This window comes from Arthrobacter sp. 05L428 (assembly GCF_056397665.1).
The window spans coordinates 334,721-794,028 of record NZ_JBFTNW010000001.1 but is presented as its reverse complement, the minus strand read 5'-3'; the positions used below and the strand labels follow the sequence as shown (position 1 = coordinate 794,028).

General features: G+C 67.6%; 417 protein-coding genes, 4 tRNA genes, 1 other RNA gene, 1 pseudogene and 2 riboswitches (2 of these 425 running past the window's edge). Of the genes and pseudogenes, 137 read left to right on the top strand and 286 right to left on the bottom strand.

Annotated elements, in window-relative coordinates; translation table 11 throughout:
* On the bottom strand, positions 1-622 hold the 5' portion of the coding sequence (locus AC1DH3_RS03745; RefSeq protein ID WP_476908594.1) for a 3'-5' exonuclease. Its footprint begins 392 nt before the window's first position; 622 of the gene's 1,014 nt are visible here — the first part of the coding sequence; it begins with the start codon at positions 620-622; its stop codon lies beyond the left edge, outside the window.
* Between the two features lie 67 nt (positions 623-689).
* Here AC1DH3_RS03745 and AC1DH3_RS03740 point away from each other — a divergent pair, with 67 nt between their 5' ends.
* A complete protein-coding gene (locus AC1DH3_RS03740) occupies positions 690-1,457 on the top strand; it encodes a VTT domain-containing protein (RefSeq protein WP_476908841.1) in 768 nt (255 codons plus the stop codon).
* Positions 1,458-1,575: 118 nt separating this feature from the next.
* Here AC1DH3_RS03740 and rdgB read toward each other — a convergent pair whose 3' ends face one another.
* From rdgB to clpS, 6 genes are read right to left on the bottom strand one after another with little or no spacing between them, the layout of a single operon-like run.
* Entirely contained in the window at positions 1,576-2,241 is a 666-nt protein-coding gene (gene rdgB, locus AC1DH3_RS03735) for an RdgB/HAM1 family non-canonical purine NTP pyrophosphatase (RefSeq protein ID WP_441417379.1), read from the bottom strand.
* On the bottom strand, positions 2,238-2,996 hold the full coding sequence (gene rph, locus AC1DH3_RS03730) for a ribonuclease PH (RefSeq protein ID WP_138768925.1): 759 nt from the start codon (positions 2,994-2,996) through the stop codon (positions 2,238-2,240). Before rph ends, rdgB begins: the two co-directional genes overlap by 4 nt.
* A gap of 48 nt (positions 2,997-3,044) precedes the next feature.
* The gene (locus AC1DH3_RS03725; protein WP_441417378.1) at positions 3,045-3,842 is read right to left on the bottom strand and encodes an MBL fold metallo-hydrolase; all 798 of its coding nucleotides are present in this window, start codon (positions 3,840-3,842) and stop codon (positions 3,045-3,047) included.
* Positions 3,839-4,924, bottom strand: a complete 1,086-nt coding sequence (gene murI / locus AC1DH3_RS03720; RefSeq protein ID WP_441417377.1) for a glutamate racemase — start codon at positions 4,922-4,924, stop codon at positions 3,839-3,841. The genes AC1DH3_RS03725 and murI overlap by 4 nt, the downstream gene beginning before the upstream one ends.
* 42 nt (positions 4,925-4,966) lie before the next feature.
* On the bottom strand, positions 4,967-5,527 hold the full coding sequence (locus tag AC1DH3_RS03715) for a DUF2017 domain-containing protein (protein WP_441417376.1): 561 nt from the start codon (positions 5,525-5,527) through the stop codon (positions 4,967-4,969).
* Positions 5,520-5,888 (bottom strand): ATP-dependent Clp protease adapter ClpS, encoded by a 369-nt coding sequence (gene clpS / locus AC1DH3_RS03710; RefSeq protein WP_175322893.1) that lies wholly within the window; start codon positions 5,886-5,888, stop codon positions 5,520-5,522. The genes AC1DH3_RS03715 and clpS overlap by 8 nt, the downstream gene beginning before the upstream one ends.
* A gap of 213 nt (positions 5,889-6,101) precedes the next feature.
* Between clpS and AC1DH3_RS03705 the strand changes: the two genes are divergently transcribed.
* The 3 genes from AC1DH3_RS03705 (at position 6,102) to AC1DH3_RS03695 (ending at position 8,518) form a co-directional block, all read left to right on the top strand.
* A complete protein-coding gene (locus AC1DH3_RS03705) occupies positions 6,102-7,430 on the top strand; it encodes a nicotinate phosphoribosyltransferase (protein WP_441417375.1) in 1,329 nt (442 codons plus the stop codon).
* Positions 7,431-8,090, top strand: a complete 660-nt coding sequence (locus AC1DH3_RS03700) for an isochorismatase family protein (protein WP_441417374.1) — start codon at positions 7,431-7,433, stop codon at positions 8,088-8,090.
* An 80-nt stretch (positions 8,091-8,170) separates the two neighbouring features.
* Complete coding sequence (locus AC1DH3_RS03695) at positions 8,171-8,518, top strand: hypothetical protein (protein WP_441417373.1); 348 nt, start codon at positions 8,171-8,173, stop codon at positions 8,516-8,518.
* A gap of 96 nt (positions 8,519-8,614) precedes the next feature.
* Here AC1DH3_RS03695 and AC1DH3_RS03690 read toward each other — a convergent pair whose 3' ends face one another.
* The 8 genes from AC1DH3_RS03690 to AC1DH3_RS03655 all read right to left on the bottom strand — a co-directional run bounded on the left by AC1DH3_RS03690 (position 8,615) and on the right by AC1DH3_RS03655 (position 18,195).
* Positions 8,615-10,396 (bottom strand): DEAD/DEAH box helicase, encoded by a 1,782-nt coding sequence (locus AC1DH3_RS03690; protein WP_441417372.1) that lies wholly within the window; start codon positions 10,394-10,396, stop codon positions 8,615-8,617.
* Positions 10,397-10,587: 191 nt separating this feature from the next.
* Positions 10,588-10,899, bottom strand: a complete 312-nt coding sequence (locus tag AC1DH3_RS03685) for a DUF3039 domain-containing protein (RefSeq protein WP_441417371.1) — start codon at positions 10,897-10,899, stop codon at positions 10,588-10,590.
* Positions 10,900-10,970: 71 nt separating this feature from the next.
* Positions 10,971-11,753, bottom strand: a complete 783-nt coding sequence (gene nagB, locus AC1DH3_RS03680; RefSeq protein ID WP_441417370.1) for a glucosamine-6-phosphate deaminase — start codon at positions 11,751-11,753, stop codon at positions 10,971-10,973.
* A gap of 52 nt (positions 11,754-11,805) precedes the next feature.
* On the bottom strand, positions 11,806-13,377 hold the full coding sequence (locus tag AC1DH3_RS03675) for a transporter (RefSeq protein WP_441417369.1): 1,572 nt from the start codon (positions 13,375-13,377) through the stop codon (positions 11,806-11,808).
* Positions 13,359-14,132, bottom strand: coding sequence for an ABC transporter ATP-binding protein (locus tag AC1DH3_RS03670; RefSeq protein ID WP_441417368.1), 774 nt, complete (start codon positions 14,130-14,132; stop codon positions 13,359-13,361). The genes AC1DH3_RS03675 and AC1DH3_RS03670 overlap by 19 nt, the downstream gene beginning before the upstream one ends.
* 26 nt (positions 14,133-14,158) lie before the next feature.
* Positions 14,159-15,259, bottom strand: coding sequence for an NADH:flavin oxidoreductase/NADH oxidase (locus tag AC1DH3_RS03665; protein ID WP_476908593.1), 1,101 nt, complete (start codon positions 15,257-15,259; stop codon positions 14,159-14,161).
* Positions 15,259-16,269 (bottom strand): co-chaperone YbbN, encoded by a 1,011-nt coding sequence (locus AC1DH3_RS03660; protein ID WP_441417366.1) that lies wholly within the window; start codon positions 16,267-16,269, stop codon positions 15,259-15,261. Before AC1DH3_RS03660 ends, AC1DH3_RS03665 begins: the two co-directional genes overlap by 1 nt.
* Before the next feature lie 102 nt (positions 16,270-16,371).
* On the bottom strand, positions 16,372-18,195 hold the full coding sequence (locus AC1DH3_RS03655) for a DUF8094 domain-containing protein (RefSeq protein ID WP_476908592.1): 1,824 nt from the start codon (positions 18,193-18,195) through the stop codon (positions 16,372-16,374).
* 337 nt (positions 18,196-18,532) lie between these two features.
* Between AC1DH3_RS03655 and AC1DH3_RS03650 the strand changes: the two genes are divergently transcribed.
* The gene (locus AC1DH3_RS03650; protein WP_476908840.1) at positions 18,533-19,708 is read left to right on the top strand and encodes an AI-2E family transporter; all 1,176 of its coding nucleotides are present in this window, start codon (positions 18,533-18,535) and stop codon (positions 19,706-19,708) included.
* 11 nt (positions 19,709-19,719) lie between these two features.
* Here AC1DH3_RS03650 and AC1DH3_RS03645 read toward each other — a convergent pair whose 3' ends face one another.
* Together AC1DH3_RS03645 and AC1DH3_RS03640 are read right to left on the bottom strand one after the other, a co-directional pair.
* Positions 19,720-20,514 (bottom strand): alpha/beta hydrolase, encoded by a 795-nt coding sequence (locus AC1DH3_RS03645; protein WP_476908591.1) that lies wholly within the window; start codon positions 20,512-20,514, stop codon positions 19,720-19,722.
* Between the two features lie 62 nt (positions 20,515-20,576).
* Positions 20,577-20,999, bottom strand: a complete 423-nt coding sequence (locus AC1DH3_RS03640) for an ATP/GTP-binding protein (protein ID WP_476908590.1) — start codon at positions 20,997-20,999, stop codon at positions 20,577-20,579.
* Between the two features lie 92 nt (positions 21,000-21,091).
* Between AC1DH3_RS03640 and nucS the strand changes: the two genes are divergently transcribed.
* The 3 genes from nucS (at position 21,092) to AC1DH3_RS03625 (ending at position 23,558) form a co-directional block, all read left to right on the top strand.
* Positions 21,092-21,787 (top strand): endonuclease NucS, encoded by a 696-nt coding sequence (nucS, locus tag AC1DH3_RS03635; protein WP_476908589.1) that lies wholly within the window; start codon positions 21,092-21,094, stop codon positions 21,785-21,787.
* Between the two features lie 34 nt (positions 21,788-21,821).
* Positions 21,822-23,051, top strand: coding sequence for an N-acetylglucosamine-6-phosphate deacetylase (locus AC1DH3_RS03630; protein WP_476893310.1), 1,230 nt, complete (start codon positions 21,822-21,824; stop codon positions 23,049-23,051).
* A gap of 303 nt (positions 23,052-23,354) precedes the next feature.
* Positions 23,355-23,558: a cold-shock protein gene (locus AC1DH3_RS03625; protein ID WP_011692441.1), complete on the top strand. Its 204-nt coding sequence runs from the start codon at positions 23,355-23,357 to the stop codon at positions 23,556-23,558.
* 154 nt (positions 23,559-23,712) lie between these two features.
* Here AC1DH3_RS03625 and AC1DH3_RS03620 read toward each other — a convergent pair whose 3' ends face one another.
* The 26 genes from AC1DH3_RS03620 to argS all read right to left on the bottom strand — a co-directional run bounded on the left by AC1DH3_RS03620 (position 23,713) and on the right by argS (position 52,946).
* Positions 23,713-26,220 carry a bifunctional lysylphosphatidylglycerol flippase/synthetase MprF gene (locus AC1DH3_RS03620; RefSeq protein ID WP_476908588.1) on the bottom strand — a complete coding sequence of 836 codons (2,508 nt, stop codon included), beginning with the start codon at positions 26,218-26,220 and terminating at the stop codon, positions 23,713-23,715.
* Positions 26,202-27,551: an alpha/beta hydrolase gene (locus tag AC1DH3_RS03615; RefSeq protein WP_476908587.1), complete on the bottom strand. Its 1,350-nt coding sequence runs from the start codon at positions 27,549-27,551 to the stop codon at positions 26,202-26,204. Before AC1DH3_RS03615 ends, AC1DH3_RS03620 begins: the two co-directional genes overlap by 19 nt.
* 5 nt (positions 27,552-27,556) lie before the next feature.
* A complete protein-coding gene (locus AC1DH3_RS03610) occupies positions 27,557-27,988 on the bottom strand; it encodes a DUF2550 domain-containing protein (protein WP_476908586.1) in 432 nt (143 codons plus the stop codon).
* Between the two features lie 10 nt (positions 27,989-27,998).
* Entirely contained in the window at positions 27,999-28,283 is a 285-nt protein-coding gene (locus AC1DH3_RS03605) for a F0F1 ATP synthase subunit epsilon (RefSeq protein ID WP_104172348.1), read from the bottom strand.
* A gap of 1 nt (position 28,284) precedes the next feature.
* Positions 28,285-29,739, bottom strand: a complete 1,455-nt coding sequence (gene atpD, locus AC1DH3_RS03600) for a F0F1 ATP synthase subunit beta (protein WP_138768903.1) — start codon at positions 29,737-29,739, stop codon at positions 28,285-28,287.
* Positions 29,740-29,821: 82 nt separating this feature from the next.
* Positions 29,822-30,715 (bottom strand): F0F1 ATP synthase subunit gamma, encoded by an 894-nt coding sequence (locus AC1DH3_RS03595; RefSeq protein WP_441417358.1) that lies wholly within the window; start codon positions 30,713-30,715, stop codon positions 29,822-29,824.
* A 76-nt stretch (positions 30,716-30,791) separates the two neighbouring features.
* Complete coding sequence (gene atpA, locus AC1DH3_RS03590; protein ID WP_441417357.1) at positions 30,792-32,429, bottom strand: F0F1 ATP synthase subunit alpha; 1,638 nt, start codon at positions 32,427-32,429, stop codon at positions 30,792-30,794.
* A gap of 87 nt (positions 32,430-32,516) precedes the next feature.
* Positions 32,517-33,341 (bottom strand): F0F1 ATP synthase subunit delta, encoded by an 825-nt coding sequence (locus AC1DH3_RS03585; protein ID WP_441417356.1) that lies wholly within the window; start codon positions 33,339-33,341, stop codon positions 32,517-32,519.
* Complete coding sequence (locus AC1DH3_RS03580) at positions 33,341-33,892, bottom strand: F0F1 ATP synthase subunit B (RefSeq protein ID WP_175322873.1); 552 nt, start codon at positions 33,890-33,892, stop codon at positions 33,341-33,343. The genes AC1DH3_RS03585 and AC1DH3_RS03580 overlap by 1 nt, the downstream gene beginning before the upstream one ends.
* A 53-nt stretch (positions 33,893-33,945) precedes the next feature.
* Positions 33,946-34,164, bottom strand: coding sequence for an ATP synthase F0 subunit C (atpE, locus tag AC1DH3_RS03575; RefSeq protein ID WP_003804776.1), 219 nt, complete (start codon positions 34,162-34,164; stop codon positions 33,946-33,948).
* A gap of 80 nt (positions 34,165-34,244) precedes the next feature.
* Positions 34,245-35,045, bottom strand: a complete 801-nt coding sequence (gene atpB, locus AC1DH3_RS03570; protein WP_175322872.1) for a F0F1 ATP synthase subunit A — start codon at positions 35,043-35,045, stop codon at positions 34,245-34,247.
* A 91-nt stretch (positions 35,046-35,136) separates the two neighbouring features.
* Entirely contained in the window at positions 35,137-35,490 is a 354-nt protein-coding gene (locus AC1DH3_RS03565) for a hypothetical protein (RefSeq protein WP_476908585.1), read from the bottom strand.
* Entirely contained in the window at positions 35,474-35,968 is a 495-nt protein-coding gene (locus AC1DH3_RS03560) for a Cg1360 family ATP-synthase-associated protein (RefSeq protein WP_441417354.1), read from the bottom strand. The genes AC1DH3_RS03565 and AC1DH3_RS03560 overlap by 17 nt, the downstream gene beginning before the upstream one ends.
* An 80-nt stretch (positions 35,969-36,048) precedes the next feature.
* Positions 36,049-37,074 carry an MraY family glycosyltransferase gene (locus AC1DH3_RS03555; protein ID WP_476908584.1) on the bottom strand — a complete coding sequence of 342 codons (1,026 nt, stop codon included), beginning with the start codon at positions 37,072-37,074 and terminating at the stop codon, positions 36,049-36,051.
* Positions 37,071-38,939, bottom strand: coding sequence for a polysaccharide biosynthesis protein (locus tag AC1DH3_RS03550; protein ID WP_441417352.1), 1,869 nt, complete (start codon positions 38,937-38,939; stop codon positions 37,071-37,073). The genes AC1DH3_RS03555 and AC1DH3_RS03550 overlap by 4 nt, the downstream gene beginning before the upstream one ends.
* A gap of 101 nt (positions 38,940-39,040) precedes the next feature.
* Positions 39,041-40,015 carry a glycosyltransferase gene (locus tag AC1DH3_RS03545; RefSeq protein ID WP_476908583.1) on the bottom strand — a complete coding sequence of 325 codons (975 nt, stop codon included), beginning with the start codon at positions 40,013-40,015 and terminating at the stop codon, positions 39,041-39,043.
* A 6-nt stretch (positions 40,016-40,021) separates the two neighbouring features.
* Positions 40,022-40,930, bottom strand: coding sequence for a glycosyltransferase (locus AC1DH3_RS03540; protein ID WP_441417350.1), 909 nt, complete (start codon positions 40,928-40,930; stop codon positions 40,022-40,024).
* 1 nt (position 40,931) lies between these two features.
* The gene (locus AC1DH3_RS03535; RefSeq protein ID WP_476908582.1) at positions 40,932-41,717 is read right to left on the bottom strand and encodes an L-threonylcarbamoyladenylate synthase; all 786 of its coding nucleotides are present in this window, start codon (positions 41,715-41,717) and stop codon (positions 40,932-40,934) included.
* Positions 41,714-42,625, bottom strand: coding sequence for a peptide chain release factor N(5)-glutamine methyltransferase (prmC, locus tag AC1DH3_RS03530; RefSeq protein ID WP_476908581.1), 912 nt, complete (start codon positions 42,623-42,625; stop codon positions 41,714-41,716). The genes AC1DH3_RS03535 and prmC overlap by 4 nt, the downstream gene beginning before the upstream one ends.
* 34 nt (positions 42,626-42,659) lie before the next feature.
* Positions 42,660-43,733 carry a peptide chain release factor 1 gene (gene prfA / locus AC1DH3_RS03525; protein WP_441417347.1) on the bottom strand — a complete coding sequence of 358 codons (1,074 nt, stop codon included), beginning with the start codon at positions 43,731-43,733 and terminating at the stop codon, positions 42,660-42,662.
* Positions 43,734-43,966: 233 nt separating this feature from the next.
* Complete coding sequence (rho, locus tag AC1DH3_RS03520) at positions 43,967-46,087, bottom strand: transcription termination factor Rho (protein WP_476908580.1); 2,121 nt, start codon at positions 46,085-46,087, stop codon at positions 43,967-43,969.
* Between the two features lie 309 nt (positions 46,088-46,396).
* Positions 46,397-47,383, bottom strand: a complete 987-nt coding sequence (gene thrB, locus AC1DH3_RS03515; protein WP_476908579.1) for a homoserine kinase — start codon at positions 47,381-47,383, stop codon at positions 46,397-46,399.
* A gap of 2 nt (positions 47,384-47,385) precedes the next feature.
* Positions 47,386-48,492 carry a threonine synthase gene (gene thrC / locus AC1DH3_RS03510; RefSeq protein ID WP_441417344.1) on the bottom strand — a complete coding sequence of 369 codons (1,107 nt, stop codon included), beginning with the start codon at positions 48,490-48,492 and terminating at the stop codon, positions 47,386-47,388.
* Positions 48,493-49,809: a homoserine dehydrogenase gene (locus AC1DH3_RS03505; RefSeq protein WP_476908578.1), complete on the bottom strand. Its 1,317-nt coding sequence runs from the start codon at positions 49,807-49,809 to the stop codon at positions 48,493-48,495.
* Positions 49,810-51,276 (bottom strand): diaminopimelate decarboxylase, encoded by a 1,467-nt coding sequence (gene lysA, locus AC1DH3_RS03500; RefSeq protein WP_476908577.1) that lies wholly within the window; start codon positions 51,274-51,276, stop codon positions 49,810-49,812.
* Positions 51,277-51,281: 5 nt separating this feature from the next.
* Positions 51,282-52,946 carry an arginine--tRNA ligase gene (gene argS / locus AC1DH3_RS03495; protein ID WP_441417341.1) on the bottom strand — a complete coding sequence of 555 codons (1,665 nt, stop codon included), beginning with the start codon at positions 52,944-52,946 and terminating at the stop codon, positions 51,282-51,284.
* Positions 52,947-53,116: 170 nt separating this feature from the next.
* Here argS and AC1DH3_RS03490 point away from each other — a divergent pair.
* Positions 53,117-53,189: transfer RNA gene (locus AC1DH3_RS03490), tRNA-Arg, on the top strand.
* A gap of 58 nt (positions 53,190-53,247) precedes the next feature.
* Here the strand turns inward: AC1DH3_RS03490 and AC1DH3_RS03485 are convergent.
* Positions 53,248-53,853 (bottom strand): cysteine hydrolase family protein, encoded by a 606-nt coding sequence (locus AC1DH3_RS03485; protein ID WP_441417340.1) that lies wholly within the window; start codon positions 53,851-53,853, stop codon positions 53,248-53,250.
* A gap of 111 nt (positions 53,854-53,964) precedes the next feature.
* A complete protein-coding gene (locus AC1DH3_RS03480; RefSeq protein ID WP_441417339.1) occupies positions 53,965-54,942 on the bottom strand; it encodes a cation diffusion facilitator family transporter in 978 nt (325 codons plus the stop codon).
* A 138-nt stretch (positions 54,943-55,080) separates the two neighbouring features.
* Between AC1DH3_RS03480 and AC1DH3_RS03475 the strand changes: the two genes are divergently transcribed.
* Together AC1DH3_RS03475 and AC1DH3_RS03470 are read left to right on the top strand one after the other, a co-directional pair.
* Positions 55,081-56,127 (top strand): M4 family metallopeptidase, encoded by a 1,047-nt coding sequence (locus AC1DH3_RS03475; protein ID WP_441417338.1) that lies wholly within the window; start codon positions 55,081-55,083, stop codon positions 56,125-56,127.
* 39 nt (positions 56,128-56,166) lie between these two features.
* A complete protein-coding gene (locus AC1DH3_RS03470) occupies positions 56,167-56,520 on the top strand; it encodes a protealysin inhibitor emfourin (protein WP_441417337.1) in 354 nt (117 codons plus the stop codon).
* Here AC1DH3_RS03470 and AC1DH3_RS03465 read toward each other — a convergent pair.
* Complete coding sequence (locus AC1DH3_RS03465; protein ID WP_441417336.1) at positions 56,517-57,482, bottom strand: GlxA family transcriptional regulator; 966 nt, start codon at positions 57,480-57,482, stop codon at positions 56,517-56,519. The two genes, AC1DH3_RS03470 and AC1DH3_RS03465, sit on opposite strands and share 4 nt — an antisense overlap.
* A gap of 81 nt (positions 57,483-57,563) precedes the next feature.
* Between AC1DH3_RS03465 and AC1DH3_RS03460 the strand changes: the two genes are divergently transcribed.
* Complete coding sequence (locus AC1DH3_RS03460; RefSeq protein ID WP_175322851.1) at positions 57,564-57,731, top strand: hypothetical protein; 168 nt, start codon at positions 57,564-57,566, stop codon at positions 57,729-57,731.
* Between the two features lie 88 nt (positions 57,732-57,819).
* Positions 57,820-61,827 (top strand): ATP-dependent RNA helicase HrpA, encoded by a 4,008-nt coding sequence (gene hrpA, locus AC1DH3_RS03455; RefSeq protein WP_476893298.1) that lies wholly within the window; start codon positions 57,820-57,822, stop codon positions 61,825-61,827.
* A gap of 40 nt (positions 61,828-61,867) precedes the next feature.
* Here the strand turns inward: hrpA and AC1DH3_RS03450 are convergent, their stop codons facing one another.
* The 3 genes from AC1DH3_RS03450 to AC1DH3_RS03440 all read right to left on the bottom strand — a co-directional run bounded on the left by AC1DH3_RS03450 (position 61,868) and on the right by AC1DH3_RS03440 (position 63,856).
* Positions 61,868-62,296, bottom strand: a complete 429-nt coding sequence (locus AC1DH3_RS03450; RefSeq protein WP_441417334.1) for an HIT family protein — start codon at positions 62,294-62,296, stop codon at positions 61,868-61,870.
* Positions 62,293-63,453, bottom strand: coding sequence for an NAD(P)-dependent alcohol dehydrogenase (locus AC1DH3_RS03445; protein ID WP_476893297.1), 1,161 nt, complete (start codon positions 63,451-63,453; stop codon positions 62,293-62,295). Before AC1DH3_RS03445 ends, AC1DH3_RS03450 begins: the two co-directional genes overlap by 4 nt.
* Positions 63,454-63,523: 70 nt before the next feature.
* On the bottom strand, positions 63,524-63,856 hold the full coding sequence (locus AC1DH3_RS03440; RefSeq protein ID WP_476893296.1) for a hypothetical protein: 333 nt from the start codon (positions 63,854-63,856) through the stop codon (positions 63,524-63,526).
* 189 nt (positions 63,857-64,045) lie between these two features.
* Here AC1DH3_RS03440 and AC1DH3_RS03435 point away from each other — a divergent pair.
* A pseudogene (locus tag AC1DH3_RS03435) lies at positions 64,046-65,510 on the top strand (HNH endonuclease).
* A gap of 5 nt (positions 65,511-65,515) precedes the next feature.
* Here the strand turns inward: AC1DH3_RS03435 and AC1DH3_RS03430 are convergent.
* Positions 65,516-66,391, bottom strand: coding sequence for a sulfurtransferase (locus tag AC1DH3_RS03430; protein WP_476892278.1), 876 nt, complete (start codon positions 66,389-66,391; stop codon positions 65,516-65,518).
* 48 nt (positions 66,392-66,439) lie between these two features.
* Between AC1DH3_RS03430 and cds1 the strand changes: the two genes are divergently transcribed.
* The gene (gene cds1, locus AC1DH3_RS03425; RefSeq protein ID WP_476892277.1) at positions 66,440-67,534 is read left to right on the top strand and encodes an L-cysteine desulfhydrase Cds1; all 1,095 of its coding nucleotides are present in this window, start codon (positions 66,440-66,442) and stop codon (positions 67,532-67,534) included.
* 13 nt (positions 67,535-67,547) lie between these two features.
* On the opposite strand, the gene AC1DH3_RS03420 is transcribed toward cds1, so the two are convergent.
* Complete coding sequence (locus tag AC1DH3_RS03420; protein ID WP_476908576.1) at positions 67,548-68,204, bottom strand: MBL fold metallo-hydrolase; 657 nt, start codon at positions 68,202-68,204, stop codon at positions 67,548-67,550.
* A gap of 106 nt (positions 68,205-68,310) precedes the next feature.
* On the opposite strand from AC1DH3_RS03420, the gene AC1DH3_RS03415 reads away from it, so the two are divergent.
* Positions 68,311-68,808, top strand: coding sequence for a Fur family transcriptional regulator (locus AC1DH3_RS03415; protein ID WP_476908839.1), 498 nt, complete (start codon positions 68,311-68,313; stop codon positions 68,806-68,808).
* 70 nt (positions 68,809-68,878) lie between these two features.
* On the opposite strand, the gene AC1DH3_RS03410 is transcribed toward AC1DH3_RS03415, so the two are convergent.
* The 6 genes from AC1DH3_RS03410 to AC1DH3_RS03385 form a co-directional block, all read right to left on the bottom strand.
* Positions 68,879-69,757 (bottom strand): metal ABC transporter permease, encoded by an 879-nt coding sequence (locus AC1DH3_RS03410; protein WP_476908575.1) that lies wholly within the window; start codon positions 69,755-69,757, stop codon positions 68,879-68,881.
* Entirely contained in the window at positions 69,758-70,573 is an 816-nt protein-coding gene (locus AC1DH3_RS03405) for a metal ABC transporter ATP-binding protein (protein WP_441417321.1), read from the bottom strand.
* 64 nt (positions 70,574-70,637) lie between these two features.
* On the bottom strand, positions 70,638-71,555 hold the full coding sequence (locus AC1DH3_RS03400; protein ID WP_476908574.1) for a metal ABC transporter solute-binding protein, Zn/Mn family: 918 nt from the start codon (positions 71,553-71,555) through the stop codon (positions 70,638-70,640).
* A gap of 105 nt (positions 71,556-71,660) precedes the next feature.
* A complete protein-coding gene (locus AC1DH3_RS03395; protein ID WP_441417319.1) occupies positions 71,661-72,722 on the bottom strand; it encodes a hemolysin family protein in 1,062 nt (353 codons plus the stop codon).
* Positions 72,719-74,080 carry a hemolysin family protein gene (locus AC1DH3_RS03390; protein WP_441417318.1) on the bottom strand — a complete coding sequence of 454 codons (1,362 nt, stop codon included), beginning with the start codon at positions 74,078-74,080 and terminating at the stop codon, positions 72,719-72,721. The genes AC1DH3_RS03395 and AC1DH3_RS03390 overlap by 4 nt, the downstream gene beginning before the upstream one ends.
* A gap of 266 nt (positions 74,081-74,346) precedes the next feature.
* On the bottom strand, positions 74,347-75,819 hold the full coding sequence (locus AC1DH3_RS03385) for a GuaB1 family IMP dehydrogenase-related protein (protein WP_476908573.1): 1,473 nt from the start codon (positions 75,817-75,819) through the stop codon (positions 74,347-74,349).
* A gap of 268 nt (positions 75,820-76,087) precedes the next feature.
* Here AC1DH3_RS03385 and AC1DH3_RS03380 point away from each other — a divergent pair, with 268 nt between their 5' ends.
* From AC1DH3_RS03380 to AC1DH3_RS03360, 5 genes are all read left to right on the top strand, one after another.
* Positions 76,088-79,903 carry a multifunctional oxoglutarate decarboxylase/oxoglutarate dehydrogenase thiamine pyrophosphate-binding subunit/dihydrolipoyllysine-residue succinyltransferase subunit gene (locus AC1DH3_RS03380; protein ID WP_441417316.1) on the top strand — a complete coding sequence of 1,272 codons (3,816 nt, stop codon included), beginning with the start codon at positions 76,088-76,090 and terminating at the stop codon, positions 79,901-79,903.
* A gap of 94 nt (positions 79,904-79,997) precedes the next feature.
* A complete protein-coding gene (locus AC1DH3_RS03375; protein ID WP_441417315.1) occupies positions 79,998-80,597 on the top strand; it encodes a GDSL-type esterase/lipase family protein in 600 nt (199 codons plus the stop codon).
* 157 nt (positions 80,598-80,754) lie between these two features.
* Positions 80,755-81,582, top strand: a complete 828-nt coding sequence (locus AC1DH3_RS03370) for a DUF4097 family beta strand repeat-containing protein (RefSeq protein ID WP_441417314.1) — start codon at positions 80,755-80,757, stop codon at positions 81,580-81,582.
* Positions 81,582-82,193 carry a PadR family transcriptional regulator gene (locus AC1DH3_RS03365; protein WP_441417857.1) on the top strand — a complete coding sequence of 204 codons (612 nt, stop codon included), beginning with the start codon at positions 81,582-81,584 and terminating at the stop codon, positions 82,191-82,193. The genes AC1DH3_RS03370 and AC1DH3_RS03365 overlap by 1 nt, the downstream gene beginning before the upstream one ends.
* A 95-nt stretch (positions 82,194-82,288) precedes the next feature.
* Entirely contained in the window at positions 82,289-82,363 is a 75-nt protein-coding gene (locus tag AC1DH3_RS03360; protein ID WP_104061284.1) for a 50S ribosomal protein bL37, read from the top strand.
* 101 nt (positions 82,364-82,464) lie between these two features.
* Here AC1DH3_RS03360 and rsrA read toward each other — a convergent pair whose 3' ends face one another.
* Entirely contained in the window at positions 82,465-82,737 is a 273-nt protein-coding gene (gene rsrA / locus AC1DH3_RS03355; protein WP_441417313.1) for a mycothiol system anti-sigma-R factor, read from the bottom strand.
* Positions 82,734-83,651 carry a sigma-70 family RNA polymerase sigma factor gene (locus AC1DH3_RS03350; protein ID WP_441417312.1) on the bottom strand — a complete coding sequence of 306 codons (918 nt, stop codon included), beginning with the start codon at positions 83,649-83,651 and terminating at the stop codon, positions 82,734-82,736. The genes rsrA and AC1DH3_RS03350 overlap by 4 nt, the downstream gene beginning before the upstream one ends.
* Before the next feature lie 190 nt (positions 83,652-83,841).
* Between AC1DH3_RS03350 and AC1DH3_RS03345 the strand changes: the two genes are divergently transcribed.
* From AC1DH3_RS03345 to AC1DH3_RS03300, 10 genes are all read left to right on the top strand, one after another.
* Positions 83,842-84,390 (top strand): DoxX family protein, encoded by a 549-nt coding sequence (locus AC1DH3_RS03345; RefSeq protein WP_476908572.1) that lies wholly within the window; start codon positions 83,842-83,844, stop codon positions 84,388-84,390.
* A gap of 7 nt (positions 84,391-84,397) precedes the next feature.
* Positions 84,398-85,786 carry a 3-phosphoshikimate 1-carboxyvinyltransferase gene (aroA, locus tag AC1DH3_RS03340; protein ID WP_476908571.1) on the top strand — a complete coding sequence of 463 codons (1,389 nt, stop codon included), beginning with the start codon at positions 84,398-84,400 and terminating at the stop codon, positions 85,784-85,786.
* Complete coding sequence (rsgA, locus tag AC1DH3_RS03335) at positions 85,770-86,885, top strand: ribosome small subunit-dependent GTPase A (RefSeq protein ID WP_441417309.1); 1,116 nt, start codon at positions 85,770-85,772, stop codon at positions 86,883-86,885. The genes aroA and rsgA (AC1DH3_RS03335) overlap by 17 nt, the downstream gene beginning before the upstream one ends.
* A gap of 68 nt (positions 86,886-86,953) precedes the next feature.
* On the top strand, positions 86,954-87,766 hold the full coding sequence (gene hisN / locus AC1DH3_RS03330; RefSeq protein WP_175321887.1) for a histidinol-phosphatase: 813 nt from the start codon (positions 86,954-86,956) through the stop codon (positions 87,764-87,766).
* Between the two features lie 89 nt (positions 87,767-87,855).
* Positions 87,856-87,969, top strand: a riboswitch (SAM riboswitch).
* A 34-nt stretch (positions 87,970-88,003) separates the two neighbouring features.
* Positions 88,004-89,431 (top strand): aminotransferase class V-fold PLP-dependent enzyme, encoded by a 1,428-nt coding sequence (locus AC1DH3_RS03325; protein ID WP_441417308.1) that lies wholly within the window; start codon positions 88,004-88,006, stop codon positions 89,429-89,431.
* A gap of 72 nt (positions 89,432-89,503) precedes the next feature.
* Positions 89,504-90,295 carry a class I SAM-dependent methyltransferase gene (locus tag AC1DH3_RS03320; RefSeq protein ID WP_441417307.1) on the top strand — a complete coding sequence of 264 codons (792 nt, stop codon included), beginning with the start codon at positions 89,504-89,506 and terminating at the stop codon, positions 90,293-90,295.
* Between the two features lie 95 nt (positions 90,296-90,390).
* Entirely contained in the window at positions 90,391-91,686 is a 1,296-nt protein-coding gene (locus tag AC1DH3_RS03315; protein ID WP_476908570.1) for an Nramp family divalent metal transporter, read from the top strand.
* A gap of 10 nt (positions 91,687-91,696) precedes the next feature.
* Positions 91,697-92,410 carry a metal-dependent transcriptional regulator gene (locus tag AC1DH3_RS03310; protein WP_476892272.1) on the top strand — a complete coding sequence of 238 codons (714 nt, stop codon included), beginning with the start codon at positions 91,697-91,699 and terminating at the stop codon, positions 92,408-92,410.
* Positions 92,411-92,860, top strand: coding sequence for a fluoride efflux transporter FluC (locus AC1DH3_RS03305; RefSeq protein ID WP_441417305.1), 450 nt, complete (start codon positions 92,411-92,413; stop codon positions 92,858-92,860).
* Entirely contained in the window at positions 92,857-93,228 is a 372-nt protein-coding gene (locus AC1DH3_RS03300) for a fluoride efflux transporter FluC (RefSeq protein ID WP_476892271.1), read from the top strand. Before AC1DH3_RS03305 ends, AC1DH3_RS03300 begins: the two co-directional genes overlap by 4 nt.
* On the opposite strand, the gene AC1DH3_RS03295 is transcribed toward AC1DH3_RS03300, so the two are convergent.
* The gene (locus AC1DH3_RS03295; protein WP_476892270.1) at positions 93,225-94,643 is read right to left on the bottom strand and encodes an MFS transporter; all 1,419 of its coding nucleotides are present in this window, start codon (positions 94,641-94,643) and stop codon (positions 93,225-93,227) included. The genes AC1DH3_RS03300 and AC1DH3_RS03295 overlap by 4 nt on opposite strands.
* A gap of 110 nt (positions 94,644-94,753) precedes the next feature.
* On the opposite strand from AC1DH3_RS03295, the gene AC1DH3_RS03290 reads away from it, so the two are divergent.
* Both AC1DH3_RS03290 and AC1DH3_RS03285 read left to right on the top strand, forming a co-directional pair.
* Positions 94,754-95,125, top strand: a complete 372-nt coding sequence (locus AC1DH3_RS03290) for a hypothetical protein (protein ID WP_476892269.1) — start codon at positions 94,754-94,756, stop codon at positions 95,123-95,125.
* 51 nt (positions 95,126-95,176) lie between these two features.
* Positions 95,177-95,311, top strand: a complete 135-nt coding sequence (locus AC1DH3_RS03285) for a hypothetical protein (RefSeq protein ID WP_261375082.1) — start codon at positions 95,177-95,179, stop codon at positions 95,309-95,311.
* A 100-nt stretch (positions 95,312-95,411) separates the two neighbouring features.
* On the opposite strand, the gene ssrA is transcribed toward AC1DH3_RS03285, so the two are convergent.
* From ssrA to AC1DH3_RS03220, 13 genes are all read right to left on the bottom strand, one after another.
* Positions 95,412-95,780, bottom strand: a transfer-messenger RNA (tmRNA) gene (gene ssrA, locus AC1DH3_RS03280).
* Positions 95,781-95,908: 128 nt separating this feature from the next.
* Positions 95,909-96,379, bottom strand: coding sequence for an SsrA-binding protein SmpB (gene smpB, locus AC1DH3_RS03275; protein WP_441417300.1), 471 nt, complete (start codon positions 96,377-96,379; stop codon positions 95,909-95,911).
* 39 nt (positions 96,380-96,418) lie between these two features.
* On the bottom strand, positions 96,419-97,825 hold the full coding sequence (locus AC1DH3_RS03270) for a peptidoglycan DD-metalloendopeptidase family protein (protein ID WP_476908569.1): 1,407 nt from the start codon (positions 97,823-97,825) through the stop codon (positions 96,419-96,421).
* 25 nt (positions 97,826-97,850) lie between these two features.
* Positions 97,851-98,765, bottom strand: a complete 915-nt coding sequence (gene ftsX / locus AC1DH3_RS03265) for a permease-like cell division protein FtsX (protein WP_476892267.1) — start codon at positions 98,763-98,765, stop codon at positions 97,851-97,853.
* Positions 98,762-99,556, bottom strand: coding sequence for a cell division ATP-binding protein FtsE (ftsE, locus tag AC1DH3_RS03260; RefSeq protein WP_476908568.1), 795 nt, complete (start codon positions 99,554-99,556; stop codon positions 98,762-98,764). The genes ftsX and ftsE overlap by 4 nt, the downstream gene beginning before the upstream one ends.
* Positions 99,557-99,753: 197 nt before the next feature.
* On the bottom strand, positions 99,754-100,869 hold the full coding sequence (gene prfB, locus AC1DH3_RS03255; RefSeq protein ID WP_476892265.1) for a peptide chain release factor 2: 1,116 nt from the start codon (positions 100,867-100,869) through the stop codon (positions 99,754-99,756).
* 89 nt (positions 100,870-100,958) lie between these two features.
* Positions 100,959-101,369: a pilus assembly protein TadG-related protein gene (locus AC1DH3_RS03250; protein WP_476892304.1), complete on the bottom strand. Its 411-nt coding sequence runs from the start codon at positions 101,367-101,369 to the stop codon at positions 100,959-100,961.
* Positions 101,370-101,425: 56 nt separating this feature from the next.
* A complete protein-coding gene (locus tag AC1DH3_RS03245; RefSeq protein WP_476892264.1) occupies positions 101,426-101,863 on the bottom strand; it encodes a hypothetical protein in 438 nt (145 codons plus the stop codon).
* On the bottom strand, positions 101,844-102,236 hold the full coding sequence (locus AC1DH3_RS03240) for a TadE family protein (protein WP_441417855.1): 393 nt from the start codon (positions 102,234-102,236) through the stop codon (positions 101,844-101,846). The genes AC1DH3_RS03245 and AC1DH3_RS03240 overlap by 20 nt, the downstream gene beginning before the upstream one ends.
* A gap of 75 nt (positions 102,237-102,311) precedes the next feature.
* Positions 102,312-102,560, bottom strand: a complete 249-nt coding sequence (locus AC1DH3_RS03235) for a hypothetical protein (RefSeq protein ID WP_441417854.1) — start codon at positions 102,558-102,560, stop codon at positions 102,312-102,314.
* A gap of 169 nt (positions 102,561-102,729) precedes the next feature.
* On the bottom strand, positions 102,730-103,662 hold the full coding sequence (locus AC1DH3_RS03230; RefSeq protein ID WP_441417853.1) for a type II secretion system F family protein: 933 nt from the start codon (positions 103,660-103,662) through the stop codon (positions 102,730-102,732).
* 5 nt (positions 103,663-103,667) lie between these two features.
* A complete protein-coding gene (locus tag AC1DH3_RS03225) occupies positions 103,668-104,522 on the bottom strand; it encodes a type II secretion system F family protein (protein WP_476892263.1) in 855 nt (284 codons plus the stop codon).
* Entirely contained in the window at positions 104,522-105,772 is a 1,251-nt protein-coding gene (locus tag AC1DH3_RS03220) for a CpaF family protein (RefSeq protein WP_476892262.1), read from the bottom strand. The genes AC1DH3_RS03225 and AC1DH3_RS03220 overlap by 1 nt, the downstream gene beginning before the upstream one ends.
* A gap of 268 nt (positions 105,773-106,040) precedes the next feature.
* On the opposite strand from AC1DH3_RS03220, the gene AC1DH3_RS03215 reads away from it, so the two are divergent.
* A complete protein-coding gene (locus AC1DH3_RS03215; protein WP_476892261.1) occupies positions 106,041-108,416 on the top strand; it encodes a GH25 family lysozyme in 2,376 nt (791 codons plus the stop codon).
* An 89-nt stretch (positions 108,417-108,505) separates the two neighbouring features.
* On the opposite strand, the gene AC1DH3_RS03210 is transcribed toward AC1DH3_RS03215, so the two are convergent.
* The 9 genes from AC1DH3_RS03210 to AC1DH3_RS03170 form a co-directional block, all read right to left on the bottom strand.
* A complete protein-coding gene (locus AC1DH3_RS03210) occupies positions 108,506-109,747 on the bottom strand; it encodes a hypothetical protein (protein WP_441417291.1) in 1,242 nt (413 codons plus the stop codon).
* Positions 109,748-109,880: 133 nt separating this feature from the next.
* Entirely contained in the window at positions 109,881-111,062 is a 1,182-nt protein-coding gene (locus tag AC1DH3_RS03205; RefSeq protein WP_476908567.1) for an acyltransferase family protein, read from the bottom strand.
* Positions 111,055-112,506, bottom strand: coding sequence for a polysaccharide biosynthesis protein (locus tag AC1DH3_RS03200; RefSeq protein ID WP_476908566.1), 1,452 nt, complete (start codon positions 112,504-112,506; stop codon positions 111,055-111,057). The genes AC1DH3_RS03205 and AC1DH3_RS03200 overlap by 8 nt, the downstream gene beginning before the upstream one ends.
* The gene (locus AC1DH3_RS03195; protein WP_476892258.1) at positions 112,499-113,650 is read right to left on the bottom strand and encodes an aminotransferase class I/II-fold pyridoxal phosphate-dependent enzyme; all 1,152 of its coding nucleotides are present in this window, start codon (positions 113,648-113,650) and stop codon (positions 112,499-112,501) included. Before AC1DH3_RS03195 ends, AC1DH3_RS03200 begins: the two co-directional genes overlap by 8 nt.
* Before the next feature lie 22 nt (positions 113,651-113,672).
* A complete protein-coding gene (locus AC1DH3_RS03190) occupies positions 113,673-114,680 on the bottom strand; it encodes an SDR family NAD(P)-dependent oxidoreductase (protein WP_441417287.1) in 1,008 nt (335 codons plus the stop codon).
* 5 nt (positions 114,681-114,685) lie between these two features.
* Complete coding sequence (locus AC1DH3_RS03185; protein WP_441417286.1) at positions 114,686-115,741, bottom strand: sugar phosphate nucleotidyltransferase; 1,056 nt, start codon at positions 115,739-115,741, stop codon at positions 114,686-114,688.
* Between the two features lie 4 nt (positions 115,742-115,745).
* Positions 115,746-116,906, bottom strand: a complete 1,161-nt coding sequence (neuC, locus tag AC1DH3_RS03180) for a UDP-N-acetylglucosamine 2-epimerase (RefSeq protein WP_476908565.1) — start codon at positions 116,904-116,906, stop codon at positions 115,746-115,748.
* Position 116,907: 1 nt separating this feature from the next.
* Positions 116,908-117,960, bottom strand: a complete 1,053-nt coding sequence (locus tag AC1DH3_RS03175; RefSeq protein ID WP_441417284.1) for an N-acetylneuraminate synthase family protein — start codon at positions 117,958-117,960, stop codon at positions 116,908-116,910.
* Positions 117,957-118,679 (bottom strand): LbetaH domain-containing protein, encoded by a 723-nt coding sequence (locus tag AC1DH3_RS03170; RefSeq protein ID WP_476892256.1) that lies wholly within the window; start codon positions 118,677-118,679, stop codon positions 117,957-117,959. The genes AC1DH3_RS03175 and AC1DH3_RS03170 overlap by 4 nt, the downstream gene beginning before the upstream one ends.
* Positions 118,680-118,715: 36 nt before the next feature.
* Between AC1DH3_RS03170 and AC1DH3_RS03165 the strand changes: the two genes are divergently transcribed.
* From AC1DH3_RS03165 to AC1DH3_RS03155, 3 genes are read left to right on the top strand one after another with little or no spacing between them, the layout of a single operon-like run.
* Positions 118,716-119,807 (top strand): Gfo/Idh/MocA family protein, encoded by a 1,092-nt coding sequence (locus tag AC1DH3_RS03165; protein ID WP_476892255.1) that lies wholly within the window; start codon positions 118,716-118,718, stop codon positions 119,805-119,807.
* A 55-nt stretch (positions 119,808-119,862) separates the two neighbouring features.
* Positions 119,863-120,663, top strand: a complete 801-nt coding sequence (locus AC1DH3_RS03160) for an acylneuraminate cytidylyltransferase family protein (protein ID WP_476908564.1) — start codon at positions 119,863-119,865, stop codon at positions 120,661-120,663.
* Positions 120,660-121,454, top strand: coding sequence for an SDR family oxidoreductase (locus tag AC1DH3_RS03155; protein ID WP_476892253.1), 795 nt, complete (start codon positions 120,660-120,662; stop codon positions 121,452-121,454). The genes AC1DH3_RS03160 and AC1DH3_RS03155 overlap by 4 nt, the downstream gene beginning before the upstream one ends.
* 25 nt (positions 121,455-121,479) lie before the next feature.
* On the opposite strand, the gene AC1DH3_RS03150 is transcribed toward AC1DH3_RS03155, so the two are convergent.
* From AC1DH3_RS03150 to AC1DH3_RS03135, 4 genes are all read right to left on the bottom strand, one after another.
* Positions 121,480-122,511, bottom strand: coding sequence for a hypothetical protein (locus AC1DH3_RS03150; protein ID WP_476892252.1), 1,032 nt, complete (start codon positions 122,509-122,511; stop codon positions 121,480-121,482).
* A gap of 69 nt (positions 122,512-122,580) precedes the next feature.
* Complete coding sequence (locus tag AC1DH3_RS03145) at positions 122,581-123,477, bottom strand: glycosyltransferase family 2 protein (protein WP_441417278.1); 897 nt, start codon at positions 123,475-123,477, stop codon at positions 122,581-122,583.
* Positions 123,477-123,890, bottom strand: a complete 414-nt coding sequence (locus AC1DH3_RS03140) for a DUF2304 domain-containing protein (protein ID WP_441417277.1) — start codon at positions 123,888-123,890, stop codon at positions 123,477-123,479. The genes AC1DH3_RS03145 and AC1DH3_RS03140 overlap by 1 nt, the downstream gene beginning before the upstream one ends.
* 3 nt (positions 123,891-123,893) lie before the next feature.
* A complete protein-coding gene (locus AC1DH3_RS03135; RefSeq protein WP_441417276.1) occupies positions 123,894-124,667 on the bottom strand; it encodes a glycosyltransferase family 2 protein in 774 nt (257 codons plus the stop codon).
* Between the two features lie 144 nt (positions 124,668-124,811).
* Between AC1DH3_RS03135 and AC1DH3_RS03130 the strand changes: the two genes are divergently transcribed.
* Positions 124,812-126,881 (top strand): DUF6541 family protein, encoded by a 2,070-nt coding sequence (locus AC1DH3_RS03130; RefSeq protein ID WP_441417275.1) that lies wholly within the window; start codon positions 124,812-124,814, stop codon positions 126,879-126,881.
* 96 nt (positions 126,882-126,977) lie between these two features.
* On the opposite strand, the gene AC1DH3_RS03125 is transcribed toward AC1DH3_RS03130, so the two are convergent.
* The 6 genes from AC1DH3_RS03125 to glf form a co-directional block, all read right to left on the bottom strand.
* Complete coding sequence (locus tag AC1DH3_RS03125) at positions 126,978-128,042, bottom strand: ABC transporter substrate-binding protein (protein ID WP_476908563.1); 1,065 nt, start codon at positions 128,040-128,042, stop codon at positions 126,978-126,980.
* Between the two features lie 88 nt (positions 128,043-128,130).
* Positions 128,131-130,122, bottom strand: a complete 1,992-nt coding sequence (locus AC1DH3_RS03120; RefSeq protein WP_476908562.1) for a DUF6541 family protein — start codon at positions 130,120-130,122, stop codon at positions 128,131-128,133.
* Between the two features lie 40 nt (positions 130,123-130,162).
* Positions 130,163-130,915 carry an ABC transporter ATP-binding protein gene (locus AC1DH3_RS03115; RefSeq protein WP_441417852.1) on the bottom strand — a complete coding sequence of 251 codons (753 nt, stop codon included), beginning with the start codon at positions 130,913-130,915 and terminating at the stop codon, positions 130,163-130,165.
* Positions 130,916-130,920: 5 nt separating this feature from the next.
* Entirely contained in the window at positions 130,921-131,811 is an 891-nt protein-coding gene (locus AC1DH3_RS03110) for an ABC transporter permease (protein ID WP_441417272.1), read from the bottom strand.
* Positions 131,808-133,823 carry a glycosyltransferase gene (locus tag AC1DH3_RS03105; protein ID WP_441417271.1) on the bottom strand — a complete coding sequence of 672 codons (2,016 nt, stop codon included), beginning with the start codon at positions 133,821-133,823 and terminating at the stop codon, positions 131,808-131,810. Before AC1DH3_RS03105 ends, AC1DH3_RS03110 begins: the two co-directional genes overlap by 4 nt.
* The gene (gene glf, locus AC1DH3_RS03100; protein WP_441417270.1) at positions 133,820-135,007 is read right to left on the bottom strand and encodes a UDP-galactopyranose mutase; all 1,188 of its coding nucleotides are present in this window, start codon (positions 135,005-135,007) and stop codon (positions 133,820-133,822) included. The genes AC1DH3_RS03105 and glf overlap by 4 nt, the downstream gene beginning before the upstream one ends.
* 276 nt (positions 135,008-135,283) lie before the next feature.
* Between glf and AC1DH3_RS03095 the strand changes: the two genes are divergently transcribed.
* Positions 135,284-139,321 (top strand): FtsK/SpoIIIE domain-containing protein, encoded by a 4,038-nt coding sequence (locus tag AC1DH3_RS03095; RefSeq protein WP_476908561.1) that lies wholly within the window; start codon positions 135,284-135,286, stop codon positions 139,319-139,321.
* Between the two features lie 26 nt (positions 139,322-139,347).
* On the opposite strand, the gene AC1DH3_RS03090 is transcribed toward AC1DH3_RS03095, so the two are convergent.
* Positions 139,348-139,830 (bottom strand): hypothetical protein, encoded by a 483-nt coding sequence (locus AC1DH3_RS03090; protein WP_476892248.1) that lies wholly within the window; start codon positions 139,828-139,830, stop codon positions 139,348-139,350.
* 239 nt (positions 139,831-140,069) lie between these two features.
* Between AC1DH3_RS03090 and AC1DH3_RS03085 the strand changes: the two genes are divergently transcribed.
* Complete coding sequence (locus AC1DH3_RS03085; RefSeq protein ID WP_003804966.1) at positions 140,070-140,318, top strand: WhiB family transcriptional regulator; 249 nt, start codon at positions 140,070-140,072, stop codon at positions 140,316-140,318.
* 102 nt (positions 140,319-140,420) lie between these two features.
* Here AC1DH3_RS03085 and AC1DH3_RS03080 read toward each other — a convergent pair whose 3' ends face one another.
* Genes AC1DH3_RS03080 through AC1DH3_RS03065 form a run of 4 tightly spaced genes read right to left on the bottom strand, consistent with a single transcriptional unit; the run spans position 140,421 to position 148,845 of the window.
* Positions 140,421-141,890, bottom strand: a complete 1,470-nt coding sequence (locus tag AC1DH3_RS03080) for a sensor histidine kinase (protein ID WP_441417267.1) — start codon at positions 141,888-141,890, stop codon at positions 140,421-140,423.
* Between the two features lie 34 nt (positions 141,891-141,924).
* Positions 141,925-146,787 carry an NAD-glutamate dehydrogenase gene (locus AC1DH3_RS03075; RefSeq protein WP_476908560.1) on the bottom strand — a complete coding sequence of 1,621 codons (4,863 nt, stop codon included), beginning with the start codon at positions 146,785-146,787 and terminating at the stop codon, positions 141,925-141,927.
* A 58-nt stretch (positions 146,788-146,845) separates the two neighbouring features.
* On the bottom strand, positions 146,846-148,204 hold the full coding sequence (locus AC1DH3_RS03070) for a CpaE/TadZ family protein (protein ID WP_476908559.1): 1,359 nt from the start codon (positions 148,202-148,204) through the stop codon (positions 146,846-146,848).
* A complete protein-coding gene (locus tag AC1DH3_RS03065) occupies positions 148,204-148,845 on the bottom strand; it encodes a CpaB family protein (RefSeq protein WP_476908558.1) in 642 nt (213 codons plus the stop codon). The genes AC1DH3_RS03070 and AC1DH3_RS03065 overlap by 1 nt, the downstream gene beginning before the upstream one ends.
* Positions 148,846-148,998: 153 nt before the next feature.
* Here AC1DH3_RS03065 and AC1DH3_RS03060 point away from each other — a divergent pair, with 153 nt between their 5' ends.
* The gene (locus AC1DH3_RS03060; protein WP_476908557.1) at positions 148,999-149,214 is read left to right on the top strand and encodes a helix-turn-helix domain-containing protein; all 216 of its coding nucleotides are present in this window, start codon (positions 148,999-149,001) and stop codon (positions 149,212-149,214) included.
* A 7-nt stretch (positions 149,215-149,221) separates the two neighbouring features.
* Here AC1DH3_RS03060 and AC1DH3_RS03055 read toward each other — a convergent pair whose 3' ends face one another.
* Positions 149,222-149,794 carry a hypothetical protein gene (locus tag AC1DH3_RS03055; RefSeq protein WP_476908556.1) on the bottom strand — a complete coding sequence of 191 codons (573 nt, stop codon included), beginning with the start codon at positions 149,792-149,794 and terminating at the stop codon, positions 149,222-149,224.
* A 197-nt stretch (positions 149,795-149,991) separates the two neighbouring features.
* On the opposite strand from AC1DH3_RS03055, the gene AC1DH3_RS03050 reads away from it, so the two are divergent.
* On the top strand, positions 149,992-150,828 hold the full coding sequence (locus AC1DH3_RS03050) for a LysM peptidoglycan-binding domain-containing protein (RefSeq protein WP_441417262.1): 837 nt from the start codon (positions 149,992-149,994) through the stop codon (positions 150,826-150,828).
* A gap of 44 nt (positions 150,829-150,872) precedes the next feature.
* A complete protein-coding gene (locus AC1DH3_RS03045) occupies positions 150,873-151,358 on the top strand; it encodes an Rv3235 family protein (RefSeq protein ID WP_476892243.1) in 486 nt (161 codons plus the stop codon).
* Positions 151,359-151,461: 103 nt separating this feature from the next.
* On the opposite strand, the gene secA is transcribed toward AC1DH3_RS03045, so the two are convergent.
* From secA to mtrA, 7 genes are all read right to left on the bottom strand, one after another.
* Complete coding sequence (secA, locus tag AC1DH3_RS03040; protein WP_441417260.1) at positions 151,462-154,200, bottom strand: preprotein translocase subunit SecA; 2,739 nt, start codon at positions 154,198-154,200, stop codon at positions 151,462-151,464.
* Positions 154,201-154,284: 84 nt separating this feature from the next.
* On the bottom strand, positions 154,285-155,526 hold the full coding sequence (locus AC1DH3_RS03035; RefSeq protein ID WP_476908555.1) for a winged helix-turn-helix domain-containing protein: 1,242 nt from the start codon (positions 155,524-155,526) through the stop codon (positions 154,285-154,287).
* Between the two features lie 29 nt (positions 155,527-155,555).
* Positions 155,556-156,275 carry a ribosome hibernation-promoting factor, HPF/YfiA family gene (gene hpf / locus AC1DH3_RS03030; RefSeq protein WP_441417258.1) on the bottom strand — a complete coding sequence of 240 codons (720 nt, stop codon included), beginning with the start codon at positions 156,273-156,275 and terminating at the stop codon, positions 155,556-155,558.
* Positions 156,276-156,418: 143 nt separating this feature from the next.
* Positions 156,419-157,084, bottom strand: coding sequence for a ComF family protein (locus AC1DH3_RS03025; protein ID WP_476908554.1), 666 nt, complete (start codon positions 157,082-157,084; stop codon positions 156,419-156,421).
* A 414-nt stretch (positions 157,085-157,498) separates the two neighbouring features.
* Entirely contained in the window at positions 157,499-159,217 is a 1,719-nt protein-coding gene (locus AC1DH3_RS03020) for an LpqB family beta-propeller domain-containing protein (protein WP_476908553.1), read from the bottom strand.
* Entirely contained in the window at positions 159,214-160,959 is a 1,746-nt protein-coding gene (gene mtrB, locus AC1DH3_RS03015) for an MtrAB system histidine kinase MtrB (protein WP_476892302.1), read from the bottom strand. Before mtrB ends, AC1DH3_RS03020 begins: the two co-directional genes overlap by 4 nt.
* Positions 160,960-161,134: 175 nt before the next feature.
* Entirely contained in the window at positions 161,135-161,809 is a 675-nt protein-coding gene (mtrA, locus tag AC1DH3_RS03010; protein ID WP_175321836.1) for an MtrAB system response regulator MtrA, read from the bottom strand.
* 264 nt (positions 161,810-162,073) lie between these two features.
* Here mtrA and AC1DH3_RS03005 point away from each other — a divergent pair, with 264 nt between their 5' ends.
* From AC1DH3_RS03005 to AC1DH3_RS02980, 6 genes are read left to right on the top strand one after another with little or no spacing between them, the layout of a single operon-like run.
* Positions 162,074-163,369, top strand: a complete 1,296-nt coding sequence (locus tag AC1DH3_RS03005) for a DUF7847 domain-containing protein (protein ID WP_476908552.1) — start codon at positions 162,074-162,076, stop codon at positions 163,367-163,369.
* Positions 163,366-164,079, top strand: a complete 714-nt coding sequence (locus tag AC1DH3_RS03000) for a DUF4129 domain-containing protein (protein ID WP_476908551.1) — start codon at positions 163,366-163,368, stop codon at positions 164,077-164,079. Before AC1DH3_RS03005 ends, AC1DH3_RS03000 begins: the two co-directional genes overlap by 4 nt.
* Positions 164,076-165,233, top strand: coding sequence for a DUF4350 domain-containing protein (locus AC1DH3_RS02995; protein WP_476908550.1), 1,158 nt, complete (start codon positions 164,076-164,078; stop codon positions 165,231-165,233). Before AC1DH3_RS03000 ends, AC1DH3_RS02995 begins: the two co-directional genes overlap by 4 nt.
* Positions 165,230-166,330, top strand: a complete 1,101-nt coding sequence (locus tag AC1DH3_RS02990; RefSeq protein ID WP_476908549.1) for an AAA family ATPase — start codon at positions 165,230-165,232, stop codon at positions 166,328-166,330. Before AC1DH3_RS02995 ends, AC1DH3_RS02990 begins: the two co-directional genes overlap by 4 nt.
* A 3-nt stretch (positions 166,331-166,333) precedes the next feature.
* A complete protein-coding gene (locus AC1DH3_RS02985; RefSeq protein WP_476892238.1) occupies positions 166,334-167,626 on the top strand; it encodes a DUF58 domain-containing protein in 1,293 nt (430 codons plus the stop codon).
* Between the two features lie 16 nt (positions 167,627-167,642).
* Positions 167,643-168,353, top strand: coding sequence for a DUF4166 domain-containing protein (locus AC1DH3_RS02980; RefSeq protein ID WP_441417251.1), 711 nt, complete (start codon positions 167,643-167,645; stop codon positions 168,351-168,353).
* 3 nt (positions 168,354-168,356) lie between these two features.
* On the opposite strand, the gene AC1DH3_RS02975 is transcribed toward AC1DH3_RS02980, so the two are convergent.
* From AC1DH3_RS02975 to mnmA, 7 genes are all read right to left on the bottom strand, one after another.
* A complete protein-coding gene (locus AC1DH3_RS02975; RefSeq protein ID WP_441417250.1) occupies positions 168,357-169,394 on the bottom strand; it encodes a uroporphyrinogen decarboxylase/cobalamine-independent methonine synthase family protein in 1,038 nt (345 codons plus the stop codon).
* 2 nt (positions 169,395-169,396) lie between these two features.
* Positions 169,397-169,819, bottom strand: a complete 423-nt coding sequence (locus AC1DH3_RS02970; RefSeq protein WP_441417249.1) for a chorismate mutase — start codon at positions 169,817-169,819, stop codon at positions 169,397-169,399.
* A 133-nt stretch (positions 169,820-169,952) separates the two neighbouring features.
* The gene (locus tag AC1DH3_RS02965; protein ID WP_476908548.1) at positions 169,953-171,668 is read right to left on the bottom strand and encodes an ABC transporter ATP-binding protein; all 1,716 of its coding nucleotides are present in this window, start codon (positions 171,666-171,668) and stop codon (positions 169,953-169,955) included.
* On the bottom strand, positions 171,665-172,696 hold the full coding sequence (locus tag AC1DH3_RS02960; protein WP_441417247.1) for an ABC transporter permease: 1,032 nt from the start codon (positions 172,694-172,696) through the stop codon (positions 171,665-171,667). Before AC1DH3_RS02960 ends, AC1DH3_RS02965 begins: the two co-directional genes overlap by 4 nt.
* 1 nt (position 172,697) lies before the next feature.
* The gene (locus tag AC1DH3_RS02955) at positions 172,698-173,789 is read right to left on the bottom strand and encodes an ABC transporter permease (RefSeq protein ID WP_441417246.1); all 1,092 of its coding nucleotides are present in this window, start codon (positions 173,787-173,789) and stop codon (positions 172,698-172,700) included.
* Between the two features lie 132 nt (positions 173,790-173,921).
* Positions 173,922-175,556, bottom strand: coding sequence for an ABC transporter substrate-binding protein (locus AC1DH3_RS02950; protein WP_476892235.1), 1,635 nt, complete (start codon positions 175,554-175,556; stop codon positions 173,922-173,924).
* A gap of 792 nt (positions 175,557-176,348) precedes the next feature.
* A complete protein-coding gene (gene mnmA, locus AC1DH3_RS02945) occupies positions 176,349-177,473 on the bottom strand; it encodes a tRNA 2-thiouridine(34) synthase MnmA (protein WP_441417244.1) in 1,125 nt (374 codons plus the stop codon).
* A 182-nt stretch (positions 177,474-177,655) separates the two neighbouring features.
* Here mnmA and AC1DH3_RS02940 point away from each other — a divergent pair, with 182 nt between their 5' ends.
* Positions 177,656-178,900 carry an NAD(P)/FAD-dependent oxidoreductase gene (locus AC1DH3_RS02940; protein ID WP_476908547.1) on the top strand — a complete coding sequence of 415 codons (1,245 nt, stop codon included), beginning with the start codon at positions 177,656-177,658 and terminating at the stop codon, positions 178,898-178,900.
* On the opposite strand, the gene AC1DH3_RS02935 is transcribed toward AC1DH3_RS02940, so the two are convergent.
* On the bottom strand, positions 178,897-180,123 hold the full coding sequence (locus AC1DH3_RS02935) for a cysteine desulfurase family protein (RefSeq protein WP_476908546.1): 1,227 nt from the start codon (positions 180,121-180,123) through the stop codon (positions 178,897-178,899). The two genes, AC1DH3_RS02940 and AC1DH3_RS02935, sit on opposite strands and share 4 nt — an antisense overlap.
* A 174-nt stretch (positions 180,124-180,297) precedes the next feature.
* Here AC1DH3_RS02935 and AC1DH3_RS02930 point away from each other — a divergent pair, with 174 nt between their 5' ends.
* Complete coding sequence (locus tag AC1DH3_RS02930) at positions 180,298-181,197, top strand: DMT family transporter (protein ID WP_441417241.1); 900 nt, start codon at positions 180,298-180,300, stop codon at positions 181,195-181,197.
* Here AC1DH3_RS02930 and AC1DH3_RS02925 read toward each other — a convergent pair.
* Positions 181,184-181,882, bottom strand: a complete 699-nt coding sequence (locus AC1DH3_RS02925; RefSeq protein ID WP_441417240.1) for a helix-turn-helix transcriptional regulator — start codon at positions 181,880-181,882, stop codon at positions 181,184-181,186. The two genes, AC1DH3_RS02930 and AC1DH3_RS02925, sit on opposite strands and share 14 nt — an antisense overlap.
* A 90-nt stretch (positions 181,883-181,972) precedes the next feature.
* Between AC1DH3_RS02925 and AC1DH3_RS02920 the strand changes: the two genes are divergently transcribed.
* Positions 181,973-182,386: a hypothetical protein gene (locus AC1DH3_RS02920; protein ID WP_441417239.1), complete on the top strand. Its 414-nt coding sequence runs from the start codon at positions 181,973-181,975 to the stop codon at positions 182,384-182,386.
* A gap of 40 nt (positions 182,387-182,426) precedes the next feature.
* Here the strand turns inward: AC1DH3_RS02920 and AC1DH3_RS02915 are convergent, their stop codons facing one another.
* Both AC1DH3_RS02915 and AC1DH3_RS02910 read right to left on the bottom strand, forming a co-directional pair.
* Complete coding sequence (locus tag AC1DH3_RS02915) at positions 182,427-183,098, bottom strand: hypothetical protein (protein WP_441417849.1); 672 nt, start codon at positions 183,096-183,098, stop codon at positions 182,427-182,429.
* Between the two features lie 14 nt (positions 183,099-183,112).
* On the bottom strand, positions 183,113-184,015 hold the full coding sequence (locus tag AC1DH3_RS02910; RefSeq protein WP_441417238.1) for a diacylglycerol/lipid kinase family protein: 903 nt from the start codon (positions 184,013-184,015) through the stop codon (positions 183,113-183,115).
* A 126-nt stretch (positions 184,016-184,141) separates the two neighbouring features.
* On the opposite strand from AC1DH3_RS02910, the gene AC1DH3_RS02905 reads away from it, so the two are divergent.
* The 4 genes from AC1DH3_RS02905 to AC1DH3_RS02890 all read left to right on the top strand — a co-directional run bounded on the left by AC1DH3_RS02905 (position 184,142) and on the right by AC1DH3_RS02890 (position 187,353).
* Positions 184,142-185,113 carry a J domain-containing protein gene (locus tag AC1DH3_RS02905; protein WP_476892227.1) on the top strand — a complete coding sequence of 324 codons (972 nt, stop codon included), beginning with the start codon at positions 184,142-184,144 and terminating at the stop codon, positions 185,111-185,113.
* A 28-nt stretch (positions 185,114-185,141) separates the two neighbouring features.
* Positions 185,142-185,609, top strand: a complete 468-nt coding sequence (locus tag AC1DH3_RS02900; RefSeq protein WP_441417236.1) for a tRNA (cytidine(34)-2'-O)-methyltransferase — start codon at positions 185,142-185,144, stop codon at positions 185,607-185,609.
* A gap of 255 nt (positions 185,610-185,864) precedes the next feature.
* Positions 185,865-186,470, top strand: a complete 606-nt coding sequence (gene sigK, locus AC1DH3_RS02895) for an ECF RNA polymerase sigma factor SigK (protein ID WP_476908545.1) — start codon at positions 185,865-185,867, stop codon at positions 186,468-186,470.
* Between the two features lies 1 nt (position 186,471).
* Entirely contained in the window at positions 186,472-187,353 is an 882-nt protein-coding gene (locus tag AC1DH3_RS02890) for an anti-sigma factor (RefSeq protein WP_476908544.1), read from the top strand.
* Between the two features lie 84 nt (positions 187,354-187,437).
* Here the strand turns inward: AC1DH3_RS02890 and AC1DH3_RS02885 are convergent, their stop codons facing one another.
* The 6 genes from AC1DH3_RS02885 to AC1DH3_RS02860 all read right to left on the bottom strand — a co-directional run bounded on the left by AC1DH3_RS02885 (position 187,438) and on the right by AC1DH3_RS02860 (position 193,925).
* Complete coding sequence (locus AC1DH3_RS02885) at positions 187,438-188,832, bottom strand: GntT/GntP/DsdX family permease (RefSeq protein WP_476908838.1); 1,395 nt, start codon at positions 188,830-188,832, stop codon at positions 187,438-187,440.
* Between the two features lie 62 nt (positions 188,833-188,894).
* The gene (locus AC1DH3_RS02880; RefSeq protein ID WP_441417233.1) at positions 188,895-189,428 is read right to left on the bottom strand and encodes a gluconokinase; all 534 of its coding nucleotides are present in this window, start codon (positions 189,426-189,428) and stop codon (positions 188,895-188,897) included.
* 74 nt (positions 189,429-189,502) lie between these two features.
* On the bottom strand, positions 189,503-190,282 hold the full coding sequence (locus AC1DH3_RS02875; protein WP_441417232.1) for a PIG-L deacetylase family protein: 780 nt from the start codon (positions 190,280-190,282) through the stop codon (positions 189,503-189,505).
* A 3-nt stretch (positions 190,283-190,285) separates the two neighbouring features.
* Positions 190,286-191,239: an electron transfer flavoprotein subunit alpha/FixB family protein gene (locus AC1DH3_RS02870; protein WP_441417231.1), complete on the bottom strand. Its 954-nt coding sequence runs from the start codon at positions 191,237-191,239 to the stop codon at positions 190,286-190,288.
* Between the two features lie 14 nt (positions 191,240-191,253).
* On the bottom strand, positions 191,254-192,054 hold the full coding sequence (locus tag AC1DH3_RS02865; protein WP_441417847.1) for an electron transfer flavoprotein subunit beta/FixA family protein: 801 nt from the start codon (positions 192,052-192,054) through the stop codon (positions 191,254-191,256).
* 296 nt (positions 192,055-192,350) lie between these two features.
* Positions 192,351-193,925, bottom strand: coding sequence for a S1C family serine protease (locus tag AC1DH3_RS02860; protein ID WP_441417230.1), 1,575 nt, complete (start codon positions 193,923-193,925; stop codon positions 192,351-192,353).
* Between the two features lie 306 nt (positions 193,926-194,231).
* Between AC1DH3_RS02860 and AC1DH3_RS02855 the strand changes: the two genes are divergently transcribed.
* The 3 genes from AC1DH3_RS02855 (at position 194,232) to AC1DH3_RS02845 (ending at position 198,685) form a co-directional block, all read left to right on the top strand.
* The gene (locus AC1DH3_RS02855) at positions 194,232-196,277 is read left to right on the top strand and encodes a TPM domain-containing protein (RefSeq protein WP_476908543.1); all 2,046 of its coding nucleotides are present in this window, start codon (positions 194,232-194,234) and stop codon (positions 196,275-196,277) included.
* 115 nt (positions 196,278-196,392) lie between these two features.
* On the top strand, positions 196,393-197,181 hold the full coding sequence (locus AC1DH3_RS02850; RefSeq protein ID WP_476892221.1) for a PspA/IM30 family protein: 789 nt from the start codon (positions 196,393-196,395) through the stop codon (positions 197,179-197,181).
* A 79-nt stretch (positions 197,182-197,260) separates the two neighbouring features.
* Entirely contained in the window at positions 197,261-198,685 is a 1,425-nt protein-coding gene (locus AC1DH3_RS02845) for a cryptochrome/photolyase family protein (protein ID WP_476908542.1), read from the top strand.
* Positions 198,686-198,737: 52 nt separating this feature from the next.
* Here the strand turns inward: AC1DH3_RS02845 and AC1DH3_RS02840 are convergent.
* The 4 genes from AC1DH3_RS02840 to AC1DH3_RS02825 form a co-directional block, all read right to left on the bottom strand.
* A tRNA-Met gene (locus AC1DH3_RS02840) sits at positions 198,738-198,814 on the bottom strand.
* Between the two features lie 159 nt (positions 198,815-198,973).
* A tRNA-Met gene (locus AC1DH3_RS02835) sits at positions 198,974-199,047 on the bottom strand.
* 220 nt (positions 199,048-199,267) lie between these two features.
* Complete coding sequence (locus tag AC1DH3_RS02830) at positions 199,268-202,297, bottom strand: UPF0182 family membrane protein (RefSeq protein ID WP_476908541.1); 3,030 nt, start codon at positions 202,295-202,297, stop codon at positions 199,268-199,270.
* A 159-nt stretch (positions 202,298-202,456) separates the two neighbouring features.
* Positions 202,457-203,686, bottom strand: a complete 1,230-nt coding sequence (locus AC1DH3_RS02825; protein ID WP_476908540.1) for a YlbL family protein — start codon at positions 203,684-203,686, stop codon at positions 202,457-202,459.
* A 235-nt stretch (positions 203,687-203,921) separates the two neighbouring features.
* Between AC1DH3_RS02825 and AC1DH3_RS02820 the strand changes: the two genes are divergently transcribed.
* A complete protein-coding gene (locus AC1DH3_RS02820; RefSeq protein ID WP_476908539.1) occupies positions 203,922-205,373 on the top strand; it encodes a zinc-dependent metalloprotease in 1,452 nt (483 codons plus the stop codon).
* An 80-nt stretch (positions 205,374-205,453) separates the two neighbouring features.
* On the opposite strand, the gene AC1DH3_RS02815 is transcribed toward AC1DH3_RS02820, so the two are convergent.
* The 3 genes from AC1DH3_RS02815 to nudC all read right to left on the bottom strand — a co-directional run bounded on the left by AC1DH3_RS02815 (position 205,454) and on the right by nudC (position 209,325).
* Positions 205,454-206,086 carry a M48 metallopeptidase family protein gene (locus tag AC1DH3_RS02815; protein ID WP_476892217.1) on the bottom strand — a complete coding sequence of 211 codons (633 nt, stop codon included), beginning with the start codon at positions 206,084-206,086 and terminating at the stop codon, positions 205,454-205,456.
* Entirely contained in the window at positions 206,086-208,206 is a 2,121-nt protein-coding gene (locus AC1DH3_RS02810) for an ATP-dependent DNA helicase UvrD2 (protein ID WP_476892299.1), read from the bottom strand. The genes AC1DH3_RS02815 and AC1DH3_RS02810 overlap by 1 nt, the downstream gene beginning before the upstream one ends.
* Before the next feature lie 171 nt (positions 208,207-208,377).
* Positions 208,378-209,325 (bottom strand): NAD(+) diphosphatase, encoded by a 948-nt coding sequence (gene nudC / locus AC1DH3_RS02805; RefSeq protein WP_476892298.1) that lies wholly within the window; start codon positions 209,323-209,325, stop codon positions 208,378-208,380.
* Between the two features lie 383 nt (positions 209,326-209,708).
* Here nudC and AC1DH3_RS02800 point away from each other — a divergent pair, with 383 nt between their 5' ends.
* The gene (locus AC1DH3_RS02800) at positions 209,709-211,037 is read left to right on the top strand and encodes a macrolide 2'-phosphotransferase (protein WP_476892216.1); all 1,329 of its coding nucleotides are present in this window, start codon (positions 209,709-209,711) and stop codon (positions 211,035-211,037) included.
* 6 nt (positions 211,038-211,043) lie between these two features.
* On the opposite strand, the gene AC1DH3_RS02795 is transcribed toward AC1DH3_RS02800, so the two are convergent.
* From AC1DH3_RS02795 to AC1DH3_RS02785, 3 genes are all read right to left on the bottom strand, one after another.
* Positions 211,044-214,505 (bottom strand): ATP-dependent helicase, encoded by a 3,462-nt coding sequence (locus AC1DH3_RS02795; RefSeq protein ID WP_476892297.1) that lies wholly within the window; start codon positions 214,503-214,505, stop codon positions 211,044-211,046.
* A 104-nt stretch (positions 214,506-214,609) separates the two neighbouring features.
* Positions 214,610-217,858: an ATP-dependent helicase gene (locus AC1DH3_RS02790; RefSeq protein ID WP_476908837.1), complete on the bottom strand. Its 3,249-nt coding sequence runs from the start codon at positions 217,856-217,858 to the stop codon at positions 214,610-214,612.
* A gap of 62 nt (positions 217,859-217,920) precedes the next feature.
* Positions 217,921-218,337 carry an MGMT family protein gene (locus tag AC1DH3_RS02785; protein WP_476908538.1) on the bottom strand — a complete coding sequence of 139 codons (417 nt, stop codon included), beginning with the start codon at positions 218,335-218,337 and terminating at the stop codon, positions 217,921-217,923.
* Between the two features lie 84 nt (positions 218,338-218,421).
* On the opposite strand from AC1DH3_RS02785, the gene AC1DH3_RS02780 reads away from it, so the two are divergent.
* The 4 genes from AC1DH3_RS02780 to AC1DH3_RS02765 all read left to right on the top strand — a co-directional run bounded on the left by AC1DH3_RS02780 (position 218,422) and on the right by AC1DH3_RS02765 (position 222,065).
* Positions 218,422-219,132, top strand: a complete 711-nt coding sequence (locus AC1DH3_RS02780; protein WP_476908537.1) for an exonuclease domain-containing protein — start codon at positions 218,422-218,424, stop codon at positions 219,130-219,132.
* Positions 219,133-219,417: 285 nt separating this feature from the next.
* Positions 219,418-220,443, top strand: coding sequence for a methionine ABC transporter ATP-binding protein (locus AC1DH3_RS02775; protein ID WP_476908536.1), 1,026 nt, complete (start codon positions 219,418-219,420; stop codon positions 220,441-220,443).
* On the top strand, positions 220,443-221,114 hold the full coding sequence (locus AC1DH3_RS02770) for a methionine ABC transporter permease (RefSeq protein ID WP_441417217.1): 672 nt from the start codon (positions 220,443-220,445) through the stop codon (positions 221,112-221,114). Before AC1DH3_RS02775 ends, AC1DH3_RS02770 begins: the two co-directional genes overlap by 1 nt.
* A 108-nt stretch (positions 221,115-221,222) precedes the next feature.
* Entirely contained in the window at positions 221,223-222,065 is an 843-nt protein-coding gene (locus AC1DH3_RS02765; protein ID WP_441417216.1) for a MetQ/NlpA family ABC transporter substrate-binding protein, read from the top strand.
* 130 nt (positions 222,066-222,195) lie between these two features.
* Here AC1DH3_RS02765 and hemL read toward each other — a convergent pair whose 3' ends face one another.
* The 10 genes from hemL to hemE form a co-directional block, all read right to left on the bottom strand.
* Positions 222,196-223,527 carry a glutamate-1-semialdehyde 2,1-aminomutase gene (gene hemL / locus AC1DH3_RS02760; RefSeq protein WP_476908535.1) on the bottom strand — a complete coding sequence of 444 codons (1,332 nt, stop codon included), beginning with the start codon at positions 223,525-223,527 and terminating at the stop codon, positions 222,196-222,198.
* 36 nt (positions 223,528-223,563) lie between these two features.
* Complete coding sequence (locus AC1DH3_RS02755; RefSeq protein ID WP_476908534.1) at positions 223,564-224,685, bottom strand: LLM class flavin-dependent oxidoreductase; 1,122 nt, start codon at positions 224,683-224,685, stop codon at positions 223,564-223,566.
* Complete coding sequence (gene hemB, locus AC1DH3_RS02750; protein WP_476908533.1) at positions 224,682-225,665, bottom strand: porphobilinogen synthase; 984 nt, start codon at positions 225,663-225,665, stop codon at positions 224,682-224,684. Before hemB ends, AC1DH3_RS02755 begins: the two co-directional genes overlap by 4 nt.
* The gene (locus tag AC1DH3_RS02745) at positions 225,662-226,582 is read right to left on the bottom strand and encodes a uroporphyrinogen-III synthase (protein WP_476908532.1); all 921 of its coding nucleotides are present in this window, start codon (positions 226,580-226,582) and stop codon (positions 225,662-225,664) included. The genes hemB and AC1DH3_RS02745 overlap by 4 nt, the downstream gene beginning before the upstream one ends.
* Positions 226,583-226,602: 20 nt before the next feature.
* Complete coding sequence (gene hemC, locus AC1DH3_RS02740; RefSeq protein ID WP_476908531.1) at positions 226,603-227,601, bottom strand: hydroxymethylbilane synthase; 999 nt, start codon at positions 227,599-227,601, stop codon at positions 226,603-226,605.
* The gene (locus AC1DH3_RS02735; RefSeq protein WP_476908530.1) at positions 227,598-228,878 is read right to left on the bottom strand and encodes a ferrochelatase; all 1,281 of its coding nucleotides are present in this window, start codon (positions 228,876-228,878) and stop codon (positions 227,598-227,600) included. The genes hemC and AC1DH3_RS02735 overlap by 4 nt, the downstream gene beginning before the upstream one ends.
* On the bottom strand, positions 228,875-229,588 hold the full coding sequence (gene hemQ, locus AC1DH3_RS02730) for a hydrogen peroxide-dependent heme synthase (RefSeq protein WP_441417209.1): 714 nt from the start codon (positions 229,586-229,588) through the stop codon (positions 228,875-228,877). Before hemQ ends, AC1DH3_RS02735 begins: the two co-directional genes overlap by 4 nt.
* A gap of 99 nt (positions 229,589-229,687) precedes the next feature.
* Positions 229,688-230,347 carry a hypothetical protein gene (locus AC1DH3_RS02725; protein ID WP_476908529.1) on the bottom strand — a complete coding sequence of 220 codons (660 nt, stop codon included), beginning with the start codon at positions 230,345-230,347 and terminating at the stop codon, positions 229,688-229,690.
* Between the two features lie 181 nt (positions 230,348-230,528).
* Complete coding sequence (gene hemG / locus AC1DH3_RS02720) at positions 230,529-232,046, bottom strand: protoporphyrinogen oxidase (RefSeq protein ID WP_476908528.1); 1,518 nt, start codon at positions 232,044-232,046, stop codon at positions 230,529-230,531.
* A gap of 5 nt (positions 232,047-232,051) precedes the next feature.
* On the bottom strand, positions 232,052-233,215 hold the full coding sequence (hemE, locus tag AC1DH3_RS02715) for a uroporphyrinogen decarboxylase (RefSeq protein ID WP_476908527.1): 1,164 nt from the start codon (positions 233,213-233,215) through the stop codon (positions 232,052-232,054).
* A 158-nt stretch (positions 233,216-233,373) separates the two neighbouring features.
* On the opposite strand from hemE, the gene AC1DH3_RS02710 reads away from it, so the two are divergent.
* Complete coding sequence (locus AC1DH3_RS02710) at positions 233,374-234,723, top strand: glutamyl-tRNA reductase (RefSeq protein WP_476908526.1); 1,350 nt, start codon at positions 233,374-233,376, stop codon at positions 234,721-234,723.
* 75 nt (positions 234,724-234,798) lie between these two features.
* Here AC1DH3_RS02710 and AC1DH3_RS02705 read toward each other — a convergent pair whose 3' ends face one another.
* Both AC1DH3_RS02705 and moeB read right to left on the bottom strand, forming a co-directional pair.
* Complete coding sequence (locus AC1DH3_RS02705) at positions 234,799-235,812, bottom strand: SDR family NAD(P)-dependent oxidoreductase (protein ID WP_476908525.1); 1,014 nt, start codon at positions 235,810-235,812, stop codon at positions 234,799-234,801.
* Between the two features lie 83 nt (positions 235,813-235,895).
* Positions 235,896-237,107 (bottom strand): molybdopterin-synthase adenylyltransferase MoeB, encoded by a 1,212-nt coding sequence (gene moeB, locus AC1DH3_RS02700; RefSeq protein ID WP_476908524.1) that lies wholly within the window; start codon positions 237,105-237,107, stop codon positions 235,896-235,898.
* A 6-nt stretch (positions 237,108-237,113) separates the two neighbouring features.
* Here moeB and AC1DH3_RS02695 point away from each other — a divergent pair, with 6 nt between their 5' ends.
* The 3 genes from AC1DH3_RS02695 to AC1DH3_RS02685 all read left to right on the top strand — a co-directional run bounded on the left by AC1DH3_RS02695 (position 237,114) and on the right by AC1DH3_RS02685 (position 238,557).
* Complete coding sequence (locus tag AC1DH3_RS02695) at positions 237,114-237,860, top strand: TetR/AcrR family transcriptional regulator (RefSeq protein ID WP_441417202.1); 747 nt, start codon at positions 237,114-237,116, stop codon at positions 237,858-237,860.
* Positions 237,861-237,965: 105 nt separating this feature from the next.
* Entirely contained in the window at positions 237,966-238,190 is a 225-nt protein-coding gene (locus AC1DH3_RS02690; RefSeq protein ID WP_441417201.1) for a DUF3107 domain-containing protein, read from the top strand.
* A 64-nt stretch (positions 238,191-238,254) separates the two neighbouring features.
* Positions 238,255-238,557, top strand: a complete 303-nt coding sequence (locus AC1DH3_RS02685; RefSeq protein ID WP_441417200.1) for a hypothetical protein — start codon at positions 238,255-238,257, stop codon at positions 238,555-238,557.
* A gap of 78 nt (positions 238,558-238,635) precedes the next feature.
* On the opposite strand, the gene AC1DH3_RS02680 is transcribed toward AC1DH3_RS02685, so the two are convergent.
* From AC1DH3_RS02680 to thiO, 8 genes are all read right to left on the bottom strand, one after another.
* Positions 238,636-239,028: a VOC family protein gene (locus tag AC1DH3_RS02680; RefSeq protein ID WP_441417199.1), complete on the bottom strand. Its 393-nt coding sequence runs from the start codon at positions 239,026-239,028 to the stop codon at positions 238,636-238,638.
* Positions 239,029-239,033: 5 nt separating this feature from the next.
* Positions 239,034-240,329, bottom strand: a complete 1,296-nt coding sequence (locus tag AC1DH3_RS02675) for an RNA polymerase sigma factor (protein WP_476908523.1) — start codon at positions 240,327-240,329, stop codon at positions 239,034-239,036.
* Positions 240,330-240,382: 53 nt separating this feature from the next.
* The gene (locus AC1DH3_RS02670; RefSeq protein ID WP_441417842.1) at positions 240,383-240,709 is read right to left on the bottom strand and encodes a YciI family protein; all 327 of its coding nucleotides are present in this window, start codon (positions 240,707-240,709) and stop codon (positions 240,383-240,385) included.
* Positions 240,710-240,892: 183 nt separating this feature from the next.
* Positions 240,893-242,587: a monocarboxylate uptake permease MctP gene (mctP, locus tag AC1DH3_RS02665; protein WP_441417197.1), complete on the bottom strand. Its 1,695-nt coding sequence runs from the start codon at positions 242,585-242,587 to the stop codon at positions 240,893-240,895.
* Entirely contained in the window at positions 242,584-242,865 is a 282-nt protein-coding gene (locus AC1DH3_RS02660; RefSeq protein WP_441417196.1) for a DUF3311 domain-containing protein, read from the bottom strand. The genes mctP and AC1DH3_RS02660 overlap by 4 nt, the downstream gene beginning before the upstream one ends.
* A gap of 186 nt (positions 242,866-243,051) precedes the next feature.
* Positions 243,052-243,861: a thiazole synthase gene (locus AC1DH3_RS02655; protein ID WP_441417195.1), complete on the bottom strand. Its 810-nt coding sequence runs from the start codon at positions 243,859-243,861 to the stop codon at positions 243,052-243,054.
* Between the two features lie 5 nt (positions 243,862-243,866).
* Positions 243,867-244,103, bottom strand: a complete 237-nt coding sequence (gene thiS / locus AC1DH3_RS02650; protein WP_441417194.1) for a sulfur carrier protein ThiS — start codon at positions 244,101-244,103, stop codon at positions 243,867-243,869.
* The gene (thiO, locus tag AC1DH3_RS02645) at positions 244,100-245,395 is read right to left on the bottom strand and encodes a glycine oxidase ThiO (RefSeq protein ID WP_476908522.1); all 1,296 of its coding nucleotides are present in this window, start codon (positions 245,393-245,395) and stop codon (positions 244,100-244,102) included. Before thiO ends, thiS begins: the two co-directional genes overlap by 4 nt.
* Positions 245,386-245,506, bottom strand: a riboswitch (TPP riboswitch). (Overlaps the previous gene by 10 nt.)
* A 26-nt stretch (positions 245,507-245,532) precedes the next feature.
* Between thiO and thiE the strand changes: the two genes are divergently transcribed.
* A complete protein-coding gene (gene thiE / locus AC1DH3_RS02640; protein ID WP_476908521.1) occupies positions 245,533-246,261 on the top strand; it encodes a thiamine phosphate synthase in 729 nt (242 codons plus the stop codon).
* Here the strand turns inward: thiE and AC1DH3_RS02635 are convergent.
* The gene (locus AC1DH3_RS02635) at positions 246,258-246,929 is read right to left on the bottom strand and encodes a ferritin-like fold-containing protein (protein ID WP_476892200.1); all 672 of its coding nucleotides are present in this window, start codon (positions 246,927-246,929) and stop codon (positions 246,258-246,260) included. The two genes, thiE and AC1DH3_RS02635, sit on opposite strands and share 4 nt — an antisense overlap.
* 40 nt (positions 246,930-246,969) lie before the next feature.
* Between AC1DH3_RS02635 and AC1DH3_RS02630 the strand changes: the two genes are divergently transcribed.
* The 3 genes from AC1DH3_RS02630 (at position 246,970) to AC1DH3_RS02620 (ending at position 251,426) form a co-directional block, all read left to right on the top strand.
* Positions 246,970-248,475, top strand: coding sequence for an RNB domain-containing ribonuclease (locus AC1DH3_RS02630; protein ID WP_441417190.1), 1,506 nt, complete (start codon positions 246,970-246,972; stop codon positions 248,473-248,475).
* A gap of 318 nt (positions 248,476-248,793) precedes the next feature.
* Entirely contained in the window at positions 248,794-250,536 is a 1,743-nt protein-coding gene (locus tag AC1DH3_RS02625; protein WP_476908520.1) for a DEAD/DEAH box helicase, read from the top strand.
* An 8-nt stretch (positions 250,537-250,544) separates the two neighbouring features.
* On the top strand, positions 250,545-251,426 hold the full coding sequence (locus AC1DH3_RS02620; protein ID WP_476908519.1) for a DNA-methyltransferase: 882 nt from the start codon (positions 250,545-250,547) through the stop codon (positions 251,424-251,426).
* Between the two features lie 64 nt (positions 251,427-251,490).
* On the opposite strand, the gene AC1DH3_RS02615 is transcribed toward AC1DH3_RS02620, so the two are convergent.
* Together AC1DH3_RS02615 and AC1DH3_RS02610 are read right to left on the bottom strand one after the other, a co-directional pair.
* Positions 251,491-252,099 carry a MarC family protein gene (locus AC1DH3_RS02615; protein ID WP_441417841.1) on the bottom strand — a complete coding sequence of 203 codons (609 nt, stop codon included), beginning with the start codon at positions 252,097-252,099 and terminating at the stop codon, positions 251,491-251,493.
* Between the two features lie 8 nt (positions 252,100-252,107).
* Positions 252,108-252,953: a PHP domain-containing protein gene (locus tag AC1DH3_RS02610; protein ID WP_476908518.1), complete on the bottom strand. Its 846-nt coding sequence runs from the start codon at positions 252,951-252,953 to the stop codon at positions 252,108-252,110.
* 71 nt (positions 252,954-253,024) lie between these two features.
* Between AC1DH3_RS02610 and AC1DH3_RS02605 the strand changes: the two genes are divergently transcribed.
* Positions 253,025-254,608 carry an aminopeptidase P family protein gene (locus AC1DH3_RS02605; RefSeq protein WP_441417186.1) on the top strand — a complete coding sequence of 528 codons (1,584 nt, stop codon included), beginning with the start codon at positions 253,025-253,027 and terminating at the stop codon, positions 254,606-254,608.
* An 88-nt stretch (positions 254,609-254,696) separates the two neighbouring features.
* On the opposite strand, the gene AC1DH3_RS02600 is transcribed toward AC1DH3_RS02605, so the two are convergent.
* Positions 254,697-255,569, bottom strand: a complete 873-nt coding sequence (locus AC1DH3_RS02600; RefSeq protein ID WP_476908517.1) for a YflT domain-containing protein — start codon at positions 255,567-255,569, stop codon at positions 254,697-254,699.
* A gap of 77 nt (positions 255,570-255,646) precedes the next feature.
* Between AC1DH3_RS02600 and AC1DH3_RS02595 the strand changes: the two genes are divergently transcribed.
* From AC1DH3_RS02595 to AC1DH3_RS02585, 3 genes are read left to right on the top strand one after another with little or no spacing between them, the layout of a single operon-like run.
* A complete protein-coding gene (locus AC1DH3_RS02595; protein ID WP_441417184.1) occupies positions 255,647-256,930 on the top strand; it encodes a magnesium transporter MgtE N-terminal domain-containing protein in 1,284 nt (427 codons plus the stop codon).
* Positions 256,911-257,660, top strand: a complete 750-nt coding sequence (locus tag AC1DH3_RS02590; protein WP_441417183.1) for a DUF1003 domain-containing protein — start codon at positions 256,911-256,913, stop codon at positions 257,658-257,660. Before AC1DH3_RS02595 ends, AC1DH3_RS02590 begins: the two co-directional genes overlap by 20 nt.
* A gap of 12 nt (positions 257,661-257,672) precedes the next feature.
* On the top strand, positions 257,673-258,824 hold the full coding sequence (locus tag AC1DH3_RS02585; RefSeq protein ID WP_476908516.1) for an Mrp/NBP35 family ATP-binding protein: 1,152 nt from the start codon (positions 257,673-257,675) through the stop codon (positions 258,822-258,824).
* A gap of 33 nt (positions 258,825-258,857) precedes the next feature.
* On the opposite strand, the gene AC1DH3_RS02580 is transcribed toward AC1DH3_RS02585, so the two are convergent.
* The 3 genes from AC1DH3_RS02580 to sigE all read right to left on the bottom strand — a co-directional run bounded on the left by AC1DH3_RS02580 (position 258,858) and on the right by sigE (position 261,155).
* Complete coding sequence (locus AC1DH3_RS02580; RefSeq protein ID WP_441417181.1) at positions 258,858-259,235, bottom strand: twin-arginine translocase TatA/TatE family subunit; 378 nt, start codon at positions 259,233-259,235, stop codon at positions 258,858-258,860.
* A 112-nt stretch (positions 259,236-259,347) separates the two neighbouring features.
* Positions 259,348-260,511 (bottom strand): anti-sigma factor family protein, encoded by a 1,164-nt coding sequence (locus AC1DH3_RS02575; protein ID WP_476908515.1) that lies wholly within the window; start codon positions 260,509-260,511, stop codon positions 259,348-259,350.
* A gap of 8 nt (positions 260,512-260,519) precedes the next feature.
* Positions 260,520-261,155: an RNA polymerase sigma factor SigE gene (gene sigE / locus AC1DH3_RS02570; RefSeq protein WP_175321762.1), complete on the bottom strand. Its 636-nt coding sequence runs from the start codon at positions 261,153-261,155 to the stop codon at positions 260,520-260,522.
* Positions 261,156-261,390: 235 nt separating this feature from the next.
* On the opposite strand from sigE, the gene AC1DH3_RS02565 reads away from it, so the two are divergent.
* Positions 261,391-262,023, top strand: a complete 633-nt coding sequence (locus AC1DH3_RS02565; RefSeq protein WP_476908514.1) for an O-methyltransferase — start codon at positions 261,391-261,393, stop codon at positions 262,021-262,023.
* 65 nt (positions 262,024-262,088) lie between these two features.
* Here AC1DH3_RS02565 and AC1DH3_RS02560 read toward each other — a convergent pair whose 3' ends face one another.
* From AC1DH3_RS02560 to AC1DH3_RS02545, 4 genes are all read right to left on the bottom strand, one after another.
* Positions 262,089-262,256 (bottom strand): DUF3117 domain-containing protein, encoded by a 168-nt coding sequence (locus tag AC1DH3_RS02560; protein WP_079550332.1) that lies wholly within the window; start codon positions 262,254-262,256, stop codon positions 262,089-262,091.
* 225 nt (positions 262,257-262,481) lie between these two features.
* Positions 262,482-263,783, bottom strand: coding sequence for a hypothetical protein (locus AC1DH3_RS02555; RefSeq protein WP_476908836.1), 1,302 nt, complete (start codon positions 263,781-263,783; stop codon positions 262,482-262,484).
* A gap of 5 nt (positions 263,784-263,788) precedes the next feature.
* Positions 263,789-264,196, bottom strand: coding sequence for a DivIVA domain-containing protein (locus tag AC1DH3_RS02550; protein ID WP_441417178.1), 408 nt, complete (start codon positions 264,194-264,196; stop codon positions 263,789-263,791).
* Between the two features lie 35 nt (positions 264,197-264,231).
* Entirely contained in the window at positions 264,232-265,137 is a 906-nt protein-coding gene (locus AC1DH3_RS02545) for an LOG family protein (protein ID WP_476908513.1), read from the bottom strand.
* A gap of 161 nt (positions 265,138-265,298) precedes the next feature.
* Here AC1DH3_RS02545 and AC1DH3_RS02540 point away from each other — a divergent pair, with 161 nt between their 5' ends.
* The 4 genes from AC1DH3_RS02540 to AC1DH3_RS02525 all read left to right on the top strand — a co-directional run bounded on the left by AC1DH3_RS02540 (position 265,299) and on the right by AC1DH3_RS02525 (position 268,608).
* On the top strand, positions 265,299-266,054 hold the full coding sequence (locus tag AC1DH3_RS02540) for an amino acid ABC transporter ATP-binding protein (protein WP_441417176.1): 756 nt from the start codon (positions 265,299-265,301) through the stop codon (positions 266,052-266,054).
* 88 nt (positions 266,055-266,142) lie between these two features.
* Entirely contained in the window at positions 266,143-267,024 is an 882-nt protein-coding gene (locus tag AC1DH3_RS02535; RefSeq protein ID WP_441417175.1) for a glutamate ABC transporter substrate-binding protein, read from the top strand.
* 100 nt (positions 267,025-267,124) lie between these two features.
* The gene (locus AC1DH3_RS02530) at positions 267,125-267,775 is read left to right on the top strand and encodes an amino acid ABC transporter permease (RefSeq protein ID WP_441417174.1); all 651 of its coding nucleotides are present in this window, start codon (positions 267,125-267,127) and stop codon (positions 267,773-267,775) included.
* Positions 267,772-268,608: an amino acid ABC transporter permease gene (locus AC1DH3_RS02525; RefSeq protein ID WP_441417173.1), complete on the top strand. Its 837-nt coding sequence runs from the start codon at positions 267,772-267,774 to the stop codon at positions 268,606-268,608. The genes AC1DH3_RS02530 and AC1DH3_RS02525 overlap by 4 nt, the downstream gene beginning before the upstream one ends.
* A 105-nt stretch (positions 268,609-268,713) precedes the next feature.
* On the opposite strand, the gene dapE is transcribed toward AC1DH3_RS02525, so the two are convergent.
* Complete coding sequence (gene dapE, locus AC1DH3_RS02520) at positions 268,714-269,838, bottom strand: succinyl-diaminopimelate desuccinylase (RefSeq protein ID WP_441417172.1); 1,125 nt, start codon at positions 269,836-269,838, stop codon at positions 268,714-268,716.
* A 70-nt stretch (positions 269,839-269,908) separates the two neighbouring features.
* Here dapE and dapD point away from each other — a divergent pair, with 70 nt between their 5' ends.
* Both dapD and AC1DH3_RS02510 read left to right on the top strand, forming a co-directional pair.
* Positions 269,909-270,919: a 2,3,4,5-tetrahydropyridine-2,6-dicarboxylate N-succinyltransferase gene (gene dapD, locus AC1DH3_RS02515; protein WP_476892191.1), complete on the top strand. Its 1,011-nt coding sequence runs from the start codon at positions 269,909-269,911 to the stop codon at positions 270,917-270,919.
* 96 nt (positions 270,920-271,015) lie between these two features.
* A complete protein-coding gene (locus tag AC1DH3_RS02510; protein WP_441417170.1) occupies positions 271,016-271,867 on the top strand; it encodes a hypothetical protein in 852 nt (283 codons plus the stop codon).
* 13 nt (positions 271,868-271,880) lie between these two features.
* Here the strand turns inward: AC1DH3_RS02510 and AC1DH3_RS02505 are convergent, their stop codons facing one another.
* The 5 genes from AC1DH3_RS02505 to fdxA all read right to left on the bottom strand — a co-directional run bounded on the left by AC1DH3_RS02505 (position 271,881) and on the right by fdxA (position 276,379).
* On the bottom strand, positions 271,881-272,492 hold the full coding sequence (locus tag AC1DH3_RS02505; RefSeq protein WP_441417169.1) for a hypothetical protein: 612 nt from the start codon (positions 272,490-272,492) through the stop codon (positions 271,881-271,883).
* Positions 272,493-272,550: 58 nt separating this feature from the next.
* Positions 272,551-273,213 carry a TetR/AcrR family transcriptional regulator gene (locus tag AC1DH3_RS02500; RefSeq protein WP_476908512.1) on the bottom strand — a complete coding sequence of 221 codons (663 nt, stop codon included), beginning with the start codon at positions 273,211-273,213 and terminating at the stop codon, positions 272,551-272,553.
* 163 nt (positions 273,214-273,376) lie between these two features.
* Entirely contained in the window at positions 273,377-274,660 is a 1,284-nt protein-coding gene (locus AC1DH3_RS02495) for a citrate synthase (protein ID WP_307034993.1), read from the bottom strand.
* Between the two features lie 231 nt (positions 274,661-274,891).
* Positions 274,892-276,040: a succinyldiaminopimelate transaminase gene (gene dapC, locus AC1DH3_RS02490; protein ID WP_476908511.1), complete on the bottom strand. Its 1,149-nt coding sequence runs from the start codon at positions 276,038-276,040 to the stop codon at positions 274,892-274,894.
* Between the two features lie 12 nt (positions 276,041-276,052).
* Positions 276,053-276,379 carry a ferredoxin gene (fdxA, locus tag AC1DH3_RS02485; protein WP_056737938.1) on the bottom strand — a complete coding sequence of 109 codons (327 nt, stop codon included), beginning with the start codon at positions 276,377-276,379 and terminating at the stop codon, positions 276,053-276,055.
* Positions 276,380-276,531: 152 nt separating this feature from the next.
* On the opposite strand from fdxA, the gene AC1DH3_RS02480 reads away from it, so the two are divergent.
* Complete coding sequence (locus tag AC1DH3_RS02480) at positions 276,532-276,780, top strand: putative acetyltransferase (protein WP_476892188.1); 249 nt, start codon at positions 276,532-276,534, stop codon at positions 276,778-276,780.
* A 473-nt stretch (positions 276,781-277,253) separates the two neighbouring features.
* Here the strand turns inward: AC1DH3_RS02480 and AC1DH3_RS02475 are convergent, their stop codons facing one another.
* The 3 genes from AC1DH3_RS02475 to typA form a co-directional block, all read right to left on the bottom strand.
* On the bottom strand, positions 277,254-278,063 hold the full coding sequence (locus AC1DH3_RS02475; RefSeq protein WP_476908510.1) for a type IV toxin-antitoxin system AbiEi family antitoxin domain-containing protein: 810 nt from the start codon (positions 278,061-278,063) through the stop codon (positions 277,254-277,256).
* A gap of 381 nt (positions 278,064-278,444) precedes the next feature.
* Positions 278,445-278,822 carry a hypothetical protein gene (locus tag AC1DH3_RS02470; protein WP_476908509.1) on the bottom strand — a complete coding sequence of 126 codons (378 nt, stop codon included), beginning with the start codon at positions 278,820-278,822 and terminating at the stop codon, positions 278,445-278,447.
* Between the two features lie 27 nt (positions 278,823-278,849).
* On the bottom strand, positions 278,850-280,778 hold the full coding sequence (gene typA / locus AC1DH3_RS02465; RefSeq protein WP_441417163.1) for a translational GTPase TypA: 1,929 nt from the start codon (positions 280,776-280,778) through the stop codon (positions 278,850-278,852).
* Positions 280,779-281,067: 289 nt separating this feature from the next.
* On the opposite strand from typA, the gene AC1DH3_RS02460 reads away from it, so the two are divergent.
* Entirely contained in the window at positions 281,068-281,886 is an 819-nt protein-coding gene (locus tag AC1DH3_RS02460; protein WP_441417162.1) for an SGNH/GDSL hydrolase family protein, read from the top strand.
* A gap of 119 nt (positions 281,887-282,005) precedes the next feature.
* Here AC1DH3_RS02460 and AC1DH3_RS02455 read toward each other — a convergent pair whose 3' ends face one another.
* The 5 genes from AC1DH3_RS02455 to AC1DH3_RS02435 form a co-directional block, all read right to left on the bottom strand.
* Entirely contained in the window at positions 282,006-283,757 is a 1,752-nt protein-coding gene (locus tag AC1DH3_RS02455; protein ID WP_476908508.1) for an ABC transporter ATP-binding protein, read from the bottom strand.
* Between the two features lie 11 nt (positions 283,758-283,768).
* The gene (locus AC1DH3_RS02450) at positions 283,769-284,761 is read right to left on the bottom strand and encodes an ABC transporter permease (RefSeq protein WP_441417160.1); all 993 of its coding nucleotides are present in this window, start codon (positions 284,759-284,761) and stop codon (positions 283,769-283,771) included.
* Positions 284,751-285,680 carry an ABC transporter permease gene (locus AC1DH3_RS02445; protein ID WP_441417159.1) on the bottom strand — a complete coding sequence of 310 codons (930 nt, stop codon included), beginning with the start codon at positions 285,678-285,680 and terminating at the stop codon, positions 284,751-284,753. The genes AC1DH3_RS02450 and AC1DH3_RS02445 overlap by 11 nt, the downstream gene beginning before the upstream one ends.
* Positions 285,681-285,895: 215 nt before the next feature.
* Positions 285,896-287,536: a peptide ABC transporter substrate-binding protein gene (locus tag AC1DH3_RS02440; protein ID WP_441417158.1), complete on the bottom strand. Its 1,641-nt coding sequence runs from the start codon at positions 287,534-287,536 to the stop codon at positions 285,896-285,898.
* A 278-nt stretch (positions 287,537-287,814) separates the two neighbouring features.
* Entirely contained in the window at positions 287,815-289,641 is a 1,827-nt protein-coding gene (locus AC1DH3_RS02435; protein ID WP_441417157.1) for an ABC transporter ATP-binding protein, read from the bottom strand.
* A gap of 79 nt (positions 289,642-289,720) precedes the next feature.
* Here AC1DH3_RS02435 and AC1DH3_RS02430 point away from each other — a divergent pair, with 79 nt between their 5' ends.
* Entirely contained in the window at positions 289,721-290,359 is a 639-nt protein-coding gene (locus tag AC1DH3_RS02430; RefSeq protein ID WP_476892185.1) for a PH domain-containing protein, read from the top strand.
* Between the two features lie 33 nt (positions 290,360-290,392).
* Here the strand turns inward: AC1DH3_RS02430 and AC1DH3_RS02425 are convergent, their stop codons facing one another.
* From AC1DH3_RS02425 to AC1DH3_RS02400, 6 genes are all read right to left on the bottom strand, one after another.
* Positions 290,393-291,499, bottom strand: a complete 1,107-nt coding sequence (locus AC1DH3_RS02425; RefSeq protein ID WP_476892184.1) for an ABC transporter permease — start codon at positions 291,497-291,499, stop codon at positions 290,393-290,395.
* Entirely contained in the window at positions 291,496-293,037 is a 1,542-nt protein-coding gene (locus AC1DH3_RS02420) for an ABC transporter permease subunit (RefSeq protein WP_476892183.1), read from the bottom strand. Before AC1DH3_RS02420 ends, AC1DH3_RS02425 begins: the two co-directional genes overlap by 4 nt.
* 179 nt (positions 293,038-293,216) lie before the next feature.
* On the bottom strand, positions 293,217-294,998 hold the full coding sequence (locus tag AC1DH3_RS02415) for an ABC transporter family substrate-binding protein (protein WP_441417153.1): 1,782 nt from the start codon (positions 294,996-294,998) through the stop codon (positions 293,217-293,219).
* 401 nt (positions 294,999-295,399) lie between these two features.
* Complete coding sequence (locus AC1DH3_RS02410) at positions 295,400-295,912, bottom strand: hypothetical protein (protein WP_476908507.1); 513 nt, start codon at positions 295,910-295,912, stop codon at positions 295,400-295,402.
* A gap of 89 nt (positions 295,913-296,001) precedes the next feature.
* The gene (locus AC1DH3_RS02405; protein WP_476892181.1) at positions 296,002-296,712 is read right to left on the bottom strand and encodes a class I SAM-dependent methyltransferase; all 711 of its coding nucleotides are present in this window, start codon (positions 296,710-296,712) and stop codon (positions 296,002-296,004) included.
* A 111-nt stretch (positions 296,713-296,823) separates the two neighbouring features.
* Positions 296,824-297,483 (bottom strand): Type 1 glutamine amidotransferase-like domain-containing protein, encoded by a 660-nt coding sequence (locus tag AC1DH3_RS02400; RefSeq protein ID WP_476892180.1) that lies wholly within the window; start codon positions 297,481-297,483, stop codon positions 296,824-296,826.
* Positions 297,484-297,715: 232 nt separating this feature from the next.
* Between AC1DH3_RS02400 and AC1DH3_RS02395 the strand changes: the two genes are divergently transcribed.
* The 3 genes from AC1DH3_RS02395 to AC1DH3_RS02385 are packed head-to-tail and all read left to right on the top strand — an operon-like array spanning position 297,716 to position 299,760.
* The gene (locus tag AC1DH3_RS02395) at positions 297,716-298,408 is read left to right on the top strand and encodes a histidine phosphatase family protein (RefSeq protein ID WP_476892179.1); all 693 of its coding nucleotides are present in this window, start codon (positions 297,716-297,718) and stop codon (positions 298,406-298,408) included.
* 24 nt (positions 298,409-298,432) lie between these two features.
* Positions 298,433-298,993, top strand: coding sequence for a DUF3090 domain-containing protein (locus AC1DH3_RS02390; protein ID WP_476892178.1), 561 nt, complete (start codon positions 298,433-298,435; stop codon positions 298,991-298,993).
* Complete coding sequence (locus AC1DH3_RS02385) at positions 298,993-299,760, top strand: SCO1664 family protein (protein ID WP_476892177.1); 768 nt, start codon at positions 298,993-298,995, stop codon at positions 299,758-299,760. The genes AC1DH3_RS02390 and AC1DH3_RS02385 overlap by 1 nt, the downstream gene beginning before the upstream one ends.
* Before the next feature lie 106 nt (positions 299,761-299,866).
* Here the strand turns inward: AC1DH3_RS02385 and AC1DH3_RS02380 are convergent, their stop codons facing one another.
* The 3 genes from AC1DH3_RS02380 to AC1DH3_RS02370 form a co-directional block, all read right to left on the bottom strand.
* The gene (locus AC1DH3_RS02380; protein WP_476892176.1) at positions 299,867-301,189 is read right to left on the bottom strand and encodes a nicotinate phosphoribosyltransferase; all 1,323 of its coding nucleotides are present in this window, start codon (positions 301,187-301,189) and stop codon (positions 299,867-299,869) included.
* A gap of 1,170 nt (positions 301,190-302,359) precedes the next feature.
* Positions 302,360-302,623 (bottom strand): hypothetical protein, encoded by a 264-nt coding sequence (locus tag AC1DH3_RS02375; protein WP_476892175.1) that lies wholly within the window; start codon positions 302,621-302,623, stop codon positions 302,360-302,362.
* Positions 302,624-302,897: 274 nt separating this feature from the next.
* A complete protein-coding gene (locus AC1DH3_RS02370; protein ID WP_441417143.1) occupies positions 302,898-303,461 on the bottom strand; it encodes a dihydrofolate reductase family protein in 564 nt (187 codons plus the stop codon).
* A 335-nt stretch (positions 303,462-303,796) separates the two neighbouring features.
* Between AC1DH3_RS02370 and AC1DH3_RS02365 the strand changes: the two genes are divergently transcribed.
* A complete protein-coding gene (locus tag AC1DH3_RS02365; RefSeq protein WP_476892174.1) occupies positions 303,797-304,234 on the top strand; it encodes a DUF1003 domain-containing protein in 438 nt (145 codons plus the stop codon).
* A gap of 118 nt (positions 304,235-304,352) precedes the next feature.
* Complete coding sequence (locus AC1DH3_RS02360; RefSeq protein ID WP_476908506.1) at positions 304,353-305,267, top strand: DMT family transporter; 915 nt, start codon at positions 304,353-304,355, stop codon at positions 305,265-305,267.
* A 792-nt stretch (positions 305,268-306,059) separates the two neighbouring features.
* Here AC1DH3_RS02360 and AC1DH3_RS02355 read toward each other — a convergent pair.
* Together AC1DH3_RS02355 and ychF are read right to left on the bottom strand one after the other, a co-directional pair.
* Entirely contained in the window at positions 306,060-308,150 is a 2,091-nt protein-coding gene (locus tag AC1DH3_RS02355) for a putative bifunctional diguanylate cyclase/phosphodiesterase (RefSeq protein ID WP_476908505.1), read from the bottom strand.
* A gap of 672 nt (positions 308,151-308,822) precedes the next feature.
* Positions 308,823-309,908 (bottom strand): redox-regulated ATPase YchF, encoded by a 1,086-nt coding sequence (gene ychF / locus AC1DH3_RS02350; RefSeq protein ID WP_441417133.1) that lies wholly within the window; start codon positions 309,906-309,908, stop codon positions 308,823-308,825.
* Between the two features lie 145 nt (positions 309,909-310,053).
* Between ychF and AC1DH3_RS02345 the strand changes: the two genes are divergently transcribed.
* A complete protein-coding gene (locus AC1DH3_RS02345) occupies positions 310,054-311,346 on the top strand; it encodes a DNA recombination protein RmuC (RefSeq protein WP_476892171.1) in 1,293 nt (430 codons plus the stop codon).
* A 48-nt stretch (positions 311,347-311,394) separates the two neighbouring features.
* On the opposite strand, the gene AC1DH3_RS02340 is transcribed toward AC1DH3_RS02345, so the two are convergent.
* Both AC1DH3_RS02340 and AC1DH3_RS02335 read right to left on the bottom strand, forming a co-directional pair.
* Positions 311,395-312,486, bottom strand: coding sequence for a 4-hydroxy-3-methylbut-2-enyl diphosphate reductase (locus AC1DH3_RS02340; protein ID WP_441417131.1), 1,092 nt, complete (start codon positions 312,484-312,486; stop codon positions 311,395-311,397).
* 22 nt (positions 312,487-312,508) lie between these two features.
* Positions 312,509-313,372 carry a hypothetical protein gene (locus AC1DH3_RS02335; RefSeq protein ID WP_476908504.1) on the bottom strand — a complete coding sequence of 288 codons (864 nt, stop codon included), beginning with the start codon at positions 313,370-313,372 and terminating at the stop codon, positions 312,509-312,511.
* A gap of 220 nt (positions 313,373-313,592) precedes the next feature.
* On the opposite strand from AC1DH3_RS02335, the gene xseA reads away from it, so the two are divergent.
* Both xseA and AC1DH3_RS02325 read left to right on the top strand, forming a co-directional pair.
* A complete protein-coding gene (gene xseA / locus AC1DH3_RS02330; RefSeq protein WP_476908503.1) occupies positions 313,593-314,879 on the top strand; it encodes an exodeoxyribonuclease VII large subunit in 1,287 nt (428 codons plus the stop codon).
* A gap of 99 nt (positions 314,880-314,978) precedes the next feature.
* On the top strand, positions 314,979-315,221 hold the full coding sequence (locus AC1DH3_RS02325; RefSeq protein WP_175321268.1) for an exodeoxyribonuclease VII small subunit: 243 nt from the start codon (positions 314,979-314,981) through the stop codon (positions 315,219-315,221).
* Positions 315,222-315,236: 15 nt separating this feature from the next.
* Here the strand turns inward: AC1DH3_RS02325 and AC1DH3_RS02320 are convergent, their stop codons facing one another.
* From AC1DH3_RS02320 to AC1DH3_RS02285, 8 genes are all read right to left on the bottom strand, one after another.
* Positions 315,237-316,091: a polyphosphate kinase 2 family protein gene (locus tag AC1DH3_RS02320; protein ID WP_476908502.1), complete on the bottom strand. Its 855-nt coding sequence runs from the start codon at positions 316,089-316,091 to the stop codon at positions 315,237-315,239.
* A gap of 69 nt (positions 316,092-316,160) precedes the next feature.
* Positions 316,161-317,381 (bottom strand): pyridoxal phosphate-dependent aminotransferase, encoded by a 1,221-nt coding sequence (locus tag AC1DH3_RS02315; protein WP_476908501.1) that lies wholly within the window; start codon positions 317,379-317,381, stop codon positions 316,161-316,163.
* A 188-nt stretch (positions 317,382-317,569) separates the two neighbouring features.
* On the bottom strand, positions 317,570-318,532 hold the full coding sequence (locus AC1DH3_RS02310; protein WP_441417127.1) for an ABC transporter substrate-binding protein: 963 nt from the start codon (positions 318,530-318,532) through the stop codon (positions 317,570-317,572).
* Positions 318,529-319,275 (bottom strand): ABC transporter permease, encoded by a 747-nt coding sequence (locus AC1DH3_RS02305; RefSeq protein ID WP_476908500.1) that lies wholly within the window; start codon positions 319,273-319,275, stop codon positions 318,529-318,531. Before AC1DH3_RS02305 ends, AC1DH3_RS02310 begins: the two co-directional genes overlap by 4 nt.
* Positions 319,272-319,982, bottom strand: coding sequence for an ABC transporter permease (locus tag AC1DH3_RS02300; RefSeq protein ID WP_441417125.1), 711 nt, complete (start codon positions 319,980-319,982; stop codon positions 319,272-319,274). Before AC1DH3_RS02300 ends, AC1DH3_RS02305 begins: the two co-directional genes overlap by 4 nt.
* The gene (locus AC1DH3_RS02295) at positions 319,982-321,079 is read right to left on the bottom strand and encodes an ABC transporter ATP-binding protein (protein WP_441417124.1); all 1,098 of its coding nucleotides are present in this window, start codon (positions 321,077-321,079) and stop codon (positions 319,982-319,984) included. Before AC1DH3_RS02295 ends, AC1DH3_RS02300 begins: the two co-directional genes overlap by 1 nt.
* Before the next feature lie 261 nt (positions 321,080-321,340).
* Entirely contained in the window at positions 321,341-322,495 is a 1,155-nt protein-coding gene (rsgA, locus tag AC1DH3_RS02290) for a ribosome small subunit-dependent GTPase A (RefSeq protein WP_476908499.1), read from the bottom strand.
* A 259-nt stretch (positions 322,496-322,754) separates the two neighbouring features.
* Positions 322,755-323,207, bottom strand: a complete 453-nt coding sequence (locus tag AC1DH3_RS02285) for an NUDIX hydrolase (protein WP_175321262.1) — start codon at positions 323,205-323,207, stop codon at positions 322,755-322,757.
* Between the two features lie 65 nt (positions 323,208-323,272).
* Here AC1DH3_RS02285 and AC1DH3_RS02280 point away from each other — a divergent pair, with 65 nt between their 5' ends.
* Positions 323,273-324,310 carry a pirin family protein gene (locus tag AC1DH3_RS02280; RefSeq protein ID WP_476908498.1) on the top strand — a complete coding sequence of 346 codons (1,038 nt, stop codon included), beginning with the start codon at positions 323,273-323,275 and terminating at the stop codon, positions 324,308-324,310.
* Positions 324,311-324,343: 33 nt separating this feature from the next.
* On the opposite strand, the gene AC1DH3_RS02275 is transcribed toward AC1DH3_RS02280, so the two are convergent.
* A complete protein-coding gene (locus AC1DH3_RS02275; protein WP_476908835.1) occupies positions 324,344-325,273 on the bottom strand; it encodes an N-acetylglucosamine kinase in 930 nt (309 codons plus the stop codon).
* A 51-nt stretch (positions 325,274-325,324) separates the two neighbouring features.
* Between AC1DH3_RS02275 and AC1DH3_RS02270 the strand changes: the two genes are divergently transcribed.
* Complete coding sequence (locus AC1DH3_RS02270) at positions 325,325-326,374, top strand: nitronate monooxygenase (protein ID WP_476908497.1); 1,050 nt, start codon at positions 325,325-325,327, stop codon at positions 326,372-326,374.
* Positions 326,375-326,495: 121 nt separating this feature from the next.
* On the opposite strand, the gene AC1DH3_RS02265 is transcribed toward AC1DH3_RS02270, so the two are convergent.
* A complete protein-coding gene (locus tag AC1DH3_RS02265; RefSeq protein ID WP_476892165.1) occupies positions 326,496-327,479 on the bottom strand; it encodes a LysR family transcriptional regulator in 984 nt (327 codons plus the stop codon).
* Positions 327,480-327,569: 90 nt separating this feature from the next.
* Here AC1DH3_RS02265 and AC1DH3_RS02260 point away from each other — a divergent pair, with 90 nt between their 5' ends.
* Complete coding sequence (locus AC1DH3_RS02260) at positions 327,570-328,925, top strand: MFS transporter (protein ID WP_476908496.1); 1,356 nt, start codon at positions 327,570-327,572, stop codon at positions 328,923-328,925.
* On the opposite strand, the gene AC1DH3_RS02255 is transcribed toward AC1DH3_RS02260, so the two are convergent.
* Positions 328,922-330,085 carry a trans-sulfuration enzyme family protein gene (locus tag AC1DH3_RS02255; protein WP_476908495.1) on the bottom strand — a complete coding sequence of 388 codons (1,164 nt, stop codon included), beginning with the start codon at positions 330,083-330,085 and terminating at the stop codon, positions 328,922-328,924. The genes AC1DH3_RS02260 and AC1DH3_RS02255 overlap by 4 nt on opposite strands.
* Before the next feature lie 133 nt (positions 330,086-330,218).
* Here AC1DH3_RS02255 and AC1DH3_RS02250 point away from each other — a divergent pair, with 133 nt between their 5' ends.
* Positions 330,219-330,725 carry an Lrp/AsnC family transcriptional regulator gene (locus AC1DH3_RS02250; RefSeq protein ID WP_175321256.1) on the top strand — a complete coding sequence of 169 codons (507 nt, stop codon included), beginning with the start codon at positions 330,219-330,221 and terminating at the stop codon, positions 330,723-330,725.
* Positions 330,726-330,747: 22 nt separating this feature from the next.
* Here the strand turns inward: AC1DH3_RS02250 and AC1DH3_RS02245 are convergent, their stop codons facing one another.
* On the bottom strand, positions 330,748-331,989 hold the full coding sequence (locus tag AC1DH3_RS02245; protein ID WP_441417117.1) for an MFS transporter: 1,242 nt from the start codon (positions 331,987-331,989) through the stop codon (positions 330,748-330,750).
* 157 nt (positions 331,990-332,146) lie between these two features.
* On the opposite strand from AC1DH3_RS02245, the gene AC1DH3_RS02240 reads away from it, so the two are divergent.
* On the top strand, positions 332,147-332,704 hold the full coding sequence (locus tag AC1DH3_RS02240) for an Lrp/AsnC family transcriptional regulator (RefSeq protein ID WP_441417116.1): 558 nt from the start codon (positions 332,147-332,149) through the stop codon (positions 332,702-332,704).
* Between the two features lie 7 nt (positions 332,705-332,711).
* Positions 332,712-333,707: a magnesium/cobalt transporter CorA gene (gene corA / locus AC1DH3_RS02235; protein WP_476908494.1), complete on the top strand. Its 996-nt coding sequence runs from the start codon at positions 332,712-332,714 to the stop codon at positions 333,705-333,707.
* A 92-nt stretch (positions 333,708-333,799) separates the two neighbouring features.
* Here the strand turns inward: corA and AC1DH3_RS02230 are convergent, their stop codons facing one another.
* The 10 genes from AC1DH3_RS02230 to galU form a co-directional block, all read right to left on the bottom strand.
* Positions 333,800-334,141 (bottom strand): hypothetical protein, encoded by a 342-nt coding sequence (locus AC1DH3_RS02230; RefSeq protein WP_476908493.1) that lies wholly within the window; start codon positions 334,139-334,141, stop codon positions 333,800-333,802.
* A gap of 67 nt (positions 334,142-334,208) precedes the next feature.
* Positions 334,209-335,801 carry an ABC-F family ATP-binding cassette domain-containing protein gene (locus tag AC1DH3_RS02225; protein WP_476908492.1) on the bottom strand — a complete coding sequence of 531 codons (1,593 nt, stop codon included), beginning with the start codon at positions 335,799-335,801 and terminating at the stop codon, positions 334,209-334,211.
* 214 nt (positions 335,802-336,015) lie between these two features.
* The gene (locus AC1DH3_RS02220; protein WP_476908491.1) at positions 336,016-336,669 is read right to left on the bottom strand and encodes a hypothetical protein; all 654 of its coding nucleotides are present in this window, start codon (positions 336,667-336,669) and stop codon (positions 336,016-336,018) included.
* A gap of 239 nt (positions 336,670-336,908) precedes the next feature.
* Positions 336,909-337,370 (bottom strand): GatB/YqeY domain-containing protein, encoded by a 462-nt coding sequence (locus AC1DH3_RS02215; RefSeq protein ID WP_441417111.1) that lies wholly within the window; start codon positions 337,368-337,370, stop codon positions 336,909-336,911.
* A 133-nt stretch (positions 337,371-337,503) separates the two neighbouring features.
* Positions 337,504-338,643: a hypothetical protein gene (locus AC1DH3_RS02210; RefSeq protein WP_476908490.1), complete on the bottom strand. Its 1,140-nt coding sequence runs from the start codon at positions 338,641-338,643 to the stop codon at positions 337,504-337,506.
* Positions 338,644-338,842: 199 nt separating this feature from the next.
* Positions 338,843-338,915, bottom strand: a tRNA-Ala gene (locus tag AC1DH3_RS02205).
* Between the two features lie 46 nt (positions 338,916-338,961).
* Positions 338,962-339,762 carry an SDR family oxidoreductase gene (locus AC1DH3_RS02200; protein ID WP_476908489.1) on the bottom strand — a complete coding sequence of 267 codons (801 nt, stop codon included), beginning with the start codon at positions 339,760-339,762 and terminating at the stop codon, positions 338,962-338,964.
* 79 nt (positions 339,763-339,841) lie between these two features.
* On the bottom strand, positions 339,842-340,606 hold the full coding sequence (locus tag AC1DH3_RS02195; RefSeq protein WP_476908488.1) for a hypothetical protein: 765 nt from the start codon (positions 340,604-340,606) through the stop codon (positions 339,842-339,844).
* Positions 340,607-340,906: 300 nt separating this feature from the next.
* A complete protein-coding gene (locus AC1DH3_RS02190; RefSeq protein ID WP_441417107.1) occupies positions 340,907-341,548 on the bottom strand; it encodes a GNAT family N-acetyltransferase in 642 nt (213 codons plus the stop codon).
* Positions 341,549-341,552: 4 nt separating this feature from the next.
* Positions 341,553-342,458 carry a UTP--glucose-1-phosphate uridylyltransferase GalU gene (gene galU / locus AC1DH3_RS02185; RefSeq protein WP_441417106.1) on the bottom strand — a complete coding sequence of 302 codons (906 nt, stop codon included), beginning with the start codon at positions 342,456-342,458 and terminating at the stop codon, positions 341,553-341,555.
* Between the two features lie 109 nt (positions 342,459-342,567).
* Here galU and AC1DH3_RS02180 point away from each other — a divergent pair, with 109 nt between their 5' ends.
* From AC1DH3_RS02180 to AC1DH3_RS02170, 3 genes are all read left to right on the top strand, one after another.
* Positions 342,568-343,197 (top strand): 5-formyltetrahydrofolate cyclo-ligase, encoded by a 630-nt coding sequence (locus tag AC1DH3_RS02180; RefSeq protein ID WP_476908487.1) that lies wholly within the window; start codon positions 342,568-342,570, stop codon positions 343,195-343,197.
* A gap of 137 nt (positions 343,198-343,334) precedes the next feature.
* Positions 343,335-343,586 carry an FmdB family zinc ribbon protein gene (locus tag AC1DH3_RS02175; RefSeq protein ID WP_476908486.1) on the top strand — a complete coding sequence of 84 codons (252 nt, stop codon included), beginning with the start codon at positions 343,335-343,337 and terminating at the stop codon, positions 343,584-343,586.
* Positions 343,587-343,883: 297 nt separating this feature from the next.
* Complete coding sequence (locus tag AC1DH3_RS02170; protein ID WP_476908485.1) at positions 343,884-344,450, top strand: RcpC/CpaB family pilus assembly protein; 567 nt, start codon at positions 343,884-343,886, stop codon at positions 344,448-344,450.
* Positions 344,451-344,483: 33 nt separating this feature from the next.
* Here AC1DH3_RS02170 and AC1DH3_RS02165 read toward each other — a convergent pair whose 3' ends face one another.
* The 8 genes from AC1DH3_RS02165 to AC1DH3_RS02130 all read right to left on the bottom strand — a co-directional run bounded on the left by AC1DH3_RS02165 (position 344,484) and on the right by AC1DH3_RS02130 (position 355,544).
* Positions 344,484-344,771, bottom strand: coding sequence for a hypothetical protein (locus tag AC1DH3_RS02165; RefSeq protein ID WP_476892151.1), 288 nt, complete (start codon positions 344,769-344,771; stop codon positions 344,484-344,486).
* A 62-nt stretch (positions 344,772-344,833) separates the two neighbouring features.
* Positions 344,834-348,649, bottom strand: a complete 3,816-nt coding sequence (locus tag AC1DH3_RS02160; protein WP_476908484.1) for an AAA family ATPase — start codon at positions 348,647-348,649, stop codon at positions 344,834-344,836.
* 221 nt (positions 348,650-348,870) lie between these two features.
* The gene (gene guaA, locus AC1DH3_RS02155) at positions 348,871-350,460 is read right to left on the bottom strand and encodes a glutamine-hydrolyzing GMP synthase (protein WP_476908483.1); all 1,590 of its coding nucleotides are present in this window, start codon (positions 350,458-350,460) and stop codon (positions 348,871-348,873) included.
* Between the two features lie 95 nt (positions 350,461-350,555).
* The gene (locus AC1DH3_RS02150; RefSeq protein WP_476908482.1) at positions 350,556-351,068 is read right to left on the bottom strand and encodes a DUF3817 domain-containing protein; all 513 of its coding nucleotides are present in this window, start codon (positions 351,066-351,068) and stop codon (positions 350,556-350,558) included.
* On the bottom strand, positions 351,065-351,937 hold the full coding sequence (locus AC1DH3_RS02145; protein ID WP_476908481.1) for an SURF1 family protein: 873 nt from the start codon (positions 351,935-351,937) through the stop codon (positions 351,065-351,067). The genes AC1DH3_RS02150 and AC1DH3_RS02145 overlap by 4 nt, the downstream gene beginning before the upstream one ends.
* A 75-nt stretch (positions 351,938-352,012) precedes the next feature.
* The gene (locus AC1DH3_RS02140) at positions 352,013-352,501 is read right to left on the bottom strand and encodes a PTS sugar transporter subunit IIA (RefSeq protein ID WP_441417098.1); all 489 of its coding nucleotides are present in this window, start codon (positions 352,499-352,501) and stop codon (positions 352,013-352,015) included.
* 62 nt (positions 352,502-352,563) lie between these two features.
* Entirely contained in the window at positions 352,564-354,315 is a 1,752-nt protein-coding gene (locus AC1DH3_RS02135; protein WP_175321236.1) for a glycerol-3-phosphate dehydrogenase/oxidase, read from the bottom strand.
* Positions 354,316-354,407: 92 nt separating this feature from the next.
* A complete protein-coding gene (locus tag AC1DH3_RS02130; protein ID WP_441417097.1) occupies positions 354,408-355,544 on the bottom strand; it encodes a GuaB3 family IMP dehydrogenase-related protein in 1,137 nt (378 codons plus the stop codon).
* A 294-nt stretch (positions 355,545-355,838) separates the two neighbouring features.
* On the opposite strand from AC1DH3_RS02130, the gene AC1DH3_RS02125 reads away from it, so the two are divergent.
* The gene (locus AC1DH3_RS02125; RefSeq protein WP_476908480.1) at positions 355,839-357,743 is read left to right on the top strand and encodes a S8 family peptidase; all 1,905 of its coding nucleotides are present in this window, start codon (positions 355,839-355,841) and stop codon (positions 357,741-357,743) included.
* A gap of 131 nt (positions 357,744-357,874) precedes the next feature.
* On the opposite strand, the gene AC1DH3_RS02120 is transcribed toward AC1DH3_RS02125, so the two are convergent.
* The 3 genes from AC1DH3_RS02120 to AC1DH3_RS02110 form a co-directional block, all read right to left on the bottom strand.
* Positions 357,875-359,716 (bottom strand): ABC transporter ATP-binding protein, encoded by a 1,842-nt coding sequence (locus AC1DH3_RS02120; RefSeq protein ID WP_476908479.1) that lies wholly within the window; start codon positions 359,714-359,716, stop codon positions 357,875-357,877.
* 117 nt (positions 359,717-359,833) lie between these two features.
* Complete coding sequence (guaB, locus tag AC1DH3_RS02115; protein WP_175321232.1) at positions 359,834-361,345, bottom strand: IMP dehydrogenase; 1,512 nt, start codon at positions 361,343-361,345, stop codon at positions 359,834-359,836.
* Between the two features lie 180 nt (positions 361,346-361,525).
* Positions 361,526-363,619: an acyltransferase family protein gene (locus AC1DH3_RS02110; protein ID WP_476908478.1), complete on the bottom strand. Its 2,094-nt coding sequence runs from the start codon at positions 363,617-363,619 to the stop codon at positions 361,526-361,528.
* Between the two features lie 149 nt (positions 363,620-363,768).
* On the opposite strand from AC1DH3_RS02110, the gene AC1DH3_RS02105 reads away from it, so the two are divergent.
* The gene (locus tag AC1DH3_RS02105) at positions 363,769-364,737 is read left to right on the top strand and encodes a DUF389 domain-containing protein (RefSeq protein WP_476908477.1); all 969 of its coding nucleotides are present in this window, start codon (positions 363,769-363,771) and stop codon (positions 364,735-364,737) included.
* A 67-nt stretch (positions 364,738-364,804) separates the two neighbouring features.
* Here the strand turns inward: AC1DH3_RS02105 and AC1DH3_RS02100 are convergent, their stop codons facing one another.
* The 4 genes from AC1DH3_RS02100 to AC1DH3_RS02085 form a co-directional block, all read right to left on the bottom strand.
* Complete coding sequence (locus AC1DH3_RS02100; protein WP_476908476.1) at positions 364,805-366,868, bottom strand: acyltransferase family protein; 2,064 nt, start codon at positions 366,866-366,868, stop codon at positions 364,805-364,807.
* Positions 366,869-367,057: 189 nt separating this feature from the next.
* Positions 367,058-368,668: a chaperonin GroEL gene (gene groL, locus AC1DH3_RS02095; RefSeq protein WP_175321229.1), complete on the bottom strand. Its 1,611-nt coding sequence runs from the start codon at positions 368,666-368,668 to the stop codon at positions 367,058-367,060.
* 79 nt (positions 368,669-368,747) lie between these two features.
* The gene (gene groES, locus AC1DH3_RS02090) at positions 368,748-369,044 is read right to left on the bottom strand and encodes a co-chaperone GroES (RefSeq protein ID WP_028275747.1); all 297 of its coding nucleotides are present in this window, start codon (positions 369,042-369,044) and stop codon (positions 368,748-368,750) included.
* A 334-nt stretch (positions 369,045-369,378) separates the two neighbouring features.
* A complete protein-coding gene (locus AC1DH3_RS02085) occupies positions 369,379-369,792 on the bottom strand; it encodes a hypothetical protein (protein WP_476892143.1) in 414 nt (137 codons plus the stop codon).
* Positions 369,793-369,848: 56 nt separating this feature from the next.
* On the opposite strand from AC1DH3_RS02085, the gene AC1DH3_RS02080 reads away from it, so the two are divergent.
* Positions 369,849-371,078, top strand: a complete 1,230-nt coding sequence (locus AC1DH3_RS02080; RefSeq protein ID WP_441417089.1) for a THUMP-like domain-containing protein — start codon at positions 369,849-369,851, stop codon at positions 371,076-371,078.
* 21 nt (positions 371,079-371,099) lie between these two features.
* Here AC1DH3_RS02080 and AC1DH3_RS02075 read toward each other — a convergent pair whose 3' ends face one another.
* The gene (locus AC1DH3_RS02075) at positions 371,100-371,933 is read right to left on the bottom strand and encodes a shikimate 5-dehydrogenase (protein WP_476908475.1); all 834 of its coding nucleotides are present in this window, start codon (positions 371,931-371,933) and stop codon (positions 371,100-371,102) included.
* 355 nt (positions 371,934-372,288) lie between these two features.
* On the opposite strand from AC1DH3_RS02075, the gene AC1DH3_RS02070 reads away from it, so the two are divergent.
* Entirely contained in the window at positions 372,289-373,440 is a 1,152-nt protein-coding gene (locus AC1DH3_RS02070; protein ID WP_476892141.1) for a glutamate--cysteine ligase, read from the top strand.
* 16 nt (positions 373,441-373,456) lie between these two features.
* On the opposite strand, the gene tsaD is transcribed toward AC1DH3_RS02070, so the two are convergent.
* The 6 genes from tsaD to AC1DH3_RS02040 all read right to left on the bottom strand — a co-directional run bounded on the left by tsaD (position 373,457) and on the right by AC1DH3_RS02040 (position 379,363).
* Complete coding sequence (tsaD, locus tag AC1DH3_RS02065) at positions 373,457-374,596, bottom strand: tRNA (adenosine(37)-N6)-threonylcarbamoyltransferase complex transferase subunit TsaD (RefSeq protein WP_476892140.1); 1,140 nt, start codon at positions 374,594-374,596, stop codon at positions 373,457-373,459.
* Positions 374,593-375,084, bottom strand: coding sequence for a ribosomal protein S18-alanine N-acetyltransferase (rimI, locus tag AC1DH3_RS02060; RefSeq protein ID WP_441417085.1), 492 nt, complete (start codon positions 375,082-375,084; stop codon positions 374,593-374,595). Before rimI ends, tsaD begins: the two co-directional genes overlap by 4 nt.
* Before the next feature lie 53 nt (positions 375,085-375,137).
* On the bottom strand, positions 375,138-375,809 hold the full coding sequence (gene tsaB / locus AC1DH3_RS02055) for a tRNA (adenosine(37)-N6)-threonylcarbamoyltransferase complex dimerization subunit type 1 TsaB (protein ID WP_476892139.1): 672 nt from the start codon (positions 375,807-375,809) through the stop codon (positions 375,138-375,140).
* A 2-nt stretch (positions 375,810-375,811) separates the two neighbouring features.
* Positions 375,812-376,423, bottom strand: coding sequence for a tRNA (adenosine(37)-N6)-threonylcarbamoyltransferase complex ATPase subunit type 1 TsaE (gene tsaE / locus AC1DH3_RS02050; RefSeq protein WP_476892138.1), 612 nt, complete (start codon positions 376,421-376,423; stop codon positions 375,812-375,814).
* Positions 376,420-377,643: an alanine racemase gene (gene alr, locus AC1DH3_RS02045; RefSeq protein WP_476892137.1), complete on the bottom strand. Its 1,224-nt coding sequence runs from the start codon at positions 377,641-377,643 to the stop codon at positions 376,420-376,422. Before alr ends, tsaE begins: the two co-directional genes overlap by 4 nt.
* 628 nt (positions 377,644-378,271) lie before the next feature.
* Entirely contained in the window at positions 378,272-379,363 is a 1,092-nt protein-coding gene (locus tag AC1DH3_RS02040) for a carbohydrate kinase family protein (protein ID WP_441417081.1), read from the bottom strand.
* 82 nt (positions 379,364-379,445) lie between these two features.
* On the opposite strand from AC1DH3_RS02040, the gene AC1DH3_RS02035 reads away from it, so the two are divergent.
* The gene (locus AC1DH3_RS02035; protein ID WP_441417080.1) at positions 379,446-380,861 is read left to right on the top strand and encodes a family 4 glycosyl hydrolase; all 1,416 of its coding nucleotides are present in this window, start codon (positions 379,446-379,448) and stop codon (positions 380,859-380,861) included.
* A gap of 55 nt (positions 380,862-380,916) precedes the next feature.
* Here the strand turns inward: AC1DH3_RS02035 and AC1DH3_RS02030 are convergent, their stop codons facing one another.
* Positions 380,917-382,701 carry a glycoside hydrolase family 5 protein gene (locus tag AC1DH3_RS02030; RefSeq protein WP_476908474.1) on the bottom strand — a complete coding sequence of 595 codons (1,785 nt, stop codon included), beginning with the start codon at positions 382,699-382,701 and terminating at the stop codon, positions 380,917-380,919.
* Between the two features lie 83 nt (positions 382,702-382,784).
* Positions 382,785-383,321: an N-acetyltransferase family protein gene (locus AC1DH3_RS02025; protein ID WP_476908473.1), complete on the bottom strand. Its 537-nt coding sequence runs from the start codon at positions 383,319-383,321 to the stop codon at positions 382,785-382,787.
* A gap of 97 nt (positions 383,322-383,418) precedes the next feature.
* Between AC1DH3_RS02025 and mshA the strand changes: the two genes are divergently transcribed.
* Both mshA and AC1DH3_RS02015 read left to right on the top strand, forming a co-directional pair.
* Positions 383,419-384,684 (top strand): D-inositol-3-phosphate glycosyltransferase, encoded by a 1,266-nt coding sequence (mshA, locus tag AC1DH3_RS02020; RefSeq protein WP_476908472.1) that lies wholly within the window; start codon positions 383,419-383,421, stop codon positions 384,682-384,684.
* Positions 384,685-384,755: 71 nt separating this feature from the next.
* Positions 384,756-386,513 carry a formate--tetrahydrofolate ligase gene (locus tag AC1DH3_RS02015; protein WP_476892133.1) on the top strand — a complete coding sequence of 586 codons (1,758 nt, stop codon included), beginning with the start codon at positions 384,756-384,758 and terminating at the stop codon, positions 386,511-386,513.
* 85 nt (positions 386,514-386,598) lie between these two features.
* On the opposite strand, the gene AC1DH3_RS02010 is transcribed toward AC1DH3_RS02015, so the two are convergent.
* The 8 genes from AC1DH3_RS02010 to glmS all read right to left on the bottom strand — a co-directional run bounded on the left by AC1DH3_RS02010 (position 386,599) and on the right by glmS (position 399,162).
* Positions 386,599-387,684: an inositol-3-phosphate synthase gene (locus AC1DH3_RS02010; protein ID WP_476892132.1), complete on the bottom strand. Its 1,086-nt coding sequence runs from the start codon at positions 387,682-387,684 to the stop codon at positions 386,599-386,601.
* A gap of 192 nt (positions 387,685-387,876) precedes the next feature.
* The gene (mgrA, locus tag AC1DH3_RS02005; protein ID WP_476908471.1) at positions 387,877-388,914 is read right to left on the bottom strand and encodes an L-glyceraldehyde 3-phosphate reductase; all 1,038 of its coding nucleotides are present in this window, start codon (positions 388,912-388,914) and stop codon (positions 387,877-387,879) included.
* Between the two features lie 15 nt (positions 388,915-388,929).
* Complete coding sequence (treZ, locus tag AC1DH3_RS02000) at positions 388,930-390,687, bottom strand: malto-oligosyltrehalose trehalohydrolase (RefSeq protein WP_476908470.1); 1,758 nt, start codon at positions 390,685-390,687, stop codon at positions 388,930-388,932.
* Positions 390,688-390,723: 36 nt separating this feature from the next.
* Positions 390,724-393,060: a malto-oligosyltrehalose synthase gene (gene treY, locus AC1DH3_RS01995; protein ID WP_476908469.1), complete on the bottom strand. Its 2,337-nt coding sequence runs from the start codon at positions 393,058-393,060 to the stop codon at positions 390,724-390,726.
* Complete coding sequence (gene glgX / locus AC1DH3_RS01990; RefSeq protein ID WP_476908468.1) at positions 393,057-395,297, bottom strand: glycogen debranching protein GlgX; 2,241 nt, start codon at positions 395,295-395,297, stop codon at positions 393,057-393,059. The genes treY and glgX overlap by 4 nt, the downstream gene beginning before the upstream one ends.
* A gap of 91 nt (positions 395,298-395,388) precedes the next feature.
* A complete protein-coding gene (locus AC1DH3_RS01985; protein ID WP_476908467.1) occupies positions 395,389-396,912 on the bottom strand; it encodes an NAD(P)H-hydrate epimerase in 1,524 nt (507 codons plus the stop codon).
* 5 nt (positions 396,913-396,917) lie between these two features.
* Complete coding sequence (locus AC1DH3_RS01980) at positions 396,918-397,265, bottom strand: holo-ACP synthase (protein ID WP_175321209.1); 348 nt, start codon at positions 397,263-397,265, stop codon at positions 396,918-396,920.
* A 4-nt stretch (positions 397,266-397,269) separates the two neighbouring features.
* Positions 397,270-399,162: a glutamine--fructose-6-phosphate transaminase (isomerizing) gene (glmS, locus tag AC1DH3_RS01975; protein WP_476908466.1), complete on the bottom strand. Its 1,893-nt coding sequence runs from the start codon at positions 399,160-399,162 to the stop codon at positions 397,270-397,272.
* Between the two features lie 121 nt (positions 399,163-399,283).
* On the opposite strand from glmS, the gene coaA reads away from it, so the two are divergent.
* The 3 genes from coaA to mscL are packed head-to-tail and all read left to right on the top strand — an operon-like array spanning position 399,284 to position 401,594.
* Positions 399,284-400,249, top strand: coding sequence for a type I pantothenate kinase (gene coaA / locus AC1DH3_RS01970; RefSeq protein WP_441417068.1), 966 nt, complete (start codon positions 399,284-399,286; stop codon positions 400,247-400,249).
* A gap of 5 nt (positions 400,250-400,254) precedes the next feature.
* Complete coding sequence (locus tag AC1DH3_RS01965) at positions 400,255-401,175, top strand: M15 family metallopeptidase (protein ID WP_476892128.1); 921 nt, start codon at positions 400,255-400,257, stop codon at positions 401,173-401,175.
* A gap of 29 nt (positions 401,176-401,204) precedes the next feature.
* Positions 401,205-401,594 carry a large conductance mechanosensitive channel protein MscL gene (mscL, locus tag AC1DH3_RS01960; protein WP_476892127.1) on the top strand — a complete coding sequence of 130 codons (390 nt, stop codon included), beginning with the start codon at positions 401,205-401,207 and terminating at the stop codon, positions 401,592-401,594.
* Positions 401,595-401,660: 66 nt separating this feature from the next.
* Here the strand turns inward: mscL and glmM are convergent, their stop codons facing one another.
* The 3 genes from glmM to rplM form a co-directional block, all read right to left on the bottom strand.
* Complete coding sequence (gene glmM, locus AC1DH3_RS01955; protein ID WP_476892126.1) at positions 401,661-403,022, bottom strand: phosphoglucosamine mutase; 1,362 nt, start codon at positions 403,020-403,022, stop codon at positions 401,661-401,663.
* 200 nt (positions 403,023-403,222) lie between these two features.
* A complete protein-coding gene (gene rpsI, locus AC1DH3_RS01950) occupies positions 403,223-403,732 on the bottom strand; it encodes a 30S ribosomal protein S9 (RefSeq protein ID WP_441417064.1) in 510 nt (169 codons plus the stop codon).
* 36 nt (positions 403,733-403,768) lie between these two features.
* A complete protein-coding gene (gene rplM, locus AC1DH3_RS01945; protein ID WP_015937805.1) occupies positions 403,769-404,212 on the bottom strand; it encodes a 50S ribosomal protein L13 in 444 nt (147 codons plus the stop codon).
* Positions 404,213-404,520: 308 nt separating this feature from the next.
* Here rplM and AC1DH3_RS01940 point away from each other — a divergent pair, with 308 nt between their 5' ends.
* The 18 genes from AC1DH3_RS01940 (at position 404,521) to AC1DH3_RS01855 (ending at position 420,476) form a co-directional block, all read left to right on the top strand.
* Positions 404,521-405,186 carry a prepilin peptidase gene (locus AC1DH3_RS01940; protein ID WP_441417063.1) on the top strand — a complete coding sequence of 222 codons (666 nt, stop codon included), beginning with the start codon at positions 404,521-404,523 and terminating at the stop codon, positions 405,184-405,186.
* A gap of 270 nt (positions 405,187-405,456) precedes the next feature.
* Entirely contained in the window at positions 405,457-405,663 is a 207-nt protein-coding gene (locus AC1DH3_RS01935; protein ID WP_441417062.1) for a Flp family type IVb pilin, read from the top strand.
* A gap of 110 nt (positions 405,664-405,773) precedes the next feature.
* Entirely contained in the window at positions 405,774-406,178 is a 405-nt protein-coding gene (locus tag AC1DH3_RS01930) for a TadE/TadG family type IV pilus assembly protein (protein WP_441417061.1), read from the top strand.
* A gap of 53 nt (positions 406,179-406,231) precedes the next feature.
* Complete coding sequence (locus AC1DH3_RS01925; RefSeq protein ID WP_441417060.1) at positions 406,232-407,197, top strand: Tad domain-containing protein; 966 nt, start codon at positions 406,232-406,234, stop codon at positions 407,195-407,197.
* A gap of 20 nt (positions 407,198-407,217) precedes the next feature.
* Entirely contained in the window at positions 407,218-407,997 is a 780-nt protein-coding gene (cpaB, locus tag AC1DH3_RS01920) for a Flp pilus assembly protein CpaB (RefSeq protein ID WP_441417059.1), read from the top strand.
* Positions 407,994-409,196, top strand: coding sequence for a CpaE/TadZ family protein (locus AC1DH3_RS01915; RefSeq protein ID WP_441417058.1), 1,203 nt, complete (start codon positions 407,994-407,996; stop codon positions 409,194-409,196). Before cpaB (AC1DH3_RS01920) ends, AC1DH3_RS01915 begins: the two co-directional genes overlap by 4 nt.
* Complete coding sequence (locus AC1DH3_RS01910; RefSeq protein ID WP_441417057.1) at positions 409,193-410,668, top strand: TadA family conjugal transfer-associated ATPase; 1,476 nt, start codon at positions 409,193-409,195, stop codon at positions 410,666-410,668. The genes AC1DH3_RS01915 and AC1DH3_RS01910 overlap by 4 nt, the downstream gene beginning before the upstream one ends.
* A gap of 11 nt (positions 410,669-410,679) precedes the next feature.
* A complete protein-coding gene (locus AC1DH3_RS01905; RefSeq protein ID WP_441417056.1) occupies positions 410,680-411,618 on the top strand; it encodes a type II secretion system F family protein in 939 nt (312 codons plus the stop codon).
* Between the two features lie 14 nt (positions 411,619-411,632).
* Entirely contained in the window at positions 411,633-412,514 is an 882-nt protein-coding gene (locus AC1DH3_RS01900; RefSeq protein ID WP_476908465.1) for a type II secretion system F family protein, read from the top strand.
* Between the two features lie 275 nt (positions 412,515-412,789).
* On the top strand, positions 412,790-413,029 hold the full coding sequence (locus tag AC1DH3_RS01895; RefSeq protein WP_476908464.1) for a Flp family type IVb pilin: 240 nt from the start codon (positions 412,790-412,792) through the stop codon (positions 413,027-413,029).
* Positions 413,030-413,130: 101 nt separating this feature from the next.
* Positions 413,131-413,505, top strand: coding sequence for a TadE/TadG family type IV pilus assembly protein (locus AC1DH3_RS01890; RefSeq protein WP_476908463.1), 375 nt, complete (start codon positions 413,131-413,133; stop codon positions 413,503-413,505).
* Entirely contained in the window at positions 413,493-414,530 is a 1,038-nt protein-coding gene (locus AC1DH3_RS01885) for a pilus assembly protein TadG-related protein (RefSeq protein WP_476908462.1), read from the top strand. Before AC1DH3_RS01890 ends, AC1DH3_RS01885 begins: the two co-directional genes overlap by 13 nt.
* A 43-nt stretch (positions 414,531-414,573) precedes the next feature.
* Positions 414,574-415,341, top strand: coding sequence for a Flp pilus assembly protein CpaB (gene cpaB / locus AC1DH3_RS01880; protein WP_476908461.1), 768 nt, complete (start codon positions 414,574-414,576; stop codon positions 415,339-415,341).
* On the top strand, positions 415,338-416,531 hold the full coding sequence (locus tag AC1DH3_RS01875) for a CpaE/TadZ family protein (protein ID WP_441417050.1): 1,194 nt from the start codon (positions 415,338-415,340) through the stop codon (positions 416,529-416,531). Before cpaB (AC1DH3_RS01880) ends, AC1DH3_RS01875 begins: the two co-directional genes overlap by 4 nt.
* A 225-nt stretch (positions 416,532-416,756) precedes the next feature.
* Positions 416,757-418,046, top strand: a complete 1,290-nt coding sequence (locus tag AC1DH3_RS01870) for a TadA family conjugal transfer-associated ATPase (RefSeq protein ID WP_441417837.1) — start codon at positions 416,757-416,759, stop codon at positions 418,044-418,046.
* A 7-nt stretch (positions 418,047-418,053) separates the two neighbouring features.
* Positions 418,054-418,986, top strand: coding sequence for a type II secretion system F family protein (locus tag AC1DH3_RS01865; RefSeq protein WP_476908460.1), 933 nt, complete (start codon positions 418,054-418,056; stop codon positions 418,984-418,986).
* Positions 418,987-418,993: 7 nt separating this feature from the next.
* Positions 418,994-419,875: a type II secretion system F family protein gene (locus AC1DH3_RS01860; RefSeq protein ID WP_441417048.1), complete on the top strand. Its 882-nt coding sequence runs from the start codon at positions 418,994-418,996 to the stop codon at positions 419,873-419,875.
* A 142-nt stretch (positions 419,876-420,017) separates the two neighbouring features.
* Positions 420,018-420,476 carry an Hpt domain-containing protein gene (locus AC1DH3_RS01855; protein WP_441417047.1) on the top strand — a complete coding sequence of 153 codons (459 nt, stop codon included), beginning with the start codon at positions 420,018-420,020 and terminating at the stop codon, positions 420,474-420,476.
* On the opposite strand, the gene AC1DH3_RS01850 is transcribed toward AC1DH3_RS01855, so the two are convergent.
* Positions 420,473-421,255 (bottom strand): response regulator transcription factor, encoded by a 783-nt coding sequence (locus AC1DH3_RS01850; RefSeq protein WP_441417046.1) that lies wholly within the window; start codon positions 421,253-421,255, stop codon positions 420,473-420,475. The two genes, AC1DH3_RS01855 and AC1DH3_RS01850, sit on opposite strands and share 4 nt — an antisense overlap.
* 247 nt (positions 421,256-421,502) lie before the next feature.
* Between AC1DH3_RS01850 and AC1DH3_RS01845 the strand changes: the two genes are divergently transcribed.
* Positions 421,503-423,191 (top strand): sensor histidine kinase, encoded by a 1,689-nt coding sequence (locus AC1DH3_RS01845; protein ID WP_441417045.1) that lies wholly within the window; start codon positions 421,503-421,505, stop codon positions 423,189-423,191.
* Positions 423,192-423,312: 121 nt separating this feature from the next.
* Here the strand turns inward: AC1DH3_RS01845 and AC1DH3_RS01840 are convergent, their stop codons facing one another.
* The 8 genes from AC1DH3_RS01840 to AC1DH3_RS01805 form a co-directional block, all read right to left on the bottom strand.
* Positions 423,313-424,203, bottom strand: a complete 891-nt coding sequence (locus tag AC1DH3_RS01840; protein ID WP_441417044.1) for a tRNA pseudouridine synthase A — start codon at positions 424,201-424,203, stop codon at positions 423,313-423,315.
* A 31-nt stretch (positions 424,204-424,234) separates the two neighbouring features.
* Positions 424,235-424,801, bottom strand: a complete 567-nt coding sequence (rplQ, locus tag AC1DH3_RS01835) for a 50S ribosomal protein L17 (RefSeq protein ID WP_441417043.1) — start codon at positions 424,799-424,801, stop codon at positions 424,235-424,237.
* A gap of 75 nt (positions 424,802-424,876) precedes the next feature.
* A complete protein-coding gene (locus AC1DH3_RS01830) occupies positions 424,877-425,887 on the bottom strand; it encodes a DNA-directed RNA polymerase subunit alpha (RefSeq protein ID WP_024366109.1) in 1,011 nt (336 codons plus the stop codon).
* Positions 425,888-426,013: 126 nt separating this feature from the next.
* On the bottom strand, positions 426,014-426,415 hold the full coding sequence (gene rpsK, locus AC1DH3_RS01825; protein ID WP_018773682.1) for a 30S ribosomal protein S11: 402 nt from the start codon (positions 426,413-426,415) through the stop codon (positions 426,014-426,016).
* A 52-nt stretch (positions 426,416-426,467) separates the two neighbouring features.
* On the bottom strand, positions 426,468-426,842 hold the full coding sequence (rpsM, locus tag AC1DH3_RS01820; protein WP_024366110.1) for a 30S ribosomal protein S13: 375 nt from the start codon (positions 426,840-426,842) through the stop codon (positions 426,468-426,470).
* A gap of 184 nt (positions 426,843-427,026) precedes the next feature.
* Positions 427,027-427,140 (bottom strand): 50S ribosomal protein L36, encoded by a 114-nt coding sequence (rpmJ, locus tag AC1DH3_RS01815; RefSeq protein WP_009358722.1) that lies wholly within the window; start codon positions 427,138-427,140, stop codon positions 427,027-427,029.
* A gap of 69 nt (positions 427,141-427,209) precedes the next feature.
* Positions 427,210-427,431, bottom strand: coding sequence for a translation initiation factor IF-1 (infA, locus tag AC1DH3_RS01810; RefSeq protein ID WP_009358723.1), 222 nt, complete (start codon positions 427,429-427,431; stop codon positions 427,210-427,212).
* Between the two features lie 181 nt (positions 427,432-427,612).
* On the bottom strand, positions 427,613-428,614 hold the full coding sequence (locus tag AC1DH3_RS01805) for a P1 family peptidase (protein ID WP_476908459.1): 1,002 nt from the start codon (positions 428,612-428,614) through the stop codon (positions 427,613-427,615).
* A 234-nt stretch (positions 428,615-428,848) separates the two neighbouring features.
* Here AC1DH3_RS01805 and AC1DH3_RS01800 point away from each other — a divergent pair, with 234 nt between their 5' ends.
* The 3 genes from AC1DH3_RS01800 to AC1DH3_RS01790 are packed head-to-tail and all read left to right on the top strand — an operon-like array spanning position 428,849 to position 432,128.
* The gene (locus AC1DH3_RS01800) at positions 428,849-429,799 is read left to right on the top strand and encodes a carbohydrate ABC transporter permease (protein WP_476908458.1); all 951 of its coding nucleotides are present in this window, start codon (positions 428,849-428,851) and stop codon (positions 429,797-429,799) included.
* Positions 429,796-430,722 carry a carbohydrate ABC transporter permease gene (locus tag AC1DH3_RS01795; protein ID WP_476892122.1) on the top strand — a complete coding sequence of 309 codons (927 nt, stop codon included), beginning with the start codon at positions 429,796-429,798 and terminating at the stop codon, positions 430,720-430,722. The genes AC1DH3_RS01800 and AC1DH3_RS01795 overlap by 4 nt, the downstream gene beginning before the upstream one ends.
* A gap of 59 nt (positions 430,723-430,781) precedes the next feature.
* Positions 430,782-432,128 carry an ABC transporter substrate-binding protein gene (locus AC1DH3_RS01790; RefSeq protein WP_441417039.1) on the top strand — a complete coding sequence of 449 codons (1,347 nt, stop codon included), beginning with the start codon at positions 430,782-430,784 and terminating at the stop codon, positions 432,126-432,128.
* Positions 432,129-432,249: 121 nt separating this feature from the next.
* Here the strand turns inward: AC1DH3_RS01790 and map are convergent, their stop codons facing one another.
* The 23 genes from map to rpsJ all read right to left on the bottom strand — a co-directional run bounded on the left by map (position 432,250) and on the right by rpsJ (position 445,318).
* Positions 432,250-433,077, bottom strand: coding sequence for a type I methionyl aminopeptidase (map, locus tag AC1DH3_RS01785; RefSeq protein ID WP_441417038.1), 828 nt, complete (start codon positions 433,075-433,077; stop codon positions 432,250-432,252).
* Between the two features lie 109 nt (positions 433,078-433,186).
* The gene (locus AC1DH3_RS01780) at positions 433,187-433,756 is read right to left on the bottom strand and encodes an adenylate kinase (RefSeq protein WP_441417836.1); all 570 of its coding nucleotides are present in this window, start codon (positions 433,754-433,756) and stop codon (positions 433,187-433,189) included.
* Positions 433,757-433,761: 5 nt separating this feature from the next.
* Complete coding sequence (gene secY / locus AC1DH3_RS01775) at positions 433,762-435,072, bottom strand: preprotein translocase subunit SecY (protein ID WP_476908457.1); 1,311 nt, start codon at positions 435,070-435,072, stop codon at positions 433,762-433,764.
* A gap of 187 nt (positions 435,073-435,259) precedes the next feature.
* Positions 435,260-435,754, bottom strand: coding sequence for a 50S ribosomal protein L15 (rplO, locus tag AC1DH3_RS01770; protein WP_011692793.1), 495 nt, complete (start codon positions 435,752-435,754; stop codon positions 435,260-435,262).
* The gene (gene rpmD, locus AC1DH3_RS01765; RefSeq protein ID WP_056626615.1) at positions 435,755-435,961 is read right to left on the bottom strand and encodes a 50S ribosomal protein L30; all 207 of its coding nucleotides are present in this window, start codon (positions 435,959-435,961) and stop codon (positions 435,755-435,757) included.
* Positions 435,962-435,964: 3 nt separating this feature from the next.
* On the bottom strand, positions 435,965-436,645 hold the full coding sequence (rpsE, locus tag AC1DH3_RS01760; RefSeq protein ID WP_441417037.1) for a 30S ribosomal protein S5: 681 nt from the start codon (positions 436,643-436,645) through the stop codon (positions 435,965-435,967).
* Positions 436,646-436,671: 26 nt separating this feature from the next.
* Positions 436,672-437,055 (bottom strand): 50S ribosomal protein L18, encoded by a 384-nt coding sequence (gene rplR, locus AC1DH3_RS01755; protein ID WP_018773674.1) that lies wholly within the window; start codon positions 437,053-437,055, stop codon positions 436,672-436,674.
* 2 nt (positions 437,056-437,057) lie between these two features.
* Positions 437,058-437,594: a 50S ribosomal protein L6 gene (rplF, locus tag AC1DH3_RS01750; protein ID WP_028269576.1), complete on the bottom strand. Its 537-nt coding sequence runs from the start codon at positions 437,592-437,594 to the stop codon at positions 437,058-437,060.
* A gap of 18 nt (positions 437,595-437,612) precedes the next feature.
* Complete coding sequence (gene rpsH / locus AC1DH3_RS01745; RefSeq protein ID WP_056737814.1) at positions 437,613-438,011, bottom strand: 30S ribosomal protein S8; 399 nt, start codon at positions 438,009-438,011, stop codon at positions 437,613-437,615.
* Positions 438,012-438,091: 80 nt separating this feature from the next.
* Positions 438,092-438,673 (bottom strand): 50S ribosomal protein L5, encoded by a 582-nt coding sequence (gene rplE / locus AC1DH3_RS01740; protein WP_056425240.1) that lies wholly within the window; start codon positions 438,671-438,673, stop codon positions 438,092-438,094.
* Entirely contained in the window at positions 438,673-439,032 is a 360-nt protein-coding gene (rplX, locus tag AC1DH3_RS01735) for a 50S ribosomal protein L24 (protein WP_066436866.1), read from the bottom strand. Before rplX ends, rplE begins: the two co-directional genes overlap by 1 nt.
* Before the next feature lie 3 nt (positions 439,033-439,035).
* The gene (gene rplN / locus AC1DH3_RS01730; protein WP_003803789.1) at positions 439,036-439,404 is read right to left on the bottom strand and encodes a 50S ribosomal protein L14; all 369 of its coding nucleotides are present in this window, start codon (positions 439,402-439,404) and stop codon (positions 439,036-439,038) included.
* A gap of 555 nt (positions 439,405-439,959) precedes the next feature.
* Entirely contained in the window at positions 439,960-440,268 is a 309-nt protein-coding gene (gene rpsQ / locus AC1DH3_RS01725; protein WP_056737811.1) for a 30S ribosomal protein S17, read from the bottom strand.
* Entirely contained in the window at positions 440,265-440,594 is a 330-nt protein-coding gene (rpmC, locus tag AC1DH3_RS01720; RefSeq protein ID WP_011692802.1) for a 50S ribosomal protein L29, read from the bottom strand. The genes rpsQ and rpmC overlap by 4 nt, the downstream gene beginning before the upstream one ends.
* Before the next feature lie 2 nt (positions 440,595-440,596).
* Positions 440,597-441,013, bottom strand: coding sequence for a 50S ribosomal protein L16 (gene rplP, locus AC1DH3_RS01715; protein ID WP_138768571.1), 417 nt, complete (start codon positions 441,011-441,013; stop codon positions 440,597-440,599).
* Entirely contained in the window at positions 441,014-441,847 is an 834-nt protein-coding gene (gene rpsC / locus AC1DH3_RS01710) for a 30S ribosomal protein S3 (protein ID WP_441417036.1), read from the bottom strand.
* On the bottom strand, positions 441,848-442,213 hold the full coding sequence (gene rplV, locus AC1DH3_RS01705; RefSeq protein WP_003803798.1) for a 50S ribosomal protein L22: 366 nt from the start codon (positions 442,211-442,213) through the stop codon (positions 441,848-441,850).
* A 38-nt stretch (positions 442,214-442,251) separates the two neighbouring features.
* On the bottom strand, positions 442,252-442,533 hold the full coding sequence (gene rpsS, locus AC1DH3_RS01700) for a 30S ribosomal protein S19 (RefSeq protein ID WP_018773666.1): 282 nt from the start codon (positions 442,531-442,533) through the stop codon (positions 442,252-442,254).
* Between the two features lie 12 nt (positions 442,534-442,545).
* Complete coding sequence (rplB, locus tag AC1DH3_RS01695) at positions 442,546-443,385, bottom strand: 50S ribosomal protein L2 (protein ID WP_024366131.1); 840 nt, start codon at positions 443,383-443,385, stop codon at positions 442,546-442,548.
* Between the two features lie 29 nt (positions 443,386-443,414).
* The gene (gene rplW / locus AC1DH3_RS01690; RefSeq protein WP_018773664.1) at positions 443,415-443,720 is read right to left on the bottom strand and encodes a 50S ribosomal protein L23; all 306 of its coding nucleotides are present in this window, start codon (positions 443,718-443,720) and stop codon (positions 443,415-443,417) included.
* Positions 443,717-444,337 (bottom strand): 50S ribosomal protein L4, encoded by a 621-nt coding sequence (gene rplD, locus AC1DH3_RS01685; protein WP_441417035.1) that lies wholly within the window; start codon positions 444,335-444,337, stop codon positions 443,717-443,719. The genes rplW and rplD overlap by 4 nt, the downstream gene beginning before the upstream one ends.
* A 4-nt stretch (positions 444,338-444,341) precedes the next feature.
* Positions 444,342-444,992 (bottom strand): 50S ribosomal protein L3, encoded by a 651-nt coding sequence (gene rplC, locus AC1DH3_RS01680; RefSeq protein WP_003803812.1) that lies wholly within the window; start codon positions 444,990-444,992, stop codon positions 444,342-444,344.
* 17 nt (positions 444,993-445,009) lie between these two features.
* Positions 445,010-445,318, bottom strand: a complete 309-nt coding sequence (gene rpsJ / locus AC1DH3_RS01675; RefSeq protein WP_038464699.1) for a 30S ribosomal protein S10 — start codon at positions 445,316-445,318, stop codon at positions 445,010-445,012.
* Positions 445,319-445,755: 437 nt separating this feature from the next.
* On the opposite strand from rpsJ, the gene AC1DH3_RS01670 reads away from it, so the two are divergent.
* Positions 445,756-447,195: a GH1 family beta-glucosidase gene (locus AC1DH3_RS01670; RefSeq protein ID WP_476892120.1), complete on the top strand. Its 1,440-nt coding sequence runs from the start codon at positions 445,756-445,758 to the stop codon at positions 447,193-447,195.
* Between the two features lie 12 nt (positions 447,196-447,207).
* Here the strand turns inward: AC1DH3_RS01670 and AC1DH3_RS01665 are convergent, their stop codons facing one another.
* The 7 genes from AC1DH3_RS01665 to rpoB all read right to left on the bottom strand — a co-directional run.
* Entirely contained in the window at positions 447,208-447,333 is a 126-nt protein-coding gene (locus AC1DH3_RS01665; RefSeq protein ID WP_441417033.1) for a hypothetical protein, read from the bottom strand.
* A 141-nt stretch (positions 447,334-447,474) separates the two neighbouring features.
* Entirely contained in the window at positions 447,475-448,665 is a 1,191-nt protein-coding gene (tuf, locus tag AC1DH3_RS01660; protein ID WP_003803827.1) for an elongation factor Tu, read from the bottom strand.
* A 262-nt stretch (positions 448,666-448,927) separates the two neighbouring features.
* Positions 448,928-451,042 (bottom strand): elongation factor G, encoded by a 2,115-nt coding sequence (gene fusA / locus AC1DH3_RS01655; RefSeq protein WP_138768566.1) that lies wholly within the window; start codon positions 451,040-451,042, stop codon positions 448,928-448,930.
* A gap of 69 nt (positions 451,043-451,111) precedes the next feature.
* The gene (gene rpsG / locus AC1DH3_RS01650; RefSeq protein WP_026531948.1) at positions 451,112-451,582 is read right to left on the bottom strand and encodes a 30S ribosomal protein S7; all 471 of its coding nucleotides are present in this window, start codon (positions 451,580-451,582) and stop codon (positions 451,112-451,114) included.
* 1 nt (position 451,583) lies between these two features.
* A complete protein-coding gene (gene rpsL / locus AC1DH3_RS01645) occupies positions 451,584-451,958 on the bottom strand; it encodes a 30S ribosomal protein S12 (protein ID WP_011692814.1) in 375 nt (124 codons plus the stop codon).
* A gap of 545 nt (positions 451,959-452,503) precedes the next feature.
* Complete coding sequence (locus tag AC1DH3_RS01640) at positions 452,504-456,403, bottom strand: DNA-directed RNA polymerase subunit beta' (protein ID WP_476908456.1); 3,900 nt, start codon at positions 456,401-456,403, stop codon at positions 452,504-452,506.
* Between the two features lie 105 nt (positions 456,404-456,508).
* On the bottom strand, positions 456,509-459,308 hold the 3' portion of the coding sequence (gene rpoB / locus AC1DH3_RS01635; protein WP_138768564.1) for a DNA-directed RNA polymerase subunit beta. Its footprint extends 716 nt past the window's final position; the window shows 2,800 of its 3,516 coding nt (coding positions 717-3,516); the start codon falls outside the window, past its right edge; its stop codon occupies positions 456,509-456,511.

The following is a 459,308-nucleotide window of genomic DNA, read 5'->3' as shown; positions in this document are numbered from 1 at the left end:
GCGCCTCGAGGGCGGACCTGGTGGCCTTGGAGAGCGGGTCGCGCCGCGGATCGAAGGCAGGCTGGCGGGACACGGCCAGCCCCAGCGAGAGGTACAGTTCCGCGATGCTGGCGGCGCCGTTGCGGGCCGCGATGTCGATCAGGATGCCGGCGCAGGCCCGGGCGTCCTCGGCGGCGTCGTGGTGGTTGAGCAACGGCACGCCGGCCTCCTCGGCGGCGTACGGCAGCGAGTTCGACACCAGCGAGTAGCAGCGCCGGGACAGCATCACGGTGCAGACGTAGTCGTAGGCGGGGCCGGGCAGCCCGGAGACCTCCAGCCCGGAACGGATCACGCCCAGGTCGAAGGCGGCGTTGTGGGCGGCCAGCACGTCGTCGCCGATGAAGGCACCGATCTCGGGGAACAGTTCACCGAAGCGCGGCAGGCCGGCGACCTGCTCGGGCCGGATGCCGTGGATGCGGACGTTGTGGTGGTCGAAGGCGTCGTGGTTCGCGGGCGGCCGCATCAGCCAGGAGGCCTCTTCGACGACGACGCCGCCGCGCACCTTGCTCAGGCCGACGGCGCACGGCGAACCGCGGAAGCCGTTCGCAGTCTCGAAGTCGATCGCTGTAAAGTCCAAACCCACGCTCCAACTTTAGCGCCGGAACCGGCTGCACCCGGTCAAGTACCCTAGATAGGTGAACCCTTACACCCTGCACGACTTCGCCGTGACCACCTTCGGAGGCGCCGGACCGGTCCAGCCGCACCTGGCCTCGTTCCTGCCCGACTGGCTTAACCCCCAGGTTTTCCTGGCCGACCCTGCCCTCGCGCCGTGGGTCGTGGTCCTGGTCTGCGGCATCATCTTCGCCGAAACCGGGCTGCTGATCGGCTTCTTCCTGCCCGGTGACTCGATGTTGTTCACCGCCGGGCTGCTCGTCGCGACGGACACCATCAAGTTCAACATCTGGGCGTTTGCCGCGCTGATCGTCGTTGCCGCGATCATCGGCAACCAGGCCGGCTACCTGATCGGTTCCAAGGCCGGTCCGGCCATCTTCAACAAGCCAGATTCCAAGCTGTTCAAGCGCGAGAACGTCGAGAGCGCCCACGCATTCTTCGAGAAGCACGGCGGCAAGGCGCTCATCCTGGCCCGTTTCGTCCCCATCATCCGGACCTTTGTCCCGGTGATCGTCGGCGTGGCCCAGATGAGCAAGCGCAAGTTCTTCATCTACAACGTGATCGGCGCCGTGCTGTGGGGCGGCGGCGTGACCCTGCTGGGCTACCTGCTGGGCGACAAGGTGCCGTGGGTCCGGGACAACCTGGACATCATCTTCATCGCGATCGTGCTGCTCTCGGTCATCCCGATCGGCATTGAAGTGATCCGTGGCCTCATCGCCAAGCGCCAGGCCGAAAAGTACGGCACCGGGCTGGTCGAGGAATTCATCGAGGAGCACGAACCCGAGGAAGAGCGCAAGACCCCGTAGCCCCCGGTTCTCCCCGGCCGCTGCGCTCCCCCGCCGCGGCCCAAAAGGATGGCGCCCCACAGTGTGGGGCGCCATCCTTTTACGTTGTCCAGCGCAGACGCTATCCAGCGCAGAGACGCTACCGGCCGGCCAGGGCCTCCACGATCGCCGGCAGCAGCGCCCGGAACGCATGGCCGCGGTGGCTGATCGCGTTTTTCTCCGCCGGGCTGAGTTCGGCGCAGCTGCGGTCCAGGCCGCTTGGCTGGAGCACCGGATCGTAGCCGAAGCCGCCCGCCCCGCGCGGTTCCCGCAGCAGCGTGCCTTCCAGCTGGCCGTACTCCACCACTTCGCGCGCTTCCTCGCCGGCCAGGCCAGGCACGGCGAGTGCCGCCGCGCAGACAAAGGCCGCGCCGCGGTATTCGTCAGGCACGTCGGAAAGCTGGTCCAGCAGCAGCTGCAGGTTCGCGGCGTCGTCCCCGTGCCGGCCTGCCCAGCGGGCGGAGAAGATGCCCGGGGCGCCGCCCAGGACGTCGACCGCCAGGCCTGAGTCATCGGCGATCGCGACGAGGCCCGTGGCCTCCGCCACCGCCCGGGCCTTGAGCAGCGAATTCTCCGCGAAGGTCACGCCGGTCTCGACGACGTCGGGGGCACCGACGGCGCCCGCGTCCACCACCTGCGTGTCGACGTCGAGTCCGGGCAGCTGGCCGCGCAGCAGTTCGCGCAGTTCCCGCAGTTTGCCCTGGTTGTGGGTCGCGAGTACCAGGACCGGCGGGTTCGGCTGGTTGCCTGACGGGGCGCCGCTCACGGGGCCTCGGCCAGGGTTTCGCGCTGGATGGCGGCGAGCTGCTCCGTGCCGAGCAGGGCCAGGTCCAGCAGCTTGTTGAGCTCGTCGCGGTCGAATGGCGCGCCCTCGGCGGTGCCTTGGACCTCGACGAACTTGCCCGATCCCGTGACCACGACGTTCATGTCGGTCTCGGCGCGGACATCCTCCACGTACGGCAGGTCCAGCATCGGCACGCCGTCGATGATGCCCACCGAGACGGCCGCGATGGTGTCCACCAGCGGCTGGGCGTTGCGGGCGATCAGCTTGTTCTCGCGTGCATAGCGGATGGCTTCGGCGAGGGCGACGTATGCGCCGGTGATGGCGGCCGTGCGGGTGCCGCCGTCCGCCTGCAGGACATCGCAGTCCAGCACGATGGTGTTTTCGCCGAGGGCCTTGGTGTCGATGATGGAGCGCAGCGAGCGGCCGATCAGGCGGGAAATCTCGTGCGTGCGGCCGCCGATCTTGCCCTTGACGGACTCGCGGGCGGAGCGGGTGTTGGTGGCCCGCGGCAGCATGGCGTATTCGGCGGTGACCCAGCCGCGGCCCTCGCCCTTGAGCCAGCGCGGCACGCCCTCGGTCAGCGACGCCGTGCAGAGCACCCGGGTGTTGCCGAACTCGATCAGGGCGGAACCTTCGGCCTGCTTGGACCAGCCACGGGTGATGCTGATCGGGCGGAGCTGGTCGGGCGTGCGGCCATCGGCGCGGATGACGGGGGCAGTAAGGGCTTCGGAAGTCATGCCTTCCAGCATATCGACTTGGCGGTGCGCGCCGCCCACGGCGTCAGTTCAGACGGTGTAGTGCACGCCCGCGACGGCGACGGCCACGTGCTGGCCGAAGACCTCCTTGGCCTCCGCCATCACCTTTGTCGGGGAGGTCCAGACCGGGATGTGGGTCAGCAGTAGCCTGCGCGCCCCGGCAGCCACGGCCGCTTCGCCGGCTCGCTTGCCGGTCAGGTGCACATCCTTGATGCCGTCGTCGCGGCCTTCCTCGAACGCTGCCTCACAGAGGAACAGGTCCGCGTCCCGGGCCGCGTCCTCGAGGCCGCCGCAGGAGTCGGTGTCCCCCGAGTAGCCCAGCACCCGGGTAACCGGGGTGCCGTCCTTGTCCGGTTCGGTGACCTCCACCCGCAGGGCGTAGGCCTCCTCGACCGGGTGGTTCACCGCGAACGGGGTCACGGTGAACGGGCCCATGGTCACGGGCTTGCGCTCGGACCAGTTGCTGAAGTCGAACTCCTCGTGCATGCCCGGGTCCAGATCCAGGCCGTAGGCCGTGGCCATCCGGTCCGCAGTGGCGGCGGGCCCCCAGACGGGGATCCGGCCGCGTCCCCAGCCGCCCGGCTTCCAGCGAACCGCGACGTGCAGCCCGCACAGGTCCATGCAGTGGTCCGGGTGCAGGTGCGTCAGGAAGATCCCGTCGATGTCCTCAAGGTCGGTGTACCGCTGGATGGCGCCAAGTGCTCCGCTGCCCAGGTCCAGCACAATCTTCCAGCTCCGCTCGCCGTCGTGCGCGGTCAGCAGGTAGCACGACGCCGGCGAGCCGGGTCCGGGAAAGGACCCGGTGCAGCCCACGATGGTCAGCTTCACAGGCCGGACCTCCGGAGGCCGGTCAGCGGCGGCGCGTCGGAGGCGACAAAATCGGTGGAGACGAAGTTGGAGATCCGCGGCCGGCCGGCGCCGGCCTGCGCGGCGGCGATCATTTCCGGGGTGATCCGGGCGAGGCTGCCGGTGGGGTACTGCGCGGCCACGTGGTCCACGTGGCGGACGCTGAGGACCTCGGGGCCGAGGAAACGGCGGGCGAGGTGCTCGAACTGCGCGGCGTCGCCGGTGGCGATGAAGTTGTACTCCGGGGCGGTCGTGCCGGTGCGCTCGAGGCCGCGCGAAGCGAGCGCACGGTACACGTCTTTGGCGGTTTCTTCCGCGCTGGAGACGAGCGTGACGTCCTCACCGAGGACGAAGGAGATCACACCGGTAAGCAGCGGGTAGTGGGTGCAGCCCAGCACCACGGTGTCCACGCCTGCCGCCGTGAGCGGGGCCAGGTATTCGCGGGCGACGGCGAGCAGTTCCGGCCCGGTGGTGATGCCGGCCTCCACGTAGGAGACGAAGGCCGGGCAGGCCACCGAGGTGATGTCCAGGTCCGGTGCTGCCGCAAAGGTGTCCTCGTAGGCGCGGGAGCCCACCGTGGCCGAGGTGCCGATCACGCCGATCCGGCCGTTGCGGGTGGCCGCGACCGCACGACGGACGGCCGGCTGGATCACTTCGATCACCGGGATCCCGTAGCGGGCGGTGTACCGTTCTCGCGCGTCGCGGAGCACGGCGGCGGACGCCGAGTTGCAGGCGATGGTGAGCAGCTTGACGCCGGAATCGACCAGTTCGTCCATCACGCCGAGCGCATTGGCGCGGACCTCGGCGATGGGCAGCGGACCGTACGGCCCGTGGGCGGTGTCACCGACGTACAGGATGGATTCGTTGGGCAGCTGGTCGATGATGGACCGTGCCACCGTGAGGCCGCCGACGCCGGAATCGAAGACGCCGATCGGGCGCTCCCCCGGCCGGGCATCCCCGGTGCTGCCCGCTGCGGTCTCCGCCGCAGCTTCCGCTGCCGGATCCGTGCTCGATGCTGAAGTCATGATTATTCGAGGATAGGGCTTTGCCATAGGCGCGGCCATCACATTGTGTCGAGCGACTCGTGTCTAATGGGTCACACGGGCCTAGGCTTCGAGCGAGGCCAGCATCGCCTGGACCAGGGACTCCTGCAGCCAGGTAGTGAAGTTGTAGACCAGGGCCAGGTAGCTTTCGACGTCCTCAGCCTGCGACCAGTCCTGCATCCGGTGGACGTGCTCGGCGTCAGCGTCGTCCCGGATGTCGAGCCGCTCGGCGAGCACCAGCCGGACGTCGTTGAGCGCGGTGGACCAGTGCCGGGCGTCCGCGGGCGTCAGCACCAGCTCGTCCTTGTCCAGGCCAAGGGCTGCAGCCTTCAACGCGCCGATCTTGCTCTCCCGCAGCGAACGCTCGGTGTACCGGCGGAACTCCAGGGAGGCCTTGTCATCGTCCTTCATGACATTGGGCAGCAGCCGGCGCAGGGCGCGGTCCGACGGCTCGCGGGCTTCTGTGTCCAGCCCGACGAGCGCCGCCAGCGGATCCTGGTTGGCCCGTTCCTCCGGCTCCAGCATGGAAACGACGTCGTCGAAAAGACTGCGCAGCAGGTCCCGCTCGGCCGGCTCCAGGTAGCCCGTGATGCCCTTGAGTCCGTACTTGAACGCCTTAGCCACGTTTTCCCTTGCCCTTGCCTGATCCGTTGCCGCCGTGGCCGCTGCTGGCCTTCTCCACGGTGGCCCACAGGCCGTAGCCGTGCATCGCCACCGCGTGCTGCTCGACCTGCTCCTTGCTGCCGTGCGCCACGATGGAGCGGCCCTTTTTATGGACCTCCAGCATGAGTTTGTTGGCCTTCGCCTCGGAATAGCCGAAGTAGCTGCGGAAGACGTAGCTCACGTAGCTCATCAGGTTTACCGGATCATTCCAGATCACGAGGTTCCAAGGGATGTCCGGGGCGGTCAGGACGTCGGTCGACGACGCCGTTCCGGTCTGGGTGCTCTCCTGGGTGTCAGGGCCGAGCGCAACACTGAGGGTCATCTGTCCATTCTATGGGGAGGCTGGGCCCACACCGGCGAGGGCCCCGCGGCGAAGCGAAGCGAGACGTGGGAGCCGGTGGCTGGGCCCACACCGGCGAGGGCCCCGCGGCGAAGCGAAGCGAGACGTGGGAGCCGGTGGGTGGGCCCACACCGGCGAGGGCCCCGCGGCGAAGCGAAGCGAGACGTGGGAGCCGGTGGGGACTAGAGTGAATTTGTGAGCACCTCAGCTGGCTGGGACCATCCCCGCACGTCCCTGTACACCGACCACTACGAGCTGACCATGCTGCAGGCCGCCCTGCATTCCGGCGCCGCCCACCGCAAGTCGGTGTTCGAAGCCTTCGCGCGGCGACTGCCGGACGGCCGGCGCTACGGGATCGTGGCGGGCACCGGCCGGCTGCTGGAGGGGATCGCGGACTTCCGCTTCGGCGACGCCGAGATCGACTTCCTGCGCCGGACCAAGGTGGTCAACGAGGAAACCCTGGAGTACCTGGCCAATTTCTCCTTCTCGGGCGACATCTGGGGCTACGCCGAGGGCGAAGCATATTTCCCCAACTCCCCCATTCTGATCGTCGAATCCACCTTCGCCGAGGCCTGCATCCTCGAAACGTACATCCTCTCGATCCTCAACCACGACAGCGCCATCGCGTCCGCGGCCTCCCGCATGATCACGGCCGCTGGCACCCGGCCCTGCGTCGAAATGGGCTCCCGCCGGACGCAGGAGGAATCCGCCGTCGCGGCCGCACGCGCCGCCGTGATCGCCGGCTTCGACAGCACCTCAAACCTCGAGGCCGGCCGGCGCTACGGGATCAAGACGGTGGGCACCGCCGCCCACTCCTTCACCCTGCTGCACGACACCGAGCGCGAGGCTTTTGAGGCGCAGATCGCCTCGATGGGTGCCGGCACCGCGCTGCTCGTGGACACCTACGACGTCGAAGCGGCCGTCCGGACCGCCGTCGAACTGGCCGGCGACAAGCTGGGCGCGGTCCGGCTGGATTCCGGCGACCTCGTGGCGCAGGCGCAGTGGGTCCGGCAGCTGCTCGACCAGCTGGGCAACGAGAACACCCGGATCATCGTCACCTCGGACCTCGACGAATTCGCCATTGCCGCACTCCAGTCCGCCCCGGTGGACTCCTACGGCGTCGGCACCTCGCTGGTGACCGGCTCCGGCGCTCCGACGGCGAGCATGGTCTACAAGCTGGTCAGCCGCACCGACGACTCCGGCGCGTTCGTTCCGGTAGCCAAGGCGGCCAAGAACAAGACCAGCAAGGGCGGGCGCAAATACGCGCTGCGCAGGCTCAACGAGCGCGGCACCGCCAGCCAGGAAATCGTCGGCATCGGGCACCACCCGGACGACGACGGCAACGACCGGCAGCTGTTGCAGCAGTTCATCAAGAACGGCGAGCTGCTGCCCGGCTGGACCGGGCCCGAGGGCGTCGTTCGGGCGCGGCAGCGCCACGCCGACAGCATGAAGGAGCTCCCGGCCGTGGTCAACCGGCTCCAGCGCGGCGAAGCAGCCATCCCCACCATCTACGAGGAGGACTGAATGTCACGTGCCTTGATCATCGTTGACGTGCAGAACGATTTCTGCGAGGGCGGGGCGCTCCCGGTCGAGGGCGGAGCGGCCCTGGCGGCCGAGATCAGCGAATACGTCGACGCCCACCACGGGCAGTTCGACCACGTCGTGGCCACCCAGGACTGGCACATCGAGCCGGGCGCGCACTTCTCGGAGCAGCCCGACTTTGTCGACAGCTGGCCGCCGCACTGTGTCGCGGGCACCCGCGGCGCGGAGCTGCACCCGGACCTGGACACCGAATACATCCAGGCCTACTTCCGCAAGGGACAGTTCACCGCGGCCTACTCGGGCTTCGAGGGGCTGCTGGCCCCGGACGACGCCGTCCCCACCGGCGACCGTGCGCCCGGTTCGCTGCCGATGGGCGGCGCCGTCGACGCCGGTGCCGCAGCCGGCAGTGATCTCGCCGCTGGCGAGGATGCCATCGGCCTGGACGACTGGCTGCAGAGCCACGACGTCGAGGAAGTGGTGGTCGTGGGCATCGCCACCGACCACTGTGTGAAGGCCACCGCCCTGGACGCCGTCCAGGCCGGCTACTCCGTCACCGTGCCGCGCGGGCTCACGGTGGGGATCGCCGAGGATCTCGACGACGCCTTCGCCGAGATGGAGTTCGGCGGCGTCGACATCGCCTGAGCTCGTCGCCGCCTCGAGCCGCACAGTAGACTCGAAATCCTTGCCAGTAACGTCGGACCCGTAAATTCCCGGAGTACACCATGAAGAAGACCCTGACCGTCCTGATCGCTGCCGGTACCCTGCTCGGTGCAGCCGCCTGCACTGCCACCCCGCAGATGACCAGTGAGGAAACCTGCGCCCGCATCAAGACCATCACCTCGTCGCCGACGTCCAGTTCGGACAAGTTCGGTATGACGCGGCTGGCCAACCAGATCCGGCCCATCGAGGCGAAGGCCTCCGAGGAGCTGCAGGCCCCGCTGCAGTCGATCCTGGACTACCTGGATGAGGCCGCGAAGAAGGACACCGACTCGGCCAAGCTTGAGGAGCTGAAGGCCGAGTACACCGCGGCCGGCCAGAAATTCTCCCAGACCTGCGGCGCCGCCCAGTAAGGCAGGGCCAGCGGCATTAAAAGGGACCGGTTACCCCGGTCCCTTTTTTGTGGCGTGTTTTGCCCTGCGGGCCGGCGCGGCCGCAGCTTCCGGCGGCTACTTCCGGCCGATGAACCAGTCCTGAAGCTTCCGCAGCCGCGTCTGCAGCTGCTCTTCGTTGGCCTGGGCGACGGCCGGGCCGCCGCACACGGTCCGGAGCTTGGTGTGGATGACGCCGTGCGGGGTTCCGGTCCGGGCGGACCAGGCCGCGACGTTCTTGGCCAGCTCGGTGCGCAGGTCCATCAGCATTCGGTGGTCCGGCACGGCCGGCACGGCCTCGGCGGCGGCTTGGGGTGCCCGCTTGTTCTTGCGGTTGAGCTGTTCGTGCTGGCGCTGGCGCAGCAGGGTACCGACCTGTTCGGCGTCGAGCAGGCCGGGAATGCCGAGGAAGTCCAGCTCGTCCTCCGAGCCCACCTCGCCGCCGGTCCCGAACTCGCCGCCGTCGAACAGCACGCGGTCGAAGGAGGCCTGCGAGTCGAGCGCCTCGAACTTGCCCTTCATCAGGGTGTCGGAGGCTTTCTCCTCGCGGTTCGCCTCGTCCATCAGCGAGTCCTCGGGATTGAACAGCCCGTCGGCGTCTTCCTTCTCCGGCCGGTCCAGGGCATGGTCGCGCTCGGCTTCCATGGAGTTCGCCAGCGCCATCAGCTGCGGCACGGAGGGCAGGAACACCGACGCCGTCTCGCCGCGCTTGCGGGCACGCACGAAGCGGCCCACGGCCTGGGCGAAGAACAATGGGGTCGACGTAGAGGTCGCGTAGACGCCGACGGAAAGCCGCGGGACGTCCACGCCTTCGGAGACCATACGGACCGCAACCATCCAACGCTTGTCGCCGGCGGAGAACTCCTCGATCTTGCTGGAGGCCTTCGCGTCGTCGGAGAGGATGACGGTGGGTGATTCGCCGGTGATTTTCTTCAACTGGCCGGCGTAGGCCCGCGCGTCGTCGTGGTCGGTGGCAATCACCAGGCCGCCGGCGTCGGGCACGGTGCGCCGCACCTCGCTGAGGCGCTTGTCCGCCCCGGCCAGCACGGCCGGGATCCATTCGCCGGCCGGGTTCAATGCCGTCCGCCAGGCCTGGGACGTGATGTCTTTGGTGACCGCGGCTTCGCCCAGGGAGGCGGCCATCTCGTCCCCGGCGCTGGTCCGCCAGCGCATCTGGCCGGAGTAGGCCATGAACATCACCGGGCGGACCACATGGTCGCGGAGGGCCTTGCCGTAGCCGTAGGTGTAGTCGGCCTTGGAGCGGCGGATGCCGTCGCGGTCCTCGGCGTACTCGACAAACGGGATCGGCGAGGTGTCCGAACGGAACGGGGTACCCGTCAGGGACAGGCGCCGGGCCGCGGGATCGAAGGCCTCGCGCAGGCCGTCACCCCAGGACAGCGCTTCGCCGCCGTGGTGGATTTCGTCGAGGATCACCAGCGTGCGCGCCGCCTCGGTCTTGGCCCGGTGCAGCATCGGCTTGCTGGCCACCTGGGCGTAGGTGACCGCGACGCCGATGAAGCCGCGGCCGTGCTGGCCGTCAGCGTTCTTGAAGTTCGGGTCGATCGCGATGCCGACCTTCGCGGCAGCGTCGGCCCACTGGCGCTTGAGGTGGTCTGTCGGGGCCACAATCGTCACCCGGTTCACCACGCCGGCCTCGATCAGCATCGAGGCCACGCGCAAAGCGAACGTGGTCTTGCCGGCTCCGGGGGTGGCGACCGCCAGGAAGTCCTTGGGGTGGCCGCCGAAGTAGCTGTCCAGTGCTTCCTGCTGCCAGGCGCGCAGCTTCGGGGCGGTACCCCACGCGGCCCGCTCGGGATACGCGGGCGGCAGCACGGGTCCGCCAAAGAGTGTCTCTGTCACTTAGGAGTCCTCCCCTCCGCGCACGTCAGCCGGTTCCGGAGAAACCCAATTAAGCACAAAAACACCAATCTTTTTCGGATGAACCGGACAGCAGGAACGCGGCGGATCCCGCAGCGCGGGGCGGCAGCGCCGGCACGGCGCCGGCAGCCCCAACGGACCCAGCCCGCTGCGGGTGGCCTAATTCGATGGCCCTATTTCCCGGAGTCTCCGCCGTCGCCGCCCGGGCGGAGGCCCTCGTAGACCTCTTTGCACTCCGGGCAGACCGGGAACTTCTTCGGATCCCGGCCCGGCGTCCACACCTTGCCGCAAAGGGCTATGACGGGTTCGCCCGACAGCGCGGATTCCATGATCTTTTCCTTGCGCACGTAGTGCGAGAAGCGCTCCCGGTCGCCCGGCTCCACTTCCTGGCGCAGTTCCTCGCGCTCAATCGTAGCCGTCGACGTCCCGGCTCCGGAGAGCTCACGCATCGGGTCGTTTTCGAGGGGATCCGTCATGCTGGTCATGACATCCATCTTAGCCGCTGGTACGGACGGAATCTCGACGGCGGATTCCGGCGTGGGACGGATTGCCGTCGTTACAGGCCCTGCCAGCGCGGCTTGCCGTCGAAGCTGTGCCGGTAGTAATCGGCGAGTCGGAGCGAGGAGGCCGCCGCCTCGTCCAGGAGGACGGAGACGTGGGGATGCAACTGCAGGACCGACGCCGGGCAGATGGCGGCCACCGGTCCCTCGGCGAAGTCGCGGACGGCCTGTGCCTTCTGCGCGCCGGTGGCGAGGAGGATCACATGCCGGGCGTCCAGGATGGTCCCGAGGCCCTGGGTGAGGACGTGGTGCGGCACCTCAGCCAGGCTCCCGAAAAAGCGGGCGTTGTCCCGCCGCGTCTGCTCGACCAGGGTTTTGATCCGGGTCCGGGACGCGAGCGAGGACCCCGGTTCGTTAAAGCCGATGTGGCCGTCCGTGCCCACCCCGAGGAGCTGGAGGTCCACTCCCCCGGCGGCCCTGATCGCGTCCTCGTACGTCCGGCAGGCCGCGGGAATGTCGCCGGCCTCCCCCTCGGGTCCGCGGACGTTGTCCGGGCTGATGTTCACGCGGCCGGTGAATTCGCGCCGGATGACTTCGCGGTAGGACTCGGGGTGCCCCGCCGGGAGCCCGACGTACTCGTCCAGGATGAAGGCCCGGGCACGGCTGAAGTCGAGGCCGCCGCGCTCATGCCGCTGTGCGAGCTCCTCGTACACCGGCAGCGGCGACGATCCGGTGGCCAGGCCCAGGACGGCGTCGGGCTTGCGCCGCAGCAGGGCCTCGATCGCGTCGGCGGCGAGCGCGGCAATCGGCCTGCTGCCGGCAAGGATCACGACTTCCATGACGGCAGGCTATCCCACTCCGGCCCGCACGGGCCCGGGCCGTCAGACCCGGTCAGCGGTTGACGGCCAGCTGCGCCAGCAGTTCCGGGGTGCGCGAATCAAACCATTTGCCGCCCAGCCGCACCCCGGCGATGAACAGCGCGAAGCCCAGCACCGGGCCGAGGAGCAGGCAGATCCAGCCCGGCACGGCGCTGCCGCCCGCGAGCTGCAGCGCCACCAGCGCCAGCTCCGGGCTCACCAGCAGCAGCAGCACCGCCATGCCGCCGAACTGCACGGCAAGGGTCTGTGCCACGTTGCCCGGCGGCTTCTTGAACGGGCTGTCGCCGGGCAGCGGCACGGGCACGGTGTAGCGCGCCGAGACCACGGAGGACAGACCCAGCCCGGTGAACAGCACCCCCAGGGCCAGGCCCAGGATGCCGGGCAACAGCGACCAGTCGCCGGTGAAGAACATCGGCAGGACGCTGAAGGCCAACACGACGGGCAAAGCGAAGACCAGGCACGCCACGGCCCTTCCGAGTCTGTCGTGCAGGCCGCGCACGCCGGCCGAGACGTGCAGGGCAAAGGCCGTGCTGTCGTAGGAGACATCCGAGGCGATGGACCAGGCGAGCAGGAAGGCGGTCAGCGGACCGACGAACAGCAGGATCCCGTAGAACCCTGTCTGGCTGGCCTGGAAGAAAAGCAGCACCGGCAGCAGCGGCACCACCACCAGGGCGCCGGCGTAGCGTGGATCGCGCAGCCAGTAGCTCAGCGAGCGCGCAACAATGGCCCCCGTGGGGGTGGCCGGAACCAGGGCGAACAGCCCCAGCCCTGATGCTTTCTTTTTGGCGGTCCCGGCGTAGGGCGGTGTGACGAGCGCGCGCTGCAGCAGGAACTTCCAGCACAAGGCAAGGGCCGCCAGGGTGGCGGCGGCGATGAGCAGCTTGAGCGCGGCCGGACCAAAGTGGCCGGCGGCAAGCTCTCCACCGAGGGCCCAGGCTGCCCCGGCGGGCGTCCATTCGAGGACCCGCGCCAGCTCAGTCACAAACTCGGCGTTGCCGGCGATTCCGCGGGCGACGCCGGCCACAATTGGCCCCATCAACACCAACGGGATCAGGAACGCCACCGCGCTGACGTCCTTGAAGCGCCGGGAACTGGCCAGGCTCACCGTGCCGGCAGTGACCACCTTGGAGAGCACGACGCACGTGAGCACGCCGAGGACCGCGCCGGCCAGGGCACCGGCCGCGGCCAGGAAGCCACGGGACCAGGTGCCCACGGTGGCCAGCGCCACGAGCGTCGTCGCCGCCCCCGGAATGCCGATCAGCCCGGCCAGCGCCAGTCCTGCCAGCAGTTGCGGCATCGGCACGGCAAAGGTCGTGAACCTGGCCGGGTCCAGCGTCATGTCCGCGGCGGACGCCACAATCGGAATGACCGCCCAGCCCAGGACCGCGGCGGCGCCGCCCAGCACCACCACCGTCTGCGCCGTCGCGACGTCGGCCTGGCGCAGGAGCAACAGCCCGGCGACGCCGAGCCCCACAATGCCCAGGGCGTACAGCGCCCCGATGCCCAGGCCCACCAACTGCCAGGGGCTGCGCCGGAGGCTGTTGCGCAGCAGGGTGAGCTTGAGCCTCAGAAGGTGCGCAACCATTCCAGCCCTTCCGTATGGCTGCGGCCGCCCACCAGCTGGACAAAGCGGTCCTCAAGCGACTCGCCCGCGCGCACCTCGTCCACGCTGCCGGCGGCCAGCACCCGGCCGGCGGCCACGACGGCGACGTGGTCGCACATCCGCTGCACGAGGTCCATGACGTGGCTGGAAACGATCACCGTGCCCCCGGACGCGACGTAGCGGTCCAGGATGTCACGGATGTTGGCGGCGGAGACCGGGTCCACCGATTCGAACGGCTCGTCCAGCACCAGCAGCCGGGGCGCGTGGATCAGCGCCGAGGCGAGGGCGATCTTCTTGGTCATGCCGGCGGAGTAGTCCACCACCAGCGTGCCGGCGTCCTGGCTGAGGTCCAGTGCGGCGAGCAGCTCCGCCACCCGCGACGCCACCACCTCCCGGTCCATGCCGCGCAACAGGCCCGCGTAGGTCACCAGCTGCTCGCCGGTCAGCCGGTCGAAGAGCCGGACCCCGTCCGGCAGCACCCCCATCAGCTTCTTGGCCTCCAGCGGGTGCTGCCAGACATCTACCCCGTGGACCAGTGCGGTGCCGAAATCCGGCCGCAGCAGCCCGGTGGCCATCGACAGCGTTGTGGTCTTGCCGGCGCCGTTGGGGCCGACGATCCCGTAAAAGGAGCCGGCCGGGACGTCGAGGCTGATGCCGTCGACGGCGATCTTGGTGCCGAAGCGTTTGGCCAGCCCGCGCAGGGCCAGCGCCGGGACGTGCGGTTGTTCGAAAGTCATGACGTTAGACTAACCGCCGCGGCCGCCTAAAACGTGTGCCGCGGGATGGCCCGTTCGTACTGCGGCGGCCAAGCCAGCTCGTGGCCCAGTTCGAAGGCGGCACGCAGCCACCAGTGCGGGTCCCGCAGCGCGGCACGGGCGATGAACACGCCATCGGCCTGCCCCGTGGCGACGGCGTGCTCGGCCTGTCCTGCCGAGGTCAGCAGCCCCACAGTCCCGGTCCGGACACCGGCTTCGCGCCGGATCCGGGCGCTGAATCCGGTCTGGTAGCCGGGGCCGACCGGGATCGACTGGTGCGCCACGGCCCCACCGCTGGAGACGTCCACGAGGTCCACCCCGTGTTCGCCGGCTGCGCGGGCCAACCGCACCGAGGCTTCGGCGTCGACGCCGCCGTCGGCCCAGTCGGAGGCGGAGATCCGCAGCAGCAGCGGCATCGAGTCCGGGATGACGTCCCGGACGGCGTCGATCACTGCCAGGGTCAACCGATTGCGCCCGGTCTCGTCCCCGCCCCAGCTGTCGGTCCGGTCGTTGACCAGCGGGCTCTGGAACTGGTGCAGCAGGTAGCCGTGGGCGCCGTGGATCTCGATCGTGTCGAAGCCGGCGCCGACAGCCCGGACGGCGGCGGCGGTGAAGTCGGCGATCACGCCGTCGATCTCTTGCTCTGTCATGGCCGACGGCGGGGCGTAGCCGTCGAAGGCGCCGGTGCCCGGGCCCAGGGTGTTCCAGCCGCCTTCGGAGGCGGGCACGGTGCCGGATTTGCCGGAGAACGGCCAGTAGGAGGAGGCCTTGCGCCCGGCGTGCGCCAGCTGGGTCCCGATCTTGGCGTTCGCGGACCCGTGGCGGTGCACGAAGGAGACGATCCGCTCCCATGCCTCGGCCTGGGCGTCGTTGTAGAGCCCGACGTCCCGGGGGCTGATCCGCCCGGCCGCGTTAACGGCGGCCGCCTCGGTCAGGATGAGGGCGGCTCCGCCGGTGGCGAAGGAGCCGAGGTGCATCAGGTGCCAGTCGTTGGGCACGCCCTCACCGGTGTCGGGTTCGCAGCTGTACTGGCACATCGGCGAGACCCAGCCGCGGTGCTCCAGCCGCAGCGAGCGCAGCTCCAGCGGGGTAAACAGCGCGGAGCCCACTAGAACAGCACCCGCGCGAGGTTCTGCCGGGCCTTGGCGACGCGGTCATCGGATGTTCCCACCACGTCGAAAAGCTCCAGCAGGCGCACCCGGGCGGTTTCCCGTTCAGGGCCGAAGTTCCGGCCGATGAACGTCACGATCCGGCCCAGGCCGTCCTCGACGTGGCCGCCGGCAATGTCCAGGTCGGCGACGGCGAGCTGGGCCTCCAGGCTGTCCGGCTCCTGGGCGGCACGGCCGCGGAGTGCGTCCGTTTCCGCGGCGGACAGTGCCTGCAGGCGGCCCATTAGCTCGACCTGCGCCAGGCCGGCCTTGGCCTCAGCGTCGGCGGGCATCTCGGTCAGCGCCTGCCGGTAAGCCGCGGCAGCGCCGGCGTAGTCGCCGGCCTCGATGGCGTCGAACGCCTTCTGGTGCAGCGGCGGCAGCGGCGGAGCCTCGGGCTCGGCGGCCCCGGGTCCGCCGGCTCCGATCCGGCCGGTCACGCCGTTGGCCCCCGCAACCTTGAGGAGTTCGTCAAAGAGGCTGCGCACCTGCTGCTCCTCGGCGCCGCCCTGGAACAGCGGCACGGGCTGGCCCTTGACCAGCGCGACGGCGGTCGGAACAGCCTGCACCTGGAACGCCTGCGCGAGCTGCGGGAAGGCTTCAATGTCGGCGGCGCCGAGGACCAGCCGGCCCTCGTAGCTTTCGACGATCTGCTCCAGCACATCCACGAGCTGCGCGGACCCGGGCGAGTAGCTGGCCCACAGCGCAATCACCACCGGAACCTGGGCGGACAGGTCCACGAGCTCCTGGAAGTTGGCCTCGGTGACGTCCACGCGCAGCGGCGTACCGGTGGAACCGCCCCCGGGTTCACCGGGGGCCGTGCCGGCAGCCCCCGGGGCCGGCGGCCGGCCCGCCCCGGCGCCCGCCGGCGGCGCGGGGCGCTGCTTCAGCGAGGAGAGGTCGACGGCGCCCCGCAGATTGAGCGGGTTGGCTGCAGCTGGAGGGACCGGGCGGGAAGCTGGCGAAGTCATAGCTCCACTCTATCCACTACGCCCCACGCAGCAACGACCGGGCCGCGATTGCGGCCCGGTCGTTGCGGTGTGGCTCCGGCCGGGGTGCCGGCCGGACAGTGGCTACTTGATTTTTGCCCCGACCAGGCCGCGGGTGGCGGCAACCAGTTTCATCGGATCCTTGGAGCCGGTCGGCGGGACGTAGACGGCCACGGCTTCGGCGAAGCTCAGGACCATACCCGTGCTCGTCTCCTTGCCTCCGGCCAGGGCCGCGGCGTCGTTACCGATCGTCAGCTTGTCGCCGGAGTTCTTCGGCGTCCCGTCGAAGGCGAAGTCCAGACGGCCCAGGACCAGGGCGCCGCCGTCGGCAGTGCGGAACACCACGGTGTCCTCAGGAACAACCTTGTGGCTGAAGCTGAACTTGCCGTTCGTGCCCGACTTCACCACGTCCTTCTGGTACGCCAGGGTGTCGGCAATGTACGGCGAGGACTGCCCCTCGGTGAGCTTGTCCTTGAAGCTGGAGTCAGCCTTGGTCAGCCGGTCGGCCAGCCCGGACAGCGCCTCCTGGCCGCTGTACAGCAGCCCGGACTTGTCCGAGGCCGCCAGGGTTTCGGTGCCCCCGCGGTTGATACCCGGGAAGGTGGTGCCCGGCTGCAGCGGGGTAGCCCCGACCAGCTTGTAGTTCTCCCGCGGGGAGGCCTGCACGAGGGTCAGCAGCTGCGGGACCACGTTGCCGTCGCCCTGCGTCACCGCCATGACGGACCTCGGCCAGTCGCGCTTGTTGCTGACCACTGTGGTGAGGAGCTTCGTGGCGCGCACCGGCATCCGGGGCTCGTAGCTCCCCACCTTGGAACGGATCTTGTAGTTCTGCTTGCGCACCTCAAGCTCGGTCGCCCCTACCCGGGGCGTGAGCTTGGCGGCGTCCTTGGCCGCGTCGCCGGCGTCGACGGCGCTGGCGACCTGCTCAAGGATGCGCCGGAACTGCGCGTCCAGCAGGACCGGAGCATCGGCATCCTGGCCTGCAGCCGTGGGCGAGGAACTGCTCGGCGAGGGCGAGGGACCCTGGCTGGCCTGCGCCGCGACGCCCGTGCCCGCTACCGCGGCGGCGGTCAGCAACGCTACCGCAACGCCGGAGCGGCGGCGGAAGGCTGACGGGGCAACAACGCGTTCAACACTGCTGTCGCGGGCCGGGGCGGCGCCCGGGGCACCGCCGGCGTCCGTGGCGGCGACCTTTGCCTTGGCCTTGGCCCGCGCGCGCTGTGCAAACAAGCTGCCCTTCGGAGTGCCCCCGCCGGAGCCGCCGGCTGCACCGCCGTCGCCGGCGTTGCCCTTGTTGTCCCGCGCCGGCTTGATCAGTAGCAAGGCAGCGCCGGCCAGGATCAGCAGGCCGCCCAGGACCATGAACGGAACGGCCCAGGGAGTGGACGTGTCGTTCGGGAACGTCATCGAAATCGACGAGGGGGCGGGCTTGGAGCCGTCGGAGGCGAGCAGCAGCGCCCAGTCCCCGTCCGCCGGCGCCGTCCAGGAGTAGTCCAGCTCGCCATTGGCGTTCTCCGTCGTGACCCACAGGTCGGAGCCTGCCGGGGACGGCGCCTTGGCGTCGCCGTCGGCGTGGTCAAGCTTCAGCGACTTGCCGTCGTCCGAGACACCGGAAACGGTGTTGTGGGCGGTCTTCCCAACCCACGCATCGACGTCGTCCGGCCGGCCAGCGGCGAGGATGAAGTTGCCCTCCCCCTTGACGTGGATCTTCACCGTGCCGCCGTGCAGGGTTCGCAGTTTCTCGTCGAAGACGGTCAACGGGGCGGCGGTGCCGCCCGTGGGTGCGGTGGCGGTGACGGTCTCGGCCGGAGCCCAAACCGTCTTCTGGCCGATTCCGGCCAGCAGTGTCAGGAGGCCGAGCAGCACAAGTGCGACTGCAGTCTTGAAACGCAAAATATTACCTATCATCAGCGGACACGTAGCTTTAAGAGTAACCGTTTTGTTACCTGAGAGTCAGATCGGGGTCTTTGTCAAGCCCCTCAGCGGCCTCATGAGGCGCTGCTGGCCCGCCAGTTCGCAAGGCTGCTGATAGTGTTTGCGGTGATCATCACACCCGGCCCGCAACCGCGGTTTTGCAGGGAATTTTCGGAGAAAAAGGGCCTTCAACGCAGTGACTGAACCCACGGATGTGTCCCCCGCAGGACACCCCGCAAGCCAGGAATCCGCCAGCCAGCCACACGGCCCGCACGAGCCGGCCCCGCAGCCCTCGACGCCGCGCGCGGCCGCGGCGGGCTTCCTGATTTCGATGGCGCGCCGCCTGCGGCAGCCGCTGCCCGGTGCCCAGCCGCGCCTGCGTTTCGAGATGCCGCCCGAACACGACGAGGAAGCCGCACCCGCCCCGGACAACGAGAGCACCGCAAAGTTCGGCGCTCCCGGTCCGCGGATGTCGTCCCAGCACCCGCTGTACGTCGGCTTCATGGGGACGGTCGGCGTGGGCGCGGCCCTGCTGGTTTACTGGATCGGCTCCAACACCACCCAGCTGCTGCTCTGGATCGTCACCGCACTGTTCATTGCGCTCGGCCTGGATCCCGTGGTGCGCTGGCTGGAAAGCAAAAAGGTGCCGCGGCCGGCCGGAATCCTGGTCTCCGTCGCCGTGCTGGCGCTGGCCGTCACCGGTTTCTTCGCCACGTTGATCCCCACAATCGTCCAGCAGGTGACGCAGGTCGTCCAGGAAGCGCCGCACTGGATCCAGGACTTCATCGACTCCGACTTCTTCCGCACGGTGGACAGCCAGTTCGGCGTGCGCGACCGGATCAGCCAGGAACTCGAGAAGTTCGTCAACAACCCGGAGGCCATGAGCGGCATCTTCGGCGGCGTCGTCGGGTTCGGCTCCACCGTGGCGAACGGCCTGTTCGGCGCCCTGATCGTCCTGGTCCTCAGCCTCTACTTCCTCTCGGCCATGCCGGCCATGAAGAAGTGGGGCTACCGGCTCGCCCCGCGGTCCCGCCGCGCGCGCGTCGAGGCGCTGTCCGAGGAGATCACCGGATCGGTCGGCAACTACGTGATCGGCCAGGTCTGCGTGGCGCTGCTGAACGCCACCTTCGCCTTCATCGTGATGTCGATTGTGGGGGTGCCGTTCGCCCTGCTGCTCGCGTTCGTTGTGGCCCTGCTCGCCTTCATCCCCCTGGTCGGCGGCATGATCGCCGGCGTCCTGGTCACCCTGATCGCCCTCACCGCGGGCTGGCAGACGGCCGTCGTCTTCGCGATCTGCTACTTCGCCTACCTGCAGTTCGAGGCGTACTTCATCTCGCCGCGCATCATGCAGAAGGCAGTCGCAGTCCCCGGCGCGGTCGCCGTGATCTCGGTGATCGCCGGCGGCAGCGTCCTAGGCGTGCTTGGCGCCCTGATCGCCATCCCCACGGCCGCGGCGATCATGCTGCTGGTTAAGGAAATCTTCATCGTCCGCCAGGACAAGCACTAGCGTTTACCGGCTCAGGCGTGGGCGGTGGCCACCGGCCCTGCCCACTCCTCGGGCAGGGCACTGCTGCCGCCCGGGAGCACCTCGGCCACGATCTCGTTGAGCACCCGGCCGGCGTACTTCTCCCCCACCCACAGGTGCTTCGCGCCGTCGACGCCCACGACGTCGGCGTGCGGCACCAGGCTGAAACGCTCGGCGGCGGCCACCGGCTGCAGGTAGTCGTCGTGCTCCGGAACCAGGACCTTCAGTGGCTTGCCGGAGGCGGCCCACTCCTTGAGATGGACGTCCGTGGCGCGGTGCAGCGGGGGCGAGAGCAGGATGGCGCCCTCGATTGCGGAGGCCACAGGTTCGGTGGCGCCGTACATCAGTGCGAGTTCGGTGCCAAAGGACCAGCCGACCAGCCAGCGGTTGGGCAGCCCGCGCTCGACGGCGAAGCGCACCGCCGCCTCCACGTCGAGCCGTTCGCCGATGCCTTCCTCAAAGGAACCCTGGCTGGTTCCGCGCGGTGAAGAGGTCCCGCGGGTGTTGAACCGCAGCACCGCGATGCCGGCGAGGGCCGGGAGGCGGTAGGACGCCTTCCGGTAGACGTGCGAGTCCATGAAGCCGCCGTGGGTCGGCAACGGGTGCAGCGTAATCAGGGTTGCCTTGATCTCCCCCGACTCGGGAAGCGCCAGTTCGCCAACCAGCCGGTGTCCGTCCGCGGTGCGAAGTTCCACGTTTTCGCGGTGCGCCGGCAGCACGGTCGATGCACGGATTGCGGTGGGCGCGGTGGGCTGGCTGAACACATAGGACGCCGGGTCGAAAGTCATGCCCTCCAGCTTAGCGAAACCGGGCACGGTTGGCCGTTTCAGTTGGCCCCCTGCGAAGCTGCTCAGCGGTACCGGTAGCTGCGCGAGGTCCAGCAGTTCGAGTGCCAGTGCCGGCGCTCGGCCAGGCCGGCGGCCGCGCCAAAGATGTGGTCCTCGGACCAGACGACGAGGTGCGCGGTGCCCGGCGGCACGGCGGTGAAGCATCCGGGGCAGATGTAGGTCTTTCCGGCCCGACTGGCGGAGATCGAGCGGACTATCCATTCGCCGTCGGGGGCGCTCTCCCGCCTTGCGATCCCGGTCCGGGCGCGCTCCAGGTCCAGTTCCGGCGCGGGTCCGGCGGCGTGCTTGCCGGCGCCCTTCCCTGCGCCCTTCCCTGCGCCCTTCCCTGCGCCCTTCCCTGCGCCCTTCCCTGCGCCCTTCCCTGCGCCCTTCCCTCCGGGGGTGTGGCCCGACGCGGCTCGGCGGGGTCGGTTGGAACGGGGCATGACTCCATTCTGCCCCAGCCCGGCCGCTCCCCCGCCACCAGGAGGCCGCCACGGCTCCCGGGAGCACCGCATCAGGCGGTAGTGTTGACCGGGTGCGTTTAGTCATAGCCCGTTGCTCCGTTGATTATGTCGGCCGGCTCAAAGCCCATCTTCCGCTCGCCACCCGGCTCCTGTTGGTCAAAGCCGACGGTTCGGTCCTGGTCCACTCGGACGGCGGATCCTACAAGCCGCTGAACTGGATGAGTCCTCCGGCCAGCCTGCGCGTCTCCACGCCGGACGAGGTCGACGTCGAAGTCGGCGTCGTCGAGCAGTGGACGGTGCAGTCCGCGAAGACCGATGACCGGCTCATCATCAACATCCACGAACAGCTGCATGACACCTCCCATGAGCTGGGCCAGGACCCCGGACTGATCAAGGACGGGGTCGAGGCGGACCTGCAGCGGCTGCTCGCGGAGCAGATCGAGACCCTCGGCGCCGGCTTCTCACTGATCCGCCGCGAATACTTCACCGCGATCGGCCCGGTGGATATCCTGGCCCGCGACGCCAACGGCGCCACGGTGGCGATCGAACTCAAGCGCCGCGGCGACATCGACGGGGTCGAGCAGCTCACCCGCTACCTTGAGCTGCTGAACCGCGATCCGCTGCTGGCGCCGGTGCGCGGCATCTTTGCCGCCCAGCAGATCAAGCCGCAGGCCAAGGTGCTGGCGAACGACCGCGGCATCGACTGCGTCACCCTGGACTACGACGCCATGCGCGGCGTCGACGACAGCGAGTCCCGCCTCTTCTAGGGCCCTCCCGGCTGACCCGCCCTAGACTCTGAGCATGAACCTCACCCCGGCCGGCCGCCACCTGCTCTACGGCACGCTGGTCAGCGATGGTGCCGTGCAGCACGACGCCGTCCTGGCCGTGGCGGGCGGGCGGATCGCGTACGCCGGCCCCGCCGCCGGATTCAGCCCCGGGACCGCCGGGTTCGGTGACGCGCCGGCCCCGGAGCTGCCGCCCGGCGCCCTCATCCTTCCGGGACTGGTGGACCTGCACTGCCACGGCGCGTACGGCGGCGACTTCCCCGGCGGCGCGGAGGCCCCGGCGCGGCGTGCCATCGACTTCCTGCACCGTTCCGGGACCACCACCCTGCTCGCCAGCCTCGTGACCGCCTCCCGGGAGTCGCTGCTGCACGGAATCGCCCTGCTCGCCGGACTGAGCGAGGAGGGCCTGCTGGCCGGAATCCATCTGGAGGGCCCCTTCCTCGCCGCGGCACGGTGCGGTGCGCAGGACCCGGACTTCCTGCGCGATCCCGATCCGGGACTCCTCGCCGAGCTGGTAGCCGCCGCACGCGGCACCCTCGCCACGATGAGCTTCGCCCCCGAGCTTTCCGGAGCGGACGGACTCGTCCCGATGCTGGCCGGGCACGGCGTGGTCCCCTCGCTGGGCCATACCGACTGCGACGACGCCACCGCCGCGGCGTCGCTCCGCTCGGCCGCGGCGGCACTGCGCACCTCGTCGTCCGTGCGCGGCACGCGGCCCACGGTGACCCACCTGTTCAACGGCATGCCGCCCCTGCATCACCGGGCACCGGGCCCTGTCTCCGCGTGCCTGCGCAGCGCCGCATCCGGCGAGGCCGTGCTTGAACTGATCGCCGACGGCACGCACCTGGACCCGGCCATGGTCGCCACGGTGTTCCAACTGGCCGGCGCCGCCAACATCGCGCTGGTGACCGATTCGATGGCCGCCGCCGGCCTGCCCGACGGCGCTTATAGCCTGGGCCGCTCCGCCGTCACCGTCTCGGCCGGCGTCGCCCGCCTCGACCCCGGCGGCGCCCTCGCCGGCGGCACCGCCACGCTGCTCGACGTCGTCCGCCGCACCGTCGCCGCCGGTGTGCCGCTGCCCGACGCCGTCCGCTCGGCCACGGCGGTCCCCGCCGCGGTCCTCGGGCTCGGCGCCGAACTGGGCTCCCTGCGCGGCGGGCTTCGGGCCGACGCCGTCGTCGTCAATTCCGGACTCGGCCTTTACCGCGTAATGCGCTGCGGGGAATGGCTGGCACCGCTTTCCTAATGTGTCTTTCGGCGCAGCGGCGGTTCCGAACGCTTTCTGCGGCCGGGATCTCGTTCATGAACCTTTTACATAAAATTTCTGGAATTATGCGCCGGGCCCGTTGACCTGACGCAGGCGGCATGAAATTCTTGTACCAGTCTTTGTGTAGGTGTTTTTCATGCTCGCAAGACATGTTGCGAGCGTGAAGCTCCTGCCGCCAAGGCCCGGTCAATCCGGGCGGAAGCCAAGGTTCTTCTCGCAGAGTGACCAAGCCCGGTGCAAGGTGCGCCGGACTTCTTCAAGATCCACAATGAGGAGAATTAAATGGCACAGGGAACCGTCAAGTGGTTTAACGCTGAAAAGGGCTTCGGCTTCATCACCCCGGATGACTCCGATGGCGATGTCTTCGTTCACTACTCCGAGATCCAGACCGGCGGATTCAAGACCCTCGACGAGAACCAGCGCGTTCAGTTCGAGATCGGCCAGGGCGCCAAGGGCCCCCAGGCTACCGGCGTCACGCTGGTCTAATCTCTCCGGCAATACTGCTTCCGGCAGTACCGCTGCACGAATGATCCCCGGCATTATTGCCGGGGATCATTTCTTTGCGTTTGACCCCTCCGGCGGCAGCATTGTTTGCGGGGATTCCCCTAAACGGCAGGCGGATAATGGCACCGGCTCCGAATTAGCGCACCAGCGTGCGGAGCAGACGCGCACTCTGGCGGACTGAAAGGTCGGGAAGGTAAGCGCGGCTCAAAGCGCGCCCCATCGCCGGCAGCTGCAACGGATCCTGGTAGTACAGGTAGAGCGTGCGGTAATCCGGTTTGAACCGCGATTTGAACGTGGCCAGGGAACGGAATCCGTAAGCCGGTTCCAGCGCACGGCCCACCACGTCCAGAATTCCGGCGAGCCCCTCGCTGTCGCGCGGCCCTCCGTCGCCGTCTCCCCGCGCCTCCTCCCTGGCGAGCGGGGAGCCGGAGAGCGAGATCACTTCCACCGAGTCCCGCAGCTCCAGCACGGCAGAGGCGATCAGGAACTCCATCACGCCGGGGAAGGCGTCACCGCGGCGGCGCATGACGTCCAGCGTCCAGCTCACCACCCGTCCGCCGTCGTAAACCGGCAGCCAGCTGGTGACCCCGTGCACGCGGTCCTCGGCGTCCACGGCAACGCAGCACAGCACTTCTTCGTCTTCGAGCTCGTCGAGGCTGCCCAGCGTGAATCCCATCTCCGGGACCGACTTGCCGGCCGCCCACTCTTCTGAGACCTCGCTCAACTGGGCACGCAGCGAAGGGGAGAATTCCCGATAACGGCCCCAGACCGCACGGACGCCGGTCTTGGCCGCCCGGTTCAGCGCCGTCCGGACGTTTTGCCATTCCTTGCCTTTGAACTCCAGTTCGCGGACCGCCAGTCGGGTCTCCAGCGCCACCGCAACCCTGCGGAAGCCGCGGCCCTGAAGCAGGGGCCACAGCTCGTCCGTGCAGGAATAGAAGCACGGGATCAGCGCGTGCTCGGTGCAGTAGGACAGGAACAGCGCGGCAGTTTCCTCGCGGTGCGATGCCGGGCCGAAAGGTCCCGCCACCGTCAGCGCGACGTTGCCGTGCTGCTGGTAGGCCACTCCCCCGCGGCCCTCGGGTGCAAACCAGTACGTGTTGGGTGCCCAGAGCGCCATCCAGGACAGTGAGTCGCCGCCTTGCCGGATGAGGCCGCGGGCCCTTTCCCGGTCCTCGGCCCCCGCATCCGTGCCGTGGTGGCGGCGCAGCAGCACCAGCCAGACCCCGGCCAGCGCCACGACCCAGAAGATGATGCCGGAGGAGGCGAACAGGAAAGCCTCGGCCGCGTTGCGGTTCTGGAACACGCGGTTGTAGATGCCGGGAATGGGCAGCGGCAGGTACTGCCGGGCGAGCTCCGCGGCGAGTCCCAGCCAGCCGCCGTCGCGCTCCAACCCGCCCGAGGCAACCCATGCGGCGCCATAGCCCCCGGCGAGCACCAGGAAGGTCCCCGCCACCGTCAGCGCGAGGATGCGGCGGGCGCGCCGCGTGGTTTCCACCCGGAACAGGCGCCGGTTGGCGAACAGAAGCAGCACCAGGCCCAGCGGCACTGCCACGAGTGGCAGGACGTGGACAAAGCCGGAACCCATTACGGCCGTGTGCGGCCGGCCGGGATAGTGCGGAATCCGGGCAAACAGGGCCAGGTAAACGGCTGCCAGGGCGGTAACACCCAGCTGCACCAGGATCGCGATCCGCAGTGCGAGCCGGCGCCCGTGCCGCATGCCGTCGGCGCAAATCAGCAACAGCACCACCGGCACCACGGCCAGGGCCAGGCCGAGGGGTCCGGCGTACCCCTCCCGCCCGGCGCTGAGGCAGGTGATGTCGACGCCGCCTCCGCAGTTCTGCTCCAGCTGGTTCAGCGTGGGCAGCGGATTCAGCACCACATCCCGCAGCAGGGCCAGCGGCCCGGTGGGGCTTCGCACAGCGGCCGTGATGATGGGCCCCACGGCGAAGATCGCCACCGTCAGCGCCAGGAGGTTGCGGGTCTCCCGGCCGGTGGAGCGGTGGCGGTGGAGCGTCCCCTTGTCTCCCTGGATCCACCAGCCGGCCATGAGTCCGGACAGGGCGCCGGACAGGCCCACCACCGTTTCCGCGTGCCCCACATACAGCACGAGCAACAGCGACCCGGAGACGACGGCGGTCCGCAGCCGCCGCTGCCACAGCGCCGGCAGGAGGGCGCCGGCCGCGAGCGCGACGGCAAGGATAGCCGCGTACGGGCCGATCAGCCGGTCCCCGGCCATCGGGCCGAGCCAGCCGTCGCCCGCAAAGAGAGCGAGCTGGGTGACGAGCAGGAACAGCGTCACGGCGGCGAACTGCCCGGCAAAGAAGAAGACGGCTGTGCGCAGGGTTCCGAGCTGCCGTTCGGCGACGCCCAGCAGCCCCAGAACCATCAGCGATGCCGCGAGGTAGGCCAGGGGGTTGGTCGCGAAGAACAGCGAGCTGAACATGGTCCACCACAGTCCGCCCTGCAACCCGGGGGCACTTACCGAGGCCGCCTCAAGCAGTGCTTCCGGCGGGCCGGTGAGGAAACTGCCGGTAGCTGCGCCGACTCCGAGGAACGCCGCCAGAAAGGCCAGCGAGAAGGGAATCCCCTGCAGGTAACGCCCGATCCGACGAATGGCGTTCCTCACTTCTTGATCCCCCATCGCGGGGCCAGGAAATCGAGGCCGGCGGACAGTCCCTTGGCAGCGACCGTCCAGGAATGGCCCGTGCGTGGAATCACCTGCTCGTCGACAGAGAACCCGGCCGAGCGGGCGGCACCAGCCAGCACGCCCATGTACTCGATGAACTCGGGATCCCGCTCGCCGGCTCCGAAGTAGAGGGCGTTGCCGTCAAAGCGGCGCTGCTGCATGAGGTGCAGCGGCGTCTGCCGTTCGAAGGCCGCGGTGTCGCCGCCGAACGACGCCTCGATGGTCTTATGCCGCTCCTTGGCGAGGGCGGGCTCCTGCTCGCTCGAAAACGCCAGTGCCGCGCTGTAAACGTCAGGGTGCCGGGTCGCCATTTGGACGGCGCAGGTGGCGCCGAAGGAGAACCCTCCGGCCGCCCACTTCCGCGGATCCGGGTCCACATCGAATGTCGCGCGGATCCAGCCGGGCACATCCTCGGCAAGGAAGGTGTCCGCCTGCGCGATCTGGCTGTCCATGCAGAGGACGTTGCCGTTGGGGGTGCCGTTGGGATCGACCACGACGACCACGGGGGCCACTCCGTGGTGGGCTGACGCGAAGCGGTCCATCCGGCTCCGCAGGGCGCCGCCGGTGACCCAGTCGGCAGGGCTTCCGGGCTGGCCGGAGAAGAGCACCAGCACGGGAAGTGCCGGGCGCGGTGAGGCCTGGTAGGCGGGCGGCAGATAAACGTAGGCATCCCGGCTGCGGAAGCCGGACACGGTGCCCGGGATAGAGGCCTTGCGGACCAGGCCGCCCGCGGGAAGGGTTGCCCGCGGTGTCCACCCGGCCAGGCCGACGGTGGCGGGCTCCCCGGCCTGGCGCTGGAGTCCGGCTTCCAGAGCCGGGATCCGTGCGACGGCGGTCCCGGTGAGGTCGCTCACGGTGTGGTTCAGCCCGAAGTAGGCGTTGATCTGGATCGCCGAAAGCGCGAGCACACCGGCAAAGGCGGCCGCGGCGGCCGTCACGGCCACCCTGCGGCGGCGGGCCGGACGTGGACGGGACCGCCACACGGTCCAGCCACGGTGAAGCGCCAGCAGCAGCGCGGTGACGGCCGGGACGGACCAGGCGAGGACCTCGGGCGGGAGCACGTCCGGAAAGAGAGCGAAGGGGTAAACGAGGAGCCAGTGAACGCCGAGCACCAGCGCGAGGGAAAGTAGGAGGGCAGCAGGCGGCACGGCCCAAGCCTGGCGACCGGGCGCGCGCTTCCAGCCGCTGTGCGGCCGGATCAGGTACAGCATCCCAACAACCCCGGCGGCGCACGCGGCCCATAGGACCGGGCCGTCGTCGATCCGGATGCCCTCGGCGAAACCCACCGGGACTAGCGCCAGGTGCCGACGCCGATGACCGGACCGGCCTCAAGCCACGAGGAGAGGCCGGTGTAGGCATCGAATCTCATCGCGAGCAGCACGTCGCGGCCCTCGTAGCGCAGTTCGACGATCACGGTTTCCGGCTGCACCTTGACGAGTTCGACTTCGGTGGGCTCGCGGCGCCCCAGCAGCTCAAGGGAGCTGCGGCGGAAGGTATGTTTCGGCCGCACGCTCAGCGAGGCAAGCCGGAACCATTCCAGGTCGTTGTCCTGATAACGACAAACCCCCATCTGCCAGCCGTTTCCAGCAATGCAGATAGAGGCGTCCACCGTGCCCAGGGCGCGCCGCAGATTGAAGCGGCGCACCCCGGAAAGGCACAGTGCAAAGACCAGCAACGCAAACACGGTTGCCAGGACGATGAACGGAAAACCAGTAACGTTCATCAAGGTCGGGCTAGCGGATCCCCGCAGTAGCCGCGTCGCCCATTTGGGCGTTGTCAGCAACAATGACGACCCTGTTGTTGTCGACGGAGAAGAACCCGCCGTCGACAACTACAGCAATGCGGTCACCGGACACCGGCTCAATCGCCAGTTCACCTTCGGCCAGAATCGCCAGCAGGGGCGAGTGGCCGGGCAGGATTCCGATTTCACCATCGCTGGTGCGGGCCTTGACCATCTTGGCCGCTCCGGACCACACGAAGTGGTCCGCTGCGACAATCTCAACCTCAAGCTCAGCCATATTACTTGGTCTGTTCCTGGATCTTGGCCCACTGGCGCTCGACGTCGTCCAGGCCGCCGACGTTGAAGAACGCCTGCTCTGCGATGTGGTCGAGGTCGCCGTCGCAGATCGCCGTGAAGCCTTCAACGGTGTCCTTGATGGACACGGTGGAGCCTTCGACGCCGGTGAACTGCTTCGCCGTGTAGGTGTTCTGCGAGAGGAACTGCTGGATACGGCGTGCACGCGACACGACGATCTTGTCCTCTTCGGAGAGCTCATCGACGCCGAGGATGGCGATGATGTCCTGGAGTTCCTTGTTCTTCTGCAGGATCTGCTTGACCCGGACGGCCGTGTTGTAGTGGTCGTGTCCGATGTACTGCGGATCCAGGATGCGCGAGGTCGACGTCAGCGGGTCAACGGCCGGGTACAGACCACGGGAAGCGATTTCACGGGAAAGTTCCGTGGTCGCGTCGAGGTGTGCGAAGGTCGTGGCCGGCGCCGGGTCGGTGTAGTCATCTGCGGGAACGTAGATGGCCTGCATCGAGGTGATGGAGTGGCCCTTGGTGGACGTGATGCGCTCCTGGAGCAGGCCCATTTCGTCAGCCAGGTTGGGCTGGTAGCCCACGGCCGAAGGCATGCGGCCGAGGAGGGTGGAAACCTCGGAACCTGCCTGGGTGAAGCGGAAGATGTTGTCGATGAAGAGCAGCACGTCCTGGTTCTGCACATCGCGGAAGTACTCCGCCATGGTCAGCGCGGACAGGGCCACGCGCAGACGCGTTCCCGGCGGCTCATCCATCTGGCCGAAGACAAGCGCGGTGTCCTTGAGGACGCCGGCCTCTTCCATTTCGACCCAGAGGTCGTTGCCTTCACGGGTACGCTCGCCAACACCGGCGAACACCGAGGTGCCACCGAAGTTGCGGGCAACACGGGTGATCATTTCCTGGATCAGCACGGTCTTGCCGACGCCGGCACCGCCGAACAGGCCAATCTTGCCACCCTTGATGTACGGGGTGAGAAGGTCGATCACCTTGATGCCGGTTTCCAGCATCTCGGTGGAGCCCTCGAGGGTCGCGAAGGCGGGTGCCTTGCGGTGGATCGGCCAGCGTTCGCTGATCTGCAGCTCGGACTCGGTCACGTCCAGGGGCTGGCCCAGCACGTTGAAGATGTGGCCCTTGACGCCGTCGCCGACGGGGACGGAGATCGGGGCACCGGTGTCAACCACGTTGGTGCCGCGGACCAGGCCGTCGGTTGCCTGCAGGGAGATGGCGCGGATGAGGTTGTCGCCGAGGTGCAGCGCAACTTCGAAGGTGATGGTCTTGGTCTCACCGTTGAGAGTAATCTCCGTGGTGAGTGCGTTGTAAATCGAGGGGATTGCGTCAGCCGGGAATTCGACGTCGACAACCGGGCCAATAACACGTGCAATACGGCCGGTGGCACCGGACGTTGCGGCTACGTGTTCGGTAGCAGTGGCAGTCATCTCTCTCACTTCACTCAGTAGATGGCGTGGGCGGTTAAGTTTGTTCTTTGGTGCAGGTAAAGCTGGGTCCGGACCGGGCGGGCTAGGACGCGTTCAACGCGTCGGCGCCTGCCACGATTTCGGAAAGCTCCTGCGTAATCTCAGCCTGGCGGGCAGTGTTGCGCAGACGCGTGTACTTCTTGATGAGGTCCGTGGCGTTGTCGCCGGCGGATTTCATCGCCCGCTGGCGGGCTGCGAGCTCGGAAGCTGCTGCCTGCAACATTGCGGCGAAGATACGAGACTCGATGTAGCGCGGCAGCAGGGCATCGAGAACCTGCTCAGCCTCCGGCTCGAATTCGTAAAGCGGCAGGAGCTCCGACTCGGAGGCGGCCTGCTCTTCGACGACCTCGAGCGGGAGCAGGCGGATAACCGTCGGCTCCTGCGTCACCATGGACTTGAAGCGGGTGTAAACGACGTGGATCTCGTCGACGCCGCCCTCTTCGTAGGCCGTAGCGAAGTCTGCCAGCAATGCTTCGCCGACTTCCCGCGCCGTCTCGAACTGCGGTGCGTCCGTGTTGCCGGTCCACACCCGCTCGTAGGGGCGGTTACGGAAGTCGAAGTATGCCTGTGCCTTGCGGCCCATGACGTACGTCTTGACTTCCTTGCCTTCCTCGTGGAGCAACTCGGTGAGGCCTTCGGCCTGCTTGAGCACGGTTGCCGAGTAGGACCCTGCAAGGCCGCGGTCGGAGGTGATGACCAGGACGGCGGCGCGGCGGATCTGCTCCGGCTCGGTAACCAGCGGGTGGTCGATTTCGCTCTGGCTTGCGACAGCAGAAACGGCACGCGTGATCGCGTTTGCGTAAGGCAGTGAAGCCGCTACGCGTGCGCGGGCCTTGCCGATGCGCGAGGTAGCGATCAGTTCCATCGCCTTGAAGATCTTGCGCATCGACGTCGTCGAGCTGATCTTCTGGCGGTAGACCCGGATCTGGGCTCCCATACTTATCCTTTCCTAAGATCCCGGTGGCCGGGACTGCCGGAACCCGCTGGGGTTCCGGCAGTCCCTGCCAGCGAAACTAGCGCTTCTGCTTGACGATTTTTTCCTGGTCGACCTTGTCCTCGTCGATCGGGGCGTACTCCTCGTGCCCTGCACCGACCAGGAGGCTGTCGCCCTCGCCGAAGAAGCCCTTCTTGAAGTCCACGATCGCGGTCTTCAGCGCCTCTGCCGTGTCATCGTCCATGACGTTGGTCTGGGCCAGCGTCGTCAGGATGGAGGACTTGTGCTTGAGGTGCTCCAGGAACTCGGTCTCGAAGCGGTTGATGTCTTCAACCGGAACGTCGTCGAGGTAGCCGTTGGTGCCGGCCCAGATGGAGACAACCTGGTCCTCGACCGGGAACGGCGAGTACTGGCCCTGCTTGAGCAGTTCCATCAGGCGGGCGCCGCGGGTCAGCTGCTGGCGGGAAGCCGCGTCGAGGTCCGACGCGAACATCGCAAATGCCTGCATGTCGCGGTACTGGGCGAGTTCCAGCTTCAAGGTACCGGAGACCTTCTTCATGGACTTCACCTGTGCGGCGCCACCCACGCGGGACACGGAGACACCCACGTCGACGGCGGGACGCTGGTTGGCGTTGAAGAGGTCCGACTGCAGGAAGATCTGGCCGTCGGTGATGGAGATGACGTTGGTCGGGATGTAGGCGGACACGTCGTTCGCCTTCGTCTCGATCAGCGGCAGCCCGGTCATCGAACCTGCGCCCAGCTCGTCGGAAAGCTTGGCACAACGCTCAAGCAGACGGGAGTGCAAGTAGAAGACGTCGCCCGGGTAGGCTTCGCGTCCCGGCGGGCGGCGCAGCAGCAGCGACACCGCACGGTAGGCCTCAGCCTGCTTGGAGAGGTCGTCGAACACGATGAGGACGTGCTTGCCACCGTACATCCAGTGCTGGCCGATGGCCGAGCCGGCGTACGGTGCCAGGTACTTGAATCCGGCGGGGTCGGACGCGGGGGAAGCCACGATGGTCGTGTACTCCAGTGCGCCGTTGTCCTCGAGCGTCTGGCGGACAGCCGCGATCGTGGACGCCTTCTGGCCGATGGCCACGTAGATGCAGCGCACCTGCTTGGTGACATCGCCGGAAGCCCAGTTGGCCTTCTGGTTGATGATCGTATCGATGGCGATGGCCGACTTGCCGGTCTGGCGGTCGCCAATGATCAGCTGACGCTGGCCGCGGCCGATCGGGATCATGGCGTCGATAGCCTTCAGACCGGTCTGCATCGGCTCGTGGACCGACTTGCGCTGGGTCACGCCGGGCGCCTGGAGTTCCAGGGCACGGGTGGTTTCGGCCTTGATCTCGCCAAGGTCGTCGATGGGCTGGCCCAGGGGGTCAACCACGCGGCCGAGGAAGGCGTCGCCAACCGGAACGGACAAAACCTGTCCGGTGCGGTGGACTTCCTGGCCCTCTTCGATGCCGGTGAAGTCACCGAGGACGATGACACCGATCTCGCGGACGTCGAGGTTCTGGGCCAGGCCCAGCGTGCCGTCTTCGAAGCGAAGCAGCTCGTTCGCCATGACCGAGGGAAGGCCCTCAACACGGGCGATGCCGTCACCTGCGGTCGTTACACGGCCAACCTCTACGCGCTCTGCGTTTCCGGGTTCGTAGGACGCCGCGAACTCGTTCAACGCAATACGGACGTCGTCGGCGTTGATGGTCAATTCGGCCATCTGCAGTCCCTGCTCTCCTGTTTTCGTGATCATCGTTGCTCACGATGACCGGGGTTTCTTGTCGGTAAGTTGTGCTTGTCCGGCTAACTAAGCAATCTGACGCTGGAGCTGGCCCAGACGGGCGAGAACCGAAGCGTCAACCACTTCGTCGCCGATCTGGATCCGCAGGCCACCAATCAGTGCCGGGTCAACGTTCATGTTGATCTTGAGCTCACGGCCGTACAGGGCGTTGAGCCCTGCCTGCAGACGGCTGGTCTGGGTCTCCGTCAGCGGACGGGTGACGCTGACGGTAGCAATCCAGCGCTGCTGGCGCTTGGCCGCAAGCTCGGCAAAACGGCTGACGAGCTTGGTGACCTTGAGGCCGCGGGGCTGCGAAACTGCCTGTCCGATGAGGACTTTCGCTTCCACGCTGGCGCGGGGCACGAGCTTTTCGGCGAGGGCAACCTTGGCAGCCTGGCTCGCCTGCGGCTCGGACAGAGCACGCTGCACCTCGTGGCTGGAATCGACGGCCTGGTTGAAGGAGAACAGATCGTTCTCCAGCGCTTCCAGTCCGCCAATGCCCGAGGCAGAGACGGCCGACTTGTTTTCAGCAACGGCAATTACCACCGAAGCGGCAAGAGTCTCGAGTGCATCGCCGATGTCACGAGCCGACGCCCAGCGTGAGCTGGCCAGCCCGCTTGCGATCTCCACAGCATCAGCGGAGACTTTGCCGCTGAAGAGCTGCTTGACCAGCGCCGACTTTTCGTCACCGCTGCGGGACGGGTCAGTCAGGGCACGGCGCAAGCCAGCCGAGCTGTCCACCGTTCCCAGGATTCCGAAGAGTTCCGTAGCCAACTGCAGCGACGCGTTGGGAAGCTTGGCTTCCAACGCGACGAGTGCCGCGGTCAGCGATTCGCTCGATACACCTGCCATTACTTAGCTGCACCTGCGTTCTGGTTCTCCAGATCTGCCAGGAAACGGTCAACCACACGGGCCGAACGCGCGTCATCGCTGAGCGCCTCGCCGACGATGCGGCCTGCCAGCGTGGTAGCCAGCGTGCCGACCTCGGCGCGGAGCGACACAACGGCCGCCTGGCGCTCGGACTCGATCTGCGCGTGTGCCTGGGCGGTGATGCGGGCAGACTCAGCAGCTGCCTTCTCCTTCAGATCCGCCAGGATCTGGGCGCCTTCGGCGCGGGCTTCCTCGCGGATGCGGTTGGCCTCGGTGCGGGCGTCGGTGAGCTGCTGCTTGTACTCTTCGAGTGCTGCAGAAGCCTCTGCCTGCGCCTTTTCGGCCTTGGCGATGCCGCCTTCAATGGCCTCGGCGCGCTCTGCGAAATTCTTCTCGAACATCGGGACGACGTACTTAGTCACGATGAACAGGAGGACAGCAAAGCCCACGAGGACGACAAACATTTCCCAGATATTGGGAACGAGGGGGTTGGTTTCGCCCTCGGTGGCGGCTGAGATGATCAGCTGCTTCATATTTCACCCGTCCTTATCTACTCGGTTCTGGATGTTCGCTGGGTTCTGAAGGTTTACTTGAGAACGAATGCGAAGACCAGGCCGAGGATGGCGAGGGCTTCAGTCAGCGCAAGGCCGAGGAATGCGATCGGCTGCAGGACGCGCTGTGCTTCCGGCTGACGTGCCACACCGTTGATGTAAGCAGCGAACACGAGACCCACACCGATACCACCGCCGATGGCGGAGAGGCCGTAGCCGATGAGGTTGAGGGAGCCGTTGATGGAGCCTTCCATTTTTCTTCCTTTCAAGATGCCACCCGTGTGGCAGGTTGTTTGGGTTGCTTCATCCCCGCGAGGGGAAGTTTGTGGGTGCCTTAGTGGCTGTCGGCGTGCAGTGCGCCTTCGATGTAGATCGCGGTCAGCAGCGTGAAGACGTACGCCTGCAGCGCCATGATCAGCGCCTCCAGCATGTACATCGCAATCGAGCCGGCCAGGACAAGTACGGAGGCGCCCTTCAGCAGGACGTTCTCCTGCATGACGAGGAACTCGATGCCGGAACCGGCGATCATCACGATCAGGTGGCCGGCCAGCATGGTGGCGAACAGACGGAGGCTGTGCGTGACAGGCCGGACCAGGAAGTTGGAGATGATCTCGATCGGGATAACGATCGGAAGGATGTAGATGGGTACGCCGCTCGGCACGGTGGCCAGCTTGAAGTACTTCAGGCCGTTCTTCTTGACGCCGATGGCGATCCAGGTGATGTACACGATCGCTGCCAGCACGTAGGCGCCGCCGACGTGCGAGAAGCTCGGCAGCTGGATCACGGGGATCGCGCCGTAGATGTTGTTCACGAGGATGAAGAAGAAGAGGCTGAAGAGCAGCGGGACGTACTTCATGAAGTCTTTGCCGCCGATGATGTCCTTGGCGATGCCGTTGCGGACGAAGCCGTAGGCTGCCTCGCCTGCGAACTGCAGCTTGCCGGGAACGAGCTGCTGCTTACGCGCAGCAATCACAAAGAATGTGGCGATAATGACGACCGAGAGGATCACCAGCAGCATCTGCTTGGAGAATCCTTCGGCTTGACCCCAGGGCAGGATAGCCGGCAGGTGCAATTGTTCAATTCCAGGAGGAGTGAACTCTCCTGAATCTTGGGCCGGGAGCGCAAGCGCGATCAACGCGTTTCCTCTCTGCAGTGTCCATCATTGGGCGTTGGGCGGGGAGCGGCCGCATTTCTGTCAGCCATTCCCCCTGTGAAATTTTTTGGCATTACTGTTCCGCGTCCTTCGACGGGCCACCTGCAGCGCCGTCTCCGCCAGCCGAATTCCGGTGACTGGTGAGACCGTGCATATGAGAAAGATAGAACCCTCCCGCAGCTCCAAGCAGGGCGCCTGCGAGCACAATCCAGCGGGTTCCCCACAGATTATCCAGACCCCACCCTATCAAACTCCAGACGATGATTCCGCCAACAATGTAGCTAAAGACGGCTATTCCGGCGTTGTATCCGCCGTCGTTGCCGTCCTGCGAGACACCGGGGGCGCCACCTGTGGTTTTGGGGGTCCGGGCCGGGTTTTTGGGAAGGTTCTTACCTTCGTTGTTGCCTGCATCATCGCGGCTGGGCATGGGTGCCGCCTTCCTGCGGGTCAGGGTCGTTGTAGATTTGCAGCCGTGCCTTGCCGAACCCGATGATCTCCGCCGCCTGCCAGGCGACCACGCAGACGACGGCGCCGATCAGGAACCAGCGTTCGTGCAGCCAGGCCGGCGCTCCGAGGACAAAGAGCACCACGGCGAAGCCGACCACTTTCACGAAGTAGGTGGCAACGAACATGCCGATGGCTCCGGACGGGTTGTTGCGGCCGACAAAATGTCCGATCGCCAGGCTGATCGCGAAGAACGCCATCACCAGCGCGCCGCCGAAGAGGCTGGACAAGGCACCGTAGCCGCCGTTGAAGGCGAAGGCCAGGACCGCGGTCAGCAGCAGGGCCGCCCCCGCCGCCGCCGAACTGAGGGCCAGCAGCTTCAGCCACAGCGACCTGGTGGGACCGGAGCCGCCAACGGAGCCGCTGCCGGACGTGCGTCCGGACTCGGCGTTGGAGCTCATGGGATCCCAATCGTCGCAGGGGGTAAGGGCAGGAACGCGGCGACAAGCCGCCCCTGAATTCTACACGAGATAGAACAGGGCTAGGCCACCGGGATGCGGGTGACCTTGGGACGGTGCCGGAACCGACGGATCAGGTCCGGCGAGACCAGATACAGTCCGAGCACCAGCAGGCTGCCGGCCACACAGAGGGCGACGACGGGCAGCGGGGCCGTGGCGGCGACGAAACCGAGGACGATGACGGCGATGGTGCAGACCGTGACCACGGCTGCCGCCTGCAGGTGGGAGAAGCCGACGTCGGTGAGCCGCTGGTAAACGTGCTCGCGGTGGGACGCGTACCAGCGCTCCCCCGCCTTGATCCGGCGCAGCAGGGTATAGCCGGTGTCCGCGGCATAGACCAGGATCGGCGAGAGGACGTATTCGACGTAGACGCCGCTCAGGAAGCCCGCCACGGCGAGGGCCGCGATCGAGGCACCGAGGAGATAGCTGCCGACGTCGCCCAGGAACACCGAACCACGGCCGAGGTTCCAGGGCAGGAAGCCAAGGAAGGCCATCGCGAGCACCGTGCCCCCGGCGGTTAGCCAGGGCTGTCCGGCCAGCATGCCGGCCAGCGCGTAGGCGCCGCCAGCGGTGACGCCGTGCAGGCCGGAGATCCCGTTGATCCCGTCCATGAAGTTCGCGATGTTGACGTAGGCCGCGATTGCCACGACAGCCAGCGGCAGCCACCAGAACGACTGCGACGTCAGGACGATCAGCGCAGCGGAGCCGGCGGCACCGATTCCCAGCTGGGCGGCGGCGCGTGCCCCGATGGACAGACCGCGCAGATCCTCGATCCAGCCCACGGCGGCACTGGCCGCAATGATCCCCAGCACCACCGCGAAAACCGAACGGTCCACGGTGACGAGGTTTAGGAGCACCGCGGCGAGGTAGCCGACGGCGGTGGCCAGGGCGGCAGCCATCCCCATCCCCCGGATGGTCGCTTTATGGTGGGAGGAGCGGGCGGAGGGAATGTCGACGACGCCCATCCGGACCAGCCACGGTTTCACCGCGAAGGGAAGCAGCAGGCTGGCCAGCAGCGTGATTCCGGCCAGGATGGCGAGCGGCATCATGACGCGACCCGGATCGAGCCCGCTTCATCGGCCTCGTCGTCCGGGATGTCGGCGATGTTAATGCCCTGTTCGGCCTCGCAGCGGGCCAGCCAGACGTTCAGGTCCAGTTTGGCCGGATCCTGCTCGGTGGCCTTGGTGTGCGAAATCTTCGGGTGCAGGGGACGCTGGTCCAGTTCGCCGGTGCCGACGAGCTCTTCATGCAGCTTTTCTCCCGGCCTCAGGCCGGTGTAGATGATGTCGACCTTTTTGCCGGACATGGCGATCATCCGCTGGGCGACGTCGAGGATCTTCACGGGCTCGCCCATGTCCAGGATCATGACGTCGCCGCCCGAGCCGATCGCACCGGCCTGGATCACCAGCTGGCAGGCTTCGGGAATCGTCATGAAGAACCGCGTGACCTCGGGATCGGTGACGGTGACCGGGCCCCCGACGCGGATCTGCTCGGTGAAGAGCGGGAGCATTGAGCCGCGGCTGCCCATCACATTGCCGAAGCGGACGGATACGAACTTGCTGCCGGTCTGGCCGGCCATCCAGGCGGTCAGTTTCTCCGCGACGCGCTTGGAGTGGCCCAGGGCGGTGGTGGGGTTGGCTGCCTTGTCGGTGGAGATGTTCACAAAGTGTGAGACGCCGGCGTGCCGGGCGGCGCGCAGCACGTTCAGGGTGCCGCAGACGTTCGTCTTCCAGGCCTCGACGGGGTACTGCTGCAGCAGCGGTGCGTGCTTCAGGGCGGCGGCGTGGAACACGACCTCGGGCCGGCGGTCTTCGAAGATGTCCTGCAGGGCTTCGCCGTCGCGGATGTTGGCCAGCACCGTGTCGCGGCCGGCCAGCAGCCCCCGGCCGGTGATGGAGATCTGTGTCTGCTGCAGCCCGGTCTCGTCGTGGTCGAGCATGATGAGTTCCGCGGGGGCGAACTGGACAATCTGGCGGCAGAGTTCCGAGCCGATTGAGCCGCCCGCGCCGGTCACCAGCACCCGCTTGCCCTTGATATACCCGGCGATTTCGTCGACTTTGATGTCCACCGGCCGGCGGCCGATCAGGTCTTCGACCGCCACGTCGCGGAAGTCCGAGAACCCGTCGGGCGCCCCGCCGCCGAGCATGTCGCGCAGCGGAGGCAACACCAGCACACGGATATTCATGCCGGCCACAGCGTCCGAGATACGGCGCACGACGGCGGCCTCGACATTGGCGAACGCCAGGACCAGCACCCTTGCGCGGGTCCTGCGGATGATCGCCGGGAGGTCCTCTCCCCTGCCAAGGACCTGGACTCCGGAGAGCCGCAGGTGCTTCTTGGCCGGGTCGTCATCGATCAGGCCGACCGGGAAGTACGGGGAATCCGGGTCCTGCAGCATCCGGGTCAGCAGCGAGTTGCCCAGGAACCCCGCGCCGTAGATCAGGGTGTTCTGCGCCTCGTCGCCGGGCCGGGTCTTGCCCTCGACGTAGAGCCGCTTGGCGTAGCGTGCCGCGCCCATGAAGAGGCAGGCGAAGGGGAAGGCGATCAGGCCTACGCTGCGGCCGATGTTGATGGCCCCGTACAGCACCAGCAGCGTCACGGTGATCGAGGCGGCCACAATCACGGTGACGAAGACCAGTGCCCGCGCCTCCTGGAAACTGCCGAAGGGGTACCGGCCCCGGTAGAGGGCCAGCGCGTAGCCAGCGACGATCTGCGCGATGACGGCGAGGGCAGCGATGAAGAAGGCGCCCAGGAACTGTTCCGCCCGGATACCCATCTCGTAGCGCAGCAGCAGCGCCAGGACGACCGCCACGATCCAGGACATGGAGTCGAGGAACAGCTGGATCCAGATCCAGAGGGCGGGCTTCTCTTCCCGTGCTGCGGCAGATCCGCGCGCTTCAGATTTCGTACTCAACAGAGATTGCAACCGACTTCCACTACCACGGCGGCCATGCGCCTGTTTCAAAAAATACCCCGCCGCAAAACTGTCGGACAGCGGCGGAGCCTAAAACGATACTAATCTCTTTCGGCTCCGCTACCTGAGTCAGCGGCCCCAGCCGGCAAAAGCGGCGGCATCGGTTTCCAGCTGCGGTCCGCGAGGATGGCGCGCGATTCGCGCCATCCTCGCCAGAGCGCGCCGGTCCCCTTCAGGGTCCGCTCGACGAGCACCAGGCGGGCAATTTCCTTCAGGAAGGTCAGTGCCGTGCCGGCCCCAAAACCGAGCCGGCTGAACTTCCCGTAGGCCCGGAGGTACTGCGCGACGTGCCCGCGGTTGCGCATCACGTAGCGTCGGCTGAGGTCACTGGAGTCATTGAGGTGGCGCAGGCCCAGGTCCACCTGGCGCTGCGCGCGGACCTTCTTGATGACGAAGGCGTTGACGTAGACCACCGGTGTCTGCTGCGCGGCGAGCCAGCCGTAGACCAGGTCATCCCAGGTGATGAAGAAGCGTGGATCGGGCAGCCCGATGGTCCGCGCCACCGAGGCCTTGATCAGCATGCCTTCGAAGTTTCCGACGTTGGTGCGGAAGACCTCGGAATGCTTGAAGACGTCGCGCGAGACGGGGAGGAAGACGCCGAGCGCCTCGACGAAGTGGTGCTGCCAGAAGAAGGGTTTGCCGTTGGCGTCGTAGCGGCGGCCGATCAGGCAGGAATACTCCGGGGTGAACTTCTCCAGCGCCTCCACCGCTCCGGGGAGGACCTCGACGTCGTCGTCCATCAGCCAGAGCCACCCGGCACCGGCTTCCAGCGCCAGCTCGACGCCGCGGGAGAAGCCGCCCGCGCCGCCGACGTTTTCCGGCAGCCGTTCGTACTCAATCCGCGGACCGCCGGCGGCCCTGGCCCGGGAGACGACCTCGGCTGTGTGGTCGCTGCTGGCATTGTCCACCACGATGATCCGCGCCGGCGGGGTGCTGAGGCGGGCGAAGGAATCGAGCAGGTTCTGCAGGAAGTCGGCACGGTTGTAAGTGACGACGACGGCGTACAGGTTCTCCACGGCAGCCTAGCTGTTGGTGGACATCAGTTGCGCGGGAGAGCCGAAGCCCTTGCCGCGGAACCCGGTGGAATAGGCGCCGAACCAGTGCGCCAGGCCCTTCAGGTCCCCGGTCTTCAGGAAGTAGTACGGGAAGCCGACCATGTCAGCTCCGAACCAGCGCAGGTTCCGGTACTTGCGGGTCAGGTAGCCCCGGTTGCGGAAATAGCAGTAGCGCTTGAACTCGCCTTCCGGGATGACGGGGGTGATGAACCCGCCGAAGACGGGCTTCATCTCGGTCCAGGTGGCGGGGTGCTGCACGGCAACGGTGGCCAGCGTGCCGTACTTCAAGCCGGCCTTCTTCACCCGGGAGAGGAAGTCGACCTCGTCGCCGCGGATGAAGAACTTCACGTCCGGAATGCCGATCTTGTAGAAGACCTCGGTGCGGATCAGGGCCCCGTTGAAGAAGTGCACCATGTCCGGCAGGTAGCCCATCGGCGCCAGTTTGGCGCGGTCATTGGTCAGCAGGCCGTTGATCCGGAAGTTGAAGGACAGCCGGTTCGGGTCTGCGGTGGCGGCGACGAGCGGGCTGACGATGTCGAGCTGGTGTTCCTCGGCCGTCTTCAGCAGCCCGGCGAGGCAGTTGCCGTCCTCGGGGTGGCCGTCGTCATCCATCATCCAGATCCACTCGGCGCCGCTGGCCATGGCGGCCAGGATCGCGTAGGCAAAGCCGCCGGCTCCGCCGAGGTTTGCCTCGGAGCGCAGGTAGTTGATGTTCGCTCCCCCGGCGGCGACGACCTCGGTGGCCGGAACGGTGCCGGAGTCCACGAGCGCGATCGAGTGGATCGGCGCAGTCTGCGCGGCAAGGCCTTTGAGTAGGAGGGCAAGTTCCTCGTGCCGGTCGAAGGTTACGGCCGCGACGGCGACTTTGGGCTGCATGTCAGTTCCTCGGAGGGTCGTCGGAGGCGGTGGGGACAGTGTGGCCGGGTGTCTCCCCGGTCGCGGCGTCAGCCGGCACGGCGGCCGGCCCCGCTTCGGCATCCGGCTCCGCTTCGGCGGCCGGCTGTTCGCCGGCCCCGAGCACGCCCGGGACAACTTCACGCAGGCGCTCAAGGCTGATGGCGCCCTGGCGGACCACGCGCAGCGGCAGGGCCGTGGCGTCAATGATCGTGGACGGCTCGGCCCCGTTGCCTTCGACCGGCCGGTGCCCGCCTTCGAGGTAGACCTCCACCGACTCCGCGAGCTGCGCCTCGGCGTCGGCGGCGCTCTGTGCGGCGGCCTGGCCGGTGCGGTTGGCGGAGGAGACCGCCAGCGGTCCGGTGAGGGTAAGCAGGTCCTGGGCGACGTCGTCGTCCGGGAGGCGGAGGGCCACTGTGCCCTTGGTTTCGCCAAGGTCCCAGTCGAGCGAGGGCTGTGCGTGCAGGATCAGGGTCAGCCCCCCGGGCCAGAACGCCTCGGCCAGGCGGCGGGCCTCGGCCGGCACATCGGTGGCCAGGCCGTCCAGGGCGTTCAGCCTGGGGATCAGTACGGGCGGCGGCATTTGCCGGCTCCGGCCTTTGGCCGCGAGCAACAGCGTCACGGCCTGCGGCGAGAACGCGTCGGCGCCGATGCCGTACACGGTGTCGGTGGGGAGGACCACGCACTTGTGTTCCCGGATGGCCCGCTGGGCGTGTTCAAGTCCTGCGGCGCGTTGCTCCGCGTCCGCGCAATCGTAGCTAGTCGTCACTGGCCTATCCTTTCATCACTGACGGCCTCGGGTTTGCGGACGGCGCTGGTGGCGCGTTCGCGTCCGTTGAGGTCCAGGTGCGTCGTCACTCCGGACCAGTGTCCGGAACGCTCCAGCATCGCGGCGATCCAGCCGGCCTGGACCTCGGCGTGCTCCATGACGAAGTAGCCACCTGGCACGAGAAGCCGGGCCGCGGAGGCCGCCGCCGCCGTCGGGACTTCCATGCCGTCCGCTCCCCCGCCATAGAGCGCCTCGGGCGGGTCATGCAGCGCCACCTCGGGCTCGTTGGGGACCGCTTCGGCCGGGATGTAGGGCGGGTTGGACACGACGACGTCGAAGCTGCCGTTGTGTTCGGGCAACGCGTCCCGCAGGTCGCCGCGCACCAGGTGGACGCCCAGCGGCAGCAGGTTCTTGGCCGCCCAGGCGTGCGCAAACTCGCTGAACTCCACGGCGTGGACCTCGGCGTCGGGAACCTCATGCGCGATCGAGCCGGCAATCGCCCCCGACCCGGTTCCGAGGTCGACGACCTTGGGCCGCCCGTGCAGCCGTTCCGTGTCTTCGGACCGGGCCGCCAGCCAGTCGATTACCAGCTGAACGACGGATTCCGTTTCCGGACGCGGGATGAATACGCCGGGCCCGACGGCCAGTTCGAGGTAGCGGAAGTGCGCCACGCCGGTGATGTGCTGCAACGGGATACGCTGCGCGCGCTCGGCCACCAGCTCGGCGTAGCCTGCCGGCGCCGGCGTGTCACCGAGGACCATGGCGCGGAGCCGGCCCGGGCCGACGCCAAGCAGGTGGCCGGCAAGGAGTTCGGCGTCGACCTTCGGGCTCGGCACGCCGGCGGCGGCCAGCACGGCCGTGGCCTCGCGGACGGCGTCGGCGAGGCTCAGCGCAGCATCAGAAGTCATCAGGCTCAGGTGTCATCGGGGCGGACGATCCGTACTAATCGCCGATGGCGTCGAGGCGGGCCTGTTCGTCCATCTCGATGGCGGACTGGATCACCGGCTCCAGGTCGCCGTTCATGACCTGGTCCAGGTTGTACGCCTTGTAGCCGGTGCGGTGGTCGGCGATCCGGTTTTCCGGGTAGTTGTAGGTCCGGATGCGCTCGGAGCGGTCCATGGTGCGGATCTGCGACTTGCGCTGGGCCGAGTTCTCGGCGTCGATCTGCTCCTGCTGGTGGGCCAGGATGCGGGCGCGCAGCACGCGCATGCCGGCTTCACGGTTCTGCAGCTGGGACTTCTCGTTCTGCATCGCCACCACGATCCCGGTGGGAAGGTGGGTGATGCGCACGGCCGAGTCGGTGGTGTTGACCGACTGGCCGCCGGGGCCGGAGGAACGGTAGACGTCGATCTTGAGATCGTTCTGGTTGATTTCGAGCTCTTCGGGCTCGTCCACTTCGGGGAGCACCAGGACGCCGGCGGCAGAAGTGTGGATACGCCCCTGCGACTCGGTCACCGGCACGCGCTGCACCCGGTGCACGCCGCCTTCGAACTTCAGCCGCGCGAACACGCCCTCGGCAGGATCGTTGGAGTTGCCCTTGACGGCCATCTGGACGTCCTTGTAGCCGCCCAGGTCCGATTCGGTGGCGGAGATAATCTCGGTTTTCCAGCCACGGGATTCCGCGTAACGGCTGTACATGCGCAGCAGGTCCGCGGCGAACAGGGCAGCCTCGTCGCCGCCTTCGCCGCCCTTGACCTCAAGGATCACGTTGCGGGCGTCGTCCGGGTCGCGCGGGATGAGCAGGCGGCGCAGCTTGGCCGCGGCCGTCTCCAGGGCAGCCTCAAGCTCGGGCACCTCCGCGGCGAACTCCGGATCCTCGCCGGCCATTTCCTTCGCGGCCGACAGGTCATCGCTGATGCTTTCCCAGCGGTGGTAGGCCTCCACAATGCCGTTCAACTGCGCCGACCGCCGCCCCAGCTTCCGGGCCAGCTTCTGGTCAGCATAAACAGCAGGATCCCCAAGCTGGGCCTGGATAGCAGCATGCTCATCCAACAGCCCCTGTACGGACTCAAACATTTCAAAACCTCTTTCGACTTGGAACCAAGTCTAGTTACGACAACAAAACTGGACCGCGGCTGGCGACTTAACGACGAAGCCGCACGGATTTTTCCGCCCCGGGAGTGGCTTCGGGCCTGCCGGAGCCGGGTGGCGTGCGATCGTAGATCGAACGCCACCCGGCGGAGGGGCGGGGGCGGAAAATCCGTGCGGCGTTAGCGCGCGGGACCGCCAGAATCTAGCGGTTAATGCAGCTACTTGTCGTTATCGGACTTCGCACCAAGCGTCGTCTTCTGCACCTGCATGAGGAACTCGACGTTGCTCTGGGTCTCCCGGATCTTGTTGGTCAGCAGCTCAAGGCTCTGCTGCGTTTCGAGTCCGGAGAGGACACGGCGCAGCTTCCACATGATCTTGACTTCCTCGGGGGACAGCAGGTTCTCTTCGCGGCGGGTACCGGACGCGTTGACGTCCACGGCCGGGAAGATGCGCTTGTCCGCGAGCTGGCGGGACAGGCGCAGTTCCATGTTGCCCGTGCCCTTGAACTCTTCGAAGATGACCTCGTCCATCTTGGACCCGGTCTCGACGAGCGCGGTGGCCAGGATGGTGAGCGAGCCGCCGTTTTCGATGTTGCGGGCTGCACCGAAGAAGCGCTTCGGCGGGTACAGCGCGGCGGAGTCGACACCGCCGGACAGGATGCGGCCGGAGGCGGGCGCGGCCAGGTTGTAGGCGCGGCCCAGTCGGGTCATAGAGTCCAGCAGGACCACAACGTCCATGCCCATTTCCACGAGGCGCTTGGCACGCTCGATGGAAAGTTCGGCCACGGTCGTGTGGTCATCGGCGGGGCGGTCGAAGGTGGAGGCAATGACCTCACCCTTGACCGTGCGCTGCATGTCGGTGACTTCTTCGGGGCGTTCGTCAACGAGCACCATCATGAGGTGGACCTCAGGATTGTTGGTGGTGATGGCGTTGGCGATGGACTGCAGGATGAGCGTCTTGCCGGCCTTCGGCGGCGAGACGATCAGGCCACGCTGGCCCTTGCCGATCGGGGCGACCAGGTCGATGACGCGGGGGCCGATCTTCTTGGGGTCCGTCTCGAGGCGCAGGCGCTCGGAGGGGTACAGCGGGACGAGCTTGGCGAATTCGACGCGGTCCTTAAGTTCCTCGGGGGTCTTGCCGTTGACCGAGGTGACGCGGACCAGCGCGTTGAACTTCTGGCGGGCCGACTGCTGGTTGCTGCGGTCTTCGCCTTCACGCGGGGCGCGGATGGCGCCGACGACGGCGTCGCCCTTGCGCAGGTTGTACTTCTTGACCTGGGCGAGCGAGACGTAGACGTCGTTCGGACCCGGCAAGTAGCCGGAGGTGCGGATGAACGCGTAGTTCTCCAGCACATCCAGGATGCCGGCGACGGGCAGCAGGACGTCGTCTTCGGTGACCTCGACGTCGTCGACGTCGGGTCCCTGGGAACGGCCGCGGCGGCGTTCGTTGCGGTCGCGGAAACGGTCGTTGCGCGGGTTGTTGTCGCGGTTGTCCTGGCCGCCGGAGCGGTCGTTGCGATCGTTGCGATCGTTGCGGTCACGACGGTTACGGCGGTTGCGGCGGCTGCCGCCGTCGGAATCGTCGTTGTCGCGAGTGTTGTCGCGGGTGTTGTCGCGGGTGCCGGACGTGTTGTCGCGGGTGTTGTCCTCACGGTTGCCACGGCCGCGGGTGTTGTCGCGGCGCTGGCCGTCGTCGCTGCCCTGTTCGGCCTGGCGTTCCTGGCGCTGTTCGACCGAGGCCTGCTCGGCCGGGGCTTCCACGGCTGCTGCCGGCTGGGCTTCGCCCTGGCCGGTGGCCTGGGCTGCTGCCTCGCCGCGGCGGCGGTTGCGGGTCCGCGGCTGGCGGGTGCGGTCGCTGCCTTCAGTGCCCTGCTCTGCCGGGGCGGACGGTGCCTGCACCGGGGCAGCGGCGGACTGCGCCTCTACCGCGGCGGCGGGTGCCTCAGCAGCAGGGGTGGTGATGACGCCGTCGCTGCCTGCGCGGCGGCTGCGGCCCCGGGTCCGGGCCCGCGGGTTTTCCTGGGCCGGAGCCTCGGCTCCGTCAGTTGCGGGAGCCACGGCCGGGGCAGAGGCGTGGGCAACAGAGCCGTTGTCGCTCGCCTTTTCGGCGGCGCGTTCGGGTGCCTTGCTGACCGGGGTACCGGCACGGTGGGCGGAAATGGCGGTCACCAGATCACCCTTGCGCATCCGGGAGCCGCCGGAGATCCCCAGCTGGCTGGCCAGGGCCTGGAGCTGGGCGAGCTTCAGGCCGGCGAGGCCGCTGCTCTTGGCGGGTGCTGCCGTTGCGGCAGCAGAAGATGATGTTTCCACAGCTGAAGACAGCTCAGTGGTTTCGGTCACGAAGGATCCTTCCCCCTCGACGGCGTCCAGGCTAGGAGCTGGACGCGGTGATTTGATCTGGGCTGCAGTTCAGATCTGCAGCCGGGATTTCGGCCTTGCCGGTTGGATTTCGGCCGGCAGGGCCGGTTACTGCTACACCAAGACACGCCCCGAAATTGAGGAACGGCCGGCTGACACTTCAGGGGTACAGAGGAATTCTGCAGCTTCCTGCGTCAGACCGAAAGCAGGTGGCACCGGAAAATATTGCGCAGTGAAAGATGAGAGAGGGCAACTTGGCCAACATCGCGGTCTTATAAAAAGCTTGCGTGATTACCGCCGGTGCACTTCCACTTTAGCACCCTCAGTGTCTACAGCCAGCTTCATCACACGCCAGGCGACCTCCGGCGTGTTGTCCGCGGTGAAAGCTCCGATGAACTCGACGACGTCGGCCGCTTCCTCTTCCCCCGCGGCCAGGACCAGCACGGTGGGTCCCGCGCCGGAGACGACGGCGGCATGGCCGGCGCGCCGCAGCGCAGCGATCAGTTCCGCGCTGGGCCGCATGGCCTGCGCCCGATAGCTCTGGTGCAGGTAGTCCTCGGTGCCGGGCAGCAGGAATTCAGGCTTCTGCGTCAGCGCGTGGATCAGGAGGGCGGCGCGGCCCGAGTTCATCGCGGCGGCGTGGTGCCCCACGGAGGCCGGAAGCAGCGCCCGGGCGGCCTCGGTGGAGAGCTCGAAGTCCGGCACCGCGACGACCGGGACAATGCCGGCGTCGACCGTCGCGCAGGTGCTGCTGTACTGGTCACTGTCCTGCCAGGACAGCGCCAGTCCGCCGAAAATGGCGGGTGCGACGTTGTCCGGATGGCCCTCCAGCCGGCTGGTGAATTGCAGGATCCAATCCTTGCCGCGCCGCGAGGCCGCCGGGACGAGGGCGTTCGCGGCGCTGGCGGCGGCAACCACGGCGGCGGCCGAGGATCCGAGGCCGCGGCCGTGCGGGTTGACGTTGTCCGCGGTGATCCGCAACCCCTCGTGGCGGAAGCCCAGCAGGTGCAGCGCTTCCGTGAGGGCCTTGGCCACCAGATGGCTCGCATCGCGGGGCAGGGTATCCGCGCCCTCGCCGCTGAGCTCGAATTCAAGCTCGCCGCTCTCGAGGGTCTCCACCGTCAGCGTGTCGTGCAGCGACAGGGCCAGGCCCAGGCTGTCGTAGCCCGGGCCGAGATTGGCGCTGGTGGCCGGGACCCGGACGGTGACTACTTGCCCGGCCGGAACCGCCGGAATGTCGGCGGGAGATTCGGCCGGGACAGTGAGGGTGGTTTCCAAGGCTATTTTTCTTCCAGTCCCAGTTCGGCGGCCACCGTAACGACGTCGTTGGCGACCTTGACCGGCTGCACGTCGCTGCCGTCCTCGGTGCGCAAGGCCCACTGCGGGTCCTTGAGGCCGTGGCCGGTGACCGTGATGACGATGGTCTTGCCCTCCGGAACCTCGCCCGCGGCGTGCTTCTTGATCAGGCCGGCGACGCCGGCGGCGGAGCCGGGTTCGACGAACACGCCCTCGCGGGCGGAGAGCCAGCGGTGCGCGGAGAGGATTTCCTCGTCGGTGACGGCCTCGATCACACCGCCGGATTCGTCCCGGGCGGCGACGGCGGTGTCCCAGGACGCGGGGTTGCCGATCCGGATGGCGGTGGCGATGGTGTCCGGCTCCGTGATGGGGTGGCCGGCGACGAATGGGGCGGCACCGGCGGCCTGGAAGCCCCACATCACCGGCGTCTTCGTGGCGACTGCGGTTAGGGTGCCGGCGGTGGCGGAGTCGTAGGGCGCTGCGTACTCCTTGTAGCCCTTCCAGTAGGCGCTGATGTTGCCGGCGTTGCCGACCGGGAGCACGTGGATGTCCGGGGCGTCGCCGAGCGCGTCGACGACCTCGAAGGCGCCGGTCTTCTGGCCCTCGATCCGGGCCGGGTTGACCGAGTTGACCAGGAACACGGGGTAGGACTCCCCCAGCTTGCGGGCGATGTCCAGGCAGTCGTCAAAGTTGCCGTCCACCTGCAGCAGGGTGGCGCCGTGCGCGATCGCCTGGCTGAGCTTGCCCATCGAGATCTTGCCCTCGGGCACCAGCACGGCGCACTGCAGTCCGGCCGACGTCGCGTAGGCCGCGGCCGAGGCGGAGGTGTTGCCGGTGGAGGCGCAGACTACGGCCTTGGCACCGGAGGCGACCGCCGCCGTCATGGCCATGGTCATCCCGCGGTCCTTGAAGGATCCGGTCGGGTTCATGCCCTCGACCTTGAGGTAGACGGTGCAGCCGGTGAGCTCGGAGAGCTTCTGCGCGTGCACCAGCGGGGTGCCGCCCTCACCCAGGGTGATGACCTTGGTGGCCTCGGTGACGGGCAGGCGTTCGGCGTATTCGCGGATGACTCCGCGCCATTGGTGAGCCACTTAGACCCCTTCTACCCGCAGTACGGATGTGACGGAATTGATGACGTCCAGGCCCTTGACGGCCTCGACGGTTGCTGCCAGTGCGGCTTCGCTCGCACGGTGCGTGACGATCCGCAGCTCCGCCGACTCCGATTTGGAGGCCGAGTCGCGGTGGATGGTCTGACGCATGATTTCGATGGACACGCCGTGTTCGGCGAAGAGCTGCGCGATCCGGGCCAGGACACCGGGCTGGTCCGCCACGTCGAGGCCGATGTAGTAGCTGGTGATGGCCGCGTCGATCGGCAGCGCGGGGACGTGGCCGGTGGTGGTTTCGGTGCGTCCCGGACCGCCCAGGACGATCCGGCGGGCCGCCGAGACGAGGTCTCCCAGCACGGCCGACGCCGTCGGGGTGCCGCCGGCGCCCTGGCCGTAGAACATCAGCTCGCCGGCGTTCTCCGCCTCGATGAAGACGGCGTTGAACGCGCCGTGCACGGCCGCCAGCGGGTGCTCGCGCGGCAGCAGCGTGGGGTGGACCCGGACGGACACGCCCTCCTTGCCCTCGGGATCGGTGAGCTTCTCTGCGATCGCCAGCAGCTTGATCACGAAGCCGGCGTCCTTGGCCGCGGCGATGTCCGCGGCCGTGACGGAGCTGATGCCCTCGCAGTAGACGTCCTCGAGCGCGAACCGCGTGTGGAAGGAGAGCGAGGCGAGTATCGCGGCCTTCGAGGCGGCGTCAAGGCCCTCGACGTCGGCGGTGGGGTCCGCTTCGGCGTACCCCAGCCGCTGGGCCTCGGCGAGGGCGTCGGCGAACTGCGCGCCCGTGGTGTCCATCTGGTCCAGAATGAAGTTGGTGGTGCCGTTGACGATGCCCAGCACCCGGGTGATCCGGTCGCCGGAGAGGCTGTCCCGGATCGGGCGCAGGATCGGGATGGCCCCGGCGACGGCGGCCTCGTAGGAGAGCTGAACGCCGGCCTTGTCCGCCTCCTCGTAGAGGGTCGGGCCATCCTGGGCGAGCAGGGCCTTGTTGCCGGTCACGACGGACGCGCCGTGCCGGATCGCGGTAAGGATCAGGCTCCGTGCCGGCTCGATCCCGCCCATCAGTTCGATTACCAGGTCGGCGTCCTTGACCAGCGCGTCGGCGTCGGTGGTGAAGAGCTGGTGGGGCAGTTCGACGTCGCGCCGGGCGTCGAGGTTGCGCACGGCGATGCCGCTCAGTTCGAGGCGGGCCCCGGTGCGGGACGCCAGCGTGTCGGCGTCGTCAATGAGAATCCGCGCAACCTGGGCCCCGACGTTGCCACAGCCCAGCAGGGCCACTTTCAGGGTTCGCAATTCCGTCATTCAGACTCCCATGTCGCGGTTCAGCAGATCTTGTTCGGTTTCGCCGCGGACAATGAGCCGGACTGATCCATCGCGTACCGCGACAACGCCCGGCCGGGCCAGATAGTTGTAGTTGCTTGACAGGGCCCAGCAGTAGGCGCCGGTCCCCGGTACAGCGAGCAGATCACCGGCTGCCACGTCCTCGGGCAGATATACATCTCTAACAACTATGTCGCCGCTCTCGCAATGTTTGCCCACCACTCGGGACAGCTGCGGGTCCGCGTCGGAGCTGCGGGACGCCAGAACCGCCGAATAATCCGCGTCGTAGAGCACCGGGCGGGCGTTGTCGCTCATGCCGCCGTCGACCGACACATAGCGGCGCGGGTACGTAACGTTTTCTGCGCCGTTTTCCGGCGCATCCACCCGGACGGTCTTCAGGGTGCCCACCTCGTAGAGCGTGAAGGTGCTGGTGCCCACGATCGCCCGTCCGGGCTCGATCGAGATCCGCGGTGCGGCGATGCCGAGCTCTGCCACCTTGGCGCGGACGACGGCGGCCATCGCCCGGGCGATTTCCGCCGGCGGCCGCGGCGTGTCCACCGGGGTGTAGGCGATGCCGTAGCCGCCGCCCAGGTCCAGCTCCGGCAGCACGATCGAATACTTGGACTGCATCGCGGCGAGGAAGTCGAGCAACTTTTCCGCGGCCAGGGCGAAGCCGTCCGGTTCGAAGATCTGCGAGCCGATGTGGCAGTGCAGGCCCAGCAGTTCGATGCTGTCATGCCCGGCGGCGGCCGCAACTGCTTCCTCCGCGGCGGACAGCCCGGCCTGGTCGGTCGAGTCCCCGGCCATCGAGAGTCCGAACTTCTGGTCTTCATGCGCGGTGGCGATGAATTCGTGGGTGTGCGCGTGCACGCCCGGCGTCAGCCGCAGCATGACTTTCGCCGTTTCGCCGCGGTTCGCCGCGATCGCCGCGACCCGTTCCAGTTCGGCGAGGCTGTCGATGACGATCCGGCCCAGCTTCATGTCGAGGGCGCGGTGGATCTCGCCGTCGGACTTGTTGTTGCCGTGCAGCGCGACGGCGGCGCCGGGGATGCCGGCGCGGGCCGCCACGGCGAGCTCACCGCCGGAGGCGGTGTCCAGCCGGAGCCCTTCCTCCTCGACCCAGCGGACGACGGCGGTGCACAGGAACGACTTGCCGGCATAGTAGACGTCCACTCCCCCGCAGATGTCCGCGAAGGCCTCGTTGAAGGCATCCTGGAAAGCCCGGGCGCGGGCCCGGAAGTCAGTCTCGCTCATCACGAACAGCGGCGTGCCGAACTGCCGCTGGAGTTCGCTGACGGTGACGCCGTCAATGGCCAGTTCGCCACCCTCGTTGCGCTCAACACCGGCGGCCCACATCGGCTTGTGCAAGGCGTTGAGGTTCTCCGGGACGGCCAGCCAGTCCGGGGCCAGCGGGGAAGCTGAAACGCTGTTGTTCTGGTTCGCGGTCATGGCGTTCACATCCGTTCCGGCGCCGAGACGCCCAGCAGTTCCAGTCCGTTGGCGAGCACCTGGCTGGTGGCATCGTTGAGCCACAGCCGGGTGCGGTTCAAATCGGTGATGGCTTCCTCGCCCAGCGGCGCGATACGGCAGGCGTCGTACCAGCGGTGGTAGGCCCCGGCGATGACTTCGAGGTGGCGGGCGACGCGGTGCGGTTCGCGCAGCTCGGCCGCCTTGGCCACGATCGAGGGGTAGCTGCCGAGGTGCGAGAGCAGCTCGTTTTCCGTCGCATGGTCCAGCAGGGACGCGTCGAAGGCGTCTTCGCCCTCCACCCGGCGCTCGACACCGGCGGCTACGGCGTTGCGCGCGGCGCCACGGGAGCGGGCGTGGGCGTACTGGACGTAGAAGACCGGGTTCTCGTTGCTGTGCTTCTTGAGCAGTTCCGGGTCCAGGGTCAGCGGAGAATCGGCCGGGAAGCGCGCCAGGGAGTATCGGACGGCGTCCTTGCCCAGCCAGGAGATCAGGTCCTTGAGCTCGATGATGTTGCCGGCCCGCTTGGACAGCTTGGCGCCGTTGACGGAGACGAGCTGGCCGATCAGCACCTCGATGTTGACCTCGGGATCGTCGCCGGCCGCGGCCGCGATCGCCTTGAGCCGGTTGATGTAGCCGTGGTGGTCAGCGCCGAGCAGGTAGATCTTCTCGGTGAAGCCGCGGTCCTTCTTGGACAGGTAGTACGCCGCGTCGGCGGCGAAGTACGTCGGCTCGCCGTTCGCGCGGATCATCACCCGGTCCTTGTCGTCGCCGAAGTCCGTAGTGCGCAGCCAGACCGCGCCGCCGTCGTCGTAGACGTGGCCTTGTTCCCGCAGGCGGGCGACGGCGTCCGCGATGGCGCCGGCGTCGTGCAGCTCCTGCTCGGAGAAGAAGACGTCGAACTCGACGCCGAACTCCGCGAGGGTCTGCTGGATGTCGTGCAGCTGCGCCTTGTAGGCGGCGCCGCGGATCACCGGCAGCGCGGCGACGTCGGTGAGTTCGCGGATGTCCGGGTGCTGCGTCAGGACCTCGTGGCCGAGGTCGGCGATGTACTCGCCCGGGTAGCCGCCCTCCGGAACGCCGCGCCCGTGCAGCCGGGACAGCACCGAGTGCGCGAAAACGTCCATCTGCGAGCCGGCGTCGTTGATGTAGTACTCCGCGGTGACATCCGCTCCGGAGGCCCGCAGGACGCGGGCGATCGAGTCGCCCAGGGCGGCCCAGCGGGTGTGGCCGATGTGCAGCGGGCCGGTGGGGTTGGCCGAGACGAACTCCATGTTGACCGTGCGGCCCGCGAGCGCCGTATTCGTGCCGTACGCGGGGCCCGCCTCGACAATGGCCTTGGCGAGGGCACCGGCGGCGGCAGCGTCGACGGTGATGTTCAGGAACCCCGGTCCGGCGATGTCGACGGCGGAGACTCCCTCGATTGACGCCAGCCGGGCGCTCAGCAGCCCGGCGAGCTGGCGCGGGTTGGTGCCGGCCGTCTTTGCCAGCTGAAGGGCGATGTTGGTGGCCCAGTCGCCGTGGTCCCTGTTCTTGGGCCGCTCCACGCGCACCGAGTCCGGAATGTCGGCGGCGGCAAGGGCGATTTCACCGGCGGTGACGGCGTCCTTCAGGCAGGCGGATATGGCGAGGGAGAGTTCTTCTGGGGTCACAGTTCCAGCCTACCGGTGGCCCGCGGTCCCGCGGAATTTTGCGGCCGTCATCTTGGCCTGCCGGGTTCCCGGGCAGGTTGCCGGCTTTCCCGGCCCGGCGATTTTCCATTGGAGCCCACCTTCCTGCTAAGCTCTAGGACGTCCCGCCGGAAACGGCAGGATCCCTGATTGCCCTCGTAGCTCAGGGGATAGAGCGTCTGCCTCCGGAGCAGAAGGTCGTTGGTTCGATTCCAATCGAGGGCACAGACAAAACCCCGCCGTTTCAGCGAAACGGCGGGGTTTTTGCGTTCATCGGCAAAGCTCAGGACAGCCCGCTGGAAAATTCCTCGGCCGTCATCGGGGTGGAGAACATCGGGTAGTCGTACGCGATCGCGTTGTCGTGTTCCTCAACGGATGTTGCAGCGACGCAGTCGCTCAGCGTCACGACCTGGTACCCGTTCTCGTAGCCGCTGCGCATGGTTGATTCGACGCAGCAGTTAGTCAGGAAACCGCCCAGGGCGATGGTGGTGATGCCCTTGCTGCGCAGGATGAAGTCCAGGTTGGTGCTGGCAAAGGTGTCCAGGCCCCGCTTGCCTTCAATCACGATGTCGCCCTCTGCCGGCGCCAACTCGTCAATGATGGCCGCGCCCCAGGTTCCCTTCACGAAGACGCCGCCGTCCACGACCCCCTTGAGGATCCCGTACGGATGCTTGCCGAGTTCGTTATAGCCCTCGGCAAACGTGATGGGAGCATGCATGACAGTGACGCCGGCCGTGCGGGCTGCCTCTACAGCCCGGGCCGTGTTGGCGAGCATGTCCGTCTTTTCCATGACCGGCCGGACGGCGTCATGCAGCCCGCCGCCGTCGGAGGTGAAGTCGTTCTGGTACTCGATGAGCACAAGGGCGGTGGTGTTCGGATCAAACTTCAAGGCATCCTCCTGATCGGCGGTGGAACGCCGGCGGCGCTGCCGGCGGTCGAGGTCACAGTATCCGCCGGCCCCGCGCAGGACAAGGGCAGTTGGTCCGGCTTTAGCCGCGGGTCAGGCGCCGGCTCGGCTTTGTCCGGCGTCGAAGTCCAGGGCGGCTTCGTCCGGAGTGGACAAGGTGAGCACGGCTTCCTCCACCGTTTCGTGGTCCTCCAGTTCGCGCTCTATCCGGCGCAGCGCCACCGCCACTTCGTGTTCCGGGTGGTCGCCCTGCAGGTCCACTGCCGCGACCAGGTAGAGCCGGCGCGGGCCGACAAATTCCAGGTGCAGGTACGTGAGCCGGGCGATGTCCCGGTGCTCCAGCACCCGGCGGGCCATGGACTGTTCGATGTCCGGGGTAACGCCCTGGCCCACCAGGAAACGACGGTTGCGGTCGATCAGCACGACGGCGACGACGGCCAGCAGCACACCGACGATGATCGAACCGATCGCGTCCGGCAGCGGCGAGCCCGTGACCTGGTGCAAGAACACGCCGGCAAAGGCCACGACCAGGCCGACGAGTGCTGCGGCGTCCTCGGCGAAGACGGCCCGCAGGGTGGGATCGGAGCTGATCAGGACCTGCTCGAGGGTGTGCCGTTCCAGTTCGTGCGCCGCCTTCCGGGTCTGCCGGAACGCCTGGATGAAGGAGATTCCCTCGAAGACGAAAGCGACGGCCAGGACCACGTAGGCCACTGCGAAGTCGGCTGCCGGCTCCGGCGCAATGATCTGCTGGATGCCGTGCATGATGGACACCACGGCACCCGCAGTGAACAGCCCGAACGCCGCAAACATCGACCAGACGTAGGCTTCCCGTCCGTAACCCATGGGGTGGCTCTTGTCCCGCGGCCTGGCCGAGCGCCGTTCCGCGAAGAACAGGAACACCTGGTTTCCGGTATCCGCCCAGGAGTGGGCCGCCTCGGCGGTCATGGAGGCCGATCCGGTGAGTACGGCGGCCACCGACTTCGCCGCAGCCACAAGGATATTGGCCACGAAGGCGATGATGACCGTCAGCAGGGTCGAGCCGGGTTTCTTTTTCTTCTCCGTTTGCGCCATTGGCCTACCGTATCCAACGGGCAGCCGGACGCGGACCATCCAGCGGACCCCGGAGGGGAAGATCGCCGCGTCCGGCCCTGCCAAATGTCGGTGGCCCCTCGTAGGCTGTTCGCATCGGCAGAAGCAAAGGGGTCTCACATGTACTGCTCCATCATCCCTCCCTACATGTTGCGTCGGCTGGCAGCGCAGCATCATGAACCACGGCTGCTGATCGCAGCCCGTGCCGCCAAAGAAGCCCTGCAGCACGTCAAGAGCTTCCAGGCATCCCGCGCGGCGCCGGTGCCCGCGGCACCCCCGGGACTGCGGCAGCTCACGCCCGGGCCGCCGCAGCGGACCGTATACGACGCGAAAGCCTCGGAGAACCTGCCCGGTGTTCTGGTGCGCAAGGAAGGCGAACCCGTCACCGGCGACCCGGCGGCGGACGAGGCATATGACGGCCTGGGCCACACGCACCGGCTCTACGCCGAGGCATTCGGCCGCAACTCGATTGACGGCAACGGCCTGCCGCTGGATGCCACGGTGCACTTCGGCCAGCGCTACGACAACGCGTTTTGGGACGGCAAGCAGATGGTCTTCGGCGACGGCGACGGCCAGGTCTTCAACCGCTTCACGGCCTCCTTGAGCGTGATCGGCCACGAGCTGGCGCACGGCGTCACCCAGTACACCGCCGGGCTCGCCTACCGGAACCAGGCGGGAGCCCTCAACGAATCGCTCTCGGACGTCTTCGGCGCCCTCGTGGAGCAGTACGTGAAGCAGCAGTCCGCAACCGAGGCGAGCTGGCTGATCGGCGAAGGCCTCTTCACCGACCAAGTGCAGGGAACGGCGCTGCGCTCCATGAAGGCCCCGGGCACCGCCTACGACGACGATGTGCTGGGCAAGGATCCGCAACCGGACTCGATGGACTCCTATGTCCACACCAGCGCGGACAACGGCGGAGTGCACCTGAACTCGGGCATCCCCAACCGGGCCTTCTACCTGGTCGCGACGGCCCTGGGCGGTAATGCGTGGGAAACTCCCGGACGCATCTGGTACGACACCCTGACCGGAGGCTCCCTGCCCGCGGCCGCGACCTTCGGGGCTTTCGCGAAGGCCACCGCGGCATCCGCGAAGGAGCTGTACGGTGCCGAGTCGGCGGAGCATGACGCCGTCCGGCGGGCATGGGAAACTGTCAAAGTGAGGCTGTAACCAGCGCCTGCCTAAGGATCACCCAGTGGAGTCAAGCCAGTGAAGATAACCGTCCAGCGCAGCGGTGGCGTTGCCGGGATGGAGCGCGTCTGGAGTGTGCAGGCGGTGACGCCGGATGACCGGGACCAGTGGCAGCCCTTGATCGAGGCCTGCCCCTGGGACGACCTGCCCGGCCCGGCAGCAGCCGAGTCCGGCGGAATTCCCCAGCCGGACCGCTTCGTCTACCGGATCCGGGCCGGCCAGCGCCGCGCCACCCTGCCGGAGCGGGACCTCGTCGGACCCTGGCGGACCCTGGTGGACAGCATGCGCGCCGCCGCGGAGTCGCTGGCTCAGCCGGAACCGGCGTCGGGCGGTGCCGAGACCCGGGACCGCCCGGACGGGCAGCCCGGTTAGACCGCCGCCAGGTGCCCGCGGAACGTCCGCCGGTAGGACTGCGGGCTGGTGTCCAGCACCTTGGCGAAGTGGTGCCGCAGCAGCACCGAGTGGCCGAACCCGGCCTCCCGGGCGATCTCGTCGATGTTCAGATCCGTGGTCTCGAGCAGCTCCTGCGCCCGCAGCACCCGCTGCGAATTCAGCCAAGCCGCGGGGGTCGCGCCGGTCTCGGCCCGGAACCGCCGCGCAAAGGTCCGCGGCGACATGTGCACGCGGGCGGCCAGCTCGTTGACGGAGTGCTCCTCGTCCAGGTTCCGGACCATCCACCGCAGCAACTCCTCCATCGGCTGCGAGCCGCACCTGGGCATGGGCCGGTCGATGAACTGGGCCTGGCCGCCGTCGCGGTGGGGCGGAACCACCATGTCCCGGGCGATACTCGCGGCCACGTTGGCGCCCAGCTCCACCCGGACCAGGTGCAGGCTGGCATCGATGCCGGCGGCCGTGCCGGCGCTCGTGATGATCCGCCCGTCCTCTACATAGAGCACGTTTTCATCAACCAGCGCGGCTGGGTAACGGCTGGCGAGCTCCTGCGAGTAGTGCCAGTGCGTGGTGCAGCGGCGCCCGTCCAGCAGCCCTGCCCGGGCCAGGGCGAAGGCGCCGGAGCAGATCGACATGACCCAGGCTCCCCGCGCGTGCGCCGCCCGCAGCGCCTCCAGCACGGACTCGGGGACATCGGAGTCCTTGCCGAACGGGGTCATGATGACCAGGTCCGCGTCCGCGGCGGCCTCCAGCCCGAGCGGCACGTGCATCGACAGGCCTGACTTCATGGGAACGTCGCCGGGCTCCGGAGTGCAGACCCGGAAGTCGAAGGCCGGCACGCCGGTGCCGCGGTCCGATCTGTCGACGCCGAACACCTCGAATGCGGTGCCGAACTCGAAGACCGAGAAGTTGGGAACCACGATCATCGCCACTGAATTGATCATGTCTCCAGTGTGGCAGAAATTATAGCCTTTTGGGCATTTCTGCCACTTTTTTTGCATCCCCCACCGGAGAACCATGGAGGTATGGAACTCATCGGAATCGCCCTCATCGTCCTGATCCTCGCCGCCGTCGCAGCCACCCTCCGGGCTCTCCGCAAAGACGGTCTGGGCCACAACCCGCCCGTCCGTTCGGAAGAGTACTGGATGGCCCACGACCTCCCCAGCACCAGCTACACGCTGCGGTTCTTCTAGCCCGCTCCCCCGCCAACCGCTGCCCGGCCCCGCCCAGGGACCGGGCAAACCTATGTCCGGCTGCTGGGCCAGTAGACTGTTTTCAGCCATGACACTGCATATTTCCTACCCCGCCGAGCTGCCGGTCTCCGAGCGCCGCGAGGACCTGATGGCCGCCATCGCCGCAAACCAGGTGACCATCATCGCCGGCGAGACCGGTTCCGGTAAGACCACCCAGATCCCCAAGATGTGCCTCGAGCTTGGCCTGGGCGAAAACGGCCTGATCGGCCACACCCAGCCGCGCCGGCTCGCCGCCCGCACGGTCGCGGAGCGCATCGCCGAGGAACTCGGCGTCGAGATCGGCCAGGAAGTCGGCTTCCAGGTCCGTTTCACCGGCGAGGTCAGCCGCTCCACCAAGGTGAAGCTGATGACCGACGGCATCCTGCTGGCCGAGATCCAGCGCGACAAACTGCTGCGCAAGTACAACGCGATCATCATCGACGAGGCGCATGAACGCAGCCTCAACATCGACTTCATCCTCGGCTACCTCAAGCGGATCCTCCCCCAGCGCCCGGACCTGAAGATCATCATCACCTCGGCCACCATCGATCCGGAGCGCTTCGCCAAGCACTTCGGCAGCGAGGAGGAGCCCTCCCCCATCATCGAGGTGTCCGGCCGCACCTTCCCGGTGGAAATCCGCTACCGGCCGCTCTCCCAGCCCGCCGGCGGCCCCGGCGCAGCTGGCGATGATGCGGACAATTCCTCCGACGACGAGCTCGAAGAGGACCGCGACCCGCTGGACGCGGTGTGCGACGCCGTCGACGAACTCGCCCTCGAGGCCCCGGGCGACATCCTGATCTTCTTCTCCGGGGAACGCGAAATCCGCGACGCCGCCGAGGCGCTCAACGCGCGCATCCAGGCGAACCGGCGGCTGGCCGGCACCGAGGTCCTTCCCCTCTTCGCCCGGTTGAGCCTGCAGGAGCAGCACAAGGTGTTCCACCCCGGCAGCAAGCGCCGGATCGTGCTGGCCACCAACGTTGCCGAAACCTCGCTCACAGTGCCCGGCATCAAGTACGTCATCGACACCGGCACCGCACGCATCTCGCGCTACTCGCACCGCACCAAGGTCCAGCGCCTGCCGATCGAGCGGGTCTCGCAGGCCTCTGCCAACCAGCGCTCCGGCCGCTGCGGCCGTGTCTCCGACGGCATCGCCATCCGGCTGTACTCGGAGGAGGACTTCGAATCCCGGCCGCTGTTCACCGACCCGGAGATCCTGCGCACCAACCTTGCCGCCGTCATCCTGCAGATGACGGCCATGGGTGTGGCCCGCGGGCCGAAGGATGTGGAGAACTTCCCGTTTGTGGAGCCGCCGGACTCCCGAGCCATCAACGACGGCGTCACCCTGCTCCGCGAGCTCGGCGCCCTGAGCGCCGCACGGCAGCCGGAAGCAGCGGACGACGCCGGGACCCGGGCCGGTCGCCGGCCCGCCGGCGGCCGCGGCGGCGGTCTCACCGCCGTCGGGCAGCAGCTTGCCCAGCTGCCGGTGGACCCACGGCTGGGGCGGATGATCGTCGAGTCCGGCAAGCGCGGCTGCGTCCGCGAGGTCATGATCCTGGCCGCGGCGCTGACCATCCAGGATCCGCGCGAGCGCCCAACGGACAAGCAGCAGCTTGCCGCGGAGAAGCACGCGCGGTTCCGGGACGAAAACTCGGACTTCACCGGCTTCCTGAACCTCTGGAACTACCTCCAGGAGAAGCAGCAGGAACTCTCTTCGACCGCGTTCCGCCGGCTGTGCCGCAACGAGTTCATCAACTATTTGCGCGTCCGCGAATGGCAGGATCTTTTCGCCCAGCTGCGCCAGCTCGCCCGGCCGCTGGGCATCAGCCTGGACAACAAGCGGCTTACCGACCCGGTGGGCAACCACGAGGGCATCCACATCAGCCTGCTGTCCGGGCTGCTGAGCCACATCGGCATCCTCGACGAACGCAAGCGCGAGTACGCGGGCGCCCGCGGCAGCCGCTTTGCGATCTTCCCCGGCTCGGCGCTGTTCAAGAAGTCCCCCACGTTTGTGATGGCCGCCGAGCTGGTCGAAACCAGCAGGCTCTGGGCGCGGGTGGCCGCAAAGTTCGATCCGCTCTGGGCCGAACAGGTGGCGCCGGACCTGGTGAAGCGCAGCTACAGCGAACCGCACTGGTCCAAGAAGATGGGCTCGGTGATGGCGCACGAGAAAGTCACCCTCTATGGTGTGCCGATCATCCCCAACCGGCGGGTCAACTACGGGCGGGTGGATCCGGAGCTCTCCCGCGAGCTGTTCATCCGCCACGCCCTGGTGGAGGGCGACTGGCAGACGCACCACAAGTTCTTCCACCGCAACCGTGCCCTGCTCCAGGAAGTCGAAGAGCTCGAGGCACGGATGCGGCGCCGCGACATCCTGGTCGACGACGAGACCCTGTTCGAGTTCTACGACGCGCGGATCGGTAAGGGCGTGGTTTCCGAACGCCATTTCGACAAGTGGTGGAAGGAAGCCCGCCAGCAGGACCCCACGCTGCTGGACTTCGACCAGTCGCTGCTGATCAGCGAGGACGCCGACGCGCTCGACGATTCGGCGTACCCGAAGACCTGGCTGCACAAGGGCTTCGAACTGCCGCTGAGCTACGAGTTCCATCCGGTGGCGCCCGGCTCCACGCCGAACCCGTCCGACGGCGTCACCGCCGAGGTCCCCGTATTGTTCCTGAACCAGCTGGACGACGCCGCGTTCCGCTGGCTGATTCCCGGCCAGCGGGTGGAACTGGTTACGGCCCTGATCAAGTCCCTGCCCAAGCAGGTGCGGAAGAACTTCGTTCCCGCACCGGACGTCGCCCGCCAGGCCGTGGCGGCGCTAGAGGCCGATTTCGATCCCGCGGCGGATGAGCTGGAGCCCTCACTCGAACTCGTACTGCGCCGGCTCCGCGGCCAGGTCATCCCGCCGGGGTCGTGGAACTGGGACGCCGTCCCGGCGCACCTGCGGGTCAGCTTCCGCGTGGTCGACTCCCGCGGCAAGGTCCTCGACGAGGGCAAAGACCTCGCGGTGCTCCAGGAAAAGCTGGCACCGGCCACCCGGCGCGCGATCGCCGAGTCCCTCGGGGCCACGCCGGCCACGACGGCGCCCAAGGCGACAACGGCAGGCACCGCCGGCGGCGGGGCGAACGGCAGATCCTCCGGGGCTCCTGCCGCACAGACGCAGCTCGTCCCGGCTCCGGCCGGCTTCAGGGAGCTGTCCGGCCTGAAGGAGTGGACCTTCGGCACCGTGCAGCGCCAGGTCCAGGGCACCGTGAAGGGCCACACCGTCACCGGCTACCCCGCACTGGTCGACGAGGGCGCCTCCGTGGCCCTGCGGCTCTTCCAGACCTCCGGCGAGCAGGAACAGGCCATGCGCGGCGGGATCATCCGGCTGCTCGCCCTGAAAGTCCCGCCGCCGGACCGCTATGTCCTGGAGCACCTGAACAACACCGAGAAGCTGACGTTCAGCCAAAACCCGCACGGCTCCGTTTCGGCCCTGATCGCGGATTGCGCCCTGGCCGCGATCGACAAGCTCACCCCGGCCGCGCTGCCGTGGGATGAGGCGGCGTTCAAGGCGTTGTATGAGCAGGTCCGGGCGGAACTGATCGACACGGTCTTCACGGTGACCGCCGTCGTCGAGCGGATCCTCGCCAGCACACGGCGCATCGAGAAGCAGCTCAAAGGAACCACCAGCCTGGCCCTGATCAGCGCCCTCAACGACGTCAAGGCCCAGCTGGAGCAGCTTGTCTTCCCCGGTTTTGTGGCACGCACGGGCTACGCCCAGCTGAGCCAGCTGCCCCGCTACCTCGCGGCCATCGAGAAGCGCCTCGAAAAGCTTCCCGGGAACGTCCAGCGCGACGCGCAGCACATGGCGGTCATCCAGGCCCTCGAGGACGACTACGACGACGCCGTCTCCGCGTTGCTGCCCGGCCGGCGGATCGGCACGGAGTTAACCCAGGTCCGCTGGATGATCGAGGAACTGCGGGTGAGCCTTTTCGCCGTCGAACTCGGCACCGCCTATTCGGTGTCCGAAAAGCGGATCCGGACAGTGCTGAACAAAGCGCTGGCGCCGGCGTAGAGCCCCTGGGGAGTGCTGCGCCGGCGCCAGTTCCTGGAAGTTAGGCCTCCGGGACGTGCTCCGCGTGGCCGGCCTTCCGCAGGCCCTCGCGCAGCGTCTCCGCGTTGGCGTCCAGCCGGGCCGGGTCCGGGTGCTGGTCGACCGAACCGAAATCAAAGTCCGCCATCGAGTTGGACGGCCAGACGTGCACGTGCAGGTGGTTGATTTCGTAGCCGGCCACGATCAGGCCCGCCCGGGCGGCGTCGAACACGTCCACCTGGACCGCACCGATCTTGCGGGCAACTTCCATGACGCGGCCCAGCACCTCCGGTGAGGCGTCCGTCCAGCGGTCCACCTCTTCAGTGGGAACCACGAGCGTGTGCCCGTCGGCCAGCGGGCCCACGGTCAGGAATGCGACAACGTCGGGCTCGCGCCAGACGAAGCGGCCCGGGATCTCGCCGTTGATGATCTTGGTGAACAGGGTGCTCATACGTCAGCCTTTTCCGCCGGGGACCCCAGGGTGCTGGTGTCCAGAACAAATCGGTACTTTACGTCGCCGGCCACCATGCGGTCATAGGCCTCGTTCAGCTGGTCCGCACGGACCACCTCGACGTCGGACACCACGCCGTGCTCGGCGCAGAAATCCAGCATCTCCTGGGTCTCGGCGATCCCACCGATCAGCGAGCCGGCATAGGCGATCCGGCGCCGGATCAGCGCACCGGGGTTGACCGGCGGCATAGCTTCCGAGGGCAGGCCCAGCTGGAAGAGCGCCCCGTCCACGCGAAGGGTGCGGAAGTACGGGTTGAGGTCGTGCGGCGCGGCGACGGTGTCGATGATGACGTCGATGCTGCGGTCCGCTGACTCCATGGCCTCCAGGTCCGTGGACAGGACGACGTGGTCGGCACCCAGCTCGCGGGCCGCCGTGAACTTCTGCTCCGACGTCGTGAAAACCGTCACCTCCGCGCCCATGGCCTTGGCGATCTTGACCGCCATGTGGCCGAGGCCGCCGAGCCCGACAACGCCGACGACGTCGCCCTCCTCCACCTCGAAGTGGTTCAGTGGGGAGTAGGTGGTGATGCCGGCGCAGAGCAGGGGCGCCGCGGCGGCCGGATCCATGCCCTCCGGGACCCGCAGGACATAGTTGCGGTCCACGACGATCGCGGTGGAGTAGCCGCCCTGGGTGATGGCGTTGCCGTTGCGGGCATCCTTGGCGCCGTAGGTTCCGGTCATGCCGTTTTCACAGTACTGTTCGAGGCCGTCGAGGCAGCTGTCGCATTCGCGGCAGGAATCGACCATGCAACCGACGCCCACGCGCTCACCAACGGTGAAATCGTCGACGGCGGAGCCCACCCGGGTGACCCGGCCGACGATTTCGTGTCCCGGAATCAGGGGGTAGGTCTGGGTTCCCCATTCGCCGCGGGTGGCGTGCACGTCCGAGTGGCAGAGGCCGCAGAACTCGATGGCGATCTCGACGTCGTCCTCCTTGGGGGCGCGCCGGGCCACGGTCAGCGGAACGAGTCCGCTGTCGCTGGCCGTGGCGCCGTAGGCGGCGGCGAGCGTGGGACGGTCGGTGCCGGCGTCGCTGGCATCGTTGAGGTCGGGAAGCGGTTTGGCGAGGGGCGGCGGTACGGGGCGTCCTGGAGTCATGGTCCGACGCTACCCCCGGGAGTGGATGCGGTGCCACTTTGGGGGTGGAGCGGGACCTGCTGGGGCGCGGCTATTCCGCGTGGAAGTCGATCGTTTTCGTGGTGGTGTTGCCGTCTCCCGGCGTCCCAAAGACGCGCGTCATGCGCGGCACGGTCTCCAGGCCGCCGTGGCGTGGCACGGCATGCTCAGACCACTTCACGAAGACTTCGATAGGGCGCCCGGCTGCCTCCGCTTCGGCCCAGTCAATGGCTGACAGGACGTTTGGAGCATCGCGGACATCCCAGTCGTCGACCATCCACGAGTAGCCTTCGACCGCCGGCCGGGTCCAAATGCGCACCCGGTACTCCGCGGGTCGGTCGTATTCGCCGATGGCCGCGTCCGGGCCGATTGGTTGAATGTCCATCGGCAGATCCTATGCCTGCGGGGGTAAGTCGGCTGGTTCTGGCTTTCAGCACCGGGTTCCGCCGACGGGCCTGACTTCCTTTCGGCGCCGGGGCGGAGGACTGGTTCATGACCCTTCTGGCCCGGCGGCCCTGCCCTGGGCTTTGCTGCGGCCGCCTTAATTGTCATAGCTGCGCGATAGCGTGTTTTTATGGACGGCAAGCAAGGGCCCGACGTGGCTCCGACGGACAGCGTAACGGTCGCGGACCTTGCGCGGATCCTGGCCGGGATCCCCGCCCCGGCCAGCGCCGCGGCCCTCATCGACGAAACACGCGAGCTGGAGGACCTGAAGTCAGCCCTGGCCGCCCGGCAGGCCCGGGACGCCGTCGCCTTCGACCTGTCCCAGCGCCGCGAACAATCCCTGGCCGGCGTTCCCGCCGACCAACTCGGCACCGGCGTCGGCGCGCAGCTCGCCCTCGCCCGCCGCGAATCCCCCGCCAAAGGCGGGAGACTCCTCGGCCTGGCCAAAGCCCTCGTCACCGAAATGCCGCACACCCTCGCCGCCCTGGAAACCGGCCAGCTCAACGAATGGCGCGCCACCCTGCTGGCCCGCGAAACCGCCGTCCTGTCCCCCGCCGACCGGGCCGCCGTCGACGAGGAACTCGCCCCCGACGCCGGGACCTTCACCGGCGCGGGCGACCGCGCCATCATCGCCGCGGCCAGGGCCGCCGCGTACCGGCGGGACCCGCGCTCCATCACCCAGCGCCGGCCACGCCGAAACCGAACGCCACGTCAGCCTCCGCCCGGCCCCCGACACCATGTGCTACCTCACCGCTCTGCTGCCCGTCGGCCAAGGCGTGGCCGTGCACGCCGCCCTCACCCGGCACGCAGACGCTGCCCGCGCCGCCGGGGATCCCCGTTCCCGGGGCCAGCTGATGGCCGACGCCCTGGTCGAACGCACCACCGGGAAAGCCGGCGGGATCAGCGGCATCGACATCCAGCTCATCATGACCGACCGCACCCTCTTCCAGGCCGACAGCGAACCCGCCCGCCTCCCCGGCTACGGCATCGTCCCCGCCGGGTGGGCCCGACGTCTACTCAAAGACTTCGGTGGCGCAGCCGCGGGCGGCTCTAGCGACGAACGCGCCTTCGCCCTCTGGCTCCGCAGGCTCTACACCGCGCCGACCACCGGCGAACTCGTGGCCATGGACTCCCGCGCGAGGCTCTTCCCGCCCGGGCTGCGCCGCTTAATCCAGGCCCGGGACGACACCTGCCGGACCCCCTACTGCGACGCCCCCATCCGACACCTGGACCACATCATCCCCTGGCACACCGGCGGCGCCACCACAGCAGCCAACGGCGCCGGGCTCTGCGAGGCCTGCAACCACACCAAAGAAACCCCCGGCTGGAACGCACAACCCCGCCCCGGACCCCGGCACACCCTCCAACTCACCACACCCACCGGCCACAGCTACCACTCCACCGCCCCGCCGCTGCCGGGAACCGGCGTCCCCTGCCGGCCGCAACCGCGCTCCGGAGAGGACAGAGAAACCAACGACCCTCCAAAGCCTCCGCTCCAGAACAGAAAGCTCAGGCACCGGGCCAAACTGGGGCGCCGGGCGAAGGTCATGGTGGGCGCGCGCCCGGCAGCGCAGCCGGCGGAGTCAGCCGCCTAGCTGAGTCAGCCGCCGTGCGCCGGGCTGGCTTGAGACACATCGCCCTCAGGAGCAGCGCCGGTCACTACGTCGTTTGATGGATTGGTCGACCACTCCGAGAACGATCCCGGGTACAGGGCCGCGCGGAAGCCCGCGATCTCCAGCGCCGCGATCTCGTGGGCCGCGGTCACCCCGGAGCCGCAGTACACGGCGGTCGGCAGACCCGCCTGCACGCCCAAGCCGGTGAAACGTTCGCGAAGCGTGGCTGCCGGGAGGAACCTGCCGTCCGCCGCCAGGTTCCGGGTGGTGGGTGCACTCACGGCGCCGGGAATGTGTCCGGCGCGGGGGTCCACGGGTTCTATCTCGCCCCGGTACCGCTCCCCGGCCCGGGCATCCAGCAAGAGGCCGCTGCCGGACCATGCGGCTGCCTCAGCCGCGCCGATCACCGGCATGGCCCCGTCGGAGAGCACGACGTCACCCGCCTCCACATCGGGTTCGCCGTTCTCGACGTCGAATCCCTCCGCGCGCCAGGCGGCCAGGCCGCCGTCGAGCAGGCAGACCGTCGGGAAGCCTGCGTTGCGCAGCATCCACCAGAGCCTGGCCGCCGCAAGGTTGCCGGTGTCGTCATAGGCCACCACCAAGTCACCGTCCCGGACGCCCCAGCCGCGCGCGGACTCCTGGAACTGCTCCAGCGGCGGCAAGGGATGGCGTCCCCGGCTGGGATCGGCCGGGCCGGCAAGCTCGGCGGCGAGGTCCACGAAGACCGCGCCGGGCAGGTGCGCCTGCAGATAATGCTCCCGGCCGTGCGGGTCGCCAAGCGCCCAGCGGACGTCCAGCAGCACCGTCCGCGCGTCGGAGTCCATCCGTTCCTTGAGTTGGGCCACAGTCATCAAGGTGTCCATCCGCCCACTCTAACGCTGGACCGGCACCGCCGCGGGTAGGCTGGTGCGGTGACAAGAGTGCGCCAGCAGGACCGGGTTTGGGCCGACGAAGCCATCCGCCGGATCAATGCCGAGAACAACAGATCAGCCGACACCCACCTCTATTCGGTACCCCTGCCGGAGCACTGGGGCGTCCAGCTGTACCTGAAAGACGAATCCACCCACCGCACAGGAAGCCTCAAGCACAGGCTCGCCCGTTCGCTGTTCCTCTTCGGCCTGGTCAACGGCTGGATCCGCCAAGGGACCACCATCGTGGAAGCCTCCAGCGGCAGCACGGCCGTCTCAGAGGCCTACTTTGCGCAGCTGCTGGGGTTGCCGTTCATCGCCGTCATGACCCGGACCACCAGCCGCGAGAAGATCGCGCTGATCGAACAGTTCGGCGGCTCGTGCCACTTGGTGGACCACGCCTCCGAGGTCTACGCGGCGGCCGAGGACCTGGCCCGCAGCACCGGCGGCCACTACATGGACCAGTTCACTTACGCAGAGCGCGCCACCGACTGGCGGGGCAACAACAACATCGCCGAGTCGATCTTCGGCCAGCTGGCGCTCGAAGAGCACCCGGTCCCCCGCTGGATCGTCGTGGGCGCCGGCACCGGCGGGACCAGCGCGACGATCGGCCGCTACCTGCGCTACCAACGGCACGATACCGGCCTCGCCGTCGTCGACCCGGAGAATTCCGCGTTCTTCCCCGGCTGGATTGCCAGCCGGGACGACGGCGCTACAGCTGGTGCGACCGGCCTGCCGTCCCGGATCGAGGGCATCGGCCGGCCCCGGCTGGAGCCGAGCTTCGTGCCGGCCGTGATCGACCACATGATCCAAGTGCCGGATGCCGCCTCGGTGGCGGCCATGCGCCACCTGCGCGATTACGCCGGGCTGCACGCAGGCCCGTCCACCGGCACGAACCTCTGGGGCGTGTGGCAGCTCATCGCCGAGATGATCGCCGAGGGGCGCCGCGGCAGCGTGGTGTCATTGATGTGCGACGCCGGCGACCGCTACTCCGGCAACTACTACAGCCCGGAGTGGCTGCAGGAACAGGGCCTGGATCCGGCACCGCACGAGGCCACCCTCCGCGAGTTCTTCGCCAGCGGAACCTGGCCCGCCTAACCGGTAGCGGAACCTACACCTCCACCGAATCGCCGCTGGAGAGATGCCGGTATTCGGTGCCGTACCTGGCGCCGATCCTCGTGACGTGCCCTTCCACCAGACCGCGTCCCGTGTCGTTCAGCAGGGCGTCGTGGATCGGGAAAGCCCGCGGCGCGCGCACGCCGATCACGAAGTCCACCACTTCACCCACCTTGTTCCACGGGGCGTGGATCGGCACCAGCAGGGTCTGCACGTCGACGCCGTCCGGGATCGCGAAGGAATCGCCCGGGTGGTAGACGTTGGAGTCGACCAAATAACCGACATTGGCGACCACCGGGATCTGCGGATGGATGAGGGCATGCTGGCCGCCGAAGCTCCGGATGGCAAAACCGGCCGTCTCGAAGTCTTCCCCCGCTGCAACAGTGTTGATTCGTTCCGCAGCCGCGGGCGCTTTGCCGCGCAATTGGGCCGCAACGCCGTCGGGAGCGAAGAGCTGCAGCTCCGTGTCCTCCAGCAGGGCGTCGGTGACTGCGTCGACGTCGACGTGGTCCGCGTGCTCATGGGTGATCAGGACCGCGTCCGCGCCGGCGAGGGCCTGCTCAGCCTCGGAAAAAGTCCCCGGATCCAGCACCAGCACGCGGCCTTCCTTTTCGAGACGGACGCAGGCGTGGGTGAATTTCGTCAGCTTCATCCGGCCAGCCTATGGTGCCTTGCGAAGCGGTGTCCACGTGGCCCGGCTGGTAATCTGGGAGCCTGCCACTACCCGCAGCAAGACCCCCAGCGAAGCGAGTTCCCCCATGTCCCAGGGCGCCACAACCGGCGGCAGCCAGGCACCGGCCGAGGCCGGAGCCGCCGCCGGCAGCAAGGAACAGCCGTTGGGCAAGGAACCGGGCAAAGAGCAACGCGTCACTAAGCAGCGGCTGGCCGTCAGCGCCGCGCTGGACGAGCTGGCCGACTTCGTCAGCACCCAGGAGCTGCACCGCATCCTGCAGGAGCGGGGCACCTCGGTGTCGCTCGCCACCTCTTATCGGATCCTGCAGTCCCTCGCCGACGACGGCCTGGTAGACGTGCTGCGGAACGCCGACGGCGAGGCTGTTTACCGGCGCTGCGCGGTCACCGGACACCACCACCACCTGCTGTGCCGCAATTGCGGCAAGGCCGTCGAAGTGGAAGCACCCGCCGTCGAGGCCTGGGCGGCGCGGATCGCGAGCGAGCACGGCTTCACCGCCGTCGAGCACACGGTGGAAATCTTCGGGCTGTGCCCCGACTGCACGGCCCTGCAGGCCGGCCGCTAGAAAAAGCCGGTTGGCCCTGTCACCTGGGTTCCCAGCCGAGGGTCAGCCTCCCGGACGGCAATCCCATTACTCATGTTGTCTCCGGCACCATCCGGCCGTTGTTACCGCGCCGGTCCCGGATGCCGCCGATCACCCGGCACACCACGTAGATCAGGAAGGACAGCGTGGTGACGTAGGGGCTGATCGGGAGCCGCCCGCCGAGCGCCAGCAGTATCCCGCCCACCGTTGCCGTCACCGCGAAGACCACGCTAAGGAGCACCACGAGCCGCGGCGACGAGGTCACCCTCAGTGCGGCGGCGGCCGGAGTGATCAGCAGCGCCAGTACCAGCAGCGCGCCGACGATCTGGATGGACAGGGCCACGCTCACGCCCAGCAGCAGCATGAAGCCCAGCGCCAGCCCGCGCACCGGGACACCCCGCGCGGCGGCCACCCGGGGGTCCACGCTCGCGAAGGTCAGCGGCCGCCAGATGGCGATCAGCGCCAGCATAACGACGACGGCGGCAACCGCCAGGACCTGCAGCTGCACGGTGCCTACGGACACGATCTGGCCGGTGAGCAGGCCGAACTTGTTCGCGGCCCGGCCCTCGTAGAGCGAGAGGAAAAGAATGCCCAGGCCCAGGCCGAACGGCATGAGCACCCCGATGGTGGAGTTCTTGTCCCTGGCCCGGACCCCCATCAGGCCCAGCAGCAGCGCCGCCACCACCGATCCGGCGAGCGAGCCGAACACCACGTCGGCGCCGACCAACAGGGCGAAGGCCGCGCCGGCGAAGGAGAGCTCGGAGATGCCGTGCACCGCGAAGGCGAGGTCACGCTTCATCACAAAGGTGCCCACCAGGCCGCCGAGCAGGCCCAGCACCGCGCCGGCCCAGATGGAGTTCTGCACCAGCACCAGTAGTTCGCCGTAGTTCTCGAAGTTGAAGATCGCATGGAGCACGCTGTCCAGATCCATCTAGCCCACCTCCCCTGCGATCGAGTGGGCGTCTTCGTGGTGGTGCGTCGTCGCGTCCGGCAGGCCCACCACGATCAGCCGGCCGTTGGCGCGGATTACTTCCACATGGCTGCCGTACAGATCCGACAGCACCTCCGTGGTCATGACTTCCTCGGGCGTGCCCACCCGGAAACGGCCGCCGGCCAGGTAGAGCACACGGTCCACGTAGTCCATGATCGGGTTGATCTCGTGGGTCACAAAGATCACCGCGCTGTCCTGCTCGTGGCACTGCTTATTGATCAGCGCGCTGACCGCCTGCTGATGATGCAGGTCCAGCGAAAGCAGCGGTTCATCGCACAGCAGCACCCTGGGCTCCGTGGCGAGGGCCTGGGCCACGCGCAGCCGCTGCTGCTCACCGCCGGAGAGCTTTCCCACCGGGACCTTGGCGTAATCCTGCGCACCTACCTCGGCAAGCAGCCCGTCGATCCTGCGGTTCACCTTGGCCCCGCCGAGGCGGATCCCCCAGCGGTGACCGTCGACGCCGAGCCCCACCAAGTCCCGGGCACGCAGCGGGGTGTCCGGGTCGAACGATTCCTGCTGCGGGACGTAGCCGATCCGCCGGCTGCCCCGGGCAATGGGCCGGCCGTCCAGCACGGCGGTCCCGGAGCTCAGTTCCTGCAGGCCGAGCAGGACCTTGAGGAAGGTCGTCTTGCCGCTGCCGTTGGGGCCGAGGACGGCAAAGAATTCCCCGGGGCTGATATCCAGGTCCAGGTTCTCCCACAAGGTCCGGTTGCCGAACGTGAGGGAGGCTCCGCGCAGGCTCACTACGGGTGTCAACTGGGTATTCCTCGATTTCTGCTTAGGCCAGGTGCCCACGCCGTTGCGATTATCTTAGGCCGGGCTAGCCCCGGGCAAGGGCCTTGGCCAGGTTGTCCACGTTGCCGGACATCCACTGCAGGTACCCTTTGCCCTCGGGCAGGGTCTCGCTGAAGTCCACCACGGGAACACCCGCGGCGACGGCGGCGTCCTTGAGCGCGCGGGTCTGCGGTCCCTCCGTCTGCGGGTTGTAGGCCAGCAGCCGGATCCCGCCGGACTTCACGACGTCGATGGCGGAGCGGAGCACGGCGGGTGGAACATCCGAGCCGGCTTCGATGGCGGCGCTGTATTCGGCCGGCGTCCGGTTCTGCAGGCCCGCGGCTTCCAACAGGTAGAGCGGCACGGGTTCCGTGACGGCGACGCCGCCGCGGGCCGCCGAGGCCTTGAGCGCCGACAGCCGGGTTTCCAGTCCGCCGAGCTCCTTCTTCAGGACCGCGGCGTTGTTCCGGAAGTCTCCGGCCGAGGAAGGCTCGAGGGCGCCCAGCTTCTCCGCCAGCGCGTCGGCCAGCCGGCTCATCGCGGCGGGGCTGTACCAGACGTGTTCGTTGAACGCGGTTGAGCTCCCGGAGTCCAGCCCCGAGACCTTGACGGCGTTGAGCAGGTCCTTCCCGTCCAGCCCGGTGTCCCCGGCCAGCTTGTCCAGGAAATCGTCGTAGCCGCCACCGTTCTCCACCACCAGTTCGGCCTTGGAGACGGCCAGTTTGTCCTGCGTGGTGGCCTCGTAGGAGTGCGGATCCTGGCTGGTCCGGCTGATGATCGAGGTGACCCGCACCTTGTCGCCGCCGACGCTGCGGACGATGTCGCCGTACACGCTGGTGGAGGCCACCACCTCAACGACGCCATCGCCCGCACCGGGCCGGTCGCCGGCCGAGGTCGGACCGCAGGCCGTCAGCAGGAGGGTGCTGAGGCCGGCAAGGAGAAGAGCGGCGGCAGAACGGCGCACGGAAATACCTCGGATCTGTTATTGAGAAGCATTAGCAATACAACGAGTCTAACCCTAAATGGGAATCATTCCTATTTAGGGTTAGACCCGTGTTGCCTGCCTCCGCTAGTCCTGTCCGAGCCTGCGGTAGCCGGTTGCCTGCGTGGCGTCCCGGATCTCCCCCACCAGCTGCTCGATCACGTCCTCCAGGAACAGCACGCCCTGGGTGTGCCCATCAGGACCAATCACACGGGCAAGGTGTGAACCGGTGCGCTGCATGACGGACATCGCCTTCTCAATCTCGTCTTCCATAGCCAGGTTGGCCAGGGAGCGGATGCGGCTTTCCGCGATCGGGTGCTGGTAGCCGGCCTCCGGGATCGACAGCACGTCCTTGATGTGGAGGTAGCCGGAGAGCATGCCCTCGTCGTCGAGCATCGGGAAGCGGGAAAAACCGGTGCGGCTGACCGCCTTCTCGAACTCCTCCGGCGTCGTGGCGGCTTTGAGCATCACGAGTTTGTCCAACGGAACCATGACCTGGGACGCAGTATGTTCAGAGAACTCCAGCGCACCCGTGATCAGTCCCGCGTCGTCGTCCACCAGGCCGTGCCGGGTGGACTCCTGCACGATCGACTGGACTTCCTCAAGCGTGAAGGAGGAGGTCACCTCGTCCTTCGGCTCGATCCGCATCAGCTTCAGGATGTGGTTCGCGGACCAGTTGAGGGCCACGATCGCCGGCTTGACCGCCCGGGCAATGAAGATCAGCGGCGGGGCCAGCAGCAGGGCCGCCTTGTCCGCCACCGAGACGGAGATGTTCTTCGGCACCATCTCGCCGAAAGTCACGTGCAGGAAGGTGACCGCCAGCAGCGCGATGGCGAAGGCCACGACGTCGGCCATCTCCATTGGGACACCGAGCGCCTCCAGCGGAACGGCCATGAGGTGGTGGATGGCCGGCTCGGCCACCTGCAGGATCAGTAGCGAGCAGACCGTGATCCCGAGCTGGGCGCAGGCCAGCATGAGCGAGACGTTTTCCATGGCCCGCAGCGTGGTCTGGGCCCGCTTGGACCCGGACTCGGCGAGGGGCTCGATTTGGCTGCGGCGGGCGGACATGACGGCGAATTCCGCCGCGACGAAGAACGCGTTGCCCAGCAGCAGTATCGCGAGCCAGAGTATTCCCAGCCAGTCGCTCATGCGGCACCGGCCTTTCCGGCAGCGTCAATGCGCCCGTTGTTGCCACTGTGCGGCTCGTGCTCCGGCGGCGCGGGCTTGAAGCAGATGCGGTCGATCCGGCGTCCGTCCATACGGGTGACGCTGAGCTTTCCGCCGCCGACGTCGACGGTGTCGCCCACGGCCGCGATGCGTCCGAGCTGGCTCATGACGTAGCCGCCAACCGTCTCGTAGGCCGCCTCATCCGGCACGGTGAGGCCCGGGATCTGTTCGGAGAGTTCGTCCGGGCGCAACAGGCCCGGGAAGTACCAGTCCCCCGAAGCGCTCTGCAGCAGCCCGGGGCGGACCTTGTCATGTTCGTCGGCCACTTCCCCGACGATTTCTTCCACGAGGTCTTCCAGGGTGGCGATCCCGGCAGTTCCGCCGTACTCGTCCAGCACCACGGCGAGCTGCAAATTGCCTTCGCGCAGTTCGGCGAGCAGTCCGTCCAGGTGGATGGTTTCCGGCACGCGGAGCACCTCGGTCATGATCGCTCCGGCTTCAAGGTTGGCGCGCCGGTCCACCGGAACGGCGATGGCCTTCTTGACGTGCACCACCCCGCGGATGTCGTCCGAGGACTCGCCGATCACGGGAAAGCGGGAGTAGCCGGTGCGTTTGGCTGCCTCCACAATGTCCGAGACCGGCTGATGTCCGTCAATGGTCTCCACCCGGATCCGGGGCGTCATCACGTCCGCGGCCGTCCGCCCGGAAAACTTCAGGGTGCGGGAGATGAAGTTGGCGGTCCGTTCGTCCAGGGTTCCCATCGCGGCCGAGCGGCGCACCAGCGAGGCGAGCTCGGCCGGGGTGCGGGCGCCAGAGATTTCCTCTTTGGCCTCGAGGCCGAAAACATTCAGTACCTTGTTGGAGAAGCCGTTGAGCACGACGATGGCGGGCTTGAAGATTGCGGTGAAGACCAGCTGCGGCCGCGCGAGGGCCTTGCCGACCGGGAAGGAGAGTGCGATCGCCATGTTCTTCGGGACCAGTTCGCCGATCAGCATCGACAGCAGGGTCGCCAGAGCCATTGCGAGGACCAGCGAGACCGACGTGGCGGCCGCTTCGGGCAGCCCGAGCGCGGCCAGCGGGCCCTCCAGCAACTTGCCCACCGAGGGTTCCATCACGTAGCCGGTGAGCAGGGTGGTCAGGGTGATGCCGAGCTGGCAGCTGGAGAGCTGCGTGGACAGGGATTTCAGGCACTTCAGCAGCGGCGCGGCGGCGGCGTCGCCGTTGTCCACGGCGCGCTGCACGGTGGCCTGGTCGAGGGCAACCAGGGAGAATTCAACGGCGACGAAAAAGCCGGTGCCGAGGATGAGGAGCAGTCCAGCTCCGAGCAGTAGCCACTCCATTTAGCGGCCCGCTTCGGAGCGGAGAAGAGCTGGCCGGGGGAAACGTCCCGGCGGAGGATGGTCAGCCGCGGCCGACCCTGTTTCCTGTAGGGCACTCTGTCCGTGGAACGATGCGTTCCGTGCAGCGGAAGAGTGATGGGCGCGTGAACGGGGTTTGCCGGCTCTGCGGGTGGACTGGGCGGGAACGGATTCCGTTCCGCGCTGACAGCCCCCAGGCCGGCACCTAGATTTACTGTCCATAAGAATTTCAGTCTACAGGTTTCGGTTCACCAGCTCTGCGGCACCGGGCGGCCTTCCTCGTAGCCCGCCGCGGACTGGATGCCGGCTACGGCCCGCTCCCGGAACGCCGCGAGATCGGCGGCACCGGCGTAGCTCATCGAACTGCGCAGCCCCGCGGTGATCATGTCGAGCAGGTCCTCCACCCCGGGGCGGGCGGAGTCGAGGTACATCCGGGAGGTGGAGATGCCTTCCTCGAACAGGGCTTTCCGGTCCTTTTCGAAGGCGCCCTCGCGCTGGTTGCGGTTCTGCACCGCCCGCGCCGAGGCCATCCCGAAGCTCTCCTTGAACTGGCGGCCGTTGGCGTCCAGTTGCAGGTCCCCCGGGCTCTCGTGCGTCCCGGCGAACCAGGAGCCGATCATGACCTGGCTCGCGCCGGCCGCGAGGGCCAGCGCCACGTCGCGGGGGTAACGGACTCCGCCGTCGGCCCAGACCCTGCCGCCGGCGTCGCGTGCCGCGGCCGAGCACTCCAGCACGGCGGAGAACTGCGGACGGCCGACCGCCGTCATCATCCGGGTGGTGCACATGGCGCCCGGTCCAACACCGACCTTGACGATGTCCGCGCCGGCCTGGATCAGCTCGCGGGTGGCCCCGGCGGTGACCACATTGCCGGCCACGACCGGCACTCCGGGGTCCAGGCTGCGGACCGCGGCCAGGGCGTCGAACATCTTCTGCTGGTGGCCGTGGGCGGTGTCCAGCACCAGCACGTTCACTCCGGCCGCGAGCAGTTCTGACGCCCGGCCGGCGACGTCGCCGTTAATGCCGACGGCGGCGGCCACCTTGAGCGCACCCCCGTCGTCGAGGGAGGGCCGGTACAGGGTGGAGCGCAGGGCGCCCTTGCGGGTCAGGACGCCGGCCAGCACACCGTCCTGCTGGACGGGCGCGAAGTCGGTACCGGCGGCGTCCATGGCGTCGAAGGCGCGGCGCAGGGAGAGCGCCATGGCGCCGGAATCAGCTGCGCCGTCGGCGTCGAACTCCGCGGCGTCGAGCACGAGCGGCTGGTGGCGCATCACGGAGGCAAGGGAAGCGAAACGGTCCTGGCCCTCGAAGTCCGCGGCCCGGACGACGCCGGCGACGGCGCCGGCGTCGTCCACAACCACCACCGCGCCGTGCGGACGCTTGCCCATCAGGTGCAGGGCATCGATCACGGTGTTCGAGGCGCGCAGGCTGACCGGCGTCTCAAAGACCGCGTGCCGGGCCTTGACCCAGGCCGTGACGCTCCGAAGCACGTCCAGCGGCACGTCCTGCGGAAGGACCGCCAGGCCACCGCGGCGTGCCATCGTCTCGGCCATCCGTTTCCCGGTCACGGCGGTCATGTTCGCGACGACCAGCGGGATGGTGGAACCGGTCCCGTCGTCCGCCGACAGATCCACGTCCAGCCGCGAGGTGACGTCGGAGCGGGATGGCACCAGGAAGATGTCCGAATAGGTCAGGTCGGTGGTCGGCTCACTCAAAAAACGCACGGCTGCTCCTTCATAGAGGGTCTCGGTTGTGATTCTAGAGGCACTCGGGCGGCGGGGCAGTTCCGGCCCGGGGGCGGTCCGCCGGGCCGGATCGGACGGCGTTGCGGCTCGTGGATGATTTGAGTCACCCTTATTGGCGGTTTGGCCGGAATCGTCACTAGACTGGCAAAGGTCTGGGTTCACTGGACGCGGAGAACTGGTTCGATTGACGTGCTGCGGCACCGTGGAAACCAGCGGGAATCAAACTCATGGAAGAGGCGTATTTCAAGTGCCAGAGCAGCCTAGCCACCGTCTACCCGAGGAATTTGGCGGAAACGAGTGGCTCGTTGACGAACTGTACGAGCGGTACCAGCAGGACAAGAACACGGTAGACGCCAAGTGGTGGCCGCTTTTCGAGTCCTTCGATGCCAGCGACGGTTCCTCGACCAACGGCGCCTCGGCAACGGCCGCCGCGCACCCTTCCACCCGTGAGCTTCCGGTCGTAGCACCGTCCGCTGCGTCTGCTCCTGCTGCCCCGGCACCGGCAGCCCCTGCTGCCCCGGCCGCCGCCCCGGCCCCTGCCGCTGCGCCCGCTCCCGCCGCAGCCGCATCCCAGAAGGCGCCGGCCACCGTCGCCCGCGACGGTTCGAAGACCGCCGAGCCCGGCGCCGGCACCCCCATCCCGGCCCAGCTGCCCAAGAACGTCAAGGCCCCCACCGCGCCGGAAGAAGACGTCGTCTCCGTGCTGCGCGGCCCGGCGAAAGCCATCGCGGCCAACATGGTCACCAGCCTGGAGGTCCCCACCGCGACGAGCGTCCGGGCCATCCCCGCCAAGCTGCTGATCGACAACCGCGTGGTCATCAACTCCAACCTCGCCCGCGCCCGCGGCGGCAAGGTCTCCTTCACGCACCTGATCGGCTACGCCGTCATCCGGGCGCTGGCCCAGTTCCCCTCGATGAACGTCTACTACGACGTCGTCGACGGCAAGCCCGTGGCCGTGCAGCCCGCGCACGTGAACTTTGGCATCGCCATCGACATGCCCAAGCCGGACGGCACCCGCCTGCTCATGGTGCCCAACATCAAGAAGGCTGAGACCCTCAACTTCTCCGAGTTCTGGCACACCTACGAGGACCTGATCAAGCGCGCCCGCAACGGCAAGCTGACCGCGGACGACCACTCGGGCACCACGGTCTCGCTGACCAACCCCGGCGGCATCGGTACCGTGCACTCGGTCCCCCGCCTCTCCAAGGGCCAGGCCGCCATCATCGGCGTCGGCGCCCTTGACTACCCGGCCGAGTTCCAGGGCGCCAGCGAGAAGATCATTGCGCACAACGCCATCAGCAAGGTCCTCACCCTGACCTCCACCTATGACCACCGCGTCATCCAGGGTGCCGGCAGCGGCGAGTTCCTCAAGCTCGTGCACCAGCTCCTGCTCGGCGCGCAGAACTTCTACGACGAGATTTTCGAATCCCTGCGCATCCCGTACGAGCCCGTGCGCTGGAGCCCGGACCTGCAGGTGGACCCGGCGGACGAGATCAACAAGGTCGCCCGGATCCAGCAGCTCATCCACTCCTACCGCGTCCGCGGCCACCTCATGGCGGACACCGATCCGCTCGAGTACGTGCAGCGCAAGCACCCGGACCTCGACGTCCTGACTTACGGCCTGACGCTGTGGGACCTGGACCGTGAATGGCCCACCGGCGGCTTCGGCGGCAAGCCGATGCTGAAGTTCCGCGACATCCTCGGTGTGCTCCGCGACGCGTACTGCCGCACCACGGGCATCGAGTACATGCACATCCAGGATCCCGAAGAGCGCAAGTGGTTCCAGGACCAGCTGGAGCACCCCTACTCCAAGCCGAGCCGTGACGAACAGCTCCGGATCGTCTCCAAGCTCAACGCGGCGGAGGCTTTCGAGACCTTCCTCCAGACGAAGTTCGTCGGCCAGAAGCGCTTCTCGCTCGAGGGCGGCGAGTCGCTGATCCCGCTGCTGGACGCCATCATCTCTGACGCCGCCGACGACGAACTCGACGAAGTAGCCATCGGCATGGCCCACCGCGGCCGCCTCAACGTGCTCACCAACATCGCCGGCAAGACCTACGCCCAGGTCTTCCGCGAATTCGAGGGCACCCAGGATCCGCGCTCCGTGCAGGGCTCGGGCGATGTGAAGTACCACCTCGGCACCGAGGGCACCTTCACCTCGGACAACGGCAAGGAGACCAAGGTCTACCTCGCCGCCAACCCCTCGCACCTCGAGGCCGTGGACTCCGTCCTCGAAGGCATCGTCCGCGCCAAGCAGGACCGCCTGGACGCGGGCGAGGCCTTCCCCGTGCTGCCGATCATGGTCCACGGTGACGCCGCCTTCGCCGGCCAGGGCGTTGTGGCGGAAACGCTCAACCTCTCCCAGCTGCGCGGCTACCGCACCGGCGGCACCATCCACGTAGTGGTCAACAACCAGGTCGGCTTCACCACGGCGCCGTCCTCGTCGCGTTCCTCCACCTACTCCACGGACGTCGCCAAGATGATCCAGGCGCCGGTGTTCCACGTGAACGGCGACGACCCGGAGGCAGTAGTCCGCATCGGCCAGCTCGCCTACGAGTTCCGCCAGCGGTTCCACAAGGACGTTGTCATCGACATGGTCTGCTACCGCCGCCGCGGCCACAACGAGGGCGACGACCCCTCGATGACGCAGCCGCTGATGTACAACCTGATCGAGGCCAAGCGTTCGGTCCGCAAGCTCTACACCGAGTCGCTGATCGGCCGCGGCGACATCACCGAGGAAGAAGCCGAGCAGCTGCTCCGCGACTACCAGGAACGCCTCGAGCGCGTCTTCGCCGAGACCCACGCCGCGCAGACGTCCCCGATCCCGATCATCACCGCAGATTCCGCCGCGGTGTCCGATCTGGAACGGCCCTCCGCCCAGCAGTCCGACTCGGGCATCAGCGCCCCGGAATCCACCGCGATCTCCACCGAGATGCTGGCCCGGATCGGCAAGGCGCACGTCCAATTCCCCGAGGGCTTCACGGTGCACGCCAAGCTCAAGCAGCTGCTCGAGAAGCGTGAGCAGATGTCCCGCGAAGGCGGCATCGACTGGGGCTTCGGCGAACTCGCGGCCTTCGGCTCGCTCAGCATGGAGGGCGTCCCGGTCCGACTCGCCGGCCAGGACTCGCGCCGCGGCACCTTCGTGCAGCGCCACGCCGTCTTCCACGACCGCGCCAACGGCGACGAGTGGATGCCGCTGGCCCACCTCTCCGACGACCAGGCCAAGCTCTGGATCTACGACTCGCTCCTGTCCGAATACGCGGCCATGGGCTTCGAATACGGCTACTCCGTCGAGCGCCCGGACGCGCTGGTGCTCTGGGAAGCGCAGTTCGGTGACTTCGTCAACGGCGCGCAGACCATCATCGATGAGTTCATCTCCTCGGCCGAGCAGAAGTGGGGCCAGCGCTCGTCGCTGGTGCTCATGCTGCCGCACGGCTACGAGGGCCAGGGCCCGGACCACTCCTCGGCACGGATCGAACGCTTCCTGCAGCTCTGCGCTGAGGAGAACATGATCGTGGCCAACCCCACGACGCCGGCCTCGCACTTCCACCTGCTCCGCCGCCAGGCGTACAGCAGGCCGCGCAAGCCGCTGATCATTTTCACCCCGAAGCAGCTCCTGCGCCTCAAGGCTGCCGCGTCCTCGGTGGAAGACTTCACCACGGGCACCTTCCGCCCGGTCATCCCCGAGCACGAGCAGCTGCAGGCCGACGCCGTCGAACGCGTCCTGCTGGTCTCCGGCCGCCTCTACTACGACCTGCTGTCCACCCGGCAGAAGACCGGCGACACGACGACTGCGATCATCCGGGTCGAGCAGCTCTACCCGCTGCCCGCAGCGGAAATCGCCGCCGAGCTGGCCAAGTACCCGAACGCCGACGTTGTCTGGGCCCAGGACGAGCCCGCCAACCAGGGACCGTGGCCGTTCATCGGCCTGAACCTGCCGGATGCGCTGGACCGGCGCGTGCGCCTCGTCTCCCGGCCGGCCTCGGCTTCGACCGCGGCAGGTTCGATGAAGCGCCACGCAGCCGAGCAGGATGCCCTGCTCAAGCAGGCATTCGCACGTAAGTAAGACCAGGCTGCCCGGCCGGAGGTGGAACACCACGACTCCGGCCGGGCAGCTTCGTTTAAGGCTTTGAACCGGCATTGGGAATGAAGAGGTAGTCGTGGAAGATCGGAAGCTGCGGATCGCAGCCGTTGGAGATGAGTTGCTGGCCGGCCTGGGTGACCCCCGGGCACTGGGCTGGCTGGGACGGGTGCTCGCCCGCACTCCCCACGACGGGCTCAGCCTGGAAAGCTACTCGCTGCCGTGCCCGCAGGAAGGCACCGAAGGGTTGGCTGAGCGCTGGCTCGAGGAAGCCGGCCGCCGGTTCGGCCCGCAGCACGAGAACCGCCTGGTGATCGGCTTGTCCGGGCGGGACATCGAGTTCGGCCTCTCCACGGCCCGCAGCCGGCTCAACCTCGCCAATATCCTTGACTCCGCTTCGCAGAACAAGATCGAGGTCTTCGTCGTCGGGCCGCCGCCGACCCTGGACCCCGCCCAGAACCGCCGACTGGGCGAGCTCAACACCGCCTTCGCCGATGTCACCACGCGCCGCAAGCACCTGTACGTGGACACCTTCTCGCCGCTGCTGAACCACGAGCAGTGGCGCCAGGACCTCGCGGCCAACGGCGGAACGCCGGGCCAGGCCGGTTACGGACTGATGGCCTGGCTCGTGCTGCACCGCGGCTGGTTCCAGTGGCTGGGGATCGACGCGCCGGAGTAGGCCGCCGTCCGTCCGGTCCCGCCCGGCGGACCACGGTAGATTCTGCCGCGATATATCTTGACCCCTCAGGGGGCGCGATATATCGTGTTTCCATAGTCGCGATATATCGCAAGCACCGAGGCTCGCCTGATCGCACCCGCCCGCATCCGGAGGAAGCATGGAACAGAATTCGTGGACCGTTACGGGTCCCCAGACGATCGACGTCGACGGCGTCCGCTCGCTCAAGCTCGGCATTGTCCGCGGCCGCTTCGACGTCGTCACCCACGACGAGGACGTGGCCCGGATCGAGGTCTCCGAGGTCGACGGCGATCCGCTGGCGATCAGCCTCACCGAGGGCCGCCTGGAGGTGCGCCACCAGCTCCACGGCCCGCAGGGCTGGTTCAAGAACCTGATGGGCACGGTCAACAACAACTCCAGCAACAGCGTGGTCATCAGCATTGCCCTGCCGGCCGGCGTGGACGTCGAGGCCGGCACTGTCAGCGGCGACGGCATGGTCTCCGGCCTCACCGGGCACACCCGGCTGAACACCGTCTCCGGCTCGGTGCTGGCCGACGGCACCGCGGGCGAACTGGCCGTCAGCACCGTCAGCGGCGAGGTGATCGCCCGCAACCACCACGGCGTCCTGACCGCCAAGAGCGTCTCCGGCGAAGTCACCGCCTCTGGCGAATTCAGCAACATCCGCGCCAACACCGTCAGCGGGGACCTGAGCTTCGACCTGCACGGCTTCACCCAGGACTTCGGCGCCAACTCGGTCTCCGGCGATGTCACCATCCGGCTGCCGCACGACGTCGGCGTGGACATCATCGCGAAGTCGGCCAGCGGCGCGGTGGTGATCGACGACCAGCGGTACGCCCAGCCCGGCGGATCCGTGCAGACCATCGCCGGTCCCGATGCCAAGCTCATGCTGGTCCGGACCAACTCGGTATCGGGGAAGACCTCGATCTTCCACCGCCAGCCCAGCACGGACACCGAAGCGGGGCTGTGATGCCGCCCGTCTTCGCCCACGGCGCGCTGCGGCTGTACCTGCTGGCCCTGCTGGAGTCCGGCCCCAAGCACGGCTACGAGCTGATCAAGGCACTCAGCGACCGCTTCGGCGGCACGTACTCCCCCAGCGCCGGGACCATCTATCCGCGGCTCGCCAAGCTGGAGGAGGAGGGGCTCGTCGCCACGCACACCGAGGGCCGGCGCACCAACTACAGCATCACCCCGGCCGGCTTGGTGGAACTCAACAGGCGGCGGGAGGAGCTGGCCGACGTGGAGGACGACATTTCCGCCTCCGTCCGGCGACTGGCCGACAAGCTGCGGCAGGACATCCGGGTGAACATGCAGGGGCTGCGCGCGGACCTTGCCGCCACGGCCGAGGCGGCCCGCTCCACGGCCCGCAGTGCCGCCTCCCCAGCCGGGGCGCGCTACTCCAAGGAAAGCGACCGCAGGCTGCGGGAGGCCGAAATGCTGGTGCAGTCCTTCCGGGACGATATGCGGGTCGAGCTGCGCCGCCACGCCGGAGCCCGGCCGGTCACCCCAGTCACCCTTGAAACCGTCAAGACGGTCCTGGACCAGGCCCGGATCTCCATCCGGAACTCACTGGAGGGCTGAGCCGCACGACGGCGGCCGCCCGGTTCGCGGCGGGTCCGCCAATGTGGGAGACTTGAGGGCAGCTCTTTTGAGTACCAAGATTAAGGAGGCCAGCTATGAGCAAACGTGCACGTAAACGTCGTGACCGTAAGCGTGGCGGCGCGAACCACGGTAAGCGCCCCAACGCCTAAGCCAAGGCTTGGATATCAAGCTTTAAGCGAAAGACCCCGGAAACCTCACGGTTCCCGGGGTCTTTCGCTGTTTCTTGGTCCTTCGCGGGGCCCGGCGGCGCTCAGGCCTCCGCGTCGGCCTCAACCGCGCGGATCGAGTGGATCCGGTCGAGGATGGAATTCTTGAGATTCTCGGGCGCGGCCTCCGTGCAGGAGCGCTTTACCATCACGCGGATGACGCACTCGAGGTCATACTGCTCGTGGCACTCGGGGCACTCGTCGAGGTGGTCCTTGATCTCGGCGATGTCGTCGTGTGTCAGGGCCCCGTCGAGGTACTCGTAGATGCGCTGCATCCGGGTGTCATCGCAGTCGCCCAGTCCCTGGCAGTCGCTCATTTCCTGTTCTCCTGATTGTTGCTTTCGGCCGCTGCGGCGGGATCGCCCGCGGCTTTGAATCCCCGCTCGGCCGCGTAGTCGGCCAGCATGTCCCGCAGCATTCTCCGGCCGCGGTGCAGCCGGGACATGACGGTCCCGATCGGGGTGTTCATGATGTCTGAAATTTCCTTGTACGCGAAGCCCTCGACGTCGGCGAAGTAGACGGCGAGCCGGAACTCCTCCGGGATCGACTGCAGGGCCCGTTTTACGTCCGAGTCCGGCAGATGGTCCAGCGCTTCAGCCTCCGCCGAGCGCAGGCCGGTCGAGGTGTGCGACTCGGCGCGGGCCAACTGCCAGTCCTCGATGGTGTCCGAGTTCGACTGCAGCGGTTCACGCTGGCGCTTGCGGTACAGGTTGATGTACGTGTTGGTGAGGATCCGGTACAGCCATGCCTTGAGGTTCGTTCCGGGCTTGTACTGGTGGAAGGCGGAAAACGCCTTCGTGTACGCCTCCTGGACGAGGTCCTCGGCGTCGGCGGGATTCCGCGCCATCCGCATGGCCGCGGAGTAAAGCTGGTCGACGTACTGCATCGCGTCGCGCTCGAAGCGGATGCGGCGCTCGTCGGTGGTCTCGGCAGTCGTGTCCAGCGGCTGGCCGGTGCCGTCCGCCGCTACGGTTTCCACGGCTGTTCGTTCCGCGATGGCCTCGTCCGCGGCTGTCGCCTGCGCCGTACTACTGGCGGCGGCTGCCTTGGTGGGCTTGGCGTCGTCGTTTCCGGCAACCTCGTGCATGGCCGCAACGGCCGGATCCATGGTGCTCATTGCGTTCAAGTCTACTGTCACCTTCCGGCGGGTGCTCAAAGCCCCCGTCAGGGCCGCGGCCCACGGGTCCGCGGCGGCTTCATCCAGCAGCCCGGATTCTTTAACCAGAACCAAACCTCCGCCTTCCTGCACTGGCCGGATGACCGGCCGTGCCCATAGTTATTGCGCTGGTTTTCCCGCCCCCATTTCGGCTGGAATCTGTCATGCACAACCCCGCACAACGGGCAAATATTCCGCAAAAGTGCAAGACTAGAACCGGTTCTCCCGCACAGCGTCCGCGGTTCGTCCATCCAGGAGGAAATTCATGTCCTTTGTCCGCTTTCTCGCCCGCCCCATGCTCGCCTCCAGTTTCGTGCTCGCAGGCATGGACAAGCTAAAGAATGCGGATGACACTGCGACACAGCTGTCTCCCCTGCTGCGCCGCGCGGCTGAGTCCCTCCCCTTCCAGGCCGACGAGAAAGTCCTGGCCCGCGTGATCGGCGGCACCCAGGTGGGTGCCGGCGTGTGCCTGGCCCTCGGCAAGGCCTCCCGCCTGGCCGCCACCGTGCTCGCTGTGATCTCGGCGCTCAATGGCTACGTTGAATGGCGCAGCGCGGACATCTCGTCCAAGGAAGGCCGCGACGCCCGGCGCAAGCAGCTGCTGAAGAACGTCTCACTGACCGGCGGGGTGCTGCTGGCTTCCGTGGACACCGCGGGCAAGCCGAGCCTGGCCTGGCGTGCAGAGCACCTCGCCGCCGACGCCCGGAAGACCACCGCACACCTCGCCGCGGACGCCCGGAAGACCACCGGCAAGAAGCTGAAGAAGGCTGACAAGGCGGCCCGCAAGGCCGTCGACCACGCTGTCGGGGCCTAAGACGGCAATGACTGGCACCACCCCCACCGCTGCAGCCCCTTCCCTTCCGGCCGGCGGCGGTCCGCATTGGCGTGCGCCCTTCGCCGAGCGTCCCGTCGACGCCACCCTCACCGTTCCCGGCTCCAAGTCCCTGACTAACCGGTACCTGATCTTGGCCGCCCTCGCGGACGGGCCGTCCAAGCTCCGTGCTCCGCTGCACTCCCGGGACTCGGCCCTGATGATCGAGGCCCTCCGGCAGCTGGGGGCCACCATCACCGAAGTGCCCGGCGACGGCGCCTACGGCCCGGACCTGGACATCACCCCCATCGCCCCGGATGCCGCTGCCGCGGACACCTCAATCGACTGCGGCCTGGCCGGCACGGTGATGCGCTTCGTGCCTCCGGTCGCCGCGCTGCACCGCGGCCGCTCAGCATTCGACGGCGATCCCCACGCCCGAAACCGGCCGATGGGCACCATCATCGAGGCACTGACCGGTCTCGGCGTCGCCGTTAGCGCCCCCGACGGCGGACCGGCGTCGTCGTTGCCGTTTTCCGTCCAGGGAACGGGAGAAGTCCGCGGCGGCCACCTCGTCATCGACGCCAGCGCCTCGTCGCAGTTCGTTTCCGCCCTGCTGCTCGCGGGAGCCCGCTTTACCGAGGGACTCCACCTCGAACACGTGGGAAAGCCCGTACCGAGCCTGGACCACATCAACATGACGGTCGCCGTGCTGCGCGGCGTGGGCGTGGCGGTCGATGACTCGGTGCCGAACCACTGGGTTATTTCCCCCGGCCCGATCCGCGCCTTCGACCAGCGGATCGAACAGGACCTCTCCAATGCCGGGCCGTTTCTCGCCGCGGCCCTCGCCACCCGCGGAACCGTGCGGATCCCCAACTGGCCGGCCGGGACCACCCAGGTCGGCGATCTCTGGCGCGGCATCCTGGCCACCATGGGCGCCACCGTGACGCTGGAGCACGGCACCCTGACCGTGAGCGGCGGCCCGGAGATCAAGGGCGGCGACTTTGACGAAACCAGCGAACTCGCCCCGACCGTGGCAGCCCTCTGTGCCCTGGCCACCGGCCCCTCCCGGCTGAGCGGCATCGCCCACCTCCGGGGCCACGAAACCGACCGGCTTGCCGCCCTCGTCGCGGAAATCAACCGCCTTGGCGGGGACGCCGAAGAGACCCCCGACGGACTCATCATTAGGCCGGCGAAGCTGCACGGCGGCGTCGTGCACAGCTACGCGGACCACCGCATGGCCACCGCGGGCGCAATCCTCGGTCTCGCCGTCCCGGACGTGGAGGTCGAGGACATCGCCACCACGGCCAAGACCATGCCCGGCTTCCCGCAGCTGTGGGGGGCCATGCTCAGCCAGGCAAGCACCGCAGACAAGGACGCCGCCGGTGGCACGCAGCACTGACTCCTGGGACGAATCCGACGTCCGGATCCGCCCCAACAAAAAGGGCTCCCGCCCCCGCACCAAGGACCGGCCCAGCTACGACGACGCCGTCACCGGCCGGATCGTCACCGTGGACCGCGGACGCTACACCGCCGTCGTCGGCGAGGGCACCGCCGACGAACGCAAGATCATCGCGGCGCGGGCCAGGGAGCTGCGCCGCAACCCCGTAGTTGCCGGGGACTTCGTCTCGCTCGTCGGGGACGTCAGCGGCGAACCCGACACCCTGGCCCGGCTGGTCAAGATCCAGGACCGCAGGACGCTGTTGCGCCGCAGCGCGGACGACACGGACCCGATCGAACGCGCCGTCGTCGCCAACGCCGACCAGCTCGTCGTTGTCGTGGCCGCAGCCAACCCGGAACCCCGCACCGGCTTCATCGACCGCGCTCTGGTGGCCGCCTACGACGCCGGCATCGAACCGCTGCTGCTCGTCACCAAGGCCGACGTCAAGGACCCCGCCGAGCTGCTGGCCAACTACCAGCACCTGGATTTCCCGGTGATCATCTCCAAAACCGCGGATTCGGCCGCCTCCGGCATCGACGCCCGCTCCGATGACGGCCTGTCCGCCCGGCTGGACAAGGCCGCCGTGTCGCAGCTGCGGGACTACCTCGACGGGAAGGTCACCGTCATGCTGGGCCACTCCGGCGTCGGCAAATCCACCATGGTGAACGCACTCACCGGCGCCGAACGGGCCACCGGCGGCGTCAACGCGGTCACCGGCCGCGGCCGCCACACCTCCTCCTCCGCGCTGGCGCTGAAGGTCAGCGATGCGCCTGCGGGCAGCTGGATCATCGACACCCCGGGCATCCGCTCCTTCGGCCTGGCCCATGTGGACCCGGACAGGATCCTGCGTTCCTTCCCGGACCTGGCGCCCGGCACCGATGACTGCGAGCGGGGCTGCAAGCACGACGCCACCGCCGTCAATTGCGGCGTGGACGCCTGGGTGCAGGGCGGCCACGCGGGCCCGTCCGGCCCGGCCCGGCTCGCGTCGCTGCGCCGGCTGCTGGGCACCGATCCGCGGCTGGAAGCGCAGGACACCAAGGAACTCGGCAGCGTCTCATAGCCGCGTCTACTTGGCGGCAGCGACGTGGCCTCCCGGTCCGCGGCGCGTTTTGACGGTAGTTTGGAAGCATGAGCCAACCAGCTTCGAGCTACAACGATGACCTGCGCCTTGCCCATGTACTGGCAGATTCCGTAGATTCCCAGACCATGAGCCGCTTCAAGGCGCTCGACCTTCGGATCGAGACGAAGCCGGACCTGACCCCCGTCACCGACGCGGACAAGTCCGCCGAGGAAGCCATCCGCGGGCAGCTGTCCCGCTCCCGCCCGCGCGACGCCGTCCTGGGCGAGGAGTTCGGCAGCTCCGGCCACGGTTCGCGCCGCTGGATCATCGACCCGATCGACGGCACCAAGAATTTCGTCCGCGGCGTCCCGGTCTGGGCCACCCTGATCGCCCTCGTCGACGAAGGCGAACCCGTGGTGGGCGTCGTCAGCGCCCCCGCACTGGGCAAGCGCTGGTGGGCCGCAAAGGGCGCCGGCGCCTACATGGGCCGCTCACTGGCCGCCGCGACCCGGCTGCGGGTCTCCAACGTCTCCCGGCTCGCCGATGCGTCACTGTCCTATTCGAGCCTCGGCGGCTGGAAGCAGCGCGGCAACCTCGACGAGTTCCTCGGACTCACCGAGGAGGTCTGGCGTACCCGCGCCTACGGCGATTTCTGGTCCTACTGCCTCGTGGCCGAAGGCGCCGTCGACATCGCCTGCGAGCCCGAACTCAACCTCTACGACATGGCGGCGCTGGTCCCGATCGTGACGGAGGCCGGCGGCCGCTTCACCTCGCTCGAGGGAGAGGACGGCCCCTTCGGCGGCAACGCGCTGGCGACCAACTCGATCCTGCACTCCGAAGTCCTCAAGCGCCTCAACCCGGGCCTCGACGACCTGCTCTAGCCGGCCACGCCCGAGGCAGCCCGTAACACTACGCTTCATATTCCGCCCTCCCTTTTCCGTGCGACCGGCCATGTCCTAGGCTCGAAGCAGGTCACGAGTGCCAGCGCAAAACCCCGGTTTGCTGGCCGGCAACCCTCCATTCGCGGCGGGGTGCCCCGGGTGACGACCTGGCCGGTCCGGAGCGGACCCGGCAAGCGCGGATCCCCTGTGTGCGGGGTCCTTTTCGAGCGAGGTCCCATGACGACTGCCACCATCCCCACCCACACCACCAGCGCCGGCGGCCCGGAGTTCACCGACGCACGCTTCGACGCCGCCCGCCGGCCACTGTCCGCGGTTTCCGGCGCCGAAATCCTGGCCCCCCTGATCCAGGGCGGCCAGGTCCGGTACGCCAACCTGGACTACGGAGCCTCCGCCCCGGCGCTGTCCGTGGTGTCCGCCTACCTGAACGAGATCCTGCCGTACTACGCCAGCGTGCACCGCGGCGCCGGCTACGCCTCCCAACTGAGTACCTCGGTGTACGAAAACGCCCGGAACATCGTCCGCGGGTTCGTCGGCGGCCGTCCGGATGACTCCGTGATCTTCACCCGGAACACCACCGACGCACTGAACCTGCTGGCCGGCTGCCTGCCCGTCGACGACGGCCGACACACCGGCGAGGTGCTTTACCTCGACATCGAGCACCACGCCAACCTGCTGCCCTGGCAAAACGTCCCGCACCGCAGCGTCGTCGCGGCGCCCACCCTGGCCGGCACCGTGGAGCGGCTCCGGGCGGAACTCGCCCTCGGCGGAGTAAGCCTGCTCGCCGTGACCGGCGCGTCCAACGTCACCGGCGAAATCCTGCCGATCCGTGAGCTGGCCGCGCTGGCGCACGAATTCGGCGCCCGGATCGCCGTCGATGCGGCCCAGTTGGCCCCGCACCGCCGCATCAACATCGCCGCGGACGACGTCGACTACCTCGCCTTCTCCGGCCACAAGCTCTACGCCCCGTTCGGCGCCGGCGTGCTGGTGGGCCGGCCGGACTGGCTGGACGCCGGCACCCCGCACTTGGCTGGCGGCGGCGCAGTACGGGACGCACGACTCGACGCCGTCAGCTGGACCACCGGGCCGGCCCGCCACGAGGGCGGCTCCCCCAATGTCCTGGGCGCGGCCGCGCTGGCCCGCGCCAGCCAGGTTATCGAGGCGCTGGACGAGCAGCAGTGGCACGCCCACGAGGACGCCATCCGTTCCTTCCTGGTCGAGGGGCTGGAGCGGATCGACGGCGTAACGGTCCACCACATCTTCGAGGACACCGGCCGGGAAGGCGGCCCCGGGACGATCGGCGTGGTCAACTTCTCGGTCGCCGGTTACGACGCAGGCCTGGTCGCCGCATACCTGTCCGCGGAGCACGGCATAGGCCTGCGCGACGGCCGGTTCTGCGCCCACCCGCTGCTAAAACGGCTCGGCCTGCCCGCCGGTTCGCTCCGGGCCAGCTTCGGCCTCGGCTCACGGCTCAACGACGCGCAGCGGCTGCTCGCCGGGCTCCAGGAGCTGCGGCGGAACGGCCTGGGCTGGGACTACGTCGTGGACGCCGGACGCTGGGTGCCGGCCAACGACACGCGCAGCTATCCGCACTGGGCGCCGAACACGCCTGGCACCGCTGGCGCAGCCCCCTGCTCCGTCGACTGACCGGCAGCGCAGCCCGGGCCGCGTGCGGTAAATTCGACAGGTACGCACCAGAGCTGCCGAAGGAGATCGCACGTGGCACGCGGCGGCCCCAAACTGCACCACCCCGGACTGCAGGGTGGCCCAAAACTGCAGCACCAGCGGCGGCGGGAGCTCGGGCAGAGCTTCCAGGACGGCGGCGAGCACTACGACCGGGTCCGGCCCGGCTATCCGGCGGATTCGGCCGATTGGCTGATCCCGGCCGGGGCCCACGACGCCGCCGACCTGGGCGCCGGGACCGGTAAGTTCACGGCGCTCCTGGTCCAACGGGGGCTCAGGACCGTGGCCGTCGATCCGTCCCCGGACATGCTCGACCAGCTGCGCCGCGCCCTCCCGGAAGTCGCCGCCGTCGAGGGTACCGCCGAACACACCGGGCTGGCTTCGGGGGCCTTCGACCTGGTCACGGTGGCCCAGGCCTGGCACTGGTGCGATCCCCTGCTGGCCAGTACCGAGGCGGCTCGGATCCTGCGGCCGCACGGCGTTCTCGGCCTGATCTGGAACCAGCTCGACACCTCGGTCCCCTGGGTGCACAGGCTGTCCCGGATCATGCATGCGGGGGACGTCCACAAGCCCCACTTCACGCCGCCGCTGGGACCGGAATTCATCGGGCTGGAGAGTCATCTCACCCGCTGGGAGGATCCAGTAACCACGCAGGACGTCATGGAACTGACCAAATCCCGCAGCTACTACCTGCGGGCAGGCGAGAGCACCAGGGCCAAGGTGCTCGCTAACCTCGACTGGTACCTGCACGAGCACCTAGGACACACTGCCGGGCAGCTCCTGCCGCTTCCCTACCTGACGCAAAGCTGGCGTGCCGTCAAAGCCTGAGGTTCCCGCATTGCACTGACCACGCCGCGGCGCCTATTATTTCGGTGTGCCTAACTTATATTTGTAGGCACTCAGGAACTTCTTGGGAGCCCGCAGTGCTGGACGTAGCCGGACACGAACCCCTGCCCGCGGGGAAACCGCCTGCCCGCAGGATCAGGGGTAGCCGCCGGGCTTTGCTGGGCCTGCTCGGCCCGGCGTTCGTGGCTGCCATCGCCTATGTGGACCCCGGCAACGTCGCCGCCAACCTGACGGCCGGGGCACAGTACGGTTATCTGCTCGTCTGGGTCCTCGTCGCCGCCAACGTCATGGCGGTGCTGGTCCAGTACCAGTCCGCCAAGCTCGGCATCGTCACCGGCAAGAGCCTCCCGGAGATCCTCGGCGAGCGGCTCCGGCCGGCCTGGCGCCGCGCCTTCTGGGTCCAGGCCGAGATTGTGGCCGCAGCCACCGACCTCGCCGAGGTGGTGGGCGGCGCGGTGGCCTCGTACCTGCTCTTCGGCCTTCCGCTCCCCCTCGGCGCCGTCATTGTGGGCGGCATTTCGATGGCCCTGCTCGCCGTGCAGAGCCGCAACCAGCAGCGCCCCTTCGAGTTCGTCATCATGTTCCTGCTGGGCATCATCACCGTCGGGTTCCTGGCCGGACTGTTCATCAGCCCGCCGGATCCGGGCGGGTTCGTGGCCGGGCTTGTGCCTGGCTTCCAGGGCCCGGACACGGTGCTGCTGGCCGCGAGCATGCTCGGTGCCACGGTGATGCCGCACGCCATCTACGTCCACTCGGCGCTCTCCCGGGACCGGCACCGCCCGGATCCGCATCTGCATGTCCCGCCGCACGCCATTGCCCGGCTGATCAAAGCCACGCGCTGGGACGTCGTCGCGGCGCTGGCCGTCGCCGGCATCGTCAACATCGGAATGCTGCTGCTGGCCGCGTCCACGCTGGGCGGTGAAGACGGCACGGACACGATCGAGGGTGCCCACGCCGCCATCACAGCCAACCTCGGCCCGGTGGTCGGCGTGGTCTTCGCCGTCGGCCTGCTTGCCTCCGGCCTGGCCTCCACCTCGGTGGGCTGCTACGCCGGCGGAACCATCATGCAGGGCCTGCTCAAGATCCGCATTCCGCTGATGACGCGACGGGTGCTGACCCTGGTCCCCGCCGTCGTCCTGCTGGCCGTCGGCTTCGACCCCACCTGGGGGCTGGTGCTCAGCCAGGTTGTGCTCAGCTTCGGGATTCCGTTCGTGCTGGTCCCGCTCGTGGTGCTGACCAGCAGCAAGCCGCTGATGGGCCGGTTCGCGGACGGCATGACCCTGCGGGTGGCCGCCGTCGTCAGCGTGATCCTGGTAGTGGCGCTGAACCTGGTCCTGCTGTGGCTCACCTTCACCGGTGCCGCCGGACGGTAGGCTTGGGGCTGTGAAGACCAGTCCGCCCTCCTCCTCCATTGAGGACTACGTCAAGGTCATCTACTCCTTCACGGAGTGGCAGGACAAACCCATCACCTCCACCCAGCTGGCCCAGCGGCTGGGCGTCGCGAATTCCTCGGTCTCCGAGATGGTCCGCAAGCTCAAGGACCAGGGCCTGGTGGACCACAAGCCCTACAGCGCCGTAACCCTGACCGAGGACGGCGTGCGGCTGGCCCTCTCCATGGTCCGGCGGCACCGGCTGATCGAGACCTTCCTGGTCCAGGAGCTCGGCTACCGCTGGGACGAGGTCCACGACGAGGCCGAGCTGCTTGAACACGCCGTCTCGGACACCTTCATCGAGCGGATGTCCGCCAAGCTCGGCAACCCGGTCCGCGACCCGCACGGCGACCCCATTCCGGCCGAGGACGGCTCGGTCCTGATGCCGCCGGCCTACCGGATGAGCGAGCTCGACGACGGCCACACCGGCCGGATCACCCGGATCAGCGACGAAAACCCCGAGCTGCTGCGCTACCTCGCCGCCGAACAGATCGACCTGGACTCCGACGTCGAAGTCCTGGGCCGGAAGCCCTTCGGCGGCCCGCTCGTGGTCCGCATCGGCGCCCGCGGCGAGCTGCGCGAAATCGACCTCGCCGACGAGGTGGCCTCCGCGCTCTGGGTGCACAGCGACGCGGCCCATTCCGGCTGCAGCGTCGAGGGGCGCTGAATGGAAGCGTTGGATGCGGAGCGCCGCCCGGCAACGGTCGCGACGGTTCCCGGCTGGCGGGCATGGGCGGCAGTCGCCGTCGGCGGCCTGATCGGAACCGAGCTGCGCTACGGCGCGGGGCTGGTCTTCCCCGAGGCGGCAGGCGCCGTGCCGTGGACCACGCTTGCGATCAACGTCCTGGGGAGCTTTGTCCTGGCCGCCCTGACCACCATCTGGATTGCCCGGCCGCGGACAGCTTTCTGGCTCCGGGCGGGCCTCGGCCCGGGGCTCCTTGGCTCCTTCACCACCTTTTCCGCGCTGGCCCTCGCCGTCGACCAGCAGATTCGCGGCGGCTTCCACGCCGTGTGGCTCGCCTACCTCGGCTTGTCGCTGGTCCTGGGGCTCGGCGCGGCGGCGGTCGGCTGGAAATCGGGCAAAGCGCTGGCCGACCTGAGCGGCAGGGCACAGTGACCGCCGCCCTGCTGGTGGGGGTCTTCGGAGTGGCCGGCGCCCTGGCCAGGTTCGCCGTCGACTCCTGGTTCGCCCACCGGCCTGGACCCCACCCGCACTGGCCCTGGGCCACCCTGGCCGTCAACGTGGCCGGATCCTTCATCATCGGGCTGTCCCTCGGGATGACGCCGCACCTTGGGCTCGGCCCCGAGTGGCAGACGGCGGTCGCCAGCGGCCTGGCCGGAGGCCTGACCACGTTCAGTTCCTGGACCACGGCCACCATCCGGCTGGTCAGCGAAGCGCGCTACCGGGCCGCCGCCCTGAACGTGGCCGCGAACCTGGCGGCGGGGCTGGCGGCGGCCGCCGTCGGCATCGCGCTGGCCGGCTAAGCCGGCTGGGTAGGGGCGTCCCCTCCCCCACTGTCCGCGGGTTCCCTCGGCGGGTTCCTGATCCCGACGGCGGACGCCGCAGCGCCCGCGACGAATAGCGCGGCGGTGACCGCCGCCGTGCCGTGCAGGCCCGACGTCGTGATCACCGGTCCGGTGATGAGCCCGGCAAAGGCGATGGTCACCAGGCCCGCGATGCGGGCGACGGCGTTGTTGACGGCCGAGCCGATCCCTGCTTCTTCAGGATCCACGGCACCCAGGATCGCGGAGGTCAGCGGCGCCACTGTCACGGCCAAACCGAGTCCGAAGACCACCAGCCCGGGAAAGACCTGTCCGAAGTAATCCAGCGGCAGGCCGATCCCCAGCATCATCAAAAAGCCCGCCGCGCACAGCAGCGGCCCGGCCGTCATGAACCAGCGCGGACCGAAGCGGCCGGAGAGAGCCCCGATCTTTGCGGAGAGCAGGAGCAGGATCAAGGTGGAGGGCAGCAGGGCGATGCCGGCTGCGGTGGCCCCCAGAGCGGCGACCTGCTGCAGGAAAAGCCCCAGGACGAAGAACCCAAGGTTCAACGCCCCGTAGATCACCGTGGTGGCGACGTTGCCCCAGCCGAAGTTGCGGATGGCGAAAAGCCGCAGCGGCATCATCGGCGCCGGGGTCCGCCGCTCGTGGAGCAGGAACCCGGCCAGGCCGGCAATCCCAAGGACCAGCGGCAGCCAGACCTGCGGGGCGCCCCAGCCGAGGCTCCCGCGTTCGATAAAGGCGTACACGACGCCGCCCAGGCCGATGATCGCCAGGACGGTACCCGTGACGTCGATCGTGCTGCCGGGCGCGCGTCCCAGATCCAGTTCGCGCAGCTTGCGCAGGGCCGGCCACACGGCAACCGCCGGGACGATGTTGAGGAAGAAAATGACCCGCCAGGTGAACACATCCACGGAGATGCCGCCAAGCACCGGGGCCGCCACGATGGCCCCGGAGGTCCACGCGGACCACTTGCCGATCGCGGCGGACTGGGCCGGGCCACTGAACACCGTCACGATCAGGGCCAGCGAGCTGGGCACCAGCAGTGCTCCGGCGACGCCCTGCAGGCCGCGCGCCACAATCAGCGACTCCCCGCTCCAGGCGAGGCCGCAAAGCACGGAGGTGGCGGTGAAGCCGGCGAGGCCCCATTGCAGCACCCGGACCCGGCCGAACTGGTCCGAGAGGGAGCCGGCGACCAGGATCAGCGCCCCCAGCGTTAGCAGGTAGGCGTCCACCACCCATTGCTGGACCACCAGGCCGCCGCCGAGTTCACGGCTGATCGCCGGGAGTGCAAGGTTGACCACCGAACCGTCGAGGAAGGCGATGAAGGACGCGACGATCGCCACGTACAGCACGCGCCTCTCAAGGCTGGACAGGGCTGTGGCGGGGGTGCCGGACATGGCTGCTGCCTTCCTCACTGCCTGCCGGACGGCGGGCACCGGGTTTGGGATGAGCCTAGCACCGGCGGCCGGCTGACTGCCGGTGTGCCCGGATCCCGTAAAGTTAAAGGATGGTTACGAGACGCGAAGCTGCCCAGGCCCTTGATATTCCGCTGGAAATGGCACACCGTCACGGCATTCCGTCCCGCCTGTCCGAGGCCGAACTCGGCGCCCTGCTGGACAGCCCGCCGGCCTGGCTCCTCCAGTCGAGGGCCAACCGGACGGGCAAACGCCCGGTCTGGGTCCAGCTGACCTGTGCCGTGTGCGGCTTCTCCGAAACGGCCCGGCCCAAAAAGTGGTGGCCGGAGTTCAGCTTTGTCTGCTGCGCCCACCATGCCCCGCACGAGCGGCCCGCCCTGGAGGCCGGGCTGGTCCGCAGCGAATATGAGGGCGTCGGCAGCCGCTTCATCGGCATCGTGGACGTCGCGGTGCCCGAGGCGTAGCCTTAAAAGCACGGGCTCATCCCGGGCCCCCCGCCTTTAGGGAGCGCGCAAATGCCTGACAAGTCGCCGCACCGGCACCTTACGAAGAAGCCGGTCAAAACCATCAAGGAAAAACGGGCCGAGAAGAAGGCCAAGCACATCGTGGACGAGCACACCGATCCGGTGGCGCACATCAAGAAGCGCTAACCCGCCGTCCAGCACAACAAAGTCGAGCACAACAAAAAGGCCGGAAGCTGATGCTTCCGGCCTTTTGCTACGGGGTGGAGCTCCGTTGCCGGCGCTCCCTATGTGGAGATGGGGGGAATTGAACCCCCGTCCGATGTCGTGTTGTCAGGGCTTCTCCGGGCGCAGTTTGCGTCGGATTTTCTCGGCCCCAGCCATGCTGCAAACAGCTGGCTGATCCGGGCCCAGTCATCAAAGAGTCCCGTTCACCCCGATGACGGAGGTAAACAGCAGTGGCTATCTAAATGACGCCAGGATCCGGGGCAATAGCAACCTCGGGCTGACGGACTGTCTTACTGCTTAGGCAGCGAGAGCGAAGTCAGTGCGTTTTGATTCGGCACTTATTGGTTTGCAGACAGCGTTTACGAGATAATTCTGCATCCTCGGCCCGCTTCACCTGTCGCGACTAACATCGTCGAAACCGATCATCCCCGTATTTTTTTATCAAACCGGTCAGGTGCCCGCCGATCCGCCTTCGCGGGTTCAGCCGGTTCCTTCCCGGACTACCAATCATAACGCAAGGCCCGCCGGATTCATTCCCGCGGGTTTGGTGCACCTTGCCTAGCGCCTGTTCCGCTCGCGCATCACGCGCAGGGCCTCACGCTTGTCCTGCTGCTCGCGCAGCGTCTGGCGCTTGTCGTATTCCTTCTTGCCCCGGGCGACGCCGATCTCCACCTTCGCGCGGCCGTCCACGAAGTACAGCTGCAGCGGCACGATTGTGAAGCCGGATTCGCGGATCTTGTGCGAGATCTTGGTCAGCTCGTCGCGGTGCAGCAGCAGTTTGCGACGCCGGCGCGCGGCATGATTGGTCCAGCTCCCCTGGTGGTACTCGGGGATGTGGATGCCCTCCATCCACAACTCGTCGTTGTAGAAGGTGCAGAAGCCGTCAACCATGGAGGCATGGCCCTCGCGGAGGGACTTCACTTCGGTGCCCATGAGCGCGATACCGGCCTCATAGGTATCCATGATGTGGTAGTCGTGCCGGGCCTTGCGGTTGGTGGCCACTACCTTCCGGCCACTTTCTTTAGGCACGGTAAAACTCCTTAGTCGATGGATCGGGTCAGTTCCAGTTTAGAGCAGGCCCATCGGGTCGACTGCCTGGCCGTTGACCCAGGTCTCGAAGTGCGAGTGGCAGCCGGTGGAGTTGCCGGTGGTCCCGGAGTATGCGATCAGCTGACCCTGGCTCACCTGCTGGCCGTCAGAGACCACCACAGAGGTGTTGTGGTAGAAGATCGTGGTCAGCGAGTTGCCCTGCACAACGCCGTGCGAGATTTTCACGTGGTTGCCGCCGCCGTCGTTCCCCCACCCCGCCGAGAAGACCGTGCCGGCCGCCGGGGCGTAGACCGGGGTGCCGCAAGCGGCGCCGAAGTCGATGCCTGTGTGCATGTAGCCGCCCTGGCCGTAGAAGTCGATGGTGCCCGGCGGCGTCGCGCGCCAGCCGAAACCCGAGGTGATCGGGACGCCGTTGAACGGGCTGCGCAGGCCGAAGGCCGACACCGGTCCCGGCGGGGCCGGGACGTAAGGCGCCGGCCGCGGCGCAACCTGGCCCTGGGCCCGGGCCGCCGCGGCGGCCGCAGCGGCGCGGGCCGCCGCGATCCGGCGCTGTTCAGCTTCCCAAGCCTCGCGCAGCTTCCGGTCGCGTTCGACGATTTCGGCCGCGACGGCGTCCTGCCGGGCTTTGACCTGCGCGAGCTGGCCCTGGATGGCGGGCTTGGCTGCCTGCAGCTGTTTGTTCAGCCGGGTGGTGTCGGAGATCAGCTTGTCCACCGTGGCCTTTTTGGCCGCCGCCTCGTCGCGTGCCGCCTGCTCCCGGACCAGCGCCGCGTCAGCCTTGGCCTTGAGGTCCGCGATTTCGGCTTCCACCGCCTGCAGTCGCGCCTGGGAGTTGACGTTCGTGGCGTTCTGCTGGGTCAACTTGTCCATCGCGGTGTTCTGGCTGCGCAGCGCCTGGTCCGCCAGGTCGATGGTGTCGGTCAGGCTGCCGTTGTTCGAGCCAAAGAAGAGCGAGAGGTTGGACGGCACGCCGCCGGACTTGTAAGCCTGGGTGGCAATCTGCCCGATCAGCTTGCGGGTGTCGGTGATCTTCTTCTGGTCATTCGCCAGCTGCTGGGTGATTTTGGCTTTGTTCTGCTGGGCCAGGTCCACGCGGGCAGCGAGGGCTTCAACCTCCTTGACCGCACCGGCCACACGGCCCTGGGCGTCAAGCAACGCCTGCTGGGCACCGGGAAGCTGGCCCTGGTAGAGCACCAGGTCGCCTGCCGCTTTGGCGATGCGTGCGTCCACGAACTCCAACGAATGCTGGACCCGCTCGGCCTCAGCCCTGAGCGCAGCCTGCTGGTCTTCGAGGGTGTCGGCGAACGCCACCGGGGTCGAAGCGCCCAGGTTGGCCGCGAGGACGAGCACCACGGCGGCGCTGATCAGGCGGCCGCGGCGGAGGGTACGGCGGGCCGGATCGGTGCGTCGGACCATCGGTTTCATGAGCATTCCTCTTCGTTGCGCAAAGCTAGACCCTCAGGTAGCGGCGGAGGGTCAGGAGAGATGAGGTGCCGGCCAGCAGCACACCAAGGCCGATCAGGGCCGGCGCCAGGAGCAGCGTCTGGGCCGGGGAAATGAAGGCAGTGTCCGGATACTGTTTGGACAGGACCCCGCCGAGGAAGAAGTGGGCGACGGCCCACAGCGTGCCGGAGGCGAGGGCCGCGCCAATCACGGCCGCGATCACGCCCTCCAGGATGAAGGGCAGCTGGATCACCATCTTCGACGCGCCCACGAGGCGCATGATCCCGGTTTCCCGGCGGCGGCTGAAGGCGGAGAGCCGGATGGTGGTGGCAATCAGCAGGATGGCGCAGACAATCATCACACCGGCCACGCTGACCGCCACCAGGGAGGCGGCGTTCATCGCGGAGAAGAGCCGTTCCAGCAGCTGCCGCTGGTCGATGACGGACTCCACACCGGCCTGCGAGGAGAAGTTCTCGCTGATGACCTCATACTTTTCCGGATCCTTCAGGTTGATCCGGAAGGAGGCCGGGAGCTGGTCCGGGGTGACCGAGTCAACGATCGGCGAGTTGGAGAACTGCTCCTTGAAGTGCTTGTAGGCCTCGTCCTTCGATTCAAACTGGAAATCGTTGACGTACTGGGCCACGGACGGGGACTGCAGCAGCTGGCGCAGGTTGGCCTGCTGCTCCGGCGTCGCCGGGCCGGAGGCGCAGCCTGGCGCCGTCGAACCGTCGCTGCAGAGGAAGACGGCGACCTGGACCTTGTCGTACCAGTACCCCTTCATCTGGTTGATCTGAAGCTGCAGCATGCCGGCGGCACCCACGAAAGTCAGGGATACGAAGGTCACCAGGATGACGGAGACCACCATGGACAGGTTCCGGCGCAGGCCGCTGCCGATCTCGGCCAGGATAAAAGCGAGTCTCACAGCTTGCCCTCCCGTGCGTGCTGGGCCTCGCCGTTGGCGGCGCCGACGTCGGACGGCTCGCGGCCGCTCGCGTCCCGCAGCCGGCGGGATTGTCCCACTACCGGGATCATCGAGGTGTACAGGGCCCGGGCCTCGTCACGGATCACGACCCCGTTGCGCAGTTCCACTACGCGTTTGCGCATCTCGTTGACGATGTCGTCGTCGTGGGTGGCCATCACCACGGTGGTGCCGTTCTGGTTGATCTTGTCGAGGACGCCCATGATGCCCATGGAGGTCGTCGGGTCGAGGTTGCCGGTGGGCTCGTCCGCCAGCAGGATGCCGGGACGGTTGACGACGGCGCGGGCGATCGCCACGCGCTGCTGCTCACCGCCGGACAGTTCGTGGGGCAACCGGTTTTCCTTGCCTTCGAGGCCGACGGTCTTGAGGACTTCGGGGACGGTTTCGCGGATGACGCTGCGGCTCCGGCCGATGACCTGCATGGCGAAGGCAACGTTGGCGAACACGGTTTTTTGGGGCAGCAGGCGGAAGTCCTGGAAGACGACGCCGATCCCCCGGCGCAGCCGCGGCACCCGCCAGCTGGAAATCTTCGCCACGTTCTGGCCTGCGACGTAGACGGCCCCTGAGGAGGCGCGGTCCTCTTTCAGCACCAGGCGCAGGAAGGTCGATTTGCCGGAGCCGGAGGCACCCACGAGGAAGGCGAACTCGCCACGGTCGATCTCAAGGTTGATCGAATCCAGCGCCGGTCGCGCGTTCTGGTCGTAGACCTTGGTGACATTTTCGAAACGGATCATGGCCCTAATACCCTGCAGGAGCCGGGCATCTTTCAGACCAGTTCTGCTGCCGGGGCGCGGGCTTTCTTTTGGGGGAAGTAGGGCACCGGCCCCTCGACTATACGCACGGGTAACAGCACAGGGGCCGGAGCACGGGGGCGTGTCGCGGGATTTGGGCCCGGCGGGCCGGTTATGGCACGGGCCGCCGGGGCGCCTTGCTAGTCTTCGGCGTTGCGGTTGTCGGTCCGCCAGCGGATGCCGGCGTCGATGAAGTCGTCGATCTCGCCGTCGAACACCGCCGAGGTGTTGCCCACCTCGTGCTCGGTGCGGAGGTCCTTGACCATCTGGTACGGGTTGAGCACGTAGGAGCGCATCTGGTCGCCCCAGGAGGCCTTTACGTCGCCGGCGAATGCCTTCTTCTCGGCGTTTTCCTGCTCCTTCTTGAGCAGCAGCAGGCGGGACTGCAGCACCCGCAGCGCCGCCGCGCGGTTCTGCAGCTGCGACTTCTCGTTTTGCATGGACACCACGGTGCCGGTGGGGATGTGGGTCAGGCGGACGGCGGAGTCCGTGGTGTTGACCGACTGGCCGCCCGGGCCGGAGGAGCGGAAGACGTCGACGCGGATCTCGTTGTCCGGGATGTCGATGGAGTCGGTCTGCTCGATCAGCGGGATGACTTCGACGGCGGCAAAGGACGTCTGGCGCCGGCCCTGGTTGTCGAAGGGGCTGATCCGGACCAGCCGGTGGGTGCCCGCCTCGACGCTCAGCGTGCCGTAGGCGTAGGGCGCCTTGACCTCGAAGGTGGCGGACTTCAGCCCGGCTTCTTCGGCGTAAGAGGTGTCCATGATGGTGGTCGGGTAGCCGTGGCGCTCGGCCCAGCGCAGGTACATCCGCAGCAGCATCTCGGCGAAGTCCGCGGCGTCCACGCCGCCGGCACCCGCGCGGATGGTGACCACGGCTTCGCGTTCGTCGAACTCGCCGGAGAGCAGCGTGACCACCTCAAGGTCCTTGAGGGCCTTGCGGATCGATTCGAGTTCCGCGGCGGCCTCCCCCATCGAGGCGGCGTCGTCCTCGTCCTGGCCCAGTTCCACGAGGACTTCCAGGTCGTCGATCCGGGCGGCCAGCTTGTTCAGCCGCTCCAGTTCGGACTGCTTGTGCGAGAGCTTGGAGGTGATGACCTGCGCGGCCGCGGGGTCGTCCCAAAGGTTCGGCTCGCCGGCGCGCTCGCTCAGTTCGTCGATGTCTTCCTTCAGCGCATCGACGTTCGAAACGTTCTCGATCGAGGCGTAGGTGGCGCGCAGCGCGCGGATTTCTGCGGGAAAATCAATGTTTGCCATGGTTTTTCAAGCCTACGCTATCCGCCGCGGACGCCCCGGCCCGGTGGTCGCGCCCGGGAGCCTCGCCCGGGCCCGGGGCTTGCGTGCGGTCAGCGCGTCAGCCGGGACCGCGCCGTCGACGTCGCCTCGATCCGGATGCCGTCCGGGACCAGGAAGTTCACGATGGGCGGGTGGACGGCGGCGCTGAGGACCACGACGGCGGTGGACCCGTCGGGACTGCCCGTCGCGGGGCCGACGGCCAGGCCGCTGAACCTGGCGAAGGCGCCGTTGCGGTTCAGGTAGTCGGCGGCGGTGCTGCGCACCCGGCTGCCGCTGAGGACTGCGGTGGGGCTTCCGGAGGAGCTTTGCAGCTGCCCCAGGGTGAAGCTGTCCGCGGCCGCCACGGAGGCCCCGTCCGCCAGCGACAGCAGTTTCTTGTGTTCGATGTAAACGTTGGACGCAGCCGCGACCACAGTGGTGACCAGCAGGGCAAGCAGTACATAGCCGATGATCAACACCATCAACTGGCCGTCCTCACCGTCCTGGCGTCCCGCCGACCCGACGGCCGGGTGGGTGGTCACCGGAACCGCCCAACGATCTGCGTGGCGGAGGCACTGAGCCGGCCGGCGTCGAGCCTCAGGGTGTCGCTGAACGGCACGAACGGCAGCGGCACCGCGAGTCGCACGGTGACGGTGACGGCGGATCCGGCAGCGGTGCAGTCGGCGGGAACGCAGCTGGTTTCCAGGCTCGCGTTTTCCGCCGGCTGCCCGTAGTCGGCGAGCGCCAGCTGCACGGCTTGTTCCGCGGCGGCCCGGCCGCTCGCGGCGTCGGGCTGGGCAACGTAGACCTTGGCTGCTTGGTCCGCTGCGCCGACCACCGCGAAGGAGCCGCCCTGGAGCTGGCCGATCGTGATGATGAAGTAGACCACCGGCACCATCAACAAGAGGGACAGGAAGGTGAATTCGATGACGGCGCTCCCCCGCTCGGCATCGTCGCTAGGGCTGGATGGCGGCATGGCCTTTCACCTCCAGTAGTTCGCGGGGGCCGATCAAGCCGATGACAGGAAGCGGTGCGCGGACAGTTACCTCCAGTGTGCGGATGCCGGCGTAGGTGGTCTCCGCGGTGCTGACGTCCCGGGCGAACTCCGGCGTGAGCGCCACCCCGATCAGTTGCGTGGTGCGTTCCTTGGCGTCGGCGGCGCCGCGGTCCGCCAGGGTGCCGTACCGGGCGCCCGAAGCCGCGGCATCGATCAGGGTATTCCGGACGTGCAGGACGAGGGCTAGCTGGATGATGCCCAAGAAGAACAGCGTGAGCAGTCCGCCGACCAGGACGAAGTCGACAACGGCTGAGCCGCGTTCCCGGCCGGCGGGACCGGCGGCGTCCTGGATGGCGGGACCGACACACTGGTCGGCGGGGCCGACACACTGGTCGGCGGGGCCGCGGCCGCCGGCTGCATACACCGCCTACTGCCCGACTTTTTGCATGGCCTGGTTGAAGAGCCCCTCCAGCGCGGGGCCTGCGAGCGCCAGCAGTGCGGCGACCAGCACGGCCGACATCAGGGTGATCATTACCCAGCCTGGGACATCCCCGCGCTCCCCGAGATCCCGGCTACCGTGCGCCCGCCCGCTCTGCCGGCCGGGGTGTTTGCCTGGCTGTTTGCTCGGCTGGATTCCTGGCTGTCTTCCTGCGGCCGCGGAAAGCCACAGCAGTATGGCCGCCGTGTGAGCCAGTAACAACGTGCGGATACCAATACTCTTCACCGTTTCCCCTTTGTGTTTTGAATGTCGCAGTCGAGCTGCGCTGCTTGCCCCTGTTCTGATGCGGTTACTGCCCTACTGCTTACTGCGTACGACCCCTCCACGTCTTGCTCAGAGGTCTTGCTCAGAGTCCCAGGCTGATGGCCGCCAGCCCCGGGAAGACGGCGAACACCACGGTCAGTGGCAACACGCCGAAGACGAGCGGAACCATCATGCCGATCTCCTTCCGGCCGGCGGACTCCATCAGTTCGCGCTTGGCGGTGTCGCGCACGTCCTGGGCCTGGGCGCGCAGGACTTCCGCCAGGGGTGTCCCGCGTTCCACCGCGACGATCAGGCCGTCCACGAACCGGACCAGCGGGCCCAGCTCGGTTCGTGACGAGAACTCCTGCAGGGCATCCGCCAATGGCTTCCCGGCCCGGGTATCGGCCAGGACCCGGGAGAACTCCTTTGACAGCTCGCCCTGCGTTCGGCGGCCTACCCGGTCCAGGGCGCCGGTGGCGCTCTCGCCAGCACTGACCGCCAGGGCCATAAGTTCGGCCACGCTGGGGAACTCCGCCATCATCCGGGCCTCGCGCTTCTTGACCTGCGCCCCCAGCACATAGTCGCGGAAGAGGAACCCGGCCAGGCCGGCGCCGACGACGATCAGCACGGCGAAGAGCGGATTGAAACGACCCATTGCTCCTCCCAGCAGCACGATTCCCGCCGCCCCCACGAAGCCGCCGGCGGCCCAGAGCAACTGCTCCGCGCGGAAATCCACCGACGATTTGCTGCTGCCGGCCCGGGCGAGCCTACGGTTGAGCGCCGATGAACCCGGGTTCAGCCTGCCCAGCGCTCGGACCCCGTCCCGGATCACCGGGCGCAGGATCCGTTCGAGCGGGCCAAACGGCGTGACGTTGCCGGCAGCCGTGCGCAGCAGTCGGGATTCAAGGTTGTGGGATCTCAGCTGCGGCCCGATGCGCTCCGCGAAGGTCATGGGCCGCATGAACGGAAGCCGCACCAGGAACAGCCAGAGGCCTGCACCCAGTACTGCGCCGCAGACCACCGCGCTCGCCATCATCCCGTTCACCGGAGTACCCGCTCGTCCTGCGGGAGGGCACCGATTCGCAGCATGACGGTGTAGGAGAACAACGAGACCAGCAGGCCGCCGACCAGAACCACTGTGCCGACGGGCGAGTTGTAGGCGGCCACGGCCTCGGGCCGGCCCGCCATCAGCACGAGGACAATCCATGGAGCGGCCACGGCGAGGCGGGCGGCGTTCACCGTCCAGGATTGCCGGGCTTCCAGCTCGCTGCGGGTCCGGGCGGTTTCCCGCAGGAATTCGGCGAGCGTGCCCAGCAGGCGTCCGAGGTCCGATCCGCCTACCTCCCGCGTCAGCCGCAGTGCCTCAACGATCCGGTCAGCAACGGGATCAGCAAGTCTCTCCTTCAGCCGGTCCAGGGCGGGATCGAACTGGCCGCCGGACCGGTAATCCGCGCCGAAGTCGCGGAACAACTGCCGCAGCTCGGACGGCCCCTTCTCGCCCAGTTGAATAAGTGCCTCCGGCAACGACAAGCCCGCCCGGATGGCCGAGCGCAGGTGGTCGACGACGTCGGGCCACAGCTCGCGGAGGAGGGCCGTGCGTTTGCGGGCGCGCCATTTGACGATGCCCAGCGGGAGCCAGGTCCCGAACAGCCCGAAGCAGCCGGAAATCGGCCATGACCTAGTGCCCGCAAAGAACACAAGAGTCACGAAAGCACCGACGCCGAGACACGTCGCGAGCAGGCCCAGCCGGCTGACCTTTTCAATGCCGGCGGACCGCAGGAGGTCCTCCAGCCGGCTGACCCGGGGCCGGCGCCTGGCTGCGTGGGGGCGTTCCCAGGCGGACCACCAGACCAGCAGCAGTCCGGCTCCCCCGAGCACCCCCAGCAGCGGCGCCATCAGCGCGGCTCCAGCAGCGCCGCGACGTCGAACCCGGAGCGGGCGAACTTCTCGGCAGCCGGCATGGAATTCGCCTGCGGTTGGAGCTTCCCGTCGAGCATGTCGAACACCATCGACGACTCGATGATGCCGTTCTCCACCCTGCGACCCAGTGAAAGGATTTCCGTGACTTGGCGCCGGCCGCCCGGTTGACGGCTGCAGTGGACCACCAGGTCGATGCAGGACGCCACGGTCGGGACGACGAAGGCGCTCGAGATATTGTCCCCCGCCAGCAACGGCAGCGTGCAGATCTTGGTCACCGCATCATGGGCCGAATTTGCGTGGATCGTGCACATTCCCGGCATGCCGGAATTCAAGGCAATGAGCATGTCCAGGCTTTCGGCCTCGCGGACCTCGCCGACCACGAGCCGGTCCGGCCTCATCCGGAGGGCCTCCTTGACGAGCCGGCGCATGGGGATCTCGCCTTCGCCCTCCAGGTTGGGCTGCCGGCACTGCAGTCCGACGACGTCGCGCAGCGGGAACTGGAGTTCAAAGATTTCCTCCACCGTGACGACCCGCTCGCGCGTGCCGATGCTCGCGGCCAGGCAATTGAGCATGGTGGTCTTACCGGCCTGCGTAGCGCCCGAGACCAGGATGTTGAGCCCGCTTGCCACGGCGGCGCCGAGGAAGCGGGCCGACTGCGGGGTGAGGGTGCCCAGTTCCACGAGGTGTTCGAGCCGGCTGGCCTTGACCACGAATTTGCGGATATTAACCGCCCAGTGCCGCCGCGTCACGTCGGGGATGACGACGTGGAGCCGCGAGCCGTCCGGCAGGGCCGCGTCTACGAACGGGGAGGAAATATCCAGCCGCCGGCCGGAGCTCTTCAGCATCCGCTCCACCAGGTTGCGCACCTGCTGGTCCGTCAGGGCGATGGATGTCAGCTCGGATTCACCGTTGCGCGCAACGAAAATTTCATCCGGGGCGTTGAGCCAAATCTCTTCGATGGCCGGATCGTCGAGCAACGGCTGCAGCGCCCCGAATCCCGCCACGGCATCGAAGACAAATCTCCGGGCCTGCTCCAGCGGGCCGATGGGCGGAAGCGGTGCGAGCAGCGCACGCTCGTCGTAGTCGCTGATGGCCTCCTCCACGAGGCGGCGGACTTCCCCGCTTTGCCGCAGCGGATCAAGGCCGCGGCGACGGATCAACTCACGGACTTCGTCCTCGATGATGCGCACAGCTTCCACGGTGCCCCCAACATGACCGCTACCCATCCCCCTGGGGCAGTGCAACTGGGTTAAAGCTAGAGGCGCCCGGGCCGACGGACAAGGGCGCGGCCGGATCTATGTGGAAAACAGATTCTCCGATTCATAACAATTGCCTCACTAGTAACACGAGGCACTCTGGTTCACGCTTGGCGGCGGTGTTAGGGTGGGCGCGACAAGTCAGACATTCTCACATCCCGGACAGCTGCCTCCTGCATGGCACCCGGGCGTGGGATCACTATGACACTGCCATGAGCGTGTTGTTCCGGAGCGGCAAATGAAACGGACCCAACTTCCACCCCTGAGCCTTCTCGGCAGCCGGATCGGAGCCGTGCTTCTGGCCGCCTCCCTGCTTGCGCTCCCGGGACTGGTGCCGCCCGCCGCCGCCGTCGAACCGACACCCGCGACAACCACAACGGCGACACCGGCGCCCACGGCGAGCACGCCGGCCCCGCCCGCCTCCCCAACACCGGCCCCGGCCACTCCGTCGTCGTCGTCCTCGGCAACACCGTCGCCGTCTCCGAGCACCGCGCCGGTGGCCGTCGACCGGACATCCGAGGCCTACCGTGCCGCCATGACGGCGGCCACCCGCTCAGGCGGAGCGGAAATGGGCGAGGCCGGACGTTCCGCCGCCGCGGCCACCGGGGACAAGGCCACCACCCAGGCGCTGGCGACTGAGGGCACCTGGACGCCGACGTTCGGCATCAAGGGCATGGATGTCAGCCAGCACCAGCCCTCGATTAACTGGCAGCAGCAGTGGAACCTGGGTGCCCGGTTCGTCTACATCAAGGCAACCGAGGGGAACTACTACACGAACCCGATCTTCTCCACCCAGTACAGCGGATCGCGGGCCGTCGGCATGATCCGGGGCGCCTACCACTTCGCCAACCCGGCTGCGTCGTCCGGGGCGGACCAGGCAAGGATCTTCGTGCAAAACGGCGGGGGCTGGTCCAACGACGGTTACACCATGCCGCCGGTGCTCGACTTCGAGGGCAACCCCTACGCGGGCCAGACCATCAACGGTTACTACCAGGGCAACGCCTGCTATGACATGTCCCGCGCGGCCCTGACCGCCTGGGCAAAGGACTTCAGCAACACCATGAAGTCGCTGACGGGTCGGCTCCCGGTCATCTACACCGGCAACTACTGGTGGAAGGACTGCGTCGGAAACCCCCTCGGCTTCGGCGACAACCCGCTCTGGCTGGCCTCCTACCCGATCTCGGCCTCCAACGACGCCGGTCCGATCCCCGCGAGCTGGTCCACCTACAGCATCTGGCAGTTCAGCAGCACCGGACCGTTTGCCGGGGACTCGAACGTCTGGAACGGTTCCACGGCCCAGCTGCAGTCATTCGCCCGCGGAACTGTCGGCTCCAACGGTGCAATCGACGCCAAATGGGTGGCCACCGGCGGTGCAACAGGGCCGCTGGGTGCAGCCAAAACGACCTCGGAGATCTGCGGGCTCGTGGGCAACGGCTGCTACCGCGCCTTCACCAACGGCAACATCTACTGGACCTCCGCGACGGGGGCGCATCCGGTCACCGGAGCCTATTGGACTGCCTGGGGCAAAGCCGGATGGCAGACAGGAATCGGCTACGCCACCAGCGACGCCATCTGCCCCACCACCACAACCACGTGCCACCAGACCTTCCAGGGCGGCAACGCCTACAACACCCCCGGCGTGGGGACGTTTGTCGTGAAGAATTCCTACATGCCCGCCTGGAAAGCAGCAGGCTGGCAAGACGGCATCGGGTACCCCAAATCCAACGAGAACTGCGGGCTTTACGGCGGCGGCTGCTACCAGGAATTCACCCGCGGCAACATCTACTGGTCCGCCGCCACCGGCGCCCATGCCGTGACCGGCGACTTCTGGGCGGCGTGGGGGCGGGCCGGCTGGCAGACCAAGATCGGCTACCCCACCAACGACGTCACCTGCGGGCTTTATGGCGGCGGCTGCTACCAGTCCTTCAGCAACGGCAACATTTACCAGTCATCCGCCACGGGAGCCCACGCGGTGACCGGAGCCTTCTGGAATGGCTGGAAAGAGGTCCGCTTCCAAACAACCATCGGCTACCCCACCAACGAGGCCGTTTGCGGGCAGTACGGCGGCGGGTGCTACCAGACGTTTGCCGGCGGCACCATCTACTGGAGCTCCGCGACCGGAGCCCACGCCGTCACCGGCGAGTACTGGAAGGGCTGGCAGCGCGCCGGATTCCAGCCGAAGATCGGCTACCCCACGGGGACCGTCAGCTGCGGACTCTACAACGGCGGCTGCTACCAGCCCTTCACCGGCGGCAACATCTATTGGAGCGCCGCCACCGGAGCCCACGCCGTCACCGGCGCCTACTGGAAGGGGTGGGGTGAAGCAGCCTGGCAGCGCGGAATCGGCTACCCGAAGGGTTCGGTGGTCTGCGGACTTTACGGAAGCGGCTGCTACCAGCCCTTCAGCGGGGGCAACATCTACTGGACGGCGGCGAGCGGCGCCCACGCCGTGAACGAACCATACATGAGCCAGTGGCGCGTGGCCGGCTGGCAGATGGGCAAGCTCGGTTACCCCACGCAGGCCGCAATCTCCTACGCCGGGTACAAGACAGTTCGTTTCCAGGGAGGGACAATGACCTGGACCGCGTCCGGCGTCAAGGTGGCCTACTTCTAGGCGAAGATCCCAGAGTCGACGGGAATGGCCGGGCGAAAGTCATTGGACTTTCACCCGGCCATTTCCATCTTTGCGGCAGGGCGCCCGGGCTAGATCGGGCTTCCGCTCCCCGCCAGGTGCTGAGGTGACCTCTTCCGTTGCCGGACCCGATCAGTCACCGACCTGGCCAGCAAGCCTATGCCAATGGCGACGCCGACCCAGAGGCTGGAGCCCAGGCGCTCTGCCTGCGTGTAAACCGGGTGTCCGACGACGCTGAGGATTCCGTAGAGGGACAGCGCCACTCCAGCCCACCCGGCCGGCGGCAACAGTTTCTCGCGCATGGCGCGCACGTATCCCCACACACCCACAACGAAGACAAGGAGATACGCAGCGTTGGCCGGGAGATCCATCAGGAACCTCCACAGGAAGTCGCCCTCCAGCACGATCAGCAGGCTGAACGGATCGTCCACCGGCGGGTGCCGGAAGTGGTCGGTGAAGGTGTCCTGCAGGCTCTCGTTGAGGCCCGGGAAGCCAAACAGTCCGTTGACGGCCAGCGAGGTCACGATCAAGACCGTGGCGATGACGATGCCCAGGCGTATCTGGCTGTAGCGGCGGTAGGTCTTGAAGATCAACAGGCCGACGCAGACCAGCAGGAAACTCAGGCATAGCAGCACGGCGGAGGAGTACTTGAAGAAAAACACCAGTCCCAGACCGAGCACCAGCAGGGCCGTCCCCCGACCCCGGGAGCCCCGCAGTACGTGGGCCATGCCGATGGCCATGACCAGGGCGGAGGCAAGTGTCGGACCCTCCGCCAGCAGGGCGACACCGTGCGGGATGCTGGCGGGCAGGGCGTAGAAGGCGGCCTGGACCAGGAGGGACGGCACCAGGTTGAGCCCGGCCATCCGTGCCAGCCGGGCCATAAGCAGCCCTGCGATGGCTGTTCCGGCGACGGCGACCAGCCACATGCCCTCACGCTCGCCGAGAAGCCGCATGAAGGGAATCGACAGGAGCGGGAAACCCACCCTTGGGGTGAAGATGGCCTGGTACTGGGGGTTCCGGTCCACCCAGCCGATCACCGGGCCGCGGCCGGCAACGGTCTTGGTGATGCAGTTCTCGAGGGTCCCCTTGTAGGGCACGGACGGGTTTTTGCAGAATTCCGTGAAGGCGTGCAGCCACGCCTGGTCCGAGGGGATGCCCTGCAGCTGGTCGGCGATTCTGATGTACTGGACAGTGTCGCCCCAGACGACGCCGGGCCCCATGAGCATGACCGCCAGGATGAACAACAACGCGAGGCCGGCATGCGCCGAGCCGTGTTGCAGCCGGTATTTCCAGACACTAACGTGGTCGGTCACGATCATGATCCCCAAACAACTAGCAAGCCGATATCAGTCTTCAGGGTGATCCTGGAAATCCCCCACACGAATAGTACCTTCGTTGAAGATCCAATCCGGCTCGCCGCCCGGGTTGTTACCGCCGCATCCGTTCCTACCTGAGCAGGCGTGCTTTCAGGAACTTTCCCACCTTGTGGAAGTGCCGTTCCACCAGGAGGAAGTAGCCGTAGGCCAGCACATTGCTGACCACGAGCGCCAGCGGAATCAGCTGCCACGCACTGAGGCGGTCGTGCAGGTAGAACCAGAGGTAGGTGATGACCGAGAAGTGGATCAGGTACAGCGAATAGCTGAAGCTGGACAGGAAGACGCTGGCCTTGTTAAACCACTGGGTCGCCGGAGCCGGCCGCGCACCATCAAAGTTCGGCGCCGCCGCGGCTCGCTCCTTGCGGCCGGACAGCCAAAAGTACAGGTGGCAAAATGCCACGGAGGCGGTGCCGATGGCGCTGGCCGCATGCAGGTTTTGCCCGCCGTAATACAGGGACACCAGGAATCCTGCCGTCGCCAGGATGGCGAGCATCCCGTGGAACGAGGCCGGCAGCTTGCGCAGCTGCGCGGCAGCCATTGCATAGAGCATTCCGATGATCCAGGCGAGGGACTCGTAGCCGCCCTTCGCCATGTAGCCAACGGGAACGGCAATGGCGAACACCAGCAGGAGGGCGCTGCCGACGCCCAGTTTCATCCGGCGGATGGCCGCGAAGGCCAGCAGGCCGAACGCCACGTAGATCCACCACTCGGCCACCACTGACCAGAGCGGGGCGCCCGAACCGACCGGACCCACGCTGATCCAAGGCATCCGCAGCCGGGGCGCCAGTTCCTGGAGGATCGGGTGATTGAACAGCAGCAGGAAGTTGCCGGCAATCGTCTGCGGGCTGAGGTCGATCCTGATGAAGGGCAACTTGGTCGAGCCGTGGAGGACGAGGAAGTCGAACACGGTGATCAGGAACAGGGCCGGGACGAGCGGATAGACCACCCGCGCGATCCGGTCAATGAGGTACGAGCCGAACGTGAAGCCGGGCTGGGACTTCTTCTTGAGGACGGCGCTGGTGATCAGGAAGCCGGACAGTACAAAAAAGATGATCACGGCGAAGGACTGCATGTAGAACACCCGTTGTCCGGGGACCATGAAAATCCCGGGCACAAAGATGTTGAGCGCGTGGCCCAGGACCACCGCCTGGGCGGAAACCCCGCGGGCGAAGTCGAAAAAGATGATGGGGCCTGGGGCAGGCTTGGCCGACGGCGCTCCGGTCCGTTCCACCACTGGCGGTGCGTCAGTCAAGGATCTGTTCCTTTCGACTCTGGGCTACCGCGGTGGCGCGGCGGGCGAGGGCCCGCCAGATGATGGCGGCCGCGGCCATTACCGCACCCACTACCGCGACGGTTATTACGCCCGTCAGGATATCCCGGGGCAGGAGCAGGAGGACAGCCACGTAGGCCACCGCGGCCAGGCAGCAGGCGCCATAGACCTTGAGCGCCCAGCCACCGGCGGCGCGCCGCCGTGCAACGAGGAAATACGCACAGCCCAGCAGGAAGAACGTTGCCACGGACGCCACGGCCATGCCGACGAGGTCCCCGTGCGTCGCCGGCCACAGCGCGAGCAGCACGCCGACGCCGAGGACGGTCGGGGTGACGATGGAGAGCCACCAGGTGGCATTGTCGGCAAACAAGAGGGTGGAGGCGTTGAGGTACAGGACGTAGCCGAGCCCGATCAGAGGCATGATTTGCGCCACCGGGATCAGGCTTTCCTTGCCGCCGGCCATCACGTGCGTCACGAGGTTCGCTCCGGCGGCAGCGACAACGATGATCGCCAGCCCGGCCAGGCTCGCCGTCGTCATGGTCGAGCGCATCGTGGCGACCCTTGCGTTGCCGCGCACAGACATCAGCGCCGGGACCCAGGCGTTGTTCAGGGCGCCGAGCAGCGTCACCGTGCCGAGTACGAAAATCTGGACCTTGCCGTAGTCACCGGAGACACCATTGGCGGCCGTGAGGGCCAGCAGGAACGCCGCCCCCTGGGTCAGCAGCATCAGCGCGCCGGTATGGGGAAGGACGGGCAGGCCGATCGCGAGAGCCTCTTTGGCGGCGCCCCGGTGGGCAAAGGGCGGCGCGGGCCGGGCGACGGCGACAGAAAGCACTGCACTGAGCAGGACCAGCAGCCCATAGCCGGCCATGAAGATTTCCGGTTCCGCGCCGAAGACCAGCATGGCGGCGAGCCCGCCGACGTAGGCCGCCATCGACGAGCACAGGCTCAAGACGACGAACATGATCGCCCGGCCCTGGGCCCGGAGGATGGCCTGGGCCGCCAGCACGGCGGACTGCAGTCCCATCGCCGCCAGTGCAATGACAAAGCTCGTGGAATGACCGGCGCCCGCCGCAGCCCAGTAGACGGCGGCGGCCAGGCCGCCGACGAGAATTCCGCCCACGGTCAGCAGTCCGCTGATGGATCGGGCCTTCGAGGGCCCGTCCGGGTCGAACCAGGCCTTGGTGATGGCCAGCGGAAGGCCGGCCGCAGCCAGGACCACGCCCACCTGGATCAGCGACACGGACAGGAACAGTTCCTGCCATTTGACGTCGCTGTTGAGCACATGGAGCGCAAAAGGCTGGACGAGGAACACGCCGAGGCCCTGCATCAGGGCCCCGGCGAGGTAAAGCACCGAGTTGCGTCCCGTCCGGGAAGCCGGCTCGGCTGTCCCCGGGCGGTCGGCGCTGCCGGCTACATCATCCACCGTTGAGCTGAAGCCATTCGTGGACCCGGTCGATTACGCGCTTCTGATCGGCTTCCGTAAGCTCGGTCGAGCACGGCAGGGACAGGCCCCGGGCGAAGAGATCTTCGCCGACGGCGCCGCCCAGCAAGGGCTCGTTCTTCAGTGGCGGCTGCATGTGCAGGGGGCGCCATAGCGACCTGGACTCGATGTCCACCTCGGCCAGGAAGTCCTGGAGCTCATCCCGGGCACCCGGCCCGCGCTCCGCCGGAACCTGGATCGAGTACAGCCAGTACGTCGACTCCTGTCCGGGGAGGGTCGGCGGCGTCTGGATGGCCGTTCCGGCGAACGCGTCGTTGTAACGTTTGGCGACGGCCCGCTTGGCGGCGACGAAATCGTCGAGGCGTTCAAGCTGGGCGACGCCGAGCGCGGCTGCGATGTTGGTCAGCCGGTAGTTGAAGCCGATCTCGTCGTGCAGGTAGCCGCGGTCGGGCATACGGGCCTGGGTCGAGAGGTGCTTGGCACGGCGCGCCAGTTCCTCGTCGTCGGTGGTGAACATGCCGCCGCCGCCGGTGGTCATGATCTTGTTGCCGTTGAACGAGAACGCGCCCATGTCACCGACGGTTCCCACGTGACGGCCGGCCAGCGGGCCGGCCGTCCAGGTGGCGCCGAGCGCCTCGGCGGCGTCCTCGATCACAATGATCCCGTATTCGCGGGCAAGTTCCACGACAGCGGCGACGTCGGCAGGCTGGCCGAGGATGTGCACGATTTCGATGGCCTTCGGGAGCTTCTCCCCCGCCACCTTCCGGCGCTCAAGTTCCTTGCGGAGCAGGTCGACATCCATGCACCAGGACTCGGCATCGGAGTCGACCAGGAGCAGTTCCGCGAACTGGTACGACGCCGCGTTTGAGCTCGCCATAAAGGTGAAGTCCGAGACGGCCACCATGTCCCCCGGCTGGATGTCGGCCAGTCGCATGGCGATATGCAGCGCGGCCGTGCCCGAGGCGCAGGCCACGGCGTACTTGGCGCCAACGTATTCGGCGAAGCGGGTCTCGAACTCGCTCACGAAGCGCCCCACGGAGGAGACGAAACCGGAACTGATGGCTTCGTTCATCAGCTCCGCCTCGCGGGCGCCGATGTTGGGAATGGCTAGGGGGACTCGCGTCACGGTGTGCCTTTCTGGCGGGTGTTTAGCGGGAGTATTTCGCGGCTGCGGACGCGTCAACGCCGCGGGCCTGGATCCACTCGGCGGTCTGGCGCAGACCGTCTTCGAGGCTGACCTGGGGTGCCCAGCCAAGTTCCGCGAGGGCCTGGGAGGGGTCCGAAAGGAGGCGCATGACCTCGCTGGCCTCGGGCCGGACGCGCTCGTCCTGGGTGATGATTTCGGCAGTCGAGCCGGTGACCTTGGCGGACATTTCCACGAGTTCACCGATGGTGACGTCGTGGCCGGTGCCGAGCTGAATGACCTGGCCCTGCAGCGGGATGTCAGCCGTTGCGGCCTTGAAGAAGCCGTCCGCGGTGTCCGAGACAAAGGTGAAGTCGCGGCGCGGGGTCAGCGATCCGAGGTGGATCTTTTCGGCGCCGGCCACCATCTGCTGGAGCACGGTGGGGATGACCGCGCGGGCGGACTGCCGGGGGCCGTAGGTGTTGAACGGGCGCAGGACGACCACGGGCGTCTCGAAGGAGCTGGCCCAGGCCTCGCACAGCTTGTCCGCGGCGATCTTCGTTGCGCTGTACGGCGACTGGCCGCGGAGTTCGTTGTCGACCGTGATCGGGACAGTCTTGGGGGTGCCGTAGACCTCGGACGTGGAGGTGTTGACCAGGCGGCCGACGCCGTGGCGCCGCACGCCTTCGAGCACGTTCAGGGTTCCGACGACGTTCGTCTCCACATAGGAGCGGGGCGCCTGGTAGGAATACGGGATGGCGATCAGCGCGGCAAGGTGGAGGACGACGTCGGAGCCCTTGACCAGGTCCGAGACGAATTCCGAGTCGCGGATGTCGCCGAGTTGCAGGTCCACGGCGTCACGCTCTGCCGGGCTCAGCTCGTCCAGCCAGCCGTAGGAGCCGTTGGAGTTGTACACGCAGAGGGCGCGCACGTTGGCGCCCTCGGCGATGAGGCGCTGGGTGACGTGGCTGCCGATGAAGCCATCGGCGCCGGTAACGACCACTGTCTTGCCTTTAATGTCCTGGTAGTTCACGGCTATCACTGGCCTTTCGCTGTTGCTAGGTCTTTGGGAGTTCCGACGTCGATCCAGTCGGACTCAATGGGCCACGCGGCCACGTTTTTGGTGTCGTCGATGCAGGCTTTGACGAGGTCGGGCATGGAGAACGGTTTCATGTAGGGCACCATCGCCAGGGCCTCGGGCGAAACGGCGTAGATCCCGGTGCTGATTTCGAATTCGATGGTCGGTTTCTCCACCACCGAGCTGATGGACCGGCCTTCGCCGATCTCGAGCACACCGAAGGGCACCTGGTGCGTGTAGGGCCGGGCAGCAACTGTTACCGCAGCGTTCCTGGAACTGTGGAAGGCCAGCAAGTCCGCCGCGGAGTACCGCACCATCAGGTCAGCGTTGGTCACGATGACGGGCTCGGAAATGTCTGGCACCTCGTGGTGCAGGAGTCCGAGCGCACCGGCCGTGTTCAGCGGGGTCGCGGGATCCTCGTAAAGGTAGCTGATCTTGCAGCCGAGCTGGGAGCCGTCCCCGAGGTGGTCCTTGATCTTCTCCGCCAGGTAGGCGACGGAAACGTAGATGTTGGTAATGCCGGACTCAACCAGGCCGAGGATGATCCACTCGATGATGGTGCGGTCGGCCACGGTCATGAGCGGCTTGGGGGTGTCCTTCGTCAGGGCACCCAGGCGGGTTCCCTTGCCTCCGGCCATGATCACTGCGATGTTGCTCAGCCGCTTGCGTCCGACGATGTCGTTAAGGGTGTGCAGCCCGACGAGCGTGCCGGAGTCGTCCACAACGGGGACCTCGCTGATCCGCAGGCTGCGCATCAGGTCCAGCACCGAGGCGCGGGTGGCCTCCGGCCGGACCACGTGCGGCTCGACGTTGGCGAATTTAAGCGCCGGGGAGTCCAGCTGCGCCCCGCTGAGCAGGCCGCGGCGGATGTCGCCGTCGGTGATGACACCGCGGAGGCGGCCGTCGTCCGTGACCAGCGCAATTGCCGAAGCGCCACGGTCGATTGCTTCCAACGCCTGGCGCACGGTGGCCTCGGGGCCCACGCAGACGTTGCTCAACGGTCCCTCAATGGTCATAGATTCAACTCTCCAGCGGTAAGTCAACAAAAGCCTTGGTCAGGCCCGTGGCAAGGCTACCCACGATCACGCGTTCGATTGGCTCTGCGGAGTGGGAATCCCCGTACGGGTTGACCACGCTACGGCACATCAGGTGGAACTGCGGGCTCAGGGCCTTTTCAATACTAGCGTGAATCTCGTTCCGCTCATCCCGGCACTGCAGCACATTGGCGCCGTACTCGCGGCCCCGCTGCCGGTCACCGACGTTCACCACGGGCACGTGGAAGGACGCTGCTTCCAGGATTCCCGAGGAGGAATTCCCTACCAGTGCACGCACGGTGGCCATGACCCGGGGGTAGAGCGGGCCCAGGCTTTCGCGCACGATGACCCCCGGCAGGTTCCGCTCCCGGATCTCCTCGAGGACGGCGATGATGTCCTCCCGGCCGGCGTCGAAGCCGGGGTAGGTGAGGATGGCCGTGCCGGCCTGGGCGAGGGATTCTTCGAAGACTTGCCGGGCCAGTTCGCCGGCGTTGGTCGCCATCTCGGCGGTCGGCGGATGGTAGGTCACCATGACCAGGGGCTGAACCAGCGGAACGCCGAACTCGGCTTGGAATTCCTCACCGCTCAAGGGCACGGGATGGGCGAAACGGTCCAGCCCCGGGGCGCCCGTCTGGTGGATCCGCTCGGCGGACTCGCCCAGCTGGGCAACCCTGCGCGCGGCCTGTGCCGTACTGACGCAGTGCTGGTCCGCGAGCTTGGTCACCGCGTGGCGGACCCGTTCATCGAGGGCGCCTTCGGTGACCTCGCCGCCATGCAGGTGGATCAGGCGGATGCCGCTGATCACCACCGGCGGCAGCACGTAGAGCAGTTCCCACCGGTCCCCCAGGACGACGACGGCGTCCGGCTTGAGCTCGGGCAGCAGCTTCGCCATCCCGGCGGACAGGGCCGCGCCGGTCAGCGACTGCCGCTCGGCGGACGGTTCTGCCAGGTACAGGCCCAGTTCGTGGTGGACGAACGTGTCGGGCGACAGCCCCGCCTCCAGGAGCCGGGCGTGCGCTGTGCCGTCAGGGAAACCGATGGCGGTCGCGACGTTAAGCTCCACTGCGGCATCGGCGGCCAGGGCGACCAGCACCGGTCCCAGCGGGAAGAGATCCGCCCGTGTGCCGGCGAACGCAAGAACCTTCATCTCAGGCGATGTCCCCGCCGGTTACGGGAGAACCGGCGGCGATGGCGCGCTTGGCCTGCTGCCCCACCACGAGGGCGGACGGCGACAGCCCGCCTTCGGGGCGCAGGATGGCAACGTCGTCGGCCGTGATGACGGCACCGGCCGGGATGTCGCGGACGGCATGGAAGGAACGGCGCACCAGCGTGGCGTTGGCTTCCTCGCTGGGCATCCGCCGCTTGTTCCCGTCCCCGAGCGCGAGGTGCGCTTCCCGGACAAAGCGCACGTAGTCTGCGAATTCCGCCCGCTCCAAGGATGCCGAGTGGTCCGGGCCGTTGCGGGTCTTGTCGGTGGTGATGTGCTTCTCGAGCAGCGTGGACCCGAGGGCGGTGGCGGCGATGGCCGTCACTGACCCCGGGGTGTGATCCGACCAGCCGACCTCGACGCCGAATTCCTGGCGGAGCGCGGGGATGGCCCGGAGGTTGGCTTCTTCCAGCGGTGCGGGGTACGCAGAGACGCAGTGCAGCAGCACGGTGGCCGGAGCCTTGGCAGTCGCCTCGAGCGCCGCGGCGATTTCCTCGCGGGTGCCCATGCCGGTCGAGACGATCATCGGGATGCCGAACTCGGCGATCGCGGCGAGGTACGGAGTGTTGGTGAGCTCTCCGGACCCGATCTTGAGCCCCGGGACACCCAGTTCCGCCAGCATCAGGGCGCTGTCGTAGTCGAACGGAGTGGAAAGGAAGGTGATGCCGCGTTCGGTGCTGTGGTCCCGCAACTCGGCCCAGGCGGACTCGGGCAGCGTGAGCCGGGCCAGCATCTCCGACTGGGACTCCGAGAACCCTGCAGCCTTCTGGTACGGCGTGGTGTCGGCCGATCCGGTGACCAGGGCCTCCGGCTTGAAGGTCTGGAACTTGACCGCGTTTGCACCCGTATCGGCGGCCAGGTCGATGAGTTCATGGGCCACGGCCACATCACCATCGTGGTTCACGCCGGCCTCCGCGATGATGAAGATCTCTTCGGAAGGGCCGATGCGGTGGCTGCCAAAAGTTACGGAGCTGGAAATCGGGTCATGAGTCAATTGGCTGGACCTTTCGTAGATACAAGTCGCTGTGCGGGCACTCCCACATATGTTGTCATACCGGCCAACGGCCGCGTCGCCACCGACCCTGCCCCCAGCACCGCGAAGTCCCCCACGGAAACGCCCGGCAGGATGCGGGCACCCGAGCCTAGAAACACCTGGATTCCCGTCACGGCGGCCCCCAGCAGGACGGCCCCCGGGGCGATGTGGGTACCGGCTCCAACCACCGCGTCGTGTTCGACGACGGCGCTGGTGTTGATGACCGCAGCGTCGCCGATCCGGGCCTGCGGACCCACATGCGCGTGCTCGCAGACCTGGCTGAGGGCGCCGAGGACAGCCGTGCTGTCCACGGTCGCGCTGCTGGCAACCAGCGGAGCGGCCAGTGCTGCAAAGCGGGCCTCGGCCAGGATCGCGTCCGCAATCTTGGAGCGAATGGCGTTGTCGCCGATCCCGACGGCGATCGCGAGGGAATGCCGGGCGGCGTAGTCCAAGGCCTCACCGTCGTCCCCGAAGCAGGCGGGAGTCTCGCCGTCGCGGCCCGCGAAAGCGGCGAGGTCGGGGACAGGGCCATCCGGGCGCGCACCCGCGGTGCCGAAGGCACGGTCGCTGAGGGCGGCGATCCGTTCGCCGCGGCCGCGGATGATGGCGGCCAGGCTGCGGCTATGGCCGGAGGCGCCGATGATGAGCCATGCCGTTTCCTTCGGGGATTGCCCATCCATTTATAGTCGCAGCGCCTTTGAGAATAGAGTTGCCAGATGACCTTTTCATCATACTTGGACGATTCTAAGGTGATGGCGAGCGTCGCCACGCCTGCCGCCCGGGCCCAAGCGGGCCGCCCGCTGCGTGCCCTTGTCCGCGGTACGGGCTCCATCGGGGCCCGGCACCTGCGTGTGCTGCACAGCCTGGGGGTCGAACAACTCTTTGCGTGGCCGGTTAGGCCCCCGTCGTCGGACCCGTCCGCACGCGCCGCCGACTACCCCGCCTCGGTCCAGCTGGTCCAGGGCTACCCGGACGAACCCCTTGACCTGGTCATCATCGCCACCGACACCAACCGGCACGTCGCCGACGCCCTCGAGGCGCTGGAACACTCCCCCGCTTCGATCCTGCTGGAGAAGCCGGTCGCACCGTCCGCGGAAGAAGCGCGCGCGCTGTTGGAGCATCCGCGGGCCAACACCATCACGGTCAGCGCACCGTTGCGCTTCCATCAGGGGCTGGCACTGACGGCGGATGTTCTGCCCCTGCTTGGCCGCGTGACCAGCGCCCAGGTGGTGTCCCAGTCGTGGCTGCCCTCGTGGCGGCCGGGCCGCGACTTCCGCAGCAGCTACTCGGCCCGCAAGGACGACGGCGGGGTCCTCCGGGACCTGGTCCACGACATCGACTACCCGGCGATGCTGCTGGGCGCCCCGGTTTCCCTTAAGGCCACCCTCGGGCACGGGATCCTCGGCATCGAGGCCGAAGAGTCCGCCGATGTGCTGTGGGGCGATGGTCCCTGCGTGCACCTGCGCCTGGACTACGTCACGCCGGTTAAAACGCGCAGCATCCGGATTGCGACCGAGCAGGGGGCAATCGGCTGGGACGCAGTAAGGAACGAAGTGACGCTGGACTGGCCCGCTTCCGCGGCGGAACCCGCCGGTTCGGTCCGTGCGGCGTTCCCGGCGGACGCCGACGTCGACATTGTGCTGGCGCGCCAGTCCCTTGCGGTGCTCGAGCGGGCAGGGACCGTCACCGGCCGCTCCATGGAGGCGTTCTCCCCGGCCGGCCTGGCCGAGGGGCTGCTGGCGGTCGCAATCTGCGACGCGGCCAGGCTGGCCTCGGCGACCGGCGGAACTGAAAAGGTACTGTGGTGATACCGCAATCCGGCCACGCACCATTGCGATCACACGACGAGGTTGAGAAATAACAATGAACGAAAAACCGTCCGCGCCCCGCGTTCTTGCAGTCATCCCCGCCCGGGGAGGCTCCAAGGGATTGCCCGGTAAGAACATCCGGCCGCTGATGGGCAAACCCCTGCTGGCCCACAGCGTGGCCCTCGCCGCCCTGCTGGGAGAGAACGTCCGTTGCATCGTCTCCACCGACGACCCCGAGATCGCCGAAGCCGCCCGCGCTGCCGGCGCGGAAGTCCCCTTCATGCGCCCAGCGGACCTCGCCAGCGACTCCGCCCCGATGAGCGTTGTCCTCCGGCACGCCCTGGAGGCGATGGAGTCACTGGACGGCACGACCTACGACATGGTCCTGCTGCTGGATCCCACCAGCCCCACCCGCACACCCGAGAGCGTTAACGAAGCCATCGCGACGCTCGGCGGCAGCCCCGAACTGGACGGCGTCGTCGCGGTCTCCGAGCCGTTCTTCAACCCGACCTGGGTGGGCGTCAAGCCGCAGACCGAAGGCGGCATCGAACTCGAGCGCTACTTCGCCGAGGGCACAGGTGTGGTGCGGCGCCAGGACGTGTCCCGGTTCCTGCGCATCAACGGCAGTTTCTACGTCTGGCGGGCCGAATTCATCCGGCGGCTGGAGAAGAGCTGGTTCGACGAAGGCCGCCACGGCTACGCCGAGATTCCCGAGACCCATGCCTTCAGCATCGATGACGAGAACGAATTCCTGCTGGTTGAAGCCGTCGTCTCCGCCGGTCTGGCCCCTCTCCCCGGCTTCGACGACGCGGGTAAGAACTCCCGCCAGACCCTGGACAAGGACCACTCAGCATGAGCAGCGCGCAGAACCTCTTTTCCCTGACCGGCCGGACCGCGCTGGTCACCGGTGGGGCCGGCCCGCTGGGGAGCGTCCTCGCGGACGCGCTAGCGGCCCAGGGCGCGGACGTCATCATCTCCGATATCCACGAGCAGGCGTGCCAGGAGGTCGCCGCGGGCCTGCACGACCGCCACGGTGTGGCCGCCCGCGGCATCAGTTCCAACCTGCTCGAACCCGACGGCACCCGGAAACTAGTCGAGGCGATTGACGGTCCCCTGGACATCCTGGTGAACAACGCCGCCTTCACCGGGACCTCCGGGGTCCCGGGCTACGCCGTGCCGTTCGAGGAACAGACGGATGAGGCGTTCGAGCTGGCGTCCTCCCTGAACCTGCGGGCACCGTTTTCGCTGGCCCGGCAGCTGGCGCCCAAGCTCGCTGAAAGCGCGGGGGCATCGATCATCAATGTTTCATCGATCTACGGCATCGTCGCGCCGAACATGGGACTCTACGAGGGAACCCGGATGGGTAACCCGGCCGCGTATGGCGCCACCAAGGGCGGCATCGTGCAGCTGACGCGCTATCTCTCCACCGTGCTCGCACCCCGAATCCGGGTCAACGCCTTCGCCCCCGGCGGCATCGCCCGCGGACAGGACAGCGCCTTCACGGAACGGTATGAAAAGCTGACCCCGCTGGGCCGGATGGCCACCGAAGACGATTTCCGCGGCGTCGTGGCGTGGCTGGCCTCGGACGCTTCGCGTTACGTGACCGGCCAGACCATCGCCGTCGACGGCGGCTGGAGCGCCTGGTAGCCCAGGCACCCCGCCGCCCCGGGCCTTAGGGCCTCAACGGCTCCACGGCCGCCATCGCCGGCAGCTTCGGCAACGGCGAGGGCAGGTGCTGCAGCGGGTGGCGGATCCAGTGCCAGGGGGAGAGCCCCTTCTCGGTTGCGTGCGCGCCTTCGGGGACCTTCTTGAGGCCGAGCACGGTCTGCGCTTTGGTCAGGGGGCCGCTGGCCCAGTACTCCAGGAAGGGAACCACCGTGTGTGCGTCCCAGCCGAGCAGCCGGGACAATTCATGCGGCGTGCGCATGTCCCCGCGGCCCAGCTCTGCTTCGGCGATCGACGTCAGCACGTGCTGGGGCGTGGACTCGTCGTAGAACTCCGGCCACAGATCCCGCATGACCAGGCCCGGATCCGCGGCGGCGTTGGCGCCCAGCCGGAAGTCCGGACCGTAGATGGCGACGTCGGCCCCGCTGACCGCTGCGTACATGATGGAGGTCGACAGCCGGTTGGACACCACACGCTTCGCGACGGACATCATCCAGAGGATCCGTCCGATGAACTGCGGGTCGCGGCGGTCCCCGGCACTAACCACGTCATGGCCGGCAGAGCGCCAGGCATCAAGGATCTCGTCGTTGTGGAGATCATCAATGTGGAGGCATACCGTCGCCGGGCCCTCCTTTTCGCGGACCAGCTGCGCGTAGGCGCCGTGGTCACCGTCCACCTTGAGCAGGGCCGTCCCGTGCAGCGGAAGTACGAGGGTTCGGTCGGTGCGTTCCGGGACGGCGCCGTTGGCGCGGGCGGCGTCAAGCAGGTAGAGGTACGGGGCGCCGATGGCGTCCAGCATGGGCGTGCCGTCGCTGAAGAAGTTGCCGGCGTCGTCCGGGCTCCAGCCGCGTGAAGAGCTGGTCCAGGAAAGCCGGCGCCGGGCCGGGCCCCAGCTGGCGAAGTCGCCGAACTGGGCCGTTACCGGGCTGCTGACGGTCCATCCGTGCTGGATAAGGCCGGACACGTGGCGGAGCCTGCGCGATCCGCAGTACAGGGCAAAGACGGCCGAGTGGCCGTAGTAGTGGTTCTGGATGTCCATGGGACTGAGCGGCACCTTAAGTTGTCGATCGGGATCACCACCGCCGCTCCCGGCGGCGGGCTCGGATGGTCAGGGCCTGACGGCGTGCGTGACCAGCTTGCGCAGGCCCGGCCACATTCCCTTCGAGACCACCTTCGGCGTCAGGGACACGGCGTTCAGCCGGGACGTGAGGTGCCAGCGCGCGGCGCGGGCGGCCGAGGACCAGCCCTTGGCGGTGAAGTCACGGACGCACTCGTCGAAGAAGGCGCGCTCCTCGGCGAAGCGGCGGCCGTCCAGCGCCCGGACCGAGGAGTCGGACTCGCGGTGGCGGCGGTACTGGAAGCAGACGGTGTCCACGACGGCCATCTTGCCGCCGCTGAGGGTGATGTCGATGGCCAGCGCAAGGTCCTGGACGACGTCGTACTGGGGGCGGAAGTCATGCTTCTTGATGGCGTCGGCGCGCCAGGCAACCGAGGGGAAGTACAGCCAGTCGCCCACCATGAGGCTTTCCGCGATGGCTTCGCCGGCGACGATTGCTTCCGATGCCTTGCCGACCAGCTTGTGGCGGAGGAACTGCTTGACGGAGTCACCCAGCGGCTGGTACACGGAGCCGTTCTCGTCGATCACCTCGACACCGGGCTGGACAATGCTGACTTCCGGGTCCTGGAAGGCCTTGCGGACCGTGCTGAGGTAGTTCGGCAGCATCAGGTCATCGGCGCCCATGATGACGACGATGTCGTGCTCAACCAGGCCCACGCACTTCTTGTAGTTGCCGTTGGCGCCGAGGTTGACCTCGTTCCGGTAGTACCGGACCCGGTCGTCCGCGGCCACGAGGCCGGCGAAGTATTCCGGCAGGGTGTCGTCCGGATAGCCATCGTCCACAATCGTGAAGCGGAAATCCTTGTCGTCCTGTGCGAGTACGGAGGAAACAGCAGCCTTCATCATGGCTACGTCCCCGTAGTACGGGAACATTACGTCAATTGTCACTATTTTCTTCTCTCGGTTGGCGGCACGGCGGAAGCCGTCTCGGCCCCGCCTGCCGTCGGCTGGATTGGTTTGGATTCCCGTTGGAGTCGTTCCACGGAGGATCGCAGGATGGCGACTTCTTCCGCAAGAATGCGGGTCTCATCCTCAAGGATGGTGAGTTCGCGGGAGACGTGCAGGCTGACGCCCACGAGCAGCAGGATCGCCAGCGCGAACAGCAGATTGGACGGAACGACGACGCCCACCAGCGCGGCCGCCCAGTTCAGGAGTCTGGGGAAGATACCCAGAATGATGGTCAGCGTGCCGATGACCAGCCACAGGATCGCGTACTTCTCCCGCAACCGGCCGTTGCGAAGCATTATGAGGACTACTGCCACCATCACGATGGACAAAATCAAGGAACCTGCAACGTTCATGCCTTAGGCACTTCCCTCTCCGGCAATGTCGCCGGACAGCGGCGCATGTAGTTCGGCCGCGCGCGGAGTCCGGCGTCGGGCCAGCGCGAAACACAGGACCAGGCCCGAGCGCGCGAGATAGATGGATGCTTTGATGGGCCCCTGGCTGGGGGTACCGGCCTGCCGTTCTTTCATTTCGACGGGCACCTGGGTCACGCGGCAGCCGGACTTGACCGCCACGACCAGCGAATCGATGGTGTCCCCCAGGTATTCGGCCGGGAAATGTGAAATGTACTGCCGCAGTGCGGTTTCGTTCGCGGCGCGGAACCCCGAGGTGACGTCCGTCAGCTGGGTTCCGGCGACCGCCGAGATGACCTTGGCGAGGAAGAACATGGCCCAGCGGCGGGGGCCCTTGGCTCCGTAGTTTCCCTTGCCGGCGAAACGGGCACCAATCGAGATGTCGGCATACTCCAGGCCGGCCAGAACACGGTCGATGTCGTGCGGATCGTGCTGGCCGTCCGCGTCCACCTGGATCACCGAGCTGTAGCCGTTGCGGAGGGCGTACTTGAATCCCGCCCGCATCGCCCCTCCGACGCCCAGATTAAAAGGCAGGCGGAGGACCGTGGCACCGGCTTCCCGGGCAATCCTCGGGGTGTCGTCCTTCGAGCCGTCGTCGACGACGAGGACATCATGCTGGGGGACTACAGCCAGGACTTTCCGGATTGTGTTGCCGATGGCCTCGGCCTCGTTCCAAGCCGGCATGACTATTAAAACGCCGGAACGCTGTGAGTTACCCATGGTTTGAAAGTATAGCAACGTGCCACTGCCGCCCCTTGCCCCGCTGTGCGCTGCCGCCCAGCGCGGCTCCGGCGCCCGCCGCCGGATTCGTGAGGCCGTCCGCATACTTGTAGGGTTGGCTCTGAAACTTAGGAGACTGGATCAATGACTTGGTGGGAAACGCTTCCTACGCTGGCAGCGACTGCGCTGGTTTACTTCCTTCCCGGTTTGATGATCCTGGCAGCTGCCGGTCTTCGCCGGTTGAACCTGGTGGCCCTGGCCGCCCCCGTATCGGCGTCCGTTTCCGGCATGACGGCCATCATGCTGCCGTACCTGAAGCTCCCTTTTAACCCGGTGAGCTACTTCGCCGTCAGCGTGCTCGCGGCGGCCGCCGTGGCAGTGTTCAGGCTGCTCCGCCGCCGACGCCGGTCGGCAGCCGGATCCGAGGCAGCCGGGACCCGGTTCACCGGCTTCCTGGGAGCAAACGTCCCGCTCTCCCCTGCGGACACCGGAATCTGGCTGGCCCGCCTGGCCATTCCCGCCGCCGTCCTCATCCCTGCGGCGATCATCAGCCTTCGCTACATCACCGGCTTCGGATCCCCGGACAGCTTCTCCGAGACGTTCGACAATATCTACCACCTCAACGCGGTCCGCTACATCGCCGATACCCAGAACGGCTCGACGCTAACACTGGGCAACCTCACCGCCGCGTCCAAGGGCCTGTACCCGGCGGCCATGCACGACTCCATGGCGCTGGTCCTGATGCTCGGTGCCCCGTCGGTCATGGCTGTGGTCAACGTCGGAACCATCGTTACCGGGGCCATCGTCTGGCCGCTGGGCTGCGTGTTCCTGATCAGCCGGATCGTCGGCTACCGGCCGATGCCCCTGCTGGCGGCTGGAATCCTCTCCGCCGGGTTCAGCGGGTTCCCCTACCTCATGGTGGGCTACGGTGTCCTGTACCCGAACCACGCCGCCATCGCCCTGCTTCCTGCCGTGCTTGGGCTGGCCATCGAGGCCCTCGGGATGTCGCGCACTCCCCCGGGCTCGCCTTTGGCGCCTGTCCTGGCTCTTGCCGCCACCGTTCCGGGCCTCGCCCTCTCCCACCCCAGCACCTTCGTGGCGCTGCTCGGCTTCGCCACCCCCGTGGTGATCGGCCGCCTGATCCGTTCCTGGCTCGCTGCCAGGGAAGGGCTGGTCTCACGGCGGCAGCCGCGGTTCTGGCTGGCCTTCACGGTCGCTTACCTGCTCGCCACCACCGCTGTCTGGGTGGTCGCCCGCCCCAGCCTCAGCTCTGCCGGCTGGACCCCGTTCCAGACCAACGCACGGGCCATCGGCGAAATCCTCGGCAGCGCGCCCATGGGAACCACCACTGCCTGGGTCATGCTGGTCCTGACCATCGTGGGGCTGTACGTCATCGCACGCCAACTGCGACGCTACTGGTGGGTCGCCGGCATGTACGCCGCCGGCGCCGTGCTTTACCTGGTGGTTTCCAGCTGGAGCAACGGCTTCTTCCGCAATTTCCTCACCGGAGTCTGGTACACGGACAGCTTCAGGCTTGCCGCACTGCTCCCGGTGGTGACACTCCCCGTCGTCGTGCTCGGCGCCGAATGGGTGATCTGGCGCGTCCGCGCCTTGACCGGAGCCCTGATCGCGACCGCGAAGGAACGGCCGGCAGCCCTTCCCCGGGCAGCCTCGGGCATGATCGGCCGGCTGCCGGCGTCCTCGGGCATCGCGATGGGCTGCGTGGTACTGCTGGCCCTTGGCCTCGGCGCCCAGGGCGGAACCCTCTCCACGGTCCAGAACCGCATCAGCACCATCTTCACCACGACGCCGACGGCCTCGCTGCTGTCGACCGACGAGGTCTCACTGCTCAACGAAGTGGCGGCCATTGTGCCCGAGGGCGACGTCGTGGTGGGCAACCCCCGGACCGGCGCCTCGCTGGTTTATGCCTTCTCCGGCCGCCGCGCCCTGGCCCCGCATATCTTCGGCATCCGTACCCCGGAGGAACAGCTCCTCCTTGACCACTGGGACGAAGCCGCCTACAACGCCGCAGTATGCCCGGCGATCAAGTCGCTCAAGGCCTATTGGGCACTCGACTTCGGCAACACCGAGATCACCCCGCGTGCCGAGCCCCTCGTGGGCGTCCGCGACCTGACGGACAACACCGCCCCGGGAGTAAAGCTCGTCAAGGCCGTGGGCAGCGCCCGCCTTTTCCGCGTGACTGCCTGCGGGTAGCGCCCTGCCAGCAAAAGAGCCAGGCCGGGGACGATGTCCCGGCCTGGCTCTTCGCTTTCCTGCGTACTACTACTTTCCGTACTACTTTCCTGCGTACTACTTGCCTGCGCTGCGCTGCTGTTCATAGTAGGCCGCCTTCGCCAGTTCCGGAACAATGTTCCGGCCGGCCCAGGCGACGCCCAGCGCGGATCCGGACCGCAGGGCCTGATCCTCGATCCCCGCAGCATAAAACAGGGAGGGCTGCTTGGCCGTCGTCAGCGCCGGGATCTTGCCGCCCGCACGCAGGGAGGCCATGTCGTCCTGACTGATGGAGGCCACCAGGATGTCCGCGGTGAGTTCATCGGCGCGTTCGTGCGGCCACACGTAGGCGACCGGCGACTTCTGCCCGCCGGTGGCACGGCCTTCTGCCTTGACCTTGGCCAGCGCCGGGGCCGGAGCGAGACCGAAATCTTTCAGCACGCCCAGCACCACGGAATCGTCAGGATAGACCTGGATGTCGGCGCCGTCCGCGGACGACGCCGCCGCGAACAGGACGGTGGTTCCCTTGAGTCCGGCGTAGTCGCGGACCGAATCCCTGACCGCCCCCTCGGTCTTGGCCTGCAGCTCGGAGGCAGCGTTGCTACGGCCCAGGACCTTTCCGATAAGTGCCGACCGCTGGCGCCAGTCACGGCCCGAATCCGCCGACTCGGAGAGCACCACGGGCGCGATCTCCGAGAGCTTGTCGTAGTCGGCGCGGGTGATGCTGCCGCCGACGGCCAAAATGACATCCGGATCAAGATTGCGGATGTCATCGAGCGGCATCGCGACTTTGTCATTGAGGAGGAACGGAGGGGCGCCGTCGACGTCCCGCATCGCGTCGGTGAACCACGGCGACGAGGCGGAGCCGGAGATCCCCACCGGGGCCAGACCCAGCGCGGCCGCCGTGTCGGCGTCTGCGCTGCTCAACGCCACGACGCGCTTGGGCGGCGCGGCTACCGTCGTCGTCCCGTAGCTGTGGGTGAGGCTCAGCGGAAACGCGCTGGCTGAGACCTCGACTGCGTCACTGCCCTTGGTCGAGCTGCAGGCGGGCAGCGCCAGGGGCAAGGCAACAATTGCGGCGAGGAATCCGCGCCGGCCGACCACCTTGCCGGTCGTTGGTCCATTCGGCGGCGTCATGGCCATGTTTGAATCCTCAGTATTTCGGTGGTGGACAATGGTGCGGGCCCGCTGGACAGGTCCGAGTGTATCGCGTGCAAAAAGGGCGGCCCGTTTACCTGCATGCGGTCAGTTTCAGGAGTTTGGCCTCGCCGTGCTGGTCGACCACCTTGGCCACGCCGGCCTTCTCAAGGTCGGCCAGGCCGGGCGCGGGGTGGTGCTCGTTATTGATTTCCTGGGTGCCGAAGTCCAGGACGTAACCGATGCCGAGCCGCGACACCGCGGGGCAGACGTCAGGGTCCGTCTTGGCGTTCCGCAGCCGGGCCAGGATGGTCTTGTCATCCGGGTTCTCGTTGCTGGTCAGGATGTGAAGTTGCATGGTGCGCCGGCCGGCCAGGGCGTAGGCCAGGGCGCTGCCGTTTCCCGGGTTCGAGGCGATGACCTCATCCGCCGGAACGTACTGGTCCAGCTCGGCCAGGACGGCGGCTTCATCCGAGGTGAGCAGCGGCGACTCCGCCGTCAGCGCATAGCTGCCGCGGGCCAGTGAGACCATGTCCGGAACGCTGCCCAACTGGGTGAGGACCACCAGCACCACGGCGCCGGCTGCCGACACCGTCGCCTTCACTGGCTTGCGAGACAGCAGCGGACTCCGCGACGGACCGGCGTCGCCGACGCCGGCTGCACCCGCGCCGGCCGCGGCGAGTCGGGACCGGAGCCATGTCCAGGCGGCGGTTGCCCCGACGGCGGCCGGCACTATCACCGCCACCGGCAGCAGGGCGGCCAGCCGGTAGCTGTCGCTGTACCAGGTGCCGGAGAGCAGGTAGCGCAGCCGGCCGGCGGGGAAGCTGGAGACGGCCACAAAGAGCAGCGCCGCGATAAGCAGGACGCCGATCAGCCACCAGTTGCGCCGCTTGCGGGCGGCCAGGACGACGCCGACCACCGTGAGCAGCGAGATTGCGACGGCGGGCGAGGTGCCCAGGGGCGCATTGCCCGCCACTTGTAGCAGCGCCCGCGGGATGGACTGAACCGGCGGCCAGAAGGCTGCCGCGAAGGATGGCCTGGCGAAAACCCAGAGGCCCAGCGCCGCCGCGCCTCCGACCAGGAGGGCGGCGCTCCAGGCGGCGGCCTTCGCCTTGTTCGCCGCCCAGTCCCGGCGCCATTTCAGGATCGAAACCACGTAGACGTACAGCACGGCGGGAGCCAGGAACGCCAGGAAGGCCAGGAAGGTGCTGGGGTGCGCCTGGGCAACGCCGGCCGAGGCGAGCCCCAGCACGACCAGTGGCAGCGGTCCCCGAAGCTCCGGAACTGCTGAAAGCCCCAGGGCCTGCACGCCCAGCGCGAGCAGGGCCGGCAGCAGGGACAGCGACAGCAGGTTCGGATAGAGGACACCGAAGTGGATCATCAGCAGGGGAAACGCTCCGAACCCGGCGGACAGGATGCCCGCGATGAAGGCGGCGTCCCTGCGCTGGCCCAGGGCCTGCTGGCAGAGGTATACGCAGCCCAGGGGCCATGCGATGGACGCGATGGCGACGTTGCCGGCGTTGACCGCGACGGGGACAGAAGCCATGGAGGTCTGGGCAATCAGCGAGATGAACGCATGCCAGCCCGCCGGATAGAACGAGCCGCCGGTCATGGCGCCGAGGGTCAGCGACGACGCCTGGCCGGTGTCCTCAATAAAACGGATGGCATTCAGATGGAAGATGTTGTCGAAGGTCTGGGAAATGTGCTCCGGGGACCCGATGACCTCCACCATCCGCGCACAAATGATGATGCCGCCGAGGCCGGCACCGCCAAGGGCCCACCAGAACCGCGGATCGATCCGCCAATCTGTTTGAAGCCCGCGCCATCGTTCCGGCAGCACGTGCCGGAGACCCACGGCCGCGAGGACAGCGACGGCGGTCAGGCCGGCGACCGGCAGAAGCGACCACGGGACTTTCAGGAACGGGGCCAGCAGGCCCGCAACGGACACCAGTGCGATTGAGAGCACCGGTGACAGCGCGGCAACGGCAAATGCCCGGAAGCCGAGGGCACGCCCGAGGACCAGTCCGGGCACGACCAGCACCAGGACGGCCGTCAGTACCGCGGGCAGGCTCGCAAACCAGGACATCTGTGGCAACTCCTCAAGAGATGGGGCGGCGGACGGCGGACTAGGACGCCGCGGCCGACCGGCGTCGCAGTTCCGTCACGACTTCAGCGACCGGTCCGTCCAGGACGACGTTGCCGTGCTCGAGGAGGACGCCCCGCTCGCAGACGGTGGAGACAAGGTCGAGGTCATGGCTGACGACAAAGAGTGTCTTCCCTGCCTCCGCCAACTCCTTGATTTTCGCGATGCACTTGCGCTGGAACGGTTCGTCGCCGACCGCAAGGATTTCATCGATCAGGAAGATCTCCGGGTCCGTGTGCACGGCAATCGAGAAGGCGAGACGCAGATACATTCCCGAGGAGTAGAACTTCACCTCGGTGTCGATGAACTCCCCGATTTCAGCGAATTCAACGATCGAGTCGAACATCTCGTTGATCTGCTTTTCCGTCATGCCCAGGATGGCACCGTTCAGGTACACGTTGTCCCGTCCGCTGAGGTCGTGGTGGAAGCCCGCTCCGACCTCGATCAAACCGGCCACCCTCCCCCGCGTCCGGACGGTACCGGCATCGGGCTGCAGCACGCCGGAGATGAGCTTGAGGAGCGTCGATTTGCCCGAGCCGTTGAGGCCGAGCAGCGCCACGGTCTCCCCCTGGTGGACGTCCAGGGAGACGTCCCGCAGCGCGTCGAAAACCTTGTACATGTCGCCCTTGCGCCCGCGGACAAACCAGACCAGCGCTTCCTTCAGGGACCTGGTGTGCCGCAGCACGAACTTCTTGCGCACGTCCGTGCACGTAATCGCCAGCATTTTTTCCTGCATGACTTTCACAGCTCCTGGGCAAAACGGACGGAAAGCTTGCGGAAGACCAGCTGGCCGATGAACAGGATCACCAGCGAGACGCCGAGCGCCACCGGCGCCCAGACCGAAGCGAGCCCGTGCATGACCGGGGCGGCCGCGACCTGGTCGGCGTTCAGGGTCGGGTACCAGAATCCCCAGTGGAAGATCTCCACCGCGACGGTCATCGGGTTCAGCTGGTACAGGAAGAAGTACGGGCCGAGGGCCCGCTCCACCATGGTCCAGACGTACAGGACCGGCGAGGCCCAGGTCACGATCATGAGGATCATGTCGACGATGTTTTCCGAGTCCCGGAAGTACACGTTGGCGGCTCCGAAGAGGAGTCCCAACCCGGTGGCCAGCACGCCGACGATGATGAAGGCGAGGACCACGGCGGCGAGCTGCAGGATGCTCGGGGCCCAGCCCGCCATCAGGCAGGCACCGATGAGCACCAGCGTCTGGGGCAGGAAGTGGATGGCGGATACCAGCAGCGTCGAGACCGGAAACAATTCACGCGGCAGGTAGATCTTCCGGATCAGGTCCCGGTTGTCGACGATCGAACGGGTCGAGTTGCCAAGGACCTCAACGAAGAAGTTCACCAGGATGATTCCGGAGAAAAGGTAGATCGCGTAGTTCGGGGTGCTGCCCTGGAGGTTCAGGAAGATGCCCAGCGCCACAAAGTAGACCAGGAACTGCATCAGCGGCTTGACATAGGACCACAGCAGCCCGAGGACCGAGCCGCGGTAGCGGACCTTGATTTCCTTGCGCACCAGGAGCTTGAGCAGGAACCACTGGCGGAACACGTCCCGCAGCCCTCCCCCTTCGCCGGGGGTGGTCAGCGGGGAAACCACTGTTCCGCCACCGGATGGAGTGGCGGTCATATCTTCGCCTCTCCCCTCTCCTGTTCCTTGACCGCGACAGCCTCGAAGGTTTCCCGCCAGGCCGCCTGGCCGGTGAACCCGGGCAGCGCGTCCTTGTACCGGCGGGCGTTGTTGTCCCATTCGGCCATCAGCTTCATGTGCAGCCGGACCGTCCGCAGGAGCATGCTACCGAACTGCTTCCGGTCACGCTTGTACCAGGACGCGCCGCTGCCGTCCGAGGAGGACACGAGGGCAGAGTCGAGTGCCGCGAGCCGCCACCAGCGCGCCTCCACAGCCGGGACGGCCACTTCGGGATTCGTCATTGCGTCCTCGCGGACGGGACGCAGCTGGCGCAGCAGCCCGGTGACCGCGCGAACCAGCGATTCCGCCACGTAGTTCGGTTCGTGTTCCGCATCCACTTCACCGGAGCGGAGGACACGCGGGAACGAGTGCAGGTCCGGAGTGATCCGCGCGTCGGTGAAGTCGGCGCGGGTTTTCCGCACCCAATCCAGCCTGTCCGCGATAGTCGCGTGAAGGTGCTCGGGTCCGCTGAGCACGTCCTCGAGCGCCTTGAGCCGGACTTCAACGGCGGAATACTGCATCGAGATCAGGTGCCGGACATCAACCGCGATGCTTTCGAACGGCATCCGGCCGCCCTTTTTACGCGGTGAGTGGCTCAGCGCCGCCACCCAACGGTTGCGCTGGTGGTAGTAGGCCTGCCAGTCGATGGTGTCGTCTTTTTCGCTCCAGGGCATGTGCCAGACGGCGGCGCCGGGCAGGGTCACCGTGGTGATGCCGTGTTCCTTGGCGCGGATGCCGTATTCGGCGTCGTCCCACTTGATGAAGACGGGGAGGGCGTAGCCGACCTCGCGGACGATCGAGGTGGGGATCATGCACATCCACCAGCCGTTGTAGTCGACGTCGATCCGGCGGTGCATCCAGGGCGTGGTGCGCAGGTTGCTGGCGCCGAAGTCGTGGGCCTCTTTGGTGTTCACGGCGGGTCGCCAGAAGTAGCGGGCGTCGTCGACCTGCTCGCCGTAGGTGTGCAGTACTGAGCGCTCGTACAGGTTGAACATGTGCCCGCCCACGATGGTGGGCGTCCGCGTGAAGTCCGCGAAGCTAACCGCGCGCAGGATGCCTTCGGTTTCGATGCTGACATCGTCATCGAGCAGCATGACGTACTTGCTGCGCCCATCCTTCAGCGTCTCGTCCATGCCGCGCGAGAAGCCACCGGAGCCGCCGATATTGCCCTGCTCGATGATCTTGAGCCGGTCCCCGAGAATCGCCGCCTGCTCCTCGAACTGCGGCTGGGCGCGGACCTTGTCGGTCCCCTGGTCCACCAGGATAAAGCGGTCCAGGATCTTGACGACGTCGGCGTCCCCGGCCAGCGTGCCGATGTGGCGCAGCGCGTAGTCAGGCCGGTTGAAGGTGGTCACCGCGATGGAGAGGGTGCCGGGCACGAACCCTTCGGGTTCGCGGACGGACCACCCGGCACTCCTGAGGGTTACCGGGGTGCCGTGGGCCACGAGGTCGAACCAGTACCAGCCGCCGTCGACGAACGACTTCAGCGGCAGGTCAAAGGTGACCTCTCCGCCTTGCGAGGCGTGGGTGCTGTCCACCCGGTTCGCCGTGCCGCGGGGGCTGGAACGGTAGACAATGACCGTTGCCTCGGCGTCGACGTCGACCGTCAGCCGTACCGTCTCCACGGCGGTGTGGTTCCGCCAGTAGCTGGCGGGGAACGCGTTGAAATAGGTTCCCAGCGAAACCCTCCGGAACTCCGGCAGCGTCATGCTGTTGCGGCCGGTGATGAAGCCGGAGTGCTGGGGCGAGGTAGCCGGAACCGTCGGGGGCGCCGAGATCCGACCCCGCCGGAGGGCGCGCTTGGACAGCTGCACCACGCGCTGGACCGGGTTGAAATCGACGTACAGCGGAAGGACGTCGGTGTCGCCGTCGACCGGCAGCACGACGCGGTGGACAGTCCGGAAGGGGCGCTGGTCTTCAGCCCGTGTCGATGCGTCCACGGCTACGCTCATGCGTCCACTCCTCCGCTTTCAATCTTGGCGCCGGCCTCGAAGTGCGGGCGGATTTTGTTCTCGAACATGGTCAGGGCGGAACCGATGGCCATGTGCATGTCCAGGTACTTGTAGGTGCCCAGGCGCCCGCCGAAGAGCACGTCCCGCTCGGCGGCCGCGAGGTCGCGGTACTTGAGCAGCCGTTCGCGGTCGGCGGCGGTGTTGATCGGGTAGTAGGGCTCGTCGCCCTTCTCGGCCGCGCGGGAGAACTCACGCATGATGACGGTCTTTTCCGTCTGGTACTCGCGCTCGGGGTGGAAGTGGCGCGGCTCGATGATGCGGGTGTAGGCGACGTCGTCGTCGTTGTAGTTCACCACGGAGGTGCCCTGGAAATCCCCGACGTCGAGCACTTCCTCTTCGAAGTCGATGGTGCGCCAGGAGAGGTCGCCCTCGGCGTAGTCGAAGTAGCGGTCCACCGGTCCGGTGTAGACGACCGGGATGTTGCCGACGACCTTGTCCTTGCTGTACTCGTGCGACTCATCGAAGAAGTCGGTGTTGAGCCGGACCTCGATGTTCGGGTGCTCGGCCATCTTCTCGATCCACGCGGTGTAGCCGTTCGTCGGCAGGCCCTCGTACTTGTCGTTGAAGTAGCGGTTGTCGTAGTTGTAACGCACCGGGAGCCGGGAAATGATGCCCGCGGGCAGGTCCTTGGGATCCGTCTGCCACTGCTTGCCGGTGTAGTGCTTGATGAACGCTTCGTAGAGCGGCCGGCCGATCAGCTGGATGCCCTTGTCGTTCAGGTTCTGCGGGTCGGTGCCCGCGAGCTCTCCGGCCTGTTCCTTGATCAGGTCCTGGGCCTGGCCCGGGGTCAGGTTCGCACGGAAGAACTGGTTGATGGTGGCCAGGTTGATGGGCAGGGAGTAGACCTCGCCCTTGTGGACGCCGTAGACCTTGTGCACGTAGTTGGTGAACGTCGTGAAGCGGTTGACGTACTCCCAGACGCGTTCGTTGGAGGTGTGGAAGAGGTGGGCGCCGTACCGGTGGACTTCGATCCCGGTCTGCTCCTCCTTTTCGCTGTAGGCATTGCCGCCGATGTGGTGGCGGCGGTCGATAACGACGACCTTCAAGCCCAGCTCAGTGGCGGCCTGTTCTGCGATTGTCAGGCCGAAAAAGCCCGACCCTACGATGACGAGGTCAGCGGTCACAAAATCTCCTGGTTCGAATGTGGGCAGCGCAACGTTGTGCATTGTCTGCTGCTCTAGACTACCGAGGCTTTTGCCGGAGCCACGAATCGCGGCGCCCGCCACGGTGTGCCGCCGGAGCTGTCCGGTCCCGAGCCGCACCTGGTTTCCCCCGGCGGGTCTTTTCCACATCGGACCCTTTTCCACATGGCCGGATTCGATGGCCTGCCGGCCCGGGGCCCTTCCCTAGCGTGGGTTTAGCGCGCGTCCCAGCGCCTGACCGCAGGAAGGAGGCTCCCGGTGTTGCTGCAGTGCACCCTGGTCCGTGGACCCGTCGCGGCACAGCCGGGGATGCCCGTGGAATTGTCCATCGAACTGCCGGCGGGCTGCCCCGGCGCGGAACTGGAGTCAGCGCTGGCCCGGAAGTACGGCACGGTCCGGCTGACGGTGGCCGGCTCTCCTCTCGATGCCCTGTCCGCCGGCAACGCCCCGCTGGTCAACGGCGCCGTCCTGATCGACGGCGCCGGTGCCGGTCCGGCCTCCGGCGGCGGATCCGTCTCCGGCGCGGCCTTGCTGCTGGCTGTGCTCAGCGGACCAGGCGCCGGGACGGTACTTCCGCTGCGCCGGGGCCGCTACCTCTTGGGCCGCGCCGGCACGGAACTCGTACTTCCCGGTCCCGAACTGTCCCGCGAACACGCCCGGCTGGAGGTTACCGATTCCGCGGTCACCCTGGTCGATCTGGGCAGCGCCAACGGAACCACCGTTGACGGCCGTCCGGTGAAGAGCGGCCGGGTCACGAGCGACTCCGTCATCGGCTGCGGCCAGTCCAGCCTGGGCCTGGTGTTCCGCGGCGGGCGCGCCGGGCGGTGCGGCGAGGGGGCCGGAGGGGCCGGGGCCGGAAGTGCCGAGGCCGGCACTGACACGACGGAAGCACTGCGGATCCCCAATCCGGGCTCCCCGGCCAACCGCGCCGTGCTTCTCCTCACCGCGGTCCTGCCCTTGGCCGTGGGCGCCGCACTGGCCGTCGCCACTGGCATGTGGATGTTCCTGGCATTTTCCGCGGTTTCCGGAGTGGCCGTGCTGGTACCGACGCTGTCCGGCCGAAGACGGCGCCGTGAGCTGAAGGCGGCCGTAGCGACCGCAGCGGACGCAGACCGCGATCGACGACGCCGGGCTGCGCCGTCTGCCGCCGCTCTGGTCACCGACGCCGGGCCGCCGGAGTCCAGCGGTGCAGCGGAGGTTGAACCCGGGCCCGTGTGGCTGCGGCTCGGGCTGGCCCCGGGGAAGGCGAGAATCCGGTTAGACCCGGACGATCCCGGGTTCAGCGCCCCGCCCGTGGGCCCCGTCCCCGTGTGCCTGGACCCCTCGGCCCCGACCGAACTCCGGGGCCCGGCAGACTCCCTCGCGGGGCTGATCCGCTTCCTGGTCATGCAGCTTGCGAGCTACCCCCGGGCAGGCCGAACCCGGGTGCTGCTGCATGGCCCGGCGGCGTCCCTGCCCCTGGCTGCCCGCTTCCTGGCGCGGGTTTCCCTGTCCGCCAGTGATTCAATGACCGCCGCGCACCTTGCCGCCGGCCCCGGCCCCGGCTGTGACCGCGGCGTGCTGATCATTGTCGCGGACACCGGAGGCGCCTCGGCACTCTGCGCTGCGGCAACTCCGAACGGCTGGCAAGTACTCTGCTGTTCCGCTGCTGCGCAGACCGGTGCCGGCCGCCAGTCAGTCGTGCTCGGCGAGCGCCGAGCCTTTCTCTTCTCTGGCACCGCGAAAACCGCCTTTGCCCCCGACCTCGTTCCGGAAGACGTCTTTGACCGCTTCTGCCGGAACCGGAGCCAGCATGAAACCGCCACAGACAGCGAAACTGGGCAGATCCCGGACGATTGCCGCCTGGCCGACTTCCTGCCGCTCTCGGCCGCAGATGTGAAACAGCGTTGGGAATCCGTGGGCCGGTCGCTGATGCGGGGGCTGTCCGTTCCTGTTGGCCGCGCGGCATCCGGGCCGCTCCACGTGGACCTGCAGGCGGACGGCCCCCACCTGCTCGTGGCAGGAACCACGGGCTCCGGAAAATCTGAGTTCCTGAGGACTCTGGTGGCCGGGCTGGCGGCCAGCTACCCGCCGGACCTGGTTAACCTGCTGTTTGTCGATTTCAAGGGCGGCTCCGGGCTAGGGCCGTTGACCGGGCTGCCGCATTGCGTCGGCATGCTGACCGATTTGTCGAGCCACGAAGTGGAGCGCACTCTCGCCTCGCTCCGCGCCGAGGTCCGCCACCGGGAGGAGTTGCTGGCCGCGGGCGGCGTGCCTGACCTCACCGCCTACCAGGCACACGCCCTCGATACCGCCCAGGCGCCAGCACTGCCGGCGCTGCCCCATCTGGTCCTGGTGATCGACGAATTCCGGATGCTGGTGGAGGAGGCGCCCGCCGCGCTAAGGGAGCTCATGCGGATCGCAACCATCGGACGCTCTTTGGGGATCCACCTCGTAATGGCCACGCAGCGGCCGCAGGGGGCGCTGAACGCGGACATCCGAGCCAACGTCACAAGCAGCATCGTCCTGAGGGTCCAGTCGGAGCTCGAGTCTTCCGACGTCATGAACTCGCGGCTCGCCGCCGCCATTCCGCTGGGGAGTCCGGGGCGCGCCTACCTCGTGCGCGGAAGCGGGAGACCCGAGGAATTCCAGACCGCCGCCCTGGCGGCCCCCTCGCCCCCTGCGGGCACCGTCGTGACGGTCACGGAAGCCGCGACCCTGCTGCAGCAGAGACCCGCTGGCCTCCAGCCCCGCACGGATCGGGCCGTTGCTCCCAACCCGCAGCACGACGTTTCTCGCCTGGTGCGCCTGACATCACGGCTGTGGGCGGAGCACGGCGGCGCGCTCCCCCGGCGCCCGATAGCGGAGCCGCTGGCGGGATCGCTACTGCTTCCCCGCCACGCGGCCGGCCCCGCCGCCGCGGGGCCCGCGCGCGGGCTGCTACTGGGGATGCTTGACGTGCCGGAAGAGCAGCGACTTCGTGAGCTCCGCTGGTGTCCGCTCGGCCATGGCCATCTGGCCCTCGTCGGCGGCGCCCGGAGCGGGACGCCGGCCGGGCCGGCAGGTGCCCTGAGTCTCACGGTGGACCGGCTGTTGGACAGCGCGGCCGAATCGCACCTGTATATCCTCGATGCGGATGGCTCCCTCCGCGGTGCAGCCGCCTCGCCCAGAGTCGGCGCGTGGACAGGCGCCCACGAGCTGCGTCGGGCTGTCCGGGTACTCGAACGGCTGGCCGAGGAGATCCGCAACAGGCTGGCCGCTCCCCGAACAGCGGACATCCCGGCGCTGGTTCTTGTACTGAACAACTGGGGGTCGTGGGTATCAGCATTCCGGGCCGGCCCTCTGGCCTGGGCCGAGGACATCGTCCACGACATCATCCGCGACGGCCCCGCGGCGGGCATTGCGGCCGTCGTATCCGGCGAGCGCGAACTCGTGGCCGCGCGGTTCTTCGCTGCGCTTCCCAACCGCATCTTCTTCCCCGCCGGGTCGACAGAGGAAACCCGGCACGGCTGGCCTCGACTGCCGGATATTCCGTCGATCCCCGGCAGGGTGGCCGTCGCCGGTCCCTTCGCCGAAGCCGCCCCGCACGCAGCCCAGCTCTACGGGCCGGCGGATGCAACATCCAGGCCGCGCACCACCGTGCCTCTAAGCGAGCGCCCTACAGCCCGGCCGTTCCGCGTCGAGCCGCTTCCGGCAAGAGTGACCGTCGCCGAGGTCCGGGCCCGGATCGGCCCGGAGTCTCCGCAGCAGGCACCGCCGGCAAAAGGCGTCCGGCTCTGGATCGGGGTGGGCGGGGACGAACTCGAACCGGTCGGTGTTCCGCTGCCACCGGCCAGCGTTCTTGCCGTCCTCGGCGGACCGGCTTCGGGGAAAACGTCCCTTGTCCGGGCGTTGCCGGATCTCAATCCCTTCGCGGACTGGCTGCCGCCCGCGGTGGGAAGCGATCCGGCCCGGCAGTGGTCCGCCGTCCTGGAGCGGGCGCGCACCGGACAGCTCGACCACGCGGCCATCGTGGTGGTTGATGACGCGGATCTCCTGGGCCTGGACGCCAACCTGCGGCTGTCGGAGCTCAACTCCTTGGGCTGGACGGTCGTGCTGACCGCGGGCTACAGTCCCGCGATCCAGCAGCGCGTGCCGCTAACGCTCCAGGCCCGCGGCCAGGGCAGCGGGATCCTGATCGGTCCCCGGAAACTGATGGACGGCGACCTTCTCGGTGTCCGGTTCGAACCGGAGCCCAGCCCGCCGCCCGGCCGCGCCCTTGTCGTGGTGAATGGCCGGACCTCGGCCGTGCAGCTGGCGGTCGCGGAACCGCCGTAGGCCGGACTTGCGTCTGTCCCGCGCGCCTACAGGGCCCGGCTTGAACCGCCCGGCCGGGACGCGAACGCAATGACCCGCTTGTCGAACAGCAGCACGATGGCCAGGGCCGCCGGCAGCAGCATGGCGAGTCCGGCCAGGGGGTAACCGCCGGTGAGGGTCGGGAAGCCGATGGTGAGCATGAACAGCTGGGCCACCAGCGCTCCGGCCCTGGGCCAGCGGTACCCGCGGAAGAGGAAATGGCTCACGGCAAAAAGCCATGCCGAGAACGCCAGCAGCAGACCGAGGGTGAAGACCGCGCCCCAGAAGGACAGGACGGGTGCACCGGTCAGCAGCTGGAATCCGTACCACCCTGCGGCCACCAGCAGCGCCGCGGCCTCCAGGGCTGTGACGACCGATACGACGGTGATTCCGGCAGGTCTGGCGGCGGGAGCCGGCACCGGGCCGCCTGCCTCTGGACCGCCGGGCTGCGGGTCAGCGGGATCTGCGGGGTTCACTGGGGGTCTTGACACACTGGCACCCTACCGGACATAGTCGAACAGAATTGGGGGTTCCGCCAGGCAATGTGACGCATCGCTCACGATTTGGCGGCATTTGTTCGGCAAATACCCCTTGTTTACACAGCGTTAACATGACACGCTTAATCCAGATGACCGAGGGGGCCCACAGGGCCCCTTTCTTATGAAGCCTCTAGTGAATAATTTCACAAGAGGCATTTAACGAATTCCCAGGAATGGAGTTACTGATCAGCATGGATTGGCGTAACCGCGCAGCGTGCCTTGACAAGGACCCGGAGCTGTTCTTCCCCGTCGGAAACACCGGCCCCGCCCTCCTGCAGATCGAGGAAGCAAAAAGCGTCTGCCGGCGCTGCCCCGTTGTGGACACTTGCCTCCAGTGGGCCCTCGAATCGGGCCAGGACGCGGGCGTCTGGGGCGGCATGAGCGAAGACGAACGCCGCGCCCTGAAGCGCCGCGCGGCCCGCGCCCGCCGCGCCTCCTGATTTTCAGCCTTCGGGCGACCCAATCAGCAGTGGCCTCGGACCGACTGGTCCGAGGCCACTGCTTGTTTAAGCGCCGCGTCTAACGCCGCGTCGTGGCCGCCCTTAGCGTGTGGCGAGGCTCAAGACCACCTGCACTGCGGTTCCGCCGCCCTCCCGCGGCTTCCATTGGATGCTGCCGCCGAGCTCGCTCGTCACGAGGGTGCGCACAATCTGCAGCCCCAGGCCTTCGGTGTAGGAGCCGGCCGGCAGCCCGACGCCGTCGTCCGCCACCGTCACGGTGAGCAGTTCGTCACCGTCCTCGCTCTCGGAGCGGTCGGCGATCAGCCAGACCGTCCCGGCCCTGCCCTCGAGCCCGTGCTCGACGGCGTTGGTCACGAGTTCGTTGATGACGAGGGCCAGCGGCGTTGCGAAGTCGCTCGGCAGCTCCCCGAACAGCCCGGAACGCTGGGTCTTCACTTGCTGCGAGGGCGAGGCAACCTCGGCTGACAGGCGGAACTGGCGCCCGATCAGCTCATCGAAGTCGACGCTCTGGGTCAGGCCCTGCGACAGCGTTTCGTGGACCAGGGCGATGGTCGCGACCCGCCGCATCGCCTGTTCGAGTCCCTGTTTGGCCTCGTCGCTGACCATCCGGCGCGACTGCATGCGCAGCAGCGCCGCCACGGTCTGCAGGTTGTTCTTGACCCGGTGGTGGATCTCGCGGATGGTGGCGTCCTTCGTGACGAGTTCCATTTCCCGCCGGCGCAGCTCCGAGACATCGCGGCAGAGCACCAGCGCCCCGAAGCGCTGCTGTTCGTCCCGCAGCGGGATGGCCCGGAGCGAAAGGCTGACGCCGCGGGACTCGATCTCGCTGCGCCACGGCATTCGCCCAGTCACCACCAGCGGCAGGGTCTCGTCGACCATGCGGCGGTCCCGCAGCAGCCCTGCCGTGACTTCGGCCAGTGACCGGCCCTCCAACGATTCGCCGTCGCCGAGCCGGCGGAAGGCGGAGACGCCGTTGGGGCTCGCGTACTGCACGATCCCCTCGGCGTCGAGCCGGATTAGGCCGTCGCCGACGCGCGGGGCGCCCCGTCGCGATCCGGTGGGCGAGGCAAAATCCGGCCAGAGTCCCAGGGTGCCCATCCGCAGCAGGTCGTAGGCGCACTGCCGGTAGGTCAGTTCCAGCCGCGACGGCATCCGGGAGCTGGAGAGGTCCATATGCGAGGTCACGATCGCGAGCGTCCGGCCGTTGCGGACCATCGGCACGGCCTCGACCCGCATTGCCATGTCGCTGCTCCAGTTGGTCTCGTTGGAGCGTTCGATGGTGCGGCTTTCCCAGGCTTTGTCCACAAGCCGTTTCAGGTCCGAACGGATCCCCTCCCCCACGAAGTCGGCGTGGAACACCGTATGCGTGGTGGAGGGGCGCACGTGGGCCAGCGCCACGTAGCCAAGTTCGGGGTGCGGGAACCACAAGGCAAGGTCGGCGAAGGCAAGGTCGGCGACCATCTGCCAGTCCCCCACGAGCAGATGCAGCCACTCGGCATCCCCCGGCCCGAAATCAGCATGCTCCCTGATAGGGTCCGTAAAGATTGCCACAGCACCTCCATTTGCGACGCGGGGCCGGCAGACCCTAGCGTCGGACGATTGACCTCAAGAGCCTCAATGCTACCGAGAGCGAGGCCATGTCATCGGCCTCGAGGGCGTTCACCTCGTCGAACATGCTCTTCGCCCGCCCAAGTTGCTCCACATTCTGGCTTTCCCAGGCCACCAGCCGCTCTTCCGCCGGCATATCCGCCGACGTCGCCTCCAGGACCGCCGTCGTCATATCCGAGACGGTCGAGTAGAGGTCGTCGCGGAGGGCCGCACGGGCCAGGGCCTGCCAGCGGTCCTTCCTCGGCAGCTTGGTGATGCGCTCGAGCAGCGAATCGGCGTGGAACCGGTTGAAGACCGTGTAGTAGACGTGCGCGATGTTCTCCACCGGCTCCGGGCTGACGTGCACAATCTTGGCGATGTCCAGCAGCACGAAGCTTTCGAACAGCTCCGCCCAGCGGTGCGCCAGGTCCTCGGGAAGCTCCCAGCTGCGGGCCTTTTCGAGCCACTGCGACACCCGCTCGCGGTCATCGCCGCGCAGGTAGTCCAGCAGCCGGGCCCGCATCGGATCCATCAGCGGCTTGAACTCCGCCACAATCTCCGCGATCGGCCGCGCGGCGTTGCCCTGGCTCAGCACCCAGCGGACGGCACGGTCCAGGAGCCGGCGGATGTCCAGGTGGACGGTGCTCCAGTGCTCGGTCGGGAACGACGCCGGCAGCTCGTTGAGTTCGGCCACCATGATGTCCAGCTCGTAGACCTCGCGGAGTGCGACGAACGCCTTGGCGATGGCCGACTGGGTGGCTGAGGTCTCCTCCATGGCGCGGAACGCGAACGTGATGCCGCCCAGGTTGATCATGTCGTTCGCGACGACTGTCGCGATGATTTCCCGGCGCAGCGGGTGGGTATCGAGTTCGGCGTCGAACCGTTCCCGCAGCTGCTTCGGGAAGTAGGCGCGGAGCGTCTCGCGGAACCACGGGTCTTCCGCGAGGTCGCTGTCGCGCAGCGCCGTCGCGAGTTCGATCTTGGCGTAGGCGGCCAGCACGGAGAGTTCCGGGGAGGTCAGTCCCTGGCCCTGTTCGAGCCGCTCACGCAGCGTCTCGGTGGTCGGCAGCGCTTCGAGTTCACGCTTGAGGTCGGCCGATTTCTCCAGCCAGTCCATCAGCCGCTCGTAGCTGGGGCTCCATTCGGCGACCCGCATGCGGTCGTTGAGCAGCAGGATGTTCTGGTCGATGTTGTCCTCGAGCACCAGGCGGCCGACTTCGTCGGTCATCGAGGCGAGGAACTCCGCACGTTCGGCCGGATCCAGCTTGCCGGCGGCCACCATGCGGTCCACGAAGATCTTGATATTGACCTCGTGGTCCGAGCAGTCCACGCCGGCCGAGTTGTCGATGGCGTCCGTGTTGAGGATGACGCCCTGCAGTGCGGCCTCGATCCGGCCGCGCTGGGTCATGCCCAGGTTGCCGCCTTCACCGACCACCTTCACCCGCAGTTCGCGGCCATCGACGCGGATGGCGTCATTGGCCTTGTCGCCGACCTCGGCGTTGGTCTCGGTGCTCGCCTTGACGTAGGTCCCGATGCCGCCGTTGTAGAGCAGGTCGGCCGGGGCCAGCAGGATCGCCCGGAGCAGTTCCGGCGGGCTGAGCCGGGTGGTGCCTTCCGGCAGCCCCAGCGCGGCCCGGACCTGCTCGGAGACGGGAATCGACTTAGCCTGGCGGGCGAACACGCCGCCGCCTTCGCTGATCAGGGACTTGTCATAGTCGTCCCAGGAGGAGCGGGGCAGCTCGAAGAGCCGCTGCCGCTCCGTAAAGGAGGCTGCCTCGTCCGGGTTCGGGTCCAGGAAGATGTGCCGGTGGTCGAACGCGGCGAGCAGCCGGATGTGCCGCGAGAGCAACATGCCGTTGCCGAAAACGTCGCCGGACATGTCGCCGACGCCGACGACCGTGAACGGCTCTGCCTGCGTGTCCAGGTCCAGCTCGCTGAAGTGCCGCTTGACCGATTCCCAGGCGCCGCGGGCGGTGATGCCCATGGCCTTGTGGTCGTAGCCGACGGAGCCGCCGGAAGCGAAGGCGTCGCCGAGCCAGAAGCCGTATTCGGCGGAAAGGCTGTTGGCGATGTCGGAGAACGAGGCGGTGCCCTTGTCGGCCGCGACCACGAGGTAGGAATCGTCGCCGTCGTGCCGCACGACGTCGGCCGGGGGCACCAGCCTCTCGCCCTCCGGGGTGGTGACCAGGTTGTCGGTCAGGTCCAGCAGCCCGCGGATGAAGGTCTTGTAGCTTTCGATGCCCTCGGCCATCCAGGCGCTGCGGTCCGCCGCGGGGTCCGGAAGCTGCTTGGCGTAGAAGCCGCCCTTCGCGCCGGTCGGAACGATCACGGCGTTCTTGACGGTTTGTGCCTTCACCAGGCCCAGGATTTCGGTGCGGAAGTCTTCCCGGCGGTCCGACCAGCGGAGTCCGCCGCGCGCCACCTTGCCGAAGCGCAGGTGCACGCCTTCGACCCGGGGCGAGTAGACCCAGATCTCGAACATCGGCCGCGGGAACGGCAGGCCGTCAATGCCGGAGGGGTCCAGCTTGAAGCTGACGTGCGTCTTGTTCTGGTAGAAGTTGGTCCGGAGCGTGGCCTGGATCAGGTTCTTGAAGGTGCGCAGCACCCGGTCGGCGTCGAGCGTGGCCACCTGCTCGATGGCCGTGTCGAGCCCGGCGCGGACCTGGTCCTGGCGCTGTTCGCGTTCGCCGTCGGGCAGCGCGGGGTCGAAGCGCGCGGCGAAGAGCGCGTTCAGGCCCCGGGCCACGTCCGGGTTGGCCAGCAGCGTGTCGGCCATGAATTCGAAGGAGTTGGTGTTGCCCATCTGCCGCATGTACTTGGCGTAGGCGCGCAGCACGATGACTTGGCGCCAGTGCATGCCTTCGCGCAGCACCAGGCGGTCGAAACTGTCCGATTCCACCACGCCGGACACTGCCGCGCCGAAGGACTCGCCCAGCAAGGCTCCGGTGCGCTCCGGGTCCACCCCGGCCGGGTATTTCAGGCCAAGGTCGTAGAGGAAGAAGTCGCGGTGGTCGGCCGTTTCGATCTCAAAGGGGCGTTCGTCCAGGACCTCAAGGCCGAGGTTGTGAAAGTAAGGCAGGATCTGGCTCAGGCTCTTGGGCTCGAGCATGTACAGCTTGACGCGGGCGTCCTCCTCGAGGGTGGCGCCGGCACCGTGCGGAAGGTACACGTGCACGCCCGGCCGCTCCCCGCCCGGCTCGCCGGTGCGCTCGGCGGCGCCGTACTTCTCGAAGCGGGCGATGTCCTCGAGCGCGTCCTCGACTTCGTAGTCGACGCGGTAGCTGGCCGGGAACGCCTCGGCCCAGACGGCGGCGAGTTCCTTGGCTCCGTTCTCGCCGTCGGCGCCGGCCCTGGCGCGCAGGACCTCGGTGATGCCTTCGCTCCAGGACCGGGCGGCGCGGACCAGGCGCTTTTCCAGTTCGTCGCTGTTGACGTGGCTGACGTCCGCATCCTTGGGCAGCCGGATCCGGAAGAACAACCGGGCCAGGGCGGATTCGGTCATCCGCGCCTCATAGTCGATCGACACGGCGTCGAACGTCTCCCGCAGTTCCTTCTCGATGCGCAGCCGGACGTTGGTGGTGTACCGGTCCCGGGGCAGGTAGACGAGGGCAGACATGAACCGGCCGTAGATGTCCGGGCGCAGGAACAGCCGGGTCCGGCGGCGTTCCTGCAGGCGCTGGATGCCGGTGGTGATGGCGGCGAGGTCCGGGATTTCGATCTGGAAGAGCTCATCGCGCGGATAGGTCTCAAGGATGCCGAGCAGGTCCTTGCCCGAGTGGGAGTCCGGCGGGAAGCCGGCGTCGCGCAGCACGGCGTCGACCTTTTCACGGACGACCGGGATATCCCGGACGGAACCGGCGTAGGCGGTCGTGGCGAACAGGCCGATGAAACGCCGTTCGCCGTTGACGTTGCCGGCGGCGTCAAAGCTCTTCACGCCGATGTAATCGAGGTACGCCGAGCGGTGAACGGTGGAGCGGGAGTTGGCCTTGGTGATTACCAGTGCCCTCTTCTCGCGCGCCTTCTTCCGGCCCGTTTCGGTCAGGTGCTGGATCTGGTGGCGGGTGTCGGCGCCGTTGCGCAACAGGCCGAGCCCGCTGTCCTCCCGCAGTTCCAGCACATCCTCGCCGGATTCATTCTTCAGGTCGTATTCGCGGTAGCCGAGGAAGGTGAAGTTGCCGTCGTCCAGCCAACGGAGCAGTTCCTGGGCCTGGCGCAGTTCGGCGATCTGCGCAGCCTGCGCCACCTTGTCGAGGTCGTCGGAAATCTCGTGCGCCTTGTTGCGCATCTTCGGCCAGTCTTCGACCGCCGCACGGACGTCGCCGAGCACCCGGGAGAGGCCCTCGATCAGCTGCTCCCGCTTGGCGTCGTCGACCCGTTCGATTTCGACGGCGATCCAGGACTCCATGTGCGAGGCGTTGTCCCCCTGGGCGATCAGGTGGGACAGGTTGGGCATCGCCGCTGTGTCGCCGCTGGAGATGCCCAAGTGCGAGGGGACCCGGGCCACCTTGACCAGCCGGCCGGTCTCGCGGTTGCGGGTGACGACGAAGAGCGGGTGGATTACGAGGTGGATCGGGGACTTCTGCCGGACCAGCTCGGTGTTGACGGAGTCCACGAGGAATGGCATGTCGTCGGTGACGATGTAGACGACGCTGGACTCAGCCTCGTCGGAGATCGAAATGTTCGCCACGCCGGGCTGCCGGGTAGCGGCCACCTGCAGGTGCGTTTGTGACCGTGCGGTCAGGACGTCATCGCCGTAGGCGCGGGCATCCTCCTCGGCGAGATGTTCGTAGTAGTCCCCGAAGTACCCTTCGCTGGCACCGATCGAAACGGGTTGATCCTCCACGCTGGACCCAGACGACATCGACAAACGCCTCCATCAAAAAGTTCACGGCCGCACCGTTGCAGCCCTCATGGCGAGCCTAGTCTTTTAGCCGGGGCTTTGCTGTGGAAGAAAGGACAGAGGATTTACGATTTTGCTGGGCAGGTGCACAAACCAAGCTCCGGATGGCCCGGCGGAGGGTGGAATCCGGTGCGCTCTCGAGCAGCAACGAGCCAGCCAGCAGGGCGGCGTCACAGGCCGCCGGATCCGCGGGGAGGAAGGCCTCCAACGGAACGGTCGGGCCGTAGCGCGCCCAAGCCTCACGAAGCTGGCGTTCCGGGGAACGGCCGACGGCGGAGGCGCGCACCTTGTTCAGGACCACGCGGGGACGCGCCTGCGGGACGGCGGCGTCCAGCTCGGCCAGTCCGCGCACCAGCCGTGGCACTCCGACCGGGTCGGCGGCGCCGATGGCATAGACGGTGTCGGCCATTTCGAGGCTTCGCAGGGTGGCCGCGTTCCGGCGCGGCGCCATCGAGTCAAAGCTGAGTTCCTCGTCGGCCTCCAGGCAGAAGCCGGCGTCGATCACCGTGACCTCGGCGATCTCCCGGGCCCGCTCGTAGACCAGCGCTAGTGCCGCCGCCCGAAGTTCGGTCCAGCGGTCGGCTCGGGTAATGCCGGTCAGCACCCGGAACGTTCCGGCGCGGGTGGATACCGGGACGGCGATCCGGCGCAACGCTTCGCCGTCGAGCTGGCCCTGGTCGGCCATCCGGCAGGCCTGCGCAAGTCCGGCCGCTTCGTCCAGCAGCCCCAACACCGCCGCGACGCTGGCGCCATAGCTGTCGGCGTCGACCAGCAGGACGGACTTTCCCTCCGCTGCCAGTTCGCCGGCCATATTGGCGGCCATCAGGGTCCGACCGGGCGATCCGGCGGGACCCCAGACGGCGATAATTCTCCCCGTTCCCGTTGCAGTTCCCGCTTCCCCGGCGCCGGGCCCGGGGCCAGCCCGCTCCGCCCCAGCCCCGCCGTCCAGAGTGCGGTCCGGGCCCGCCTGCGTGTGAAGGGCCGCGGAAGGGTCGGCCAAGCCGCTTGCCGGCGGACCGGGCCGCGCGCCGGCAAGTTCCGCCACCGCGCCCGCGATCAGGGCGGCGAGCGCGGCTGCTTCCACTCCGGAAACCTCCGGGGTAACCCCGATCCCCCGAAGCCTGGCCGATTCCTCCGGGCTGTCGGTCAGCGCCACCACGGCGACTCCCACGGCGGACAGGCGGTCGACCAGCGAGGCGGTAAGCTCCCCGGTCCCCTCGGCGACGACGGCGGCCCGCGCCAGGCCGGTCTGGCAGGCGGCCAGCAGTTCGGCGAGCTCACTGCAGCGCCGGACGACGGACACCGGACCATGGAGCCGCTCCAGCCCGCCGACCAGGTCGTCCCGGGTCCGGCCCACCGTCACCACCGGAATGCCCATCAGGGCGCGCCTCCCGGATTCCAGACCACGGAGATCTTTGCCTTGTTGGCCTGTGCCCCCAGGAGTTTGGGCATCTGCCCGTCCGACACGAGGACCATCACCACAGTGGACCGCTGTGAGCCCAGGGCGGTGCTCCCCGGGGTGAGCTGCGCAATCTCGGCCCCCGGCAGCAGCAGCGTCGGCTCACTGAAACCGTTGCGGGTATCCGGCAGCGCCACCCAGACATCCACGCGGGAGCCCGCCACCGCCTGCGGCGGCAGGGCCTCCTCCACGGAGATGGCAACCGGCTTGCGGTCCAGGGCGTCCAGCCTGCCGAAGCTTTCGCGCGGCAGGAGCTGGTCCTTGCCGATGCGCTGGACGGCGACCAGGCCGCCGTCCATGCCGGACTCCGGAGTGAGGTACTGCGGCTCGACGTCGCCCAGCCGGACCTTGACGCGGTGCAGCTTGTCCGGAGAGACCTTCTCCCCGACCGCAATCGGCTCGCTGGCGGCGTAGGCCTCGGTGGTCTGGTCCGCTGCCGCCACGAGTGACACAACGCCGACTACGGAGGCCAGCACCAGCAGGATGCCCACGAGGAGCCGCGGGTCCTTCCACGAGGGCCGCTTTAACCGGGCGCCGCCGGCTACCGTGCTCACACTCATGCGTCCTGCTCCCCCTGTAGTCGCAGCCCGGGCCGCGGGCGCCGGACACCCCTATTCTCACGAATTGGCGGCCCTGCGGGAAGACACCTAAGCAAACAGCAGCAAATTGTGGATAACGCCCCCAAACGCCAGCACCGGTGGCAAAATGGTGCCATGCCCCGATTCCTGACGCTCGCAGATGTTGCCGAGCAGCTCCAGATCAACTCCCCCGCCGCCTACTCGCTGGTTCGCAGCGGCCAGCTCAAGGCCATCCAGGTGGGCGGACGGGGCCAGTGGCGGGTCGAAGAAACCATGCTCGAGCAGTACATCCAGGAGCGCTACGCGGAGGCAAGCCGCATGATCGAGGAGGCCAAGGCCAAGGACCACTGAGCCGCGCCTAGCTGTCGGCGCCCCGGACCGACCTGATCCCTGCGAGGGCGCCAAAGGGAACCGTGGCCACGCCGCTGACATTCGCAGGCCGACGCTCCTCCCCCACAGGGGTGATCGCGAGGTCAAGGAAGTCGCGGCCGACCCTGTCGATGACGCCGTGCAGGACGGACTCGCCTGCCGCCCCTCGAGACACGACCACGGCGAGGTTGGCGCGGTCCCGTGCCAGTCCCCGCAGGGCACTGGCCAGCCCGAGCCGGTGCCGGGCCCCGTTGCCTGCGACCACCGCCAGCCGGGAGAGGCCGGCGTAGCGCACCGCCGACGCGTAGGGAATCAGGACCTGGTGCCGCTCCTCGTCGAGCACCAGCCACTGGCTGCCCACGTGGCTGAGCGTGCCCTCGTACAAAGTTCCGGAGCCAAGGTGGACGCCGATCCGCAGGCCCAGCGAGCCCCGCAACCGGTCCGCCAGCTCGACGGCGGCCGCATCCACCCGCGCCCGCTCGCCAATTTCGACGTCCAGGTCCAGGCGTTCGCCGGCAGCCAGTTGCGCCTCCAAGTCTGCAAACAGGGCGTCCCAACGCATGGCGCCAGCGTAGGCGCACCCCCAACGGCGGTCAATCCACATTCTTTGCGCACCCTCTAGACAAACAGCTTCTTTGGGCATCAAACTCACTCCAAGAGCATCAAATCGCATCAAACAGCTACAGAAGCCCTCCCGGACGCATTCAGCGAACCGGCCAAGCGGGCAGGACAGCGGCTCGGCCCGCAGAGGAGGCGGTTGTGGACCCAAGAAATTTTTCCGGCGCGGGCCGCCGGCGCGGGCTGGGCGCGGACGCGGCCATGGCCCTCGTCATCCTCCTGCTTGGGGCCTTCCTCGCCGGCTCGGGAGCCCGGCTCGCCCAGCGCCTGCATTCATCGGCGGCGAGGCGTCAATCCCCCTCCTTCGAGGACCAGATCGGGGTTGCCGCCAACACCGCCGGGCTGATCGTCGTCGTCTGGTGGGCGTTGTCCTTCCTGATCGCCTTCGTGGCGGCGCTCCTCGAACGCGAGGGCAGCCGCCGTTCCGCCGAAGCGGCGGGGAAGTTCAGTCCCGCCTTCATGCGCCGGCTGGCGCTGGCCGCCCTCGGGCTCCAACTCGCCACCGCCCCGCTGGCCCACGCAAACCCTGCCCCGGCCGGCCCGGAGACGACCGCCCCTCCCGCCGTTTCCGCCGCATGGATCCCCAGCGGGGCCGAGCTGGCCGCTTTCGCGTCCGGATCCGCCGCTCCCCCTCCGGCCCGTTCTCCTGCGCCGGAGCCTGAGCCTCCTGTCCCCTCCGCTATGCCCCGGAGCCTCGGCCTGGATCCTCACTGGATGCCGGCGCCGCCGCCGGTGGATCCCCGGTCCTTGGCGCCCTCCCCGCGGCGCGCCCCGGAGCCGGCGGGCACGGCGGCGGTCACCGTCCGGGCCGGAGACTCGTTGTGGAGCATCTGCGCGGCGGACCTCGGACCGCTGGCGTCCGACGTCGACATCGCCCTGGCGTGGCCGCGGCTCTACCAGGCCAACCGCGATGTCATCGGCAGCGACCCCGGGCTGCTGCTTCCCGGTCAGGTCCTTCGGATGCCGCCCGCACGCTAAACCAAGCCAACCCGCAATCCCTCCACGACAGCAAAGGAAGTCCCATGAGTCCCATGACCGGTATCCGCGCAGGCACCGCTGTCCCCCTCCCGGTGGCGCCGCCGGGTCCCCGCCCCGTCCCGCTGCACGCTCCCCGCCCGCCTGTGCCAGCCGGTACGGCACCGGTCCTGCGGTTGGTGGACCAGGACCGCGAGGTGTGTGCGATTTGCCGCTCGACCGTGCAGGCCGCCATCGAGGTCCTTGCCGGTACCCGCCCCGCACAGCAGCTGGCCCGCCGGCTCGACGAGCGCTGCCTGGCGGCGCTGCAGCACCGGGCCGCGCTGACCCGCCGCGTGGCTTCGGGCACCTCGCCGACGGCGGGCCGGCTGCACCGGAATCCGTCCGTCCGCTCGGTCCGCGCCTGCCGGGTGTCCGAGGACGTCTATGAGGCCAGCGCCGTCGTGTCCGACGAACTGCGCGTCCGCGCCGTCGCCCTGCGGTTGGAGCGCAGCAGGCTGGTCTGGCGGGTCACCGTTCTGGAGATCGGCTGAGGATCCGCGCCAGGACCCAGGGAAAGGAGGTCAACTTAAATGAAGCAGGGCCGGAACTGTCGTTCCGGCCCTGCTTGTGCGCTCTAGTCCTTGCGGCTGAGGCCTAGCGGCGCTTCTTCTTGCTGGCGCGCCGCGGCGACTCCTGGGCCGCGGCCTTCGCCGGGTTGCCGGAACGGCCGGAGGACTTCGCCTCGACCCGGGTCTGGGCCGCGCCGTCCTCGCCCGGCGCCGTGTACTGCAACTGGGCCGGCTTCTCCGGCGCTTCCAGGCCGGCAGCGTGGATCTGCGGCTCGTGGTGCTCCGTGTGCTGGCCCGCGGCGTCGGCCACCACGACGTCCTCCGCCGGGGTCACCTCGACCTCCAGGTTGAACAGGAAGCCGACGCTCTCCTCGCGGATGGCCTCCATCATGGCCTGGAACATGATGAAGCCCTCGCGCTGGTACTCGACCAGCGGATCGCGCTGGGCCATCGCCCGCAGGCCGATGCCTTCCTTGAGGTAATCCATCTCGTACAGGTGTTCCTGCCACTTGCGGCCGATCACGGAGAGCACCACGCGGCGCTCCAGCTCACGCATGCTTTCCGAACCGATCAGCTCTTCGCGGGCCTGGTAAACCAGACGCGCATCGGAGAGGATCTCTTCCTTCAGGAACTCCACCGTAATCCGCGACTTGCCGCCGGCCTCGTCAATCACGTCCCGCGGCGAGAAGCTGACCGGGTACAGGGTCTTCAGGTTGGACCAGAGCAGGTTGAAGTCCCAGTCGTCGCCGGTACCTTCGGCGGTTGCTTCATCGATGAACGCGGTGATCGTGTCCTCGAGGAAGTACTGGACCTTTTCGTGCAGGTCATCGCCTTCCAGGATGCGACGGCGGTCGCCGTAGATTGCCTCGCGCTGGCGGTTCAGGACGTCGTCGTACTTCAGGACGTTCTTGCGCTGTTCGGCGTTGCGGCCTTCCACCTGGCCCTGGGCCGAGGCGATGGCACGCGAGACGAGCTTTGATTCGAGGGCAACGTCGTCCGGCACCGAGCTGTTCATCAGTCGTTCGGCCGCGCCGGAGTTGAACAGCCGCATCAGGTCATCGGTCAGCGACAGGTAGAACCGGGACTCGCCGGGGTCGCCCTGGCGCCCGGACCGGCCGCGCAGCTGGTTGTCGATCCGGCGGGACTCGTGCCGCTCGGTGCCGAGCACGTAGAGTCCGCCGAGGTTGAGGACTTCCTCGTGCTCGTCCTTGACCGACTGCTTGGCGGCCTCGAACGCGGCGGGCCAGGCGGCCTCGTATTCCTCGGAGTTCTCTTCCGGATCGAGCCCGCGCTGGGCGAGTTCGGCGACGGCGGTGAACTCGGCGTTGCCGCCGAGCATGATGTCGGTACCACGTCCGGCCATGTTGGTCGCGACCGTCACGGCGCCCTTGCGGCCGGCCTGCGCCACGATGGACGCTTCCCGGGCGTGGTTCTTGGCGTTCAGGACCTCGTGGCGGATGCCTTCCTTGGCCAGCAGCCGGGAGAGGTATTCGCTCTTTTCGACGCTGGTGGTGCCGACCAGGACCGGCTGGCCCTTTTCGTGCCGCTCGGCGATGTCCTTGACCACGGCGTCGAACTTCACGGTCTCGTTCTTGTAGACGAGGTCCGGCTGGTCGATGCGCTGCATGTCCCGGTTGGTGGGGATCGCGACAACGCCGAGCTTGTAGGTGCTCATGAACTCGGCGGCTTCGGTTTCGGCGGTACCCGTCATGCCCGCGAGCTTGTCGTACATGCGGAAGTAGTTCTGCAGCGTGACCGTTGCGAGGGTCTGGTTTTCGGCCTTGATCTCGACGCCTTCTTTGGCTTCGATCGCCTGGTGCATGCCCTCGTTGTAGCGCCGGCCGGCGAGGATGCGGCCGGTGTGCTCGTCCACGATCAGCACTTCGCCGTCGAGGATGACGTAGTCCTTGTCCCGCTTGAACAGTTCCTTCGCCTTGATGGCGTTGTTCAGGAAACCGATCAGCGGGGTGTTCGCGGACTCGTAGAGGTTGTGGATGCCGAGGTAATCCTCGACCTTCTCGATGCCGGCCTCGAGGACGCCGACGGTGCGCTTCTTTTCATCGACCTCGTAGTCGGTCTCGGGCTGGAGGCGCAGCACCACCTTCGCGAACTCGCTGTACCAGCGATTGGTGTCGCCCTGGGCCGGTCCGGAAATGATGAGCGGGGTGCGGGCCTCATCGATGAGGATGGAGTCCACTTCGTCGACGATGGCGAAGTTGTGGCCGCGCTGGACCAGTTCGGACTTGTCCCACGCCATGTTGTCGCGCAGGTAGTCGAAGCCGAATTCGTTGTTGGTGCCGTAGGTGATGTCGGAGGCGTACTGCTCGCGGCGGACGGCGGGGTCCTGGTTGGAGAGGATGCAGCCGCTGCTCAGGCCGAGGAAGCGGTACACGCGGCCCATCAGGTCCGACTGGTACTCGGCGAGGTAGTCGTTGACGGTGATGACGTGGACACCCTTGCCGGTGAGGGCATTGAGGTAGGCCGGAGCGGTGGCCACCAGGGTCTTGCCTTCACCGGTCTTCATTTCGGCGATGTTGCCCAGGTGCAGGGCGGCGCCGCCCATCAGCTGGACGTCGAAGTGGCGCATCCCCAGGGTCCGCGAGGATGCCTCGCGGACGGCGGCGAAGGCCTCCGGCAGCAGGTCGTCGAGCTTCTCCCCGTCGCCGTGGCGGGCGCGGAGACGGTCGGTCTCTTCGCGCAGTTCGGCGTCGGTGAAGGTCTTGAAGGAGCTTTCCAGGGCGTTAATGGAATCGGCATAGTTCCGCAGTTGCCGCAGGGTCTTTTTGTCACCCGTGCGGAGAAGTTTTTCGATTAGTGATGCCACGTGAAATTGCTCCCAGTCTCAAGCTGCCGAATTCCGGCGTGTTTAGTCTACGGGAGAGACGCAGGGCGGGACGCGCCTGTTCCCTCAGAGCGGATGCAGGCCTGCCACGGCCTGCCCGAGCGCCGGCGCCAGGTCCCCCCCGGGGGCGACAACGACCCGGTCCAGCTCCAACCACTCTGCCATGAGCTGCAGTTCCTCGGCGAGTTCGACGGCGGTGTCGGCCGGCGCGCCGGGCTCGGCGTGGCTGGCCCGGGCGAGCAGGCTGCCGGTCGCCCGGTCCGCCTTCAGGTCCACGCGGGCCACGATTCCGTCGCGCAGCAGGAAGGGCAGCACGTAGTAGCCGTAGCGGCGTTTGGCCTCGGGGGTGTAGATCTCGATCCGGTAATGGAAGCCGAACAGTTCCTCCAGCCTGCGGCGTTCAAAGACCAACGAATCGAAGGGGCTCAGCAACGCGCGGCCGTTGGCGGCGCGGGGCAACCCGGCGTCGGCGTGCCGGTACAGCGGCCTGTTCCACCCGGCCACCGTCACGGGCTCCAGCCGCCCGGCGTCCACGAGGTGTTCCACCGCAACGGCGGCGGCGCGCAACGGGGTCCTGAAATAGTCCGCGAAGCACCGCACGGTGCCGATCCCGTGCGCCTGGGCTGCGGCGTCGATCAGCCGGATCATGGCGGCCGCGGCATCCGGCTCCCGGCCCGCGGCGGGTGGTGCCGGCGCGGCCGGGACGCTGCCGGCCAGGACCCTCGAGGTCAGCGTATAGCGGCGTTCGAAGGACTCGGTCCGGGACGCGGCCGAGACCAGGCCCTCCTCAAAGAGGTGCTCGAGGACCCGTTTGACCGCGTTCCAGTTCCATCCCCAGTTGTCCTTGGGCCGGTCCTCGACGTGGCCCAGCCTGGCCGTGAGTTCGGCGGCGGTCAGCGGCCGGCCCGCGGCCAGCGCCTCCAGTACCCGCCCTGCCACCTCGCTGCGCAGCTCCGGATCCATGGCATGCGCGCCGACCCATTTTCGGTTCTGCCACAGCACGAGATCCTGGAAATGCTCGGGCCGGATGAAACTGGCCTCGTGGGCCCAGTACTCCATCATCCGTCGCGGGTGTGTCCCCGCCATGCGGTGCAGGATGGTGCGGTCGTAGTTCCCGAGCCGGGAGAAGAACGGCAGGTAGTGGCTCCGCGAGAGCACGTTGACGGAATCAATCTGGACCAGGTGGAGACGGGCAAAGGTACGGCCCACCGCCCGTGCGCTCACGGGTGCGGCGGGCCGGACCTTGTCCAATCCCTGGGCTGCCAATGCGATCCGCCGTGCCTGCTTGAGGCTCAGCGATGCGTGCACATCAGTCCCTTCGTCGGATGGTCACCAGCTCAGGCGCTGGCGGGCTCATCCTCTGAACGATAAGCGATGATCTTTTCTTCCAGCGGAGCCTCGCCCGGTTCGCAGGTCTGGTCCAGGCTGATCACGCCGTAGGTCCAGCCTTCACGGCGGTAGACGACCGACGGGGCCTTCGTCTCCTTGTCCACGAACAGGTAGAAGTCGTGGCCTACGAGTTCCATGTTGTCGACGGCGTCGTCGAGCGACAGGGACGCCGCGGGGAAGACCTTGCGGCGGATCAGCACGGGCGAGTCGCCGGCAGGAATATCGTTTTCCACCTCGTACGGCGACTTCTCGGCGGACCGGGGCTGCGGCGGATGGCTCGCTTCCTCGTAGATGGGCTCGCTGGTGCTGGCAGGTTCCAGGGTTGCCGTCGCCTCGGTGACGGACTTCGGAGTGTGCCGGCCGTGGTGGACCTTCTTGCGGTCCTTGGCACGGCGCAACCGTTCAAGAAGCTTGTTGTAGGCCAGGTCGAACGCGGCAAATTTGTCTGCGGCGCTGGCTTCGGCACGGATCACGGGCCCTCGGCCCAGGACGGTCAGCTCGACAGTGAGCAGTTCTGCGGTCTGCCGGGCCTTGGTCTCCTTGGTAACCTTGGCGTCCACCCTCTGGACCTTGTCCCCCAGTGATGCGATCTTCGAGATCTTTTCGTCGGCGTATTCGCGGAACCGGTCCGAGACCGTCAAATTACGACCGCTGATCATGAACTCCATGGTGCCCTCCAAATGACTTCGGTGACACGACGGCGGCACTTCCCGGGGCTGATCTGACTGACAGTCGAGCCCCTTTCCGAGCCGCTATCGACAGGTACATCTGTTCTTGGTACCCATGTTCGACGTTAGTTCATGGACCCCTGTTATTCATCTTTTTTTGGTTTATTTTTTTCCTCATCGCCGGGGTTCCCCGCCAGCCCGGGGATTGCCGCGGCAAAGTTGTACCGGGCGGGCGGGCGTGTCGCCGCGAGCACCACTGCGCCGCGGACCAGCCCTCCCGCGGCGTGCAGCGCGCGGGCCGCTTCCGCCAGCGTGGCGCCGGTGGTCAGCACGTCGTCCACGACGATGCAGGGCCGACCGTTCAGCTCCGGCCGGCGGAGTCCGCCCTTGATCCGCATCGAACCGCGTACCCGCCGGGTCCGGGCCGCGCGGCCCAATCCCTTCTGCCCGCCGGGCGAGCCGGCCGCCAGCCCGGGTCGGCCCCGGGGACCGTTTAGGGTGGGCCGCGCCTGGCGCAGCACGTCGGCGACGTCGGCTCCGGCCAGGGCGGGGATACGCCGGGCCCGCGCAAGCAGGAGGTGGACCGGGCTGAAGCCCCGGCGTCGAAACGCGACACCGCTGGTAGGCACGGGCACCAGCAGGATTCCTTCCGCCCGGCCGGCCGCGGCGCCGATGGCTTTGACGAGGGCCTTGGCCAGTTCCTCGGCCAGCTGACGCTGGCCGTGCCTCTTGAAGGACAGCAGGCACTGGGCCAGCTCGCCCCGGTAGACCCCGGCTGCCACGACCGGCAGCAGGACCGAGCCGTCCATGTCCACGAGGGCAGGGGCCCGCCCTTCCGCCCGGAACGGCCGCCGCGTCAGCTGGCTGACACGATGCGCGCAGCCGGCGCACAACGTCCGGTCCTCCGCGCCGCAGCAGACGCATTCCACCGGCGCTGCCAGCGCCAGTAACTCCGCGGCAGCTGTGGCGGCACGGTCCGCGATGCGCTCCGTCCAGCGTCGGTAGCCACCACGGTGTTTCGCTGCCGGGGGTACCGGGGCAAGGTCCGGGTCGACAGCGCGGATTCTGGTGCTGTTTCCGGTGCTGTTTCTGGTGCGATGCCGGCGTTTGTTCACCCTTCAAGGCTGGGCGCCGCCGGTCCGCCGCGGAAGCCCTCCCGGCTGCTATGTGGACATCTGTCCGGGCGCCGCCCGGCCCCTCCCGGTCAGCCCGGCCCCTCCCGGTCAGCCCGGGTAGGAGGGGTCGATGGCGCCCTTGACCTGCGGCGACCAGCCGTTACCGAGCCGCTGGAAGATGCCCTCCGTGGATTGGCCGTAGATCTCCGTCGGTCCGTTGCCGGCGCTGAGCGCGGTTAGCCCCGGCCAAGGTGCCAGCAGCTGCGGCGCCCCGGAGGTAAGGGACAGCAGCTCGGGCGTGACGTTGTCGTTCGCCGAGCTCTTCATCACGGCGACGGTCGTGTCGTTGACCCAGACGCCCCGGTCGGGGGCACGGGCTGACAGGAGTGTGATCGGCGCGGTGAGGTCCCTCGGGGTGCCGTCGCCGTTACGGATGATTCCGGTGATCTGGACGCTGGTTTTGCCGTTCAACTCCGAGATGACGAGTGCACGGGTTCCTTCGCGCGAGACCCTGAACTCCTTGATGCTCCGTCCGGCGAGCCAGGGCGGGGTCATGGTCACGGCAGGCACGTTCGCTCCCGGCGCGGTCCCGGCAGGATGGTAGGCGAGAACCTCGGTGGCCCCGTTGCTGCCGGGCCCGGCGGTCCAGACCCAGTCGTAGCGGTCGAAGGACGGCCGCGACAGGCCTGCCCGCGTGGTGAGGGCGCGCGCCGGCTGGCCCGGCAGGATTGAATACAGCGTGGTGCGGCCGGCGTTGAGGAACGCCGCTGCCTGGGACACCGGCGATTCGGCGGGCACACGCGGCGCCAGCGCCCGGACGGACTGGATGTCCGGCAGCGGACCCAGCTTGTTGTTCTCATAGCGGACCAGGTCGTTGTTGCTGACGGCGATCTGGTGGGCGGGAACGTCCTTGTCCCGCACCGGCGGCAGCACGGAGCCGTCGTCTTCGACCCGGACAAGGTCCTGGTTCGCCCGCAGCTCCACGTTGATCACGTCGGGCTGGCTGCGGAAGGTCAGCGCCAGCTGGGTCTGCATGCGCAGCCGGTCCTCGTTGGAAGCGTCCACGAGCTCCTTAGCCGTGAGGTCCACCTGCGCGGCGCCGGAGACCACCGGCACCGACTCGCGCGCCAGCTTCATGCCCGAAGGGAACGCGCTTACGACGGCGCCCTTGAGGTAAGGGGCCGGGCCGCCGAGCAGGGCGCTGGTCATGGCCTTGACGGTCTTCTTCTTGATGAACCAGCGCATGTCCGGCACCGCGTAGGTGAAGGTGGGGTCGTAGAAGTAGATGGGGTAGGCGCCGTAGATGACCTTGAACGTCTGCTCGGGGATGGCGGTGCCATCAGGGATTTCCGAGATCCTCCACTCGCCGTCGACCTTGGTCAGCGTTGCGGGAATGCTTTCCTTGGAACCTTCCGGCAACGGCGTGGCGATCCCGTCGGCGTCGACCGAATACGCCAGGTCCAGTTCGTAGTTGAAGACATTTTCGACGGCGGTGCGCACCACGCGGGCGGAACGGAAGACCAGCACCCGCTGGTCCGGCTTCCACTTCACCGAGGAGGCCTGGGTGAGGTACTGCCGGGCCACGGCATAGTCGTCCTCGTAGCCGCTGCCCGCGAGGTAGAAGTCCTCGATCATTGCCTCCGGGCCCGCCCCCGCCCGCGGAGCCACGGGGAAGAAGACCGGTGCGTTGTTGGGCTTTCCCGCGCTCTCGTCCGTGCTCTTTCCTACCGGGCCGGAGCGCGGAATCTGCGCGCACGAGGTCAGAAGAAGCAGCACCAGCGCCAGCAGGGCCACGGCGAGCCTGGTGAGTTTCCCGGCACCTCTCATGGCTGCTCCTTCGTTGTGTCGGGGCCGGACGGGGCCGGACGGGGCTCCCTGACGGCCGTCTCCAGCAGCAGCATCGTCCGTTCACGCACGACGCCGGCGGGCCCGACGTCGGCGGGTTCCAGCTGGAGCGGTGATCGGGTGATCGTTTCGCCCTGGCGCAGCGGCAGGGTCAGGCGGAAGTTGGAGCCTCTCCCCTTGTCGCCCCAGGCCTGCAGCCAGCCGTTGTGCAGCTTGGTGTCCTCGGTCGCGATGGACAGACCCAGGCCGCTGCCGCCCGTGGTACGGGCGCGGGCCGGGTCGGCGCGCCAGAAACGGTCGAACACGCGCGCGGCCTCCGCGGCGGTCATGCCGATTCCATGGTCCCGGACGGCGACGGCCACCGCGGTATCGTTTGCCGCCACGGAGATGTTCACGGGCCGGCCCTCGCCGTGCTCCAGCGCATTCAGAACCAGGTTCCGCAGGATCCGGTCGATCCGCCGGTCATCCATCTCGACGATGATGCTGCCTGCGGGGGCATTCAGCGTCACCTCCGAGCCGTATTCGGCCGCCACCGGGGCCACCCCCTCGATCACGTGCGAGACGAGCTGGACGATGTCGGACGGTTCGGCGTCGAGCATGGCCACGCCGGCGTCGAACCGGGAGATTTCCAGCAGGTCGGCCAGCAGCGACTGGAAGCGCTCCACCTGGTTGTAGAGCAGCTCCGCGGACCGCTTGTTGATCGGGTCGAAGTCCTCACGGGCGTCGTAGAGCACCTCCGCCGCCATCCGGACCGTGGTCAGCGGGGTGCGGAGCTCGTGCGAGACGTCCGAGACAAACCGCTGCTGCATTTGGGACAGGGTGGCCAGCTGGGTGATCTGCTCCTGCAGGCTGGCGGCCATGTGGTTGAAGGAAGCGCCCAGCCGGGCGACTTCGTCTTCGCCCTTGACCACCATGCGCTCCTGCAACTGGCCGGCGGCCAACTTTTCGGAGACAACGGCAGCGTGGCTGACCGGGCTGACCACGTTGCGGGTGACGTACCAGGCCACGGCGCCGATCATGAGGGCCAGGGCGGCGGCACCGGCCAGCAGGACGTTCTGGATTTCGTCCAGGGTCTTTTGCGCCGTGTTGAGGTCGTAGATCAGGTAGAGCTCGTAGACCGTGCCGTTGAACGTCACCTTGTTGCCAACCGCGATCCCGGGGCGATCCTCGGTTCCCACCGGGAATTCCGTGGAGGCCCAGAACTGGTCTTTGCCGGAGTCCTGGACCGCCTTGCGCAGCTCGGGCGGGATCACACTGATCGTGAGCTGGTCGGACGCGCGCGACTCGACCCACCGGTTGCGCGGCTTGGTCTGTTCGGGCATGGCCTCGAAGACGTAGCGCCGCTGGATCACCGAGCCGCGGCCTTCGACGGCGTTCAGGGTGTCGTAGACGAGGGTGATAACGCTGGACTGGTCGGTGACCTGCGCGCCGTCGAACGTGTCCTGGACCTGCTTGACGTTGTAGCGGGTCTCCGACTCCGCCTGGGCCAGCCGCTCCTGGAAAAGGTTGTTGGCGATCTGGTTGGAGAGATACGCGCCGACGACGGCGAAGGAACCGATCGCGAGCATGAGGGTGGTGAGCACGGTGCGGAACTGCAGGGACCGCCGCCAGCGCCGGTGCACGGCACGCAACAGGTACCTGGTTGCCGGCAGGATGCGGGACGCACCGGTGCGGACCAACCGGGCAACGCGGGCGGTGACAATCCGGGCCCGACGGCTCCAGATCCGGGCCCTGAAAAGCGGGGTCTGTCCACGGGACGACGACGGCGCCGTCTGGCCCTCGGGGGCAGCGGCCTCGGTCGCGGCAGCATCAGGCTGGCCGTGCGACGGGGCGGCAGTCTCCGGGAGCTCGAGCCGGGCAGCGGTCTCCGGGGCGGTCCCCGGCGGGCCGTCCGCCGGCTCAGGAACCTGCTTTGTAGCCGACACCACGGACCGTCAATACAACTTCAGGGGCTTCCGGATCGCGTTCGATCTTCGAGCGCAGCCGCTGGACGTGGACGTTGACCAGGCGGGTGTCCGCCGCGTGGCGGTAGCCCCAGACCTGCTCGAGCAGCAGCTCCCGGGTGAAAACCTGCCAGGGCTTGCGCGCCAGTGCGACCAGCAGGTCGAATTCCAGCGGGGTCAACGAGATCCGCTCGCTGTTGCGGCTGACCACGTGGCCGGCGACGTCAATCGTGACGTCCGCGATGCGCAGCGTCTCCGGGGCCTTCTGGTCGCCGGGACGGAGCCGGGCGCGCACCCGGGCCACGAGTTCGGCGGGCTTGAAAGGTTTGGGAACGTAGTCGTCGGCGCCGGACTCGAGCCCGCGGACCACGTCCGAGGTGTCGGATTTGGCCGTCAGCATGACGATCGGCACATCAGACTCGCCGCGGATCTGGCGGCACACTTCGATGCCGTCAATGCCGGGAAGCATCAGGTCCAGCAGCACCAGGTCCGGCTTGGATGAGCGGAAAACCTCCAGGGCCTGTCCACCGTCCGCGCAGAAGACGGGGTCGAAGCCGTCGTTGCGCAGCACAATACCGATCATCTCGGCCAGCGCCTCGTCATCGTCCACTACCAAAATCCGTGCCTTCATAGGTTATATATTCCCCTATTGAAATGGCTTTGTCGTATTCGGGCAGTCCCCGGCATGGCGCGGGCGATTGCACATGCTGCGGCACCCGGGGTGGTCCCGCCGCTAACTTGGTGCCGCGACTTGGCCCGAATGCTTGCGGCCGGCCGTCGAAACTATAGGCTGGGGGCAAGCCTGGCCCGGACTTACGCCGGGGCACGCGGGCGGCACGCCAACCGGTTCCCGGCCGCGTGCATCCGGTGGGCAATTTTCTTGGGGAGGAAAAGCTTGTCTGAGCAGGAACCTAGCGAACCGCAGCAGTGGGGCGGCCAGCCGCAATGGGGGCAGCAGCCGCCGGCCCAACAACCCGCATGGGGCACCACCCCGCAGTGGGGCCACCAGCAGCCGCCGGCCCAACAACCCGCATGGGGCACCACCCCGCAGTGGGGCCAGCAGCCGCAGTGGGGCGCTCCCCAGCCCGGCCCCCGCTTTTCCGGCCCCTACGTCCCCTCCCCTTACGGCCAGCCGCGTTACGTCGCGCCGCCCAAGCCCGGCATTGTGCCGCTGCGGCCCTTGATGTTCGGCGAAATCCTCGACGGCGCATTCCGGACCGTCAGGCGGAATCCCGCGGCCATGCTGGGGGCGGGCGTGATCGCCCAGGCCCTGACGTCTGTCACTTCCGCGCTGGCCCAGACAGGTGCCCTCTTCGGGGGATCAGGCGCACCCTGGCCGGGCAACCTGGGTTCGTCGCAAGCCACGGCGTTCGCCTTTGGCACAGCGGCCGGCGTCGGCGCGCTGTTGTCGCTCCTGACCGTGCTGATTTCGGTGGTCATGCAGGGTGCCATGGCGGTCCCCGTGGCGCGGGCACTGCTGAACAGGCGGACAGGCTTCCGCCAGATGTGGACGCTCTCCCGTTCCCGGACCGGTGCCCTGCTGGGACTCGCAGGCCTGCTGATCCTGGGCGCGGCCGCCGTCGTCGTCCTCGCAGTGGTGGCAACGATGGCCCTGGTTGCGGCCATGGAGCGCGCCGCCGTACTTGCCTTGGTGCTCCTGTTCATCGGCCTGATGATTGTGCTGCTCTGGCTCGGCATCCGGTTCCTCGTCGCGCCGGCGGCGATTGTGGTGGAGGAGATCGGCACCTTCGCCGGGCTGCGCCGTTCCTGGCAGCTCACGGGCAGGAACTGGTGGCGCATCCTGGGCGTCACCCTGGTGGTGGGGCTGCTCGTCGGGGTTATCACCCAGATTGTCCTTATTCCGGTCAGCCTCCTGGGCAACGCCGTCGGGTTTACCGTCTTCTCCCAGGGCGGCGAGGGTGGGCCCCAGGTGGTCCGGATCCTGGTCGCCGTCGTCGGCACCGCGGTCACCGCGCTGGTGGCCGCCGTGGGCTACGCCTTCCAGACCTCAACCGTTGCCCTGGTCTATCTGGATCTGCGGATGCGCAAGGACGGACTCGATCTGTCCCTGCTGCGGCAGTTGGAGACGGGCAGTGACCCGGAGGGGGTCCCGGGACGGACCGCAGCCATCCGCGGGGACACCTCCACCTGGCAGCAACCTCCCTACGGTCCTCCCCCGGTCCGGCGGTGACGGCGGCCCCCGTCTTCGCCGCCGAGCGCGCGGTGGCGGTGCTGTCGGCCCGGCTGCAGCCGGAACCTCCGGTGCTGCCCGACCGGGACGAAGCGCGCCGCTGGGCGGCGGAGGAGCTCGCGAAGGCACCGTACCGCGAAGCCGAGCCCAGTTGGCTGGACAAGGCACTTGCCGAGTTCGGTCGCTGGCTGCGCTCCCTGTCCGGCGACGGCACCCCCGGCGCCGACGGCGGCTATGCCGTGCCGCTCCTGCTGGTCATCGCCGCCGTGGTCATCGCTGTCGCCGTCGTGGTGGTGCGTCCGCGGCTCAACGCCCGGCGGGCCGCCGCCCAGGACGTGTTCGACGCCGATGCGGCACTAAGCCCTGACGCGCACCGCGAGCGGGCCTCCGCCGCCGCGGCGCACGGGGACTGGTCCGCCGCCGTCGTCGAGCAGTTTCGCGCCCTCGTGCGCGCGGCGGAGGAGCGCACCGTACTGGATCCGCAACCCGGCCGGACCGCCAGCGAGGTCGCCGCCCGGTTGGGCCGCGCCTTTGGAGCGTACGCCCGCGAACTGGAGGAGGCGGCACTCACTTTTGACGCCGTCCGGTACGGCGGGGCGGACGCCGGATCCCCGGACCACGCGGCGCTCGTCCGGCTCGATGCGGCGCTGGCCGGCACCACCCCGGATTATCGGGGCACCGGCTCGGACGCGCTCGTCAGGCCGCTGTGAAGAGCACAGCGGCGCCGCTGCGCTGGATCCGCCGGCACCGCACCTGGGCCATCCTCGGCGTCGTCTTTGTCGCTGCCCTCGTCCTCACGGCGGTGCTTCAGCTGCAACCCCATGGAGATCGGACCCAGCTGTCCATCCGAAATCCCGCCCCTGAAGGAGCACGCGCCGCCGCGGAAATCCTTGGTCGCCATGGCGTCGTCGTGGAGCAGCGGGACTCTTTCGAGTCGACCATCCAGACGCTTGAAAGCGCCAAACGCGCCGGCGAGCGCACCACCGTCCTGCTCTACGACCGCAACGGCTACCTCGGCCGCGACCAGCTGCAGTACCTGGGCGGCGCGGCGGACCGTCTGGTGGTGATCACACCCCGGCTCAACACGCTGCAAGGCGTCAGCGGCGGGATCGTGCAGGCCGGCGTGGTGCGGGACGGCACCGAGGTACTAGCCCCGGCTTGCGTTATTTCCGACCCCGTCGACGCCGGCACGGTCTCGGCCGCGAATGGCTACCTCTACGACGGAGAAGTGGTCTGTTACGCGCCGCGCGACGGCGGGGGCGGCCTCTACGCCGGCAGCGAGGACGGCCGGACCGTGGTCCTGGGCAGCACCGAAATCCTCAGCAACCGGGCCCTCGCCGAGCAAGGCAACGCCGCTCTGGTGCTGCGGACCCTTGGGGCGGAGCAGCGGCTGGTCTGGTACCTGCCCGGGATCGCCGATGTGCCCGAGGCGAAGAAACCGGTGACCCTCGATGAGCTGGCCGCGCCGTGGACCCACGTCCTGGGGCCCTGGCTGGCGTTCGTGGCGGTGCTGGCAATCTTCTGGCGCGGCCGCAGGCTTGGCCCGCTGGTCTTCGAACCGCTCCCCGTGGTGGTGAAAGCGGTGGAGACGGCTGAAGGTCGGGCCCGCCTCTACCATGACGCCCGCGCCGTGGACCGTGCCGCCGACGTCCTCCGGGCCGGCACGCTGGTGCGGCTGGCCAGGACCCTCCGGCTGGGACCGGACGCCGGGGCCGCGGCCATCATCGACGCGGCTGCCCGGCACCTGGACCGGACTCCGGAAAGCGTCGCCGTTGTCCTCGACGCCGAGCCCCGGGCCGAAGCCGAGCTCGTGCGCTGGGCCCAGCAGCTGGAAAGACTAGAGAAAGAGGTACACGCCCGATGAATGATCAGCCAACCGTCTCCACCGGCCCGGCCGCAACAGCCGCTGCCGGATCCAGCACTGCCGCCCCCTGGCCCGCGCCACGGCCCGCCGCGCAGCAGGCGCCGCAGCAGGCAGCGGGAACCCGCGGCTACCGGGACGCCCGGGACCCGGACCCAGTCCGCCAGGCCCTGCTGGATGTGCGCCAGGAGGTCGCCAAGGCCGTCGTCGGGCAGGACGCCACCGTCACCGGGATGCTGATTGCGCTACTGTCCCGGGGACATGTGTTGATTGAAGGGGTGCCTGGCGTGGCCAAGACCCTGCTGGTGCGCAGCCTCTCCGCGGCCCTCAGCCTCGATACCAAGCGGATCCAGTTCACCCCGGACCTGATGCCCGGCGATGTCACCGGCTCGCTCATCTACGATTCGCGCACCTCGGAGTTCAGCTTCCGCGAGGGCCCCGTTTTCACCAACATCCTGCTCGCGGATGAGATCAACCGGACGCCGCCCAAGACGCAGGCCTCGCTTCTGGAAGCCATGGAGGAGCGGCAGGTGTCGGTTGACGGCGTCTCGCGCCAGCTTCCCGCGCCCTTCATCGTGGCGGCCACGCAAAACCCGGTGGAGTACGAGGGCACCTACCCGCTGCCGGAGGCGCAGCTGGACCGCTTCCTGCTCAAACTGACCATGCCGCTGCCCGGCCGGGAGGATGAAATCGAGGTGATCCGGCGGCACGCGGCCGGCTTCGATCCGCGCAACCTGGCCGCGGCCGGCGTCCGCCCCGTCGCGGGTCCCGCCGAGCTGGAGCAGGCGCGGCAGGCCGTGGCCGCCGTCGAGATCGGTCCCGAAGTCCTGGCCTACATCGTCGACCTCGTCCGCGCCACCCGTTCCGCGCCGTCGTTCCAGCTGGGCGTCTCGCCGCGCGGCGCCGCGGCCCTGCTGAACGGCTCCCGTGCCTGGGCCTGGCTCTCCGGCCGCCGCTTCGTCACCCCGGACGACGTCAAGGCCCTCGCCCTGCCCTGCCTGCGGCACCGGGTGGCCCTGCGCCCCGAGGCGGAGATGGACGGCGTGCACGTCGACGGCGTGCTGGGCAGCATCCTCGCTTCCGTGCCCGTGCCGCGCTGAGCCATGGCGATTTCCGGACGCTTCGTGCTGCTGGCACTGCTTGGCCTGGTCCCCGCCGTGCTCCTGCCCGGCTGGGAGTCCGCAGGGGTTGTCCTCCTGCTGCTGGCCGCCGCCGCGCTGCTCGACCTGGGCCTCGCGGTACCGCTGCGGCACGTCTCGGTGCAGCGCACCGATCCCGGCAGCGTCCCGCTCACGGGGTCGGCGGAGTCCGTCCTGACGGTGGCCAACGCCGGCCGCCGCGCCCTGCACGGCCTGGTCCGGGACGCCTGGCAGCCCTCGGCCGGCGCGCAGAACCCGAACCAGCGCCTGCTCGTACCGGCGGGTGAGCGCCGCCGGATGACCGTCACGCTGCAGCCCACGCGGCGCGGCGAACTGGGCGCCGCGCATGTCACGGTCCGCGCCTTCGGCCCGCTGGGCCTTGCCGCACGGCAACGCACCCTGCCCTGCCCCGGTTCCCTCCGGGTGCTCCCGCCGTTCCACGCGCGGCGGCACCTTCCGTCCAAGCTGCGCCAACTGCGGGAGCTCGACGGCAAGGCGGCGGTCCAGATCCGGGGCGCCGGCACCGAATTCGACTCCCTGCGCGACTACGTCCGCGGCGACGACGTGCGCTCCATCGACTGGCGTGCCACGGCCCGCCGCTCCGCCGTCGTGGTCCGCACCTGGCGGCCGGAGCGCGACCGCCGCGTCGTCATCCTGCTGGATACTTCGCGCACGGCCGCAGCCCGGATCGCGGACGAGCCGCGGCTGGACACCGGCATCGAGGCGGCGCTGCTGCTGGCTGTCCTTGCCGAACGGGGCGGCGACAGGGTGGACTTCCTCGCCTTCGACCGCAGGCTCCGGGCGCGGGCCGGGTCGGCAGCCAAGGGGAACCTGCTGGGACAGCTGGTCCAGGCGATGGTCCCGCTCGACGCCGAACTCATCGAACTCGACTGGTCACAGATCCCGGCCCAGATCCGCTCGGTTTCCGCGCACCGGTCCCTGGTGGTGCTGCTCACCGCGCTCGACGGCGGCGCGCCCGAAGAGGGGCTGCTGCCGATGGCCGCCCTGCTCGCGCAGCAGCACGTGGTGGTGGTGGCCTCGGTCCGCGATCCCATGCTCGGCGAAATGCAGCAGGAGCGTTCGAGCGCCAGCGGGGTGTTCCGGGCCGCGGCGGCCGAGCGGGCCCTGCTGGAACGCGAGGCGGTCAGCGCCCAGCTGCGCCAGGCCGGCGCTGAAGTAGTCGATGCCGAGCCATCCCTGCTGCCGCCGGCGCTGGCGGACGCGTACATTCGATTGAAGGCCGCCGGACGGCTGTGACCCCAAGGAGTATGCCGTGACCAGCTACGAACCCATCTACCAGCTCGGCCTGGGACGCGAATTCTCCCGGCTGCAGCCGGAACTGCAGCAGTACTTCTCGCTCGCCCCGGGCTCCGGGCACTACGGGGTGGGCGAGGGCGTCTTCGACGTCGTCGGCTGCCGGCAGCGCTGGCTGCGGCCGCTGCTGCGGCTCGCGACCGGCGAACAGGCGTTCTTCCCGGAATACGGCGAGGGCATCAGGTTCCGGATCGAGAACCACGCCCATCTGGACCCGTTCGGGCGCTCCAGCCTGACCGCGCGCCGGGAAATTTTCTTCCCGCAGACCACCCGGATCTTCCAAGACACCACCAGCACGGACTCCTCCGGGGGCACCCCGCGGCTGGTTGATTACGTCGGCCGCTACCGCAGGCTGGTCACCGACCTCAATCTGAGCGTCACCCCGGAAGGCCGGCTGCGGGGCGTCTCCGAGGCCTCCCGGCTGTTCCTGGGGCCGCTGCGGATCCCGCTGCCGGACGCCCTGGATGCCAAGGCCTATGCCGAGCAATGGTGGGAGCCGGACGAGGGCCGGCACCGGATCCAGGTCAAGGTGATCCAGCCCCAGATCGGCCTGGTGCTGGTCTACGCCGGGCACTTCGACTACCGGCTTGAGCCTTACCCGGCGGATGCCCTGGCGCCGGGCTACCTGCCGGAGAGGGCCCGGCCCGAGCGTTGGGAAAGCCGCGTCTAGGTCTTAGCCGAGCGCCAGCTGGTTGAGGCCGTCAGCGAGCTGCGTCAGGCGGGTCAGCACCGCCGTCGCGGACGACGGGGTGTGTCCGGCGAGGCCTGCGGAGGGCGTCACCCGCACGGTGCCCAGCGCCGTGGCCGGGAGGCCGAGCTGGCGCCACGGGAGCCAGAGCGTTTCGACGGCCTGGGGCACGCGCGGCAGCGCCGCGGCCGGCTGGTCGACCGGCAGCGCCCCGGCCCAGAAGCGTTTCCCGGACTCCACGGCTGCCGCGATTTGTTCCCACTGGCGGGAGGTCAGTGCACGCAGCGGCACCGCGATCCCGTCGGCACCGGCGGCGAGGATCCGGTCGAAGGGCGCCTCGACTTCAGGCACGGAGACCACGATTTCGGCCGCGCCGGCGGCCCTCAGCGCATCGATGACGAGGCGCCAGGACTCGGTGATTTCAGAACCGGCGACCGCGCGCAGGGTGCGGTAGCCGCTGGAGGTGGGGATGGTGCCGGCCATCACGGCGGCGATGTCCGGTTCGTCGAGCTGCACCACCAGGCCGGCTCCGGGCGCGGCGGCGGCGACCTTGCGCAGGTAGGGGCCCACACCGGCTGCCAGCGAGGCCGCGAGGTCCCGCCGGGCGCCGTGGTCGAGGAGGGCCCGCTCCCCGTTGTGCAGGTGCAGTCCGGCGGCGAGGCTGAGCGGGCCGCGCAGTTGGATCTTGAGCTCTGCGGCCGGCGTGTCCTCGGCCCCGACGACGTCGGCGAGGACGTTGATGTCGGTGGACAGCGCCGAACGGGCCCGCATGAGGTCCTTGCCGGGGCGGTCAACGAGCCGCCAGCCGTAAGGCTGGACGTCGACGGCGAGGCCCTCCAGCAGCGACGCCGTCCGGCCGAGCGCGTCGGAACCCACGCCTCGGTCCGGGAGTTCGGCGAGGAAGGGAACGTGTGGACTGCCGAGCTCGCCGCGGATGATGCGGGCAGCTTCGACCGGGTCCTCCCCCGGCCACGGGCCGAGTGCGGTGGCCGTGACCTGGCCGGGGGAAACGGGTACGGGCACGGCTACGCCTCGGCGGAAACGCCGGGGTCCGCAGCAGCCGTGCCCCGGTGCGCGGCCGCCTCATGGTCCTCGGCGATGGCCTCATGGTGCCGGATCACCTCGCCGATGATGAAGTTCAGGAATTTTTCCGCGAACGCCGGGTCCAGATGGGCTTCGGCGGCGAGGCGGCGCAGGCGCGCGATCTGTGCCGTTTCCCGGCCGGGATCCCCCGCGGGAAGCTTGTGCGCGGCCTTGAGGAAGCCGACCTTCTGCGTCGCCTTGAAGCGCTCGGCCAGGAGGAAGACCAGGGTGGCATCGATGTTGTCGATGCTGGAGCGGATGGAGAGCAGTTCCGCCATCACCGCGGGATCCACGTGCCCGGCCAGCGAGCTGGCCGTGGGGTCGTAGGAATCGGCGTCAGGGAGGTGCTGGTTCTGCTCGGTCATTCGTCCAGTCTAGGGGCTGGCACGGAAATCCCGCGGGGTGTTAAGCGGGCATGCCCGCCGTTCGCAGTGAACGGCGGGCATGCCCCTTGGTGCGGCCAGCCCTCGCCCCAGGCGGGGCAGGCGCGGCCGCTTGCTAGGCTCCGAGAACCGCGCGGAACTCCTCACGACGCCGGGCCTGCTCGTCCGGATCCGGGACCGGCAGCGACGCGATGAGCTTCTTGGTGTAGTCGTGCTGCGGGTGCCCCATGACCTGGTTTCCAAGGCCCTGCTCCACCATCTTGCCCTTGTACAGGACACCGACCCAGTGCGAGAGGATGTCCACCACGGCGAGGTCGTGGCTGATGAAGAGGCAGGCGAACCCGAATTCGGCCTGGATGTCCTTGAACAGCTCCAGCACCTTCGCCTGCACCGAAACATCCAGCGCCGACGTCGGCTCATCGGCGATCAGCAGCTTCGGGTTCAGGATCAGTGCCCGCGCCAGCGAGGCGCGCTGGCGCTGGCCGCCGGAGAGCTCGTGCGGGTACCGGTCCGCGTAAGCCGCCGGCAGCTGCACCGATTCGAGCAGCTCCCGGGTCCGCTGGCGTGCCTGCGCCGGCGTCGGCTTGGTGTGGATGATGAGCGGCTCCGCGATGCAGTCACCGATGGTGAGCTGCGGGTTGAACGACGCCGCCGGGTCCTGGAACACGAAGCCGATCTGCTTGCGCAGCGGTTTGAAGGTGCGCTCCTTGAGGTTGAGCATCTCGTAGTCCAGCACCTTGAGGCTGCCGCCCGTGGTCCTGTTCAGGCCCGCTATGGCGCGGCCGATCGTCGTCTTGCCGGAGCCGGACTCGCCGACGAGGCCGAAGACCTCGCCCTCGGACAGGGTGAAGTTCACGCCGTCCACGGCCTTGAACGCCGGGCTGCCCAGCCGGCCGGGGTACTCGATGGTGAGGTTCTTCGCCTCGACCAGTACCTTGCCGCCCTGGTGGGCGCGTTCGGTCATGCCCGCCGAGGCGGAGTTCCGGCCCAGGTGCGGGACGGCGGCCAGCAGCTTTTTCGTGTAGTCCTGCTTCGGTTCCGCAAAGAGCACCCGAGCGCTGGCCTCCTCGACGACGTCGCCCTGGTACATCACGACGACGCGGTCGGCGAGGTCGGCCACGACGCCCATGTTGTGCGTGATCAGCACGATCGAGGTGCCGTACTGGTCGCGCAGGTCGCGCAACAGTTCCAGGATTTCCGCCTGCACGGTGACGTCCAGTGCGGTGGTCGGCTCGTCAGCGACGATGAGGCCCGGGTTGAGCGCCAGCGCGGCGGCGATGACGACGCGCTGTTTCTGGCCGCCGGAGAACTGGTGCGGGTAATAGTTGACCCGCGTTTCCGGATCCGGGATGCCCACCTTGCGCAGGGCGTCGATGGCGCGAGCCTTGGCCTCCTTGGCGCTGACCCGGCCCGTTCCCCCGTGCCCGGCATGGGCGCGGATGCCCTCGGCGATCTGCCAGCCAACGGTGAAGACCGGATTGAGCGCCGTGGAGGGCTCCTGGAACACCATGGCCACGTCGCGGCCGCGGATTTCCCGCAGCTTCGAGGCGCTGACGCTGATCACGTTGTTGCCGTTGATCAGCACTGCGCCGGAGCTGATCGCCGTCTCCGGCAGCAGCCCCAGGATGGTCTTGGCGGTGACGGTCTTGCCGGAGCCGGACTCGCCGACGATGGCGACGACTTCGCCGGGGTTGACCTCGAGGCTGACATCCTTCACGGCATAGACGTCCCCGGCGTCCGTGGCGAAGGTGACCCTGAGGTGGTCGATGTCCAGCACGGGCCCGGCGCCGCGGGCGTGCTGGTCTGAAACGGAACCGATATTGGTGCTCATGAACTGCTCACTTCTGCTGAGTGCGCTGCCTGGGCGGCGGAACCGGGTCCGCCGGTGCCGGGGCCGGCTTTGCCGGAGGCAGCCTTCTTGCGGCCGCGCAGGCGCGGGTCGTTGAGGTCGTTGATGCTTTCGCCGACCAGGGTCAGCCCCACCACGGTGAGGACAATGGCCAGGCCCGGGAAGACACCGGTCCACCAGATCCCGGAGGTGGTGTCCGCCAGCGCCTTGTTGAGGTCAAAGCCCCATTCGGCGGCCGAAGTCGGTTCGATGCCGAAGCCGAGGAAGCCCAGGCCCGCGAGGGTGAGGATGGCTTCGGAGGCGTTCAGCGTGAAGATCAGCGGCAGGGTGCGGGTGGCGTTCTTGTAGATGTGGCGGGTCATGATCCTGATGTTGGATGCGCCCACCACCTTGGCCGATTCCACGAAGGGTTCGGCCTTGAGCCGGATGGTTTCGGCGCGGATGACGCGGAAGTACTGCGGGATGAAGACCACGGTGATCGAGATCGCCGCGGCCAGGATGCCGCCCCACAGGCTGGAACGCCCGCCGCTGATCACGATTGCCATGACGATGGCGACCAGCAGGGAAGGGAACGCGTACACCGCGTCGGCGACGACGACGAGGATCCGGTCAAGCCAGCCGCCGATGTAACCGCTGACCAGGCCGAGGATGACGCCGATGAAGATCGACATAATGACGGCCACGATGATGACCATGACGGCGGTCTGCGCGCCCCAGACGACCCGGGAGAACACGTCATAGCCGCCCACGGTGGTGCCGAGCAGGTGCTTGCCGCCGGGTGCCTGCTGGGCGGGGAAGCTGCCGTCGGCGTCGGAGATCTGGGAGAAGCCGAAGGGTGCGATCAACGGGGCGAAGATGGCGGTCAGCAGGAACAGCGAGGTCAGGATCAGCCCGGTGACGAGCATGCCCCGCTGCAGGCCGACGCTCTTGTTGAAGTGGGAGACGACCGGCAGGCGCCGGTACCAGGGGTCCCGGCGGCTTTCTGCGGCAATGGTTGGTTCGATGCTCATGTCAGTACCTCACGCGGGGGTCGATCAGCGCGGCGACGATGTCCACGATGAAGTTGGTCACGGCCACGATCACGGCGAGTAGCACCACGATGCCCTGCACGGCCACGAAGTCGCGGGCCGTCAGGTAGGTCGCCAGCTGGAAGCCGAGGCCTTTCCATTCAAAGGTGGTCTCGGTCAGCACGGCGCCGCCGAGCATGACCGCGATCTGCAGGCCCATCACGGTGATGATCGGGATCAGCGCCGGCTTGTAGGCGTGCTTGGTGACCAGCCGGAATTCGCTGACGCCGCGTGAGCGGCCGGCCTCCACGTAGTCCTTGCCGAGGGTGCCGATCACGTTGGTGCGGACCAGTCGCAGGAAGATGCCGGCCGTCAGCAGCCCAAGGGCGACGGCGGGCAGCACGGCATGCGCGGTGACATCACCGAGTGCGGCCATGTTGCCGCTGCGGACCGCGTCGAGCCAGTAGATGCCGGTGGGCGCCTGCAGCGCGGTGAGGGCCAGTTCGGTGGAGGTTTTGGCGCGGCCGGCGACCGGGAGCCAGCCGAGCCAGACCGAGAAGGTCAGCTTGAGCAGCATGCCGGCGAAGAAGACGGGCGTGGCGTAGCAGAGGATCGCGAAGATGCGCAGGACGGCGTCGGCCGCCTTGTCGCGGCGGTGCGCGGCGATCATGCCCAGCGGGATGCCCACGAGCAGTGCCACGAGCAGTGCGTTGATGGACAGTTCCAGCGTTGCCGAACCATAGGTGGTCAGCATCTCGGAGACCTGGCGGTTGTCCGAGAGCGTGGTGCCGAAGTTGCCGGTAATGAGCTGTCCGAGGTACTCGAAGTACTGCACGAAGATGGGCCGGTCGTAGCCGGCCGCGTGGATGCGCTCCGCCAGTTGTTCCGGCGGGAGCCGCCCGCCGAGGGCGGCCGTGATCGGGTCGCCCGTGATGCGCATCAGGAAAAATACGAGTGTGACCAGGATGAAAATGGTCGGGAAGATCAGCAGGAACCTGATCAGGATGTATTGGCCCAGTCCCCCACCGGACGCCTTCTTCTTTGTTGGCAATAGGCCGTCGGCGTCGCTGGGCGGCGCCTCAATAAGTGTTGTCATTGGTACCTAAATTTGTGTTTCCGTCGGCTTCGTGGGCTTCCGGAATCGGTTGTCCTGCTATCAGCAAGAAAGGCGGGACGCCGCGCAGGCGCCCCGCCTCCTTGGCTGGTCAGGACCGGATGGGGAATGGACCTACTTGGAAATCACACCAAGACGGGTCTTGAAGGACGCATCGAGGGTCTTTTCGACACCCTGGACGTCCTTGCCGGCGACCATGAGCTGGGCGCCCTGCAACAGCGGCAGCGTGGAGAGGTCCTTGGCGACGGCCGTCTGGGCCTCGCCAAGCACCTTTTCGCGCTCGGTCTTGTCAACGGTGGTGAGCTGCTTCTTGATCAGCGCCGTGACGGAGGCGTTCTCGTAGTGGTTCTTGAGGAAGTTGCCCGGGACGAAGAACGGGGTCAGGTAGTTGTCGGCGTCGGAGTAGTCCGGGAACCAGCCGAGCTGGTAGACCGGGTAGACGTCCTTGGTGCGGTCCTTGGAGTAGGTGACCCACTCGGTGGACTGCAGGTCGACCTTGAACAGGCCCGACTTTTCCAGCTGCTCCTTGATCATGGCGTACTCGTCGCCGGAGGACTTGCCGTAGTGGTCCGGGTTGTACTGCAGCTTCAGCGTGACCGGGGCGGTGACGCCGGCGTCGCTGAAGGCCTTCTTGGCCTTGTCCAGGCTGGGCTTGCCGTTGCCGTCGCCGTACATTTCCTTGAGCGGCTTGATGGCGCCGACGAAGCCGTCCGGGACGACGGAGTACGCGGGCAGGTAGGTGCCCTTGTAGACCTGGCTGGCGATCGCGTCGCGGTCGACGATGTCTGCCATCGCCTGGCGGACGGCGAGTGCCTTCTTCGGGTCGGCGTCGGCAGCCTTGGCGCCGAACGGCATGGTGTCGAAGTTGAAGACAATGTAGCGCAGTTCGCCACCGGGGCCCTTGTGAACCTTGACCTTGGAGTCCTTCTCGAGGTCGGCGGCGTCGGTCGCAGTCAGGCTGCGGCCGGCGACGTCGATGTTGCCCTGCTGGACATCGAGCTTGAGGTTGTTGGAGTCCGCGTAGTACTTGATCGTGGCGCTGTCGTTCGCCGGCTTGCCGAGCAGACCCTTGTAGTCAGGGTTGGCCTTGAGGCTGACGAGCTCGTTCTTCTTGTAGCTCTCGATCGTGTACTGGCCGGCGAAAGGCTTGCCCTTGACGATGTCCTCGTCGCTCATCAGCTTGTCGGCGGAGAAGACCTCTTCGTCGACGATCGGACCTGCGTTCGCGGCGAGCACGCCCGGGAAGACCTGGTCGTTGCCTTCCTTGAGCTTGAAGACCACGGTGGAGTCGTCTTTGACTTCCACCGAGGCGAGGTTGCCCAGCAGGGAGGCCGGGCCGTTGTCGTCGTTGATCTTGATGACGCGGTCGATCGAGAACTTCACGTCCGAGGACGTCAGCGCGTGCCCGTTGGCGAACTTGAGGCCGGACTTGAGCTTGACGGTGTATTCCGTGGGGCTCGTGAAGGACGCGGACTCGGCGATGTCCGGGCTGGAGTCAGCCGTTCCGGGCTTCGAGTTCATCAGGAACGGGTAGATCTGGTTCATCACCATGAACGAGCCGGCGTCGTAGGAGCCGGCCGGGTCGAGGGTGACCACCTTGTCCGTGGTGCCGTACGTAATGCTGCCTCCGCCTGCGGCGCTGCCGGAGGACGTTCCGCCGCCGGTAGGGCCGGTGCAGGCCGTCAGTGCAAAGGCGGAAACCCCGGCAAGCGCGATGGCGCTCTGCAGGGCCTTTTTGTTCATTGCCATCTGTGAACTTTCTGTTCGATGAGTACTAGTGCGCAGCCCGAAGTAGCTTGACTCGTTGGGCAGCACCTGTCCTGATTCCTAGATTCAACCAGAAGACCACGGGCGAATCGCTACATCTTGTGAGTTGAGACACAAAATTTACACGAACCGGCGGAAGTTATCGCATTCTTCGGGATTTCGCCCGGATCTTCGGCACCCCGGACTCGGTGCGGCCTGCGGCGGCGGGGGCTCGGGAACGGACATGCCCACCGCCCGGGCCAGGGACTGGGCATATACCCGAAGTGCCCACTCGTGGCCGCGAAGAATGGACATGTCCCGCGCTCTAGCCGGAAGACGAACATGGCCCGCGCTCTGGCCGGAGGACGGGCATGCTCACCGCCGAGGCCCGGGAGTGGACATAATCCCGAAGTGCCCACTCGTGGCAGCGAAGAATGGACATGTCCCGCGCTCTAGCCGGAAGACGAACATGGCCCGCGCTCTAGCCGGAGGACGGGCATGCTCACCGCCGAGGCCCGGGAGTGGACATAATCCCTAAGTGCCCACTCCTGGCTGCGACGAACGGACATGCCCCGCGCGGGATGCTTGCGCGGGGTGCACGCTAACGAACATGTCCCGCGCCCGAGCCCGGGAGTGGACATATACCCGAAGTGCCCACTCGTGGCCGCGAAGAATGGACATGTCCCGCGCCCGGGCGACGGTTAAAGGCAGGAGCGCCGCAGGCCAATGGCATGCGGCGCTCCTGGAATCGGCGGACCGGCCCGCCGAAGCGAAGACGCGGCCCGTCGAGGGCGGTTAGAGGGCGGCCCGCTGGAGCGACCGCGCGGCGTCGATGGTGGCCTGGCCAAGGACCCGGCTGCCCTGGTAGAGCACCACGGTCTGGCCGGGGGCGACACCGCGGAGCGGTTCCGCCAGCGTGACCACCAGGTCGCCGGACCCTCCGGAGTGTTCCATCCGGGCGGTCGCCGGCACCGGGTCCCCGTGGGCGCGGACCTGGGCGTAGCAGTCGAACTCCTCGCCGGTGGCGATCTCCGCGATCGGCAGCCCGGCCCAGGACACCTTGATGCCGCGGATCTCGTCGATCGCGAGCAGGGCCTCGGGGCCGACGACCACCTTGTTCTCCTTGGGCTGGATCTCCAGCACAAAGCGCGGCTTGCCGTCGGCGGCCGGGGTGCCCAGCTTCAGCCCGCGGCGCTGGCCGACGGTGAAGGCGTTTGCGCCCGGGTGCTCGCCGACCTTGGCACCGGATTCGTCCACGATGTCGCCGGTGGTCATCTCGATCTTCTCCGCCAGCCAGCCGGCGGTGTCGCCGTCGGGGATGAAGCAGATGTCGTGGCTGTCGGGCTTGTTGGCCACGGACAGCCCTCGGCGTTCGGCCTCGGCGCGGACCTCGGCCTTGGAGGGGGTGTCCGCGAGCGGGAACATCGAGTGCCGCAGCTGTTCGTGCGTGAGGACGCCGAGCACGTAGCTCTGGTCCTTTGCCCAGTCCGCGGCGCGGTGCAGTTCGGGGTTGCCGTCGGCGTCCGTGATCACCTTGGCGTAGTGGCCTGTGCAGACGGCGTCGAAACCCAGCGCGATCGCCTTCTCCAGCAGCGCGGCGAACTTGATCCGCTCGTTGCAGCGCATGCACGGGTTGGGCGTGCGGCCGGCGGCGTATTCGTCGATGAAGTCCTGGACGACGTCTTCCTTGAATCGCTCGGAGAAGTCCCACACGTAGTACGGGATGCCCAGCACGTCGCACGCCCGCCAGGCGTCGCGCGAGTCCTCGATGGTGCAGCAGCCGCGGCTGCCGGTGCGCAGCGTTCCGGGCATGCGTGAGAGGGCGAGGTGGACCCCGACGACGTCGTGGCCGGCCTCGACGGCGCGGGCTGCGGCAACGGCTGAATCGACGCCGCCGCTCATGGCTGCAAGAACTCGCATGCTGGCTTTCTCTAGGAATCGGGAGGTCCGCGGGCAGAGGAATAACACAGCGCCCGCCTACCGATTCTATCGCCACGCCGATTCCTGCCCCAAAAAGGCTTGACGGCAGTCTGCCGCGCTTCTAACGTCAGCATTAGCGGTTTTAGAACAAAGGCGGCGAAAGCCCAGACGGGACGCGCGAGATGGCTGTCGAGAACATCGTGATTGTGGGTGGCGGGCTGGCGGGCGCCACCGCCGCGAAGACCCTGCGGGTGGAGGGCTTCGAGGGCCCGGTCACGCTGCTCGCCGAGGAGGCGCAGGCCCCCTACCTGCGGCCGCCGCTGTCCAAGGAATATCTCCTGGGCAAGGACGGCGAAGACGCCCTCCCGGTGGTTCCGGCCGGCTGGTACGGGGAGAACGACGTCGACCTCCGACTGGGCGCTCCGGTCACCGGGCTGGACACCGCAGCCCGCACGGTGACCCTCGGCGACGGCAGCCGGCTACCCTATTCCGCGCTCCTGCTGGCCACGGGGGCACGTCCGCGCTCGATTCCGCTGCCCGGCAGCAGCCTCGACGGCGTCATGACGTTCCGGACGCTCGACGACAGCCGCCGGCTCCGGGATGCCCTCTCCGCGGGCGGCCGGAACGTGGTGATGGTCGGCTCGGGTTGGATCGGAATGGAGCTTGCGGCCGCCGCGAACTCGTATGGCAACTCCGTCACCCTGCTGGGCCTCGAGCAGGTGCCGCTGGCCGCGGCGATCGGCCCCGAACTGGGCGCCTTCTTCCGCTCGCTGCATGAGTCCCGGGGCGTGCGGTTCCGGCTGCCGGCGTCGGCCGCAGCCATCACAGGCGTCGAAGGCCGGGTCACCGGCGTCCGCACCGACGCCGGCGAAATCCTGGCCGCCGACCTGGTTGTCATCGCCGTCGGCGTCGTCCCCGAGACATCGCTCGCCGCAGCCGCGGGCATCGCCCTGGACAACGGGATCCTCACGGACGCGTCGCTGCGCACTTCGGCTCCGGGAGTCTTTGCCGCCGGCGACGTCGCCAACGCCCTGCATCCGTTCACCGGCGGGCACCACCGCAGCGAGCACTGGTCCAACGCGCTCAACGGTGGGAAGGTCGCCGGCCGGGCGATGCTCGGACGGGAGGCCGCACTGGACACCATTCCTTACTTCTATACGGACCAGTACGACGTCAGCATGGAGTATTCCGGCTTCCCCAGCCTGGTCGAGGGCCCGCCCGTGCTCAGGGGTTCACTGGAGCGGCAGGAATTCCTCGCCTTCTGGCAGCGCGAAGGCTGCGTGGTCGCAGGCATGAACGTCAACTGGCCGCGGTCCGACAAGCCGCAAAAGGCCATCAAGGCACTCATCACTGCACGCGCCTCCGTCAGCCCGGACTCGCTGGCGGATCCGGACGTCCCGCTGGAGCAGCTACTGTCCTTGGACTAGCCGTTGGCGGATTGGCGGGCGACGGTTCCCGCGGTCTGGATGCTGGACTCGTGTCCGGCCATGCCGGCCTGGCGGGCGCGGGTGTACGCCGCCGGCAGGGCCGCCAGCAGCGCATCGACGTCGGCGTCGGTAGAGGAGTGGCCGAGGGTGAAGCGCTGGGCGCCCCGGGCGGTGTCCTCATCCAGGCCCATGGCGAGCAGCACGTGGGAGGGCCGCGGCACGCCGGCGGTGCAGGCTGAGCCGGTGGAAGATTCCACCCCGGCGAGGTCCAGCAGGAACAACAGCGAGTCGCCCTCGCAGCCGGGGAAGGTGAAATGCGCGTTGCCCGGCAGCCGGCCGTTCCCGGGGGCACCGCGCAGCACGGCCTCCGGAACGGCGGCGCGGACGCCGTCAATCAGACGGTCCCGGAGCGCGGAGATCCGTGCCGACTCGGCGGCCAGATTTCCGGTGGCTGCCTCCGCCGCGGCGGCGAAGGCTGCGATCGACGCGGTGTCCAGGGTGCCGGAGCGCACGTCGCGTTCCTGTCCCCCGCCGTGCTGGACCGGGGTCAGCTTAACGGCGCGGCCCAGCAGCAGCGCGCCGACGCCCACCGGGCCGCCGATTTTGTGGCCGGAGATGGACATGGCGTCCAGACCGGTCCCACGGAAATCAACCGGCACGGAGCCGAACGCCTGCACGGCGTCGGAATGCACGGGCACGCCGGCGGCGTGCGCCAGCCGCACGACCTCCGCGACCGGTTGGAGGCTGCCTACCTCGTTGTTGGCCCACATGACGGTGACCAGGGCAATCGAGGCCGGATCGTCGGCCAACTCGGCTTCCAGCGCGGCCAGGTCCAGCACGCCGTCGGCGTCCACGGGCAGCCAGCGAACGTCGGCTCCCTCGTGCCGTTCGAGCCATTCGACGGCGTCCAGCACCGCGTGGTGTTCGACGGCGGAGCAGAGAACGCGGGTCCGCCGCTGATCCTCGGCCTGGCGGGCCCAATAGAGTCCCTTCACGGCAAGGTTGTCGGCTTCCGTGCCGCCTGAGGTGAAGATAACCTCCGAAGGATGCGCCCCGGCTGCCGCGGCCAGGGCCTCGCGGGCATCCTCGACAGCCCGGCGGGCGCGGCGGCCGGACCCGTGCAGAGAGGAGGGGTTGCCGGTGCGGGCCAGCTCACGCGTCAGCGCGGCCAGCGCCTCAGCGGCGAGCGGCGTGGTGGCTGCGTGGTCTAGGTATACGGGCACACGCCAATTCTACCGTGGGGGGCTTGCTCCGCGCCGCGGGACGGCGCCGCCGGAAGGCGCGGGACGGCGCCGCCGGAAGGCGCGGGACGGCGCCGCCGGAAGGCGCGGGACGGCGCCGCCGGAAGGCGCGGGACGGCGCCGCCGGAAGGCGCCGGAGGGCGACGCCGGAAGGAGATGGCACTGGTGTACATTCAAGCGGTGAAAGCGTCCTTCTACCTCGTCCTGGCCACCCTGTTCTGGTCCGGAAATTTCGTCGTCGGCCAGGCCGCTGTCGCCTCAATGACGCCCCTGGACCTGACCTTCTGGCGCTGGACGCTGGCCGCCCTGCCGCTGCTGGCCCTGGCCCACTTCGTGGAAAAGCCGGACTGGCGCGCGGTCCTGCGCCGCTGGCCCGTGCTGCTGCTGCTGAGCGCGCTGGGGATGAGCGGCTACACCTTGCTCCTGTACAGCGCGCTCGGCTACACCTCCGCGATGAACGCCTCGCTGATCACCGCGGCGAACCCGGCCCTGATTGTGGTGATGGCAATTTTCCTGCTCGGCGAGAGGACCACCCGGCTCGGCTGGCTCGGCATCGGGCTCGGGCTGCTGGGCGTGCTGCTGGTCCTGACCCGCGGCGAACTGCAGCGGGTATTCAGCCTCTCGATCAACACCGGGGAACTCCTGATGATCGGCGCCATCGTGGTCTGGGGCAGCTACACGATCATCGCCCGCCGGCTGGACATTCCCGCCATCGCCGCCACCGCTGTGCAGGTCACCATGGCCACCGTGACGCTGGCACCGTTTGCGCTGGCCATGCACGTGCGGTTGCCGGAGACACCGGCGGAGGGCTGGTCGCTGGCCTACATAGCGGTCTTCCCCTCGCTGGGCGCCTACCTGTTCTGGAACCTGGCATTGAAGACCACCCCGCCGGGCACCGCCGGGAACTATCTGAACCTGATGGTGGTCTTCACCGCCGTCATCACGGTGGCGCTTGGGACGCCCCTGACCCTCGTCCAGGTCGCGGGCGGCATCATGGTGGTAGCCGGCGTCCTGCTGACCGGCATCAAGGGGCAGGCGAAGCTCAGAGCGGCCTGATCCGGGCGCAGCACTGGGCCGGGGCAGCCGAGCCCTGCACCCGGAGTTCCTCGATGTCGAGCGCTTCGACCCTGGCCGGATCCACCCCGCAGCCCGCCGCGGCCCCGCCCAGGAACGCGCCGTTCATGGCGCAGACCACCTCCGCGTGGCCCTGGGCCACCCGGTGAAACGGGCAGTTGAGCAACACGAGCCCGCCGGCGCCGTCGTCCGCCGGTCGGTACCCCTCGGCGGTCAGCAGCTCCGCGAAGTCGGCGGTGCCGGCGGCTTCCCCCGCGGCCAGGCCCCGCGACCGGGCGGCCTGCAGCAGCGCGGTCCGGGCCGATCCGCCGTCGGCCGCGGATTGTTCAATCGCCGTCACCAGGAGTTCGGCGGCCAGATCATAGTTGCGTTCCGGGACGGACGCCGAGACCTCCTGGACGGCCGCGCGGTACAGCTTGGCCGGCCGGCCGGAACCGGGCCCCTCCTTGCCGCCGAGTTTGCGGAACTCCACCGCCAGCAGGCCGTCGCGGACCAGCCGGTCCAGGTGGAACGACGCGGTGCTCCTTGCCAGCCCGAGGGCACCGGCCGCGTCGTCGCGGCCCACCGCCTGATCCGCCGCGGTGACGAAGTCAAAGAGCCGCCTGCGGTTTTCATCCCCCAGGGACGCGACGGCGGCAATCCTGCGGCTCCACGGCAAACGGTTCATGGCATCAGCCTAACTCTAAAAACAAGATCCATTGCTTAACCCCTGCAGTCATTCTAAAATCAAGTTACCCAATTTTAGAAGGAGTAGAAGATGAAATCTTCAACAGCCCTTGCGGCCCCGGCCCCGACGGTCGCAGCCGGTTCCCAGCGGCAGGCCTTCCTGTTGCTGCGCACGGTCTTCACCGTCGCGCCGATCATTTTCGGCCTGGACAAGTTCACCAACCTGCTGACCGACTGGACGATATATCTCGCCCCGGTGGCCACCTCGGTGGTCCCGGTGTCGGCACAGAGTTTTATGTACGTCGTCGGCGTCGTCGAGATCATCGCCGGCATCGCCGTGGCCGTCCGCCCGCGCTTCGGATCCCTGCTGGTCGCCGTGTGGCTGCTCGGCATCATCGTCAACCTGCTGGTCCTTGGCAGCTACTTCGACGTGGCGCTGCGCGACTTCGGACTGCTGGTCGGGGCCCTGGCGCTGAACCGGCTCTCGCCGGCGAAGCTCCACTAGCCGGCCCCCTGCCGCCGCCGGCCTGTCCGCTTCGGGCGGGTCAGGACGACGGCGGCAGCACGGCCAACCGGGCGGCGATGTCGGCCCGCGCGGCCGCGAGCGCCGCGTCGTCCGGGCAGGACACGGAGACATAGACGGATGAGCCTGCCTTGGCAAAGAGCCGGGCGTAGCTGGCGCTCGCCCGGCTCCCGGCCTTCTTACCGCCCTCGAGCACCAGTACCTCGACCCGCGGGCCCGGCTTGTCCGGTTCGCCGCCCCAGCGCAGGACTGCCGTCTTGAGGTAGGACGGCAGGATGCTGGGGTCCAGGTAGTGGAAGAGGGCCTCCGTGGACGCCTTGTCGTCGCCGGCGACGACGAGCGGCCACTGGTTCACCCGGACCCTGGTTGAGACCAGGCAGCCGTCGGCCTTCCGGTACTCGCTGGCGCCGGCCACATCCTGTTTGCCGGCCTTCCAGGCGGGGGCGTCGCTCAGCCCGTCGGAGAGTCGGACCGGTACGCCGGCAGCGAGGCGGTCCCCCGCTCCGAAAGGCAGGCTGCGCGCAGCGACCGCTTCGGCGTCGTACCCCGGCGTCACGGTCGGGGTGGCGACGGTGGCAGCGCTGCTCACCGGTTTGGCCGCCGAGGGATCCGGAACCCCCACACTGCAGCCTGCCAGCAGGGGCAGCAGTGCCAGCAGTGCGCCGCCGAACCGTGCCGTGCCATGGCCCGCCATGTCCGTCACCCTGCCTACGCCAGGACCCGGAGCGCACCGGGCACAACGTCGATGGTCAGTGGCAGCGGACCGACCCGCTCGCCGTCCGCGTACGCGACGACGCCGTCAGCCTCAAGTTCAACCCGCCGGACCCGGCGGATCTCCACGGCCGGGTGGCCCACGTGCTTGCCGGAAAACACCTTGGGGAACACCGCCAGGAAAGCGGCGCGGGACAACGGCCGGACGATGAACAGGTCCAGATAGCCGTCGTCGAGGACGGCGTCGGGCACGACCTTCATGCCGCCGCCGATCGACTGTCCGTTGGCCACCGAGATCAGCATGGCACCCTGCTGCCAGCGTTCGCCGTCGGCCGTCACGGTGTACTCGATGGCGCGAAAGGTGGCCAGTTCGCGCAGCATGGCCAGGTTGTACCGGGCCTGGCCGCGCGGCCGGCGCCACGCGTTGGCGCGCTCGTTGACCGCGGCGTCAAAGCCTGCGGACACCACCCCGGCAAACCAGTGCGTCCGGCCGCCGGAGCTCACCCGGCCGGCGTCGATCAGGCGGCCGCCCGACGGCAGGGCAGCCAGCACCCGTGCGGCGGCCGCCGGGATGTCGTGCCGCGGCAGGCCTAGCGCGCGTGCCATGTCATTTCCGGTTCCGCTCGGAATGATGCCCAGCGGAGTCCCACCGAACGGGGCACCCGACCCGGCGAGCGCGTTGACACCCAGGTGGACCATGCCGTCGCCGCCCGCCACAACCAGCGCGTCCACCCCGTCGGCGAGCACCTTGTCCACGGCCTGGGACAACTGCTGGTAGCTGTCCTCGCACAGCAGCTGGACCTGGACCCCGGCCGCGCTGAGGCACTCGGCCGCTTCCCGGCCGGCATGCCGCCCGCGGCCAAAGGAGGCGCGCGGGTTGACGGCGAGGGCAATCTTCATGCGCTGAATTATGCCAGCCGCCGGGAACCATCCACGGCCACACGCTCGTTATTCCCCCAGCCGGTTAAACTGTCCACGCCGGAGGTCCCCGACCGGACCGGCTCCACTGACGCAAAGGAATCGTGCTTGACGCAGGGCAACAGCTCGCATTACCAGGTCCTCAGGATCCCCGTCACGGCGACGGACAAGGACATCAAGGTGGCCTACCGCAAGGCTGCCCGCACGGCCCACCCCGACCACGGAGGCGACGCCGCCACCTTCCGCCGGGTGACCCTGGCCTATGAGACCCTCATCGATGCCAAGCGCCGTGCCGACTACGACCGTTCCTACGGCAGCGGGACCGCCTTCTCCAGCCGCACGGCCCCGGCCGAAGAAGGTGCGCACTTCGACGCGCCGGCAGCCGGCAGCCGGGCGTCCGCGCATGTCCGCCGTCCGAACACGCCGCGCAACACCGCCGCCGATCCCCCGGTCTACGTTCCCTCCTTCGAAGAGGTGGCGGCGGCCGGTGAGGTGCCGCTGATCCCGGCGTCGGTGGCCGGGCAGCAGGTCCACGGCATGCCCCGCCGGCGGGGCATTTTCGGCGCTGAGGCGCGCATCCAGCGCGAAATGCGGACGGTGCAGCTGATCACCCGGCAGATCCTGCCTGCCATCCCGGCCGCCCGGCTGATCAATGGTCTGCAGTCCCCCGCGGACAACAGCCACATCGACCATGTGCTGGTCTCCGGCTACCGGCTGGCCATCATCGGTTCCATGCTCCTGCCGCCGGGAGCCTACGCCTGGAACGGCAGCACCCTGAACCACGGCGGCCGATCCATCGCCCCGCCGCAGCTGGCCCATGTGGTGCGCCGGATGCAGGACATCTTCCCGGAGCTGAACGTCACCGGCTGGACCGTCGTCCACAGCACCGACGGCAACCTGCACGAACCGGTGATCGACCGGCACGGCCGCTCCCGCGACCGCGGCGACAGCCAAGAGCTCGTCCAGGTGGTCAACGCCGCCGGGCTGGCCCGCGGCCTCAAGCAGTTCCTCAGTTCCGGGCCCGCCCCGAACACCGTCAACGTACCGGTGCTGGCCAGGCTGCTGCGCGGAATGCATTAGCGGCCAGCCGGCTCGCTAGGATGGGAGCGTGTTCCGCATCCTCTTCCACAGCCCCGAAATCCCCGGCAATACCGGCAATGCCATCCGGCTGGCCGCCATCACGGGCGCCGAACTCCACCTCGTGGAGCCGCTGGGCTTTGACTTCTCCGACGCCAAGCTCCGCCGCGCCGGCCTGGACTACCACGACCTCGCCGTCGTCACCGTCCACCCGGACATCGACGCGGCCTGGGAAGCGCTGCAGCCGGAGCGGGTCTTCGCCTTCACTTCCGACGGCGAAACCTCCTACACGGACATCAGCTACCGTCCCGGCGACGTGCTGATGTTCGGCCGGGAATCCGTGGGCCTTTCCGAGGCACTCAAGCACGACCCGCATGTGACGTCCCGCGTCCGGCTGCCTATGCTGCCGGCGCTGCGTTCGCTGAACCTGGCCAACGCGGCGTCGATTGCTGTCTACGAGGCCTGGCGTCAGCAGGGCTTCGCGGGCGCCAAGCTGTAGTACCTGGGGCTTGCGGCGCTGGATCCGGATCAGGCCGCTGGCGCAAATTTCCCTGAAGCCCGCCCATCCGTTTCTCCCGCCGCGCCGAATCGTTTGTGAGAGACCATCCAGGCGAGCGTTGAAGGGAGCGAGGAGCGGCAGGTGACAATAATGCAGGCGGATAGACGCCCGGCCCGTTGGGCTGCGGGCAACCACGGCACGGTCGAAGTCCGTTCTGGCCCCGGACGGGAGGCTGGCACCTTATGCTTGAGGGTGATGGAAACTCCGAATGCCCCGAATCCCGAGGCCGCCGCTCCCCCCAGCGCCTCAGCCGACGTTAACCGCCGGCTGGGAGCCCTGCTCGGACAGATCGCCAACGGTGACCAGGCCGCCTTCGCCGAGTTCTATCAGCTCACGTCGCGCCGCGTTTTCGGCATGGCGCGCCGGGTCCTGATTGACACGGAGCTCAGCGAGGACACCACGCAGGAGGTGTTCCTCCAGGTCTGGCAGAACGCCGCCAAGTTCAACGCCGACGCCGGCAGCCCGCTCGCGTGGCTGATGACCATCTCACACCGCCGGGCCGTGGACAAGGTCCGGTCCTCGCAGTCCTCCACCGACCGTGAGGCCAAGTACGGCGCCAGCAGCCAGGAGATCGACCACGACTCCGTTTCCGATGCGGTCGGCACCAAGCTCGAGGCCGAAGCAGTGGTCCGCTGCCTGGAGACGCTGACGGACACACAGCAGGAATCCGTCCGGCTCGCCTATTACGGCGGGCTCACCTACCGGGAAGTCGCCGAGAAGCTCAACGCGGCCGTTCCCACCATTAAGTCCCGCATCCGCGACGGACTGATCCGACTGAAGACCTGTTTGGGGGTGAGTTGAGATGAATGACATGAATCCTCAGAACAGCGGCCGCACGCCCGGCAGCTTTTCCGCCGACATCGCCAGCGACCTCAGCTCCGGCCGCGCCGTCGACCTCGCCGAGGTTTACGCGCTGCATGCCCTTGACGACGCCGAACGCACCGCCGTCGACCGCTACCTCACGGAGGCCCCGCCGGCGGAACGCGCCGAGTTCGAGGAGCGTGTCCGGCAGGCCCGAGAGACGCTGACGATGAGCTTTAGCGCGGAGGAGGAGCCGCCGGCCGGCCTCTTCGACCGCATTGTCGCGGCCCTGCCGGCGCAGGCCGCCGAGCCGGGTGCCGAGGCGCGGCCTGGCCCTGCCGCTCCCCCGGTGGTGGCCCGTCCGGTCCGCGAACACCCGGGGCTTGTGGTCACCGACGAACTCAGCGCCGCCCGCCAGCGCCGTGACGAACGGCGCCGGCCCCAGGGCATGCGCAACTGGCTGATCGGCGTCGCCGCTGCTGCCGCCATCGCGGTAGGCGGAGTCGGGGTGGGCGCGTATGTCGCCAACCAGAACGACCCGCTGAACCAGGTGCTTCAGGCCAGCGACGTGCGCAAGGCGACGATCGACGTGATCGGCGGCGGCACGGCCTCGCTCACGCTCTCGTCCTCGAAGGACGCCGCGGTAGTAAAGATGAACGGCGTTCCCGCTCCACCGACGGGCAAGGTCTACCAGATGTGGCTGATCCCGAAGGACGGCTCGGCTCCGGTCTCCAAGGGCCTGATGGACGCGGAGGCGCTGTCAAAGCCTGCTGTCGTCACGGGCATCGGCTCCGCCGCGGCCCTGGGCATCACGGTGGAGCCGGCGGGCGGCTCTAAGACGCCCACCATGCCGACCGTGGCCTCCGCGCCGCTGGGCGCTTAGTAGCTGACGCTTAGTATCTGACAACGACAAAGCCGCGCAGGACCCGATTGCCCGGGGCCTGCGCGGCTTTTGTTGTGCCGCCCGCTAAATGACCAGCGAGAGCAGCATCACGAAGGCAAAGCCCACCACGGAGATCAGCGTCTCCATCACGGACCAGGTCTTGAACGTCTGTCCGACGCTGAGGCCGAAGAGTTCCTTCACCAGCCAGAACCCGGCGTCGTTGACGTGGGAGAGGAAGAGCGAGCCGGCGCCGATCGCAAGGGCCAGCAGGGCGGCGTGGGTCGGGGAAAGGGAACTGGCCAGCGGTGCCACGATGCCCGCCGCGGTCACGGTGGCCACGGTCGCGGAGCCGGTGGCGAGGCGCAGCGCCACGGCCACGAGGAAGCCGAGGACCAGCACGGACATGTTGGCGCCCTCGGCCCATTTCTTGACGGCGTCGCCGACGCCGGCGCCGATCAAGGTCTGCTTGAAGCCGCCGCCAGCGCCCACGATCAGCAGGATCGCGGCAATCGGGCCGAGACTCGCGCCGATCTTGGTGGTGATCTTGTTGCCGGTGAAGCCGACGGCGTAGCCGAAGGTGCCGATGGCGAGCAGGACCGCCAGGGTCATCGCAACGAGCGGCTGACCCACGAAATCGAAGAAGACCCGGATCCACGGCGCCGAGGCGGCGTCGGGCCAGATGATGTCCACGACGGCCTTGAGCAGCATGAGGACCACCGGGAAGATGATGGTCATCAGCGTGACCGGGAAGCTGGGCTGGCGCTTGACGCCTTCGAGATCGGCGCCGTGCTCGGTGTCGATGCCGCCCGCGACGGCGGGGGCGCCCACCGGCACCCATTTGGCGGCGAGCCGGGAAAACAGCGGCCCGCAGATGATGACGGTGGGGATGGCGACCAGGAGTCCGAGCGCGAGCGTGGTGCCCAGCTCGGCCTTGACGGCGCTGATCGCGATCAGCGGACCCGGGTGCGGCGGCACGAGGCCGTGCAGCACCGACAATCCGGCCAGCGCCGGGATGGCGATGCGCATCAGCGGCATTTTGGAGCGCTGCGTGACCAGGACAATCACCGGCAGCAGCAGCACGAGGCCGATTTCGAAGAACATCGGCAGGCCGATGATCACCGCGACAAGCGTGATGGACCAGACCACCCGGTTACCGCCTGCCTTGGCGAGCAGCGTGTCCACCACGCGGTTGGCTCCCCCGGAGTCCGCCAGGAGCTTGCCCAGCATGGCGCCGAGGGCGATCAGCAGGCCGACCTCCTTCAAGACGCCGCCCACGCCGTCCTCGAAGTTGCTGATGATCTTGGGCAGTTCCACGCCCGAGGCCAGTCCGACAAAGGCCGAGCCCAGCACAAGCGCGAGGAAGGGGTGGAGCCTAAACTTGGCGATCAGCACCACGATCAGTGCGATGCCGAGGCCGGCGACCACCAGGAGCTGGGTGTCGTGGCCGGTCCAGGCCTCGAGGGCAGCGGGAAGCTGCATTGCTGTAAGAGAATTCAAAACGTTTTCCTAGCTGGAATAAGGGGGTGGTGACCGGCGCGCGGTTAGCGCGCGGCGGCGTCGGCGCCGTTGAGGTGGAGCCGGTCGATGATTTCCTGGGCTTCGTCCGCGGGGGTTGCCCCTACGGAGAGGGTGATGAAGTTTTCGTCCTCGGTGGGGGCTTCCAGCGCGTCGAACTGGGATTCCAGCAGCGCCGGTGGCATGAAGTGGCCGTGCCGGGAGGCGAGGCGGTCCGAGATCCGGTCCTTGCTGCCTTCGAGGAAGACAAAAACCACGCCTTCCCCGCGCAGGACGTCGCGGTACCGCTTCTTCAGGGCCGAGCAGGTTACGACGCCGGGGGTCCCGGCGGCGGTGTGCTCCCGGATCCAGGCGGCGATGGTGTCCAGCCAGGGCCAGCGGTCTTCGTCCGTCAGCGGCTGGCCGGCGTGCATCTTGGCCACGTTGGACGCCGGATGCAGGTCGTCGCCTTCCGCGAGGTCCCAACCCAGCCGCCCGGCCAGCAGGCCGGCCACGGTGGATTTGCCCGAGCCTGAGACGCCCATGATGACCAGGACGGGGTGCTGCGCAGTCTTCGCCATTAAAGTCTGCCTTCCATCAATAAATATGATTTAAACAATGGCAAGCATATGGCAGCGGTCACGCTCGGGCAACACTAGAAGCCGGCGATGGTTCCCGGGCCGTTGACCGCGACGACGTGGAACGCCTCGGCGCTCCGGCCCGGAGCGAGGCCGCCGCGTTCCCCGGTGGCGAGCATGAGGCCGCGGACGGTGCGTTCCATGGCGTCAACGTCGGGGTGCTGGCTGGCGTGGATGTGGATGGCCGCCAGCTTTTCCTCGACGTTCCCGGTGACATCCACAAAGTGGTTCTCCCGCTCCTCCGGTCCGGCGAAGAGCCACAGCCAAGGCAGCTTGTAGGCCTCCAGCCCGGCCGCGGCCAGCTCCGGGTACGCGAAGGGGTTCTCCAGCGCCGGGTACACAGCCCTGGTCACCGCCTCCCCCACCGCCAGGTGGTCCGGATGGCTCTTCTGGATCCGGTTCCAGTTCCGTTCCGGATGCATGGCGAGCACGACGTCGGGACGGAGCCGGCGGATCAGGCGCACCACCTCGCGGATGACCTCGTGCGAGGGCTCAAGGTAGCCGTCCAGCTGGTGGAGGTAGTGGATATCGCTCACGCCGACGAGCGCGGCGGCGCGCTGCTGTTCCTCCGTCCGCAGCCGGACGATTTCGTCGCGCTTCGCCGGGTCGAAGCCGCCGGCGTCCCCGTCCGTCATGATGCAGTAGCTGACCTGGACTCCGGCGGCGGTCCACGCGGCGATGGTGCCGGCGGCGCCGAAGTCGATGTCGTCCGGGTGGGCGGTGAAACAAAGCACCCGCTCGATCCGGGTGTGGTTCGGATCGAACGGGCTCTGTGCCGCGGGGGCGTTGGTGCTCAATGGTCAGCCTTTGCGCTTCTTGATTTCTTCGGTGGCCTGCGGCAGCACCTGGAAGAGGTCGCCGACGATGCCGAAGTCGGCGATCTCGAAGACCGGGGATTCGGCGTCCTTGTTCACCGCCACGATCACCTTGGCGGTCTGCATGCCGGCCTTCTGCTGGATGGCGCCGGAAATGCCGGCTGAGATGTAGAGCTGCGGGGAGACGGTCTTGCCGGTCTGTCCGATCTGCGCGTCGTGGCCGATCCAGCCGGCGTCCGTGGCGGCGCGGGACGCGCCGATGGCCGCGCCCAGGGCGTCGGCGAGGTCCTCAAGCGGTCCGAAGTTTCCGTCCACTCCCCGGCCGCCGGCCACGACGATCCGGGCCTCGGAGAGGTCGGGGCGGCCGCTGGCGGCCTTCTCGGTCCGGGCGGTCACCCGGGCCGCGCCGGCTGTGGTGTCCGCCGGCAGGTCGACCGTGACGGGCTGCGGGGCGGTGGCCGTGGCGGCCGGCTCCGGGGCGACGCTGTTGGCCTTGACGGTCAGCACGGCCACCGGGGTGGTGGCCCTGGCCGTGGTGGTGTACGAGCCGGCGAGCACCGACTTGTGCGCGGTCCCGTCCGGGTCGACCGCGACGACGTCGGTGATCACACCGGCGCCGAGTTTGATCCCCAGCCGCGCCGCGACCTCCTTGCCCTCGGCCGAGTTCTCGGCCAGCACCACGGTGGCCCCGGAGGTTCCGGCCGCGGCCGCGAGGAACGCCGCCTTGGGCCCGACGAGGTAGTCGTTGAGGTCGGCTGCCGCGGGGACGTAGAGTTCCCCCACTCCGTAGGCTGCCAGCTCGGCGGCGACGTCGTCGTGCAGTTCGCCGTTGAACGCCACCACGGCCTCACCCAGCGAGCGCGCGATGGTGAGCAGCTCCAGGCTGGACTTCTTCAGCGCCTGGCCCGGGGTATCGATGAATACAAGTACTTTTGCCATGTCTGGATTTCCCCTTAGAGCAGCTTCTGGGCGGCCAGGAACTCGACCAGCCTGAGGCCGGCGTCGCCTTCGTCGGTGATGATGGTGCCGGCCGTCCGCGGCGGGCGCGCTTCGGCGGTCTCGACGGCGGTCCAGGAGCCCGCGAGCCCCACCTGGCCGGGTTCGACGCCGATGTCTCCCAGCGTCAGGGTGGCGATGGTCTTCTTCTTCGCCGCCATGATGCCCTTGAAATTCGGGTAGCGGGGGTCGTTGATCTGGTCCGTGACCGAAACGAGGGCCGGCAGGGTGGCCTCGACGGTGTCCGCGTGCGAGTCACCGTCGCGGCGGGCCGTGAGCTTGCCGCCGTCGAGTTCCAGCGAGGATGCGAAGGTCACCTGCGGCAGGCCAAGGCGCTCGGCGAGCTGGGCCGGGACCAGCGAGGTCTCCCCGTCGGTGGAGGCCATGCCGGTCAGGATGAGATCCGCGGGCGCGTCGGCGCCGAGGTGCCGGATCGCCGCGGCCAGCGCCAGCGAGGTGGCTGCCGCGTCCGAGCCGGCGAGCGCATCGTCGCTGAGGTGGACACCTTCGGTGGCGCCGATCTGCAGCGACTTCTTGACGGCATTGACGGCGCCGGCCGGGCCCATGCTCAGGGCGATGACCTTGTTGCCGGCCGCTTCGCCACCGCGAGCCTCGATCAGCTGCAGCGCGGCTTCCAGGGCGTATTCGTCGAGCTCCGACAGGATGCTTTCGGACCGGTCCGTGGTGTTGTCCCCGCCGCCAAGGTGGCGGTCGAACTGCGCGTCCGGTACGTGCTTGACCAGCACGATGATCTTCAAAGTCTCTTCCACTGTGTTTACAGCAGCCTTCCATGCGGGTGGGCAGCCAGCCGGGTGGGGACGTGGCCAGGGAGCGCCCGGGGTGCCGGGTTGCTCCTAGCTAACCATATAGCGCGGGCCTGGCGGGGCCTCGGTTAACGCCTGTGTCAGGGCGCCCCGGAAAGGGGCAATAGCGGTCGTTAGCGTGCCGGAAAAGGGAGCCGGGAAAAGCAGCGCCGGCCGGCACCCCAAGGTGCCGGCCGGCGTCACGGGCCGGGCGTTGCGGCTCCGGGACCCTCTCGTCGTACTGCTGTTCGCTACTGGTCGGCGGCCGCACCAAGGGTCACATCGAGCTGCTGTTCCTGGCCGCCCCGGAGGACGGTGACCTTGACCGTCGCGCCGGCGGCCTGCTCGCGCACGGCGGCCGTCAGCTGGTTCGGATCGCTGATGGTCCGGTCCTGGAACTTCGTGATGACGTCGCCCACCTTGATGCCGGCCTTGTCGGCGGCCGAGCCCGGTTCGACCGTGGCCACGTCGGCGCCGACCGAGAAGCCGGAGGACGAGGTGCCGGCCGCCTTGGACTTCACGCTCACTCCAAGCTGGCCGTGGGTGGCCTTGCCGGTGCTGATGATCTCCTGGGCCACGCGCTTGGCGTGGTTGATCGGGATGCTGAAGCCGACGCCGATGTTGCCGCTGCTCGTGCTGCCGCTGGCGTCCCCGCCGGCGGAGGCGATGGCCACGTTGACGCCGATGATTTCACCCTTGCTGTTCACCAGCGCGCCGCCGGAGTTACCCGGGTTGATGGCCGCGTCGGTCTGGATGACGTTGATCGAGATGCTGCCCTGATCGGCAGTGCTCGGCGCCTGGCCGCCACCGGGAGGGGCGAACTGGAAGCCCTGGTCGCCGCCCTGGGAATTGTCGGCGCCGCCCTTGGGGGCGGCCGAGGAGGCCACGCTGATGGTGCGGTTGAGAGTGGAGACGATGCCGTCTGTGACGGTTCCGGTCAGGCCCAGCGGGGAGCCGATCGCGACGGCGGTGTCACCGACGTTGAGTTTGTCCGAGTCGCCAAGGGTTGCCGGAACCAGCCCGGCCGGCTTGTCGATCTTGATCACGGCGAGGTCCGAGAGCGGGTCGGTGCCGACGATCTTCGCGCTGAAGACTTTGCCGTCGCTCGTGCGGACCTCCACGGCGGCGTTGGCGGTCTTGCCGTCCAGCGTGACGACGTGGGTGTTGGTGAGGACGTGGCCATCGCCGTCGAGGATGATGCCGGACCCCGTGCCTCCGTCGCTTCCGCTCGAGGCCTTGATGGTCACGACGCTGGGCGAGGCCTTCATCGCTGCGGCGGTGATCGCGTTGACGTCGTCCTTGTTGTTCACGATCACGGTGCCGGACTGGCTGGTGCTGCCCGTGGAAGACAGGGGCCGGTTCCCGATCAGGGCGTTGCTGCCGGCCACGACTCCGCCGCCCACCAGACCGGCGGCCAGGATGCTGGCAATGAGGGTGGGAACGCCGAAGGCGGCCTTGCGCTTCGGCGCGTTGGCCGGGTGGTTAAACGCATTGTTGTGGGGAGCCTGTCCGGCAGGCGGCTGGTTGCCGTAGGCGCCATAGGGGCTGGCTCCCTGGCCGTAGGGCGCGGGCTGTTCGTGCGAGGGCGCGCCAAACTGCTGCGTCTCGGGACCCGAGTGCTGGGCATAGGCCGGGGGACGCTCCGGATACACGGGGCGCGGGGAGCCATCCGCCGATTGGTCAAGCCTCATGGTCGGGTTTTCCCGGGCTGAGTCCTCCGCCGCTGTGCTGTGCGAAGCCCCGGCAGCGGCCTCCCCCGGCTCAAGCGGCTCCCCGTTCGGGGTCGATGGATCCGGTGACGCGCCCTGCATTGGGTTCTCAGTCATGGGACTTCCTTTCATCCTCGTCTGCAGTCAATTATGGCGGTCCAGACTGGAACATAAGCGAACATTTGCTGGGAGGTTCCTGAATGCCGACGCGCGCCGGGGCGGGGCCGGGTCCTCCCGTCCCGCCAGCTTCAGCGCGTTTCGCTGGTGGCATATTCCCGGCGGTGGACGGCCATTGGGGTGCACCATAGAATCAAATGGAATTGCCACAGCGACCTGCGGCTTTACACCTGCGTGGGGGCGCTGCTGCGTTCTGAGACGACCGGCTCGGCTCGATCCGGTCACAGAAGTGCTGAAGGGTTGCACATGCGGTCAATGATGAAACGATTCCTCGCCGTTCTCGGCGTGGCCGGACTGCTGGCGCTCCCCGCCGCTCCTGCCCTCGCCGAAGATCCGGTGACCATTCCTTCCGGGCAGAACATCGTCGACAGCGGCAACGTGCTCGGCAGCCGCAAGGGCGAGGTCCAGGACGCGATCCAGAAGCTCCTGAAGGACCACAAGTACAACCTTTACGTGGTCACCGTAAAGACCTTCGAGAACCCGGCCGACCCCAAGTCATGGTCACAGGCCGTGGCCACCAAGAAGGGTATGGGCCGGGCCGACGTCATCCTGGCCATGTCCGACGACGGCAAGTACTACTTCTCGCCCAACTCGGCCAGCGCCATCTACTCGAAGACTCGCAGCATCAGCGACAACGCAATCGTCGCGAACCTGGCCGGCGGAAAGCGCGACTTTGCGCAGGCCGCGATTGACACCGCCGCGGCAGTCGGTGACGCCGCCGGCGGCGGCAGCGGCTCGGTCCCCTCTGCGGGCGCCGGGAACGGCGTCCTGGTCGGCGTCGGCGTCGTGGCGGCCGGCGGCGTGGGAACCTATCTTTACCTGCGCAACCGACGGAAAAAGACCGCCGCGGCAGGCGGCACCGCCTATGGCCCGCAGGGCGCCGAACTCGACCCCCTCGCCGGATTGAGCGTTGAGGAGCTGCGCCGCAAGAGCGGTTCGCTGCTGATCGAAGCGGACGACGCCATCAAGTCCAGCGAACAGGAGCTTGGCTTCGCCCAGGCGCAGTACGGCGACGCCGCCGTCGGCAACTTCACGAAAGCACTGCAGGACGCCAAGGCCCACATGAGCGAGTCGTTCAAGCTGCAGCAGCAGCTTGACGACCACATTCCGGACACCGAAGAGCAGCAGCGGACCTGGCTGGGCGAAATCATCCGCCGCTCCGAGGCCGCACTGTCCTCCCTCCAGGAGCAGAAGGCGGACTTCGATTCCCTGCGGGAGCTTGAGAAGAACGCCCCGCAGGCGCTGGCGGCCGTCGGCACCGGCGCAAAGGACGCGGAGGCCAAGATTGCCGCCGCTGAGCAGTCGCTGGGCGAGCTCCGGGCAAAATATGCGGAGAGCGCCCTGACGCAGGTCGCGGACAACATCAGCCAGGCCAAGGAACGTCTGGCATTTGTGCAAAACGCCTCCACCACGGCCCAGGACAAGCTCAGCGCCGGCGAGGGCAGCCTTGCCGCCGTCGCGGTCCGGGCCGCCGAGGAGAGCCTGCACCAGACCAACGTGCTGCTCGGGGCCATCGCCAAGGTGGCGGCCAATCTGGACGAGGCCCGCAGCGGACTCGAGTCCGCCGTCGTGGACACGTCGCAGGACCTCGCCCAGGCGCGGGCCATGATCCAGTCCGGCGCCCACCCGGAGCTGGCCGGACCGGTCGCCGGGGTGGAGGCCGCACTGGCCCAGGTCAAAGCCGAAATCCAGGCCGGCAAGATCGACCCCATCGCCACGCTGGAGCGCGTGGAGAACGCCCACCAGTCCCTCGACACGGCCCTGACCGGCATCCGGGACCAGCAGGAGCAGGCCCGCCGGGCGCAGGCCTCGCTGCAGCAGAGCATCATGTCCGCCCAGGCGCAGATCAGCGCGACCTCCGACTACATCACGGCACGCCGCGGCGGGGTGGGCACCGAGGCGCGCACCCGGCTCGCCGAGGCGCAGCGCAACCTCGACTACGCCCTGTCCATCTCCCGCACCGACCCGGTCACCGCCCTGCAGTACGCGCAGCAGGCTCATTCCCTCGCCGCCCAGGCCGCACAGCTGGCGCAAGCCGATGTGGACCAGTTCGGCGGCTACGCGAACCAGGGCTACGGCCGCGGCGGGATGTTCGGCGGCGGCGGAGGAGGCGGCCTCGGCGGCGCCATCCTCGGTGGCATCCTGATCAACTCCATCCTGCACGGCGGCGGTGGCGGCGGTTGGGGCGGAGGCGGCGGAGGCTGGGGCGGCGGCGACTCCGGCGGCGGTTGGGGCGGCGGCGACTTTGGCGGCGGCGGCGACTTCGGCGGCGGGGACTCAGGGAGTTTTTAGCCGGCCGGTCACAGACTAGGCGCCGGCGGACTCGATCCGGCCGGCGGGTAGAAGCGGTACATTCACTGTTCACCGAATTCAGTGGCCACCACTGGATAGGACGAAAGGTAACACCATGGTTAAGCAGTCCATTTTCGGCCGCATGGCGCAGCTGGCGAAGGCGAACATCAACTCCTTGCTGGACCAGGCAGAGGACCCGCAGAAGATGCTGGACCAGATGGTCCGCGACTACACGAACAACATCGCCGAGGCCGAATCAGCGGTCGCCCAGACCATCGGCAACCTGCGCATGCTCCAGGACGACTACAACGAGGACATCAAGAACGCGCAGGACTGGGGCAACAAGGCACTGGCCGCCTCGCGCAAGGCCGACGAGTACCGTGCCAAGGGCGACATTGTGGATGCCGAGAAGTTCGACAACCTGGCCAAGGTGGCCCTGCAGCGCCAGATGTCGTCGGAGAACGAGGCGAAGTCGGCCGAGCCGAGCATCGCTTCCCAGACCGACGTCGTGGACAAGCTCAAGCACGGCCTGGACCAGATGAAGGGCAAGCTCAACGAGCTCACCAGCAAGCGCAACGAGTTGGTGGCCCGGTCCAAGACGGCGGCCGCGCAGACCCAGGTGCACGATGCCCTCAAGAGCATTGACATCATGGATCCGACCTCCGAGGTGGGCCGGTTCGAGGAAAAGATCCGCCGCGAGGAGGCCAAGGTCCGCGGCCAGCAGGAACTCGCCGCCTCCAGCCTGGACGCCCAGTTCAACTCCCTGGAGGACCTCGGCGAGCAGACCGAGATCGAGGCCCGCCTGGCAGCGCTGAAGTCCGGCGGCGCCGCCCCGGCCCTCGGCGCCGGCAACGGCGCGGCCGCCCGCTCCACCGTTGAGGAAGCCGACTTCGACAAGCTCTAACCCTTAAGGCGGGGCCGGGCACCTGCGGGTGCCCGGCCTTTGCTGTGTCGGGGGGCCGCCAATCCAGTAGCGTGGAGCCATGTCTTCGACCCTTGTCTGGCTCCGCGATGACCTCCGCCTCGACGACAACCCCGCCCTTGCGGAAGCTGCGGCGTCCGGTGACCCGCTGACCGTTGTCTACGTGCTCGACGAAGCTTCGCCGGGCGTGCGGCCCCTCGGCGGCGCCGCGAAGTGGTGGCTGCACCACTCGCTCGAGTCGCTCGCCGCCGACCTTGAGGCGGCAGGGTCGCGCCTGCTCCTCCGCCGCGGCCCGGCGGAGGAGGTCATCCGGGGGCTGGCCGAGGAAACCGGCGCCGCCCGGCTGCTCTGGAACCGCCGCTACGGCGGCCCGGAACGCACCATCGATGCCGGCCTCAAGGACTGGGCGGCGGGGCGGGAGATCACCGCCACGAGCTTCCAGGCCAGCCTGATGTTCGAGCCGTGGACGGTGCGGACCGGATCCGGCGGCCCGTACAAGGTCTTCACCCCGTTCTGGAAGGCCTGCCTCGACGCACCGGAGCCCCGACTGCCGCTGGACGCGCCGCAGCGGCTCCCCGAGCCGGCGAAGACCGAGGCCGGTGAACTGCCGGGGAGCGACGCTCTGGAAAGCTGGCACCTGCTCCCCCACAGCCCGGACTGGAGCGCCGGGCTCGCCGCGGAATGGACGCCGGGCGAGGCGGGCGCGCAGAGCAGGCTGGAAGACTTCCTCGGCGGCCCCGCGGTCGAGTACGGCACCGGCAGGGACGTCCCCGGCGTCGAGGGCACCAGCAGGCTCTCCCCGCACCTGCGTTTCGGCGAGATCAGCCCGTTCCGGGTCTGGCATGCGCTGCGGGAACGCTACCCGCGCGGCGCACCGGCCGACGTCGGGATCTTCCGCTCCGAACTCGGCTGGCGGGAATTCTGCTGGCAACTGCTCTACGAGAACCCGCAGCTGGCCACCCGCAACTACCGCCCCGAGTTTGACCGCTTCGCCTGGCAGACGCCGTCGGACGCCGAACTGCAGGCGTGGCAGCAGGGCCGCACGGGCTACCCACTGGTGGACGCCGGCATGCGCCAGCTGTGGCAGACCGGCTGGATGCACAACCGCGTCCGGATGGCAGCGGCCTCGTTCCTGGTCAAGAACCTGCTGGCCGACTGGCGGCTCGGGGAGGCGTGGTTCTGGGACACCCTGGTGGACGCCGACGCCGCGAGCAACCCGGCAAACTGGCAGTGGGTGGCCGGTTCCGGAGCCGACGCCTCCCCCTACTTCCGCATCTTCAACCCGGTTACCCAGAGCAAGAAGTTCGACGCTGCCGGGCGCTACCTGCGGGCCTTTATTCCGGAGCTTGCCGGCCTCGACGACAAGGCGGTACATGAACCGTGGAAGGCCGACGGCGGCGCGGCCGGCTACCCGGGCCCGATCGTGGGTCTGCCCGAGTCGCGGGCTCGGGCCCTGGACACCTACCAGCGGCTCAAGGACGCCTAGGAAACAGCAAAGGCCCGGATCCTGGGATCCGGGCCTTTGCTATTACTGCCATTGGTTGCGGGGGCAGGATTTGAACCTGCGACCTCTGGGTTATGAGCCCAGCGAGCTACCGAACTGCTCCACCCCGCGTCGCTTGATCAACACTACCCTACTTTGGCCGCCGCCCCGACCACGGGCCCGGACCGGTCGCCTCATGGATCACGAGGCGCTGTGCAGAGGAAAGAGGCAGTCTGAGGACTTAAAGCAAGAAGTCCGGAACACTTTCCAGTGTTCCGGACTTCTTCTCAGTTGCGGGGACAGGATTTGAACCTGTGACCTCTGGGTTATGAGCCCAGCGAGCTACCGAACTGCTCCACCCCGCGTCGCATGATCAACTTTACCTGCCGGTGAACGGCAGGCCAAATCGGGGCGGCGTGATGTGCGTCCCATCCGTCACTCGGCCCCTGCCCGGAGGTCCGCACGGGACCCGCAAGCTGCCGGTTCGCCCGTTCAAGCCAAGGCGAAAGGCCGGATCCCCCGCTCGAACGGAACGGGGAATCCGGCCTTCGGCCTTCCTACAAACGCCTGCCGGGCCGTCGGCGCCTACTTACTCGGCGAGGGCGACGGCGAGGGCGTGGACGACGGCGACGCGCTGCCGCTCGGCGACGGAGTGGCCGACGGTGACGGCGACGGCGTCGTCGTGGTGATCCTGGCCTCTGCGTCGATCGCCCGCTGCAGGGCCGCGGAGAGCTTCTTCTGCTGCTCGCCGTAGGCCGCGAAGTCACCCTTGGCCAGGGCCGCCTGGCCGGCCTGGATCGCGCCGTTGGCCTCTTCGAGGGCCGCTTTCAGTTCCGCCTTGGCGTCCGTCGTGCCGCCGGTGGCCGGGGGCGTTGCTCCCGGGGCCGGGGTGGCCGGGGTTTGGCCGTTGTTGGCGGCGTCGCCGGCGGTGGCGCCGGAGCGGCCGCCGAACAGCTGGTTCAGTGCCTCGTCAAGGGTCGGCGCGAAGCCGATCTTGTCACCGAATGCGACCAGGACCCGTTGCAGCGTCGGGTAGGAGGTCTCGCCGGTCGACTTCAGGTACACCGGCTGCACGTAGAGCAGGCCCCCGCCCACCGGCAGCGTCAGCAGGTTGCCGTTGAGCACCGCCGATGCGCCCTGTCGCAGCAGATTCAGGGCCTGCGACACGGTGGGATCGGAGTTGAACTTGTTCTGCGCCTGGCCGGGCCCGGGGACGTTGGCTTCCGGCGGAATCTGCAGCAGCCGCAACTGCCCGTAGCTCGCCGCCTTTACGCCCTTCTGGTTGCCGGCATCCGAGTCCGCGGCCAGGAAGCCGTAAAGCACGTTGCGCGCATTGCCATTGACTACCTGCGGGATGAATGACGACGTCAGCTGGAAGGCAGGCTTGTCCTGGTCGGGCATCTGCAGCGACATGTAGAACGGCGGCTGTTTGACCCCTTCTTCCTTGACGGTCGGGTCGTTCGGGACGCTCCAGGCATCATTGTTGGTGAAGAAGCTGTCCGGGTTCGTTACGTGGTACCGGCCCAAGAGTTCGCGCTGGACCTTGAACAGGTCCTCCGGGTAGCGGACATGGCTCATCAGGGCGCCGGACATCTCCGAGTACGGCTTTAGGGAGGTCGGGAACACCTTCTGCCAGGCCTTCAGGACCGGATCCTGGTCGTCCCAGGCGTAGAGCGTGACGGAACCGTCGTAGGCGTCCACGGTGGCCTTCACCGAGTTTCGGATGTAGTTGACGGAGTTGCTCGGCAGCGCGGCGGTGCGGCCGGCCGAGGTCTGCGAGTCCCGCGTGGCGTCCGAGAGCTGCTCCTGCTGCGAGTACGGGAAGTACGGGCTCGTGGTGTAGCCGTCCACAATCCACTTCACCCTGCCGTCGACGACGGCGGGATAGGCGTTTCCGTCGACCGTCAGGTAGGGCGCGACCTTCTCCACCCGGTCCTTCGGGCTCCGGTCGTAAAGGATCTGTGACTCGGCGTTGACGCCGTCGGACAGCAGCAGGTCCGAGGACTGGAACTTGATCGAGTAGAGGATCTTGTTGAAGAAGCTGCCCACGTTCGGACCGCCGTTGCCGGTGAAGGTGTACTGCGTTCCGGCGTCGCCTTCTTTGGCCGCCGGGCGGTCCTGCTCGCGGTGCGCGGCACCGGCCGGAGCGCCGACGATCGAGTAGTCCGGCGAGTTCTCGCCGAAGTAGATCCGCGGCTGGTAGCTGGTGTCGGTCCCCAGCACGCCTGTGGAGGGGATACCCGATTGCAGGAACTCGGGCTTGCCGTCCGCGGTGAACTTGTTGCCCTTGGCCGCGACCACGCCGTACCCGTGGGTGTAGACCACGTGCTTGTTGAGCCAGGACTGCTGGTTGGTGGCCAGGCCGCCCGGGTTCAGCTCGCGCACCGCGATGACGGTGTCCTGGATCTTGCCGTTCACCTCGTAGCGGTCCACGTTCAGGGTGCTCGGGAACTGGTAGTACGGCCGGTACTGCTCCAGTTGGGAGAACGCGTCCGAGATCAGGTTCGGGTCCAGCAGGCGGATGTTGGCGGTGGTCTGGGCGTCCGGGGCCAGGGCGCCGGTGGTGGCCTTGGTGGTGGCCTCGTAGCGCTTCTCCTGGATCTTATCCAGGCCATAGGCGGCGCGGGTCATGGTGATGTTGCGCTTGATGTACTCGTTCTCCAGGGTCTGCTCCGAGGGGCGGACCTGGAACTGCTGGATCACCCAGGGGTAAACGCCGCCGGCCAGGATCGACGTGATCACAAGCATGGCGGTGCCGATCACCGGCAAGCGCCACTTGCCGATCACTGCAGCGACGATGAAGAGGACGGCCACGAGTGCGGCGGCGACGGCGAGGATGGCCTTGGTGGGGATGACCGCGTTCACGTCGGTGTAGAGCGCGCCGGCCCAGCGGCCGCCGTTGTTCAGCACGGCGGAGTAGCGGTCAAGCCAGAAGTTGACGCCAAGCAGCAGCAGGAACGCCGCGCCCGCGACCGCGAGGTGGATCTGGGCGGCGCGGCTGGTGAAGACGCCGCGCTCCATCAGGCGGATGCTGCCGTAAAGGTAGTGCGTGAGGATGCCGGCGACCCCGGCCACGACGGCGACGCTGATCAGGAAACCGGTAACGAAGCCCAGGAAAGGCAGGGTCATGAGGTAGAAACTGATGTCCAGGTTGAACTGCGGATCGTTCTGGCCGAAGGGCTCCTGGTTGAGGAAGAGCATCACCTTTTGCCACTGGCTGGCGGCCGCGCTGCCGGCGAAGAGGCCGAACAGCACCGGCAGGCCGATCATGACCACGCGGCGGATCGGTTCAAGCTGGGCCTGGTAGCGGTTGAGGTTGTCGCGGACGTCCGAGTCGGGTGCGTAGACAGGCCGGGCGATATAGGCGATCCGGATCGCGAAGAACACGGCGGCGAACATCACGGCGAAGCCGGCCAGGAAGATGGCGATCCGTGCGATGTTCTCGGTCAGGAAGACTTCAAAAAAGCCCAACTGCTGGTACCAGAGGACGTCCGTCCAGACATTGGCGAAGAAAATGAAGCCCACGACGATCAGGGCGACAACAATCAGTGTCGGCGTCAGTGCGCCTCGCCGTTGCTGTGGCCTTCCGGGTGGGACGGTGCTGGGACGGGACAAACTCGGTACCTCATAGCTGGTCGTCAGTGCTGCTGGTTTTTTAGTTGTCTAAGTGCATCGTGTTGCTGCAGTCTAGCGACTGCCGGCGCCGGCCCGGCAGGGCGGCAGCGGCCGTCATTAGTGCCACGAGTGGCGCCTGAGCTTAGTTCCGGGGTCAGTCTAGTTGCTGGTGCAGACCGGAAGCCCCGATGTGTCGCCGCCGGCAGCGGCGAGCTCGACGGCGCGGCGCGCGTCGGCCAGGTTCTCCACCTTGACGACCTGGAGGCCTGCCGGGATGTGGCCCACGACGTCGTCGCAGTTGGCCGCCGGGGCCAGGAACATCGTGGCGCCGCCGGACCTGGCCCCGACCATCTTCTGGCTGATCCCGCCGATGGCCCCCACGGCGCCGTCGGGCGTGATGGTGCCGGTGCCTGCAATATGCCTGCCGCCGGTCAGGTCACCGGGGGTCACAGTGTCGACGATGCCGAGGGCGAACATCATGCCGGCGCTGGGGCCTCCGACCTTGTCCAGCGAGATCTTGACGTTGAACGGGAACTTGAACTTGTACTGCAGCACGACGCCGAGGAGGTAGCGGCCGGTCTGGGACTTGCTCGGGGTGACCGTCAGCGGCAGTTGGCTGCCATTGCGCTCGACGACGACCGTGACCGGCTTGCCGTTCCCCGCCGCGAGCTGCGCCTGGACAACGCTCAGCGCGGTGATCGGCTTGCCGTCGATCGAGACCAGCACGTCGCCTTCCTGGATCTTGCCCTTCGACGCCGAGTCGTCCGGAATCCCGGCAACCTGCAGCTTCTGCTCGAACGGGATACTGAGTTCCTTGAGCGCCGCGGCGACGGCATTCTCCTGCGAGGTCGTCATGGCGACCGCGCTTTCCTGCTGCGACTGTTCCTTGGTGACGCCCTTGGGGAAGATCAGTTCCTCCGGATAGACCGCCTTTGCGGCGTTCAGCCACGCGCTCAGGGCTTCGAAGACCGTGACCGGCCCGTTGGGGCCGCCGTCGACGTAGACGGTGGTGAGGTCCAGGTTGCCCTTGGCCGGGAAGGTCTCGTGTCCCGCCACGGTGATGACCGGCTTGCCGTTGTCCGTGCCGAGCGTATTGAACGTAGGGCCGGGCGATTCGATCACATAGGGAACGGGCAGGCTCATGGCGGCGAGGCCGAGGGCCATCGCCAACAGGCCGGAGACGAGCATGGTGGAGGAGCGGTTGTCCTCTCCCCCGCCGTTGGCACCGCGGGTCCTCCGTCCCGGGGCACTGCCTCCGCTGCCTGCGGCGCCGCGTCCGGCGGCGAAACGGGACCACAGGCTGGGCTTGCCGCCGGCGCTGCGGGTACCGCTGCCGCCGTCGCGGGGCGCGGGTTCGGCCGGCAGCTGCCCGCCCTGGTTAAACGTCAATGAAGGACCTCTCCATGCCGGCGCCTTGGCCCTTGCGGGGCCCGGATCAGGGCGCTGCGGCTGCGGCCGAAACCGGCTCCGCAGCCTTCAAATATTCCAGTCTCTAACACTACGCGCTCGGGCACCGCAGGGGCTCTTTGCCGACAGCGAACGTGGCCGGGTTTCGGGAGACAGCCGCTCACACGGAGGGGTAGCGTGAAGATGAGCACCAGTCACACCGACGATCGGCGGGATCATGACCTCTAACCCACTCAATCCGTCCAACGGGGACGACGAACCCAAGGATCCGCTGGCAGAAATGCTGCAGAACCTGATGGGCGGCAAGGGCATGGGGGACATCGATCCGGCAGAGCTCGCCAAGGCCGCCGGGCTGCCCGACGACCCCAACCTGCTGGCCCAGATGTTTTCGCAGGTCCAGGCCATGATGAGCGCGTCCTCCGACGGTCCGGTGAACTGGCAGCTGGCGCACGAAAACGCCCGCCGGGTGGCCGCCAGCGGCTCCGACCCGTCAGTGACCGCCGCGCAGTCCCGCGAAGTCGACGAGGCCCTCCGGCTCGCCGAGCTCTGGCTGGACCAGGTCACCGAGCTTCCCGCCACCGGACTGATCGGCCGGGCCTGGTCCCGCGCCGAATGGGTCGAGGAAACCCTGGGGACGTGGAAGCGGCTGACGGAGCCCGTCGCGAACAGCATCGCCAACGCGCTCTCCTCCGCCATGACCGAGCAGATGCCCGAGGAAATGAAGTCCATGATGGGCGGCGCCTCCTCGATGCTGCAAAATATGGGCGGGGCCATTTTCGGCATGCAGCTGGGCCAGGCGATCGGCGCGCTCTCCGCCGAGGTGGTCAGCTCCACGGACATCGGTGTCCCGCTGGCCGACCTGGAAATGGCGCTGCTGCCGGCCAATGTGGCGAAGTTCGGCGAGGGCCTCGGCCTGCCGGAAAACGACATCCGCCTCTTCCTCGCGGTCCGCGAAGCCGCCCACGCCCGGCTCTTTGTGCAGGTCCCGTGGCTGCGCGGGCACCTGCTCGGCGCGATCGAGGCCTACGCCCGCGGCATCCACATCGACACCTCCAAGATCGAGGAACTCGCCCGCGAGCTGGACCCCAGCAACCCGGAGGGCATCCAGGAAGCACTCTCGCAGGGTGTCTTCATGCCGCAGCGCACGCCCGCCCAGGACCAGGCCCTCGAGAAGCTTGAGACGGCACTGGCCCTGGTGGAGGGCTGGGTGGATGAACTCACGGCCGCCGCAACGGAGAAGCTGCTGCTCTCGGCCGCGGCGCTGCGCGAAACCGTCCGGCGCCGACGCGCGACCGGCGGCCCCGCGGAGCACGCGTTCTCCTCGCTGGTCGGTCTTGAGCTGCGGCCCCGCCGGCTGCGCGAGGCCGCCACGCTGTGGGCCCAGCTGAAGGAAGAACGCGGCGTGGAAGGCCGGGACGCCATCTGGCAGCACCCCGACCTGTTGCCCACGGCCGGAGACCTGGACGATCCGAAGGGCTTCAGCGAACGCCGCAAGCTGGCCGAGGCCAGTGACACCGAGGTTGACGACGCGCTGCAGAAGCTGCTGAGCGGCGGGTTCGACACGGCTGAACCAGGGGCGGAGCAGGGCGAAGACCATACCGGCGAAACCGGGGACGATTCCAGCGGTGAGCCCGGAGCCGGGGACGACACCGGCAGCCCCAAGGCCTGACTGGCTATTTCGGCGTGCGGCACCGGAAAGCCCCGGCCGGAACCTCGGTTCCGGCCGGGGCTTTCCCGTGCCCGGGGTCGTCAGCGGACGGCGGTCCCGGCGTCTTCGACATCGGCGCTGTCGACGTCGTCCCGGTCGGCCGGCAGGCCGCGGGCGGTGGCAAAGGACACGCCCTCCAGGAACGCCTTGGCGCGTTCGGTTTCCGGGTAGGCGGCCAGCAGCCGCCAGAACGCGGCGTTGTGGGCGGCCACCAGGAGGTGCGCCAGCTCGTGCAGCAGGACATAGTCAATGACCCACTGCGGCATCGGCTGCAGCTTGTGGGAGAGCCTGATGGTTCCCTCCGATGGCGTGGCCGAACCCCAGCGTGAGTTCTGGTTGGTCACCCAGCGGACCGACGTCGGGACCGCCCGGCCGCCGAGGTATTTGGCGGAAAGGTCGGCCGCATGGGCCGCCAGCTCCGCGTCGCTGCCCGCCCGGCGCTTGCCGGCGGCCTTGGGGCCGCGGCTGCCCTGCAGGCGGAGCTTCTCCAGCATCCGGTGCACCCATTCGCGCTCCTGGGCGCCGCTGAAATGCGCCGGGATGGCGACCACCGCGGTGCCGTTCTCCCAGAATGCGGCCACCGTGCGGCGCCGCCGGGCCGAGCGGCGCACCTCCACGGGAGCGCCGTCGGCGGTGGTCACCGGGGTGACGCTGGTGTTGGCGGCGCCGGCCATCAGAGGCTGGAGCTTTCGACCAGGACGGCCAGAACGGCTTCGCCGTACTTTTCCAGCTTCGACGCGCCGACCCCCGGCAGCGTGGCGAGCTGTTCGAGGGACTCCGGCCGCGCCTCGGCGATCGCGGTCAGGGTCGCGTCGGTGAAGACCACGAAGGCGGGGACGTCTGCCTCCAGCGCGGTCTCCTTCCGCCACTGCCGCAGCGCGTCGAAAGTCTGTTCCTCGTAGCTCGGCGGGCACTGGCTGCACCGGCCCACCTTGCGTTCGGCACCGGAAGAGAGCATGCTCCCGCAGACCCGGCACGACGCCGGCACCGCCGCCTTGCGCCGCGGCGCGGCCCCCTTGCCGCGGACGGAGGAGCTCGCGACCGAGTCGGGCCGCAGCCCGTCCAGGAACCGCGAAGGTTTCCGGTTGGCGCGGCCGCCCGGTGTCCTGGCCGTGGACCAGGACAGGTGCAGGTGCTCCTTGGCGCGGGTGATGCCGACGTAGAGCAGCCGGCGCTCCTCGTCCACGGCTTCGGGAGTGTCCGCGAAGGAGATCGGCATCAGGCCTTCGCTCAATCCGACCAGGAACACGGCTTCCCACTCCAGCCCCTTCGCGGCGTGCAGCGAGGCCAGGGTCACGCCCTGGACGGTGGGAGCGTGTTGCGCCAGCGAGCGCTCCTGCAGTTCATTCACGAAGTCGGCAAGGCTGAACTGCGCTCCCCTGCTGACCACCAGTTCGTCGGCGAGTGCCACGAGTGCTGCCAGCGACTCCCACCGTTCCCGGAGGGCGCCGCCGCTGTGCGGGGCCGCGTCCGTGTAGCCCAGGGAGGACACGATGTCGCGGACCAACTGACCCAGGGGCTCCGGCGTCGCGGTCTCGGCGACGGCGCGGGTGGCGGCCCGCAGCTGCAGGATCGCGTCGCGGACTTCCTTGCGGGCGAAGAACCGTTCGCCGCCGCGGAGCTGGTAGCCGATGCCGGCCGAGGCGAGTGCCTGTTCGTAGGCCTCCGACTGGCCGTTGGTGCGGAACAACACCGCGATCTGGCTCGCGGGCGTCCCGGCGTCGAGCAGTTCGCGGATCTTCACGGCGACGGTGGCAGCCTCGGCCTCGTCGTCGGAACATTCGGTGAACTGCGGCACGGGGCCGGCCGGCCGCTGGGCCACGAGTTGCAGCGGCGTGGCCCAGGCCGCGTCCGCCACGGGACCGCCGCTGCGCCGGCCGGCGAGCAGGTCGTTGGCCAGCTTCACCACCTGCGGCGTGGAACGGTAGTCCCGGATCAGCTTGACCACCGTGGCGTTGGGGTACTGCGCCTTGAAGCCGAGCAGGTGCTTCGGCGAGGCGCCCGTGAAGGAGTAGATGGTCTGGCTGGCGTCGCCGACGACGCAGAGGTCGTCACGGCCGCCGAGCCACAGCTCGAGGAGCCGCTGCTGCAGCGGCGAAACGTCCTGGTATTCGTCCACCACGAAGTGCCGGTACTGTTCGCGGACGGTGGCGGCGACCTTGGGGTCCTCCTGCAGGATCCCCACGGTGATCAGCAGCACGTCCTCGAAGTCGATCACGTTCCGGTCCGTCTTGACGTCCTCATAGGACTGGAACACGCGGGCGACGGCGGTCAGGTCGAAACCGCCGGGGGTGCCACGGCCCTGGGCCTTTTCCAGGTAGTTGGCCGGGGTGAGCATGGACACCTTGGCCCACTCGATTTCGGAGGCGAGATCGCGGATGGAGGCCCGGTCGGTGCTGAGCCGCAGCCGGCGGGCAGCCTCCGCGATCATCTGGGCCTTGTGGTCCAGCAGGTTGGGCAGCGCGCCGCCGACGGCCTGGGGCCAGAAAAACTGGAGCTGGCGCAGCGCCGCGGCATGGAAGGTGCGGGCCTGCACGCTGCCGACGCCGAGGTCGCGGAGCCGGCTGCGCATTTCGGCGGCGGCCCGCGAGGTGAAGGTGACGGCCAGCAGCCGCTGCGGGCTGTACACGCCGGAGTGCACACCGTAGGCGATGCGGTGCGTAATGGCGCGGGTCTTGCCGGTGCCGGCGCCTGCGAGCACGCACATGGGCCCGTTCAGGGTGCTGGCCACCTCGCGCTGTTCGGCGTCGAGGCCGCCAAGGATCCGCTCCTCGAGGGAACGGCCGTCCGGCACCGGAGCTTCAGCGGCGGGTGAGCCGTCGTGGGACTGTCCGGCCGGAAAGGCGCTGGACTGGAAGATATCTGTGTTCACTTCTGCTGCTCAGTCGTTGGAGTGTGTGCGGTGGATGCCGCGGCGTGTGGAACCCGCCGCACGGGGGTGCCTCCGGACGGTGTCACGAGGACGTCAGGCACTGTCCGGGCGATCCTGGATGACGCCCCCGTACCAGTGTTCAATCAGGGCCCGCGCGATCGAGAGCCGGCTGGAAATGATGATTTCGCCGCTCAGCACCGCTTCCTGCAGCTCGGCGCGGCTGAACCAGCGCGCCCGGGTGACCTCGACGCCGTCGGGCGTGGCCTCCGTGTCCGCCGTCGTCGCGGTGAAGCCGAGCATGAGCGAAGCCGGAAAGGGCCAGGACTGGGAACCGAGGTACTGCGATGCGGTGACCCGCACCCCCACCTCTTCGCCAATTTCCCGGACCACTGCCTGCTCGAGGGACTCACCGGGCTCGACGAACCCGGCCAGGGTCGAGTAGTTCCGGGAGTCGAGCGGGCCGCCGCCGCCCAGCAGCAGCCGGTCGTCCGGACCGACGACCGTGACGATGATGGCCGGATCGGTGCGCGGGTAATGCTCGGAATTGTCCGAGGGGCAGCGCCGGACCCAGCCGCCGGCCTCCGGGACCGTGGCGGCGCCGCACCGCGGGCAGTGCGTATGGGTGGCGTGCCAGTTGGCAATGGCGCTGGCCTCAATGAACAGGGCGGTATCGGTGGGGTCCAGCTGGGCGGCCACCTCGCGGAAGCCGGCCCACTGCGCACCCGCCGGGATGCCCTCGACGTGCGGCTCGAACGGCTCGGCACGGACCTCGAACTGTTCCGGAAGGACGAACAGCACGTACTGCGTTCCCTCGGCCGCACGCGCTCCGGGCAGTGCGGTGCCGAGGTAAATCACCTGTTCCGGGGCGTACGCGGTTCCCTTGAGCCGCCCGGCGAGGCCGGCCGCGTCCAGGAAGACGAGCCCCTCGCCGCTGACCAGCGCCTGGCGCCGGGACAGGACCATCGCCTGCACGCCACCGGAACGCAGCAGCTCCTCCAGCATGCCCGGCTTCAGCCTGGCCGCGGAGCCGCGGTCAATCATCGCGGGCCGGACCGGAAGAACGGTGTCCCGCAGCTGGTTGGCCGGGGGGCTGTCGCCCGCGGCCCGGGCCACCGCAGCTCCCCCCGCCGGTGCGGCCCCGGCAGCGGGCACCGATCCAGGATCAACCTGTCCGGTAATTTGCCCGGTAATTTGCCCATCGATTTCTGCATTACCGGACTCCGGTGACTCCGCAAGACTCATGTACCCACCGTACCGACCCCCGCCGACAATTGACATTTTCGCCGGCCCTCCGGGGCCCGCCTCCCGGCCGATTGCGGGAGCGGTTGCCCAAGCAGCCGCCGTTAGGCGCTATTTCGGGCCGATCTTTCAGACTCGCCGTGATGCAGCGCCGTCTTAGGGCCGGCTCAATCTACCGTGGAAGCGTGAGAAGAAAACCAATCGAACTGGCAGCTGTAGCGACTGCGGCTGTCCCCGGCCTGACCCCGACCGCCGTGAGCTCCGCGCCCGACGATCCGGCAGACTTCGATTCCGCTCTTCTCCTGGACTCCGAAGGCAAACGCTGGCGTGTCCGCTCGCCACGCCATGCCGAGGCCAGTGCGCGGCTCGAAACAGAGTTCCTGGTGCTGCGCGCGTTCACTCCCGGCATCCGCGCCGAGCTCCCCTTCCTGATGCCGACCGTGGCCGGCACCGTCCGGCAAGGCACGCTCAGCACCTTCGTCTACTCCCACCTATCCGGCACCACGCGCTCGGTGGAGGAGCTCAGCACCGGCTCCGCCGCGCTGACCCGGGAACTCGGCGCCGCTCTCGCGGCCATCCACGACCTCCCGCACTCTCTGGTCAGCAACGCCGACCTGCCCAGTTACACGCCGAACGAGTTCCGCCAGCGGCGGCTCAACGAGCTGGATCAGGCCGCCACCACGGGAATGATCCCGCCCCTGCTGCTGCGCCGCTGGGAGCACGCGCTGGAGGACGTGTCGCTCTGGCGTTTCAACCCCAGCGTGGTGCACGGCGACCTGCACGAGGACAACCTCCTGGTCGACGGCGACCGGGTCACCGCCGTGACCGGCTGGACCGACCTGCGGATCGGCGACCCGGCCGACGACATGGCGTGGCTGGTCGCGTCCAACGACCAGGACTTTGTGGACGCCGTCCTTGCGCACTACACGTCCAGCCGCCGGGACGCCCCCGACGCCCATCTGCTGCGCCGCGCCGCGTTGTCCGCCGAGTTCGCCTTGGCGCAATACCTGGTCAAGGGCCTTGCGGCGGCCGACCAGGACATGATCCGCGAGGCCGAGTCGATGCTCGCGGTGCTGGCCGAGGACGTCGCGGAACATGGCGGCCAGCCGATCAGCGTCGAGCCGCTGCCGCAGCCGGCCGTGACCGTGCAGCCGATCAGCCCGGATGCCCCCGGCTCAACGCCCGGACAGGATCCGCAGCACGTCAGCGATATGGCGACCGCTGTCCACGTCACGCCGATCCCCCGCGATGAGCTTCCGGGCGCGGCGCAGGACGACGCCGGGACGCAGGCGGCCACTGACGGCGATCCGGAAGACAGCACTCGCGACGCCGGTGCCACCGCCGCTGACGGCGATCCGGAGGACAGCACGCCCGTCGACAGCCCGGCAGCCGCCGACGGCGATCCGGAGGACGGGAAACCCGTTGCCGACGTTCCGGCCCCGCCAAAGCCGTCCGCTGCGGACGACACCTCCACCACGGCGCTCACCGTGGTACCGGCGAGCGAGCGTCGCTAAGGCCAGCTAGCCTGATTTCCTTCCGAGGGCCGCCGCGACGATTTCCTCCAGCCGTTCCGCGGAGCCGAGATCGTGCGGGCGGACCACCTGGTTGTCTGCCACGTAGTAGAACGCTGCCCGGACGTCCTCAAGCGGGACGCCCTTGAGCCGGGACCACGCCAGGCGGTAGACGGCGAGCTGCACGGACTTGGTCTTGAGCTGGCCGGCCGAGGGCCGGCGTCCGGTCTTCCAGTCGACGAGGTCCCAGCCGCCGTCGGCGTCGCGGAAGACTGCGTCGATGCGCCCGCGGACCACGACGTCGCCGATCCGGGTTTCGACCGGCACCTCGACGTGTGCGGGCGCCCGGTGGGCCCACTCCGACTGGCGGAAGGTCTCCACCATGGCGTCCAGGCCGTAGGCCTCGTCAATGTGGTCGTCCGAGCCGGCGGCCTCGCCGAGGTCCAGCATCCCGGAGGTGCCGAAGTATTCTTCGACCCAGGCGTGGAAGGCCGTTCCCTTGCGGGCCGACATCCCGGGTTCGCGCGGGACGGGCCGCCGCAGCCGGGCCACCACGGAGGCCGCATCCTCGTCCAGGTCCACCAGGGTGGAGGCGGAAATATGGCCCGGCAGGTGCACCTCCTGGACGGCTGACCGCCGGGAACGCCGGTCCAACAGGGTGGCCGCTTCCTGCGCCCACCCGGCCGCCGGCCCGCGCAGTCTGCGCGCCCCGGCCGCCGAAGCTGCGGGCGGAGTTCCCGGCCCGGCGGGAGCCGGCAGCGAGCCGGCGCCGGGCTGTTCCAATTGCTCCAGGACCCGCGCCGCGGCAGCCTCCATGGCGGCCCGGCGGCCCGGTACGAGCCGCAACCGGGCTCCGGTGTGCGGGTGGACTGGTCCTTCCAGGGGATCGTAGGGCCACAGGGCCAGCTCCAGCTCGGAGGTCAGCGGGCTTTCCTCCGGCAGGGCCTCCTCGGCGACGGAATGCGGATGGATCTCGGCCGCGCCGGCCCCACTGAGCCCTTCGAGTTCGGCCAGGAACGGGGACATCTCGGCCAGGCCCGCCCGGGAGCCCACCCAGGCTGCGCTTGAGACCCAAAGCACATGCTTGGCGCGGGTGTAGGCAACATAGGCCAGGCGCCGTTCCTCGGCTTCGCCGTGGGCCTGGACCGCGGACTTGAACTCCTTCTCGGCGTCGAGCCAGCCTTTCTGGTCCGGCTGATCCAGGTCCCACTGCGGCAGGTCGGCGCGGTCCCCGCGGAGCGGCCACGGCAGCGCGGCGGACCCGCTGCTCCAGCGCGAATCCCGGCTGGACGGGAACGCCCCGGCGTTGAGGCCGGGAACGAACACGACGTCCCATTCCAGCCCCTTGGAGGCGTGGACAGTCAGCAGCTGGACGGCCTCGTGGTTGACGTCCGGCGCGGCGGCGTCGAGGCCGTTCTCCTCGGCGGCGGCCGCTTCCAGCCAGGCCAGGAAGGCGAGCACGTCGACCCGCTGCGAGGTGTGCAGGAACCCGGCGGCAGCATCCTGGAAGGCGTCCAGGTTGCGCCGCGCCTGATGGATGCTGATGCCGGGCCGGGCCGCAACTTCGATGTCCAGGAGCATGGCACGTTCCACTTCGCCCAGCAGGGTGCTGAGGTCATCGCCCATGAAGCTGCGCAGTTGACGGAGCTCGGCGGAGAGCCGCTGCAGCCGCTCCAGCGCGTCCGGGCTCAGCCGGCGGCCGTGGGCGGACGTCCAGTCGGGACGGGGCAGCCAGTCCAGCGCCTCGATCAGGCTCGCGGCGTCGGTGAGGTCGCCCTCGATGACGGTTTCGGCGCTGTCGCCGTCGGTATCGGTGTCGGTGTCGCTGTCGGTGTCGCTGCCGGGGCGTCCGCGGCGCCGCGCCAGGAAGCTCGACCAGTCGCGGAACGCCATCAGGTCCGCAGGCCCGATCCGCCAGCGCGCGCCGGCCAGCAGCCGCATCAGCGAGTCGGAGCGGCCCGGATCGGCCAGCACCCGCAGGGTCGCCACGAGGTCGACGATTTCGGGGGTGTCCAGCAGCCCGCCGAGGCCCACGATTTCGTAGGGGATGCCGCGCAGCTCGAATTCGCGGCGGATGCACTCCATCTGGGCCCGGCGGCGGCACAGTACGGCCATCGCCGGCGGCTCGGGCTCCTCCGCCTTGCCGGCGTCGAAGTCGGTCCGCCGGAATTTCAGCACGTCGGCGGCGATGGCCGCCGCTTCGTCCTCGTCCGTGCCGAAGCGGCCCATCAACACGCGGCCCTGGACCGCGGCGGGGCTGGGCTGCAGCGGCGGGACCTCCACGGTGTCGGCGCTGTCCCGGGCACCGGCCGCGCTGGCATGGGCCGCAGCCTTGCTGAGCGGGGCCGAAATGACGTTGGCGGCCTCGAGAATGTTCCGGCCGTTGCGCCACGCGGTGGTGAGGTACGACGTCGGCGCGACGGCGAACCGTGGCGGGCCGCCGCCGGCGTCGCCGGAATCATGCGCACTTCCGCCGTCGTCAACCCGGACGGGGAATTCGCGGACGAAGTGGAAGAGCTGGCCCGCGGACGCGCCGCGGAAGCCGTAGATGGACTGGTTCGGGTCTCCCACCGCGGTGACGGCGTGCCCGTCACCGAACAGGCGGGAGAAGAGGACAAGCTGGGCGTGGGAGGTGTCCTGGAATTCGTCCAGCAGCACCACCTTGTAGCGCTGGCGTTCCGTTTGCGCGGCCACCGGGATCTCGTTGGCCACCCGGGCCGCGAGGGCCACAAGGTCACCGAAGTCCAGTGCGCCGCGGGCCCGTTTGGCCTCCGCATAGCGGCCCACCATGTCCGCAACGCTGGCGCGGGTCCGGAGCAAAGCGCTGAGGTCCCCCGCGGCCTGGCTGGGATTCTTCTTGGCCGTGGCGACATACGGCAGCGCCTCGAACTCGGCCACCCGGTCCAGCAGCCAGCCCCGGACTTGCGCGGGGTCCTGCAGGTGCTCCGCGCATTCCCCGGCAAGCTGGATGACCGCCTTGACCAGGGTGGACTTGGCGGAACGGAAATGCTGGTAGTCGCCGTCGAAGGCTTCCACCACCTCGCTCGCGAGCTGGAAGGACTGGGCACCGCCGAGGAGCACAACGTCCCGTTCGACGCCGAGCCGGAGCCCGTAATCCGAGACGATGCCGCTCGCGTAAGAGTGGTAGGTGGAGACCTTGGGTTCCAGCGCGTCGGTGCTCAGCAGCCCGGCCGGAAACACCTTGTGCTCCGGATCGGCCGCGGCGATCCGCGCCAAGGCGGCCAGCTTGGCCCGGATCCGGGTGGCGAGCTCGCCGGCAGCCTTGCGGGTGAACGTCACGCCGAGTACTTCCTCCGGCCTGACCCAGCCGTTTGCGACGAGCCACACCACACGGTCCGCCATGGTGGCGGTCTTGCCGGAGCCGGCCCCGGCGATGACAAGCCGGGGCGCCAGCGGCGAGGAGATGATCCGTGACTGTTCGGCGGTGGGGCTGTTCTTCTCCCCCAGCATCGCGGACAGCTCTTCCGGGCTGAACCGCGGTTCAGGCAGGGGCTTCGGCCGTGTGTCCGCCGGCGCGGCGGTCTCCGGCCCGGCCGCCGTCGTCGCCTCGATACTCATTCGGTGACCTGCTTTCCGCGTGCGCACAGCGGGCAGACTTCGGGAAGCCTGCAGCCGTGGCCGCCGTGCCCGCCCTTGGCGGGGTCGTGGCGGGCTTCAAACGTGCTGCCGGACATGACGCGGGCGGCCTCGCCGACCATCTCCAGAGCCCAGTTCGCTTCCGGATCCAGCGCCGGCTGGCTCTGCACCCCGGGGCTTTTGGTGCTGGTGCCGAGCTGGGCCAGCACCGCGCCGCCGGGTCGCGGCGGCGGACCGTCGTCCGGGCCGGTAAACCCGCCGGCCAGGACCGCCGCCTGGTAGGCGCCCAACTGGGGATGGCGTTCCAGCTCGGCCTTGCCGGGCTGGCGCTTGCCGGTCTTGAGGTCCACGATGACCAGCCGCCCTTCGGCGTCGATCTCCAGCCTGTCGACCTGGCCGCGGAGCACGGCGGGCCGCGCGGGCCAGGACTCTTCACCGCCGGCAACGGCTGCGGGCTCCAGATCGGGAAGCTTCACCTCGAAGTCCTGCTCTACGCCGAGCAGGCTCCGGCCCTCGCTCCGCATGACCAGCACGTACTGGGCGAGCTTGCGGACCATGGTTTCGGCCCGCTGGAAGTCGAGCTTGCCCTCCCAGTTGTCCTTCATCCCGAGCGCGGGCCAGCGTTTCACCAGCTCGGCCACGTACTCGCCGCCCGAGGCGTCCGGGAGGTCCTGGGCAATGGCATGGACCAGGGTTCCGAGGCTGCGGGCGAAATCCGTTGCGGCCTCTCCGCCGGCTGCCTGGACGAACCAGTCGAGGGGTGACTTCTGCACGGTCTCGACCTTGGAGGGCGAAACGAAGACGGTACTGCCGGGCGGCACCACGGGGTCCGTCGACGACAGCGGAGCCAGCCCCCACCAGCTGTCCGGGTGGGCGCCGGGCACCGCCGGCTGCGCGGCTGCGAGGGCGCCCAGCACGGCGGTGGCCTCGGCCGCCTCGGCGGGGGCGCCGTCGAGCTGGGCGTACTGGCGCAGTTCCGCGACGAGCGCGCGCAGGGTCAGCGGCCGCTCCACGGACGTGAAGCCGCGCCGGTCCTGGTCCGGGTGCAGGGGCGAAACGTAGTCCAGGAAGGATGAGGGCTGTTCGTCCTCGGAGGAAACCGCCGTGCAGATCAGCACTTCGCGGGCCCGTGAAACGGCGGTGGAGAAGCTCCGCAGCTCGTCATAGCGGATCTCGCGGAGACGGCTCAGCGGATCGAGCTGCAGGGCGTACTCGACACCGTGTTCGACGGCGTCGGCGAAAAGTGTGCTGCCGAGCAGTTCACCGCGGAGCCGGGTGTTGGGCCACACGCCTTCCTGGAGGCCGGGCACAATGACGACCGGCCATTCACGTCCCGCGGCGCTGGCCGGGGTCATGAGTTCCACCGCGTCCTCGAGCTGTGCCCGGGCCGCCAGCGTGTCCATAGGCAGTTCCTGGCTGAGCAGGTACTCAAGGAACTGCTCCGGACCTGAGCCCGGGAGCTGGTCCACGTACCGCTCGGCGGTGTGGAACAGGGCCATCATGGCGTCCAGGTCGCGGTCCGCGCGGGCGCCCGCCGCCCCGCCGGCCAGGGCTGCCTCGGTCCAGCGGCCGGCCAGTCCGGTGGAATGCCAGAGCGCCCAGAGCACGGTCTCGGCGTTGCCGCCCGTGGCCTCGGCGGCGTCCCGGCCGGCGCGGATCATCCGGGCAACGCGGCGGGCGGAATGCCCCTCGATGCCGAGCGTGGCCAGGGCGCCGGGGTCCAGGAGTGCTTCCACGAGCAGCGCGTCGCTGGTGCGGCCGCCGCCGCCCAGGAGTTCCTCACGCCGCAGTGACTGGCGGAGCCGGCGCAGCTCGATCGACGTTGCCCCGCCGATCCTTGAGGTGAGCAGCGAGACGGCGGCTTCCGGGGTAAGGACGTCAGGGTCCAACGCCACCGCGTAGGCGTCCAGCAGCGGCCGCACGGCCACCTCGTCCCGGACCGCGGACTCGGCCACCGGGATCCGGACCGGGATGCCTTGGCCGGCCAGGTGGCGCTGCAGCTGGCTGAGCTGGCCGCCGTTGCGCACGATCACCGCGATGTCTCCCAGCTCCCGGCCGTCATTCAGCTGGGCTTCCAGGATCCGCTGCGCCACATAGCGCAGTTCGTGGACCGGGGACGGCAGCAGGTGCGCCTCAACGACGCCGTCGCGCTGTCCGCTGGGCTTCGGGTGTTCCAGCCGGCGCGCCACCGTCCCGCCGGAGCGCAGCGAGATCCGTTCGGCGACGCCCTGCCAGGCCTGCGCGACGGCCGGGGTATGGCGGTGTGCGGTCCAGAGCGGCCGCTCCAGGACGGTGCCGCCGGCCGGCGCGAGCAGCCGGGGCAGCTCGGCCACCAGGTCCGGCCGCGCGCCGCGGAATCCCTGCACCACGGTGTCCGGGGAAGAGGTGACGAGCGTGTCCTTGCCTGCGGCGATGTCCGCGAGCAGTTCGAACACGGCCGGGTTCGCCTCCTGGATATCGTCCACGAGGATCAGCTGGAGCCGGTCGCGCTCCGCGGCCAGGAATTCCGGGGCGTCCTGGAAAATCTGGCGTGCCGCCGTGATGATCCCGGCCGGGTCAAAGGATTCGGGCATCCGCAGGTCAAGGACGTCGCGGTACTCGGCATAGAGGGCGGCCGCGGCGGTCCAGTCCGGCCGGCCGCAGCGCTGCGCGAGGGCCGCCAGGTCCTGCGCGGTGCGCCCGGATTCGATGATCCGGTCAAAGAGCTGGCGCACTTCCTGCCGGAAGCCGCGGGTCTGCAGGGCGGCGGCCAGGTCCTCGGGCCAGGGCAGTTCCAGCCCGGGCTGGGCATGGCCTTCGAGGAGTTCCTTGATGATCAGGTCCTGTTCGGGCCCGGAGAGGAGCTTCGGCGCACGCGGCAGCGGCAGGATGCCCTCCGCCTTGGCACGCCGGATCAGGTCGAAGGCGTACGACGCCCAGGTGCGGGCCGGCGTCGTGCTCAGGCTGCGGTCCAGGCGCGCGGTGAACCGGTCGCGCAGCGCATCGGCGGCCAGCCGGCCGGGGGCCAGGATCAGCATCCGTTCCGGGTCCAGGCCGTCGCGCTGGGCCCTGCGGACGGCGGCCTCGACCAGGACCGTGGACTTGCCGGTGCCCGGCGCGCCGGGCACCAGGACGGGTCCGGAGCCGTGCGCGACGTCGACGGCGTCCCGCTGGTCCGGGGACAGTACCGGGACGGCGCTGTGCTGCGTCCGGGGCGGCAGCAGCCGGAGGCCCGTCTGGCCGGGCACGGCTTTTTTGGGGACGGTCTTGTTGGGGGCGGCTTTGTTGGGGGCGGTCCGGCTGGGGCTACTCACACAGACATTTCATCATTGGGGACAGACAATTTATGCAGCTCCCGTTCGAGGCGTTCGGCGATGGCGTCGATCTGCTCGAAGTCCGGCTCGGACGGCGTCCACCGGGCCGCCATCAGGTCGACCCGCCAGCGGCCCTCGCCGGTGCGCTCGTATTCCAGGTAGCTGCCCAGCAGCGGTGTCCCTTCGGCGAGGTAGAAGGCCAGGGCCTCCCGCTCGTGGCCGGGCGGGGCGTCTCCGTTGGCTTTGAGGATCCGCCACCAGGGAACGGCGCTGCCGTGGTGGCTCATTACGGAGCCGACCTGGCGGGGGCCGCCCGCGCCCAGGAGTTCGGCGACGTCCCCGTAGGCGACGGCGGTGCCCGCCGGAACCATCGCTGCGAGCTCCAGTACCGCCTCCACATACTCCGTCCGCATGGACCAAGGTTACCGGTGCCGGCTGCCGCCGGTCTCGGCACGGCGGTGCAAAAAACTGTCAGCGGCAACAGGTAGCGTTGAAGCATGAGCACCTGGCACACCCTCCCCCGCGCAGCCTTCGACCTGGAAACCACCGGGCGGAATTCCCGCGCTGCGAGGATCGTGACGGCATCGGTGACCGTGGTGGACGCCGACGGCTCGGTCATCAAGGAGCACGAGTGGCTGGCCGATCCCGGGGTGGAGATCCCCACCGAGGCGAGCGACATCCACGGCGTCACCACCGAGCAGGCCCGCCGTGACGGCCGGCCTGCGGCCGAGGTGACCCGGGAGCTGTCGGCCGTGCTGCAGGAGCTGTTCGACACCGGCGTACCGGTCATTGCTTTCAACGCCAGCTATGACTTCACCGTGCTCGCCGCCGAGTCGGCCCGCTACGGCGTGCCCCAGCTGAGCCGCTTTCCCGTGCTGGACCCGTTCATCATGAACAAGCAGGTGGACCGGTACCGCAAGGGCAAGCGCACCCTGACCGCGCTGTGCGAGGAGTACGGCGTCAGCCTCGACAATGCGCACACCTCCGCGGCCGATGCGCTGGCCACGCTGCGGATGCTGGATGCCATGGCCGGGAAGTTTCCCAAGCTCCGGATGCCGGCCAGCCACCTGCACCAGCTCCAGGTCGAGTGGGCGTCGGCCCAGGCCGCGGATTTCCAGAGCTACCTGCGCAAGACAAAGCCCGCGGCCGTGATTGAGGGCGACTGGCCGGTTCTGCCGCCGGAAGATGCCAGCCGGGGCGACTTCTAGCCCTGAGCGCGGGCCACCGGCACGGGACCGGCAAGCTACTGGGACTGAGATCACAGCGGCGGTTGCCCCTGCCGGCGGCTCGTGGCGCCCTCAGGGATTTGGCCGCGGGACGGCTGCCGGTTTCCTCCCGCGCCCAGCGACCTTCAGGACGAAATTATCTGCACCCGATGGCACTTTGTGACGAACTAAATGCGCAAGTGGATGGCCTTTGGTGCCGCTGACATAATTTAGTTCAGAACAGGGCGTGTGTTATGTCGCGCCCAGACCCCAACCGCCAAGGGATAAATGATCACAGTTACCGACCTTCGCAAGGTCTACCGGCAGGGCAAAAAGGAAGTGGTAGCGCTCGACGGCGTCACGCTCTCCGTGCCGAAGAGCTCGATCCACGGCATCATCGGACACTCCGGCGCCGGCAAGTCGACGCTGGTGCGCTGCCTGACCCTGCTGGACCGCCCCACCGCCGGGTCCGTCAGCATCGACGGCACCGAGCTGAGCTCCGTGCGGGATTCGGAGATCCGTGCTGCGCGGCGGCGCATCGGCATGGTTTTCCAGCACGCGAACCTGATGGACTCCCGGACCGCGGCCGGCAACGTGGCGCACCCGCTGGAACTCGTCAAGACCCCCAAGGACAAGATCCGGACCCGGGTTGCCGAGCTCCTCAAGCTCGTGGGACTCGAAGGCTTCGAGAACGCCTACCCGTCCCAGCTCTCCGGCGGCCAGCGCCAGCGCGTAGGGATCGCGCGGGCCCTCGCCTCGGACCCCGAAGTGCTGCTCTGCGACGAGCCCACCTCGGCCCTGGACCCTGCCACCACTGAGGAAATCCTGGACCTGATCCAGGACCTGACCCGGCGGCTGCAGCTGACCGTCTTGATCATCACGCACGAGATGAACGTCGTGAAGCGGGTCTGCGACTCGGTGTCCCTGCTCTCCCGGGGCCGCATCATCGAACACGGCGCCCTGCAGGACGTGGCCGGCGAGCTGGACAGCAAGCTGGCCCGGGCCCTGCTTCCGCTGCCGCCGTCGGAGCCCCTGCACGGCGCGCTGCAGCGCGGGCCGGTCCTGGAGATCCTCTTCTCCGGCGAGAGCGCCAAAGAACCCGTCCTGACCGGCGTCGCCCGGCACTTCGACATGGACCTTAACGTCCTCGCCGGCAGCGTCGAGACCCTCGGCGGCCAGCAGTTCGGGCACCTCCGGGTCCAGCTCGCCGAAAACGCCGATTTCGACGCCGTCCTCCACTACCTGCACGAGCGGGGCATCAGCGCCAAGCGCGTCGCCGCCGATGCTGCTCCGGCGGAAGAAGGAGCCAACTAATGAACGACATCTTCAGCAACCCCGTACTCGCCAGGGCCCTCCCCGAGGCAATCGTGGAGACCCTGCAGATGGTCGGCATCTCGGCATTCTTCACCGTGCTGATCGGCCTGCCGCTGGGCGTCTTCCTGCACGTCACGGCCCCCGGCGGACTGCGCCCGATGCCCGTCACCAACCGGATCCTCAGCGACGTGATCGTCAACATCACCCGGTCCATCCCGTTCGCCATCCTGATGGTGGCGCTCATCCCGCTGGCCCGCGCCCTGACCGGGACGAGCCTCGGCCCGATTGCAGCGTCGGTGTCGCTGTCCATCGGTACCATCCCCTTCTTCGCCCGGCTCGTCGAATCCTGCCTGCGCGATGTGCACCACGGCAAGATCGACGCCGCCCAGGTGATGGGGTCCACCAACATGCAGGTCATCAGCAAGGTGATGCTGCGCGAATCCCTGCCAGCCCTCGTCGCGGCCGCCACCACCACGGTGGTGACCCTCGTGGGCTACTCCGCGATGGCCGGCCTCGTCGGCGGCGGCGGCCTCGGCAAGCTGGCCTACAACTACGGCTTCCAGCGCTTCGACGTCACGGTCATGATCGTCACCATCGTCCTGATCGTCGTCCTCGTCCAGGTCATCCAACTCGTGGGCGAGCGGATTTCCCGCGGCCTCGACCACCGCTGACCCGACAAACAACCACCCCAGCCTTGCAGCGGGTAGCCGCCCTCTGCATCTGCGCGGACCACGGCACCGCCGTCGTGTTTTCCGCCTATTTCGAAAGGAACGCATCCGATGCGTAAGTCACTCACCCTCTTGGCCACCGGCATTGTCACTGCCCTGGCGCTGACGGCTTGCGGTGGTTCTTCCACCCCCAGCGCCCAGGTCACGACCCTGGATCCGGCTAAGCCCGCCACCCTCAAGGTCGGCGCCAGCCCGGTCCCGCACGCCAAGATCCTCGAATTCATCAACCAGGAGCTCGCCCCCAAGGCCGGCCTCAAACTGGAGATCAAGGAGATCGAGGACTACCAGACGCCGAACACCGCGCTGAGCGACGGCTCCCTGGACGCCAACTTCTACCAGCACCTGCCCTGGTTCGAGGACCAGGTCAAGACCAAGGGCTACAAGTTCGGCCACGGCGCCGGCGTGCACATCGAGCCCTACGCCGCGTTCTCGGAAAAGGTCAAGGACATCAAGGACATCCAGGACGGAGCCAAGGTCGCCATCACGAACGACCCGTCCAACCAGGTCCGGGCCCTCAAGGTCCTCCAGGTCGCCGGTCTGGTCAAGGACATCAAGGACGACACCTCGGTACTGACGCTCAGCGACGAACAGAACCCCAAGAAGCTGAAGTTCTCCGAGAACCAGCCGGAACTGCTGATCAACGACCTCAAGGACCCCTCGGTGGATCTGGCCCTGATCAACGGCAACTTCATCCTCAAGGCCGGGCTGAGCACCAAGAACGCCCTCGCGGTGGAATCCGTGGACAACAACCCCTACGCCAACTTCCTGGCCTGGCGTGAGGACTCGAAGGACGACGTGCGCATCAAGAAGCTTGATGAGCTGCTGCACTCCCCCGAGGTCAAGGCCTTCATCGAGAAGGAATGGCCCAACGGCGACGTGACCCCGGCGTTCTAGGCCCGGACCAGCGTTAACAACTTTCGGCACCCGCTGCGGCGGGTGCCGAAAGTGTTTAAAAGGCGACGACGGCGACGGCCGCCGCCGGCTCGCTGGGCCTGCGCCCTGCTCCCAGGCTCGCGCCCTGCGCCTAGGCTCCCGCCGCCGCGGCGGCCCGGGCGGCAGCCGGCAGGGCCTCGAAGATCCGGTTCATCGCGGCGTCGTCGTGCGCGGCGGAGAGGAACCAGGCCTCGAACACCGACGGCGGCAGGTACACCCCGGAGTCCAGCATCGAGTGGAAGAACGGCGCGTAGCGGAAGACCTCCTGGCCCTGCGCGTCGTCGTAGTTATGGACGCCGCGGGCCGAGGTGCCGAAGGCCACCGAGAACAGGTTCCCGGCGCGCTGGATGGAGTGGTCCACCCCTGCCGCGTCCAGCGCCGAAGACAGGGCGCCGGAGAGTTCCAGCGAGCGGGCGTCGACGAACGAGTAGACCTCGGGGGTCGCGTGGGTGAGGGTGGCGACGCCGGCAGCCATCGCCACCGGGTTCCCCGAGAGGGTCCCGGCCTGGTAGACCGGGCCCACCGGGGCGAGGTAGTCCATGACCTCGGCGCGGCCGCCGAGGGCCGCCGTCGGCATGCCCCCGCCGATGACCTTGCCGAAGGTCAGCAGGTCCGGGGCCCAGGGCTCGGCGGCGTCGGCCGCCCCTCCGGTGAGTCCCCAGTAGCCGGAGTAGCCGGTGCGGAACCCGGTGAGGACCTCGTCGAGGATCAGCAGGGCGCCGTGTTCGCGGGTGATCCGGGCCAGGCCGGCGTTGAAGCCCTCGCCCGGGGTGACCACGCCCATGTTGGCCGGCGCGGCCTCGGTGATGACGGCCGCGATGCTGTCGCCGTGTTTGGCGAAGGCGGCTTCGACCGCGGCGAGGTCGTTGTAGGGCAGCACGAGGGTTTCGGCGGCCGTGGCGGCGGTGACGCCTGCCGAGCCGGGCAGCGCGAGTGTCGCGAGCCCGGAACCGGCGGCGGCGAGGAGGCCGTCGAGGTGGCCGTGGTAGCAGCCGGCGAACTTGATCACGAGGTTCCGGCCGGTGTAGCCGCGGGCCAGCCGGATCGCGGTCATGGTCGCCTCGGTGCCGGTGGAGACCATCCGGACGCGCTCGGCCGCCGGGACGCGCTCCTGGACGATTGCGGCGAGGTTGGCCTCGTCCGGGGTCGAGGCGCCGAAGGACAGTCCGCGGTCGACGGCGGCGTGCACGGCCGCGAGGACGGCCGGGTGGGCGTGGCCCAGCAGCGCCGGCCCCCAGGAGCAGACCAGGTCCACGTACTCGGCGCCGTCGGCGTCGGTGAGGTAGGGGCCCGTGGCGGAGACCATAAAGCGGGGTGTGCCGCCCACCGAGCCGAAGGCCCGGACCGGCGAGTTCACGCCGCCCGGCATCAGGCGGCGGGCGCGGTCGAAGAGTTCCTCGTTGCGAGGGTGGCTGGAAGTCATGGTTCCTATTCTCTCAGTGGTTCTCACAGGTCGCTCTCACAGGGCCCGGTCACTGGCAGGCACCCCGCCGCCCAGCTGGGCGGCCACACGCGGCGCCACTTCGGTGCCGAACAGCTCGATGGAGCGCATCATGGCGGTATGCGGGAGCGTGCCGTTGCTGTATTTGAGGTCGAAGCGGTCCACGCCCAGGTTCCGCTTGAGCAGGGCGATCTTCGCGGCCACCGTGTCCGGCGAGCCGACGTAGAGCGCACCCTCGGGGCTGCACAGGTGGTCGAATTCGTCGCGGCTGCCCGGACCCCAGCCGCGTTCGGCGCCGAGCTGGTTGCGCTGGCCCAGCCAGTGCGGGAAGAACTCCTCCCGTGCGTCCTCATCCGTGGCCGCCACGTGGCCGGGCGAATGCGTGGCCACCTGCTGCATCGGGTGGCCGTATTTGGCCATGGCCTCACGGTAGAGCCCGGCCAGCGGACCGAAGGACCGTGGCTGGCCGCCGATGATGGCGAAGATGATCGGGTAGCCGTATTCGGCGCAGCGCAGCACCGATTCCGGGGTGCCGCCGACGCCGATCCAGGCCGGCAGCAGGTGGTGTTCGAGCGGCGGGTAGACGCTGAGCCCGTTGATGGCCCGGCGCGTCCGGCCCTCCCATTTGATCGGTTTCTGGGCCCGGACCTTGTCGAAGAGCTCAAGCTTCTCCTCGAACAGGACCTCATAGTCGGCCAGGTCCAGTCCGAACAGCGGGAAGGACTCCACGAAGGAACCGCGGCCCAGCATGACCTCGGCCCGGCCGTTGGAGATGGCGTCCACGGTGGCGAAACGCTGGAATACCCGGATCGGGTCATCGGAGCTGAGAACGGTGACGGCGGAGCCGAGCCGGATCTTCTTGGTCCGGGCCGCGGCGGCGGCGAGGAAGACCTCGGGCGCGGAGACGGCGAAGTCGCGGCGGTGGTGCTCCCCCACCCCGAAGGCGTGCAGGCCCACCTGGTCCGCGAGTTCGGCCTGTTCCAGCAGTTGCCGCAGCACCTGGGCGTGCGGGACCGGGTGCCCGTCCGGGAACACCCCGACGTCGCCGAAGGTGTTCAAGCCGAGCAGGATCTTGTCCGGGCCGACCGGCGCGGTCGGGTTGGCTCCCGATGCCGGGTCCGGCGCTTCCGCGGGGCTCATCGGGTCTCCTTCAGCCAGCCGGCGAGTTCGCTGGCCCAGTAGGTCAGGACCATGTTGGCCCCGGCCCGTTTGATGCCGAGCACGGATTCGGTGATGGCGGCACGGCGGTCGATCCAGCCGTTCGCGGCGGCGGCCTCGATCATCGAGTATTCACCGGAGATCTGGTAGGCGGCCACGGGCACCGGGCTCATCGCGGCGACGTCGGCCAGGATGTCGAGGTAGCTCATGGCTGGTTTCACCATCACCATGTCGGCGCCCTCCTCGAGGTCCAGTTCCACTTCGAGGATCGCTTCGCGGCGGTTGGCGGCGTCCATCTGGTAAGTGCGCCGGTCCCCGGTGAGCTGCGAGTCGACGGCTTCGCGGAACGGGCCGTAGAAGGCGGAGGCGTACTTGGCGGCGTAGGCCACGACGGCGGTGTTGGCGTGTCCGGCCTCCTCCAGGGCCTGCCGGATCACGGCGATCTGGCCGTCCATCATGCCTGAGGGGCCGAGCACGTGGGCGCCGGCCTCGGCCTGCGCCACGGCCATCTGCCCGTAGATCTCCAGGGTCGCGTCGTTGTCGACGTAGCCGTGCGCGTCCAGGACGCCGCAGTGGCCGTGGTCGGTGAATTCGTCGAGGCAGACGTCGCTCATGACGACCAGTTCGTCGCCGACCTCGGCCTTCACATCCCGGATGGCCTTGTTCAGCACGCCCTCGGGGTCCAGCGAGGCGGTGCCGCGGGCGTCCCGTTCGGCCGGAATGCCGAAAAGCATGATGCCGCCCACGCCCAGCTGCACGGCCTCGGCGGCGGCGCGCTTGAGCGAGTCGGTCGTGTGCTGCTGCACGCCGGGCATCGAGGCGATCGGGTTCGGCTCGGAGAGGCCCTCGCGGATGAAGGCCGGGAGGATGAGTTCGGCAGCCGAGAGGCGGTGTTCGGCCGTCAGCCGCCGCATCGCGGGGGTGGTGCGGAGCCGGCGGGGGCGGTGGGTCGGGAAGCTCATGTCTGGTCCTTCACAGTCTGCTCGGGGTCGGGATGGGGAGTGGGGGGCGCCGGATCCAGGGCCCGGATGACGGCGGCGACGAGTCCGGAGGCGGTGGGCTCCTCGGCAACGGCGGCGACCGGGAGTCCGAGGGCCAGGGCCTCGGCCGCCGTCGAGCGTCCGATCGCGACGAGCTGGCAGCCGCCCAGCGGCGACAGCCCGGTGTGGACGCGGCGGGCGGCGCTCGGTGAGGCCGCGACGACGGCGTGCAGCGTTCCGGCGTCGATCGCGGCTTTCGCGTCGGCCACGGTCAGGACTGCGGCGTCGTGCCCCTGCGGGTCGGGGGCGGCGGCCAGGCTGCGTCGCGGGTCCGCGGGGAAATCGACGGTCTGGTAGGCGGTGACGGCCTGGACCGAGGCGCCGCGGGCCTCCAGCCCCCGGCGGAGCCGCGGGTCGGCGATGTCGGCCTGCGGCAGCAGGACGCTGCCGTGGCCGCGGGGCCAGATGTCGAGCAATCCCGCGCCGGACTGCTGGCCGGCGGGCGCGAGGTCCACTGCGATGTCCAGGCCTTCAAGCATGCGGCGGGTGGCCGGGCCGACGGCGGCCACCTGCAGGCTGCCCGGAAGCCACGCGCTGAGGGCCGCACCGCGTTCGGCCGCCTTGGCTTCCAGGACCTGGACCGTGGTCACGCTGCTGACCACCAGCCATGAGTAGGCGCCGGCGCCGAGCGCGTCGAAGGCCACGTCCAGCGAGTGCTGGTCGGCGGCGCGCTCGAAGTCGATGAGCGGCAGCAGCAGCGGCTCGGCGCCGGTCTCGCGGAGCGCGGAGACCAAGGCACCGGCACGGTCCGGGTTGCGGGTGACCAGGACCCGGGCGCCCTCGAGCACCCGGGGCCCGGCGCCCCCGTCCGGCCGGCGGCTGGCGCTGCGGCGTCCCATCAGGTGAGAATCCGTCCGGCTCAGGAAGCGGCCAGGTCGGCGATGTCGGCAGCACCGGCCGCCAGCAGCGCCTCGGCCAGTTCGATTCCCAGCAGGGTGGCGCCGACCTCGGTCAGCCCGTCGGTGGCCTTCTTGTCCCGGACCGTCGCGGTGCCGTCCACGGCACAGACAACGGCCTCGAGGTGCAGCATGCTGCCCTTGCGGTAGGCGTAGGCGCCCACCGGCGCGGCGCAGCCGGCCTCCAGCCGGGCCAGCAGCGCGCGTTCGGCGGTGACGGCCAGCCGGGTGTCCGGGTCGTCCAGGGCTGCGAGGGCCTGGGCGAGCACGCCCTGGGAGCCCTCGGTGGACCCGGCCTTGCGCGGCGCGTCGGAGCTGCGGCATTCGATCGCGAGCGAACCCTGGCCGGCGGCCGGGAGCATCACCTCGGTGTCGAGGTATTCGCTGACCGCGTCCAGCCGGCCGATCCGGTGCAGGCCGGCAGCGGCGAGCACGACGGCGTCGAGGTCGCCGGACTTGCCTTCGACGACGGCGCCTGTGTTGTTGCCCGGCAGGCCCGGCACGCGGCCCAGGCGGGTGTCCACGTTGCCGCGGATGTCCCGGATGTCCAAGTCCGGCCGTGCGGCGCGCAACTGGGCGGCCCGGCGCGGGGAGCCGGTGCCGACGGTGGCGCCGGCCGGCAGCTGGGCCAGCGTGAGCCCGTCCCGGGCGCAGAGCACGTCCCGGACGTCCACGCGCTTGGGCGTCGCCGCGAGGGTCAGGCCCAGGGCAGCGCCGGTGGGCAGGTCCTTGAGCGAATGGACCGCGACGTCGCACGCGTCCCGCAGCAGGGCGTCGCGCAGCGCCGCCACGAACACGCCGGTGCCGCCCATTTGGGACAGCGGGCCGGTCAGGACGTCGCCGTCGGTGCGGATGTGGACGAGTTCCACCGGAAACCCTCCGACGGCGGCCAGCTGGTCCGCAGTCTGCTGGGTCTGGGTGAGGGCAAGTTTGCTGGCCCGGGTACCGATCCGTACGGTCACGGCGTGGCCTGGCCTGCTGCCGGGACCGCCTCATCCGCAGCCGCGGATGCCCCTGCCGGGTAGGGATCATGCCCTGTCCCGACGGTGGTGTCCGCGCCCGCGATGGTGGGCTTTTCGCCGCGGAAGTTGGCGCAGCAGCCGGGGCGGCAGACGTCGTACCAGGGGCCGAGCTTGGTCAGGTGCGGCCGGTCGGCGATGTTGTGTGCCGCCGTCCGCTCGCTGATCAGGTCCACGATCCCGGCAACGAATTTGCGGTGCGTCCCGGGCGTCGGAACGCGGGTGGCCGCGAGGCCCAGCTTGCCGCAGGTTTCCAGGGCCTCGGTGTCGAGGTCCCAGACGACTTCCATGTGGTCGCTGACGAAGCCCAGCGGCACGATCACGACGCCCTTGACGCCCTGGCCGGCGAGCTCCTCGATGGCATCATTGATGTCGGGTTCGAGCCACGGCACGTGCGGGGCCCCGGACCGGGACTGGTACACGAGGGACCAGGGGGCGGTCAGGCCGGTTTCGGCTTCGACCCGCCGGATGACCTCGGTGCCGGTGGCCAGGTGCTGGGCCACATAGGCGGAGTCCTGTTCAAAGTGGCGCGGCTCGCCCTCGGAGCGGCCTGCGGCTTCGGCGTCGCGGGTCGGAATCGAATGGGTCGCGAAGAGGATGTGCACCGGCGCGTCAGGGGTGCCGGCCGCGGCCAGCTGGGCGCGGACGTCGGCGAGGCCGGCGGCGGTGCCCTCGACGAAAGGCTCCACGAAGCCCGGGTGGTCGAAGTACTGGCGCACCTTGTCCACCTCGAGCTTGCCGTCCAGCCCGGTCTCGGTGAGCGCCATGCCGATGTCTTCGCGGTACTGCCGGCAGCTGGAGTAGCAGGAGTAGGCGCTGGTGGTGATCATCAGGACCTTGCGGTGCCCGGCGTCGTAGATCTCCTGCAGGGTCTGCGGGATGTAGGGATCCCAGTTGCGGTTGCCCCAGAAGACCGGCAGGCCGATGCCCCGGGTGGCGAGCTCCTTCTCCATGGCGGCCTTGAGCTCGCGGTTCTGCTGGTTGATCGGGCTGATGCCGCCGTTGGCGCGGTAGTGGTGCGAGACCTCTTCGAGCCGTTCGTCCGGGATGCCGCGGCCGCGGGTGACGTTGCGCAGGAACGGGATGACGTCTTCCTGGCCTTCGGGACCGCCGAAGGAGGCCAGCAGCACAGCGTCGTAGTCCTTGGGGGCCATACGGCCGGCCTCAGTGACGGGATTCACGGCGGTGGCCGTGGGATCCTGCGGATCGAGCGGGCTCATGCGAGGACCTCGGCAATCTCGACGGCGCTGACGCGGCGGCCGGTGTAGAACGGGACTTCTTCGCGAACATGGTGGCGGGCTTCGGTGGAGCGCAGGTGGCGCATCAGGTCCACGAGGTCCACCAGCTCCGGTGCTTCGAGGCCCAGGATCCACTCCCAGTCGCCCAGGGCGAAGGAGGAAACGGTGTTGGAGATGACCTGCGGGAAGTCCCGGCCCAGCAGGCCGTGGTCCCGCAGCATCGCGCCGCGCTCGGCGTCCGGGAGCAGGTACCACTCGTAGGAGCGCACGAAGGGGTAGACGCAGAGCCATTCGGCCGGTTCCACGCCGCGGGAGAAGGCCGGCGTGTGGTTCTTGGCGAACTCGGCCTCGCGGTGGACGCCCATCGCGGACCAGGCGATCTCAGTCCCCGTGAAGAGCTTACTGCGCCGGATGTCGCGCACGGCGCGCTGCAGCGCTTCGGCCCGGGGGCCGTGCAGCCAGATCATGATGTCGGCGTCGGCCCGCATCGCGGACACGTCGTAGCTGCCGCGGTGGACGACGCCGTCCTCGGCCAGCCGTTCGATGAGTGCGTCGAAGTCCTCAGCCGCGTCGCCGCTGCGCAGGACATCGGCGGAGCGCTTGAAAACCGTCCAGAGCGTGAAGAACTGCTCGGTCGATTCCTCGGCTGCTGTTCCGGTTTTAGTGACAGATTCGGCAGAAGTGTGGCTCATGGATACCAGTCTGCCCCCTCCCCCGAGCTAAGTCGAAATAGAGCACTTCTACAACGCGTAGAAGTGCTCAATTTCACAGCCGGGTGGTTCGGACGTCCCTTAGATCTTGCGCATCCGTAGGGCCACGACGCCTGCTCCCAGCGACACCGCGAGCAGGCAGATCCCCCAGCCGACCAGGGCGGAGGGGGACGGTTCAACGGAGGAGGCAGCCTGCATCTTGTCGCCGGACCGGGGCGCGGCGGTGGGAGCCTGCTTGGCGGCGGACATCGTGGTGGCGGACCTGGGCGGGCCGCTCGGCGTTGCCGCCGGCGTACCGGTTGCCGCCGGCGTACCAGCCGCAACACCGGGAGCGGCACCGGCGGGAGTGTCGTTCGCTGGCGCCTGGACCGGGGCCGGGGCCTGCTGGGTTCCGGAGGGCTGGCCGGCTGCCGGCTGCGGGGCTGCGGGCACCGGTGGCGGAACCGAGGTTCCCGGCGCCGTGGCCCGCTCGGAGGCCTGCCGGGAAGCCCGCTGCTCCGGCGTCTCGGTCGGATCCGGTGCGGTCGACGTCGGCGGGGCCGTGCTTTCGGTGGGGTCCGGGCTGCCGGAGTCGGAGGTCGGCGAGGGCGACGGCGTCGGGGATTCCACCAGGCCGCCGATCAGGTCGTCGATGCCGACGGAAATCGAGGCTGACGGGCCGTCCGGGCTGGGCGTCGGGGTGGCAGCCTGGGTGGCAGGAACCCCTGCGGTGAGAGCCAGTACCGCTCCGAGTGCTGCCACGGCCGTGCCGCGTCGGAGTCCCCCATGGTGACCGGCCGGCGTTTCTGGAACTTCGGACCTGTGCATAACCATGGTCATCGACCCTAGCCGGAGAACGCCGGCGTGGAAAATTTGCCCAAACGCCTACTTTCCGGCTATCGGGCACCGTGCCGTGGCCCCCCATCAAGCCCCGGGGCAGGCTTCAGGGAAGCAGGGCGGCCACCTGTTTGGGGGTGTCGGCGACGATGGCGGCGAGGCCGTTTCCGGACAGCCAGCCCCCGACGACGGCGAGGCCACCTTCCGCCGCGCAAAGCTGCCGAACCTGCTCGACCCGCCGCTTGTGGCCGAGTGCCGCGAAGGGCAGCGCGCCGGACCATCGCACCACGTCCCAGCCGACGACGTCGGTCCGGGCCAGCGGGACGGCGAGCAGCGCGGCGGCGTCCTGCAGCGCGTCGTCGAACAACTCCTCGTCGCTCCGGGGCTCCGGGGCCGCCGCGGCGTCCGGCAGGTTCGCGCCGCGTCCGTAGGAGAGCCGGAGGACGTGCCGGCCGGGCGCCGTCCGTTCGGCCAGCCAGGCCCACTTGGCGGTCGCGTGGGTGAGTGCCTTCGCGCGGATGCCGGGGCTTTGCGGGGCCACGAGCACTCCGGTGCCCCGCGGTGCCGCGTCGAGGGCGGGACTGTCCAGCACCAGCGTCACGAGCCGCACATCGGGTCCCGCGTCCGGACGGAGGGCCGCCAATGCCGGCAGCGTGCCGGCGAGCAGCGAGACCGCCGCCGGGCCCTCAACCGCCACGATTAGCCGCCCGGCGTCGAAGGTGGCCTGGCCCGCGGTGGCCCGCCAGCCGCCCGGGATGCGCTGCACCGCGCCTACCCGGGTGCCGCTGAGCAGGGCCACGTCCAGCCCGCGCAGCTCGGTGAGGAGGGCAGTGACGAGGGTGTGCATCCCGCCGCGGAGGCCGGCCACGGCGGAGCCCGCCTTCTGCAGCCCAGGCTGCTGGGCACCGGGCGCGGGAGCGCTGGACCCCGGCGCGCCCGGCCGGGGTCCAGCCCCCCGGCGCTGCGCGGCCACGGCGGCGGCGAGGGAGCCGTGCGTGCGGATTCCGGCGCGCAATCCGGGCGCCACCATGTCCACGTCAAGCAGGGCCGGGTCGGCCGAGTGCACGCCGCCGACCACCGGCGCCACCAGCCGCTCCAGTACGCGTCGGCCCATCCGGGCGCGGACCAGGGCCGCCACGCTTGTGGCCTCGGCAGCGGTCCCCATGGAAGCCGGCAGCAGTGCGTCGAGCGAGGCGCGCAGGGATCCGAGCAGGCCAAGGGAACGCCGGACTTCGGGGTCCCAGGGGTTGGCGGGAATGCCCAGCACCCCGGTCTTCGGCAATTCCCGCGGACCCTCCGGCAGTTGGACCCAGGCGCCGCCGGGGTTGGGCGGAACGATCTGCGCGCCGAGGCCGAGCTCTTCGGCCAGGCTGGCCACCGCGGCGGACCGGGTGGCGAAGGATTCGGCGCCGCTGTCCAGGGTCAGGCCGGCCACCACATGGCTGCCCACGCAGCCGCCCCAGTCGCCCGATGCTTCCAGCACCGTGGTCCGGACGCCAGCCCGCGCCAGCTCCCGGGCGGCGAGCAGGCCGGAGATGCCGCCGCCCACCACCACGGCCGTCGGCGCGGGAGCAGCACTGGTGTTGGAGCCGGGGTTGGTGTCAGTGGCGGCGTCGGTGGCCATCGGGGTTACTCCGGGGCGATCGAGTGGATCAGTTCGACCACGCGGGTCAGCACCGCCGCGTCCGTCTCCGGAGGCACGCCGTGGCCCAGATTCAGGACGTGGCCCGGGGCCGAGGCGCCGGCTTTGATGACGTCGCGGACATGGGCCTCGAGGATTTCCCATGGTGCGGAGAGCAGTGCCGGGTCGATGTTTCCCTGCAGCGGCACGGTCCCGCCGAGCCGGCGGTTGGCCTCGTCCAGCGGCAGCCGGTAGTCGACGCCGACGACGTCCACGCCGACGTCGCGCATTGCCACCAGCAGCTCCGAGGTGCCGGTGCCGAAGTGGATCAGGGGTGCTCCGAGGTGCCGGACGTGATCCAGGGCGCGGGCGGACGCCGGAGCCACGAACCGCGTGTAGTCGGCCAGGCCCAGGGAGCCGGCCCAGGAGTCGAAGAGCTGCCCGGCGGAGGCGCCGGCCTCCAGCTGCGCGCGCAGGAACATGCCGGAGGCGTCGGCCGCCCAGTTGGCCAGCGCCGTCCAGGTCTCCGGATCCGCGTGCATCATGGTGCGCGGGCCGAGGTGGTCGCGGGACGGCTTGCCCTCCACCATGTACGCCGCCAGGGTGAAGGGGGCGCCGGCGAAACCGATCAGCGGGGTGCTGCCGAGTTCGGCCACGGTGAGCCGCACGGCCTCGCGGATCGGCTCCAGGGCCTCCCAGCTCAGCTGGGGCAGCGCGGCAACGTCCGCGGCGGTGCGCACGGGCTTGTCCAGCACCGGGCCGACGCCGGGGACGATGTCGACGCCGACGCCGGCCAGCTTGAGCGGGATGACGATGTCGGAGAAGAAGATCGCCGCGTCGACGTCGTGCCGGCGCACGGGCTGGAGGGTGATCTCGGAGGCGAGATCGGGGCGCAGGCAGGAATCCAGCATGGCCACGCCTTCGCGTACCTTGAGGTACTCGGGCAGCGACCGGCCGGCCTGGCGCATGAACCAGACGGGGCGCCGGGAGGGCTTGCCGCCGCGGTAGGCGGTGATCAGCGGCGAGTCGGCGGTACGGCCGTCCATCAGGGGGTGGCCGGCGTCGAGACTGTTGTGTGCCGTGCCGGAGTTTGCCATGTCGGAGTGTGCCGTGCCGGAGTCTGCCGTGCCGTCGATTGCAGTGCCGTTCGTGGCCGCAGCGCTAAGAGTCATGCCTTTGATTGTGCCGAAAATCGGCTCCAAAAGATAACGACAACCTGTCAGGGCAGCCGCTGCGGGCGCCGCCGTGGCGGGAATCACAACCCCGGGTGGGCAGTCCCACGCCCGGTAGTTGTTCTACACGGACGCGAAAAAGCTATGATTGTCGTGCTGTGGTTCTTTTCTCATTGGTGGCTACACACGCCGACATCGATCTGGAGACCGTTGCTCAACTGAGCACCGGCGCTTCCGGGCTTGCCACATCCGCCCTCGCCGGATCGCCGGCCGTGGCGGGTGCCGTTGTCCTTGCCACCTGCAACCGCTTCGAAATCTACGGCGAAGCGCCGCACCCGGACGACGTCGAGGCGGCCCGCGCCGCGCTGGTCTCCGAGATCAGCGGTGCCAGCGGACTCAACGAACAGCTCGTCTCCCGGTCCTTTAATACCCGCACCGGCCCGGACGTCAGCCGCCACCTGTTCGCGGTCAGTTCCGGACTGGATTCCGCCGTCGTCGGGGAACGGGAGATCGCAGGCCAGGTCCGGCGCGCCCTGATCACCGCGCAGCACGAAGGCACCGCGAGCTCCGGTCTCGTGCGGCTGTTCCAGGCCGCTTCCAAGACCGCCAAGGACGTCGGTGCGCAGACGGCCCTCGGCTCGCGCGGACTGTCGATCGTCTCCGTCGCCCTGGACCTCGCGACCGACCTCTCCGAGAACCCCGACTGGTCCACCAAGAAGGCCGTCGTCTTCGGCACCGGCGCCTACGCGGGCGCAACCATGTCCCTGCTCCGCGAACGCGGCTGCACTGACATCTCCGTCTTCTCCTCCTCCGGCCGCGCCGCCGGCTTCGTCGCCACCCGCGGCGGCACCGCCCTGGACAGCGCTTCCCTGCCGGACGCAGTCGCGGCCGCCGACGTGATGATCGGCTGCAGCGGCTCCGACAACCGCGTCGAGGCCCCCGAACTGGCCCGGATCCGCTCGGCGTCGCCGCAGCCGCTGATCGCGATCGATCTGGCCCTCACCCACGATTTCGACCCCGCCGTCGCCGAACTCGACGGCGTCGAGCTGCTCACGCTTGAGTCCGTCCGGCTGGCCGCCCCGCAGGAGCAGGCGGAGTCCCTGAACCAGGCCAGCGGCATCGTCGACGGCGCCGCCACCGCCTTTGAGCAGGAGCGCGAGGCGCGCTCGGTTGATTCGGCCATCGTCGCCCTGCGCCGCCACACGATGGACGTGCTCGACGCCGAAATGGAAAAGGTGCGCGCCCGCCACGGCTGCACCGCCGCGGCCGAGGAAGTCGAGTTTGCCCTGCGCCGGATGGTCAAGCAGCTGTTGCACGTGCCCACCGTCCGTGCCCGGGAACTCGCTGCGAACGGCCAGCAGGACGACTATGTGGCCGGCCTCGAGGCCGTCTACGGCATCACGGTTGAACAGCATACGGCACGGCGCCCCGCTTCCGGCACCGAGGCCGAGTGCCCGGTCGACCACAGCGCGTTTCCCGCCGCCGACGGCCAGCGGGAAACGGCCTAACAACCTTCAGCCCCTTGCCCGGCGGTATTTCCGTCCGGCCGCCAGTCCGGTCAGTCCGGCCGGCCAGTCAGGCGCTTAGTCCGATTGCGCGGCGAAGGCGTTGACGCCCGTCAGCTCGGCGGACAGCTGCCACAGCCTCTCGGCGTCCGCCCGGTCCACGGCGTGGGCGTCGACTCCCCTGACCCGTGCTTCCGGGGTTCCCGGCACCGTCGGCTCGGCAATGTCGCAGTCCTCGCAGTAGACGCCGCCCTTGCCGGCAAGCAGCGGCGAGGTGGCCGCCCAGACCGAGGTCGCGGCCCCCTGGGCGGGCGTCTTGAACCGTTCGTTGAGGTTGCCCTCCGCGTCCATCCAGCCCGAGGCGATCATCTCTTCCCGGGGCAGGTGCCGCTGCAACTCGGTCATGATGCCTCCCGGGTGCACGGCGAAGGCCCTGACGCCGGCATGTTTCCCGAGCGCGTCCAGCTGCACCGCGAACAGCGCATTCGCGGTCTTCGCCTGACCGTAGGCCTTCCACTTGTCGTAGCCTGAGTCGAAATTGATGTCATCGAACCGGATGGGCGACAGCTTGTGGCCGGTGGAGGACAGTGCCACCACCCGCGCCCCCTCCCCCGCGGAGAGCGCGGGCCAAAGCAGGTTGGTGAGCGCGAAGTGGCCCAGGTGGTTCGTGGCGAACTGGGATTCCCACCCCGGGCCGACGCGCTGCTCCGGGCTGGCCATGATGGCGGCGTTGTTGATCAGGATGTCCAGGCTGCCGCCGTCGCCGAGGAAATCGGAGGCAAGGAAACCGGCCGCGAACTCCCTCACGCTGGACAGTTCGGCCAGGTCCAGCCCGGCCACGCGGACGCTGTCGAGGCCGGCCTCGGCCAGGACCTTGCGGGCATGGTCGGGGCGCCGCGCCGGAACCATCACCCGGGCCCCGGCGGACGATAGCGCCCGCACCGTCTCCAGGCCGAGCCCGGAATAGCCGCCGGTGACGACGGCGGTCTTCCCGCTCAGGTCCACGCCCGCAATCACCTCCGTCGCCGTCGAACGCGGGCCGAAACCCGAGCCGATCTTGTGCTGCGGGGTCAGGCTGGTGTCTTCGCTCATGGCAGTGCCTCTCGGGTAGGGGCCCGGCGGTCCGGGGACAAGGTGCTCAGGGCAAGGCGTTCAGGGCAAGGTGTTCAAAAACGTCAGTAGACCGGTTTGCCCGGTTCCACCTCGCGCACCCAGGCGAGGATCCCGCCCTCCAGGTGGCTGACCCGTTCGTAGCCGGCTGCCCGGGCGGCGGCGAGCACGGCCGCGGAGCGTGTCCCGCCCTTGCAGTGGAACACAATGTCCGTGTCCTGCGGCAGCTCGGCCCACGCGTCGCCGGCCAGGATCCTGCCTTGCGGGATCAGCGTGGCGCCGTCGATGCGGACGATGTCGAATTCGCCGCTCTCGCGCACGTCCACGAGCTGGAAATCCTTCAGCCCGGCCTTGCGCGACGCGAGCATGGTGGCGAGCTGGGTGGCGGTGACGGTGTGTTCGGTTCCGGCGTCCGCGGCGGGGGCGATCCCGCAGAAGGCCTCGTAGTCGGTGAGCTCGGTGACGCGCGGGGCTTCGGGGTCCCGGGAGACTTTGATTTCGCGCCAGCTGCCGCCGAGGGCGTCGAACAGCGCCACCCGGCCCAGCAGGGAACGCCCGACGCCGGTGATGAGCTTGACCGCCTCGGTCACCATGAGCGAGCCGACCGCGGCGCACAGCATGCCGAACACGCCGCCTTCCCCGCAGGAGGGCACCGAGCCGGCGGGCGGCGCTTCGGGGTACAGGTCCCGGTACGTCGGGCCGTGCTGCTCCCAGAAGACGCTGACCTGTCCGTCGAAGCGGAAGATCGAGCCCCACACGTAGGGCCTTCCGAGGATGGCGGCGGCATCGTTGACCAGGTAGCGGGTGGCGAAGTTGTCGGCGCCGTCGACGATCAGGTCGTAATCGGCGAAGAGCTCCAGAGCGTTGGAGGCATCCAGCCGGACGTTGTGCAGCCGGACATCGACCAGGGGGTTCAGCGCTGCGATCGCGTCGCGGGCGGACTCGGTCTTGGGCCGGCCGACGTCGGCCACGCCATGGATCACCTGGCGTTGGAGGTTGCTGAGGTCCACGTCGTCGTCGTCGATAATGCCCAGGGTTCCCACCCCGGCGGCGGCCAGGTAGAGCAGCGCGGGCGAGCCGAGGCCGCCGGCGCCGATCACCAGGACCCTGGCGTTCTTTAACCGGCGCTGTCCGAGCGTACCGATCTCGGGAATGATCAGGTGGCGGGAGTAGCGCTCCACCTCGTCCGGCGTCAGCGCGTCCGCAGGTTCGACCAGCGGTCCGGGCGCCGGCGGCGGGGTTGCGGGGGTTCCGTTTGGGGTCAACTGGGAAGCCATACTTCAATGTATGCCCGAAGATGCCGCCAGGTCATATTACCCCCGCGTAAAGTGGAGCTAACAGCGAAGGAAAGAAGGCCGATAGTGGTTCATCAGGCACCGGTTGAGCGGGGACATACCGGAAAGTCGTCGGCGGCCCAGGCGCGGAGCGGGACGCAGCGCTCGGCGCGGCTGCCGCGCGATGAACGGCGGGCCCAGCTGCTCGCCGCCGCGCAGGAGGTCTTCGTGGCCAACGGCTACCATGGCGCCGCCATGGACGAAATCGCCGAGACCGCGCACGTGAGCAAGCCCGTGCTGTACCAGCACTTCCCGTCCAAGCGCGAGCTGTACCTGGCCCTGCTGGACAGCCACCTGTCGGCGCTCACGGAACTGCTGCTCGGTGCGCTGAACTCCACGACGGACAACGATGAGCGCGTCCAGGCCGTCATGCGGGCCTATTTCCATTTCATCGCCAACGATGACCAGGCCCACCGGCTGGTCTTCGAATCCGATCTGGTCAACGACCACGATGTGAGCGCGCGGCTGGAAACGTTCAACAAGACTTTCGCGGACGCGATCGCGAAAGTCATCGCCGAGGACACCAAACTGCCGCTGCTGGAAGCCCAGCTCCTGGGCCGCGGACTGTCCGGAATGGCGCAGGTCAGTGCCCGGTACTGGCTGGAAACCGACGGTAACCTGGACATCGATGTGGCCAGTGACCTGATTTACCGTTTAGCTTGGCGCGGAATCTCCCGCTTTCCCAAAGAGTCCTAGACTACAAATAGAGAACACCTCGTGGAGGAAACTCGCAGAGAACGCCTCGCAGAGAAACCCTCGCAGAGAAAATTTGAACACTTTGATTGGCTGGGAGGCCTTGCTGTGGAAGTAAAGATCGGCATTCAGAACATCGGCCGCGAAATTGCCCTCGAATCCAACCAGGACGCGGACGCGGTGGCGAAGCTTGTGGAAGAGGCCATTTCCAAGGGCACCGAACTCCGCCTGACCGATGAGAAGGGCCGCCAGATCATCATCCCGGCGAACGTCCTGGGCTACGTGGAAATCGGCGCCGAAGAGGTCCGCCGGGTCGGCTTCGGCGCCCTCTAGGCAACGCCCCGGATCCCCTACCGTTCAACCCGCCCCTCAACCCGCAGTTCCCAAAGGAGTCTGAATGCTGTCCCTGATTGTGGTGGCCATGGTCGCCGTGGCCGCGGGTTTTTTGGTCTGGGCGAACGACAAGCGGCACGCCAAGTACGGCATCACTGTCCCGGCCGGTATCGCCCTGGGCGTGGCGATGCTGAGCTGGATCATCTTCATGGCGGCCGGCTTCGGGTACCAGCCGGGCCTGACTTGGATTCCGTGGGTCCTGCCCGTACTGCTGGGCTCGGCGGCGGCGGTCGGCGCGGTGCTGTACCTCGGCAAGTCCCGGACCCGGCTGGACACGGCCCGGATGACCGCCATCCTGCGCATCTAGCGGACAGCTGAAGTCGCAAAGCGCTGTGGCCACTCCCCCTCGGGTGAGTGGCCGCAGTGCCTTAACCGGCTGAAGCCCTCAGCGCCGGGAAGCTTCCTTCACTTCCGGGTCCGTGGTTTCCTGAAGGACCCAGCGGTTGCCGTCCGGGTCGCTAAAGTATGCGAAGGCTATCCCGCCGATGTCCTGGACTTCACTGATCTCGGCTCCGCGTCCCAGAAGTTCGGCGCGGGTGCCGGCCATGTCCGGGACCACCAACTGCAGTCCTTCCAGGCTTCCGGGGGCCATGGCGGTCATTCCGGTGCCGATGACGATTGAGGCGGCGGAGCCGGGCGGCGTGAGCTGGACGACCCGCATGCCTGGAATGTATTCGACGTCGTGGTCCAGTACGAAACCCAGCTTCTCCGTGTAGAACAACTTGGCCGCGTCCACGTCGGTGACCGGCACTTGTACGACTTCCAGACGCATCTCCATGCGCATCACAGTACTCCCGATACTTCCGGGCGCGTCTCCGCCAGGCGTTTGCTGAGGTAGCGGCGCTCGGTCTCAGACGGTGCGAGCTCCCGGGCACGCCGGTATTCCTGGCTGGCCTCCGGCATTCTGCCAAGGCGCCGCAGGAGGTCCGCCTTCGCGGCAGGCAGGAGGTAGTACCCCTCCAATGACCGGACATCCTCCAGCCGGTCGATGAGCGCCAGCCCGGCGTCCGGCCCTTGGGACATCGCGACGGCGACGGCACGGTTGAGTTCGACGACCGGTGACGGTGCCAGCCGCGCAAGACGGTCGTACAGCATTGCCACGCGGCCGAAGTCGGTGCTGCCAAAATCGCGGGCGGTCATATGGCACGCGGCGATGGCTGCCTGGATCCGGTAGCTGCCGGGCCGGACGCCGAGTGAAATGCCGGCGCGGTCGGCGGCCGCCAGGAGCGCCACCGCTTCCGCAGTCGCTGCCCGGTCCCATCGTTCGCGGTCCTGGTCCTCCAGCGTCACCAGGTCCCCGGCCGCGTCCGTACGTGCGTGCCGGCGGCCGTGCTGGAGGAGCATCAGCGCCAGCAGGCCCAGCGCTTCGGGTTCCTGCGGTGACCCTTTGAGCAGGCCAATCAGCAGCCGGTCGAGACGGATCGCCTCCCGGGCAAGGGGCTCGCGGATCAGTGTGTTGGCGCCGGTGGCCGCATACCCTTCATTGAACATGAGGTAGAGGACTGCCAGGATCCCGGCCGTGCGTTCTGCTATTAATTCTGGCGGCGGCACCCGGTAGGGGATCCCGGCGTCGCGGATTTTGGCGCGGGCACGGACCAGCCGTTTGGACATGGTTGACTCCGAGACGAGGAACGCGCGAGCGATCTCGCTGGTCGTCAGGCCAGCCACGGTGCGCAAGGTCAGGGCGACCCGCGCCTCAAGCGGAAGGGCGGGATGGCAACAGGTGTAGATCAGGCGCAGCCGGTCGTCGCCGTCCACGGGATCCCCGGGAGCATCCTCCGCCAGCTCTTCGAGCCTGGCCAGGACCGAGAGCTCCCGCACCGCCTTCTTCTCGCTCGCTGCGCTCCGCAAGCAGTCAATAACCCTGTTCTTGGCAACGGTCGTCAGCCAGGCCGCCGGGTTTCCGGGGATGCCGCGCTGGGGCCAGTCGACGAGGGCACGCGCGAACGCGTCCTGGACACAGTCCTCGGCCAGGCTCCAGTCGCCGGTAATGCGGATGAGGGTGGCCGTGATCCGTGCTGCCGCCTCGGCGGAAGCACCCCCGAGGGCCGCCCGCACCTCCGCCGCGTCCGCTGCCATCTGATCCCCCTTTTCGCCCTCCCGCGCTGAGGCGCCGATTGCTGTAACGAGTGCTATAAACCGAGCGGCCACACGGGCCTGATCTCGATCTTGCCGAATTTTGCCATCGGATGCTTGGACGCCACCTCGATCGCCTCGTCAAGATCGGTGCAGGCGATGATGTCATAGCCCGCGATCCATTCCTTTGTCTCGGCAAACGGGCCGTCCGCGACGACCACCTCCCCCGCCCGCACCGTCACGGTGGTCGCGTCCTCGACAGGTCGCAGCCTGTCGCCGTGGCGGGCGATGCCTCGCGCTTCTATCTCCGCCGCCCATTCCTCGATGTTGTCCTCGGCCGGCACATATTCCGGCGCAGTCGGATCGGTGCAGATGAACAGCATGTAGTCCACGGTGACTCCTTCTAGTAGGTCGATACGTCAATACGACGAAGGAGCTGCCGGCAAAAGGACACCCGGTGGAAAAATTCCTGGTCGGCCGGCCAGCCACCTCCAACCGGAGTCTATGGCCCGTGAACGCCCGCGGGCGGTCAATCGCCGATTCATGGTCACCACGGACAAAGGGCTTCAGTACGTCGGGCCCCCTGGTTCGGCGAGCGGGTGTTCGCGCTGGAGCTGGGCCACCTTCGGATCGTTCTCGTCTGCGCCGTAGTCCGAGGAGCGGGTGATGTCCTTGCCGTCGGGGACTTTCATTGCCCGGAAAACCAGGGACAGCACAGCTGCGACGACGAGGTTAATCACGAACGCCACAACGGCGATGTAGACCTGGATATCGGTGCCGGGGATGGCCGAGATGGACCCGCCAAAGTGGGCTTTCGTGACGGGATTGACGACGTTATACGCCGCGATCGTGCCATAGGCGATGCCGGCCGCCCAACCGAGGAACAGCGCCCACCGGTGGAACCAACGGGTATAGAGTCCAGCCACGATGGCAGGGAAGGTCTGCAGGATCCAGATGCCGCCAAGTAGTTGCATGTTGATGGCCGCGGACTGGTCCATGGCGATCACGAAGACCAGCGCGCCGAACTTCACCACCAGCGAGGCGATCTTGGAAACGCTGGCTTCCTGCCGGGGCGTGGCGTCCGGCTTGATCAGGTCCCGGTAAATGTTTCGGGTGAACAGGTTGGCCGCGGCGATGGACATGATGGCGGCCGGGACCAGCGCCCCGATGGCGATGGCGGCGAGCGCAATGCCGGCAAACCAGGCCGGGAACTGATCCAGAAACAACTGCGGCACCACCAGTTGCGGATTGACGGCGCCGTTCAGGTCGGTGGGCTTGGTGCCGGCGAAAATGGCCGCGTAGCCCAGGAGTGCCAGGAAGCCCAGCATCAAGGAGTACAGCGGCAGCACCGCAGCGTTCCTGCGGATGGTGTTCCGGCTTTTGGTCGCCAGGACGCCCGTGATCGAGTGCGGATACATGAACAGGGCCAGCGCGGAACCAAGCGCCAGGGTCCAATACGCGGAGTAGCTGGACGCCCCCGGGATGAACGCGCCCGCCGGTTTGCCCGTCGCCGGATTGACCGCTCCCAGCTTCGCCTCGGCGGAGTCGAAAATGGTACCCCACCCGCCGAACTTGATAGGCAGGTAGATCACCGCCACGATCACGGCCAGATAGATCAGCAGGTCCTTCACGACGGCGATCAGGGCAGGAGCGCGCAGGCCCGAGGTATAGGTATACGCGGCCAGAACCACGAACGCGATGATGAGCGGCAGGTCGGTCAGCAGCGCGTTCTCAGCACTGCCCAGGCCGAGCACAGTGAGTACGGCCTTGATGCCCACGAGTTGCAGGGCAATGTAGGGCATGGTGGCGACGATGCCGGTGGCGGCGACCGCAACGGTAAGCGCCCTGCTGCCATACCGGCCGCCAACAAAGTCCGCCGGCGTGACGAAACCGTGGCGGTGCGAGACGGACCACAGCCTGCTCATCAGCAAAAACACGATCGGGTAGAGCACGATTGTGTACGGCACGGCGAAGAAGCCGCTCACGGCTCCGGTGGCCCACATCGCCGCCGGGACCGCCACGAAGGTGTAAGCCGTGTAAAGGTCCCCGCCGAGCAGGAACCAGGTCACCCAGGTACCAAAGCCCCGGCCGCCCAGTCCCCATTCGTCGAGGCTATGCAGCCCTGTCGTTTCTTCCCGCCTCCACCGCGCGGCAAAGAAGCCGAGGACCGCCACCAGGACGAAGAGGATGATCACAATGGTGAGGGCTATGCCGTTGACCGGCCGGTCCGGTGCCGCCAGCGGCACGACCGCCCCGTTCACCGCTCCTCCCCCGCAGCGGCCGCCCCGCGGACGGATTCACGGCGACGGCGGTCCTCCCTGGTGACCAGCCAGTAGGAGATCCCCACCAAGGCCGCGGTGACCGGGATCCATGCCATCTGATACCAGTAGAAATACGGGATACCCGCCAGCCGCGGTTCGTCGAAGGCGTACGCGGGCACAACCAACGGAACCACAATGGCGACGAGCAACAGGATTCCGGACACTACATAGGGACCCGGCTTGGCCGGCCCCCGCGTTGGCACATCAGGACTGGACATGGACGCCTCCTCACCGAGACGGGCCCCCGGAGCGGGAAGGCTTCCCGGGACGTGCCGGCGGCCTGCGGACCGTGCAGTGCAGCGGTCGTTACCCAACAGGATAGACACTGGATTTAATCTTCAACAGTGCCTTTAATCACGGTTTGGCGAGGCGAACGGGCCTGGACGGGAGCGGCGCCGGGGCCCCTACAGGAACTCGGCGCGTCCTTCCATCGCGGACGACGCGAGGGCATGCTCGCGGCGCGGGATCCGGCCGGCCCGTCGCGCCAGCCGGCCGGCGATGACGGCGTGCCGGAACGCCTCACCCATCAGCGCCGGGTCCTGGGCACGGGTCACGGCGGTGGCGAGCAGCACGGCGTCGCAACCCAGTTCCATCGCGAGCGCGGCGTCGGAGGCGGTGCCAATTCCTGCGTCGAGCACCACCGGCACCGAGGCACGGGAGACGATGAGTTCAATGTTGTGCGGATTCAGGATGCCCAGGCCGGTGCCGATCGGGGCGCCCAGCGGCATCACGGCCGTGGCGCCGAGGTTCTCCAGCCGGAGGGCCAGGACCGGGTCGTCATTCGTGTAAGCGAAGACCTTGAAGCCGCGCGCCACCAGCTGTTCGGTTGCCTCCACCAGTTCCAAGGCGTCGGGCAGCAGGGTGTGCTCATCCGCGATCACCTCGAGCTTCACCCAGTCCGTCTCCAGCGCTTCGCGGGCCAGTTCGGCCGTGAGGACGGCGTCCCGGGCGGTGAAGCATCCGGCGGTGTTGGGCAGCACCCGGATGTTGTGGTCCGCCAGCAACTGGAACAACGAGCCGCTCTCGGCTGGAGAGTAGCGACGCATGGCCACCGTCGTGAGTTCCGTTCCGGAGGCCACCAGCGCGGCTCCGAGGCCGTCCAGGCTCGGCGCACCGCCGGTGCCCATGATCAGGCGGGAGCCCAGTTCCACTCCGTCAACCGTCAGCAGATCCCGGCGTGCCTGCTGCGTTTCCTGCATTGCTGTTGCTTCCATGCCCTCTATCCTCCCTGTACTGCCGTAACGAGTTCGACGTCGTCGCCCTCGGCGAGCGCGGTCGCGTGCCACTGGCTGCGCGGCACCACCTCGGCGTTGCGGGCGACGGCGACGCCCAGTTTCCGGCCGTCCGTGGCCCGGCCGTCGGCGGCCAGCGTCCGGCCGGTCACCCCGCTGACCAAGGCGCTGATAGTGGCGCCGTCGGCGAGGGCGTGCTGCGCTCCGTTGAGCCTGATATTCATGCTGTCGTCCTGTCTTTCGCTGGAGCGTCCGCGGGTGAAGCGTCCCGCTCGGATGAGCCGGGGGCTGGAGAAACCGGGCGGCGGCTGGAGAAGCGGTCCGGGCGGAAGCCCTCCCAGCGCCGGTCCGGCTCTCCGTCCAGCAGCGCCCGGCAGATGGCGGCGGCCGCCGGGGTGAGCAGGACCCCGTGCCGGAAGAACCCGGTGGCAATGATGAGTCCCTCGACGTCCTGTCCGGATCCAGCGCTGGCCACGCGCCCTAGGAGCGGGGCGTTGTCCGGGGTCCCGGGGCGTGCCCGCGCCGTGGCCTCGAGCAGTTCCAGCTCGGCAACGGCCGGGACCAGCTGCTGGGCATCACGCAGAAGCTGGTACACGCCGCCGGCAGAGACGGCGCCAGCCTCGGAGGGCGCATCCTCCCGCTGGGTTGCGCCGATCACGACCGTGCCGTCCTCCCGCGGGACGATGTAGACCGGAACCCCGCGGACCAGGCCCCGCACGGTCGAGCGCAGCAGTGGCCGGAGCCGTGCCGGGACCCGGAGCCGCAGGATGTCCCCGTAAACCGGACGCAGCGGCAGGGACAATCCCCCGGGCAGGCCATGCAGTTCCGCCGCGGCCAGGCCGTTGGCTACGACCGTCTCGCTGGCGCGGAGCTCTCCGCCGCCCTCGAAACGGATGCCGGCGACGCGGCCGCCCCGCCAGAGCAGCCCGGCCGCGCGGCGGGGCACGGCCGTGAACCGGCTGTCGGCAGCCAGCAGTGAACCGATCCTGGCCAGCAACCGGCGCGGATCCACCTGGTGGTCGGCCGGGATGTCGAAGGCGCAGGAGATACCGGGGCTGAGCAACGGTTCGCGGCTGCGTGCTTCACGGACGGTCAGCGGCTTCACGGCCAGGCCGCAGGCCTGCTGCGCGGCCCGCAGGTCGGCGAGCGCCCGGCGGTCGGCCGCGTCCGCGCCGACGGCGAGGGTCGGCGTCGTGAGATATCCAGTGCCGCCGCCGTCAGTGCTGCCGCCGGCCAGGCCGGCGGCGAACTCCGGCCACAGCCCTGAGGCTTCCAGCATCAGGGCCAGGAGCTCCTCCTCCTGGTAGTGGAGTTCACTCACGGGCGCCAGCATGCCGGCGGCAGCCCAGCTGGCGCCGGTGCCGGGGGCGTCGTCGACCAGCGCGACGGTACGGCCAGAACGGCGGGCCTCCCAGGCGATGCCGTGGCCGATCACTCCCCCGCCGATCACGACGACGTCGTAATAATCCGAGGATGGGCCCGGTGGTGTGGCGGGTGGTGCGACGGATACGTCCATGGGTTCCTTCCCTACGCCGGTACTAGCCGGATCAGGTCAAGCGGTCGGCTCTGACGCCCTCTCAGCCCGTCGGCCGTCTGGCGGCCCGCGCGGGCTCCCGCGGTATGCGCCCAGTTTAGAGGAACTAGGCTTGGGGCATGAGCCAGGATGTCCACACCACCGCCCGCCTGTACCTGTGCACCGATGCCCGGAAGGAGCGCGGTGACTTCGAGGACTTCGTTGACGCTGCCTTTTCCGGCGGCGTCGACATCATCCAGTTGCGGGACAAGTCGCTGGAGGCGGCCGAGGAGCTTGAGCTGCTGGAGGTCCTGCACTCCGTGGCGCGGCGGCACGGCCGGCTCTGGGCGGTGAACGACCGTGCCGACCTGGCCTCACTGGCAGGGGCGCCGGTGTTCCACATTGGGCAAAAGGACATCCCGTTCGCCGCGGCACGGGATTTCCTGGGCAAGGGCACCGTGATCGGCATGTCCACGCACACGCCGGAACAGGTGGATGCGGCCATCGCGGCGTCCCCGGGCCGGGGCGGGCTGGACTACTTCTGCGTGGGCCCGGTCTGGGCCACCCCCACCAAGCCGGGCCGCGCCGCCGTCGGGCTGGACCTGGTGCGCTACGCCGCCGCGGCGATCGTCCGGGCCGAGGCCGCCGATGTCGGGAAAGTCGCCGGGGTGGTGCCGTGGTTCGCGATCGGCGGCATCGACCTGGGCAACGTGGCGCAGGTGGTCGACGCCGGAGCCAGAAGGATTGTGGTGGTCCGGGCGATTACCGAGGCCGCTGATCCTGCCGGGGCCGCGCGTGCCCTGCTCGCCGCGCTCGACGCCGGGGCGGACGCCGACGCCGACGTCCACAGCGGCGCCGCGGACAACTAGCCGGCTAGTCCCAGCTCTGACATCCGACGGGAATGGGCGGCGGCAAGCTCGGCGGTCAGGGCGCGGGCGAGTTCACCGGCCCGGTCCTCGTCCGTGCCGGTCAGGCCGCCGAGGAAGGCGTGCTCCACGCTGACCCGCTGGGCCTGGGTAAGCGCTTCGCCGAGCAACCGCCGAGCCCACAGGGCCAGCCGGGACGCCAGCCGCGGATCGTCGGCGAGCGCGGCCTTGAGCCGGTCCCGCAGCACAACCGTCGCGTCCCCGGCCGCCTGGACCAGTTCGATCAGCCCGGCCGTCCCGGCGTCGACATAGCCCGAAATGGACCGGTAAAAGTCCGCGGAGACCGTGTCGATCACGTAGGCCTTCATGAGCGACTCGTGCCAGTCGGCGGGGCGGGTGCGCTCATGGAAGTGGTCCACCGAAGGCTGGAACGGCAGCATGGCCTCCTCCGCGTCAATGCCCATCTCCGCCAGCTTCGCGCAGACCAGTTCAAAATGCTGGAACTCGATGACGGCGAGGCCGCCCAGCACCGCCCGGTCGTGCAGGGTGGGCGAATACCGGGCGTCGGAGGAGAGCCGTTCGAAGGCCGAGAGCTCCCCGTAGGCCATCACGCCCAGCAGGTCCCGGAGGAAACGGTTGTAGCGGGCGGGCTCGGCCGGGGAGGTGCTCATGCTTCAAGACTAGTAGCGGAAATCGGGCTAACCTGATTCCGTGTCTCATCATCGCCTGACTCCGAGCGTCCGCCAGCAGAAGAACCAGCTTGCCCAGGCGCTCAACGCACTGCGCACCGTTCTGGAGCTGCCCGGGCCGTTTCCGGAAGCCGTGCTCCGGGACGCCGAGGCGGCCGTCGCCTCCCACGAGCTGCCGGAACTGGATTTGACTCACGTGGAGTTCGTGACCATCGACCCGGCGTCCTCGACGGACCTGGACCAGGCCTTGTTCATTGACCGCGCCGGCGACGGGTACAGGGTTTTCTACGCGATCGCCGACGTCCCGTCCTTCGTCGCCCCCGGCGGCGCGCTCGACGCCGAGACCCGGCGCCGCGGCCAGACGTTCTACACTCCGGACGGCCGCATCCCCCTGCACCCCGAGGTCATCAGCGAAGCGGCCGGCAGCCTGCTGGCGGGCCAGCTCTGCGCGGCCTTCGTCTGGGAGTTCGAGCTCGACGCCGCTGCCGAGGTCTCCTCCGTGCTGGTCCGCCGGGCACAGGTCCGCAGCCGGGCCAAGCTCAGCTACCAAGGTGTGCAGGCCGAACTCGACGGCGGTACCGCGGACCCCGTTCTGCAGTTGCTCAAGGAAGTCGGCAGCAAGCGGGTGGAACTGGAGCGCCTGCGCGGCGGGGCCAGCCTGAACATGCCGGAGCAGGAGATCGAGCAGCTGCCCGACGGCGGCTACCGGATCGTCGCGGCGCCGCCGCTGCCGGTGGAGGACTGGAACGCCCAGATTTCGCTGATGACCGGCATGGCCGCAGCGGAGCTCATGCTGCAGGGCAAGGTCGGCATCCTGCGGACCATGCCCGCCCCGGATGAGAGCTCGCTGCGGCACTTCCGGCGCCAGACCGGCGCACTCGGCAAGCCCTGGGACGGCCGGATCAGCTACGGCGAATACCTGCGCACCCTGGACCCCACCGACCCGCGCCAGCTTGCCATCGTGCACTCGGCCGGGATGCTCTTCCGCGGCGCCGGCTACACCCACTTCGACGGCGCCGTCCCGGAGGACGCCATCCAGTCCGCTATCGGTGCGGCGTACGCCCACTCCACCGCCCCGCTGCGGCGCCTGATCGACCGCTTCGTCCTGGTCATCTGCGAGGCCCTGTCCAATGGCGCCGAGGTTCCGGGCTGGGCCCGCGAAGCCCTCCCGTCGCTGCCGGCCATCATGGCGGCTTCGGATCAACTGGCCGCCAAGCTGGAGCGGCTGTCGCTGGACACCGTGGAGGCGGCCCTGCTGAGCAACCACATCGGGCAGGAGTTCGACGCCGTCGTGATCTCGGGCTCAAAGCCCGCGAAGAACGGCGGCACGAACGGAAACGGTAAGGGCAGCAACGGGAACGGGAAGAGCAACGGGAACGGCAATGGCCCGTCCGGGATCGTGCAGATCGCCGAGCCCGCGGTGACCGCACGGTGCCCCGGCGAGCTGGAGCCCGGCACCCAGGTCCGGGTGCGGGTCGTATCCTCGGACATCGCCACGCGGGAGGTCCGGCTCGAACTCGTGGGCTGATGTTTCGCCCGGCTTGCGCCCCGCAGCCGTGCCACTGGCGCGCCGCACCGCGGGCACCGGTCGAGGTTCCGAACGGCGAACAGCTAGACTGGAAGGGTAGTAATGGATGCCCGGTCGTTGATTTCCATGTTTTTCGAATTCAACAAGCCCGCCCCTACGCGATCTTGAGACACACCCGCTGGTCCCAGTGCCAGCATTTAGATAGCCCGCGATCGGCTTCCACTGGACTTGCTTGCGCTCCTGAGCGTGCTCCGGAACGGCCCTCGGCCGGCCCCGTTGAGCAAGCAGCGCAGCCCAAATGAATAAGGAAACTCCCCTGTGAGTGAATTGCACACGCACCAGCTTCTTACCGACGAGTCCGGCACGGAATCGATCGAGCCGGAAGAGACCATCATTTCGGACGAAACCCCGCACGAAATCGCGGAAAAGTCCTTCGCCGACTACAACGTCCGTGCCGACATTGTTGAATCCCTTGCCGACGCCGGAATCACCCACCCGTTCCCGATCCAGGCCATGACGCTGCCGGTCGCACTGAGCGGCCACGACATCATCGGCCAGGCCAAAACCGGCACGGGCAAGACCCTCGGCTTCGGCATCCCGGCCCTGCAGCGCGTCATCGGACGCGACGACGCGGGCTTCGCCGACCTCCCGGCCCCCGGCGCACCGCAGGCCCTCGTGATCGTGCCGACCCGTGAGCTCGCGGTGCAGGTCGCCGGCGACCTGCAGAACGCCGCCCGCAAACGCAACGCCCGCATCACCACGATCTACGGCGGCCGTGCTTACGAGCCGCAGGTCGAGTCGCTGCAGCAGGGCGTCGAGATCGTCGTCGGCACCCCCGGGCGCCTGATCGACCTCTACAAGCAGAAGCACCTCGTCCTCAAGAACGTCAAGATGGTCATCCTCGACGAGGCCGACGAGATGCTGGACCTCGGCTTCCTGCCGGACGTCGAGACCCTCATCGCAGGTACCCCGGCCGTCCGCCAGACGCTGCTGTTCTCCGCCACGATGCCCGGCCCGGTCGTCGCGATGGCGCGCCGCTACATGACCAAGCCCACCCACATCCGCGCCGCGGATCCCGAGGATGAGGGCCTCACCAAGCGCGACATCCGCCAGCTGATCTACCGTGCCCACAGCATGGACAAGATCGAGGTGGTGGCTCGGATCCTGCAGGCCCGCGGACGAGGCCGGACCATCATCTTCACCAAGACCAAGCGCACCGCCGCCAAGGTCGCCGAGGAGCTCGTGGACCGCGGCTTCGCTGCGGCCGCCATCCACGGCGACCTCGGCCAGGGTGCCCGTGAGCAGGCGCTGCGCGCCTTCCGCAACAACAAGGTGGACGTTCTCGTCGCCACTGACGTCGCCGCGCGCGGCATTGACGTCGACGACGTCACGCACGTGATCAACTACCAGTGCGTCGAAGACGAGAAGATCTACCTGCACCGCGTCGGCCGCACCGGCCGCGCCGGCAACAAGGGCACCGCCGTGACCTTCGTCGACTGGGACGATATGCCGCGCTGGGGCCTGATCAACAAGGCCCTCGGCCTGAGCGTGCCCGAACCGGTGGAGACCTACTCCTCCTCGCCGCACCTGTTCGAGGAGCTGGACATCCCGGAGGGCACCAAGGGCCGTCTCCCCCGCGACAAGCGGGTGCTCGCCGGCGTCGACGCCGAAGTCCTCGAGGACCTCGGCGAGACCGGCAAGAAGAACGCCCGTCCCGGTACACGCGACGGTGCACGCGACGGCGGCCGCTCAGGCTCCCGCGAGGGTGGACGCGACGCCGGCCGCTCAGGCTCCCGCGAGGGCGGACGCGACAATGGCCGCTCCGGCTCCCGCGAAGGCGGCCGTGACGCCGGACGCTCCGGTGAGCGCCGTCGTCGTTCGCCCGAAAAGGAGACCGCCACGGGACCCGCCGAGGCAAGCGCCCCGGCAACGGCGAGCGCTCCGACCGAGGTCGACCGGGCTACCCGCGCGCGCCGCCGGACCCGCACTCGCCGCCGCAACGGCGAAGTGGTGGCCGGCGAGGCACAGGGCGGCGCCCCGGCACGCAGCGCCGAGGCCTAATCCCCTACATGACTGACACCGTCTGGGCGCCGGACGGCAGCAACCTGGTGGTTCACGCGGATAACGCGGAATACCTCCCGACGCTGCCGGACGGCGCCTTCACACTCATTTACGTGGATCCGCCCTTCAACACGGGCCGGGTCCAGCGGCGCCAGGAAACCAAAATGGTGCTCAACACCGGCGGCGAGGGCGACCGCGTCGGATTCAAGGGCCGCTCCTACGACACCATCAAGGGCGCGCTGCACAGCTACGACGACGCCTTCAGCGACTACTGGTCCTTCTTGGAGCCCCGGCTGGTCGAAGCCTGGCGGCTGCTCGCCGACGACGGCACCCTGTACCTGCACCTCGACTACCGCGAGGTGCACTACGCCAAGGTCATGCTGGATGCGATCTTCGGCCGCGAGTGCTTCCTCAACGAGATCATCTGGGCGTACGACTACGGCGCCCGGGCCAAGTTCCGCTGGCCGACCAAACACGACAACATCCTCGTGTACGTAAAGAACCCGGCGAAATACCACTTCGACAGCGCCGAGGTGGACCGGGAGCCGTACATGGCACCCGGACTCGTCACGCCGGCCAAGCGCGAACTCGGCAAGCTTCCCACCGACGTCTGGTGGCACACGATTGTCTCGCCCACCGGCAAGGAAAAGACCGGTTACCCGACGCAGAAGCCCGAAGGCCTGATCCGGCGGGTGGTCGCGGCCTCCAGCCGCCCCGGCGACTGGTGCCTGGACTTCTTCGCCGGTTCCGGCACGCTCGGCGCTGTGGCGGCCAAGCTGGACCGTCGGTTTGTGTGTGTGGACCAGAACCGGGCGGCCGTGGACGTCATGGCCAAGCGGCTCAGCGCGCACGCGTCGTTCACCGCGCTGCCGGGCTCAGACCCCAACTAGCTCGCATTAGTTGTCGTTTTGACGCCTCAAAACGACAACAAGTGCGAGTCAGTTGGGCGGACGGTCAGGTCCAGCTCTTGATGAAGGCGTGCACGGCGTCGGCGATCATCTGCACCGCAATCGCGGAGAGCAGCAGGCCGGCGATCCGGGTGATGAGTTCGACGCCGTTCTCGCCCAGGGCGCGCTGCACGAGCCCGGCGAACCGCATCGCCAGGTACAGGGACGCGAGTGTCACGGCGATCCCCAGCCCGACAGCGAGGTACTGCGCCATGCTGCCGGAGCGCTGGACGAACACCATGACGGCCACGATTGCACCCGGGCCCGCCATCAGCGGCGTCCCCAGCGGCACAAACGCGACGTTCTTGTACTTGGCGGCGTTCTCCTCGCCGCTGGTGGAGCCCGTGAGCAGCTGCAGCGCGATCAGCACCAGCAGCAGGCCGCCGGCCCCCTGCAGCGCGGCGAGCGAGATGTGCATGTAGTTCAGGATGGACTGCCCGAAAATCGCGAAGGTCACGATCACGCCCGTGGCCACGAGCAGCGCCTGCAGCGCCGACAGGTTGCGGTCCCTGGCGTCCATCTGGGCTGTCAGGGACATGAAGATCGGCACCGTCCCGGGCGGATCCATGATCACGAACAGCGTGACGATCACGGAGGCCAGGAGCTGGAGGTCAATCCACTCCATCAGCGCACCACGGACGATCCGGTGCCCAGTTCCTCGATCCGCGCGAAGACCTCGGGAGCGGTCAGGTTCTCGCCCAGCAGGTTGGGTTTGCCGGTCCCGTGGTAGTCGGAGGACCCGGTCACGAGCAGTCCGTGCTGTGCTGCGAGGCGGCGCAGGAAGGCGCGGCCCTCCTCCGGGTTGTCCCGGTGGTCGATTTCCAGCCCGGCCAGGCCGGCGTCGATCATCTCCCCGTAGGTGCGGTCCCCCACGATCCGCCCGCGGGAGGACGCCACAGGATGCGCGAACACGGGCACCCCGCCGGCATCGCGGACCAGTTCGACGGCGTACACCGGGTCCGGCGCGTAGTGCTGCACCCAGTACCGGGAATGCGAGGTCAGGATCGATTCGAAGGCTTCGCTGCGGTCCTCGACCACGCCCGCGGCAACGAGGGCGTCGGCGATGTGCGGCCGGCCCAGGGTGGCGCCGGGGGCGACGTGGTGGATGACGTCGTCCCAGGTCAGCGGGTAGTCCTCGGCCAGCAGGCTGACCATCCGTTCGGCCCGCGTGAAGCGCGCGTCCTTGGCCTTGGTGATTTCCTCCAGCAGCCCGGGGTGCGCCGGGTCGTGCAGGTAGCTGAGCAGGTGGACGCTGATGCCCTCCCGAGTCCGGCAGGAGATCTCCATGCCGGGGACCAGCGCCACGCCGTGTTCCCGGGCGGCGGCGGAAGCCTCGGCCCAGCCGTCGGTGGAGTCGTGGTCGGTCAGCGCGACGACGTCGAGCCCGGCCCCCGCAGCGGACGCGATCACCTCCGCGGGCGCTTGGGTGCCGTCGGAAACATTCGAGTGGGCATGCAGGTCAATCCTCACCTCCCTAGCCTAGTAGATCCGCCGGGGCGGCTTGTTGGCCTAAGCCGCGCAGCTGGTGAGACGATGGGACGGTGAACGATGCAGATAACACCCAAGTCTCCGCTTCCCAGCCCCTCGAAGAGCGCGTCAACAACCGCTCGCAGCGGCCCAGCTCCGATGCCTTCAAGGCGTTCATGGCCAGCAACTGGGCCCCGTCCCGGGAACAGCTGCCGGAACTCGACGCCGTGGCCGGCCACGCCGCCGCCCGCCGCCGGGCCATCTCAGAGTTGTTCAAAGGTGAACGCCTGGTCATCCCCGCCGGTCCGCTGAAGGTCCGCTCCAACGACTGCGACTACCGCTTCCGCCCCCACTCGGGCTTCGCCCACCTCACCGGCCTGGGCCTGGATCACGAGCCCGACGCCGTGCTGATCCTGGAGCCGGCCGACGAAGGCAAGGGCGACGACGGCGGACACCACCGCGCGACGCTGTACTTCCGCCCGCTGGCCGGCCGCGACACCGAGCAGTTCTACGCCGACTCCCGCTCAGGCGAGTTCTGGATCGGCGCCCGGCCGACCCTCGCCGAGTTCAAGGCCCAGCTGGGCCTGGAGACCGCCGACCTGGCCGAACTCGAGCTCGCCATCACCAAGAACGTCGGTGCCCCGGAAATCGGCGGCATCTCCATCCGGCTGGTGCGCAAGGTGGACGAGAACATTGATGCGCTCGTGGACACCGCCCGCTACAACACCGCCAAGGATCCGGAGAACCTGGACCTGGGCGTGCTGGACGCGCTCGACGAGAAGCTCAGCGAGGCCCTCTCCGAGCTGCGCCTGATCAAGGACGAATGGGAAGTCGAACAGATGAAGACCGCCGTGGCCGCCACGGTTGAAGGCTTCACCGAAGTGGTCAAGGCCCTGCCGCGGGCGCTCACCCACCGCCGCGGCGAACGCGTGGTCGAGGGCGCCTTCTTCGCCCGGGCCCGCGAGGAAGGCAACGAGCTCGGCTACGACACCATTGCCGCTTCGGGCAACAACGCCACCGTGCTGCACTGGACCCGCAACACCGGCAAGGTCAACGCCGGCGAGCTGCTGCTGCTGGACGCCGGCGTCGAGGCCGACTCCCTGTACACCGCGGACATCACCCGCACCCTGCCGGCCAACGGCACCTTCTCCGAGATCCAGCGCAAGGTCTACGAAGCCGTGCTCGACGCCGCCGACGCCGGCTTTGCCGCCGCGCAGCCCGGCACCAAGTTCCGCGACATCCACACCGCGGCCACCACCGTTCTGGCCGAACGCCTCGCCGAATGGGGCCTCCTGCCGGTGTCCGTCGAGGAAGCCATCAGCCCCGAGGGCCAGCAGCACCGCCGCTGGATGCCGCACGGCACCAGCCACCACCTGGGCCTGGACGTGCACGACTGCGCCCAGGCCAAGCGTGAACTGTACCTGGACGGGATCCTGGCCCCCGGCATGGTCTTCACGATCGAACCGGGACTGTACTTCAAGGAGGAGGACCTCGGCATTCCGGCGGAATACCGAGGAATCGGCGTCCGGATCGAGGACGACATCCTGATGACGGCGGACGGCCCGGTCAACCTGAGCGCGGCGCTGCCGCGGAAGGCCGACGACGTCGAGTCCTGGATGGCAGGCATCTACCAGGACGTTGAGGCGCAGCTGCCCTAGCAGCCGGGCAACAAGAAAGGGAGGGCCGCCGGTGATCCGGCGGCCCTCCCTTTCTTGTCCAGTGCCGTGCTTTGACTGCCTGGCGGCCTTAGCGCTGCTCGCCGTCCCGGCGGGGTCCGTCCGCGCTGGGTTCTCCCTGCCGGGGTTCGTTGGTGACCCGGACGCCGTACTGCGGCCGGCCGTCGGGCAGGTCCGGGTAGCTGACCCCGGAGGGGCGCACCGGTTCCTCCTCCGCGGCGGGCTCACCGGCGGCCGCCGGCTGGCCGGTGTCGGCGGTCCGCTGGCCATACGGGTCGCTCCAGCCCGCGGGACGCTGGGGCATCGGACCCTGCCCCTGGTGGCCGGGCTGCTGCTGCTGCGGGCCCGGCTGTTGCGGACCGGGCTGCTGCGGGCCGGGCTGGAACGGCTGGTGCTGGTGGTCGTGCTGCTGGTAGCCCGGGGCGGAGGCGTCATGCTGCGTCATCGGCAGCTGGTGCAGCAGGCGGCGCGCCTCATGGGCGGCCTCGAAGGCCACCACGACGTCGTAGTTCGTTGCGACCACCTGGCTGGTGGAGGTGAAGTCACGCTTGCCGCGCTGCATGGCGTACGTGACGATGCCGAACAGCATAAAGAAGGCCGCACCCATCAACACCGAGGTGACGATCGAGAAGTAGCCGCCCGACTCCGAGAAGAAGGAGAGCATGACCCCCACGAAGAGGCCGAACCACATGCCGCTCAGCGCGCCGGAGAGCGCCACGCGGGGGTAGGTGAGCCGGCCGGTGACGCGCTCCACCATCTTCAGGTCATTGCCGACGATCGAGACCAGCTGCACGGGGAACTGCTGGTCCGCCAGATAGTCCACCGCCTTCTGGGCGTCCAGGTAGGAGTTGTAGGAACCGACGGTGTCCCCCTTGGGAACAGCGCGGGACTCGTCCGCCCCGCCGGGAGCGCCGGCCTTTGGACCACCAAAAATGTTAGACATACGCCCATTCTCACCCATCCAGCTGGGCAGCGGCTGCAAATTCAGCTAAAAGAGAGCGGACTCGGTAGCCTGTAGGTGTGAGCACAACTCTTTCGCGGGTATTTGTCGCGCGCCTCCTCGGACTGGACGTCTTCGACCCCCTGGGCGACCGTCTGGGCCGGTTGCGCGACGTCGTCGTGCTCTCCCGCGGCAACCGGGGCGCCCCGCACGTGGTGGGCATCGTCGTCGAGGTCCCCGGCAAGAAGCGCGTCTTCGTGCCGATGACCCGGATCACCTCGATCGACCAGACCCAGGTCATCTGCACCGGGCTGGTGAACCTGCGCCGGTTCGAACAGCGCGGCGCGGAAACCCTCGTGGTCGCCGAGATGTTCGACCGCCGCGTGACCCTGGCCGACGGCAGCGGGGACGCCACCATCGAGGACATCGCGATGGACCGGCACCGCTCCGGCGACTGGTTTGTCAGCAAGCTCTTCGTCCGCCGCGGCCACTCCCTCTCGCCGCTGAGCAGGCTGCGCCGCAACGAAACCATGATCATCGACTGGGCCGACGCCCAGCAGGGCGCCCGCACCGAGCCCCAGGCAGCCACCCAGTTCGTCGCCACCCACGAGGACCTCAAGCCCGCTGACTTTGCCGAGGCGCTCCAGGAGATGAGCGACAAGCGCCGCTTCGAGGTCGCCAGCGAGCTCCAGGACGAACGCCTCGCCGACGTCCTGCAGGAAATGCCCGAGGGCGACCAGGTGGAAATCCTCTCCGCCCTCGACGTCGAACGCGCCGCCGACGTGCTGGAGGAGATGGACCCCGACGACGCCGCAGACCTCCTCGCCGAGCTCCCCAGCGCGCAGGCCGAGGAACTGCTGCAGTTGATGGAACCCGAAGGCGCCGAGGACGTGCGCCGCCTGCTCGAATACGACGAGGACACCGCCGGCGGCCTGATGACGCCCGTTCCGGTCATCCTGCCCCCGGAAGCGACCGTCGCCGAGGCCCTCGCCCACGTCCGGCGCGAGGAGCTCTCCCCCGCGCTGGCCTCGTCGATCTTCATCGCGCGCCCGCCGCTGGAGACGCCGACGGGGCGTTTCCTCGGCGTCGTGCACATCCAGCAGCTGCTGCGCTACCCGCCGCCGGAACCGCTGGGCAATCTGGTGGACAAGAACCTCGAACCGGTCTCTGACCAGGCCCACATCAGCGAGGTGGCGCGCACCCTGGCTACCTACAACCTGAACTCACTCCCCGTGGTCAACGAAGACGGCCGACTCGTCGGGGCGGTGACTGTTGATGACGTGCTTGATCATCTGTTGCCCGACGACTGGCGCGCCCACGATGACGACGCCCCGATAAGGAAACTTGGAGGCCGCATTGGCTGATATCAGCACACCACGGAACCCCAACGTCCGCCCGGGAGCCCGGACCACCGGCGGCCTTGATACCCCGCTGAGCGGCCGCGCCCGGATCCTGCCCAAGTTCTCCCCCAACCCGGATGCCTTCGGCCACGCCACCGAGGGCTTCGCCCGGTTCATGGGCACGCCGACGTTCCTGGTCTACATGACCGTGTTCTGCGTCTTCTGGCTGGTCTGGAACACTTTTGCGCCGAAGGAGTGGCAGTTCGACTCCCAGGCGCTCGGGTACACGCTGCTGACCCTGATGCTCTCCCTGCAGGCCTCCTACGCCGCACCGCTGCTGCTGCTGGCCCAGAACCGCCAGGACGACCGTGACCGCGTCTCGCTGGAGCAGGACCGCCAGCGTGCCGAACGCAACCTCTCCGACACCGAATACCTGACCCGGGAACTCGCCTCGCTGCGCATCGCCCTGCGCGAGGTCGCCACCCGCGACTACGTCCGGGCCGAGCTGCGCAGCCTCCTTGAGGACATGCTCGAAGCGCAGGAGGAACTGCGCACCCACGACCCCTCGGCCGGCGTACACGAGACCCCGCGGGACAAAGTCAAGGAAAAGCTCAAGGAACGCCGCGACAAACAGCGCAGCCCGCGTACCCAGCAGATCCCCCGCGTCAGGAGCGAGGCAACGCCGGACAAGCAGTCCGGTTCCGGTCCGGACGCCACCGGCGCGCCGGCGCACCGCACCTTCCCCGAAAGCTGAGCCAAGCCCGCAATGAGCACCCCGCAGGGATCAACCCCGGCATTCCCCCTGGACCAGGCCGTGCACGCCGCACTGGCCACCGTGATCGACCCGGAACTGCGCCGCCCCATCACCGAACTCGGCATGGTCGATTCCGTGGACATTTCCGGCTCCGGCCACGTACGGATAGCCGTACTGCTCACCATTGCGGGCTGCCCGCTGCGCGGCACCATCACCGCGGACTGCGAGGCGGCCCTGGCCGCCGTGCCGGGCGTCACCGCCGTCGACGTCGAACTCAAGGTCATGTCCCAGGAACAGCGCGATGCGCTCAAGGAGCGGTTGCGCGGCCCGGGCGGTGCGCGCGGCATCCCGTTCAACGCGCCGGGCTCCCTGACCAAGGTCTACGCCGTGGCGAGCGGCAAGGGCGGGGTGGGGAAATCCTCGGTGACCGTGAACCTGGCCTGCGCCCTCGCGGCCCAGGGGCTGCGGGTGGGGATCGTGGACGCGGATGTGTACGGCTTCTCGGTCCCGGCGCTGATGGGCATCAGCCAGGCACCCACCCGGGTGGACGACATGATCCTGCCGCCGGTGGCCTACGGCGTTAAGGTCATCTCCATCGGCATGTTCGTCACGGGCAACCAGCCGGTGGCCTGGCGCGGGCCGATGCTGCACCGCGCCCTCGAGCAGTTCCTCACCGACGTCTACTTCGGCGACCTGGACGCCCTGTTCCTGGACTTGCCGCCGGGCACGGGCGACATCGCCATCTCGGTGGCCCAGCTGCTGCCCAAGGCGCAGATCCTGGTCGTGACCACTCCCCAGGCCGCGGCGGCCGACGTGGCCGAGCGGGCCGGGGCGATCGCGGTCCAGACCGGCCAGTCAGTGGCCGGCGTCGTGGAGAACATGTCCTATCTGGAAATGCCCGACGGCGGCAGGATGGAACTCTTCGGCAGCGGCGGAGGCGCCGTGCTCGCCGAGCGTCTCTCCGCCACCGTTGGCACCGACGTGCCGCTGCTGGGCCAGATTCCGCTCGACATCCTGCTTCGCGAAGGCGGAGACACCGGCGTTCCGCTCGTGCTTGGCCGGCCCGAAACTCCGGCAGCGCTGGCCCTGGCGGGCATAGCCGGCAGTCTGGCTGCCAGCCCGCGCGGGCTGAAAGGGATGTCGCTGGGCCTCCAGCCCCGCTGACACAGGCCGCACCGGGCCCGCCGGACGTCCTGTTTAGGTTGCCTCGGAGTCGAACGGCGCAGCCTCGCCCTCCGGCAGCCGCTCAACGACCCGGGCCGGCCGGCGCTCTTCGGCGGTGGCGACGGCGGCGGGCGCACCGGCGCTCACGGGCTTGGTGTCGTCCTCCAGGAGGGCTTCCTTGATGATCCGGCGGGGGTCGTACTGCCGGGGGTCGTACTTCTTCCAGTCCACATCGTCGATGTCGATGCCGACTTCTTCCTTGATCTGCTCGCGGGCGCCGGAGGCCATCCGCCGGACTTCCTTGACGATGTTGGCCAGCTTCTGCGTGTATTCGGGCAGCCTGCTGGGTCCGATCACCAAAAGGCCGATGATCAGCAGAAGTATGAACTCCGGTCCGTTGATTCCAAGCACCCTAGGAAGATTACCCTCTCAGTCCTGTGCGCGACGATTCCAGAAAACGCTGCCCGGGCCTGGCTGACGGGCCCCGTTACGGTGCGGCGCCATGGTGTGCGCATCGTGTGCGTCATCGTGCCAGCAGCTCCACAATCCGTTCCAGGCCCCGCTCAAGGCGGGCCGGGACTCCCTCGGCGCCGTGCGACGTCGGGGCCTTAACGGGATGGGCATGCACCAGGGCGCCCACGCCGTCGTCCGCCTGCTCCGCCGGGAGCTCGGAGATATACGTGAAGGTGGCCGTGGACGTCCGGTAGATGGCGCGGAAGGGCGCCTCTTTGTTGATCCAGAGCGAGCCGGCCGGGGCGGCCGGGCCAACCGCCGCGGCGGCGTCCAGCCGGGCGGCAACGAAGCCGTCCTCGGTGGCCGGATGCCCGGTCAGCACGTTCACCGGCGGCCCGGCGGCGGGCTGTGCTGGGCCAGGCTGTGCTGGGCCAGCCGCCCCGGGGGTCGGCCGCACAGTGCCGGCCGTGCCGTGCTGGTCGGCGGAGACGTCCGCGTGTTGTTCCAGGACCGTCGCAAAGTGCCGGCCGTCGGTGAGGCGAAGCTCCAGGAGTTTTGAGCCGTCGGCGACCCCGCCGCGGGCCCAGACGAGGTGGTAGCCCAGCTCCCGCAGTTCCGGGCAGGTCCAGCCACGGGCACGCAGTGCGGAGAGCTGTTCGGCGCTCAGCGAGCCGGCCGGCGTGACGTCCGGCTCGCCGCTGAGCTTCCACGCGGCCGCCGAGATGCTCTCGGAAGACAGCGCCGGGCCGGACGGACCCGACCCGGGAAAGGCCGAGGTGAACGCCTCGTCGGCGGGCAGCGCCGTATCGCTGCCCATGAGGTAGGCGGCGCCGCCCATCAGGACGGCGGTGGCAGCCACGCCGCCGGCGATCTGGACAGCGAGCCGCAGCGGCCGCCCCTGCTGTGGCGGCGTCCGCCGCGGCGCAACCGAGGCCGGACCGGGCGCGGGAGCCGCCTCCGCGTCCTGCTGCCCGGCGGCCAGGACGCCGGTGCGGGCCAGCAGGCGGGCGGTCAGGTCTTCGCTTGCGGCGGGCACAGCGGCACCGCGCAGCCGTTCGAGGTATTGGCGTTCGCGCTGCAGCCGGGCACGGCACGCGGTGCACCGCTCAAGGTGTTTCCGGCGCCGCTCCTGGGCCCTGCCGGTGAGCGGCTGCGCGCCCGTCCGGACCCGGCCCGGTTTCCGGCCGAAATACGTGCACGTGAGGCCCGCGAGGAAGTGTTTCAGTTGACCCATTGCCTGGTTCAGAGGAGGCCGGCGATGCGGGGCATCTTGAGCCGGGGCTTCAGTGACTGCTTTGCGGCCGGCTGCGGCCTGGGGTCGCGGTGGGCGAGCTTCTCGCGGAGCATCGTCCGGCCGCGGTGGATCCGGGACCGGACGGTGCCAAGTTTGACGTCCAGGGCCACGGCAACCTCGTCATAGGACAGGCCCTCTAGGTCGCAAAGCACCACGGCGGCGCGGAAATCCGGCGGGAGCTCCTCGAGGGCGGCCTGCACGTCCAGATCGAGGTTGTTGAATTCAAAGCTCTGCTCCGGACCGGGCTCGCGGCCGGGAATGCGCGACTCGGCGTCCTCGGCCAGCGCATCGAAGCGGATCCGGCTCTTACGCCGGGCCTGGTCGAGGAAGAGATTGGTGGTGATGCGGTGCAGCCAGCCGTCGAGCGTACCGGGCTTGAAGTTGTCCAGCGAGCGGAAGACCCGGACGAAGACTTCCTGGGTGAGGTCCTCGGCGTCGTACTTGTTGCCCGTGAGCCGATACGCCAGGCGGTAGACCTTGGCGGAGTGGTTGGTCACCACCTCTTCCCACGTCGGCCTGACCCATTCGGCCTCGGCCGTGGGCTGGGACTCGTCAGTTACCGGGACAGCTGCCACAACCGACATTGTCCACTCCCCTCGCGGATGGTGCTTACGCCTGGATGGCACTTGCTGCTGCAAGCCCCTACACCCCTAGATTCGGCGCCGATCACCACGCGGATGAGCGGATATCTATCATTTCAAAATAAGCTGGGAATTTCCTGACGTGGCCGGTTCTTCCGCCCACGGCGGAACGCAGAAGACCGCGCAGGACACAGTACGCTGTATGAAACACTCCCCTCCTGCCCGGAAAGCGATACCCATGAGCGCCGATAAGTCCACGAGCTGGTCCTACGCAGAAGATCTGCCTGCCGAGGATGAGGTCTTGTTGCACGCGCGCGAACGGTCTTTCGAACTGGGCGTCACCCCGATCGGGCCCGGCGTCGGAGCCGTCCTGACCGTACTCGCAGCCGCCTCCAAGGCTCAGACCGCGGTGGAAATCGGCACCGGGGCCGGCGTTTCCGGCGTCTGCATCCTGCGGGGCCTGGGGCCGCAGGCGGTGCTGACGACGATCGACGTCGACGTCGAACACCTCCGCGCCGCGCGGGAGTCCTTCCAGGAGGCCGGGAGCCCCGCCAACCGCACGCGCACCATTTCCGGCCGTGCCGGCGACGTGCTGCCGCGCCTGACCGACGGCGCCTATGACCTGGTGTTCATCGACGCGGACAAGCCCAACTACCCCAGCTACGTGGGGCAGGCCGTCCGGCTGCTCAAGTCCGGCGGCCTGCTGATCGTCAACGACGCCCTGGACAAGGACCGCGTCTCCAACCCCGCGGCCCGCGAGGCAACCACCGTCGTCCTGCGCCAGGTCGGAAAATCCATCCGCGACGACGACCGCCTCGCCTCAGCCATGCTGCCCACCGGCGACGGTTTGCTGGTGGCGGTCAAGAAATAGCCCGGGCTGCCGGAAAGGGGCCCGCTGCCAACCGGCTGCGGGCCCCTTTTCCTGTGACGATAAGGCTATTCGGTAACGCCGACCAGGCATTCCTTAAGATTTGTCGCTTCGGCAGCGTTGAGTTCGACCACAAGCCGTCCCCCGCCTTCGAGCGGAACCCGCATGATCAGGCTGCGGCCCTCTTTGGTCACTTCCATAGGGCCGTCGCCGGTGCGTGGTTTCATAGCCGCCATGAGGAATATCCCCTCCAGTAGTCCCGTGACTTACCAGCCCGGCCGGGCTGTGTCCGCTTGGTCAAACAAGACGCCTGGCGGCCGTGATGGCAGCCGCCGTGGCTCAACACTCAGTTTTCCTTTGCTTACGGCCCATTATCCCGTAATTACGCGCTTGTAGCTAATCGATGGACTTTTTATGCTCCTTGGGAATGTCGCGCTTACGGCAGGAAAACGTGTTCGGCGTCACGGCGGATAGTCGCCGCCGCCGGGCAATTGGGCCCACGCCCAAAGCCACACGATCCAGACGATTTGCAGCAGAATAAACATGACAACAACCGTCGCGCGGTAGGCGCGGGAGCGGGATACGAGTGCCGCGCCGAGGGCCAGCGGGAAGAGCGGCAGCAGCATCCGGAAGGTGCTGGTCTGCGGGTGCAGGAACACCAGCAGATAACCCACGTAACAAACGCACCACAGCCGCAGCTCCGTGCCCAGCGCCGCCACGGGACGGGACATCATGAGCAGGACAAAGGCGGCCACGAAGACGAACGGCGCCAGCAGCCCCAGGACGGGTCCGAAGAGCTGGACGCCGGCGTCGAACCAGGGTTTGAACGGCACCAGGTCATGCCCGCGCCACACCGTTTCGGTCTTGGTGTAGGCCTGGACGTCGCCCGTGACGGCCCAGGCAAACGCGGGCCACAACAGCGCCCCCAGGCCGCTGACGGCGGCAAGGCCGGCCAGCGACCACAGCTCCCCGGGGCTATGCGGCCCGGCGGCGGGGGTCCCGGCGGCGGGCATCCCCAGGTCGGGGCTGTGCACCGCACCGGTCCGGGGCCGGCCGCGGACCGTCGCGACGAGGCTCGGGTACACGCGGTACAGGAACAGCAGCCCGACCATCGCGGCGAACGGCACGCCGGTTGGCCGCGACAGGCACATCAGCAGCACCACCGGCATGGCCCAGAGGTAGCGCCGGCGCAGGACGAGCAGCAGCGCCGCGGCCAGCAGCAGGAGATTCAGGGACTCCGCGTAGGGAACCTGCAGCACCGGGGAGACGGGGAAGGTGGAGAAGAACACCGTGCCCCAGAGCGCCGTGCGGTGGGTGGCCTTGTGCCGGAATAGCCGGTAGACCACGAGGGCCGCCGCCAGTCCGGAGAGCATGGCGATGACGGTAAGCGCGGCGGCGGGCGCGATTCCAGCCAGCCCGGCGAGGGTCCGGCCCAGCAGCGGGAAGAGCGGGTAGAAGGCCCATGTGTTTTCCTGCACCGCGCCGGCGTCGTCGGTCGGCAGTTGGGCGGGATAGCCGTTCCGCAGGGCCTCGCCGTACCAGCGGGCATCCCAGATGTTGATGAAGTTCCAATAGTCGGGCTTCGCCGGAAACCACGGGTTCACGCCCTGGTGCAGGGCGGCCGCCATGAAGATGCAGGCGCTGACCAGCCGCGCGGCAAGGTAGATGCCGCCGACCTGCAGCCACCACGGCCAGCGGGCGGCGCGCGTGCCGGCGGCCGCAATCCGGCTCCACACGGCGGAGTTCAGGCCCTCCTGAGCCACCGGGGTCACGGGGCCGGGTCCGGCGCAGGGTCCGGGTGCCGTTCCGGCGCCCCTTCCGGCAGCGGGTGTTCCAGCGGGGGTAGTTCCGGCGTCGTCGCCTCACGCTCCGTGCGGAGCCGGGCGATTTCACGGTCCTTCCGGGCGATCTGGTCCCGCAGCTCGTCGAGGACCTGGTCCACCTGGTCCATCCGGTAGCCGCGCAGCCCGACGCCGAACCTGATCCGGTCGACGTCGGCCGGGTCCGCGTCGGCGGGCAGCAGCACGGCCGGCAGCGAGGCCACCGGCTCGTCGAAGCCGTCGTTGAAGGGCTGTTCGCCGGCGCCGCGGCGGAAGATCCGCGGCACCAGGTCGGTGCCGACGAGGATGGCGACGGCGGCCAGCACGATCGCCACGAAAACCAGGAAGAAACTCACAGCTCCATCGTGCCAGACCCGGCCGTGCGGGATGCTCAGGCCCGCGGGCCGTTAGCCGCGCCGTAGCTGCCGTTTCCAGTGCCGCTGGTCCCCGTGCCGTTGTTCCCAGTGCTGGGGCTGGTTCCGTTCGGGTTGCGGTGGCGGGCGGCGCCTTCGACGATGAGTTCGACGGCGAGCGCCGGGTCGTCAACGACCTGCACCAGGTCGAGGTCTTCCTCCGCCATCATGCCCTCGGCGACCAGGGTGGTCTGGATCCAGTCCAGCATCGGGCTCCAGAAGGCGGTCCCGATCAGCACGATCGGGAAGGAAGTCACCTTCCGGGTCTGGACCAAGACCATGGCCTCGAATAGCTCATCCAGGGTGCCGAGGCCGCCGGGAAGGACAATGAAACCCTGGGCGTACTTCACGAACATGGTCTTGCGCGCAAAGAAATAGCGGAAGTTGATGCCCAGGTCCACCCACTGGTTCATGCCCTGCTCGAAGGGCAGTTCGATCCCCAGGCCTACCGACACCCCGTTGCCCTGGACCGCGCCCTTGTTGGCCGCTTCCATGGACCCGGGACCGCCGCCGGTGATCACGGCCAGGCCGGCTTCGGCCAGTTTGCGGCCCACGTCGACGGCCAGCTCATAGTTGAGGCTGCCCGGCAGCGTCCGGGCGGAGCCGAACACGCTGACCGCCGGGCCAAGGTCCGCGAGGGCGCCGAAACCTTCCACGAATTCGCTCTGGATCCGCAGCACACGCCACGGGTCGGTGTGCACAAACTGTCCGGGGCCCTTGGTGTCCAGCAGCGTCTGGTCCGACATCGTGACCCTGGCAGCCTTGCGGCGCAGCTCCAACGGGCCCTTGTGCCGGATGCCGTTCGCCTGCGGGGCGTCCCGCCGCCCGGCCCCGGCGTTCGGTGCGGGGTTCTGCTCTGGCGTGGGCTGCTGCTCGGTACTCATGCCCATAGGCTAGCGCGGATCGGAAGGCCCGGCGCCGCGGCGCGGCGGGGCGCCGGGAGGGTGTGGTACGACCCTGACCTGCGGATATCTCTTGGGTCACGATGTTGACCAACTCCGAGTGATTGGGGTCATAATCCGCTAATGTTCGCTAGATTCTTCTTATGACTACTCAAGTGCCCGGCGATGCCCTCGTCTCCCTAAATGCCGTCAACAAGCATTACGGCCAGTTGCACGTCCTCAAGGACATCAATCTGAACGTCCGCAAGGGAGAGGTCGTTGTTGTCATCGGCCCCTCGGGCTCCGGCAAGTCAACGCTCTGCCGCGCCATCAACCGCCTCGAGACCATCGACGACGGCGTCATCACGATCGACGGCAAGGAACTTCCCGCCGAGGGCAAGGAACTCGCAAAGCTGCGCGCCGACGTCGGGATGGTCTTCCAGTCCTTCAACCTGTTCGCGCACAAAACGATCCTGGAAAACGTCACGCTCGGCCCGATCAAGGTCAAAGGGGTGTCCAAGGCCGAGGCCGACAAGGACGCCATGGCTCTGCTGGAGCGCGTCGGCGTCGGACACCAGGCACCGAAGCTGCCGGCCCAGCTCTCCGGCGGCCAGCAGCAGCGCGTGGCCATCGCCCGCGCCCTGGCCATGAAGCCGAAGGTGATGCTCTTCGACGAGCCCACCTCCGCGCTGGACCCGGAAATGATCAACGAAGTCCTCGACGTCATGATCCAGCTGGCCAAGGAAGGCATGACGATGATCGTGGTGACCCACGAGATGGGCTTCGCCCGCAAGGCAGCCGACCGCGTGGTCTTCATGGCCGACGGCCAGATCGTCGAGGACGCGACGCCCGAGGAGTTCTTCACCAATCCCAAGAGCGATCGGGCCAAAGACTTCCTGTCCAAGCTCCTGACCCACTGAGCCGGCAAGGCTCCGCACACCACCACTGAAATTCCGCAGATTCCGCACCCAGGCTGCCGCGAGGCGGCCGTCCAATGAAAGGAATGTCATGATGGCATTTTTGACCCGAAGGAAATCCCTTCTGGTGGCCGCATCCGCAGCTCTGGCGCTGAGCCTGAGCGCCTGCGGCGGCAGCTCCTCCACGACGAACCCGCCCGTAGCCGAGAAGCCGAGCTTCGCCGCCGACAGCACCATGGCAAAGCTTTCTTCTGCCGGCAAGATCACCATCGGCACCAAGTTCGACCAGCCGCTGTTCGGCCAGAAGGGCCTCGACGGCAAGCCTGTCGGTTTCGACGTTGAGATCGGCAAGCTGATCGCCGCGAAGCTGGGCATCCCCGCCGACAAGATCGAGTGGGTCGAGACTGTTTCCGCCAACCGCGAGCAGTTCATCAAGCAGGGCAAGGTCGACATCATCGTCGCCACCTACACGATCAACGACAAGCGCAAGACCGAAGTCGACTTCGCCGGCCCGTACTACGAGGCTGGCCAGGCCCTCATGGTGAACAAGGACAACAACTCCATCACCAAGCCCGAGGACGTCAAGGGCAAGAAGGTCTGCTCCGTGACCGGTTCCACCCCTGCCTCCACCATCGTGGAGAAGTACGGAGCAATCCTGGTCCCGGCCGCTACCTACTCGGCCTGCCTTGAGCCGCTGCGCAACAAGCAGGTTGAAGCCGTCACCACCGACAACGTCATCCTCGCCGGATTCGTCAACAAGGAGCCGGACGCCTTCAAGCTGGCCTCGGACGAGACCTTCACCAAGGAGCCTTACGGCATTGGCCTGAAGAAGGACGACAAGGTCTTCCGCAACTGGATCAACGACCAGCTGGAAGCCTTCGACAAGGATGGCTCCTACAAGAAGGCCTGGGAAGCCACCGCGGGCTCCGTCATCAAGACGGCCCCGAAGCTCCCCGCCATCAACCGCTACTAAGGCCGGATGTGGCGGCCGCCGGAAACCGCGGCACTCGCGGCCCGGCGGCCGCCACAGCCCCGCTAACGATTGAATCCCCTCAACGCAGCTGAAGGAACCTATGGACGTCATCATTGAGAGCCTGCCCCAATACTGGGACGGCTTTCTCAGAACCCTCTTCCTGGCAGTGGTCTCGGGAATCATCGCCCTTGTCTTCGGTACCCTGCTCGCAGCGGCCCGGGTCTCCCCCATCGCCGCGCTGCGCGGCTTCAGCATGGCCTACGTGGAGATCGTCCGGAACACCCCGCTGACCATCGCCTTCTTCTTCGCCGCCGTGGTGCTGCCCCGCCTGGGTGTCACGTTCCAGCAGTTCGAAGTCGCCGCCATCATCGCCCTGAGCGCCTACACCTCGGCCTTCATCGCCGAGGCCGTCCGCTCCGGCGTCAACAGCGTTCCCGTGGGCCAGGCCGAGGCCGCCCGCAGCATCGGCATGAAGTTCAGCCAGGTGCTCTCCCTGATCATCCTGCCGCAGGCCCTGCGCACGGTCATCCCGCCCTTGATCAATATCCTGATCGCCCTGGTGAAGAACTCCTCCGTGGCCGGCGCGTTCTATGTGCTGGAGCTCTTCGGCTACGGCAAGCAGCTCGCCAACGACCACGGCGATGCCGTCATGTGGGTCCTGGTGGGCGTCGCGTTCTTCTACCTGCTGATAACCGTCCCGCTTGGCTACCTCGCCAACGTGGTTGAACGAAAGGTGGCGATCGCACGATGACCTCAGTTCTCTACGACGTCCCGGGTCCCAAGGCCCGCCGCGTTTCCCTGATCGGTTCGGTCATCGGCGTCATTGTGATCGGCGCGCTCCTGGTCCTGGCCGTAATGACCCTGGCCCAGCAGGGCATCTTCGAAGGCCAGCGGTGGGCCATCTTCGGCCAGGCCGACGTTTGGACGCTGATCGCCAACGGCATCGGTGCCACGCTGAGCGCCGCCGCGGTCTCTGCCGTGATCGCCTTCCCCCTGGGCCTGCTGCTGTGCCTGATGCGGATCTCCGACGTCGCCTGGATCCGTGTCCCCACCCGCATCGTCCTGGAGTTCCTCCGCGGCATGCCGGTGGTCCTGATGATGCTGTTCGTGTTGCTCGTCTTTGCCACCAGCTCCTTCATCGCCGTCGTGGCCGGCCTGGTCCTCTACAACTCGGCCATCTTCGCCGAAATCATCCGGGCCGGCATCCAGTCGCTGCCCAAAGGCCAGCGGGAAGCCGGACTCGCCATCGGCCTGACCAGCTTCCAGTCCCGGCTGACCATCGAGCTGCCCCAGGCCATCCGCCGCATGCTCCCCTCGCTCGTGGCGCAGCTGGTTGTCCTGCTCAAGGACACCTCGCTCGGATACATCGTGGCCTACGGCGAGCTCCTCCGCGCGGTGCAGGTCATGGCGGACTTCCTGGGTCCGCAGTTCCTCTTCCCGGTGTTCTTCGTGGCCGCCGCGATCTACATCGCGATCAACCTGGCAGTCTCCCGCATCGCCATCTGGATCGAGAAGCGCGGTTCCAAGAAGGCCGCCGGCGGCATGGCCCACGTCCCGGTCGCCGGAGTCGCACCGGCCAAGTAGCCGGTACCAGCCGCCAGTACAAACGCAGGAGGTCCGGAACCCAGTCGGGTTCCGGACCTCCTGCGTTTTTCCCGGACGGGCCAGCGGCGAATTGGTCCCGGCCGGCTATACTCCCAGCCAGCTCCGCAGCGCCCGCAGGCACTCGCGGATCGCGTCGGCGTCGACGTGCTCGTCGTCCTTGTGCGCCAGCAGCGCATCGCCCGGCCCGAAGTTCACGGCGGGGACGCCGAGCTCGCTGAAACGCGCGACGTCGGTCCAGCCGTATTTCGGCTTCGGCTCCGCGCCGACGGCGGCGACGAAGGACGCGGCGGCGGGGTGGTTCAGGCCGGGCCGGGCCCCGTTCGCTCCGTCGGTGCGGACCAGGTCGAAGCCGGCGAGCAGTTCGCGGACGTGCTCCTCGGCCTGCTGCATGGATTTGTCCGGGGCGAAGCGGTAGTTGATCTCCACCACGCAGCGGTCCGGAATGACGTTGCCGGCCGTCCCGCCGTTGACCCGCACGGCGTTGAGGCTCTCCCGGTAGTCCAGTCCGTCCACGGTGACGGTCTGCGGCTGGTAGGCGGCCAGCCTGGCCAGGATCGGGGCCGCAGCGTGGATGGCGTTGCTGCCCATCCAGGCCCGCGCCGAGTGGGCCGCCTCACCGAGGGTGGTCGCCTCGAAACGGATGGTGCCGTTGCAGCCGCCCTCGACGGTCCCGTCGGTCGGTTCCAGCAGGATCGCAAAGTCGCCCTCGAGCAGGCCGCCGTGGTTCCGGACCAGCCGACCGAGGCCGCTCTTGACCCCCTCGACTTCCTCGTGGTCATAGAAGACGAAGGTGACGTCCTTATCCGGTGCCGCGCCGCCGTCGAACAGGCCCGCTGCCAGCGCGAGCTGCACCGCGACGCCGCTCTTCATGTCGGTGGCGCCGCGCCCGTACAGGACGCCCTCCCCCGGCGCCCCTGAGGGCCAGTAGGAGGGGACGGTGCCCAGCGCGCCCTCGGTGGTCGGCAGCGGGACCGTGTCCAGGTGTCCGGCGAGAATGACGCGCTCCGCCCTGCCCAGGTTGGTGCGGGCGATCATCGCGTCGCCGTCGCGGGTCAGCTCCAGCTGCGGGATGGCGCGGAGGGCATGCTCCACGGCGTCAGCCAGCCGGCGTTCCTCTCCGGAGACGCTGAAAATGTCGATGATGTCCGCGGTCAGCAGGGCAACGTCCTGGCGCAGGTCCAGGCGGGCGGGGGCAGTATGATCAGTCACCGTTCCACTGTATCTGCCCGCCCCCGTCACCGGTTTCGGGGAGCGCGGGGGCCGTCTATAGACTTGACGCATGACTGAAACCGCTTCTGCTGCTGTGCCCGACAACTCCCGCTCCGCCTACGGTTACGGGCTCGCAACCATCGCCACCCGCAACGGCACGGCCACGGTGCTGGACGTCTGGTTCCCGGCGCCGGCGCTCGGAACCGCTGCAGAGAACCTGCGCGACGTCGCGAACGCGGACCAGTCACTGCTCGACATCGCCGCACACGGCGCCGACGCGGACCGTGGCACCGAACAAAAGGTCGTTTTCGCGCAGATCCACCTTGACGAGGCGCCTGCCGACACCGCCGACGCGTACCTGCGCCTGCACCTGCTCTCCCACCGTCTGGTGCGGCCGAACAGCATCAACCTGGACGGCGTTTTCGGCAAGCTGCCCAACGTCGTGTGGACCAACTTCGGCCCGGCCGCCGTCGAGGACTTCGAACTGACCCGCGCACGGCTGCGCAAGCGCGGCGCGGTGACCGTCTACGGCGTGGACAAGTTCCCCCGGATGGTCGACTACGTCATCCCCTCCGGTGTGCGGATCGCCGATGCCGACCGGGTCCGCCTCGGCGCGCACCTGGCCGAGGGCACCACCGTCATGCACGAGGGTTTCGTAAACTTCAACGCCGGCACGCTCGGAACATCCATGGTCGAGGGCCGCATCTCCGCCGGCGTGGTGGCCGGCGACGGCTCCGACGTCGGCGGCGGGGCCTCCATCATGGGCACCCTCTCCGGCGGCGGCAAGGAGAAGATCTCCCTTGGGGAACGGGTCCTGCTCGGCGCCAACTCCGGCGTGGGCATCAGCATCGGCGACGACTCCGTCGTCGAGGCCGGCCTCTACGTCACGGCCGGAACCCGGGTGCGGGTGATCGGGCCGAAGGACGCCGACGGCGAGGACACCAGCCGGATCGTCAAAGCCGTCGAACTCTCCGGCGTCCCGAATCTGCTCTTCCGCCGCAACTCCTCCAGCGGCGAGGTGGAAGTACTGCCGCGCAAGGGCCAGACTGTCGAGCTCAATGAGGCCCTGCACGCCAACTAGGCGGCTGCCGCCAACCAACCGCCTGAAGAACAAACCGGCTGAAGAACAACTGGCTGAAGGACTAACTAGCCCGTCAGGGCTTGAGGGAGTAGTTACGTGGCACGCAGAGGTGGCTGGCGCCGTCGGATCGTGCTGTTGCTGACCCTGGCCATGGTGGCGGGGGCCATCTACACGGCGGTGGGATTCCTGCAGCGCTCCGAAACGCTGATCACGGAGCGCTGCACCGCGGTGGGCGCAGGCGGCGAAGATCTTGCCACCGACCAGGCCGCCAATGCCGCCCTGATCAGCGCCATTGCGGTCCGGCGCGGGCTGCCGGCACGCGCAGCCAGCATCGCCCTGGCCACCTCCATGCAGGAATCGAAGCTGCGCAACATCGGCCACGGCGACCAGGCCGGCCCGGATTCCCGAGGGCTGTTCCAGCAACGGCCGTCGCAGGGCTGGGGCACCGAGCAGCAGGTGATGGACCCGTACCACGCCACAAACGCCTTCTACGATGCGCTGGTGAAGATCCCGGGCTACGAATCGCTTCCCATCACGGAGGCCGCGCAGCGGGTCCAGCGTTCAGCGTACCCGGGCGCCTATGCCCAGCATGAGCCGATGGCCCGGGCCTTCGCCTCGGCGCTGACCGGGTACACCCCGCAGGGCGTCGATTGCTCGCTGCGCAAGCCGGATACCGCCGGGGCCGCCGGGCAGGTCCGCCAGCGCCTGCTGGCGGCTTTCGGGAGCATCCCGGCGACGGCGGCCGGCCGGACGCTGACCATCCAGGTCCAGGGCAGCGAGGCGTGGGCAGTGGCGCAGTGGGCGGTGGCCAACGCCAAGGCCTTGTCCGTCACGGAGGTGCGGCTGGACGGGCAGGGCTGGACCAGGGTGTCCCACAAGGGCTGGGAAACCGCAGAAGGGCCTGAGGGGCAGGTCACCATCACGGTTGCCGACAAACCCGCGTCGTAGCTGCCGGGCCCTCTCAGACCAGCAGTTCGACGACCGGCTGGACGTAGCTGCGGAAGAGTTCCGGTTCGGACAGCAGGGCCGAGCTCATGATGATCTTGTCCGGCTCCAGGTACCAGGCCCGGGGCTCGGCGAGCGGAAGCTCGATGATGGTCAGTTCGAAGTCGCGCGCGGCCCGGCCGACTTCCAGCAGCCGGTCATCGACCATGTCGGCGAGCACCTGATTGGCCCCGCTGGCGTCCCGCTCGGCTTCGAGGGCAAGATACTCCCCGCGGCGTTCCCGGGCCCAGCTGAGGGCGGCGCCGAAGTGCGCCTGCAGCACGCGCCGGAGGGCCGGCGAGTTACCGAAGGCCCGGAAGCCAGGCGGACCAAGCTCGGGCTCCATCTCCGGGTGGGCCTTCAGGATCTGCGCCCACCAGGCTTCCCACTCGGTCTTAAGGGCCGGCATGCCGCCGACCTCGTCAATCAGGTGCGTATGGTCGGAGGAACGGATTTTCGGTGCCACGTGGGAGAGTGCGGGGTGGCCCGCGGTGTCCAGGCCGGCCGCGTCGCGGACGTAAAGCGCTATGAGCATGGGACCTGAGGTGTCCATGGTGATTCGCCAGCCGGGACCGCCTGTGTGGTGCATCCGATTGCCTCCCTTGGCATGACGTACTTATCCAGTCTATTCCTGAAGGTAGCGCACGTTAATGGCTGGCAGCGCGGTGGTCCAGGCTCGCCAGATGGGCTTCCAGTACATCGTGGCACATTTGCGCCGTCATCCATTCCGGCTGCAGCAAAGCGTGCATGGTAAGTCCGTCCAGGGTCGCCAGCAGCCGCTCGGCCTCGGTGACGAGCCGCTGCTGCCCCGGCACCTCCGTGCCGTCTGTGCCGTCGACGGCGGCCGTGCCGTCGGCCGCGGCCAGGTCCATCATCAACCGGCCCACGACGGCTGCCACCGTGCGGTGGCTGCGGTCGGCTTCCGCGGCGAGGAATGGCTTGGTCCGGGCCGCGTTCTTGAAGGCCATCCAGACGCAGGCATCCACGGCCCGCTCCTCATCCAGCGGCAGCAGTTCCCCCAGCAGGGTTAACACGCCTCGCCGGTGCTCGGCCGAGCCAGGGGCGGTTTCCGCCAGCCGGTCCTCGGCGGCGTCGAGCCGGCCGGCGATGCGGTCCACCACGACGCCGAAGGAGTGCGCCAGGAGTTCGTCGCTGCTGGCAAAGTAGTGCCGCACCGAGCCCACCGCCAGATCGGCTTCGTCCGCTACTTCGCGGAGGGAGGCCCGTTCCAGCCCGTCCGCCGCGACGATCCTGAAGACGGCTTCGACAACTTCCTGGCGCCGCAATGCAGCGTCGACAAATTTGGGCATTGCTCCTTTTTAGCACGGATGTGCCCCCACCCGGGTTGCCCACGCCGGTCACACCCGCAACTCGAGCACCATCCACTCCAGTACCACGGACTTCCCCGACAACGACGCCGGCCGCGCACCTCATGCTTGAGGTGCGCGGCCGGCGTCGTTAGCGGCTTCTAGCCTAGACCGAAGGGTAGTTCCGTTCCGGCTCTCCCGTGTAGAGCTGGCGCGGGCGGCCGATCTTGGTGTTCGGGTCGCTGATCATTTCACGCCACTGGGCAATCCAGCCCGGCAGGCGGCCGATCGCGAACAGCACGGTGAACATCTTCTCCGGGAAGCCCATGGCCTTGTAGATCAGGCCGGTGTAGAAGTCCACGTTCGGGTAGAGCTTGCGCTCGATGAAGTAGTCATCCTGCAGCGCCTTCTCTTCGAGGCGGAGCGCGATCTCCAGCAGCTCGTCGTTGCCGCCGAGCTTGCTGAGGATCTCGTGGGCGGTGGCCTTGACGATCTTGGCGCGCGGGTCGTAGTTCTTGTAGACCCGGTGCCCGAAGCCCATCAGGCGGACGCCGTCTTCCTTGTTCTTGACCTTCTCCATGTAGTCCTCGGGCTTGATGCCGTCGGCCTGGATCTGGCGGAGCATCTTGAGCACGGCCTCGTTGGCGCCGCCATGGGCGGGGCCGAAGAGCGCGTTGATGCCGGCGGAGACGGAGGCGAAGAGGTTGGCGTTGGAGGAGCCGACCAGCCGGACCGTGGAGGTGGAGCAGTTCTGCTCGTGGTCCGCGTGCAGGATCAGCAGCAGGTCCAGTGCCTTGGCGACCACCGGGTCCACCTCGTACTGCTCGGCCGGGAGGCCGAAGCTCAGGCGCAGGAAGTTCTCCACGAGGTTGTGGGAGTTGTCCGGGTACAGCATGGGCTGGCCGACGGACTTCTTCAGGGCATAGGCGGCGATGACCGGCATCTTGGCCAGCAGCCGGTAGGTGGAAACCTCAACCTGCTCGGCGTTGAACGGGTCCAGCGAGTCCTGGTAGAAGGTGGACAGGGCGGACACGGCGGAGGACAGCACCGGCATCGGGTGGGCGTCCCGCGGGAAGCCGCTGAAGAAGCCCTTGAGCTCCTCGTGCAGCAGGGTGTGGTGGCGGATCCGCTGGTCGAACGCTTCCAGCTCGGCCGGCGTCGGCAGGTTGCCGTAGATCAGCAGGTAGGAAACTTCCAGGAAGCTGGAGTGCTGGGCGAGCTGCTCGATCGGGTAGCCCCGGTAGCGCAGGATGCCGGCGTCACCGTCAATGTAGGTGATGGCCGAGGTGGTGGCCGCGGTGTTCATGAAACCGGGGTCGAAGGCAACGGCGCCGGTCTGCTTCAGCAGCTTGGAAACGTCGTAGCCTTCGTTTCCTTCAACAACCTTGATGCGCGGGAGCTCGAGCTCGCCGCCCGCGTGACGCAGGGTTGCGCTGGTGGTCTCAGTCATGGATTCTCCTCATGAGGCGTCTGGGCCCCTGTTGAAAGCTTGATCCAACATCTGGTGAAGCCGCCCACGGAACCTGTATCTGGACACGGATTCCAACGGCTGCGCTGCCTTCTTGTGGAAAGCCACCATTGATAGTCAGTTAAAAACTACCGTCAGTTCGCGGGTGGCACTAATCCGAGGCGATTCCAAGGCGACCAAATCCCGCATCTTGTGGCCCTCCTCACAGCATTGTTACGGTCCCGTAGCCAGCCGCTCGACGGCGGCGTCGATCCGCTCGTCACTGGCAGTGAGCGCCACCCGGATGAAGCCGTTGCCGGCGTCCCCGTAGAAGACACCGGGACCGACGACGATTCCACGGTCGGCGAGCCTGCCCACGGTGTCCCAGGTCGCCTCGCCCGCCGTGGCCCAGAGGTACAGTCCGGCGCGGGATTCACGGATGTCCAGCCCGAAACGCTCCAGTGCCGGGACGATCCGTTCGCGCCGGCCGCGGTACAGGTCCTTTTGCGCCGCCACGTGGGCGTCGTCGCCGAGGGCCACCCGCATGGCCTCCTGGACCGGGTACGGCACGATCATGCCCGCGTGTTTGCGGCTGTTCACCAGGTTGGCCATGATCGCGCCGTCGCCGGCCACGAAAGCGGCGCGGTAGCCGGCGAGGTTGGACTGTTTGCTCAGCGAGTAGACCGCCAGGAGGCCCTCATGGGAGTCCCCGGCCACCCGGGGGTCAAGGATGCTGGGGACCGGCTCGCCGCCGCGCTGGACGTCCCATTCGCCCCAGCCAAGTTCGGCGTAGCACTCGTCGGAGGCGACCACGGCACCAAGTTCCCGCGCCTGGCCGACGATCCGCTGCAGCGACGCGACGTCACGCACGCTGCCGGTTGGATTGGCCGGGGAGTTAATCCAGACGAGCCGGACGCGCGAGCGGGTGTCGGCGTCGAGTTCGTCGAGGTCGTCCGCGGCCACGTGCTCGGCGCCGGCGAAGGTGGCCCCGATGTCGTAGGTGGGGTACGCGACGGTCGGGCGGACCACGACGTCGCCGGCCCTGAGTCCGAGCAGGAACGGCAGCCAGGCCACGAGCTCCTTGGACCCGACGGTGGGCATCACGTTCCGCGGGTCCAGTCCGGGGACGCCGCGGCGCCGGTCGAACCAGGCAGCGATCGCTTCCCGGAGCGCCTGGGTGCCGTGCACCGTCGGGTAGCCGGGCGCATTGGCCGCCGCCCGGAGCGCCTCCTGCACCAGGGCCGGCGTGTCATCCACCGGGGTGCCGATCGAGAGGTTGGCTACGCCCCCCGGGTGCGCCGCGGCCCGCGCGAGATACGGGGCCATGGCTTCCCACGGGTAGTCGGGCAGGCTGAGGCCGAAGCTGCGCACCGCAGAAGTCACCGGAGCGCCGTCCTAGTTGTCTTGGTTCTGCGGGGGCAGGGCGGCGATCATCGGGTGGTCCGTGTGGGTGTTGCCGATCTTGGCGGCGCCACCCGGCGAACCGAGCACGTCGAAGAACTCAACGTTGGCCTTGTAGTAGTCGGCCCACTCCTCGGGGGTGTCGTCCTCGTAGTAGATGGCTTCGACGGGGCAGACCGGCTCGCAGGCACCGCAGTCCACGCACTCGTCCGGGTGGATGTACAGGGAGCGCTCACCCTCGTAGATGCAATCGACGGGGCACTCTTCAATACATGCCTTATCTTTGACATCTACACACGGCTGCGCGATTACGTACGTCACGTCCCTGGCCTCTCCACGTTGGTTCCGGCGTCCCGCCGGATCTTGCTCCCGGCCTGAGCGCCGGGCTACTGACTTCCGAGCCTATTATCTCCCAGTCTGATCCCGCGAACCTAGCCGGGCGTCACAGAGCCCGCGCGTCCTACTATGAACGGGTGAGTTCACCGATCCCCCAGCCGCAGCAGTTCCTCTCCGACGCGCCCCTGGGCACCCGCGTGGTGGTGCGGTACCGGATCGAGGGAGGCCTCACGGACGCGATCGGCGACCTCGTGGGGAAGGCCGACGGCGGCTGCACCGTCCGCACCCGGCGCGCCGACGTCGTCATCCCGCTCCGGCTCGTCGTGGCGGCCAAGGAAGTCCCGCCCGCACCGCCCCGCCGGCCCCGGGGACACGCCCAACCGTAGCCCCGGCCGCCGGACATGCCCACCCCCCCCTGCCCGCCCCGCCGGACATGCCCACCGCCTGCACGCCCCGCCGGACATGCCCACCGCCTGCACTGAGCAATGGACATAACACGTATACGTCCATCCCTGACGGGAAGCGGGGAGCATGCCCGTTGCGAGCCCACCCGCCCCCCGCGGAACATGCCCACCCCTAGCTTCGAGCAATGGACATACTGCCCATGTGTCCAGCCTTGGCCGGGAGCGGGGAGCACGCTCATTCTCCGCGGTCGCCGACGGACATGTCCTCGCCTAGAGCCGGGCAATGGACATATTGTCCATATGTCCATTGCCGGCCGCGCGCACGGAGCATGTCCGTCCCGCGCCCGACCGAGCGCGGAACATGTCCATCGACGATGCTGCAACGCGGACAAGTCCAGTGCCGGCAGGGGTGCACACATCCTGCGAGCTGCTTTGCTCGGCCCGGACGACCGGCGTCAAGCGGCCGCTGAGAGCCGGTTCAATGCCTCACGGACCATGGCTATGAATTCCTGAGGACGGTACTTGAGCAGAGGGTAGGTCACGACCAGGGTGGGTACGCCCAACCGGACAGTGACATTCCACCGCCGTCGGTCTTCTTCGAAACTTGCGCGGTCCATGTGAAACCCGGCACCGTCGGTCTCAATCCCGAGCCGGCCGTCCACCATGAGGTCCAGGTGGCCCATTCCGGGGATGTTCACCTGCGACTCAACATGAAAGCCCGCCTGTCGCAGCAGGAACCGCGCCATGCACTCGATGACCGACTGCGACTGCGGAACGATAGCCGCAGCAATTCTGCGCTCCCGGGCGTCGCTTCGGCCGGCCAGCCGCTGTCGAAGCGCTGATAGCGGAAGGCCCTTGAGGACGATGGCGGATTCGGCGAGTGCCAGGCCGTCCAGTTCCGGCAGGCAGCGCAGGCTTTGGACCACGGTGTCCAGCAGTGTCGGCGGTGCCGCAGACCGGTGGCAGACAAAGCCCGGGTAACTGCGGCTGTGGGGCAGCGCTACATGCGGATGCTTGGGCGTTTCGAGCACCCAAAGTCCACTAAAGTGCGCGGCACTGACACAGGCGGGCTCGGCGGGCAGGGAACGGATGGCGACCAGTTGCGGATCCGCGCCCGGTATTGCATATACCCCGCGGGCGACCCGGGCGACACTTCCGTTGGCGAGGGCGGCGTTGAGCTGGAAGCTGGATATTCCTGCCGCCGCGAGATGCTTGGCTCGGACCACACCGTCGTACTTGGACATGACTTCACTGACTTTGACCATGGGCCCATGATCTCTGTGCCGACCGCCCCGGAGCAGCCCCTTTTTCCGGTATGTGCACAAGTGCATGTCCGTTGGTAGGCGCCGCCGTTGGGCATGTCCACCGGCGGGATCGGGACATGTCCGTTGGCAGGCCCGGACTGGGCATGTCCATTGCTCAGCACGGGACATGTCCGCTGCCGGGCCCGATCGGTGGACATAGTGCGGATATGTCCATCCCAGCGGCCGAAGGATGGGCATGTCCCAAGGGGGCAGGTGCGGAGGATGGGCATGTCCACCCCGGGGAGCGGAGGATGGGCATGTCCCAAGGGGGCAGGTGCGGAGGATGGGCATGTCCACCCCGGGGAGCGGAGGATGGGCATGTCCACCGTGGGTCCGGCTCCGCTACCCCGCGCGCCGTGCGTAGCGGCGGCACCAGACGAGCATGGCCACTGTGACCGCGCCCGCGCCGAAGATCCAGAGATTCCCGGCGAGGTCCCCGATGATCAGACGCTTGCCTACCTCGAGGGTGGACCACCAGCCTGTCAGCGCGTAGCATCCCGCACCGCAGACCGCCGTCGGGACGAGGGAACGGAAGGCGGTCCCGAGCAGCAGCTCCACGGACGCCAGCAGGACCAGCGCGGCGACAGCGCCCCAGGGAAGGTCGACGCCGGCCACTGCCAGATGCTGCCGGTGCAGCGCGGTGCCAGCCAGGGCAACAAAAAGAGCTGCCGGAAGGGCGGCGGCAATACCGCCTGCCCTTCCGGCAGCTCTCTTAGTCACGTCTCAGCCGAAGCCGGGAGACCGGGATTAGACCTTGGCGCGGGCGCGGTTGGACTTGGCCCGCTCGTTGGTGTCGAGGATGACCTTGCGGATGCGGATCGACTCCGGGGTGACCTCGACGCACTCGTCTTCGCGGGCGAATTCGAGGGACTCTTCGAGGGTCAGGTCGCGCGGCGGCGTCAGGTTCTCGAAGGTGTCCGAGGAAGCGGCACGCATGTTGGTGAGCTTCTTTTCCTTGGTGATGTTGACGTCCATGTCATCGGCGCGGGAGTTCTCGCCGACGATCATGCCCTCATAGACCTCGGAGGTGGGCTTGACGAAGAAGGAGCCACGCTCCTGCAGGTTGATCATGGCGAACGGGGTCACAACACCGGCGCGGTCGGCGATCATCGAACCGTTGGTGCGGTACTCGATCGGGCCGGCCCACGGCTCGTAGCCTTCGGAGATGGAGGCGGCGATGCCGGCGCCACGGGTGTCCGTGAGGAACTTGGTGCGGAAGCCGATCAGGCCACGGGCCGGAACGATGAATTCCATGCGGCACCAGCCGGTGCCGTGGTTGGCCATGTTGGTCATGCGGCCCTTGCGGGCTGCCATGAGCTGGGTGACGGCGCCGAGGTACTCTTCCGGCACGTCGATGGTCATGTGCTCCATCGGCTCGTGGATCTTGCCGTCGATGGTCTTGGTGACAACCTGCGGCTTGCCCACAGTCAGCTCGAAGCCTTCGCGGCGCATCTGCTCGACCAGGATGGCCAGCGCGAGCTCGCCACGGCCCTGGACTTCCCAGGCATCCGGACGCTCGGTGGGGAGCACCTTGATCGAGACGTTACCGATCAGTTCCTTATCGAGGCGATCCTTGACCTGGCGTGCGGTGACCTTCGCGCCCTTGACCTTGCCGGCCAGCGGCGAAGTGTTGATACCGATGGTCATGGAGATGGCGGGGTCATCCACCGTGATCAGCGGCAGCGGCTGCGGGTTCTCGGCGTCGGTCAGGGTCTCACCGATGGTGATTTCCTCGATGCCGGCGACGGCGACAATCTCGCCCGGGCCCGCGGACTCGGCCGGGACGCGGTCCAGTGCCTTGGTGGCGAGCAACTCGGTGATCTTGACGTTCTTCAGCTCACCGTTGGCGCGAGCCCAGGCCACGGTCTGGCCCTTGCGCAGGGTGCCGTTGTAGATACGCAGCAGGGCGAGGCGGCCAAGGAACGGGGAGGCGTCAAGGTTGGTGACGTGCGCCTGCAGCACACCGTTCGGGTTGTAGGTCGGCGCCGGGATGTGGTCGATGATGGTCTGGAACAGCGGCTCCAGGTCCTCGTTCTCCGGAGCGGTGCCGTCAGCGGGCTGCTCGAGCGAAGCGCGGCCGACCTTGGCGGCGGCGTAGACGACCGGAACGTTGAGGATCTTGTCCAGGTCCAGGTCCGGAACTTCGTCGGCGAGGTCGGAGGCCAGGCCAAGGAGCAGGTCCATGGACTCGTGGACGACTTCCTCGATCCGGGCGTCGGGGCGGTCGGTCTTGTTGACCAACAGGATCACCGGGAGGTGCGCGGCGAGGGCCTTGCGCAGCACGAAGCGGGTCTGGGGCAGTGGGCCCTCAGAGGCGTCGACGAGGAGGACGACGCCGTCGACCATGGACAGGCCGCGCTCGACCTCACCGCCGAAGTCGGCGTGGCCGGGGGTGTCGATCACGTTGATCGTGATGGTCTCACCGTGCGAGGACGGACCGTTGTAGGCCACCGTGGTGTTCTTGGCCAGGATAGTGATGCCCTTTTCGCGTTCCAGGTCACCGGAGTCCATGACACGGTCTTCGAGGTGGTTGTGCTCGGCAAAGGAGTTGGTCTGCTTGAGCATGGCGTCGACCAGAGTGGTCTTGCCGTGGTCAACGTGGGCCACGATCGCGACGTTGCGCAGGTCACTGCGCGATGCAGTGGCTACCGCAGTGTTGGTGGTGGTTTCAGACATGCGTTATTGCTCGATTCAGTGGTGAAGTCAGCTGTTGTATCGCGACATTTCCAACCGGAACGCACGACAGGTACGGCCCTTTGACACAGGGCGCCTTCATCCATTCTAGACGCTAGGGCATTTATTGGCCTAAAATCCCAAAGCGCCCCTCCCCCCGGCCTGTTACCGAATCGTGAGTCCCCCACGCTGTCAGGTGACCAAAGTCACTGGTGTTCGGGCCGGGCATGCCGCATTATTGCTGGAGTAACTACAAACGCGGGGGAAGTCCGACATGCCAAGCGTCCAGAGGATGGCCCGTATCATCCCGCCATTTCTCGCCGCAGCCCTCTTCCTTGGCGGCTGTGCCCCGGCGCCCGACGCAGCCGAGTTGCCCAAAACCTCAGACCGCGTGAAGGAGCTTCCGGTGGCCGCGGCGGCGGGCCCGGGACAGCCCGCGGCAGCAGGTTCCGTCCGCAAGAAGACCGCAGCGGTGAATCCGGACAGCCTGCCTCCGGGCTCGGTCTACCGGAACCCTGCCAACGGCAGGGACGAAGTCATCGTCGAGGACATTTCGAGCACCGCCGTCTTGATCGGCGATTCCCAGTCCGAGCCTTCGGAGAGCTGGCCCCGGCTTGCCCTCGGGAACCTCGGCTACGACGTCGTGTTCGGCGGCGGAAGCGGCACCGGGTTCGTGGCCGGCAACGGCACCCGCGGAAACTACATCGACGGCCTCGAGAACGGGGACTGGCGCCTGCCCTACGGCGCGCCACCGCTGGTCGTCATCGAAGGCGGCGGAAACGACGCCGCCAGGGGCGCCTCAAATGTCGACATTGCTGAGCACGCCGAGCGCCTGATCCAGGCCATCGAGGACCGCTACCCCGCCGCCGAGGTGGTGCTGGTCGGGACCCTGGCGCGGGGCGCCCAGGCCGGCGGCGGGCGCCGGACACAGGTGGACACCCTGCTGGGCGCGGTTGCCAAGGAGTACGGTCTCTCCTTCGTCAGCGTCGGCGACTGGCTGACCCGTTACGGTCTCGCCCGGTACCTGGCTGACGACCGCCACCTGAATGCAGAAGGGCACAGGCTCGCGGGGGCCCTGCTAACCAAGCGGCTTGAGGCCCTCGACCTGTAAGGACTGACACGGGCCCACGCCGGCTAGGACCGTCAGCCACCAACCAGAAAACAACCAAGAAACAACCAGCCAACGCAAGAGCCGGCGCCCACCCTGGGGTGGACGCCGGCTCTTGTGTTTTAAGGCTTGCTCTTGCCGCAGCCTATGGCTAGGCCGTTGCCACCTCGGGGGGGCAGCATGAGCTTGGCGCCGGGAATCGCGTTGAGCAGGGCCTTGGTGTAGTCCTGCTGCGGCGAGTCGAACACGTCGTCGGTGGAACCGGTTTCGACCAGCTTGCCCTTCTCCATCACGCACACGTGGTCGGCGATCTGCCGGACCACCGCAAGGTCATGGGTGATGAACAGGTAGGTCAGGCCCAGCCGGGACTGCAGGTCTGCAAGCAGGTTCAACACCTGCGCCTGCACCAGCACGTCGAGCGCCGAAACGGCCTCGTCGCAGATGATCACCTCGGGGTCGAGGGCCAGGGCGCGTGCGATTGCCACGCGCTGGCGCTGGCCGCCGGAGAGCTCGTTCGGGTACCGCTGCATGGTGGACTGCGGCAGCGCCACCTGGTCCAGCAGTTCCCGGACCTTCTTCTCGCGGCTGGCCTTGTCCCCGATCTTGTGGGTCCGCAGCGGTTCCTCGATGGTCCGGAAGATGTTGTACATCGGATCGAGGGAACCGTAGGGGTCCTGGAAGATCGGCTGCACGCGGCGGCGGAAGGCGAAGATCTCCTTGCTGTTCAGCGTGGAGGTGTCGACGCCGTCGAACACGATCTTGCCCGAGGTGGGCTGCAGCAGGTTCAGCACCATCTGCGCCACCGTGGACTTGCCGGAACCCGACTCCCCCACGATCGCCGTCGTGGTTCCGCGCTTGACGCTGAAGGAGACGTCGTCCACCGCGGTGAAGTCGGTGGCCCGGCCGAAGCCGGAGCGCAGCTTGAAAACCTTGCTCAGGTTCTCAATCTGGAGCACCTCGTCGGGCATGCTCGACGCGACGACGACGTCCTCGGCCGGCGCCAGCAGATCCTCCGATTCGACGCCCAGTTCCTTGGCGGCCTGGATGCGCCGTGACGCCAGCGACGGCGCCGAGGCGACCAGCCGCTGGGTATACGGGTGCTGCGGGTTCTGCAGCAGCTCCAGCGAGGGACCGGATTCAACGACCTGCCCGCGGTACATCACCACGACCTTGTCGGCACGTTCGGCAGCCAGGCCCAGATCGTGCGTGATCAGCAGGACGGCCGTTCCGAGTTCGGTGGTCATCTTGTCCAGGTGGTCCAGGATCTGGCGCTGCACGGTCACATCCAGGGCCGACGTCGGCTCATCGGCGATGAGCAGGCGCGGCTGGCAGGACAGGCCGATGGCGATCAGGGCACGCTGGCGCATGCCGCCGGAGAATTCGTGCGGATACTGGTTGGCGCGGCGCGCAGCATCCGGCAGGCCGGCCTCGGAAAGCACCTTCGCGACGTCGTCCGGGCCGCTGGGCAGCCCGTTCGCCTTCAGTGTTTCCCGGACCTGGTAACCGATTTTCCAGACCGGGTTGAGGTTGGACATCGGATCCTGCGGCACCATGCCGATGCTGTTGCCGCGCAGCTCGATCATGCGCTTCTCCGAGGCGTGGGCGATGTCCTCGCCGTCGAAGATGACTTGTCCGGCAGCCACCCGGCCGTTGCCCGGAAGCAGGCCGATGGCGGCCAGCGCCGTCGTCGACTTGCCGGAACCGGATTCGCCGACGATCGCGACGGTTTCGCCGGGCATCACGGTGAGGTGGGCGTTGCGGACGGCGTTGACCTCGCCGTTGCTGGTGGTGAAGCTGATTGCCAGGTCCTTGATTTCAAGGAGCGGGCGCCCGGCCGCCGCGCCGGCTTCGTGGATTTCGACAGAGGCGTTCATGGCGTCCCCTTTCATCGCTTGCGCGCTTTGGGATCGAGCGCATCACGCAGGGCGTCGCCCAGCATGATGAAGCTCAGGACGGTGATGGACAGCGCGATAGCCGGCCAGAGCAGCGGCATCGGGTTGGACCGCAGGGACGCCTGCGCTGCCTGGATGTCATTGCCCCAGGACATGACGCTCGGCGGGAGGCCGATGCCGAGGAACGACAGGGTGGATTCCGCGACGATGAAGGTGCCCAGCGAAATGGTGGCCACGACGATGATCGGCGCGAGCGAGTTCGGCATGACATGGCGCATCAGCGCGCCGAACTTGGAGACACCCAGGGAACGGGCGGCAGTCACGAAGTCAGCGTTGCGGACCTCGATGACGGCGCCGCGGGTGATGCGCGCGATCTGCGGCCAGCCGAAGGTGACCAGGATCAGCACGAGCGTCCAGGCCGTGCGGTTGGCACGGAACACCGGCAGCTGCATCATCACAATGGCGCCGAGGATCAGCGGCAGGGCGAAGAAGATGTCGTTGATGCGGGCCAGGATGGAGTCCACCCAGCCCCCGTAGTAGCCGGCGAGGGCCCCCATGATGCCGCCGATGAGGAGGACGCCGAGGGTGGTGAAGAGGCCCACGGTCACCGAAGAGCGCGTGCCGAAAATGACGCGCGCATACACGTCGCAGCCTTGCTGGGTGAAGCCCAGCGGGTGCCCGGCCGCCGGTCCGGCGTCGGAATTGGCCAGCTGGCATGCCTCGGAGGCCGGATCAATACCGGAAAAGAGCGAGGGGAAGAGTGACACGGCGACGACGACGAGGATCAGGAACGCGGAGATCAGGAAGAGCGGCTGCCTGCGCAGGTTCTTCCAGGCCTCGCCCCAAAGGCTCAGCGGGGCCTGGTCTTCCTTGACCTTGTCGGTTGCCTGCAGCGGTGTTTCGGCAAAGTCGGCGACGAAGTGTTCGACGTGCCGCTTCGCCGGCGCCGCAGGGCGCAGGTCTGGGGTCATGTTCTCAGGCGTCATAGCGGATCCTTGGGTCAAGCCAGGCGTACAGCAGGTCTACAAGCAGGTTGGACACGACGTAGATCAACACGAGCACCGTGACGATCGAGACGACCGTGGGGCCCTCACCCTGCGTAACGGCGCGGTAGAGCCGGTTGCCGACACCGGGGACGTTGAAGATGCCTTCGGTGACGATGGCTCCGCCCATCAGGGCGCCCAGGTCGGCGCCGAGGAAGGTGATCACCGGGATCAGCGAGTTGCGCAGAATGTGCACGCGGACCACACGGAAGCGGGACAGGCCCTTAGCCGTGGCGGTGCGCACATAGTCGGCATTCATGTTTTCGATGACGGATGTCCGGGTGAGGCGCAGGACGTAGGCGAATGAGCCCAGGCCGAGGACGATCGCCGGCAGGATCAGGTCCTGCACCGTGGCGGCCGAGCTGACGGTGGGCTTGGCCCAGCCGAGCTGGACGCCGATGGTGAACTGCAGCAGGAAGCCGAGCACGAAGATCGGGATGCCGATCACGATCAGGGAGGCGATCAGGACCGTTGCGTCGAAGAACTTGCCCTTCCGGAGGCCGGCGATCAGACCGAAGATGATGCCGAAGACGGCTTCGAAGATCAGCGCCATGACGGCCAGCCGGGCCGTGACCGGGAAGACCTCGCCCAGCACGGCGGCGATCGGGCGGCCGGAGAAGTCCTGGCCAAGGTCGAAGGTGAAGATCCCCTTGAGATACAGCAGGTATTGGATCCAGAACGGCTGGTCCAGGTGGTACTGCTCGCGGAGCTGGGCCGCGACGGCCTGGTTGACCGGCTTGTCGCCGAAGAGTGCCACGATAGGGTCGCCAGGCAGGCTGAAGACCAGGAAGTAGACAAGCAGCGTGGCGCCCAGGAAGACCGGGATCAGCTGCAGGAAACGCTTAAGGATGTAGGTCGCCATCAGCGAAGGACACCCCCGTCAGCAGGCATCCTGTCCAAGGATGCGGCGGAGTTGTTCATCAAAGAACCTTTTCACTATGGGTGCAGCCGTCGCCGGTGCGGTCACGGCGGGCCGGCTGCGAAGACACCGGCCGAAGGCTGGTGCTTAGAAATTGGGGTGGAAGCAAAACAACGGCGGAGGCCCCAATCCAGGCAGCCCCCGCCGTTGTTCAGTTGTTACTTGCCAGTGATGTTGTAGTACAGCGGGACGCCGTCCCAGCCGTAGTCAACGTTGGTGACCTTGTCGCTCCAGCCGCCCTGGGCAACCTGGTACCACAGGGGGATGGCCGGAAGGTCGGTCAGGAGGGTTTCCTGGGCCTTGTTCATGGCCTTGTTGCCTTCGCTGACCGAGGAAGCGGCGAGACCTTCAGAGATGGCCTTGTCGAACTCCTTGTTGGCGTAGCGGGCGTCGTTCGAGCCTGCACCGGTCTTGTAGATCGGTCCGAGGAAGTTGTACAGCGACGGGTAGTCGGCCTGCCAGCCGGCGCGGATCGCACCGGTCAGCGTGCCTGCGGTGGCGTCGTTGCGGGCTTCCTTGAAGGTCGCGTACGGCTTGCCCTCAACCTTGATACCCAGGGTGTTCTTGAGCTGGTTCACAACAGCCTCGACCCATGCCTTGTGGCCGCCCTTGTCGGCGTTGTAGGCGATGGTGAAGGTCTTGTTGGCGTCCCACTTCTGGATGGCGTCAGCCTTGGCCCAAGCGGCCTTGGCCTTGTCGGCGTCGAACTTCAGGTTCTCGGAACCCGGGATCGAGTCGCTGTAACCGTCCAGGACGGGGGCGGTGAAGTCCTTGGCGGGCTGGCGTGCGCCGCTGAAGATGACCTTGGTGATTTCATCGCGGTTGATGGCCATGGAGATGGCCTGGCGGCGAAGCTTGCCGGCTTCCCCGCTCCACTCCGGCAGGTATTCCGGAATCGCGATGGTCTGGTTGCCGGCGTACGGCTTGTTGATGGTGCGGTCGCCCAGGTCGGTCTTGAAGTTCTTCAAGGCGCTCGTGGGGATGGTCTGCAGGATGTCCAGGTTGTTGGACAGCAGGTCCTGGTACGCGGCGTCGTCGTTCTGGAAGATCTTGAACGTCACGCCGGCGTTCTTGGCCTTGCGGGGGCCGTTGTAGTCCGGGTTCGGGACGAGCTGGATCTGCACGTTGTGCTGCCAGCCGCCGTCGGCCAGCTTGTACGGGCCGTTGCCGACCGGCTTCTCGCCGAAGCCCTTCGGGTCCTTCAGCGCACCGGAGGGAACCGGAACGAAGGCGGTGTAGCCGAGGCGCAGCGGCCAGTCGGATTCCGGCTGCTTGAGTTCGACGGTGAAGGTCTGGTCGTCGACGACCTTCAGGCCGGACATGGTCTCGACCTTGGAGCCTTCGGCGCTGGCCTCGTCGTAACCCTTGATGCTTTCGAAGAAGGCGCCGCTGAGCTGGGCGTTCTTAGCGGCCGCACCGAAGTTCCAGGAGTCGACGAACGACTTGGCGGTGATGGCCTCGCCGTTCGTGAACTTCTGGTCCTTCTTGATCTTGATGGTGAAGTGCTGGCCGTCCTTGCCTTCGATGGACTCGGCCAGTTCGTTCACGGGCTTGCCGCTGGGGTCATAGCTGACCAGGCCGGCGAAGATCATGTCGATGACCTTGCCGCCGCCAACTTCGTTGGTGTCGGCCGGCATCAGCGGGCGCTGCGGCTCCGAGCCGTCGGCGATGATGACCTTGCTGGCGTTGCCGCCGGTGCTGCCGCCGGCGGTGTTAGAACCGCCGCCGCCGCAACCGGTCAGGGCCAAAGCGGCGATAGCCACCATGCCCAGTGCTTTGGAAGTGCGCGAAAAACGCATTCCGCCTCCTAAGAGTTGTGGGAGTTCGTGCGGGAGAGACTTGTGCTTCCCGGCAGGCCCGGGCACAGAGATATCCTGTGACGTGGCCTACATATGGAAGTAGCCTAACCGCAAAAAGTCCGAATGGTGGAACTCCGTTGCCAAACCGTGACTCGACAACGTCGTGACGGCTAGCGTCAATCGCAACGTATTTCAAGTCACACATTACTGGCTGGTACCATTCGCTCCCGGCGGCTCCTGGTTATGGCCCGTTAACCGAAAATCTCCCGCGGAACCCCTTAGCTGGCGCCCGAGAGCAGCTGGGCGCGCAGCTCCCGCCGCTCCCGCTGCTTCTCCGGATCCGGCAGCGGCACAGCGGCCAGGAGCCGCTGGGTGTAGGCCTCCTGAGGGTTCCGGAGGATCTGGTCGCGGGTGCCCTGTTCGACGATCCGTCCGCGCTGCATCACGCAGATCCTGTCGGCCAGGACGTCGACGACGGCCAGGTCGTGAGTGACGAACAGGCAGGCGAAGCCAAGTTCCTTCTGCAGGTTCTGGAAGAGTTCGAGCACCTTGGCCTGGACGGACACGTCAAGGGCCGAGGTAGGTTCGTCGGCCACCATCAGCTTCGGCTTCAGCGACAGGGCCCGGGCGATGCCCACGCGCTGCTTCTGGCCGCCGGAGAGCTCGTGCGGGTACCGGTTGCGGTAGTCGCGCGGCAGTTCCACCTGGTCCAGCAGCGCCTCGATCCGGGACTGCAGCGCGGCGCCCTTGGCGACGCCGGCGAGGAACATCGGTTCGCCGATGCTTTCGCCGATGGGCAGCCGCGGGTTCAGCGAGGATGACGGGTCTTGGAAGACCATGCCGACGTGCCGGCGCATTTCGTGCAGCTGGCGGCCGTTCTTCTTGGCGGCGGAGATGTCCTGCCCCACGACCTTCATGGTGCCCGCCGCCACGGGGAGCAGGCCGACGGCGGCACGCCCGATCGTTGTCTTGCCGGATCCGGACTCCCCCACCAGGCCGACCACCTGGCCGGGGTAGATCGCGAGGTTGGCGCCCTCGACGGCGCGGAAGGCCGGCACGCGCCCCTGCTTGGGGTACTCGATGGCGACGTCGGTGAGTTCCAGCACCGGTTCGCCCTGCGGCTTCACCGTCTCGGCGGCGGACAGCGCGGCGGCGTTTTCGCGCTCGCGGCGGAGCAGCTCCGAACGCGGGACCGCCTCAAGGTCGGCGTGCGTCGCCGCCGCGAGGGCCGCGGTCACGTCAACCTCGTCGTCGCTCGCCGCACCGCCCTGCCCGAGGTGCGGGACGGCGGCCAGGAGGGCCTTGGTGTACTCATGCTGCGGGTTGTGGAAGATCTGCTCCGCGGTGCCGGTCTCGACGATCAGCCCCCGGCGCATGACGGCGATCCGGTCCGCGAGGTCCGCCACGACGCCCATGTCGTGGGTGATCAGCACAATCGCACTGTCCAGCTTGTTGCGCAGGTTGCGCATGAGGTCCAGGATTTCCGCCTGGACGGTGACGTCCAGCGCGGTGGTGGGCTCGTCCGCGATCAGCAGCTTCGGGTCGCAGGAGAGCGACTGGGCGATCATGGCGCGCTGCCGCTGACCGCCGGAGAGCTGGTGCGGGTAGGACTTGAAGGCCTTTTCCGGGTCCGGCAGCTCCACGAGGTCGAGCATCCGCAGGGCACGCTCCTTTGCCTGGTCGGGCGAGACCTCATTGTGCAGCCGGATGGTCTCCACGATCTGCGCGCCCACGGTGTACACCGGGTTCAGGGCCGTCATGGGCTCCTGGAAGATGACTGCGACATCCTTGCCGCGGACCGCGCGGATGTTGGCCTCGTTCCCGCCGAGCAATTCCTTGCCGCCAAGTTTCACGCTGCCGCTGACCCGGCTGTTGCTCGGTAGCAGTCCCAGCAGTGCCATCGAGCTGGCGCTCTTGCCGGAGCCGGACTCCCCCACGATCGCCAGGACCTCACCGGCCCGAACCTCGTAGTTCAAGCCGATCGCCGCGGGAACCCACTTCTTGTCCACGCCGAAGTCGACGCTGAGGTCCCGGACCTCCAGGACGGTGTCACCTTTTCCGGGCGCGGGAGCCGGGGCGGGATCCAGGGTGATGAAGTCAGTCATGATGGGTTTTTCCTTCCACCCGAGCCGCCGTCGCACCGGTGATTAGTGCTGGAACTCGGAATACTGAATTATGGGGGGCATGAGCACTGTGCCCGCTGCCGGAAACGTTGAAATCTTCAAGGCCAGGACCAACAAGTGGTTCGCCTGGCTGGCCTGGACCGTGGCGGTCGTCGGCCTGGTGGTCACGGTCGCCTCGGCCGGCCCCGCGGCACTCCCCACCACCGCGCCGCTGCTGCTGATCGCGCTGCTGGGCTGGCAGTTCTTCTGGATGCCCGCCGTCGTGGTGCACGACGGCGGCGTCACCCTGGAGAACCCGTTCCGCTCGGTCCTGGTGCCGTGGGCGGCCCTGGTGCACGTGGACACCCGCTACGCCCTGACGCTGGTGACGGCACAGAAGGGCTACGCCGCCTGGGCGGCGCCGGCCCCGGGCATCTGGGGCGGACGCAATGCCCGCCCCGAGGACCTGCAGGGCCTGCCGGACACCAGCTACGGCCCGGGGAAGTCGGTGCGGCCGGGCGACCTCAAATCCACCGACTCCGGCCAGGCCGCCCGCCTGGTGCGCACGCGCTGGCGGGACCTGGTGGAAAGCGGCGCCCTCGCCGCAGGCGACGCCGCAGGCGACGCCGACACGGCTGTGACCGTCACGCCGCGCTGGGCGGCCATCGGCGGCGTCGTGCTGCTGCTGGCGGCCAGCTACTGGGCGGTTGCCGCCCGGTAGCTGGCCGCTGCCGGCGGCGTGGCTGCAGCGCATCTAGTGGTCCTTGGGTCCATCAAATGCGGTGACCGGGGCGGCCTCCGGAACCCGGCTGCCCGTTTCCCGCGCCCTCTTAGCGTTGAACTTCTTCTGCCGCGGGTCGAACGCGTCGCGCAGCCCGTCGCCGATGAAGTTGATGCTCAGGCAGATCAGCACGATGAACAGGCCGGGGAACCAGAACAGCCAGGGACGGGTGGCGAACGCCTGCTGGTTCTGCGAGATGAGCAGGCCCAGCGAGGTATCCGGAGCCTTGACGCCGACGCCGAGGAAGCTCAGCGCCGTCTCGGTGAGGATCGCGGCGGACATGGTCAGCGTGACGTTCACGATCAGCACGCCGACGGCGTTGGGCAGGATGTGCTTGAAAATGATCCGCGCGTTGCTGGCGCCGGAGATCCTGGCCGCGTCGACAAATTCCCGCTCGCGCAGGGTCAGGAATTCACCGCGCATCAGGCGGGCCAGGCTCACCCAGCTGATCAGGCCGAGGAAGATGCCCAGGGCCAGGACGCCGTTGGTGCTGGCGAAGGCGGCGAACCAGCTTCCCGAGTCCCGCCGTCCGGCCATCTGCGCCATCACGGCGGCGAGCAGCAGCGCCGGAACGATGATGATCACGTCGGTCAGCCGCATCAGGATTGCTTCGGCCCAGCCGCGGAAGTAGCCCGAGACCGCTCCGACGACGACGCCGATCAGCCCCGCGATGATGCCGATGACGAACATGACCGTGATGGACTGCTGCGCCCCGCGCATGGTCATGGCGAACAGGTCGCGGCCGATCCGGTCCTGGCCGAACGGGTGCTCGCCCCAGGCCAGCGGCCAGAGCGAGGAGGTCGGCGCGCCGTCGTTGACCAGCGGCGAAACCTGCTCGTGGTTGTACTTCCACCAGCCGGGGATGCCCCAGTACCCGACCGAGGTGAAGGCGACGATGAATATGAGCGCAAAAACCACCAGGCCGATGATGGCACCGGAGTGGCCGAGGAAGCGCTTGCGGACAATCTGGCCCTGGCTCAGGCCCTTCGCTTCGAGGACGGGCTCGATGCCGGCCGCCGGCGTGGGCTGCAATGCGGCTTCTTCGGCCATGATTTCGTCTTGCTGGCTTGGCTGGCTCATGCTTTTACCCTTACGCGCGGATCAAGTGCGGAGTAGGCGAGGTCCGCGATGAGGTTGAACACCATGGCAGTGATGGCTACACACAGGAAGACACCCATGACCGGGTTGGGGTCAACGTGCGAGATGCCGTCCAGGAAGAGGAAGCCCATGCCGCGGACGGAGAAGACCGATTCGGTGATGACGGCGCCGCCGATCAGGCCGCCAATGTCGAAGGCCACGATGGTGGCGATCGGGATCAGCGCGTTGCGGAAGGCGTGGCGCATCACCACGGTCCGTTCCGACAGGCCCTTGGCCCGGGCGGTCCGGATGTAGTCCATGTTCATGATCTCCAGCATCGAGGCCCGGGTGAACCGGGTGTAGCTGGCGAGGGAGATCAGGATCAGCGCCATCGTCGGCAGGATCAGGTGGGTGAAGGAGTCCAGGCCCAGGACCCAGAAGTCGCCTTCGATGTTGGGGGTGGTCGCCCCGATGGTCGCGATGGGGCGGCCACGCACTCGGCTGTTGTTGAAGTACGTGGGCCACGCCTGCATGAAACGGTCCAGCAGGATCATGAATCCCACCAGGAACGAGGTGATGGCGGCCGCGCGCATCGACTGCCCCCGGTCGTAGCCGCCGACCAGGTAACCGATGCCCAAGCCGACCAGGACGGCGGCGATGGCCAGCAGCACGATCATGACGAAGGTGGCCTGGTCCAGCAGGGGCTGGACCAGGAAGTACAGGACCACGCCGACGCCGACGGCGATCAGTGCGGATTGCAGGGCCTTGCGGTTTTTCAGGCCGGCGGTGAGCAGGGTGACGGCGAAGGCGATGCCGACGCCGGCAATGGCGATCAGCACCGGGCCCAGGCCCGGGGCCTTGAACCATTCGGTGGCGGAGAAGTAGATGAGGATGGCCGTGACGAAGAGGAAAACGACGCCGCCGGAAAGTACCCTGCGCTTCAGCTCGCCGCCTATCGCCACCGCGATCAGCGCACCGAAGGCGATGCCGATGGCGATGGCGGTCGGTATCGGGATCTCCGGGTTCCTCAGGAAGTTGTTGAAGCCGATGGCGCCGAATTCCTTGAGCAGGACGGCGACCCAGAAGATTGGGAGGGAGAAGAACAGGAAGGCCATGAAGGTCACGCCGTAATCCAGCGCGCTGTACTGGCGCAGGGCGGTGATGATGCCCAGGGTGATGCCGACCAGGATGGCCAGCACCGTGGCACCGGTGACCAGGGTCAGGGTCTGGATGAGGGCATGGCCCAAGGCGTCGGTGACGGGCTGGCCCACGATGTTCTTGCCCAGGTCACAGGAGTTGGCGAAGGGCACGAGGCACTGGGCGGCGCCGCCGAGCCACTTGAAGTAGCGCAGCGGCGGCGGGACGTCCAGCTGCAGGAGTTCGGTGCGGGCGTCCATCAGTTGCTGCTTGTTGGCCGCGCTGATGGCGCGGTATTCCTCGAGGGGGTCGCCTGACGCCGCTGTCAGGAGATACACCAGGAAGGATGCGCCGAGAAGAATGAGGGCGGCAGTCATGAGCCGCCGGACTATGTAGGTCACCATGGGGAATAGAACCTCGGTATTCGGGCCCAGGGATCGCCCGGACCGGTCTCAGAGTTAGGCCGGATGCCCCGGACGATGCGGCCGCGCCAGTTCATCGCCGGGGTCGCTAGAAAGGCGTCGGGACCGTAAAGCCGTGGTCCCGACGCCTTTAGCTAGCAAGTGTCACTTGAGGCTGCGGGCTACTTCTGCGCCCACTCCCAGAAGTTCCACCAGACACCGGTCTGGTTCGGCATGTACTTCACGCCGGTGACGCGGTCGCTGTATGCGTCCACGCCGACGGACTGGAACAGCGGCAGGCCGTAGCTGGAAGCCCAGATCTTCTTGTCGATCTGCTGGACCAGGTCATCCTGCTTGGCCTTGTCGGTGGTGACGATCAGTTCGTCCATCAGCTTGTCGGCGTCGGGATCGGTGAACTTGTTGAAGTTCGAGCCGTTTCCGGACTTGAAGATCTGCGGGACGCCGGAGACGCCGACACCCGAGTTGCTCCAGCCAAAGATGGTGGCATCGTAGCTGCCGTTGCCGAGGGCCGCGCCCCAGTCCGACTTGCCGAGGCCGCCGTCGACGACCTTGAAGCCTGCCTTGGCGGCGGACTCGCGGATCAGGGAGAAGGAGTCCACCCGGTTGGGGTTGTCCTTGTTGTACATGATGCGGACCGTGGGGGTGGCGCCGTTCAGCAGCTTCTTCGCACCTTCGATGTCAACATCCTGGTAGGCGGAGGAGCCGTTGTCCTTGACGGAGTCGGCGTACTTGGCCTGGTCCGGGACGAAGAGCTGGGAATCCAGCGGAGCGGACTTGTCATCGAGCTTCTTGACGATCTTGTCGACGATGTCCTTGCGCGGAACCGTCTTCATGAAGGCTTCGCGGACATTCTTGTCGGCGAACGGGCCGCTGTAGTTCAGGTCGAGGTGGTCGTAGGCCAGCTGGTGGCCCACCTCCACCGTGACGCCCTGGCTTTCGAGGGCCTTGAGCTGCTCCACCGTGTCGGCGGAAGCCTGCGGGGCGATGATGTCGGCCTCGCCGTTCTTCAGCGCCTGGACCTGGGCCGGGGCTTCGCCGATGTAGCGGACGGTGATTTCATCCAGCTTGGGCTCCGGGCCCCAGTTGTAGTCCTTGTTCCTGACCATGGTCAGGGACTGGTCCTGGTTGACGGCCTTGACGACGAAGGGGCCGTTGGAGAGGTAGAGGCTCGGGTCGGCCGGCAGCGTCTTGGTGTCGAAGCCGGTGTTCCACATGTCGGCCATGGCCTTGAGCTGCTTGTTCGCGGGCTTGGGGTTCTTAGCGTCGCCGCGCGGCATGCCCTTGACCAGGTCAACGAAGGCCTTGGCGTCCGCCAGGCCGGCCTTCTTCGCAAGGACGTGGGCCGGAATGTCGATGCCGGGGCCGCCGAGGGCGATTTCCCAGTCAGCGAAGGGCTTGGAGTACTTGAGGGTCATCGAGCGGTTGTCGTCGCCGAGTTCCGGGAAATCGGTCAGCGCCAGGCCGGTCGGATCTCCCGCGTAGTCGAAGTACGAGGTGCCCTTCTTGCCATCCGCGTCAGCGTCGTTGTAGTAGCCGGAGAATGCTGCCCACTGAAGCACCAGGTCGGCTGCCGTGACGGGAGTGCCGTCAGACCACTTGACGCCGTCGTTGATGGTGTACTTCACGGTGAGCGGGTTGTCTGAGACCTTTTCCATCTTGCCGAACTTTTCGTTGCGTACAACGTTCAGCTTGTTGTCGACGTAGAAGAACCCGGAGTGGGTGGCGTAGCTGATCTTGGAGTTGATATCAGTGTTGCCTTCAGCGGTGTTGGGGTTGAACGTATTGAACGCGTTCACCTCTACGACCGTTGCCGATCCGCCTGTCTTGGCTGCTGCCGCGGCTGACGACGGGGTTGTCCCGCCGCTGTTGCCTGCGCAAGCGCTGAGTGCGAGTGCTGCTGCTGCCGCGACCCCCACTGCTTTGGAAATACGACCGAATCGCATTCCGCCTCCTTGTTTCTGTGGTGTGGATGAGACCGGCGCCGTAGGCACCAGACAGACGTCCACACTCCCCCAGCGGCAGTGTGGCGCGTCTCACATGGGATGAAGCGTAAACCCATGACAGGGCAGAAGGGCATGAAAGTTGACCGCGGGTATAGTTCGTTATCGAGCTGCAACAATTGGCGGCACCGTTAACTGAATTTTGTCGAAATTCATTGACGGATGCGGCACCCCAAGATAAAAGCCGATTGCTGCAAAAAGCCCGGATTCATGCAAATCGGGGCTTTACGAGTTAATCTTCCATTACTGGCCCCGACGGGGCCCAACCTGCGAAGCTGCACTCCGCCACGTCTTCGTTGGCAGCGCGACCGCCCGATCGCCATGTACTTTCCGCTGCTCCGACGCTAATGGTTCTGGCCGATTGCCAAGGTGCCGGAATTGCAGGCCAGTTGAAGTCCGCCGCCGACCGGGTCGAGCCTGCAGTTCTGGTCCTTTACCCGCGGCCAGCCGGCGAGCTCGGGCGCGCTGCGGCTCCACCGGTAGTGGGTGTCGTCGTGCCGCACGTAGATGTCGACTGCCTCGCCGTCGAACTGATCCTGGGTGATGAGCACCGACTGGCCGTCAGCGGCTTCAAGCCTCACATAGTCAGCAGACATCCCAGCCGTGAGGAAGGCGAAGAACAACAAGAGCGCAAGGTAGGGCACCGCAGCGGCCGCAGCCAGACCTGCGGTCCACGCGGCTGCCAGCCGTAGCTTGCGGCGGCGGATCCTTCTGATGAGCGGCGGCACCAAAAGGCTCGCCGCGGCGACCGCCGCCATTAGCGCAATAGCCCGGAGCCCTGCGCCAATACATTCGGCCGGCACAGCGAAGAAGAGAAGTAGATGCGAACCGGCGGCAACCCTGGCGGCCTCAGACACTGCACTTCCGCCCCACCCGACCAGCGCTGCCGCCACCAGGACCGCAGCGCCCCAGCCCTCGCGTCGGCTCAGGGGTCCACATCCCACCTCTACACTCTGTCGGCTTCGAGGACGAAGAAGATGAAGGACAGGAACGCTGTCTTCTCGCCAGTGAGGATGCGCGGGGGGAGGAGTTCGTGCGGTGTATCTGGAGACGGGGCTGGTTCGCTTACGGCGGCTACACGGTATCCGGCCGAGATGAAGGCGTTGATCATCGCGTGAAGGGGCCGGTGCCAGAAGGTCAGGACCGCAGGCTCGCCGTCGAACTCGTAGTCCTCCGAGTACTCCCGGACGGCGAAGTAGTCCTCGGTTGGCTGGGTGACCACGCTGACCGTGGGGTGGTTGACCGACAGGATCAGGCGGCCGCCCGGCTTGAGCACGCGCCGTAGTTCGGCAAGCGGTGCCGACCAGTCCTCGAGGTAGTGCAGGACCAGGGACGCGACGACGTCGTCGAAGGAGTCATCGGCGAAAGGGAGCGGCCTGCTGAGGTCGGCCAGGTGGAGGTCTGCGCTCTCTCCCAGTCGCTGTCGTGCCAATTCGAGCATGGCAGGACTGGAATCGAAGCCGGTCACGACCGCGCCCTTGGCGCCCAGTGCCGCGGACAGGGGCCCGGAGCCGCACCCGGCGTCGAGAATCCGGCGGCCGGCCACCTCGCCGGCGAGGCCTAGCATCGCGGGCCGCTCGTAGTAGGCGTTGAGGAGGCTGGACTCGTTCTCCGCCGAGTAGCTCTCAGCGAAACTGTCGTAGTGGTCGGCTCGCACGGATCCCCGCTCTCAGGTTGACGCTGATGGTCAGGTCGGTCGGCCCGATCCTACAACTTTTCAGGGGTCCTGTGCGGGGCACCGCAGGACTTCACAAATGCTGATCACCCATCACCCAAACTTCTTCCATCGTCCTTCGGAAACCACCTCGACGGAGCCGTCGACGACCTTGATGGCTGTCTGTTCATCGATGGCGTAGGCAGGAACATCTATGTCGGCGGCCCACCGCTCTGCGTGGGCCAGGGTGTTGCCCGGGAAAGCGTCCAGGTGAGGAAAGATCGAAAAATCCACCACCCCCAGAGTCTGGTCATCCGGAGCGGACGGCCACTCGACGAAGTAATCCCCGATCCGGGGCGTCATCACCATGCTTCCGGCACTCACCCCCACCCACACCGTGTCGGGAAGTGAGGGCAGCAGCTCGGCCAGCCCGGACTCCCGCATCCAATGGGACAGGTACGTCGCGTCGCCGCCGTCGACCAGGAGCACGTCGGCCGCCCGAAGCCAAGGGACCCACCGATCCGCGCCGATGGTGGGCAGCGCGGTCAGCTCGAGAACACCGAGCGACGCCCAGCCCAGGCCGGACAAGTGACGGTGGTTTGGGTGGGCGGCCAGTAGGCCCCGCACAGATGCCGGTCCGCACATGGGGTGACCCCACTGCGCCGTCGGGACGACCAGGGCGTGGCATTGGGCGACCGGTTTGTTGAGAAGCTGCACGAGCGCCGAGTGGATGCTCGGGTTCGTCACGCCGCCTGACGTCAGCAAGAGATTCACACGTGCCCCCAAAGTTCGCGCGCGGATGGTGGATGTGCCTGAACGCGGGAAACGGGCTGGAACCCACCGGCCGATTCGGTAAGCATGCCCGTCTGGCGCTCGGCCCTTCAATAGGTACACACCCAGCAAATCTTTGTCCATGGTCCGGCATGGATGCAGACACCACTCAGGTGGTGGACGCGCGACCCGGTCCGGTTCACACCGCCGTCGAGCGGGTGGCTAGGCTGGGTGGATGGCGACAGTTATCCTCGTGCGGCACGGCCGCACCACAGCCAATGCCACTGGACTGCTGGCCGGCCGGGCAGCCGGCGTCAGCCTGGACCAGACCGGGCGGGAGCAAGCGGCTCTGACCGGAGACCGGCTCGCGACCGTACCCTTGGTCGGGGTGGTGTCGAGCCCCCTTGAGCGTTGCCGGCAGACCGCCCAGCTCATCCTCGATCGCCAGGCGGGCGCGCCGTACGCGCCGGTCGATCTCGATCTCACCGAGTGCGATTACGGCCAGTGGCAGGGCCGCACGCTCAGTGATCTCGCGGCCGAGGATTTGTGGCCGGTTGTGCAGTCGCAACCGTCCGCCGTCGTCTTTCCCGGCGGTGAATCCATGGCCGCGATGCAGGCTCGGTCGGTGGCAGCGGTTCGACGCCACGACGCAGCTTTTGAAGCCGAGTACGGGCCAGGGGCCGTGTGGGTGGCGGTGAGTCACGGTGACATCATCAAGTCAATCCTCGCCGACGCGCTCGGCATGCACCTTGACCTGTTCCAGCGTATTAACGTGGGCCCCGCGTCCGTATCGATCGTCCGCTACGGCGCCAGTCGGCCGAGCGTCTACGCGACCAACACCGACGCGGGTGATCTGTCGTGGCTGTCGAACGGCATCCATTCCGGCGATGCGCCGGTGGGCGGCGGTGCAGGGCAACCGGCGCCATGACACTCATGTGCCTAAAATACTGACATGCCTTCACGTGTTCACGAGTTTGCCTGGCCCGATCGGGTCATCGTCGGCACCATCGGCGTTCCAGGGGCGCGCACGTTCTACCTGCAGGTGCGCGCAGGGAAGCAGCTCGTGAGTGTTGCCATGGAAAAGCAGCAGGCAGCTCTGCTCGCGGAGAAGGTCGACGAAATTCTCGACCAGCTCATCACCGTCGACGGCAACCCGTTCAGCGTTCCCACGGGTACTCCCCTTGAACTTGTCGACAATGACCAGCTCGAGGCCGTTCAGGAGCAGTTTCGCACCGGCGCCATGACCTTAGGGTGGGATCCAACCACGGCTCAGGTCGTCATAGAGGCCTATCCCGTCACCGATGCCGACGCCGATGCCGATGAGAACGACGAATCGCTTGACGAGGACGGCGCTAACGAGCCCGAAATGCTGCTGGTGCGAATGCCGGTCGGCACCGCCCGCGCATTCGCCAAGCGCACCCGCGAGATCGTGGGCGCCGGGCGTCCGACGTGCCCGCTCTGCGGTTACCCCATGGACGCCGACGGGCACATCTGCACCCTTCCCGAGGTCTGATGCCAGCGCCCGACCTAGTGAACACCGAGCTGACCCTCACCGGCCGCATCACGACGGCATCAAACGCTACGTTTCTGGGCAGCATCGGCGACGTGATGGTCGTCTATAAGCCGATAGCCGGCGAAAGCCCGCTGTGGGACTTTCCCCACGGCACCCTGGCTCACCGGGAGGTGGCCGCCTACCTGGTCTCGCAGGCCTTCGGCGGGGACGTCGTGCCGCGCACTTGGCTGCGCGATGGTCCGATGGGCGAAGGAATGGTGCAGCTCTGGCAGGAGCAAGACCACGCCCAAAGCGCCGTCGACCTGGTCGCGACGGACCGCGTGCCGGAGACTGGCTGGAAACACGTCCTTGAGGGACGGGATGAGAACGGACGGATGATCGCCCTCATTCACGAAGACTCGCCCGCGCTCAGACGCATGGCGGTGTTCGACATCATCGTCAACAACGCAGACCGCAAAGGCGACCACATTCTTGCCATGACGGACGGACACCGGCACGGCGTGGACCATGGGCTCACCTTCCACCCGGACCACAAACTGCGCACGGTGCTGTGGGGATGGCTGGGAGACGCTCTGACCTCCGAGGAACGCGACGGCATCGATCGCGTCACCGAGGGATTGAACGGCGGGCTGGGCCGAAACCTGGCGGACTTGCTCAGTGCCGAAGAAATCGCAGCGCTCGCCGCGCGCTGCGCCCGGTTGCGCTTGGCAGGGCGGTTTCCGGCTCCGCGCGGTGAGATGCCGGCGGTACCCTGGCCGCTGTTCTAAGGAACGACGGCGACGGCTTCGCCGGCTGTGCCGCGTTGAGTCGTCCCTCTGCGGACGCGCCCGCAGAGCGGATCCAACGCCAGGCAAGGTCGGCGCCTTGACCACTTCACTCGTAGATGGTCGGGATAGCCGGACCGCCGGCCTGCAGCCGGTCCACGACCCGGGGCAACTCCGCCATGGAGGCCGCGTGCCGGTCCCGCGCCCGACCCACCGCGCCCGGCCCGGTCCACCCGGGCAGGAGCTCGCCGCCTCTCATGAACTGCTGCAGGAGCGGCCGGCCGTTCTTGCCATCGGCCGGCGGATGCTCCACGCCGAGGACCTCATGGGTGGCGGTGCCGCGGCCATCCAGGCGGCGCACCGCGAACTTGCGGCCGCCCACGTTGATCTTGTCCTTCGAGGTCTTCGCGACGGCGACGAGCCCGCCTGAGTCGCCGGCGCGGCTTACCAACTTGTAGACCATGCCGGCGGTGGGCGCCCCGGAACCCGTCACCAGCGACGTGCCGATCCCGTAGGAATCGGCCGGCGCTGACCCTAGCGCGGCGACGGAAAACTCGTCCAGGTCCGAGGTCACCACGATTTTGGTGTGCACGTTGCCCAGGCTGTCCAGGAGTTCGCGGACCCAGCGCGCCTGGGCCACGAGGTCTCCGGAGTCCAGCCGGATGGCCCCGAGCTTGTCTCCGGCAAGGTCGACGGCGGTGCGGACAGCCGCTTCGACGTCGTACGTGTCCACGAGCAGTGTGGTGCCCGCCCCCAGCGAGGCAAGTTGCGCCGCGAAGGCGTCGCGCTCGGAGTCGTGGACCAGCGTGAAGGAGTGTGCCGCGGTGCCGACGGTCCGGAGGCCGTAGCGCCGGCCGGCGGCCAGGTTGGACGTGCCGGAAAAGCCGGCGATCACGGCCGCGCGGGCCGCCGCCGCGGCCGCTTCCTCGTGCGTACGGCGGGAACCCATCTCAATACAGGGCCTGCCGCCGGCGGCACTGGTCATTCGGGAGGCGGCCGAGGCGATGGCACTGTCGTGGTTCAGCACCGACAGGACGTAGGTCTCCAGGACGCAGGCCTCGGCGAAGGTCGATTCCACGATCAAGACGGGGGAATGCGGAAAGTAAGCCTCGCCCTCCGGATACCCCCAGATGTCACCGGAGAACCGGAAGGCGGACAGGTGTTCCAGCGTGTCTTGATTAACCACCCCGGAGCCGGCCAGGAAATCGAGGTCGTCCTGGCTAAAGCGGAAGTCTGCGATGCCTTCAAGGAGCCGGCCGGTGCCAGCCACGATCCCGTACCGGCGCCCGGCCGGGAGTCCGCGGGCAAAGGCCTGGAAGACGGACCGGCGGTGTGCGGCCCCGGAGTAGAGCGCCGCCTGGTACATGGTCAGCTCATAGTGATCGGTAAACAGTGAGGTCCGGGATCCGTCCGGTGCGGCAGATGTGCCCATGACTCACTCTAGGGCGGGGCCGTGCGGAAAGGGAGGCCGCTGGCCGCTGGTACCGGCTGGCGTGCTGTACCGTCTCCGGGCCGCACTTAGCCAGTGCATGGAGCTTGCCGGATCCGAGCCGGCCCACGAACTGCTCACGCTCGTCAGCGCCGAACTGGAACGCCGCGAAAGCCCGGAGCATCCGCACCCGCGGTTCCCACCACGGTGAGGGACCAAAGACCCCACGCCGCCTCGGCGGCCTGGCTGCTGGCCCACCGCAAGGACCTTCGCCCCTACTCAGGGAACTCATACAAGCGATTAATGAGGGCTAGAGCGTGCGCTAAAGAGGAGAGGGATCATGGGAACATGCGATGTTTGCGGTAACCCCGACGGAAGGACGTTCACCGTCTCCATGGGAAACCAGAGTGGAACTTTCGACAGCTTCGAATGCGCCATACAAATGATGGCTCCGGCGTGCGAACACTGCGGCTGCCGGATCATCGGACATCCGGTGGAGAGCGAATCGGGCGTGTACTGCTGCCTCCACTGTGCCAAGGAAGCAGGAAACCCGCACAAGCCCGCCAAGGAACAACCTTCCGGCCTCGCCGTTCCGGCCCAAGACCCATCTTCCCCCCGCTGAGTGCTTCCGCGGTGAACCGCCACCTCGGACTGGGCGGTTCACCGCGGAGATGGGGTGAGCGCGGTGGGAGATAGGGGCCGCTGTGGGCGAACCACGCGTCGACCATGTCGGATTACGTGGGCCAGGGAAAGTGCGTGGCCTGGCACTAAATAGGGGAAGCCCCACCAGCAATGCTGAAGGGGCTTCGACTGTTTTGATTCCGTTATGACGAACATCATCTCCCGAACTTGCGGGAATCCTAGCGCTTCCTGCCTCGTCACCGGCAGACCACGGAGGATTAGATCCACCATGCGTTCAAGGGTTCCCCTGTTGTTCGTTCCCGTCCTTCTTTCGAAGAACGTATTAACAGTGATACGCCCAGTTTTTCGATGGCGCAAGAGCCAATGCTCCCCGCGTCGGCGGGACTTTTCCGAGCGGTGTCGGTGGATCAAGGTGACTGCAGGAGACTGCAGCTTGGATCCAGGGCCACAGCACCGCCGCAGAGGCCAGTTCCTGACGCCCGAACTGAACCTGAATCGAAAAGCCATCCGCCACGGGATCCGATAGCAACGCTAGGCTGTCATCGTGTTTGCCAGCTCGTGTTTCTCCGGGGTGACTTCCACCGGCAGATTTGGCCTGACATTGTTGTCGAACCATGCATCGTGCTGCGCGGCCTCCTCCCAAATTTCCACGACAGTCATTCCGCCTACGCTCTCATAGGCGTAATGGGCGTTGAATCCTGGCGTGGCCATGAGCTTGTCCCTGAGAGCGGCGGCGATGCCTTCGTACTGTTCCCGGGTCAGGCCGGGCACAAGGTTTTGGACCAGAACAGTCATGGCGGACTCCTTTATAACCGAACGGCCAGCCGGGCGGACGGAACCCGCGGACAGGGCCGGCACAGCCGAAGCCTACGCCGGTAACGGCGGCCGCGACATAGCTGGGTGCTACGCCGTGGGGCTGGGACGGACCCCAAGACGGGGCGTTTGCGTGGCGAGCCTCGACACGTTGGATTCGTCCCGGGAACACGCGCCCGGCCGGGGGCCAGTCGGCGATGTGTACGTTGGGTTGGCCGCGTCCGGCCCTGTCAAGGTTGGCGCTCCGGCCGGGCACTCAGTGCCGGGTCTCGTACCTAGTGAGGACCACACCGCCCGGAAAGGTCCGGGTCTCCACCAAGCTCAGGTTCACCCAGTTGTCCAGGGCTGTGAAGAACGGCGTGCCGCCGCCCAACAGCACCGGATGAGTGACGATCGCGTACTCGTCGATCAGTCCGGCCCGCATGGCTGCCGCGGCGAGCGTGGCACCGCCGATGTCCATGGAGGCGCCGTCGTCCGCCTTGAGCCGGGTGATCTCCGTGACCGCGTCGCCGGTGACCAGGCGGGTATTGCCGTCGACCGTGCGGGTCGTCGAGGAGAACACCACCTTTGGCATGTCCCGCCAGCGGCGGGCGAACTCGATCTGCGCCGGTGTGGCGCCAGGCTGCTGGTCGGCAGTCGGCCAGTGGGAGCTCATCCTCTCCCACAGTTTGCGCCCGTACAGCGCCAGCCCGGTCGCCGCCACCCGGTCGGACCACCATTGGAACAGCTCGTCGCTCGGTGCGCTCCAGCCGAGGTCATCGCCGGGCGCAGCGATGTAGCCGTCCAGGCTCAGGTTCATACCGAAGGTCAATTTGCGCATGGCGTCAGTCTCCCGTGAGGGGGTATTCCTTGTACAGAGTCGAACAGACCCGGAACGCCGTCGCGTGACTAACCGTTCATATCGATCGCCGGTCAAGCGGGCCGCAGAAGTTCACTGCACCGCCGAGGCTTCGCCGTCACAAACGGGACAGCAGGTGATGGACGCTATGTGTGTGAAGTCCCGCCAGCCAGCATGGCCGGCGGGACCTTTCAAGTTAGCTCTCGCCGCACCCTGCTTGACAGAAAGAGAAACTAAGCAAGCTTATCATCCTGACGCTTCTCCACCTGCTGGTAGGCAGAGGCCCGGCGGCGGTCATCCTCCGGCTACCCTGAGTCATGACCGACCACCCAAAGACCTGGCACGACGGGCACAAAGCCACCCTCACTAGAGGGCAGCGCGCCGCAGACATCATGCGAAACGGAATGGGAAGTTGGCCATTCGTGGGCGGCTTCATCACTTTCATGCTCATCTGGGCCGCCATAAACACCTGGGCCCTGGCCACCAACTCCTGGGATCCGTACCCCTACATCCTTCTCAACCTCCTGCTCTCGATGCTGGCCGGACTCCAAGGGGCCATCCTGTTGATCGCCGCCAAAAGGCAGGATGCCATCGCCGCCGCCATGGCTCAACACGACTACGACACCAATGTAAAAGCCAAGGAAGAGATTGAGCTGCTTATGGCAATCAACAGCCAACAGTTGGAGATTCTCAAGGAGCTGAAGGAACTGGCGACCATTGAACGCCATGGCGTCATCGATCCTGCCGGCATCTGACCTGCACCCGTTGCCCGGACTAGGCCAGGCCAGTAGGCCGTCCTGGCCCCCGGCTCCTTCTCCTGGGAAGCGCTGAGGCGGTGCAGTCAGCGCTGCAAGCCACCTGTAGGGTCGGAGCATGATCCAGACTGTCGCAGCGCCAATCTTGTCGTCCTATCACTGGCTTGGCATCCCGATCGCCGTCGCCGGAGCGACCCTGCTGGCCCTGGGCACCCTCTTCCAGCACAAAGCCGTAGACGAGCAGGCGCCCGCACCGGGGCGCGGCGCCGGGAGCATGGGAGGGGGCCGGCTGCAGGCCCTCCTGGGCAAACCGGCGTGGCTCGCCGGCACAGCCATGCTGGGAGCAGCAATACTCCTGCAGCTCACAAGTCTGAGATTCTCACCCCTGATCGTTGTGCAGCCCATCGGCGCAGTCGCCCTTGTGGTCACGGCCCTGGCGACCGCCAAAATGACCCGGAGGCCGCCGGGCCGCCGAGCGCTCACATCCGTGGCCCTTTGTATTGCCGGTGTCGGGGTGTTTGTTGCAGTCGCTGCAGTTTCCGCGCGCGACGCTGCAATCACCGACCGGCAACTCATCACAATTCTGATACTGCTCGGCGCTGTCCTCGCCGCGCTCGGCACGGGTTTCGGCCTTTGGCGCCACAGCTGGAGCGCCGTCGTGTTCACCGCCGGAGCCGGGACACTCTTCGGGTTCGTCGCGGCGCTGGCTAAAACCGTCATTGCCCGACTCTTCCAGGGCGACTTCGAATGGCTATCCCTAACCTGTCTGGCAGGGCTCATCATCGCAGCCCTGTTCGGGACGTTTTTGGTCCAAAACGCCCACACCCGAGGGACACCCGAACTCGTCGTCGCGGGCCTGACAGTAATTGATCCGCTCGTCGCCGTCACCATAGGCATTACCGTCCTCGGGGAGGCTGACACAGCCCCGGCAGAAGCATTCATCGCATTCCTCCTCGCCGGCGCAACAGCCGTCGCCGGAGTCGTCCTGCTGGCCACCGTCAAAAAGGCACCGGTCAGCACTACGGCCGCATAGTCCGTAGCACAGCAGCCTCCTCCGTCCTGACCGCGACAGCGGCCCCTACGGCCGCATCCGTCTCCCCCGCAGCTCTGCCCCGACCAGTGCGCGGCAGCCAACACTAGCCACCGCTGTACTCTTCAAGTCGCCGCGCAATATGGCAACCGCGGAAGGCGTCACCGCCATGGTCGCGATTGATGTCTGCATACCTAGACAGACCTTATTCCGTGAGACGCGTCGACCCGGCCCTTTTGCGCGTGCGAAGAAGCTCTGGCGGTCGTGGCACCATGCAGGGATATTTCCGCAAAAGCGGCCGCCAGGAACATGTGTTCTTGGCGGTCATCGCAAAAGGGCTCAGGGACTACACCTTGAAGCGGAACTCCCCCACGTTCCGTCACGGAATAAACTTTGCTCCACCACGATGGACCCGAAGACGAGTTCGCGGCCGATCCAGAGCACCCGCGCACTCCCGGACCCGCTCGAGAGGACCTCATGAAGTTGCGCGCGGCACTCCGGAAGGTTCAGCGCCTGGACGGACCGGACATCACCGGCGGGTTCCTCACCCTCGTTGAAGAGGAACGTCGTCGTCGCAGGACGGCGCGGAAAATCCCCATCTCCGGGCCCGCCCGGGCACGTCGACGCCCGCCCCGCACCGGACCCGGCACCGACCCCGCACCGAAGAGAGCGCGGTCGGTGACCTGTGCTGCGCTGACAGAAAAGACACGGGCCACGACCTCGTTTTCGCCACCTCCACCCGGACGTAGCCGCCGACTGACCTGCAACCGGGAAGGATCCTGGGACGCCCTCGAATCAGACCAGGCCGGGCACAGTCCCGTGTCCCGGTTCAACGGCAAGGAGAGCGCCCATGCCGGGCGCCGGCTCTGAATCCCGGGACTCGAGCCAGGAGTCCAGCTCCTCAGCGGACACCGGACTGGACATGAAGAAGCCCTGGGCGAGGTCGCACCCATAGTCACTGAGCGCCCGGTAGGCCCGTTCGTCCTCAACGCCCTCCGCCGTCATTTCAAAGCCCAAGCTGTGGGCCAAGTCGATGGTCGAGACCACCAAAGCGGTAGCGCGGGCGTCATCCATCATCGAAAGAACAAAGGACTTGTCGAGCTTGAGCTCATCGATGGGAAGCTCCCGCAGGTAGGACAGCGAACTGTACCCCTTTCCAAAGTCGTCGACGGCGATCCTGACCCCCATCTCCCGCAGGGCCGCCAGCACAGCACAGGCACGCTCACGGTCAGCAACCAGCACGTCCTCCGTGATCTCCACGACCAGCACAGAAGGAGATAACCCCCGGGCGGCGGCCATGGCGGCAACCTGCTCTGGCAGCCGCGCGTCCATAATCGACCCCGCGGACAAATTAACCGCAACAGAAATCAACCGTCCCTGCCTCGTCCACCGAGCCGCCTGATCCAAGGCCTTGACCAGCACCACGCCCGTCAGGGCCCGCATGAGCCCGGCCTCCTCAAAGCGATTGAGGAAAGCATCGGGCTGCAATAACCCCAGGCTCGGGTGGGTCCAGCGAACGAGCGCCTCTACGCCGCGGACCTCGCCCGTCCCCAGCTCAAGCTTCGGCTGGAAATGCAGAACAAGCTGATCTTCGGTCAGGGCTGCATTTAATGCCTGCACGCTGTGGAAGTGCGTGTGACCAGAGGCGCCCACTGTCTCCATGTAGAGAGCGTGGCCGCTGCGGTTGGACTTCGCCGAGTACATGGCCATGTCCGCTTTGCGCAATAGCAAACTCAGGTCCCGGCCTTGCTCCGGAAAACACGAAATGCCGATACTGGCGTTGACCTGCACCGTGACCCCGCCCAAGTCATAAGCGCTCCCCAAAACCTCCCGAAGCTTCAGGGCCACCGCCTCCGCTTCCTTCGGCGAACAGTCGGCGACATGAACCACAAACTCATCCCCGCCCATCCGGGTCAATAGATCGGCGTCACGGAGCTTTCCGGACAATCGAGCGGCGACCTGCCTGAGGAGCTCATCCCCCACATCGTGGCCCAACCCGTCGTTGATCTCCTTGAACTTATCCAAATCCAGTAACAGGACTGCGCTGGCCCGGCGGGCGTCGGCCAGCCGTAACGGCAGATCAGCGTACAGGGCGCGCCTGTTCGGAAGACCGGTGAGCTCGTCAGTCCTGGCCTGCCGGTTGGCATCAGCCAGCCGGATCCTCTGCCGAAACACCAACGGCAACACGGCCAACGCCAACGTAAGTCCCGCCAGCACAACCGCCAGCAGCATCACGCGTTGTTGGGTGGCCAGGATTAGGACACCAAGTCCTGCAACCGTTGCTAGTGCCGGGACGGCCTGAACCGGGATATCAGGACGCCTTGCCCGGGCCGACGACTGCCCGGCATCTTCCTGAACTACCGCCCAACAACCGATCAAGGCAGTCCCCAGCGCCCACGCCGTATCCAGCGGAGTTCCCACGACATAAAGATCGTGGAGTTCCAGCAGGGCATACACGATGTCCGCCCCGGTAAACGTGAGCAATCCAGCCACCAGCAGGACCCACCCACGTCCCAACCCGCCGCCAGGGGTGGCTGCGATTCCCATGACCGTAGCGACCAACAACAGATCCAGCAGAGGATAGGCGGCGCCAACCGCTGCCGCCACCGAACGCGACCCCCCAAAAGCAGACCCAAAAACCGGCCCCAGGACCACGGTCAGAGCTGCTGCAGCCCCAAGGCCCCCCACAACACTGTCCAGGACGACCGGCCAGGTCATGTCACGCAACCGCCCCCTGACGACCACCAGCAACGCCGCGAGCATCAGGATGTAGAAGCCGACATACCCAATATCCGCGGGCGAAGGCAGGGGAACACTTCCACCGCCGGCCGACTGCACAGCATAGTAGGTGTCGCCCGCGGCCTGGCACGACACGGCAGCTGCCACCAAAGCGATGTCCGGTCTGCGGGAGCGCGCTCGTCCAGCCACAAGCCAACAGACAACCGCAGGCAGCCAAACGGTCAGGAGCGACAAGAATCCATCGACAAGGGGACTGAAAGCATCCGAATCACGGCACAAGACGCCGACCGCATACAGGACCGCGGCAGCGATCATGCCACCGGAACACACCCAGATAAAACGCCTCCACGAGTGGACTCCGGCGCCCGCCACGTCCTCTCCCGCCATCAGCCCTCACCCCAGCAACGGGCCACAGGGGCGATCCGTAGAGCAACGCCGCGCTTGGCTTTCGAAAAGTCACCAATTAGGGCAAAGACGTCGACAACATTGCAGATCATGATGCTCCTCCGCGGAAACCTTCCGCTACATACTCAGCTATCGACCTACAAACGCGCCCGGTAACGATATCCCGCCCATAAGGAAGTCCCCGAAGCTCTGGTACGGGCGTCGACCCAGCTGCAACGAACCTCAGTCGAATCCGGGAGGGATAAGGGGGTCCAAGAAAAACAATGCGTCAATCTTTCGGGGCCGGAGCCGGTTGCCTTCAGGATGCAAAGTCCGGGCGGCATCATTTCGCCTTGGCAACCGGTGGCGAAAGCGATGGCCGCTAAGAACACGTGTTCTTAGCGGCCATCGAAAATGGTCTCAGAGGATCAGGAACTACACGTTGAAGCGGAACTCCACCACGTCGCCGTCGGCCATGACGTATTCCTTGCCTTCAATGCGGACCTTGCCACGGGCCTTCGCTTCGGCCATCGAGCCGGCCTCGATGAGGTCGTCGAAGGACACAACTTCGGCCTTGATGAAGCCGCGCTGGAAATCGGAGTGGATCACGCCGGCGGCCTGCGGTGCCGTGTCGCCCTGGTGGATGGTCCAGGCCCGGGTCTCTTTGGGACCGGCGGTGAGGTAGGTCTGCAGCCCCAGCGTGTGGAAGCCGACGCGCGCCAGCTGGTCGAGGCCGGACTCGTCCTGGCCGTTCATTTCCAGCATTTCGCGGGCTTCTTCCTCGTCCAGTTCGACGAGGTCGGACTCGAGCTTGGCGTCGAGGAAGATGCAGTCGGCCGGGGCCACCATGGCGCGCAGCTCTTCCTGCTTCTCCGGACTGCCAAGGATTCCCTCATCCGCGTTGAAGACGTAGATGAACGGCTTGGCCGTGAGCAGGCCCAGCTCCTTGAGGTGTTCCATCTCGAGCTTGTCGCTCTTGATCGAGGAGAAGATGGTGTCGCCGCGTTCCAGCACAGCCTGGGCGGCCTTGACGGCGGCAAGCTCGGCGGCTTCGCGCTTTTTGATCTTTACTTCTTTTTCGATCCGGGGGACGGCCTTCTCGATGGTCTGCAGGTCCGCCAGGATCAGCTCGGTGTTGATGGTCTCCATGTCCGAGCGGGGATCAACCTTGCCGTCGACGTGGATGACGTCTGGGTCATCGAACACGCGGACGACCTGCGCGATGGCCTCGGCCTCACGGATATTCGCGAGGAACTGGTTGCCCAGGCCCTCACCTTCGGAGGCGCCCTTGACGATGCCGGCGATGTCCACGAAGGACACGGCGGCCGGGAGCAGGCGTGCGGAGCCGAAGATGGCCGCCAGCTTCTCGAGCCGCGGGTCCGGCAGGTTCACGACGCCGACGTTGGGCTCGATCGTGGCGAACGGGTAGTTCGCAGCGAGCACCTGGTTGCGGGTCAGTGCGTTGAAAAGAGTTGATTTGCCGACGTTGGGCAGTCCGACGATGCCAATAGTAAGAGCCACGAGTATTGATTCTACCGGTAAACGGGCCGGTCCCCTGCGGCGGCGGGGCGCTGTTCGCCGTCGGCGTCGCTCCTGACTGCCTCAGACCGTGAGGGCCCGTGCGTCACTGGCTAAAAGTGTCAGGGGTGCGTGCCAGAGTGAAGGCATGGACGCTTTCGCACTTATTCTCGCCCTGCTGATGTTGCTGATCGGAGCCGTCGCCGGCGCCGCCTTCACCTTCGTGGTGTTGCGGCGTCGCAGCGCCGGCCTTGAACAGGACTTCGACGGCGTCTCCGCGCGCCTTTCCGAGGTCAGCGCCCAGTTCGCCGCCGCCGACGCCGAACGCCGCCTGCTGGCGGCCCAGAACCGGGAGCTGGGCGACGCCAGAACGCAGGACGGCAGCGTGCTGCGTGCACTGGCCCCCGTAGCCGAAAAGCTCACCGCGGTTCAGCAGCAGGTCTCGCTGCTGGAGCGGGACCGGCTGGAACAGTACGGCCAGCTCGCCCAGCAGCTGCAGGAGGCGAGGCTGTCTGACGAGCAGCTGCTGCGCTCAACGCATGCGCTCGAATCCGCCCTGCGCTCCAACAGCGCGCGCGGCCAGTGGGGCGAAGTGCAGCTGCGCCGCGTGGTCGAGGCGGCCGGGATGCTCCGCCACGTGGACTTCCACGAGCAGCTTCACAGCTCCAGTTCCGGATCAGAGAACACCGTTCGGCCCGACCTCGTGGTGCAGCTCCCGGGCGACAAGCAGCTCGTGGTGGACGCCAAGGTGCCGCTGACGGCCTACCTTGAGGCGCAGGAACTCGGCGCCACCGCCGGAAGCCGGGCCGCCGGGGCGGGAACGCTGAACGGTCAGCAGGCCCTGCTGGCCACCCACGCGAAGGCCCTGAAGACCCACGTCGACGCCCTGAGCAACAAGAAGTACTGGGACATCCCCGGCAATGCCCCGGAACTGGTGGTCTGCTTCCTGCCCGCGGAGTCGATCCTGGCCGCGGCACTCACTGCGGATCCGGCCCTGCTGGACTACGCGCTGTCCAAGAACGTCGTCCTCGCCTCGCCCGGGACGCTGCTGGCGGTCCTTAAATCGGTGGCGTTCACCTGGCGGCAGGACGTGCTGACGGACAGCGCGCGGGAGCTTTTCGAACTGGCGCAGCAGCTCTATGAGCGGATGGGAACCCTGGGCGACAACGTCTCCAAGCTTGGCTCATCGCTGAAGACCTCGGTGGACCGCTACAACTCCCTGGTCGGCACACTGGAGGCCAGGGTGCTGCCCACCGCACGGAAGCTCAACGCCCTGGACGGCGCGGGCCTGGCGACTCCGGTCACCGTCGAGGTGACACCGCGCTCGGTGGCGGCACCGGAACTCCAGCAGGAAATTGGCGTACGGGACGTCGTCGGCGCCCGGGCCGACGACGTCGAGCGGCGCAACGACGCCGGCACCTCGCAAGAGTCAGCCGCGTAGGACTACTCTCCGGGCCAGGACTGTTCCGGGCGAGGACTGTGCCCCGGGCTAGGACTCTTTGGCGGCGCGGGTGCCGCGGCCGCCAAGGGCGCGGGTGACGTCCCCGGCCTGCTTCAGCGTGGCCCGGAGTTCCTTTGGCAGCGAGAACAGCAGGTCCTCCTCCGCTGTGACGACTTCCTCGACGGAACCGTAGCCGTAGTCGGCCAGGAGCCGCAGTACGTCCTTCACCAGGACCTCGGGCACGGACGCCCCCGAGGTCACGCCTACCGTGGCCACGCCCTCGAACCAGGACTCGTCCACCTCGTTGGCGAAATCCACCCGGTAGGAGGCCTTCGCCCCGTATTCAAGTGCCACTTCCACGAGGCGCACGGAGTTCGAGGAGTTGGCCGAGCCAACCACAATCACGAGGTCGGCCTGGGGCGAGATCTTCTTGATGGCCACCTGGCGGTTGGTGGTGGCGTAGCAGATGTCGTCGCTGGGCGGATCCTGCAGCGTGGGGAACCGCTCTTTCAGGAGCCGCACGGTCTCCATGGTTTCGTCCACGCTCAGGGTGGTCTGCGAGAGCCAGATAACCTTTTCCGGGTCGCGGACCGTCACCTTGTCCACCTCGTGCGGGCCGTTGATGATCTGGATGTGCTCGGGGGCCTCGCCGGCGGTGCCTTCGACTTCCTCGTGGCCGTCATGGCCGATCAGCAGGATGTCGAAGTCGTCCTTGGCGAAGCGGACAGCCTCTTTGTGCACCTTGGTCACCAGCGGGCAGGTGGCATCGATGGTGCGCAGGCCCCGGTCCTCCGCAGACTGCACAACAGCCGGCGAGACACCGTGCGCCGAGAAGATCACCAGGGCGCCTTCAGGAACCTCGTCGGTTTCGTCAACGAAGATGGCACCCTTTTCCTCGAGGGAGCTGACAACGTGGACGTTGTGCACGATCTGCTTGCGGACGTAGACGGGAGGACCGTAGTGCTCAAGCGCTTTTTCCACCGCAATCACGGCACGGTCGACGCCGGCGCAGTAGCCGCGCGGGGCCGCCAACAGTACCTTCTTCGGTCCGGTCACGGGTGCCGCCGCCAGCACTTCCTCCGGCGAGCGCCGCCGGCGCGGAACGGAGGGCATCGGAATGGATACAGCGGTGGAGGTCATGCCCCAATGCTACCGGTGTTCGCTACGGCAGGTTATTTGACGCCGGCCGGCGGCCGCCGACAACACGGAGCACGATGCCGGCGGCCAGCAGCACGCCGCCCGCCAGCAGCGCCGCCACAATCCACTGCCCGAAGCTGGTCGTGGCCGCCGCCACGAATTCACGTTTGAAGATCCCCGCCACGTCGTTGCCGCTCCCGACGCCCTGGACCATCGTTCCTGCCGCGTCCGAGCCAAATTTCCAGACACCGGCCAGGACCAAGGCCCCCAGACCGGTCCCGGCAAGGACCGTCCACTTCCGCCGCGCCGCGACGAACGCCAGGAGGAACGCAATGGCCGAGCCCACAGCCACGGCCGTGCCCATCGGCGCATAGGCCGAGACCCGTTCGATGAGCTGGCGCTGGTCGGACTGGCCGATGCTGATGCGCACCTGCTCCGGTGCCTTAATCGGAACGGGAGAGGCCTCCGAGACGCGCTTGACCACCAACCCGACCAGCGGGGCGACGTCCAGTGTCAGGGAGGTGGTGCCGGCCACTTCCGGCGGAAGCGTGCGGGGATCGGCGAAGCTTAGCCGGTGGCTCCTGCGCAGGGTCTCTGCCCAGGCCTCCGAGTATCCGGGCATGGAGGTCAGTGACTTCGCGGCGTCCGCCAGGATCGGTTTGACCACGGCCTCGAGGGGAGCGGGCATCTGCTGGCCGCCGAAGGCCATCCCATTCACGGCGGCCGTGGCCAGCCTCTTCTGGAACGCGGGGTCCTTGCCGAGCGTTGCGGTGAGGGCGACGAAACCCTCCTCCTGGACAATGTTCCGGTCCACCCACATGGCCGGGACGGCAACAGCCGCCATGGCGAGGCCGATCAGCACTGCAATGGCCGAGACAAAAGTGCGCACGAAAGTCTCCTAGAAGGTTGGGAGTAGAGCCATCCTACGGTGGCGTCGCCGCGAACCCGAATGCAGGGCACCGTAAAGCGGGGCACCGTAAAGCAGCGGCCCAAAACGTCCGGCCCTACTGGTAGAGCTATGGATAGAGTTGAAGCAGCTCCCCTCTTTATCAAAGGACCATGCATGCACCCGCACCTGCACCAGGCACTTTTCGCCGGCGGCCACCGGCATGTCTGAAGACACCGCCGCGGCCACCACCCTGCCGGCGACTGCGGCAGACACCAGCCCGGACAACCCGTGGCCGCTGCAGCTGCTCTCACAAAAACTGAAGATGCACATCGACCGGGCGCCCTCGGCCTGGGTCGAGGGCCAAGTCATCGAACTCAACCGGCGCGGCACCAACGCCTACCTCACGCTGCGGGACATCGACGCGGAGATCTCCCTCCCTGCCTCGGTCTGGACCAACGTCCTGGACCGCCAGCCCACGCCGCTGGAGCGCGGTTCCCGGGTGGTGGCGCTGCTCAAAGCCGAGTTCTGGCTGAAGACGGGCCGGCTGAACATGTCGGTCAAGGACATCCGGCCGGTAGGACTCGGCGACCTGCTGGCCAGGATCGAACGTCTGCGCCAGGCCCTCGCGGCGGAGGGGCTGTTCGCCGACTCCCGCAAAAAGCGGCTGCCCCTGCTCCCCCACCGGATCGGCCTGATCACCGGCCGCGACTCGGATGCTAAAAAAGACGTGCTCCGCAACGCGGCGCTGCGCTGGCCCGCCGTCGAATTCGAAATCCGCGAGGTGGCCGTCCAGGGCAACACCGCGGTGGCCCAGGTCATCGGCGCGCTGCAGGAGCTGGACGCCCACCCGGAGGTCGACGTCATCGTCATCGCCCGCGGCGGCGGCGCCCTGGAGGACCTGCTCCCCTTCAGCAGCGAGGAACTCATCCGGGCCGTGGCCGCCGCAACCACGCCGATCGTCAGTGCGATCGGCCATGAGGCGGACCGTCCCATCCTCGATGACGTCGCCGACCTGCGCGCCTCGACGCCCACCGATGCGGCGAAACGGATTGTGCCCGACGTCGTGGAGGAACTGGCGCGGGTCCGGCAGGCCCGGGAGCAACTGCGCCGCGGCGTCACCCGCCTGGTCGAGCGGGAGACGGACCGGCTGGCCTCGCTTCGCTCCCGACCGGTGCTGGCAGCCCCGGAGGGCATGGTCACCGCCCGGCACGACGACGTCGAACGGCTCAAGGGCCGCTCCCATGCGGCCATCAACACCGCCGTCGTGCGGGCCGCCGACCAGCTGGTCCACCTTAAGGCCCAGGTGCGCGCCCTCTCGCCGCAGAAAACGCTGGACCGCGGCTACGCCGTCGTCCAGCTCGACGATGGCAGCACCGCCCCGGGAACCCGCCACGAAGTGGTGCGACACCCGGACCAAGCACCCGCCGGCACTCCCCTGGCCGTGCGGGTGGCCGGCGGCAGGTTTAAGGCCCAGTCCACCGGCGGCCAGGAGCCCGCCGAGGACTGACCGGCCCATTTCCAAGAACCCAGGCAATCCAGACTTCCCGGACCCCGCGACGGGACCCCGACACGCGGTAGGCACCGGACCCACGCAAGGAGCATCAGCATGGCAGCAGAAAACGCAGCAACCCCGACCCCGAACACCGACATCGACGGCCTCAGCTACGAGGAGGCCCGCGAACAACTCGTGGGCGTGGTGGGCAGGCTGGAGGCCGGCGGCGCCAGTCTCGAGGAATCCCTCGCACTGTGGGAGCGCGGGGAGGCCCTCGCGAAGCGGTGCGAGCAGTGGCTCGAGGGCGCCCGCAAGCGTCTCGCCGCGGCCCGGGACCAGGCCGGCCAGGAAAGCTGACCTGCGGACGGCCGGCTAGGAGCGCCGCACCAGCTCGCTCTCCATGTCGACGTCGATCTCCGGGACCGGCCACTCGAGCGCCAGTCCTTCCAGCGCGTCCAGCAGCAGCTGCTGTACAGCGATCCGGGCATACCACTTCTTGTTGGCAGGGACCACGTGCCAGGGCGCAAGCTCGGAGCTGGTCCGCTCAAAGGCGGCCTGGTAGGCGTCCATGTAGTCGTCCCAGAAAGCCCGTTCCTTGAGGTCGTTGCCGCTGTACTTCCACATTTTCGAGGGGTCTTCCAGCCGTGCGAGCAGCCGTTCCTGCTGCTCATCGCGGCTGATGTGCAACATGACCTTGACGATCTTCGTCCCGGCGGCCGCCTGCCGGGCCTCGAACTCGTTGATGGCCCGGTAGCGGCGCTCCAGTTCCTCTGCGTCCGCCCAGCGGTGCACCCGGTGGATCAGGACGTCCTCATAGTGGGAACGGTCGAACACGCCCACCATGCCGGCCGCTGGTACTTCCTTCTCGATCCGCCAGAGGAAGTCGTAGGACTGTTCCTCCGGGGTGGGCGCCTTGAACGACTTGAGCTGCACACCCTGCGGATTCATCTGGCCCATGACGTGGTTGACGATGCCGCCCTTGCCCGCGGTGTCCATGGCCTGCAGGACCAGCAGGACGCGCTTCTTTCCGCCGGTCCTGGACTCCGCAAAGAGCTGCTCCTGCAGCTGCGTGAGCTTGCCGTCGAGCTCGCTAAGCAGGGTCTCTCCGGCGGCTTTGTCCCCGGCGTAGCCCGGTGTGGAACCCGGGTCAAGGTCGCGGAGGCTGAACTTCTTGCCTGCCCTCAGGGTCTCGGAGGGATGTTTGTCGAAGTCCACGACATCTGCCATCAAAGCCTCTTTCCGGTTCGGGCAGCCCGCCGGCCGGACGTTCGGCGAGCGGCGCTGCTGTCCCGAATCCTAGTTGCCCTGGTACCGGCTCAGGAAGTCCGCCATGCGGTTGATCGCTTCCTCGAGGTCCTTGACGTTCGGCAGGGTCACCATTCGGAAGTGGTCCGGCCGGACCCAATTGAAGGCGCGGCCGTGGGAGACGAGGATCTTCTGCTGGCGCAGCAGGTCCAGGACGAACTTCTCGTCGTCGCGGATGTGGTAGACCTCGGGGTCCAGGCGCGGGAACAGGTACATCGCCCCGCGGGCCTGCTGCGTGCTGACGCCCGGGATGGCGTTGAGCATGTCGTAGGCCTTGTTCCGCTGCTCCAGCAGACGGCCGCCGGGCAGGATCAGGTCGTTGATGCTCTGGTATCCGCCGAGTGCCGTCTGGATCGCATGCTGCGCCGGCACGTTAGCGCACAGCCGCATGTTGGCGAGCAGGTTGATGCCTTCAAGGTAGTCCGCAGCGTCCTTCTTCGGACCCGAGATGGCCATCCAGCCGGCCCGGTAGCCGCAGACGCGGTAGGCCTTGGACAGCCCGCTGAAGGTCAGGCAGAGCACGTCGTCGCCGGTGAGGCTGGCCATGTTCACGTGGACGGCGTCCTCGTAGAGGATCTTCTCGTAGATCTCGTCGGCGAACAGCACGAGGCCGTGCTTTTCGGCCAGGGCCGCGATCTTCTTGAGCGTTTCCTCCGGGTAGACCGCGCCGGTGGGGTTGTTGGGGTTGATCACCACGATGCCCTTGGTGCGCGGCGTGATCTTCGCTTCGAGGTCGTCCAGGTCCGGCTGCCAGCCGGATTCCTCGTCGCAGAGGTAATGCACAGGCTTCCCGCTGGCCAGGGCCACCGACGCCGTCCAGAGCGGATAGTCCGGGGTGGGAATGAGGACCTCGTCGCCGTCGTCCAGCAGGGCCATCAGCGACATGGTGATGAGCTCGCTGACGCCGTTGCCCAGGTAGATGTCGTCGACGTGGATGTTCTGGATGCCGCGGGTCTGGTAGTACTGCGAGACGGCGGTGCGGGCGGAGAAAATGCCTCGGGAATCGCTGTAGCCCTGGGCGTGCGGCAGGTGGCGGATCATGTCCACCAGGATCGCGTCCGGCGCTTCAAACCCGAACGGGGCCGGGTTTCCGATGTTCAGTTTGAGGATGCGGTGACCCTCTGCCTCCATCTGCTGGGCGGCCTGAAGAATCGGTCCACGGATGTCGTAGAGGACATTATGAAGCTTGGTGGACTGCTTGAATTCTGCCATTCATCAAATATGCCATATGGCGGATGTACTTCCCCTGAGACTTGTCTCACAGCGGAAGTCCGCGTCACACGGGCTCCCCGGGGCCGCCTGGCACCGAGCGGCGTTACGACGGCGGCGGAACGACGGCGGCCGCCGGGTCCGGGGGTTCCGGATCCGGCGGCCGCCGTCGAACGCTCAAAAGCTCCGGTCTACTTGACCAGGCCCTTGTCCTTGAGCCACGCTGCCGCGGCGTCCTTCGGGTTCTGCTTCTCGCTCCCGCCGACCGCCCGGTTGAGGTTGATCAGGTCCTCAGTGGTGAGCAGCTTGGAGACGGCGTTGAGCGCCTCCTTCGCCTTGTCGGTCATCTTGGCCTTGTTGTACAGCGGCAGGACCTGCTGGGCGATGAAGTTGTTCTTCGGGTCCTCCAGCACCACCAGGTCGTTGTCCGCGATGGCAGGGGTGGTGGTGTAGATGTCGGCCACCTGGACCTGGTCCGAAAGCAGGGCCTTGACCGTGACGGGGCCGCCGCCGTCGCTGAAGGGTTCCAGCTTCTTGGGCTCGCAGTTGTAGTTCTTCTTCAGGCCGGGCAGCCCGTAGGCGCGCTCGGCGAACGTTGCGGGGGCGCCGACCACGATCTCGTTGCAGACCTTGGCCAGGTCCTCGATGGACTTCAGCTTGTACTTCTCCGCGGTGGCCTTGGTGACCACCATGGCATCCTTGTCCTCGGCCTTGGCGGCGTCCAGCACGGCCAGGCCGTCGGGAAGCTTGCCCGGCAGTGCCTTGGCAATGTCGTCGGCGGAGATCTCGGTGGCGTCCTTGTTGACGTGCAGCAGCAGGTTTCCGCTGTAGTCCGGGATCACGTCCACGGAGCCGTCCTGCACGGCCTTGAAGTAGACCTCGCGGGAACCGATGTTCGGCTTGGTGGTGGCGGTGACGCCGGCGGCGTTGAGTGCCCCGGCGTAGAGCTCCGCGATGATCTGGCTCTCGGTGAAGTCGGCCGAACCGATCACGAGGGCGCCGCCGGCTCCCCCGGAGGAACCGCCGCTCGCGGGTGCCGAGGACAGCGGGTTGGACGAGCCTCCGCAGGCGGACAGGGCCAGGGCCAGGCCGACGCCGGCGGCGAGGCCGCCGAATGCGCGCCTGCCGAGGGCTCGTTGGCGGTTTTCTTTCATGACGTACCTCCTTGGACAACAGTCTCCGCCGGTGCGGGGTCTGTGAGATCAACCGCGGCCTGCTGGCTTCGGTTTGGCTTGTTGGCGGCCCCACGGGACAGGAAGAGCCGCTGGAATAGGACGAGGACAAGGTCGACGGCGATGGCGAGTCCCGCGATGAGCAGCGAGCCGCCGAGCATCTGCGGGAAGTCGGAGAGCACCAGGCCGTCGAAGAGGTAGCGGCCCAGGCCGCCCAGGTTGATGTACGCGACCACCGAGACCGTGGCGATCACCTGGAGGACTCCGGTGCGGAACCCGCCGAACATCACCGGAAGCGCGTTGGGGAACTCGGCCCGGAAGAGCACCTGGAGTTCGGTCATGCCCATGGCCCGGGCGGCGTCCACGACGTTCCGGTCCACGCTGGAGATTCCCGCGTAGGTCCCGGCCAGCAACGGCGGCACGGTCAGGATCACCAGCGCCCAGACCGGAGGCATCAGCCCGATCCCGGCCAGCAGGACGAAGAGCGTCAGCAGGCCCAGGGTCGGCAGGGCGCGCAGGGCCCCGGCGAGGGCCACCACGGCCACCCGGCCGCGGCCGGTGTGGCCGACGTAAAGGCCGATCGGGACGGCGATGGCGGTCGCAAACAGCATCACGAGGCCGGTGTACTGCAGGTGCTCGGCCAGGCGAACCGGAATGCCGGTGCTGCCGGACCAGTTGTCCGGGTCGGCGAGCCACGCGGCGGTGTCGGTGATGACGTTGCTCATGCGGACGCCCCAGCCGTGGAATCGGACAGCCGCCGGGCCGCGGCCGGCTCCCCGGGCTTCCCGGTTTTCCCGGCGCCTGCCCGGGTCCACGGGGTCAGGAGGCGTTCGAGCAGGACCAAAACGGAGTCCATCAGCAATGCCAGCACCAGGATCGCAATGATGCCCACCATCACCTCGGTGACGAAGTCGCGCTGCAGCCCGGAGGTGAAGAGCATGCCCAGGTTGCCGATGCCCAGCAGGGCGGCGACGCTGACCAGGGAGATGTTGCTGACCGAGACCACGCGGAGCCCGGCGAACAGCACCGGCAGGGACAGCGGCAGGTCGATCTGCAGGAACCGTGCCAGGGGTTTGAAGCCCATGGCGACGGCGGCCTGCTGCAGGTCCTCGTCCACGGAGTCAAACGCGTCCAGGGCGGCCCGGACCAGGAGCGCGACGGCGTAGATGGTCAGGGCCACTACGACGTTGACCGGGTCCAGGATCCTGGTCCCCAGCACGGTCGGCAGGATGATGAAGAGAGCCAGCGACGGGATGGTGTAAAGCAGCGAGGACGCGGTCAGGACCACGGTGCGCAGGGTCCGGTTCTGCCTGGCAAGCTGGGCCAGCGGGATCGAAATCAGCAGGCCGAAGAGCATCGGCAGGATCGCCAGGACGAGGTGCTGGCCGGCGAGGCTGAAGACCTGCCCGCTGTTGGCCAGGAACCATTGCATCAGCGCACGCCCTGCCGGACCCGGCGGTCCGCTTCGATCACGGCGAGCACTTCTTCCGCCGTGATCACACCGGCCACCCGGCCGTCGGCGTCGACAGCGACGCCGAGTCCGGACGGCGAGGACAGGGCCGCGTCCAGCGCGCGGCGCAGGGTCTCGCCCTTGTGGAAGAGGGAACCGCCCGGGACGGTCGCCGCTCCGGCGCCCGGCGCGCTCCAGCCCAGCGGCCGGTTGTCGGCGTCGACCACGAGCTGCCACTCGCCCGCTCCGGGGCCGCCGTCACGGCCGAGGGCGTCGGCGCGGACGGTGTCGACCGGGTGGATCGTGACGCCGTCGGAGGGGCTGAAGGCGAGGTGCCGGAAGCCTCGGTCGCGGCCCACGAAGGACGCGACGAAGTCGTTCGCCGGGGCCCGCAGGATCTCTTCCGGCGTCGCGTACTGCGCCAGCTTGCCGCCGCCGGCGAAGACGGCCACCTTGTCCCCGAGCACCGTGGCCTCGTCGATGTCGTGGGTGACGAACACGATGGTTTTGGCCAGGTCGCGCTGCAGGCGGAGCAGTTCCTTCTGCAGTTCATCGCGCACCACGGGATCCACCGCGCTGAAAGGTTCGTCCATGAGCAGCACGGGCGGATCTGCGGCGAGGGCACGGGCCACTCCCACGCGCTGTTGCTGGCCGCCCGAAAGCTGTGAGGGGTAGCGGCGGCCGAGGCCGGAGGCGAGGCCGACGACGTCGAGCAGCTCCTCCGCGCGCTTGCGGGATGCCGCCTTGGACACGCCGTTGAGCCGCGGGACGGTGGCGATGTTGTCCAGCACGGACCGGTGCGGCATCAGCCCGGAGGACTGCATGACGTAGCCCATGGAACGGCGCAGCTGCGCGGCGGGCACGGAGGTGACGTCCTGCCCGTTGACGGTGATGGTGCCCGAGGTCGGCTCGACCATGCGGTTGATCATCCGCAGCGAGGTGGTCTTGCCGCAGCCCGAGGGGCCGACGAAGACCGTGATGGCGCCCTTGTCGATAGACATGCTCAGATCGTCGACGGCGGCCTGGCCGCCCTGGTACTGCTTGGTGACGCTCTGGAACTCGATCATGGCCTCTGCCATTCCGGGCTTACCTAACTGTTGGCGGCAACATGGGACGGTCCAGCCAACTGATCATATGCATGCTGATTTTTGGCTGTAAAGCGGGTATGACCCAGCGTAGCTGCCACCGCTGGCGATGTCGGAGCACAGAATCGAAGAAACGGGCCTGATAACGTCGGCGGCGCCGGGGCTACCCTTGGCATTCGGCGCCGGGCGGGATTTGGATGGGCGCGGGTTCAGACCCGGCCCCGGACCCCGCGCTGGTCCGGGACCGGCACTGTGTCACGTCGCCCGACCGCTGCCCTTACCGTGGCCTTTTCCGTTGTCTTTTCCCCTGCGGGGATGGTCGTGGCTGAGCCGCTCGGCCGCCCGCTGGCTCCGGCTGGCCACCACCACCTTCTGATGCCACTCCCGCTGGTACGCCCGCCGGGCGGCGGCGTCGTGGCGCCGGGCCAGCGCCGCCACTTCGCGCTGCATCTTGAGGTAGCTTGCCCAGCGGCGCTCGTCCAGGGCACCCTCCGCGAGCGCGGCCTGCACGGCGCAGCCGGGTTCGCGGCCGTGCGCGCAGTCGGTGAACCGGCACCGGGTGAAGAGCTCCTCGAGATCGCCGAACATCTCGTCCATGCCGTCCCCGGCATCGAACAGGCCAAAGCCGCGCACCCCGGGCGTGTCCATCAGCACCGAGCCGCCGGGCAGTGGCACCAACTCCCGGGACGTCGTGGTGTGCCGGCCCTTGCCGTCACCGGCCCGGACCGCACCCGTTTCCTGCGCCTCGAACCCGACGAGGGCATTGATCAGGGTGGACTTCCCGGCGCCCGAGGGGCCCAGCAGCACGATGGTCCCGCCGGTCGGCAGATGAGCCAGCAAGTCATCGAGGCCATCGCCCTGCTCGGCGGAGGTGGTGACCACGTCGACGCCGGCGGCCTGCAGCATGACCTGCCCGACGACGTCGTCCGCCACCTCAGCGAGGTCTGCCTTGGTGATCACCACCAGCGGGGTGGCGCCGGAATCCCAGGCCGCGACGAGTGTCCGTTCGAGCCTGTTGTGCGTGAGCGGACGGTCCACCGGCACCACGACGCCGACGATGTCCATGTTGGCGCCGAGCACCTGCGCTTCGGAGGATGCCTCGAAGGCGCGCTTGCGGCTCAGCTCTGAGCGGCGCGGCAGCACGCCCACGATGGCTGGATCGCCCACCGGGTTGCTGCCGAGCCAGACCCAGTCGCCGGTGGCCGGGATGGGTCCGGTCCGCGGGTAGGGCAGCTGTGCCTGGCCGGCATGGTCCGCGACCAGCACGAGGTTGCGGTCCACCCGGACCACCCGCCCGGCTCTGGTGCCGCCGGGGACGGGATTGGCGGCGAAAAGTTCCGTGACGGCCTCGGTGAAACCGAAACGGGCCGGCCCCTGGAGGCCGGAGTGGTGGCTGAACTGAAGATTCAATGAAAACCCTTTGATGGGCCCGGCTGCGCATTGCCCGCTGCGGTCTGGAGAGACCGGTCAGCTGTAAGGGCTAGGAGGTGTAGACTGCCGGGGCAGGAATAATGATGGGGCTTTGGGGTGTGCGCTGCGCGCGCAGTTCCGTTGCTTTCATTGCTTCCACCTCCCCGGCTATCTGGCCCACAGCTGGGCTCATCGGGCGGCCTTCCCGGCCGCGGTTTCTCTAGGGTAACCGCCCGCGCCGCGGCTGGCTAGGGATTTCTCAGGCGAGCTTTCCGTCCAGCGGTCGCTCGCGGTACAGCCGGAGCGCGGCATCGACCAGTGAGACCCGGTTCAGGCCCGCCACCTCGGCCAGCGGGATCCAGGCCGCGTGCGTGGTGCTGCCGCCTACCTCATGCCGCAGTTCCCCGCCGGTGATGCTCGCTTCATAGACCAGCCGCAGGGACTGGAAGTCGCGGTGGCCGCCGTCGAGCCGGCTCTCGGCGGGCCAATGCCCGACGTCGATCCCCAGCATGGCGCCGATCTCAGCGTGGTAGCCGGTCTCCTCGTAGATCTCCCGGCGGCACCCGTCCACGGGGTGCTCGGCGAGATCCAGACCGCCACCCGGCAGGGTCCAGCCCTCCTTGCCGCCCTGCTTCCAGTACGCGAGCAGGAGGCAGTCATCCCGGAGGATCAGTCCGTAGGCAGCCGGGCGGGTATCGAATGGCAGGGTCATTGCTCCAGCGTAACGGCGCAGCGCGGGCCCTGCCGGATCTCCCGGTTCGGCCCTAAAGTTTGAGTGTGACCAACCTCGAAGTCCTTCCGCCCGAAGAAGTCTGCCCCGCCGCCCACAGCGTGGAGGGGACCGCCAGCGGCCCGTGCCTGCAGTTGTGGCCGGCCAGGGAGGTTCCGCTGGGCGGCGTCCGCGCCATGAACGTCTCGCGGACCCTGCCGCAGCGCGGGCTGCCGACGGTGGGCGCGTGGTGCTTCCTGGACAGCTTCGGACCGGACCGGGTGTCCATGTCCGTGCTGCCGCACCCGCACACGGGGTTGCAGACTGTCACCTGGCCGCTGGCCGGCAACATCCGGCACCGGGACAGCGTGGGCAGCGACGTGATCGTCCGCCCGGGCGAACTGAACATCATGACGGCGGGCCGCGGCGTTTCGCACTCCGAATTCGCGGTGCTCCCCGTAAACGGGGTTCCGGGCGGGCCGACACCGGAACTGCCCGTGCAGCGCGGGCTGCAGTTGTGGGTCGCGCTGCCGGACTCCGAACGGCACCGCGCACCGGCCTTCGAGCAGCACCGCGAGCTGCCCGTGGTCCGCGGCGACGGCTTCAGTGCAACCGTCATGGTGGGGACCCTGGCGGGCACCACCTCGCCGGCCACCATGTACTCCCCGATCGTTGGCGCCGACATCAGCTGCACCGGAGGCATCAGCCTGCCGCTGCGGCCGGAGTTCGAGCACGCCGTGCTGGTGCTCGACGGCGCCTTGGACCTGGACGGCCAGGAGGTGCGGCCGGGCCCGCTGGGCTACCTCGGCTCCGGGCGCAGCCGCCTGGACCTGGACGCCGCTCCGGGCACTCGTTTCCTGTTGCTGGGCGGCGAGCCGTTCGAGGAGGAGCTGCTGATGTGGTGGAACTTCGTCGGCCGCAGCCACGAAGAGGTGGAGCAGTCACGGCTGGACTGGGAAGCCCAGGCCGGGCTCTCCGACGACGACGCGTCGCGGGCACGGTTCGGGCTGGTGCGCGGACATGGTCCCGACGCCGGATCCGAAGCCGGCCGCATCCCGGCGCCGCCGTTGCCGGGGGTGCCGCTGCGGCCGCGACGCCGGCAGTGACTCCGTCCTAGGTTCCCGCCGCTGCGGCTGCCGCTAGCCCTGCTCGGCGACGAGCTGGAGCACCCCGAACACGGGTTCCTGCTGCAGCACCCGGACGTCGGTGATCCCGGCCGCGGCCAGGGCAGCGCGGAACGATTCCTGCAGCCGCGGCACGTTCATGCCGAGCCCGCTGCCCAGGATGACCGGGCCCTCGATGCCGAGCTGCCTCACGGTCTGCTCGGCCATGGCGGCGAGGTCGCGGCCGGCCTGGTCTATCAGCTCCCGGCTCGGCTCATGGCCGGCGTCCGCCGCCGCCACGACGAGCCGGGCGCGTTGGGCCCAGAAGCGGCGTCCGGTCTCGGGTGAGTGGAACAACGCAATGAGTTTGTTCGGGTGGCCCACCCCGCAGGAATCCAGCAGGGCCCTGGTAAGTTCATCCGGTTCCAGCCCCTGGTTCATCCGGCGCAGGCTGTGCCGCACGGCCTCGCGACCCAGCCAGTAGCCGCTGCCTTCGTCGCCGAGCAGATAGCCCCAGCCGCCGGCCCGGGCTTCCTGTCCGCGGCTGTTCTTGCCCCACGCGGCCGAGCCGGTTCCGGCGATCACGGCGACGCCGGTGCTGGCCCCGCCGGCTGCCAGCAGGAGCCGTGAGTCGTGCACGACGGTGATCTTGGCGCCGGGCACGTGCGGGGCGATCAGCGCGGCGAGCGCCGCGGCGTCGTCGTCGGTGTCGATCCCGCCGGCTCCGGCGTAGACCTGGGCGACGTCACCGCCGCCAATCCGGGCGAAGAGCTCCGCGAGGTTCCGGGCGGCTTCCTCGGGAGTGACGTTCTGGACGTTCGCGCTGCCCACGGACTCGTCGGCCACGGGCGTGCCGGCCTCGAACCGGACCCCGCGGGTCTTGGTGCCGCCGATGTCGAGTCCGATCACGGCGCCGGATGTAGTGGCATGCGCGGCGGCGGAAACGGCGTCCGGCGGGGTGGGGATGTCAGAATGAGTCACCGGAACAGCCTACTGAATCACCGACAGGAGCGAGCAATGTCCCGCGATATCTTCGGTACCCGCATTATCGCCGCGCCGATGGCCGGCGGGACTTCAACTCCGGCCTTCGTCACGGCCGTGCACGAGGCCGGCGGTCTGGGCTTCCTGGCCGCGGGCTATAAGAGCGTTGCTGCCATGCTGGCGGACATCCGCGCCGTCCGCGAGTCCGGTGCGCGGTTCGGCATGAATGTCTTCGTCCCGGACCCGGCCCAGCTGGCGCCCTCCGCGGCCACCGTGGCCGAGCTCGAGGCATACCGGCTGCAGCTGCGCGCAGACGCCCTGCGCTACGGTGTGGAGCTCCCGACTTTGCGGCTCGATGACGACGACGCGTGGCAGGCCAAAGTCGAGGCCCTGCTGGCGGATCCGGTGGAGCTGGTCAGTTTCACCTTCGGCCTCCCCGGCGCGGACGTGGTCCACGCCCTGCAGCGGGCGGGGTCGGCGGTACTGGCCACGGTCACCACCGCGGCCGAGGCCCGGCAGGCGGCCGAACAGGGCGTGGATGCCCTGGTGGTGCAGCATGCGTGCGCCGGGGGCCACAGCGCGGCGTTCCTGCCCGTGTCAGGCGATCCGGGTTCAGCCGTGCCGGGTCCCGCCGCGCCGGCCACGACGGCGGAGCTGATTGCGGCGGTGCGCTCCGCCGTCGCGCTCCCCCTCGTCGCGGCGGGCGGGATCATGGACGCCGCCGGCGTGGACCGGGTGCTGGCCGCGGGCGCACAGGCAGCCCAGCTGGGCACGGCCTTGCTGCGCACGGAGGAGAGCGGCGCCCGGCAGTTGCACAAGGACGCCCTGGCCAGCCCGCACTTCACCCGGACGGCCCTGACCAGGGCTTTCACCGGACGGCCGGCCCGGGCGCTGGTCAACGAGTTCGTCCGGGACCACCCGGACGCGCCGGAGGCCTACCCGGCGGTGCACCACCTCACTGCCCCGCTGCGCGCGGCCGCCGCCGCCGTCGGGGATGCGGAGCGGCTGAACCTCTGGGCCGGAACCGGCTGGCAGCAGGCGCGCGCCGCCTCCGTCGCGGACGTCCTGCCGGGCCTGTTGGGCTGAGCGGCGCGGGCGGCCTGCCCGCTCGCGGCGTCGCTGCGGACTCGCCGTGTGGAGACGTCGAGCCCGGACGGAACCCGCGAGCGAAGAACGGCGACGACGGTGCGTGCGCGGGCCGTCCGGCTCAGGTGCCCGAGCGTCCGCGGACAAAACCGGCCAGGAGCGCCGGGCCCTCGCTAAGCACCAGCTCGCGGAACAGCCGCACCGGGTCCGGCTCGGCGTCCGCTCCCCCGCGCCGTTCCCGCCAGGCCAGGCCGATCTCCCGGAACGCAAGGCCGGAATCGAGCGCCAGTTCCACCCAGCCCAGGTCGCCGGACTGCCCCGGGGTGTGGCGTCCGGGGGCCAGTCCGCCGGGCGGCAGGATGCTTACACCCAGCCCCGCCGAGACGAGTCCCCTGGCCGTGTGGGAGTCCTGGCTTTCGAAGGCGATGCGGGGCCTGAATCCGGCTTCCCGGAACAGTGCGTCCGTCAGCGAGCGCATGCCGTAGCCGGGGCCCATCGCCACGAACGGGTCCTGACGGATCTCCGCGAGGCGGGCACGACGACGCCGGGCGAGCGGGTGCCGGTGGTGGACCACCAGCCGCAGCGGTTCCCGGTACAGGGCAGCCGAGGAGATCAGCCGGCTCGGCGCCGCGATCGGGGCGGTGAGTGCCAGGTCCGCGTCCCCGGCGGCCAGTTCGGCCAGGCAGCCGTCCCGCGCACCCTGGCTGAGGTCGAAGGCCGGCTGCGGATGCCGGCTGCGGAAGGCACTGATCAGCAGCGGCAGCATCGCCTCGCCGAAGGTGTGCTGGAACGACACCGCGATCCGGCCGCGCACCACCTCCGACTCGTGCCGGACCAGGTCCAGCCCGGTCTGGAATTCGCCCAGTGCGGCCTCAATGTGCGGGAGGAGCGCCTTGGCCGCGGGGGTCAGCCGCACGCCGCGTCCGTCCCGGATCAGCAGTTCCGTCCCGATGATGCCGCTGGCCCGCGCAATCCCACGGCTCACCGTCGACTGGGGCAGTCCCAGCACCTCGGCCGTGGCGGTGATGTGCTGGGTCCGCCCCAGCTCGGCCAGCAGGGGCAGCAGCGGCAGCAGCTGGACGAGCTGCTTGTGCTCAACGTCCATGCCCAACCCTCTCAATCGTTCCGTATTTGCCATGAATACTATGAGAAACATGCATTGGAAGCATGTCTTTCCGGGACCTATTCTGGGGACATGCCCCGCCTCCCCCTCCGCAATCCCGCAACCGAGCCCGGTTCCGCAGCTGATGCGGGTACCGCAGCTGATGCGGGCACCGCGGCGGACGGCAGCCCCGCAGCCGACGGCCGGGTTACCGCGTGGGCGGGCCATCCCAAAGGCTCGGCGGCTTACCGCCGGATCCTCGCCGGCCTGGCCTTCGCCGGCGTCGCGACCTTCGCCCAACTCTATTCAACCCAGGCCGTGCTGCCGATCATCGCCGCCGATTTGCAGGTGACGGCCGCCGAGGCGGCCCTGACCATCTCCCTGGCCACCGTTGGCCTGGCCGCGACGGTCCTGCCGTGGTCCTTTTTGGCCGACCGGATCGGCCGGGTGCGTGCCATGGCCTGGGGCATCTCCGCGGCCACCGTCCTGGGGCTGCTGGCCCCGCTGGCACCCAGCTTCCCGGTCCTGCTGGGCCTGCGGATGCTCGAGGGCATGGCACTGGGCGGCATCCCGGCCATCGCCATCGCCTACCTGAACGAGGAAGTGAACAAGGCCCACGCCGCCCTGGCGGCCGGTACCTACGTCGCAGGCACCACCCTCGGCGGGCTGGCGGGCAGGCTCGTGGCCGGTCCGGTGGGCGAGCTGTGGGGCTGGCGGGCCGCAGCACTGGCCGTGTCCGTGATGGCGACGTCCGCCGCCGTCCTGTTCCTGGTGCTGGTGCCGCCGGCACGGAATTTCACCGCCGCGGCCGCCAGCGGCTTCCGCGGCGCCCTCGCAACCCTCGCCGGCCACGGCCGGAACCCGCGGCTGCTGGCCATCTACGTCCAGGCGTTCCTGCTGATGGGCGGCTTTGTGGCCGTCTACAACTACCTCGGTTTCCGGCTGTCCGGCGAACCTTTCAGCCTGCCGGCCACCCTGATCAGCCTGATCTTCCTTGCCTATCTCTCCGGCACCGTCTCCGCCCGCTGGGCCGCCGGGCTGACGCTGCGCTTCGGCCGGCGCAGCGTGCTGGTGGCGGGCACGGTCCTTATGGTCGCCGGGCTCGCACTGACCCTGACCGAGCTCCTGGTCCTGATCCTGGCCGGGCTGTTGCTGTTCACCGGCGGTTTCTTCGCGGCCCACAGCATCGGCTCCGGCTGGACCGGGGTGATCGCGAGCACGGGCCGCGCGCAGGCGGCCTCGCTCTACAACCTCGCCTACTACCTGGGATCCAGCGTCATCGGCTGGGCCGGCGGCCTGCTGTTCCAGTCCTTGGGCTGGACCGCCCTCGCCCTCGCCGTGATGGGCCTGGCCTGCACGACGGCGGTGATCACCGCCGTCGTGCATCCCGCCGGCGCGGGCGGCGCCGTCGCCCCGAGCGCATCCCCAGGGCGGAGCGCGGCGCGCTAGCGGGTCGCCTCGAGGGCCTGCACAAGATCGGCGACAATGTCCGCCGGGTCCTCCAGCCCCACGGAAACCCGGAGCAGGCTGGCGTGCGGCTTGGCCTCCGCGGCGACCGGCCGGTGGGTCAGGCCCGCGGGGTGCTGGATCAGGGTGTCAATGCCGCCCAGCGAGACGGCGTGCGTGATCATGCTGACGGCTGCCGGAATGCGCTCGGCATGTTCGGCGCTGGCCAGCTCGAACGCCAGCAGCGAGCCCGGGCCCGCCATCTGGGTGCCGACCAGGCCGCGCGGATCGCACTCCGGCAGGCCCGGATAGAACACCCGCCGGATCAGCCCGTGCTCCGCCAGGGCGGCCGCGACCTTCTCGGCGCTGGCCTGCTGCGCCCGCACCCGGACCGGCAGGGTCGCCAGGCCCCGGTGGAGCAGGTACGCCGGCCACGGCGTGAGGATGCCGCCGGTGATGGCCCGGATCTGCCGGAGCCGGACGGCCCATTCCGGGGAAACGGCGACGACGCCGCCCATGGCGTCGCCGTGGCCGCCGAAGAACTTAGTGGCGCTGTGCAGCACCATGGCCGCACCGTGCCGGTACGGCTGCTGGAGGACGGGAGTGGCGAAGGTGTTGTCCACCAGCAGCGGCACGCCGTCCGCCGCAGCCGCCGCGGCGGCGATGTCGACGAGCTCCAGGCTCGGGTTCGCCGGCGTCTCCAGGATGACGAGCCCGGTGTCGGGGCGCAGTGCCGCGCCGATGCCGTCGGGCGTGGTGAAAGTGACCTCGGTGCCCAGCACCCCGGAGGCCAGCAGGTGGTCGCTGCCTCCGTAGAGCGGCCGGACCGCCACCACGTGCTTGTTCCCGGTGGCGACGACGGCGAGCAGCACCGCGCTCAACGCGGCCATGCCGGTGGCGAAGGCGACGGCTTCTTCAGTGGCCTCAAGCAGGGCGACGCCGTCTTCGAAGCGGGCGACGGTCGGGTTCCAGAGCCGCTGGTAGACCGTGCTCTGCCCGTCCAGGTGCGGGCCGCCGGTGGCCATCTGTTCGTAGGCGAGGCCGCCGTCGTGGACGGAGGGCAGCGGCGCCGTGGTGGACAGGTCGATCGGGACGGCGTGGACGCCGAGTTCCGTGAGGCCGTTCCGGCCGGCGTGGACCGCCAGCGAGTCTTGAGAAAGCACCGTTACTCCTTATGAATATTCACCATTGAATGCGGTAAGTATCTGGCAATAATTCGGCGTTTTACAGGGGTTCTGAATGGAACTGTCAGATAGTGGCGTTTATGATGAACTCACAACACATCAAGGAGGATCCGTGAGCAGCACCACGAAGAATGTTCGGCCGGGAGCCGGAGCCGGCGAACCCCTGGACGCCATTGACGAGCGCCTGCTCGCGGCCCTGGTCGCGGATGCCCGGATTTCCAACAAGCAGCTGGCCGAACTGGTGGGGATCGCACCGTCCACGGCACTGATGCGCACCAGGGCCCTGTCCGAGCGCGGGATCATCCAGGGTTTTGAGGCCAAGCTCAGCCTTGCCGCGGTGGGCCGCTCGGTGCAGGCGCTGATTGCCGTCCGGCTGCGCGCCCACGACCGCGAACAGATCGACCGTTTCACGGCCCGGGTCCCCAAGCTGCCCGCCGTGCTGTCCACGTTCCACACCTCGGGTTCGGTGGACTACCTGCTGCATATCGCCGTCGCCACCACGGAGGACCTGCGCGACTGGGTGCTGGACAACCTGGCCACCGACCCGGTCGTAGGCCACACCGAGACCACCCTGGTGTTCGACCACATCCAGGGCAACCACGGGCCGCTGCCGGACTAGGGGTTTCCGCCCGGCTGCGGGCTCAGGCCCGCTGCCGGAGGGCGCTGCGCAGCGTGACGGCCGCCAAGCCGAGGGCAACGAGCGCGCACAGCACCACAAAACCGGCCACGGCAGCCTGCAGGCCGAAGTATCCGGCCGCCAGCCCCAGCCCGATCACCGGGAAGGCGCTGCCGAGGTAGGTGATCACGTAGACGGTGCTGATGATCTGGGCGTGGCGCGACGCCTCCACCTTGCCGGCCACATCGTTGAAGACCGTCCGGAACGAGACGCCCTGGCCCAGGCCGGCGGTGATGCTGGCGGCAATCAGCAGCCAAGGACTACTCCACGCCGCGGCTGCCGCGATCAGCAGCACGGAACCGGCGAGCAGGGACAGACCTACGGGCACCACGAAGCGCCCGCGTACGGCCAGCAGCTGGCTCAGCGCCGACGCCGCCAGGGTCAGTCCCGCGAGCAGACCGATCAGCGGCCGTGAGTCCGCATGGACAATCTGCGCGAAATAGCCGGGAGCCAGCGAGAGGCAGAATCCGAAGACGGCAAAACTGAGGAACCCTACCGCCGAGGCCAGCCAGAACGCGCCCCGCGCCTCCCTCGACACGGAGGGGCGCCGGGGTGCGAGGACCTTCAGCGGCTGGGGACCCGCGACCGAGGTGATGGCGGGCCTGGCCTTGAGCAGGTAGAGCGGCACCAGCAGGGCGGCCAGGACTACGGAGTGCAGGTAATAGGGCGTGGACGTCGGCCCGGGAAGCACGGACAGCACCCCGCCAATGGCCGGCCCCGCCGCCACCCCGCCGGCGGAGGCCAGCAGCGTAAACCGCGAGGCCCACTCGGGCCGGCTGGGCAGCAGCTCGCGCAGGGCCGCGGAACTGGCGCCGGTGGCCAGGGCAACCGCGGCGCCCTGCAGCGCCCGGCCGGCGGACAGCGCCAGCAGGCTGTTGGCGGTGGCGAAGACGAAGCCCCCGGCGAGGCCTACCAGCACGGCCAGGACCAGGGCAGCGCGCCGGCCGATGTGATCCGACCAGTGTCCGGCGAGGATGAGGGTGGCCACGAGCGCCAGGACGTAGGCGGAGAAGGCAACCGTGACGTCCAGGGCCGTGATGCCAAGTTTGGCCTGCAGCAGGGGGTACAGCGGTGTCGCCAGGTTGGCGCCGACCAGCAGCGTGAAAATCACGACGCCGGCCATCACCAGCCGTGCGGTGACGGAAGCGTCCCAGCCCCAGCGTTCTGCCGTGGCCGGGCGCATGCGAAGTTCGCTGAAGACGGTCATAGCGGTGCCCCTGCTGCATCGAAGCGGGCCGCACGCGTACCCTGTGGGGAGGCGCCGGCCCGGTTAAGATTGATATCTACAGAATGCGGTACGAATGACTTTTCCAGCCAAGTTCTGTGCCAAAATTGATCAAAACCGTCAATCACGGACCACAAGCATGAACCGGAGTGATGATTTGAACAGTCTGGACCCCACCGACCTGAAGATTCTGCTCGAACTCATCAAGGACCCGCGGATCCAGATCGGCGAACTCAGCGACGCCCTCGGGATCGCGCGGAACACCGCGCAGTCCCGGGTCCGGCGGATGCTGCGCTCCGGTCTGCTGCACGACGGCGGCCGGGAAATCGACCTGGAGGCGGTGGGGTACGACGTCGTCGCCTTCGTCACGATCGAGGTCAACCACCGCGAACTCGACGGCGTGGTGGGCGCCCTGCGCCTGATCCCCCAGGTCCTGGAGGTCCACGAAATTTCCGGCCGCGGCGATGTCTGGTGCCGGGTGGTGGCGACCGACACGCACAACCTCCAGGCGGCGCTGCGGTCCATCCTGAGGATCAAGGGCGTCATCCGGACCGAGACCGTGCTGGCCCTGCACACCCACATCCCGTACCGGACCGAGCCGCTCATCAGCCGGCTTGCCCAGGGCAGCGCCCTTGCCCCCGGCCGGTCGGCCTCGCGGCGGGCCGGTGCCGCGGATCCACAGCTAAAGACTGGATAATGTCCCCGTGACTATCATTGACAACGCCGTCTACGTTGACGGCGTCCGGCGTGCCGAGCCGCGCAACCTGGAACAGACTTTTGAGACCCTGACCGAACACGGCGGCATGGCCTGGATCGGCCTGTACCGGCCGACGGAAGAGGAAATGGCCGCCGTCGCCGAGGAGTTCGGCCTGCATGGCCTGGCGGTGGAAGACGCGATCTCCGCGCACCAGCGCCCCAAGCTGGAACGCTACGATGACAACCTCTTCACCGTACTCCGGCCGGCCCGGTACCTCGACGAGACCGAGACCGTGGAGTTCGGTGAGCTGCACGTATTCACCGGCCGGAACTTCGTGGTGACCGTCCGGCACGCCGAGACGGCGGTCGTGGGCCAGGTCCGGCGCCGGCTGGAGCGGCGCCCGGACCTGCTCTGCCACGGCCCCGAGGCGGTTCTCTACGCCCTGATGGACCAGGTGGTGGATGATTACGTCCCAGTGGTGGCCGGGCTGGAGAACGACATCGACGAGATCGAGGACCAGCTCTTCAGCGGGGATCCGCTGGTTTCCCGGCGCATCTACGAGCTCGCCCGGGAGGTCATCCATTTCCAGCGGGCCATCCACCCGTTGCCGGCCATGATGCAGCAGCTCCGGCGGGGCTTCGAGAAGTACCAGGTGGACACGGAACTGCAGCACAGCCTCCGCGACGTCGAGGACCACGTGGAGCGGCTGATTTCCCGCGCCGATTCCTTCCGCGACCTGCTGCAGAACGCGCTCACCCTGGACGGCACGCTGACGGCGAACCGCCAGAACGAAGCCAGTGCGGAACAAAACGAGCAGGTCAAAAAGATCTCTTCCTGGGCCGCCATCTTCTTCGCGCCGTCCTTTGTCGCCGGTGTGTACGGCATGAACTTCGAACGGATGCCGGAGCTGCATTGGACCTTCGGCTACCCGATGGCGCTCTTCATGATGGCGGGCACGGCAACGCTCATGTACGCCATTTTCAAACGCAAGGGCTGGCTCTAGCCGGCGCGGCGCCAATGTCCTGTCGACGCGTATACGGGCTGACGCGAGGGGCATACCCGCCACGCCAGCCTTTTTGCGCGTCATGGAATCATTTACGCGTCGGGCCGGCCTCCTGAGCGGCGCTGGCGTGCCTGGGCCACAAGGCGGATGAACGCGAGGACGAAGCAGCTCTCGATCACGGCCATCAGCCCGAGCCACAGCCACTGCCCGTGGCCGATGAAGTAGATCGTCCCGAGAAGGACCAGCACGCTGCCGAGGACAAGGGCATAGACGGCGAAGCCGAAGGCCACGCGTGCGCTGCGCACCCCGGTGCGGAAGCCGAAGCCGTGGGGCTCACCGCCCGGGTAGCCGCCCACGCGGTCCTCCGCGGCCGGCTCGAGCCGGTCGAACTCCTCCCACGGGTCACGGTCCTGTTCCCGTCGCTGCCCGGCCATAGCCCCATTATCCCGCGACGACGGCGCGCCGGCTGCCCCGGGCGGCTGCCCCGGGCGGCTTGACCGCTTAGGCGGCCCGCTGGCCGACTTCGCCGGGCGCGGCTCCGGCTGCGCCGAAGATGAGCTGGCGGGTGGCGATCTTCTCGGTGAAGAACCGGTCATGGCTGACTACCACGACGGCGCCGGGGAAGTGCAGCAGCGCCCGCTCCATCACCTGGGTGCTGGAGAGGTCCAGGTGGTTGGTGGGTTCGTCAAGCAGCAGCACCGAGGCGCCGGAGAGCAGGCACTGCGCCATGGCCACGCGTGCCTTTTGGCCGCCGGAGAGGTTCCCGATCTTCTGCTTGAGGTCTGCTTCGGAGAACTGGAACATCGCCAGGAACCGGTTGACGGACTTCTTCGTGGCGCTGAAGGCCAGGCTGTCCGGCAGCGCGTTGACGGCGTGCGAGACGGTGTCGCCGTCGTCGAGGTCTTCCAGCATACGGTTGTACGAAACGAAGCCGGGGCCCTTCGCCCACGCCACCTCGCCGGCGTCGGCGGCCTCCTCGCCGGTCAGGACCTTCAGCAGGGTGGACTTTCCGCTGCCGTTGGCACCCAGCACGGCAATCCGGTTGCCCCTGCGGATTTCGAAGCTCAAATCATCGAACAACACTTTCTCGCCGTAGGACTTGCCCAGCCCCTCCACCCGGCACAGCACGTCCTTCACGTGCAGCCCGCCGTAGATCTCGGTGACAATCTGGTCCACCGGCCGGGGCGTCCGGGATTTCTTGATCTTGGCGAGCTGGTTGCCCAGGCCGCGGCCGGCGGCCTTGGCGGCTTCACGGCGGTCGGCGATCCCTTCGGCCTCGAACGCGAGTAGCTCGGACTCGTGCACGAACTGCTGCTCGAGGGTCTTGAGCCGGAACTGCTTCTGGATCACGTATTCGCCGAAGTTCCCGGGGTATTCGTGCAGGTGGAAGTTCTCCACCTCGATGATGCGGGTCACGACGGCGTCCAGGAACGTCCGATCGTGCGAGACGATGACCGCGGCTCCCTTGAAATCGCGGAACCAGCTTTCCAGCCATTCGACACCGGCGACGTCCAGGAAGTTGGTGGGCTCGTCGAGCAGCAGGACGTCCGGCCCTTCGAGCAGGATCTTCGCCAGCGCGGCACGGTTGCGCCAGCCGCCGGAGAGCGCGTCGATCGCACAATGGCGGTGCGCGTCGTCGAACCCTAGAGTGGTCAGCACCGTATCGATGCGGCGCGGGTAGTCCCAGCCGTCGAGCCGGTCCATGTCCTCGAACAGTCCGGCCTGCCGCCCGATCAGCCGGTCCAGCTCATCTGCCGCGGGATCTTTGGCGATGGCCGCATCAATGGCGGCAAGCTCGGCTTCCACCGCCTTGATCTCGCCGAACAACCCGTCGAGGACTTCGGTGATGGTCGCGTCGCCGTTGAGCTCGGAGAACTGGGAGAAGTACCCCACCCTGGTTCCGAGGTCCACGCTGACCGTGCCGGTGTCCGGGGACACCTGGTCCAGGATCAGCTTCAGGATGGTGGTCTTGCCGGATCCGTTCTTGCCGATCAGGCCGACCCTGTCGCCGGCTTCGAGGCGGAAGAACGCCTCGCGGAGGATCTGGGTGTTGTCGAAGCGGACGCTGACGTCGTGCAGCCGGATCAGGCTCATTGCTGCTGTCCTCTCAAGGGGGTTGGCCCCGGCGATTCCCGGGGGCTGTCCGGGAGGGGGCTGGCCGACGATATCCGCCGCCGACGCCGGAACTGTGGGCGGGCGTCCGTAAGCGGGCCGGGGTTTCAGACTATCCCGAACGGGCGGAGCGGTCGGACACGGAGACAGCAAAGACCCCGCACCGCGATGCGGTACGGGGTCTTTGGACCAATGCTTACTTGTGGTGCTTGCCCGACCCGCTGGGCTTGGCGTGCGCGGCCTTGGGTGCTTCGGCGTGGCCCGGCGCGCGAACGGCTGCGGTGACCGCCCCGGATCCGTAGCTCGGAACCGCGGGGGTGGCGGCGTGCTCATTGCGGTGCTCGGCGGCCTTCGCGAGCCCGGCTGCGCGGTGCGCAGCGGCGTTCTGGTGGGCCCAGGCGCTGTTGCCGTGCTCCGAGGACTTCTCGTGCTCGTTTGACTGGTCTTCCCCGGCCTCGTCAGCATCATCGCCGTCGGTCGGCTCCGGGGCGGGCGCCGTCTCAGTCTCCGTCGGCTCCGGGGCCGGAGCGGTCTCGGTCGGCTCCGGGGCGGGCGCCGTCTCCGTCGGTTCCGGGGCGGGAGCGGTCTCAGTCTCCGTCGGCTCCGGGGCCGGAGCGGTCTCCGTCGGCTCCGGGGCGGGAGCGGTCTCCGTCGGCTCAACCGTCGGATCCGCCGTCGGGGTCTCGGTGGCGGTCGGTTCGGGAGAGACGGTGGCGGTCGGGTCCGAGCTGAGTTCCGTTACGGTGGCAGCCATGGCGGCGCCGGCACCACCCGTGACGACGACGGCGGCAACGACGGTGGCCTTGCCTGCAGTACCGAGGGCGCTGAGCCAGGTGAAGATTCCTGCCAAGGGGTGATCCTTCCAGAGTTCGTACGTTGAGGGCGGCTCGCGGTTCCACACCGCCAGCCGCGCGCAACGTTACCGAACAGAAAGCAAGGTCCGGGGCGGGAAAGGAATTCCTGCGGAATTCCTTGGGAAAAACACTGTCAGCCGCGGCTCAAAGGCACTGGTCCGGCGCCTGCCGGGCGCCCGGGGGCCTGGCACCCCCGGGGCTTGGCAGCGGAGGCTGTGCATCACCGTGTCCCTTTTCAGGCCAGGCGGCTGCGGACGATCTCGCTGACGGACTTGCCGTCGAAGCGACCGGCCACCTTGGCGGTGACCGGCTTCATCACCGCGCCGATGGAGCGCATGGAGAGCTCCTGACCGTCGGCCTTAAGCGCAGCGATGGCCTCGTCGACGATCGCTTCCACCTCGTCGCGAGTGAGCGCCTTAGGCAGGTATGCCTCGATGATTTCGGCTTCAGCGACCTCGGCGGCGGCGCGGTCGGTTTCGCCGGCTTCAGTGAAGATGCGGGCGGTGTCGCGACGCTTGGCGGCTTCCTTCTGCAGCAGCGACGTCACCTGGGCGTCGTCTAGCTCAACCGGCGTCTTGCCTGACTTCTCCCGGGTGCTGATCTCGCCCAGGACGTTGCGGACGGTAGTCAGCGCGGTCTTGTTGCCGGCCTTCATGTGGGTGACAACGTCTTCTTTCAGGCGCTCTTTGAGCGTCATGGTGTCCTCTTTCCTAGATCGTTAGCGGGGTGCCCTACAGGCCAGTTTCCCCCAGGAGCGTGCGAATGACGATGCCGGGCCGCCTACGGCCTGCCGTCCACAGGTACAGGCCGTTGTTTCCACCGCTCCCCGCTCAGACTTCGGGCCTGCACGCCCCCTGGCCCAGAATGGACAGGCCTGTGAGGTCCCCGGCCTGGTACGTGGTTACCCCGGGGACGGCCGTGGGGTTCATCAGCTGGGCCGGGTCCTGGACGTGGCCCAGGCCCACGACGTGGCCGAGCTCGTGTTCGATGACCCCGCGGGCGGGCGCCAAGCCGTCCCGGAGGATCAGGGACTGCATTGCGGGCCCGTTCAGTTCCAGCTGGCCGCTGACGTAGGTGACCTCGGTGCCGTCCCGGCTGAGCGCGGCGCTGCCGCCCAGACCCATGACGTTGGTTCCCACGGCGTAGTTGGTGAAACGGGGCTCCTCGGCTGTGGTCTCCCAGGCGATAAGCACCGGCGCCCAGCGGTCCCCGTACCGCGCCGGCTGGTAGGACTTGTGCTTCGCCGCCGGCGCCTCCGTGGTGGCTCCGTCGTTGATAAACACCAGCCCGGTCGCCCGGGAGACGGCTGCGATGGCCTCCTTGATCAGTCGGGGCCCTTCCGCCGGCTGGTTGGCGGCGCGCGTGACGTAATGGATAGGCCGGCAGGGGTCGTAGGCGGCGGGCCGCTTGTCCTTGCCGGTGGCCGTAAACGCGTAGGAGCGGGATTTGACGGTGACCGGCGCGGGTCGACCCAGCGGGGCGACGGCCTCTTCGCGCCCAGGTGTGGGGTGGTCCGCAGCCGCGCGCGGGGTGGGCGCCGGAGTAACCGCCGCAGGAGCCGCCGCCGGAGTCCGGGGCCTTGCACCGGCGGACGGAGCGGTGCGGTACACCAGGGGGTCGGATGCGCCGGCGGCAGGATCGCCCGCGGGTCCGCCCAGGAACGACGACGGCTTCAGGTCACCTTTGAGGTACAGCAGGAAACCGCACACGAGCGCAATGGCCGTCAGGACGGCGACAGCCTTGAACAACCGTCCCAACATCCTGCCGAGGGCCCGGAGGAGGCGGACCGGCCACGGGACGCGGCGCGCCCAGACGTCCCGGACGGTCGAGGAGGTGTGGACCTGGCTGGGGTCCCAGCCGGGCAGCAGCGGGGCCGGGTTGCCGCGCCAGCCTTCCGACGGGGCCTGGCTGCCGGCCGTTTCTTCAAGTTTCCAAAGCGGAATCCGCTTCGGCTCCCCCGCATCACTCATCGGCGCCCCTACCCCCGTCGTCGTCGGCTCCGGTGTCAGCGTAAGGGAATTCGAGGCGCCGCACTACGTCCCGCATGATTTTGTCCCGACATCAGCCGAGATGCCGGCGCTCGGGTGGCTCTACCGCCACAGGCGGGCCCAACGGGTTACCAGCATGATTGTGCGACCCACGCAGGGGCTCAAAAACCCCTGCAAATTGTGGAGCTAAGGAGATTCGAACTCCTGACCTCTTCGATGCGAACGAAGCGCTCTACCAACTGAGCTATAGCCCCGCAGCAACGCCGCTCCCGGAGGAACGGCGTTGTCAACGTTCCTAGGCTACAAACTATCGGCGTGCATTGCCAGCCAGCCCTCGAATGTCTGCGTGCCGTGTCGCTCGCCGGGGGCCAGGTTGAGGCCGGCGCGCAGGTATTTGCCCATGCCGCCGGGCAGCGGCAGTTCCACTACCCGGCCGCGCGCCCCGGTAGCCTGCCGCCAGCTGTGGGCCAGCTCGCGCATCCCGACGATCTCCGGACCTCCGACGGTCCGGACCCGGTGCCGCACGCCGGACGGCGCCTCCAGCGCCGACTCCAGCAGTTCCGTGGCCACCTCTGCGGGCGCAATCGGCTGGAACCGGGCGCCCTTCACCACCGGGATCAGCCGGATCCTTGCTCCGGCGGCAAACACGCCGGCGAGCAGGGAATGGAACTGCGTGGCCCGAAGCACCAGGGTTTCAAGCCCGGAACGCTCGTAGACCTGCTCTTTGGCCGCCTTCGACTTGTAGTAGCCTAAGCTGCTCCGGTCGCAGTTGACGATCGAGAGCATGACAGCCTTCCTGACGCCGGCGTCCTGGGCGGCAGCGAGCAGCCGCGCTCCGCCGTCGGCGAAGTTCTTCAACGCCCTGCCGGATTGTCCCTCAAGGCAATCGATGACGACATCGGCTCCGGCCAGCGCGGCGGCCAGCCCCTCCCCCGTGGTGACATCCCCACGGAAATACTCTGCGCCGTCGTCCCGGCCGGCCTCCCCCGGCGCGGGCGGACGACGGCTAAGCACGGCGACGCGGTGTCCGCCCTCGACGGCCTGCCGCACCACTTCACGGCCCACCTGGCCGGTTCCCCCCGCAACGCAGATTCTCGTCATGCTCGTCAGGATAACTCCCGCGGGCAACAAAAAGCCCCGGGCGGCCGATGCGTCGGCTGCCCGGGTCGGGAAGTTTGAGTCAGGCGCGTCGGCGCTGCAGGACGTCGTCGAGGTTGCTCAGGGCGCTCTGCCCCTTGCCCATCACCTTCGACTCGGCAGCAGCCGCCTCCGGCTGCCGGACGGTGGCCTGCTTGAGCGAGGGCTTGCCGACGGCTTTCGGGGCTTCCGGCAGGTCCAGCGGCTCCGGGGCGGGGCGTTCCGCCTTGGGCGCCTCCACATACGTCGGCTTGGGGACCTCCACGGGTTCCCAGCTGGAGCCTTCTGCAGAGGACGGGTCGCCGACGCGGCGCACGGACGTATCGCCCGAGGCGGCGGCCTCGGCCAGTGCCGCCTGCCGCAGTTCGTCGGCTGTCAGGGGTGCGGGGGCGGCCTGGGGCTGCGCGGCACCTGCTTCTGCGTCGAAGAGCGGACTCTCTTTCGCGGGCACCGCAGCTTCCCGGATGACGTCGGACTGCGCCGGGGTCTCCTCGGAAGCTCTCCGCTCCGGGGCGCCCATGGCCGAGCGGAACGCGGCGTTAACCTTGCGCCGGCGGTCCCGCACCGCAAGCCTGCGGAGCAACACGACGGCGGCAACGGCCCCGAGCAGGGTGGCGGCGGGCAGCCAGCCCGAGCCGACGCCGAAGAGCCGAAGGGCGGCGGACACGACGCCGGTGAGCAGCGAGAGCAGCCCCAGCACGGCAAGCGCCAGCCGGCCGTAGCGGATCCGGAACGCCGGAGCCGCCGGTTTCCGATCGCCGGGGTTAGTGGAACCCGGGGCTGACTCGGGGCGCTGCGTACTCGTCATCGGTGTCTCCTGCGGGGCAGCCATCTTCATGAGGTTTCCGGCTTGGGGGTCTGCTTTTTCTACATCCACGGCATTCATCAGGAGCTCCCCCGCCGGCTGCAGCTGGGGGCGGCCGTTCCGGAGCATGTAAGGAGCCACCCATACGATCCAGAGCGCAACAGCAATGACAAGGATCACTGAGCTGCTAAGAGGGAAGTCCACAATCAAAACCGTATGAGCAAGACGGCGGAGCGGGCGGCATTGGCAGCGGTGTGTCGCGAGGCAACTGCCAAATCACTGGATATATGACGAAACTGCTGGTCAGGCGGGGGTTTCCGGTGCCTGTGCGGGGCGTGTTTCCAGCCACCGGGCCAGCAGGCCCCCGGGGACTTCCTCGGAGGTCAGGGCGAAGGTGCGGTGGTCCGCCCATGCGCCGTTTATGTGCAGGAAACGCGGCCGGTAGCCCTCGTCGCGGAATCCGAGTTTTTCCACCACCCGCAGGCTCGGACGGTTCTCCGGCCGGATGTTGATTTCCATCCGGTGCAGCCCCAGGGTCCGGAAGCAGTAGTCAGTCGCCATCGCGACGGCGGTGGGGGCTATGCCCTGGCCGGCGCGGTCCTGGTCGACCCAGTAGCCGAGGGTGGCCATCATGGCCGAGCCCCAGACAATCGAGGAGACCGTCAGCTGCCCCACGATCACCGGTTCCTTGAACCCGGGAGTCCAGGCAGCAATGACAAAGGGAAGCGCGGTGGCCTGCGCCGCCTGGGCCTTGAGCGACCGCACCATCTGCCGGTAGTCAGGCAAGCCGCCGCCCGGTACCGGGTTGGACGCTTCCCAGGGGGCCAGCCACGCGTCGTTGCGGGCCCTAAGCTCGCTCCACTCCTTGCGGTCCCGGTACCGGATCGGACGCAGCACAAGATCGCCGCACTCCAGGGTCACCGGCCAGGTGAAGCTGCCCCCCATGGGACTATTTCGTCAGGCTGGAGGCGAAGCCGGGCAGCCATTCGCGCAGACCGGGGCCGAGGTCATCACTGTCGCAGGCGAGCTGGACGCAGGCCTTGAGGTAGCTGAGCTTGTCGCCCGTATCATAGCGGCGGCCGCGGAAAATGACGCCGTACACGCCGTAGCCTTCACCTTCGCCGGCGGAAAGTTCCTGCAGGGCGTCGGTGAGCTGGATTTCGCCGCCGCGGCCGGGCTCGGTCCGCTCGAGGACCTCGAACACCGCGGGGTGCAGCACATAGCGGCCGATGATGGCCAGGTTCGAAGGGGCCTCGTCGACGTCGGGCTTCTCCACCAGCTGCTTGATCCGGACGTACTCCTCGCCCTCAACCGGCTCGACGTCGGCGCAGCCATAGGCGCTGATCTGCGAGGGGTCGACCTCGATCAAAGCCACGACCGAGCCGCCGGTCTTTGCCTGGACCTCGATCATGGTGCTGAGCAGCTCGTCGCGGGCATCGATGAGGTCGTCGCCCAGCAGCACGGCAAAAGGTTCGTAACCGACGTGCTGCTTGGCGCGCAGCACGGCGTGCCCGAGGCCCATGGGGTCGCCCTGGCGGACGTAGTGGATATCGCCCAGGTTGCTCGCGGCCTGGATGGACTCCAGCTTGGCGGTGTCGCCCTTGGCCTCCAGCGTCGCTTCCAAGGTGGGCACGCGGTCGAAGTGGTCCTCGAGGGCGCGCTTGTTGCGTCCGGTGATCATCAGGACGTCGTTGAGGCCCACGTTCACGGCTTCCTCGACCACGTACTGGATGGCCGGCTTGTCGACGACCGGCAGCATTTCCTTCGGCATCGCTTTGGTGGCCGGAAGGAAACGGGTGCCGAGGCCCGCAGCGGGGATGACGGCCTTACGGACGGAGGCGTTGGGTGTAATCACTCGACTAATCTAACTGAGGGGGCAAAACATCAGGTAATTGTCCCCACCGGCACGGCAGCCGCGGCAGCCGACATCATCAGGCGCCGCCCGGGCGAGAGGACGCCACCGCATGAGCACCAAGGAAGAGATCCGTTCGCGGCACCGGCTGCGCCGGACAGCGATGTCGCCGGCGGAGCTGGATGCCGCCGGTTCGGCAATCGCCCGGCACGGGCTGGCGTGGGCCTCCGGGCTGGCCGACGGCGGACCACGCACCTTCGCTGCCTACCTCGGCGTCGGTTCCGAGCCGCCCACCCTGCCTCTCTTGGCCGCCCTGCATGATGCCGGCCACCGGGTGCTGCTCCCGGTCTGCGAACCTGGACTGGCGCTGAGCTGGGTGTACTGGACCCCGGCCTCGGAGTTTGTCCGCAGCCGCTATGCACCCATCCAGGAGCCGACCGGTGAACGGCTCGGCACGTCCGTGATGCGGGACGTGGCCGGAATCTTCCTCCCCGCCACGGCCCTGGACCGTTCGGGCAACAGGATCGGGCAGGGCGGCGGCTATTACGACAAGTTCCTTGCGGCCCTCGCCACACTGCCGGCGGGCCCTTCCCGGGCCAGCGACGGCCCGCTGCCGACGGCGGCCGTCGTCTACGACGCCGAGGTACTCCCCGCTGGCAGCATCCCGGCGGAGTCCTTCGATCAGAAGGTCGCGGCCGCCCTGACTCCTGGCGGCTTGGTCCGGCTTGCCGGGCTTTCCTAGCCGCAGCCGGCGGGTGATAGAATTGGCACTCAGGCCCTGCGACTGCTAATGCGGTTTCCTCGTCCACCGATTCCGGTGGCGGAGATGCCGCTCCGGCAGCACGGGACCTGCTCGTTTGTCCAAGAGGAGGAACCCCAGTGCCCACGTATGCATATGCCTGCAAGGACTGCAGCCACGCCTTCGAGACCGTGCAGTCGTTTACGGACAGCTCCCTGACGACCTGCCCGGAGTGCCAGGGGACGTTGCGCAAGAAGTTCAACAGCGTCGGCGTCGTGTTCAAGGGCTCCGGCTTCTACCGGACCGACTCACGCGATAGCAAGGGCAGCGCCGTCGCCCCCGCTGCCAGCCCGGCTGCGAGCTCCGCACCGGCTTCCGCCGCCGCCAACTAGTACCCGGCACGCCGGCACCCCCACGGTTGTCCACATAGCGCCGCCCGGGCCTGACGCCGGCTGGCTTCCCCACCATAACGTGGCGACATGGCCCACCGCAGCCGCCGCACACTCTTTTCCCGATCAGCACCGTCTTACGGGTCGACGCCGCGTTTCAGATCGTCTCCGTCACCGCTTCCGCGCGCTGCCATCCGCCCTGGCTCGCGCCGCAAATTTCCGCCGAGGCGGCGCTTCCGCGGCTGGCTGGGAAGACACCGAAGGCTGGTCATAGCCCTGCTGCTGTGCCTCGCCGCCGGCATGGCCGTGCAGCAGCTGACTCCTGCGCCCGAAGCCACCGTCACCGCGTGGGCCGCGGCCAAGGATCTCCCGGCCGGCCGGGTGCTGGATGCGGCCGACGTCGTCGCCATCCAGATCCCGCCCGGCGTTCTGCCCGCCGGCCCGCTTGACCCTGCCGGACTGGACGGGAAACAGCTCGCCGTGGCCCTGCGCAAGGGCCAGCTACTCTCCGACTCACAGTTCGTCGGCCCCGGGCTGCTCGCCGGCAGTCCGCCGGGTTCGGTGGCCGTGCCACTTCGCATGGCAGACCCTGCCTCGATCCAGCTGGTCTCCCCAGGCCAGCTGGTCAATGTCGTGATGACGAGCGGCGACGGTTATGAAAAGGCAGCCGCTTCCCGGCTCCTCGCTTCGGCTGTTCCGGTCCTGTGGACCTCAGCGCAGGGCGGCCGGGCCGGCCCATGGCTCGACGCCGGGGCGACGGACGGCCTGATCGTGGTGGCCGCTGACCCTTACCAGGCCCGCCAACTCGCCGGAGCGTCCACGCACGGCAAGCTGTTCTTCGTCCTGGTCAGGGCCGGGCGCGGATAGCGGAGGCCGCCGGCTGCTTCGCCGGCGTGCGGGTCAGCCCCAGTGCGGCGGCCGCTGCTCCTTGAGCCAGGCATCGTGGTCGTAGCTCCCGGGCTGGTCGCCCCAGCGTCGCGGATCGTCTTCGGCCGCCTTGTTCGGCAGCAGTCCGCCGGAAGCCGCGGCGCCGGCCCCCGGCTGCCCCTGTGGTTTCTGGGCGGGCGCTTCCTGGTTCCGTTCAGCGGTGTCCGGGGCAGTCACGTTCGGGTCGCCTGCCTGCTTTGCGTCACCGCTGTCACTGCCGTCACCGTGGTTGTTGTTTTCGTTCTCGCCGTCTGCGCTCATGCCGCCGGCCTCCTTGCTGCAAATAACTGTTCAGTGCCTCCGGGCCTGCCGGTTAGCCCCGGTCAGCTGCGGTCAGCTGCGGCCGGAGCGTAGGCATCTTGCCCGTCTTCGACGCTCAGGTTTTCGATGTCGTCGGAGAAACCGGGCGAGGGGCGCACCCGGCTCGGCGCCGCAGGCTTCTCCAGTCCGAGGTAGCCGCCGATCCGGTCCGCGCAGGCGGACGGATCGGTGAAGACCTCTATTGTCCATAGTGGCATGTACCGCCAGCCCATGCGCTCCAGCAACTGCGGGCGGAGCCGGCTGCGCTCACGCACTGTCATCCGCCGGTACCGTTCGGTGCCGTCAGACTCGATGGCAACCGGGCGGGGAATCTCGGCGTCGTCCTGGCCGATAGTGTGCATCGGGTCGGCCGCGGCAACCATGTCCAGGACGCCGTCGTACTGGTGCCAGACGCGAGCGCCGCGGGCACGGAGCCGGTCCCCGAGATCGGCCACCAGCGGGTCGGCGCCAAGGGCCTGCTCGCTGGCCGCGGCACGGGATGCCGGGCTCCCCAGGTCGGAGTTGCCGGCGATCTCGCGGTCCAGGAGCTCGTAGAAATCCACCGCGCCGTGGCTCAGGCGGGTGACGTCCAGGTCCTCGGGCCGGAAGCAGCTCAGCACGTGCAGTGAACGCCGCGCCCGGGTCATCGCCAGGGCGAATTTAGCACGGCCGCCCTCGGCTGAAAGCGGCCCGAGGCTATGCAGCGCACGCCCGTGCGGGGTGCGGCCGTAACCGGGCGAGAAGATCACATGGTCGCGGACCAGCCCCTGGGCCCGTTCGAGGTCCACGACCCGGAAAGATTCGTCGCCGGCGGTGAAGAAACTGCCCAGCACCGGGTAGTTGGGCAGCTGCCGCCGGATGGCCTCGCCGATCCGGGCGGCGTGACGCAGGCTGCCCGTGACAACCGCCAGGGAGGTGCGGGGGCGCAGCCGTGCGTGTTCGAAGACCAGCTCCACCACACGGTTCACTTCGGCCACGACGGATTCGACGCCGTCGTGGTCGGCGCTCGGCAGGCCGGTCCCGTCCGGCAGGTATTCCACTGTCAGGGCCCGGTCCAGGCCCGTGGCCGACTGCCCCTCCGGGAGCCGGCGGAGTCCGCCCTCGTAGAATCCCTTGCTCAACTGCCGGACCAGGTCCTCGTCGACGGCGCGGTAGACGGTCCGCAGTTTCCAGACCGGCAGCACGGCGGCCAGGGCCTGGTAAGCGCTGTCCACCGGCTGGTGCGAGTTCTCACCCGCGGCGAGCCGCTCGACCCCCACGGTGAAGCCGCGCGGGCTGGCGATTTTGTCGTCGCCAAAAGCAATGACCTGCCGGGAGCGCGCCACGGCGGGCAGCACGGCCTGCAGGGACGTCGCCTCGGCGTCGAGGATCACGACCGCGTCGAAGCGCTGTTCGGCCGGCAGCAGGCTGGTCATAAGGTAGGGGCTGACGGACCAGACCGGCACGAGCATGGGCACGAGCTCCGGTGACTGCGCGGTCAGTGCCGCCGGAGTGACCCGCCCGTCCTTGAGCAGGCTGCGCAGCAGGTCGGCCTGGCGGGGGTGCTCGCTGAGGGCGGCGCGCCACCGCTCGGCCAGTTTCCAGCGCAACCGGGCGGCGCCGCTGGCGATGTGCGCGTTGTCCGCGAGGCGGTACTCCGCCTCGAGCTGGCGGAGGGCGTCGCCGTCGGACATGGCAAGGTAGTCGTCACCGCTGATCATGGCTTCGAGGGCCGACTGCCACCAGGCCAGCTCAAGCTCCGCGGCCACCGACTCGGCCGGCACCTCGCGCTCGGCGAGGTCCGCGAGCAGCTCGCCCAGGCCGTGCTCGCGCATGTTCTCCACCAGCAAGGTGCGCTCGGGCAGGGTCTCCAGCGTGCCGGTGTCCGCGACGAGGCGTTCCAGGCGCTCCACCAGTTCCTCGTACGGGGTGTCCCGGACCGCTCCGCCGGCAGCCGTATGCCGCACGGCCTCACTCAGCTCGGCCAGCTCGGAATCCAGCTCCCGGTACAGGGCGGTGATCTCGGCCAGCCCGGAGGGAACGGCAGGGTGGCGCTGAGTGGTGGCGTACCCCGACCAGGTGGCCCGCTGCTCCTGGACCAGCACCAGCGAACTGTGAAGGTCCGCGATGTGCACGCCCGGACGGACGTACTCCTTGGCAACGCGGCGCAGGCGTGAGCGTTGCATCGACGCCATTTCGATGTTCCGCTCGCGGCGCCACGAGGACGGGGCGGTGGCCGAAATCAAATCATGGACGGGCCGGTCGAAGATGTCGGGGGTGAACTTGTCCAGGCTTTCCCGGACCGCGACCAGCAGGTCGATCTGGTCCCCCCATTCGGCGAATGTCTCGCCGAGGCGGATCTCTGCGTGTTCGGCGACGCCGTTCATTCGTTCGCGCAGCTGCGGGAGCTTCTCCGCGACAGAGCGGGCCACTTGCTGCGCCTCCTGGGTCTCCTTGCGCGTCAGCAGCCGGGCGCCGTGCCAGGGGCTCATGGTCGAGGCGCGGCTGAAGCTGCCCAGCTCGGCCGCCCGTTTGAGCCGTCCGGCCAGTTCCTCACGGTCCCGGATGCTGTCCAGCACGCTGCGCTTGAGCCGGACGGTGGTGGCCGGTGCCGGGTGGATGGCGGTCAGGGCCGCGAGCGACTGCATGGCCTCGTACGGCGAGCAGCCCCAACGCTGGCGAACGTTGTGCAGGGATGCGACATGGTCCATCAGGGCGTGCCGGTGCTCGGTCAGGGTGGAGTGCAGGTTCTTCAGCTGCGGTTCGAGCGACTTTTCGTTGCGGACAATCGCGCGGACCAGCTGCCCCTTGAGCATCAGGGGCGTGGAGTTGCCGGCGAGCTGCACGAGCAGCGATTCGAGCCCCAGCGTCTCCAGCTGTGCGGAAACTTCGCCCAGGCTGGCCCGGCGGTCGCCCACGACCAGGACACTTTTGCCTTCATCGACCAAGGCGCCGATGGTGTTGATCGCGGTCTGGGTCTGTCCGGTGCCCGGCGGGCTGCTGACCACCAGTGAGTCGCCGGCGCGGACGGCGTCCACGACGTACTGCTGGTCCGTATCGGCGTCAAGCAGCAGGAGTTCGTCGGCGGGGCTGCGCTGGTCCGTGCTGGGAAAGCGCCCCTCTTCGAGGCGGGGAACATCCACCGGGTCGCCGGCCGCGGCACGGCCCAGCGCCGCCACGAGCGGGTTGTTCGGGTTGATCCAGGGGTCATCCAGGTTGCCGGAGAGGTCGGCGAACGTCGAGACGAGCAGGTTGTGCTCGATTTCGGCGCCGTGGATCGGCTGGATCAGGGTGCCGAGGCGGTCCAGCACCGGCTGCGGATCGTACCGGGCCGTGCTGTAGGCCATCCGGGTCACGGCGTTGACGTCGAAGACAATCCCGTGGATGGTCTTCAAGTGCCGGACCAGGGCGGGGTTGATCCGGGCCTGTTCCGTGAGCTGCAGTTCGTAATCGTCCTCGCCGGGGCGCACGGTGAGGGAAATGGCGGTGAGCATGACCGGCGCGGACACGCGCTGCGGCTTGCCCCCGACGGCGGAGGTCCAGACAACGGTGCCGGCCGAGAAGTAGCCGGCGTCGATGCCGCGGTCGTTGGCGAGCTCGAAGATCTTGGAGCGAAGGTTGCGCGAGGCCCGCGCGGCGACGACGTACTGCTGACGGTCACGGATCAGGGTCGACAGGCGGGTCCTGCGGCCGGCCATCAGCTGCGCCAGGCCCGAGGGATGCGCGTGGGTCAGGTCAATGGAGCCCTCGGGCGTTTTCGTAAAGCGCAGCATGGTGTCTGCTCCGGTGACGGGTTTGAGACCCGACAGCCATTTCCTGAACTCCTCGGAGCCCTCGGGGTGGCCTTGACCAACTGACACTGCTGCCTTCTTTTCTGTGCTCACGGTTTCTGTGCTCGCGGTTTCTGAGTTCGCGCGGGACGCCCTGGACCATACCGGCATGCCTTCGAGGTTAGCCCGAATCGGGCGTCAGTGCGGGGCCGCAACACTGGCGTACACCAAATTCGTGGGCAAATTGCTTCGGCGAAAGGGCTGGCCAAAAGAAAATGGCCGGCCTCCGAAGAGGCCGGCCATTCACAACGCTATTCCCACTCGATGGTTCCCGGCGGCTTGCTGGTGACATCCAGTACCACGCGGTTCACGCCGTCCACCTCGTTGGTGATCCGGTTGGAGATCCGGGCGAGCAGCTCGTAGGGCAGCCGCGACCAGTCCGCCGTCATGGCGTCCTCGGAGGACACCGGACGCAGCACGATCGGGTGGCCGTAGGTGCGGCCGTCGCCCTGCACCCCGACGCTGCGGACGTCCGCCAGCAGCACGACCGGCATCTGCCAGACCTCGTTGTCGAGGCCGGCCGCGGTCAGCTCGGCGCGCGCGATGGCGTCGGCCTTGCGCAGCAGGTCCAGCCGCTCCTTGGTCACTTCGCCGACGATCCGGATGCCGAGCCCGGGGCCCGGGAAGGGCTGACGGCCCACGATTTCCTGCGGCAGGCCGAGCTGGGCGCCGACGGCGCGAACCTCGTCCTTGAACAGTGCACGCAGCGGTTCCACGAGCTCGAACTGCAGGTCTTCCGGCAGGCCGCCCACGTTGTGGTGGCTCTTGATGTTTGCCGCGCCCTCGCCGCCGCCGGATTCGACGACGTCGGGGTACAGGGTGCCCTGGACCAGGAACTTGATCTTTTCGCCGTGCGCCGCGGCCTCGGCGATGATGGCCAGTTCGGCCTCTTCGAACGCGCGGATGAATTCGCGGCCGATGATCTTGCGCTTGGTTTCCGGGTCGCTGACGCCGGCCAGCGCGGCCTGGAAACGCTCCTGCTCGTTGGCGACGTAGAGCTTGACGCCCGTGGCGGCCACAAAATCGCGTTCCACCTGCTCCGCTTCGCCTTCGCGCAGCAGGCCGTGGTCCACGAAGACACAGGTGAGCTGGTCCCCGACGGCGCGCTGGACGAGGGCTGCGGCCACGGCAGAGTCCACGCCGCCGGAGAGCCCGCAGATCACGCGGGAGTCGCCGATCTGCTCGCGGATCCGCGCCACCTGCTCTTCGAGGATGTTCCCGGTGGTCCAGTTCGGTTCCAGCTTGGCGCCCTTGAAAAGGAAGTTCTCCAGGACCTGCTGGCCGTAGGCGGAGTGCTTCACTTCGGGGTGCCACTGCACGCCGTAGAGGCACTTCTCCTCGTTGGCGAAGGCGGCGACGTCGGCGCCCGCCGTCGTCGCGAGGACATCAAAGCCCTCCGGGGCCTCGTGGACGGAGTCGCCGTGGCTCATCCAGGTGCTCTGGTGCTGCGGCATGCCCTCAAGGATGGAGCGGCCTTCGCCGATGGTGGTGGTCTCGGTGGCGCCGTATTCGCGCAGTCCGGTCTGGGCGACCTTGCCGCCCAGGGCGTTGGCCATGGCCTGGAAGCCGTAGCAAATGCCGAACACCGGGACGCCGGCCTCGAACAGGTCTGCGCCGACGCTCGGGGCACCTTCGGCGTAGACGCTCGCGGGGCCGCCGGAGAGGATGATGGCGGCCGGGTTCTTCGCCAGCAGCTGCTCGGTGCTGTAGGTATGCGGAACGACTTCCGAATACACATTCGCTTCCCGGACGCGGCGGGCAATCAGCTGCGCGTACTGGGCACCGTAGTCAACAACCAGCACAGGCCTTTGGGACGTCTGGGATGCAGTGGGAGTGGTCACCCCACTAGCCTACTTTGCACCGCCGGTCCCCCGCACATTGAGAAGCCCCGGGTAAGCGAACTCACAGGCCGCCGGAGCGTCCGGAGGAGAGCAGGTCAGTAGCGCTGCGGCGCCTGCGGGTTGGCAGCCAGTTCCGCCTCCACCTCTGCGTGGAACCTCTTTTCCACAAAGAAGGACAGGAACGGCACGACGCCGCCCAGCGCCAGGATGACGAGCTTGGCAAAAGGCCAGCGCATCAGCGACCAAAGTCGGAAGTTGGACATCAGGTAGACGACGTACATCCAGCCGTGCACGATCAGCACCGCCACGGAGAGATTCACTCCCCCGATTACTCCCGGCGGCTCGGCGTCGGCGAACCCGAAGCCGAACGGCTGCCCGGTCACGGCGTTGGTGCCGCCGGCGAAAAGGTAGTGGCCGAAGACGTAGCGGGCGATCAGCTCCGCGCAGAGCAGGAGGAGCATGGAGCCCGTCAGGTAGGCGAGGACCTTGTAGAACTTCAGGGCAGAGCGGATCTGCGCCTCGGTCCCGCCGAAGCGGCGCTTCTTGCCGTTGGCGCTTCCCGTTCCGTCGGACTGCTGCGGCTGGATGGCCGGCTGGGGCTCGATCATGATTGCACTCTCGGATTGGTTGGTTCGGTTGCGGGGGAATCAGTAGGCGGATCGGTGTCGTGGGGTCCGCCGGCGGCGGCCAGCCGGGCGGCCGCCTCGTCCTGGGCGTCTTCGAGGCCGCGGCGGTAGTCATCCTTGACCAGGCGCCACCAAATAAACAGTGCGAAGCCGGCAAAGACCACCCACTCCGCGGCGTAGAAGAGGTTGAGCCAGTTCACGGTCTGGGCGGGCGGCTGCGGGCCGATATTGAGCGGTTTGACGGAGCCGGCGGCGGCAACGTCCGCACCGCCGGAGCGCTCGGCGCTGGCGGCCACGAACCCGGGATAGCTGCTGACGTCCCAGAGATTAGTGAGTTCCGCGACGGAGACGGCGCTTGCCCGCCCGGCGCCGGCGTCGGTGTTGGGCAGCGGCGCTTCGGAGGGGATCAGCCGACCGGTGAGTTCAATAGTGCCCGACGGCGGCGCCGCGGCGTCAGCCACATCGGCCACCCAGCCCCGGGCCACCGGGATCCAGGTCTGCGGCGATGCGCCGGCGCCGGTCAAGGCGGGAGCGCCCTGCACGGCGAAGGCGGAGACGATCCAGAATCCCTTGGCGCCCTCGTGAATCCGGCCCGGCACCAGGACCTGCTTCCGCGGGTCGTAGCTGCCGGTGGCGGTGACGACCTGGTCGGCCACCGAGCCCGGGAAGAATTGTCCCGGCTTCAGGACCGTGGTCAGCGGGCGGGCGTCCTCGGTTCCTGTGGAAACCGGCGCCTCGGACCGTGTGGAGCGGCCGAACTGCCACTGGCTCAACAGCACAAAGACTCCCGAAATCACGATCGCCAGCACCAGGCCTGCGATCCAGCGGGGTTTGAGGGCGGTTTTCAGCACCCCTTAACCGTACTTCGTCGGCGTGTAGAACAACGAAACGGCTCTGGAGACCAGCCATAGCGTCGGCAGCAGGTGCTAGTGGTCGAAGAACACCAGGCTGGAATTGATCAGTTCGGAGATCACTTCGGGATCATAGGCCCGGCGGAGCGACTCCCGGAAGGACTCCTTGGACAGCGAACGCGCCAGGGTGGCCAGCACCTCCAGGTGGTCCGAGAAGGAACTCGCGGGCGTCGCGATCAGCAGGATAACGGTGGCCGGTCCGTCGGCCGCCCCAAAGTCCAGCGCCTTGCCGTACTTGGTGATGCCGACCGCGATCGAGGTGCGGGAAACAAATTCGCTGCGGGCGTGCGGCAGGCCGACGCCGCCGGGAAGCCCGGTGGCCAGCTGGTGTTCGCGGGCGTTGACGTGGCTGAGGAACCCCTCCAGATCGGAGATCCGGCCGGCGTCGTACATCCGCTGCGCGAGCTGGGCGGCGGCGTCGAACTTGTCCTCCGCGTCCAGCTCCAGGATCACCATCTGCGGCGTGGTGAGGTCGGCATCGTACCGGTCCAGTGGTTCCGCCAAGAGGTGTCCCTTCGAAGTGGCGTCGGTGCACGCCGGCTGGCGGCGCCGTACGGCGTCCCCGGTCAGCGCAGCGGAACGATGTCCTCGACGCCCAGGCGTGCTGCGTCGGCGGATTCGTCGTCCGGCTGCTCCTGGCTCAGCCGTTCCGCGTCGACCCGGGCCAGGTAGTGCTTGATCTCGCTCTCGCGCTGCGCGTCGCTCCAGCCGAGAACCTCACCGATCAGTTTAGCGACTACCGGCGCCGCGGACACACCGCGGTCCCATGCCTCGATGGAAATGCGGGTCCGGCGGGTCAGCACATCCTGGACGTGGCGGGCCCCCTCGTACCTGGCCGCGTAGACGGCCTCGGCTGCGAGGTAGTCGTCCGCGCCCGGCAGCGGCTCGGCCAGCTCGGGGTTCTCCCCGATCAGCGCCAGCACTTCCGGGGCCATCGAACCGTAGCGGTTGAGCAGGTGTTCGATCCGCGCGACGTGCACTCCGGTTTCTTCCGCCATCCGGTTGCGCTTGTTCCAGGCAGCCTTGAAGCCGCTCGCACCGAGCAGCGGGATGGACTCGGTGCAGGACGGCGGGACGCGTTCGTCCATGCTGCGGGTGGCTTCGTCGACGGCGTCCTTGGCCATGACCCGGTAGGTGGTCCACTTGCCGCCGGCCACGACGACGAGGCCGGGCACCGGGTGCGCCACCACGTGTTCGCGGGAGAGCTTGGCCGTTGAGTCATTCTCCCCGGCCAGCAGCGGGCGCAGTCCCGCATAGACGCCTTCGACGTCCTCGCGGGTCAGCGGCCGCTTGAGGACCTTGTTGACGTGCTCGAGGATGTAGTCGATGTCCTTGCTGGACGCCGCCGGGTGCGCCTTGTCCAGGTGCCAGTCCGTGTCGGTGGTGCCGATGATCCAGTGCCGGCCCCAGGGAATAACGAACAGCACGGACTTCTCGGTCCGCAGGATCAGGCCCACCGTGGACTGGAAGCGGTCGCGCGGCACCACCAGGTGGATGCCCTTGGAGGCGCGGACCTTGAGCTGGCCGCGGTCGGTGACCATGGCCTGGGTTTCATCGGTCCAGACGCCGGTGGCATTGATGACCTGCTTGGCCCGGATGTTGAAGCTGGAACCGTCCTCGTGGTTGACGACCTTGGCCCCGACCACCCGTTCGCCCTCGCGGAGGAAGTCGACAACGGCCATCTGGTTCACCGCGTGCGCGCCGTAGTAGGCGGCGGTGCGGACGAGGTTCGCGACGTACTTCGCGTCGTCGACCTGGCCGTCGTAGTAGCGGATGGACCCGACGAAGGCGTCGTCTTTAAGGCTGGGCGCCGCCCGCAGGGTGCCGCGCCTGCTCAGGTGCTTGTGGAACGGGACGCCGCGGCTGTGGCCGCCGGTGATGGACATGGCGTCGTAGAGCGCGATGCCGGAGCCTACATAGGGCCGCTCCACGAACCGCTTGGTGAGCGGGTAGAGGAACGGGACGGGCCGGGCAAGGTGCGGGGCGAGCACGGAGAGGATCAGCCCGCGCTCGTGCAGGGCCTCCTTGACCAGCGCGAAGTCCAGCATCTCCAAGTACCGCAGGCCGCCGTGGATGAGCTTCGAGGACCGCGACGAGGTGCCCGCAGCCCAGTCGTTGGCCTCGACGATGCCCACGCTGAGGCCGCGGGTCACGGCATCGAGGGCGGCGCCGGCGCCGACAATGCCGCCACCGACGATCAGGATGTCGAGTTCCTTGCCGGGCTGGGTGCTGGCTTTGAGCACCGCGAGGGACGCTTCGCGTTCCGCGGGCCCTAGCGCGCCACCGGCCAAGGGAGCACCACCGGGAAAACTGTTCATCTCACGCCTCCATCCGGATCAAACCTCGTAGTGCACCACACTACTTCCAAGTTCTTCGGATGGGCAGGGTCTTGGCCCCGCGGGCGCCGGGCTCAGTTTCCGGCGTACGGCGAGACGACGACGTCGACGCGCTGGAATTCCTTCAGGTCCGAGTAGCCGGTGGTCGCCATTGATCGGCGCAGCGCGCCGATCAGGTTCGAGGTCCCGTTGGTGTGGTGGCCCGGGCCGAACAGGACCTCCTCGAGCGGTCCGACGGTGCCGACGTTGGCCCGGTCGCCGCGGGGCAGTTCGAGGTGGTGGGCTTCCTGGCCCCAGTGCCAGCCCTTGCCGGGAGCCTCTTCGGCGCGGGCCAGGGCGCTGCCGAGCATGACCGCGTCGGCTCCCATGGCGATGGCCTTGACGATGTCGCCCGAGGTGCCCATGCCGCCGTCGGCGATCACGTGCACGTAGCGGCCGCCGGACTCATCCATGTAGTCCCGGCGGGCGGCCGCGACGTCGGAGATGGCGGAGGCCATCGGCGAATGGATGCCCAGGGCGCGGCGGGTGGTGCTCGTCGCTCCCCCGCCGAAGCCGACCAGCACGCCGGCGGCGCCGGTGCGCATCAGGTGCAGGGCCGGGGTGTAGCCGGCGGCCCCGCCGACGATCACAGGGACGTCGAGTTCGTAGATGAACTGCTTGAGGTTCAGCGGCTCGTGGTCCTTGGAGACGTGCTCGGCTGAGACCGTGGTGCCGCGGATGACGAAGATGTCAACGCCTGCGGCCACGACGGTTTTGTAGTGCTCCTGGGTGCGCTGCGGCGTCAGGGAGCCGGCCACGGTCACGCCTGCGGCGCGGATTTCGGCGAGCCGCGAGGTGATCAGTTCGGGCTGGATCGGGGCCTGGTAGAGCTCCTGCATCCGGCGGGTGACGGCCGGGCTGTTGGTCTCGTTTTCGAGGGCGGCAATCTGGTCCAGGACCGGCTGCGGGTCCTCGTAACGGGTCCAGAGGCCTTCCAGGTCGAGGACGCCGAGGCCGCCGAGGCGGCCCAGTGCGATGACGGTTTCCGGGGACATCGCGGAATCCATCGGCGCGGCAATGACGGGCATATCGAACTTGTAGGCATCGATCTGCCAGGAGACGGAGACGTCCTTGGGATCGCGGGTACGTCGGTTGGGGACGATCGCAATGTCGTCCAGGGAGTAGGCACGACGCCCACGCTTGCCACGGCCAATCTCAATCTCGTAAGTCACGTCCCCACTTTACTTGACCGGGCCGGGGACCCGGCATTGGCCGCGCCTGCCGGGCTGCGGGCCGGCCCGCGGGGGCACGGCGGCGGCCGCGGCGGCGGCGTTGCCGGGCCGGCCGATAGCGAAGTATGCACCCGAATTAATCGATAGCTCACACTTACTTGACACGATCTGTCAATAGTTTACAAAACCTGAAAATGCCCTTACGTTTACTTTCGGCCGGCCGGGGATTTCGCCGGGGGCCTCCACACCCAGTTCCGGGCATTCCGCAATGCCCGGTTAAAGAAAGCAGAACCCATGGGAAGTGCATCACTCAGGAAGTCCCGCGTCCTGGCCCTGTCGCTGGCCGCCGTCGTCGGAACCATGACCCTCGCCGTCACCCCGGTGCTCGCCGCCCCCGGCACCGGGCCGGTCGCCACCGAAAATGTTCCCGCGCCGGACGTCAACGCCGGCGAGGCGTACACGCAGTTCATCGTCAGTTTCAAGAAGACCCCGGGCAACGCCACCCCCAACGGCCGCGCGAACGCCTGGGGCAAGGCCGCCAAACAGCAGGGGGTGAGCGTACGGGAGCTGCGCGCCCTGGCTACCGGAGCGACCCTGATCGCCTCCGACAAACCCCTGTCCGACCAGGCCGCCACGGACTTCATGGACTCGATCGTCGCTTCCGGCGCCGTCAACGCCGTCGAACCCGACGCCCGCATGACGGCCGTCCTGACGCCGAACGACACCCGCTACGGGGAGCAGTGGGACTTCACCGGCGCCAATGGCATGCGGATCCCCGGCGCCTGGGATGTCTCCACCGGGTCGGGGTCCACCGTTGCCGTGATCGACACCGGCATCACCGCACACCCGGACCTGGACGCCAACGTGCTGCCGGGCTACGACTTCGTCTCCGATGCCACCGCTGCGCGTGACGGCAACGGCCGCGACTCCAACGCCCAGGACCAGGGTGACTGGTACGCCGCCGGCGAGTGCGGGCAGACCACCGCCGGCAACTCCTCCTGGCATGGCACGCATGTCTCCGGCACCATCGCCGCGGTGACGGGTAACTCCACCGGCGTGGCCGGTGTCGCGCCCAACGCCAAGGTCCTGCCGGTCCGGGTCCTCGCCAAGTGCGGCGGCTCCCTCTCCGACATCGCGGACGCCATCATCTGGGCCTCCGGCGGGACTGTCTCCGGGATCCCCGCCAACGCCAATCCGGCCAAGGTCATCAACATGAGCCTGGGCGGCTCCGGCGCCTGCGGCACCACCTACCAGGCCGCCATCGACTCTGCCGTGTCGCGGGGCACGACCGTGGTGGTGGCGGCCGGCAACAGCAACCAGGATGCCTCCGGCTTCCGTCCGGCCAACTGCAACTCGGTGGTGACCGTCGCCGCCAGCAACCCGAGCGGCGCCCTCTCCTACTACTCCAACTACGGCGCCACCGTGGATCTCACCGCTCCGGGCGGCGACACCAGCGTCAGCGGCGGAGGCATCCTCTCCACGCTCAACACCGGAACCACGACGCCGGGTGCGGCGGGCTACGCCAGCTACCAGGGCACGTCGATGGCGACCCCGCACGTCGCCGGGCTCGTCGCCCTGATGAAGTCCAAGTCACCTGCCCTCACCCCGGCCCAGGTCGAGTCCACGCTCCGGCAGGGCACCCGGGCCATGCCCGGCGGTTGCACCAAGGGCTGCGGCGCCGGCCTCTCTGACGCCACGGCTACGATGGGGCTCCTCGGCGGAAGCACCCCGCCGCCGCCGTCGGGCAACCTGCTCCTGAACCCCGGCTTTGAAAGCGGCTCGGCGTCCTGGACCTCCAACCAGTCGGACACCTTCGAGACCGGCACGGCCGCCCGCAGCGGCAGCGGCTTCGCGGGGCTGAACGGCTGGGGCAAGTCGACGTCGTACACGCTGGACCAGGCCTTTTCCATCCCGTCCTCCGTCAGCGGCTCCTCGCTGTCCTTCTACCTGAAGACGCTCTCGGATGAGACCACCACCAGCACCGCGTACGACACCCTGAAGGTCCAGGCCATCAGCGGCGGCGTGACCACGACGCTGGCCACCTACTCCAACCTGAACAAGTCCACCGGCTATGTCCTGAAGACGCTGGACCTGTCCTCGTTCAAGGGCAAGACCGTCACGCTGCGGTTCCTCGGCGTGGAGGATTCCTCCCTGGCAACGTACTTCTACCTTGACGACACCTCGGTGACCACCTCGTAGCACCACCGGCCGCTGCTAAGAATGGGCATGCCCTCCCTCCCCGGGAGGACATGCCCATTCTTTGTGCTCCGGAGTGGACATAACACCGCTATGTCCACGGGACGTCGCCGGCAGAGCGCATGTCCGGCGGCTCAGACCCCCTCGGCCTCGTCGACGGCGAGCTGCGATTCGAACATCCGGAAATAGCGGCCGCGCAGTGCCACGAGTTCCTTGTGCGTGCCCTGCTCCACGATCCGGCCGTCCTCGAGCATGTAGACGATGTCCGCCTTCTGGATCGTGGCGAGCCGGTGGCTGATGGCGATGATCGTGCTGCTGCGGTCGGCGAAGAGCCGGGTGAAGATCCGGTGCTCGGCCAGGGCGTCGATTGCCGACGTCGGTTCGTCCATCACCATGAAGGACGCGTCCCGGTAGAAGTTCCGGGCCATGGCCAGGCGCTGCCACTGCCCGCCGGACAGGCCGCTGCCCTTCCGGCCGCGCGGGTCCTCCATCCAGTTGCTGACGTGGTTATCCAGCCCGTTGGGCAGCTTGTTGATGAACTCGAGGGCCTCCGCGTCCGACGCGGCCCGGCGGATCCGGTCGTCGTCGCGCGGCGCATCGACGTCGCCGAAGAAAATGTTCTCCGCCGCGGTGGCGAACTCGTACTTCAGGAACTCCTGGCTGAGCACCGCGAGGTGGCGGTGCCACGACTTCACGTCGACGGCGGCGAGGTCCACGCCGTCGAGCAGCACCTGGCCCGAATCCGGGCGGTAGAGCCCGGCGAGGATCCGGATCAGGGTGGACTTGCCGGCGCCGTTCTCGCCCACTACCGCGATGTGCTGGCCCTGCCGGATGGTCAGCGAGATCCCTTTGATGACCTCCAGCTCGCTGCCGGTGTAGGTGAACCGGATATCCCGCAGTTCCACGGTCCGGGGCGCCTGGAGCAGGGGCGGGGCATGGTCGGAGTGGACGGGCAGCGCCATGAACAGCTCGTAGTCCTTGAGGTTGGCGAGGTCCTCATCGATGGAACTGAGCGAGGAGACGAGGCTGTTGGCGGTGGACAGGGCGCGGCTGACGATCTGCTGGACGTAGAGGAACTGCCCCACCGGCTGGGCCCGGGCGATGATCTGGCCCACCACCCAGATCAGCGAGACCACCTCCGCGCCGTATTGCAGGGCGTCGGCGGCGAGCTGTTTGGGGATGTAGCGCTTCTGGAAGTCGAGCCGGCGCTTCTCATCCGCGTCCCGGAGCCGGGAGCGGAGCCCCATCAGGTAGCCGACGATCCCGTAGAGCCGCATCTCGGCGATGTGCTGCGGGCGCAGCAGGTTGGTTTCGATCATCCGGCGCTGCCGGCGTGAATCGACCTGCGTGTTCCAGTGCGCGATCTGTTCCCGGGACAGTTTGAACTGCAGGTAGACGCTGGGCACGATCGCGACCAAAACGATCACCGCGATCCACCAGCTGACCAGCAGCAGCGCGCCGATCGCCAGGACCACCGAAACCAATTGGGTGAAGATGGCGGCGATCCGGTCCAGGACCCGGGCGTAGGAATCGGAGAAGCGCTTCGCCCGGTCGTACAGGTCCACCGTTTCCTTGTCGTCATAGCGCCAGAAGTCGAGGGCGAGGAACCGCTCGTACATCAGGTCCCCGACGATCGCGCCGACCCGGAAGCTCATCAGCTGCTGGATGTAGCGGTCCACGCTGCTGAAGGCTCCCCAGAACAGGCCAAGCGCCGCGGTGATGATGACGTAGACGATGGCCTGCTGCCCGGCGGCGGCGTTTCCCGCATAGGCGGCTGCCAGCGCCGTCGTGGTCAGCGCGGCGTAGTAGGTGGTGACGAGGGGCAGCAGCGCCGAGACCAGCGAGCCCACGACTTTCATGACGACGGCGGCGGGCGAGGCGCGGAAGCTGACCCGCAGAACCTGCGCAACGGCCCGGGCGTAGGGCCGCAGCGCCAGTTTCCGCTTCGGCTCGCGTGCGGGCAGGAGTTCGGACATGCCTCCAGCCTAGTTGCGGGCCGCGGCAGCGGAACGCGAAAGGGCCACGGGACGAATCCCGTGGCCCTTCAAGTTGGCGTGGTGGCAGGGGCCGGATGGGCCCACGGCGCCCGGGACTTAGCGCGAACCGTAGTTCGGCGCCTCCACCGTCATCTGGATGTCATGCGGGTGGGATTCCTTCAGCCCGGCCGGGGTGATCCGGACGAACTTGCCACGGGCCTTGAGCTCGGGGACGGTGGGTGCTCCGGTGTAGAACATGGTCTGGCGGAGGCCGCCGACCAGCTGGTAGGCCACGGAGGAGAGCGGGCCGCGGTACGCCACGCGGCCTTCGATGCCCTCCGGGATGAGCTTGTCGTCACCGGAAACGTCGGCCTGGAAGTAGCGGTCCTTGGAGTAGGAGGTATTCTTGCCGCGGGTCTGCATGGCCCCCAGCGAACCCATCCCCCGGTAGCTCTTGAACTGCTTGCCGTTGACGAAGATCAGGTCGCCCGGGGACTCGTCGCAGCCGGCCAGCAGGGAACCGAGCATGACGGTGTCCGCACCGGCGACCAGGGCCTTGCCGATGTCGCCGGAGTACTGCAGGCCGCCGTCGGCGATCAGCGGCACGCCGGCCGGGATGGCCGCCTTGGCGGACTCGTAGATGGCGGTGATCTGCGGGACGCCGACGCCGGCGACGACGCGGGTGGTGCAGATGGATCCTGGGCCGACGCCGACCTTGATGCCGTCGGCGCCGGCGTCGATCAGGGCCTGGGCGCCTTCGCGGGTGGCCGCCTGGCCGCCGATGATGTCCACGTGCGCTGCCACCGGGTCGGACTTCAGCCGGCGGATCATGTCCAGCACGCCCTGCGAGTGGCCGTTGGCGGTGTCCACGAAGAGGGCGTCCACGCCGGCGTCGATCAGGGCCATGGCCCGCTCCCAGCCGTCACCGAAGAACCCGATGGCGGCACCGACGCGCAGCCGGCCCTCGTCGTCCTTGGTGGCCAGCGGGTACTGCTCGGCCTTGGTGAAGTCCTTGGTGGTGATGAGGCCCTTGAGCCGGCCCTGCTCGTCGACGAGCGGGAGCTTCTCGATCTTGTTGGTGGCAAGCTTGTGCGAGGCTTCCTCGCGGCTGATGCCGACGTGACCGGTGACCAGCGGCATCTTGGTCATGACATCGCTGACCAGCCGGATCGGGAAATCCGTCTCCGGCACGAAGCGGGTGTCGCGGTTGGTGACAATGCCCAGCAGCCGCATGCCCTCGTCCACGACCGGCAGGCCGGAGACCCGGTAGTGCGAGCAGATCTCGTCCAACTCGGCCAGCGTGGCCTCGGGGCCGATGGTGAGGGGGTTGGTGATCATGCCGGACTCGCTGCGCTTGACCCGGTCCACCTGGTCGGCCTGGTCGGCGATCGAGAGGTTCCGGTGCACGACGCCAAGGCCGCCCTGGCGGGCCATGGCGATGGCCATCCGCGACTCGGTGACGGTGTCCATCGCGGCGGACAGCAGCGGCGTGTTCACCGTGATGCGCTTCGAGATCCGCGAGGAGGTATCAGCTTCGGAGGGGATGACGTTGGTGTGTCCCGGCAGTAGCAGGACGTCGTCGTAGGTCAGGCCAACAAAGCCGAAAGGGTCGTGTTCGGGCTGGGTCATGAGTGCGCCTCTTACCTTGGGTTTCTGGGTTCACGGGTAGGGGTTGCAGCAGATGACCAGCCCGTCATTACGGGCATGGCCTGTGCAGAAGTGTTGTGTAAATACTAGAACCTTGGCGGCGATCCCCATATTCCGGGACGCGAATGTGAGCAACGGCATCCGACTGGCGGCGCCGGGGCGTCACTTCCAGCCGGTGGCGGCGAGCAGCCGCTTTTCGAACATTGGGATCATGCTCTGGACGTAGGTCTTGGTCAGGTGGTTGTCGTCCTTGTAGACGTACACGTTCCCGACGACGGCGGGGCAGGTCCCGTCGGCGCAGATGAAGTCGCTCATGTCCATCAGGTGCAGGCGGGCAACCTTGCCGCGGTAGTCGTCCAGCGGTGAGGACGCCGCCAGGGATTCCTGCAGCGGGACGTTGCACTCGGCGGCGTCGGGGCCCTTTTTCTGGACGCATTCGGGCATGTTGGTGGTGAACCGCGGGTTGTCGCGGATGCCGACAACCTCGATGCCGGCGTCGGTGAAGGGCTTGATCCCCTCCAGGTACTGCGGCACCTCGGTTTCGAACGGCGCCTCCTTGTGCGTCAGCGACGCGACCGTGAAGACGGCGTCGGGCTTGTGCGACAGAACGTAGTCGGAGCTGGCTTTGTTGAAGGCGTTGCAGTCGGCATCCCGCTCGGGTGACTCTCCCCCGAAGCGGCAGTTTCCCTTGAGCAGGGTGACGACCTCCCAGCCGTGGCTCTTGGCGATGGGGCCCAGCGCGGCCATGTACTGCTGCGCATGCGAGTCGCCGAGCACCACGATTTTCTTGGTGACCTTGTCCGGCCGGCTGTTCTGCAGGCAGCCCTGCAGGAGGGGGTCGCTGGGCACGTTGCCGTCGGTGCAGAGCCCGTCGATGTCGGCCCATTCGTTCTTCATGGCGGCCGGTGCCGGGATGATCTTGGCCTCCGGCGTCGGCTTCCCGGCGTTCTCCGGGGCCAGGGCTGCGGCGCCGGGCGTCAGTTCCTTCGGCTGGGACGCGGCCGCGGCTTCGTCGGCCACAATGTGGCTCTGCCACAAAGTCACCGGGCCGGCCAGCAGGGCCCCGCAGGCGGCGATGACGACGGCGGTGCGCCAGGCGCGGCGCTGCGGCCAGTGCCACTCGCGCAGCGGCTTCTCCACGAAGCGGGTGGTGAGCACGGCCAGCACCACGGAGATGGCGACTATCGCGAGCCCCTGCCACAGGTCCGGCGCACTGACTCCCATCCCGGCCAGGGCCAGCACCAGCAACGGCCAGTGCCAAAGGTAGAGGGCGTAGGAGTTGTCGCCGAGGGCGACGAGCGGCCGCCAGGTCAGGAAACGGTCCACGCCGAACCGGCTGCCGCTCTGCCCCGCCACAATGATGGCGGCGGCAGCCAGCGTCGGCCACAGCGCGATGAATCCGGGGAAGGAGCGGTCGACCGTCAGCAGCAGCCCGCAGGAGAGCATCGCCGCCAGTCCCGCCCAGCCCAGCACCAGGCGCAGGATCCTTCCCGGTTTCAGGTACGGCAGGGCCAGCGCCAGCAGCGAGCCCAAAGCGAATTCCCAGAGCCGCGCACGGGTGTCGAAGTAGGCGTAGGCCTGGTTGCTGGCGGTCTGCTCGATCGAGTAAACCAGCGATGCGGCGAAGATGGCGCCGAACGCGAGGGCCAGGAACAGGCGGTAATTCAGCAGTCGTTCGTCCACCCCGGTCCAGCGGCGCAGCGCGTAGCGCAGTCCCTTGCGCAGCAGGGCGGCGCCCGCGAACACGAGCGGCCACAACAGGAAGACCTGCCCCTGGATGGACAGCGACCAGAAGTGCTGCAGCGGGCTGGCTCCCGAGTGGTCCTGGGCGTAGTAGTCCACGGCAGAGTCCGCGAGCAGCCAGTTCTGCCGGTACAACAGTGACGCCCAGGCCTGGTCGAGGATGTCCGGCCAGCGGCTCGCCGGCAGGATGGCCCAGGTGCCGGCCAGCACGCCCAGGACCACCACGACGACGGCGGGCAGCAGCCGCTTGAGCAGATGCAGCCAGTGGCTCACCAGGCGGAGCGGCTTACCGCTTTCCACCTTGCGGGCAAAGCTCAGGGTCATCAGGAAGGCCGAGATGAGCAGGAAGATGTCGACGCCACCGGAGACCCGGCCAAGCCACACATGGTAGGTCACCACCATGAGAACGGCGAGGGCACGCAGGCCCTGCACCTCCGGGCGGTACCCCGATTTTCGGCTCGCGGGAGAACCCGCGGCCGCGTGCTGCGGGCTGGCTATGGTTCGCTCGTTCATCACGCGGGATCCCTCAGGCTGGCTTCCAAAACATCAATGTTACCGAACCGTAATTTTCATTGCCAATTTCCGGGGCGCCTTCCGCCCGGGATTCCCGGGGCAGGGCGCACCGGCGAGGCTAGGCTGTTACGAGTCGAAGGAGGCCGCGAGTGATCGTGCAGGTGCGGATATGTGTCCCGGAGGAGCTCTCCGGAGCCGTGGTGGAGTGCTGCTCCGGTGAGCTTGGCGTCGCGGAGGTTGCGTTGCACCCCGGCGCCTCGGTGGTGCCGCCGGGCAACGTCATCCTCGCGTTCATGGCACGGGAGTCCGTCGAGTCGCTGATCGAAAAACTCCACGCACTGAACGTCCAGGACGTTGGCTCCATCTCGGTCACCACGCCGGAGCTGGTGCTGTCCGATCGCGCGGACCAGGCGGTCGCTGAGGCGCCCGGCGAAGGCGCGGACGCGATGATCTGGGATGAGGTGTCGCGGCAGACCGGGGAGGATTCCCGGCTGACGTGGAGCTACCTGGCGTTCCTTGTCCTCGCGACGCAGCTGGCCGCGATCGGCATCGTCACCGACTCGACCATCGCGATCGTCGGTGCCATGGCGGTGGGGCCCGAGTTCGGCCCGCTCGCCGCCCTGGCCGTGGCCCTGGTGCGGCGCCAGTGGCGGCTGGGGCGCAGCGCGGCACTGGCACTCGGCGTCGGGTTCCCGGTCGCGATGCTGGCGGCGGCCTTCACGGCCTGGCTCTCCGTACCACTCGGGCTCTTTCCAGCTGACGCCCTGGACCGCGGTTCCGCTGTGGAGTTCATCTATCACCCGGGGCCCTATTCCCTGATTGTCGCCCTGCTGGCAGGGACCGCCGGCATGCTGTCCGTGATCAGCCGGCGCTCGGCGGCCCTCATCGGGGTGTTCATCTCCGTGACCACCGTCCCGGCCGCCGGTTTCGTAGCGGTTTCCCTCGTTCTGGGCGAGTACCAGAAGGCCGCGGGTTCCGCCCTCCAGCTCCTTGTGAACTTGGTCGGGATTATTGTCTCGGCGGTGGCGGTGCTGCTGTTCTACCGGCTAGTCACGAAGCGGCTGCCGCGCGACGCCGCGCGGAAGCTGCGGAGGAACGCCCAGCGCCTGCACCACTGAGCTGCACCGGGCCGGCCCCGGGGCGTCCCCTGCGGGGCCTGCGCGCTACATCCAGCCGGTCGCCGGGCTATTTCCAGCCGGTCGATTCCAGGAGCCGCTGGCCGAAGACCGAAGCCATCGAAGCCACGTAGGTTCGGGTGAGGTGATTGTTGTCCTTGTAGACGAAGGTGTTCCCCACCACCCCGGGACAGATTTTTCCGTCGCAGATCAGGTCCGTCATGTCGACCATGGACAGGCCCGGCACCCGGCCCTGGAGCGCAGCGAGGGGACTCTTGGCGGCCAGCACGTCGCGTTCGGCGCGTTGGCAGTCCGGGCTGTCCTCTCCCTTGTTGGCCGCGCATTCGGCGATATTGAAATTGAAGCGTGGGTTGTCCCGGATCGCCACCATCTCGACGTGCTTCTCGGTCCAGAACCTTGCGGTTGCTTCGAGGTCCGGGGAGAGCTTTTCAGCGGGGGAAGATACCGCGGCGACGGTACCGACGGTGATGATGGCGTCCGGCTTATTGCCAGCCACCTCCTCCGTCACGGCTGCGTTGTAGCTGTCGCAAGGAATGGAGCGCCCCTGGGCGGAGACGCTGTACCGGCAGCCGGCCCTGAGCATCGAGTAGACCCGCCAGCCCTTTTGCTTGCCGACGGCGTCGATGGCGGCCAGCCATTGCTGCGCGTGGGAATCACCCAGCACGAGGAGTGTTTTGGCGGGTTTGTCCGGCGCGTTGTTCTGTGAGCACGTGCTTCTCAGCGCCGGGCTCGAAGGCTCGAGGTCGCCGGAACACCGGTTGCCGAGGCTGGCCCAGTCCTTGTTGAGCTGTTCGGGCAGAGGCAGGATCGCGGCGTCGCCGTCGGCAGCGCTGACGAATCCGGGCAGCAGCGCCAGGGCGCCGGGATTGTTTCTTTGCGATTGCGACATCGCGGCCTCCGCCTGGAGGTGCTGCTGGAGCTGCAACGCCGTCAGGGGCAGGGCGACCACCGCGAGGGCAAGCGCGACGGCGACGGCAGCGCGCCGACGTCGCACTTCCGGCCACGCCCAGGACCGCCACGGCTTCTCGACGAAGCGAGTGGTAAGGAACGCGAGGCCCAGTGAGACGGCGATGATTACGCTGCCCGAAAGCCACCCCGCGTGCTCCTTGCCGCTCCAGGCCAGGGCCAGCACCAGCACCGGCCAGTGCCAGAGGTAGAGCGCGTAGGAGTTGTCACCGAGTTTCACGAGCGGGCCGGAGCTGAGGATACGGTCAACTCCCCAGCGGCTGTTCGTCTGCCCGGCCAGGATGATGCAGCCGGCGGCCAGGGTCGGCCAGAGCGCCACGAAGCCGGGGAAGGCCCCCTCCACGTCCAGGATGAAGCCGCAGCTGATCATGGCCACGACGCCGATCCAGCCGAGGACGACGCGGACCGGCCGGGACAGCAGGCTCAGTCCGGGCAGGAAGAGTGCCAGCAGCGTGCCCAGCGCAAACTCCCAGAGCCGAGCGCCGGTGTCGAAGTAGGCCTGGGACTGGTTGGTGGCCGTGTAGTAGATCGAGAAGGTCAGCGAAGCCAGGAAGATCGCGGCGAAGATGTAGCTGAGCAGCGCCCGGTAGCGGAGGTTGTACCGTCGTGCGAGGAACGCTGCGCCAGCAAAGATAAGCGGCCACAGAATGAAAATCTGGCCTTGAATGGAGAGTGACCAGAAGTGCTGGAGCGGGCTGGCCATGGCGTGGTCCGCCGCGTAGTAGTCAACAGCCTCGGACTGCAGCAACCGGTTTTCAACGTAGAACAGCGATGCCCAGCTTTGCTCGACCACGTCCGGAAAACGGGTGCGGGGCAACAAGAAGTAGCTGGCCGCCAGCACGCTTAAGATGACGACTGCCGCCCCGGCCAGGAGTCGACGGAACAGGTGGAGCCAATGCTTGACTAGGTCCATCCGCGAGACCCGTTCGAAGCGCCCCACGAACTGCAGCGTCATCAGGAACGCCGAGATCAGCAGGAAGATATCGACGCCGCCGGACACCCGGCCAAACCAGATGTGGTAGGTGACCACCATGAGCACCGCGAGCGAACGCAGTCCTTGAATTTCCGGCCTGAATTTCGTCCCCCGGGCAGGACGTGGCTCGGCGCTCGTTTCGCGCGGCGAGACGAGCGTTACCGCTCCAGACATATGAACCCCCGTAGAAACAACGCAAGACAGCCAGAGCAACTATACAACCCGGTTCGGCGTCGGTCCCTTTCGGATGACGCCGGCCACGATGCCCGGACCCCGACGGCATGGCTCCGGGGAACAAAAAGGACCGGACCAGCTGACGCTGGTCCGGTCCCTTCTTTGCACAGGAACTAGTGCGCGGAAACCTTAGTGCTGGTGTCCGGCGTGCTCGTCCTCGTCGGCCGGCTTTTCCACCACGAGGGTTTCGGTGGTGAGAACCAGCGCCGCGATGGAGGCCGCGTTGCGGAGGGCCGCGCGGGTGACCTTGACGGGGTCGATGACACCGGCCGCGATCAGGTCCTCGTATTCGCCGGTCTTGGCGTTGAAGCCCTGGTTGACGGCGGATTCGGCCACCTTGGCGACGACGACGTAGCCGTCAAAGCCGGCGTTCTGGGCGATCCAGCGCAGCGGCTGGGTCAGGGCCCGGCGGACGATGCCCACGGCAGCTGCCGCGTCGCCGTCGAGCGCCTGGACAGCCGGATCCTCATCAAGCGCCTTGAGGGCGTGGATGAGGGCGGAGCCGCCCCCGGCCACGATGCCTTCTTCGAGGGCCGCGCGTGTGGAGGACACGGCGTCCTCGATGCGATGCTTCTTTTCCTTCAGCTCGACCTCGGTGGCAGCGCCAACCTTGATCACGCCGATGCCGCCGGCCAGCTTGGCCAGGCGTTCCTGCAGCTTTTCCTTGTCCCAGTCCGAATCGGTGCGGGTCAGCTCGGCGCGCAGCTGGGCAACCCGGGCCGCGACGTCCTCGGCCGAACCGGCGCCGTCAACGATGGTGGTGTTGTCCTTCGTGACGGTGATGCGGCGGGCGGTACCCAGGACCTCAAGGCCCACGGTGTCCAGGCTGAGGCCCAGTTCCGGGGAGACAACCTGCGCGCCGGTGAGGGTCGCGATGTCCTGCAGCATGGCCTTGCGGCGGTCTCCGAAACCGGGAGCCTTGACGGCCACGACGTTCAGGGTGCCGCGGATACGGTTGACGATCAGCGTGGAGAGTGCCTCGCCGTCGACGTCTTCGGCGATGATGAAGAGCGGCTTGGAGCTCTGCAGCGCCTTTTCCAGCAGCGGCAGGAATTCCTGGACCGAGGAGATCTTGCCCTGGTTGATCAGGATAAGGGCGTCTTCGAGGACTGCTTCCTGGCGTTCCGCGTCGGTGACGAAGTACGGGGACAGGTAGCCCTTGTCGAACTGCATGCCCTCGGTGAGGACCAGTTCGGTCTGCGTGGTGGAGGACTCCTCGATGGTGATCACACCGTCCTTGCCGACCTTGCCGAAGGCCTCGGCCAGGAGCTCGCCGACCTCGTCGCTCTGTGCGGAGATCGCGGCCACGTTGGCCACCTGGGTGCCCTCGACCGGGCGGGCGTTTTCGAGCAGGCGGGCGGCCACGGCCTCGACGGAGACCTCGATGCCGCGCTTGATCTGGCCCGGGGCGGCGCCGGCGGCAACGTTGCGCAGGCCTTCCTTGACCAGGGCCTGGGCGAGGACGGTGGCGGTGGTGGTACCGTCGCCGGCGACGTCGTTGGTCTTGGTGGCGACCTCCTTGGCGAGCTGTGCGCCAAGGTTTTCGTACGGGTCGTCCAGCTCTACTTCGCGGGCGATGGTCACACCGTCGTTGGTGATCGTGGGGGCGCCCCACTTCTTGTCCAGCACGACGTTGCGGCCGCGCGGGCCGAGCGTCACCTTGACCGTGTTGGCGAGCTTATCGATGCCGGCTTCGAGCGACCGGCGGGCAGCGTCGTTAAACGCAAGCTGCTTTGCCATGGTTTTGTCCTTTCAAGACAGAACCCCGCGCAGCCGTTCGTTCAAAGCGAAGGATCGGCGGCGCGGGGGTCCAAGAGAGTTACTTTACGACGATCGCCAGAACGTCGCGGGCGGAGAGCACGAGGTACTCGGTGCCGCCGGTCTTAACTTCGGTTCCGCCGTACTTGGAGTAGATGACAACGTCGCCAACGGCAACGTCAACGGGAACGCGGTTGCCATTGTCATCAAAGCGGCCGGGGCCTACTGCAACAACTTCGCCTTCCTGCGGCTTCTCCTGTGCGGAGTCCGGGATAACCAGGCCGGAAGCCGTGGTCTGCTCGGCTTCGAGCGGGCGGACAACAATACGATCCTCAAGAGGCTTAATAGAGACCGACACTCGGACCTCTCCTTTTCGTCAGCAAATTTGTGGACTATGAAGCGGTGATCCGTGGCGTACAAACCGTCGTCGCGGTGCCGGCAGTAGCCCGGCGGAACATGCTTCACGTGTTAGCACCCGCCTAGGGAGAGTGCTAATGACGACTCTATGTAAGTAGTTAGCACTCGGTCAAGGTGAGTGCCAGAAGTTCGTCACTGGTGAACGTCCGGCGGGACCGTCCGGAGTGACGGACATGCCCATCGCAACCGGCCGGCACCGGACATATCGGCAATATGTCCGGTGCTGGTGCCGAAGGATGGGCATGTCCCTCGGTCCGCGCCCAGGCTGGGGCGGCCTACTCCCCCGCCAGGTCCTCGTAGTCCCAGTCCTGGCCGTCGTCGTCTTCCTCGATCCGGGCGGAGGCGTTGCGTTCGCGGTACAGCACAAAGCCGCCGGCGAGGGCAGCGACCGCGCCGAGGACGAGGGCGATGATGCCGCCCACCCGGGCTGCGGCATAGGTGTCACGGATCGCGCGCGCCTCATCGGTCGCATCCTTCACGTCTTTGCCGCCGACCGAGTAGACGGTCGCATTGAAGGAGTCCAGTAAGAAGATAATGACGAGCAACGCCACGCACACGACGGCGATCACGACGCCGGCGATCAGCGCCGGCCGGGCGAAGCGGGCCAGTCCCCGGCTGTCCCGGGCCTCCCCGACGGCGTTCTCCCGGGTGCCTGCCGTGCCGAAGTCGTCTGTGTCCCTGCCATCCATGCCGTCCAGCCTATCGGGCGCGCCGGGCGTTCCCCGCCTGAACTACGCTTGATGGCATGGCTGAGACTACGCAGGACCAGATCGCCCCGCTCCTCAATCCGGAGGGCTGGGAGCTGCTGGCCTCGCTGGGACCGTACCGCGAGGAGGAGGCCTTCCGCCTCAACGCCTCGCTCCGGAAGGCCGGCCATTCCCCCGAACTGGTGTCCGCGGCACTCACCCAGTCCCGCCTGCGGACAAAGGCGGAAGCGAAGTTCGGTGAATTCGCCCGGCAGATGATTTTCACCCGGGCCGGCCTGGAACAGGCCACCCGGCTGACCGTAGCGGCGCGGCACGCGCAGCGCTTCGCCGAGGCCGGGATTGCCCATGTGGCGGATCTGGGCTGCGGACTGGGAGCCGACGCAATGGCCCTGGCCTCGCTGGACATCAAGGTGACCGCCGTGGAACTGGACGAAACCACCGCCGCCTGCGCCACGATGAACCTGATCCCGTTCCGGAACGCCACCGTCGTCCATGCCGATGCCGCCGCCGTCCCGCTCGACGGGATTGACGGCGTCTGGCTGGACCCGGCCCGCCGCACCACCTCAAGTTCCGGGACCAAGCGACTCTGGGATCCGGAGGACTTCTCCCCCCCGCTGTCCTTCGTGGAATCCCTGGCCTCGTCCGGCCGTGCCGTCGGCGTGAAGATGGGCCCGGGCATGCCGCATGCCTCCGTCCCGGAGGACTGCGAGGCGCAGTGGGTCTCGGTGGGCGGCGACGTCACCGAAGTTGCGCTGTGGTTCAACGCGGTCCGCCGACCCGGAATCCGGCGTGCCGCGCTGGTACTCGGCCCGCAAGGCGCCGCGGAGCTCACCAGCTCGGAGGACTTCGGCGCCGGGCCGGAGGCCCCGCTGGGCCCGGTGGATGGCTACCTCTACGAGCCCGACGGCGCCGTGATCCGCGCCGGCCTGGTCGCCGACGTCGCGCTCCAGCTGGGCGGTCATCTGCTGGACGAACACATCGCCTATATCTGCGCGCCGGAACTGCACGATACCCCGTATGCCCGCGCGTACAAGGTCCTTGAGGTGATGCCGTTCAACGTCAAGGCGCTCAAGTCCTGGGTCAAGGACAACGGCGTGGGCGTCCTTGACATCAAGAAGCGCGGCACCTCGGTCACGCCGGAGGAACTGCGCAAGCAACTGCTCCCCGGCGGCGGCAGGAGCGCCAAGAATGCGGCCAAGAAGACGGCCACCCTGGTCCTCACCAGGATCGGGGAGGAGCGGGTGGCCATCTCGGTGGAACCGGCCTAGGGCCGGCCTTGCGGGGCGGGGCTACTGGGCCCGCATGAACTCCTCGGCGGCACGGACCTGTTCGTCGCTGGGCCGGATGCCCGTGTAGAGCACGAACTGTTCGAGGGCCTGGATGGTGGCGACCTCGGCGCCGGTGATCACCTGCTTGCCGGCCGCCCGCGCGGCTTTGATCAGCGGCGTTTCGGCGGGCAGCGCCACAACATCGAACACCACCTTCGCGGCCGCCACGGCTTCCGGCGGGAAGGACAGGGCGCCGGACTCGGGGCCGCCAGCCATGCCGACGGGCGTCACGTTGATCAGCAGGTCGGCTGTGCCCTCTGCGGAATCCGGGGCCGGGAGTACTGCACGCCATTCGAATCCGTAGAGCCCGGCGAGCGCCCGGCCGGCCGCCTCGTTGCGGGCGATGATCGTGACGTGCCGGAATCCGGCGTCGCGCAGTGCCGCCGCAGTGGCCTTCGCCATTCCACCGGCGCCCAGCAGCCACACCGTGTAGTCCGTGGGGACGGCGTTGCGTTCCAGCAGCTGCTCGATCGCCGTGTAGTCGGTGTTGTAGGCCGTGAGCTTACCGCCGTCGTTGACGATCGTGTTGACCGAGTCGATGGCTTTCGCGGACGGGTCCATGACATCCACGAGGGCGATGACGTCTTCCTTGAATGGCATGGACACGGCGCAGCCGCGGATGCCCAGGCCCCGCACGCCGGCGATGGCCTGGGCCAGGTCGGTGGGGGCGAAGGCCTTGTAGATCCAGTTCAGGCCCAGCTGTTCGTACAGGTGGTTGTGGAAGCGGGTCCCGTTGTTGCTCGGCCGGGCCGAGAGCGAGATGCACAGGGTCATGTCTTTATTCAGGATGGGCACAGCACCATTAAACGCCACGAAACGCCACGGCAACGGCTCAGCGGCAGCCGGAACCAGGCCCTTGCCGCCCGACGGGGCCGGTGCAGCCTGTGGATACCAGGGAGAGCCCTGGCAGAACCGCCGCGGCTGCCGGGAACAGGCTTCTTCTGTGAAAACTCTCACGCATCAGCTGTAACTTGACCACCAGTTGGATGCTACCCCTGCACTAGACTTTGAACACCGCTGCCTGGCCACTGCATGCCGCAACCGGGCTGCACCAGCGGCCAATGAACACCAGCGGCCAATGAACACCGGCGGCGAACACACACTGGCGGGTGACAAACTCCGGCGGGCAACAAAACAGCGAAGGGACCACATGAAGATTGATTTCGCTTCATCCAGGCAATCAACTCTTGGTGTGGAATGGGAGCTCGCGCTCGTCAACGCCGAAACCGGTGAGCTGGCCTCGGTGGCCAGCGAGGTGCTCCGCGGCGTGTCCGCCCGGCATCCCGAGCTGAACGAGGATGACGAACACCCGCACATCAAACAGGAGCTGCTGCTCAACACGGTGGAGCTCGTCACGGGCATCTGCACCACCGTGGCGGAAGCGAAGGCGGACCTGAACAGTTCCCTCGCCGCGGTGCGCGAGGTCACCGACCCGATGGGCGTCGAAGTCTTCTGCGCCGGCAGCCACCCCTTCAGCCCGCCGCAGCTCCAGCCCGTCACCGACAAGGCGCGGTACGCCAAGCTGATCGACCGCACCCAGTGGTGGGGCCGCCAGATGGTCATCTACGGCGTCCACGTGCACGTGGGCCTCGACAGCCGCGACAAGGTACTTCCTGTACTCGACGGGCTCGTCAATTACTTCCCGCACTTCCAGGCGCTTTCCGCCTCCAGCCCGTTCTGGGGCGGCGAGGACACCGGCTACGCCTCGCAACGCGCGCTGATGTTCCAGCAGTTGCCGACGGCGGGACTGCCGTTCCAGTTCTCCAGCTGGGAAGAATACGAGTCCTACGTCCAGGACATGTTCACCACCGGGGTGATCGACACCCTCTCCGAGATCCGCTGGGACATCCGGCCGGTACCCAACCTCGGCACCATCGAGATGCGCATCTGCGACGGCCTGGCCACGCTTGAGGAGGTGGGGGCCATCGCCGCCCTGACCCAGTGCCTCGTGGACGAGTTCTCCACCATCCTGGACAACGGCGGCACCATCCCGACCATGCCGCCCTGGCATGTCCAGGAAAACAAGTGGCGCGCGGCCCGCTACGGTCTGGACGCAATTATCATCCTCGACGCCGACGGCAACGAGCAGCTCGTCACCGAGCACCTGCGGGAGACGCTGGCCCGGCTCGAGCCCGTGGCTGCAAAGCTCGGCTGCAGCGCGGAGCTGGCCGACGTCGAGAAGATTATCGAGCGCGGGGCCGGCTACCAGCGGCAGCGCCGCGTCGCCGCGGAGCACGGCGGGGACCTGCGCGCCGTCGTCCTGGATCTGGTCGAGCAGATGCGCAAGGGGCCCGAAGCCTAGATTCCTGGGCCGTCTCCTAGGCGGATACGCTCGTCACCGGCATCGACGAGTCCGGCGCGAAGCCGAGCCCGCTCGGCACTATTCCGGACATCACCAGCTGCGCCCCGAGCGCGGCCACCATGGCCCCGTTGTCCGTGCACAGCGAGAGCGGCGGGACGGTCAGCCGGATTCCGGCCGCCGTGCACCGCTGCTCCGTGAGCTGGCGCAACCGCGAGTTCGCCGCCACTCCCCCGCCCAGCAGCAGTTCGGTGATGCCGTTTTCGCGGCAGGCGAGCACCGCCTTGGAGGTGATCACGTCCACCACGGCCTCCTGGAAGGCGGCCGCGATGTCCGCCACCGGCACCGCTTCGCCGCGCGACTCAAACTGCTCCACGCAGCGGGCGACGGCGGTCTTGAGTCCGCTGAAGGACCAGTCGTAGCGGTGCGGGCCGGGTTCTTCGGCGGTCCCCATGTACTTGGGCTGGGTAAGACCGCGGGGGAAACGGATCGCCTTCGCATTGCCGGTGCGTGCCAGCTTGTCGATGGCCGGCCCGCCCGGGTAGCCGAGCCCCAGCAGCCGGGCCACCTTGTCGTACGCCTCGCCGGCGGCGTCGTCGATCGTGGAGCCCAGCAGCTCGACGTCGTCCGTGATGCTGCGGATCCGGAGGATCTCGGTGTGGCCGCCGGAGACCAGGAGCGCGCCGAGGTTCTCCGGCAGGGCGGTCCCGGAGCCGGCCGCCTGCCCGCTGTCGTCCGAGCCGCCGTCCTCCGGCGCGCCGCCGCCGGGCTCGAGCAGTCCGACGCCCACATGCGCCACGAGGTGGTTGATCGCGTACAGCGGCTTGCCGGTGGCGACGGCGAGGGCCTTGGCTGCGCAGACGCCCACCATCAGGGCTCCGGCCAGTCCCGGGCCGGAGGTGACAGCGATGGCGTCGATATCGTCCAGCGTCACTTCCGCTGCGGCGAGCGCTTCCCGGAGGGTGGGGACGAAGGCGTCGAGGTGCGCGCGGGAGGCGATCTCGGGGATGACCCCGCCGAAGCGCACGTGCTCCTCCATGGAGGACGAGACGGTGTTGGCGAGCAGGCGGGTGCCGCGGACGATGCCGACGCCGGTCTCGTCGCAGGAGGACTCGATCCCAAGCACCAGCGGGGCGGAGCTGCGTGGGTGGTGGTTCATTCTTGGCCTGTTCCCCTTGGCTGTGTGTGGTCCGTGGTGTTGCCGGGCGCTGGCTGTTCCGTCGCGTGCAGCTCGAGGCGCATGATGAGCGCGTCGACGCCGTCGCGGTAGTAGCGCGGCCGGACATGGATCTGCTCGAAGCCGAAGCGCCGGTAGAGCTGCTGGGCGCGGGGGTTGTCCGCGCGCACCTCCAGCAGCACATCGGCCGCATGCCGCCGCCGGCTTTCCCGGATGAGCTCGGTCAGCAGCGCCGAACCGATGCCACGGCCCTCCTGTTCGGGCACAACCGCGATGGTCTGCACGTCCGCGATGGGTTCGATGCACATCAGCCCCGCGTACCCGACGATTGAGCCGCCGGACTCGGCAACGATGTAGCGTCGGGTCTCGGTCTGGGCGAGCTCGTCGACAAACATCTGCAGGGGCCAGGCGTCCACCGGGAACAGCCGGCGCTCCAGCTCGTGCACCGCGGGGATGTCCGCGGAGGCCATGTCCCTGAGGCTCACACCTGCCGGGGACGGTCCGCGCGGCGTATCCGGGGCGTTCACAGGGCGCGCTTCCGCGGGCCCGGGACCTGCGCGTCCGATTCCCGCAGGTACAACGGGGTGGTGTCCAGGAGCTGCTCGCCGGCGGCGAGCCGCGCCAGCGCGAACTGGCCCAGCGAAAGCGCCTCGGGCTGCCGCGCGGCGAACTCGGGGACGGCATTGAGGACGTCCGGGTACAGGCCCGCGCCCGCGCCGTAGACCGGAAGGTCCGGCAGATCGGCGGCGAAGCCCACATGCGGCCCGTCCAGCAGCTGCGGCAGCTGGCTCCCGGCCAGCGCGTAGCGGGCCCAGTAGACCTCCTTGCGCCGCGCGTCGGTGGCCACAATGAACTCCGGGGCCGCTTCCGTGGACTCCGCTACCTCCAGGGCAATGGCATCCAGGCTCATGAGCCCGTAGAGGGGCTTTTGCCAGACGAAAGCCAGGCTGCGGGCGGTGACGATGCCGGAGCGGAGGCCCGTGAACGGACCCGGTCCCACCCCGGTGACAATGACGTCGACGTCGGCGCCGCTGAGACCCGCGGCGGCGAGCAGCTGCTTGATGCCCGGGGCCAACACCTCGGCATGGCTGCGGGTGTCCGCGGTGGCGAAGCTGCCGACGACAGATTCCAGGGAATCATCGGAAACGAGCGCCGCGCTGGCAACGGCCGAGGTATCGATGGCGAGGATCAGCATCTTCAGTCCGTTTCCGTGGTCGCGGGCAGGTCAGGGATTCCGGCAAGGGCGGCGGGCGGTTCGGCCCAGCGCGGCCCAAAGCCGCGGAAGACCACGGTCCTGGGCTCGTCGGCGTCGTCGGTGTCGAAATCCAGCACGTCGGTGCCGAGCTGTGCGGGGCCGGACGGGGCTGTGCCGCTGGGCTGGGCGCCACCCAGCCGGCGTTGCAGCTCAACCTCCAGCCGGCTCTCGCTTAGGTGCTCCACCCGGCCGCGGCCCCACTCCACGACGGTCACTGCACTGTCCATGGTGTTTTCCAGGTCGATGTCGTCGATTTCGGAAGCAGAGGCGAGCCGGTACGCGTCGACGTGGACCAGGTCCGGGCCGCCGGGACGGGGTCCGTCCGGAAGGTTGGGGTGGATCCGCACCAGCACGAACGTGGGAGAGATGATTCCGGCGCGGACGCCAAGGCCCTCGCCGAGCCCCTGCGTGAAGGTGGTCTTCCCGGCGCCAAGCTCGCCGCTGAGCACTAGCAGGTCGCCCGCCTGCAACTCGGCGCCAAGGCCGGCCGCGAGGGCATGTGTCTGCTCCGCGGTCCCCACTTCCAGGGTCCGCTGCCAGGCCGGGTGGCTCACTGCGCGGCCCCGTCGCCGGGTGCGGGCTCTTCGTTGATGTAGCGGCGCGGCACCCGCGGGCTGATGCGGGTGACGATCTCGTAGTTGTTGGTGCCGGCTGCCCTGGCCCAGTCCTCGGCGGTGGGACCGCCGTCGGCACCGTCTCCGAACATCACGGCTTCGGCACCCAGCAGGCTGGGACCGCCGGCGGAGACGTGGAGCGGGCCGAGGTCGATCACCATCTGGTCCATCGCGATGCGGCCCACCACGGGGTAGCTGATTCCGGCCACCCTGATCGGACCTCCGGTGGCGACGCGCGGAACGCCGTCGGCGTATCCCAGCGGGACGAGGCCCAGCGTGCTGGCGCCCCCGGTGCGGTAGTTCAGTCCGTAGGAGACACCCTGGCCGGCGGGCACGTCCTTGCAGTGCGAGACGACGGTGCGCACCGTCATTGCCGGGCGCAGCCCGACCTCCGCGGAACTCTGGCCCTCGAACGGTGAGAGCCCGTAGATGCCGAGGCCCACCCGGACGAGGTCGAAGTGCGTGTCCGGGCGGGACAGCGTCGCCGGGGTGTTCGCGAGGTGGCGCACCTCGGGATCGACGCCGGCGTCCTGGGCCATCGCCAGGACATCGCGGAAGGCGGCAAGTTGCTCGTCGGTTTCGGGGCGCTCGGGTTCGTCGGCCACGGCAAGGTGGGAGAAGATGCCCACCACCCGCAGCAGGCCCTGGTCCTGGTAGTCCATCGCTTCGCCGAGCAGGGTGTCCCAGGACTCCAGGGTGGCGCCGTTGCGGCCGAGCCCGGTGTCCACCTTCAGGTGAATCCTGGCTGGGCGTTCCTGCTCGCGGGCTGCGGTCACGATCCGGCCCAGTTCCCAGCCGGAGCAGCCGATGTCGATCCCGGCAGCGACGGCGGCGGCAAAGTTGCTCTCGGGGGTGTGCAGCCAGGCCAGCAGGGGGGCCTCGATCCCGGCGGCGCGCAGGGCAAGCGCCTCGGAGATATGCGCGACGCCTAGCCAACTGGCCCCGGCGCTGAGCGCGGCGCGGGCCACCGGGATGGCCCCGTGGCCGTAGGCGTCGGCCTTGACGACGGCCATCACCTTCGCCGGCGAAGCCACCTTGGCCAGCCGCCGGACGTTGTGCCGTATCGCCTTGAGGTCGATGACGGCCGAGCGCTCCTCGACGTGGTCCGGACCTGCTTCCGCCACCGGCCGGAAATCACCTGTTGCTGCTGGGTATATCACTTTACGATTCTACGGGTGGCCGCAGATCCTGCTGAATTCCGCTGGCGCCCCGCACTTTGGGACATGCCCATCCTTGGCTTCGGGACATGCCCACTCCTCGCAGCCGCGACTGGGCATATGCGGACTATGTCCAGTCCACGGCCCGGGCGCAGGGCATGTCCCTCGGCCCGCACCCCGCGGCATCCCAAACCATTCACGGATCCATTCCTGGCGTCGGGACATGCCCACTCCTCGCAGCTACGAGTGGGCATATGCGGAATATGTCCAGTCCACGGCCCGGGCGCGGGGCATGTCCCATGTCCCGCACCGCGCGGCGCCCCCGAACCATTCACGGATCCATTCCTGGCGTCGGGACATGCCCACTCCCCGCAGCCAAGGGCGGGCATATGCGGAATATGTCCAGTCCACGGCCCGGGCGCGGGGCATGTCCCATGTCCCGCACCGCGCGGCGCCCCCGAACCATTCACGGATCCATTCCTGGCTTCGGGACATGCCCACCCCTCGCAGCCACGAGTGGGCATATGCGGAATATGTCCAGTCCACAGCCCGCGCGCAGGGCATGTCCCTCGGCCTGCAGTCCTCGGCCCGCAGCCCGCACCCGCTCCCCAGCCGCCCGCCACCCCAAGGGCTACGCGTCGGAGAGGTGCGCAATCGTCGCCGTCGCCCGCCGCTGCGCCTCCGGCGGCACGTCGCGGACGATTTCTTCCAGGAAACGGTAGCGGCGCAGCCATTGACTGCCCTGCCGCTCCTTGCGGGCATTGGCCCGCTGCCACCAGTCGGCGAGGTCGCCCCAGCCGGGAGCGGCCAGCGAGCCGCCCACCTGCTGCACGGCCAGGGCCGCGCACAGGTTGGCGAACCGGAGCCGGTCCCCCAGCGGCCAGCCGGCCAGGCAGCCGACGATGAACGCGGCCCCGAAGCAGTCCCCGGCCCCGGTGGGGTCGAAGGCCGCCACGGGCAGCGACGGCACCCACTCCTCCTCACCGGTCTCGGAGTCCACCGCCATGGATCCCTGCGGCCCCAGGGTCACCACGGCCACTGGGACCCTGTCCGCGAGCGCGTAGAGCGCGGCCCACGGGTTGTCCTTGCCGGTGAACGCCATGGCCTCCTGCTGGTTCGGCATGAAGGCGTGGAAGTATTTCAGGTTGTCCAGTCGCGCCTGCGCCCACGTCCCGGTGGGATCCCAGCCGACGTCGCCGAAGAGACGCACACCGGCCCGGTGCGCGTCGACGGCCCACGGTTCCAGCTCCTCGCCTAGCTCGGCGACGGCGGCGAGCGCGGGCGGCGGGCAGCCGATCAGTTCGCTTGAGGTTACCGGCGCCGGGTGGCCGTGGGTCACCATGGACCGGTCCTTCTCGACACTCAGCGACACGGTGACCGGCGAGTGCCAGCCGGGAACGCGCCGCGACAGCGACAGGTCCACGTGTTCCTGCCGGTCGAGGATCTTCCAGTTGTAGTCGCCGTAGCCGTCGTCGCCAAACGCGGCGGCCAGCCCGGTCCTCAGCCCCAGCCGTGCCGCGGCGATGGCCTGGTTCGCCACCCCGCCGGGACAGCTGCCCATCCCGTCGCTCCAGATTTCCGTGCCGGGCCGGGGTGCGTGCGGCAGCCCGGTGAAGATGATGTCCTGGAACACGGTGCCGGTCAGGAGCACGTCGAAGCTTCCCGCCGCCGGGGTACGGACGGCGGCGAGCGGGTCGAAGCGCGGCGCTGGAATCGCGTCCATACACGGCACACTACGCCGTCCAGGTAGCCGGCGAAAGACGACGTTCCGGGCCCATCAGCGCGGCGCGGAATAGACTGCAGCCATGCGGCTCATGATTGCTGGCGGCGGCGGATTCCGGGTGCCGCTGGTCTACCGGGCGCTCTCCGCCGGTCCCTTTGCCGGGCTGGTCCGGGAGCTGGTGCTGTACGACGTCGACGCCGGCCGGCTGGCCGCCATCGAAGCGGTGCTGGCCTCCCTGCCGGGCAGGGAACAAGGCGGCGGGCCGCCGGTCCGCACCACCACGTCGCTGGCCGAGGCCCTGTCCGGCACGGACATGGTTTTCGCCGCCATCCGGCCCGGCGGCACGGCCGGCCGCACGGCCGACGAGCGCGTGGCGCAGGAGCTGGGCGTGTTGGGCCAGGAGACCACCGGCGCCGGCGGCATCTCCTACGCCCTGCGCACCATCCCGCCGATGTTGGCCCTGGCGCAGGCGATGAAACGTTTCTGCCCCGGGGCGTGGCTGGTCAACTTCACGAATCCGGCTGGCATGGTGACCGAGGCCCTGGTCCCGGTGCTGGGCCGCCGGGTGGTGGGTATCTGCGATTCGGCCGGCGGACTGGTGCACCGCGCGGCGCGGGCCGCCGGCGTCGTGCTGCCCGAGGGCAGGCTCGACGGCGTCGGCTACTACGGGCTCAACCACCTGGGCTGGCTGTACCGGCTGGAGTCCGGCGGCAGGGATGTCCTCCCCGCCCTGCTCGCCGACGCCGGGACCCTGGCAGGTTTCGAGGAGGGCCGGCTCTTCCCCCAACCCTTTCTGGCCGGCCTCGGCTGCCTGCCGAACGAGTACCTGTTCTACTACTACGAGACCGCCCGCGCCCTGGCCGCCATGCGGGCCGCTGCCCAGACCCGCGGCGAGTCCATCCACCGGCAGCAGTCCGAGCTGTATCCGCGGCTCGCGTCCGCCGGTGCGGAGGCCTACGGGCTCTGGGATGCCGCCCGCCGGTCCCGCGAGGAGGGCTACCTGGCCGAGGCCCGAACCGCTGGCGAGCACCGGGACGAGGAGGACCTGGCCGGCGGCGGCTATGAGCGCGTCGCGCTGGCGGTGATGCGCGCCCTCTCCGGTGGCGGCGGGGCCGAACTGGTGCTGAATACCCCCAACGCGCTACCCGGCCCGGACGGTGCACGGACTGCCGCGATCCCGGGGCTGCCGGCGGACGCCGTCGTGGAGGTCCCCTGCCGGGTGGACGCCGACGGAGTGGTGCCGCTCCCACAGGACCGCCCGTCGGAAGCGCAGCTCGCGCTGATGCTGCGGATCAAGGAGGTGGAACGGCTCGTGGTCCAGGCCACCGGGCCGGGTCCCGGCAGCCTGCGGCGCGGGGCCGCCCTCGCCGCGTTCGCCCGGCATCCGCTGGTCGACTCGGACGAGCTCGCGGCGAAGCTGCTCGCCGGTTACGAGGCAGCGTTCCCGGGCCTGTTGCAGCTCTGGCGCAGCGACGTCCGCAGTTCCGGTGACTCCTAGCCGAGTCCGCCGCTCAACGCGGGCCGCTCAACGCGGGCCACTCAGCGCAGTCCGCTCAACGCAGTCCGCGGGCGAGGGTCTCCTGTAGCGCCTTGTTGGGTTCGCCCGGCTGGCCGGTGCCGCTGAGGTAGAGCCCCATCTGGGTCCCGTGGTATTCCCAGTACGCGAAGCTGAGCTCGTTCTCCGCCAGGAGATCAAGCATGTCGGTGACCCACTGGCTGCCGCCCTTGCCCTCCATCTCAAATGCTTGCCGGACCAGGCCGAACTCCATGACCGACATCGGCACGTTGTTATCGATGCCGAACTTGAGTCGCTTCCCCAACTCATGTGCCAAATAGCCTTTGTCGCGTGCCAGGAAGCCGTTTCCGGGTGTTCCGGGCGACTGTGCGTAGACGTCGAGCTGGAGCCCGATCCGGGGTGCCGAACCGGCCGAGGCCGCAATGCTCTGCCCCCGCATGTGGCCCTGGATGCGGTACTTGTTACCCGGCACGACCTTGAACAGGTGGGCGTCGTTGCTCCACCCTGCGATTGCCGTGGCGTCGACGGCATTGCTGATGGAGAGGCTGCCGCTGTCCTGGTGCCCGGTCTTCTCCCGCGCGAACTTCGGCGGCGCCGCCGTGTCCCCGTACTGCCATTGATGCCAGTCCAACGTCGAGTCGCGGTCCAGGGGATCGTTGATGACTTGCCGGAGTTCGGTCCCGTCGGGGCCGTATTCGGTCACCCTGATTGCATCGAAGCCGGCCGTTCCGCGCATGCCGCCCTGCGCAGTGACCATGGGTGCAGCCGCCACCGCGCTGCTGTCCTCGATAGTTACGATGCCGCTGTCATACGCCGCCCAGCCTGAGGTGCCGGGCGGCAAGGACTTGGTTGCGATGCGGCTTTCCGGCAGCAGGACCCGCTGACCGGTCGGGAGAATGGTGTCGGGGTCGGGATAGCGGCCGCCGTCCTGAACCGGGCCCTCGACCCAGGACGCATACTGGTGGGTGTATTTGATGGGCTCGTAGAAGTGGAAGTCGTAAACCACGTTGTCGTCATCAACAAGGAAATGCTGGTCGACCCCGGAGATGCCGTAGCTGCCGTTGACCCCATAGATCCCGCCCACAACCAGAAGGTGGTTCTGGTCCTCGGACCGGACTGCGGCGACCAACTGCCGGGCCAGCACTTTCCATTGTTCCCCGGTCGCGTCAGTCGTCACCGGCTCATTGAGCAGGTCGTAGGCTGCGATGGCTGTTTCATCCTTGTAACGGGCTGCGATATCGCGCCACAGGTCCGCGTTCTGCTGCTGCAGCCGGGGGTTGGACCAGATGTCGAAACTGACGGCGTCGCTGGTGGGGTCCAGCCAGAATCCGCCGATCGGGGTGTGCAGATCCAGGATCAGGCGCATCCCGTGTTCCCGCGCCCAGGCCACGTTTTGGTCCAGCCACTGCCAGAAGACCTGCGGGGAGTCGACATACCAGTCCCCGTCGAAGGCGAAGCGGATGCTGTTGAAGCCAATTTCTTTCGCCCGGGCGAAGTCGTCCCCCGCATGGTGCTGCGAATTAGGAAGCTCGGCCCCGTTCAGGTTTCGATGGTAGAAGTTGGAGAAATTCACCGCTTTCAGCCGGGTGGGCTCGCCGTTGAGGACGAGGCCGCGGCCCGAGGCGGTGACGAAGCCCCGCGAATTCTCCGCCGAGGAGCTTCTGTCGTTGTTCCGGGCCAGCGTGCACCCGGCCATGACCAGCAACGGAACCACCAGCAGCAGGACGGCCGGAACCCACCCAGGCAAGCGGCGCCGTCGTGCACCCCGTTCAGGGCTGCGCCGTTCCTGGTGCGGCAGTTGCGGATCGCCACTTCCGGGCATTCAGGCCTCCCTCGCTCGGCCCCCAGAGGGCCAGCCTATTCGGGCCGGCAGAAAATGTCTTGGGTTGAATCCGGCGAAGGCAGCTATAGCTTGCGGTACATCACGTGGAGTCCCACGTAGCCCAGCTGCGGGTGCCGGAAGGCTTCCGGGATGGTGGCGAGGATCTCGAAGCCCATGGCTTGCCAGGCGGCGACGGCCGGGACGTTGCTTTCCACCACGGCGTTGAACTGCATGGCGCGGAAGCCCGCGGCGCGGGCGGCGTCCAGCGAGTAGGCGCACAACGCCCGGGCCACTCCCTGGCCGCCGTAACCGGCGCGGACCATGTAGCCGGCGTTGGCGACGTGGCTGCCGCCGCCGCCCTGGTTCGCGTGCAGCTCGCCGGCGCCCAGTACGACGCCGTCGAACCGGCCAGTTCCGACGGCGACGAAGGTCCTGCCCGGGACGGTTTTGAACCACTTGGCGCGGGCCTGGTCCTCCGTGGTGTCGCGGTCCCAGGTAAACGTCTCCCCGGCACGGATCACAGGCTCCAGGATCTCCCAGATGGCGGCCCAGTCCTGCGCGGTGGCCTCGCGGATCTCCCACGACGCCGTGGCCGGCCGGTCTTTTGCGTTTGCGCTCACAGCCGCCACGCTAGCAGCAGGCAGCCGCCCGCGAACCGGCCCGGCGTTCAGGAGTAATGTTTTACCGAATCCACGTCACGCGAAGGGAAGGAAGAGGATGCCGCTGGTCCGCCGTGTCGCCTTCCTCTCCCTGCACACCTCGCCGATGGAGCAGCCCGGGTCCGGGGACGCCGGCGGCATGAACGTGTACATCCGGGCCCTCGCCGCCGCCCTCGCGGAGACCGGCGTCGAGGTGGAGATTTTCACGCGGTCCAACGCGGCCGGCCAGGCCGCCGTCGAACACCCCACCCCGGGAGTCTGCGTGCACAACGTGCTCGCCGGGCCGCCGCGGAAACTTCCCAAGGAGGAACTGCCGGCGCTGCTGCACAGCATGGTGGCCGAAATCGACCGGATCAAGCAGCTGCAGCCGCATGGCCGCTACGACGTCATCCATTCGCACTACTGGGTTTCCGGCGTCGCGGGCCTCGAACTCTCGGAGCTGTGGGGGGTGCCGCTGGTGCACACCATGCACACCATGGCCAAGGTCAAGAACCTGCTGCTGGAATCCGGCGAGCAGCCCGAGCCGCGCCGGCGCGAGGATGGTGAACACCGGATCGTCGACGGCGCGACCCGGCTGATCGCCAACACCGGCGCCGAGGCCGCCGAGCTGGTTTCGCATTACGCCGCCGACCCCGACCGGATCGACGTGGCGCCCCCGGGCGTGGACCTCTCCGTCTTCACGCCCGCCTTCCGGAGCCGTGCCCGCAGCCAGCACGGGGTCCCGCCGGGCCGCTTCCACCTGCTCTTCGCCGGGCGGATCCAGCGGCTCAAGGGCCCGCAGATCCTGATCAAGGCGGCCGCGCTGCTGCGTGCGCGCCGCCCGGACATCGACCTGCAGCTGACCATCCTCGGTGCGGTGAGCGGTGCGAAGGACTTCGACCTCAAGGCCCTGATTACCGCCGCCGGGATGGACGACGTCGTCACGCACCATCCGCCGGTCAGCGCGCCCAAGCTGGCAGGCTGGTACCGTTCGGCCGACGTCGTGGTGATGCCTTCTTACAGCGAGTCGTTCGGCCTCGTCGCGCTGGAGGCCCAGGCCTGCGGAACGCCCGTGGTCGCCACGAAGGTGGGCGGGCTGTCGCGGGCGATCTTCGACGGCCGGACCGGGCTGCTGGTGGAAGGGCACAAGGCCGCGGACTGGGCCGATGCCCTGGAGGCACTGCACGACGACCCGGCCACCCGGGAGGACATGGGCCGCGCGGCGTCGGTGCACGCCCAGGGCTTCGGCTGGCAGCGCACCGCCGCGATTACGCTGGAGAGCTACCAGTCCGCATTGCTCCAGTATTTTGGAACACGGAGCATCCCGGTGGGCCACACGCCCTGAGGGAACCACACCGGGCGCCTGGCCGGAACCGCCGGCCGGAGCGACCCGAAGCCACGAGCTGAAGGGCAACGATGTCTGAGAACACCACGGAAACCGCAGCAGCTACCGAAGCGCCGGCCGGGACGGCGGCACCGGGTACGCCGGCCGCAGCGCCGGTCCTGAGCGACCTGGAGATTGCGCAGCGGGCCACCATGCGGCCGATCGAGGACGTGGCTGCCGCGGCCGGGATCAACCCGGAGGCGCTGGAATTCTACGGCCGCTACAAGGCGAAGATCGATCCGGCCAAGCTGGCCCGGGACGGTGCGCACGCGCCGGGCAAGGTGGTGCTGGTCTCGGCGATGTCCCCCACGCCGGCCGGCGAGGGGAAATCCACCACCACCGTGGGCCTCGCCGACTCCCTGGCCCGCGCCGGGCACCGGGTGATGATCGCCCTGCGCGAGCCTTCGCTGGGGCCGATCCTGGGCATGAAGGGCGGCGCGACCGGCGGCGGCTACTCCCAGGTCCTGCCGATGGACGAGATCAACCTGCACTTCACCGGCGACTTCCACGCGATCACCTCGGCGAACAACGCCCTGATGGCTCTGGTGGACAACCACATCTACCAGGGCAACGCGCTGAACATCGATCCGCGCCGGATGACGTTCAAGCGGGTGCTGGACATGAACGACCGGGCGCTGCGCGAGGTCGTGATCGGCCTGGGCGGTCCCACCCAGGGCGTGCCGCGGCAGGACGGCTTCGACATCACGGTCGCCTCGGAGATCATGGCCGTGTTCTGCCTGGCCACGGACCTGGACGACCTGCGCGCCCGGCTGGGCCGGATCACCTTCGGCTACACCTACGACCGCGAGCCGGTCACGGTCGCGGACCTCGGCGTCCAGGGTGCCCTGACCATGCTGCTCAAGGACGCGATCAAACCGAACCTGGTGCAGACCATCGCGGGCACCCCGGCCCTGGTGCACGGCGGGCCCTTCGCCAACATCGCGCACGGCTGCAACTCGCTGATCGCCACCCAGACGGCGCGTTCCCTGGCCGACGTCGTCATCACCGAGGCCGGCTTCGGCGCCGACCTGGGTGCCGAGAAGTACATGGACATCAAGGCGAGGATGGCCGACGTCGCCCCGTCCGCCGTCGTGCTGGTGGCCACCATCCGCGCGCTCAAGATGCACGGCGGCGTCGCCAAGGACCAGCTCAAGGAGCCCAACGTCGAGGCGCTGGCCGCCGGCGTCGCCAACCTGCAGCGGCACGTGCGCAACGTGGAGAAGTTCGGCATCACCCCGGTGGTGGCGATCAACAAGTTCGGCACCGACAGCCGGGAGGAGCTCGACTGGCTGCTGGACTGGTGCGCCGCGGAGGGTGTTCAGGCGGCCGTGGCCGACGTCTGGGGCCGCGGCGGAGGGGGCGACGGCGGCGACGAGCTTGCCGCGAAGGTTGCCGCCGCCATCGACGCCCCGCACGGCTTCCGCCACCTGTACCCGCTGGCGATGTCGGTGGAGGACAAGATCCGCACCATCGTGCAGGAAATCTACGGGGCCGACGGCGTCGACTTCTCCGTCCCGGCGCTCAAGCGGCTCGCGGAGATCGACAAGAACGGCTGGTCCGGGATGCCGGTCTGCATGGCGAAGACGCAGTACTCCTTCAGCGACGACGCCACCAAGCTCGGCGCCCCGAAGGGCTTCACCGTCCACGTCCGGGACCTGATCCCCAAGACCGGCGCGGGCTTCATCGTGGCGCTCACGGGTGCGGTGATGACCATGCCCGGACTGCCCAAGGTCCCGGCGGCCATGCGGATGGACGTGGACGCCAACGGCAACCCCGTCGGCCTGTTTTAAACAGCAACGCGGGGTCACTTACGGCCCATCCCAAGGGGGATGATGGGCTGTAAGTGACCCCGCGTTGCGGTGTACGGTGCGGGGCTTAACGCTCCAGGTCGCCGCGGATGAAGGCCTCGACCTTTTCGCGGGCGAGGTCGTCGTTGAACTGCTCCGGCGGGGACTTCATGAAGTAGCTCGACGCCGAGAGCAGCGGGCCGCCGATGCCGCGGTCCAGGCCGATCTTGGCGGCGCGGACGGCATCGATGATCACGCCGGCGGAGTTGGGCGAGTCCCAGACCTCCAGCTTGTATTCGAGCGAGACCGGGGCGTCACCGAAGTTGCGGCCCTCGAGGCGTACGAAGGCCCACTTGCGGTCATCGAGCCACTGGACGTAGTCCGACGGGCCGATGTGCACGTCCTTGGCGGCGAGCTCGGCTTCCACGTTGGACGTGACGGCCTGGGTCTTGGAGATCTTCTTGGACTCGAGGCGGTCGCGCTCCAGCATGTTCTTGAAGTCCATGTTGCCGCCGACGTTCAGCTGGTACGTGCGGTCCAGGGTGACGCCGCGGTCTTCGAAGAGCTTGGCCATAACGCGGTGCGTGATGGTGGCACCGATCTGGCTCTTGATGTCGTCGCCCACGATCGGCACGCCGGCGGCGGTGAACTTGTCCGCCCACTCCTTGGTCCCGGCGATGAACACCGGCAGCGCGTTGACGAAGGCCACGCCGGCGTCGATCGCGCACTGGGCGTAGTACTCGGCGGCTTCCTGGGATCCGACCGGCAGGTAGCAGACCATCACGTCGACCTTGGCGTCCTTGAGGGCCTGGACGACGTCGACCGGCTCCTCCGGGGACTGCTCAATGGTCTCGAGGTAGTACTTGCCCAGGCCGTCGAGGGTCGGGCCGCGCTGAACGGTGACGCCGGTCGGCGGGACGTCGGCGATCTTGATGGTGTTGTTTTCGCTGGCGAGGATGGCGGCGGAGAGGTCCTGGCCCACCTTCTTGCCGTCGACATCGAATGCTGCGACGAACTGCACGTCGTTGACGTGGTACTTGCCGAACTGCACGTGCATCAGACCCGGAATCGTGGCCTGGGGGTCGGCATCCTTGTAGTACTGGACACCTTGGACCAGCGAAGTGGCACAGTTACCCACGCCGACGATTGCAACACGAATCGGATTTGAAGACACGAAACTCCCTTTGAGAACAAACTTCACGTGCCCGGCGCGGCCATACTCTGATGTACGACGGCGGCAAACGGGCACAACGCCATGCGGCACTCTTGCATTCTAGTCAACGGCGCCGGGACTCAAGTTGTTCCCGGCCACGGCACCGAATCTGTTACGTCAGCCGGCGGCGCCGCGGAACGGCGCCGCCGGGGCTTATTTCTGGGCCCAGAGGTTGATGTCGGACTCGACGGCGAACTCGTCGATCGCGTCCAGCTCGTCGGCCGTGAAGTCCAGGTTGTTGATCGCGGCCAGGGTGTCCTCCAGCTGCCGGACGCTGGATGCGCCGACCAGGGCGGACGTCACCGAGGTGCCCTTGCCCTGCTCGCGCAGGATCCAGGCGATCGCCAGCTGCGCGAGGGTCTGGCCCCGGCCCTCGGCAATCCGGTTGAGCCCGCGCACGCGGTCCAGCTTCTCCCCGGTGATCATCGCCTCGTCCAGGGACTTGTCCTGCGCCGCACGGGAATCCTTGGGGACGCCGTTGAGGTAGCGGTCGGTAAGCATGCCCTGCGCCAGCGGCGAGAAAGCGATGGCCCCTGCACCCACCTGCTCCAGCGCCTCGTAGAGGCTGGGGCTGCCGTTCTCGGTCCAGCGGTTGAGCATCGAGTAGCTGGGCTGGTGGATCAGCAGCGGGGTGCCGAGTTCCTTCAGGATCCGGGCCGCCTCGAGCGTCTGCTCCGGAGTGTAGGACGAAATGCCGGCGTAGAGCGCCTTGCCGGAGCGCACGGCCTGGTCCAGGGCGCCCATGGTCTCTTCCAGCGGCGTCTCGGGGTCCGGGCGGTGGCTGTAGAAGATATCCACGTAATCCAGGCCCATCCGGCCCAGCGACTGGTCCAGGCTGGCCAGCAGGTACTTCCGGGAGCCCCAGTTGCCGTAGGGCCCCGGCCACATGTCGTAGCCGGCCTTGCTGGAGATGATGAGTTCGTCGCGGTACGGCTTGAAGTCGTCCTTGAAGTGGCGGCCGAAGTTAGTCTCGGCGCTGCCGTAGGGCGGGCCGTAGTTGTTGGCGAGGTCGAAGTGGGTGACACCCAGGTCGAAGGCGCGGCGCAGGATGGCCCGCTGCACTTCGAAGGGCTTGTCATCGCCGAAGTTGTGCCAGAGGCCCAGGGAAATGGCCGGCAGTTTCAGTCCGCTGCGTCCCACCCGGCGGTAGGGCATCGTCTCGTATCGGTTCTCTGCTGCAACATATGTCATGACTATTATCCTGTCCTAGTTTGAGACGACGGCGGCACTGTGGCCGGGCAGTTCCACGCGGCCGGCGGACAGCGCGACGCCGTCCTCGGTGGCCAGCAGCAGCGAGCCGCCGTCCACGGCTACCTGGCGGGGTTCGATGGAGAAGTTCATCGCGACCTCCACGCTGCCGCGGCGCAGGCGCAGCCAGCCCTCGTCCTCGCTGAACGCCACTGCGGTGTCCTCGAACCCGAGCCCGGCCAGCTCCGGGGTCGCACGGCGCAGCGCGATAAGTTTCCGGTACAGCTCCAGCAGCCGCGCGTGCTCCCCGGACTCGGCTTCGGACCAGTCCAGCTTGGAGCGGGTGAACGTGGCCGGGTCCTGCGGGTCGGGCACGACGGCGGGGTCCCAGCCCATCCGTTCGAACTCCTTGATCCGGCCCTCCGCCGTGGCCTTGCCCAGCTCGGGCTCCGGGTGCGAGGTGAAGAACTGCCAGGGCGTCGTGGCGCCGTATTCCTCACCCATGAACAGCATCGGGGTGAACGGCGAGGCCAGGGTCGCGACCGCTGCGAGCGCCAGCTGCCCGTAGCCGAGGCTCTGGGAGAGCCGGTCGCCGGTAGCCCGGTTGCCGATCTGGTCGTGGTTCTGGCTGCAGACCACGAGGGCGGCCGGGTGCACGAGGGCGGTGTTGATGGGCCGGCCGTGGTGCCGCTCCCGGAAGCTGGAGTAGCTGCCGTCGTGGAAGAACCCGTCCACCAGGACCTTGGCGAGGGCCGCGAGCGAATCGAAGTCGCTGTAGTAGCCGGTGGTCTCGCCGCTGACGTTGACGTGGACCGCGTGGTGGAAGTCATCGCTCCACTGCCCAGCCAGGCCGTAGCCGTTTACCTCCCGCGGGTAGAGCAGCCGCGGGTTGTTCAGGTCCGACTCGGCGATCATCGTCGCAGGGCGTCCGGTTTCGGCGGAGACCTCATCGGCGAGCGCCCCGAATTCCTCCAGCAGGTGGACCGCCCGCTCGTCCTTGAAGGCGTGCACGGCATCGAGCCGCAAGCCGTCCACGTGGTAGTCGCGCAGCCACATGGCTGCGTTGTCGAGGATGTAGCGGCGGACGACGTCGGAGCCGGGGCCGTCCAGGTTGACCGAGTCGCCCCAGGTGTTGCCCTCCCCGGACTTGAGGTACGGCCCGAACCGGGGCAGGTAGTTGCCGCTGGGGCCGAGGTGGTTGTAGACGACGTCCTGGATGACGCCCAGGCCGGCGGCGTGGGCGGCGTCGACGAAGCGCTGGTAGGCGGCCGGGCCGCCGTAGCCCTCGTGCACGGCGTACCAGAGGACCCCGTCGTAGCCCCAGTTGTGGGTGCCGTTGAACCCGTTGACCGGCAGCAGTTCGACGAAGTCGATGCCGAGGTCGGCGAGATAGCCGAGCTTGCCGATCGCGGCGTCCAGCGTCCCCTCGGGCGTGAACGTGCCCAGGTGCAGCTCGTAGATCACGCCGCCCTGCAGGCCGCGGCCCTTCCACTGCCCGTCGGCCCATTCGTGGCTGCCGGCGTCGAAGGTCCGCGAGAGTGCATGCACTCCCCCGGGCTGGCGGCGTGAGCGCGGATCCGGCAGCGGGGTGGAATCCCCGTCGAGCAGGTAGCCGTAGTCGACGTCGCCGGAGGCCGGTGCCTCCGGCGCGCTCCACCAGCCGGCGGACCCGGACCGGACCATCGGGTAGTGCCGGCCGTCGGCGAGCAGCGTGACGTACTGCGCTTCCGGTGCCCAGAGGTCGAAGCGTGCGGTTCCGTGTGCGGGCAGAGTCATTGCCGTTCCCCTAAGTTGGTTCGTCAGTTCGTGCGTTCAGGCGCCCGGCACCAGCAGGGCCACCGGGTAGTCGCGGAGGATCTCCGCCACGTCCGTCGTGCCCGGCCCGAAGGACCTGCCGCTGAGCTGGTCCGTCATGGCGACGGTGAGGCCGATGGCGGTGTCCTGCCAGCCTCCGCGTTGTTCGAGGCCGCGGGGCAGCCTTGTGGCCAGGGTGAGGGCCCCGGGCGTGCCGGCGCCGCGGTCGAAGGCGACCAGGTGTTCGGCGGCGGCTCCGGTGGCAGCAACCGGGGCGTAGCCGGCGAACAGCTCCGGCCGGTCCCGGCGCAGCCGCAGCGCCCGCGAGGTCACGAGCAGCTTCGCCGCGTCCTCCCGGTACGACGCCGGCCGCTCACCGGCGTCGATCGCTTTGAGGGCGGCGCGCCGCGCCCCGAAGTCGAACGGCCGCCGGTTATCAGGGTCGGTCAGCGACCGGTCCCAGAACTCGGTGCCCTGGTAGACGTCCGGCACGCCCGGCATGGTGAGCTGGACCAGTTTGGCGGAGAGCGCGTTGGCGGAGCCGTAGGGTTCCAGCAGGTCCACCAGCGAATCGAGTTCGGCGCGCACCTGGGCGTTGTCGAACGCAGCGTCGACGGCGGCTGCAAGTTTCGCTTCGAAGTCCGGGTCCGGGTCCAGCCAGTTCGTCGAATTGCCGGCCTCTCGGGCCGCCTTCTGGGCGTAGGACTGGAGGCGTTCCCGGTCCGCGGGCCAGACCCCGGCCACGGCCTGCCACAGCAGGTTGGCCAGCGGGCCGTCGGGCAGGGGCGCCAGCTCCTGCAGCCGGCGCAGCGAGGCCGTCCATTCCGGGGCCAGCTCCGCAAGCACGGAGATCCGGGCCCGGGTGTCCTCGCTGCGCTTTGTGTCGTGGGTGCTGAGCGTGGTCATCGACAGCGGCTGGCCCGCCTGGCGGCGTGCCATCCGGGCGTGGAACTCGTCGGCGGACAGCGCGAACTCGGTGGGGTCCGCGCCGACCTCGGTGAGGGTGCCGAGCCGGGTGTAGCGGAAGAACGCGGTGTCCTCCACACCCTTGGCCATCACCATGCCGGAGGTCTGCTGGAAGCGGCGGCCCAGCTCGGCGTCGGGCCCGGGGCCGGCATGCAGCAGCAGCGGGAGCAGCGCCTGCACCACGGGTTCCAGCTCGGGACGCCGCCGGGCGGCGAGTTCGCATGCCTCGCGCAGCACGCCCTCGCCCTCGGGCAGGTAGCTGCGGTAGACCGGGAAGGCCGCGGTGATCTCGGACAGCGCATCGACGGCGGCCTCCGGGCTGAGGCCGGCGGACGCCGGTACCAGCCGGGCGAGCCGCCGCATCTCCGAGTGCAGGATGCCGTCGGTGATCCGGCGCTTGGTGCCGCGGATCATGTCCTCATAGTCGGCGGGCGTGCCGCCGCGCAGCGAGGTGTCCAGGGCGTCGAGGCCCGCCTGGCCGGCGGGGTCGACGAAGAGCCGGTCCACGTCCGCGAGGGCGTCGTACCCGGTGGTCCCCTCGCACTCGAAGCCGGCCGGAAGCTCTTCACCGGGCTCCAGGATTTTCTCGATCAGCAGGTAGGCCCCGCCGGTCACGTCGCGCAACCGGCGGAGGTAGCCTGCCGGATCCGCGAGGCCGTCCGGGTGGTCGATGCGCAAGCCGTCAACGAGGCCCTCCCGGAACCAGCGGACAACCTCCTCGTGCGCCTCATCGAAGACCTCCGGGACCTCAACCTTGATCCCGGCGAGGGTGTTGACCGCGAAGAACCGGCGGTAGTTCAGATCGGTGTCCGCACGGCGCCAGCCCACCAGCTCGTAGTGCTGCCGGTCATGGACCGCGCGCGGGTCGTCGGCGGTGGAGTCACCTGCGGTATAACTGCCCTCGGCCAGCGGGAAACGGTGGTCGTAGTAGCGCAGTTCGCCGTCACGGATCTCGAGCGCGTCCACGTCCGCGTCCTCGCCCAGCACCGGGATCCGGATCCGGCCGCCGCCGAAGTCCCAGTCGACGTCGAACGCCTGGGCGTAGCGCGACTGTTGGCCTTCCTTGAGCAGCGACCACCACCACGGGTTCTGGACCGGGGTGGCGACGCCGACGTGGTTGGGCACGATGTCCACCAGGACACCCATGCCGGTGTCCCGCGCCGCACGGGAGACAGCCGCCAGCCCCTCGGGGCCGCCGCGGTCCGGGTCGATCGCGGCGGGGTCGGTGACGTCGTAGCCGTGGTCCGAGCCTTGTTCGGCCGTCAGGATCGGCGACAGGTAGATCCAGTCGACCCCGAGGGTCTTCAGGTAGGGCACGGTGTCGGCGGCGTCCTGCAGGGTAAAGCCCGGCCGGATCTGAAGCCGGTAGGTCGAGACGGGGGTCCTCATGAAGCAGTGGCCTTCGCTTCGCTGGCTTCGGCGGCCTTCGTCTGGGCCTCCGCCATCTCCTCCTGGGCGTCCTCGTGCTCGGCCATGGAGGCCAGGGAGGCGGCTGCGGAGTAGTCGACCTCGATCTCGGGGCCCGAGTAGGCGCGCAGCACGGTCATGGACTTGGCCGCCAGCTTCAGCGTCGACCCTGCCTTGAGGGGCTCGTTCGTATCGGCCTGGTCCGCGGTGTCCACGAGGATCTCCCAGATCGGCGAATACTCGTCGTTGGGCAGCACGAAGTCCACGTTGTCGTCGTGGGCGTTGAAGGCCATCAGGAAACTGTCGTCGGTGATCCGGCGGCCCCGGGAGTCCTGCTCCTGGATGCCGTGGCCGTTGTAGAACACGCCGATGGTCCGGCCGAAGCCGCTGTCCCAGTCCTCGGGCAGCATTCCGGTGCCGTCGGTCTTCAGCCAGACGATGTCCGGCAGTTTCTCGCCCTCACCCCGGACCACCGGCCGGCCGTCGAAGAAGCGGCTGCGGCGGAACGTCGGGTGGTCGTGGCGGATCTTGTTGACGAACGCGGTGAACTCCACGAGGGGCTGGTCCATGGCTTCCCAGTGCACCCAGCTCAGTTCGGAGTCCTGGCAGTAGGTGTTGTTGTTGCCCTGCTGCGTGCGGCCCAGTTCGTCGCCGTGAAGCAGCATTGGCACGCCCTGGGAAAGCAGCAGCGTCGCAATGAAGTTCCGCTGCTGGCGGGCGCGGAGGGTCAATACGGTGTCGTTGTCGGAGTCGCCCTCTTCGCCGCAGTTCCAGGAGCGGTTGTGCGATTCGCCGTCGTTGTTGCCCTCGCCGTTGGCCTCGTTGTGCTTCTCGTTGTAGGAGACCAGGTCGCGCAGGGTGAAGCCGTCGTGCGCGGTGACGAAGTTGATCGAGGCCACCGGGCGCCGGGCCGAGCTCTCGTAGAGGTCCGCGGAGCCGGTCAGGCGGGAGGCGAATTCGCCCAGGGTGGACGGTTCGCCGCGCCAGAAGTCCCGGACGGTGTCGCGGTACTTGCCGTTCCATTCGGTCCACTGCGGCGGGAAGTTGCCCACCTGGTAGCCGCCCGGGCCGACGTCCCACGGCTCGGCGATCAGCTTGACCTGGGACACGATCGGATCCTGCTGGATCAGTTCGAAGAACGTGGAGAGCTTGTCGACGTCGTAGAACTCGCGGGCCAGCGTGGACGCGAGGTCGAAGCGGAAGCCGTCGACGTGCATTTCCGTCACCCAGTAGCGCAGGGAGTCCATCAGCAGCTGCAGCGAGTGCGGGTGCCGGACGTTGAGCGAGTTGCCGGTGCCGGTGTAGTCCATGTAGTGCTTCTGGTCCCCGTCGACCAGCCGGTAGTACGCCTGGTTGTCGATGCCCTTGAAGGAGAGCGTGGGGCCGAGGTGGTTGCCTTCGGCGGTGTGGTTGTAGACGACATCGAGGATGACCTCGATGCCTGCCCGGTGCAGCTCGCGGACCATGGCCTTGAATTCCTGGACCTGGTGTCCGACATCGCCGGAGGAGCTGTAGGTGTTCTGCGGGGCGAAGAAGCCGATGGTGTTGTAGCCCCAGTAGTTGTTGAGGCCCTTTTCCACCAGGGTGCCGTCGTTGACGAACTGGTGGACCGGCATAAGCTCGATCGCCGTGACACCGAGCTTTTTGAGGTGCTCAATGACGGCCGGGTGGGCCACGCCCGCGTAGGTGCCGCGCTGTTCCTCGGGAATGTCCGGGTGCAGCTCGGTCAGGCCCTTGACGTGCGCCTCGTAGATGACCGACTCGTGGTACGGGACGCGCAGCTGGCGGTCACCGTCCCACTCGAAGTACGGGTTGATGACGACGCCGTGCATGGTGTGCGGCGCCGAATCGGCGTCGTTGCGCGAATCCGGGTCGCCGAATTCGTAGGAGAAGAGCGCCGGGTCCCAGTCGATCTGGCCCTGGATGGCCTTGGCGTACGGGTCCATCAGGAGCTTGTTGGGGTTGAAGCGGTTTCCGCTTGCCGGGTCGTACGGGCCGTGCACTCGGTAGCCGTACTTCTGTCCTGGCTGGATCTGCGGCAGGTAGCAGTGCCAGACGTAGCCGTCCACCTCGGTCAGTTCGATCCGGGTCTCACTCAGGTCGTCGGCCAGGAGGCAGAGCTCAACCCGCTCCGCCTGCTCGCTGAACAGGGCAAAATTGGTGCCGGTGCCGTCAAAAGTGGCTCCCAGCGGGTAAGCCGTTCCGGGCCAGACTTCCATGTGTACTCCTCGTGCGATGCGGACAATCTCTAGACAGACTACTTGTAAGTAAGGTTACTAATTTACCGGAGGCGCAAGGCGCGCCCTTTTGTTACAGCTTCGCGATGACCTCCGGCAGGGCTCCGGCAATGTCCGACGCCCTCAGCGGCCCGCCGTTCGAGGCAGCTGTTCCGGCCCGGCCGTGCAGGCTGGCCGCCATCGCGGCGGCGGCAGCCCACCGGTCCGGCCCGTCGAGCCCTAAGGCGCTGAAGGCGGCGGAGCCCTCCGGGAGCTGAGCCAGCAGGGCGCCGAGCACCCCTGCCAGGACGTCGCCGCTGCCGGCCGTGGCCATCCACGGGCTGGCGTCGGCCTGGCTGAAGACCACCCCCGAGGGGGCCGCCACCAGGGTGGTTGCGCCCTTGAGCAGCACGGTCGCGCCGGTGAGCCCGCTGGCCTGCCGGACGGCGGCGAGCGTAGCGTCCTCCACAGCGGCCCGGGCCGGGCCGGCGCCGTATCGTTTCAGCAGGGTGGCCAGCTCGCCGGCGTGCGGGGTCAGCACGGTGTGCGGGGACAGTTCGCGGGGCAGGGCCGGCAGCGCGCCGGCGTCGGCCACGGTGGGAAGTCCGGCGGCGGCCGCCTCGCGGACCCGCTCCAGCTGCTCGTGGGCGCCGTCGTCGAGTCCCGGTCCGAGCAGCCAGGCCTGGACGTGCGCGTCGGCGACGGACGTGCCGCACACCACTTCGGGGCAGGCCTGGCGGACCAGGTCCGCGACCTCCGGCGGCCCCACGTAGCGGACCATGCCGGCGCCAGCAGCCAGGGCGCCGCGGCAGGCGAGCACGGCCGCCCCCGGGTAGCGGGCGGATCCGGCCACGACGCCGAGCACGCCCCGGGAGTACTTGTGCGAGCGGCGTCCGGGCTGCGGGAGCAGCGCGGCCAGGTCCGCGGTTTCGAGGCGCCGCAGCTCCGGGTGCGCCAGCGCGTGCTCGATGCCGATCGCGATGGTCCGGAGCCGGCCGGTGAAGTCCGCGCCCGGGTCGGCGAGCAGGCCGGCCTTCGCCGCCCCGAAGCTCACGGTCACGTCCGCGGCCAGGACGGGGGCGTGCGCTTCCCCGGTATCGGCGTCGACGCCACTGGGGATGTCGCAGGCGACAACCAGCCCGTGGCGGCTGCGCTGCAGCTCCTCGATCAGGGTGCCGGCCGCGCCGCGCAGTCCGCCCTGCGCGCCGGTTCCCAGGACCGCGTCAATGACGACGTCGGCGCGGGCGGCGTCCGCTGCCAGGTCCCCGGCGTTGCCGTCGGTAAGGGCGGTGTCCCGGCCGCCGGCGGCGCGGAACGCCGCCAGCCCGGCCGGGTGGGCTTCTCCGGCGGTGAGCACCGCCGTCGTCCGCAGGCCCCGGCGGGCCAGCAGCGCCGCGGCGTAGAGCCCGTCGCCTCCGTTGTTGCCCTTGCCGGCGAGCACGGTGACGCTGGAGCCGTAGGGCCGCCGTCCGCGGCGCTGGAGTTCCCGGAGGACCGTGTTGGCGAGCCCGTAGGCGGCCCGGTGCATGAGAACAGCGCCCATGCCGGGGTCCGCACTTGCCTCAAGGAGTCGCTTCTCGAGGCCTCGAATGTGGGTTCCGGTATAGGCGCTGATCATGGTGCTTAGCCTTCGGCGATCACCGTGGCGGTGGCGATGCCGCCGTCGTGGCTGATCGACAGATGCCAGCGTTTGACGCCTTTCGACTCGGCCACGGCCAGTACCGTGTCTTTGACCTGGACGGTGGGGCCGTTCTGGTCCAGGCCGATCCAGCAGTCCTGCCAGTTCATTCCGGCGGGCGCGCCGAGCACCTTGGCCACGGCCTCCTTGGCGGCGAACCGCGCGGCCAGGGACCGGGTGTTCAGTTCCCGCTCGGCCGGGACAAACAGCCTGTCGCGCAACCCGGGGGTGCGCTCAAGCTGCCGGCCGAACCGCTCAATGTCTACGACGTCTACGCCAATGCCAACAATCATGCGGCTATTCTACGGTCACGCTCTTGGCCAGGTTCCGCGGCTGGTCCACGTCGTAGCCCTTGGCGCTGGCGAGTGCCAGCGCGAAGATCTGCAGGGGCACGGTGGACAGCAACGGGGCCAGGAGGGTCGGGGTCTCCGGGATGTAGATGACGTGTTCGGCGTAGGCCTTCACCGCCTCGTCACCCTCCTCGGCGATCACGATCGTCTTGGCGCCGCGGGCACGGACTTCCTGGATGTTGGAGACGACCTTGGCGTGCAGCGAGTCGCGGCCCCGGGGCGAGGGGACAACCACGAAGACCGGCTGGCCTTCCTCGATCAGGGCGATCGGGCCGTGCTTGAGCTCGCCAGCGGCGAATCCTTCCGCGTGGATATAGGCGAGCTCCTTGAGCTTGAGCGCGCCTTCCATGGCAACCGGGAAGCCGACGTGGCGGCCCAGGAACAGCACGGACTTGGCGTCGACCATGTCGCGGCCGAGTTTCTTGATCGCGTCGGCGTTGTCCAAGATCTGCTGGATCTTCGCGGGGATCTTGCCGAGGTCGGCGAGGATGTCCTTGATCTCGCCCTGGAACTTGTTGCCGCGCAGCTGTGCCAAATACAGGCCCAGCAGGTAGGCGGCCGCGATCTGGGCGAGGAACGCCTTAGTGGAAGCCACCGCGATTTCCGGACCGGCGTGCGTGTACAGCACGGCGTCGGACTCGCGCGGGATAGTGGAGCCGTTGGTGTTGCAGATGGACACCGTCTTGGCGCCCTGTTCCTTGGCGTACCGGACAGCCATCAGCGTGTCCATGGTCTCGCCGGACTGCGAGATGGAAACGATCAGGGTGTTGGCGTCCACAATCGGATCGCGGTAGCGGAACTCGTGCGAAAGCTCGACCTCGGTGGGGATCCGGCACCAGCGTTCGATCGCGTACTTCGCGACCTGGCCGGCGTAGGCGGACGTGCCGCAGGCCAGGACGATGATTTTGTCCACGCTCTTCAGCAGTTCCGTGTCGATCCGGAGTTCGTCGAGGGTCAGCTTGCCGTCGACGTCCGACCGGCCCAGCAGGGTCTGCAGCACGGCGTCCGGCTGGTCGTGGATTTCCTTTTCCATGAAGGACGGGAAGCCGCCCTTCTCCGCGGAAGCGGGATCCCAGTTGACGTAGTATTCCTTGCCCTCGGCCGGGGCACCGTAGAAGTCGGTGATCGCGACGGTATCGGCGGTGATGGTGACGATCTGGTCCTGGCCCAGTTCCACGGCGCGGCGGGTGTAGTCGATGAAGCCGGAGACGTCGGAACCGAGGAAGTTCTCGCCCTCGCCCAGGCCCACCACGAGCGGGGAGTTGCGGCGGGCGGCCACGACGACGTCGGGCTGGTCGGCGTGCACGGCGAGCAGCGTGAAGGCGCCCTCGAGGCGCTGGCAGGCAAGTTCCATGGCCTTGGTCAGGCCGCCGTTGGCGTTGTCGCCGCCCAGCTGGTTGCGGTAGATGTCACCGATCAGCGCTGCGGCCACCTCGGTGTCGGTCTCGGAGAGGAAGGTCACGCCTTCGCCCACGAGTTCCTGCTTCAGCTCCGCGAAGTTTTCGATGATGCCGTTGTGGATGAGCGCCAGCTTGCCGCCGTCGGACAGGTGCGGGTGCGCGTTCAGGTCCGTGGGGCCGCCGTGGGTTGCCCAGCGGGTATGCCCGATGCCGGTGAGGGCGTCCGGCAGCGGGTGGGCCTCCAGTTCGGTGATCAGGTTGCTCAGTTTCCCCGACTTCTTGCGGGAAGAAATGGCACCGTCCGCCACGACCGCGATCCCGGCGGAGTCATAGCCGCGGTACTCAAGGCGCCGCAATCCCTCCAGGACAACGTCCAGGGCTTTGTGTTCAGTATTTACCCGGCCAGCCGAGCGGCCTACATATCCAACGATTCCGCACATGGACATAAGCCTAACCGGTTTCCCGGTCGTCCGACGTAGGATGTGCCGGTCCGGGCCCGCCGCTGGCGGCTGGCGGGGTGTCCATTTCGCTCTGGGCGTTGTCAAGGGCAGAATCTCTAAGGTGACTTTGCAACGCAACGAAGCGAACGGCGAGGGCGTCTCCCCGTTCGTTGAGCTGGACCGGCAGACCTGGTCCCGGCTCGCTGCCCAGATGGAGCAGCCCCTCAACGAAGAGGATGTGCTCCGCCTCCGCGGCCTGGGCGACCCCCTGGACATGAAGGAGGTCCGCGAGGTCTACCTCCCGCTGTCCCGGCTGCTGCACCTCTACGTCGAGGCCGCCAACCAGCTCCACGCGGCCACCACGACCTTCCTGGGCGAGAAGACCCAGCGCACCCCCTTCGTGATCGGCGTGGCCGGCTCCGTGGCGGTGGGCAAATCGACCATCGCCCGCGTACTGCGTGAAATGCTGCGGCGCTGGCCCGGCACCCCGAACGTCGAGCTGATCACCACCGACGGGTTCCTCTACCCCCTCGCCGAACTCAAGCGCCGTCAACTCCTGGAGCGCAAGGGGTTTCCGGAGTCCTACGACCGCCGCGCACTGCTGCGCTTCGTGAGCGAGGTCAAAAGCGGGGCCGAGGAAGTGCGGGCCCCCTGGTACTCGCACGTCACCTACGACATCGTTCCGGGCAAGGAAGTTGTGGTCCGCCGGCCGGACGTGCTGATTGTCGAGGGCCTGAACGTCCTGGCGCCGGCACGCCCGCGGCATGACGGCCGGCAGGGCCTGGCGTTGAGCGACTTCTTCGACTTTTCCATCTACGTGGACGCGAAGACCTCGTATATCGAGGAGTGGTATGTGGACCGGTTCCGCAAGCTGCGTACTACCGCCTTCGCACAGCCCGAGTCCTACTTCCACCGCTATGCGACGCTCTCCGATTCGGAGGCCGAGCAGACCGCCCGGGACATCTGGAAGCGCATCAACGAGCCGAACCTGGAAGAAAATGTCCTCCCCACCCGCGGCCGGGCCCAGCTGGTGCTGACCAAGGACGCCGACCACTCCATCCGACGCATGTTGCTGCGCAAGGTTTAGCACAGGTGTGCCACGACAGCGCCGGCACTTCCCCGGGCCCGGCAACCCCGAGCCGGCGGACGCTCGGGCGCCTGCTCGCGGCGGGAACGGCACTGGCTGTCCTTGCAGCCGTGGCCGGCTGTAGCCCGGGCAGCAGCCCGGAGCCATCCTCCAGCACGGCTGTGCCAACTGAGCGTTCCTCCGCCGCGGTTTCCGCCTCCGGCTCGCCTACGGCGACGACCACCTCCGCGGGCGTGGCCACCGCCCCCACACCCACGGCCGACGCAGCGCCGTCAGCCTCCGCGCCTGCGGCTTCCTGGCCTGCGACGTCCGGACCGGCCCGGAAGCATTCCCTGACCGATCCTGCGAGCCCGTGGGTGGTGGTGAACAAGCACCGGCCGCTCTCCCCCGCCACGTTCGTTCCGCCCGACCTCGTGCAGCCGGCCGTCAGGCTGGCGGTTTCCGGCGAGGCCGCGCAGCTGAACAGCACGACGGCGGCGGCCGCCGAGCGGATGTTTGCAGCCGCCGCGGCGGACGGCGTGGTCCTGACCCTGGCGAGCGGCTACCGTTCCTTCGCGACCCAGACGGCCACCTACAACGGCTACGCGAACGCCCGGGGGCGCGCCGAGGCGGACACGGCTTCCGCGAGGCCCGGTTACTCCGAGCACCAGACGGGCTGGTCCTTTGACATCGGCGACGGCGGAGGGGCCTGCAGCTTCCAGCCCTGCTTCGCGGAACAGCCGGCCGCCGTGTGGGCCAAGGCCAATGCGCACCGCTTCGGCTTCGTGGTCCGCTACCCCTGGATGGCCCACCCGGTCACCGGCTACTTCTACGAGCCGTGGCACCTGCGCTACATCGGTACCGAGGCCGCGGGCGACATGCACAAGCGCGGCGTCGCCACCCTCGAAGAGTATTTCGGCCTGGAAGCCGCGCCAGCCTACCGCTGAGCCTGCCGGGCCCGGGCTACCGTGGGTTCATGCTGACTGGATTCAAGAATTTCATCATGAAAGGCAACGTCGTTGACCTTGCCGTCGCCGTCGTCATGGGGGCCGCCTTCGGCGCCGTCGTGACCTCCATCGTGGAAGGACTCCTCACGCCACTCATCGGCTTGCTTTTCAACGCCAAAGGCATCGAGGAAATGGCCTGGGAGGGGTTCAAGTACGGCACCGTCATCTCCAGCATCATCTCGTTCGTGCTGATTGCAGCTGCCATCTACTTCGTGGTGATCCTGCCGATGAACCACATGATTGAACGCCGCAACCGCCGGCTGGGCATCAACCCGGACGTCAAGGAGGAATCGGCCGAGGACCCTCAGATCGCCCTGCTCACCGAGATCCGCGACGCCCTGACCCGCACCACCCGCTAGCTTCCGGACCAACAAAAGGTGGCCCGCTTCCTCACGGAAACGGGCCACCTTCTTGCGTTCTTGGAGTCAGTCGGCGATGAGCGCCAGGGCAAGCTCGGTCCGGACCACCTGGGCCAGGCCTTCGGCGACTTCCTGGGCGGTGTCCTGGTCCGCGGCTTCCACCATCACCCGGACAACGGGTTCGGTCCCGGAAGGACGCAACAGCACGCGTCCGGTGTCACCCAGCCGTGCCTCGGCCCGGGCCACGGCTTCAGCCACGGCCTCGTCACCCTTGACCCGGCTGCGGTCGACGCCCTTGACGTTGATCAGCACCTGCGGGAGCTTGGTCATGACCGTGGCCAGTTCCTTGAGCGGACGGCCGGTCAGCGCGACCTGGGCGGCAAGCTGCAGGCCCGTCAGGACGCCGTCGCCGGTGGTGGCGTAGTCGGCAAAAATAACGTGGCCGGACTGCTCGCCGCCGAGGTTGAAGCCACCTTCGCGCATGCCTTCCAGCACGTAGCGGTCGCCTACGCCGGTCTCACGGAGGCTGATGCCTGCCTCGCGCAGGGCGATCTTGAGTCCGAGGTTGCTCATCACGGTGGCAACCAGGACGTCGTCCTTGAGCTTGCCGGATTCCTTGAGGGCCACGGCAAGGATGGCCATGATCTCGTCGCCGTCCACCTCGTTGCCCTCGTGGTCCACGGCCAGGCAACGGTCGGCGTCGCCGTCGTGGGCGATGCCCAGGTCAGCCCCGTTGTCCAGGACCGCCTGCCTCAATGGGCCGAGGTGTGTTGAACCCACCCCGTCGTTGATGTTGAGGCCGTCCGGATCGGCGCCGATCAGTATCACCTCGGCGCCGGCCGTCTTGAAGACCTGCGGTGAGCAACCGCTGGCGGCGCCGTGCGCGCAGTCCAGGACCACCTTTAGGCCGTCCAGGCGGTGCGGGAGGGTGCCCAGGAGGTGCACGATGTAGCGGTCTTCCGCGTCGGAGAACCGCTGGATGCGGCCAACTTCGCCACCGACCGGGCGGTACGGCTCCTTGCTCAGCTGTTCCTCGATCGCGTCCTCGACGTCGTCGGGGAGCTTCTGGCCGCCGCGGGCAAAGAACTTGATGCCGTTGTCCGGGGCCGGGTTGTGGGAGGCGGAGATCATCACGCCGAAGTCGGCGTCGAGGTCGGCGACGAGGTACGCGGCGGCCGGCGTTGGCAGCACGCCGGCGTCGTAGACGTCGATGCCGGAGCTGGAGAGCCCGGCCTCCACGGCGGCCGCGAGGAACTCGCCGCTGGCCCGCGGATCGCGGGCGACGACGGCGCGCGGCCTGTTGCCGTTGGTGTTGCGGTCGTGGCCGAGCACGACGGCGGCGGCCTGCGCCAGCTGCAACGCCAACTCTGCGGTCAGTAGGCCGTTCGCCAGGCCCCGGACACCATCTGTTCCAAATAATCTAGACATCGAGCCCAAGTTTAGTCGATCGCGGGCCCGGGTCCGGTTTCCGACCATCGGAGACCCGTTAAACGCCGGAAACCCGCCCCGCAGAATGCGGGACGGGCTTCCAGTTGAGCGTGTTTAGCGCTTGTGGATCCGAGCGCTGAAAAGCGCCGCGGGCCCCAATCTGTGGTCGCGCCAGCGGCCACAGATTGGGAAGGCGCTGTTTAGCGCTTGGAGTACTGCTGAGCCTTGCGTGCCTTCTTGAGACCAGCCTTCTTACGCTCGATGATGCGAGCGTCGCGGCGCAGGTAGCCGGCCTTCTTCAGGGTGGCGCGGTTGTTCTCGGTGTCGATCTCGTTCAGTGAACGGGCGATGCCGAGGCGCAGGGCACCGGCCTGGCCGGAGATGCCGCCACCGTGGATGCGGGCAATAACATCGTAGGCGCCTTCAAGGTCAAGGATCTTGAAGGGCTCGTTGACGTCCTGCTGGTGCAGCTTGTTCGGGAAGTAGTTCGCCAGCTCGCGACCATTGATGGTCCACTTGCCCGAACCGGGCACGACGCGAACGCGTGCGACGGCTTCCTTGCGACGGCCAACTGCAGCGCCGGCGACGGTCAGTGCCGGACGTTCCTTCTTCGGCGCCGCTGCGTCAGCAGCACCGCTCTCCGAGGTGTAGCTGGTCAGGTTTTCCTCAGCCTCAACGGCTTCGGTGGTCAGTTCTTCGTTCTGAGCCACGATTCTCCTTGATAAAAAGTTGGTTGGTGGCCAGGACTACTGGGCGACCTGGGTGATTTCGAAAGTCTTGGGCTGCTGGGCGGCGTGCGGGTGCTCGGCACCGCGGTAAACCTTCAGCTTGCCCAGCTGCTGTGCAGCGAGGGAGTTCTTCGGGAGCATGCCCTTGATGGCCTTCTCCACGGCGCGGACCGGGTTGGACTCCAGCAGCTCCGCGTAGTTGACGGAGGTCAGGCCGCCCGGGTAACCGGAGTGGCGGTATGCGCGCTTCTGCTCCAGCTTGGCACCGGTGAGGGCGACCTTTTCAGCGTTGATGATGATGACGAAGTCGCCCATGTCCATGTGGGACGCAAAGGTGGCCTTGTGCTTGCCGCGCAGCAGGATTGCGGTCTGGCTGGCGAGACGACCAAGGACAACGTCGGTGGCGTCAATGACGTGCCACTGGCGGTTGATATCGCCGGGCTTCGGGGTGTACGTACGCACGGTGTTTGCCTCGTTCTTGTTCTGGCGTTCTTGTTTTAGGCGTCACGCAAAAGGTGCACCTACTATCTATGCGCTACCGGAACAGAGGTGAGGGCTCCATGTAACCAGTCATCCTGTGGTCTCGAATGTGCACGTTGAGTAGCTATCCTGCAACCGGATTCTCAAGCGGGCACGCATCATCGAGATAGGACACGCACAACGACTACCAAGAATAGCGGAAGCCGGGGTCGTGGGTCAAAATGGGGTGTCCGGTGGCACGCAGCCCTGCGTGCCGTTCAGTTCCGGTACGCCGTGTTCCTGGAGGTCCCGTGCCCGATCCCGCCGTTGCAGGTTCCGCATCGCTGCTGTTCCTCGCGGGAGTCGCCGCCGCCGGACTGTGCCTCGGGCTGCTGGCAGACGTCTTCGTCAGGCGCGCCCTGCCGGAGCTGGGACCCGGCCCCACGCCTGCGCAGCGGACGGCGACGGCGGTTGCCGCCGCGGTGCTTTGCGCCCTCCTGGCCTGGCGGTTCGGCGCCTCTCCGGAATTGCCGGCATTTATGGTTTTGGCGGTTATTGGCGTCCAACTGGCCCGAATTGACGTTATTCATCATTTGCTGCCTAACCGGCTGGTCCTGCCACTCCTGGGAGCCGGCGTTGTGCTGCTCGCAGTGCCTTCGATAGCCCTCGGAGGCTGGGGGCAGCTGGCCCGGGCCCTGGCCGGGGCGGTAATTCTCTTCTTTTTCTACTTCATCTTGGCCCTCATCAGCCCCACAGGCCTCGGAATGGGCGACGTTAAGCTCGCTGCGCCACTCGGCCTGTACTTAGGCCACTTGGGCTGGACCCAACTGTTCTATGGCGGCGCCCTGGGGTTTGTCGCCGGCGGCCTGGTTTCCTTGGTCCTCCTCCTAAAGAACCGCGGAAACAAGCCGAAGGAAGTGGCCTTCGGGCCCTCGATGCTGGCCGCCGCCCTGCTCACCGTCCTGCTCTCCGCGTAGCGCCCTCTCCTGCGCCGCTTGTTGGGTGAACCAGTAAGCCGACTTATCAAAACAAGTAGTCGGCTCCGTAGCGCCCGAAAGTACTGAGTACACGTCCCTCAGAGCGGCAAGTAAACGCTCCTTTTCCACCCAAAAAGTCGGGTAGTCGCATGCATTGCCGGGCCGTTAATCGGCGTGCAAATGTTGTCCCAACGGAGCTCCAGGAGGTAGCAAAGGGGACTTGCTGGAATTCCGTCAAACTATTCAAATCTCTGGAGAAGGACTTTCAAAATGACTGGTCTCATGGTCTCAATGCTCGCTTTTGTTGCCGGCGTCAAGAACAAGCTCGAATCCGAAAAGGGAGCAACCGCGACGGAATACTCGCTGCTGGTGGCGTTCATCGCCTTCGCTGTTATTGGCGGCGCAACCGTCTTCGGCAACCAGTTGAGCGCCTGGTTCACCGAGCTGGGCAACAACGTCCGCGCTTGGTCCAACTAGGCAACTAGTTCCGCCACAGGTCTCAGTAACACCGATTGTGCCGCGTCCGTGTATCGCGGGCGCGGCACAGTTCTTATTTCGTCGACTGCATCTATCCCTGGGGGGATCCAATGAAGCGCAGCAATTTTTCGCCCTGGTTTGGGGCTGAGGGACGCGAGCAGGGGGCGGCCGCAGTCGAGTTCGCCCTCGTTGCACCTATACTCCTCGCCTTGGTGGGCGGGATCATCGAATTCTCTTACATCTACAATTTGCAGATCTCGGTGACCCAGGCCGCCCGCGAGGCTGCCCGGACTATGGCCATCTTCAACGATCCGGCCCGCGCCCAGGCTGCCGCTGTCTCAGGTGCGCCCGGGTTGAATGCGGCAGGCTTCACCTACACCTTCACGGGCGCATGCCCCGCCGGCGGCACGGGCAACGCCAAAGTGGCCGTTGGTTACACCGCAAATTCACTGACCGGGATTTTCGGTGGTTCCGTCACCGTCCACGGAACCGGAGCCATGCGATGCCACGGTTGAGGACTTCGATCCAAGACCAGTGCGGCCTAGGGCGGGAGCGGGGCGCGACCGGCGTGCTTGTAGCAGTGATGATGCTGGTGCTCATAGGAGCCGGCGCCCTGGCCGTTGATGCCGGCCAAATCTACGCCGAACGGGCCCAACTGCAGAATGCAGCGGACGCAGGCGCATTGGCGGCAGCACAGAGGTGCCACGCGGCCGGAACCTGCACAGTTCCCCAGGCTCTGGGCTGGGCCCGCGAACTTGCCGGTCCCAACTCCAACGACGGAGCCTCTGCCGTCGATTCAGTAAACGTGGACCTTTCCCGCGGCCAGGTCAAGGTGGTCACGTCCACCCTGGGCAGCAACGAGGCGGGCTTCCTGACCAAAATCTTTGCCAATGCGCTGAACGCCCCACCCGCAACAGTCCGCGCCGGCGCCACCGCGGCCTGGGCACCGTTGAGCAGCGGCTCCGGATTTCCGCTTGCGATCTCCAACAGCTGCTTCAACCTTTCCACTGCCGTGGCCACCGGAGAGGTACAAAAGATCTCCTACAAGCCGGGCGGAACCTGCACCGGTCCTTCCGGAACGCAAATCCCGGGCGGCTGGGGATGGCTCGACCGGAACTCACCATGCGTTGCCGTGACGGCCACCGGAAACAACCGGGTGGGGTCCGACCCAGGCAACAACCCGCCGACCGACTGCGACACCGTGCTGGGCGGCTGGATCGCCACCATCCTCGCCGGCGGAGAGGTGAAAGTCGCTTTTCCCGTCTTCGACGACGCGAGCAACCAGGGGCAGAACGGCTACTTCCACGTGATCGGTTACGCCACCTTCAAGATGTGGGGCTGGAAATTCGGCAACAACCACAACTACGAATTCCGGAACACAGCCGGCGACCCGAACATGACGAGCGCCCTGGCCTGCAGCGGCGGCAACAACCGGTGCATCATCGGCCAATTCGTGAAATTCGAAACTATTAACTCGACCGGACCTGGTGGCGGCGCCGACTTGGGAACCGTCGATATCAAACTCATCAAATAGGTAATTTCTAAGGAGTTACGATGAAAACACGCCTACTGGGAGGCATCGCCGCATTACTTGTGGCAATTATCGGAACCGTATTGCTGGTCTCATATGTTCAGAACGCTGATAAACGAGCGTTAGCCGGCACGGAAACAGAATCAATCTACATTGTGCAAAAGGCCATTCCGGCCGGAACCGCCGCGGACAAGATTGCGGCAATGGTGACAAAGAAGGAAGTTCCCAAGCTGGCGCTGGCTGACAGCAGCGTCACGGATCTCGCCTCACTGGGCACCAAGGTCACCGCCGTTACCCTCATGCCGGGTGAGCAGCTGCTGTCCACCCGGCTGGTGGAAGAGAGTGCTTTCCTCGGCCCGTCCCGGGTCCAGGTACCTGCGGGCTTCCAGGAGATCACGCTCAAGCTTCCGATCGAGCGCGTCGCCGGCGGCATTTTGAAGGCCGGCGACACGGTGGGGGTTTTCCTCTCGCTGGAAGACGCCGGCGGCAAGGCCGGTGCCAAGGTCAGCAGGACGCAGCAAACTTTCCACAAGGTCCTGGTGACCGCGGCGCAGTTCAGCGATGGGGCGGCCACGCAGACTGGGACCTCCGACACCGCGTCCGGGGCCAGCCAGGTCTCGTCAACCTCCTCCACCAAGGCACAGGGTGACGGCAGCTACCTCATTACCCTGGCCAGGAATTCCGCTGATGCGGAGCGGATCGTGTTTGCCACGGAGTTCGGCAAGGTCTACCTGTCGAAGGAACCGGGCAATGCTGTCGAATCGGGCAAGGGCACAGTCGATGCGGCAGGACTGTTCCGATGAGCCGCTTCGTCCTGATCACGCCCAACGCCGATTTCGAACGGCTGGTCCGGCTGGCTGTCGGCGGAATGCATGGGGACCTCCACGTCTTCAAAGCCGACTACCTGCCAGAGGGCCCCGCCGACATCCTGCGCCAAATGGTCGGCGACCCGCCCGAGGTCCTCATCCTTGGTCCCGGCGTGCCTGTGGCCGACTCACTGAAGCTGGCCGCAGTGGTCGACCTCCAGTATCCGGAGATCAGCGTGGTCCTGGCCGTTAATGCCAGCCCGGAAACCGTGGTCCAGGCAATGCGCGCCGGCGTCCGGGACCTGCTCGATCCCGGAGCCGACCCCGACACCATCCGGGTCATGCTGGAGCGTGCCAGCCTGGCCGCAGCGGGCCGGCGTCGGGGTCTCGGTCCGCAGACGACCGAGCATGCCGACCACGGCTCAGGACGTGTCATCGCCGTGATGTCCCCCAAGGGCGGCGTTGGCAAGACAACGGTCGCCACCAACCTCGCGGTCGGGCTGGGAAAGACCGCGCCGATGGGGGTTGTGATCGTGGATCTTGACCTGCAGTTCGGCGACGTGGCCAGCGGACTCCTCCTTGAACCGGAGTTCACGATCACGGACGCCGTAATGGGGGCCGCAAGCCAGGACTCAATGGTGCTCAAGACGTATCTCACAGTCCATCCTGCAGGCATCTACGCGCTCTGCGCCCCCAGGACGCCCGTGGAGATGGACCGTATCAGTGCGGCCCATGTCTCCCACCTGTTGGAACAGTTGCGGCAGGAGTTCCGCTACATCGTGGTGGACACGGCCCCGGGACTGGGCGAACACGTCCTGGCCACGCTCGAACAGGCGACCGACGCCGTGTGGATCTGCGGCATGGACGTTCCGAGCATCCGCGGTATGCGGACCGGGTTCCAGATCCTCGAAGAACTGAACCTGGTACCGGCCCAACGCCACATCGTCCTCAACATGGCCGACCGCCGGGCGGGACTATCGCTCAAGGACGTCGAAGCCACCATCGGGGCCCCCGTGGACGTCGTGCTGCCGCGTTCCCGGACCCTTCCCTTCTCCACCAACAAAGGCGTTCCCGTCCTTCAGGACGGCGGCCGGGACGCTGCCCTCAAGGGGCTCCGCCAGCTGGCTGACCGTTTTAAGCCGGATTGGGAAGCCAGACCGCACAAGCAACTGCACAGAAGGGCGGTAGTCCAGTGAGCCTCACCGACCGATTCCAGCAACTACGCGGCGGACTTCCGCCCGCCGCGCCCGAGGAAAAGCCGGCCGCCGTCGACGTCTTCGCCTCTCATACGCCACCGGCGACGCTGGGGCGGATCCTGGAAGCGAAGACGGCAGCAGAATCGCACCCCGGATTCACCGAGCTGCAGCAGACCGCGTCCGTGGCCAGCGAGGCGCTGAACGCGCTCAAGGAACGCGCCAGCCAGGCGCTCTTCGAACGGCTCGGATCCCGCATCACCGATTCCTCTATCGATGAGACGGAACTTCACCAGTCGGTCAAGGACGAGTTGAAGGCCGTCGTAGACGAGGAGCAGATCCCCCTCACCGCGGTCGAACGCCAGCGCCTGATCCGGGAGATCATCGACGACGTTCTCGGCCATGGCCCCATCCAGCGGTACCTGGATGATCCCACGGTGACAGAGGTCATGGTCAACCGTTTCGACCAGATCTACGTGGAACGCCAGGGGCAACTCCAGCTGACGGACTCGAAGTTCACCTCCGACGACGCCCTGCGGCGGGTCATCGAAAGGATTGTCTCCAACGTGGGACGCCGGATTGACGAGTCATCGCCGCTCGTGGATGCCCGGTTGTCGGACGGTTCCCGCGTCAACGCCATCATCCCGCCGCTGGCCGTCAATGGACCGGCCCTGACCATCCGGAAGTTCGGCCGGGATCCACTGACCGTGCATGACCTCATTTCGATGGGCAGTCTTTCACCGGAAATGGCGGAGCTGTTGCAGGCCTGCGTGCTGGCCAGATTGAACATCATTGTTTCGGGCGGCACCGGCACCGGCAAGACGACCCTGCTGAACGTGCTCTCCTCGTTCATTCCGAGCTCGGACAGGATCGTCACGATCGAGGACGCGGTGGAACTCCAGTTGCAGCAGGACCATGTGGTCCGGTTGGAGAGCCGCCCGCGGAACATCGAGGGAAAGGGCGAAATTTCCATCCGCGACCTGGTCCGCAACTCGCTGCGTATGCGGCCGGACCGGATTGTGGTCGGTGAAGTCCGCGGCGGCGAGTGCCTCGACATGCTGCAGGCCATGAACACCGGCCACGACGGCTCCATTTCCACCGTGCATGCGAACTCCCCCCGGGACGCGATCGCCCGGCTGGAAACCTTGGTGCTGATGGCCGGCATGGATCTGCCGCTGCGGGCCGTCCGCGAGCAAGTGGCTTCGGCGGTGAACCTGATCGTGCATATTTCCCGGCTCCGTGACGGTTCGCGGCGGGTCACGCACATTACGGAGGTCCAGGGCATGGAAGGCGACGTCGTCACGCTCCAGGATGCCTTCGTGTTCGACTACTCCGCCGGTATCGACGCCGGCGGCCGGTTCCTCGGCAAGCCCATGCCTACCGGTGTTCGTCCGCGCTTCACTGATCGCTTCGCCGAATTGGGAATCCCGATTTCGCCGGCGGTCTTTGGCGCAGCGCCTGCTAGGGGGCGGTAACAGTGCAGGATATGTCTCCCCTTGTCTTTGTAGCCGGCCTCGTCCTGGCGTACGCAGCCTTGGCGACGATTGTTGCCGTCCTCTTCAAGTCAAACGCGGTGCCGCTGTCCCGGCGCCGGCCCGACGAGGCGGCCGTCCACTCGTCAAACCTCAGCAGGCTCACCGATCAAGCCGTGCACACCCTCAACAGGGGCCTGCGGAGCCGTGACTCGGGACTGCTCAGCCGCACGAAACTCGAGAACGCCGGTCTGAAGAAACAACCCGGCGACTACGTGCTGATGGGCTGTGCCTTCACTTTCGTGGCCGCGGTCCTTGGCTTCCTCCTCGGCGGACCGGTCCTGGCCGTTTTGTTGACGCTGCTGACACCAGTGGTCCTGCTCTTGTTTCTCAACGTCCTGGTCTCGCGGCGGCGCAAGAAGTTCGACGAGCAGGTGCCGGACGCACTGCAGATGCTCGCGGGCGGCCTCCGGGCCGGCCACAGCCTGCTCCGCTCGGTGGACGCCGCCGCGGAGGAGAACGAGGCGCCAATGAAGGAGGAGCTCAATCGGGTGGTGAACGAGACACGCATCGGAAGGGACCTTGGCGAATCCCTCGCGGAGGTCGCCAGGCGGACCGACAACGAGGACTTTGCCTCGATCACCAGGGCCATCGATATCCACCGCGAAGTCGGCGGCGACCTCGCCCAGGTCCTGGACCACGTGGGCGAGACCATCCGGGACCGCAACCAGATCCGGGGCCAGGTCAGGGCCCTCAGCGCGGAGGGCCGGATGTCCGCCATAGTCCTGATGTCACTCCCGGTGGTGATGTTCATCGGGCTGACACTCTTCAACCCTCTGTACTCCAAGGTCTTCCTGACCACTTTTCCGGGGTTCCTGATGATCGTCGCTGCCATAGTCCTGCTGACTGTGGGCGGCTTCTGGCTCAGCCGACTCGTCAAGCCGAAGTTCTGAGAAGGGAGAGAACCGTGCAAACAATTGCCTACGCAGCGATCCTGGGGGTCGTCGCACCGCTCTCGATCATGACCTGGCTTGCCTTCACCGGAGACCGGGCCGGCCTTCGCAACGTGCAAGCCAACCTCGGGCGGGGTCCGCAGAGCAACGGATCCGCGCTCTCGGCCACCGGCCAATTCGCGGCACTAAGCAGGAAGGTCACGCCAAAGGGGTACACGGCGTGGCTGGACAAGCAGCTCGCCGGTGCCGGCCGGCCCAAGGACTGGCCCCTGGGACGCGTCCTTATGGTCAAGCCCCTGCTGGCCCTCGCGGGAGCCATGTCGGGAATCTTCATGGTTGCTGGGAGCCCCACGGCAACCACTGTCCTCCTGATGGTGGGCATGACCGCGCTGGCTTACTTCGTCCCGGACATTCTGCTCCGGAACCACGCCCAGAAGCGTCGCGAAGCAATCAAACTGGAGCTGCCTGACGCGCTGGACCAGATGCTTATCTCGGTCCAGGCCGGGCTCGGCTTCGAAACCGCCATGGCCCGGGCTGGCCAAAACGGCAAGGGGCCGCTCGCCGAGGAACTGATCAGGACCCTGCAGGATATCCAGGTCGGCCGGTCCCGAAAGGACGCGTACCTGGCCATGTCCCAGCGTGTGGATGTGCCGGACCTGCGGTCCTTTGTCCGGGCCGTGGTCCAAGCGGACGCTTACGGCATCGCCATCGCGCAGGTATTGAACGCCCAGGCGAAGGACATGCGCGTGAAGCGCCGCCAGCGCGCGGAGGAACACGCCATGAAGATGCCCGTCAAGATGCTCTTTCCGTTGATCTTCTCGATCCTCCCCACGTTGTTCATCGTGGTGCTGGGCCCCACGGTTTTGAGCATCATGGAGGTTTTTGCCAACAAATAGCCACGCGGCCCGCGTCAGGGCCGCCCATAGACCGGACCCCCTTGGTACCCAGAGCCAAGGGGGTCCTCCTTTGTGCCCGGGGCCCACTCCCAGGGCCTACGGCCAGTTCCGCAGCCCCCAGCGCAGGATCCGCGCAGGGAAAGTACAGGAATAGGGCAGTTTGGGAAGTCTTGGCACAGGATGTTCCAAACTCCGATTGACGGCGTGTCGGCGCTTGCTAAGTTCCTCTCAGTGCTGGTGCAGGGCCAGCCGCCCAACTCGCTCAGGAGTCACCAATGCGTTCCTACCTCTCCAACATCGCAACCCGCCTTCGCCGCGACCAGCGCGGCGCGACCGCCGTCGAATACGGCATCATGGTCTCCCTCATCGCCGTCGTCATCATCGTCGCCGTTACGCTGCTCGGCGGCACCTTGAAGAGCACCTTCGAATCGGTCCAGTGCAGCGTCAGCGGCGGAACGTACAAGGCCGCCACCACGGGCACCACGCCGACCGATTCCTCCTGCACGCCGAAATAAGCCCGACCCCGGCGCACAGCGCTGCAAGATCGTGTGGCGGMGGCTTTAGCCGCCGCCACACTGCCATCTCCGGAGTTTCCCAGGCAGGAAGGCGGTCCCCCATGTCCAAGACAAAAGAACGGGGCGCCGTCGCGGTGGAGTTCGCCCTCCTGGCCCCGGTGCTGGTCATGATGCTGCTCGGCATCATGGAATTCGGCCGGGCCTATAACGTGCAGATCTCGCTCTCCAGCGCGGCGCGCGAGGGGGTCCGCGTGATGGCCATCAACAACAGCGCCTCCGCCGCCCGCACCGCGGTCAAGAACGCGACGACCAGCCTGCAGCCCGCCCTCGCCGACTCGAACATCACCATCAGCCCCACTCCGTGCACCTCCGGTGCGCAGGTGACGGTCAAGATCAAGTACACGCTCTCCACCATGACCGGCATCGCCGGGCCGTTCCCGATGGAAGGCAAAGGAGTCATGTTGTGCGGCGGCTAGACAGTCGGGTCCCGGACGCTGACCGCGAGCGCGGCGGGATCGCCATCATGGTCGCGATCCTCATGGTCAGCCTGCTCGGTTTTGCCGCCCTCGCCGTCGACGTCGGAATGCTGTACGCGGAGCGGACCCAGCTGCGCAACGGCTCCGACGCCGCGGCCCTGGCCGTGGCCCAAAAATGCGCGAAGGACATCAACGATGCCGAATGTTCCGCGACCTCCCCCCTGGCGCGGGCCCTGGCCAACGGCAATGCCGGCGACGGCGCAAGCAACATCAAGTCGCTGCTCCTCGACAAGACCAACCGGACTGTCACTGTTGCCGCCGGCGCCCAGGAGCCCGGTAAGGAGCCGAACCGGGTTTCGCTGTTCTTCGCACGGGCCCTTGGCTACAACTCCGCCGAAGTCTCGGCCACCTCGGCAGTAACCTGGGGCAGCCCGGTGAAGGGGCCGACGGCGTTTCCCGTCGCCTTCTCGATCTGCCAGGTCCGGGGTCACGTCGACGGCACGCTGCAACTGCTGCAGAACCACGGCAGCAACGCGAATCCGGACTGCAACTACGGCCCCTCCGGAGCGGCCGTCGAGGGCGGCTTCGGCTGGCTGGTCAGCGACCCGGGAGTGTGCGGCGGACTGATCGACCTTGCATTGAGCGAGAGCGGCAGCGACCCGGGTAACAGCTCGCCGTCTGTCTGCGCCGCCACGCTGAACCGCTGGGCCGCCGACATCACAGCCGGCAAGGACGTCGTTGTCCTGCTCCCGGTTTTTGACCGTGTTACCGGAACGGGTAACGGCGCCGTTTACGGCCTGAAATCCTTCGCCGCTTTCAAGGTTAAGGGCTGGAAATTCAGCGGCAACAGTTCGCTCCCGGACACCTTCCAGAACAGCACCCCCACAGTCCTCTCCTCCGTGGCCTGCGACGGCAACTGTCGCGGCATCATCGGCAGCTTCATCAAGTATGTCTCCCTGGCTGACGGCTTCACGCTTGGCCCGGTCGACGCCAACGGGGCCACGATCGTCCGCCTCACCCAATAGCACTTTGTACCTCGCAGTCCACTAACCGGTTCAGGAGCAGTTTTTGAAGTCACGCTTATTGGCAGGACTGGCCGCCGTCGTGCTGGCCATCGTCGGTGCCATCCTTGTCGTCAGCTACGCCCAAGGAGCCGACACCCGCGCCGTGCAGAACCTGGAGCCGGTGACCGTCATGGTGGTGCAAAAGGCCATCCCCGCCGGCACACCGGTGGCGTCGCTGTCGGCGTTTGTCAGCAGCCAGGAACTCCCCGGCAAGGCCGTGTCGAAGAATGCGCTGAAGAATCTGGACGGCCTGGCCGGCAAGGTCACCGCCGTCGACCTGTTGCCGGGCGAGCAGCTCGTAGCCGAGCGGCTGGTCGAACCGGAGGAGCTGAAGACGAGCGGATCCGTGGAAGTTCCAAAGGGGCTGCAGGAGGTCTCCTTCCAGCTCGAACCGCAGCGGGTGGTCGGCGGCCGCATTGCCGCCGGGGACCACGTCGGCATCTTCATCAACCTCAAGGAGGGCGGGATCGAGGCAAAGCCTGATAAGTCAACCACGCAGCTGACGGTCCACAAGGCCCTCGTAACGGCGGTGCAGCGCGCTCCCGTTACCACCCCCACTCCGCAGCCCTCGGCGAGCGGTTCCGCCGCCCCGGGCGAGGACACGTCGCTCCCAACCGGGTTGTTGCTGGTGACGGTGGCCGTCAACGACGTAGATGCCACCAAGATTGTCTATGCCGCTGAGTTCGAAAAGCTTTGGCTTAGCAAAGAACCGCTCAATGCCACCGACAGCGGCCGCCCTGGAATTGTGACAAAGCCGGAGGTCTACAAGTGAGCCGCTTCGTCCTCATCACTCCCAACGCCGACTTCGATGCGCGCGTCCGCCAGGCGGTCGCGGGCGGGTTGCCCGGCGGCGTCCAGACCTTTGCCTTCATCAATCCCGCCAATCCCGGTGAACTTTTCGCCAACCTCAACCAGGAGCGACCCGAGGTGCTGATCCTCGGACCCGACGTTCCGATTGAGGACGCCCTGCGGCTCGCCACGGTGTTCGACGTGCAGCTGCCAGAGTTAAGCGTGATCCTGGTGGGCGAGCCCGAACCGGAGTTTGTGCTGCTGGCGATGCGTGCCGGGATCCGGGACATCCTCAGCCCCGCATCTGACCCGGCCCAGATCCGGGTGCTCCTGGAGCGGGCCTGCCAGTCCTACGCCAGCCGGACCCGGGCCACGGCCGTCCAGCAGCCGGATAACAATCCCAAAGGCCTGGTGATCGGAGTCTTCTCCCCCAAGGGAGGAGTCGGCAAGACGACCATTGCCACGAACATCGCCATCGGTCTGGGCCAGGTTGCACCGATGGGCGTCGTCATCGTGGACCTGGACCTGCAGTTCGGCGACGTGGCCTCCGGCCTGTACCTGAATCCGGAACACACCGTCACCGACGCCGTCTCGGCGTCGGCCAGCCAGGACTCGCTGGTCCTCAAGGCGTTCCTCACCGTGCACCCCAGCAGCATCTACGCCCTCTGCGCGCCCCGGACCCCGGTGGAAGCGGACGACATCACGCCTCAGCAGGTCAGCCGGCTGATCGAACAACTCGCGGAGCAGTTCCAGTACGTCGTCGTGGACACCGCCCCCGGCCTGCCCGAGGTGGGCCTGGCCGCCATGGAACAGTGCACCGACGTCGTCTGGGTCAGCGCCATGGACGTGCCCAGCATCCGCGGCCTCCGTTCGGGGCTGGAAATCCTCCGCCGGCTCGACCTGCTTCCGGAAACCCGCCATGTGGTCCTGAACATGGCGGACTCCAAATCCGGGCTCAGCGTCCAGGACGTCGAGGCCACTATCGGCGCGCCCGTGGACGTGAGCATTCCGCGCTCCCAGGCGGTGGCGTACTCCACCAACCGCGGGATCCCGGTCCTGCAGGACGGCCGCAAGGATCCCGCAGTGAAGGGCCTGCGGCAGCTGGTGACGCGCTTTGATCCGGCCTGGCGGGCCACAGCGCAGAAGAAACTGCACCGACGGGTGGTGGTCTAAGTGAAACTCTCCGAACGTCTCTCCGCAGCGGAAGCCGGCCCCCAAACGCAGCCGGCACCGCCGTCGTCGGCCCCGCTAACGACGGCGACCGCCCCGTCGGCCCGGCCACCCCGGCTCTCCCCCCACCTCGAAGCAGCGCGCCCCGAGCCGTCGCGCCTCGCCGCGGCGGCCGCGCCGTCGTTCGCAGAACACCCCGACACGGCCCGCGCCAAGGGGCAGCAACCGGTGGATGCCTTTGCCGCGCTCAAAGAGCGGGCAGCCACCGCCCTGTTTGAGCGGATGGGCACCCGCTTCAACGATTCGGCGGTCAAGGAAGAAGAGCTGCGTGCCACAGCGCGTGACGAATTGACCCGCATCATCGACGCCGAACAGGTGCCGCTGTCCACCGAGGAGCGCACCCGGCTGGTCCGCGACGTCGCGGACGACGTGCTGGGGTACGGTCCGCTCCAGCGGCTGCTGGATGACCCCGCGGTTACCGAGATCATGGTCAACCGGATGGACCAGATCTACGTGGAACGAAAAGGCCAGCTCACCTTGACCGAGTCGCGCTTCAGCTCGGAGGACCACCTGCGCAAGGTGATCGAACGCATCGTCTCCAAGGTGGGCCGCCGGATCGACGAATCATCCCCGCTCGTGGACGCCCGTCTCGAGGACGGCTCCCGCGTCAACGCCGTCATCCCCCCGCTGGCAGTCGGCGGCTCCTCGCTGACCATCCGAAAGTTCAGCAAGGTCCCGCTCACCGTGCGCAACCTGATCGATTTCGGCACGCTGACACCGGAAATGGCCGAACTGCTGAACGCCTGTGTCCGGGCCAAGCTAAACATCATCGTCTCCGGCGGCACCGGCACCGGCAAAACCACCCTGCTGAACGTCCTCTCCTCCTTCCTGCCGCACGACGAGCGCATTGTCACCATCGAAGACGCGGTGGAACTCCAGATCCAGCAGGAGCACGTGGTGCGGCTTGAAAGCCGGCCGCCGAACACCGAAGGCAAGGGCGAGGTCACCATCCGCGACCTGCTGCGCAACTCCCTGCGTATGCGGCCGGACCGGATTGTGGTGGGCGAGGTCCGCGGCGGCGAGTCCCTCGACATGCTCCAGGCCATGAACACCGGCCACGACGGCTCCCTCTCGACCGTCCACTCGAACTCGCCGCGCGACGCCGTTGCCCGGCTCGAGACCCTGGTGCTGATGGCCGGAATGGATCTTCCGCTGCGCGCCATCCGGGAACAGATTGCTTCGGCGGTGAACTTGATCGTGCAGATCTCCCGTCTGCGGGACGGAACCCGCCGGATCACCCACGTGACCGAGGTGCAGGGCATGGAGGGGGACATTGTCACCCTCCAGGATGCCTTCATCTTCGACTACTCGGCCGGGGTGGACGCCCACGGGAGGTTCCTCGGCAAACCGGTGGCCACCGGGATCCGGCCCCGCTTCATCGACCGCTTCGAGGACATGGGCATCTACGTTTCCCCCAACGTCTTCGCGGCGCCGCTGGCACCGGCCGGCAAGGCGTGAGCCGGCCATGACACTGACTATCGGCGCCGCCTTCATGGCCACCGCCCTCCTCCTGCTCGCCGTCGCGGTCCTCTTGCCGGGGACCGCCCGCGTTCCACTTGACCGACGGCGGCCGGTCCAGACCGCACCGGACTCCTCGCTCAGCCGGTTCGCGGGATCCGCGGTCAACCTGGCGGACGGCTTCTTCGCACAACGGAAGGTCCGGCTCTTCAACCGGGAGGCTTTGGAACAAGCGGGACTGCGCATGGGCCAGGGCGACTTCTACGTGCTGCTGGCGGTCGGCGCCTTTGTGGGGGCCCTGGCCGGCTTCGTCGTCGGCGGCGTCCTGCTTGCCCTTCTGCTGGTCCTGCTCGCCCCGGTGGCCGGTCACCTGGCCCTCACGGTCCTGGCCGGAAAGCGTCGTGCCAAGTTCGACGACCAGCTGGGCGACACCCTGCAACTGCTTTCCGGCGGCCTGCGGGCCGGGCACAGCATCCTGCGCGCCATCGACGCCGCCGGGAGCGAATCGCAGAGCCCCACCGCGGAGGAAATGCGCCGCGTCATCACCGAAACGTCCCTCGGCCGCGACCTGCTGGCCTCGCTCAGCGACACCGCCGAACGGATGCGCAACGAGGACTTCGTCTGGATCGCCCAGGCCATCCAGATCAACCGCGAGGTGGGCGGCAACCTCGCCGAAGTGCTGGACCAGGTGAACGAGACCATCCGCGAGCGCAGCGAGATCAAGGGCCACATCAAGTCCCTCGCGGCCGAAGGCAAGTTCTCCGCCTACGTCCTGATGGCCATGCCCATCGGCATCGTGGTCATGCTGATGCTGGTCAACCCCGGCTACATGAACGTGATGTTCACCAACCCGCTGGGCTGGGCCATGATGGCGGCCTCCGTGATCCTGATGACGATCGGTGGTCTGTGGATGCGCAAGATCATCGACCTGAAGTTCTGAGGCCCGGATGAACCCCCTGATCCTGTGCTCCCTCCTGCTGGTCAGCCTCCCCTCGGCGTACCTGACGTGGTCCGTCCTCTCCGTCGACCGGAAATCCCAACGCGCCATCCGGGAGATGCTTTCCCTGGGCACCGGACCCGCCGAGTCCGCCGGGCCCAAGGAGACGGCCCTGCTCGAGCGGATCGGCCACCGCCTGACGCCTCCCGCCTATGTCCGGAAACTCGACCGGCTGCTGTCCTTGGCCGGACGTCCCGCCTCGCTCCCGCTGGGTCGGGTTCTGGCCGCCAAACCGCTGCTGGGACTGCTGGGCGCCCTCCTGGGTCTCTGGCTCGCCGGCACGCCGGCCCCGCTCCTGAAGCTGGTGGGCTTGTTCGTGATGCTCCTGGGCTACTTCATCCCGGACCTGCTGCTCTACAGCAAGGGCCAGGAACGCCAGAAGATCATGCAGCTGGAACTGGCCAACACGCTGGACCAGATGCTGATCTCGGTCGAGGCCGGATTGGGATTCGAGGGGGCCATGGCGCGGGCCGGTGAAAACGGCAAGGGACCGCTCGCCGAGGAACTGGTCCGAACCCTGCAGGATATGCAGGTGGGACGCAGCCGGCGCGAGTCGTACCAGGCGCTGGCGGCACGAACCAACATCCCCGAGCTGCGCAGCTTTGTCCAGGCCGTGGTGCAGGCCGACACCTACGGCATTGCCATCAGCCGCGTGCTCCGAATCCAGGCCAAGGTGATGCGCGTCAAGCGGCGCCAGCGAGCCGAGGAGAAGGCCATGAAGCTGCCGGTCACCATCCTGTTCCCCCTGCTGTTCTTCATCTTTCCGGTGCTCTTTATCGCCATCCTGGGGCCCGCCGTGATCAATGCCATAGAGACCTTCAGTGGACACTAATCGGCCCATAAGTTTGCGGCGAACGGCCTACACGGACGCCGCTAGTTGGCCCATAAAAGTGCCGGACAAGGATAGCCGCAAGGTTTCCGCAGGATACTCCGCCGCCTCCGGCGCCGGTCCGGACAGCTAGTACCGTAGAGCCATGTCTCTCTTAGCTGCCTGCCCCGACGACGCAAACGCGGGGTCCTTGCTCGCCGCCGATGCCCCCGCAGGCGGGGCCGGACTGACGGCGCCGTCCTCCGGCGCGGCCCCGCTCGTGGACCCCGCGGCCCTCCAGGACCTGGGCGAGCAGCTGAACAGCGCCGCCGTCGCCAAGGGCTTCGCCCGGGACTACGCAGAGATGTGGGACCAGCGCTATGACTCGCTGGCCGGGGCCCTGGAACGCCGTGACCAGGCAGCCGCGCTGGACGCCGTGCTGAGCCTCAAGACGTCCTCGTCGATGGTCGGCGGCCTGCGCCTGGCCGAACTCGCCGGCGAACTCGAGGAATCGATCCGGGGCGGGGACCTCGGAAGGGCCGCTTCCCTGCTGGACGATGTCGCCGCCCGCGGCAGCGAAACCGTGGACGAGCTGCAGTTCAGCTACATCCTCTGGGAGCGCTAGGAACGTTCAGCGTACTGGGAGCGCTCAGGCGCCAGCCGGTAGCCCACTCCGCGCACCGTCTGAAGCCAGCGCGGTTGCACCGAATCCTCCCGGAGCTTCCGGCGCAGGTTGCCGATGTGGACCTCAACGGCCCGTTCATCGGACTCGCTGATGTAGGCGTCGGCGCGGTAATACTCTCCCCGCACCACACGGACCAGCTCGGTCTTGGACTTCACCGCGCCGGCGCCGCGGAGGAGCGCATGCAGGAGGTCGAACTCACTGCGGGTCAGGGCGAGCGGTTCGCCCTCGACCGTCACCGAGCGCATGTCGGGATTCAGTGCCAGCCCGTTGTGGCGCAAAACATTGTCCGGCACGGCAGCGTCGCCGGCCGGCCGTGCCGACGCCGCAGTCAACGCGCCCTGGCCGTCATGCCGGGGCCGGCGCATCATCGCGGCCACCCGGGCCCGTAGCTCTCGGGGCCGGAACGGTTTGGTCAGGAAATCGTCGGCGCCGGTGTGGAGCGCAGTCAGCGTGTCGAGCTCGTCCGTCCGTGCGGTCAGCATGACGATGTAGGCGTCACTGAACTGGCGGATCCGGCGCAGCACCTCATAGCCGTCAATGTCGGGAAGACCCACGTCCAGTGTTACGACGCTGGCCTCCCGGCGCCGGACAACCTCGACGCCCTCCCGGCCCCCGGCCGCTGAATGCACCTCATAGCCGGCCTGCCGGAGCACTGCCTCCACGAGGTTGCGCACATCCGCATCGTCCTCAACAACGACGGCCACCCCAAGGTCAGTCATGCCACCCTCACATCCGATGCTGCTCTGCCGGCCGGCGATGACCGTGCATACGCCGCCGCTGTAAATCCGGGCCTCATGCCCCGATGCCCACGCCGTGCCCAAGGGACACGGCCTACACATGTCCTGCCACCATACCTACCAAGGGCCCCAATTTCGGTCTCCGGCGCAGTAACACGGGCAACAATAATATGTTTAGTGTCAAGTAGGTGTGACAGCAATGTAAACTCCAGTTGCGAGGAAGGGGCGCTTGTCATTGGGTGAACAGCGGCTGTTTCGTGGCGCGGGCGTGGACCGCCGCCTGGGCGCCCTGCACCCGCGCGCCCGTGTGCTGCTCAGCCAGCTACCACTCACCCTGTTGTTCGGCGCCGGCCTGACGGCCGCGCCGGCCGCTTGGAGCCTCCACTTGGCCAACGGCTGGGGCCAGATCTCCCTCGCCCTTCATGCCGCACTTCTCCTGGCCTGCCTCCTCGTGCCGTGGCAACGGTTCGGGCCGCTGGCGCCCCTGGCGATTCCGGTCCTGGACCTCGCCGCGATCGGACTCAGCCGGGTGGCGGCCGCCGAGGAACTACCGGGCCTCGGAGTGCTGTCAGTGCTTCCCGTCGTCTGGATCGCCGCCTCGCAGCTCTCCCCCGCCGTCATCGCGGCCGTCAGCTTCCTGGGGCCGCTGCTGGCAGGTCTGCCCTGGTATTTTGCCGCCGGCGCCGGGGACAGCCCGGGGCGCGGCGCCACCGTCGTGCTCCTGGCACTGATGACCCTGGCAGTCGCCCTGGCCATGCAGTTCGCCAGGGCGCAGCTGTGGCGCCAGCAGCGCAAGGTCGAAGCCAAGGAGGCGGAGTTGCAGGCCCTCCTCGCGGAAAGCCGGGAGCGTGAACGGCTGCTGAATACCATCCTGGACACGGTCGACGTCGGCATCGTCGCGATCGGCGCGAACGGCCGCCGACTGCTCACCAACAGCTGGCAGGCACGGCTCGAGGCGGCCGCGGCGATTCCCGGGCCTGCCGGGCCCGCGGATCCGGGCTGGGAAGACCAACTGCTGCTAACCGGGCGGGACCAGACCACGCTGCTCCCGCCTGCCCGGCGCCCGCTCCGCCGGGCGCTGGAGGGCGAGTCCTTCGCGGACCACCTTGTCTGTTTCGGGGAAGCGCCGGGCAGCCGGGTTGTGTCCACCGGGGCGAGGCCGCTGAAAAACGACGACGGCGGCTTCGGCGGCGCCGTCGTCGTGTACAACGAGGTCACCGGGCTGGTCAATGCCCTTGCTGCCAAGGAAGACGTGGTCGCGACCGTCTCGCACGAGTTCCGGACACCGCTGACGTCGATCATCGGCAACCTGGACCTGGTCCTGGGCGATGAACTGCCCCTGCCGGTGCTGCGCCGGATCGAGGTGGCGCAGCGCAACGCCGAGCGGCTGCTGGCGCTCGTCTCCGACCTGCTGATGTCCGCCAGCTCAGCGGTTCAGGTCCACCCAAGGAAAACCGACCTGGCCGGCCTGGTGGAGGCGAGCCTCGGCTCGGCCCAGGCGCATGCCCAGTCCTCGCGGGTGTCCCTGGCGATGCACGTGCCGGCGCCGCTGTGGGCGAATGTGGACCCGCTGCGGATCAGCCAGGCGCTGGACAACCTGGTCTCCAATGCCATCAAATACTCGCCGGATGGCGGCGCGGTGACTGTCTCGGCCTGGGCCGACGACGGCCGTGTGCTGCTGCAGGTGGAGGACAGCGGCATCGGCATGACCGCTGCCGACGCCGAAAGGGTCTTCACCCGCTTCTTCCGGAGTCCGGCCGTACGGGACGGCGCAATCCCCGGGGCCGGGCTGGGCTTGTCCATCACCAAGGCGATCGTGGAGGGCCACGGTGGCTCCATCACCTGCAGCACCCTCCCCGGCTGCGGGAGCACCTTTACCGTGGACCTGCCGGCAGACGGCCACCCTGCCGCTTTCTAGTCCCTCGGGTCAGTCGCCGGTCGGAACTCCCCAACTTCGGCGCCGTGGCCCGGCGTGTTGCGCCGACCCGCCGTCCTTGCCGGCTTTGGTGCCGTCAAAGACGGGGAAACTCGGCCGCGGGCTATTTGCGAAGGGCGCGCGTCAGCTCGGCCCGTGCCAGCAGCCCGCTAGCGGAGGGGTACGCCACCTCTTCAAGGACCAGCGGGTGCGGGGCGGCAAGGACGGACCGGGCATCCCGCTGGCGGGCGATCAGCCGCTCGTAGAGCCACCCGGGCTGCTCGACGCCGGCTCCGACGTAGAGCGCCGATCCCACGAGCGAACGGACCATGTTGTGGCAGAAGGCGTCAGCCTGGACCGTGGCGACGATGACGCCGTCAGCGCCCCGGGTGAACTCGAAACGCTGCAGTTCCCGGATGGTCGTGGCGCCTTCGCGGGGCTTGCAGTAGGAACGGAAGTCCTGCAGCCCCAGCAGCTGGGAGGCGCCTTCGTTCAGCAACGCGGTGTCCAGCTGCTCCTTGTGCCAGAGCGTCGAGTACCGGCCGAGCGGATCCCACAGGGCCGCCCCGTCCGCGATCCGGTAGCTGTAGCGCCGCCACAGCGCGGAGAACCGGGCATCGAAGCCTTCCGGCGCCAGGGCAACCCGGTGCACTTCGATCGCGCCGCTGAGCTCGCCCAGCCCGCGGCTCAGCGCGCCGCGCAGCCGCCGGAGCAGGGCCGCAGCAGGGTCGAGTTCGGCCCCGCGGTTCAGCCCCTGCCATTCCGCTTCACTCAGGTCCACGTGCACCACCTGTCCGCGCGCGTGCACGCCGGCGTCGGTGCGACCGGCGACGGTGACGCGGACCGGCCGGCGGATCAGCAGGGCGAGGGCCTCTTCCAGGACGCCCTGCACGGTACGGCGGCCGGGCTGCAGGGCCCAGCCGCTGAACGGGCCGCCGTCGTACGAAAGATCCAGCCGGATACGCAAAAACCCGCCGCCCCCCATAACGGGGGCAGCGGGTTTGAGCTCGTTCATAGACTTAAGTCTATAAGAAGGTTCTAGCGAATTACTTCGCGTCCTTCTCGGACTCTGCAGCAGCTTCCTCGGCGGCCGGAGCCTCTTCGGTCTCGGCGACCTCAGCTTCGGGAGCCTCTTCGGTCTCGGCAGCTTCAGTCTCGGCGACCGGAGCGGCTTCAGCCTTGTCAGCGTCCTTCTTGTCGGCATCGCGCTTCGCAGCGGAAGTAGCCTCGGCTACCACGGCCTGCTTGGCGGAAACCGGCTCGAGAACCAGTTCGATGACAGCCATGGGAGCGTTGTCGCCCTTGCGGTTGCCGATCTTGGTGATACGGGTGTAGCCGCCGTCGCGGTTCTCCACTGCCTGTGCAATGTCGGTGAACAGCTCGTGGACGATGCCCTTGTTGCTGATCAGGCCGAGTACACGACGGCGGGAAGCGAGGTCACCGCGCTTGGCGAAAGTCACCAGGCGCTCGGCGTACGGCTTCAGGCGCTTGGCCTTGGTCACCGTGGTGGTGATCCGCTTGTGCTCGAACAGTGCGGCGGACAGGTTCGCGAGCATAAGACGCTCGTGAGCCGCTCCGCCTCCGAGGCGCGGACCCTTAGCGGGGGTAGGCATTATAGTTTCTCCTCATATGGAAGCCGGCGGGCTGCGCACGCTGCGGTGCGTCCAGCCTGCTGGCCAAGATCTGTTTTAGAGCTCGTCGTCGCTGAAAGCGGCGTCGTCCTCTTCGATGGCTGCGGCGCGGGCTGCGAGGTCGAAACCGGGAGGGGAGTCCTTGAGGGACAGACCCAGTTCAACGAGCTTCGCCTTGACCTCATCAATGGACTTCGCACCGAAGTTACGGATGTCCATCAGGTCAGCCTCGGAGCGGGCAACGAGTTCACCCACGGTGTGGATGCCCTCACGCTTGAGGCAGTTGTAGGAACGGACGGTGAGGTCCAGATCCTCGATCGGCAGAGCCATGTCTGCTGCCAGGGCAGCATCCGTCGGCGACGGGCCAATCTCGATACCTTCAGCTGCGGTGTTCAGCTCGCGGGCCAGACCGAACAGTTCCACCAGGGTGGTACCGGCCGAAGCAACCGCATCGCGCGGGGCGATGGCCTGCTTGGTCTCAACGTCGACAATCAGCTTGTCGAAGTCAGTGCGCTGCTCAACACGGGTAGCTTCCACGCGGAAAGTAACCTTCAGGACCGGCGAGTAGATCGAGTCGACCGGGATGCGGCCGATCTCGGAGTCGCCGGACTTGTTCTGAGCTGCCGAAACGTAGCCGCGGCCGCGCTCGATGGTTAGTTCGAGTTCGAACTTGCCCTTCGAGTTCAGCGTGGCAATGTGCAGATCCGGGTTGTGGAATTCGACGCCGGCCGGCGGAGCGATGTCCGCGGCGGTGACGACTCCCGGGCCCTGCTTGCGCAGGTAAGCAACAACCGGCTCGTCGTGCTCGGAGGAGACCGACAGGTTCTTGATGTTCAGGATGATCTCGGTGACATCTTCCTTGACACCCGGAACCGTGGTGAACTCGTGCAGCACGCCATCGATCCGGATGCTCGTTACAGAGGCACCGGGGATGGAGGAGAGCAGGGTACGGCGGAGGGAGTTTCCGAGGGTGTAACCGAAGCCCGGCTCCAGCGGTTCAATGATGAAACGGGAGCGGTTATCGGAGACGACCTCTTCGGAGAGGGTGGGGCGCTGTGCAATGAGCACTTAGGTTTCCTTTCGGCGAGCATCCGCTATATGACGCAACACAGGTGGTGGAAAGATCGGTCTGAAGACTTAACGCGGCTGGGCTTGCCCGGACCGGCGAGGGTCCGGGCAAGCTCCGGCTAAGACTTAGACGCGGCGGCGCTTCGGCGGGCGGCAGCCGTTGTGCGCGCTGGGGGTTACATCCTGGATGGATCCAACCTCGAGGCCAGCGGCCTGCAGTGAACGGATTGCGGTCTCGCGTCCGGATCCCGGTCCCTTGACGAATACGTCAACCTTGCGCATGCCGTGCTCCTGAGCGCGCTTTGCGGCGGCTTCGGCGGCCATCTGGGCTGCGAACGGGGTGGACTTACGTGAGCCCTTGAAGCCAACCTCACCGGACGAAGCCCAGGAGATGACAGCACCGTTCGGATCCGTGATGGAAACGATGGTGTTGTTAAAGGTGCTCTTGATGTGCGCCTGGCCCAGCGCGATATTCTTCTTGTCCTTCTTACGCGGCTTGCGAACCGCGCCACGAGTCTTCGGGGGCATTATTTCTCCTACAGAAAGTTATCGGGGGGAAGACGAGCTAATCCCGAGGGATTTAGCGGGTCTTCTTCTTGCCTGCGACGGTGCGCTTCGGGCCCTTGCGGGTGCGCGCGTTCGTCTTCGTACGCTGTCCGCGCACTGGCAGGCCCTTACGGTGGCGAATACCTTCGTAGCTGCCGATTTCAACCTTGCGGCGGATATCTGCTGCTACTTCGCGGCGAAGGTCACCCTCAACCTTGTAGTTGCCTTCAATGTAATCACGCAGCTGGACGAGCTCGGCGTCGGACAGGTCCTTGACCCGAACGTCCGCGCTGATGCCGGTGGCAGCCAGGGTTTCGTGTGCACGGGTCTTGCCCACGCCGTAGATGTAAGTAAGCGCAATTTCCAACCGCTTTTCGCGGGGAATGTCTACGCCAGCGAGACGAGCCATAGTGGCAGTGCTCCTTGAATAAACCGGAGGTCGTAGGCAGTACACCCGTACAGTCCGTACGGCCCCAGCCTCCGACCGGGGGTTAGCTGTCCGGACTCGTTATTGCTCAGTGTCCCAGATCAGCTTGTGCTGCCTTTTTATTTACTTGCGTGGGTTAGCAACCCAGGGTTTCCGGTGAAGGAAATTAGCCCTGGCGCTGCTTGTGGCGCGGGTTCTCGCAGATCACCATGACCCGGCCATTACGGCGGATCACTTTGCACTTTTCGCAGATCTGCTTGACGCTCGGCTTGACCTTCATGGCGTTCCTTTGCGTGTTGCAGTTGGTCAGCTGGACCGGCCTTTGGCTAATGCCCTGGCCGGCCAGTGTTTACTTGTAGCGGTAGACGATACGACCACGTGTCAGGTCGTACGGGCTCAGCTCCACCACTACCCGGTCCTCAGGGAGAATCCTGATGTAGTGCTGGCGCATCTTTCCAGAGATGTGTGCCAGAACGATGTGCTTGTTGGTGAGCTCAACGCGAAACATCGCGTTAGGCAGCGCCTCGGTCACAACGCCCTCGATCTCAATGACCCCGTCCTTCTTGGCCATACCCTCCGCTAACTGTTGTTGCCACAGCCCCTCCGGCTTGCACCGACGATCACTGCGGACGATTTTAATTGCTTGTTTTGCTAGCTTGCCTGCTGCCACCAGGCCACAAAAGGGCACAACAGGGCAGACAACCAACAGTCAACACTACGGCATTGCGGGCCGAATGTTAAATCCAGCCATGCTAGCGCACTCCGTCCCCGTATGCACGAAAGCGCCCCGCCGGGGTCTCCACCTCCGCCGCCGCGGCGATCCCGTCCAGGATGGCCAGCCGGACGACGTCGGCTGCCGCGCTCTGCAGGTTTATCAGGCTCAACTGCCGTGCGGTGTCGGTACTGCGGTCCAGCGCGACGGCGCCAGTGGAGAGCGCGAAGACCGTATCGCCGTCGGCCAGCGTATGGCTTGGATTCAGCGCCCGGGCGAGGCCGGCGTGGGCTGCCGATGCTGTCCGCTTGCACTCGGCCTTGTCCAATACGGCGTTGGTCGCGACGACGACGAGGGTTGTGTTGAGGGGCGGCGCGGCATTCGCCGACGGGGAATCGGGAACCCGGAAGCGCGCGTCTAAGGGAGGAACGACCGAGCGCGCGGAGGGTTCGGGATTTCCCGTAGGCACCACAAATGGGAGTCCCAGCGCGTTGACTACAGCAAGCGCCCCGACGACGACGCCGTTGTCCAAGGTGATCGAGGCCGTGCCTACTCCGCCCTTGAATTGGCCCCGGCCGATAGCTGCGCCGGTGCCGGCTCCCACGTTGCCTCGTTCGACGTCGTGCCCCTCCTGGTGTGCGGCGGCATCGGCGGCGGCGGCATAGCCCATGGCCTCGTCCGGGCGGGCGGCGAAGTCGCCGCCGCGGCCCAGGTCGAAGATGGCCGCCGCGGGGACAATCGGCACCACGCCGCCGGGCACGGGGAAGCCCCTCCCCTGCTCCTCACACCAGCGCTGGGCGCCGTGGGCAGCCGCCAGCCCGAAGGCGCTGCCCCCGGTCAGGACCACGGCGTCGACGGCGGTGCTCAGCGTGGTGGGGTCGAGCGCGTCGGTCTCGTGCGTACCGGGACCGCCGCCCCTGACGTCCACCGAGCCTGCCGTCCCCGGGGGCGGCAGGACCACCGTGACACCGCTCTGCCAGCCCTCCCCGGTCCGGGCGGCATGGCCCACGCGGATTCCGGGCACATCCGTAATCGCCATCATGGCTCCATTGTGCGCCCCGCCGCCGGGAAACCAGGCGCCGCGATCTCCCCGCCCGCAAACGAACGTTGTGGAATACTGCAACCAACAATAGGTAAACGGGCAAGGAAGCCTGACATAACAAAGCTCTGACAAGGCCTTGTGCGGGGTTCCGCCCACCCAGCGTGTGGTGAAGTGTTCTTGATCCCCCGCCCAACTGCCTGCCCTCGGCAGGCCCGGATCCGTTAGAGACGCCCTATGACTAGACAATTGACGGACAGTCCCGTGGCTACCGCCGGGACCGTCACGCGGGACCAGCGCCGGGGACGCTGGTCTGCCCGGACGCGCAGGGACTTCATCGTGTTCCTTGCGCTGGCCCTGCCGAACCTGGCACTGATAGCGGTGTTCACCTACCTCCCGCTCATCAACAACATCTACTACTCCACGCTGGACTGGACGCTGGGCTCCGCCTCCGCCACGGTCGTCGGCTTCGACAACTACATCAACTTCTTCACCAGCGCCGACGCCCCCAAGGTGCTGGGCACCACGGCCATCTTCACCGTCATCACGGTCGGCGGGTCCATGGTCCTCGGACTGCTGGTGGCCCTCGCCTTGAACTCCAAGGTCCGCGGCACCACCTTCGCCCGGTCCGCCGTTTTCGCCCCCTACGTGCTAAGCGGGGTCGGCGTCGGACTGGTCTGGCTGTTCATCTTCGACCCCGGCTACGGGGTGCTGTCCTGGCTGCTCCGCGGGATCGGCCAGCAGAGCCCGCAATGGATCAACGATCCGCAGCTCTCCCTGGTCATGGTGATCACGGTCTACATCTGGAAAAACCTCGGCTACTGCGCCGTCGTCTACCTCGCCGGCCTCCAGTCGCTGCCCCAGGACGTCATGGAAGCGGCGTCGCTGGACGGCGCCAACGGGTTCCGCCGCTTCGTCAGCATGTCGGTCCCGCTGCTCTCCCCCACCACGTTCTTCCTGCTGATCACCACGATGCTCAGTTCGCTGCAGGCTTTCGACCTGATCCGGATCATGACCCCGCTCGGCAACGGGACGTCCACCCTGATCTACGAGGCGTACCTGCAGGCCTTCGGGGCCTTCAACCGGGCCGGCTACTCGGCGTCCATTTCCGTGGTGCTCTTCGCCATCCTCCTGGTCATCACCGTGCTGCAGGTGCGGTTCGTAGAACGGAAGGTGCACTACTCGTGAGCACACTCTCTCCCGTGAACCCCGATCCCGCTGCTAACGCCGGACCCGCCGCCGGCCCCGAGGTTCCACCGCAACGGCAGCGGCCGTTTTCCCGCGCAAACCTGGTCCAGACAATTGCCGCCGGCTACGTCCCGCTCATCCTCGCCACCCTCGTGGTGGTGCTGCCGCTGCTCTGGATGGTGCTGAGCTCCTTCAAGCAGCCGGGCGAGATCGTCACGACGGACCTGAAGATCCTGCCGGAAAGCGTGAACCTGGACAACTACCACGTAGCGATGACGACGGTGCCCTTCGCCAGGTTCTTCCTGAACAGCCTGATCGTCACCACGGTGGGCGCCACCGTGAAGGTGATCCTGGCCATCCTGACGGCCTACGCCCTGGTCTTTGTCCGCTTTCCGTTCAAGAACGTCATCTTCATCCTCATCCTGGTCGCGCTGATGGTGCCGCCGCAGGTGTCCATCCTGCCCAACTACATCCTGATCGCGGGCCTGGGTGGCAAGAACACCCTCTGGGGCATCATCCTGCCCGGGCTGGGCACCGCCTTCGGCACCTTCCTGCTCCGCCAGCACTTCATGACGCTGCCCGGCTCCATCCTGGAAGCTGCCGAGATCGACGGCGCGGGGCACTGGCGCCGGCTGTGGCAGGTCGTCGTCCCGGTCTCCGGCCCCTCCATCGCCACCGTCGCCCTGGTCACCGTCGTGAGCGAATGGAACGACTACATCTGGCCGCTCATCATCACCGACCGGCCGGAAACCATGACGCTGCCCGTGGGCCTGACCCTGTTGCAGAACTCTGAAGGCAACGGCTCCGGCTGGGGCATCCTGATGGCCGGCGCGGTCCTGGTGATTGTTCCGATCCTGCTGGTCTTTGCGGCGCTGCAACGCTACATCGTGGCCGGCCTCACCCAGGGCAGCGTCACCGGGTGACGCCGCCTCCGAATGCACCCCACCATCACAACAAGTCAACACTTTTGAGAGGATCCACCATGGCAACGAATCTTGGCCGCAGACACTTCCTTGGCCTGGCCGGCGCGGGCGCAGGGGCCGCGGCCCTGGCGGCCTGCGGCGGCCCGTCCACGGGAGGCGGCACCGGGGCCTCCGGCGCGGCGGACATCGACTTCAGCGGCGTGAAGCCGGCCTCGTCGATCGATTTCTGGACCAACCACCCGGGCAAGTCCCAGGACGTGGAAAAGGCGATCATCGAGAAGTTCCAGGCCAAGTTCCCGGACATCAAGGTCAACCTGATCACTGCGGGCGCCAATTACGAGGAAATCGCGCAGAAGTTCCAGACCTCCCAGGCAGCGAAGTCGGCCCTGCCCGGCCTTGTGGTGCTCTCGGACGTCTGGTGGTTCCGGTACTACACCAACGGCAACATCATCCCGCTCGACAACCTGATCAAGCAGTTGGACATCAAGGTTGACGACTTCCAGAAGTCACTCGTCGCCGACTACCAGTACGCCGACAAGCAGTGGGCCCTCCCCTACGGCCGCTCCACCCCGCTGTTCTACTACAACAAGGACCACTTCAAGGCCGCCGGCTTGCCGGACCGGGCGCCCAAGACCTGGCAGGAGTTCGCCGAGTGGGCCCCGAAACTGAAGGCCAGCTCCGGCGCCCAGTACGCCTACATCTATCCCGCACTGGCCGGATACGCCGGCTGGACCCTGCAGAACAACCTCTGGGGCTGGGGCGGCAGCTGGTCCAACGAATGGACCATCAACTGTGATTCCGCCGAGTCGGTGGAGGCGCTCCAGTGGGCCCAGGACTCGATCTACAAGGACAAGTGGGCGGGTGTCTCCTCCAAGGAGGCCGCGGACGACTTCGCGGCCGGCATCACCTCCGCCACGATCGCCTCCACCGGCTCCCTGCTGGGCGTGCTGAGCTCCGCCAAGTTCAACGTGGGCGTCGGCTTCCTCCCGGGCGGCCCGAAGAAGGAAAGCGGTGTCTGCCCCACCGGCGGCGCCGGACTGGGCATCCCCAGCGGTGTCAGCAAGGAAGTCCAGCTCGCTGCCGCGACATTCCTGAAGTTCATGACCGAGCCGGAGAACACCGCCGCGTTCTCCGCCGCGACCGGCTACATGCCGACCCGGACGTCCGCCGACATGACCGCGGTGCTCGCCAAGACGCCTCAGATCAAGACGGCCATCGACCAGCTCGCGGTTACCCACGTCCAGGACAACGCCCGGGTGTTCCTGCCGGGCGCGGACCAGGAAATGGCCAAAGCCGCCGCGAAGATCCTCACCCAGCAGGGCGACGTCAAGGCCACCATGACCGAGCTCAAGACCACCCTCGAGGGCATCTACACCAAGGACGTGAAGCCGAAGCTCAAGAGCTGACGCTGCGCTCACTGCCTGAGGATACGACGAATCCCTGGCGACGCTGGAATACCAGCGTCGCCAGGGATTCGTCGTATCACAAGCCGCCAAGCGCATCGCTAGGGAGCCGCGAAAGAAACGCTTAGGGAATCGGGACGGGTACGACGCCGAGCGGTGCCAGTTTCGCGGCTCCGCCGTCGGGGGCCGAAAGCACCCAGATGCCCTTCTCGTGCACCGCCACGGAGTGCTCCCACTGGCAGGAGCGCTTCCCGTCGGTGGTGACCACGGTCCAGTCGTCGTCGAGGGTGGCGGTTTCGATGCTGCCGCGGACCAGCATGGGTTCGATTGCCAGGCACAGTCCGGGCCGGATCTTGGGGCCGCGGTGGCCCGTACGGTAGTTCAGCACGTCCGGGGCCATGTGCATCTCGGAGCCGATCCCGTGGCCCACGTAGTCCTCCAGGATGCCCAGCGGCTTCCCGGGCACGGAGGAAACGTAGTCGTCCACAGCGTTGCCGATGTCGCCGACGAACTTGCCGGTGGCCAGCGCCGCGATGCCGTGCCACATGGCCGCCTCGGTGACGTCGGAGAGCCGCTGGTCCTCGGGGTCCGCCGTCCCGACGATCACGGTACGGGCCGAGTCGGAGTGCCAGCCGTCCACGATGGCGCCGCCGTCGATCGAGATGATGTCCCCGTCCTGCAGGACACGGTCGCCGGGGATGCCGTGCACCACCTCCTCGTTGACCGAGGTGCAGATGGTGGCCGGGAAGCCGTGGTAGCCGAGGAAGTTGGACTTCGCTCCGGCGTCCTGGAGCACGCCGGCAAAGACGGCGTCGAGGTCGCGGGTGGTCACTCCGGGGACGGCTGCCGCCACGGCGGCGTCGAGCGCGCGGCTCAGCACCAGCCCGGCCTCGTGCATGGTCCGCATCTGGGCGTTGGTCTTGTATTCAATGCGGGTCTGGCCGAATGCCATCCTCAGCGTCCTTTCGGTGGTGCCGCAGCCACCCCGCAGGGGGTGTGCGGACAAATGGCTGAGGCTCCTCCCGGCACTGCGGGAGGAGCCTCAATAGTCACGGGCCGGATCAGGCGGACTGCGCCGCTTTGATGGCCTGCATGACGCGGTCGGTGACCTCGTCGATGCCGCCGATGCCGTCGACCTGGGTGAGGATGCCGCGGTCGGCATACTTGGCCACCACGGCTTCCGTCTGGCCGTGGTAGAGGTCCAGTCGGTGGCGGATCACGGCTTCGTTGTCGTCGCTGCGGCCGGTGTCCTTGGCGCGGCCCAGGAGGCGCTTGACGAGTTCCTCGTCGTCGGCCGTGAGCTGCAGGACGACGTCGAGCTTCTGGTCGGCGTCGGCGAGGATCGCGTCGAGGTAGTCCACCTGCGCGGTGGTGCGCGGGTAGCCGTCCAGCAGGAAGCCGGCTTCGACGTCGTCCTCCGTGAGGCGGTCCCGGACCATCTTGTTGGTCACGCTGTCCGGGACGAAGTCGCCCGCGTCCATGTACTTCTTGGCTTCGATGCCGAGCGGCGTCTCACCCTTGACGTTGGCACGGAAGATGTCGCCGGTGGAGATCGCAACGACGCCGAGTCGCTCCGAAATGCGTTCCGCCTGCGTTCCCTTGCCGGAACCGGGAGGTCCGATAATCAACATTCTCGTCATCGCAAAAGCCCTTCGTAGTGACGCTGCTGTAGCTGAGCATCAATCTGCTTGACGGTCTCCAAACCTACGCCCACCATGATCAGGATCGAGGTGCCGCCGAACGGGAAGTTCTGGTTGGCGTTGATCAGGACCAAGGCAATCAGCGGGATCAGGGCCACAAAGCCCAGGTAGATCGCGCCGGGCAGGGTGATCCTGGAAAGCACATACTGCAGGTAATCCGCGGTCGGCTTGCCGGCACGGATACCCGGAATGAAGCCGCCGTACTTCTTCATGTTGTCAGAAACTTCCTCAGGGTTGAAAGTGATCGCAACATAGAAGTAAGTGAAGAACACAATCATGGCGAAGTACAGGGCCATGTAGATGGGGTGGTCACCGCGGGTGAGGTTGTTGTTGATCCACTCAACCCACGGCGCGACGGGCTCGCCCGGCGCAGGCCGGTTGAACTGGGAGATCAGGCCCGGCAGGTACAGCATCGAGGACGCGAAGATGACGGGCACGACGCCGGCCATGTTCACCTTGATGGGGATGTAGGTGCTGGTTCCGCCCACGGTGCGGCGGCCGATCATGCGCTTGGCGTACTGCACCGGGATGCGGCGCTGGGACTGCTCAACGAAGACGACCAGGGCCACGGTCAGCAGGCCGATGACGAGGACCGTAAAGAAGGTGCCCGGGCCCTGCGCCTTCCAGATGGCGCCGAGGGACGTCGGGAAGCCGGCAGCGATCGAGGTGAAGATGAGCAGCGACATGCCGTTGCCCACACCCTTCTCGGTGACGAGCTCGCCCATCCACATGATCAGGCCGGTGCCGGCCGTCAGCGTGATGATGATCAGGATCGTGGTGATGATGCTCGCGTCCGGAATGATCGGCAGCTGGCAGTTCGGCAGCAGCTGGCCGGAGCGCGCCAGCGACACCAGCGTCGTGGCGTTCAGGAGGCCCAGGGCGATCGTCAGGTACCGGGTGTACTGGGTCAGCTTGGACTGGCCCGAGGCGCCCTCTTCGTAGAGCTGCTGGAACCGGGGAATGACCACGCGGAGCAGCTGGACGATGATGCTTGCCGTGATGTACGGCATGATCCCGAGCGCGAAAATTGAGACCTGCAGCAATGCACCGCCGCTGAACAGGTTGACGAGCTGGTAGATCCCGCCCGAGGTCTGACCGTTCTGCAAGCATTGCTGGACATTCTGGTAGTTCACACCAGGCGAGGGGATGAAGGCACCCAAGCGGAAGATTGTGATGATTCCCAGCGTGAACAACAACTTGCGTCGCAGATCAGGCGTGCGAAAGGCCCGGCCAAATGCGCTAAGCAAGCGTCCTCCTGAGTAATAAGTAAAGTCGTGTGAGATAGGTCAAATAAACCCAACAACCGAGTCTAACGGGTGGATGCGTCCGGCGAACAATCGGCATGGCCGGGAAACAGAAAAAACTCCCGGCACCGGGGGCCTGAGCCCCACGGTGCCGGGAGTTTCAACAACGGGCAACTGCCCCGCCGCCTCTTTAGAGGGCGGTGGTGCTTCCGCCTGCTGCAGCAATCTTTTCTGCGGCGCTGGCCGAGAATGCGTGGACGGTGACGTCAACCTTGACGGTGATGTCGCCGGTGCCCAGCACCTTGACGGGCTGGTTCTTGCGAACGGCACCCTTTTCGACCAGGTTCTCCACGGTGACTGCGCCACCTTCCGGGAACAGCTCGTTGAGCTTGTCCAGGTTTACAACCTGGTACTCAACCCGGAACGGGTTCTTGAAGCCGCGCAGCTTCGGCAGGCGCATGTGCAGCGGCAGCTGGCCGCCGGCAAAGCCAGCCTTGATCTGGTAGCGGGCCTTCGTACCCTTGGTACCGCGACCAGCGGTCTTACCCTTGGAACCTTCACCACGACCAACGCGGGTCTTGGCGGTCTTGGCACCCGGGGCGGGACGCAGGTGGTGAACCTTCAGTGCGTTCTGCTTCTCAGCAGCGGCGCCCTGTGCCTTCTCGGCGGTGTTCTTCTCTGCCATTTACTTCGCCTCCTCTACCTTTACCAGGTGCGGAACCGTGTTGAGCATCCCGACGGTCACGGCGTCGGCGGTGCGGACAACGGTGTGTCCGATCCGCTTCAGGCCGAGGGAGCGAAGGGTGTCGCGCTGGTTCTGCTTGCCGCCAATGGCGGACTTGATCTGAGTGATCTCCAACTGAGCGTCGGAGGGAATCAGGTTCTTAGCCATGACTCAGACACCTGCCTTCTGGTTCAGGAGCGCCTTCACCATTGCCGGCGGAGCGACCTCGTCGAGCGGGAGGCCGCGGCGTGCTGCCACTGCTGCCGGCTCTTCGAGGCGCTTCAGCGCATCAACGGTCGCGTGAACGATGTTGATGGCGTTGGAGGAACCGAGCGACTTGGAGAGGATGTCGTGGATGCCCACGCACTCCAGTACTGCACGGACCGGACCGCCGGCGATAACACCGGTACCGGCGGAAGCCGGACGCAGCATGACAACGCCTGCAGCGGCTTCGCCCTGCACGCGGTGCGGGATGGTGCTGCCGATGCGGGGAACGCGGAAGAAGGACTTCTTGGCCTCTTCAACGCCCTTCGCGATGGCGGCGGGAACTTCCTTAGCCTTGCCGTAGCCGACGCCGACCATACCGTTGCCGTCACCGACGACGACGAGGGCGGTGAAGCTGAAGCGACGACCACCCTTGACGACCTTGGAAACGCGGTTGATGGTTACGACGCGCTCTACGAACTGGCTCTTCTCGGCTTCGCGGCCGCCGTCGCGGCCACCACGGCCACCACGGTCGCCACGGCCCTGGCCGCGGTCGCCACGCTCGCCACGACGGGCGCCACCACGGCGGTCGTCAGTGGTAGCAGGCGCAGCGGTCTCAGTTGCCGGAGCAGCTACAGCTTCAGTCACCTGAATGTCCTTTTCGTTATTTTCGGTCACAGTGCCAGCCCACCTTCACGTGCGCCGTCAGCGACGGCGGCGATCCGGCCGTGGTACTTGTTACCACCGCGGTCGAAGACAACAGCTTCGATACCGGCAGCCTTGGCGCGCTCGGCGACGAGCTCGCCAACGCGCTTGGCCTTGGCGGTCTTGTCACCGTCGAATGCACGAAGGTCGGCTTCCAGAGTGGACGCGCTCGCTACGGTCAGGCCCTTGGTGTCATCGACAACCTGGACGAATACGTGGCGTGCGGAACGGTTGACGACCAGACGCGGACGTACAGCCGTACCGGAGATGCGCTTGCGGATACGAAGCTGGCGGCGGCTGCGCTGGGCAGACTTGCTCTTGTTCGTACGCTTCTTGTTAATTGCGATGGCCATGGTTACTTACCAGCCTTTCCGACCTTGCGGCGGATGACTTCGCCGGCGTAGCGGATGCCCTTGCCCTTATAGGGGTCCGGCTTCCGCAGCTTGCGAATGTTGGCAGCAACCTCGCCGACCTGCTGCTTGGAGATACCTGAAACAGAGAGCTTGGTCGGGGTCTCAACTGCAAAGGTGATGCCGTTCGGAGCCGAGACGTTGACCGGGTGGCTGTAGCCCAGAGCGAACTCAAGGTCAGAACCCTTGGCCTGGACGCGGTAACCGGTACCGACAATCTCAAGCTTCTTCTCGTAGCCTGCGGTAACGCCCTGGATCATGTTGGCGATCAGGGTGCGGGTCAGGCCGTGCAGCGAACGGGAGGCGCGCTCGTCGTTCGGGCGGGCGACAGTCAGGGTGCCATCTTCCAGGGTGACCTCGATCGGGCTGGCCACAGTGTGGCTCAGCTCGCCCTTGGAACCCTTGACGCTGACGACAGAGCCGTCAACCTTGACCTCAACGCCGGCAGGAACGGTGATGGGGAGACGTCCAATACGTGACATTATTCTCTTCCTTTCCCGTTACCAGACGTAAGCGAGGACTTCGCCGCCCACGCCCTTCTTGCCGGCCTGCTTGTCAGTCAGGAGGCCGGAAGAGGTGGACAGGATTGCGATACCCAGGCCACCCAGCACGTGCGGCAGGTTGGTGGACTTTGCGTAAACGCGCAGTCCCGGCTTGGAAATACGACGAACGCCAGCGATGGAACGCTCGCGGTTCGGACCGAACTTGAGCTCGAGGGTCAGCTTCTTGCCAACCTCCGCGTCTTCTTCCTTCCAGGAGGCGATGAAGCCTTCTGCCTTCAGGATGTCAGCAACGCGTGCCTTGAGCTTGCTGTAAGGCATAGACACGGAATCGTGGTATGCCGAGTTTGCATTGCGCAGACGCGTAAGCATATCTGCGACAGGATCTGTCATAGTCATGTGGGCTCTTGCCCTTCCTCATAACGGTTTCCGCTGTCCTGGAAACAAAGCCAGGCAGCCGGACCTTTTACGTAGCTAGATTAATCTTCGGTCTTGAACGGGAAGCCAAGCGCCTTGAGCAGCGCGCGGCCTTCGTCGTCGGTCTTGGCAGTGGTCACGACGGTGATGTCCATGCCGCGAACGCGGTCAATGGAATCCTGGTCGATCTCGTGGAACATAACCTGCTCGGTCAGACCGAAGGTGTAGTTGCCGTTGCCGTCGAACTGCTTGCCGCTGAGGCCCCGGAAGTCGCGGATACGCGGCAGTGCCAGCGTGACCAGACGGTCCAGGAATTCCCACATGCGGTCGCCACGCAGAGTTGCGTGCGCACCGATCGGCATGCCTTCGCGCAGCTTGAACTGTGCGATCGACTTGCGGGCCTTGGTTACCTGCGGCTTCTGGCCGGTGATCAGGGTCAGATCGCGGACAGCGCCGTCGATCAGCTTGGAGTCCTTGGCGGCATCTCCAACACCCATGTTCACAACGACCTTCACCAGACGGGGAACCTGGTTGACGTTCTCGTACTTGAATTCCTCAACGAGCGAGCTCTTGATGGAATCCGCGTACTTGGTCTTCAGACGAGGAACGATCTTGCTTGCCGGAGTCTCGAGAGTCTCAGTCATTAGATGTCCTTCCCTGAGCTCTTGGCCACGCGGACACGCACTTCACGCTTCACGCCATCGCGCTCAACGGTCTCGGTGCGGAAACCGACGCGGGTGGGCTTCTTGGTGGAGGGGTCAACCAGAGCCACGTTGGAGATGTGGATTGAAGCCTCAACGACCTCGATGCCACCGGTCTTGGTGCCGCGCTGCGACTGACCGACCTTGGTGTGCTTGGTTACGCGGTTAATGCCTTCAACCAACACGCGGTTGGTCTCCGGGAATACGCGCAGAACCTTGCCCTGCTTGCCACGGTCGCCGCCGCGCTCAGCCTTGGCGCCAGTGATGACCTGAACCAGGTCACCCTTTTTGATCTTAGCCATGGACTAGAGCACCTCCGGAGCCAGAGAAACGATCTTCATGAACTTCTTGTCGCGAAGTTCACGACCAACCGGTCCGAAGATACGGGTACCGCGGGGGTCACCGTCGTTCTTCAGGATCACAGCTGCGTTCTCGTCAAACTTGATGTAGGAACCATCCGCACGGCGGCGTTCCTTCTTGGTACGGACGATGACAGCCTTGACGACGTCGCCCTTCTTTACGTTGCCGCCCGGAATTGCGTCCTTGACGGTAGCGACGATCACGTCGCCAATGCCTGCGTAGCGACGGCCAGATCCACCGAGAACGCGAATGGTAAGGATTTCCTTAGCACCCGTGTTGTCGGCGACCTTGAGTCGCGACTCCTGCTGAATCACTATTTACTCCTTGCGTCGCGCCGGTTCTCAGACCGAAAATCTTCCTACGGAATGAGCCTTGCGGAACGGTTGATCGGGGTGTCTCTTGACCTGCCTGGATTTTGCCAGACCAGGCCTAAACGCCCGTGCCAAAAACAGTTGCTTCCCGGGAGCGCGAGGCGCGAGGGGGCACTATGCCGTGGCACGATTGTTTACGAGGTTGATGATGACGCACGAAAGGCGCCATACAAACTCAAAATCTTAGCACGTTTCCGGCGCATCCCCATATCACAGCTGCCGGCCCCCTGCCCACGGCGCGCGAAGGGACACTTAGTGGGCGCGGGCGGGGTGCGGCCGGCCCTCAGCGGCCGACGTCGTCGCTCACGGCAGTCTCTTGGCCCGCCTTCCGCCCCCTCCCCCGCGAACTGAGCCCGCCGGCGTCGGACACCCGCTGAAACTCTGCGCGGCGTGACGTGCCGGCGACGCCACAGGCCCCCGCCGGGAACGAGGAAACCCCCGCTCCCAGAAGGGAACGGGGGTTTCGGCGCAGATTCCCGGGCGGGGAAGCTGCAGGTGTTACTTGGCCTTCTCGAGGATCTCCACCAGGCGCCACCGCTTGGTAGCGGACAGCGGGCGGGTCTCGGCGAGGAGAACGAGGTCGCCGATGCCGGCGGAGTTCTCTTCGTCGTGAGCCTTGATCTTCGTGTTGCGGCGCATAACCTTGCCGTAGAGGGCGTGCTTCACGCGGTCTTCGACCTGGACAACGATGGTCTTTTCCATCTTGTCCGAGACGACATAGCCGCGCTTCGTCTTACGGTAACCGCGCTCGTCAGCCTTGGCTGCGTCGGAAACAGTTTCCGTCACGTTCTCGTCCTTTTCACTCACTTGGCGTCCTCCTCGGTCTCAACCGTTTCAGCCTTGTCAGCCTTCTTGGTTGCAGCCTTCTTGGACTTCTTTTCTTCCTTGGCTTCCACAACCGGTGCGGCAACCTCGGCACGAATGCCCAGCTCGCGCTCACGGAGAACGGTGTAGATGCGTGCGATGTCCTTCTTTACCGCGCGCAGACGACCGTGGTTCTCCAGCTGTCCGGTGGCGGACTGGAAACGCAGGTTGAACAGCTCTTCCTTGGCCTTGCGGAGTTCTTCAACGAGACGCTCGTTGTCGAAACCGTCCAGCTGTGCGGATGCAAGTTCCTTGGATCCTACTGCCATTTCTACTCACCACCTTCGCGACGCACAATGCGTGCCTTCAACGGCAGCTTGTGGATTGCCAGGCGCAGGGCCTCGCGAGCTACCTCTTCACTGACACCGGAGAGTTCGAAGAGAACCCGGCCCGGCTTGACGTTTGAGACCCACCATTCCGGAGAACCCTTACCGGAACCCATGCGGGTTTCGGCCGGCTTCTTCGTCAGCGGACGGTCCGGGTAGATGTTGATCCAGACCTTTCCGCCACGCTTGATGTGGCGGGTCATCGCGATACGGGCAGATTCGATCTGACGGTTCGTGACGTAGGCCGGGCTCAGAGCCTGGATACCCCACTCACCGAACGAGACCTCGGTGCCGCCCGTGGCAGCGCCGGAACGACCCGGGTGGTGCTGCTTACGGTGCTTTACTCGACGCGGGATAAGCATTTAAGCCTGTCCTCCTTCTACTGCCGGTGCAGCTGCTTCGACAGCCGGAGCGTCGGCAGCAGCGGGTGCAGCCTCGGCCGGGCGGTCGTTACGACGACGGCGGTCACCACGGTCAGCGCCACCCGGGCGGCCCGGACGATCGCTGGCACCACGGCCGCGGGACGGAGCAGCAGCTGCCTGCTGAGCCAGTTCCTTGGCGGTGACGTCACCCTTGTAGATCCAGACCTTCACGCCGATGCGGCCGAAGGTGGTCTTGGCCTCGTAGAAGCCGTAGTCGATGTTCGCGCGGAGGGTGTGCAGGGGCACACGGCCTTCGCGGTAGAACTCCGAGCGGGACATTTCTGCGCCACCCAGTCGACCCGAGCAAGCGATACGGATGCCCTTGGCACCAGCGCGCTGCGCGGACTGCATTGCCTTCTTCATTGCACGGCGGAAGGCCACGCGGGAAGTCAGCTGCTCTGCAACGCCCTGGGCAACAAGCTGGGCTTCCATCTCGGGGTTCTTGACCTCGAGGATGTTCAGCTGGACCTGCTTGCCGGTGAGCTTTTCGAGCTCGCCGCGGATGCGGTCTGCCTCGGCGCCGCGGCGGCCGATCACGATGCCCGGACGTGCCGTGTGGATATCCACGCGGACACGGTCGCGGGTGCGCTCGATCTCAACCTTGGCGATGCCGGCGCGCTCCATGCCCGTGGACATGAGCTGGCGGATACGGATGTCTTCGCGAACGAAGTCCTTGTACCGCTGGCCGGCCTTGGTGCTGTCGGCGAACCAGTGCGATACGTGATCGGTGGTGATACCGAGTCGGAACCCGTGCGGGTTAACTTTCTGTCCCACTTAGCGAGCCTCCTCTTTCTCCGGGGTAGCGACTACCACGGTGATGTGGCTCGTGCGCTTCTTGATCTGAAATGCACGACCCTGGGCACGCGGCTGGAACCGCTTCATGGTCGGGCCTTCATCAACAAACGCTTCGCTGATGATGAGGTCACCTTCGTCAAACGCCACGCCGTCGCGGTCCGCGAGGACCCGGGCGTTGGAGATTGCCGACTGAACTACCTTGAATACCGGCTCAGAAGCTGCCTGCGGGGCAAACTTCAGAATTGCCAGAGCCTCGTTCGCTTGCTTACCACGAACAAGGTTGACGACGCGCCGGGCCTTCATAGGCGTTACGCGGATGTGACGCGCAATTGCCTTGGCTTCCATTGCTTTCCTTCTCTCGTCTTTGACGTAAGTGCAGGCGCCTAGCGGCGCTTGCCCTTACGGTCGTCCTTGACATGGCCGCGGAATGTCCGCGTGGGAGCGAATTCGCCGAGCTTGTGCCCGACCATCGACTCAGTGACAAACACCGGGATGTGCTTGCGTCCGTCGTGCACGGCGATCGTGTGGCCGAGCATGTCGGGGACGATCATCGAACGGCGGGACCAGGTCTTGATGACGTTCTTGGTGCCCTTTTCGTTTTCCCTGGCTACCTTCACAAAGAGGTGCTGGTCAACGAAAGGACCTTTTTTCAGGCTGCGTGGCATGTGTCCAGGCTCCTATCGCTTGTTCTTGCCAGTACGACGGCGACGAACAATAAGCTTGTCGCTCTCTTTGTTGGGACGGCGGGTGCGGCCTTCGCGCTTACCGTTCGGGTTGACGGGGTGACGTCCACCGGACGTCTTACCCTCGCCACCACCGTGCGGGTGGTCGACCGGGTTCATGGCGACACCACGGACGGTCGGGCGGACGCCCTTCCAGCGCATACGGCCGGCCTTACCCCAGTTGATGTTCGACTGCTCGGCGTTGCCGACCTCGCCGACGGTTGCGCGGCAGCGCACGTCAACGTTGCGGATTTCGCCGGAAGGCAGACGCAGCTGGGCGAAACGGCCTTCCTTTGCAACGAGCTGGATCGATGCGCCGGCGGAGCGGCCCATCTTGGCGCCGCCACCCGGGCGCAGTTCAACTGCGTGGATTACGGTACCGACCGGGATGTTGCGCAGCGGCAGGTTGTTGCCGGGCTTGATGTCAGCGTCGGCACCTGCTTCCACGGTGTCACCCTGGGCCAGCTTGTTCGGGGCGATGATGTAACGCTTGGTGCCATCAACGTAGTGCAGGAGGGCGATGCGAGCCGTGCGGTTCGGATCGTACTCGATTTCGGCAACGCGGGCGTTGACGCCGTCCTTGTCGTGACGACGGAAGTCGATCAGACGGTACTGGCGCTTGTGGCCACCACCCTTGTGACGGGTCGTGATCTTACCGGTGTTGTTACGGCCACCCTTTTTCGGGAGGGGACGTACCAACGACTTTTCCGGCGTCGACCGCGTGATTTCGGTGAAGTCCGCTACGCTCGAGCCACGACGGCCCGGGGTAGTCGGCTTGTACTTACGGATTCCCATAATTTATTTCCTCGTTAAAGTGGTCTCCGCTACGAGAGCGGACCGCCGAAGATGTCGATAGTGCCTTCTTTGAGGCTCACAATGGCACGCTTGGTGTTCTTGCGGGTACCCCATCCGAATTTGGTGCGCTTGCGCTTACCGGCACGGTTGATGGTGTTGATCGATTCGACCTTGACGGAGAAAATCTTCTCCACGGCCAGCTTGATCTCGGTCTTGTTCGAGCGGGGGTCCACCAGGAAGGTGTACTTGCCCTCGTCGATCAGGCCGTAGCTCTTTTCCGAAACGACGGGTGCAAGCACGACGTCGCGCGGGTCTTTGATGGTGGCTGCGCTCACTTGGCATCCTCCTCGTTCTTTGCAGCCTTGTCAGCAACGAATGCTTCGTAGGCAGCCTTGGTGAAGACTACGTCGTCAGAAACGAGCACGTCGTAGGTGTTCAGCTGGTCTGCGTACAGAACGTGAACATCCTGGAGGTTGCGCACGGAGAGTGCAGCAACATCGTTGGCGCGGTCGATGACAACGAGCAGGTTCTTGCGCTCGGAGACGCCACGCAGCGTTGCCAGTGCGTCACGGGAAGACGGCTTGGTGCCTTCGACCAGATCAGCAACGACGTGGATGCGGCCGTTACGGGCGCGGTCAGAGAGAGCGCCGCGCAGTGCAGCAGCAATCATCTTCTTGGGGGTGCGCTGGCTGTAGTCACGCGGCGTGGGGCCGTGGACGATGCCACCACCGGTCATGTGAGGAGCACGGATTGAACCCTGACGGGCGCGGCCGGTGCCCTTCTGCTTGAACGGCTTGCGACCGGCGCCGGAAACTTCGGCGCGGGTCTTGGTCTTGTGGGTACCCTGGCGAGCAGCAGCGAGCTGTGCAACGACGACCTGGTGCAGCAGCGGCACGTTGGTCTGTACGTCGAAGATCTCTGCAGGCAGGTCAACCTTGACAGTGCTAGTCATTGAACTAGGCTCCCTTCACGGCGGTGCGTACGAGTACGACCTGGCCGCGGGCGCCGGGGACGGCACCCTTGATCAGGAGCAGCGACTTCTCGACGTCAACCGCGTGGACCGTGAGGTTCAGCGTGGTGTGACGAACGGCGCCCATGCGGCCGGCCATTTTCATGCCCTTGAAGACGCGGCTCGGGGTGGATGCGCCACCGATAGAACCGGGCTTACGGTGGTTCTTGTGGGCACCGTGGGAAGCTCCAACGCCGTGGAAGCCGTGACGCTTCATAACACCGGCGAAGCCCTTACCCTTGGTGGTGCCAACGACGTCGATCTTCTGGCCGGCTTCGAAGAGCTCTACGGAGAGCTCCTGGCCCAGCTCGTAAGAGTCAGCATCTGCAGTGCGCAGTTCTACGACGTGGCGGCGAGGCGTGACGCCTGCCTTTTCAAAGTGACCAGCCAGCGGCTTGGTGACCTTGCGGGGGTCGATCTGGCCGTAGCCGATCTGAACGGCGACGTAGCCATCAGTCTCTGCATTGCGCAGCTGCGTGATGACGTTCGAGTCAGCCTGGACCACAGTGACGGGGATGAGCTTGTTGTTCTCGTCCCAGACCTGGGTCATGCCGAGCTTCGTGCCCAGCAGGCCCTTTACGTTACGGGTTGCGGTCATAGTCTCTCAGCACCTCCCTACAGCTTGATTTCGATGTTCACGTCGGCCGGCAGGTCGAGACGCATGAGCGAATCAACAGCCTTGGGCGTGGGATCGATGATGTCGATAAGACGCTTGTGCGTGCGCATTTCAAAGTGCTCGCGGCTGTCCTTGTACTTGTGCGGAGAGCGGATTACGCAGTAGATGTTCTTCTCCGTCGGCAGCGGCACGGGGCCAACTACAGTTGCGCCTGCGCGCGTGACCGTCTCAACGATCTTCCGTGCTGAAACGTCAATGACCTCGTGGTCATATGACTTCAGCCGGATGCGGATTTTTTGTCCCGCCATGTCGCCTGACTCTCTTTCAGTCTGTGCTTCCCCTGTTTAGGGCTGCCCTGTTTACTTACTCGTTGTGTGGCTGCCGAAGCATTTGAAGTCGTAACTACCACCCGCCGCACAAGCTGAATCCGGATGAATCCGGGTTCCTCAACCTGCCGGCGCAACCGACCCCCGCGGTCGGGCGTGTCGCGCTTTGCACGCGTACTCGTCCGCAGTTCCTTGGGAAGTGGGTTATGTTTGGGCTCTTACTTGGACCCTGGCACCCGGCATTATCCGGATCGGGACGCGAAAGAGCGCTTGAACAACTCATCTAGTATGCCGGAATTAATCGGCAGAAGCGAATCAGCGCCGACAGGACCTGCCCCTGGCTCCCCGCTCCTCTCGACTCTTGGTCCTGCCGGCGCCCGGTCATTGCCTTCAGCAACGGTCGATACGAAGATAGGGGCATGACCGTGCAGGATTCCCCCGCCGTCCAGGCCCTCGCTGCCAAGCTGCGGCCGGGCTTCATGCTGGGGGTGGCCTCCGCCGCCTTCCAAATCGAAGGTGCCCTCGCAGCCGGGGGGCGAGGACCCTCAGGCTGGGACGCCTTTGCCGAGAAGCCCGGCAGCATCCAGGACGGGCACTCCCCCGCCGTCGCCTGCGATCACTACAACCGTACGGACGAGGACGTCCGGTTGATGCGCGAGCTGGGCATCGATTCCTACCGGTTCTCGATTTCCTGGCCGCGGATCCAGCCGGACGGCACGGGCCCGTTCAACGCCGAGGGCCTCGACTTCTACGACCGGCTGATCGACCGGCTCCTCGAGGCCGGAATCTCGCCGATGGCCACGCTGTACCACTGGGACACCCCGCTTCCGTTGGAGCACCGCGGAGGCTGGATGAACCGGACGACGGCGGAACGCTTCGCCGACTACAGCGCCGCCGCCGGCGCCCGGTTCGGGGACCGGGTGACCCAGTGGGTGACGTTGAACGAACCGGCCTCCGTCACCCTCAACGGCTATGCCCTCGGCGTGCATGCGCCCGGCCACGACCTGCTCTTCGACGCCCTGCCGTCGGTGCACCACCAGCTCCTGGCCCACGGACTCGCGGTCCAGGCCCTGCGGGCCGAGGGCGTTACCGGGGCGGTCGGCGTCACCAACCTGCACTCCCCCGTCCGGCCGGCCACCGGGTCCGTCACGGACAAGCTGCTGGCGAAGGTCTTCGATCTGGCACTGAACCGGATCTACGCCGATCCGATCCTGTTGGGGAGCTATCCGAAACCGCCGCTGCTGGCCAGGCCCTGGTTCCGTGCCCTCGCCAGGATCTCCGACGCGGACCTGCGCAATATCCACCAGCCGCTGGATTTCTACGGGGTGAACTACTACTACCCGGTGAAGGTGGCCACCGGCCGCGGCCCCGCGGACAGCCCGGTCGGCTCAGCGGAGGCGATGGTGAAACTGCCGTTCCACTTTGCCGCATTCCCGGAGTATGAAACCACCGGCTTCGGCTGGCCGGTGGCGCCGGACCACCTGGGTCCGCTGCTTCGGGAAATGAAGGACCGGTACGGCGAGGCCCTCCCCCCGCTCTACATCACCGAGAGCGGAGCGAGCTTCCCGGAACCGGACCATGTGGACGGGCCGATCGCTGACGCGGGCCGGATCAGCTACCTCGCCGACCATCTGGGCCACGCACTCGCCGCGACGGCCCCCGGCGGCATCGCCGACGACGTCGAACTCCTGGGCTACTACGTGTGGACGCTGATGGACAACTTCGAATGGGCGGCCGGCTACTCCCAGCGCTTCGGCCTGGTCCACGTCGACTTCGACACCCAGGCGCGGACCCCCAAGGAGTCCTTCTATTGGTACCAGGCCCTCAGCAGGGCCAGGCAGGACCAGTCCGCGCGCTAGATCACTGCCCCGCTACTTGTTCTTGTTGGCGCGGTCGATGCGTTTTGCACGCTCGATCTCGTGCCGGAAGTATTTCTTGGCCCACAGCCCGCCACCGACGCCGGCGGCAATTACCACCAGGAAAATGATCCATTCCATGCCGGTCTCCTCTCTTCACCTGCAACCGTAGCAGGAACTTAAAAGGAACAGCCCCGCTGCAGTGCAGCGGGGCTGTTCCTTTTCGTCACGGAGGCCGCCAGGCGGCCGCCGATCAGGAGTTCAAGCTCGGATCAGCAAGGACTACTTGATGATCTTGGTGACGCGTCCCGAACCAACGGTGCGGCCGCCTTCGCGGATTGCGAAGCCGAGGCCCTCTTCCATTGCGATCGGCTGGATGAGCGCAACGGTCATCTCAGTGTTGTCGCCGGGCATAACCATTTCCGTGCCTTCCGGCAGGGTGATAACGCCGGTTACGTCCGTGGTGCGGAAGTAGAACTGCGGGCGGTAGTTGGAGTAGAACGGGTTGTGACGTCCGCCTTCGTCCTTGGAGAGGATGTAGACGTTAGCCTCGAAGTCGGTGTGCGGGGTGATGGAACCCGGCTTGACGACAACCTGGCCACGCTCGACATCGTCGCGCTTCAGACCGCGGAGCAGGAGGCCACAGTTCTCGCCGGCCCATGCTTCGTCGAGCTGCTTGTGGAACATCTCGATACCGGTAACCGTGGTCTTCTGGACCGGGCGGATGCCGACGATCTCGACCTCAGAGTTGATCGCGAGGGTTCCACGCTCGGCGCGGCCCGTAACAACGGTGCCACGGCCGGTGATCGTGAAGACGTCTTCGATCGGCATCAGGAACGGCTTGTCACGGTCACGTACCGGGTCCGGAACGGACTCGTCGACAGCAGCCATCAGGTCCTCAACGGACTTGACCCACTCCGGGTCGCCTTCCAGAGCCTTCAGGCCCGAAACGCGGACAACCGGTGCTTCGTCGCCATCGAAGCCCTGCGAGCTCAGGAGCTCACGAACTTCCATTTCGACGAGGTCGAGGAGTTCCTCGTCATCGACCATGTCAGCCTTGTTCAGTGCCACCAGCAGGTAGGGAACACCAACCTGGCGGGCGAGCAGAACGTGCTCGCGGGTCTGGGCCATCGGGCCGTCAGTGGCGGCAACCACGAGGATTGCACCGTCCATCTGAGCAGCGCCGGTGATCATGTTCTTGATGTAGTCAGCGTGACCCGGAGCGTCTACGTGTGCGTAGTGGCGCTTCTCGGTCTGGTACTCAACGTGGGAGATGTTGATGGTAATGCCGCGCTGACGCTCTTCGGGTGCAGAGTCAATCGACGCGAAGTCACGCTTCTCGTTGAGAGTCGGGTACTTGTCGTACAGCACCTTGGAAATGGCGGCCGTCAGCGTCGTCTTACCGTGGTCAACGTGACCAATGGTACCGATGTTAACGTGCGGCTTAGTCCGCTCGAACTTTGCCTTTGCCACAGGTTCCTCCTAGAACGTTTTCAAATGACTTACCCTTCGACCGCGCTTGTCGCGGCTGAAACTCCAGTAAGTCTACTTGGGGGGCTTTGGATTGGTGAAATTGCAGATTCAGGAACTAATACTAGTCCCTCGAGCCTGTTCGTGCTGGCGGCCGGTGCCCGGCTGGACTGCGTCCGACCGGGGCCGGCCGCCAGCACCAGGTGAATCTCCTATTGAGGAAACGCACCCGAGTGTTTTCGCTGCTGCGGGAAGTCCTTGCGGACTACTCGCCGCGGCTCTTCTGGATGATCTCGTCGGCAACTGCCTTCGGGACCTCGGCGTAGCTGTTGAACGTCATGGAGTACACAGCGCGGCCCTGGGTCTTCGAACGCAGGTCACCGATGTAGCCGAACATGCCGGACAGCGGGACGTGCGCGCGAATGACCTTGACGCCCTGGGCATCTTCCATGGACTGCATCTGGCCACGGCGGGAGTTGAGGTCACCGATAACTTCACCCATGTATTCCTCAGGGGTGCGGACCTCGACATCCATCAGCGGTTCAAGCAGGACGGGGTTCGCCTTGCGTGCGGCTTCCTTGAAAGCCATACGGCCGGCGATCTTGAACGCCATTTCCGAGGAGTCAACATCGTGGTAAGCGCCGTCAATCAGCGTCGCCTTGATGCCGACAACCGGGTATCCGGCCAGGACGCCGTCGTTCAGCGCATCCTGGATACCAGCGTCAACGGACGGGATGTATTCGCGCGGAACGCGGCCACCGGTGACCTTGTTCTCGAACTGGTACATCTCGCCTTCGGACGTGTCCAGCGGCTCGATGGCGATCTGGATCTTTGCGAACTGGCCCGAACCACCGGTCTGCTTCTTGTGCGTGTAGTCGTGACGCTCTACAGCACGCTTGATGGTTTCGCGGTAGGCAACCTGGGGCTTGCCCACGTTTGCCTCGACCTTGAATTCGCGGCGCATGCGGTCCACCAGGATGTCCAGGTGGAGCTCGCCCATGCCGGCGATGATGGTCTGGCCGGTGTCTTCGTTGAGGGAGACCTGGAAGGTCGGGTCCTCAGCGGAGAGCTTCTGGATGGCCGTGGAGAGCTTCTCCTGGTCGCCCTTGGTGTTCGGCTCGATCGCGACCGAGATCACGGGCTCCGGGAAGCTCATGGACTCGAGGACGATCTGGTTCGAAGAATCGCACAGGGTGTCGCCCGTGGTGGTGTCCTTCAGGCCGATCGCTGCGTAGATGTGGCCAGCGGTAGCGCCGTCAACCGGCATTTCCTTGTTGGCGTGCATCTGGAACAGCTTGCCGATGCGCTCCTTCTTGCCCTTGGTGGAGTTGACCACCTGTGCGCCTGCTTCCACGTGACCGGAGTACACGCGGATGAAGGTGAGCTGGCCGAAGAAGGGGTGCGCGGCGATCTTGAACGCCAGTGCGGAGAACGGCTCGTCAGCGGAAGGCTTACGGGTCAGTTCCTTCTCTTCGTCGCGAGGATCGTGACCGATCATCGGGGGGACGTCGAGCGGGTTCGGCAGGTAGTCCACGACGGCGTCGAGCATCGGCTGGACGCCGCGGTTCTTGAACGCGGAACCACAGAAGACCGGGTAGAGCTCGGAGTTGATCGTCATCTTGCGGATGCCGGCCTTGAGCTCGTCGATCGAAATCTCTTCGCCCTCGAGGTACTTCTCCATGAGCTCTTCGGAGGACTCTGCAACGGTCTCAACGAGCGTTGCGCGGTACTCTTCGGCCTTTTCCTTGAGGTCAGCCGGGATCTCCTGGATCTCGTACTTGGCACCCATGGTGACGTCACCCTTGGAGTCGCCGGGCCAGACCAGTGCACGCATGTACAGCAGGTCGACGACGCCGATGAAGTCGTTCTCGGCGCCGATCGGCAGCTGCATGACGAGCGGCTTGGCACCGAGGCGGCTGACGATGGTGTCGACGGTGAAGTAGAAGTCAGCGCCGAGCTTGTCCATCTTGTTGACGAAGCAGATGCGCGGGACGTTGTACTTGTCGGCCTGGCGCCAAACAGTCTCGGACTGCGGCTCCACACCTTCCTTGCCGTCGAACACGGCGACTGCACCGTCGAGGACGCGCAGGGAGCGCTCAACCTCAACCGTGAAGTCAACGTGGCCGGGGGTGTCAATGATGTTGATCTGGTTGTTTTCCCAGAAGCAGGTCACGGCGGCAGACGTGATGGTGATGCCGCGTTCCTTCTCCTGTTCCATCCAGTCGGTGGTCGACGCGCCGTCGTGCGTTTCGCCGATCTTGTGGTTCACACCCGTGTAGAACAGGATGCGCTCGGTAGTAGTGGTCTTGCCGGCATCAATGTGGGCCATGATGCCGATATTGCGGACCTTGCTAAGGTCGGTAAGCACGTCCTGTGCCACGGTGTCTCCCTTTCGGATGGACTGCACGTTCGCCGCCGACTCGGTTGAGCCGGCGGCGTCCGGGAAGTATTACCAGCGGTAGTGTGCGAAGGCCTTGTTGGACTCGGCCATCTTGTGGGTGTCTTCGCGACGCTTCACAGCGGCTCCGAGACCGTTCGAGGCATCCAGGATTTCGTTCTGGAGGCGCTCGGTCATCGTCTTTTCGCGGCGGGCCTTGGAGTAGCCAACCAGCCAGCGGAGGGCGAGGGCCGTGGAACGGCCCGGCTTGACCTCGACGGGAACCTGGTAGGTGGCGCCACCGACGCGGCGGGAGCGGACCTCGAGGGAAGGCTTGACGTTGTCCATGGCCTTCTTGAGGGCTGCAACCGGGTCGCCGCCGGACTTGGCGCGCGCGCCTTCGAGTGCACCGTAGACGATGCGCTCTGCGGTGGACTTCTTGCCGTCAACCAGCACCTTGTTGATCAGCTGAGTGACCAGCGGGGAGCCGTAAACGGGATCTAGTACTAGCGGCCGCTTGGGGGCCGGACCCTTGCGAGGCATATTACTTCTTCTCCATCTTTGCGCCGTAGCGGCTGCGGGCCTGCTTACGGTTCTTCACACCCTGGGTATCGAGGGCGCCACGGACGATCTTGTAACGGACACCCGGAAGGTCCTTAACACGGCCGCCACGGACGAGCACAATGGAGTGCTCCTGCAGGTTGTGGCCAACACCGGGAATGTAGGCGGTGACTTCAACGCCGCCGTTGAGGCGCACGCGGGCAACCTTACGGAGAGCCGAGTTCGGCTTCTTCGGGGTCGTCGTGTAAACGCGGGTGCAGACACCGCGGCGCATGGGGCTGCCGTTAAGCGCGGGAGCCTTGGTCTTCTTGACCTTAGGCGTGCGGCCCTTGCGGACCAGCTGGTTAATCGTAGGCACTCTCGTGTTCTCCGTTTTATCCGGAGCGGTCGTTGACGGCCGCTCTCTTGTCGCTTCGCCTCGCCGCTCGAGCTTTGAAGTTCTCTCCAGAGCAGCTGAGGCGAAGCCTTAATAGTCGGACCGCATACCGGGCCTCCGGACTCTCATCCTGGACTGCCCCTAGGCATGCGAAAATGTGGCATACGTTGCACAAGAACCCTGCAAACCGGAAACGTCGTCCTGATTGAACCTTTCGGCTGCAACCGGCGCACTCATCCACTGCCACAATAACAATTAGTCTCAAGTCTAACACGGACGGCCCCCAGCCCTTAATCGGCGGGCTTTCGGGCCCATCCGCCGCCGGCCGCCTCCCGCCGTCGAGTGCTGAGATACGGCCGTTCCGGAGCCCGAAAAGGGCGGCATCGGAGCAACCGACTGACCAAGGGCCGGAGGCGCTGGCACCGGGGACGCGGCAGGCTGCGGGTTAAACGGGGATGGTCCCGCACCTTGCGGTGCGGGACCATCCCTGGCAGAGCTACGACGGCCCGGAGGGGCCGCCGTGGCGGTTAGCGGAAGTCGCTGCCCAGATCGTAGTCATCCAGCGGGATGGCGTGGAACTCAGGAGCTCCGTCGCCGCCCAGGGAGTCGTAGGAGAAGTCGCTGAACGCGCTCGGGCCGGTGAACAGATTGGCCTTCGCTTCTTCAGTCGGCTCCACCGTGACCTCGGTGTAGCGCGGGAGACCCGTGCCGGCCGGGATGAGCTTACCGATGATGACATTTTCCTTGAGGCCGAGCAGCGGATCGCTCTTGCCTTCCATGGCCGCCTGCGTCAGGACGCGGGTGGTCTCCTGGAAGGAAGCTGCGGACAGCCAGGACTCGGTCGCCAGGGACGCCTTGGTGATACCCATGAGCTCGGGACGGCCGGAGGCCGGCGTCTTGCCCTCGGAGACCACGCGGCGGTTGGCATCCTCGAAGCGGCTGCGCTCGGCGAGCTCGCCGGGCAGCAGATCCGATTCACCGGACTCGATGACCGTGACGCGGCGCAGCATCTGGCGGACGATAACCTCGACGTGCTTGTCGTGGATACCGATGCCCTGGCTGCGGTACACGCCCTGGACTTCGTCAACCAGGAACTTCTGCGCGGCACGGGGGCCCATGATGCGCAGAACCTGCTTGGGGTCGACCGGACCGTTGATGAGCTTCTGTCCGACACTGACGTGCTCGCCGTCTTCGATGAGAAGACGTGAACGGCGCAGCACCGGGTAGGCGATCTCTTCGGACCCGTCATCCGGGGTGATGACCAGGCGCATCTGGCGCTCGGACTCTTCGATGGTGATGCGGCCGGCTGCTTCAGCAATCGGTGCGACACCCTTCGGAGTACGGGCTTCGAAGAGCTCCTGGATACGGGGCAGACCCTGGGTGATGTCGTCGCCACCGCCGGCGGAGACAGCACCACCGGTGTGGAAGGTACGCATGGTCAGCTGGGTACCCGGCTCACCGATGGACTGTGCGGCGATGATGCCCACGGCCTCGCCGATGTCCACGGTCTTGCCGGTGGCCAGCGAACGGCCGTAGCACAGGGCGCAGGTGCCGACGCTGGACTCACAGGTGAGTACGGAGCGGACCTTGACCTCGGTAATGCCGGCTGCGAACAGTTCGGCAATGACGACGTCGCCGCAGTCAGTGCCGGCCGCCGCCAGGACCTTGCCCTTGGCGTCAACGACGTCCACGGCCAGGGTGCGGGCGTACGCGCTGTTCTCGACGTTTTCGTCCAGGACCAGCTCGCCGTTGGCGTCAGCCACCGCGATCGGGGTAACGAGGCCGCGTTCGGTGCCGCAGTCCTCTTCACGGACGATGACGTCCTGCGAAACATCCACCAGACGACGGGTCAGGTAACCCGAGTTGGCGGTACGCAGTGCGGTATCGGCCAGACCCTTACGGGCACCGTGCGTGGCGATGAAGTATTCCAGCACCGACAGGCCCTCGCGGTAGGAGGACTTGATCGGACGCGGGATGATCTCGCCCTTCGGGTTGGCCACCAGGCCACGGATACCCGCGATCTGACGGACCTGCATCCAGTTACCACGGGCACCGGAGGACACCATGCGGTTGATGGTGTTCATCGGGGACAGGCTGTCACGCATCGCCTGGGCGATCTCGTTCGTTGCCTTGTTCCAGATCTCGATCAGTTCCTGGCGACGCTMGTCGTCGTCGATCAGGCCCTTGTCGTACTGGCCCTGGATCTTGGCGGCCATGGTCTCGTAACCGGCGAGGATCTGCGGCTTGTCCGTGGGCACCTCGATGTCCGAGATGGCGACCGTGACGCCCGAGCGGGTTGCCCAGTAGAAACCGGCGTCCTTCAGGTTGTCCAGCGTTGCCGCCGTGACGACCTTCGGGTAGCGCTCGGCGAGGTCGTTGACGATCCGGGACAGCTCGCCCTTGTCGGCAACAGCCTCAACCCACGGGTAGTCCGCGGGCAGCGTCTGGTTGAAGATGACCTGGCCGAGGGAGGTTTCGACCAGTGCGGTCTGACCCGGCTCCCAGCCTTCGGGAGCTTCCCAGCCGGCGTAAGGAACGAAGTCCTCGAGCCGGATCTTGACCTTGGAGTTCAGGTGCAGCTCGTGCAGGTCGAACGCCATGATGGCTTCCGAAACGGAGGAGAAGATCCGGCCTTCGCCAGCTGAACCGACACGCTTGGTGGTCAGGTGGTAGAGACCGATGATCATATCCTGCGAGGGCAGGGTCACCGGGCGGCCGTCGGACGGCTTCAGGATGTTGTTCGAGGACAGCATCAGGATCCGGGCTTCGGCCTGGGCTTCGGGGCTCAGCGGCAGGTGGACTGCCATCTGGTCGCCGTCGAAGTCGGCGTTGAAGGCGCCACAAACCAGCGGGTGGAGCTGGATTGCCTTGCCTTCAACAAGCTGCGGCTCGAACGCCTGGATGCCGAGACGGTGCAGGGTAGGTGCACGGTTCAGCAGCACGGGGTGCTCGGTGATGATCTCTTCGAGCACGTCCCAGACCTGCGGGCGGTAGCGCTCGACCATGCGCTTGGCCGACTTGATGTTCTGTGCGTGGTTGAGGTCAACCAGGCGCTTCATCACGAACGGCTTGAAGAGCTCCAGTGCCATCTGCTTCGGCAGGCCACACTGGTGCAGCTTAAGCTGCGGGCCGACGACGATCACGGAACGGCCCGAGTAGTCGACGCGCTTACCCAGGAGGTTCTGGCGGAAACGACCCTGCTTGCCCTTGAGCATGTCGCTCAGGGACTTCAGCGGGCGGTTGCCCGGTCCGGTGACCGGACGGCCGCGGCGACCGTTGTCGAAGAGGCTGTCAACAGCTTCCTGAAGCATGCGCTTCTCGTTGTTGACGATGATCTCCGGGGCACCGAGGTCAAGCAGGCGCTTGAGGCGGTTGTTGCGGTTGATCACGCGGCGGTACAGGTCGTTGAGGTCGGAGGTCGCGAAGCGGCCACCGTCCAGCTGGACCATCGGACGCAGTTCCGGCGGGATCACCGGGACGGCGTCCAGCACCATGCCGAGCGGGCTGTTGTTGGTGGTCAGGAACGCGTTGACCACCTTGAGCCGCTTCAGGGCGCGGGTCTTGCGCTGGCCCTTGCCGTTGGCGATGATGTCGCGCAGCAGGTCCGACTCGGCCTGCATGTCGAAGCTCTCAAGACGCTTCTTGATGGCCTCGGCACCCATGGAGCCTTCGAAGAACATGCCGTAGCGGTCACGCAGTTCGCGGTACAGGCCCTCGTCACCTTCGAGGTCGGCGACCTTGAGGTTCTTGAAGCGGTCCCAGACCTGCTCGAGGCGCTCGATCTCAGCATCCGCGCGCTTGCGGACGTTGGCCATCTGGCGGTCGGCGGAGTCGCGGGCCTTCTTCTTGTCGGCGGCCTTGGCACCTTCACCCTCGAGCCGCGCGATCTCGTTTTCGAGGTCGCGGGCGATCGTGGCGATGTCGGAGTCGCGGTTGTCGATCAGCTGCTTCTTCTCGATGTCGTGCTCAACCTGGAGGTTGGGCAGTTCCTCGTGACGGGCATCAGCGTCGACGCTGGTGATCATGTAGGCGGCGAAGTAGATGACCTTTTCGAGGTCCTTCGGCGCCAGGTCAAGGAGGTAGCCCAGGCGGGACGGGACACCCTTGAAGTACCAGATGTGCGTGACCGGGGCGGCCAGCTCGATGTGGCCCATGCGCTCACGGCGCACCTTGGCACGGGTGACCTCAACGCCACACCGCTCGCAGATGATGCCCTTGAAGCGCACGCGCTTGTACTTACCGCAGTAGCATTCCCAGTCGCGGGACGGGCCGAAGATCTTCTCGCAGAAGAGGCCGTCCTTCTCGGGCTTGAGCGTGCGGTAGTTGATGGTTTCCGGCTTCTTAACCTCGCCGTAAGACCAGCCACGGATGTCTTCCGCGGTGGCGAGGCCGATCTGCATGAGGCCGAAGGAGGATTCGCTGGACATATGGTCCCTGTTCTCTCTTGTTCTCTAAATTCTGAAGTCTTGGGTTACGGGAAGAGGGAGGTGGCGTCCGACGGCGGGTGGTGACCCGCCGTCGGACCCCGCCTGCTAAACCTCTTCTACGGAACTGGGCTCTGCACGAGACAGATCGATGCCCAGTTCTTCCGCAGCCGTGAAGACTGCGTCATCAGAGTCACGCATTTCAATTGTGGTTCCGTCCGTGGAAAGAACTTCCACGTTCAGGCACAGCGACTGCATTTCCTTGATCAAGACCTTGAAGGACTCAGGAACGCCCGGCTCCGGGATGTTCTCGCCCTTGACGATGGCTTCGTAGACCTTCACACGACCGTGGATATCATCCGACTTGATCGTGAGGAGCTCCTGGAGCGTGTAGGCGGCGCCATAGGCTTCGAGCGCCCACACTTCCATTTCACCGAAGCGCTGGCCACCGAACTGTGCCTTACCACCCAGCGGCTGCTGCGTGATCATGGAGTACGGGCCGGTGGAGCGCGCGTGGATCTTGTCGTCCACCAGGTGGTGGAGCTTCAGGATGTACATGTAGCCGACCGAGATCGGATCCGGGAACGGCTCGCCGGAGCGGCCGTCAAACAGGCGGGTCTTGCCCGAAGAGTTGATCAGGCGGTCGCCGTCGCGGGTGACGTTGGTGGAGTCGAGCAGGCCCGTGATTTCCTCTTCACGAGCACCGTCGAAGACCGGCGTTGCGACAGTGGTCTGGCCACTCTCACGCGGCAGGTTCGGCAGCTGCTTGACCCACTCGGGCTCGCCCTCGATCTTCCAACCGGTCTTGGCAACCCAGCCGAGGTGCGTTTCGAGCACCTGGCCGACGTTCATACGGCCCGGAACACCCAGCGGGTTCAGGACAATATCAACGGGGGTGCCGTCGGCAAGGAAGGGCATGTCCTCGATCGGAAGGATCTTGGAGATAACACCCTTGTTGCCGTGACGGCCGGCGAGCTTGTCGCCGTCGGTGATTTTGCGCTTGGCGGCCACGTAGACGCGCACCAGCTGGTTGACGCCCGGGGGCAGCTCGTCGTCGTTGTCGCGGTCGAAGACGCGGACACCGATCACGGTGCCGGACTCGCCGTGCGGAACCTTCAGCGAGGTGTCGCGCACTTCGCGGGACTTCTCACCGAAGATGGCGCGCAGCAGGCGCTCTTCCGGGGTCAGCTCGGTCTCGCCCTTGGGGGTGACCTTACCTACCAGGATGTCGCCGGCTTCGACCTCGGCACCGATGTGGATGATGCCGCGCTCGTCCAGGCCTGCCAGGACTTCCTCGGACACGTTCGGGATGTCACGGGTGATTTCCTCGGCACCAAGCTTGGTGTCGCGGGCGTCGATCTCGTGCTCCTCGATGTGGATCGAGGACAGGACGTCCTCGGCCACGATCCGCTGGGACAGGATGATGGCATCCTCGAAGTTGTGGCCTTCCCATGACATGAATGCCACGAGCAGGTTCTTACCGAGGGCGAGCTCGCCCTGGTCCGTTGCCGGGCCGTCAGCGATGATGCCGCCGACCTCCAGGCGCTGGCCTTCGTTCACCAGGACACGGTGGTTGTAGCAGTTGCCCTGGTTGGAGCGGGCGAACTTGTTGATCCGGTAGTTGGTCTCCGTGCCGTCGTCGTTGAGCATGATGACGAGCTCGGCGGAAACCTCGGTGACCACACCGGCCTTCTTCGCGATGACTACGTCACCGGCGTCGACGGCGGCGGCGCGCTCCATGCCGGTGCCGACGAACGGCGCCTCGGAGCGGACCAGCGGGACAGCCTGGCGCTGCATGTTGGCACCCATGAGTGCACGGTTGGCATCGTCATGCTCGAGGAACGGGATCAGGGCGGTAGCCACGGACACCATCTGGCGCGGGGAAACGTCCATGAACTCGACGTCGGCGGCGGGAACCAGCACGGGCTCGCCTCCACCACCGCGGGCACGGACCAGCACGGTCTCTTCGGCGAAACGCTTGTTCTCGTCCAGCGGGGCGTTGGCCTGTGCGATCAGCACCTCGGCCTCGTCGTCGGCGGTGAGGTACTGGACCTCATCGGACACGACACCCTCGGAGACCAGACGGTACGGGGTCTCGATGAAACCGAACGGGTTGATGCGTCCGTAGGAAGCCAGCGAACCGATCAGACCGATGTTCGGGCCTTCAGGAGTTTCGATGGGGCACATACGTCCGTAGTGGGACGGGTGCACGTCACGAACTTCCATGCCGGCACGGTCACGGGACAGACCACCCGGACCAAGCGCGGACAGGCGGCGCTTGTGGGTGAGGCCCGAGAGCGGGTTGTTCTGGTCCATGAACTGTGACAGCTGGGAAGTTCCGAAGAACTCCTTGATGGCTGCCACGACGGGGCGGATGTTGATCAGGGTCTGCGGCGTGATGGCCTCGACGTCCTGGGTCGTCATACGCTCGCGGACAACGCGCTCCATGCGGGACAGGCCGGTGCGGACCTGGTTCTCGATGAGCTCGCCGACGGCGCGGATGCGGCGGTTGCCGAAGTGGTCGATGTCGTCGATCTCGACGCGCAGCTCGTGGTCCTGGCCGTCGCGCTTGCCCATGAGGGTCTTCTCACCGGCGTGCAGGGCTACCAGGAACTTGATCATGGCAACGATGTCTTCAACGTGCAGCACGGATGCTTCCTTGTCGCCAAGGGAGCGGTCGATGCCGAGCTTGCGGTTGATCTTGTAACGGCCAACCTTGGCCAGATCGTAGCGCTTGGAGTTGAAGTACAGGTTGTCCAGCAGGGACTGGGCAGCCTCAACGGTGGGCGGCTCGCCCGGTCGCAGCTTCCGGTAGATGTCCAGCAAGGCGTCTTCGCGGGTTTCGGTGGCGTCCTTCTCCAGCGTTGCGCGCATGGAGTCGTACTGGCCGAACTCTTCGAGGATCTGG

Coding starts and splice junctions, on each gene's coding strand:
- AC1DH3_RS01915 (WP_441417058.1), top strand. CDS start 407,994: ATGAGCCGCTTCGTCCTGATCACGCCCAACGCCGATTTCGAACGGCTG.
- AC1DH3_RS02670 (WP_441417842.1), bottom strand. CDS start 240,709: ATGCTGTTCATCTGCACCGATCCGACTGCGCCGGAATATGTGCCGGCC.
- AC1DH3_RS01895 (WP_476908464.1), top strand. CDS start 412,790: ATGCGTTCCTACCTCTCCAACATCGCAACCCGCCTTCGCCGCGACCAG.
- AC1DH3_RS03410 (WP_476908575.1), bottom strand. CDS start 69,757: ATGGATCTGGACAGCGTGCTCCATGCGATCTTCAACTTCGAGAACTAC.
- AC1DH3_RS01865 (WP_476908460.1), top strand. CDS start 418,054: ATGACACTGACTATCGGCGCCGCCTTCATGGCCACCGCCCTCCTCCTG.
- AC1DH3_RS03450 (WP_441417334.1), bottom strand. CDS start 62,296: ATGAGCACCCTGTTCACCAAGATCATCAACGGCGAGATCCCGGGCCGC.
- AC1DH3_RS03655 (WP_476908592.1), bottom strand. CDS start 18,195: ATGATAGGTAATATTTTGCGTTTCAAGACTGCAGTCGCACTTGTGCTG.
- AC1DH3_RS02395 (WP_476892179.1), top strand. CDS start 297,716: ATGGCGACAGTTATCCTCGTGCGGCACGGCCGCACCACAGCCAATGCC.
- AC1DH3_RS03070 (WP_476908559.1), bottom strand. CDS start 148,204: ATGGGCATTCCGGTGGTGACGGTGGGCCGGACCCGGGACGACCTGGTC.
- AC1DH3_RS02500 (WP_476908512.1), bottom strand. CDS start 273,213: ATGCCCAAATTTGTCGACGCTGCATTGCGGCGCCAGGAAGTTGTCGAA.
- AC1DH3_RS03295 (WP_476892270.1), bottom strand. CDS start 94,643: ATGTCCGGCACCCCCGCCACAGCCCTGTCCAGCCTTGAGAGGCGCGTG.
- AC1DH3_RS03225 (WP_476892263.1), bottom strand. CDS start 104,522: ATGGCGCCGCTGCTGGGGGTGCTCGGGGGAGCCGGACTGCTGCTGGTC.
- AC1DH3_RS03165 (WP_476892255.1), top strand. CDS start 118,716: ATGACCTTTTCATCATACTTGGACGATTCTAAGGTGATGGCGAGCGTC.
- AC1DH3_RS02765 (WP_441417216.1), top strand. CDS start 221,223: ATGCGTAAGTCACTCACCCTCTTGGCCACCGGCATTGTCACTGCCCTG.
- AC1DH3_RS03075 (WP_476908560.1), bottom strand. CDS start 146,787: ATGTCGTCTGGGTCCAGCGTGGAGGATCAACCCGTTTCGATCGGTGCC.
- AC1DH3_RS03610 (WP_476908586.1), bottom strand. CDS start 27,988: ATGAACGTTACTGGTTTTCCGTTCATCGTCCTGGCAACCGTGTTTGCG.
- AC1DH3_RS03250 (WP_476892304.1), bottom strand. CDS start 101,369: ATGGTGTTGATCATCGGCTATGTACTGCTTGCCCTGCTGGTCACCACT.
- AC1DH3_RS02815 (WP_476892217.1), bottom strand. CDS start 206,086: ATGGCCGGCGCCGCCAACACCAGCGTCACCCCGGTGACCACCGCCGAC.
- ftsE (WP_476908568.1), bottom strand. CDS start 99,556: ATGATCCGTTTCGAAAATGTCACCAAGGTCTACGACCAGAACGCGCGA.
- AC1DH3_RS03445 (WP_476893297.1), bottom strand. CDS start 63,453: ATGACTCCAGGACGCCCCGTACCGCCGCCCCTCGCCAAACCGCTTCCC.
- AC1DH3_RS03125 (WP_476908563.1), bottom strand. CDS start 128,042: ATGGCCATGACGCCGCCGAATGGACCAACGACCGGCAAGGTGGTCGGC.
- rplP (WP_138768571.1), bottom strand. CDS start 441,013: ATGCTTATCCCGCGTCGAGTAAAGCACCGTAAGCAGCACCACCCGGGT.
- AC1DH3_RS02455 (WP_476908508.1), bottom strand. CDS start 283,757: ATGAACGCCTCTGTCGAAATCCACGAAGCCGGCGCGGCGGCCGGGCGC.
- AC1DH3_RS02745 (WP_476908532.1), bottom strand. CDS start 226,582: ATGGGACGCCGCAGCGCCAGCCGCCGGCCGGACGGGGGCGCCGGGCCC.
- AC1DH3_RS02970 (WP_441417249.1), bottom strand. CDS start 169,819: ATGACCGAGCAGAACCAGCACCTCCCTGACGCCGATTCCTACGACCCC.
- AC1DH3_RS03415 (WP_476908839.1), top strand. CDS start 68,311: ATGTCCCAGGGCGCCACAACCGGCGGCAGCCAGGCACCGGCCGAGGCC.
- AC1DH3_RS01840 (WP_441417044.1), bottom strand. CDS start 424,203: ATGAACGAGCTCAAACCCGCTGCCCCCGTTATGGGGGGCGGCGGGTTT.
- AC1DH3_RS02210 (WP_476908490.1), bottom strand. CDS start 338,643: ATGAGTGATGCGGGGGAGCCGAAGCGGATTCCGCTTTGGAAACTTGAA.
- infA (WP_009358723.1), bottom strand. CDS start 427,431: ATGGCCAAGAAGGACGGGGTCATTGAGATCGAGGGCGTTGTGACCGAG.
- AC1DH3_RS03060 (WP_476908557.1), top strand. CDS start 148,999: ATGCCCCGATTCCTGACGCTCGCAGATGTTGCCGAGCAGCTCCAGATC.
- tsaB (WP_476892139.1), bottom strand. CDS start 375,809: ATGCTGATCCTCGCCATCGATACCTCGGCCGTTGCCAGCGCGGCGCTC.
- AC1DH3_RS02135 (WP_175321236.1), bottom strand. CDS start 354,315: ATGAACAGTTTTCCCGGTGGTGCTCCCTTGGCCGGTGGCGCGCTAGGG.
- AC1DH3_RS02735 (WP_476908530.1), bottom strand. CDS start 228,878: ATGAGCCCGCTCGATCCGCAGGATCCCACGGCCACCGCCGTGAATCCC.
- glgX (WP_476908468.1), bottom strand. CDS start 395,297: ATGGAAGTCTGGCCCGGAACGGCTTACCCGCTGGGAGCCACTTTTGAC.
- AC1DH3_RS03365 (WP_441417857.1), top strand. CDS start 81,582: ATGCCGCCCGTCTTCGCCCACGGCGCGCTGCGGCTGTACCTGCTGGCC.
- AC1DH3_RS03215 (WP_476892261.1), top strand. CDS start 106,041: ATGAAACGGACCCAACTTCCACCCCTGAGCCTTCTCGGCAGCCGGATC.
- rpmJ (WP_009358722.1), bottom strand. CDS start 427,140: ATGAAGGTCAAGCCGAGCGTCAAGCAGATCTGCGAAAAGTGCAAAGTG.
- AC1DH3_RS02540 (WP_441417176.1), top strand. CDS start 265,299: ATGACTACTCAAGTGCCCGGCGATGCCCTCGTCTCCCTAAATGCCGTC.
- rpsS (WP_018773666.1), bottom strand. CDS start 442,533: ATGCCACGCAGCCTGAAAAAAGGTCCTTTCGTTGACCAGCACCTCTTT.
- treY (WP_476908469.1), bottom strand. CDS start 393,060: ATGAGGACCCCCGTCTCGACCTACCGGCTTCAGATCCGGCCGGGCTTT.
- glmS (WP_476908466.1), bottom strand. CDS start 399,162: ATGTGCGGAATCGTTGGATATGTAGGCCGCTCGGCTGGCCGGGTAAAT.
- AC1DH3_RS03130 (WP_441417275.1), top strand. CDS start 124,812: ATGACTTGGTGGGAAACGCTTCCTACGCTGGCAGCGACTGCGCTGGTT.
- AC1DH3_RS02435 (WP_441417157.1), bottom strand. CDS start 289,641: ATGACTGACTTCATCACCCTGGATCCCGCCCCGGCTCCCGCGCCCGGA.
- AC1DH3_RS01905 (WP_441417056.1), top strand. CDS start 410,680: ATGTCTCCCCTTGTCTTTGTAGCCGGCCTCGTCCTGGCGTACGCAGCC.
- AC1DH3_RS02260 (WP_476908496.1), top strand. CDS start 327,570: ATGCCCCGCCTCCCCCTCCGCAATCCCGCAACCGAGCCCGGTTCCGCA.
- sigE (WP_175321762.1), bottom strand. CDS start 261,155: ATGTCGGTTGTGGCAGCTGTCCCGGTAACTGACGAGTCCCAGCCCACG.
- AC1DH3_RS02575 (WP_476908515.1), bottom strand. CDS start 260,511: ATGGGTCAACTGAAACACTTCCTCGCGGGCCTCACGTGCACGTATTTC.
- moeB (WP_476908524.1), bottom strand. CDS start 237,107: ATGGCTTCCCAGTTGACCCCAAACGGAACCCCCGCAACCCCGCCGCCG.
- tsaD (WP_476892140.1), bottom strand. CDS start 374,596: ATGAACCACCACCCACGCAGCTCCGCCCCGCTGGTGCTTGGGATCGAG.
- AC1DH3_RS03605 (WP_104172348.1), bottom strand. CDS start 28,283: ATGGCTGAGCTTGAGGTTGAGATTGTCGCAGCGGACCACTTCGTGTGG.
- AC1DH3_RS02440 (WP_441417158.1), bottom strand. CDS start 287,536: ATGCGTTTTTCGCGCACTTCCAAAGCACTGGGCATGGTGGCTATCGCC.
- AC1DH3_RS03220 (WP_476892262.1), bottom strand. CDS start 105,772: ATGGGTAGCGGTCATGTTGGGGGCACCGTGGAAGCTGTGCGCATCATC.
- AC1DH3_RS02070 (WP_476892141.1), top strand. CDS start 372,289: ATGAAGATTGATTTCGCTTCATCCAGGCAATCAACTCTTGGTGTGGAA.
- AC1DH3_RS02125 (WP_476908480.1), top strand. CDS start 355,839: ATGGGAAGTGCATCACTCAGGAAGTCCCGCGTCCTGGCCCTGTCGCTG.
- AC1DH3_RS03460 (WP_175322851.1), top strand. CDS start 57,564: ATGGAACTCATCGGAATCGCCCTCATCGTCCTGATCCTCGCCGCCGTC.
- AC1DH3_RS02320 (WP_476908502.1), bottom strand. CDS start 316,091: ATGGCAGATGTCGTGGACTTCGACAAACATCCCTCCGAGACCCTGAGG.
- AC1DH3_RS02180 (WP_476908487.1), top strand. CDS start 342,568: ATGAGCACCAAGGAAGAGATCCGTTCGCGGCACCGGCTGCGCCGGACA.
- prmC (WP_476908581.1), bottom strand. CDS start 42,625: ATGACTTCTGATGCTGCGCTGAGCCTCGCCGACGCCGTCCGCGAGGCC.
- AC1DH3_RS03140 (WP_441417277.1), bottom strand. CDS start 123,890: ATGAACGTTGCAGGTTCCTTGATTTTGTCCATCGTGATGGTGGCAGTA.
- AC1DH3_RS02035 (WP_441417080.1), top strand. CDS start 379,446: ATGCGGCTCATGATTGCTGGCGGCGGCGGATTCCGGGTGCCGCTGGTC.
- AC1DH3_RS02365 (WP_476892174.1), top strand. CDS start 303,797: ATGACCGACCACCCAAAGACCTGGCACGACGGGCACAAAGCCACCCTC.
- AC1DH3_RS03700 (WP_441417374.1), top strand. CDS start 7,431: ATGTCACGTGCCTTGATCATCGTTGACGTGCAGAACGATTTCTGCGAG.
- AC1DH3_RS02450 (WP_441417160.1), bottom strand. CDS start 284,761: ATGACGCCTGAGAACATGACCCCAGACCTGCGCCCTGCGGCGCCGGCG.
- AC1DH3_RS02445 (WP_441417159.1), bottom strand. CDS start 285,680: ATGGCGACCTACATCCTTAAGCGTTTCCTGCAGCTGATCCCGGTCTTC.
- AC1DH3_RS02085 (WP_476892143.1), bottom strand. CDS start 369,792: ATGGATGGCAGGGACACAGACGACTTCGGCACGGCAGGCACCCGGGAG.
- AC1DH3_RS02195 (WP_476908488.1), bottom strand. CDS start 340,606: ATGACGAGTACGCAGCGCCCCGAGTCAGCCCCGGGTTCCACTAACCCC.
- AC1DH3_RS02530 (WP_441417174.1), top strand. CDS start 267,125: ATGGACGTCATCATTGAGAGCCTGCCCCAATACTGGGACGGCTTTCTC.
- nudC (WP_476892298.1), bottom strand. CDS start 209,325: ATGATTGACCGCGGCTCCGCGGCCAGGCTGAAGCCGGGCATGCTGGAG.
- mshA (WP_476908472.1), top strand. CDS start 383,419: ATGCCGCTGGTCCGCCGTGTCGCCTTCCTCTCCCTGCACACCTCGCCG.
- AC1DH3_RS03580 (WP_175322873.1), bottom strand. CDS start 33,892: ATGAAGCAGCTGATCATCTCAGCCGCCACCGAGGGCGAAACCAACCCC.
- AC1DH3_RS03155 (WP_476892253.1), top strand. CDS start 120,660: ATGAGCAGCGCGCAGAACCTCTTTTCCCTGACCGGCCGGACCGCGCTG.
- mtrA (WP_175321836.1), bottom strand. CDS start 161,809: ATGAAGGCACGGATTTTGGTAGTGGACGATGACGAGGCGCTGGCCGAG.
- AC1DH3_RS03185 (WP_441417286.1), bottom strand. CDS start 115,741: ATGACCATTGAGGGACCGTTGAGCAACGTCTGCGTGGGCCCCGAGGCC.
- AC1DH3_RS02850 (WP_476892221.1), top strand. CDS start 196,393: ATGGTTAAGCAGTCCATTTTCGGCCGCATGGCGCAGCTGGCGAAGGCG.
- AC1DH3_RS01850 (WP_441417046.1), bottom strand. CDS start 421,255: ATGACTGACCTTGGGGTGGCCGTCGTTGTTGAGGACGATGCGGATGTG.
- AC1DH3_RS02190 (WP_441417107.1), bottom strand. CDS start 341,548: ATGGGGGGCAGCTTCACCTGGCCGGTGACCCTGGAGTGCGGCGATCTT.
- AC1DH3_RS02620 (WP_476908519.1), top strand. CDS start 250,545: ATGACTGACACCGTCTGGGCGCCGGACGGCAGCAACCTGGTGGTTCAC.
- AC1DH3_RS02295 (WP_441417124.1), bottom strand. CDS start 321,079: ATGGCAGAGGCCATGATCGAGTTCCAGAGCGTCACCAAGCAGTACCAG.
- AC1DH3_RS02305 (WP_476908500.1), bottom strand. CDS start 319,275: ATGAGCAACGTCATCACCGACACCGCCGCGTGGCTCGCCGACCCGGAC.
- AC1DH3_RS03565 (WP_476908585.1), bottom strand. CDS start 35,490: ATGCCCAGCCGCGATGATGCAGGCAACAACGAAGGTAAGAACCTTCCC.
- AC1DH3_RS02585 (WP_476908516.1), top strand. CDS start 257,673: ATGAGCACCCCGCAGGGATCAACCCCGGCATTCCCCCTGGACCAGGCC.
- AC1DH3_RS02415 (WP_441417153.1), bottom strand. CDS start 294,998: ATGCGATTCGGTCGTATTTCCAAAGCAGTGGGGGTCGCGGCAGCAGCA.
- AC1DH3_RS02265 (WP_476892165.1), bottom strand. CDS start 327,479: ATGGACGTTGAGCACAAGCAGCTCGTCCAGCTGCTGCCGCTGCTGCCC.
- AC1DH3_RS01780 (WP_441417836.1), bottom strand. CDS start 433,756: ATGTTGATTATCGGACCTCCCGGTTCCGGCAAGGGAACGCAGGCGGAA.
- AC1DH3_RS02695 (WP_441417202.1), top strand. CDS start 237,114: ATGTATGCCCGAAGATGCCGCCAGGTCATATTACCCCCGCGTAAAGTG.
- atpA (WP_441417357.1), bottom strand. CDS start 32,429: ATGGCCGAATTGACCATCAACGCCGACGACGTCCGTATTGCGTTGAAC.
- mscL (WP_476892127.1), top strand. CDS start 401,205: ATGCTGACTGGATTCAAGAATTTCATCATGAAAGGCAACGTCGTTGAC.
- glmM (WP_476892126.1), bottom strand. CDS start 403,022: ATGTCTAGATTATTTGGAACAGATGGTGTCCGGGGCCTGGCGAACGGC.
- rpsK (WP_018773682.1), bottom strand. CDS start 426,415: ATGCCCCCGAAGACTCGTGGCGCGGTTCGCAAGCCGCGTAAGAAGGAC.
- AC1DH3_RS03085 (WP_003804966.1), top strand. CDS start 140,070: ATGGATTGGCGTAACCGCGCAGCGTGCCTTGACAAGGACCCGGAGCTG.
- AC1DH3_RS02685 (WP_441417200.1), top strand. CDS start 238,255: ATGCTGTCCCTGATTGTGGTGGCCATGGTCGCCGTGGCCGCGGGTTTT.
- AC1DH3_RS02285 (WP_175321262.1), bottom strand. CDS start 323,207: ATGACCCTGCCATTCGATACCCGCCCGGCTGCCTACGGACTGATCCTC.
- AC1DH3_RS03585 (WP_441417356.1), bottom strand. CDS start 33,341: ATGGCAGGTGTATCGAGCGAATCGCTGACCGCGGCACTCGTCGCGTTG.
- AC1DH3_RS02675 (WP_476908523.1), bottom strand. CDS start 240,329: ATGGCAGCGGACGCGGCGGAGGTGCGGGCGGCCCTCGGGGGTGCTTCC.
- AC1DH3_RS02940 (WP_476908547.1), top strand. CDS start 177,656: ATGGCTGTCGAGAACATCGTGATTGTGGGTGGCGGGCTGGCGGGCGCC.
- rplF (WP_028269576.1), bottom strand. CDS start 437,594: ATGTCACGTATTGGACGTCTCCCCATCACCGTTCCTGCCGGCGTTGAG.
- AC1DH3_RS02300 (WP_441417125.1), bottom strand. CDS start 319,982: ATGCAATGGTTCCTGGCCAACAGCGGGCAGGTCTTCAGCCTCGCCGGC.
- AC1DH3_RS03115 (WP_441417852.1), bottom strand. CDS start 130,915: ATGCAGGAAAAAATGCTGGCGATTACGTGCACGGACGTGCGCAAGAAG.
- AC1DH3_RS03630 (WP_476893310.1), top strand. CDS start 21,822: ATGAACCTCACCCCGGCCGGCCGCCACCTGCTCTACGGCACGCTGGTC.
- typA (WP_441417163.1), bottom strand. CDS start 280,778: ATGTCTGAAACCACCACCAACACTGCGGTAGCCACTGCATCGCGCAGT.
- AC1DH3_RS02855 (WP_476908543.1), top strand. CDS start 194,232: ATGCGGTCAATGATGAAACGATTCCTCGCCGTTCTCGGCGTGGCCGGA.
- AC1DH3_RS01985 (WP_476908467.1), bottom strand. CDS start 396,912: ATGATCAGCGCCTATACCGGAACCCACATTCGAGGCCTCGAGAAGCGA.
- AC1DH3_RS02780 (WP_476908537.1), top strand. CDS start 218,422: ATGAGCACCTGGCACACCCTCCCCCGCGCAGCCTTCGACCTGGAAACC.
- AC1DH3_RS02040 (WP_441417081.1), bottom strand. CDS start 379,363: ATGGACGCGATTCCAGCGCCGCGCTTCGACCCGCTCGCCGCCGTCCGT.
- AC1DH3_RS02505 (WP_441417169.1), bottom strand. CDS start 272,492: ATGCACCACACAGGCGGTCCCGGCTGGCGAATCACCATGGACACCTCA.
- rsrA (WP_441417313.1), bottom strand. CDS start 82,737: ATGAGCGACTGCCAGGGACTGGGCGACTGCGATGACACCCGGATGCAG.
- rplC (WP_003803812.1), bottom strand. CDS start 444,992: ATGACCGCAACCCGTAACGTAAAGGGCCTGCTGGGCACGAAGCTCGGC.
- murI (WP_441417377.1), bottom strand. CDS start 4,924: ATGGCCGCGCCTATGGCAAAGCCCTATCCTCGAATAATCATGACTTCA.
- AC1DH3_RS02080 (WP_441417089.1), top strand. CDS start 369,849: ATGGCTGAGACTACGCAGGACCAGATCGCCCCGCTCCTCAATCCGGAG.
- guaB (WP_175321232.1), bottom strand. CDS start 361,345: ATGACCCAGCCCGAACACGACCCTTTCGGCTTTGTTGGCCTGACCTAC.
- AC1DH3_RS01935 (WP_441417062.1), top strand. CDS start 405,457: ATGACTGGTCTCATGGTCTCAATGCTCGCTTTTGTTGCCGGCGTCAAG.
- AC1DH3_RS02110 (WP_476908478.1), bottom strand. CDS start 363,619: ATGAACGAGCGAACCATAGCCAGCCCGCAGCACGCGGCCGCGGGTTCT.
- AC1DH3_RS03120 (WP_476908562.1), bottom strand. CDS start 130,122: ATGTCCTGGTTTGCGAGCCTGCCCGCGGTACTGACGGCCGTCCTGGTG.
- AC1DH3_RS03025 (WP_476908554.1), bottom strand. CDS start 157,084: ATGGACGGCTCGGTCCTGCTGCCGGTCGTGGCAGCCGGGGTCTACCGG.
- AC1DH3_RS03560 (WP_441417354.1), bottom strand. CDS start 35,968: ATGAGCTCCAACGCCGAGTCCGGACGCACGTCCGGCAGCGGCTCCGTT.
- AC1DH3_RS02150 (WP_476908482.1), bottom strand. CDS start 351,068: ATGATCGAGCCCCAGCCGGCCATCCAGCCGCAGCAGTCCGACGGAACG.
- AC1DH3_RS03370 (WP_441417314.1), top strand. CDS start 80,755: ATGGAACAGAATTCGTGGACCGTTACGGGTCCCCAGACGATCGACGTC.
- AC1DH3_RS02385 (WP_476892177.1), top strand. CDS start 298,993: ATGCCAGCGCCCGACCTAGTGAACACCGAGCTGACCCTCACCGGCCGC.
- AC1DH3_RS02120 (WP_476908479.1), bottom strand. CDS start 359,716: ATGTCCGAACTCCTGCCCGCACGCGAGCCGAAGCGGAAACTGGCGCTG.
- rpsH (WP_056737814.1), bottom strand. CDS start 438,011: ATGACTATGACAGATCCTGTCGCAGATATGCTTACGCGTCTGCGCAAT.
- AC1DH3_RS02565 (WP_476908514.1), top strand. CDS start 261,391: ATGAGCGCCGATAAGTCCACGAGCTGGTCCTACGCAGAAGATCTGCCT.
- AC1DH3_RS03650 (WP_476908840.1), top strand. CDS start 18,533: ATGGCGCGCCGCCTGCGGCAGCCGCTGCCCGGTGCCCAGCCGCGCCTG.
- AC1DH3_RS03305 (WP_441417305.1), top strand. CDS start 92,411: ATGGAAGCGTTGGATGCGGAGCGCCGCCCGGCAACGGTCGCGACGGTT.
- AC1DH3_RS02990 (WP_476908549.1), top strand. CDS start 165,230: ATGAATGATCAGCCAACCGTCTCCACCGGCCCGGCCGCAACAGCCGCT.
- mnmA (WP_441417244.1), bottom strand. CDS start 177,473: ATGCGAGTTCTTGCAGCCATGAGCGGCGGCGTCGATTCAGCCGTTGCC.
- AC1DH3_RS02890 (WP_476908544.1), top strand. CDS start 186,472: ATGAATGACATGAATCCTCAGAACAGCGGCCGCACGCCCGGCAGCTTT.
- AC1DH3_RS02370 (WP_441417143.1), bottom strand. CDS start 303,461: ATGCGCAAATTGACCTTCGGTATGAACCTGAGCCTGGACGGCTACATC.
- AC1DH3_RS03595 (WP_441417358.1), bottom strand. CDS start 30,715: ATGGGAGCCCAGATCCGGGTCTACCGCCAGAAGATCAGCTCGACGACG.
- AC1DH3_RS03390 (WP_441417318.1), bottom strand. CDS start 74,080: ATGGAGTGGCTACTGCTCGGAGCTGGACTGCTCCTCATCCTCGGCACC.
- AC1DH3_RS03045 (WP_476892243.1), top strand. CDS start 150,873: ATGAGTCCCATGACCGGTATCCGCGCAGGCACCGCTGTCCCCCTCCCG.
- AC1DH3_RS01805 (WP_476908459.1), bottom strand. CDS start 428,614: ATGATGGCGATTACGGATGTGCCCGGAATCCGCGTGGGCCATGCCGCC.
- hisN (WP_175321887.1), top strand. CDS start 86,954: ATGAGCCAACCAGCTTCGAGCTACAACGATGACCTGCGCCTTGCCCAT.
- nagB (WP_441417370.1), bottom strand. CDS start 11,753: ATGGAAGTCGTGATCCTTGCCGGCAGCAGGCCGATTGCCGCGCTCGCC.
- AC1DH3_RS02100 (WP_476908476.1), bottom strand. CDS start 366,868: ATGTCTGGAGCGGTAACGCTCGTCTCGCCGCGCGAAACGAGCGCCGAG.
- AC1DH3_RS03670 (WP_441417368.1), bottom strand. CDS start 14,132: ATGACTTTCGAACAACCGCACGTCCCGGCGCTGGCCCTGCGCGGGCTG.
- AC1DH3_RS01670 (WP_476892120.1), top strand. CDS start 445,756: ATGACCGTGCAGGATTCCCCCGCCGTCCAGGCCCTCGCTGCCAAGCTG.
- AC1DH3_RS02910 (WP_441417238.1), bottom strand. CDS start 184,015: ATGAAGATTGCCCTCGCCGTCAACCCGCGCGCCTCCTTTGGCCGCGGG.
- AC1DH3_RS03110 (WP_441417272.1), bottom strand. CDS start 131,811: ATGACCGCCACTCCATCCGGTGGCGGAACAGTGGTTTCCCCGCTGACC.
- aroA (WP_476908571.1), top strand. CDS start 84,398: ATGACTGGCACCACCCCCACCGCTGCAGCCCCTTCCCTTCCGGCCGGC.
- mgrA (WP_476908471.1), bottom strand. CDS start 388,914: ATGACATATGTTGCAGCAGAGAACCGATACGAGACGATGCCCTACCGC.
- AC1DH3_RS02375 (WP_476892175.1), bottom strand. CDS start 302,623: ATGACTGTTCTGGTCCAAAACCTTGTGCCCGGCCTGACCCGGGAACAG.
- neuC (WP_476908565.1), bottom strand. CDS start 116,906: ATGAAGGTTCTTGCGTTCGCCGGCACACGGGCGGATCTCTTCCCGCTG.
- prfA (WP_441417347.1), bottom strand. CDS start 43,733: ATGTTTGAGTCCGTACAGGGGCTGTTGGATGAGCATGCTGCTATCCAG.
- AC1DH3_RS01860 (WP_441417048.1), top strand. CDS start 418,994: ATGAACCCCCTGATCCTGTGCTCCCTCCTGCTGGTCAGCCTCCCCTCG.
- hpf (WP_441417258.1), bottom strand. CDS start 156,275: ATGGAGTTCATGATCAGCGGTCGTAATTTGACGGTCTCGGACCGGTTC.
- AC1DH3_RS02170 (WP_476908485.1), top strand. CDS start 343,884: ATGGCCGTGCAGCAGCTGACTCCTGCGCCCGAAGCCACCGTCACCGCG.
- AC1DH3_RS02915 (WP_441417849.1), bottom strand. CDS start 183,098: ATGGCGGGCCATGGCACGGCACGGTTCGGCGGCGCACTGCTGGCACTG.
- rplX (WP_066436866.1), bottom strand. CDS start 439,032: ATGGCTAAGATCAAAAAGGGTGACCTGGTTCAGGTCATCACTGGCGCC.
- AC1DH3_RS02880 (WP_441417233.1), bottom strand. CDS start 189,428: ATGGCGAAGACTGCGCAGCACCCCGTCCTGGTCATCATGGGCGTCTCA.
- thiE (WP_476908521.1), top strand. CDS start 245,533: ATGAGCCAGGATGTCCACACCACCGCCCGCCTGTACCTGTGCACCGAT.
- AC1DH3_RS03695 (WP_441417373.1), top strand. CDS start 8,171: ATGAAGAAGACCCTGACCGTCCTGATCGCTGCCGGTACCCTGCTCGGT.
- AC1DH3_RS02380 (WP_476892176.1), bottom strand. CDS start 301,189: ATGGGCACATCTGCCGCACCGGACGGATCCCGGACCTCACTGTTTACC.
- AC1DH3_RS01980 (WP_175321209.1), bottom strand. CDS start 397,265: ATGATTGTTGGCATTGGCGTAGACGTCGTAGACATTGAGCGGTTCGGC.
- AC1DH3_RS03675 (WP_441417369.1), bottom strand. CDS start 13,377: ATGGTTGCGCACCTTCTGAGGCTCAAGCTCACCCTGCTGCGCAACAGC.
- AC1DH3_RS02340 (WP_441417131.1), bottom strand. CDS start 312,486: ATGACCTCCACCGCTGTATCCATTCCGATGCCCTCCGTTCCGCGCCGG.
- AC1DH3_RS02240 (WP_441417116.1), top strand. CDS start 332,147: ATGAACCGGAGTGATGATTTGAACAGTCTGGACCCCACCGACCTGAAG.
- AC1DH3_RS02390 (WP_476892178.1), top strand. CDS start 298,433: ATGCCTTCACGTGTTCACGAGTTTGCCTGGCCCGATCGGGTCATCGTC.
- hemB (WP_476908533.1), bottom strand. CDS start 225,665: ATGAGCTTCCCGACCCACCGCCCCCGCCGGCTCCGCACCACCCCCGCG.
- AC1DH3_RS03290 (WP_476892269.1), top strand. CDS start 94,754: ATGGTTACGAGACGCGAAGCTGCCCAGGCCCTTGATATTCCGCTGGAA.
- hrpA (WP_476893298.1), top strand. CDS start 57,820: ATGACACTGCATATTTCCTACCCCGCCGAGCTGCCGGTCTCCGAGCGC.
- prfB (WP_476892265.1), bottom strand. CDS start 100,869: ATGGCAAACATTGATTTTCCCGCAGAAATCCGCGCGCTGCGCGCCACC.
- AC1DH3_RS02920 (WP_441417239.1), top strand. CDS start 181,973: ATGAAATCTTCAACAGCCCTTGCGGCCCCGGCCCCGACGGTCGCAGCC.
- AC1DH3_RS03270 (WP_476908569.1), bottom strand. CDS start 97,825: ATGAAACCGATGGTCCGACGCACCGATCCGGCCCGCCGTACCCTCCGC.
- AC1DH3_RS03245 (WP_476892264.1), bottom strand. CDS start 101,863: ATGCCGCCATCCAGCCCTAGCGACGATGCCGAGCGGGGGAGCGCCGTC.
- AC1DH3_RS02525 (WP_441417173.1), top strand. CDS start 267,772: ATGACCTCAGTTCTCTACGACGTCCCGGGTCCCAAGGCCCGCCGCGTT.
- AC1DH3_RS02460 (WP_441417162.1), top strand. CDS start 281,068: ATGGCCCGTATCATCCCGCCATTTCTCGCCGCAGCCCTCTTCCTTGGC.
- AC1DH3_RS02475 (WP_476908510.1), bottom strand. CDS start 278,063: ATGGTCAAAGTCAGTGAAGTCATGTCCAAGTACGACGGTGTGGTCCGA.
- AC1DH3_RS01790 (WP_441417039.1), top strand. CDS start 430,782: ATGGCAACGAATCTTGGCCGCAGACACTTCCTTGGCCTGGCCGGCGCG.
- AC1DH3_RS02775 (WP_476908536.1), top strand. CDS start 219,418: ATGATCACAGTTACCGACCTTCGCAAGGTCTACCGGCAGGGCAAAAAG.
- AC1DH3_RS02755 (WP_476908534.1), bottom strand. CDS start 224,685: ATGAGCCCCGCGGAAGCGCCGGACCCGGCATCGGGAGCCAACCCGACC.
- dapD (WP_476892191.1), top strand. CDS start 269,909: ATGACTGAAACCGCTTCTGCTGCTGTGCCCGACAACTCCCGCTCCGCC.
- AC1DH3_RS03065 (WP_476908558.1), bottom strand. CDS start 148,845: ATGAGTGTGAGCACGGTAGCCGGCGGCGCCCGGTTAAAGCGGCCCTCG.
- AC1DH3_RS02325 (WP_175321268.1), top strand. CDS start 314,979: ATGGCAGCAGAAAACGCAGCAACCCCGACCCCGAACACCGACATCGAC.
- sigK (WP_476908545.1), top strand. CDS start 185,865: ATGGAAACTCCGAATGCCCCGAATCCCGAGGCCGCCGCTCCCCCCAGC.
- AC1DH3_RS02960 (WP_441417247.1), bottom strand. CDS start 172,696: ATGAGCATCGAACCAACCATTGCCGCAGAAAGCCGCCGGGACCCCTGG.
- hemQ (WP_441417209.1), bottom strand. CDS start 229,588: ATGAGCCACACTTCTGCCGAATCTGTCACTAAAACCGGAACAGCAGCC.
- AC1DH3_RS03150 (WP_476892252.1), bottom strand. CDS start 122,511: ATGGACATCCAGAACCACTACTACGGCCACTCGGCCGTCTTTGCCCTG.
- AC1DH3_RS02820 (WP_476908539.1), top strand. CDS start 203,922: ATGACCTCTAACCCACTCAATCCGTCCAACGGGGACGACGAACCCAAG.
- AC1DH3_RS02885 (WP_476908838.1), bottom strand. CDS start 188,832: ATGCAGCTTCCCGCTGCCCTCGAGGCCTGGACCGGCCACGACACCCAG.
- AC1DH3_RS02925 (WP_441417240.1), bottom strand. CDS start 181,882: ATGAACCGTTTGCCGTGGAGCCGCAGGATTGCCGCCGTCGCGTCCCTG.
- AC1DH3_RS03645 (WP_476908591.1), bottom strand. CDS start 20,514: ATGACTTTCGACCCGGCGTCCTATGTGTTCAGCCAGCCCACCGCGCCC.
- rplV (WP_003803798.1), bottom strand. CDS start 442,213: ATGGAAGCCAAGGCAATTGCGCGTCACATCCGCGTAACGCCTATGAAG.
- AC1DH3_RS02860 (WP_441417230.1), bottom strand. CDS start 193,925: ATGACTGAGAACCCAATGCAGGGCGCGTCACCGGATCCATCGACCCCG.
- AC1DH3_RS03160 (WP_476908564.1), top strand. CDS start 119,863: ATGAACGAAAAACCGTCCGCGCCCCGCGTTCTTGCAGTCATCCCCGCC.
- clpS (WP_175322893.1), bottom strand. CDS start 5,888: ATGACCCTCAGTGTTGCGCTCGGCCCTGACACCCAGGAGAGCACCCAG.
- AC1DH3_RS02930 (WP_441417241.1), top strand. CDS start 180,298: ATGGCACTGGTGTACATTCAAGCGGTGAAAGCGTCCTTCTACCTCGTC.
- AC1DH3_RS02495 (WP_307034993.1), bottom strand. CDS start 274,660: ATGACTGAGACCACCAGCGCAACCCTGCGTCACGCGGGCGGCGAGCTC.
- thiS (WP_441417194.1), bottom strand. CDS start 244,103: ATGAATATCAGGCTCAACGGAGCGCAGCACGCCCTCGCCGACGGCGCC.
- lysA (WP_476908577.1), bottom strand. CDS start 51,276: ATGACCGCGAACCAGAACAACAGCGTTTCAGCTTCCCCGCTGGCCCCG.
- AC1DH3_RS03325 (WP_441417308.1), top strand. CDS start 88,004: ATGACGACTGCCACCATCCCCACCCACACCACCAGCGCCGGCGGCCCG.
- AC1DH3_RS02345 (WP_476892171.1), top strand. CDS start 310,054: ATGGACGCTTTCGCACTTATTCTCGCCCTGCTGATGTTGCTGATCGGA.
- AC1DH3_RS03440 (WP_476893296.1), bottom strand. CDS start 63,856: ATGGACATTCAACCAATCGGCCCGGACGCGGCCATCGGCGAATACGAC.
- rpsM (WP_024366110.1), bottom strand. CDS start 426,842: ATGGCTCGTCTCGCTGGCGTAGACATTCCCCGCGAAAAGCGGTTGGAA.
- AC1DH3_RS03660 (WP_441417366.1), bottom strand. CDS start 16,269: ATGACTTCGCCAGCTTCCCGCCCGGTCCCTCCAGCTGCAGCCAACCCG.
- AC1DH3_RS02635 (WP_476892200.1), bottom strand. CDS start 246,929: ATGAGCACCTCCCCGGCCGAGCCCGCCCGCTACAACCGTTTCCTCCGG.
- atpD (WP_138768903.1), bottom strand. CDS start 29,739: ATGACTGCCACTGCTACCGAACACGTAGCCGCAACGTCCGGTGCCACC.
- AC1DH3_RS03465 (WP_441417336.1), bottom strand. CDS start 57,482: ATGATCAATTCAGTGGCGATGATCGTGGTTCCCAACTTCTCGGTCTTC.
- rpsJ (WP_038464699.1), bottom strand. CDS start 445,318: ATGGCGGGACAAAAAATCCGCATCCGGCTGAAGTCATATGACCACGAG.
- AC1DH3_RS02420 (WP_476892183.1), bottom strand. CDS start 293,037: ATGGTGACCTACATAGTCCGGCGGCTCATGACTGCCGCCCTCATTCTT.
- cpaB (WP_441417059.1), top strand. CDS start 407,218: ATGAAAACACGCCTACTGGGAGGCATCGCCGCATTACTTGTGGCAATT.
- AC1DH3_RS03505 (WP_476908578.1), bottom strand. CDS start 49,809: ATGACGGAATTGCGAACCCTGAAAGTGGCCCTGCTGGGCTGTGGCAAC.
- AC1DH3_RS02230 (WP_476908493.1), bottom strand. CDS start 334,141: ATGGCCGGGCAGCGACGGGAACAGGACCGTGACCCGTGGGAGGAGTTC.
- AC1DH3_RS02315 (WP_476908501.1), bottom strand. CDS start 317,381: ATGGCAGAATTCAAGCAGTCCACCAAGCTTCATAATGTCCTCTACGAC.
- AC1DH3_RS03055 (WP_476908556.1), bottom strand. CDS start 149,794: ATGCGTTGGGACGCCCTGTTTGCAGACTTGGAGGCGCAACTGGCTGCC.
- groL (WP_175321229.1), bottom strand. CDS start 368,668: ATGGCAAAGCAGCTTGCGTTTAACGACGCTGCCCGCCGGTCGCTCGAA.
- AC1DH3_RS02655 (WP_441417195.1), bottom strand. CDS start 243,861: ATGGAAGCAACAGCAATGCAGGAAACGCAGCAGGCACGCCGGGATCTG.
- AC1DH3_RS03420 (WP_476908576.1), bottom strand. CDS start 68,204: ATGAAGCTGACGAAATTCACCCACGCCTGCGTCCGTCTCGAAAAGGAA.
- AC1DH3_RS01890 (WP_476908463.1), top strand. CDS start 413,131: ATGTCCAAGACAAAAGAACGGGGCGCCGTCGCGGTGGAGTTCGCCCTC.
- AC1DH3_RS02215 (WP_441417111.1), bottom strand. CDS start 337,370: ATGACGCTCAAAGAGCGCCTGAAAGAAGACGTTGTCACCCACATGAAG.
- AC1DH3_RS03640 (WP_476908590.1), bottom strand. CDS start 20,999: ATGCCCCGTTCCAACCGACCCCGCCGAGCCGCGTCGGGCCACACCCCC.
- AC1DH3_RS03345 (WP_476908572.1), top strand. CDS start 83,842: ATGTCCTTTGTCCGCTTTCTCGCCCGCCCCATGCTCGCCTCCAGTTTC.
- rplE (WP_056425240.1), bottom strand. CDS start 438,673: ATGACTGAGACTCTCGAGACTCCGGCAAGCAAGATCGTTCCTCGTCTG.
- AC1DH3_RS03480 (WP_441417339.1), bottom strand. CDS start 54,942: ATGGCGCAAACGGAGAAGAAAAAGAAACCCGGCTCGACCCTGCTGACG.
- AC1DH3_RS02965 (WP_476908548.1), bottom strand. CDS start 171,668: ATGAGCACCAATATCGGTTCCGTTTCAGACCAGCACGCCCGCGGCGCC.
- AC1DH3_RS02770 (WP_441417217.1), top strand. CDS start 220,443: ATGAACGACATCTTCAGCAACCCCGTACTCGCCAGGGCCCTCCCCGAG.
- atpE (WP_003804776.1), bottom strand. CDS start 34,164: ATGGAAGGCTCCATCAACGGCTCCCTCAACCTCATCGGCTACGGCCTC.
- rpmD (WP_056626615.1), bottom strand. CDS start 435,961: ATGGCTAAGAACCTGATTCCCTCCGACGCTCAGTTGGAGATCACTCAG.
- rph (WP_138768925.1), bottom strand. CDS start 2,996: ATGACTTCCGAAGCCCTTACTGCCCCCGTCATCCGCGCCGATGGCCGC.
- AC1DH3_RS03475 (WP_441417338.1), top strand. CDS start 55,081: ATGTACTGCTCCATCATCCCTCCCTACATGTTGCGTCGGCTGGCAGCG.
- AC1DH3_RS03020 (WP_476908553.1), bottom strand. CDS start 159,217: ATGAGAGGTGCCGGGAAACTCACCAGGCTCGCCGTGGCCCTGCTGGCG.
- AC1DH3_RS02430 (WP_476892185.1), top strand. CDS start 289,721: ATGAGCACTGTGCCCGCTGCCGGAAACGTTGAAATCTTCAAGGCCAGG.
- AC1DH3_RS03135 (WP_441417276.1), bottom strand. CDS start 124,667: ATGGGTAACTCACAGCGTTCCGGCGTTTTAATAGTCATGCCGGCTTGG.
- AC1DH3_RS02600 (WP_476908517.1), bottom strand. CDS start 255,569: ATGTCTAACATTTTTGGTGGTCCAAAGGCCGGCGCTCCCGGCGGGGCG.
- AC1DH3_RS02165 (WP_476892151.1), bottom strand. CDS start 344,771: ATGAGCGCAGACGGCGAGAACGAAAACAACAACCACGGTGACGGCAGT.
- AC1DH3_RS03395 (WP_441417319.1), bottom strand. CDS start 72,722: ATGAGCGACTGGCTGGGAATACTCTGGCTCGCGATACTGCTGCTGGGC.
- rplQ (WP_441417043.1), bottom strand. CDS start 424,801: ATGCCTACCCCCGCTAAGGGTCCGCGCCTCGGAGGCGGAGCGGCTCAC.
- AC1DH3_RS03620 (WP_476908588.1), bottom strand. CDS start 26,220: ATGGGGGATCAAGAAGTGAGGAACGCCATTCGTCGGATCGGGCGTTAC.
- AC1DH3_RS01800 (WP_476908458.1), top strand. CDS start 428,849: ATGACTAGACAATTGACGGACAGTCCCGTGGCTACCGCCGGGACCGTC.
- rimI (WP_441417085.1), bottom strand. CDS start 375,084: ATGGCCTCCGCGGACATCCCCGCGGTGCACGAGCTGGAGCGCCGGCTG.
- AC1DH3_RS03625 (WP_011692441.1), top strand. CDS start 23,355: ATGGCACAGGGAACCGTCAAGTGGTTTAACGCTGAAAAGGGCTTCGGC.
- AC1DH3_RS02535 (WP_441417175.1), top strand. CDS start 266,143: ATGATGGCATTTTTGACCCGAAGGAAATCCCTTCTGGTGGCCGCATCC.
- rpsG (WP_026531948.1), bottom strand. CDS start 451,582: ATGCCTCGCAAGGGTCCGGCCCCCAAGCGGCCGCTAGTACTAGATCCC.
- AC1DH3_RS02225 (WP_476908492.1), bottom strand. CDS start 335,801: ATGAGCCTGATCCGGCTGCACGACGTCAGCGTCCGCTTCGACAACACC.
- hemG (WP_476908528.1), bottom strand. CDS start 232,046: ATGGCCACCGACGCCGCCACTGACACCAACCCCGGCTCCAACACCAGT.
- AC1DH3_RS02030 (WP_476908474.1), bottom strand. CDS start 382,701: ATGCCCGGAAGTGGCGATCCGCAACTGCCGCACCAGGAACGGCGCAGC.
- AC1DH3_RS02660 (WP_441417196.1), bottom strand. CDS start 242,865: ATGTCCAGTCCTGATGTGCCAACGCGGGGGCCGGCCAAGCCGGGTCCC.
- AC1DH3_RS02425 (WP_476892184.1), bottom strand. CDS start 291,499: ATGAGCCAGCCAAGCCAGCAAGACGAAATCATGGCCGAAGAAGCCGCA.
- AC1DH3_RS02950 (WP_476892235.1), bottom strand. CDS start 175,556: ATGGCAATGAACAAAAAGGCCCTGCAGAGCGCCATCGCGCTTGCCGGG.
- AC1DH3_RS03105 (WP_441417271.1), bottom strand. CDS start 133,823: ATGAGCGTAGCCGTGGACGCATCGACACGGGCTGAAGACCAGCGCCCC.
- AC1DH3_RS02015 (WP_476892133.1), top strand. CDS start 384,756: ATGTCTGAGAACACCACGGAAACCGCAGCAGCTACCGAAGCGCCGGCC.
- AC1DH3_RS03430 (WP_476892278.1), bottom strand. CDS start 66,391: ATGGACACCTTGATGACTGTGGCCCAACTCAAGGAACGGATGGACTCC.
- rplO (WP_011692793.1), bottom strand. CDS start 435,754: ATGGCAGAGAAGAACACCGCCGAGAAGGCACAGGGCGCCGCTGCTGAG.
- AC1DH3_RS02545 (WP_476908513.1), bottom strand. CDS start 265,137: ATGAGTACCGAGCAGCAGCCCACGCCAGAGCAGAACCCCGCACCGAAC.
- rplB (WP_024366131.1), bottom strand. CDS start 443,385: ATGGGAATCCGTAAGTACAAGCCGACTACCCCGGGCCGTCGTGGCTCG.
- AC1DH3_RS02200 (WP_476908489.1), bottom strand. CDS start 339,762: ATGACGAGAATCTGCGTTGCGGGGGGAACCGGCCAGGTGGGCCGTGAA.
- AC1DH3_RS02705 (WP_476908525.1), bottom strand. CDS start 235,812: ATGAGCGAAGACACCAGCCTGACCCCGCAGCACAAGATCGGCTCGGGT.
- AC1DH3_RS02245 (WP_441417117.1), bottom strand. CDS start 331,989: ATGACCGTCTTCAGCGAACTTCGCATGCGCCCGGCCACGGCAGAACGC.
- rplR (WP_018773674.1), bottom strand. CDS start 437,055: ATGGCCATCGCAATTAACAAGAAGCGTACGAACAAGAGCAAGTCTGCC.
- hemE (WP_476908527.1), bottom strand. CDS start 233,215: ATGACTCTTAGCGCTGCGGCCACGAACGGCACTGCAATCGACGGCACG.
- AC1DH3_RS03555 (WP_476908584.1), bottom strand. CDS start 37,074: ATGATGCCGCTCGCCATCCTGGCCGGAATCACGCTGCTGGCCAGCCTG.
- AC1DH3_RS02270 (WP_476908497.1), top strand. CDS start 325,325: ATGTCCCGCGATATCTTCGGTACCCGCATTATCGCCGCGCCGATGGCC.
- AC1DH3_RS03230 (WP_441417853.1), bottom strand. CDS start 103,662: ATGATGGCGAGCGCGGTGGTCTGCGGCGCAGTACTGGGTGCAGGCCTC.
- AC1DH3_RS02785 (WP_476908538.1), bottom strand. CDS start 218,337: ATGCGGACGGAGTATGTGGAGGCGGTACTGGAGCTCGCAGCGATGGTT.
- AC1DH3_RS02955 (WP_441417246.1), bottom strand. CDS start 173,789: ATGACAACACTTATTGAGGCGCCGCCCAGCGACGCCGACGGCCTATTG.
- AC1DH3_RS03170 (WP_476892256.1), bottom strand. CDS start 118,679: ATGGATGGGCAATCCCCGAAGGAAACGGCATGGCTCATCATCGGCGCC.
- AC1DH3_RS02310 (WP_441417127.1), bottom strand. CDS start 318,532: ATGAAAGAAAACCGCCAACGAGCCCTCGGCAGGCGCGCATTCGGCGGC.
- rpmC (WP_011692802.1), bottom strand. CDS start 440,594: ATGGCAGTAGGATCCAAGGAACTTGCATCCGCACAGCTGGACGGTTTC.
- AC1DH3_RS02560 (WP_079550332.1), bottom strand. CDS start 262,256: ATGGCGGCTATGAAACCACGCACCGGCGACGGCCCTATGGAAGTGACC.
- AC1DH3_RS02680 (WP_441417199.1), bottom strand. CDS start 239,028: ATGGAGATGCGTCTGGAAGTCGTACAAGTGCCGGTCACCGACGTGGAC.
- AC1DH3_RS02845 (WP_476908542.1), top strand. CDS start 197,261: ATGTCTTCGACCCTTGTCTGGCTCCGCGATGACCTCCGCCTCGACGAC.
- map (WP_441417038.1), bottom strand. CDS start 433,077: ATGGCATTCGGCCAGACCCGCATTGAATACAAGACCAACGCCCAGATG.
- AC1DH3_RS01930 (WP_441417061.1), top strand. CDS start 405,774: ATGAAGCGCAGCAATTTTTCGCCCTGGTTTGGGGCTGAGGGACGCGAG.
- AC1DH3_RS03685 (WP_441417371.1), bottom strand. CDS start 10,899: ATGACCAGCATGACGGATCCCCTCGAAAACGACCCGATGCGTGAGCTC.
- AC1DH3_RS02985 (WP_476892238.1), top strand. CDS start 166,334: ATGGCGATTTCCGGACGCTTCGTGCTGCTGGCACTGCTTGGCCTGGTC.
- AC1DH3_RS03285 (WP_261375082.1), top strand. CDS start 95,177: ATGCCTGACAAGTCGCCGCACCGGCACCTTACGAAGAAGCCGGTCAAA.
- AC1DH3_RS03540 (WP_441417350.1), bottom strand. CDS start 40,930: ATGCAGCCCAAAGTCGCCGTCGCGGCCGTAACCTTCGACCGGCACGAG.
- thiO (WP_476908522.1), bottom strand. CDS start 245,395: ATGGACGTATCCGTCGCACCACCCGCCACACCACCGGGCCCATCCTCG.
- AC1DH3_RS01855 (WP_441417047.1), top strand. CDS start 420,018: ATGTCTCTCTTAGCTGCCTGCCCCGACGACGCAAACGCGGGGTCCTTG.
- AC1DH3_RS02795 (WP_476892297.1), bottom strand. CDS start 214,505: ATGCTGGGGGAGAAGAACAGCCCCACCGCCGAACAGTCACGGATCATC.
- treZ (WP_476908470.1), bottom strand. CDS start 390,687: ATGACTCTGCCCGCACACGGAACCGCACGCTTCGACCTCTGGGCACCG.
- rplD (WP_441417035.1), bottom strand. CDS start 444,337: ATGACTAGCACTGTCAAGGTTGACCTGCCTGCAGAGATCTTCGACGTA.
- AC1DH3_RS01665 (WP_441417033.1), bottom strand. CDS start 447,333: ATGGAATGGATCATTTTCCTGGTGGTAATTGCCGCCGGCGTCGGTGGC.
- AC1DH3_RS02870 (WP_441417231.1), bottom strand. CDS start 191,239: ATGGCAAAAGTACTTGTATTCATCGATACCCCGGGCCAGGCGCTGAAG.
- xseA (WP_476908503.1), top strand. CDS start 313,593: ATGTCTGAAGACACCGCCGCGGCCACCACCCTGCCGGCGACTGCGGCA.
- hemL (WP_476908535.1), bottom strand. CDS start 223,527: ATGACTTCCAGCCACCCTCGCAACGAGGAACTCTTCGACCGCGCCCGC.
- AC1DH3_RS02360 (WP_476908506.1), top strand. CDS start 304,353: ATGATCCAGACTGTCGCAGCGCCAATCTTGTCGTCCTATCACTGGCTT.